The organism is Pseudomonas sp. LBUM1663 (assembly GCF_059695905.1).
The window spans coordinates 5,782,044-6,243,416 of the sequence record NZ_CP166792.1; the positions used below are offsets into that span (position 1 = coordinate 5,782,044).

The 461,373-nt window shown below is 59.7% G+C and carries 421 protein-coding genes, 7 tRNA genes, 3 rRNA genes, 3 pseudogenes and 1 riboswitch (1 of these 435 cut by a window edge); of the genes and pseudogenes, 193 read left to right on the top strand and 241 right to left on the bottom strand.

The genetic code is table 11. The features are described 5' to 3' along the window. Window positions 1-837, bottom strand: the 5' portion of a protein-coding gene (gene tesB / locus ACA075_RS26485; RefSeq protein ID WP_219096059.1) for an acyl-CoA thioesterase II. 33 nt of this gene lie to the left of the window's left edge; 837 of the gene's 870 nt are visible here — the first part of the coding sequence; its start codon is at window positions 835-837; its stop codon lies off the left edge, out of view. Window positions 838-940: 103 nt separating this feature from the next. Further along, window positions 941-1,510, bottom strand: a complete 570-nt coding sequence (locus ACA075_RS26490) for a GNAT family N-acetyltransferase (RefSeq protein ID WP_497296216.1) — start codon at window positions 1,508-1,510, stop codon at window positions 941-943. Window positions 1,511-1,585: 75 nt separating this feature from the next. Between ACA075_RS26490 and ACA075_RS26495 the strand changes: the two genes are divergently transcribed. After that, window positions 1,586-2,506 carry a histone deacetylase family protein gene (locus ACA075_RS26495; RefSeq protein ID WP_497296217.1) on the top strand — a complete coding sequence of 307 codons (921 nt, stop codon included), beginning with the start codon at window positions 1,586-1,588 and terminating at the stop codon, window positions 2,504-2,506. 285 nt (window positions 2,507-2,791) lie between these two features. Continuing rightward, complete coding sequence (locus tag ACA075_RS26500) at window positions 2,792-4,033, top strand: TIGR03862 family flavoprotein (protein WP_497296218.1); 1,242 nt, start codon at window positions 2,792-2,794, stop codon at window positions 4,031-4,033. 116 nt (window positions 4,034-4,149) lie between these two features. Here ACA075_RS26500 and rhlE1 read toward each other — a convergent pair whose 3' ends face one another. Together rhlE1 and yedA are read right to left on the bottom strand one after the other, a co-directional pair. Beyond that, window positions 4,150-5,484, bottom strand: a complete 1,335-nt coding sequence (rhlE1, locus tag ACA075_RS26505) for an RNA helicase RhlE1 (RefSeq protein ID WP_497296219.1) — start codon at window positions 5,482-5,484, stop codon at window positions 4,150-4,152. A gap of 78 nt (window positions 5,485-5,562) precedes the next feature. Continuing rightward, entirely contained in the window at window positions 5,563-6,489 is a 927-nt protein-coding gene (gene yedA / locus ACA075_RS26510; protein ID WP_497296220.1) for a drug/metabolite exporter YedA, read from the bottom strand. 163 nt (window positions 6,490-6,652) lie between these two features. On the opposite strand from yedA, the gene ACA075_RS26515 reads away from it, so the two are divergent. Continuing rightward, a complete protein-coding gene (locus ACA075_RS26515) occupies window positions 6,653-7,108 on the top strand; it encodes an Lrp/AsnC family transcriptional regulator (RefSeq protein ID WP_219096053.1) in 456 nt (151 codons plus the stop codon). Between the two features lie 123 nt (window positions 7,109-7,231). Here ACA075_RS26515 and ACA075_RS26520 read toward each other — a convergent pair whose 3' ends face one another. The 3 genes from ACA075_RS26520 to ACA075_RS26530 all read right to left on the bottom strand — a co-directional run bounded on the left by ACA075_RS26520 (window position 7,232) and on the right by ACA075_RS26530 (window position 9,370). Continuing rightward, window positions 7,232-7,843 carry a 3'-5' exonuclease gene (locus ACA075_RS26520; protein ID WP_497296221.1) on the bottom strand — a complete coding sequence of 204 codons (612 nt, stop codon included), beginning with the start codon at window positions 7,841-7,843 and terminating at the stop codon, window positions 7,232-7,234. 22 nt (window positions 7,844-7,865) lie between these two features. Beyond that, complete coding sequence (locus ACA075_RS26525) at window positions 7,866-8,345, bottom strand: LabA-like NYN domain-containing protein (protein WP_497296222.1); 480 nt, start codon at window positions 8,343-8,345, stop codon at window positions 7,866-7,868. Between the two features lie 257 nt (window positions 8,346-8,602). After that, on the bottom strand, window positions 8,603-9,370 hold the full coding sequence (locus ACA075_RS26530; protein WP_497296223.1) for a DUF2076 domain-containing protein: 768 nt from the start codon (window positions 9,368-9,370) through the stop codon (window positions 8,603-8,605). 177 nt (window positions 9,371-9,547) lie between these two features. Between ACA075_RS26530 and ACA075_RS26535 the strand changes: the two genes are divergently transcribed. Beyond that, a complete protein-coding gene (locus tag ACA075_RS26535; RefSeq protein ID WP_497296224.1) occupies window positions 9,548-10,219 on the top strand; it encodes a hypothetical protein in 672 nt (223 codons plus the stop codon). Window positions 10,220-10,286: 67 nt separating this feature from the next. Then, window positions 10,287-11,366: an endonuclease/exonuclease/phosphatase family protein gene (locus ACA075_RS26540; RefSeq protein ID WP_497296225.1), complete on the top strand. Its 1,080-nt coding sequence runs from the start codon at window positions 10,287-10,289 to the stop codon at window positions 11,364-11,366. Window positions 11,367-11,504: 138 nt separating this feature from the next. Here the strand turns inward: ACA075_RS26540 and ACA075_RS26545 are convergent, their stop codons facing one another. The 5 genes from ACA075_RS26545 to ACA075_RS26565 form a co-directional block, all read right to left on the bottom strand. Next, complete coding sequence (locus ACA075_RS26545) at window positions 11,505-12,341, bottom strand: ABC transporter ATP-binding protein (protein ID WP_497296226.1); 837 nt, start codon at window positions 12,339-12,341, stop codon at window positions 11,505-11,507. After that, a complete protein-coding gene (locus ACA075_RS26550) occupies window positions 12,329-13,132 on the bottom strand; it encodes an ABC transporter permease (RefSeq protein WP_010467403.1) in 804 nt (267 codons plus the stop codon). Before ACA075_RS26550 ends, ACA075_RS26545 begins: the two co-directional genes overlap by 13 nt. A 9-nt stretch (window positions 13,133-13,141) precedes the next feature. Beyond that, window positions 13,142-14,128 (bottom strand): ABC transporter substrate-binding protein, encoded by a 987-nt coding sequence (locus ACA075_RS26555; protein WP_497296227.1) that lies wholly within the window; start codon window positions 14,126-14,128, stop codon window positions 13,142-13,144. Between the two features lie 395 nt (window positions 14,129-14,523). Beyond that, window positions 14,524-15,894 (bottom strand): aspartate aminotransferase family protein, encoded by a 1,371-nt coding sequence (locus ACA075_RS26560; protein WP_497296228.1) that lies wholly within the window; start codon window positions 15,892-15,894, stop codon window positions 14,524-14,526. A gap of 31 nt (window positions 15,895-15,925) precedes the next feature. Next, window positions 15,926-17,419, bottom strand: coding sequence for an aldehyde dehydrogenase (locus ACA075_RS26565; RefSeq protein ID WP_497296229.1), 1,494 nt, complete (start codon window positions 17,417-17,419; stop codon window positions 15,926-15,928). A 225-nt stretch (window positions 17,420-17,644) separates the two neighbouring features. Between ACA075_RS26565 and ACA075_RS26570 the strand changes: the two genes are divergently transcribed. After that, window positions 17,645-18,565, top strand: coding sequence for a LysR substrate-binding domain-containing protein (locus ACA075_RS26570; RefSeq protein WP_497299341.1), 921 nt, complete (start codon window positions 17,645-17,647; stop codon window positions 18,563-18,565). A gap of 189 nt (window positions 18,566-18,754) precedes the next feature. On the opposite strand, the gene hrpB is transcribed toward ACA075_RS26570, so the two are convergent. Beyond that, window positions 18,755-21,271, bottom strand: a complete 2,517-nt coding sequence (gene hrpB / locus ACA075_RS26575) for an ATP-dependent helicase HrpB (RefSeq protein ID WP_497296230.1) — start codon at window positions 21,269-21,271, stop codon at window positions 18,755-18,757. A gap of 110 nt (window positions 21,272-21,381) precedes the next feature. Here hrpB and pmcY point away from each other — a divergent pair, with 110 nt between their 5' ends. Together pmcY and ACA075_RS26585 are read left to right on the top strand one after the other, a co-directional pair. Beyond that, window positions 21,382-21,801, top strand: a complete 420-nt coding sequence (gene pmcY / locus ACA075_RS26580; protein WP_094470498.1) for a periplasmic Zn2+ metallochaperone PmcY — start codon at window positions 21,382-21,384, stop codon at window positions 21,799-21,801. Between the two features lie 29 nt (window positions 21,802-21,830). Continuing rightward, window positions 21,831-22,736 carry a cation diffusion facilitator family transporter gene (locus ACA075_RS26585; RefSeq protein WP_497296231.1) on the top strand — a complete coding sequence of 302 codons (906 nt, stop codon included), beginning with the start codon at window positions 21,831-21,833 and terminating at the stop codon, window positions 22,734-22,736. Here the strand turns inward: ACA075_RS26585 and ACA075_RS26590 are convergent. Beyond that, window positions 22,721-23,743: a DUF6515 family protein gene (locus ACA075_RS26590; protein WP_497296232.1), complete on the bottom strand. Its 1,023-nt coding sequence runs from the start codon at window positions 23,741-23,743 to the stop codon at window positions 22,721-22,723. The genes ACA075_RS26585 and ACA075_RS26590 overlap by 16 nt on opposite strands. Window positions 23,744-24,178: 435 nt before the next feature. On the opposite strand from ACA075_RS26590, the gene ACA075_RS26595 reads away from it, so the two are divergent. After that, a complete protein-coding gene (locus ACA075_RS26595) occupies window positions 24,179-24,658 on the top strand; it encodes an Lrp/AsnC family transcriptional regulator (protein WP_007894448.1) in 480 nt (159 codons plus the stop codon). Between the two features lie 225 nt (window positions 24,659-24,883). Further along, the gene (locus tag ACA075_RS26600; protein ID WP_007937369.1) at window positions 24,884-25,093 is read left to right on the top strand and encodes a DUF2788 domain-containing protein; all 210 of its coding nucleotides are present in this window, start codon (window positions 24,884-24,886) and stop codon (window positions 25,091-25,093) included. Here the strand turns inward: ACA075_RS26600 and ACA075_RS26605 are convergent. The 4 genes from ACA075_RS26605 to ACA075_RS26620 form a co-directional block, all read right to left on the bottom strand. Further along, on the bottom strand, window positions 25,088-25,729 hold the full coding sequence (locus ACA075_RS26605) for a pseudouridine synthase (RefSeq protein ID WP_497296233.1): 642 nt from the start codon (window positions 25,727-25,729) through the stop codon (window positions 25,088-25,090). The genes ACA075_RS26600 and ACA075_RS26605 overlap by 6 nt on opposite strands. Before the next feature lie 70 nt (window positions 25,730-25,799). Beyond that, entirely contained in the window at window positions 25,800-27,299 is a 1,500-nt protein-coding gene (gene amn / locus ACA075_RS26610; protein WP_169858286.1) for an AMP nucleosidase, read from the bottom strand. Between the two features lie 178 nt (window positions 27,300-27,477). Further along, the gene (locus tag ACA075_RS26615; RefSeq protein WP_497296234.1) at window positions 27,478-29,124 is read right to left on the bottom strand and encodes an acyl-CoA dehydrogenase family protein; all 1,647 of its coding nucleotides are present in this window, start codon (window positions 29,122-29,124) and stop codon (window positions 27,478-27,480) included. Between the two features lie 74 nt (window positions 29,125-29,198). After that, window positions 29,199-31,583: a hybrid sensor histidine kinase/response regulator gene (locus ACA075_RS26620; RefSeq protein WP_497296235.1), complete on the bottom strand. Its 2,385-nt coding sequence runs from the start codon at window positions 31,581-31,583 to the stop codon at window positions 29,199-29,201. A 295-nt stretch (window positions 31,584-31,878) separates the two neighbouring features. On the opposite strand from ACA075_RS26620, the gene ACA075_RS26625 reads away from it, so the two are divergent. From ACA075_RS26625 to ACA075_RS26640, 4 genes are all read left to right on the top strand, one after another. Further along, window positions 31,879-32,676 carry a hydroxymethylpyrimidine/phosphomethylpyrimidine kinase gene (locus ACA075_RS26625; RefSeq protein ID WP_219096044.1) on the top strand — a complete coding sequence of 266 codons (798 nt, stop codon included), beginning with the start codon at window positions 31,879-31,881 and terminating at the stop codon, window positions 32,674-32,676. Between the two features lie 32 nt (window positions 32,677-32,708). Further along, window positions 32,709-33,332 carry a thiamine phosphate synthase gene (gene thiE / locus ACA075_RS26630; RefSeq protein WP_497296236.1) on the top strand — a complete coding sequence of 208 codons (624 nt, stop codon included), beginning with the start codon at window positions 32,709-32,711 and terminating at the stop codon, window positions 33,330-33,332. A 15-nt stretch (window positions 33,333-33,347) separates the two neighbouring features. Next, window positions 33,348-34,631: a glutamate-1-semialdehyde 2,1-aminomutase gene (gene hemL, locus ACA075_RS26635; RefSeq protein WP_497296237.1), complete on the top strand. Its 1,284-nt coding sequence runs from the start codon at window positions 33,348-33,350 to the stop codon at window positions 34,629-34,631. 225 nt (window positions 34,632-34,856) lie between these two features. Continuing rightward, entirely contained in the window at window positions 34,857-35,411 is a 555-nt protein-coding gene (locus ACA075_RS26640) for a tetratricopeptide repeat protein (protein WP_109635106.1), read from the top strand. 122 nt (window positions 35,412-35,533) lie between these two features. On the opposite strand, the gene ACA075_RS26645 is transcribed toward ACA075_RS26640, so the two are convergent. Next, complete coding sequence (locus ACA075_RS26645) at window positions 35,534-35,863, bottom strand: DUF1820 family protein (protein WP_497296238.1); 330 nt, start codon at window positions 35,861-35,863, stop codon at window positions 35,534-35,536. Between the two features lie 134 nt (window positions 35,864-35,997). On the opposite strand from ACA075_RS26645, the gene miaB reads away from it, so the two are divergent. The 5 genes from miaB to lnt all read left to right on the top strand — a co-directional run bounded on the left by miaB (window position 35,998) and on the right by lnt (window position 41,445). Beyond that, window positions 35,998-37,326 carry a tRNA (N6-isopentenyl adenosine(37)-C2)-methylthiotransferase MiaB gene (miaB, locus tag ACA075_RS26650; RefSeq protein ID WP_219096040.1) on the top strand — a complete coding sequence of 443 codons (1,329 nt, stop codon included), beginning with the start codon at window positions 35,998-36,000 and terminating at the stop codon, window positions 37,324-37,326. 243 nt (window positions 37,327-37,569) lie between these two features. After that, complete coding sequence (locus ACA075_RS26655; RefSeq protein ID WP_497296239.1) at window positions 37,570-38,574, top strand: PhoH family protein; 1,005 nt, start codon at window positions 37,570-37,572, stop codon at window positions 38,572-38,574. Further along, the gene (ybeY, locus tag ACA075_RS26660) at window positions 38,567-39,061 is read left to right on the top strand and encodes an rRNA maturation RNase YbeY (RefSeq protein WP_497296240.1); all 495 of its coding nucleotides are present in this window, start codon (window positions 38,567-38,569) and stop codon (window positions 39,059-39,061) included. The genes ACA075_RS26655 and ybeY overlap by 8 nt, the downstream gene beginning before the upstream one ends. A gap of 5 nt (window positions 39,062-39,066) precedes the next feature. Beyond that, entirely contained in the window at window positions 39,067-39,906 is an 840-nt protein-coding gene (locus tag ACA075_RS26665) for a CorC family transporter (protein ID WP_109635113.1), read from the top strand. Between the two features lie 15 nt (window positions 39,907-39,921). Continuing rightward, window positions 39,922-41,445 carry an apolipoprotein N-acyltransferase gene (lnt, locus tag ACA075_RS26670; protein ID WP_497296241.1) on the top strand — a complete coding sequence of 508 codons (1,524 nt, stop codon included), beginning with the start codon at window positions 39,922-39,924 and terminating at the stop codon, window positions 41,443-41,445. Window positions 41,446-41,568: 123 nt separating this feature from the next. Here the strand turns inward: lnt and ACA075_RS26675 are convergent, their stop codons facing one another. Together ACA075_RS26675 and ACA075_RS26680 are read right to left on the bottom strand one after the other, a co-directional pair. Beyond that, entirely contained in the window at window positions 41,569-42,330 is a 762-nt protein-coding gene (locus ACA075_RS26675) for a YdcF family protein (protein ID WP_497296242.1), read from the bottom strand. A 104-nt stretch (window positions 42,331-42,434) separates the two neighbouring features. Continuing rightward, window positions 42,435-42,755 carry a hypothetical protein gene (locus ACA075_RS26680; RefSeq protein ID WP_094470479.1) on the bottom strand — a complete coding sequence of 107 codons (321 nt, stop codon included), beginning with the start codon at window positions 42,753-42,755 and terminating at the stop codon, window positions 42,435-42,437. A 279-nt stretch (window positions 42,756-43,034) separates the two neighbouring features. Here ACA075_RS26680 and leuS point away from each other — a divergent pair, with 279 nt between their 5' ends. From leuS to ACA075_RS26705, 5 genes are all read left to right on the top strand, one after another. Then, the gene (gene leuS / locus ACA075_RS26685) at window positions 43,035-45,641 is read left to right on the top strand and encodes a leucine--tRNA ligase (RefSeq protein ID WP_497296243.1); all 2,607 of its coding nucleotides are present in this window, start codon (window positions 43,035-43,037) and stop codon (window positions 45,639-45,641) included. An 89-nt stretch (window positions 45,642-45,730) separates the two neighbouring features. Then, on the top strand, window positions 45,731-46,336 hold the full coding sequence (locus tag ACA075_RS26690; RefSeq protein WP_497296244.1) for an LPS-assembly lipoprotein LptE: 606 nt from the start codon (window positions 45,731-45,733) through the stop codon (window positions 46,334-46,336). A 39-nt stretch (window positions 46,337-46,375) separates the two neighbouring features. Then, window positions 46,376-47,413, top strand: a complete 1,038-nt coding sequence (gene holA, locus ACA075_RS26695; protein ID WP_010467374.1) for a DNA polymerase III subunit delta — start codon at window positions 46,376-46,378, stop codon at window positions 47,411-47,413. A 204-nt stretch (window positions 47,414-47,617) separates the two neighbouring features. Further along, entirely contained in the window at window positions 47,618-47,782 is a 165-nt protein-coding gene (gene arfA, locus ACA075_RS26700) for an alternative ribosome rescue factor ArfA (protein WP_094470475.1), read from the top strand. Between the two features lie 62 nt (window positions 47,783-47,844). Next, window positions 47,845-49,167 carry a lytic murein transglycosylase gene (locus tag ACA075_RS26705; protein ID WP_497296245.1) on the top strand — a complete coding sequence of 441 codons (1,323 nt, stop codon included), beginning with the start codon at window positions 47,845-47,847 and terminating at the stop codon, window positions 49,165-49,167. A 102-nt stretch (window positions 49,168-49,269) separates the two neighbouring features. Here ACA075_RS26705 and ACA075_RS26710 read toward each other — a convergent pair whose 3' ends face one another. The 13 genes from ACA075_RS26710 to ACA075_RS26770 all read right to left on the bottom strand — a co-directional run bounded on the left by ACA075_RS26710 (window position 49,270) and on the right by ACA075_RS26770 (window position 61,839). Then, window positions 49,270-50,220, bottom strand: coding sequence for a S66 peptidase family protein (locus ACA075_RS26710; RefSeq protein ID WP_497296246.1), 951 nt, complete (start codon window positions 50,218-50,220; stop codon window positions 49,270-49,272). A 162-nt stretch (window positions 50,221-50,382) separates the two neighbouring features. Continuing rightward, entirely contained in the window at window positions 50,383-51,408 is a 1,026-nt protein-coding gene (gene lipA / locus ACA075_RS26715) for a lipoyl synthase (protein ID WP_131063091.1), read from the bottom strand. A 1-nt stretch (window position 51,409) separates the two neighbouring features. Further along, a complete protein-coding gene (lipB, locus tag ACA075_RS26720) occupies window positions 51,410-52,057 on the bottom strand; it encodes a lipoyl(octanoyl) transferase LipB (protein WP_497296247.1) in 648 nt (215 codons plus the stop codon). After that, a complete protein-coding gene (locus ACA075_RS26725; RefSeq protein WP_008152827.1) occupies window positions 52,057-52,332 on the bottom strand; it encodes a DUF493 domain-containing protein in 276 nt (91 codons plus the stop codon). The genes lipB and ACA075_RS26725 overlap by 1 nt, the downstream gene beginning before the upstream one ends. A gap of 80 nt (window positions 52,333-52,412) precedes the next feature. Beyond that, entirely contained in the window at window positions 52,413-53,570 is a 1,158-nt protein-coding gene (locus ACA075_RS26730; RefSeq protein WP_219096032.1) for a D-alanyl-D-alanine carboxypeptidase family protein, read from the bottom strand. A 182-nt stretch (window positions 53,571-53,752) separates the two neighbouring features. Beyond that, window positions 53,753-54,763 (bottom strand): septal ring lytic transglycosylase RlpA family protein, encoded by a 1,011-nt coding sequence (locus ACA075_RS26735; RefSeq protein WP_497296248.1) that lies wholly within the window; start codon window positions 54,761-54,763, stop codon window positions 53,753-53,755. Then, complete coding sequence (mltB, locus tag ACA075_RS26740; protein WP_010467366.1) at window positions 54,763-55,773, bottom strand: lytic murein transglycosylase B; 1,011 nt, start codon at window positions 55,771-55,773, stop codon at window positions 54,763-54,765. The genes ACA075_RS26735 and mltB overlap by 1 nt, the downstream gene beginning before the upstream one ends. 17 nt (window positions 55,774-55,790) lie before the next feature. After that, window positions 55,791-56,894 carry a rod shape-determining protein RodA gene (gene rodA, locus ACA075_RS26745; protein ID WP_162556277.1) on the bottom strand — a complete coding sequence of 368 codons (1,104 nt, stop codon included), beginning with the start codon at window positions 56,892-56,894 and terminating at the stop codon, window positions 55,791-55,793. A 31-nt stretch (window positions 56,895-56,925) separates the two neighbouring features. Next, window positions 56,926-58,821 carry a penicillin-binding protein 2 gene (gene mrdA, locus ACA075_RS26750; protein ID WP_497296249.1) on the bottom strand — a complete coding sequence of 632 codons (1,896 nt, stop codon included), beginning with the start codon at window positions 58,819-58,821 and terminating at the stop codon, window positions 56,926-56,928. A 10-nt stretch (window positions 58,822-58,831) separates the two neighbouring features. Further along, the gene (rlmH, locus tag ACA075_RS26755) at window positions 58,832-59,299 is read right to left on the bottom strand and encodes a 23S rRNA (pseudouridine(1915)-N(3))-methyltransferase RlmH (protein ID WP_007937439.1); all 468 of its coding nucleotides are present in this window, start codon (window positions 59,297-59,299) and stop codon (window positions 58,832-58,834) included. Window positions 59,300-59,308: 9 nt separating this feature from the next. Next, the gene (gene rsfS, locus ACA075_RS26760; protein WP_010467363.1) at window positions 59,309-59,803 is read right to left on the bottom strand and encodes a ribosome silencing factor; all 495 of its coding nucleotides are present in this window, start codon (window positions 59,801-59,803) and stop codon (window positions 59,309-59,311) included. Between the two features lie 73 nt (window positions 59,804-59,876). Then, entirely contained in the window at window positions 59,877-60,566 is a 690-nt protein-coding gene (gene nadD / locus ACA075_RS26765; protein WP_177346260.1) for a nicotinate-nucleotide adenylyltransferase, read from the bottom strand. A gap of 1 nt (window position 60,567) precedes the next feature. Beyond that, window positions 60,568-61,839, bottom strand: a complete 1,272-nt coding sequence (locus ACA075_RS26770) for a glutamate-5-semialdehyde dehydrogenase (protein ID WP_497296250.1) — start codon at window positions 61,837-61,839, stop codon at window positions 60,568-60,570. A gap of 189 nt (window positions 61,840-62,028) precedes the next feature. Here ACA075_RS26770 and ACA075_RS26775 point away from each other — a divergent pair, with 189 nt between their 5' ends. Both ACA075_RS26775 and ACA075_RS26780 read left to right on the top strand, forming a co-directional pair. Then, the gene (locus ACA075_RS26775) at window positions 62,029-62,727 is read left to right on the top strand and encodes a DNA-3-methyladenine glycosylase (RefSeq protein ID WP_497296251.1); all 699 of its coding nucleotides are present in this window, start codon (window positions 62,029-62,031) and stop codon (window positions 62,725-62,727) included. Between the two features lie 51 nt (window positions 62,728-62,778). Further along, on the top strand, window positions 62,779-64,095 hold the full coding sequence (locus ACA075_RS26780; protein ID WP_497296252.1) for a bifunctional DedA family/phosphatase PAP2 family protein: 1,317 nt from the start codon (window positions 62,779-62,781) through the stop codon (window positions 64,093-64,095). Here ACA075_RS26780 and ACA075_RS26785 read toward each other — a convergent pair whose 3' ends face one another. Genes ACA075_RS26785 through ACA075_RS26795 form a run of 3 tightly spaced genes read right to left on the bottom strand, consistent with a single transcriptional unit; the run spans window position 64,096 to window position 65,772 of the window. Next, window positions 64,096-64,686: an LON peptidase substrate-binding domain-containing protein gene (locus ACA075_RS26785; protein ID WP_219096027.1), complete on the bottom strand. Its 591-nt coding sequence runs from the start codon at window positions 64,684-64,686 to the stop codon at window positions 64,096-64,098. It abuts the gene before it with no gap. 10 nt (window positions 64,687-64,696) lie between these two features. Next, window positions 64,697-65,413 carry an LrgB family protein gene (locus ACA075_RS26790; protein ID WP_497296253.1) on the bottom strand — a complete coding sequence of 239 codons (717 nt, stop codon included), beginning with the start codon at window positions 65,411-65,413 and terminating at the stop codon, window positions 64,697-64,699. Then, on the bottom strand, window positions 65,410-65,772 hold the full coding sequence (locus ACA075_RS26795; RefSeq protein ID WP_109635147.1) for a CidA/LrgA family protein: 363 nt from the start codon (window positions 65,770-65,772) through the stop codon (window positions 65,410-65,412). Before ACA075_RS26795 ends, ACA075_RS26790 begins: the two co-directional genes overlap by 4 nt. Before the next feature lie 197 nt (window positions 65,773-65,969). Between ACA075_RS26795 and ACA075_RS26800 the strand changes: the two genes are divergently transcribed. The 3 genes from ACA075_RS26800 (at window position 65,970) to ACA075_RS26810 (ending at window position 68,928) form a co-directional block, all read left to right on the top strand. Continuing rightward, on the top strand, window positions 65,970-66,425 hold the full coding sequence (locus tag ACA075_RS26800) for a MaoC family dehydratase (protein WP_010467353.1): 456 nt from the start codon (window positions 65,970-65,972) through the stop codon (window positions 66,423-66,425). A 115-nt stretch (window positions 66,426-66,540) separates the two neighbouring features. Next, on the top strand, window positions 66,541-68,259 hold the full coding sequence (locus ACA075_RS26805; protein WP_497296254.1) for a C13 family peptidase: 1,719 nt from the start codon (window positions 66,541-66,543) through the stop codon (window positions 68,257-68,259). A gap of 27 nt (window positions 68,260-68,286) precedes the next feature. After that, entirely contained in the window at window positions 68,287-68,928 is a 642-nt protein-coding gene (locus tag ACA075_RS26810) for an oxidoreductase (protein ID WP_497296255.1), read from the top strand. A gap of 116 nt (window positions 68,929-69,044) precedes the next feature. On the opposite strand, the gene ACA075_RS26815 is transcribed toward ACA075_RS26810, so the two are convergent. From ACA075_RS26815 to ACA075_RS26830, 4 genes are all read right to left on the bottom strand, one after another. After that, window positions 69,045-69,329 (bottom strand): YceK/YidQ family lipoprotein, encoded by a 285-nt coding sequence (locus ACA075_RS26815; protein WP_497296256.1) that lies wholly within the window; start codon window positions 69,327-69,329, stop codon window positions 69,045-69,047. Further along, the gene (gene ubiX, locus ACA075_RS26820; protein WP_010467349.1) at window positions 69,322-69,954 is read right to left on the bottom strand and encodes a flavin prenyltransferase UbiX; all 633 of its coding nucleotides are present in this window, start codon (window positions 69,952-69,954) and stop codon (window positions 69,322-69,324) included. Before ubiX ends, ACA075_RS26815 begins: the two co-directional genes overlap by 8 nt. Then, window positions 69,951-71,300: a UDP-N-acetylmuramate:L-alanyl-gamma-D-glutamyl-meso-diaminopimelate ligase gene (gene mpl, locus ACA075_RS26825; RefSeq protein WP_497296257.1), complete on the bottom strand. Its 1,350-nt coding sequence runs from the start codon at window positions 71,298-71,300 to the stop codon at window positions 69,951-69,953. The genes ubiX and mpl overlap by 4 nt, the downstream gene beginning before the upstream one ends. A 184-nt stretch (window positions 71,301-71,484) precedes the next feature. After that, window positions 71,485-73,398, bottom strand: coding sequence for a sigma-54-dependent Fis family transcriptional regulator (locus ACA075_RS26830; RefSeq protein ID WP_497296258.1), 1,914 nt, complete (start codon window positions 73,396-73,398; stop codon window positions 71,485-71,487). 449 nt (window positions 73,399-73,847) lie between these two features. Between ACA075_RS26830 and exaC the strand changes: the two genes are divergently transcribed. The 9 genes from exaC to ACA075_RS26875 all read left to right on the top strand — a co-directional run bounded on the left by exaC (window position 73,848) and on the right by ACA075_RS26875 (window position 83,343). Beyond that, on the top strand, window positions 73,848-75,368 hold the full coding sequence (gene exaC, locus ACA075_RS26835; protein WP_497296259.1) for an acetaldehyde dehydrogenase ExaC: 1,521 nt from the start codon (window positions 73,848-73,850) through the stop codon (window positions 75,366-75,368). A 265-nt stretch (window positions 75,369-75,633) separates the two neighbouring features. Next, the gene (gene eat, locus ACA075_RS26840) at window positions 75,634-77,004 is read left to right on the top strand and encodes an ethanolamine permease (protein ID WP_219097467.1); all 1,371 of its coding nucleotides are present in this window, start codon (window positions 75,634-75,636) and stop codon (window positions 77,002-77,004) included. Window positions 77,005-77,205: 201 nt separating this feature from the next. Beyond that, a complete protein-coding gene (locus ACA075_RS26845) occupies window positions 77,206-78,600 on the top strand; it encodes an ethanolamine ammonia-lyase subunit EutB (RefSeq protein WP_497296260.1) in 1,395 nt (464 codons plus the stop codon). 8 nt (window positions 78,601-78,608) lie between these two features. Further along, a complete protein-coding gene (eutC, locus tag ACA075_RS26850) occupies window positions 78,609-79,433 on the top strand; it encodes an ethanolamine ammonia-lyase subunit EutC (protein ID WP_497296261.1) in 825 nt (274 codons plus the stop codon). Window positions 79,434-79,553: 120 nt separating this feature from the next. After that, window positions 79,554-80,012: a GNAT family N-acetyltransferase gene (locus tag ACA075_RS26855; protein WP_497296262.1), complete on the top strand. Its 459-nt coding sequence runs from the start codon at window positions 79,554-79,556 to the stop codon at window positions 80,010-80,012. Between the two features lie 238 nt (window positions 80,013-80,250). Continuing rightward, entirely contained in the window at window positions 80,251-80,907 is a 657-nt protein-coding gene (locus ACA075_RS26860) for a DedA family protein (RefSeq protein ID WP_497296263.1), read from the top strand. Between the two features lie 6 nt (window positions 80,908-80,913). Next, window positions 80,914-81,726 (top strand): M90 family metallopeptidase, encoded by an 813-nt coding sequence (locus ACA075_RS26865; RefSeq protein ID WP_497296264.1) that lies wholly within the window; start codon window positions 80,914-80,916, stop codon window positions 81,724-81,726. A gap of 113 nt (window positions 81,727-81,839) precedes the next feature. After that, window positions 81,840-82,367, top strand: a complete 528-nt coding sequence (gene ppa / locus ACA075_RS26870; RefSeq protein ID WP_027924322.1) for an inorganic diphosphatase — start codon at window positions 81,840-81,842, stop codon at window positions 82,365-82,367. Between the two features lie 229 nt (window positions 82,368-82,596). Then, complete coding sequence (locus ACA075_RS26875) at window positions 82,597-83,343, top strand: S24 family peptidase (protein ID WP_497296265.1); 747 nt, start codon at window positions 82,597-82,599, stop codon at window positions 83,341-83,343. Between the two features lie 458 nt (window positions 83,344-83,801). On the opposite strand, the gene ACA075_RS26880 is transcribed toward ACA075_RS26875, so the two are convergent. Genes ACA075_RS26880 through ACA075_RS26905 form a run of 6 tightly spaced genes read right to left on the bottom strand, consistent with a single transcriptional unit; the run spans window position 83,802 to window position 93,980 of the window. Next, window positions 83,802-84,617 (bottom strand): YfaP family protein, encoded by an 816-nt coding sequence (locus tag ACA075_RS26880; protein WP_497296266.1) that lies wholly within the window; start codon window positions 84,615-84,617, stop codon window positions 83,802-83,804. A 3-nt stretch (window positions 84,618-84,620) separates the two neighbouring features. Next, window positions 84,621-86,240, bottom strand: a complete 1,620-nt coding sequence (locus ACA075_RS26885) for a DUF2300 domain-containing protein (protein ID WP_497296267.1) — start codon at window positions 86,238-86,240, stop codon at window positions 84,621-84,623. A 1-nt stretch (window position 86,241) separates the two neighbouring features. Then, window positions 86,242-90,807 carry an alpha-2-macroglobulin family protein gene (locus tag ACA075_RS26890; protein WP_497299342.1) on the bottom strand — a complete coding sequence of 1,522 codons (4,566 nt, stop codon included), beginning with the start codon at window positions 90,805-90,807 and terminating at the stop codon, window positions 86,242-86,244. Then, entirely contained in the window at window positions 90,804-91,454 is a 651-nt protein-coding gene (locus tag ACA075_RS26895) for a DUF1175 domain-containing protein (RefSeq protein WP_497296268.1), read from the bottom strand. The genes ACA075_RS26890 and ACA075_RS26895 overlap by 4 nt, the downstream gene beginning before the upstream one ends. Further along, window positions 91,439-93,151, bottom strand: coding sequence for a DUF2138 domain-containing protein (locus ACA075_RS26900; protein WP_497296269.1), 1,713 nt, complete (start codon window positions 93,149-93,151; stop codon window positions 91,439-91,441). Before ACA075_RS26900 ends, ACA075_RS26895 begins: the two co-directional genes overlap by 16 nt. Before the next feature lie 37 nt (window positions 93,152-93,188). Continuing rightward, entirely contained in the window at window positions 93,189-93,980 is a 792-nt protein-coding gene (locus ACA075_RS26905; protein ID WP_497296270.1) for a YfaP family protein, read from the bottom strand. 277 nt (window positions 93,981-94,257) lie between these two features. On the opposite strand from ACA075_RS26905, the gene ACA075_RS26910 reads away from it, so the two are divergent. From ACA075_RS26910 to ACA075_RS26930, 5 genes are all read left to right on the top strand, one after another. Continuing rightward, window positions 94,258-95,403, top strand: a complete 1,146-nt coding sequence (locus ACA075_RS26910) for a Fic family protein (RefSeq protein ID WP_497296271.1) — start codon at window positions 94,258-94,260, stop codon at window positions 95,401-95,403. Window positions 95,404-95,664: 261 nt separating this feature from the next. Then, window positions 95,665-95,907 carry an exodeoxyribonuclease VII small subunit gene (locus tag ACA075_RS26915; protein WP_007894317.1) on the top strand — a complete coding sequence of 81 codons (243 nt, stop codon included), beginning with the start codon at window positions 95,665-95,667 and terminating at the stop codon, window positions 95,905-95,907. Continuing rightward, the gene (gene ispA, locus ACA075_RS26920) at window positions 95,904-96,791 is read left to right on the top strand and encodes a (2E,6E)-farnesyl diphosphate synthase (protein ID WP_497296272.1); all 888 of its coding nucleotides are present in this window, start codon (window positions 95,904-95,906) and stop codon (window positions 96,789-96,791) included. Before ACA075_RS26915 ends, ispA begins: the two co-directional genes overlap by 4 nt. Window positions 96,792-96,882: 91 nt before the next feature. Beyond that, window positions 96,883-98,781, top strand: coding sequence for a 1-deoxy-D-xylulose-5-phosphate synthase (dxs, locus tag ACA075_RS26925; RefSeq protein ID WP_497296273.1), 1,899 nt, complete (start codon window positions 96,883-96,885; stop codon window positions 98,779-98,781). A gap of 163 nt (window positions 98,782-98,944) precedes the next feature. Beyond that, window positions 98,945-100,828: a TonB-dependent receptor domain-containing protein gene (locus ACA075_RS26930; RefSeq protein WP_497296274.1), complete on the top strand. Its 1,884-nt coding sequence runs from the start codon at window positions 98,945-98,947 to the stop codon at window positions 100,826-100,828. 151 nt (window positions 100,829-100,979) lie between these two features. On the opposite strand, the gene ACA075_RS26935 is transcribed toward ACA075_RS26930, so the two are convergent. The 12 genes from ACA075_RS26935 to nrdR all read right to left on the bottom strand — a co-directional run bounded on the left by ACA075_RS26935 (window position 100,980) and on the right by nrdR (window position 109,948). Further along, window positions 100,980-101,780 (bottom strand): cobalamin-binding protein, encoded by an 801-nt coding sequence (locus ACA075_RS26935; RefSeq protein ID WP_497296275.1) that lies wholly within the window; start codon window positions 101,778-101,780, stop codon window positions 100,980-100,982. Further along, the gene (locus ACA075_RS26940) at window positions 101,780-102,199 is read right to left on the bottom strand and encodes an MFS transporter (RefSeq protein ID WP_497296276.1); all 420 of its coding nucleotides are present in this window, start codon (window positions 102,197-102,199) and stop codon (window positions 101,780-101,782) included. Before ACA075_RS26940 ends, ACA075_RS26935 begins: the two co-directional genes overlap by 1 nt. Further along, window positions 102,196-102,813, bottom strand: a complete 618-nt coding sequence (gene ribA, locus ACA075_RS26945; protein WP_027924335.1) for a GTP cyclohydrolase II — start codon at window positions 102,811-102,813, stop codon at window positions 102,196-102,198. The genes ACA075_RS26940 and ribA overlap by 4 nt, the downstream gene beginning before the upstream one ends. Window positions 102,814-103,065: 252 nt before the next feature. Continuing rightward, window positions 103,066-103,803 carry a transporter substrate-binding domain-containing protein gene (locus tag ACA075_RS26950; protein ID WP_497296277.1) on the bottom strand — a complete coding sequence of 246 codons (738 nt, stop codon included), beginning with the start codon at window positions 103,801-103,803 and terminating at the stop codon, window positions 103,066-103,068. A gap of 22 nt (window positions 103,804-103,825) precedes the next feature. After that, window positions 103,826-104,329: a phosphatidylglycerophosphatase A family protein gene (locus ACA075_RS26955; RefSeq protein ID WP_008033735.1), complete on the bottom strand. Its 504-nt coding sequence runs from the start codon at window positions 104,327-104,329 to the stop codon at window positions 103,826-103,828. Further along, entirely contained in the window at window positions 104,326-105,291 is a 966-nt protein-coding gene (thiL, locus tag ACA075_RS26960; protein ID WP_497296278.1) for a thiamine-phosphate kinase, read from the bottom strand. The genes ACA075_RS26955 and thiL overlap by 4 nt, the downstream gene beginning before the upstream one ends. Window positions 105,292-105,471: 180 nt before the next feature. Further along, window positions 105,472-105,972 (bottom strand): transcription antitermination factor NusB, encoded by a 501-nt coding sequence (gene nusB, locus ACA075_RS26965; RefSeq protein ID WP_497296279.1) that lies wholly within the window; start codon window positions 105,970-105,972, stop codon window positions 105,472-105,474. After that, window positions 105,969-106,445 carry a 6,7-dimethyl-8-ribityllumazine synthase gene (ribH, locus tag ACA075_RS26970; protein WP_003185938.1) on the bottom strand — a complete coding sequence of 159 codons (477 nt, stop codon included), beginning with the start codon at window positions 106,443-106,445 and terminating at the stop codon, window positions 105,969-105,971. Before ribH ends, nusB begins: the two co-directional genes overlap by 4 nt. Before the next feature lie 91 nt (window positions 106,446-106,536). Next, window positions 106,537-107,628 (bottom strand): bifunctional 3,4-dihydroxy-2-butanone-4-phosphate synthase/GTP cyclohydrolase II, encoded by a 1,092-nt coding sequence (gene ribBA, locus ACA075_RS26975; RefSeq protein WP_461977106.1) that lies wholly within the window; start codon window positions 107,626-107,628, stop codon window positions 106,537-106,539. Window positions 107,629-107,644: 16 nt separating this feature from the next. Beyond that, window positions 107,645-108,307, bottom strand: a complete 663-nt coding sequence (locus tag ACA075_RS26980) for a riboflavin synthase (RefSeq protein ID WP_497296280.1) — start codon at window positions 108,305-108,307, stop codon at window positions 107,645-107,647. Between the two features lie 46 nt (window positions 108,308-108,353). Continuing rightward, window positions 108,354-109,487, bottom strand: coding sequence for a bifunctional diaminohydroxyphosphoribosylaminopyrimidine deaminase/5-amino-6-(5-phosphoribosylamino)uracil reductase RibD (ribD, locus tag ACA075_RS26985; RefSeq protein WP_219097482.1), 1,134 nt, complete (start codon window positions 109,485-109,487; stop codon window positions 108,354-108,356). Continuing rightward, window positions 109,484-109,948, bottom strand: a complete 465-nt coding sequence (gene nrdR / locus ACA075_RS26990; protein WP_003228656.1) for a transcriptional regulator NrdR — start codon at window positions 109,946-109,948, stop codon at window positions 109,484-109,486. The genes ribD and nrdR overlap by 4 nt, the downstream gene beginning before the upstream one ends. A 128-nt stretch (window positions 109,949-110,076) precedes the next feature. On the opposite strand from nrdR, the gene ACA075_RS26995 reads away from it, so the two are divergent. The 3 genes from ACA075_RS26995 (at window position 110,077) to trxA (ending at window position 112,253) form a co-directional block, all read left to right on the top strand. Continuing rightward, complete coding sequence (locus ACA075_RS26995; protein ID WP_497296281.1) at window positions 110,077-110,541, top strand: YbaY family lipoprotein; 465 nt, start codon at window positions 110,077-110,079, stop codon at window positions 110,539-110,541. Further along, window positions 110,538-111,194 (top strand): class I SAM-dependent methyltransferase, encoded by a 657-nt coding sequence (locus ACA075_RS27000; protein ID WP_497296282.1) that lies wholly within the window; start codon window positions 110,538-110,540, stop codon window positions 111,192-111,194. The genes ACA075_RS26995 and ACA075_RS27000 overlap by 4 nt, the downstream gene beginning before the upstream one ends. Before the next feature lie 186 nt (window positions 111,195-111,380). Next, a complete protein-coding gene (trxA, locus tag ACA075_RS27005) occupies window positions 111,381-112,253 on the top strand; it encodes a thioredoxin (protein ID WP_497296283.1) in 873 nt (290 codons plus the stop codon). 39 nt (window positions 112,254-112,292) lie between these two features. On the opposite strand, the gene ACA075_RS27010 is transcribed toward trxA, so the two are convergent. Continuing rightward, window positions 112,293-112,634, bottom strand: a complete 342-nt coding sequence (locus tag ACA075_RS27010; protein WP_497296284.1) for a hypothetical protein — start codon at window positions 112,632-112,634, stop codon at window positions 112,293-112,295. A 134-nt stretch (window positions 112,635-112,768) separates the two neighbouring features. Here ACA075_RS27010 and ACA075_RS27015 point away from each other — a divergent pair, with 134 nt between their 5' ends. The 5 genes from ACA075_RS27015 (at window position 112,769) to ACA075_RS27035 (ending at window position 116,941) form a co-directional block, all read left to right on the top strand. Further along, window positions 112,769-113,353 (top strand): DUF2796 domain-containing protein, encoded by a 585-nt coding sequence (locus ACA075_RS27015; RefSeq protein ID WP_497296285.1) that lies wholly within the window; start codon window positions 112,769-112,771, stop codon window positions 113,351-113,353. A 166-nt stretch (window positions 113,354-113,519) separates the two neighbouring features. Further along, window positions 113,520-114,230, top strand: coding sequence for an ABC transporter ATP-binding protein (locus ACA075_RS27020; protein ID WP_497296286.1), 711 nt, complete (start codon window positions 113,520-113,522; stop codon window positions 114,228-114,230). A gap of 1 nt (window position 114,231) precedes the next feature. Further along, a complete protein-coding gene (locus ACA075_RS27025; protein ID WP_497296287.1) occupies window positions 114,232-115,497 on the top strand; it encodes an ABC transporter permease in 1,266 nt (421 codons plus the stop codon). Between the two features lie 11 nt (window positions 115,498-115,508). Next, window positions 115,509-116,021: a DUF3299 domain-containing protein gene (locus ACA075_RS27030; RefSeq protein WP_497299343.1), complete on the top strand. Its 513-nt coding sequence runs from the start codon at window positions 115,509-115,511 to the stop codon at window positions 116,019-116,021. A 221-nt stretch (window positions 116,022-116,242) separates the two neighbouring features. Then, window positions 116,243-116,941: an OmpW/AlkL family protein gene (locus ACA075_RS27035; RefSeq protein ID WP_219097486.1), complete on the top strand. Its 699-nt coding sequence runs from the start codon at window positions 116,243-116,245 to the stop codon at window positions 116,939-116,941. 197 nt (window positions 116,942-117,138) lie between these two features. Here the strand turns inward: ACA075_RS27035 and pgnE are convergent, their stop codons facing one another. Both pgnE and ACA075_RS27045 read right to left on the bottom strand, forming a co-directional pair. Next, window positions 117,139-118,071, bottom strand: a complete 933-nt coding sequence (pgnE, locus tag ACA075_RS27040) for a UDP-N-acetylglucosamine epimerase PgnE (protein WP_497296288.1) — start codon at window positions 118,069-118,071, stop codon at window positions 117,139-117,141. Beyond that, window positions 118,064-118,948: a sugar nucleotide-binding protein gene (locus ACA075_RS27045; protein ID WP_219097488.1), complete on the bottom strand. Its 885-nt coding sequence runs from the start codon at window positions 118,946-118,948 to the stop codon at window positions 118,064-118,066. Before ACA075_RS27045 ends, pgnE begins: the two co-directional genes overlap by 8 nt. 324 nt (window positions 118,949-119,272) lie before the next feature. Between ACA075_RS27045 and ACA075_RS27050 the strand changes: the two genes are divergently transcribed. Further along, complete coding sequence (locus ACA075_RS27050; RefSeq protein ID WP_497296289.1) at window positions 119,273-123,598, top strand: DEAD/DEAH box helicase; 4,326 nt, start codon at window positions 119,273-119,275, stop codon at window positions 123,596-123,598. 97 nt (window positions 123,599-123,695) lie between these two features. Here ACA075_RS27050 and ACA075_RS27055 read toward each other — a convergent pair whose 3' ends face one another. Then, window positions 123,696-125,813: a mechanosensitive ion channel domain-containing protein gene (locus tag ACA075_RS27055; protein WP_497296290.1), complete on the bottom strand. Its 2,118-nt coding sequence runs from the start codon at window positions 125,811-125,813 to the stop codon at window positions 123,696-123,698. Window positions 125,814-126,125: 312 nt separating this feature from the next. Here ACA075_RS27055 and ACA075_RS27060 point away from each other — a divergent pair, with 312 nt between their 5' ends. From ACA075_RS27060 to ACA075_RS27080, 5 genes are all read left to right on the top strand, one after another. After that, window positions 126,126-127,328: an MFS transporter gene (locus ACA075_RS27060; RefSeq protein WP_497296291.1), complete on the top strand. Its 1,203-nt coding sequence runs from the start codon at window positions 126,126-126,128 to the stop codon at window positions 127,326-127,328. A 277-nt stretch (window positions 127,329-127,605) separates the two neighbouring features. Further along, window positions 127,606-128,532: a DUF72 domain-containing protein gene (locus ACA075_RS27065; RefSeq protein WP_497296292.1), complete on the top strand. Its 927-nt coding sequence runs from the start codon at window positions 127,606-127,608 to the stop codon at window positions 128,530-128,532. Then, window positions 128,529-129,326, top strand: coding sequence for an endonuclease/exonuclease/phosphatase family protein (locus ACA075_RS27070; RefSeq protein WP_497296293.1), 798 nt, complete (start codon window positions 128,529-128,531; stop codon window positions 129,324-129,326). Before ACA075_RS27065 ends, ACA075_RS27070 begins: the two co-directional genes overlap by 4 nt. Beyond that, entirely contained in the window at window positions 129,323-130,618 is a 1,296-nt protein-coding gene (clsB, locus tag ACA075_RS27075) for a cardiolipin synthase ClsB (protein WP_497296294.1), read from the top strand. Before ACA075_RS27070 ends, clsB begins: the two co-directional genes overlap by 4 nt. Then, window positions 130,605-131,615 carry a lysylphosphatidylglycerol synthase domain-containing protein gene (locus tag ACA075_RS27080; RefSeq protein ID WP_497296295.1) on the top strand — a complete coding sequence of 337 codons (1,011 nt, stop codon included), beginning with the start codon at window positions 130,605-130,607 and terminating at the stop codon, window positions 131,613-131,615. Before clsB ends, ACA075_RS27080 begins: the two co-directional genes overlap by 14 nt. A 104-nt stretch (window positions 131,616-131,719) precedes the next feature. Here the strand turns inward: ACA075_RS27080 and ACA075_RS27085 are convergent, their stop codons facing one another. The 3 genes from ACA075_RS27085 to ACA075_RS27095 all read right to left on the bottom strand — a co-directional run bounded on the left by ACA075_RS27085 (window position 131,720) and on the right by ACA075_RS27095 (window position 134,810). Further along, the gene (locus ACA075_RS27085) at window positions 131,720-132,478 is read right to left on the bottom strand and encodes an alpha/beta hydrolase family protein (RefSeq protein WP_109635233.1); all 759 of its coding nucleotides are present in this window, start codon (window positions 132,476-132,478) and stop codon (window positions 131,720-131,722) included. Beyond that, window positions 132,468-133,577: a DUF3182 family protein gene (locus ACA075_RS27090; RefSeq protein WP_497296296.1), complete on the bottom strand. Its 1,110-nt coding sequence runs from the start codon at window positions 133,575-133,577 to the stop codon at window positions 132,468-132,470. Before ACA075_RS27090 ends, ACA075_RS27085 begins: the two co-directional genes overlap by 11 nt. A gap of 240 nt (window positions 133,578-133,817) precedes the next feature. Further along, the gene (locus ACA075_RS27095; protein WP_497296297.1) at window positions 133,818-134,810 is read right to left on the bottom strand and encodes a GlxA family transcriptional regulator; all 993 of its coding nucleotides are present in this window, start codon (window positions 134,808-134,810) and stop codon (window positions 133,818-133,820) included. 104 nt (window positions 134,811-134,914) lie between these two features. On the opposite strand from ACA075_RS27095, the gene ACA075_RS27100 reads away from it, so the two are divergent. The 10 genes from ACA075_RS27100 (at window position 134,915) to ACA075_RS27145 (ending at window position 144,225) form a co-directional block, all read left to right on the top strand. Beyond that, window positions 134,915-135,469, top strand: coding sequence for a cysteine hydrolase family protein (locus ACA075_RS27100; protein WP_497296298.1), 555 nt, complete (start codon window positions 134,915-134,917; stop codon window positions 135,467-135,469). Between the two features lie 282 nt (window positions 135,470-135,751). Next, window positions 135,752-136,333: a YjfI family protein gene (locus tag ACA075_RS27105; protein WP_219097496.1), complete on the top strand. Its 582-nt coding sequence runs from the start codon at window positions 135,752-135,754 to the stop codon at window positions 136,331-136,333. Window positions 136,334-136,357: 24 nt separating this feature from the next. Then, on the top strand, window positions 136,358-137,056 hold the full coding sequence (locus ACA075_RS27110; RefSeq protein WP_219097497.1) for a PspA/IM30 family protein: 699 nt from the start codon (window positions 136,358-136,360) through the stop codon (window positions 137,054-137,056). A 160-nt stretch (window positions 137,057-137,216) separates the two neighbouring features. Next, on the top strand, window positions 137,217-137,780 hold the full coding sequence (locus ACA075_RS27115; RefSeq protein ID WP_497296299.1) for a rhomboid family intramembrane serine protease: 564 nt from the start codon (window positions 137,217-137,219) through the stop codon (window positions 137,778-137,780). 71 nt (window positions 137,781-137,851) lie between these two features. Then, window positions 137,852-138,886 (top strand): ion channel, encoded by a 1,035-nt coding sequence (locus ACA075_RS27120; protein ID WP_497296300.1) that lies wholly within the window; start codon window positions 137,852-137,854, stop codon window positions 138,884-138,886. Further along, window positions 138,873-139,547 carry a DUF2491 family protein gene (locus ACA075_RS27125; protein ID WP_497296301.1) on the top strand — a complete coding sequence of 225 codons (675 nt, stop codon included), beginning with the start codon at window positions 138,873-138,875 and terminating at the stop codon, window positions 139,545-139,547. The genes ACA075_RS27120 and ACA075_RS27125 overlap by 14 nt, the downstream gene beginning before the upstream one ends. A gap of 16 nt (window positions 139,548-139,563) precedes the next feature. After that, window positions 139,564-139,992: a DUF350 domain-containing protein gene (locus ACA075_RS27130; protein ID WP_123365591.1), complete on the top strand. Its 429-nt coding sequence runs from the start codon at window positions 139,564-139,566 to the stop codon at window positions 139,990-139,992. 18 nt (window positions 139,993-140,010) lie between these two features. After that, window positions 140,011-140,730, top strand: a complete 720-nt coding sequence (locus ACA075_RS27135) for a DUF1190 domain-containing protein (protein ID WP_497296302.1) — start codon at window positions 140,011-140,013, stop codon at window positions 140,728-140,730. Window positions 140,731-140,742: 12 nt separating this feature from the next. Further along, complete coding sequence (locus ACA075_RS27140; protein ID WP_497296303.1) at window positions 140,743-141,900, top strand: glutathionylspermidine synthase family protein; 1,158 nt, start codon at window positions 140,743-140,745, stop codon at window positions 141,898-141,900. 120 nt (window positions 141,901-142,020) lie between these two features. Beyond that, window positions 142,021-144,225: an OsmC domain/YcaO domain-containing protein gene (locus ACA075_RS27145; protein ID WP_497296304.1), complete on the top strand. Its 2,205-nt coding sequence runs from the start codon at window positions 142,021-142,023 to the stop codon at window positions 144,223-144,225. 68 nt (window positions 144,226-144,293) lie between these two features. Here the strand turns inward: ACA075_RS27145 and ACA075_RS27150 are convergent, their stop codons facing one another. Continuing rightward, the gene (locus tag ACA075_RS27150; protein WP_010467282.1) at window positions 144,294-144,821 is read right to left on the bottom strand and encodes a single-stranded DNA-binding protein; all 528 of its coding nucleotides are present in this window, start codon (window positions 144,819-144,821) and stop codon (window positions 144,294-144,296) included. Window positions 144,822-144,830: 9 nt separating this feature from the next. Beyond that, complete coding sequence (locus tag ACA075_RS27155) at window positions 144,831-146,228, bottom strand: MFS transporter (protein ID WP_497296305.1); 1,398 nt, start codon at window positions 146,226-146,228, stop codon at window positions 144,831-144,833. Between the two features lie 191 nt (window positions 146,229-146,419). Between ACA075_RS27155 and uvrA the strand changes: the two genes are divergently transcribed. Then, the gene (gene uvrA, locus ACA075_RS27160; RefSeq protein WP_497296306.1) at window positions 146,420-149,254 is read left to right on the top strand and encodes an excinuclease ABC subunit UvrA; all 2,835 of its coding nucleotides are present in this window, start codon (window positions 146,420-146,422) and stop codon (window positions 149,252-149,254) included. A 65-nt stretch (window positions 149,255-149,319) separates the two neighbouring features. Here the strand turns inward: uvrA and bfr are convergent, their stop codons facing one another. The 56 genes from bfr to tyrS form a co-directional block, all read right to left on the bottom strand. After that, the gene (gene bfr, locus ACA075_RS27165) at window positions 149,320-149,784 is read right to left on the bottom strand and encodes a bacterioferritin (RefSeq protein ID WP_007896795.1); all 465 of its coding nucleotides are present in this window, start codon (window positions 149,782-149,784) and stop codon (window positions 149,320-149,322) included. A 149-nt stretch (window positions 149,785-149,933) separates the two neighbouring features. Next, window positions 149,934-151,388, bottom strand: a complete 1,455-nt coding sequence (locus ACA075_RS27170) for a catalase (protein ID WP_497296307.1) — start codon at window positions 151,386-151,388, stop codon at window positions 149,934-149,936. Window positions 151,389-151,597: 209 nt separating this feature from the next. Continuing rightward, the gene (gene rplQ, locus ACA075_RS27175; RefSeq protein ID WP_008145500.1) at window positions 151,598-151,984 is read right to left on the bottom strand and encodes a 50S ribosomal protein L17; all 387 of its coding nucleotides are present in this window, start codon (window positions 151,982-151,984) and stop codon (window positions 151,598-151,600) included. A gap of 42 nt (window positions 151,985-152,026) precedes the next feature. Further along, window positions 152,027-153,028 carry a DNA-directed RNA polymerase subunit alpha gene (locus ACA075_RS27180; protein ID WP_003186012.1) on the bottom strand — a complete coding sequence of 334 codons (1,002 nt, stop codon included), beginning with the start codon at window positions 153,026-153,028 and terminating at the stop codon, window positions 152,027-152,029. Window positions 153,029-153,050: 22 nt separating this feature from the next. Continuing rightward, window positions 153,051-153,671 (bottom strand): 30S ribosomal protein S4, encoded by a 621-nt coding sequence (gene rpsD, locus ACA075_RS27185; RefSeq protein WP_003210056.1) that lies wholly within the window; start codon window positions 153,669-153,671, stop codon window positions 153,051-153,053. Between the two features lie 18 nt (window positions 153,672-153,689). Further along, on the bottom strand, window positions 153,690-154,079 hold the full coding sequence (gene rpsK, locus ACA075_RS27190; protein WP_002555466.1) for a 30S ribosomal protein S11: 390 nt from the start codon (window positions 154,077-154,079) through the stop codon (window positions 153,690-153,692). A 30-nt stretch (window positions 154,080-154,109) separates the two neighbouring features. Beyond that, window positions 154,110-154,466 (bottom strand): 30S ribosomal protein S13, encoded by a 357-nt coding sequence (rpsM, locus tag ACA075_RS27195; protein ID WP_003186020.1) that lies wholly within the window; start codon window positions 154,464-154,466, stop codon window positions 154,110-154,112. A gap of 130 nt (window positions 154,467-154,596) precedes the next feature. Further along, entirely contained in the window at window positions 154,597-154,713 is a 117-nt protein-coding gene (gene rpmJ, locus ACA075_RS27200) for a 50S ribosomal protein L36 (protein WP_002555468.1), read from the bottom strand. A 27-nt stretch (window positions 154,714-154,740) separates the two neighbouring features. Then, window positions 154,741-156,069: a preprotein translocase subunit SecY gene (gene secY, locus ACA075_RS27205; protein WP_077574735.1), complete on the bottom strand. Its 1,329-nt coding sequence runs from the start codon at window positions 156,067-156,069 to the stop codon at window positions 154,741-154,743. Next, window positions 156,070-156,507, bottom strand: a complete 438-nt coding sequence (gene rplO / locus ACA075_RS27210) for a 50S ribosomal protein L15 (RefSeq protein ID WP_010467269.1) — start codon at window positions 156,505-156,507, stop codon at window positions 156,070-156,072. Window positions 156,508-156,510: 3 nt separating this feature from the next. Then, window positions 156,511-156,687 (bottom strand): 50S ribosomal protein L30, encoded by a 177-nt coding sequence (gene rpmD, locus ACA075_RS27215; RefSeq protein WP_003186033.1) that lies wholly within the window; start codon window positions 156,685-156,687, stop codon window positions 156,511-156,513. A 2-nt stretch (window positions 156,688-156,689) separates the two neighbouring features. Beyond that, window positions 156,690-157,190 (bottom strand): 30S ribosomal protein S5, encoded by a 501-nt coding sequence (rpsE, locus tag ACA075_RS27220; protein ID WP_007943782.1) that lies wholly within the window; start codon window positions 157,188-157,190, stop codon window positions 156,690-156,692. A gap of 3 nt (window positions 157,191-157,193) precedes the next feature. Continuing rightward, window positions 157,194-157,544 (bottom strand): 50S ribosomal protein L18, encoded by a 351-nt coding sequence (gene rplR, locus ACA075_RS27225; protein WP_003186037.1) that lies wholly within the window; start codon window positions 157,542-157,544, stop codon window positions 157,194-157,196. A gap of 10 nt (window positions 157,545-157,554) precedes the next feature. Beyond that, window positions 157,555-158,088, bottom strand: a complete 534-nt coding sequence (gene rplF / locus ACA075_RS27230; protein ID WP_003176412.1) for a 50S ribosomal protein L6 — start codon at window positions 158,086-158,088, stop codon at window positions 157,555-157,557. A gap of 12 nt (window positions 158,089-158,100) precedes the next feature. Further along, entirely contained in the window at window positions 158,101-158,493 is a 393-nt protein-coding gene (rpsH, locus tag ACA075_RS27235; RefSeq protein ID WP_003186040.1) for a 30S ribosomal protein S8, read from the bottom strand. A gap of 209 nt (window positions 158,494-158,702) precedes the next feature. Continuing rightward, window positions 158,703-159,008 carry a 30S ribosomal protein S14 gene (gene rpsN, locus ACA075_RS27240; RefSeq protein ID WP_003176414.1) on the bottom strand — a complete coding sequence of 102 codons (306 nt, stop codon included), beginning with the start codon at window positions 159,006-159,008 and terminating at the stop codon, window positions 158,703-158,705. Between the two features lie 13 nt (window positions 159,009-159,021). Further along, a complete protein-coding gene (rplE, locus tag ACA075_RS27245; protein ID WP_003176415.1) occupies window positions 159,022-159,561 on the bottom strand; it encodes a 50S ribosomal protein L5 in 540 nt (179 codons plus the stop codon). 20 nt (window positions 159,562-159,581) lie between these two features. Then, window positions 159,582-159,896, bottom strand: a complete 315-nt coding sequence (rplX, locus tag ACA075_RS27250) for a 50S ribosomal protein L24 (protein WP_003176416.1) — start codon at window positions 159,894-159,896, stop codon at window positions 159,582-159,584. A gap of 11 nt (window positions 159,897-159,907) precedes the next feature. Then, on the bottom strand, window positions 159,908-160,276 hold the full coding sequence (rplN, locus tag ACA075_RS27255) for a 50S ribosomal protein L14 (protein WP_002555479.1): 369 nt from the start codon (window positions 160,274-160,276) through the stop codon (window positions 159,908-159,910). A gap of 23 nt (window positions 160,277-160,299) precedes the next feature. Next, a complete protein-coding gene (gene rpsQ, locus ACA075_RS27260; protein ID WP_003176419.1) occupies window positions 160,300-160,566 on the bottom strand; it encodes a 30S ribosomal protein S17 in 267 nt (88 codons plus the stop codon). 2 nt (window positions 160,567-160,568) lie between these two features. Further along, window positions 160,569-160,760 (bottom strand): 50S ribosomal protein L29, encoded by a 192-nt coding sequence (gene rpmC, locus ACA075_RS27265; protein ID WP_008030901.1) that lies wholly within the window; start codon window positions 160,758-160,760, stop codon window positions 160,569-160,571. Further along, a complete protein-coding gene (rplP, locus tag ACA075_RS27270; RefSeq protein ID WP_007896757.1) occupies window positions 160,760-161,173 on the bottom strand; it encodes a 50S ribosomal protein L16 in 414 nt (137 codons plus the stop codon). The genes rpmC and rplP overlap by 1 nt, the downstream gene beginning before the upstream one ends. A gap of 12 nt (window positions 161,174-161,185) precedes the next feature. Beyond that, a complete protein-coding gene (gene rpsC / locus ACA075_RS27275) occupies window positions 161,186-161,872 on the bottom strand; it encodes a 30S ribosomal protein S3 (RefSeq protein WP_003176422.1) in 687 nt (228 codons plus the stop codon). A 13-nt stretch (window positions 161,873-161,885) separates the two neighbouring features. Beyond that, a complete protein-coding gene (gene rplV / locus ACA075_RS27280; RefSeq protein WP_003103908.1) occupies window positions 161,886-162,218 on the bottom strand; it encodes a 50S ribosomal protein L22 in 333 nt (110 codons plus the stop codon). Window positions 162,219-162,231: 13 nt separating this feature from the next. Then, window positions 162,232-162,507: a 30S ribosomal protein S19 gene (rpsS, locus tag ACA075_RS27285; protein ID WP_002555486.1), complete on the bottom strand. Its 276-nt coding sequence runs from the start codon at window positions 162,505-162,507 to the stop codon at window positions 162,232-162,234. 16 nt (window positions 162,508-162,523) lie between these two features. Next, the gene (gene rplB, locus ACA075_RS27290; RefSeq protein ID WP_003176423.1) at window positions 162,524-163,348 is read right to left on the bottom strand and encodes a 50S ribosomal protein L2; all 825 of its coding nucleotides are present in this window, start codon (window positions 163,346-163,348) and stop codon (window positions 162,524-162,526) included. Window positions 163,349-163,362: 14 nt separating this feature from the next. After that, a complete protein-coding gene (rplW, locus tag ACA075_RS27295; RefSeq protein ID WP_002555488.1) occupies window positions 163,363-163,662 on the bottom strand; it encodes a 50S ribosomal protein L23 in 300 nt (99 codons plus the stop codon). Continuing rightward, the gene (gene rplD, locus ACA075_RS27300) at window positions 163,659-164,261 is read right to left on the bottom strand and encodes a 50S ribosomal protein L4 (protein WP_007896707.1); all 603 of its coding nucleotides are present in this window, start codon (window positions 164,259-164,261) and stop codon (window positions 163,659-163,661) included. Before rplD ends, rplW begins: the two co-directional genes overlap by 4 nt. Window positions 164,262-164,273: 12 nt before the next feature. After that, complete coding sequence (gene rplC / locus ACA075_RS27305) at window positions 164,274-164,909, bottom strand: 50S ribosomal protein L3 (protein WP_003186059.1); 636 nt, start codon at window positions 164,907-164,909, stop codon at window positions 164,274-164,276. An 80-nt stretch (window positions 164,910-164,989) separates the two neighbouring features. After that, entirely contained in the window at window positions 164,990-165,301 is a 312-nt protein-coding gene (gene rpsJ / locus ACA075_RS27310; protein ID WP_003186070.1) for a 30S ribosomal protein S10, read from the bottom strand. A 156-nt stretch (window positions 165,302-165,457) separates the two neighbouring features. After that, window positions 165,458-166,651, bottom strand: a complete 1,194-nt coding sequence (gene tuf, locus ACA075_RS27315) for an elongation factor Tu (protein ID WP_007896660.1) — start codon at window positions 166,649-166,651, stop codon at window positions 165,458-165,460. Between the two features lie 31 nt (window positions 166,652-166,682). Then, a complete protein-coding gene (gene fusA, locus ACA075_RS27320) occupies window positions 166,683-168,788 on the bottom strand; it encodes an elongation factor G (protein ID WP_219097507.1) in 2,106 nt (701 codons plus the stop codon). Between the two features lie 30 nt (window positions 168,789-168,818). After that, on the bottom strand, window positions 168,819-169,289 hold the full coding sequence (gene rpsG, locus ACA075_RS27325) for a 30S ribosomal protein S7 (protein ID WP_002555493.1): 471 nt from the start codon (window positions 169,287-169,289) through the stop codon (window positions 168,819-168,821). Between the two features lie 118 nt (window positions 169,290-169,407). Then, entirely contained in the window at window positions 169,408-169,779 is a 372-nt protein-coding gene (gene rpsL, locus ACA075_RS27330; RefSeq protein ID WP_002555494.1) for a 30S ribosomal protein S12, read from the bottom strand. 216 nt (window positions 169,780-169,995) lie between these two features. Beyond that, window positions 169,996-174,195, bottom strand: a complete 4,200-nt coding sequence (gene rpoC / locus ACA075_RS27335) for a DNA-directed RNA polymerase subunit beta' (protein ID WP_162438842.1) — start codon at window positions 174,193-174,195, stop codon at window positions 169,996-169,998. A gap of 64 nt (window positions 174,196-174,259) precedes the next feature. Then, the gene (gene rpoB / locus ACA075_RS27340; RefSeq protein ID WP_219097508.1) at window positions 174,260-178,333 is read right to left on the bottom strand and encodes a DNA-directed RNA polymerase subunit beta; all 4,074 of its coding nucleotides are present in this window, start codon (window positions 178,331-178,333) and stop codon (window positions 174,260-174,262) included. Between the two features lie 220 nt (window positions 178,334-178,553). Beyond that, complete coding sequence (gene rplL, locus ACA075_RS27345) at window positions 178,554-178,919, bottom strand: 50S ribosomal protein L7/L12 (RefSeq protein ID WP_010467258.1); 366 nt, start codon at window positions 178,917-178,919, stop codon at window positions 178,554-178,556. Window positions 178,920-178,999: 80 nt separating this feature from the next. Further along, entirely contained in the window at window positions 179,000-179,500 is a 501-nt protein-coding gene (rplJ, locus tag ACA075_RS27350) for a 50S ribosomal protein L10 (RefSeq protein ID WP_010467255.1), read from the bottom strand. 198 nt (window positions 179,501-179,698) lie between these two features. Continuing rightward, on the bottom strand, window positions 179,699-180,394 hold the full coding sequence (rplA, locus tag ACA075_RS27355; RefSeq protein WP_007896626.1) for a 50S ribosomal protein L1: 696 nt from the start codon (window positions 180,392-180,394) through the stop codon (window positions 179,699-179,701). Continuing rightward, window positions 180,394-180,825 carry a 50S ribosomal protein L11 gene (gene rplK / locus ACA075_RS27360; protein WP_003210097.1) on the bottom strand — a complete coding sequence of 144 codons (432 nt, stop codon included), beginning with the start codon at window positions 180,823-180,825 and terminating at the stop codon, window positions 180,394-180,396. The genes rplA and rplK overlap by 1 nt, the downstream gene beginning before the upstream one ends. 117 nt (window positions 180,826-180,942) lie before the next feature. Further along, window positions 180,943-181,476, bottom strand: a complete 534-nt coding sequence (nusG, locus tag ACA075_RS27365; protein WP_007896622.1) for a transcription termination/antitermination protein NusG — start codon at window positions 181,474-181,476, stop codon at window positions 180,943-180,945. A gap of 9 nt (window positions 181,477-181,485) precedes the next feature. Further along, on the bottom strand, window positions 181,486-181,854 hold the full coding sequence (gene secE, locus ACA075_RS27370; protein WP_497296308.1) for a preprotein translocase subunit SecE: 369 nt from the start codon (window positions 181,852-181,854) through the stop codon (window positions 181,486-181,488). A gap of 45 nt (window positions 181,855-181,899) precedes the next feature. Continuing rightward, window positions 181,900-181,975, bottom strand: a tRNA-Trp gene (locus ACA075_RS27375). 53 nt (window positions 181,976-182,028) lie between these two features. Continuing rightward, window positions 182,029-183,222, bottom strand: coding sequence for an elongation factor Tu (gene tuf, locus ACA075_RS27380; protein ID WP_182342560.1), 1,194 nt, complete (start codon window positions 183,220-183,222; stop codon window positions 182,029-182,031). A gap of 83 nt (window positions 183,223-183,305) precedes the next feature. Beyond that, window positions 183,306-183,381: transfer RNA gene (locus ACA075_RS27385), tRNA-Thr, on the bottom strand. Window positions 183,382-183,407: 26 nt separating this feature from the next. Next, window positions 183,408-183,481: transfer RNA gene (locus tag ACA075_RS27390), tRNA-Gly, on the bottom strand. Between the two features lie 24 nt (window positions 183,482-183,505). After that, window positions 183,506-183,590, bottom strand: a tRNA-Tyr gene (locus ACA075_RS27395). A gap of 142 nt (window positions 183,591-183,732) precedes the next feature. Beyond that, window positions 183,733-184,173, bottom strand: a complete 441-nt coding sequence (locus tag ACA075_RS27400) for a hypothetical protein (RefSeq protein WP_497296309.1) — start codon at window positions 184,171-184,173, stop codon at window positions 183,733-183,735. 7 nt (window positions 184,174-184,180) lie between these two features. Further along, a complete protein-coding gene (locus ACA075_RS27405; protein WP_497296310.1) occupies window positions 184,181-184,930 on the bottom strand; it encodes a pantothenate kinase in 750 nt (249 codons plus the stop codon). Beyond that, the gene (gene birA, locus ACA075_RS27410) at window positions 184,920-185,879 is read right to left on the bottom strand and encodes a bifunctional biotin--[acetyl-CoA-carboxylase] ligase/biotin operon repressor BirA (protein ID WP_497296311.1); all 960 of its coding nucleotides are present in this window, start codon (window positions 185,877-185,879) and stop codon (window positions 184,920-184,922) included. Before birA ends, ACA075_RS27405 begins: the two co-directional genes overlap by 11 nt. A 135-nt stretch (window positions 185,880-186,014) precedes the next feature. Then, a 5S ribosomal RNA gene (gene rrf / locus ACA075_RS27415) occupies window positions 186,015-186,130 on the bottom strand. 172 nt (window positions 186,131-186,302) lie between these two features. Continuing rightward, a 23S ribosomal RNA gene (locus ACA075_RS27420) occupies window positions 186,303-189,194 on the bottom strand. 249 nt (window positions 189,195-189,443) lie between these two features. Next, window positions 189,444-189,519: transfer RNA gene (locus tag ACA075_RS27425), tRNA-Ala, on the bottom strand. A gap of 27 nt (window positions 189,520-189,546) precedes the next feature. After that, a tRNA-Ile gene (locus ACA075_RS27430) sits at window positions 189,547-189,623 on the bottom strand. Between the two features lie 82 nt (window positions 189,624-189,705). Further along, a 16S ribosomal RNA gene (locus tag ACA075_RS27435) occupies window positions 189,706-191,244 on the bottom strand. Together the 16S, 23S and 5S rRNA genes with 2 tRNA genes alongside form the textbook arrangement of a ribosomal RNA operon. Window positions 191,245-191,796: 552 nt before the next feature. Next, entirely contained in the window at window positions 191,797-192,996 is a 1,200-nt protein-coding gene (tyrS, locus tag ACA075_RS27440) for a tyrosine--tRNA ligase (protein ID WP_497296312.1), read from the bottom strand. Window positions 192,997-193,208: 212 nt separating this feature from the next. Between tyrS and ACA075_RS27445 the strand changes: the two genes are divergently transcribed. Continuing rightward, the gene (locus tag ACA075_RS27445; RefSeq protein ID WP_497296313.1) at window positions 193,209-194,624 is read left to right on the top strand and encodes a peptidoglycan DD-metalloendopeptidase family protein; all 1,416 of its coding nucleotides are present in this window, start codon (window positions 193,209-193,211) and stop codon (window positions 194,622-194,624) included. Between the two features lie 3 nt (window positions 194,625-194,627). Beyond that, window positions 194,628-195,719 (top strand): anhydro-N-acetylmuramic acid kinase, encoded by a 1,092-nt coding sequence (locus ACA075_RS27450; RefSeq protein WP_497296314.1) that lies wholly within the window; start codon window positions 194,628-194,630, stop codon window positions 195,717-195,719. Between the two features lie 67 nt (window positions 195,720-195,786). Here ACA075_RS27450 and erpA read toward each other — a convergent pair whose 3' ends face one another. Continuing rightward, window positions 195,787-196,137 (bottom strand): iron-sulfur cluster insertion protein ErpA, encoded by a 351-nt coding sequence (erpA, locus tag ACA075_RS27455; protein WP_007947969.1) that lies wholly within the window; start codon window positions 196,135-196,137, stop codon window positions 195,787-195,789. Between the two features lie 168 nt (window positions 196,138-196,305). Continuing rightward, the gene (argC, locus tag ACA075_RS27460) at window positions 196,306-197,340 is read right to left on the bottom strand and encodes an N-acetyl-gamma-glutamyl-phosphate reductase (protein ID WP_208671201.1); all 1,035 of its coding nucleotides are present in this window, start codon (window positions 197,338-197,340) and stop codon (window positions 196,306-196,308) included. 135 nt (window positions 197,341-197,475) lie between these two features. Here argC and hemJ point away from each other — a divergent pair, with 135 nt between their 5' ends. The 7 genes and pseudogenes from hemJ (at window position 197,476) to ACA075_RS27495 (ending at window position 203,485) form a co-directional block, all read left to right on the top strand. Further along, window positions 197,476-197,904, top strand: coding sequence for a protoporphyrinogen oxidase HemJ (gene hemJ / locus ACA075_RS27465; RefSeq protein ID WP_219096887.1), 429 nt, complete (start codon window positions 197,476-197,478; stop codon window positions 197,902-197,904). A gap of 27 nt (window positions 197,905-197,931) precedes the next feature. Next, window positions 197,932-198,900: an NAD(P)H-dependent flavin oxidoreductase gene (locus ACA075_RS27470; RefSeq protein ID WP_497296315.1), complete on the top strand. Its 969-nt coding sequence runs from the start codon at window positions 197,932-197,934 to the stop codon at window positions 198,898-198,900. Between the two features lie 92 nt (window positions 198,901-198,992). Next, complete coding sequence (locus ACA075_RS27475) at window positions 198,993-199,937, top strand: DUF805 domain-containing protein (protein ID WP_497296316.1); 945 nt, start codon at window positions 198,993-198,995, stop codon at window positions 199,935-199,937. Window positions 199,938-200,032: 95 nt separating this feature from the next. After that, window positions 200,033-200,821 (top strand): SDR family NAD(P)-dependent oxidoreductase, encoded by a 789-nt coding sequence (locus ACA075_RS27480; RefSeq protein ID WP_497296317.1) that lies wholly within the window; start codon window positions 200,033-200,035, stop codon window positions 200,819-200,821. 81 nt (window positions 200,822-200,902) lie between these two features. Next, the gene (locus tag ACA075_RS27485; RefSeq protein WP_094470373.1) at window positions 200,903-201,241 is read left to right on the top strand and encodes a histidine triad nucleotide-binding protein; all 339 of its coding nucleotides are present in this window, start codon (window positions 200,903-200,905) and stop codon (window positions 201,239-201,241) included. Between the two features lie 192 nt (window positions 201,242-201,433). Next, window positions 201,434-202,081 (top strand): 2-polyprenyl-3-methyl-6-methoxy-1,4-benzoquinone monooxygenase, encoded by a 648-nt coding sequence (gene coq7, locus ACA075_RS27490; RefSeq protein WP_010467212.1) that lies wholly within the window; start codon window positions 201,434-201,436, stop codon window positions 202,079-202,081. A gap of 153 nt (window positions 202,082-202,234) precedes the next feature. Beyond that, window positions 202,235-203,485, top strand: a pseudogene (locus tag ACA075_RS27495) (IS3 family transposase). A gap of 11 nt (window positions 203,486-203,496) precedes the next feature. Here ACA075_RS27495 and speD read toward each other — a convergent pair. Further along, window positions 203,497-204,291 (bottom strand): adenosylmethionine decarboxylase, encoded by a 795-nt coding sequence (speD, locus tag ACA075_RS27500; RefSeq protein ID WP_094470371.1) that lies wholly within the window; start codon window positions 204,289-204,291, stop codon window positions 203,497-203,499. Window positions 204,292-204,530: 239 nt separating this feature from the next. Next, window positions 204,531-204,953, bottom strand: coding sequence for an OsmC family protein (locus ACA075_RS27505; RefSeq protein WP_007941657.1), 423 nt, complete (start codon window positions 204,951-204,953; stop codon window positions 204,531-204,533). A gap of 234 nt (window positions 204,954-205,187) precedes the next feature. Between ACA075_RS27505 and crp the strand changes: the two genes are divergently transcribed. Further along, window positions 205,188-205,832 (top strand): cAMP-activated global transcriptional regulator CRP, encoded by a 645-nt coding sequence (gene crp, locus ACA075_RS27510; RefSeq protein ID WP_497296318.1) that lies wholly within the window; start codon window positions 205,188-205,190, stop codon window positions 205,830-205,832. A 10-nt stretch (window positions 205,833-205,842) separates the two neighbouring features. On the opposite strand, the gene ACA075_RS27515 is transcribed toward crp, so the two are convergent. From ACA075_RS27515 to ACA075_RS27530, 4 genes are all read right to left on the bottom strand, one after another. Next, complete coding sequence (locus ACA075_RS27515; RefSeq protein WP_497296319.1) at window positions 205,843-206,544, bottom strand: lipoate--protein ligase family protein; 702 nt, start codon at window positions 206,542-206,544, stop codon at window positions 205,843-205,845. A gap of 100 nt (window positions 206,545-206,644) precedes the next feature. Beyond that, window positions 206,645-207,481: an indole-3-glycerol phosphate synthase TrpC gene (gene trpC, locus ACA075_RS27520; protein WP_497296320.1), complete on the bottom strand. Its 837-nt coding sequence runs from the start codon at window positions 207,479-207,481 to the stop codon at window positions 206,645-206,647. Beyond that, a complete protein-coding gene (trpD, locus tag ACA075_RS27525) occupies window positions 207,478-208,527 on the bottom strand; it encodes an anthranilate phosphoribosyltransferase (RefSeq protein WP_497296321.1) in 1,050 nt (349 codons plus the stop codon). Before trpD ends, trpC begins: the two co-directional genes overlap by 4 nt. Before the next feature lie 9 nt (window positions 208,528-208,536). Continuing rightward, window positions 208,537-209,130 (bottom strand): aminodeoxychorismate/anthranilate synthase component II, encoded by a 594-nt coding sequence (locus ACA075_RS27530; protein WP_219096892.1) that lies wholly within the window; start codon window positions 209,128-209,130, stop codon window positions 208,537-208,539. A 405-nt stretch (window positions 209,131-209,535) separates the two neighbouring features. On the opposite strand from ACA075_RS27530, the gene estP reads away from it, so the two are divergent. After that, entirely contained in the window at window positions 209,536-211,446 is a 1,911-nt protein-coding gene (gene estP, locus ACA075_RS27535; RefSeq protein WP_497296322.1) for an esterase EstP, read from the top strand. Between the two features lie 227 nt (window positions 211,447-211,673). On the opposite strand, the gene trpE is transcribed toward estP, so the two are convergent. The 10 genes from trpE to ACA075_RS27585 all read right to left on the bottom strand — a co-directional run bounded on the left by trpE (window position 211,674) and on the right by ACA075_RS27585 (window position 224,132). Beyond that, a complete protein-coding gene (trpE, locus tag ACA075_RS27540; RefSeq protein ID WP_219096894.1) occupies window positions 211,674-213,155 on the bottom strand; it encodes an anthranilate synthase component I in 1,482 nt (493 codons plus the stop codon). A gap of 71 nt (window positions 213,156-213,226) precedes the next feature. Further along, complete coding sequence (locus ACA075_RS27545; protein WP_219096896.1) at window positions 213,227-214,045, bottom strand: phosphoglycolate phosphatase; 819 nt, start codon at window positions 214,043-214,045, stop codon at window positions 213,227-213,229. Further along, complete coding sequence (gene rpe, locus ACA075_RS27550) at window positions 214,042-214,716, bottom strand: ribulose-phosphate 3-epimerase (RefSeq protein ID WP_008035979.1); 675 nt, start codon at window positions 214,714-214,716, stop codon at window positions 214,042-214,044. The genes ACA075_RS27545 and rpe overlap by 4 nt, the downstream gene beginning before the upstream one ends. A gap of 117 nt (window positions 214,717-214,833) precedes the next feature. Beyond that, the gene (locus tag ACA075_RS27555; RefSeq protein WP_219096897.1) at window positions 214,834-215,982 is read right to left on the bottom strand and encodes an iron-containing alcohol dehydrogenase; all 1,149 of its coding nucleotides are present in this window, start codon (window positions 215,980-215,982) and stop codon (window positions 214,834-214,836) included. A gap of 220 nt (window positions 215,983-216,202) precedes the next feature. Then, window positions 216,203-217,027: an ABC transporter permease gene (locus ACA075_RS27560; protein WP_497296323.1), complete on the bottom strand. Its 825-nt coding sequence runs from the start codon at window positions 217,025-217,027 to the stop codon at window positions 216,203-216,205. Between the two features lie 12 nt (window positions 217,028-217,039). Further along, window positions 217,040-218,287 carry an ABC transporter permease gene (locus tag ACA075_RS27565; RefSeq protein ID WP_095127227.1) on the bottom strand — a complete coding sequence of 416 codons (1,248 nt, stop codon included), beginning with the start codon at window positions 218,285-218,287 and terminating at the stop codon, window positions 217,040-217,042. Between the two features lie 196 nt (window positions 218,288-218,483). Next, window positions 218,484-219,527: an ABC transporter substrate-binding protein gene (locus ACA075_RS27570; protein ID WP_497296324.1), complete on the bottom strand. Its 1,044-nt coding sequence runs from the start codon at window positions 219,525-219,527 to the stop codon at window positions 218,484-218,486. A 50-nt stretch (window positions 219,528-219,577) separates the two neighbouring features. After that, window positions 219,578-220,702 carry an ABC transporter ATP-binding protein gene (locus ACA075_RS27575; RefSeq protein ID WP_219096902.1) on the bottom strand — a complete coding sequence of 375 codons (1,125 nt, stop codon included), beginning with the start codon at window positions 220,700-220,702 and terminating at the stop codon, window positions 219,578-219,580. Between the two features lie 255 nt (window positions 220,703-220,957). Further along, on the bottom strand, window positions 220,958-221,587 hold the full coding sequence (locus tag ACA075_RS27580) for a response regulator (protein WP_003210977.1): 630 nt from the start codon (window positions 221,585-221,587) through the stop codon (window positions 220,958-220,960). Between the two features lie 148 nt (window positions 221,588-221,735). Then, the gene (locus tag ACA075_RS27585) at window positions 221,736-224,132 is read right to left on the bottom strand and encodes a PAS domain-containing sensor histidine kinase (protein ID WP_497296325.1); all 2,397 of its coding nucleotides are present in this window, start codon (window positions 224,130-224,132) and stop codon (window positions 221,736-221,738) included. Window positions 224,133-224,205: 73 nt separating this feature from the next. On the opposite strand from ACA075_RS27585, the gene ACA075_RS27590 reads away from it, so the two are divergent. Next, a complete protein-coding gene (locus tag ACA075_RS27590; protein WP_497296326.1) occupies window positions 224,206-225,198 on the top strand; it encodes an alpha/beta hydrolase family protein in 993 nt (330 codons plus the stop codon). Window positions 225,199-225,323: 125 nt separating this feature from the next. Here the strand turns inward: ACA075_RS27590 and ACA075_RS27595 are convergent, their stop codons facing one another. The 3 genes from ACA075_RS27595 to ACA075_RS27605 are packed head-to-tail and all read right to left on the bottom strand — an operon-like array spanning window position 225,324 to window position 227,780. After that, a complete protein-coding gene (locus tag ACA075_RS27595; protein WP_497296327.1) occupies window positions 225,324-226,091 on the bottom strand; it encodes a TerB family tellurite resistance protein in 768 nt (255 codons plus the stop codon). Between the two features lies 1 nt (window position 226,092). After that, window positions 226,093-226,764 (bottom strand): N-acetylmuramate alpha-1-phosphate uridylyltransferase MurU, encoded by a 672-nt coding sequence (murU, locus tag ACA075_RS27600; protein WP_497296328.1) that lies wholly within the window; start codon window positions 226,762-226,764, stop codon window positions 226,093-226,095. Then, a complete protein-coding gene (locus tag ACA075_RS27605; protein ID WP_497296329.1) occupies window positions 226,761-227,780 on the bottom strand; it encodes an aminoglycoside phosphotransferase family protein in 1,020 nt (339 codons plus the stop codon). The genes murU and ACA075_RS27605 overlap by 4 nt, the downstream gene beginning before the upstream one ends. A 130-nt stretch (window positions 227,781-227,910) precedes the next feature. On the opposite strand from ACA075_RS27605, the gene ACA075_RS27610 reads away from it, so the two are divergent. The 11 genes from ACA075_RS27610 (at window position 227,911) to ACA075_RS27660 (ending at window position 242,118) form a co-directional block, all read left to right on the top strand. Continuing rightward, the gene (locus tag ACA075_RS27610) at window positions 227,911-230,724 is read left to right on the top strand and encodes an LPS-assembly protein LptD (RefSeq protein ID WP_497296330.1); all 2,814 of its coding nucleotides are present in this window, start codon (window positions 227,911-227,913) and stop codon (window positions 230,722-230,724) included. Further along, a complete protein-coding gene (gene surA / locus ACA075_RS27615; protein ID WP_497296331.1) occupies window positions 230,705-232,021 on the top strand; it encodes a peptidylprolyl isomerase SurA in 1,317 nt (438 codons plus the stop codon). Before ACA075_RS27610 ends, surA begins: the two co-directional genes overlap by 20 nt. Then, a complete protein-coding gene (pdxA, locus tag ACA075_RS27620) occupies window positions 232,018-233,007 on the top strand; it encodes a 4-hydroxythreonine-4-phosphate dehydrogenase PdxA (RefSeq protein ID WP_497296332.1) in 990 nt (329 codons plus the stop codon). The genes surA and pdxA overlap by 4 nt, the downstream gene beginning before the upstream one ends. Beyond that, window positions 233,004-233,822: a 16S rRNA (adenine(1518)-N(6)/adenine(1519)-N(6))-dimethyltransferase RsmA gene (rsmA, locus tag ACA075_RS27625; protein ID WP_219096911.1), complete on the top strand. Its 819-nt coding sequence runs from the start codon at window positions 233,004-233,006 to the stop codon at window positions 233,820-233,822. Before pdxA ends, rsmA begins: the two co-directional genes overlap by 4 nt. Window positions 233,823-233,945: 123 nt before the next feature. Next, window positions 233,946-234,326, top strand: a complete 381-nt coding sequence (gene apaG, locus ACA075_RS27630; RefSeq protein WP_219096912.1) for a Co2+/Mg2+ efflux facilitator ApaG/CorD — start codon at window positions 233,946-233,948, stop codon at window positions 234,324-234,326. Continuing rightward, a complete protein-coding gene (locus tag ACA075_RS27635; protein WP_497296333.1) occupies window positions 234,326-235,207 on the top strand; it encodes a symmetrical bis(5'-nucleosyl)-tetraphosphatase in 882 nt (293 codons plus the stop codon). The genes apaG and ACA075_RS27635 overlap by 1 nt, the downstream gene beginning before the upstream one ends. A gap of 33 nt (window positions 235,208-235,240) precedes the next feature. Further along, the gene (glpE, locus tag ACA075_RS27640; RefSeq protein ID WP_109635326.1) at window positions 235,241-235,570 is read left to right on the top strand and encodes a thiosulfate sulfurtransferase GlpE; all 330 of its coding nucleotides are present in this window, start codon (window positions 235,241-235,243) and stop codon (window positions 235,568-235,570) included. Window positions 235,571-235,866: 296 nt separating this feature from the next. Next, window positions 235,867-237,789, top strand: coding sequence for a PrkA family serine protein kinase (locus tag ACA075_RS27645; protein WP_008147199.1), 1,923 nt, complete (start codon window positions 235,867-235,869; stop codon window positions 237,787-237,789). A gap of 205 nt (window positions 237,790-237,994) precedes the next feature. Beyond that, window positions 237,995-239,266 carry a YeaH/YhbH family protein gene (locus ACA075_RS27650; RefSeq protein WP_010467159.1) on the top strand — a complete coding sequence of 424 codons (1,272 nt, stop codon included), beginning with the start codon at window positions 237,995-237,997 and terminating at the stop codon, window positions 239,264-239,266. Then, window positions 239,263-240,825 carry a SpoVR family protein gene (locus tag ACA075_RS27655; protein ID WP_497296334.1) on the top strand — a complete coding sequence of 521 codons (1,563 nt, stop codon included), beginning with the start codon at window positions 239,263-239,265 and terminating at the stop codon, window positions 240,823-240,825. The genes ACA075_RS27650 and ACA075_RS27655 overlap by 4 nt, the downstream gene beginning before the upstream one ends. A 63-nt stretch (window positions 240,826-240,888) precedes the next feature. Then, complete coding sequence (locus tag ACA075_RS27660) at window positions 240,889-242,118, top strand: multifunctional CCA addition/repair protein (RefSeq protein WP_497296335.1); 1,230 nt, start codon at window positions 240,889-240,891, stop codon at window positions 242,116-242,118. Window positions 242,119-242,227: 109 nt separating this feature from the next. Here ACA075_RS27660 and folK read toward each other — a convergent pair whose 3' ends face one another. Both folK and folB read right to left on the bottom strand, forming a co-directional pair. Beyond that, on the bottom strand, window positions 242,228-242,746 hold the full coding sequence (gene folK / locus ACA075_RS27665) for a 2-amino-4-hydroxy-6-hydroxymethyldihydropteridine diphosphokinase (protein WP_219096916.1): 519 nt from the start codon (window positions 242,744-242,746) through the stop codon (window positions 242,228-242,230). Then, window positions 242,737-243,093, bottom strand: a complete 357-nt coding sequence (folB, locus tag ACA075_RS27670) for a dihydroneopterin aldolase (RefSeq protein WP_008051601.1) — start codon at window positions 243,091-243,093, stop codon at window positions 242,737-242,739. The genes folK and folB overlap by 10 nt, the downstream gene beginning before the upstream one ends. A 74-nt stretch (window positions 243,094-243,167) precedes the next feature. Between folB and plsY the strand changes: the two genes are divergently transcribed. Then, a complete protein-coding gene (plsY, locus tag ACA075_RS27675) occupies window positions 243,168-243,737 on the top strand; it encodes a glycerol-3-phosphate 1-O-acyltransferase PlsY (RefSeq protein ID WP_497296336.1) in 570 nt (189 codons plus the stop codon). A 10-nt stretch (window positions 243,738-243,747) separates the two neighbouring features. Here the strand turns inward: plsY and tsaD are convergent, their stop codons facing one another. After that, window positions 243,748-244,773, bottom strand: a complete 1,026-nt coding sequence (gene tsaD, locus ACA075_RS27680) for a tRNA (adenosine(37)-N6)-threonylcarbamoyltransferase complex transferase subunit TsaD (protein WP_010467153.1) — start codon at window positions 244,771-244,773, stop codon at window positions 243,748-243,750. A 199-nt stretch (window positions 244,774-244,972) separates the two neighbouring features. Between tsaD and rpsU the strand changes: the two genes are divergently transcribed. The 5 genes from rpsU (at window position 244,973) to ACA075_RS27705 (ending at window position 253,529) form a co-directional block, all read left to right on the top strand. Further along, complete coding sequence (gene rpsU, locus ACA075_RS27685; RefSeq protein WP_002551877.1) at window positions 244,973-245,188, top strand: 30S ribosomal protein S21; 216 nt, start codon at window positions 244,973-244,975, stop codon at window positions 245,186-245,188. A 482-nt stretch (window positions 245,189-245,670) separates the two neighbouring features. Then, window positions 245,671-247,650, top strand: coding sequence for a DNA primase (gene dnaG / locus ACA075_RS27690; protein WP_497296337.1), 1,980 nt, complete (start codon window positions 245,671-245,673; stop codon window positions 247,648-247,650). A gap of 67 nt (window positions 247,651-247,717) precedes the next feature. Then, the gene (gene rpoD, locus ACA075_RS27695) at window positions 247,718-249,568 is read left to right on the top strand and encodes an RNA polymerase sigma factor RpoD (protein WP_010467151.1); all 1,851 of its coding nucleotides are present in this window, start codon (window positions 247,718-247,720) and stop codon (window positions 249,566-249,568) included. 122 nt (window positions 249,569-249,690) lie between these two features. Next, window positions 249,691-253,437, top strand: coding sequence for an EAL domain-containing protein (locus ACA075_RS27700; protein WP_497296338.1), 3,747 nt, complete (start codon window positions 249,691-249,693; stop codon window positions 253,435-253,437). A 15-nt stretch (window positions 253,438-253,452) separates the two neighbouring features. Next, window positions 253,453-253,529: transfer RNA gene (locus ACA075_RS27705), tRNA-Ile, on the top strand. A gap of 180 nt (window positions 253,530-253,709) precedes the next feature. Here ACA075_RS27705 and ACA075_RS27710 read toward each other — a convergent pair. Further along, window positions 253,710-254,360, bottom strand: coding sequence for a zinc metalloprotease (locus ACA075_RS27710; RefSeq protein ID WP_497296339.1), 651 nt, complete (start codon window positions 254,358-254,360; stop codon window positions 253,710-253,712). 182 nt (window positions 254,361-254,542) lie between these two features. Between ACA075_RS27710 and ACA075_RS27715 the strand changes: the two genes are divergently transcribed. The 10 genes from ACA075_RS27715 (at window position 254,543) to ACA075_RS27760 (ending at window position 265,493) form a co-directional block, all read left to right on the top strand. Further along, window positions 254,543-255,004, top strand: coding sequence for an Lrp/AsnC family transcriptional regulator (locus tag ACA075_RS27715; protein WP_162436249.1), 462 nt, complete (start codon window positions 254,543-254,545; stop codon window positions 255,002-255,004). A gap of 206 nt (window positions 255,005-255,210) precedes the next feature. Next, window positions 255,211-256,893: a flavin monoamine oxidase family protein gene (locus ACA075_RS27720; protein WP_497296340.1), complete on the top strand. Its 1,683-nt coding sequence runs from the start codon at window positions 255,211-255,213 to the stop codon at window positions 256,891-256,893. A 12-nt stretch (window positions 256,894-256,905) separates the two neighbouring features. Further along, entirely contained in the window at window positions 256,906-257,700 is a 795-nt protein-coding gene (locus ACA075_RS27725; RefSeq protein WP_497296341.1) for a carbon-nitrogen hydrolase family protein, read from the top strand. Between the two features lie 48 nt (window positions 257,701-257,748). Then, entirely contained in the window at window positions 257,749-260,175 is a 2,427-nt protein-coding gene (pqqF, locus tag ACA075_RS27730) for a pyrroloquinoline quinone biosynthesis protein PqqF (protein WP_497296342.1), read from the top strand. A 155-nt stretch (window positions 260,176-260,330) separates the two neighbouring features. After that, complete coding sequence (gene pqqA / locus ACA075_RS27735) at window positions 260,331-260,405, top strand: pyrroloquinoline quinone precursor peptide PqqA (RefSeq protein WP_009045898.1); 75 nt, start codon at window positions 260,331-260,333, stop codon at window positions 260,403-260,405. A gap of 72 nt (window positions 260,406-260,477) precedes the next feature. After that, on the top strand, window positions 260,478-261,389 hold the full coding sequence (gene pqqB, locus ACA075_RS27740; RefSeq protein WP_497296343.1) for a pyrroloquinoline quinone biosynthesis protein PqqB: 912 nt from the start codon (window positions 260,478-260,480) through the stop codon (window positions 261,387-261,389). Window positions 261,390-261,529: 140 nt separating this feature from the next. After that, a complete protein-coding gene (gene pqqC / locus ACA075_RS27745; RefSeq protein ID WP_497296344.1) occupies window positions 261,530-262,282 on the top strand; it encodes a pyrroloquinoline-quinone synthase PqqC in 753 nt (250 codons plus the stop codon). After that, window positions 262,279-262,554: a pyrroloquinoline quinone biosynthesis peptide chaperone PqqD gene (pqqD, locus tag ACA075_RS27750; protein WP_497296345.1), complete on the top strand. Its 276-nt coding sequence runs from the start codon at window positions 262,279-262,281 to the stop codon at window positions 262,552-262,554. Before pqqC ends, pqqD begins: the two co-directional genes overlap by 4 nt. Window positions 262,555-262,558: 4 nt before the next feature. Beyond that, window positions 262,559-263,701: a pyrroloquinoline quinone biosynthesis protein PqqE gene (gene pqqE / locus ACA075_RS27755; RefSeq protein WP_497299344.1), complete on the top strand. Its 1,143-nt coding sequence runs from the start codon at window positions 262,559-262,561 to the stop codon at window positions 263,699-263,701. Then, complete coding sequence (locus ACA075_RS27760; protein ID WP_497296346.1) at window positions 263,667-265,493, top strand: S9 family peptidase; 1,827 nt, start codon at window positions 263,667-263,669, stop codon at window positions 265,491-265,493. Before pqqE ends, ACA075_RS27760 begins: the two co-directional genes overlap by 35 nt. A 107-nt stretch (window positions 265,494-265,600) precedes the next feature. Here ACA075_RS27760 and ACA075_RS27765 read toward each other — a convergent pair whose 3' ends face one another. Continuing rightward, entirely contained in the window at window positions 265,601-265,759 is a 159-nt protein-coding gene (locus ACA075_RS27765) for a YqaE/Pmp3 family membrane protein (RefSeq protein ID WP_007904205.1), read from the bottom strand. A 207-nt stretch (window positions 265,760-265,966) separates the two neighbouring features. After that, window positions 265,967-267,208: an aspartate aminotransferase family protein gene (locus ACA075_RS27770; protein ID WP_497296347.1), complete on the bottom strand. Its 1,242-nt coding sequence runs from the start codon at window positions 267,206-267,208 to the stop codon at window positions 265,967-265,969. A gap of 169 nt (window positions 267,209-267,377) precedes the next feature. Here ACA075_RS27770 and ACA075_RS27775 point away from each other — a divergent pair, with 169 nt between their 5' ends. Continuing rightward, a complete protein-coding gene (locus ACA075_RS27775) occupies window positions 267,378-268,307 on the top strand; it encodes a LysR family transcriptional regulator (protein ID WP_497296348.1) in 930 nt (309 codons plus the stop codon). Window positions 268,308-268,534: 227 nt separating this feature from the next. On the opposite strand, the gene ACA075_RS27780 is transcribed toward ACA075_RS27775, so the two are convergent. The 11 genes from ACA075_RS27780 to bioB all read right to left on the bottom strand — a co-directional run bounded on the left by ACA075_RS27780 (window position 268,535) and on the right by bioB (window position 283,628). Next, the gene (locus tag ACA075_RS27780; RefSeq protein ID WP_497296349.1) at window positions 268,535-270,313 is read right to left on the bottom strand and encodes an acyl-CoA dehydrogenase C-terminal domain-containing protein; all 1,779 of its coding nucleotides are present in this window, start codon (window positions 270,311-270,313) and stop codon (window positions 268,535-268,537) included. 272 nt (window positions 270,314-270,585) lie between these two features. After that, window positions 270,586-272,382: an acyl-CoA dehydrogenase C-terminal domain-containing protein gene (locus ACA075_RS27785; RefSeq protein ID WP_497296350.1), complete on the bottom strand. Its 1,797-nt coding sequence runs from the start codon at window positions 272,380-272,382 to the stop codon at window positions 270,586-270,588. A gap of 90 nt (window positions 272,383-272,472) precedes the next feature. Then, window positions 272,473-273,762, bottom strand: coding sequence for a GGDEF domain-containing protein (locus tag ACA075_RS27790; protein WP_497296351.1), 1,290 nt, complete (start codon window positions 273,760-273,762; stop codon window positions 272,473-272,475). Between the two features lie 147 nt (window positions 273,763-273,909). Beyond that, complete coding sequence (locus ACA075_RS27795) at window positions 273,910-276,048, bottom strand: cytochrome-c peroxidase (protein ID WP_497296352.1); 2,139 nt, start codon at window positions 276,046-276,048, stop codon at window positions 273,910-273,912. A 478-nt stretch (window positions 276,049-276,526) separates the two neighbouring features. Further along, a complete protein-coding gene (locus tag ACA075_RS27800) occupies window positions 276,527-278,332 on the bottom strand; it encodes a phenylacyl-CoA dehydrogenase (RefSeq protein ID WP_497296353.1) in 1,806 nt (601 codons plus the stop codon). Between the two features lie 279 nt (window positions 278,333-278,611). After that, window positions 278,612-278,908, bottom strand: coding sequence for a pyrroloquinoline quinone biosynthesis protein PqqE (locus ACA075_RS27805; protein ID WP_497296354.1), 297 nt, complete (start codon window positions 278,906-278,908; stop codon window positions 278,612-278,614). Window positions 278,909-279,015: 107 nt separating this feature from the next. Continuing rightward, complete coding sequence (gene bioD, locus ACA075_RS27810) at window positions 279,016-279,696, bottom strand: dethiobiotin synthase (protein ID WP_497296355.1); 681 nt, start codon at window positions 279,694-279,696, stop codon at window positions 279,016-279,018. Continuing rightward, entirely contained in the window at window positions 279,693-280,505 is an 813-nt protein-coding gene (gene bioC / locus ACA075_RS27815; RefSeq protein ID WP_497296356.1) for a malonyl-ACP O-methyltransferase BioC, read from the bottom strand. Before bioC ends, bioD begins: the two co-directional genes overlap by 4 nt. Continuing rightward, window positions 280,498-281,229: an alpha/beta fold hydrolase gene (locus ACA075_RS27820; protein WP_497296357.1), complete on the bottom strand. Its 732-nt coding sequence runs from the start codon at window positions 281,227-281,229 to the stop codon at window positions 280,498-280,500. Before ACA075_RS27820 ends, bioC begins: the two co-directional genes overlap by 8 nt. Beyond that, window positions 281,222-282,400 (bottom strand): 8-amino-7-oxononanoate synthase, encoded by a 1,179-nt coding sequence (gene bioF, locus ACA075_RS27825; RefSeq protein WP_497296358.1) that lies wholly within the window; start codon window positions 282,398-282,400, stop codon window positions 281,222-281,224. Before bioF ends, ACA075_RS27820 begins: the two co-directional genes overlap by 8 nt. A 172-nt stretch (window positions 282,401-282,572) precedes the next feature. Further along, a complete protein-coding gene (bioB, locus tag ACA075_RS27830; protein ID WP_497296359.1) occupies window positions 282,573-283,628 on the bottom strand; it encodes a biotin synthase BioB in 1,056 nt (351 codons plus the stop codon). 90 nt (window positions 283,629-283,718) lie between these two features. Here bioB and ACA075_RS27835 point away from each other — a divergent pair, with 90 nt between their 5' ends. The 5 genes from ACA075_RS27835 (at window position 283,719) to rarD (ending at window position 289,648) form a co-directional block, all read left to right on the top strand. Continuing rightward, a complete protein-coding gene (locus ACA075_RS27835) occupies window positions 283,719-284,459 on the top strand; it encodes a ComF family protein (RefSeq protein WP_497296360.1) in 741 nt (246 codons plus the stop codon). A gap of 189 nt (window positions 284,460-284,648) precedes the next feature. Then, window positions 284,649-285,413, top strand: a complete 765-nt coding sequence (locus ACA075_RS27840; RefSeq protein ID WP_497296361.1) for a TOBE domain-containing protein — start codon at window positions 284,649-284,651, stop codon at window positions 285,411-285,413. A 58-nt stretch (window positions 285,414-285,471) separates the two neighbouring features. After that, window positions 285,472-287,373: a PhoX family protein gene (locus tag ACA075_RS27845; protein WP_497296362.1), complete on the top strand. Its 1,902-nt coding sequence runs from the start codon at window positions 285,472-285,474 to the stop codon at window positions 287,371-287,373. A gap of 207 nt (window positions 287,374-287,580) precedes the next feature. Continuing rightward, window positions 287,581-288,555, top strand: a complete 975-nt coding sequence (locus tag ACA075_RS27850; protein WP_219096955.1) for a serine/threonine protein kinase — start codon at window positions 287,581-287,583, stop codon at window positions 288,553-288,555. 205 nt (window positions 288,556-288,760) lie between these two features. Then, window positions 288,761-289,648 (top strand): EamA family transporter RarD, encoded by an 888-nt coding sequence (gene rarD / locus ACA075_RS27855; protein WP_497296363.1) that lies wholly within the window; start codon window positions 288,761-288,763, stop codon window positions 289,646-289,648. 215 nt (window positions 289,649-289,863) lie between these two features. Here rarD and ACA075_RS27860 read toward each other — a convergent pair whose 3' ends face one another. Then, a complete protein-coding gene (locus tag ACA075_RS27860) occupies window positions 289,864-290,382 on the bottom strand; it encodes a glycine cleavage system transcriptional repressor (protein WP_094470306.1) in 519 nt (172 codons plus the stop codon). A gap of 593 nt (window positions 290,383-290,975) precedes the next feature. Here ACA075_RS27860 and ACA075_RS27865 point away from each other — a divergent pair. Then, complete coding sequence (locus ACA075_RS27865) at window positions 290,976-293,153, top strand: malate synthase G (protein WP_497296364.1); 2,178 nt, start codon at window positions 290,976-290,978, stop codon at window positions 293,151-293,153. A gap of 57 nt (window positions 293,154-293,210) precedes the next feature. Here ACA075_RS27865 and ACA075_RS27870 read toward each other — a convergent pair whose 3' ends face one another. Then, a complete protein-coding gene (locus tag ACA075_RS27870) occupies window positions 293,211-293,669 on the bottom strand; it encodes a response regulator (RefSeq protein WP_497296365.1) in 459 nt (152 codons plus the stop codon). A 255-nt stretch (window positions 293,670-293,924) separates the two neighbouring features. Here ACA075_RS27870 and ACA075_RS27875 point away from each other — a divergent pair, with 255 nt between their 5' ends. The 9 genes from ACA075_RS27875 (at window position 293,925) to ACA075_RS27915 (ending at window position 304,841) form a co-directional block, all read left to right on the top strand. After that, window positions 293,925-295,865 carry a putative nucleotidyltransferase substrate binding domain-containing protein gene (locus ACA075_RS27875; protein WP_497296366.1) on the top strand — a complete coding sequence of 647 codons (1,941 nt, stop codon included), beginning with the start codon at window positions 293,925-293,927 and terminating at the stop codon, window positions 295,863-295,865. Continuing rightward, window positions 295,862-296,566 (top strand): 3'-5' exonuclease, encoded by a 705-nt coding sequence (locus tag ACA075_RS27880; RefSeq protein WP_497296367.1) that lies wholly within the window; start codon window positions 295,862-295,864, stop codon window positions 296,564-296,566. Before ACA075_RS27875 ends, ACA075_RS27880 begins: the two co-directional genes overlap by 4 nt. 257 nt (window positions 296,567-296,823) lie before the next feature. Beyond that, window positions 296,824-297,342 (top strand): RNA polymerase sigma factor, encoded by a 519-nt coding sequence (locus ACA075_RS27885; protein ID WP_497296368.1) that lies wholly within the window; start codon window positions 296,824-296,826, stop codon window positions 297,340-297,342. Beyond that, the gene (locus ACA075_RS27890) at window positions 297,339-298,310 is read left to right on the top strand and encodes a FecR domain-containing protein (RefSeq protein ID WP_497296369.1); all 972 of its coding nucleotides are present in this window, start codon (window positions 297,339-297,341) and stop codon (window positions 298,308-298,310) included. The genes ACA075_RS27885 and ACA075_RS27890 overlap by 4 nt, the downstream gene beginning before the upstream one ends. 278 nt (window positions 298,311-298,588) lie before the next feature. Further along, window positions 298,589-301,015, top strand: a complete 2,427-nt coding sequence (locus ACA075_RS27895; protein ID WP_497296370.1) for a TonB-dependent siderophore receptor — start codon at window positions 298,589-298,591, stop codon at window positions 301,013-301,015. A gap of 73 nt (window positions 301,016-301,088) precedes the next feature. Beyond that, window positions 301,089-302,219, top strand: a complete 1,131-nt coding sequence (locus ACA075_RS27900) for a PepSY-associated TM helix domain-containing protein (RefSeq protein WP_497296371.1) — start codon at window positions 301,089-301,091, stop codon at window positions 302,217-302,219. Further along, on the top strand, window positions 302,216-302,395 hold the full coding sequence (locus tag ACA075_RS27905) for a hypothetical protein (RefSeq protein WP_010467072.1): 180 nt from the start codon (window positions 302,216-302,218) through the stop codon (window positions 302,393-302,395). The genes ACA075_RS27900 and ACA075_RS27905 overlap by 4 nt, the downstream gene beginning before the upstream one ends. A 337-nt stretch (window positions 302,396-302,732) precedes the next feature. Continuing rightward, window positions 302,733-304,028 carry an MFS transporter gene (locus ACA075_RS27910; RefSeq protein WP_497296372.1) on the top strand — a complete coding sequence of 432 codons (1,296 nt, stop codon included), beginning with the start codon at window positions 302,733-302,735 and terminating at the stop codon, window positions 304,026-304,028. 183 nt (window positions 304,029-304,211) lie between these two features. Next, window positions 304,212-304,841: a glutathione S-transferase gene (locus ACA075_RS27915; protein WP_497296373.1), complete on the top strand. Its 630-nt coding sequence runs from the start codon at window positions 304,212-304,214 to the stop codon at window positions 304,839-304,841. 210 nt (window positions 304,842-305,051) lie between these two features. Here ACA075_RS27915 and creD read toward each other — a convergent pair whose 3' ends face one another. From creD to rloA2, 4 genes are all read right to left on the bottom strand, one after another. Continuing rightward, window positions 305,052-306,422: a cell envelope integrity protein CreD gene (gene creD, locus ACA075_RS27920; protein WP_497296374.1), complete on the bottom strand. Its 1,371-nt coding sequence runs from the start codon at window positions 306,420-306,422 to the stop codon at window positions 305,052-305,054. Between the two features lie 175 nt (window positions 306,423-306,597). Beyond that, window positions 306,598-308,016 (bottom strand): two-component system sensor histidine kinase CreC, encoded by a 1,419-nt coding sequence (gene creC / locus ACA075_RS27925; RefSeq protein ID WP_497296375.1) that lies wholly within the window; start codon window positions 308,014-308,016, stop codon window positions 306,598-306,600. Next, window positions 308,016-308,696, bottom strand: a complete 681-nt coding sequence (gene creB / locus ACA075_RS27930) for a two-component system response regulator CreB (protein WP_497296376.1) — start codon at window positions 308,694-308,696, stop codon at window positions 308,016-308,018. The genes creC and creB overlap by 1 nt, the downstream gene beginning before the upstream one ends. A 59-nt stretch (window positions 308,697-308,755) precedes the next feature. Beyond that, window positions 308,756-309,262, bottom strand: coding sequence for a retropepsin-like aspartic peptidase RloA2 (gene rloA2 / locus ACA075_RS27935; protein ID WP_176457736.1), 507 nt, complete (start codon window positions 309,260-309,262; stop codon window positions 308,756-308,758). Between the two features lie 338 nt (window positions 309,263-309,600). On the opposite strand from rloA2, the gene yihG reads away from it, so the two are divergent. Continuing rightward, on the top strand, window positions 309,601-310,488 hold the full coding sequence (gene yihG / locus ACA075_RS27940) for a 1-acylglycerol-3-phosphate O-acyltransferase, YihG family (RefSeq protein ID WP_497296377.1): 888 nt from the start codon (window positions 309,601-309,603) through the stop codon (window positions 310,486-310,488). A gap of 1 nt (window position 310,489) precedes the next feature. On the opposite strand, the gene ACA075_RS27945 is transcribed toward yihG, so the two are convergent. Further along, window positions 310,490-311,047 (bottom strand): DUF2780 domain-containing protein, encoded by a 558-nt coding sequence (locus ACA075_RS27945; RefSeq protein WP_094470293.1) that lies wholly within the window; start codon window positions 311,045-311,047, stop codon window positions 310,490-310,492. Between the two features lie 329 nt (window positions 311,048-311,376). On the opposite strand from ACA075_RS27945, the gene ACA075_RS27950 reads away from it, so the two are divergent. After that, window positions 311,377-311,589, top strand: coding sequence for a cold-shock protein (locus tag ACA075_RS27950; RefSeq protein WP_497296378.1), 213 nt, complete (start codon window positions 311,377-311,379; stop codon window positions 311,587-311,589). A 434-nt stretch (window positions 311,590-312,023) separates the two neighbouring features. Further along, the gene (locus ACA075_RS27955) at window positions 312,024-312,407 is read left to right on the top strand and encodes a hypothetical protein (protein ID WP_497296379.1); all 384 of its coding nucleotides are present in this window, start codon (window positions 312,024-312,026) and stop codon (window positions 312,405-312,407) included. A gap of 45 nt (window positions 312,408-312,452) precedes the next feature. On the opposite strand, the gene fdhA is transcribed toward ACA075_RS27955, so the two are convergent. The 8 genes from fdhA to ACA075_RS27995 form a co-directional block, all read right to left on the bottom strand. Then, window positions 312,453-313,652, bottom strand: a complete 1,200-nt coding sequence (fdhA, locus tag ACA075_RS27960) for a formaldehyde dehydrogenase, glutathione-independent (RefSeq protein WP_007947729.1) — start codon at window positions 313,650-313,652, stop codon at window positions 312,453-312,455. Window positions 313,653-313,858: 206 nt separating this feature from the next. Next, window positions 313,859-314,716: a formyltetrahydrofolate deformylase gene (gene purU / locus ACA075_RS27965; protein WP_497296380.1), complete on the bottom strand. Its 858-nt coding sequence runs from the start codon at window positions 314,714-314,716 to the stop codon at window positions 313,859-313,861. A gap of 193 nt (window positions 314,717-314,909) precedes the next feature. Continuing rightward, window positions 314,910-315,542: a sarcosine oxidase subunit gamma gene (locus ACA075_RS27970; RefSeq protein WP_497296381.1), complete on the bottom strand. Its 633-nt coding sequence runs from the start codon at window positions 315,540-315,542 to the stop codon at window positions 314,910-314,912. Window positions 315,543-315,678: 136 nt separating this feature from the next. Then, entirely contained in the window at window positions 315,679-318,696 is a 3,018-nt protein-coding gene (locus tag ACA075_RS27975) for a sarcosine oxidase subunit alpha (RefSeq protein ID WP_497296382.1), read from the bottom strand. Further along, window positions 318,693-319,022 (bottom strand): sarcosine oxidase subunit delta, encoded by a 330-nt coding sequence (locus tag ACA075_RS27980; protein WP_480418592.1) that lies wholly within the window; start codon window positions 319,020-319,022, stop codon window positions 318,693-318,695. The genes ACA075_RS27975 and ACA075_RS27980 overlap by 4 nt, the downstream gene beginning before the upstream one ends. Window positions 319,023-319,036: 14 nt before the next feature. Further along, window positions 319,037-320,287: a sarcosine oxidase subunit beta gene (locus ACA075_RS27985; protein WP_007947735.1), complete on the bottom strand. Its 1,251-nt coding sequence runs from the start codon at window positions 320,285-320,287 to the stop codon at window positions 319,037-319,039. 23 nt (window positions 320,288-320,310) lie between these two features. Continuing rightward, a complete protein-coding gene (gene glyA / locus ACA075_RS27990) occupies window positions 320,311-321,564 on the bottom strand; it encodes a serine hydroxymethyltransferase (protein ID WP_497296383.1) in 1,254 nt (417 codons plus the stop codon). Window positions 321,565-321,847: 283 nt separating this feature from the next. Beyond that, complete coding sequence (locus ACA075_RS27995) at window positions 321,848-322,564, bottom strand: TraX family protein (RefSeq protein ID WP_497296384.1); 717 nt, start codon at window positions 322,562-322,564, stop codon at window positions 321,848-321,850. 133 nt (window positions 322,565-322,697) lie between these two features. Between ACA075_RS27995 and ACA075_RS28000 the strand changes: the two genes are divergently transcribed. Next, a complete protein-coding gene (locus ACA075_RS28000; protein ID WP_497296385.1) occupies window positions 322,698-323,738 on the top strand; it encodes a threonine aldolase family protein in 1,041 nt (346 codons plus the stop codon). 251 nt (window positions 323,739-323,989) lie between these two features. Then, window positions 323,990-324,814 carry an SDR family oxidoreductase gene (locus ACA075_RS28005; protein WP_497296386.1) on the top strand — a complete coding sequence of 275 codons (825 nt, stop codon included), beginning with the start codon at window positions 323,990-323,992 and terminating at the stop codon, window positions 324,812-324,814. 135 nt (window positions 324,815-324,949) lie between these two features. Here ACA075_RS28005 and gbcB read toward each other — a convergent pair whose 3' ends face one another. Next, window positions 324,950-326,050, bottom strand: coding sequence for a glycine betaine monooxygenase reductase subunit (gene gbcB, locus ACA075_RS28010; RefSeq protein WP_497296387.1), 1,101 nt, complete (start codon window positions 326,048-326,050; stop codon window positions 324,950-324,952). 286 nt (window positions 326,051-326,336) lie between these two features. Between gbcB and gbca the strand changes: the two genes are divergently transcribed. Continuing rightward, complete coding sequence (gene gbca / locus ACA075_RS28015) at window positions 326,337-327,632, top strand: glycine betaine monooxygenase oxygenase subunit (RefSeq protein WP_497296388.1); 1,296 nt, start codon at window positions 326,337-326,339, stop codon at window positions 327,630-327,632. Window positions 327,633-328,503: 871 nt separating this feature from the next. On the opposite strand, the gene ACA075_RS28020 is transcribed toward gbca, so the two are convergent. From ACA075_RS28020 to ACA075_RS28065, 10 genes are all read right to left on the bottom strand, one after another. Beyond that, window positions 328,504-328,908: a hypothetical protein gene (locus ACA075_RS28020; RefSeq protein ID WP_497296389.1), complete on the bottom strand. Its 405-nt coding sequence runs from the start codon at window positions 328,906-328,908 to the stop codon at window positions 328,504-328,506. 109 nt (window positions 328,909-329,017) lie between these two features. Next, the gene (locus tag ACA075_RS28025; protein ID WP_497296390.1) at window positions 329,018-329,845 is read right to left on the bottom strand and encodes a lipid II-degrading bacteriocin; all 828 of its coding nucleotides are present in this window, start codon (window positions 329,843-329,845) and stop codon (window positions 329,018-329,020) included. Window positions 329,846-330,254: 409 nt separating this feature from the next. Continuing rightward, window positions 330,255-331,427 carry a retropepsin-like aspartic protease gene (locus ACA075_RS28030; RefSeq protein WP_497296391.1) on the bottom strand — a complete coding sequence of 391 codons (1,173 nt, stop codon included), beginning with the start codon at window positions 331,425-331,427 and terminating at the stop codon, window positions 330,255-330,257. A gap of 79 nt (window positions 331,428-331,506) precedes the next feature. Then, window positions 331,507-332,073, bottom strand: a complete 567-nt coding sequence (locus ACA075_RS28035; protein ID WP_497296392.1) for a GNAT family N-acetyltransferase — start codon at window positions 332,071-332,073, stop codon at window positions 331,507-331,509. A gap of 145 nt (window positions 332,074-332,218) precedes the next feature. Next, window positions 332,219-332,989, bottom strand: a complete 771-nt coding sequence (etfB, locus tag ACA075_RS28040) for an electron transfer flavoprotein subunit beta (protein ID WP_109635441.1) — start codon at window positions 332,987-332,989, stop codon at window positions 332,219-332,221. 15 nt (window positions 332,990-333,004) lie between these two features. After that, entirely contained in the window at window positions 333,005-334,225 is a 1,221-nt protein-coding gene (gene etfA / locus ACA075_RS28045) for an electron transfer flavoprotein subunit alpha (RefSeq protein ID WP_497296393.1), read from the bottom strand. Next, window positions 334,225-336,174: a dimethylglycine demethylation protein DgcB gene (gene dgcB / locus ACA075_RS28050; protein WP_497296394.1), complete on the bottom strand. Its 1,950-nt coding sequence runs from the start codon at window positions 336,172-336,174 to the stop codon at window positions 334,225-334,227. Before dgcB ends, etfA begins: the two co-directional genes overlap by 1 nt. Before the next feature lie 210 nt (window positions 336,175-336,384). After that, complete coding sequence (gene dgcA / locus ACA075_RS28055; RefSeq protein ID WP_497296395.1) at window positions 336,385-338,445, bottom strand: dimethylglycine demethylation protein DgcA; 2,061 nt, start codon at window positions 338,443-338,445, stop codon at window positions 336,385-336,387. Window positions 338,446-338,460: 15 nt separating this feature from the next. Beyond that, the gene (locus ACA075_RS28060) at window positions 338,461-338,991 is read right to left on the bottom strand and encodes a DUF5943 domain-containing protein (RefSeq protein ID WP_008033249.1); all 531 of its coding nucleotides are present in this window, start codon (window positions 338,989-338,991) and stop codon (window positions 338,461-338,463) included. A 79-nt stretch (window positions 338,992-339,070) separates the two neighbouring features. Continuing rightward, entirely contained in the window at window positions 339,071-340,048 is a 978-nt protein-coding gene (locus tag ACA075_RS28065) for a dipeptidase (RefSeq protein ID WP_008033250.1), read from the bottom strand. A 236-nt stretch (window positions 340,049-340,284) separates the two neighbouring features. On the opposite strand from ACA075_RS28065, the gene ACA075_RS28070 reads away from it, so the two are divergent. From ACA075_RS28070 to ACA075_RS28080, 3 genes and pseudogenes are all read left to right on the top strand, one after another. Next, the gene (locus ACA075_RS28070) at window positions 340,285-340,686 is read left to right on the top strand and encodes a lysozyme inhibitor LprI family protein (protein ID WP_497296396.1); all 402 of its coding nucleotides are present in this window, start codon (window positions 340,285-340,287) and stop codon (window positions 340,684-340,686) included. A 10-nt stretch (window positions 340,687-340,696) separates the two neighbouring features. After that, window positions 340,697-340,927: pseudogene (locus ACA075_RS28075) on the top strand (helix-turn-helix domain-containing protein); the annotation flags it as partial. 32 nt (window positions 340,928-340,959) lie between these two features. Continuing rightward, complete coding sequence (locus ACA075_RS28080) at window positions 340,960-341,376, top strand: DUF3010 family protein (RefSeq protein ID WP_497296397.1); 417 nt, start codon at window positions 340,960-340,962, stop codon at window positions 341,374-341,376. Window positions 341,377-341,505: 129 nt separating this feature from the next. On the opposite strand, the gene ACA075_RS28085 is transcribed toward ACA075_RS28080, so the two are convergent. Continuing rightward, window positions 341,506-342,453 carry a GlxA family transcriptional regulator gene (locus tag ACA075_RS28085; protein WP_497296398.1) on the bottom strand — a complete coding sequence of 316 codons (948 nt, stop codon included), beginning with the start codon at window positions 342,451-342,453 and terminating at the stop codon, window positions 341,506-341,508. A 209-nt stretch (window positions 342,454-342,662) separates the two neighbouring features. On the opposite strand from ACA075_RS28085, the gene choX reads away from it, so the two are divergent. From choX to aac(6'), 7 genes are all read left to right on the top strand, one after another. Next, window positions 342,663-343,607, top strand: coding sequence for a choline ABC transporter substrate-binding protein (gene choX, locus ACA075_RS28090; RefSeq protein ID WP_497296399.1), 945 nt, complete (start codon window positions 342,663-342,665; stop codon window positions 343,605-343,607). Between the two features lie 75 nt (window positions 343,608-343,682). Further along, complete coding sequence (gene cdhC / locus ACA075_RS28095) at window positions 343,683-344,570, top strand: 3-dehydrocarnitine:acetyl-CoA trimethylamine transferase CdhC (protein ID WP_008151915.1); 888 nt, start codon at window positions 343,683-343,685, stop codon at window positions 344,568-344,570. A gap of 142 nt (window positions 344,571-344,712) precedes the next feature. Then, the gene (locus ACA075_RS28100; RefSeq protein WP_497296400.1) at window positions 344,713-345,678 is read left to right on the top strand and encodes an L-carnitine dehydrogenase; all 966 of its coding nucleotides are present in this window, start codon (window positions 344,713-344,715) and stop codon (window positions 345,676-345,678) included. A 142-nt stretch (window positions 345,679-345,820) separates the two neighbouring features. Then, window positions 345,821-346,297: a thioesterase family protein gene (locus ACA075_RS28105; RefSeq protein WP_497296401.1), complete on the top strand. Its 477-nt coding sequence runs from the start codon at window positions 345,821-345,823 to the stop codon at window positions 346,295-346,297. A 14-nt stretch (window positions 346,298-346,311) separates the two neighbouring features. Continuing rightward, window positions 346,312-347,475, top strand: coding sequence for a gamma-butyrobetaine dioxygenase (locus tag ACA075_RS28110; RefSeq protein ID WP_497296402.1), 1,164 nt, complete (start codon window positions 346,312-346,314; stop codon window positions 347,473-347,475). A 396-nt stretch (window positions 347,476-347,871) separates the two neighbouring features. Continuing rightward, the gene (locus ACA075_RS28115) at window positions 347,872-348,132 is read left to right on the top strand and encodes a hypothetical protein (RefSeq protein WP_283181973.1); all 261 of its coding nucleotides are present in this window, start codon (window positions 347,872-347,874) and stop codon (window positions 348,130-348,132) included. A gap of 56 nt (window positions 348,133-348,188) precedes the next feature. Further along, complete coding sequence (gene aac(6'), locus ACA075_RS28120) at window positions 348,189-348,635, top strand: aminoglycoside 6'-N-acetyltransferase (RefSeq protein WP_497296403.1); 447 nt, start codon at window positions 348,189-348,191, stop codon at window positions 348,633-348,635. Here the strand turns inward: aac(6') and gbdR are convergent, their stop codons facing one another. Then, on the bottom strand, window positions 348,636-349,739 hold the full coding sequence (gene gbdR, locus ACA075_RS28125) for a choline metabolism transcriptional regulator GbdR (RefSeq protein ID WP_201198415.1): 1,104 nt from the start codon (window positions 349,737-349,739) through the stop codon (window positions 348,636-348,638). 610 nt (window positions 349,740-350,349) lie between these two features. Further along, window positions 350,350-351,726 (bottom strand): L-serine ammonia-lyase, encoded by a 1,377-nt coding sequence (locus ACA075_RS28130; protein ID WP_497296404.1) that lies wholly within the window; start codon window positions 351,724-351,726, stop codon window positions 350,350-350,352. Window positions 351,727-352,161: 435 nt separating this feature from the next. Between ACA075_RS28130 and ACA075_RS28135 the strand changes: the two genes are divergently transcribed. The 3 genes from ACA075_RS28135 to choV all read left to right on the top strand — a co-directional run bounded on the left by ACA075_RS28135 (window position 352,162) and on the right by choV (window position 355,210). Continuing rightward, complete coding sequence (locus tag ACA075_RS28135) at window positions 352,162-353,112, top strand: choline ABC transporter substrate-binding protein (protein ID WP_497296405.1); 951 nt, start codon at window positions 352,162-352,164, stop codon at window positions 353,110-353,112. A gap of 77 nt (window positions 353,113-353,189) precedes the next feature. Next, window positions 353,190-354,035 (top strand): choline ABC transporter permease subunit, encoded by an 846-nt coding sequence (gene choW, locus ACA075_RS28140; protein ID WP_109635476.1) that lies wholly within the window; start codon window positions 353,190-353,192, stop codon window positions 354,033-354,035. Next, entirely contained in the window at window positions 354,032-355,210 is a 1,179-nt protein-coding gene (gene choV / locus ACA075_RS28145; RefSeq protein ID WP_109635477.1) for a choline ABC transporter ATP-binding protein, read from the top strand. The genes choW and choV overlap by 4 nt, the downstream gene beginning before the upstream one ends. 253 nt (window positions 355,211-355,463) lie before the next feature. Here the strand turns inward: choV and ACA075_RS28150 are convergent, their stop codons facing one another. Beyond that, complete coding sequence (locus ACA075_RS28150) at window positions 355,464-357,413, bottom strand: BCCT family transporter (RefSeq protein ID WP_497299345.1); 1,950 nt, start codon at window positions 357,411-357,413, stop codon at window positions 355,464-355,466. 379 nt (window positions 357,414-357,792) lie between these two features. On the opposite strand from ACA075_RS28150, the gene betI reads away from it, so the two are divergent. The 9 genes from betI (at window position 357,793) to yccS (ending at window position 371,635) form a co-directional block, all read left to right on the top strand. Then, the gene (gene betI / locus ACA075_RS28155; RefSeq protein ID WP_497296406.1) at window positions 357,793-358,386 is read left to right on the top strand and encodes a transcriptional regulator BetI; all 594 of its coding nucleotides are present in this window, start codon (window positions 357,793-357,795) and stop codon (window positions 358,384-358,386) included. Window positions 358,387-358,492: 106 nt separating this feature from the next. Next, window positions 358,493-359,965, top strand: a complete 1,473-nt coding sequence (betB, locus tag ACA075_RS28160) for a betaine-aldehyde dehydrogenase (protein WP_497296407.1) — start codon at window positions 358,493-358,495, stop codon at window positions 359,963-359,965. A 214-nt stretch (window positions 359,966-360,179) separates the two neighbouring features. After that, entirely contained in the window at window positions 360,180-361,883 is a 1,704-nt protein-coding gene (betA, locus tag ACA075_RS28165) for a choline dehydrogenase (RefSeq protein ID WP_497296408.1), read from the top strand. A gap of 288 nt (window positions 361,884-362,171) precedes the next feature. Further along, on the top strand, window positions 362,172-363,614 hold the full coding sequence (locus ACA075_RS28170; RefSeq protein WP_497296409.1) for a TldD/PmbA family protein: 1,443 nt from the start codon (window positions 362,172-362,174) through the stop codon (window positions 363,612-363,614). Beyond that, complete coding sequence (locus tag ACA075_RS28175; protein ID WP_497296410.1) at window positions 363,614-364,951, top strand: TldD/PmbA family protein; 1,338 nt, start codon at window positions 363,614-363,616, stop codon at window positions 364,949-364,951. Before ACA075_RS28170 ends, ACA075_RS28175 begins: the two co-directional genes overlap by 1 nt. A 138-nt stretch (window positions 364,952-365,089) precedes the next feature. Then, a complete protein-coding gene (gene mdtD / locus ACA075_RS28180) occupies window positions 365,090-366,517 on the top strand; it encodes a multidrug transporter subunit MdtD (RefSeq protein WP_497296411.1) in 1,428 nt (475 codons plus the stop codon). A 57-nt stretch (window positions 366,518-366,574) separates the two neighbouring features. Further along, window positions 366,575-367,960, top strand: a complete 1,386-nt coding sequence (gene dbpA, locus ACA075_RS28185; RefSeq protein ID WP_497296412.1) for an ATP-dependent RNA helicase DbpA — start codon at window positions 366,575-366,577, stop codon at window positions 367,958-367,960. 145 nt (window positions 367,961-368,105) lie between these two features. After that, a complete protein-coding gene (locus ACA075_RS28190; RefSeq protein ID WP_497296413.1) occupies window positions 368,106-369,284 on the top strand; it encodes a BaiN/RdsA family NAD(P)/FAD-dependent oxidoreductase in 1,179 nt (392 codons plus the stop codon). Window positions 369,285-369,451: 167 nt separating this feature from the next. Continuing rightward, window positions 369,452-371,635 (top strand): YccS family putative transporter, encoded by a 2,184-nt coding sequence (yccS, locus tag ACA075_RS28195; protein ID WP_497296414.1) that lies wholly within the window; start codon window positions 369,452-369,454, stop codon window positions 371,633-371,635. A gap of 132 nt (window positions 371,636-371,767) precedes the next feature. On the opposite strand, the gene ACA075_RS28200 is transcribed toward yccS, so the two are convergent. Next, window positions 371,768-372,505 (bottom strand): substrate-binding periplasmic protein, encoded by a 738-nt coding sequence (locus tag ACA075_RS28200; RefSeq protein WP_497296415.1) that lies wholly within the window; start codon window positions 372,503-372,505, stop codon window positions 371,768-371,770. Between the two features lie 257 nt (window positions 372,506-372,762). Here ACA075_RS28200 and ACA075_RS28205 point away from each other — a divergent pair, with 257 nt between their 5' ends. After that, a complete protein-coding gene (locus ACA075_RS28205; RefSeq protein WP_497296416.1) occupies window positions 372,763-373,215 on the top strand; it encodes a GNAT family N-acetyltransferase in 453 nt (150 codons plus the stop codon). A gap of 126 nt (window positions 373,216-373,341) precedes the next feature. Here ACA075_RS28205 and ACA075_RS28210 read toward each other — a convergent pair whose 3' ends face one another. The 3 genes from ACA075_RS28210 to ACA075_RS28220 are packed head-to-tail and all read right to left on the bottom strand — an operon-like array spanning window position 373,342 to window position 376,313. Next, window positions 373,342-373,638, bottom strand: a complete 297-nt coding sequence (locus ACA075_RS28210) for a winged helix-turn-helix domain-containing protein (protein ID WP_090178776.1) — start codon at window positions 373,636-373,638, stop codon at window positions 373,342-373,344. Between the two features lie 13 nt (window positions 373,639-373,651). Further along, entirely contained in the window at window positions 373,652-374,143 is a 492-nt protein-coding gene (locus ACA075_RS28215; RefSeq protein WP_497299346.1) for a M48 metallopeptidase family protein, read from the bottom strand. A 46-nt stretch (window positions 374,144-374,189) separates the two neighbouring features. Continuing rightward, complete coding sequence (locus ACA075_RS28220; RefSeq protein ID WP_497296417.1) at window positions 374,190-376,313, bottom strand: putative bifunctional diguanylate cyclase/phosphodiesterase; 2,124 nt, start codon at window positions 376,311-376,313, stop codon at window positions 374,190-374,192. Window positions 376,314-376,636: 323 nt separating this feature from the next. On the opposite strand from ACA075_RS28220, the gene ACA075_RS28225 reads away from it, so the two are divergent. Together ACA075_RS28225 and ACA075_RS28230 are read left to right on the top strand one after the other, a co-directional pair. Beyond that, window positions 376,637-377,305, top strand: a complete 669-nt coding sequence (locus tag ACA075_RS28225; protein WP_497296418.1) for a polysaccharide lyase family 7 protein — start codon at window positions 376,637-376,639, stop codon at window positions 377,303-377,305. A gap of 97 nt (window positions 377,306-377,402) precedes the next feature. After that, window positions 377,403-378,766, top strand: a protein-coding gene (locus ACA075_RS28230) for an IS3 family transposase (protein ID WP_497296419.1) whose coding sequence is annotated in 2 segments (ribosomal slippage) — window positions 377,403-377,886 and window positions 377,886-378,766 — 1,365 coding nt in all. Because the reading frame shifts where the segments join, the coding sequence is not laid out codon by codon here. A gap of 124 nt (window positions 378,767-378,890) precedes the next feature. On the opposite strand, the gene fba is transcribed toward ACA075_RS28230, so the two are convergent. The 6 genes from fba to tkt form a co-directional block, all read right to left on the bottom strand. Continuing rightward, window positions 378,891-379,955: a class II fructose-bisphosphate aldolase gene (fba, locus tag ACA075_RS28235; RefSeq protein WP_219095091.1), complete on the bottom strand. Its 1,065-nt coding sequence runs from the start codon at window positions 379,953-379,955 to the stop codon at window positions 378,891-378,893. 291 nt (window positions 379,956-380,246) lie between these two features. Continuing rightward, window positions 380,247-380,579 carry an MliC family protein gene (locus ACA075_RS28240; RefSeq protein ID WP_497296420.1) on the bottom strand — a complete coding sequence of 111 codons (333 nt, stop codon included), beginning with the start codon at window positions 380,577-380,579 and terminating at the stop codon, window positions 380,247-380,249. A 56-nt stretch (window positions 380,580-380,635) separates the two neighbouring features. Further along, on the bottom strand, window positions 380,636-380,857 hold the full coding sequence (locus ACA075_RS28245) for a hypothetical protein (RefSeq protein ID WP_497296421.1): 222 nt from the start codon (window positions 380,855-380,857) through the stop codon (window positions 380,636-380,638). A gap of 34 nt (window positions 380,858-380,891) precedes the next feature. Further along, entirely contained in the window at window positions 380,892-382,055 is a 1,164-nt protein-coding gene (locus ACA075_RS28250; RefSeq protein ID WP_497296422.1) for a phosphoglycerate kinase, read from the bottom strand. A 17-nt stretch (window positions 382,056-382,072) separates the two neighbouring features. Continuing rightward, a complete protein-coding gene (epd, locus tag ACA075_RS28255; protein WP_219095090.1) occupies window positions 382,073-383,137 on the bottom strand; it encodes an erythrose-4-phosphate dehydrogenase in 1,065 nt (354 codons plus the stop codon). Between the two features lie 160 nt (window positions 383,138-383,297). Beyond that, window positions 383,298-385,295 carry a transketolase gene (gene tkt / locus ACA075_RS28260; RefSeq protein WP_497296423.1) on the bottom strand — a complete coding sequence of 666 codons (1,998 nt, stop codon included), beginning with the start codon at window positions 385,293-385,295 and terminating at the stop codon, window positions 383,298-383,300. A 273-nt stretch (window positions 385,296-385,568) separates the two neighbouring features. On the opposite strand from tkt, the gene ACA075_RS28265 reads away from it, so the two are divergent. From ACA075_RS28265 to ACA075_RS28280, 4 genes are all read left to right on the top strand, one after another. Further along, the gene (locus ACA075_RS28265; RefSeq protein WP_497296424.1) at window positions 385,569-386,564 is read left to right on the top strand and encodes an ArsR/SmtB family transcription factor; all 996 of its coding nucleotides are present in this window, start codon (window positions 385,569-385,571) and stop codon (window positions 386,562-386,564) included. A gap of 18 nt (window positions 386,565-386,582) precedes the next feature. After that, entirely contained in the window at window positions 386,583-387,773 is a 1,191-nt protein-coding gene (gene metK, locus ACA075_RS28270) for a methionine adenosyltransferase (RefSeq protein WP_010466931.1), read from the top strand. 249 nt (window positions 387,774-388,022) lie between these two features. Then, window positions 388,023-389,696: an NAD-dependent DNA ligase LigB gene (gene ligB / locus ACA075_RS28275; RefSeq protein ID WP_497296425.1), complete on the top strand. Its 1,674-nt coding sequence runs from the start codon at window positions 388,023-388,025 to the stop codon at window positions 389,694-389,696. 95 nt (window positions 389,697-389,791) lie between these two features. Continuing rightward, the gene (locus ACA075_RS28280; RefSeq protein WP_497296426.1) at window positions 389,792-390,187 is read left to right on the top strand and encodes a DUF1090 domain-containing protein; all 396 of its coding nucleotides are present in this window, start codon (window positions 389,792-389,794) and stop codon (window positions 390,185-390,187) included. A 185-nt stretch (window positions 390,188-390,372) separates the two neighbouring features. On the opposite strand, the gene ACA075_RS28285 is transcribed toward ACA075_RS28280, so the two are convergent. Then, window positions 390,373-390,822, bottom strand: coding sequence for a c-type cytochrome (locus ACA075_RS28285; RefSeq protein ID WP_497296427.1), 450 nt, complete (start codon window positions 390,820-390,822; stop codon window positions 390,373-390,375). A gap of 128 nt (window positions 390,823-390,950) precedes the next feature. On the opposite strand from ACA075_RS28285, the gene mltA reads away from it, so the two are divergent. Next, window positions 390,951-392,135 (top strand): murein transglycosylase A, encoded by a 1,185-nt coding sequence (gene mltA / locus ACA075_RS28290; RefSeq protein ID WP_497296428.1) that lies wholly within the window; start codon window positions 390,951-390,953, stop codon window positions 392,133-392,135. 145 nt (window positions 392,136-392,280) lie between these two features. Here mltA and ACA075_RS28295 read toward each other — a convergent pair whose 3' ends face one another. Together ACA075_RS28295 and ACA075_RS28300 are read right to left on the bottom strand one after the other, a co-directional pair. After that, window positions 392,281-392,664 (bottom strand): MAPEG family protein, encoded by a 384-nt coding sequence (locus ACA075_RS28295; RefSeq protein WP_497296429.1) that lies wholly within the window; start codon window positions 392,662-392,664, stop codon window positions 392,281-392,283. A gap of 40 nt (window positions 392,665-392,704) precedes the next feature. Beyond that, entirely contained in the window at window positions 392,705-393,538 is an 834-nt protein-coding gene (locus tag ACA075_RS28300) for an EamA family transporter (protein WP_497296430.1), read from the bottom strand. Window positions 393,539-393,757: 219 nt separating this feature from the next. On the opposite strand from ACA075_RS28300, the gene ACA075_RS28305 reads away from it, so the two are divergent. After that, window positions 393,758-394,927 carry an MFS transporter gene (locus tag ACA075_RS28305; RefSeq protein ID WP_497296431.1) on the top strand — a complete coding sequence of 390 codons (1,170 nt, stop codon included), beginning with the start codon at window positions 393,758-393,760 and terminating at the stop codon, window positions 394,925-394,927. Between the two features lie 18 nt (window positions 394,928-394,945). Here ACA075_RS28305 and ACA075_RS28310 read toward each other — a convergent pair whose 3' ends face one another. Together ACA075_RS28310 and ACA075_RS28315 are read right to left on the bottom strand one after the other, a co-directional pair. After that, window positions 394,946-395,833, bottom strand: coding sequence for a formate/nitrite transporter family protein (locus tag ACA075_RS28310; RefSeq protein ID WP_497296432.1), 888 nt, complete (start codon window positions 395,831-395,833; stop codon window positions 394,946-394,948). Window positions 395,834-396,015: 182 nt separating this feature from the next. After that, window positions 396,016-396,420 carry an acyl-CoA thioesterase gene (locus tag ACA075_RS28315; RefSeq protein WP_109635529.1) on the bottom strand — a complete coding sequence of 135 codons (405 nt, stop codon included), beginning with the start codon at window positions 396,418-396,420 and terminating at the stop codon, window positions 396,016-396,018. 198 nt (window positions 396,421-396,618) lie between these two features. After that, window positions 396,619-396,721, top strand: a riboswitch (S-adenosyl-L-homocysteine riboswitch). Between the two features lie 23 nt (window positions 396,722-396,744). Between ACA075_RS28315 and ahcY the strand changes: the two genes are divergently transcribed. The 5 genes from ahcY (at window position 396,745) to rhlE2 (ending at window position 403,339) form a co-directional block, all read left to right on the top strand. Next, the gene (gene ahcY / locus ACA075_RS28320) at window positions 396,745-398,154 is read left to right on the top strand and encodes an adenosylhomocysteinase (RefSeq protein WP_077747242.1); all 1,410 of its coding nucleotides are present in this window, start codon (window positions 396,745-396,747) and stop codon (window positions 398,152-398,154) included. Window positions 398,155-398,344: 190 nt separating this feature from the next. Continuing rightward, complete coding sequence (metF, locus tag ACA075_RS28325) at window positions 398,345-399,190, top strand: methylenetetrahydrofolate reductase [NAD(P)H] (RefSeq protein ID WP_219095080.1); 846 nt, start codon at window positions 398,345-398,347, stop codon at window positions 399,188-399,190. 78 nt (window positions 399,191-399,268) lie between these two features. Then, the gene (locus ACA075_RS28330; RefSeq protein ID WP_497296433.1) at window positions 399,269-400,351 is read left to right on the top strand and encodes a hypothetical protein; all 1,083 of its coding nucleotides are present in this window, start codon (window positions 399,269-399,271) and stop codon (window positions 400,349-400,351) included. Between the two features lie 87 nt (window positions 400,352-400,438). Beyond that, window positions 400,439-401,242, top strand: a complete 804-nt coding sequence (locus tag ACA075_RS28335; protein ID WP_497296434.1) for a substrate-binding periplasmic protein — start codon at window positions 400,439-400,441, stop codon at window positions 401,240-401,242. 222 nt (window positions 401,243-401,464) lie between these two features. Continuing rightward, window positions 401,465-403,339, top strand: a complete 1,875-nt coding sequence (gene rhlE2, locus ACA075_RS28340) for an RNA helicase RhlE2 (protein ID WP_497296435.1) — start codon at window positions 401,465-401,467, stop codon at window positions 403,337-403,339. Window positions 403,340-403,588: 249 nt separating this feature from the next. On the opposite strand, the gene ACA075_RS28345 is transcribed toward rhlE2, so the two are convergent. From ACA075_RS28345 to ACA075_RS28355, 3 genes are all read right to left on the bottom strand, one after another. Further along, window positions 403,589-404,173, bottom strand: coding sequence for a YceI family protein (locus ACA075_RS28345; protein ID WP_497296436.1), 585 nt, complete (start codon window positions 404,171-404,173; stop codon window positions 403,589-403,591). Between the two features lie 32 nt (window positions 404,174-404,205). Then, entirely contained in the window at window positions 404,206-404,757 is a 552-nt protein-coding gene (locus tag ACA075_RS28350) for a cytochrome b (RefSeq protein WP_497296437.1), read from the bottom strand. Between the two features lie 265 nt (window positions 404,758-405,022). Then, entirely contained in the window at window positions 405,023-406,789 is a 1,767-nt protein-coding gene (locus ACA075_RS28355; RefSeq protein WP_497296438.1) for a flavin monoamine oxidase family protein, read from the bottom strand. 222 nt (window positions 406,790-407,011) lie between these two features. Here ACA075_RS28355 and ACA075_RS28360 point away from each other — a divergent pair, with 222 nt between their 5' ends. Beyond that, window positions 407,012-408,418, top strand: a complete 1,407-nt coding sequence (locus tag ACA075_RS28360) for an adenosylmethionine--8-amino-7-oxononanoate transaminase (protein WP_497296439.1) — start codon at window positions 407,012-407,014, stop codon at window positions 408,416-408,418. A gap of 144 nt (window positions 408,419-408,562) precedes the next feature. Beyond that, window positions 408,563-409,282 (top strand): 16S rRNA (uracil(1498)-N(3))-methyltransferase, encoded by a 720-nt coding sequence (locus tag ACA075_RS28365; RefSeq protein ID WP_497296440.1) that lies wholly within the window; start codon window positions 408,563-408,565, stop codon window positions 409,280-409,282. Window positions 409,283-409,396: 114 nt separating this feature from the next. Here ACA075_RS28365 and trhA read toward each other — a convergent pair whose 3' ends face one another. Further along, window positions 409,397-410,014 (bottom strand): PAQR family membrane homeostasis protein TrhA, encoded by a 618-nt coding sequence (gene trhA, locus ACA075_RS28370; protein WP_497296441.1) that lies wholly within the window; start codon window positions 410,012-410,014, stop codon window positions 409,397-409,399. Window positions 410,015-410,143: 129 nt separating this feature from the next. Between trhA and ACA075_RS28375 the strand changes: the two genes are divergently transcribed. Next, window positions 410,144-411,058: a LysR family transcriptional regulator gene (locus ACA075_RS28375; protein ID WP_077747236.1), complete on the top strand. Its 915-nt coding sequence runs from the start codon at window positions 410,144-410,146 to the stop codon at window positions 411,056-411,058. A 119-nt stretch (window positions 411,059-411,177) separates the two neighbouring features. Here the strand turns inward: ACA075_RS28375 and madM are convergent, their stop codons facing one another. The 12 genes from madM to ACA075_RS28435 form a co-directional block, all read right to left on the bottom strand. Continuing rightward, window positions 411,178-411,942, bottom strand: a complete 765-nt coding sequence (gene madM, locus ACA075_RS28380; protein ID WP_497296442.1) for a malonate transporter subunit MadM — start codon at window positions 411,940-411,942, stop codon at window positions 411,178-411,180. A 1-nt stretch (window position 411,943) separates the two neighbouring features. After that, on the bottom strand, window positions 411,944-412,360 hold the full coding sequence (madL, locus tag ACA075_RS28385) for a malonate transporter subunit MadL (RefSeq protein ID WP_219095070.1): 417 nt from the start codon (window positions 412,358-412,360) through the stop codon (window positions 411,944-411,946). Window positions 412,361-412,424: 64 nt separating this feature from the next. Next, window positions 412,425-413,336, bottom strand: coding sequence for a malonate decarboxylase subunit epsilon (gene mdcH / locus ACA075_RS28390; protein ID WP_497296443.1), 912 nt, complete (start codon window positions 413,334-413,336; stop codon window positions 412,425-412,427). Further along, window positions 413,333-413,944, bottom strand: a complete 612-nt coding sequence (locus tag ACA075_RS28395; protein ID WP_497296444.1) for a malonate decarboxylase holo-ACP synthase — start codon at window positions 413,942-413,944, stop codon at window positions 413,333-413,335. Before ACA075_RS28395 ends, mdcH begins: the two co-directional genes overlap by 4 nt. Further along, entirely contained in the window at window positions 413,938-414,741 is an 804-nt protein-coding gene (gene mdcE, locus ACA075_RS28400) for a biotin-independent malonate decarboxylase subunit gamma (RefSeq protein WP_497296445.1), read from the bottom strand. The genes ACA075_RS28395 and mdcE overlap by 7 nt, the downstream gene beginning before the upstream one ends. Beyond that, the gene (locus ACA075_RS28405; protein WP_497296446.1) at window positions 414,738-415,580 is read right to left on the bottom strand and encodes a biotin-independent malonate decarboxylase subunit beta; all 843 of its coding nucleotides are present in this window, start codon (window positions 415,578-415,580) and stop codon (window positions 414,738-414,740) included. The genes mdcE and ACA075_RS28405 overlap by 4 nt, the downstream gene beginning before the upstream one ends. Further along, window positions 415,573-415,872 carry a malonate decarboxylase subunit delta gene (locus ACA075_RS28410; protein WP_008026217.1) on the bottom strand — a complete coding sequence of 100 codons (300 nt, stop codon included), beginning with the start codon at window positions 415,870-415,872 and terminating at the stop codon, window positions 415,573-415,575. The genes ACA075_RS28405 and ACA075_RS28410 overlap by 8 nt, the downstream gene beginning before the upstream one ends. Beyond that, entirely contained in the window at window positions 415,872-416,729 is an 858-nt protein-coding gene (locus ACA075_RS28415; RefSeq protein WP_497296447.1) for a triphosphoribosyl-dephospho-CoA synthase, read from the bottom strand. Before ACA075_RS28415 ends, ACA075_RS28410 begins: the two co-directional genes overlap by 1 nt. Then, window positions 416,729-418,399, bottom strand: coding sequence for a malonate decarboxylase subunit alpha (gene mdcA, locus ACA075_RS28420; protein ID WP_497296448.1), 1,671 nt, complete (start codon window positions 418,397-418,399; stop codon window positions 416,729-416,731). Before mdcA ends, ACA075_RS28415 begins: the two co-directional genes overlap by 1 nt. A gap of 215 nt (window positions 418,400-418,614) precedes the next feature. Then, window positions 418,615-419,040, bottom strand: a complete 426-nt coding sequence (locus ACA075_RS28425; RefSeq protein WP_497296449.1) for a hypothetical protein — start codon at window positions 419,038-419,040, stop codon at window positions 418,615-418,617. After that, window positions 419,003-419,632, bottom strand: a complete 630-nt coding sequence (locus ACA075_RS28430) for a transcriptional regulator (protein ID WP_497296450.1) — start codon at window positions 419,630-419,632, stop codon at window positions 419,003-419,005. The genes ACA075_RS28425 and ACA075_RS28430 overlap by 38 nt, the downstream gene beginning before the upstream one ends. A gap of 188 nt (window positions 419,633-419,820) precedes the next feature. Further along, window positions 419,821-420,042 carry a hypothetical protein gene (locus tag ACA075_RS28435; RefSeq protein ID WP_497299361.1) on the bottom strand — a complete coding sequence of 74 codons (222 nt, stop codon included), beginning with the start codon at window positions 420,040-420,042 and terminating at the stop codon, window positions 419,821-419,823. Between ACA075_RS28435 and ACA075_RS28440 the strand changes: the two are divergent. Further along, window positions 419,938-420,321: pseudogene (locus tag ACA075_RS28440) on the top strand (DUF6124 family protein). The gene ACA075_RS28435 and the pseudogene ACA075_RS28440 sit on opposite strands and share 105 nt — an antisense overlap. A gap of 133 nt (window positions 420,322-420,454) precedes the next feature. On the opposite strand, the gene ACA075_RS28445 reads toward ACA075_RS28440, so the two are convergent. From ACA075_RS28445 to pilG, 6 genes are all read right to left on the bottom strand, one after another. Beyond that, on the bottom strand, window positions 420,455-420,910 hold the full coding sequence (locus ACA075_RS28445; protein WP_497296451.1) for a chemotaxis protein CheW: 456 nt from the start codon (window positions 420,908-420,910) through the stop codon (window positions 420,455-420,457). After that, on the bottom strand, window positions 420,903-426,803 hold the full coding sequence (locus ACA075_RS28450; protein ID WP_497296452.1) for an Hpt domain-containing protein: 5,901 nt from the start codon (window positions 426,801-426,803) through the stop codon (window positions 420,903-420,905). The genes ACA075_RS28445 and ACA075_RS28450 overlap by 8 nt, the downstream gene beginning before the upstream one ends. A 53-nt stretch (window positions 426,804-426,856) precedes the next feature. After that, window positions 426,857-428,914, bottom strand: a complete 2,058-nt coding sequence (locus ACA075_RS28455; protein WP_497296453.1) for a methyl-accepting chemotaxis protein — start codon at window positions 428,912-428,914, stop codon at window positions 426,857-426,859. Between the two features lie 143 nt (window positions 428,915-429,057). After that, on the bottom strand, window positions 429,058-429,597 hold the full coding sequence (locus ACA075_RS28460) for a chemotaxis protein CheW (RefSeq protein WP_497296454.1): 540 nt from the start codon (window positions 429,595-429,597) through the stop codon (window positions 429,058-429,060). A gap of 10 nt (window positions 429,598-429,607) precedes the next feature. Continuing rightward, window positions 429,608-429,973: a twitching motility response regulator PilH gene (gene pilH / locus ACA075_RS28465; RefSeq protein ID WP_027926574.1), complete on the bottom strand. Its 366-nt coding sequence runs from the start codon at window positions 429,971-429,973 to the stop codon at window positions 429,608-429,610. 57 nt (window positions 429,974-430,030) lie between these two features. Beyond that, complete coding sequence (pilG, locus tag ACA075_RS28470; RefSeq protein ID WP_219095115.1) at window positions 430,031-430,435, bottom strand: twitching motility response regulator PilG; 405 nt, start codon at window positions 430,433-430,435, stop codon at window positions 430,031-430,033. A gap of 234 nt (window positions 430,436-430,669) precedes the next feature. Between pilG and gshB the strand changes: the two genes are divergently transcribed. The 7 genes from gshB (at window position 430,670) to ACA075_RS28505 (ending at window position 436,677) form a co-directional block, all read left to right on the top strand. After that, on the top strand, window positions 430,670-431,623 hold the full coding sequence (gene gshB / locus ACA075_RS28475; RefSeq protein WP_497296455.1) for a glutathione synthase: 954 nt from the start codon (window positions 430,670-430,672) through the stop codon (window positions 431,621-431,623). Window positions 431,624-431,700: 77 nt separating this feature from the next. Then, window positions 431,701-432,600, top strand: a complete 900-nt coding sequence (locus tag ACA075_RS28480) for an energy transducer TonB (RefSeq protein ID WP_497296457.1) — start codon at window positions 431,701-431,703, stop codon at window positions 432,598-432,600. Window positions 432,601-432,783: 183 nt separating this feature from the next. Then, window positions 432,784-433,356 (top strand): YqgE/AlgH family protein, encoded by a 573-nt coding sequence (locus ACA075_RS28485; RefSeq protein WP_497296458.1) that lies wholly within the window; start codon window positions 432,784-432,786, stop codon window positions 433,354-433,356. After that, window positions 433,356-433,793: a Holliday junction resolvase RuvX gene (gene ruvX / locus ACA075_RS28490; RefSeq protein WP_005792259.1), complete on the top strand. Its 438-nt coding sequence runs from the start codon at window positions 433,356-433,358 to the stop codon at window positions 433,791-433,793. The genes ACA075_RS28485 and ruvX overlap by 1 nt, the downstream gene beginning before the upstream one ends. An 80-nt stretch (window positions 433,794-433,873) precedes the next feature. Next, window positions 433,874-434,377 carry a bifunctional pyr operon transcriptional regulator/uracil phosphoribosyltransferase PyrR gene (pyrR, locus tag ACA075_RS28495; RefSeq protein WP_497296459.1) on the top strand — a complete coding sequence of 168 codons (504 nt, stop codon included), beginning with the start codon at window positions 433,874-433,876 and terminating at the stop codon, window positions 434,375-434,377. Between the two features lie 27 nt (window positions 434,378-434,404). Continuing rightward, a complete protein-coding gene (locus tag ACA075_RS28500) occupies window positions 434,405-435,409 on the top strand; it encodes an aspartate carbamoyltransferase catalytic subunit (RefSeq protein WP_074871640.1) in 1,005 nt (334 codons plus the stop codon). Continuing rightward, window positions 435,406-436,677: a dihydroorotase gene (locus ACA075_RS28505; protein ID WP_497296460.1), complete on the top strand. Its 1,272-nt coding sequence runs from the start codon at window positions 435,406-435,408 to the stop codon at window positions 436,675-436,677. The genes ACA075_RS28500 and ACA075_RS28505 overlap by 4 nt, the downstream gene beginning before the upstream one ends. A 94-nt stretch (window positions 436,678-436,771) precedes the next feature. Here ACA075_RS28505 and ACA075_RS28510 read toward each other — a convergent pair whose 3' ends face one another. Continuing rightward, window positions 436,772-437,203 carry an NINE protein gene (locus ACA075_RS28510; RefSeq protein WP_497296461.1) on the bottom strand — a complete coding sequence of 144 codons (432 nt, stop codon included), beginning with the start codon at window positions 437,201-437,203 and terminating at the stop codon, window positions 436,772-436,774. A gap of 249 nt (window positions 437,204-437,452) precedes the next feature. On the opposite strand from ACA075_RS28510, the gene ACA075_RS28515 reads away from it, so the two are divergent. Further along, complete coding sequence (locus tag ACA075_RS28515) at window positions 437,453-438,070, top strand: C40 family peptidase (RefSeq protein WP_497296462.1); 618 nt, start codon at window positions 437,453-437,455, stop codon at window positions 438,068-438,070. 131 nt (window positions 438,071-438,201) lie between these two features. Here the strand turns inward: ACA075_RS28515 and ACA075_RS28520 are convergent, their stop codons facing one another. Next, window positions 438,202-439,236 (bottom strand): type IV pilus twitching motility protein PilT, encoded by a 1,035-nt coding sequence (locus tag ACA075_RS28520; RefSeq protein ID WP_497296463.1) that lies wholly within the window; start codon window positions 439,234-439,236, stop codon window positions 438,202-438,204. A 56-nt stretch (window positions 439,237-439,292) separates the two neighbouring features. On the opposite strand from ACA075_RS28520, the gene ACA075_RS28525 reads away from it, so the two are divergent. The 10 genes from ACA075_RS28525 to ACA075_RS28570 all read left to right on the top strand — a co-directional run bounded on the left by ACA075_RS28525 (window position 439,293) and on the right by ACA075_RS28570 (window position 446,293). Beyond that, window positions 439,293-439,979, top strand: a complete 687-nt coding sequence (locus ACA075_RS28525; RefSeq protein WP_497296464.1) for a YggS family pyridoxal phosphate-dependent enzyme — start codon at window positions 439,293-439,295, stop codon at window positions 439,977-439,979. 34 nt (window positions 439,980-440,013) lie between these two features. After that, a complete protein-coding gene (proC, locus tag ACA075_RS28530) occupies window positions 440,014-440,832 on the top strand; it encodes a pyrroline-5-carboxylate reductase (protein WP_497296466.1) in 819 nt (272 codons plus the stop codon). A 24-nt stretch (window positions 440,833-440,856) separates the two neighbouring features. After that, entirely contained in the window at window positions 440,857-441,444 is a 588-nt protein-coding gene (locus tag ACA075_RS28535) for a YggT family protein (RefSeq protein ID WP_497299347.1), read from the top strand. Beyond that, on the top strand, window positions 441,444-441,740 hold the full coding sequence (locus tag ACA075_RS28540; RefSeq protein WP_497296467.1) for a DUF167 domain-containing protein: 297 nt from the start codon (window positions 441,444-441,446) through the stop codon (window positions 441,738-441,740). Before ACA075_RS28535 ends, ACA075_RS28540 begins: the two co-directional genes overlap by 1 nt. Window positions 441,741-441,923: 183 nt before the next feature. Further along, window positions 441,924-443,063, top strand: a complete 1,140-nt coding sequence (gene metX / locus ACA075_RS28545) for a homoserine O-succinyltransferase MetX (protein WP_497296468.1) — start codon at window positions 441,924-441,926, stop codon at window positions 443,061-443,063. A 7-nt stretch (window positions 443,064-443,070) separates the two neighbouring features. Beyond that, complete coding sequence (gene metW / locus ACA075_RS28550) at window positions 443,071-443,691, top strand: methionine biosynthesis protein MetW (protein ID WP_497296469.1); 621 nt, start codon at window positions 443,071-443,073, stop codon at window positions 443,689-443,691. A 26-nt stretch (window positions 443,692-443,717) separates the two neighbouring features. Beyond that, window positions 443,718-444,152, top strand: a complete 435-nt coding sequence (locus ACA075_RS28555) for a DUF4426 domain-containing protein (RefSeq protein WP_094470180.1) — start codon at window positions 443,718-443,720, stop codon at window positions 444,150-444,152. Beyond that, window positions 444,149-444,745 (top strand): RdgB/HAM1 family non-canonical purine NTP pyrophosphatase, encoded by a 597-nt coding sequence (gene rdgB / locus ACA075_RS28560; protein ID WP_497296470.1) that lies wholly within the window; start codon window positions 444,149-444,151, stop codon window positions 444,743-444,745. The genes ACA075_RS28555 and rdgB overlap by 4 nt, the downstream gene beginning before the upstream one ends. Continuing rightward, window positions 444,742-445,947, top strand: a complete 1,206-nt coding sequence (gene hemW / locus ACA075_RS28565; protein WP_497296471.1) for a radical SAM family heme chaperone HemW — start codon at window positions 444,742-444,744, stop codon at window positions 445,945-445,947. Before rdgB ends, hemW begins: the two co-directional genes overlap by 4 nt. A gap of 22 nt (window positions 445,948-445,969) precedes the next feature. After that, the gene (locus ACA075_RS28570; RefSeq protein ID WP_131061120.1) at window positions 445,970-446,293 is read left to right on the top strand and encodes a DUF3392 domain-containing protein; all 324 of its coding nucleotides are present in this window, start codon (window positions 445,970-445,972) and stop codon (window positions 446,291-446,293) included. Between the two features lie 128 nt (window positions 446,294-446,421). Here ACA075_RS28570 and trmB read toward each other — a convergent pair whose 3' ends face one another. From trmB to ACA075_RS28590, 4 genes are all read right to left on the bottom strand, one after another. Beyond that, window positions 446,422-447,147 (bottom strand): tRNA (guanosine(46)-N7)-methyltransferase TrmB, encoded by a 726-nt coding sequence (gene trmB, locus ACA075_RS28575; protein ID WP_083375541.1) that lies wholly within the window; start codon window positions 447,145-447,147, stop codon window positions 446,422-446,424. 9 nt (window positions 447,148-447,156) lie between these two features. Further along, window positions 447,157-447,951, bottom strand: coding sequence for a thiazole synthase (locus ACA075_RS28580; protein WP_008068101.1), 795 nt, complete (start codon window positions 447,949-447,951; stop codon window positions 447,157-447,159). Window positions 447,952-448,011: 60 nt separating this feature from the next. Further along, complete coding sequence (gene thiS / locus ACA075_RS28585; RefSeq protein ID WP_007897898.1) at window positions 448,012-448,212, bottom strand: sulfur carrier protein ThiS; 201 nt, start codon at window positions 448,210-448,212, stop codon at window positions 448,012-448,014. 90 nt (window positions 448,213-448,302) lie between these two features. Continuing rightward, window positions 448,303-448,674, bottom strand: a complete 372-nt coding sequence (locus tag ACA075_RS28590; RefSeq protein WP_497296472.1) for a DUF423 domain-containing protein — start codon at window positions 448,672-448,674, stop codon at window positions 448,303-448,305. Between the two features lie 74 nt (window positions 448,675-448,748). On the opposite strand from ACA075_RS28590, the gene mtgA reads away from it, so the two are divergent. Then, window positions 448,749-449,471 (top strand): monofunctional biosynthetic peptidoglycan transglycosylase, encoded by a 723-nt coding sequence (gene mtgA / locus ACA075_RS28595; RefSeq protein ID WP_497296473.1) that lies wholly within the window; start codon window positions 448,749-448,751, stop codon window positions 449,469-449,471. 188 nt (window positions 449,472-449,659) lie between these two features. Here mtgA and rpoH read toward each other — a convergent pair whose 3' ends face one another. From rpoH to ftsY, 4 genes are all read right to left on the bottom strand, one after another. Next, the gene (rpoH, locus tag ACA075_RS28600) at window positions 449,660-450,514 is read right to left on the bottom strand and encodes an RNA polymerase sigma factor RpoH (protein ID WP_007897890.1); all 855 of its coding nucleotides are present in this window, start codon (window positions 450,512-450,514) and stop codon (window positions 449,660-449,662) included. Window positions 450,515-450,627: 113 nt separating this feature from the next. Beyond that, window positions 450,628-451,650, bottom strand: a complete 1,023-nt coding sequence (gene ftsX, locus ACA075_RS28605; RefSeq protein WP_497296474.1) for a permease-like cell division protein FtsX — start codon at window positions 451,648-451,650, stop codon at window positions 450,628-450,630. Then, window positions 451,647-452,318 carry a cell division ATP-binding protein FtsE gene (gene ftsE / locus ACA075_RS28610; protein WP_027926547.1) on the bottom strand — a complete coding sequence of 224 codons (672 nt, stop codon included), beginning with the start codon at window positions 452,316-452,318 and terminating at the stop codon, window positions 451,647-451,649. The genes ftsX and ftsE overlap by 4 nt, the downstream gene beginning before the upstream one ends. Further along, window positions 452,315-453,814 carry a signal recognition particle-docking protein FtsY gene (gene ftsY / locus ACA075_RS28615; protein WP_497296475.1) on the bottom strand — a complete coding sequence of 500 codons (1,500 nt, stop codon included), beginning with the start codon at window positions 453,812-453,814 and terminating at the stop codon, window positions 452,315-452,317. Before ftsY ends, ftsE begins: the two co-directional genes overlap by 4 nt. 344 nt (window positions 453,815-454,158) lie before the next feature. On the opposite strand from ftsY, the gene ACA075_RS28620 reads away from it, so the two are divergent. The 5 genes from ACA075_RS28620 to ACA075_RS28640 are packed head-to-tail and all read left to right on the top strand — an operon-like array spanning window position 454,159 to window position 459,500. Next, entirely contained in the window at window positions 454,159-455,514 is a 1,356-nt protein-coding gene (locus tag ACA075_RS28620; protein WP_497296476.1) for a M16 family metallopeptidase, read from the top strand. Next, entirely contained in the window at window positions 455,507-456,997 is a 1,491-nt protein-coding gene (locus ACA075_RS28625; RefSeq protein WP_497296477.1) for a M16 family metallopeptidase, read from the top strand. Before ACA075_RS28620 ends, ACA075_RS28625 begins: the two co-directional genes overlap by 8 nt. Beyond that, the gene (gene rsmD / locus ACA075_RS28630; protein ID WP_219095047.1) at window positions 456,997-457,608 is read left to right on the top strand and encodes a 16S rRNA (guanine(966)-N(2))-methyltransferase RsmD; all 612 of its coding nucleotides are present in this window, start codon (window positions 456,997-456,999) and stop codon (window positions 457,606-457,608) included. The genes ACA075_RS28625 and rsmD overlap by 1 nt, the downstream gene beginning before the upstream one ends. 56 nt (window positions 457,609-457,664) lie before the next feature. Next, window positions 457,665-458,663, top strand: a complete 999-nt coding sequence (locus tag ACA075_RS28635) for a hydrolase (RefSeq protein WP_497296478.1) — start codon at window positions 457,665-457,667, stop codon at window positions 458,661-458,663. Window positions 458,664-458,666: 3 nt separating this feature from the next. Then, window positions 458,667-459,500: an AraC family transcriptional regulator gene (locus ACA075_RS28640; protein ID WP_497296479.1), complete on the top strand. Its 834-nt coding sequence runs from the start codon at window positions 458,667-458,669 to the stop codon at window positions 459,498-459,500. Window positions 459,501-459,698: 198 nt separating this feature from the next. On the opposite strand, the gene ACA075_RS28645 is transcribed toward ACA075_RS28640, so the two are convergent. Together ACA075_RS28645 and ACA075_RS28650 are read right to left on the bottom strand one after the other, a co-directional pair. Next, window positions 459,699-460,553, bottom strand: a complete 855-nt coding sequence (locus ACA075_RS28645; RefSeq protein ID WP_497296480.1) for a sulfurtransferase — start codon at window positions 460,551-460,553, stop codon at window positions 459,699-459,701. Between the two features lie 33 nt (window positions 460,554-460,586). After that, the gene (locus ACA075_RS28650; RefSeq protein WP_219095045.1) at window positions 460,587-461,258 is read right to left on the bottom strand and encodes a TetR/AcrR family transcriptional regulator; all 672 of its coding nucleotides are present in this window, start codon (window positions 461,256-461,258) and stop codon (window positions 460,587-460,589) included. Between the last annotated feature and the right edge of the window lie 115 nt (window positions 461,259-461,373).

The following is a 461,373-nucleotide window of genomic DNA, read 5'->3' on the forward strand; positions in this document are numbered from 1 at the left end:
TTCCTGCGTGACCGAAGCCACCAGTTGCCCGGCGCGGTTGAATACGCTGCCGCGGGAGAAACCACGGGAATTGCCGGCCCAAGGGCTGTCCATCGCGTACAGCAACCAGTCATCGGCGCGCAGGTCCGCATGGAACCACAGCGAGTGATCGAGGCTGGCGACCTGCATGTCTTTCTGCCAGACCGATTTGCCGTGGGGCTGCATCGAGGTGGTCAGCAGACCGAAGTCCGAGGCGTAGGCCAGCAGGTATTTGTGCAGCGCCGGAGAATCAGCCAAGGCACCGTCAGCGCGAAACCAGACGTACTTCACCGGATCGGACGGTTGCGGGTTGTAAGGATCTTTCTCGGTGATCGGTCGGAATTCGATCGGTTTGGGGCACAGAAATTTTTCGCGCATGTGCTCGGGAATCAGGTGCGCACGTTGCTGGGTGAGCTCCAGTTCCGAGGGCAGGTTTTCCGGGCCGACCACGGTCGGCATCTCGGCCTGATGCTCAAAGCCTTTTTCGTCGTACTGGAACGAGGCACTGCAGGTAAAGATCGGGTTGCCCTTCTGGATCGCCGTGACCCGGCGCGTGCTGAAACTGCCGCCATCACGCACCCGATCAACCTGATACACAACGGGCAACGCGGAATCGCCCGGGCGCAGGAAATAACCGTGCATCGAATGCACATGGCGCGTTTCTTCTACCGTCTGACTGGCCGCCGACAACGACTGACCGATCACCTGACCGCCGAACAACTGACGAAAACCCAGGTCCTGACTGCGGCCACGGAACAGGTTTTCTTCGATCGGTTCCAGGGTCAGCAGGTCGACCAGATCATCCAACACTTGGCTCATTCAGACTCTCCTCACACAAAGCTTGCCGCGCAGTCTTGGCTGCGGCGGTCGATTCAGTTTATGGCCAGGGCCCATGGGAGCCATTGTAAACGTCCGTGCCTGCTTATCCATGCAAGGTTTGCAGCCATTGTTCACGGGAGATGCGATACAGCACATGGTGACGCAGGGGATGATCGGCCGCGAGCTTGGGATGTTCAAAGTCATCGGCTGAATCATGGTGCATACCGATCGACTGCATGACTTTTTCCGAAGGCAGGTTGTCTTTGGCGGTGAACGACACGACTTCTTGCAGCGCCAACCGATCAAAACCGCAGCGCAGAGCGGTCCACGCCGCCTCACTGGCATACCCCAGGCCCCAATGCTCGCGCGCCAGGCGCCAGCCGATTTCGGTCGCAGGGGTGAACGGCGCGTCGAAACCGACCATGCCGAGGCCGGTGAAACCGATAAATGCCCCGGTGTCCTTGCGTTCCAGCGCCCAGAGACCAAAGCCATGTTCGGCAAAATGCCCGCGAATCCGTCCTATCAGCGAAGCACTCTCCAGACGACTCAAAGGGGCCGGAAAATAGCGCATGACCTGTGGATCGGCGCACATCGCCGCAAACTCCGGCAAATCCTCATCGCGCCACTGCCGCAACACCAGTCGCGCGCTCTCGAGTTCCAGTATCGGCTCCATCGTGTCCTCCCCTTTCCATGCCGCAAGTCTACATCGCTGGTAGGATCCTTCCTTCATTCACCCATGAAATCACTCATGTCACTGCCGCTGATCTACCACGAAGACTACAGCCCCGAATTCCCGGCGGATCACCGCTTTCCCATGGACAAGTTTCGCCTGCTGCGCGATCACCTGGTGGACAGCGGCTTGACCAGGGACGCCGACCTGTTGCGCCCCGACCTCTGCCCCTCGGAGATTCTCGCCCTCGCCCATGACGCTGCCTATATCGAACGCTACATGAGCGGCGAGTTGTCCCGCGAAGACCAGCGGCGCCTCGGCCTACCCTGGAGCGAAGCACTGGCCCGGCGCACGGTGCGGGCGGTCGGCGGATCGTTGCTCGCAGCAGAGCAGGCGCTGGAACACGGGTTGGCCTGTCACTTGGCCGGGGGCACCCATCACGCGCATTACGACTATCCGGCGGGTTTCTGCATCTTCAATGACCTGGCGGTGATCAGCCATTTCCTGCTGGAAAGCGGCCGTGTAAATCGGGTGCTGATCTTCGATTGCGACGTGCACCAGGGCGACGGGACTGCACGGATTCTGCACAACACCCCGGACGCGGTGACCGTTTCCCTGCACTGTGAAAAGAATTTTCCTGCACGCAAGGCTGAAAGCGACTGGGACATCCCGTTGCCCAAAGGCATGGGCGATGCTGATTACCTGAAGGTGGTGGACGACGCGCTCAATTATTTGCTGCCGCTCTACCAACCGGATCTGGTGTTGTATGACGCCGGCGTCGACGTGCACAAGGACGACGCCCTCGGTTACCTGAAGCTGACCGACGAAGGCGTGGCCGCTCGCGATGAAAGCGTGATGCGCCATTGCCTGGGGCGGGATATTCCGGTGGTCGGGGTGATTGGCGGCGGCTACAGCAAGGACCGCAAGGCCCTGGCGCGCCGCCACGGAATCCTGCATCACAGCGCGCAACGGGTCTGGCAGTCATCAGGTTGTCATTGAGGTGTGAGTCTTTACCCACAATGCCTGTGGAACTGCCTGTGGATAACCTGAGTGAAAGGGTCTACAGGCCATGCGGTACTTAGCCTACAACTCGGTGGTTGTTTTTTAACCACCTTAGAAAACACCAACAATCCTCTGTGGGAGTGAGACCGGCTTGCCGGAGATGAGGCCTTCACACCCAACATCGATGTCGACTGACCCGACGCCATCGCGAGCAGGCTCGCTCCCACAGGTATCTGTGCTGATAGAATGCGCGGCTTATTCCGCCATACCGCAGCGCATTCCATGACACAGCCCTCGACCTCCTCCCCTTCTCACGTAGCCATCATCGGCGGCGGCCCCGCCGGCCTGATGGCGGCCGAAGTGTTGAGCCAGGCTGGGATCAAGGTCGACCTGTACGACGGCATGCCGTCGGTGGGGCGAAAATTCCTGCTGGCCGGTGTCGGCGGCATGAACATCACCCATTCCGAAGCCTACCCGGCGTTTCTCTCACGCTACGCCGAACGCGCGCCGCAGATCGCGCCACTGTTGCGTGGCTTCGGTGCCGATGCGTTGTGCCAATGGATTCATGACCTGGGCATCGAAACCTTCGTCGGCAGCTCCGGCCGGGTGTTTCCGACCGACATGAAGGCCGCGCCCCTGTTGCGCGCCTGGCTCAAGCGCTTGCGCGAGGCCGGCGTCGTCATCCACACCCGTCACCGCTGGCTCGGCTGGGATGACAGCGGAGGATTGCGCATCGACAGCCCCGAAGGCGAAAAAACCGTCAAAGCTGACGCAACCTTGCTGGCCCTCGGCGGTGGCAGCTGGTCACGCCTCGGTTCGGACGGCGCGTGGATGCTGCCACTGGAACAGCGCGGCGTAGGACTTATGCCGTTGCAGCCCAGTAATTGCGGCTTCGAGGTGCAGGCCTGGAGCGACTTGATGGTCAGCAAGTTCGCCGGCGCACCGCTGAAAAACATCGCCATCGGCCTCAATGACGACGTGCCGCGCTTGGGCGAATGCGTGATTACCGCGACCGGGATGGAAGGCAGTTTGATCTACGCCCTCTCGGCGCCGATCCGCGAGGCCATCAACCAGCACGGCTCCGCGACCATTCACCTCGACCTGCTACCGGGCCGGCCTGTGGATAAAGTTCAGGCGGCGCTGAGCAAACCACGTGGCTCCCGCTCCATGTCTAAACACCTGCACAGCCAGCTCGGGATCGATGGGGTGAAAGCGGCGTTGCTGCGCGAACTTACGCCGGCCGAATGCTTCGCCGATTCGGCGTTGCTGGCCCAAGTGATCAAGGCGTTGCCGCTGACGCTGGTAAAAACCCGTCCGCTGGATGAAGCCATCAGCAGCGCCGGAGGCGTGATGTTCGAGTCGATGGATGAACGGCTGATGCTCAAGCAATTGCCTGGGGTGTTTTGCGCAGGGGAAATGCTCGATTGGGAAGCGCCGACCGGCGGCTATCTGCTGACCGCATGTTTCGCCAGTGGGCGCGCGGCGGGGTTGGGGATGGTGGAGTGGCTCAACCGCAAGGGCTGAAGACCGAGGCGCACCCATCGCGAGCAGGCTCGCTTCCAAAGGGGATTTGTGGAAGACACAGATCCATTGTGGGAGCGAGCCTGCTCGCGATAGCGGCTTAATTAACGCCGCACATTTTAAGGCTTCTTCTTACGCGGCCCAGTGTTAAACACCGGCACCTTGCGCACGGGTTTGATCGAAGGCTCCGGCGCCGAAGCATCCCCACTCTCGACCCATTTACCCAGGTTGCGTTTACCGCCACCGGCAGTCTTCGGCTTCTTCGGTTTTTTTGGCTTCTTCACTACCTGACCGCTGGCGTCCGTATCCGGTACCCGATGCTCAGGTTCGAAGTCGTGTTCCATCTGGCGAGGCAATGTCTGACGGGTCAACGTCTCGATGGCCGACAGCAGATTCACTTCATCGGCGCAGACCAGCGAAATCGCCTGCCCGGTTGCACCCGCGCGACCGGTACGACCGATCCGGTGGATGTAGTCCTCCGCCACGATCGGCAGGTCGAAGTTGACCACCAATGGCAGATCTTCGATATCCAGACCACGGGCCGCAACGTCGGTGGCCACAAGAATCTGCACTTCACTGGCCTTGAAACGGTCCAGCGCACGCTGACGGGTTGCCTGCGGTTTGTCGCCGTGGATGCCGTCGGCATTGATGCCCAGGCCCTGGAGTTTTTCCACCAGAGCGTCCACACCATTGCGGGTCTTGGCGAACACCAGCACTTGCTTCCACTTGCCCTTGCGCATCAAGTGAACGAACAGTTCAGGCTTGCGCTTCTTGTCCACCACCACGACCCATTGCTTGACGGTGCTGGCAGCGACGTTGCGCGGGCTGACTTCGATGCTCAGCGGATCGTTGAGCATTTGTCCGGCCAGCAAGCGGATCGCGTCGGAGAACGTCGCGGAGAACAGCAGCGTCTGACGTTGCTTGGGCAGCACGCGGTAGATATTCCCCAGTTCCTCGGAGAAACCCAGATCAAGCATGCGATCGGCTTCGTCCAGAATCAGGGTTTGCAACTGATTGAACTTGAGGGCCTTCTGGCGATACAGGTCGAGCAAACGACCCGGCGTCGCCACCAGCACGTCAACACCCTTGCGCAGCTTCATCATCTGCGGGTTGATGCTGACGCCGCCGTACACCGCGTAAGTGCTCAACGGCAGGTTCTCGGCGTACTGACGCACGGCTTCGTGAACCTGTTCGGCCAGTTCGCGGGTCGGCACCAGGATCAGTGCGCGCACCGAGTTAGACGCCACTTTCGGCCCTTCCATGGCCAGCAATTGCAGGAGCGGCAGCGCGAAGCCAGCGGTCTTGCCGGTGCCGGTCTGGGCGGCGGCCATCAGGTCGCGACCGGCCAGCACCGCCGGAATGGCTTGCGCCTGAACCGGCGTCGGGGTCTGGTAGCCGAGCGTCTCGAGAGAGCGCAGCAAGGGTTCGATCAGGCCAAGGGTGGCGAAAGTCATGGGATTACCGTAGGAAAATTCAGCGCGGGTTTTTCAAAACAAGTGTGCAAAACAAGATGCAATGGCGCGCAGTTTATCCTAATTCACACGGGATTCTGTCGGCACGGCTACAGCGGGCTGAACAGGCGCCCGCCGCCATTGCGGCAATCCGATCAACACCACGGCGCTTATGATCACCAGCATCGCCAGCCCTTCTTCGATCCCGATGGTCTCGCCGACAAACACGATCCCCAGCAACACTGCGACCGCCGGGTTGACGTAGGCATAACTGGTCGCCGCTGCCGGCCGCACGTTTTTCAACAGATACATATAAGCGTTGAAAGCGATGATCGAGCCGAAGAAGGTCAGGTAGGCCAGGGCTGCCCAGCCTTCAATCGGCGGCATGGCTTGCAGATGCTCACCACTCAGCGCACTGCCGATCAGCAGCGCTACACCGCCCACCAGCATTTCCACGGCACTGGCCATGGCGCCTTGGGGCAACGGCAAGTGTTTGCTCCAGACCGAACCGAAGGCCCAGGAAGCCGCCGCGAATATCAGCAATGCCGCTCCCAACGGGCTCGACTGCAGATTGGAACCGAGGTTGAGCATGGCGATGCCGATCAGCCCGAGCACAATCCCGGCCCATTCGAGACGAGTATTACGCGCCCCCCAGAAATAGCCGCAGAGCAAGGTAAACAGCGGCACCGTCGCCACCGCGAGCGCAGCAACCCCGGAGGCGACCCCCGTGTGTTCAGCCACGCTGACCGCGCCGTTACCGCACGTCAGCAGCAAGATCCCAATGATCCCCGCGGCTTTCCACTGCGTCCAGGTCGGTGCCGGTGCCCCGCGCCAGCGCAGGAAGGCGTACATCAAACTCCCTGCGATGACAAAGCGAATACCGGCGAGCAGCAAGGGCGGCCAGTATTCCACGCCGATACGGATCACCAGGTAAGTCGAGCCCCAAATCACGTACAACGCAAAAAAGGCGGCGATCAACGGCAAGGGAAAACGACGTAAGCCAGGCATGGGCAGCTCGATGACAGGACAATGTGAACCGCTATTTTAGAAAGGCCAACGGCGAAAAATAAGTTACAAAACCTGTTTATAGCGCCGGTACACTTTTCAAAACACGGAGATTGGCGCTATAAGCCATGTTTTCGAAAGTCAGCCAATTTTCAGGAATACGACGATGGATAAATACGACCGCATGCTCCTCAGCGCCCTGCTGGAAAACGGTCGTGCGTCCTACGCCGACCTGGCGCGCAAGGTCAACCTGTCCGCGCCGGCCGTGGCCGAGCGCGTGGCCAAACTCGAAGCCAGTGGGGTCATCACCGGTTACCAGGCCAAAGTCGACATGGCCAAGCTTGGATTGCCGATCCAGTGCGTGATCGAACTGCGCCTGAACCAGCATGGCAACCAGAAGGCCTACGACGACCTGATCAAAATCCCACAACTGACGGAGTGCCACCGGGTGACGGGTGATCCGTGCGTGATCATGCAAGCGGCGGTAGGTTCGATGCCGGAGCTGGAAGAGTTGATCAACCGAATCGCCAAGTTCGGGTTCAGCAAGACCTCGATTGTGCTGTCGAGCGCCATCGAAAAGCGCGTGCCGTTGGGGCAACTGGAAGGCAATGGAAAGCTTTGATACGACACGCCCCCTGTAGGAGCCGGCTTGCTGGCGATTGCGGTTCGTCTTCAACATTGATGTCGACTGATACACCGCTATCGCCAGCAAGCCGGCTCCTACAGTGGGATTGTGGTGTGTCAGTCAGAACCCGCGATGGCGCTTGAGGTGTTCGTTGATCTTCGCCGCCGGCACCTTCTGCAAGCTCACCAGCAGATCATGGGACAACTCGCGCAGCCCGTGCTTCTGATGCAGTTCCTGAACCAGATGCTCCGTCAGGTTGGCCGCCATTTCGGCATCGGCCATGGCCCGGTGAGCCTTGCCGGTGTTGGGCAGGCTGGCGAAGGTGGTGAGGGTGCCGAGCTTGTGGTTCGGCGCGGCGGGCATCAGGCGGCGGGCGAGTAGCAGCGAGCAGGCGAAGTTTTGCAGGCGGGTGCGCTTGATGCGGCCGAGTTCGAAGTCCCAGAACTTCTGGTCGAACGCGGCGTTGTGCGCCAGCAGCGGCGTGATGCCGACGAACTCGTTGACCTCGTTCATCACCTGTTCGGCTGAGGGCGCGGTGCGCAGCATGGCGTTGCTGATGCCGGTGAGTTGTTCGATGAAGGCCGGGACGCGCACGCCGGCGTTCATCAGGCTCTGGTAACGCTCGACGATGCGCCCCTGTTCAAGGATCACCACGGCAATTTCCGTGGCCCGGCAGCTGCTGCTCGGGGAGATCCCGGTGGTTTCAAAGTCGATGACTGCTATGCGTTCCAAACCTGTTTCAACTCCGTAAAAATCAATTTTTGAGCAGCAACGCGCCTTCGATCGGCACGTAGCGGCTGGCGGCGCGGATCAGCGAGTTAGCCGTCAGGCCCGGCACGCCGTAGGCCACGGCTTGCACGCCATGCTTGGTGATGATGCGGTCCAGCAGCATGTCGAAATCACCGTCGCCGGAGGCCAGCACCACTTCATCGACATGATCGGAGGCGTCCATGATGTCCAGGGTGATGCCCACGTCCCAGTCGCCCTTGGCCGAGCCGTCGCTGCGCTGGATGTAGGGCTTGAGCTTCACGATGAAGCCGAGGTTGCGCAGGATCTGCTGGAATTGCTGCTGTTTGCTGTCGCCGCGATCGATCGCATAGGCATAAGCCTCAACGATCTCGCCCTGTTTGCTGATATCAGCCCACAACGCGGCGTAGTTGAAGTGGCAACCATAGGCCTGACGCACGGTGTAATAGAGGTTTTGAACGTCGGCGAACACTGCGATTTTTTTCACCGTGCATCCTCTTTGGCGCAGTCGCGCGCAGGCTGGGTCAGGCACCAGGCCCGAAAAGTGGCCCAGTATGCCAGCCTGAAGGATTGTTCCGCGAATAATCGGCCCGAAGCATCTTGGAGCCTCGGACGAATGGCAACCTGTGGCGAGGGAGCTTGCTCCCGCTGGGTCGCGCAGCGGCCCCAAAGAAGGATTGCTGCGCAGCCCAGCGGGAGCAAGCTCCCTCGCCACGGGTTCAGTGTTACACCTGTAACGTTGAATCAGACGAAGGAATCGTCGTCGCCGCCAAAGAACGATGAACTGTCATCGCTGTAGTCGGCGTCGGTGAAGCCGCCCTGATCGTTGGCGTTGTTGTCCGCCACGCGCTGGTCGTCGCCCCAGCCATTGCCGCTATCGCTCTGATCGCTGACCTGGGCCGGCTCTTCCTTGATGACTTCGACGACTTCCTGAGGTTGCTGATTGCTGTGGAACAGGCTGCTGATGCCTTGCGCCAGCATCACGCCACCGGCCACACCGGCGGCGGTTTTCAGTGCGCCACCAAGGAAACCACCACCAATCCCAGGGGCTTGCTGCTGCGGCGCGTAATTCTGCTGCGGCGCTGCGGCACCGAAGTTCTGTTGCTGTGGCGGCTGCGAATTGAACGACGGCCGCCCCGGCTCACGCCACCCACCATTGGAGGACGGCGCGCTTTGCGTCGGTGCAGGCTGCGGATCACGGGAACCGCCGCCAAAGATGCTCGACAGGAAACCACCGCTGGCAGGCGCCGACGGCTGAGCCTTGGCCGATTGCAGTTCGGCCTGCAATTGCTGCACCTGCTGTGCGAGTTGCTTGTTCTGCGCGTCGAGGCTTTTGAGGGCCGCTTCCTGAACCAGAATCGCCTGGGTCATGAAATAGCCTGCCGCGGGTTGGCGAGTCAGGTGCTCCTTGATCCGCGCCTCAGCCTGGGCGTCGCGTGGGGCTGAGTCCGTTTCGGCCTGTTGCAGCCGGGAAAACAGTCCATCGATCAGGGTTTGTTCTTCGCTGTTCATGGCGACCTCGTAGATTGCCGGGAATATCGTCGCCCTCATCCACTGTGGATAAGGTGCTCTCCAGTAATGGGGCTGATACAGGATGTTTCAATGACCTTTACCGAACGTTTACGTTTGCGTCCCAAAGGGCTTCATCGGTTAAAGTGGGCCACTGCTTTCAACCTGCGATACCGACTGATGAATTCGTTCGATGTACTGCGTGACTCTCTGTATTTCTTCAAGCGCAATCTGGGCCAGATCGTGCGCCTGTGCCTGCCGCTGGTGATCTTCGAAGCGCTGCTGCAACAAGTGGTTGATCGCTCCACTGAGCCGGACAGCTTTCCCGGTATCAGCGTGATGGTCGGCTTGCTGGTCTATCCGCTGTACACCGCCGCGCTGATCCTGTTTCTCGATGCCCGCAGCCGTGGCGAATCACCGAGCACCCGCGAGTTGCTGTCGAGGTCGGCCTACCTGTGGCCGCGCTTCGCCCTGCTCACTGCTCTCAATACCTTGCTGATCCTGATCGGCTTGTCGCTGATCCTGCCGGGCATCTGGCTGATGGTGACCCTGGCCTTTGGCGAATATCTGCTGGTGCTGCGCGGCTTGGCCCCGTTGGCGGCGATGAAGGAAAGCCTGCGCCTGACCCGCGGCCATTTCCTGCGAATCCTGGTGTGCATCCTGTGTGTGATGGGCCCGTTGTGGGTGCTCAAGGGCTCGACCCTTGCGATTTACCCGGAGCCGCAGAACCCGGTGATTTTGCTTCTGATCGACAGCGCGCACAGCTTCCTGCAACTGTTCACCAGCGTGGTGGTGTTCCGGTTGTTCATGCTGATTGCCGATGCCCCCGAGAAAATTGACGGGGAGCTATGACCCATGTGCTTAAGCCCGACGCTCGGTTATGCTCGGGCTCATCTTTTGTAACGCTATAAGCCGAGCCATGACCCGTCTACTGCGCTACACCCTGCTGGGCCTGCTGATCGTGGCGGGCCTGACTGCCTTGCTGATCTACAGCCTGACCTGGCGTCCCGAAGCCAAAGAAGCAGCACCGATCGGCTGCAGCACTCAGGCGCCCACGCTGGTACCCGGCCAGGCGCTGAAAGTCATGACCTGGAATGTCCAGTACCTGGCCGGCAAGCGCTACGTGTTCTGGAATGACCTGGCGAAAGGCGACGACGAAAGCCCCACTGCCGAAGACATGGCCTTCAGCCTCGATGAGGTGGCGCGGGTGATTCGCGACGAGCAACCGGACATTGTGCTGTTGCAGGAACTGGATGACGGCGCCAAGGCCAGCGATTACCAGAACCAGTTCAAGTTACTCCAGGAACGGGTCGCCGACCTTTATCCGTGCAGCGCTCACGCCTTCGACTGGAAAGCCGATTTTGTGCCGCTGCCGCACATCTTCGGCAGCGTCGGCCGGCAACTGGCAACGCTCAGCCGATACCAGATCGAACACGCCGAACGCCTGCAATTGCCGGTCGCGTCGGCCAACATCATCAGCCGTCAGTTCAAACCGAAAAACGCCTTGCTGACGACTTACCTGCCGCTGAGCGACGGCGGGCAGATCGCGGTGCTCAATACCCATCTGGACCGCGTCAGCCAACCTGATGAAACCCTGCTGGCCCAAGTGACGGCTGTGGCCAAGGTGCTCGACAAATATGAGAGCCGTGGCACCCCATGGTTGATCGGTGGCGACTTCAACCTGTTGCCGCTGGGCCAGTATCGACGCCTGCCCGACGAACAACGCACGCCCTACTCCGTCGACAGTGCCTTGCATGTGCTGTGGGACAAATACCCGATGATCCCGACCAACAACGAAGCCAGCGGGATCGACCGGGCGCGGTGGCTGACCCACTACCCGAATGATCCAGGCCTGAACGGCCCGGACCGAACGGTTGATTACCTGTTCTACAGCCCGCGGATCAAACGGGTCGAGGCCATGGTGAGGCAGGACGATACCTTGCGGATCTCCGATCATTTGCCGGTGATTGCAAGGTTTCTCCTACCGGCAGCCCCCTAACTCCGGTTAAACACAAAACCTGTGGGAGCGAGCCTGCTCGCGATGGCGTAGTGTCAGTCGACATCATTGTTGAATGATCAATCGCAATCGCGAGCAGGCTCGCTCCCACAGGGGATTTGGGCATAACGGGAAATCGGGTCAATGCACCTCCTCCAAGTCGTCATGCAGTAACCCGAAAATCCTGCGCTTCATGTCGATAAACGAACGCTCCATGACCATATCCAGGGTCCGTGGGCGTTCGATCGGCACATCCAGAATCTGCTTGATCCGCCCAGGCCGGGCGCCCATGACATAGACCCGATCCCCCAACAGAATCGCCTCGTCGATGTCGTGGGTCACGAACAGCACGGTCTTCTTGCTGTTACCCCAGACCCGCAACAACAGTTGCTGCATTTGCAGGCGCGTCTGGCTGTCGAGGGCGCCGAAGGGTTCATCCATCAGCAGGATCTGCGGGTCGTTGGCCAACGCCCGGGCGATTGCCACTCGCTGCATCATGCCGCCGGACAACTGCTTGGCGTAGTTGTCGGCGAACCCGGTGAGGCCAACCTCATTGACGTAGTAATCGACGATCTCCATGCGCTGAGCGGCCGCCATGCCCCGCCGCTTGAGGCCGAACTCGACGTTCTGCCGCACGGTCAGCCACGGGAACAGCGTATAGCTCTGGAACACCATGCCGCGATCCGCACCCGGCCCTTGCACTTGCTGGCCGCCGACGTAGATTTCGCCTTCCGTGGGCTCGTTCAGGCCAGCCGTGAGGTACAGCAAACTCGACTTGCCGCAGCCCGACGGCCCCACCAGCACGGCGAATTGTTGATCCGGCACTTCGAACGACACCTGCTCCAGCGCGGTGAACATACCGCCGTCAGGTTTCTGATAACGCAGGCTGACCTTGTCCACTTGCAGCCGTGGTGCGGCTTGCACCGGGGCGGCCGTGGGTGTGATGAAACGCGGGTTGACGGCGCTTACTGAGCCCATGCGGCGATCCTCAGACGGAGAAAACGGAACAGTTGATCGGTGACCAGGCCCAGCAGGCCGATGATCGCGATGGCCAGGAAAATCACATCCACTTGAAAGCCACGCATGGCTTTCAGGCTCAAGTAACCCAGGCCACTGGAAGCGGCCACCAGCTCGGCGACCACCAGATAAGTCCAGGCCCAGCCCATGGTCACGCGCAGTGTGTCGAGCACGCCTGGCAATGACGCCGGGGCGATCACATGCAGCACCGCATCGCGGCGGGTCGAGCCCAAGGTGTAGGACGCGTTGATCAGGTCCTTGGAGATGCCCTTGGACACGTCCGCGATCATCACCAGTTGCTGGAAAAACACGCCGAAGATGATCACCGACACCCGCTGCTCCAGACCGATACCGATCCACAGAATGAACAGTGGCACGAACGAGGTCACCGGCAGGTAACGGATGAAATTGACCATCGGCTCAAGGAAGGCCTGGACGATGCGGAAGCTGCCCATCAGCAACCCCAGCGGCACCGCCACCAGCGACGAGACAATGAAACCGACCATCACCACTTCGAGACTGGCCCAGACGTGAAGGCCCAGGGTGCCGTCTCGGCTCAGGCGCACGGCGGCTTCGGCCACCGCGCCCGGTGTCGGCAGGAACATGCCCGGCACCACGCCACCGTAAGACAACCCGGCCCACAGGCCGATCAACAACACCCAGGCCAGGCCGCTCGCGCTCCAGATCACCTGCACCGGCAATCCGGTCTTGGGCGTGATGCAGCGGCTCAGCCATGAATTGCGCTTGAACATGCGAACCTCCTACAGCGGGCTGACGAAGCGGTTGTCGATCAGGTCGTCATTGCTGACGTTGTAGGGTTTGCCCTGCAATTCGCTGGCGGTTTCGTTGGCCAATTTGATCAGTGGCTCGCTGTCGCCCGGCTTACCCGGAGAACCGAGGAGTTTTTCGCTCATGGCTTGATCGTAGAAGCGCACGCCTTGCGCGGCGGCGGCCAGCTCCTTCGGATCGGCGAGGTAACCGCCGACGCCTTTGGCCATGATTTTGTAAGCTTCTTGCGGATGGTCCTTGGTGTACTGCACGGCTTTGTAGAGGCCGGCGACCAACGCCTTGACGTCTTCCGGTTGCTTCTCGATGACGGTGCAGTTGAGTGCGACCACATCGACAATCACCCCCGGCGTGCTGCTGCTGTCGATCAGCACTTTGCCTTGTTGCTTGCTGCGGACCATCGACAGGTGCGGCTCCCAGGTCACGGCGGCCGGCACACGACCGGCGATGAACGCGGTGGCAGCATCGTCCGCCGTCATGTTTTGCACGGTGATATCGCTCATGCTCATGCCGTGCTTTTTCAGCAGGTACGACAGCCAGAACTGCGAGGTCGACCCTTCGTTCACCGCCACCGCTTTGCCTTTGAGCTCTTGCAGACTCTTGATGTCCTTGCCCACGAGCACGCCGTCGCCACCATGGCTGTCATCCAGTGCGGCGACGGCCTTGAAGCAGAATTGCGGACGGTACTTGAGCACTTCGTCGATGGTCGACGCCGAGCCCGACAACTCGCCCGAGGCCTGGGCGGCCATGTACATCGAGGCTTCTTCGACGACGGGCAATTCGACGGTCAAACCGCCTTCCTTGAAGTAGCCCAGGTCTTGGGCGAGATAGAGGGTGCCGTAGCCGACCCAAGTGGTGTGGCCAATGGACAGGGTGCCGGCCTGGGCGCTGGTGGCGACCGTGGCGGCGATGGCGGTGATCGCCAGTGGATGAGCGACGCGGTTAAGCAAGGACTTGATCATGGAGCACTCCCAAAGCTGTTGATTTAGTTTTGTCATGGGCAGTACGGCCAGTGGCCTTGGATCAGTTGCCACCGGTGGTCTCTGATGGACCTTTCGGTGGTCAGCATTCGGCTGACTGGCGAAGTCGATGTTGGACCAGGGGCGGGGATAGGAAAATCAGGAAATATGTCGTTGGGAGTGATGAAAAAACTGGGTAGCGTGCGCCGTAAAAGGGCGAGGTTGGCGGGGGTGCACGGGGTGGGTGCAAAAGCTGAGAGGTGTGTTGAATGAACGAAAGCAATCGCGGGCAAGCCCGCTCCCACAGGTTATGTGTCGAGCCTTAATCTTGAGGCCGACACAAATCCCTGTGGGAGCGGGCTTGCCCGCGATAAGGTCCGAAGGACCTTCCGACAATGTCAGAGCCGGCCGTATTCCTGAGCCGTCCGATCAACCGCTTTCAGGGTCTTGCCAACCAGCTCATCGATTTCCTCACGGCTGGCAATCAACGCCGGCGCCATGATCATCCGCCCCAGCGTCGAGCGAATGATCACCCCTTCCTCAAAGCCAATCGTGCGGCAACGCCAGGCGATGTCGTTCTCGTTGGCAAAGCGCTTGCGGCTGCTTTTGTCCTCCGCCAATTGCAACGCCGCCACCATGCCGACACCCTGGATATCGCCCACCAACGGGTGATTGCCGAACACCTCGCGCAAGCACTGTTGCAGGTAAGGCCCGATGTCATCCTTGACCCGCGCCACCACCCCTTCATCGCGCAAAGCTGTGAGGTTGGCAATCGCCACCGCTGCCGCCACCGGGTGCCCGGAGTAAGTCAAACCGTGGGCAAACACCCCGCCCTGTTCCACCAATACCTGAGCCATTTTCTTCGACAGGATCAACCCGCCCATGGGGATGTAACCCGAGGTCAAACCCTTGGCAATCGACAGCGTGTCCGGCTCAAAACCGAAGTGCTCATGAGCGAACCATTCGCCGGTACGACCGAAGCCGCCGATCACTTCGTCGGCGCACAACAGCACGTCGTACTTGCGGCAGATCCGCTGAATTTCCGGCCAGTAACTTTCCGGCGGAAAGATCATTCCGCCCGCGCCCTGGAACGGTTCGGCAATAAACCCGGCGACCTTGTCCGCGCCCAGTTCGAGAATCTTCGCTTCCAGTTGCTGCGCCGCCCGCAGGCCGAATTCGGCCGGGGTCAGATTGCCCTCGTGGGCGAAAAAGTACGGTTCGTCGATGTGTTCGATGTCGGGAATCATGCCGCCCATTTCGTGCATGAATTTCATGCCACCGAGCGCCGTCGCTGCCAGGGTCGAGCCGTGGTAACCGTTCCAGCGGCCGATCATGATTTTCTTCTCGGGCTTGCCGAGAATCGTCCAGTAACGCCGCACGGTACGGATCAGCACCTCGTTGGCTTCGGAGCCCGAGTTGGTGTAGATCGCGTGGCTGTAGTGCCCCGGCAACAGGCTGAACAGCAGCTCCGAGAGTTCGATCACCTGCGGGTGGGTGGTGTGGAAAAACATGTTGTAGTACGGCAGTTGCTCAAGCTGTCGGGTCGCCGCGGCCGCCAGGTCCTTGCGCCCGTAACCGAGGTTGGTGCACCACAACCCGGACATGCCGTCGAGGTAACGCCGACCATCGTTGTCCCACAGGTGCAGGCGCTCGCCACGGACCATCACTCGCGGCCCTTCGTCGTTGAGCGCTTTTTGATCGACAAACGCGTGGATGTGGTGCGCAGCGTCGGCGGCCTGGTAGTCGCGGGTTTCACGTGGTGTGGTCATCGCCAGTTCTCCGTTTTGTTATGAGCGGCTGTTATGCGCGCAGCTGAAACCAGGTGGTCTTCAACTGGGTGTATTTATCGAATGAGTGCAGCGACAGGTCGCGGCCGAAACCGGATTGTTTACCGCCGCCAAAAGGCACGGTCACGTCGAGCGCATCGACGCTGTTGACCGACACCGTGCCCGCTCGCAATTGCCGCGCCACTCGGTGGGCGCGGTTGAGGTCGTCTGTCCACAGCGAGGCGGCCAAGCCGTAGACGCTGTCGTTGGCCAGTTGCAAGGCGTGCGCCTCGTCGTCGAACGCGGTGACCGCCAACACCGGGCCGAACACTTCCTCGCGAAACAGCGGCATGTCCGGGCTCACACCGGTAAAAATCGTCGGCTGAATGAAGTTGTCGGAGCCGTTGAAAATCGACTGCCGACCGCCGCATACCTTGGTCGCGCCGAGGCGTTCGGCCTGCTGGATGAACTTCATGATGCGCGCGGTCTGACGGCTGTCGACGATCGCCCCGGCGCTGCTCGACGGGTCCAGCGGATCACCCGGCTGCCAGCGCTCGGCCTGCACGTTCAGGCGCTCGACGAAATCGTCATGAATCGAGCGCTGCACCAGCAACCGGGAGTTGGCCGAGCACACTTCACCCTGATTGAAGAAGATGCCGAACGCGGATTTCTCGGCGGCCAGGTCCAAGTCCTGGCAATCGGCGAACACCAGATTGGCGCTCTTGCCGCCGCACTCTAGCCACACCTGTTTCAGGTTCGATTGCGCGGAATACTGCATGAAATATTTGCCGACTTCGGTCGAGCCGGTGAACACCAGGCAATCGACGTCCGGGTGCAAACCGAGGGCTTTGCCGGTCTGCTCGCCGAGGCCCGGCAGCACGTTCAGCACGCCCGGCGGCAAACCCGCCTCCAGCGCCAGCTCGGCCAGACGCAACGCGGAGAACGGTGACTGCTCGGCAGGTTTTAGGATCACCGAATTGCCTGCGGCCAAGGCTGGCGCGAGTTTCCACGCGGCCATGTCCAGCGGGAAATTCCACGGCACCACGGCGGCGACCACGCCCAGCGCTTCGCGGGTAATGGTCGCCAGCACGTTTTGCGCACTGGGGGCGATCTGATCGTAGAGTTTGTCGAGGCTTTCGGCGTACCAGCGAAACACCCCGGCGGCGCCCGGCACGTCAATGTTGTAGGCGTCCATCACGGGCTTGCCCATGTTCAGCGAGTCGAGCAGCGCCAGTTCTTCGCGGTGGGCCATGATCAGATCCGCCAGACGCAGCAACACGTGCTTGCGCTCGCTCGGCGAACGCGCCGACCAGGTGCCGGCCTCGAATACCCGCCGCGCATTGCGTACCGCCGCGTCCACCTCTTCATCACCGCAAGCGGTCATGTTCGCCAGGCGCTGGCCAGTGGCGGGGTTGATCGCTGTGAAAGTCTGACCCGACTGCGCCGAACGGGGTTTGCCGTCGATCAGGGCCTGATCGGGAAACCGCAGCGCGGCGGCTTTGTTTTGCCAATATGCAAGCTCGAACACGTTCAGATGCTCCAAGGGCTTTTCTTGTGTCTGGATGGTGGCCCAGGCCCGAGTCCAGTAAAAATAGTAAAAATGTCTTCGCAGACCATGAAAAAACTGGGCAGCCAATCTCCCCGGTGGCGCGGTATGTGGTTATTGTTCAAACACAACAACACCGTCGTCAGAACGGATGCAGTCGGCGCAAAAATTGCCTGGATGTCGAGTCCATCCACCCCGAGGTTTGCCGTGGCTGCCTACAACCTGCGTCAATTGAAGTACTTCATTACCACCGTCGAATGCGGCAGCGTCGCCGAGGCGTCGCGCAAGCTGTATATCGCGCAGCCGGCGATTTCCACGGCGATCAAAGGCCTGGAAGACAGCTTCGGCGTGCAACTGCTGATCCGTCATCACGCCCAGGGCGTGTCCCTGACACCGAGCGGCGCGCGTTTCTATCGCAAGGCCCAGGAACTGCTGCGCATGGCCAAGGAGTTCGAACAGAACGCCCTCGCCGACAACGATGTGGTGGCCGGGCAAATCGATATCGGTTGCTTCGAAACGGTCGCACCGCTGTACCTGCCGCAACTGATTGCCGGTTTCTCGGCGCTGTACCCGGGGGTGAAAATCCGCATCCGCGATGGCGAGCAGCAAGAGCTGGTACAAGGCCTGACGTCCGGCACCTTCGATCTGGCGATCCTGTATGAGCACGAACTCGACGCCACCATTCAGACCGAACCGCTGATGCCGGCGCAGCGGCCTTATGCGTTGCTGCCGGCGGACCATCGCTTCGCCCAGCTCAAGCAAGTGTCGCTGCGGGATCTGTGCCTGGAGCCGATGATTCTGCTGGACGTGCAACCGAGCCGGACCTACTTCGTCAGCCTGTTCGAAGAACTGAACCTGTCGCCGAACATTGCCTTCAGCTCACCGTCGATCGAGATGGTGCGGGGGATGGTTGGGCAAGGGTTTGGTTTCTCGATACTGGTGACGCGACCGCATTCGGAATGCACCTACGACGGCCAGAAAGTGGTGTGCGTGGATATTGTCGAAGAGGTCACTGGTTCAGGATTGGTGGCAGCGTGGTTGAAGCGCGGACAACTGACCAAACCGGCGCAGTTGTTTGCGGATTACTGCCGCGAGCAGCTCACCGCGAAGGCCACAACAAAAAACTGAGTCAAGCGAAATCCCTGTGGCGAGGGAGCTTGCTCCCGCTCGACTGCGCAGCAGTCGCAACACCACGGCATGCGGTGTATCTGATACACCTAGGTATTCGATTATGGGGCCGCTTCGCGGCCCAACGGGAGCAAGCTCCCTCGCCACAGGCAAGCCCCTCGCCACAGGTTTTGTGTTCGGCATTAGGGATTATTTACGCGGTTTGATCCGCGCCGTCGCCTCAGCCACCAACGGATCATCCGGCCAGTAATGCTTCGGATACCGTCCCTTCAAATCCTTCTTCACCTCGGCGTAGGTACTGCGCCAGAAGTTCGCCAAGTCCTGCGTCACCTGCACCGGTCGCCGCGCCGGGGACAGCAGATGCAACTTCACCACTTGCCGTCCCCCGGCAATGCGCGGGGTATCGGACAGGCCGAACAGCTCCTGCAATCGCACCGCCAGAATCGGCGGCTGCTCGCTGTAGTCCAGACGAATCGAAGAACCCGACGGCACACTCAGGTGATGCGGCGCCAGCTCATCCAGCCGTTGCGGCAGCGGCCAGGGCAGTAGGTTATGGACGATGCTCGACAGGTCGAGGTTGGCGAAATGACTGAGGCGCGAGACTTTGCCCAGGTACGGCATCAACCAATGTTCGAGAGTCTTGAGCAGGGCGGCATCGCTGACATCCGGCCATTCACTCTCGCCCTTGCCGCCGAGGTCCAGCTGTCGCAGCAACGCCACGCGCGCCTGCCACTGACGTAGCTCCGGGGTCCACGGCAACAGTTCCAGCCCCTTGCGGCGTACCAGATTGACCAGCGCCTGGCTGCGAGCGGTCTCGTCGAGGCCGGTCAGCGGTTCACGGCTGAGGATCAATTCACCGACCTTGCGCTGACGCTCGGCGCGCAACACGCCTTCGCGCTCATCCCAATCCAGTTGATCGACCACGCGCACTTGCTCGGCCAGCACCGAATCGAACAACGCCGGATCAAAATCCGCCGCCAGATAAATCCGTTCCTCGCGCTGCCCCTGACGACTGCCCAGATCCGCAATCACCAACCACGCTTGCTTCATCAGACTGTCCGCTTCAGCGAACAACGCCGCACGGCCGTTGGCCAGGCGATATTCAGCGCCACCGGCGCGACGTTGCTGCGCGACACGGTCTGGATAGGCCAACGCCAACAGGGCGCCGAGCCAACGCGGATGATCCGGATCGCTGACCGGCTCCGACGTTTTGCCGCGCAGGTAACCGCGATACTGCCGCGCCAGTTGCCGGGCACGTTGAACGCCACCCTGAGCACCGCGAGCAGCGCGCTCTTCGCCGGACAACAACACCAATCGGCTGTGCAGATCCGCTCCGGCGCCACGCAAGATGTCCCGCTCGCCAAGCAAGGCCGCGACATCGCAGGCCATGTTGGCCAAACCGAGCGCCTGCCCGCGCAACAACAAATGGGCGATGCGCGGATGGGCCGGCAGCTCGGCCATGGCCTGACCGTGACGGGTCAGCGCTTCGCCGTCCAATGCACCCAGGCGATCAAGCAAATCCTGAGCCTGTGCATAAGCGGCGGCGGGCGGCACGTCGAGCCACACCAATTGCGTCGGTGTCACGCCCCAGCGCCCGAGCTGCAAGGCCAGACCGGCGAGGTCCGCCGAGAGAATCTCCGCGCTGGCATAGGCCGCCAATTGCTCGTGCTGATCCTGCGACCACAACCGATAACACACGCCCGGCTCCAGGCGCCCTGCCCGGCCGGCGCGTTGAGTGGCGCTGGCTTTGGAAATTCGTTGGGTGTCGAGCCGGGTCATGCCGCTGCCCGGATCGAAACGCGGCACCCGCGCCAATCCGGCATCGATCACCACGCGCACGCCGTCGATGGTCAGGCTGGTCTCGGCGATGTTGGTCGCCAGCACCACTTTGCGCTTGCCCGTTGGGGCCGGATCGATCGCGGCGCGTTGCGCCGCCAAGTCCAGTTCACCGTGCAACGGGCAGAGCAAAACCTGTGGACTCTCGCCCAAAGCATCCGCCAATTGTTGATGCACGCGACGGATTTCCGCCTGCCCCGGCAGGAACACCAGCACGCTGCCGGTCTCATCATTCAAGGCTTCGAGAATCGTCTGCACCAGACGCGGCTCAATGAATTCGCCGGGCTGGAACGGCCGACCCCAGCGCATCGCCACCGGGTACATGCGGCCTTCACTGCGCAGGATCGGCGCGTCATCAAGCAACCCGGCCAGGCGTTCGCCCTCCAGGGTTGCAGACATCAAAAGAATCTTCAGCGGTTGATCGTCGCGGAACAACTCCCGGCCATTCAGGCTCAGGGCCAATGCCAGGTCCGCGTCGAGACTGCGCTCGTGGAATTCGTCGAAGATCAGCAGGCCAACGCCGTCGAGTGCAGGGTCATCCTGCAAGCGTCGAGTGAGAATGCCTTCAGTGACCACTTCGATCCGCGTATTGGGGCCGACTTTGCTGTCCAGCCGGATCCGGTAACCGACGGTTTCACCGACCTTCTCGCCCAGCTCACTGGCCAGACGCTCAGCCGCCGCCCGCGCCGCCAAACGGCGCGGCTCAAGCATCAGAATGGTCTGCCCGGCCAGCCACGGCTCGTTGAGCAAGGCCAGCGGAACCCGGGTAGTCTTACCGGCGCCGGGCGGTGCTTCGAGCACGGCTTCGTGGCGTGTAGCCAAGGCTTCACGCAGGGCGGGTAAAACTTCATCAATCGGCAAAGAAATCATGCTGGCTCCAAAACAGAGCGGCGAGTATAACGGCGAACTGCCTGGCGTTCGTCGCGGTCCTAATTCATATCGACAACGCTTCGTTTACCAGATGACTCAGGAGATTTCCCATGCGTGTTCCCTTTCGCCTGATTGGCGGTGTTTTGGTCGCCACCCTGCTCACCCAGGTGACGGCTTGCGGATCGATTTTCTACCCCGACCGTCGGGGGCAGATTGACGGCAAGATCGACCCGGCCATCGCCGCGCTGGATGCCGTGGGCCTGCTGTTCTACATCATCCCTGGCCTGATCGCGTTTGCCGTCGACTTCGCCACCGGGGCGATTTACTTCGAGCCCGGCCACACCGCCCAGGTGGCTCCGGAAAAACTCAAGGAAGCGATCGGCGCCGACGGCAAAGTTGATAACCATAAGTTGCAGACTATTCTCGAAACCGAGTTGGGTCGCAGCTTCCCTCTGGATGACCCACGCCTGATTCAACACAAAGGCAGCACTCAGCAACTGGCCATGTTCGGCCTGCAACCTGCCGCGTAACCCGTGCATTTAAAGGAATAGCCGCACCTATGATCTCCAGCTCCGAACACGCCCGCCTGCTGCGGCTGGCGACCCGTGCCTCAGTGGCGGTGGCGTGTACGCTGATCGTCGCCAAAGCCATCGCCTGGTGGTTGAGCGGTTCGGTGAGCATGCTCGCCGGATTGACCGACTCGGCGCTCGACGGCGTCACCTCCCTGCTCAATCTGCTGGCGGTGCATTACGCCTTGCGTCCGGCCGATGACGATCACCGTTACGGGCATGGCAAGGCCGAGTCGCTGGCGGGCATGGCTCAAGCGCTGTTCATTGGCGGCAGTGCGGTGCTGATTTCTTTGCAGGCGATCGAGCGGCTGAAACATCCGGAACCGGTGGGCGCGCCGTGGATCAGCATCGGGGTCATTGTGTTCTCCCTGGCGCTGACCCTGGCGTTGCTGATGTTGCAACATCGGGTGGTCAAGGCCACGGGCTCCAACGCGGTGCGCGCCGACTCCCTGCACTACCGCTCGGACATGTTGCTCAATGGCAGCATTCTGCTGGCGCTGGTGTTGGCCGGGTTTGGCTGGCATCAGGTCGACCCCTGGTTCGGTCTGGGAATCGCTGCGTACATTTTCTGGAGCGCCATTCAGATCGCCCGGGAAAGTTTTACGGTGCTGATGGATGAGGAATTGCCGCCGGATGTCAGCCAGCACATGCTCGAACTGGCCTGCGGCGTTCCGGGGGTTTTGGGCGCGCATGACCTTCGCACGCGAATTTCCGGCAACCAGTGGTTCGTGCAGCTGCACCTGGAATTGCCAGGGGACCTGACCCTCTCAGTCGCCCACGGCATCAGCGATCAAGCCGCTGATGCGATTCACGCCGCCTACCCGCGAGCCGAAGTGCTGGTGCACGCCGACCCGCAGGAAGTGGTGCTGGCCGCCAAGGCTCAGAAAGAAACCTGATAGCCGCGACTGCTCAGGCAGTTGCCCTGGGCCTGACGGTAGGCTTGTACCACCGACGGGTCTGGCTGGTAGGTGGCCGTCCGCGGATTGAAGCCACTTTGCTGCACCGCGTATTGATAACACTCGTAACCGTCCTGGTTGACCTGCTCCGGTGACTGGCCGTTGGCCGGATAGGCCTCCACGTCGTAACTGTTGCTGACCGGCTGCGGCTGCGACTGCATTTGCACCGGCGGTTCGACCACTACGTAATCCTGGGTGTTTTCCTGATAGGCGTAATACGAACCGGCCGCCAGGAACAGCAGCGCCCCGCCGATCCACACTTCACGTGCGTAGTCAGGCAAGTAGCTGACCCGAATTCCGCGTGGCGGTTGAACCACCACATAACGCGGGCCTTGCGGGCGGTACCAGTAGCCGCCGGAATAGAAATAATCCCGACCACCATAAGGCACGCGGTAGTCACGGTCCGGGAAGCGGTCGATCACATGACCCGGGCGATATTGCGGGCCGGGGCCCCAGCCATTACCGTGCCCATCCGGACGACCCGCCCAATGGCGATCATCGGGACGCGGACCGTTGTTCTGCCATTGCTGGTTGTAATTGTTGCGCTGGGGGTTGTCCTGATAATAACCACGCTGTGGCTGCTGGGTCTGGCGCACCGTGTCGGGGCGACCCTGGATCGGCAGGTCATTGGCCGGCAGCTGCGGCGGTGGTGGCGGTGATCGAACCGGATTGTTGTAGTTGGGCTGCTGACGGTTCTGCCACTGGCCGTTGTTCTGATTCTGGCCGTTGTGTTCGAACTGGCGGCTGTTGTCGCCACGAATGATGTCGTTGTTCTGCGGGTGCGGCTGATTATTGCCGCCATGCCCCTGATTGTTGCCCTGCTGGCCGTCCGATCCTCGTTGCCCGCCATCGGGACCACGGTTTTGCTGATCATCGGCCAGCGATTGCGCAGTGACACTGACACACAGCAAACCAACACCGGCCAAACGCCAGATGCGCGACTTCATGCTTTTCCTCACTGCGGGTTAGGGCCTGTACGTAAGACTGGGAAAGTACAGGGCGGTTCTGCAACAGGTTATCAGTCGCGCAACTTATTTATTGAGGGCTGGGCTTAAATTGAAGGCAAAAGAAAAGGGAGACCCGTCGGCCTCCCTTTGAGAACTTCGTCCGTGCTCGACGCTTATGACGTCGGCTCACCTCACGCCGTCTTCTGGACAGTGTGTAGCTCGGGGGCCGGCACATCCCCGGTGGGGGTGGCGACCGCCACTGGCCTGATTGGGCGAGCGGCTGTGGACTGTTTGTCCGAGCAGTGATTCTGGTGATAAGAATAGGCCGCAGGCGCCGGCAGAGGATTGCGAAGATTGCTCAATTAAACATCACTTGCGCAATTTTTAACCCTGGATAGATAATCTGCCGCAATAGTTATGACAAAGGCCTGATTGATGAGCAAACTCGACCGATACGACTTGAGCATTTTGGCGGAATTGCAGCGCGATGCGCGCATCTCCAACCAGGAGCTGGCCGAACGCATCGGCCTGTCGCCTTCGCCTTGCTCACGCCGGGTCAAGCAACTGGAAGACGACGGCTACATCACCCGCCAGGTGGCGCTGCTCGACCGCAAGATGCTCGGTTTGAGCCTCACGGCTTACGTGCTGATCGGCATGGACCGACACACGCCGGAGCGTTTCGAAAACTTTGAAGCCGCGATTCGCACCTTGCCGCAGGTACTGGAATGCAGTCTGGTCACGGGGATGGATGCGGACTATCAGCTTAAAGTCGTCGTGCCGGACATGGATCACTATCAGAAACTGCTGCTGGGGCATTTGACCCGGATTGAAGGGGTGACGAGTGTGCGGTCGAGTTTTGTGTTGAACCAAGTGCTGAACAGCACTGAGCTGCCGTTGACTCATCTGCGTAGCTGATTGTGGCGAGGGAGCTTGCTCCCGCTCGGCTGCGAAGCAGGCGCAAACCGGTGGACGCGGTGTGCCTTGCTGAACTCAATCGCGTTTTTGGAGGGCCGCTTCGCGCCCCAGCGGGAGCAAGCTCCCTCGCCACAGTGCGACACACTGCCGCAGGTCAATCCTCCAGCACTCTCCCATGCCGTATACTCCAGCGCCTTTTAGCCCCGCCCGCGCTGGAGATATTCAATGGATCCTGCCGTATTCGAAGAGTGGATGATGACCGGACTGGTCAGCATCCTGATCATTTTCATGGGTTTCATCGTCTGGGATCTGGCTAAAAAATCCAAGGCCGGACGCTTTGGCTCGTTCATCCTGTTCTTCGTGCTGGGTCTGGGCGTGGCTGCGTTCGTGATCAAAAGCGTAGTGATCGGCCTGATCGAATCCGGCACGTTATAACCGCGCCGGCACTTCCTTCCACTGGCCCTGATCGAGCCCTTTGATCGTCCAGTCGCCAATCCTGACCCGCACCAGCCGCAATGTCGGCAAGCCGACGGCCGCGGTCATGCGCCGTACCTGACGGTTGCGCCCCTCGCGAATGACCAACTCCAGCCAGCTGGTCGGCACGCTTTTGCGAAAGCGCACCGGCGGGTTGCGTGGCCACAGCTCTGGCTCCTCCAGTTGCCGTGCCTCGGCGGGCAAGGTCATGCCGTCATTCAGTTCGACGCCGTCACGCAATCGCTGCAACTGCTCAGCGCTCGGTTCGCCCTCCACCTGCACCCAGTAAGTCTTCGCCAGCTTGTGTTTCGGGTCGGCGATTCGCGCTTGCAGCTGGCCATCGTTGGTCAGCAGCAATAATCCCTCGCTGTCGCGGTCCAGCCGTCCTGCCGGATAGATCCCCGGAATCTCGATGTAATCCTTGAGTGTCGCCCGCCCTCCTTCGTCGCTGAACTGGGTCAGCACATCGAAGGGTTTGTTGAACAGGATCAGCTTCGGCTCGGCTGGCGGCGCTTTGGCGACACGGCGCGGAGCTGGGGAGGATGGCACAGGCTTCGCGCCAGGGCGGCGAGAAACGGGACGTTGTGGACGGGACATGGGAAAGAGGAGCATCTAACGGTCAGGGCTGCCAATGCTAGTGCCCTGACCGTCAAATGACCATCACGAATCAGCGGAACGGAGGTTCGTCGAAGCTGCGCAGTTTGCGCGAGTGCAGCGAGTTGAGTTCGGTGCGCAACAGATCCACCGCTTCGATGCCGATCTTCAAGTGCTGGCTGACCGCGCGTTCATAGAAGGCGTTGGCCGAACCCGGCAGCTTGATTTCGCTGTGCAGCGGTTTGTCCGACACACAAAGCAACGTGCCATAGGGCACCCGCAGGCGGTAGCCTTGGGCCGCGATGGTGCCGCTTTCCATGTCCACCGCCACGGCACGGGACAAGTTGATCAGCGGACGCTCCTGCGCCCAGCGCAATTCCCAGTTACGGTCGTCGTAAGTCAGCACGGTGCCGGTGCGCAGGCGTTTCTTCAGCTCGTCGCCCTTTTCGCCGGTGATGTTGGCGGCCGCTTGCTGCAAGGCCATCTGCACTTCGGCCAGGGCCGGAATCGGAATGTTCGGCGGCACCACCCGGTCGAGAATCCCGTCACGACGCATGTAGGCGTGAGCCAGCACGTAATCGCCAATGGTCTGCGACTGACGCAAGCCGCCGCAGTGGCCGATCATCAACCAGCAATGTGGACGCAGCACCGCCAAATGGTCGGTGATGTTCTTGGCGTTGGACGGGCCGACACCGATGTTCACCAAAGTCACGCCATGGCCATCGCTGGCAATCAGGTGATAGGCCGGCATCTGATAGCGATGCCAAACCACGCCCGCAGCAATCGCCGAGGCTTCGCCGTGGTCCATGCTCTTTTCGATGATCACGTTGCCGGGCAATACCATGCGCACGAAACGCGGGTCGCTGCGCAACTGCTCCAGGCCATGGACGATGAATTGGTCAACGTAACGGTGGTAGTTGGTCAGCAGAATCCACGGCTGCACATGACGCCAGTCACTGCCGGTGTAATGCACCAGACGGCGCAGCGAGAAATCGACCCGCGCGGCATCGAACAGGGCCAGTGGCAGCGGATCGGTGTTTTCCCAATCGTACAGACCATCGGCAATGCCGTCGGTCGCGGCCGACAGGTCGGTACTCGGAAACACCCGCGCCAGCACGGCAGCAGTGACACCGGAGCCGGCCAGTTCATCGCCCTGCTCGACCACGTAGGGATAAGGAATGTTTTGCTGGCTGATGCCGACTTCGACGGTCACGGTGAAGTCGTGCATCAACGGAACGAGTTGTTCCAGCAGGTATTTACGGAACGCCGCCGGATGGGTGACGGTAACGCTGTAGGTTCCGGGCAACTGAACCTTGGCGTAAGCGCGCGTGGTCTGTGGGACTTCGCCCTGGCAGTGGTAGGTCAGACGCAGCTCGGGATAACGAAACATCGCACGCTGTTCAGCGTCCGGCTCGACTCGGTCCTTGAGATAACGCTTGAGCGCCTGGTTCAGCGCGGTGGTTGCACGATTGTGCAAGAGCGCAAGCCGGTCCACGGCTTGCTCGGCGGTTTGAACGACAATAAAAGCTTCGGTCACGATCAGCATCCTGTGTTCTGACTTGCAGAGCTTCATCTTGCCTGCATCGCTGCCAGACGGAAACAGTGGCGTGCTGATACGCAATTTGCTCAGTTCGCCAAAGATCAATTGTGGGAGCGGGCTTGCTCGCGAATACGCCGTGTCAGGCGATAGAGATGTCGACTGAAACACCGCGTTCGCGAGCAAGCCCGCTCCCACAAGGGTTCTTTGTTGTTTATAGGAGCGGAGTCGAGCGGGCCACAATCGCTTCAACATCCAGCCCACGCGGCAACGCGCCATACACCCGACCGGCCGAACCTAGGCGGCTGGCGATAAAGGCATCGCTGACCGCCGAGTTCCCGGCCTCCAGCAATAACTTGGCCTGAAGCCCCAACGCGATGCCTTCAGTCAGCTGCCGCGCGCGGTATTGAATGTCGCTGGTGTCCTTGAACGCCGTTTGCAACTGGCTGATGTGCGCAGACAGGCGCTTATCGCCATGGCCATCGCCCAGCTCGCTGAACAGCACATCGAGCACACCCGGTTCCTTCGACAATGCGCGCAACACATCCAGGCATTGCACGTTGCCGGAACCCTCCCACGTCGAATTGACCGGTGCCTCACGGTACAGACGCGGGAGGATGCTTTCCTCGACATAGCCCGCACCGCCCATGCATTCGGCGGCTTCGTTGATCATTGCGGGCGCGCGCTTGCAGATCCAGTACTTGCCCACCGCCGTCACCAGTCGGGCAAATTTGGCTTCATGGCTGTCATCCAGATGATCCAGCGCCTTGCCCATGCGCAGGCTCAAGGCCAGGGCCGCTTCGCTTTCCAGCGCCAGATCGGCGAGTACGTTCTGCATCAACGGCTGTTCGCTGAGCAACTTGCCACCGACGCTGCGGTGAGCGCAGTGATGGCTGGCCTGAGTCAGCGCCTGACGCATCAGCGAGCTGGAACCAACCATGCAATCGAAGCGGGTCATGGCAACCATTTCGATGATGGTCGGAACACCGCGTCCTTCTTCGCCGACCATCCATGCCAGCGCGCCACGGAACTCCACTTCGCTGGAGGCGTTAGAGCAATTGCCGAGTTTGTTCTTGAGGCGCTGGATGTAGAACTGATTGCGCGTGTCGTCCGGGCGATGGCGTGGCAGCAGGAAACAGGTCAAGCCCTTGTCCGTCTGCGCCAGCGTCAGGAAGGCATCGCACATCGGCGCGGAACAGAACCACTTGTGCCCCACCAACTCATAGGCCTGGCCCGGGCCGGGGGCGCCAACCGGGTACGCCTTGGTGGTGTTGGCCCGCACGTCGGTGCCGCCCTGCTTCTCGGTCATCGCCATGCCGATGGTGACGCCGGCCTTGTGGGCCATGCCGACATTGCGCGGGTCGTATTCGTTCGAGAGGATTTTCGGCAGCCACTGCTCGGCCAGATCCGGTTGCAGGCGCATCGCCGGGACGCTGGCGAACGTCATCGTCAGCGGGCAACCGCTGCCGGCTTCGGCCTGGCTGTGCAGGTACGACATGGACGCGCGAGCCACATGGGCGCCGGACTGCGGATGCGCCCAGGGCAACGAGGTCAAACCGTGTTCGACCGCCGTGCGCATCAGCTCGTGATACGCCGGGTGAAATTCCACCAGGTCGATGCGATGGCCGTAACGGTCATGGCTGACGAACACCGGTTTGTTCTGATTGGCCAGGAACCCTGCTTCCATCAGCGGCCCGCCAGCCAGTGCGCCATACGCGTCAATCCGCGACTCGGCCCAACCGGCCCCGAAACGCCGCGACCACTCCTGCAAAGGCAGGTCGATACGGTAGAGGTTGGTGCCGTCCAGCGACGGTGGCTGGTTGGTGACTTCGTGGGTTTCGGCGAACTGATGCAGGTTCATGACGGGGCTCCTTTGGTCAGCCAAGGGAATTCAGTTAAGCACCGCCCATTGGCCGAACAAAGTGTCATACCTGCCTAAATGTCGGCGCTTTCGCCTTGCCCCGAACAGAGTACCCGGCGATAGAGCGCCGCTTGCAGATCCTCGAATTTCACCGGTTTGCTCAGGTAATCGACCAAGGCTCCCGTCGGGCAGCGCTCCCGATCGGCGCTCACGGCAATCACGAACACCGGCAACTCGGCACAGCCCGGCAAGGCGCGGATCTGGCAGCAAAGGGCGGTGCCATCCAGCGTCGGCAACTGACAATCGAGCAGCACCGCGTCGAAGGTTTCTCGCTGCAAGAGATCGAGCGCGGCCGCGCCGCTGTCGGTGGCGCGCACCCGAAACCCGAGCTTGAGCAACATGCCACGCATCACCAATTGATTGATGCTGTTGTCATCCACCAGCAGCACCGTGCAGTCCTGTGGCAATCGAAGACGCGAAAACTCGCGGGTCATCAAGGGCACTGCCGGCCGCTCGACCACGGGCAGTTCGAATTCGACGTCCAACTGGAAACGGCTACCGCTGCCGGGCTCGGATCGATGGGTCAGGCGCCCGCCGAGCAATTCGACCAGTTGCCGGCAGATCGCCAGGCCTACGCCCAGGCCGCCGTATTCACGGGTCATCGAGCCGTCGAGTTGGAAGAAGCGCTGATACATCGTCGCCTCTCCCAGATCGGTGAAGCCGATACCGGTGTCGATCACCGCAAACGACAGCGACATCCGACCGTTTTCCACCGGTTTGCCCGTCACGCGAAGGGCCAGCCCGCCGACCCGGGTGAATTTGATGGCGTTGTCCAACAGGCATTCCAGGCATTGCGCCAGCTTGACGCTGTCGCCGTTCAAGCGATCCGGCAAGCCCGGCGACACTTCCACTTTGAAGTCCAGCGACTTGCTTGAAGCATTGCCCTCGAACTGGGCGCGCAAGGTCTCGACCACGCCGCGCAGGCTGAACGTTGCCGAACTGACTTTAAGCTTGCCAGCCTGCAATTCGGTCAGGGTCAGGATGCCGTTGACCATGCGCATCATGTCCCGCGCGGAACCGGCGGCGGTTTGCTGGTATTGCTCCAGCTCCGGGTCCATCTCGACGGTCTGCATCAATTCAAGCGAACCGATCACACCGTTCATGGGCGTGCGCAATTCGTGGGTCAGGGTGGCGAGGAATTCGTCCTTGAGCTTGTTGCTGTGGGCCAGTTGCTGGTTCAGCACTTCGAGCTTTTGACCGGCATCGAACAGCGTCTGCGCCTGCTGCTCGCGCATGGCGTTGATGCGGTCGGCCAGCGCCAGAGACAGCAGCGCCACTTCAATGGCCGAACCAATCTGGCTGGAATACATGGTCAGGAACACGTTCGGCAGGTAACCCAACACCATCATCGTGTTGACAATGCCACCGAGCAGGAAAGTCGACCAAGCGATGATGAAATACCGTGCCACCCGCAGGCCACGCAGCCAGGCGCACAGCCCGGCGATAAAAATCACCACGGTGAAGACCAACGCCAAGGCGGTTGCCAGGCGCAAGGCCAGGGCGTAACTGGCCATCAACGACAACCCGACCACCACCGCACTGAACGCCACCAGCGCCAACAGCAAACGGTCGAGCCAGCGACTGTGGCTGGCCGTCTGCAAGAAGCTGCGGGCGAACTGGCTGCCGAACAGTCCGGCGCACCCGATGAAGAACGGCGTCGCGGCGTTGGCCCACCACGGATTGTCCGGCCAGAAATACTCCACGGCTGCGCCGTTCACTGACAGCTGATACAGGCCGAAGGAAGCGATGTAGAAGATGTAATAGAGGTAGCTGGTGTCGCGCACGCTGAGGTAGATGAACAGGTTGTAGACCAGCATCCCCAACAACACGCCATAAATCAGCCCCAGCACATAAAGGCGGACCGGCTGTTCTTCGAGGTAAGCGGTGCTCGACCACAAGGTGACGGGCGCCTGGATCGACCCTTCGCTTTGCAGGCGCAAGTACACGGTTTGCGTCTGGCCAGGGGTGAAATTCAGATCGAACAGGTAGTTGTTCTGGCGGAGCTCGCGACTGGCAAACGGCAACGCATCGCCTGTTTGCCGGGCCAATCGATACTCACCGCCAGCATCAGGCAAATAGAGATCGAGGTGATCGAGGGGCGGATAAGCCAGTTCCAGCAGCCAGGTCCGTTGCGCCGCCGGGTTCGACGGACGGTAATGCAGATCGATTTTCAGCCAGAACACCGAACGCGAATAACCGGCGTTGAGGGTGGCTTTATCGTGGGGCTTGAAGTTACCGGCCGCGGCTTGCGCACGGACATCGGCGATGGTCGCCTGACCGCCAGCGTCTTCGTACACCTGCAGGGTTCGGCCCAGGGGAAGGCTCTGGGTGAATTCATCGAATTCGACGGCGCTCGCCATGAGGGGCAAGCACAACAGCAACATCAGCAAATAGCGCATTTAAGCCCCAGCGTGGCCTGTCCGGTTATCTCAGGAAGCCCCTCATTCCCTTTGAGTAGACGTAAAACCGGCATTACCTGTTATTGGTTTGGATCCACTCTAGCATAGCCGTTGATGGCCATTGAGCACCATTGAAATATTTCCTGCGAAGGCTCTAGTACGGGCGTTCCAGCGGCATGATTGGAGCCGATTTATATATACGGCCAGCCTGTGACAATGCATCGGCCGTTTCACACATTCCTGTAGCAAGTCACTCTCATGACTCGTTGGTCGACTGGTGGTAAGCTCGCGCACCATGAATATCTACAGCTCTCGCCCCGTTGTCCTCTGTCTCTCCGGCCACGACCCAAGTGGTGGCGCCGGCTTGCAGGCAGATATCGAAGCCCTGCTCGCCCAGGGTTGTCATGCGGCCCCGGCCGTCACCGCCCTGACCGTGCAAGACACAGTCAACGTCACTGACTTTCGCGTGCTCGACCGAGAGTGGGTGCTGGCCCAGGCCAACGCCGTGCTCAACGACTCCGAAGTCGCTGCCGTGAAACTGGGCATGCTCGGTTCCCTGGAGATGGTCGACACCGTCGTCGAACTGCTCTCGGCGCACCCGCATTTGCCGGTGGTCTGCGACCCGGTGCTGCGCGCCGGTGGCGGCGGACGCCTGGGCAAGGATGAAGTCGGCTACGCCATGCGCGAGCGCCTGCTGCCCCTGTCCATCATCGCCACCCCCAACCTGCCCGAAGCCCGCATCCTCGCCGAACTGCCCGAAGGCACCGCGGACGAGTGCGCTGAAAAACTCCTGCCGTTCGTCAAGCACCTGCTGATCACGGGCGGCCATGGCGACGAACACGAAATCCACAATCGCCTGTACAGCCGCGATGGCCACCGCGAAACCTTTACTTGCCAACGCTTGCCCGGCAGTTATCACGGTTCCGGCTGCACCCTGGCCAGTGCCCTGGCCGGTCGCCTGGCCCAGGGTGAACATCTCGCCAGCGCCGTGCAGACCGCGCTTAACTACACTTGGCGTACCCTGCGGGATGCGGAGCAGCTGGGCAAAGGCCAGTTCGTGCCGCGCCGTCTGCCGCTGGATTTCTGTTCGTAACTGTCCATGCGTAAAGCAAAAAGGATTGTCCGATGAAGCTACGTGGCTTGTACGCCATTACTGATAGCCAGCTGCTGGCAGGTAAATTTCTTTCGTATGTAAAAGCGGCGCTGGACGGCGGCGTTACTCTGCTGCAATACCGCGACAAAAGTAGTGACGATGCCCGGCGTCTGCGCGAGGCCGAATCCCTGCGCAGCTTGTGCGAACTCTACAAGACCCAGCTGATCATCAACGATGACTACGAACTGGCTGCGCGCCTTGGTGTCGGTTTGCACCTGGGCCAGACCGACGGTCCGCTGATGCCGGTTCGCGCGCTGCTCGGTCGTCAGGCGATCATCGGTTCGACCTGCCACGCGCAACTCGAACTCGCCGAGCAAGCCGCCAAAGAAGGCGCCAGTTACGTCGCCTTCGGTCGTTTCTTCAATTCCAATACCAAACCCGGCGCACCGACCTGCAGCCTCGAACTGCTCGACCAGGCCCGCAGCAAACTGCACCTGCCGATCTGTGCGATTGGCGGCATCACCCTCGAAAACGCCGCCCCGCTGGTGGCCCACGGGGTCGACTTGCTGGCGGTGGTGCATGGCCTGTTTGGCGCCGAGAGCACGGCTGAAGTGACACGTCGCGCCCGCGCCTTCAACGAATTACTGAAAATCTGATTTGAGAGCCCGATCATGTCTCGTTCCGAAACGCTGTTTGCCAATGCCCAGAAACACATCCCCGGTGGCGTGAACTCGCCTGTTCGCGCGTTCAAAAGCGTGGGCGGCACACCGTTGTTCTTCAAACACGCCGAAGGCGCCTACGTCACCGACGAAGACGACAAGCGTTACGTTGACTACGTCGGTTCCTGGGGCCCGATGATTCTCGGCCACAGCCACCCAGACGTGCTGGACGCAGTGCGTAAACAGCTTGAGCACGGATTGTCCTACGGCGCCCCAACCGCGATGGAAACCGAAATGGCCGATCTGGTCTGCTCGATCGTACCGTCGATGGAAATGGTGCGCATGGTCAGTTCCGGCACCGAAGCGACCATGAGCGCCATCCGTCTGGCCCGTGGTTTCACCGGTCGCGACAACATCATCAAGTTCGAAGGCTGCTACCATGGTCACTCCGACAGCCTGCTGGTCAAGGCCGGCTCCGGCGCTTTGACCCAAGGCGTGCCGAGCTCGGCCGGTGTGCCGGCGGATTTTGCCAAGCACACCCTGACGTTGCCGTTCAACGACATCGACGCGGTCGAAGCCATGCTCGCCGACGTCGGCCAGGACGTGGCCTGCATCATCGTCGAGCCGGTTGCCGGCAACATGAATTGCGTACCGCCAGCGCCAGGTTTCCTCGAAGGCCTGCGGACCCTGTGCGACAAGCACGGCGTGGTGCTGATTTTCGACGAAGTGATGACCGGTTTCCGTGTTGCCCTCGGCGGCGCACAAGCGCACTTCGGCGTGACGCCGGACCTGAGCACGTTCGGCAAGATCATCGGTGGCGGCATGCCGGTCGGCTGTTTCGGCGGCAAACGTGAAATCATGTCTCACATCGCGCCACTGGGCCCGGTCTATCAGGCTGGCACCTTATCGGGTAACCCGCTGGCGATGGCGGCGGGCCTGACGACGTTGCGTCTAATCAGCCGTCCCGGTTTCCACGACGAGCTGAGCGACTACACCAGCCGCTTGCTCGATGGCCTGCAACAGCGCGCAGATGCCGCGGGCATTCCGTTCGTGACTACTCAGGCCGGCGGTATGTTTGGTCTGTACTTCAGCGGTGCCGACGACATCGTGACCTTCGATGATGTGATGGCCAGCGACGCCAAGCTGTTCGGTCGCTTCTTCCACTTGATGCTCGAAGGCGGCGTGTACCTGGCGCCAAGCGCTTTCGAAGCCGGCTTCACCTCGATCGCTCATGGCGAAACCGAGCTGAAACTGACGCTGGATGCCGCCGAGCGTGCATTCGCCGCATTGAAATAACGCTGTGCCGCTGACGTTGGCGATTGCCAGCGTCAGCTTTCACCTGGATTTACACCCTTATTCCTGTGCTTCTGCTAATAATCCCCCGTAAATGGGGCGATATATTCCCCGCGCAGCAGAAAAACGAGTAAAGACTTTGTAAGGTTGGCCCTGCTTATTTCATAATGCGCGCTTATTGGATCCCCTCGATGGGTCCGCGCGCCCTTCAGAGGTAAGTCGATTCCCATGAACCGCACCGGCCGCGCCCTTGCACTGGGCTGCCTGTTGCTCCTTCAGCCCCTGCTCGCGCTCGCACAAGCAGGCGGCAACTCGTTGTTAATCCCAGCGATGGGTCGCTGCACCCTCAATACTCAGCCGCAAGACCTGACGCAAGCGCTCGCTGCCTGCCAGAAAGCGTCGGATGAAGGGGATGCGCAAGCGCAATACGAGTTGGGTGAGTTCTATTACGACGGCAAAAACACCCCGCGCGACCTCAAGATAGCCCTCGGCTATTTCGAAAAGGCCTCGCTGCAAGGCCATGCCCAGGCGCAATTTAAACTCGGCACCATGTTCTTTCACGGCGAAGGCGTGCCGGCCAATAACGTTCAGGCGTATATCGTGCTGAAAATGGCCGCGGTCAACGGTGCTGAAGATGCGCTGGATACGGCGGATGAAGTGGCCGAGAAGATGCCGCGCGAAGATCTTGAAGTCGCTACCCAGGTGCTTGGGCAAATCTTTCGCAAATACCTGATGGAATTGCAGAGCGCCGACGGGCGCACGCCGTTTTCGCCGCTGCCTTAAATCTTCTTCGACCCTTCTGACGCCTTCGCGGGCAAGCCTCGCTCCTACAGGTATGCGTCGTTTTCACGGCGTGCATTAAACCTGTAAGAGCGAGGCTTGCCTGCGAAGGGAGCGACTCGGTCTTACTTATCAGGCATCGGCATCGGAAACGGCATGACATTGCCGACCGCGCCGCGGGCTTCGCTGATTTTCGGTGTGCCGAGGCGTTCCACTTCGTCGATGCGCACAATCGAATGCATCGGCACAAAACTGCGCACAACGCCTTCGAACTGAGCTTTCAACTTTTCTTCGCTCGGGTCGACGACCACTTGCGTGCGCTCGCCAAAGACGAACTCTTCCACTTCCAGGAAGCCCCACAGATCACTTTGATAGATCTGCTTGGCATACATTTCGTACACCTGGCCCTGGCTGAGGAAAATCACCTTGTAGATTGGGGCTTCACGTTTGGTCATGGTGGGCGGGCAACACATTGGGGATAAAAATGAGGGCGCGAACTATAGCATAGCCACCGGACGCACAGCGGTAGGAACCTGGGGACATGTTCCCTATAATGCGCGGTTCTTTGAATCACGTGATGACTCTGTCCATGGCCAAGAAGCTTTACATCGAAACCCACGGTTGCCAGATGAACGAGTACGACAGCTCGCGCATGGTCGATCTGCTGGGCGAACATCAGGCCCTGGAAGTGACCGCTCGCGCTGAAGACGCCGACGTGATCCTGCTCAACACCTGCTCGATTCGTGAACGCGCTCAGGACCGGGTGTATTCCCAACTCGGCCGCTGGCGCGAACTGAAACTGGCCAACCCGGACATGGTGATTGCCGTCGGCGGTTGCGTGGCCAGCCAGGAAGGCGCTGCCATTCGCGACCGCGCACCGTATGTCGACGTGGTCTTCGGCCCGCAAACCCTGCACCGCCTCCCGGAAATGATCGACGCCGCGCGCGCCACCAAGCTGCCGCAAGTCGACGTCTCGTTCCCGGAAATCGAAAAATTCGACCATTTGCCCGAGCCGCGCATCGATGGCCCGAGCGCTTATGTGTCGGTCATGGAAGGCTGCAGCAAATACTGCACCTTCTGCGTGGTGCCTTATACCCGCGGCGAAGAAGTCAGCCGGCCGTTTGATGACGTGATTGCCGAAATCATGCACCTGGCCGAAAACGGCGTGCGCGAAGTGACGCTGCTGGGCCAGAACGTCAACGGCTATCGCGGGACGACGCACGATGGACGTTTGGCCGACCTGGCCGAGCTGATCCGTGTGGTGGCCGCCGTCGATGGCATCGACCGGATCCGCTATACCACCTCGCACCCGCTGGAGTTCTCCGACAGCCTGATCCAGGCCCACGCCGATGTACCGGAACTGGTGAAACACCTGCACTTGCCGGTGCAATCGGGTTCAGACCGCATTCTCTCGGCGATGAAACGTAACCACACCGCGCTGGAATACAAATCCAAACTGCGCAAGCTGCGGGCTGCTGTCCCAGGAATCTGCATCAGTTCGGACTTCATCGTCGGCTTCCCGGGCGAGACCGAGAAAGACTTCGAACAGACCATGAAGCTGATCGAGGACGTCGGTTTCGACTTCTCCTACTCGTTCGTCTACAGCCAGCGCCCGGGCACCCCGGCCGCAGACTTGGCCGACGAGACGCCGGAAGAACTGAAGAAAGAACGGCTGAACGCGCTGCAACATCGTCTGAACCAGCAAGGTTTCGAGATCAGCCGACAAATGGTCGGCTCGATTCAGCGGATCCTGGTCACCGATTACTCGAAAAAAGACCCCGGCGAGCTGCAAGGCCGGACCGAGAATAACCGGATCGTCAACTTCCGCTGCGACAATCCGACCTTGATCGGCCAGTTCGCCGACGTGCACATCGACGCCGCGCAACCGCACTCGCTGCGGGGCTCGCTGATCCAATGACACCGCATAACCTGTGGTTGTCGGGCTTTTGTGGCGAAGGGGCTTGTCGGAACGCCGCATCGCCCCGTTGGATCGCGAAGCGGTGCCGAGTATTTACGACTGCTTCGCAGCCGAACGGGGGCAAGCCCCCTCGCCACAGGTTAAGCACCAAAATCCGGCATCTTATTTAAGAGCTTTCGCACCCAGCCCACTGGCGTTATCCTTGATTTCATCTTAATTGCCCCAGGGCGGCTAAATACGACCTTGAACGCACCCATAGAACCACATCGCTTTATCCTCGAGCCCTTTGAGGCCCGTCGCTTCGCCAATCTGTGCGGGCAATTCGACGAGCATCTGCGCTTGATCGAACAGCGCCTGACCATCGAGATCCGCAACCGCGGAAACCAGTTCGAGCTGATCGGTGAGCCCAAACACACCACCTCCGCGGAAAATCTGATTCGCCGCCTGTATCGGGAAACCAAGGGTACCGAGCTGTCGCCGGACACGGTTCACCTGTTCCTGCAGGAATCGGCCGTCGAGGAGCTGGACAACGTCTCCCCGTCCGAACCCTCCGTCGCCCTGCGCACCAAAAAAGGCATGATTCGCCCTCGCGGCTTGAATCAGCTGCGCTACGTGAAGGAAATCCTCGGCAACGACATCAATTTCGGCATCGGCCCGGCCGGTACCGGCAAGACCTACCTGGCCGTAGCCTGCGCAGTCGATGCGCTGGAACGCGAGCAGATTCGCCGCATTCTGCTGGTGCGCCCGGCGGTTGAAGCGGGCGAAAAGCTCGGCTTCCTGCCCGGCGACCTGTCGCAGAAGATCGACCCGTACCTGCGCCCGCTCTACGACGCACTCTACGAGATGCTCGGTTTCGAATACGTCGCCAAACTGATCGAACGCCAAGTGATCGAAGTTGCGCCACTGGCCTACATGCGCGGTCGCACGCTGAACAACAGTTTCATCATCCTCGACGAAAGCCAGAACACTACCGTCGAACAGATGAAGATGTTCCTGACCCGTATCGGCTTCGGCTCCACGGCCGTCATCACCGGTGACATCACCCAGGTCGACTTGCCGAAAGGCACCAAGTCCGGGCTGCACCATGTGATTGAAGTGCTCAAAGACGTGCCGGGTATCAGCTTCACCCATTTCATGCCCAAGGACGTTGTGCGCCATCCATTGGTGCAACGCATCGTCGAAGCCTACGAGCGCTTCGAGAATCGCGCGGCAGACGAAACACTAAAGGACAGTCGCCGCGATGCTTGAGCTTGATCTGCAACTGGCTACCCAAGCGTCTTCCCCCAGCGAAGCCGAGTTCCGCCAATGGTGCGAACTGGCCCTGCGCCAGCGCACCGCCGACTCTGAAATGACCATCCGCCTGGTCGATGACGAAGAGGCCCGCGAGCTGAACCACACCTGGCGGCAGAAGGATTACGCCACCAACGTCCTGTCGTTTCCTGCGGATGTACCCGACGAGTTTCTCGACATCCCGCTGCTGGGCGATCTGGTGATTTGCGTGGCCGTGGTCGAGCGCGAAGCCGCCGAGCAAGGCAAGGAACTAAAGGCCCATTGGGCGCATCTGGTGATTCACGGCTGCTTGCATCTGTTGGGTTACGACCATATAGATGACGAGGAAGCCGAAGAAATGGAAGCACTGGAACGAACGTTGCTTGCCGAGTTGGGCTATCCCGACCCTTATGCGGACGACGAAACAGACACAACCCCTATCGTTACAACAAAGGATTCAGAGTAATCGCTATGAGCGAAGATCGATCGAGCAACGGGCAAAAGTCTTGGCTGGGTAAGCTCACCCAGGCTTTTGCCCACGAGCCGAAGAACCGCCAGGAGCTGCTGGAGCTGCTGCGCGACGCACACCAGAACAAACTGTTGGACAGCGAAGCGCTGGCCATCGTCGAAGGCGCCATCCAGGTCGCTGACCTGCAAGTACGGGACATCATGGTCCCGCGCTCGCAGATGATCAGCATCAAGGCGACCCAGACACCTCGCGAGTTCCTGCCTGCCGTGGTCGACTCGGCCCACTCCCGTTACCCGGTCATCGGCGAAAGCCACGATGACGTGATGGGCGTGTTGCTGGCCAAGGACTTGCTGCCATTGATCCTCAAGGAGAATGGCGACAGCTTCAACATCAAGGATCTGCTGCGCCCGGCCACCTTCGTGCCCGAGTCCAAGCGTCTGAATGTGCTGCTGCGCGAGTTCCGCGCCAACCACAACCACATGGCCATCGTTATTGACGAATACGGCGGCGTGGCAGGCCTGGTGACCATCGAAGACGTGCTGGAACAAATCGTCGGCGACATCGAAGACGAGCACGACGTCGAAGAAGACAGCTACATCAAGCCGCTGCCCAGCGGTGACTTCCTGATCAAGGCCCTGACGCCGATCGAGAACTTCAACGAGTTCTTCGACAGCGAATTCTCCAACGACGAGTTCGACACCGTTGGCGGCCTGGTGATGAGCGCGTTCGGGCACTTGCCAAAACGCAACGAAATCACTGAAATCGGCCCTTATCGCTTCCGCATCCTGAACGCCGACAGCCGTCGGATTCACTTGCTTCGCCTGACGCCTATTGCTCGGTAAAAACTAAGGATAGAAATGCGCTGGATAACCCGCCCCGGCTGGCCCGGTAACCTGCTGGCCGTGGCGGCCGGTGCACTCACAACCCTGGCCCTGGCGCCGTTCGATATCTGGCCGTTGGCGTTGCTGGCGGTTGGTTTCTTCTATGCCGGCTTGCGCGAACTGAGTCCCCGTCAGGCCCTGGGCCGAGGCTGGTGTTTCGGTTTTGGCCTGTTTGGCGCCGGTACCAGCTGGATCTATTACAGCATTCACCATTTCGGCGGCGCGTCGGTGCTGCTGGCCGGTTTCCTGATGCTGATCTTCACGGCCGCGATTGCCTGGTTTTTCGCCCTGCCCGCCTGGATCTGGGCGCGCTGGCTGCGTCGCAACGAAGCGCCGCTGGCGGATGCCTTGGCGTTTGCCGCGCTGTGGGTCGGCCAGGAAGCCTTTCGTGGCTGGTTTCTCACCGGTTTCCCGTGGCTCTACTCCGGTTACAGCCAACTCGACGGCCCATTGACCGGGCTCGCGCCCGTCGGCGGAATGTGGCTGATTTCCTTCACCCTGGCCCTGACGGCGGCGCTGATCTACAACGCCATGCGCCTGGTACACACAGGCCGTAAAGGCTTTATCGCCGCCGGTGTATTGCTGCTGGTCGGCCCCTGGGTGGCCGGCATGGCGCTGAAGGAACACGCCTGGACCAGCCCGGCGGGCCCGGCGCTGAGCGTTGCTGCCCTTCAGGGCAATATCGAACAAAGCATGAAGTGGGACCCGGCGCAGCTCAACGCGCAACTGGCGCTGTACCGCGACATGAGTTTCAGCTCCAAACGGGTCGACCTGCTGATCTGGCCGGAAACGGCCGTCCCGGTGCTCAAGGAGTCCGCCGAGGGCTACCTGAACATGATGGGGAATTTCGCCGCCGAGCGTAAATCTGCGCTGATTACCGGCGTACCGATCCGCCAGGAAGTCCGACACGAGAAGCGCTTCTTCAACGGCATCACCGTCCTCGGTGAAGGCGATGGCACTTATCTCAAGCAGAAGCTGGTGCCGTTTGGCGAATACGTTCCGTTGCAGGATGTGCTGCGTGGGCTGATCGCGTTCTTCGACCTGCCGATGTCCGACTTTGCCCGCGGCCCGGCTGACCAGGCCATGCTGCAAGCCAAGGGTTATCAGATCGCGCCATTCATCTGCTACGAAGTGGTTTACCCGGAGTTCGCCGCCAGCCTGGCGGCCCGCAGTGATTTGCTGCTGACCATCAGCAACGACACCTGGTTCGGCACCTCCATCGGTCCGCTGCAACATTTGCAGATGGCGCAGATGCGCGCGCTGGAGGCGGGCCGCTGGATGATCCGCGCCACCAACAACGGCGTGACCGGCCTGATCAACCCGTTCGGGCAGATCACGGCGCAGATCCCGCAGTTCGAACGCGGCATCCTGTACGGCGAAGTCGTGCCAATGCACAACCTGACGCCTTACCTGCAATGGCGCTCGTGGCCGCTGATCATCGTTTGCGTGTTGTTGTTTGGTTGGGCGCTGGTGGCGAACCGGATGGCCAAAACGGTCTGAGACTGGCGTGCTTTTGTGGCGAGGGGGCTTGTTCCTGCTGGGTCGCGCAGCGCCCCCAAAATAGGACTGCTGCGCAGTCCAGCGGGAGCAAGCTCCCTCGCCACAGGTTTTCGCTCGACATAACTATCGATAAAACATCGAATACCCGATCTGCCCCACCGCCTCATTAAACAACTGCCCGCTCTGCCAGATCGATTTGAACTCCGGCATCCAGCCACCCAGCGGCCGGGCATTGTCCGCGCCTAAAAACCCCACCGGCGCTGGCACCACTTCAAATCCCGCCTGCTGAAAGCTCCAGACCGATCGCGGCATGTGCCAGGCCTGAGTCACCACCACCACCCGCTTGATGCCCTGCGGCAACAACACCTCGGCGCTGAACTGCGCGTTCTCCCACGTCGTGCGGCTGCGCCCTTCCTGCCAGCGCACGGTCACGCCGAAATCATCGAGCAACGAATCCGCCATCAACTTCGCTTCAGTGGGCGGCGTACCGTAATGCAGGCCGCCGCTGGTGAGAATGGGCAAGCCGGAAGCCTTGGCCAGGCGTGCCGCATACCGCTCGCGCTCCAGACCAACGCCCGTCGGCTGATCAGCCCCCCAGGCAATATCGCCACGCTCACGCCCCGAACCCAACACCACAATCGCATCCGCACGCTGGCCCAAGGTGGCCCATTCCTCGCGCGCCAGTGGCGGCTCACTTTCCAGGGCCTTGGCGCCCCACTGCACCACCACCGGCAAACTCATTAACAAGAAGCCGCCGAAACCCAAGGCAAAGCACACGCCCGCGAGCCGCGGCCTTGAGCGGCGCAACCACCACGCAAGCATCAGCAGCAGTAAAAGAATGCCGGGCGGTAACAGAAGTTGTTTCACGAAATAACGAAAAGGCATCGAGCATCTCCATAAGATGCCCGAAGCCTAAGTGGGTTGACGCAATGCGACAACAAATGCGGAAGGACTATGCTTTAAAAACCATGGGTCATGGCGTGCAGCCGTTACTTGAATTGCAGAGACCGGACCTTTTCCGTGCCCCTGCCAGGCGCCTTGTCCTTGAGCCAGATGATCTTGGCCGAACGTGGTGCGTCGAGTTGCTTCACTGCTGCGGACAAGCATCCGTGCGTCTCACGTTCACTGCGATCCAGATAGGCTTTGACCAGTGCAAACTCTGCGGGGCTCAACCCACGCAGTTCCAGCTCCAGGGGACGCTCATCGCGTAGCCGGTCAGCGGTTTTTGCAGCGTCCAGGGCCATCCCCAGACGATCGATCAGTCTTTCGTACAGCTGCGGTTTCGTGACTTTTTGCTGTGACTCAACCATCCCTCACCTCATTGAAGATAAGACTCGCTCCCCATTTAGAGCTTAGCTTCCATGAACAAACCGGCTGGATGCCGCGACAAACGGCCCTCGCGGCGGTTTTCGCAAGACGCGCGGCAGTAATCAGGGTTTCCCTCGGTAGAGTGCGGTCATGTATGCTACGGCGCTTCCTGTAACTCCACTTCCAGCTCGTTCGGGCACCGAAACGCCGATTTGGCGTCGTCACCGTCCAACGTTGCATTGAAGAGGATTAGGCCACCCCTATTCAGTTCAAAAGTAGCCATGCACGAACAATATCAGCCCCGTGAAATCGAAGCCGCCGCCCAGTCGTTCTGGGACGAGCAAAAGTCCTTTGAAGTCAGTGAACAGCCAGGCAAGGAGACGTTCTACTGCCTGTCGATGTTCCCTTACCCCAGCGGCAAGCTACACATGGGGCACGTGCGCAACTACACCATCGGCGACGTGATCTCCCGCTACCAGCGCATGCAAGGCAAGAACGTCCTGCAACCCATGGGCTGGGACGCCTTCGGCATGCCGGCGGAAAACGCCGCGATGAAGAACAACGTAGCGCCCGCCAAGTGGACCTACGAAAACATCGCCTACATGAAAAACCAGCTGCGCAGCCTGGGCCTGGCGGTGGACTGGTCCCGCGAGGTGACCACCTGCAAGCCCGACTACTACCGCTGGGAACAATGGCTGTTCACTCGCCTGTTCGAAAAAGGCGTGATCTACAAAAAAAGCGGCACCGTGAACTGGGACCCGGTCGACCAGACCGTCCTGGCCAACGAACAGGTGATCGACGGTCGCGGCTGGCGTTCCGGCGCGCTGATCGAAAAGCGCGAAATCCCGATGTACTACTTCAAGATCACCGCCTACGCGGATGAGCTGCTGGAGAGCCTTGACGAACTGACTGGCTGGCCTGAACAGGTCAAGACCATGCAGCGCAACTGGATCGGCAAATCCCGCGGCATGGAAGTGCAGTTCCCGTACAACGTCGATTCCATCGGCGAAACCGGCGCGCTGAAAGTCTTCACCACCCGTCCGGACACGCTGATGGGCGCGACCTACGTTGCCGTGGCCGCCGAACACCCTTTGGCCACCCTGGCCTCGCAGAACAATCCCGAGCTGCAAGCGTTCATCGCCGAATGCAAGGGCGGCAGCGTTGCCGAAGCCGACGTCGCCACCCAAGAGAAAAAAGGCCTGCCGACCTCGCTGTTCGTCGAGCACCCGCTGACCGGTGAGAAACTCCCGGTGTGGGTCGCCAACTATGTGCTGATGCACTACGGCGACGGCGCGGTGATGGCTGTACCCGCTCACGACGAACGTGATTTCGAGTTCGCCACCAAGTACAACCTGCCGATCAAGTCCGTGGTGCGCACCAGTTCCGGTGAAACCAACCCAGCCCCATGGCAGGACGCTTACGGCGAACACGGCACGCTGATCAACTCCGGCGAGTTCGACGGTCTGGATTTCCCAGGTGCGTTCGACGCCATTGAAGTCGCGCTGATCAAGAAAAACCTCGGTGCCTCGCGCACTCAGTTCCGCCTGCGCGACTGGGGCATCAGCCGTCAGCGCTACTGGGGCTGCCCGATCCCGATCATTCACTGCAACACCTGCGGTGACGTGCCGGTCCCGGAAGATCAATTGCCAGTCGTGCTGCCGGAAGATGTCGTGCCGGACGGCGCGGGGTCGCCTCTGGCGCGCATGCCTGAGTTCTACGAGTGCGCTTGCCCGAAATGCGGCGCACCGGCCAAGCGTGAAACCGACACCATGGACACCTTCGTCGAGTCCTCGTGGTACTACGCCCGATACGCCTCGCCGCACTATGAAGGCGGTCTGGTGGAAAAATCGGCGGCCGATCACTGGCTGCCGGTGGATCAATACATCGGCGGTATCGAACACGCGATTCTGCACCTGCTCTACGCGCGTTTCTTCCACAAGCTGATGCGCGACGAAGGCCTGGTGAGCTCCAACGAGCCGTTCAAGAACCTGCTGACCCAGGGCATGGTGATCGCCGAGACTTACTATCGTCGCGAAGCCAACGGTGCTTACACCTGGTTCAACCCGGCAGACGTTGAACTCGAACGCGACAGCAAGGCCAAGGTCATCAGCGCCAAACTGATCGCAGACGGCCTGCCGGTGGAAATCGGCGGCACCGAGAAGATGGCCAAGTCGAAGAACAACGGCGTCGACCCACAGTCGATGATCGACCAGTTCGGCGCCGACACCTGCCGCCTGTTCATGATGTTCGCCTCGCCTCCTGACATGAGCGCGGAATGGTCCGACTCTGGCGTCGAGGGTTCGCACCGTTTCCTCAAGCGCGTCTGGCGCCTGGCTCAAGCCCACGTCACTCAGGGCCTGCCGGGCAAACTGGATGTCGCCAGCTTGAACGACGAGCAAAAAGCCATTCGCCGTTCGATCCACCTGGCCATCAAGCAGGCCAGCCACGACGTCGGCCAGAACCACAAATTCAACACCGCCATCGCCCAGGTGATGACGCTGATGAACGTGCTGGAAAAAGCCGCGCAAGCCACCGAACAGGATCGCGCACTGGTTCACGACGGCCTGGAAGCCGTGACGTTGCTGCTGGCTCCGATCACCCCGCACATCAGCCACGAGCTGTGGCATCAATTGGGTCACGCTGACCCGGTGATCGACGCCGGCTGGCCGGTGGTGGACAACACCGCGCTGGTGCAGGACAGCCTGACGCTGGTCATCCAGGTCAACGGCAAGCTGCGCGGCCAGATCGAAATGCCGGCCACCGCGACTCGCGAAGAAGTCGAAGCCGCTGCCCGGGTCAACGAGAACGTGCTGCGCTTCGTCGACGGCCTGACTATTCGTAAAGTGATCGTAGTGCCTGGGAAACTGGTCAATATCGTCGCCAGCTAAAATTGGATCAGGCGCCAGGTGAGCCTGGCGCCGAGTAAAACCTTTCGGGCCGCACGGTCGGCCCACATGGTTTCAAGGGGAGCAACAAGATGATCAAACGCAATTTGCTGGTGATGGGCCTCGCAGTCCTGTTGAGCGCCTGCGGTTTCCAACTGCGCGGCACCGGCACCAATGAACTGGCGATCAAGGAGCTCGATCTGAGCGCCCGCAACGCCTACGGCGAAACCGTGACGCAACTGCGTCAGGTACTGGAAAGCAGCGGCGTCAAGGTTTACACCGGAGCACCGTACAAGCTTGTGTTAACGGATGAGCAGGAAAGCCAGCGCATCCTCAGCTACGCCGGTGCCGGCCGCACAGGCGAGTATCAGGTGACCACCGTGTTGAACTATGACGTCCGTGGTGCACAAAACCTGCCACTGCTGAGCGACAAGCTCGAAGTGCAGAAGATCTTCATCCACGACGGCAACAACCTGGTGGGTTCCGACCAGGAAGCCAGTACGGCTCGCACAGAAACCCGTCGCGAACTGGTTCAACGCATGATGCTGCGCCTGTCACAGCTCACGCCGACTCAGTTGGACCAGCTGCAACAGACCGCCGACGCCAAGGCAAAAGCCGAAGCCCAGGCGCTGGAAGCTGCACAGAAGGCTGAAGCGGAAACCCCGCGTCAGTCGCCTATCGAAATTCCGCAGCAATAAGACTTACGGGGCGCTCAGGCGCCCCGTTCGCCCTCTCTTATGAAACTCGCCCCCGCCCAACTCGCTAAACACCTGCAAGGTGCCCTCGCGCCGGTCTACGTCATCAGCGGCGATGACCCGCTGCTGTGCCAGGAAGCCGCCGATGCCATTCGTGCCGCCGCTCGCCAACAGGGTTTTGACGAACGCCAGGTCTTCGCCGCCGACGCCAGTTTCGACTGGGGAACGTTGCTGCAAGCCGGCGCGAGCATGTCGCTGTTCGCCGAAAAGCGCCTGCTGGAACTGCGTTTGCCATCCGGTAAACCCGGCGACAAAGGTGCTGCTGCATTCATCGAGTACTGCTCGCGCCCGGCCGAAGACACGGTGCTGCTGATCAGCCTGCCCAAGCTGGATGGCAGTGCGCAGAAGACCAAGTGGGGCAAGGCGCTGGTCGAAGGACAGCAGACGCAGTTCGTGCAGATCTGGCCGGTGGATGCCAACCAATTGCCGAGCTGGATTCGTCAACGGCTATCCCAGGCCGGGCTTTCCGCCAGCCAAGACGCCGTGGAACTGATTGCCGCGCGGGTCGAGGGCAACCTGCTGGCCGCCGCCCAGGAAATCGAAAAACTTAAGCTGATGGCCGAAGGTGGCCAGATCACCGTTGAAACCGTGCAAGCGGCGGTGGCCGACAGTGCGCGCTTCGATGTGTTTGGCCTGACCGACGCGATTCTCAACGGCGAAGCCGCCCATGCCCTACGCATCCTCGAAGGGCTGCGCGGTGAAGGCGTCGAACCTCCCGTGATTCTTTGGGCGCTGGCCCGGGAACTGCGCCTGCTGGCCAACCTGTCGCTGCAATACAGCCAGGGCGTGCCGCTGGACAAAGCCTTCAGCCAGGCCCGACCGCCGGTCTGGGACAAGCGCAAACCGCTGATGAGCAAAGCCCTGCAACGCTACCCGGCGCAACGCTGGGCGCAGTTGTTGCTGGAAGCTCAGCGCATTGATGCGCAGATCAAGGGCCAGGCTGCCGGGTCGCCGTGGATGAGTTTGAGTCGGTTGTCGTTGTTGATGGCGGGCCAGAGATTGTCGCTACCCGCGGAGTAAGCTTTTTGTGGCGAGGGAGCTTGCTCCCGCTGGGTTGCGACGCGACCCCGTTTATCCCTGAACGCAGGGGACTGCTGCGCAGTCCAACGGGAGCAAGCTCCCTCGCCACAGGTCACCATTTCCTACACATCATGGGGCTGGACAGCCCCCCAACTTCAGCAGATTATTTCCCCCGCAAAACCCACTCAATCGAGAGATCCGATCATGAGCAAAAAGCCATCCAAAAATGGCCCCAACAAGGCCAAATCCATCATCGCCCAGCCACTGTTCCGCAGCCGTCAGGAACGAGCCGGCAAGGGCAAAGGCAGCTACCGCCGCGAAGCCTTCCAGTCTAATAGCTGGGAGGCTTCTTACTTTCTGGCGGCCTGAAAGGCAAGCAATCGCTCAACATGTTAAGGTCTGCACCTGATTCGTACTCCCTGGACCTGTGCATGCCCCTTTGTCTTTCCCGTCGTTGGCCGCTGCGCCAACTGATCGCTGCCTCCAGCCTCATTTTGCTTGTCGCCTGCGCGGAAAAACCGACCGCCGCCGACGCCCAGCCGCTTCAGACCCTTCCCGTCGCGACAGCCCCTGCGGTCATTCCGCCCGTGGTGCCGACCGGTGAAAACCTCGACATCCAGCCTACCCAGACCTTCGCCGAATGGCAGGCGGGTTTTCGCAAAGACGCGCTGGCCGCCGGCATCCGCGCCGATCTGTTTGACCGCGCCTTCGCCAATGTCAGCCTCGACACCAGCGTGATCCGCGCCGATCGTAGCCAACCCGAATTCTCCCGCCCGGTGTGGGAATACCTCGATGGCGCCTTGTCGCCGCTACGAGTACGTAAAGGTCAGGTGCTGGTCAGCCAATACGCTGACATTCTGCAAAGCATCGAGCAGCGCTACGGCGTTGATCGCCAGGCCTTGGTGTCGGTGTGGGGCATGGAGAGTAATTTCGGGCAGTTCCAGGGCAACAAGTCAGTGATCAACTCCCTGGCGACCCTGGCCTACGAAGGCCGGCGTCCGGGCTTTGCTCATGCGCAACTGATCGCCGCCCTGCAAATCCTGCAACAAGGCGATATCGAACCGGAGAAAATGCTCGGTTCCTGGGCCGGCGCTATGGGTCAGACCCAGTTCATTCCGACCACCTACAACACCCATGCCGTGGATTTCGACGGTGACGGCCGCCGCGACATCTGGGGCAGCCCGGCCGATGCGTTGGCCTCGACGGCGCACTATCTGCAAAGCTCCGGCTGGCAGAAAGGCCAGCCGTGGGGCTTTGAAGTGCAGTTGCCAGGTAGTTTCAACTACGTCCTGGCCGACGGCACGATTCGCAAGAGCGTCGCCGAATGGCAACAGTTGGGGGTCTCGCTGCCTAATGGCGCCCAGGTTCCGGCAGGTTCCGAACACCTGTCCGCCGCCCTGCTGCTGCCGGCCGGTTATCGTGGCCCGGCGTTCCTGGTGCTCGACAACTTCCGCGCAATCCTCAAGTACAACAACTCGTCGTCTTATGCATTGGCGGTGAGCCTGCTGTCCGAGCGCTTCAATGGCGGCGGTTTGATCAATGGCACCTGGCCAAAAGATGACTTGCCGTTGAGCCGCACTGAGCGAATCGAACTGCAAAGCCTGCTAAGTGCGCAGAATTACGATGCGGGCACTGCTGACGGCATCATCGGCGCGAACACTCGCAAGGCGATCCGCAGTGCACAGCAGTCGTTTGGTTGGCCGGCGGACGGGTATCCGACGCACAAGTTGCTTGAAGGCCTGCGTAACCGCTAAAAGCATCGCGGGCAAGCCACGCTCCCACATTGGATTTGTGAGCGACACAAAACCTGTGGGAGCGGGCTTGCCCGCGAAGACTGACTAACAGGCGACGAATGACTACCGCTTGATTACAACATCCTGCTCCAACACCAATTCCTTCTTCCCCGCATCCAACCGAACCAACGCCCCCATCGGCAACGTCAGGTTCGGATCGCAATGCCCACTACGCCATCCAGCCAGCACCGGAATCCGCAACGGCTCGAATGTCTGCTTGAGCAATCGCTCCAGCGCAACCGTATCAACCCCCGCCACATCGCCCACCAGCACCCCGCGCAATTTGCTCAGCGTGCCGGCCAGGCGCAGATGAGTCAGCAAGCGGTCGATGCGATACAGCGGCTCGTTGATGTCCTCAATGAAAAGAATGACGCCTTCAGCCTCCATTTCAAATGGCGTGCCCATGGTCGCGGCAATCATCGACAGATTGCCCCCCAGCAAACGCCCGTGAGCGATGCCTGGCTCGATCGTGGTCAGCGGCCAGGCCACCGGGTGCGAAAGCACACTGCCCGCCTTCACCTGCCCTCTGAGCATGTTGAAAAACGAAGACTCGGTCGGCTTTTGCTTCTCGCCCAGCAAATCGGCATTGAGCAGCGGACCATGAAAGGTCACAAAACCGGCGTAACGGCTGATCGCCACGTGCAGCGCAGTAATGTCGCTGTAGCCGATGAACGGCTTGGCATTGTTTTGTAGCAACTCGAAATCGATGCGATCGAGCAGACGCGGCGTACCGTAACCTCCGCGCAGGCAAATGATCGCATCGACTTCCGTGTCGGCGAACGCCGCGTGCAAGTCATGGAGCCGCACGTCGTCGCTGCCGGCCAAATAGCCATCCTGTTCGTACACCCCGGGAAATATCCGCAGCGCATAACCGCGAGCGCGCATCCAGGCAACGGCTTTATCGGTGTCCAGCCCGGCAGGACCGGCGGGCGCAATCACGCCGATCAGCCCTTCCGAGGGCAAGGCCGGAACGGCTGAGTGAGGAAACAGCGTGTGGGTCGGTCGAACGGTCATCCATGAATCTCCCTGCGCGAAAAACTTCAGCACACAGTAGTCAGGAACGGGGACAAACAGAAGAGGATCAATCGCCCCGCAGGTTGCAGGAAAAGACGGTAGCGGCCGTAGGCACGGCCGAAAAAAACGCCCGCAAGGCTGAAAAGCCTTACGGGCGCTTCATTACAGAGACGACATCAATTCAGCTTTAACCAGCTTCGCCTGCTCGTCGGCGTGATACGAGGAACGTACCAGCGGGCCGGAAGCGACGTTCTTGAAGCCCATCTTGTAACCTTCCTCGGCGAACCAGGCGAACACGTCCGGGTGCACGAAGCGCTGGACCGGCAAGTGACTGCGGGACGGTTGCAGGTATTGGCCCAGGGTCAGCATGTCGATGTCGTGCTCGCGCATGCGCTTCATGACTTCGATGACTTCTTCGTCGGTTTCGCCCAGGCCCAGCATCAGGCCGGACTTGGTCGGAATGTGCGGCATCATCTGCTTGAAACGTTGCAGCAGGGTCAGCGACCACTGGTAATCCGAGCCAGGACGCGCAGCCTTGTACAGGCGCGGCACGGTTTCCAGGTTGTGGTTGAACACATCCGGCGGCTCGGCGGCGGTGATTTCCAGCGCCACGTCCATACGGCCACGGTAGTCCGGGACCAGGGTTTCGAGCTGCACGTTCGGCGACAGCTTGCGGATTTCGCGGATGCAGTCGGCAAAGTGCTGGGCACCGCCGTCACGCAAGTCATCGCGATCAACCGAGGTGATCACCACGTACTTGAGTTTCAGGTCGGCGATGGCGATGGCCAGGCTTTCAGGCTCGTTGACGTCCAGTGGTTTCGGACGACCGTGGCCCACGTCGCAGAACGGGCAGCGACGGGTGCAGATGTCGCCCATGATCATGAACGTGGCGGTGCCGCCGGAGAAGCACTCGCCGAGGTTCGGGCAGGACGCTTCTTCGCACACGCTGTGCAGCTTGTGTTTGCGCAGCAGGGCCTTGATGCGGTCGACTTCCGGCGAAACCGGGATGCGCACGCGGATCCAGTCAGGTTTCTTCGGCAGTTCGGTGGTCGGAATGATCTTTACCGGGATGCGTGCAACCTTCTCGGCGCCGCGCAGCTTGACGCCGGCTTCAACCTTGGCACGCGGGGCCGGACGCTCGGTAACATCCAGCGTCGGGATCATGGTTTGCACTGCATCAGTAGTCATATCAGTCGATTCCGCCCGTTAGGGTCGTCTGCTCAGCATAGTCGAGGTGTTTGACGAGCTGCGCGCGCAGCCGGGCACTTACCTCGGCAAATTCAATCGATCCTGCGTGATCGCTCAGCTGGGTCATCGCCAGCCCGGCGTAACCGCAGGGATTAATCCGTCGAAACGGTTCCAGGTTCATGTCCACGTTCAAGGCCAGGCCATGAAAGGAGCAACCGTGGCGGATCCGCAGACCCAGGGACGCGATTTTCGCCCCGTTGACGTAGACACCCGGAGCATCAGGCTTGGCCGCTGCGGCCACGCCATAGCTGGCCAGCAGCTCGATCAGGCAGTGTTCCATGCGGGTGACCAGGTCACGCACGCCGAAACCCAGTTTGCGCACGTCGAGCAACAGATAGGCCACCAACTGGCCCGGCCCATGGTAAGTCACCTGGCCACCGCGATCGACCTGCACCACCGGGATATCCCCTGGCAGCAGCAAGTGCTCGGCCTTGCCGGCCTGGCCCTGGGTGAACACCGGCGGGTGTTCGACCAGCCAGATCTCGTCCGCGGCATTGCTGCCGCGTTCGTTGGTGAACCGCTGCATGGCGTGCCAGACCGGCTCGTAAGCCATCTGACCGAGCTCGCGAAAGCCCAGCGTGCCAGACATCACAGCACCATGTGCACGAAACCGGTAGCCCGCAACTCGCTGTTGATGTCGTACAGCTGTTCTTGACCGGTGGCGATGATGTGCAGCTGGATGGTCGTGTACTTGCCGTTGGTGCTCTGGCGCTCGGCCAGGGTCTTGTGGTCAACGGTCGCGTGCTTCTCAAGGATCGCAATGATCTTGTCCTTGAAACCCACGCCGGTATCGCCGATCACCTTAATGGGGTAATCCGCGCAGGGGAACTCGATCTTTGGCGCCTTTACTTCGGTATCTGTCATGGCGTAACGGCCTCGTAAGCCGTGGCAACGGACATGGCCCCGCTCCGGATTGGAACGGGGCCATGCAAGTCCACACTAATTCAGTTGAACAAGCCGTAGAAGAATAGACGGATGCTATCCCACATGCGGCGGAAGATACCACCCTCCTCGACAGCGTCCAGGGCGATCAGGTCGGCGCTGTGCACCACTTTGTCGTCCAGTTTCACTTCGACTTTACCGATTACGTCGCCCTTGGCGATTGGCGCAACCAGTTGCGGGTTCATGGTCATGCTGGCGGCGAGCTTTTTCAGCTGGCCTTTTGGCAAGGTCATGGTCAGGTCTTCAGCCAGGCCGGCCTTGACTTGATTGGTGCTGCCTTTCCAGACAGGGGCCTGAGCCAGCTCGGCGCCTTTCTGATAGAAGGTCTGGGTTTCGAAGAAGCGGAAACCGTAGGTCAGCAGCTTCTGGGTTTCAGAAGCACGGGCCACTTCGCTGTTGGTGCCGAACACCACGGCGATCAGGCGCATGCCATCACGTACAGCCGAAGACACCATGCAGTAGCCGGCTTCGTCGGTGTGACCGGTTTTCAGACCGTCGACGGTCTTGTCGCGCCACAGCAGCAGGTTGCGGTTAGGCTGCTTGATGCCGTTCCAGAAGAACTCTTTCTGCGAGTAGATCGCATAGTGAGCCGGGTCTTCGTGGATGATCGCGCGAGCCAGCACGGCCATGTCGTGAGCCGACGAGTAGTGCTCAGGGTTCGGCAGACCGGTCGGGTTCATGAAGTGGCTGTTGGTCATGCCCAGGTCGGCCACGGTTTTGTTCATCATGTCGGCGAATGCGTCTTCGCTGCCGGCGATGTGCTCGGAAAGCGCAACACTGGCGTCGTTACCCGACTGAATGATGATGCCGTGCAGCAGGTCGCTCACGGTGACTTGCGAGCCGACCTTGATGAACATCCGCGAACCACCGGTACGCCAGGCGTTTTCGCTGACGGTCACCGGATCGTTTTCACCGATCTGGCCACGACGGATTTCCAGGGTCGCGATGTACGCAGTCATCAGCTTGGTCAGGCTGGCCGGCGGCAGGCGCTGGTCACCGTTGTTCTCGACCAGCACGTTGCCGCTGCTGGCGTCCATGAGCACGTAGGATTTAGCGGCCAGTTGTGGCGGCGACGGCATCATCTCGACCGCGAACGCGGCAGGCGAGAGGAGCAGCGGGACTAGCAGACACAGGCGTTTGGCAAAGGTGGTGATGTTCATCCGTCTCTCGAAATCGCTAATGGAAACTGCCCTAACGGGCAAAACTAATCAGACAGCTTTCTAACGAGCTGTCGCGTGTTCAGTTGTTCACTCAGAACCCTTGCCGGGCTTTTGTTCTTCAAGAGCCAACAACCAGGTCCACCCCCCAAACCGCAAGCGAACCGTCAATCAAGTACTACGTATTATTCGGCGGTGACCACGCTCGGCGAACCGAGATTGGCCAGGCGCACGCTGTTCTGCACTTGCTGGATTTCACCCGGAGAACCGATCGGCCCCAGGCGCACCCGATGCAGCGTCTGTTGATTGCGCACGATCGAGCTGATGAACACCGGAGCGCTCACCATCCCGCTGAGCTTCGATCTCAGGAGTTCTGCAGCGTCCGGGTTGGCGAACGCGCCCACCTGCAGATACTGGCCAGAGGCTGGTGCAGAAGCGTTTTTTTTTGCATCAATCTGCACGGGCACCACGGCCGCCGCGTGTTGCTGCGGCGGTGGCGTCCATTGCTCGACGGTGCCGGCCGAAGCGGTAATCGTCGGCGCGGCATTTTGCGCTACTTGCGGCTCGTTGAGCATCAAAGGCGCCGGACGGCCCTTTTGTGCCCACCACTGTTGCGGATCGATGCCTTCGACCTTGACCCGTGCGGTGCCGGTTTCGGCGTAACCGAGTTTTTTCGCGGCGGCGTAGGACAAATCGATGATGCGGTCCGAGTAGAACGGCCCGCGATCGTTGACCCGCAGGATCACGCTCTTGTTGTTGTCCAGGTTGGTCACCCGAACGTAACTTGGCAGTGGCAATGTCTTGTGGGCGGCACTCATGCCGTACAGGTCGTACACCTCGCCATTGGCAGTGTTCTGACCGTGGAATTTGGTGCCGTACCAGGACGCTGTGCCCGAGGCGACGTAGGTCTTGGATTCTTGCAGCGGGAAGTAAGTCTTGCCCAGCACAGTGTAAGGGTTGGCTTTATAAGGACCGGAGTGCAGGGTCGGCGTGGCATCCGGGATGCGCGATACGTCGACGTCCCACCATGGCGCGCCGTCTTTGTGCGCACGGTTGATGTCCAGGCCCGGCGTTGCGCGCACGGCCGTTGAAGACTTTTGCGTCGGCGCACGGCTGGTCGAACAACTGGCGACCAGCACCGCCAACGCGGCGAATGCCATGAGCTTCAGGGGTTTATTCATAGGCAATGCCCGCATTACTTGACGCCCCGTGCTTGGACCAGCTGTTCAGACAGTTGATGTACCGCCATGGCGTACATCACGCTGCGGTTATAACGCGTGATTGCGTAAAAATTCTTCAGGCCCATCCAGTATTCGGGGCCATTGTCACCTTCCAGGCGGAAAGCCGTGACTGGCATATCATCGCGCAGCGCATCATGACTCGACCAGCCCAAGGCTCGCAACTCCCCGACCGTTTTAGTCGGCTCGATGCCCGTCGTCAAACCTTCATCCACTTGCTCGCCTCGCACATCGGCGCGGCTGACCACCGGCTCGCCGGCGACCCAGCCGTGACGCTTGAAATAACTGGCGACGCTGCCGATGGCATCGTCCGGGTTGGTCCAGATATTAATGTGGCCGTCACCGTCGAAGTCCACCGCATAGGCGCGAAAGCTGCTCGGCATGAACTGCGGCAAACCCATGGCGCCGGCGTAAGAGCCCTTGAGGGTCAGCGGATCGACCTGCTCCTCACGGGCCAGCAGCAGGAATTCACGCAACTCCTTGCGGAAGAATTCGGCACGGGGAGGATAGTCGAAACCCAGGGTGGATAATGCGTCGATCACCCGGAAATTGCCGGTATTACGGCCGAAAAAGGTCTCAACGCCGATAATCGAGACGATGACCTGAGCCGGCACACCGTATTCCTGCTCGGCACGGGCCAGTACCGCTTCGTGCTGACGCCAGAAGTCCACACCACGGGCAATGCGCGCGTCGGTGATGAACATCGGGCGATATTCGTTCCACTGCTTGACCCGTTCGGCAGGCTTCGAGATCGCGTCCAGAATCGACTGCTTGCGCTCGGCTTCGCGGAACACGCCCATCAGCTGTTCACCGGCAAAACCGTAGTCGCGGGTCATTTCACCGACGAATTCGGCCACTTGGGGTGAGCCTTCGTAATCGCCGGCCAACGCATCCTGCGTTGTGCCAAGGATGCTTACCAGGCCGACCCATGGCGCGTATCGAGTCGCCCAGCCACGCATTACTTGCATTGACATCTTCACCTTATTCAAACCTGTGCGATCCACTTACGATGGGTATGGATCGACATCAAAACCCCAAACGCTGACAGCAGCGTCACCAGCGAAGTTCCTCCGTAGCTAATGAACGGCAACGGCACTCCCACGACCGGCAACAGGCCACTGACCATACCGATGTTGACGAAAACGTAAACAAAAAACGTCATGGTCAGGCTGCCCGCGAGCAATTTGCCGAACAAAGTCTGGGCCTGGGCGGTAATCACCAGCCCACGGCCGATCAGCAAAAGGTAAATCAGCAGCAGTGCGCAGATGCCGACCAGGCCGAATTCTTCGCCCATGACCGCAATAATGAAGTCGGTGTGGCTTTCCGGCAGGAAGTCCAGGTGCGACTGGGTGCCGAGCAGCCAGCCTTTGCCGAACACGCCGCCGGAACCGATGGCGGCTTTCGACTGAATGATGTTCCAGCCGGTGCCGAGCGGATCGCTCTCCGGGTCGAGAAACGTCAGGATTCGCTGCTTCTGATAGTCGTGCATGATGAAGAACCACATCGCCACGGCGACCGGTACGGCAGCCGCCAGCACACTCATGATCCAGCGCCAGCGCAACCCGCCCATGAACAAGACGAAAGCGCCACCGGCGAGAATCAGCAACGAGGTGCCGAGGTCCGGCTGCCGCACGATCAGGATGAAGGGCAAGCCGATCAGGAACAGACTGACACCCACATGCTTGAGCTGGGGCGGCAAAGTGCGCTTGGACAAATACCAGGCGATGGTCGCCGGCATCAGAATCTTCATGAACTCCGAAGGCTGGAAGCGAATCACCCCCGGGATGTTGATCCAGCGCGTGGCGCCCATGGCGTTGTGGCCCATGACGTCCACCACTACCAGCAACAGCACGCCGATCACGTAACCGACCGGCACCCAGCGCGCCATGAACCGCGGCTCGAACTGCGCGATGACGATCATCGACACCAGACCGATGCCGAACGAAGTGGCTTGCTTGGCCAGCAGATCCCAGCTCTTGCCACTGGCCGAATACAGCACGAACAGGCTGCCGGCGGCGAGGGTCAGCAGCAGGATCAGCAACGGGCCGTCGATGTGCATGCGCTGCAAGAGCGTCGCACGGCGACGCATCACATCCTCACTGGAGAGGATGCGATCGAAATTACTCTTCACGGGCCGTAGCCTCCGCACTGATAGGGCTGGCGTATTCGGCCTTCAACCGACCGTCCTGATCCAGAAGCCAGGCGTCCATGACTTGACGCACCACGGGCGCGGCGACGCCGGAACCGGACTCGCCGTTCTCGACCATCACCGACACCACGATTTGCGGATTGTCGGCCGGCGCGAAGCCGACGAACAAGGCGTGGTCGCGGTGGCGCTCCTGAACCTTGGAGCGGTCGTACTTCTCGCCCTGCTTGATCGCGACCACCTGAGCGGTACCACTTTTCCCGGCAATGCGGTATTGCGAACCGATCGCCGCTTTGCGCGCCGTACCCCGGGCACCGTGCATCACCTGCTGCATGCCATGGTTGACCTTGGTCCAGTCGGACGGGTCGCGCAGGATGATGTCCGGCATCGGGTTTTCATCCTTGGGCCGCTCGCCTTCGACGGTCCTGGCCAGGTGCGGACGGTTCCAGACACCCTTGTTCGCGACCAGCGCTGTGGCCTGGGCCAGTTGCAATGGCGTTGATTGCATGTAGCCCTGACCGATCCCGAGAATCAGCGTTTCACCGGGGAACCAGGCCTGACGCCGGGTTGCACGCTTCCATTCACGTGTAGGCATCAGCCCCGGCGACTCTTCGAACATGTCCAGCGAAACCTTCTGACCGATTCCGAACTTGCTCATGTACGCCGACAAGCGATCGATTCCCAGCTTGTGGGCGAGGTCGTAGAAGTAGGTGTCGTTGGACCGCATGATCGCCGTGTCGAGGTCCACGTAGCCGTCACCGGTACGGTTCCAGTTACGGTATTTGTGATCGTAGTTGGGTAACTGGTAATAGCCGGGGTCATACACCCGACTCGATGCGGTCACAACGCCAGCATCCAGACCGGCAATTGCCACGGCCGGTTTGATGGTCGAGCCCGGCGGGTACAGGCCCCGCAGCACGCGATTGAACAGTGGCCGGTCGATGGAATCGCGCAACTCGGAATAGGCCTTGAAGCTGATACCGGTGACGAACAGGTTGGGGTCGAAACTCGGCTGACTGACCATGGCCAGTACTTCGCCGGTTTTCGGGTCCAGGGCCACCACGGCGCCACGACGACCGCCGAGTGCAGCCTCGGCCGCTTCCTGCAATTTGATGTCCAGGCTCAGGACGATGTCCTTGCCGGGAATCGGATCCGTGCGCTTAAGCACGCGCAATACGCGGCCGCGAGCGTTGGTTTCGACTTCTTCGTAACCCACCTGACCGTGCAGCTCCGGCTCGTAGAAACGCTCGATGCCGGTTTTGCCGATGTGGTGGGTGCCGCTGTAATTGACCGGATCGAGGGACTTCAGCTCTTTCTCGTTGATCCGCCCCATGTAACCCACCGAGTGCGCGAAGTGCGCGCCCTGCGGGTAATGACGCACCAATTGCGCGACCACTTCCACGCCCGGCAGACGGAACTGATTCACCGCGATCCGGGCGATCTGCTCTTCAGTCAACTCGAACAGGATCGGCACCGGCTCGAACGGTCGACGCCCCTGACGCATACGCTTCTCGAAGATCACCCGGTCCTCGGGCGTCAGCTCCAGCACTTCGACGATCACGTCGAGCACCTGCTGCCAGTCACCGGACCGTTCGCGGGTCATGCTCAGGCTGAAGCTGGGCCGGTTATCGGCCACCACCACGCCATTGCGGTCGAAGATCAGCCCGCGCGTCGGCGGAATCGGCTGCACATGGACGCGGTTGTTTTCCGACAGGGTCGAGTGGTACTCGTACTGAATCACCTGGAGGAAATACAGCCGCGCGATCAGCACACAGATCAGCAACACCACCGCAATAGCCCCGAACACGACGCGGCCACGCACCAGACGGGCGTCTTTTTCGTGGTCCTTGATGCGGATCGGCTGGGGCATGAGGGCAGAACTACTTGTGGTAAGGGTGGCCGGACAGGACTGTCCAGGCACGGTACAGCTGTTCGCCGATCAGAATCCGCACCAGCGGGTGCGGCAACGTCAACGGCGACAACGACCAGCGCTGATCGGCCCGCGCACAGACTTCCGGCGCCAGCCCTTCGGGGCCGCCGACCATGAAGTTCACCGTGCGCGAGTCCAGCCGCCAGCGATCGAGCTCGACCGCCAACTGCTCGGTGCTCCAGGGCTTGCCGTGGACTTCGAGGGTCACAACACGCTCATTCGGCCCGACCTTGGCCAGCATGGCTTCGCCTTCCTGACGGATGAAGCGTGCCACGTCGGCGTTCTTGCCACGGGTGTTGAGCGGTATTTCCACCAGTTCCAGCGCCAGCTCGGATGGAAGACGCTTGGCATATTCATGCCAGCCTTCTTCCACCCACTTGGGCATGCGGGAGCCGACGGCGATCAGTCGCAGTCGCACAGCGGTCCCTTATTGCTGGTCTTTGTTGAGCTTGACGAAATGCTCATGGGTGTTTTCCGGGCTGTGGTGAGCCGCGTTCAGAGCACGGCTCTGTTCCGCACCGGACCACAGACGCTCGAGGTCGTAAAACTGACGAGCCGAGGCGGTCATCATGTGCACGATGACATCATCCATGTCCAGCAGCACCCAGTCGCTGTCGCCCTTGCCTTCTTCACCCAGCGGCTTGACGCCCAGGGCTTTGACGGCTTCGCGGACTTTGTCCAGCATGGCGCCGATTTGGCGGTTGGAGGTACCGGTCGCGATGATCATGTAGTCAGTGATGCTCTGCTTTTCACGGACGTCGATGACCTGGATGTCCTGGCCTTTCACGTCTTCCAGGGCGGCTACGGCCACCTTGACCAGCTCATCACCTTTCAGTGGCTCGGTGGTGAGAACCGGCTCAGGCAGCGGGGCGCTTTTGAACGTGCCTTTGCGCTTTACTTTAGTTACGTCTTTGTTCGTCATATAAAACTCGTTTTGCTCGTATGTTCGGGCGCTTCAATACACGTCATTACGTGCCTGGAAGCGTGCCCTCTTTTCAGTTCGACGCACGGTAGAGACCGTGCGCATCGATGTAGGCCAGGACCGCGTCGGGCACCAGGAAACGTACCGACTTACCGCTGGCCAGCAGTTGACGGATCTGGGTGGCGGATACCGCGAGCGGCGTCTGCCAGACGAATGCAATCTGTCCGCTCGGCCCTTTGAGGGCCAGCGGGTCGCTCACCGAGCGTGCCGCCAACAGATTGCGCAAGGCATCCGGCGGTTCGCTGTCGGCATCCGGGCGTTGCAGCACCAGGATGTGGCAATGCTGGAGCAACTCTTCCCAGCGGTGCCAAGTGGGCAGGCCGCAAAATGCGTCCCAGCCCAAAAGTAGAAAAACCTGGTCAGAGGCGGCCAGTTCGGCGCGCATCAGTTCCAGGGTGTCGATGGTGTAGGACGGTTTGTCCCGCTGCAATTCGCGGGCGTCCACCACCAACGGCGCCACACCGGCCACCGCGCACTCGACCATCGCCAGGCGGTCCTTTGCCGACACCTGCGGCGTACCGCGATGCGGCGGCCTGGCACTGGGTGTCAGGCGTAACTCATCGAGCGCCAGCGACTCGGCGACTTCCAGCGCACCGCGCAAATGGCCGATGTGCACAGGGTCGAACGTCCCGCCCAGCACGCCAATGCGTCTTGGCGCAGGCTCGCTGGCGGTTTGCGGGGCTGACGGTTTGAGGTCGCCCAAGTCAGACCGACGCCTGGCCGCGCAACTGGCCATCACCGACCACAATGTACTTCTCGCAGGTCAGACCTTCGAGACCCACCGGGCCGCGGGCGTGCAGCTTATCAGTAGAAATGCCAATCTCGGCACCCAATCCGTATTCGAAGCCATCGGCGAAGCAGGTCGGCGTGTTGATCATCACCGACGACGAATCGACTTCCGCCACAAAACGCCGGGTGTCGGCGAGGTTTTCGCTGACGATCGAGTCAGTGTGATGCGAGCCGTGCTTATTAATGTGTTCGATTGCCTGGTCCAGCCCGTCAACGACGCGGATCGACAGAATCGGCGCCAGGTACTCGGTGTTCCAGTCTTCTTCTGTTGCCGCGACAGCCTCGATGATCGCCCGGGTGCGTTCGCAACCGCGCAGTTCGACGCCTTTCTCGCGGAACTGTGCAGCCATCGACGGCAGGAAATCCTTGGCAACGGCTTGATCCACCAGCAGCGTTTCCATCGCGCCGCAGATGCCATAACGGTAAGTCTTGGCATTGAAGGCGATGCGCTGGGCTTTAGGCAGATCGGCACGGGCGCTGACGTAGACGTGGCAGATGCCGTCCAGATGCTTGATGACCGGCACGCGGGCATCGCGGCTGACGCGTTCGATCAGGCCACGGCCACCACGGGGCACAATGACGTCGACGTATTCCGGCATGGTGATCAACGCGCCAACGGCCGCACGATCGGTGGTTTCGACCACTTGCACTACGGCAGCCGGCAGATCGGCTTCGGCCAGGCCGCGCTGGATGCAGGCGGCAATGGCACGATTGGAGTTGATTGCCTCGGAACCGCCACGCAGGATGGTCGCGTTGCCGGACTTCAGGCACAGGCTTGCGGCATCGATGGTCACGTTCGGTCGGGATTCGTAGATGATCCCGATCACGCCCAACGGCACGCGCATCTTGCCGACCTGGATACCCGACGGCCGATAGCTCATGTCGCGAATCGCGCCGACCGGGTCCGGCAGTGCCGCCACCTGACGCAAACCGACGATCATGCCGTCGATGCGCTCCGGGGTCAGCGCCAGACGCTCAAGCAATGCCGGCTCAAGACTATTGGCGCGGCCCGCGGCCAAATCCAGTTCATTGGCAGCCGTCAGCTCGACGCGTGCAGCGTCCAGCGCATTGGCAGCCGCCTGCAGCGCGCGGTTCTTCTGCGCAGTGCTGGCACGGCCAATGACGCGAGAAGCCTCGCGGGCGGCGCGACCCAGGCGGGTCATATAGTCAAGAACGGACTCAGTCATTGTCTGTGGGGGTCTTTGCTAAGGTCTTGGTAAAGAGTAAAGCGGCAGATTATAGCTGTCGCGTCCCGGGACTAACAGCGGTGACGGGCGGATGGTCGAAATGGAGGGCAATTTGCCGACGTTCAGCCGGGATTAAGCTGCAAATTGTTATCATCACGACTCAATCAGCCTTGATAAACACCGTTCATCATGTCCAACCTGACTGTTCGAGCGTCCGCCGCACGCCTGCCCACGGGGCTCCCGGACGCATTTTTTGACCGCGACGCGCAAACCCTGGCCCGGGATTTACTGGGAAAGGTCATCCGTCATCGGGTCGGCGACCTGTGGCTTAGCGCCCGGATTATCGAAACCGAGGCCTATTACTGCGAAGAGAAAGGCAGCCACGCGTCCCTCGGCTACACAGAAAAACGTAAGGCTTTGTTTCTGGATGGCGGGCACATCTATATGTATTACGCCCGCGGTGGTGATTCCCTGAACTTCAGCGCCCACGGGCCGGGCAACGCGGTGCTGATCAAATCCGCCTATCCATGGGTCGATGATTTGAGCGGGCCGGCGAGCCTGGCGCAGATGCTGTTGAACAATCCCGACGCCCAGGGTCGCCCTCGCCTGTCGCAAAAGCTCTGCGCCGGGCAGACGTTGTTGTGCAAGTCGCTGGGGTTGAAGGTGCCCGTCTGGGATGCCAAGCGTTTTGACCATGAAGTGTTGCTGGTCGAAGACGTCGGCCCGGCGCCTGCTCACATCATCCAGACCACGCGCCTGGGCATTCCCCACGGACGCGATGAACATTTGATGTATCGCTTCGTCGATGCGGCTTACGCGCCGTATTGCACGCGGAACCCGCTGCGACGGGGGCAGGTCGAAGGTCGCGATTATTTTTTGCTGACTTGAACAATAAATATCCCCCTGTGGGACCAATGAACATCAGAGGGAGTTGTTTTTATGGGCCCATGGCTCGATAGCGTGACCGGTTGGCTGGCGGCTAACCCGCAATGGCTGGCCGCGGCGGTGTTCATTGTGGCATTCGTGGAATGCCTGGCGATTGCCGGGCTGATCGTGCCCGGCACGGTGTTGCTGTTCGCCGTCGCGGTATTGGCCGGCAGCGGGGCGCTGTCATTGAGCGAAACACTATTGCTGGGGTTTACCGCCGGCGTGCTGGGCGACATCGTTTCGTACTTCATCGGTCGACATTTCCACCAGAACATACGGCGCCTGCCGGGGTTGCGCCACCATCCGGAATGGATCGCCGGAGCCGAGGCGTATTTCCAGCGCTACGGTATTGCCAGCCTGTTAGTCGGACGTTTTATCGGCCCACTGCGCCCGATGCTGCCGATGGTCGCCGGGATGTTCGACATGTCGTTCCCGCGCTTCGCCGCTGTCAGTTTGCTGGCCGCCGCGGGCTGGAGCGTCGCTTACTTACTGCCCGGCTGGGCCACGGGCGCGGCGATTCGCTTGCCATTGCCTGATGGGTTCTGGCCTGAAGCGGGGATTGTCGCCGGCAGCATTGCGGTAATGATCGGTTTGAGCGTGACCAGCAGCCTGCGCCGCCATCGCCACGCCACCGCCTATATAGCCGGCCTCGGCCTGTTTATTCTGGCAGGCCTGTTTATCGGCTACCCGCACCTCACCGCGCTCGATCAAGGTGTGATGACCCTGGTCCAGGAACACCGCAGCCCGATGCTCGATGAAGTGGCCGTCACCTTCACGCTGATCGGCGAGTTCCGCAACATGCTGGTGTTCAGCGCCCTGCTGACCGGATTGCTGTTGCTCACCCGGCAGTGGCGCCAGGCGATTTTCGCTGGCGGCACCCTACTCTTCACCGCCCTCGGCAACACGTTTACCAAGCAATTTTTCGCCCGCGTGCGCCCGGAAGTACTCAGCGATCCGCTGACCAGCTACAGCATGCCCAGCGGCCACGCTTCGGGTTCTTTCGCGTTGTTCCTGACCCTCGCCGTACTGGCCGGTCGCGGTCAGCCGCCACGGATGCGCCTGACCTGGTTGCTGCTGGGATGTCTGCCGGCCCTGGCCATTGCCCTGTCCCGGGTGTACCTGGGCGCGCACTGGCCGACGGATATACTGGCTGGCGCGATGCTGGCGGCCTGCGTGTGTGCCGCCAGCTTGTGGCTGAGCCAACGTCAGACACCGCTCAATGCCATGCCGCCCAAGGTCTGGTGGCTGATATTGCCGGCGATGGTGGCGCTGTTCGGGTTCTTTGCATTGCGACATCTGCCGCATGCGATGTTGCGGTATGCCTACTGATCAGGCAAACAACTCGCCCTGCAACTCATCCAGCAACGCCTGAATCGCATCCAGTCGCTGCTGGGGATCATCGAGTTGCAGCAGGTCGATCTTGTCCAGTTCGGCAAATGGCAGCAGGTAGGCCAACTGATTCGCCAAGGACTGTTGCCCGGTCGCTTCGGTGCCCATGTTCAACGCCTCGACCATTGGGTGTTCGGCCAATGCCTTGAGCAGTGCGACCAGGTCTGCATCCTCATCCTGCAACGGTTGTTCAGGTTCGTCTTCCAGCCACTCGACGTCAGCGACGGTCAATTGATCGCGCTGCACCTCGGTGCGCAACACATGAAAACGCCGACCGCCCTGCACGCGAATCCCCAGCAGGCCGTTGTCCTGTTGTTTGAAATCAGTGATCAACGCTTCGCAGCCGACCAGCGCATAGCCCTCCGGTGCGATGCCCACTTCTTCGCCGTCGAGAATGCACACCACGCCGAAGCCGCCGCCCTGTTTCATGCAGCGGCCGATCATGTCCAGGTAGCGCGCCTCGAAAATCTGCAAGTCGAGGATGCAGCCAGGAAACAGCACTGTGTTCAGCGGAAAAAGCGGCAAGCTCATAGACATTTCCTTACACCACCATCGACACCGCCAACGGCAGGAAAACTGCCGTGGCCACGCCCATCAGACTCATCGCCAGCGCCGCGAAGGCGCCGCATTCTTCACTTTCCTGCAAGGCCACCGAAGTACCGACCGCATGGGCGGTCATGCCCAGTGCCATGCCCCGGGCTTCAGGGCTGTGCACGCCCAGCCGGGTCAACAGACTCGGCCCGAAGATCGCACCGATCACGCCGGTGATCAACACGAACACCGCGGCCAACGCCGCGACACCACCGATTTGCTCGGCCACCAACATGGCAATCGGCGACGTCACCGACTTCGGCGCCATGGTCATCAGGATCATGTGTTCGGCGCCAAACCACCAGCCCAACAACACGCCCATGCCCGTGGCAACCACGCCGCCTATCACCAGCGTAGTAAATATCGGCCAGAACAACTGCCGAATCCGTCGCAGATTGAGGTACAGCGGCACCGCCAGTGCAACCGTCGCAGGCCCGAGCAGGATGCTGAGGATCTCGGTGCTCTTGCGGTACTCGGCAAAGGTGATCCCACATACCGTCAGCACGCCGATCACCAACAGCATGGAGACCAGCACCGGTTGCAGAAAGATCCAACGGGTTTTCTCAAAGGCGGCCAGCACCAGCTGATAAGCGCCCAACGTAATGCCGATGCCGAACAACGGGTGATGAATCACCGAATCCAGCGCGCCGTGCCAATCGAGGATCATGGGCGATCTCCGCGATGGGCATGACGCTTGACCATGCGCTGCATCAGCACCCCGGCAAACGCCATGGACAGCACCAGCGACAACACCAGCGCACCGACGATGGCCCAGAAGTCCGCGGCGATGTCCTTGGCGTAAACCATCACGCCCACGGCCGGCGGTACCAGCAGCAGGGGCAAATAACGCAGCAGGCTGCTGGCCGCCAGGTTAAGCGGTTCACCGACTTGCCCGCGTGAAATCAGGTACACCAGCAACAGCAGCAGGCCGACAATCGGCCCCGGCAGTACCGGTAAAAACAAATGGTTGATGGCTGTGCCCAGCAATTGGAACAGCACCAGCCAGGTCAGGCCACGTAACAACATCCAGCATCTCCCGCACGCGCTCCCCACCAAAAAGGGGCCGGGCATTATAAGCACGTCAACGCTATGGATCGGCATTCGCCAAAAGCATGGTCAGTTGACCGGAGCAATTTGCCATGTTGATCTAAAGTAGTTCACAGGGAGGTCAAATCCCCCCACTCGAAAAACTATAAATCCGATGAAACCCAAGGAGAGTCTCAATGCCCTATGTTCCCGTTGCAGAGCTCAAAGATTATGTCGGCAAGGAACTCGGACGTTCCGAATGGCTCACCATCGATCAGGAGCGCATCAACCTGTTCGCAGAAGCCACAGGCGATTATCAGTTTATTCACGTCGACCCGGTCAAAGCCGCGCAAACGCCATTTGGCAGCACCATTGCACACGGATTCCTGTCGCTGTCGCTGATCCCGAAACTGATGGAAGACATCCTGATCCTCCCTCAAGGGGCGAAGATGGTGGTCAACTACGGCCTGGACAGCGTGCGTTTCATCCAGCCAGTGAAGGTCAACTCCAGGGTTCGTCTTAAAGTCGACATGAACGAAGTCATCGAGAAAAAACCCGGCCAATGGCTGCTCAAAGCCACCGCCACCCTTGAAATCGAAGGATCGGACAAACCGGCGTATATCGCCGAGCCGCTGTCCCTCTGTTTCGTCTGACACAAGCCTGATTGCGAAACAGCTCACGCTGTTTCGCGCCGTGTCTCTGCCGTGTCTCTATAAATGCGACACATAGCTGCGGCATACTCCGTCGCATAATTGCCCGGATCCCGCTATGCGCTCACTTGCCCTCCTCGCCTTGACCCTGTTGCTCACCGCTTGCGGCGATGGCGAATCGCTGCTGCCCCCGGATGCCCGCTTGCCGGACGGCGGGCGCTATCGCGGTGATCTGGTCAACGGCTTGCTGCAAGGCCAGGGCCGCATCGACTACCCCAATGGCAGCTGGTACGCCGGCGAGTTCGACAAGGGGCAATGGCATGGGCAGGGTGAATGGCATGGCAGCAACGGCGAGATCTATCGCGGCCAATTCAATCAAGGCCTGTTCGACGGCAAGGGCACACTGACCACCAGCGGCAGCAGCTACACCGGCGGATTCAAACTCGGCCGCCGTGACGGTGAAGGCACACTCAAAGAAAACGCGATGACCTATCGCGGTGAGTTCAAGGCCGATCAATATTCAGGGCTTGGGCGTCTCGAACTCGATGACGGCAGTTCGTATCAGGGTCAGTTCGCCAACGGCAAACCCAACGGTGAAGGCCAGCGCGGCGACGCCAGCGGCAATCAGTTCACCGGGCACTTCAAGGACGGTCAGCTGGAAGGCAACGGGACCTTCAACAGCGCCGACGGCGACATCTATGTCGGTGGCTTCAAGAACAATCAACTGCACGGCAAGGGCCGCTACGAAAACGCCGACGGCGATGTCTGGCTGGGCCAGTTCAAGGAAGGCTCGCTGAACGGCAAGGGCGAGTTGATCGGCGCTGACGGCAGCCATTACATCGGCCAGTTCAGCGACTGGCGCTTTACCGGCCAGGGTCGATTGAACCTGCCCGACGGCAGCTTCTACATCGGCCAGTTCGACAGTGACAGCTACTCGGGGCGCGGCACCCTGGTGCTCGCCGATGGCACGGTGCAAAGCGGAACGTGGATCAATGGCCAGCGTGTTCGCGATGCCGACGGCAAGTTGCTGCCCGACACCCTGGAACTCGGCTTGCTGGCCCAGGGCCGGCTACTCGATGACGCTCTGTCCAACGTGCCAGCCTCGACCCCGATGGTCGAGCTGTACACCTTGACCCTGGGCGGCGACGGCAAGCAGAGCGTGTTCCTGCGCGAGTCCGATTACGTCAGCAACATGCTCAGCAGCCGCTTCGGCGCCTTCGGCCAGATTCGCCTGGTGAACCATCGCGATCACCTCGTCGACCGGCCGATGGCCACCCGGGAAAACCTGCGCCGCGCCGCGATGACCCTGGCCGAACGCAGTGGCCCGGAAGACTTGATCTTCATCTACCTGACCAGCCATGGCAGCAGCGAACATGAACTGGTGCTCGATCAGCCGCGCATGGAGTTGGCCGACCTGCCGGCCGACGAACTCGCCGCCGTCCTAGTGCCGCTGAAAAATCGCGACAAGATCGTGGTGATTTCGTCCTGCTATTCCGGCGGCTTCATCCCCGCGCTCAAGGATGAACGCACGCTGATCATGACCGCCTCCCGTGCTGATAGGGTGTCCTTCGGTTGCTCGGAAGAAGCCAACTTCACCTACTTCGGTGACGCGCTGTTCGCCCAGGCACTGAACCAGACCGACGACCTGGAGCAAGCCTTCAAGCTGGCCAAGGCCACGGTGGCGGAACGTGAGCTGGCCGATGGCTTCGAAGCCTCTGAACCGCAGCTCTGGGCGCCGAAAACGGTCCTCTCGCACTGGCAACTCTTACGCAAACAGCAGGCACGAAAAGCGCTACAAAGTGTCTCTATCAGCAGCAAGGATGCAAAGAGCAACTAAGCTGAACAGTATCAAGGGGGAAACACTATGTACTTGACGCCTCAGCATGTATTGCTTGCCGGAGCTACCGGGTTGACCGGTGAACATTTGCTTGATCGCCTGCTCAATGAGCCTACGATTTCAAGGGTACTGGCCCCCTCACGCCGACCACTGGCCGAGCATCCCCATCTGGAAAACCCGGTGGGCGACACGGCGGCGTTTCTGCCACAACTGAACGGTCGCGTCGACATCGCCTACTGCTGCCTAGGCACCACGATCAAACAGGCCGGCTCCGAACAAGCCTTTCGTGCGGTGGACCTGGACATGGTGGTGGCGTTCGCCAAACGTGCGCGGGAAATGGGTGCCCGGCACCTGATCGTGATCAGTGCCTTGGGGGCTGATCGCAGGTCCTCGATTTTCTACAACCGGGTCAAAGGCGAGATGGAGTACGCATTGCGCGCGCAGGACTGGCCGCAGCTGACCATTTGCCGACCTTCCATGTTGCTGGGCGAGCGACTCGAACCGCGCACGGCCGAGCAATTCGTCGGGCCATTGTCCCGTTTGATCCCCGGCAAATACCGCGGCATCGAAGCCTGCCAGCTGGCCCGCGCCATGTGGAGACTGGCGCTGGAAGAACAGGATGGGGTGCGGATTGTCGAGTCGGATGAACTGCGCAAGTTAGGCAAGTAGTCCCGCGGCGCCTAACAGTACGCTATCGCGAGCTGGCTCGCCCCCACATTGATTTGTGAACGCCACAGATCAATTGTGGGAGCGAGCCTGCTCGCGATAGAGCGCGAAGCGCTCTTCTAGAGACCACCCGTCGCCTGAAAACTCACCCCGATCACCGTCAGCAACGACAACGGCAATAGCAACGTGTCGAGCAACGCGCTGGCCGGCAGGTCGACGCCGGGGTAGCTCGGCGCTTCGGCGCCGAACCGGTCCATCGCGCAACAACCACCATTCATGGCATACAAATCCAGACGCGTCCCCGAGTACACCACTGGTGCGCCCGGCTTGGCCGCGTCCAGCGTGCGCGCCGTGGCGCAGCCCGTCAGTTGCAGGGCCAGCAGAACAATCAGCAGCTTATTCATCGCTGCTCAAATGGTGTTCGCCCCAGCGCGGCAGCATGTCTTGCGGGATGTTCAGCAGGTTGAGAATCCGCGCCACCACAAAATCGATCAGGTCATCGATGGTCTGCGGCTGATGATAGAAGCCCGGCGACGCCGGCAAAATCGTCACGCCCATGTTCGACAGCTTGAGCATGTGCTCCAGATGAATACTCGAGTACGGCGCTTCACGCGGCACCAGAATCAACTGGCGACGCTCTTTCAACGTCACGTCAGCAGCCCGCTCGATCAGGTTGTTGCAGGCACCGGTGGCGATCGCCGACAAGGTTCCGGTGGAACACGGCACCACCACCATCGCCGCCGGCGCACCGGAACCCGAGGCCACCGGCGACATCCAGTCTTCCTTGCCGTAAACCTTGATCTGCCCGGCGGCCGCACCGGTGTATTCAGTGAGGAAGGCCTGCATCGTCTGCGGTTTGGCTGGCAGCGTGACGTCAGTCTCGGTGGCCATCACCAATTGCGCAGCCTTGGAGATCAGGAAATGCACCTCACGGTCTTCGCGGATCAGGCAGTCGAGCAGACGTAAACCGTACTGGGCGCCCGAAGCGCCGGTCATCGCGAGGGTGATGCGTTCCGGGCCGTTGTTCATTGCAGCGCCTCGGCGAGTTTGCCGTGCAGGCCGCCGAAGCCGCCGTTGCTCATGATCACCACGTGGGTGCCGGGCTGGGCCTGGCTCTTCACGCGCTCGATGATGCCTTCCAAAGAGTCGCTGACAATCGACGGCACCGTGCACAACGCGGCGGTCGCGCCCAGGTCCCAGCCGAGGTTGGCGGGGGCGTACCAGATCACCTGATCGGCATCGACCACGCTTTCCGGCAGGCCGTCGCGGTGAGCGCCAAGCTTCATGGAGTTGGAGCGCGGCTCAATGATCGCAATCAACGGCGCATCACCGATGCGTTTGCGCAAGCCGTCGAGGGTCGTCGCAATGGCCGTCGGGTGGTGAGCGAAGTCGTCGTAGATGGTGATGCCACGAACCTCGGCGACTTTCTCCATCCGGCGTTTCACGCTTTTGAAGGCGCTCAATGCAGCGATGCCCATCGAAGGTACAACGCCGACGTGGCGAGCGGCCGCCAATGTGGCCAAGGCGTTGGCGACGTTGTGCTGGCCGGTCATGTCCCAATCGACCACGCCTTGGGCGACGCCGTCGAACATCACTTCGAACTTGGAGCCGTCTTCGCTCAGCAGCTTGACCTGCCACTGACCGCCGGCACCGGTGGTTTGCACCGGGGTCCAGCAGCCCATCTCGATGACGCGCTGCAATGCCGGCTCGGTGGTCGGGTGGATCACCAGGCCTTCGCTCGGGATGGTCCGCACCAAATGGTGGAACTGCCGCTCGATGGCGGGCAAATCCGGGAAGATGTCGGCGTGATCGTATTCCAGGTTGTTCAGAATGGCGGTGCGCGGGCGGTAGTGAACGAACTTGGAGCGCTTGTCGAAGAACGCGCTGTCGTACTCGTCAGCTTCGATGACGAAGAACGGTGTGCCGCCCAGACGCGCCGACACCGAGAAGTTTTGCGGCACGCCGCCGATCAGGAAGCCCGGGCTCATGCCCGCGTGCTCCAGCACCCAGGCGAGCATGCTGCTGGTGGTGGTTTTGCCATGGGTGCCGGCGACGGCCAGGACCCAGCGACCTTGCAGCACGTGGTCGGCCAGCCATTGCGGACCGGAAACATAGGGCAGGCCTTTGTTCAACACGTACTCGACGGCCGGGTTGCCACGGGACATGGCGTTGCCAATCACCACCAGATCCGGCGCCGGATCGAGTTGGGCGGGGTCGTAGCCTTGGGTCAACTCAATGCCCTGCGCTTCAAGCTGAGTGCTCATCGGCGGATAGACGTTGGCATCGGAGCCCGTCACGTGATGGCCCAGCTCTTTGGCCAGAACCGCCATCGAACCCATGAAAGTGCCGCAGATACCAAGAATATGAATGTGCATAGTCGACCTCGTAAAACATGGCCGCAGGTTAGCGTAGGGAGGGGAAAATCGCACCTTGTGTTTCGGTCTCACGGACGCCAATCGCGGGCAAGCCCGCTCCCACAGGTCTTGCGCCATGCCTGAATACTGTGAACTACATAAGTCCTGTGGGAGCGGGCTTGCCCGCGATTGGCCACGACGCGGTTTACCGGGCGATGCCGTGTTTACGCAGTTTTCGATAGAGGGTGTTACGGCTGACACCGAGCTGTTCGGCGGTATGCGTCATGTGCCAACGGGTCTGTTCCAGCGCATTGAGCAATGCCAATCGCTCGGCATCGTCCAGTGGATGCTCGGAAGGCTCTTCAACCGCCACAACCGGCACCGGCCGAACCTGACGAATCATCGCCGGCAAATCCTCCAGCCCGATACGCCCACCGTCACACAACGCCGCCAAGGTACGCAGCACATTGCGCAACTGCCGCACGTTCCCCGGCCACGCGAAGCCCAGCAAGGCTTGTCGGGCCGGCTCATCGATCAGCACCGTCTCTGCGCCCGCCTCTTCGGCCAGCAGAAAATCAAGCAACTGCGATTTATCACTGCGCTCACGCAACGCCGGCAATGCGATCTCCAGCCCATTGAGCCGGTAATACAAATCCTCACGGAAGCTGCCGTCCTGCACCCGTTCCAGCAAATTACGGTGAGTGGCACTGATGATCCGCACATTGACCGACTCCGGCTCGCCGCCAATCGGCACCACCTGACGATCTTCCAGCACCCTTAATAGCCGGGTTTGCAACGCCAACGGCATATCGCCAATTTCATCGAGGAACAGCGTGCCGCCGTCCGCCTGCTGCAACTTGCCGCGCATGCCTTCCTTGCGCGCGCCGGTGAAGCTGCCGCCGCGATAACCAAACAGTTCGCTCTCGATCAGGCTTTCAGGGATCGCCGCGCAGTTCAGGGCAACGAAGGCTTTCTCAGCCCGCTGGCTGGCCTGATGCACGGCTTTGGCAAAGGCCTCTTTGCCGGAGCCGGTTTCGCCATTGATCAACAGCGGCACGTCTCGCTCGAAGACTCTCAAGGATTTGCGGAAATCTTCCTGCAACGCGGCATCGCCCAGGCAGATGCCCGACAGGCGTGGTCGCTCGGCAATCGCCAGGGTTGGCACCACCGGCACCGGAATGCTGCGCGGCTGCCCGCGCAACACGGCAAACAGGCTCCGCCCGTCACGGGTGCGCAATGGCCAACTGGCGCTGGCGTTGACACTCGCGCGGCCGAGCAAGTCATCCAGCGAGCAATCGAAAAATGCCTCGACCGGCTTACCCAACAATCCACCGCGAATGTGCCCCAGCAGGTTCAGCGCACTCTGGTTGACCGCGCTGATGCGCCCTTCCCCGTCGAACGCCAGCAAGCCTTCGCTGAACAGCCCGACGGATTCAGCCTGCAGGTGAAAGCGCAGCAGCCATTGATTGTCGAAGTAGCGCAGGAAATAGCAGCTCTCGATCATCTTCGCCGACAGATTGACCAGGGCCATGGTGTGGAATTGGCTTTGACGTGAGACTTCGTGACGCGCGGAGGACACGTCGAGCACCGCCAGCAGCTCGCCGTGAGGGTCGAACACAGGGCTCGCCGAGCAAGTCAGGCCGGTGTGGCGGCCGCGAAAGTGTTCATCCTGGTGAATGGTCAGCGACTGACGCTCGACCAGGCAGGTACCGATGCCGTTGGTGCCTTCGCAGGCTTCGCTCCAGTCGGCACCGAGCCACAAGCCGGCGCGCTCGAAGATTTTCCGTTCAGTGGGTGCGGTGACGCAGTTGAGGATCACCCCACGGGCGTCAGTCAGCAGCACGGCATGACCGGCGCCGGAGAGTTGCTGATGGAGGCTGGTCATTTCGCTGCCGGCGATGTGCAGCACTTGCTGCAAGCGTTCGCGGCTTTCGAGTACGCGGCCGTGCTCCAGCACCGTCGGCGCCATCGTCAGGGCCGGGTCGAGGTGATAATCCTCAAGACAACGCAACCAGGAGCGGGCGATGGACGGGTCGCTGCCAGGACCGTGCAGGTGTGATTTGCCCTGGGTTACGGTCAAGACTTGCTGGGCATGGCGACTCAAATGGTTGTCGTGCATTTCTTATTATTCTCCGCGAGAGCTGTGCTGAACCCCATCAAGGGCTGACACGCATCTTGTGGCGAGGGAGCTTGCTCCCGTTCGAGTGCGAAGCGCTCGCCAAAAACCATAATAGGCAGACATTTTGGGGCTGCTTCGCAACCCAACGGGGGCGAGCCCCCTCGCCACAGAGAAATACCGGTGCAGTAATTTGTGGCCCAGCATCCTCCAGCCATCGGCGCATTGCAATGCTGGCAAGACCCGCCAGTCACAGCCTGTGCCAAAAGCGGTACAAAGTGTCACGAGGGCTGTATCGATAGCGTCACAGACGCCACCCGCCTGTCCGACATAAACAACGCAAGGCCTTGATTTGCCTGACCTGCAAGGCAGTGGCCCGACCTTTGCTCTACGCTTATAACAAGCGCACATGCGCTCTCTCTTATAAGTACAAAAGCCAAGGAGAAATCACCATGCGTTACGCTCACCCCGGTACTGAAGGCGCTATCGTTTCGTTCAAGAGCAAATACGGTAACTACATCGGCGGCGAGTTCGTCGCGCCTGTTAAAGGTCAGTACTTCACCAATACCTCGCCAGTGAATGGCCAACCGATTGCCGAATTCCCTCGCTCCACGGCCGAAGACATCGACAAAGCCCTGGACGCCGCCCACGCCGCTGCCGATGCCTGGGGCGCCACGTCCGCCCAGGCGCGCTCGCTGGTGCTGCTGAAAATCGCCGACCGCATCGAACAGAACCTGGAAGTCCTGGCAATCACCGAATCCTGGGACAACGGCAAAGCCGTGCGTGAAACCCTCAACGCCGACATCCCGCTGGCCGCCGACCATTTCCGCTACTTCGCCGGTTGCATCCGCGCCCAGGAAGGCAGCGCCGCCGAGATCGATGGCAACACCGTGGCTTATCACATCCACGAACCGCTGGGCGTGGTCGGGCAGATCATCCCGTGGAACTTCCCGATCCTGATGGCCGCGTGGAAACTCGCCCCGGCCCTGGCCGCCGGTAACTGCGTGGTGCTCAAGCCTGCCGAACAAACGCCGCTGGGCATTACCGTGCTGATGGAGCTGATCGGCGACCTGCTGCCGCCAGGCGTGCTCAACGTGGTGCAAGGCTATGGCAAAGAGGCCGGTGAGGCTCTGGCCACCAGCAAACGCATCGCCAAGATCGCTTTCACCGGCTCGACCCCGGTCGGTTCGCACATCATGAAATGCGCCGCCGAAAACATCATCCCGTCCACCGTAGAGCTGGGTGGCAAGTCGCCAAACATCTTCTTCGAGGACATCATGAAGGCCGAACCTTCCTTCATCGAAAAAGCCGCTGAAGGCCTGGTGCTGGCGTTCTTCAACCAGGGCGAAGTCTGCACCTGCCCTTCCCGTGCCTTGGTGCAAGAGTCGATCTACGACGACTTCATGAAAGTCGTGATGAAAAAAGTGCTGTCGATCAAACGTGGCGACCCGCTGGACACCGACACCATGGTCGGCGCCCAGGCGTCCGAGCAGCAATTCGACAAAATCCTCTCGTACCTGGAAATCGCCAAGGGCGAAGGCGCCGAGCTGCTGACCGGCGGCAAGGTGGAAAAACTCGAGGGCAACCTGGCGACCGGGTATTACATCCAGCCGACCCTGCTCAAGGGCACCAATAAAATGCGTGTGTTCCAGGAAGAAATCTTTGGCCCGGTGGTGAGCATCACCACGTTCAAGGACGAAGCCGAAGCCCTGGCCATCGCCAACGATACCGAGTTCGGCCTGGGTGCCGGCCTCTGGACCCGCGACATCAACCGCGCCTATCGCATGGGCCGCGCCATCAAGGCCGGTCGTGTGTGGACCAACTGCTACCACCTGTACCCGGCGCATGCTGCGTTCGGTGGTTACAAAAAGTCCGGCGTCGGGCGTGAAACCCACAAGATGATGCTCGATCACTATCAGCAGACCAAAAACCTGCTGGTGAGCTACGACATCAATCCGTTGGGCTTCTTCTAAAGACCGGGGGCGATGCAGTTAACTCTGTGTCGCCCTTCAGAATGCCATCGCGGGCAAGCCCGCTCCCACAGTGATTTGTGGTCAACCCAAAACTCAGGTTCACCCCAAAACCCTGTGGGAGCGGGCTTGCCCGCGATGGCGCCCTTAACGACAACATCAAATCATCGCCCTGCCCCTCTGGCACGGGCTTTGCGTGCCCGCTTTACACGAAAACGTCGTACCGCAAGTCCAACAGATCAAACAATAAAAAAGACAGCGAGGACTTATGACTTCTTCCACACAGCTCAAACCCACACTCGGCACCCTGCATCTATGGGGCATTGCCGTCGGCCTGGTGATTTCCGGCGAGTACTTCGGCTGGAGTTATGGCTGGGGCACCGCAGGCACCCTGGGTTTCCTCGTCACCGCACTGATGGTGGCGACGATGTACACCTGTTTCATCTTCAGCTTCACCGAGTTGACTACCGCCATTCCCCACGCGGGCGGGCCGTTTGCCTACAGCCGGCGGGCCTTTGGTGAGAAAGGCGGATTGATCGCCGGCATCGCCACCCTCATCGAATTCGTCTTTGCGCCCCCGGCCATCGCCATGGCCATCGGCGCCTATCTCAACGTGCAATACCCGGAACTTGATCCCAAGCTCGCGGCCGTTGGCGCGTATTTCGTGTTCATGGGCCTGAACATTCTTGGCGTCAGCATCGCCGCGACCTTCGAACTGGTGGTCACCGTGCTGGCAGTCGCCGAATTGCTGGTGTTCATGGGCGTTGTTGCGCCGGGCTTCAGCTTCAGTAATTTCGCACTTAACGGCTGGTCGGGAGCCAACGAGTTCACCATGGGCTCGATCCCCGGCATCTTTGCGGCGATCCCCTTTGCGATCTGGTTTTTCCTGGCCATTGAAGGCGCGGCGATGGCGGCTGAAGAAGCCAAGGACCCGAAACGCACAATTCCCAGGGCTTATGTCAGCGGCATTCTGACCCTGGTGTTCCTGGCCATCGGCGTGATGGTGATGGCGGGCGGCGTCGGCGACTGGCGCCAACTGTCGAACATCAACGACCCGCTGCCTCAGGCGATGAAAGCGGTGGTCGGCAACAACTCCAGCTGGATGCACATGCTGGTGTGGATCGGCCTGTTCGGCTTGGTGGCCAGTTTCCATGGGATCATCCTTGGCTATTCACGTCAGTTCTTTGCCCTGGCCCGGGCCGGTTACCTGCCTCGCTCACTGGCCAAGCTCTCGCGTTTCCAGACCCCGCACCGCGCCATCCTCGCTGGCGGCGTGATCGGCATCGCGGCGATCTACAGCGATGGTCTGGTCAACCTGCAAGGCATGACCCTGACGGCAGCGATGATCACCATGTCGGTATTCGGCGCCATCGTGATGTACATCATCAGTATGCTGAGCCTGTTCAAACTGCGTAAAACCGAGCCGAACCTGGAACGCAGTTTCCGTGCGCCGGGCTATCCGATCGTCCCGGGGATCGCGCTGTTTCTGGCCGTGGTGTGCCTGGTGGCGATGGCGTGGTTCAACACGCTGATCGGGTGCGTGTTCCTCGGCTTCATGGCAGCCGGTTACCTGTATTTCCAATTGACCGCCAAACAGCGTTTCGACGCGCCGGCGGATGCGATGCTCGAAGGCGTCTGAGTTGCACCGGCGCCGGGCCTGTTGCCCGGCGCCTGCCATATTGAAGTGCACGCCGTTCCCCTGTGGGAGCTAGCCTGCTGGCGATTGCGGTCTGACAGTCAGCATAGAGTTTGAATGACACACTGCAATCGCCAGCAGGCTGGCTCCCACAAGGGAATGTCAGGGTATCAAGACTTCTACACATCAGGAGGACACCGTCCCATGGCCACATTTGCCCATTCCGTCGGCGCCCAGACCTACCGCTTCGCGAGCCTCAAGGACGTGATGGCCAAGGCCAGTCCGGCGCGCTCCGGGGACTTCCTGGCTGGCGTCGCCGCCCTCAACGATGGCGAGCGTGTGGCCGCGCAAATGGCCCTGGCTGACATCCCCCTGAGCCACTTCCTGCAGGAAGTATTGATTCCCTACGAAGCCGATGAAGTCACCCGACTGATCATCGACACGCACGACAAACACGCGTTCACCACCGTCAGCCACCTCACCGTCGGCGGTTTTCGCGACTGGCTGCTCAGCGATGCGGCCGACGAGCAGAGCCTGCGCGCCCTGGCGCCCGGGCTGACCCCGGAGATGGTCGCCGCGGTCTCAAAAATCATGCGTGTGCAGGATCTGGTGCTGGTGGCGCAGAAAATCCGCGTGGTCACGAAATTCCGCGGCACGATGGGCTTGCGCGGGCGGTTATCCACACGCCTGCAACCCAACCACCCCACCGACGAACCGGCCGGCATTGCGGCGAGCATTCTCGACGGCCTGCTGTACGGCAACGGTGACGCGATGATCGGCATCAACCCGGCCACCGACAGCATCGCGTCGATCTGCGCCATGCTGGAAATGCTCGACGCGATCATCCAGCGCTACGAAATCCCGACCCAGGCCTGCGTGCTGACCCACGTCACCACCTCCATCGAGGCGATCAATCGCGGGGTTCCGCTGGACCTGGTGTTCCAGTCGATCGCCGGCACCGAGGCAGCCAACGCCAGTTTCGGCATCAACCTGAATGTCCTGCAGGAAGGTTACGACGCCGGGCTGAGCCTGAATCGCGGCACCTTGGGCCAGAACCTGATGTATTTCGAGACCGGCCAAGGCAGTGCCCTGTCAGCCAACGCCCACCACGGCATCGATCAACAGACCTGCGAAACCCGTGCCTACGCCGTGGCGCGCCATTTCAAACCGTTTTTGGTCAACACCGTCGTAGGATTTATCGGCCCGGAATACCTCTACAACGGCAAACAGATCATCCGCGCCGGCCTTGAAGATCACTTCTGCGGCAAGCTATTGGGCGTGCCAATGGGCTGCGACATCTGTTACACCAACCACGCCGAAGCCGATCAGGACGACATGGACACGTTGCTGACCCTGCTGGGTGTGGCCGGTATTAACTTCATCATGGGCATCCCGGGCTCCGATGACATCATGCTCAACTACCAGACCACCTCGTTCCACGACGCCCTTTACGCCCGCCAGACCCTGGGCCTGAAACCGGCGCCGGAGTACGAACAATGGCTGGCGAAAATGGGCATCCTGACCCAGGCGGACGGCAAGATTCACTTCGGCGACAAGCTACCGCCGGCCTTCCGCCAAGCGATGGCGCAACTGGGATGAGTGTTGAAATGGATAAGCCACCCGTTGATCCAGAGAATCCGCTATTGGAACTGCGTCGCCTGACCCCGGCGCGGATTGCCTTGGGCCGCACCGGCACCAGCATGCCGACCAGCGCGCAGCTTGATTTCCAGTTCGCCCATGCTCAAGCCCGGGACGCGGTGCATTTGCCGTTCGATCATGCCGGTCTAAGCGCGGAATTGGCCGATGTCGGGCGCGTGAGTTTGCTGCTGCACAGCGCCGCCACAGATCGAAACACTTACTTGCAGCGCCCCGATCTGGGCCGAAAGTTGAGTGATCAGTCGGCGCAGACCCTGCGTGATTACGCGCTGGCTCATCCGGGCGGCGTGGATCTGGTTATTGTCGTCGCCGATGGCTTGTCGGCACTGGCTGTTCATCGCCATACCTTGCCGTTTCTGGCGCGGATGCAAGAACAGATCGTGGAGGAAGGCTGGTCTGTTGCGCCGGTGGTGCTGGTGGAGCAAGGCCGGGTCGCGGTGGCCGACGAGATTGGCGAACTGCTCGGCGCAAAAATGGTGGTGATCCTGATCGGTGAACGCCCTGGCCTCAGTTCGCCGGACAGCCTGGGGTTATATTTCACCTACAATCCAAAGGTCGGGCTGACGGATGCCTACCGCAATTGCATCTCCAATGTCCGGCTCGAGGGCCTGAGCTACGGAATGGCCGCACACCGCTTGCTGTACTTGATGCGCGAGGCGTGCCGCCGGCAGTTGTCGGGGGTCAATCTGAAGGACGAAGCCCAGGTTCAGACGCTGGAGTCGGACGCCGGTGCAGACATGAAAGGTAATTTCCTACTGAGCCCGCCGAATGCCTGAACCGTTTCCGCATTGCGTTTCTGTTCCGGTTTGAGGCAGGATCGATGCACGGCTGCCCGAGTGAAGAACCGTTCGCCGTCAGAGCACGTGAAGACAGCCACTTGAAGACGAGACCTATCGATGCGGATTATTCAAGCGACCCTCGAACACCTGGACCTGCTGACCCCGTTGTTCGTCAAATATCGCGAGTTTTATGGCTCCCTGGCGTATCCGGACTCGTCCCGGGCGTTCCTTGAGAAACGCCTGCGACGCAAGGAATCGGTGATTTACCTGGCACTGGCCGATTCCGACGACAAACTGATGGGTTTCTGTCAGTTGTACCCGAGCTTTTCATCCCTTTCGCTCAAGCGCGTGTGGATCCTCAACGACATCTACGTCGCCGAAGACGCCCGCCGCCAATTGGTGGCCGACAACCTGATCCGCACGGCGAAGAAAATGGCCAAGGAAACCAATGCCGTGCGCATGCGCGTTTCCACCAGCAGCAATAACGAAGTGGCGCAGAAAACCTACGAATCCATCGGGTTCAAGGAAGACACCGAGTTCAAGAACTACGTGTTGCCGATCAGCGACGAGCTCTGATCCTGACGTCTGTGATGAGGGAGCACGCTCCCTTCTCACAGCAAGGGTTATTTATTGTCACTCGACTTCCCGTCGCCTCATCGACATCCCCCGCTACAATCTCGACGCGCGCTTCACCAATCAGCCCGTATAATGCCGGCCTTTTCGGCTTGTAAGAAAAACTACACTCGTCTGTAGGCTTTCGCGAAGTCATACGCACAGGCCTGCTGAGTCCGGCCGTCACCACAGGTGCCCCTCCATGGATTTCAACCCGATCGACCTTATCCTGCATCTCGATGTTTACCTCGATTTGCTGGTGAACAACTACGGGCCATGGATCTACGCCATCCTGTTTCTGGTGATCTTCTGCGAAACCGGTCTGGTGGTGATGCCCTTCCTGCCGGGTGACTCCCTGCTGTTCATCGCGGGCGCCGTTGCCGCCGGCGGCGGCATGGATCCGGTGCTGCTGGGCGGCTTGCTGATGCTTGCAGCGATCCTCGGTGACAGCACCAACTACGTCATCGGCCGAACCGCAGGCGAACGCTTGTTCAGCAACCCGAACTCGAAAATCTTCCGCCGCGACTACCTGCAACAGACCCACGACTTCTATGACAAGCACGGTGGTAAAACCGTGACCCTGGCGCGCTTCCTGCCGATCATCCGTACCTTTGCACCGTTCGTCGCCGGCGTCGCCAAAATGCCTTACCCGCGTTTCTTTGCCTTCAGCGTGCTCGGCACCATTCTGTGGGTCGGCGGCCTGGTGACCCTGGGTTACTTCTTCGGCAACGTGCCGTTCATCAAGAAAAACCTTTCGCTGCTGGTGGTGGGCATCATCCTGCTGTCGCTGGTACCGATGATTATCGGCGTGGTCCGCAGCCGTTTCGGCAACGCCGCGTCCAAAAGCCAATCGCACTGACTCGCGATGTGGTCCCTGAGCGCCTGGCGTCGCCGGCGCATCCTGGCCAGACACCCGATTGCCGACGACCTGTGGCAACGGGTGCGCCATCACTTGAGTTTTCTCGATGGTCTCAGCGTCGCCGAAGACCAGTGGCTGCGTGAAGCCTGCGTGCTGTTTCTGGAAGATAAACACCTGACCGCCCTGCCCGGCGTCGAACTCCATCAGGAGCAACGCCTGCTGCTCGCCGCTCAAGCGCAAATGCCGCTGCTGCACCTGGGCGACCTGAACTGGTATCAGGGTTTCCACGAAATCGTCCTCTACCCCGACGACTTCCTCAGCCCCCAACGGCATCGCGATGCCAGCGGCGTCGAACACGAGTGGGACGGCGAACACAGCGGCGAAGCCTGGCAGCAAGGCCCGATCATCCTCGCCTGGCCCGGCGTGATGGCCAGCGGCGGCTGGGAAGGCTACAACCTGGTGATTCACGAGCTCGCACACAAACTCGACATGCTCAACGGCGACGCCAACGGCTTGCCGCCGCTGCACCCCGACATGCGGGTCAGCGAGTGGGCCAAGGTCATGCAGCACGCCTATGACGACCTCAATCGACACCTTGACCGCAATCCGGACGCCGAAACGGCCATCGACCCCTATGCGGCGGAAAACCCCGCCGAATTCTTCGCCGTCACCAGCGAATACTTCTTCAGCGCCCCGGATTTGCTGCACGAGGCGTATCCACAGGTCTATGAGCAACTGAAGCTGTTTTACCGCCAGGACCCGTTGGCCCGGCTGCGGCAACTTCTGGCCAATGACCCGGTCTATCAGGCACACGACTAAGGTCTACAAGACCTCTGGTACATAGCAACGGTGGCGGAATATGCCTATAATCGCCGCCACTTTTTGGTCAATCCGGCCAAGTGTTTTTGGTCAACTAACGGGGGCACCGCCCAATGAGCTACAGCAAGATTCCGGCTGGCAAAGACCTGCCGAACGACATCTACGTCGCGATCGAGATCCCGGCCAACCACGCGCCGATCAAATACGAAATCGACAAAGACAGCGATTGCCTGTTCGTTGACCGTTTCATGGCCACCCCGATGTTCTACCCGGCCAACTACGGTTACATCCCGAACACCCTGGCCGACGACGGTGACCCCCTCGACGTGCTGGTCGTGACCCCTTACCCGGTTGCACCAGGCTCGGTGATCCGCGCTCGTCCAGTCGGCATCCTGAACATGACCGACGACGGTGGCGGCGATGCCAAAGTCATCGCAGTTCCACACGACAAGCTGTCCCAGCTGTACGTCGACGTGAAGGAATACACCGACCTGCCACCGCTGCTGATTCAGCAGATCGAGCACTTCTTTGCGAACTACAAAGATCTCGAAAAAGGCAAATGGGTGAAGATCGAAGGCTGGGCCGGTGCAGATGCCGCTCGCGAAGCGATCACCAAGTCGGCTGCTGCCTACAAAGGCTGAGACGCCACTGGCCTCGCGCCTGTGAAGACTTGAAAAAACCCCGGTTGATCCGGGGTTTTTTGTGGGCGTCTATTAAGGGCCTTTTAAACGGGGTGTTTAGTTTCAGAACGCTACGTTTTTTCTTGTTTAATTTGTTCCAAATACGTCTTACATCCGGTCGTAAATTTCCCTCGAAATTTGAACGGTTCGTTTATTCAAAGCCCGGCCCAGCGGCCGTAGACTCGTGTTTATGAAAAAGAACACTAGCGGCCCACGGTTTAAAGCGCTCCTCGAAAAAGCGAAAATAACGACGACAGGATTTGCCGCTTTCTTCGACACGGAGCCGCAAAATATCCATAACTGGTACACCCGCGGTGTGCCCGCCTACCGCATGGAAGAGGTCTCCAGACTACTCTCGGTAAACAGCGACTGGCTGAAAACCGGCGAAGGCCCAGAAGACTCCAAACACCTGCGCCTGCTCGACGAGTCCGGCAATACGTTCGACGCCCAGGCTATTCGCGGCATTTATACGGTGGTCGAGCCCACCGATGTCGAGCTGCCCCTCTACAAGGAAATACCCACCGCCCCGGGCTCCTTCAAAACGCATGTCGTCGAAGACCCCGGCCAATTCATCCGCCTGCCCAAAACCCACCTCGACTCCCTGGAAATCAAATACACGGATGTGTTCTGCGTCCACATGATCGGCAACGGCATGGGAGCAAGGATCGAAGACGGCTCCACACTCGCCATCGACCGCGGACTGACCAAGGTGATTGACGGGGAAATCTACGCCATAGAACACGACGGTATGCTGCGCATCAAATACCTGCACCGAATGCCCGGCAATGCCCTGCGGTTGCGCAGCTACAACCAGGCCGAGCACCCGGATGAAATCTTCAACGCCGAGCAGATTGATAAGCAGAACATCAGGGTGTTGGGATGGGTGTTCTGGTGGTCGACGCTGAACAAACGAAGGCCGGCGGTGCCGTTTTTGTAACGCCCGGGCATTTTTACATCCCACAGGCATCCCACAATCCCTGTGGGAGCGGGCTTGCCCGCGAAAGCGATGGAACATTCACCCAAAAAATCGGATGGATTACCTGATCCCGAGCCCCCGATAGCTCTAAGACGCACACCACACTGGGAATCCCTCAAAAAAATCAGTATGCTGCGCCCCACATTTGCGCATCACCCCGCCCCGCGGCGCTGATCGCACCGACAAGGCAGATGATTTTCTCGCCGAGTCCCACAGCCGGACGCAAGATCCGGGTGTACGTTTTGAAGGCTGGCGCGGTTTACCAAAAATGAACCAAGCCAGTCCCCGAGAAGCCGGCCACAAGCCGGCTTTTTAATGCCTGTCTAAAAGCGTCCTAATTAGTGCAGCAGTGCTGACGGCCGAACGCAAAACTGTGCAAGAGGTGCTTGCACAATTGTTGCAGTCGCTGTCTCTGAGTTTCACGGATAACTAAACCCCTTAACCAACGTCAACTCCCCCACCGCCCGCATCGGCACCAGAAACGTCTCCATCTTCTCGTTAGGCGTCCCTTCCTCCGTAATCACCGTCACCTGCGCCGTGGTCAGCGGTTGAACCGCCTCCTCCTGCCCGTCCTCATCACTCCGATACCCGCCTCCGAAGTAATTCACATACACCAAATACTGCCCCTTAATCGGCGCTGGCATGGCGAAGATCTCCGGCCCATACCCCGTCGTCACGTCGACATCCAGCGCCGCGCCATTTGGTGCAACACGATCGCCGTACCAAATATGCGCGCCGTCGGGTGTGATGAGGTGCAGGTCCAGATCCGTGCCATCGCTGTCCCAGGCCAACAGCACCCGCAACTTGGCCGGCGTAGCCCCACCACTGACATTAAGAAATTGCGTCCGAGACCTTTGCTGTCCATCAGGGCTACGAACTTCAACGCTGTTGCTGCCATTGGGAAACGAGAACGGTCGATCAAAACGCCCGGCCGGATCAATCTTCAGCGGCATGCTGACGCCGTTGACGATCAACCGGCCCGGCTCACCGGACTTGGGTGCGGCTTTGATCTGCCCGGTGATACGCGCCGTGTTGGCCTGCCCCACCGAGGTGTTCACCGACGAAGCCGGGTAGTTAACAATCTGACGAAAGTTTTCACCTTCTCCCTCGGCCGCGCCGGTGCGCCAGCCGCCAACGGGCGTATCGAGTTTCACGCCGCTCTCAGCCGCGAAAGCCGTCGGCAGTACACAAAAAGAACAAAGGAACAGGAAGACCTGTGGATAACGGAGTTTCATGGCCTATTCCAGCAAGAGGTGGCGGGCGAGCCCTTCGATGTAGGTTTCATCCTGGCCGTTGGGGTGTGCTTCGAAGGCCAGGTGCAGGTATTCGTGGGTCAGGTCGAGGCGGTCTTGCAGTGACAGCACGCCGCGCACGTAGAGGCGTTGACGTTCGCGGTCGACGTAGGGGCGCCCGAAGGCCAGGCGGCAGACGGCGAAGGTGCTGACGTCGTTGTAGCCGACTTCGCTTTCCAACCGCGTGCGCCAGCCGCGGCGTTGCTTTTGTAGCCAGTCTTGCGCGGCGGGCAGTGCTTCGCAGGAGGCGACGGGGTTGTCCCAGCGGCTGAGGCTGGCGCGTGGGTAGGCGTGCAGCAGGATGGCGTCGTAGCGCTGGCCGGCGTTGGCTTGTTCGACGGCGTGCTGCCAGGAGAGTTTGTCCGGGCCGGGTTGGTCGGAGTGGTAGGTGACGGTGCTGCCGGCGAGGACGAGGTCGCTGGTCCAGGCGGCGATGTGGCGTGACTCGGCGGTGGCAGGGCGTGGGGCGACGCGTTGGCGACTGCTGCTGTCGTCGATGCTCAGGCAGTCGCCGTGGCGGGTGGCGTTTTGCAGCAGGTAGGTTCTTATCGCGATGGCCAGGGCTTTGGCGGCTTCAACGGGTTCGGGTTTGGCTTCCCTTTGCAGGACGCGGGCGACGTATTCTTCACGGTCGAGTCGAGCGACGAGTTTGTCCTTAAGCAGAAACAGTTCGCCATCGCTGTGGATATCCAGCTGATTGCCATTGGCGAATTCGACGCGATAGTCGCCTTGCAGAGGTCCGGAAGAAACAACCCGATCCTCCGCAAGAACACGCCCGATCGGATAACGGGAAAACAGACCGACTTCGACACAGCGTCCCGCATCCAAAGGCCACTCAACTGGCAACACAGAAGCCAACACCCCACCGTAGTGACGCAAGACCATTTGACTGGTCCCCCGCCCACCCGCCCAGATTGGCGTGCCGTCCGCTGTCCATCCGGCAAATCCGCCCTGACGCGACGAAGGGTCCTGATCGCCCAACCAGCTCCAGGTTTTCACCCGCAACCGTCCACCGAGTTCGCCGACGACATTGCCATCTGCGGCGTTCAACACCACATCGAGCAACACCCGCCGCGCCTGATCCTGCGCCGGCATCAGGGCCAGCACTTTCAGCAATTCAGCCACGGAAACTCGCGTAGAAGGCTGTAACGAAGGCAGGTTCAGCAACCATTCCGGCGCCTGCCGAGCCTGCCAATATTCCCGCCAGCCTGCATCAGAAATACCCAATCGTGCAGGCTCGAAGTACAAGCCACACGATTTCACCAACGCCTGATCGCGCTCAATCTTGCCGCCCGCAGTGCAGCAATAAACTTCCTCTTTCGATTGCCCGCGACACTCATACGCTGGCTCACGGGCGCCGGTATTCACCAACCAGCCGTACACAAACAACTTCCACAAACTGCCCAACGGCGCCTGCAAATCGCTGGGCAATGGCTCGCGTGAAATCACTTGAGTCTGGCTTAACGAAATCAATTCACCCTTGAAACCCAGACGCAGCGGCTCCTCCTGCGCTGTCGCCAGCGCAGGGATCAAACACAGCAGCCACCAGACCAGCAGTCGGGTCATGTCAGTTGACCGTGACCTGGCCGAGGGCCGGTTTCTGTTCCTGGGCTTGATGTTGCGGCGCGTAGACTTGAGTGAAACGCACCGGTGGCAGGTTGAACTGGCCTTTCTGCGAGAAACGCACCAGGTGCCGCAGGCGCAGTTCGCCGCTCAAGGCATCGACCGGAATCGCGTAAGCCAGCTGGCCCGGCTCGAAACGCGCCTTCTCCAGCGCGGTCGGCTCGGTGCCGCCCTTGCCCATCAACTTGATGCCCCACGTGGTGCGCTCAACATCGGCACCCGGCGGCAGCGGCACTTCGAGCATGCCGTAGCGCAGCGGTTTCGCGGCTTTGCTAGTGATGATCACTTCGTCCAGGTACAGGCTGTCACTGGACAACGGCTGGGTGCCGACCGCTTCCAGTTTGAAGGTGAACGCTTCGTCACCGGGCACCAGACGCGACAGGCGCCGAGTGATGGTCACCGCCATCGGATCAACCGCCGGTTGCCGGGTCTGGAAACTCAACGCGGCGCGCAACGGACGTTCCTGCGTCCCGGTCAGCGATAACACCACCGGCACCGGCGGAGCGCCTTGCCACGTCCAGTACATTTCACCGGTATCACCGTGTTGTTTTTTCCAGCCTTCACCCGGTGCCAATGCAATCGTCGGCGATGCCTGCTCGATGCTGCGTTGCAACCAGGTCAGCGCCAGAGCGCGTTCCAGGGTCGATTGCTGCGGCAGTAAACGTTGCAACAACGCTTGCGCGTGAGCCTGATCGAAGGGTTGCATCGACAGGTTCAAGGCTTCGGCAAACGGTTGAGAACTGACCGCCAGCCGTTGTTGCGCATCCGGCAGTTGACGATTGAATGCGTCCGGCAGAGTCACCTTCGATTGCTTCGCCAAAGAAGTAGCCAACGTGCGAGCCGCCGCCAATCCCAGCGCCGAATCAGGATCGCTCATGACAAGGCTGTCCTCGCCATCCTCCATCAGGTTCGCTGCATTGCCCTCGCCTGCTTTCGCCAGGTCATCCATCAACCCACTGAGCAAGGTGTTGACCGGCAATTGCATCTGCTTGGCGAACGACAGAATCAGCGCCCGCTGCAACAGCGGCGTGTTTTTCGCCTGCTTGGAATACACCTCCAGCACCCGCTGCCAATGCTCCGGCGGCAGGCTCAGTTCCAGTGCTTTGCTGGCGTGCCAGTCGGCGTAATAGGCGTAGGCAGTGAGGAACGCATCCGGCTCGCCGTCCATGCCCCACCAGGTGAAACTCGCCGATGGCCCGGCCATTTGTACCAGACGCAGACGGCTGTTTTGCATGATCAGGCGCAAACGATCGCGGATCTGCGGGTTCGACGACAAGGTTGGATACGCAATGCTCAACGGCAGCAAACGGCTAGCGGTTTGTTCGACGCCGCCGTACGGATAGCTCAACAAATCATCAAGCGCCGAGCGGAACAACGCTTGCGGACTGTCATCCAGACGCAGGCGAATATCCGTCGCGTCCGCCGGCAAGGTCAGCGGCGTGTCACCGCTGGCCACGTCCAGGCTTTGGCTTTGTGTGACCTGCCAGCCTTCGCCGGTTGCAGTCAGGCGCACGGCCAGGGCATCGGCGGTTTTGCCGTCCTGCACCAGTTCGGCGGTCCACTCGCCGGAGGTCAACGCAAACGCCGGCAGCGCGATGTAGTTGATGCCGTTGTTCAGGGTCACCGGCACGCGTTGCTCGGCGCCAGCGTAATGAATCACCAGCTCAGCCTTGACCGGTTTTTCAGCCTGGCTGAACGCGAACACGCCGAGATCCGGTTTGTCGCCATTGCGGAATTGGGTCGGGCCGCTCCACTTCAGGTACAGCGGTTTTTCCGAGCGCAGGAATTGCTTCTTCTGCCCGACCTGACCGTCATCAGCGATGGCCCGTGCAGTGATGCGCCAGCGGGTCAGCGAGTCCGGCATCTTGAAGGTGAAACGGGTTTTTCCATCGGCGTCAGTTACCAGTTCCGGCTGCCACGCGGCGGTATCGACGTCTTCGCGCCGCGGCCGCTCCAGCACTTTCACGCCGCGCTCGCTGCGGTTGGCTTTGCCTGGCGCACCGGGACTGCCCGGCAACGCAACGTCGTAGCTGATGAACGACAGACTGGCGCTGGTGCGCACGTTGTTGCGGCGCGGGTGGTAGAAGAATTGGTCGATGGTTGGCGCGACTTCCGGTTGCAGCGCGTAGACCATTTCATCGACCACGCTCACCGTCAGGTGTGCCGGAATTGGCTTGCCGGCGAACTGGGTGGTCAGGTCCACCGACACGGTATCGCCCGGCTGATACGCCTCTTTGTCCGTGACGATGGCCACGTCGATTTGCGGCGCAATCACCTTGATGCCAGCGTTCTGGAAACTGTATTGACCGCCCTTGGTGTACAGCACCGAGAACGTCAGGTTCGGCGCGAAGTTGTCCTTCACGGGGATGCGCGCGCGGTATTGGGTGTCGCTGAGTTTTTCCATCTTCAGCCAGTCACCGCCCTTGGACAGCAACGCCGTGGCCTCGACTTTGTCCCGCTCCAGGGACAGCAGCGCATCGCTGACCGGCTCGGGGAAAGTGATCAACGCCAGGGCTTCGTCGCCCGCCTTGTACTCGGGTTTGTCGAGGACGATTTCCACGGTGCCAGGCACGGCTTTGACACCGTCGCCGGTCACCGAATGGCCGGTGGCGCCGACGACTCGGCCATGGTCATCCTTCAACGTCAGGTTGTAGGTGCCCGGACGGTCGAAGGCCAAGGTGAAACCTTTATCCGTCGCAGCGAGTTTGCCTTCGCCGGTGCTCTGATCCTCCAGACGTACCCAACCGTAGCTGCCCGGCGTGACTGCTTTGGTCTGCTCGCTGCCACCTTCATTCAAATAGCTGAACGCAACCTTGTCGCCCACTGCACTGAACCGCTGTGGAGCGCTCAAGCGGAAACTCGCGGCGCCACGGTCGATGAGGATTTCCTTGGTGGTCTTGACCCGATACGCCGCACCGTCGCTGGCGAACACGGTGAGCATGTAGCGGCTCGGTTTCTCGGCGGCCGGCAGGTCGAGGGTCGCGTTGCCTTTGCTGTCGGTGGTCAGTTCGGTGCTGGTCAGTTCCACCGGGAATTGCCCGAGGTATTGCAACTCGTTGTCGACCATCGACAGTTGCTGGGCGCGCAGGCTCAGGGTCAACTTGGCATCGGCCACCGGTTTGCCGTCCGGGTACAGCAGCACCAGGCTGCCCTTGACCGGTTCGCCGGTGCGGTAATCCTGCTTGGCCAGGTTCAGGGAAATCTCGAAGTGCGGCTTGATGTATTCGGCAACGCGGAAGGCGCTGCTGTAGGCCTGATCCTTGTAGCTGAAACGCAGTTCATAACCGCCGGCCACGGCGTTGTCCGGCAACTGGAATCGGCCTTGGGTGCCGGCCTTGGAATCCAGCTTCAGCGCCAGCGATTGCAGCGCCGTGCCGGTGGCATCGAGTACGGTCACGTTGACGTCGGCAGCGGTCGGCAACACCGAATCCCGGGCGTTCTTGAACTCGCGACCGACGATTTTCAGCGACACCCAATCCCCTGGCCGATACAGCGGCCGGTCGGTGAAGGCATAGAGTTTGGTGTCGTAGATCTCGCTGTCGTAATAGAAGTTCTCGGAGACAAACACCCCGCCCTCTTCGTCCTCGCCGATCACGAACGAACGCTCGGGGCTGACGTGTTTCAGGCGCAGCAAACCATCGGCATCGGTGGCGCCGCTGCTCATCACGCCGAGGCCATCGGTCCACAGCACATTGACCTTCGGCACCGAACTGCCTTCGTGCTTGCGCGCAGCCCAGACCACCAATTCATCACCGGCAATCTTGCTCACGGCCACAGTGTTGGAAACGAAGACCATGGTCGTGGCGCGGTACTTGCCGATCAGCGCTTCCACCAGGTACAGACCGGGTTTGAGGTTGCCCAACGGGATGTACACGTTGCCCGGTGCGACGCTGACGAACTCACTGGACGAACCGGCCAGATTCACACCGGTAGGTGGCTGAATCGGTTTGGCTTGCCACAACGGATAACGGAATTGGCTGACCACCGGCAGGCCCGGGATCAGCGCGAATTGCGGCTGAGCGTCGTAAGGCGTTGGTGCAGCAATCGCGCTGCCCATCTTCAGTTCCGGCACTTCCTCGGTGACTTGTTTACGCGACTCGTAGGAAAACGCCCGCTGCATCACCCGACGGGATTTGCGATACCAGTTGTCCCACAGGTACGCGAGCGTATTCGACAGGCCTTCGCCCTTGAACTGGCCGTCGCTGACCACCCGGTGCAGGTTCTTCTGGCGCTTGAGGAAATCAAGCGGCTTGTCGATGCGATACACCCGAATGTCTGCGCCGCCATAGGGCTCCATGCGGAACCGACGGTAATCGCGACCCGGCGCTTCGAGGCGGACCATCGCCTGCTCGTCGCTGGCGAAACTGCTGTCGGCCAGCAGGAAAAAGCTTTCACCGGCCACCGGCGTGTAGCCGCTCGGCTCGACGGTGTCTTCGGCGTTGACCGCCGAAAACGGCAGCACCAAAACCAACAGCAGAGGCAGGAAACGCAACATGCGGGCACCGATCATTGGGAGAGAAAGTTCAGTCGATAGACGCCGATGAAGTTGGGGTTGGCTGCGTCGGGTATCCATCGGGTGTCCTTCCATGTCATGAGTTGCTGCAGGCTCGCGGAACGCATGCCGTTGTCAGTGGGGGTGGTGGTGCCGGTGTGATAGGCGATGTAGCGGCCCATCCAGATCATCAGGTGCTGGTCGTCGCCCTGATCGAAAAACATCAGGTCGCCGGGCCGGGCTTGCGCCAGATCGCGACCGACCAGATGGCTGTTGAACTGAATCAACTTGATCGCATTGACGTAGGGCCCGACCTTGCCGTCGCCCTGCTGCCACTGCTGGGCGAGGCCACGTTGGGCCTCGCTCAATTGCAGCTCCGGCGGCAGGTAGCGGTTGGACAAGCCATTGCTGCGCAACCATTTGTCGTCATGGACTTTCAGCGCTTCGTTGGCGGCGAAGCGCACCAGCCCGGCGCAGTCCTGCTGATACCAGCGCGGGCTCGGGCCTTGGGTCAGTTGTTCCTGGGCAATGCGCACGAACCAGGCGCGGAACACCTGGGATTGCTGCGGATCCAGCGCTGCGGCTTCACTGGCAAATGCGCGGCTGCCCAGCAACATCGCCAGCAGGCCGAGGCCTCGGATAAGTGCGGTCACAGGGCTTTCCATTCCAGCGGCAGCCACTGCCAATGGCCGTCCGGCTCGCTGCCTTCGGGCAAGGTCAGGGCGTACTTGCCATAGCCGCCGAGCTTGCGCAGTTTCGGGATCAGGTAGGTTTGCGCGGCGTTGTAGAACACCGGCTCCATGTCCTGGGGCAGGCTGTCGAGGGTTTCCTGCTGCATCAGTTGCGCCATGGAGTCCGGGCCGAAGTAGACCGGCATCAGCAGGTCTTTCGGCACCACGTCGGCCATCGGCGGGAAGCGTTTGTCGAGGGTGCCGAGGGCCTTGTCCACGAGCTTGTCGTCGAGGGAGAACAGCAACGTCGAACCGTGACGCGCCAGGCTGACTTTCATGAACGCCTTGCCGGTGATTGCGTCCGGGTTCTCGGCGTCCTTGGCTTTGTAAGGACCGAAGTTGGAGCTGACCTGGCGCTGCCACTGATGGCTTTGGCCTTCCTGTTTCTCGACCACCGGGAACGCGTGTTCTTCGACGTTGCCTTCATAGGCGCCGACCATCGAGCCGAACAGGCTGCCCAGGTCGCCGTCGAGCTTGGCGCTGTCATCATCGTTCAGGCTGGCCACCAGCAACGGCGTGTACAACCGCGAATCGGCGTACCAGCACAGCCCGGCGGCCCCGGCCATGTGTTCAGTCAGCGCCTGGGCCACGGTTTCGTCGGCACCGAGTTTTACCAGCAGCGGTTTCTGCTGTTCGGCGGCGAGCGGCAAGGCGACACAGGCACTGGCGCCCATCGGCATGGCTTGCCAGATCGGCTTGAAATCGAAGTCCGGCTGGTTGTCCAGTTCGTCCATGGCGAGGAAGCTGTGCCAGCCCTTGTCGTCCATGTCGAAGCGCAGGCCGGCGAAGTTCGGGATGAAACGCTGGTAACCCATGGCCAGCACGCTGGAATTGACCGACAGACGTTGTTTCACTTCAGGCGCGCGCGGTGGCAGGCCGAAGGCTTCGGGGAACAGTTTCTGGCCGCCGAGCAGTGCTTCCAGCGATTGAGTCGAAACCATGCCGAGCTCATCGATCGGGCCATTACTGTTGTCGTACAGTTTCGAAGGATTGGACAGCACCACCAACTTGTCGCCATGAGAGGCAAACAGCAGCGCTTTGCTGTTGTTGTAGGTGAGCTGATACAGCGGCACCGTATCGCCAGCGACCTTGATGTCACCGAGTTGCGTCAGCTGCGAATCATCCAGCGCCACTTTCGCCAGCGGCTCCAGCACCTTGGCCAGACCACCGCGATCCATCACCAACAAAAAGTCTTTCAGCCGGCCGTCCACCCCGCGCCACAACGCCACATCTGCCGGTTGATCGAAGAGCTGCTCGATCAAACTGTCCTGCAACTTCAGGTCATGCTCGTAAATGATCCGCCGCAGACTGCCGATCAAGCCAAGTCGATCCGCATGCGCTTCGTAATAGAAGACGAAATCTTCGGTCAGGGTTTCCTTGAGGAACGGCACCGCCAGCAAGTCCTTGGGCAATTGGCTCAGGGAGTGGGTTTCGAGCAGACCGTCCGGGCGGCTCATGCCCAGTTTGTCGCTGGCCAACTCTGCCGGTGGTGTCTTGGGCTTGTGCATGAACCAGCCCAATCCGGCCGCGACGCCAGCCACCAGGACCAACCCGACCAGCAGCGCCGGCCAGCGGCGAGGAGTTTTGGCAGCTGGCGTTTCGGCGGCCGGAGAAACAGTGTTATCGCTCATGTTCACAAAACCCGATGTCATCCGTGGAGCGGGATGCTTAATAGTTGAAAGTCTTGACCAGCAGCAGGTCACCGATGGCCCGCAGGGGCACGATGAAGGTCTCGCGTTTTTCGTCGACAGTGTTTTCGTTGAGCACCAAGTTGATCTGCGAGGTGATCACCTCGTTCTGGTTGCTGGTCTCATCGAAGTTATAGCCGCCGCTGCCGAAGTTGCCCCAATAGTTCACGTAAACCAGATAGTTGCCATGCATCGGCGCGGTCATGGTGAACATTTCCGGGCCGGGGCCATCGACGCCGTCCGGATCCAGCCCGCCGCCATTGCTCATCGCCGGGCGCGCCCAGAACGCATGCTGGCCGTCGGGGGTCACGATGTGCAGATCGAGTTCGGCTTTCGGATCATCCCACCCCAGCACCACGCGAATCCGTGCCGGGGTGCGCAGGTTGTTGGCTTCATAGAATTGAACGCGCTTGAGGGACTTGCCTTCGGCACTGCGCACTTCGACGCTGTTGGAACCGGCGCCGAACGCATACGGCCGGGCGAAACGCCCCTGGTCGTCGGTGTACAGATTCAGGGGATTGCCGTTGACGGCCAGCGTATGAGGCCCGCGTTGCGTGCCAATGGCCTTGAGCTGGCCTTGGATCATCGTGCGATTGCGCTGCACGCCACGGTCGATGGGCGGCGTCGGATAGGCGACTTGCGGGTATTCACTGCGATCGAGCAAGCCATTGAAGCGCCAGCCGCCGACCGGCTCCGACAACTCAGCCGTCGGCTCGGCCCAGGCAGCGGTCGCGCAGACCCACCCCATCAGCACTAGAAAAAATGAACGCATGTGACGCCTCCTGCCATGCATAACGAAACCTTGCACCCGATCCTCGGCGCGTTACAGATCCAAAAACTGTGTTTCGTCAGATAGACCCGTGACTATTGGGTCGTAGAAGGCGCGAAGGTTAGCCATTCGGCGGTTTTTTAACAATCGGATACATCTATATTTGCGGTAGGAATCACGGTGATTTTTGGACGTGAGCCGAATAGAGAGGTTATTCGGCTCACGAAATGAGCCGAATACGACTATTATTCGGCTCATTGACCTTGGAGCACCTGAATTCATGGCACCTCACTGGATCTGGCAACAGCCCGATTGGCCGAATTTCAACTGGCAAGCCGAGCGCCTGACACCGCTGCTGCGTGAGTGCGTGCAGGCGCAAGGCCGGTTGATGGGCATGGCCAGTTCCGTGGGTGGCTCGCTAAGTGCGCAGAGCGAACTGGATGCGTTGTTGCAAAACATCGTGACGTCTTCGGCTATCGAAGGTGAACAGCTGAATGTTGGCTCGGTCCGCTCTTCGCTGGCGCGGCGCCTGGGTCTGGAACAGGTCGATGGCGATCACGTCAGTCAGCGCAGCGAAGGTCTGGCGCAGTTGATACTCGATGCCACCCAGCACTTTGCGAAACCGCTGACGCTGGAGCGATTGCTGGAATGGCATGAGTGGCTATTTCCGGATCAGGACACTGACCTTGCTGCTCGAGCGATGCATATCGGCGCGTTACGCGGCGATGAGTCGATGCGGGTAGTTTCAGGTCGCCTCGACAGACCGACCGTTCACTTCGAAGCACCGCCCCGTCGTGGTCTTGAGCAACAACTCGATACGTTCCTTGCCTGGTTTGAAGCCAGCCGAAGTCAGGACGGGCTCGATCCATTGCTGCGGGCCGGCATCGCGCACTTATGGTTCGTCACCTTGCACCCCTTCGACGATGGTAATGGCCGTCTGACACGCACCCTCACCGATCTGGCGCTGGCTCAGGGCGAGGCGCAGGCCATCCGGTTTTATGCGATGTCGGCGAGCATTCTCGAGGATCGCTCCGGCTATTACCGAGTGCTGGAAACCAGCCAGAAGGCGACGACGGATATTACTGATTGGTTGGAATGGTTTCTGAAAACCTTGCTGCGCAGCCTGCAACAGGCCATGGCGCGGATTGAATCGGTGTTGGGCAAGGCGCGCTTCTGGCAGACGCATCGGCAGTCCTCGTTAACGGCGGAACAGACCAAAGTGTTGAATCGCCTGCTGGATGGCGGGGAACGCGGATTCGAGAATGGCATCAGTGCGGCGCAGTATCAGGCCGTGGCGAAAGTATCCAAAGCTACTGCCACTCGTCATCTGAGCGAACTGTTGGAGAAAGGCTATTTGAAGCGTCTGCCAGGCGGTGGGCGCAATACTCGATACCAGATCAGCTATCCCGATGCCTCCACCGATTAAGCAGGATCAACGCTGTCCTGTGGCGAGGGAGCTTGCTCCCGCTCGGCTGCGCAGCAGTCGTAAATTGCTAGATACGGTGTACCTGACGAAACGGTGGTGTTTGGTTTTGGGGTCGCTTCGCGGCCCAACGGGGGCAAGCCCCCTCGCCACAGGGGTCGCGTTTAGTCCAGGACACGTTGGCCGAAACACCCCGCTCATTTGCCCATAACCCCCATGTCTGCTAGTGTCGCGCCGGTTTAACGTCAACCGGAAATAGCCGCCATGGCCCGCAAAAAAGCTGCACTGGATTTCGAACAATCTCTCGCTGACCTGCAAACGCTGGTGGAGCGTCTGGAGAACGGCGAATTGTCGCTGGAAGACTCGCTGACGGCTTTCGAGCAAGGCATCGGTCTGACCCGCGATTGCCAGGCGGCGCTGGCTCAGGCCGAGCAAAAGGTTCAAGTGCTGCTCGAGCGTGATGGCGAGCTGGCCGAGGAACCCTTCGACGCGGATCAGCCGGAATGATTGCTGCGTATTCGGCGACCAGCCAGGCCCGCGTCAACGCTGCCCTGGAGACCCTGTTCAACGCGCCGAGCCCTGAGCTCGCGCGGTTGTACGAAGCCATGCGCTACAGCGTGATGAATGGCGGCAAACGGGTCCGCCCGCTGCTGGCCTACGCGGCGTGCGAAGCGCTGGGCGGCAAGGCTGAGCAAGCCAACGGCGCGGCCTGCGCGGTGGAGCTGATTCACGCGTATTCCCTGGTGCACGATGATTTGCCGGCCATGGACGACGACGATCTGCGTCGAGGCCAGCCGACCACTCACAAAAAATTCGATGAAGCCTGCGCGATTCTCGCCGGTGACGGCTTGCAGAGCCTGGCGTTCAGCGCTCTGCTCGACCCGCGCCTGAGCACCTCGGAAGCAGAGATCCGCTTGCAGATGGTCAGCGCCCTGGCATTGGCAGCAGGCCCGGCCGGCATGGTCGGCGGCCAAGCCATCGACCTCGGCTCGGTCGGTCTGAAACTCGATCAAAAGGCCCTCGAAACCATGCACCGGCACAAGACCGGCGCGCTGATCGAGGTCAGCGTCAAACTCGGCGCCCTGGCCAGCGGCCGCGCCGAGAAGGACGAACTGAAGTCCTTGCAGACTTATGCACAGGCCATCGGCCTCGCTTTCCAGGTGCAGGACGACATTCTCGACGTCGAGAGCGATACCGAAACCCTAGGCAAACGCCAGGGCGCCGACATCGCACGCGACAAGCCGACCTACCCGGCCCTACTCGGCCTCGATGCGGCCAAAGCCTACGCGCTGGAACTGCGCGATCAGGCCCTGCACGCGCTGCGACCGTTTGACGCGGCTGCCGAGCCGTTGCGTGATTTGGCCCGCTATATCGTCGAACGCCGCAGCTGACAGCGTATCCGCCAAAAAAGAGCAACGCGTGGGCAGGGGCCGATGCATCAGGTAAACTGCCGCCTCTTCTATACCTATAACGATTCGCCTGATGCCCACGACGTTTCATGAGATTCCCCGTAAGCGCCCGACCACGCCCCTGCTCGACCGTGCCAACACGCCGGACGGCCTGCGCCGGTTAGGCGAAGCCGAGCTGGAAACCCTGGCCGATGAGTTGCGCCTGGAATTGCTCTACACGGTCGGACAGACCGGCGGGCATTTCGGTGCCGGCCTGGGCGTCATCGAGCTGACCATCGCGTTGCATTACGTCTTCGACACCCCGGATGACCGGCTGGTGTGGGACGTGGGTCATCAGGCCTACCCGCACAAAATCCTCACCGGCCGTCGCGAGCGCATGGGCACCCTGCGCCAGAAGGACGGCGTCGCCGCCTTCCCGCGTCGTTCCGAGAGCGAGTACGACACCTTTGGCGTCGGCCACTCCAGCACCTCGATCAGCGCGGCGCTGGGCATGGCCATTGCCGCCCGCCTGCAGAACAGTGATCGCAAGGCCATTGCGGTGATCGGCGACGGCGCACTGACCGCGGGCATGGCGTTCGAAGCGCTGAACCATGCGCCGGAAGTGAACGCCAACATGCTGGTGATCCTCAACGACAACGACATGTCGATCTCGCGCAACGTCGGCGGGCTGTCGAATTATCTGGCGAAGATCCTGTCCAGCCGCACTTACGCGAGCATGCGTGAAGGCAGCAAAAAGGTCCTGTCGCGCCTGCCCGGCGCCTGGGAAATCGCCCGTCGCACCGAAGAATACGCAAAAGGTATGCTGGTCCCCGGCACGCTGTTTGAAGAGCTGGGCTGGAACTACATCGGCCCGATCGATGGCCACGACCTGCCGACCCTGATCGCCACCCTGCGCAACATGCGAGATCTCAAAGGCCCGCAGTTCCTGCACGTCGTCACCAAGAAAGGCAAAGGCTTCGCCCCGGCGGAAGTCGACCCGATCGGTTACCACGCCATCACCAAGCTTGAACCCGTTGATGCGCCGGCCGCGGCACCGAAGAAATCCGGCGGGCCAAAGTATTCCGGTGTGTTCGGCGAATGGCTGTGCGACATGGCCGCGTCTGATCCCCGTTTGGTGGGCATCACCCCGGCGATGAAAGAAGGCTCCGACCTGGTGGCGTTCAGCGAGCGTTTCCCGCTGCGCTACTTCGACGTGGCGATTGCCGAGCAACACGCCGTGACCCTCGCCGCCGGCATGGCCTGCGAAGGCGCGAAACCTGTTGTGGCGATTTATTCGACCTTCCTGCAACGCGGTTACGACCAACTGATCCATGACGTCGCGGTGCAAAACCTCGACGTGCTGTTCGCCATCGACCGCGCAGGTCTGGTGGGTGAAGACGGCCCAACCCATGCGGGCAGCTTCGACCTGTCGTTCCTGCGTTGCATCCCCGGCATGCTGGTGATGACCCCGAGTGATGAAAACGAACTGCGCAAAATGCTCACCACCGGTCACCTGTTCAACGGCCCGGCGGCGGTGCGTTACCCGCGCGGCACTGGCCCGAACGCAACGATCGAGAAAGACCTGCAACCGATCGAAATCGGCAAAGGTGTGGTTCGTCGCCAGGGCAGCAAAGTCGCCCTGCTGGTGTTCGGCGTGCAACTGGCGGAGGCGCTGAAAGTCGCCGAGACGCTGGATGCCACCGTGGTCGACATGCGTTTCGTCAAACCGCTGGATGAAGCGCTGGTTCGCGAAGTCGCCGGCAGCCATGAGTTGCTGGTGACGATCGAAGAGAACGCGATCATGGGCGGTGCCGGTGGCGCGGTCAGCGAGTTCCTGGCACGTGAAAACATCCTCAAGTCGATGCTGCACCTGGGCTTGCCGGACAGTTACGTCGAGCACGCCAAGCCTGCGCAGATGCTGGCAGAGTGCGGGCTGGATGAGGCCGGGATCGAGGCTTCCATTCGCCAGCGCCTGCAACTACTCAACATCTGAACAAATGCAAAACCCCTTGTGGGAGCGAGCCTGCTCGCGATAGCGGTCTGCCAGTCACCTCTTCTTTGACTGACACACCCTCATCGCGAGCAGGCTCGCTCCCACATTGGTTTTCTGTGCCTTTCAAAATTTGTGTTCGCTTTAAAGCGCCAACGGATTGCCGATGAAACTCTCCCCCCTCGCCCTGACGCTGACCCTGCTGCCAGCCGGCGAGCTCCTGGCTGACACCTTCGAACGCGATCAAGCCCTGAAGCTCCCCGAAGTGCTGATCAGCGCCAACCGTCAGGTCGAAGCGCGCAACGACAGCAGCGCCGCCAACACTGTTTTCACCCGAGACGACATCGACGGCCTGCAACCGGGCAGCGTCACGGAATTGCTGAGTCGGGTACCCGGCGTGCAGGTCGTGCAAACCGGCGGGCGCGGCAGTCTGCCGGGGATCTACATTCGCGGGACCCAGTCGGCGCAGAGCCTGGTGCTGGTGGATGGCCAACGCATCGGTAACTCGACCTCCGGCGACAGCAACCTGCAACACATCAACATCGAGCAGGTCGAGCGCGTGGAAGTGCTGCGAGGTTCCCGTTCGGTGATTTACGGCAGTGATGCGATTGGCGGCGTGATCCAGATTTTCACTCGCCGTGGTGGCGAACAAGGCCTGCAACCGCGTATGCACGTGGGGTTTGGCAGCAATCAGACTTGGGAGCGCAGCCTCGGATTATCCGGTGGCGATGAGAAGACCCGCTTCAACCTCGGCGCCAGCCTCGATGAAACCGCCGGGATCAACCGCACCCACGAGTCCTATCCCAGCGACGGCGATCATGACGAATACCGCAACAAATCGGTCAGTCTCAGCCTGAGCCACGCCCTCACCGACGACATCGAAATCGGCGCCAACCTGCTGGATAACCGCGGCAAAAGCGAGTTCGACAATCCGTTCGGGCGCTTCGACCCAACGACCTTCGAATCGCTCCAGCAGCAGCCCTACAGCGACTTTGCCGTGAGCAGCATTAGCAGTTATGTCGATGCCCGGGTCAACGATATCTGGAAAACCCGCGTCGAATTCGGTCACAGCGAAAATCGCGAGAAGACCCTGGACAAACTCAGCGATGAGCGCAGCGTGTTCAACACGTACCGTGATTCGGTGAACTGGCAGAACGACCTGACGCTCAATGAGCGCAACAGCCTGATTCTCGGCGGCGACTGGTACGAAGACCGGATCAATAGCAGCACCCCGTTCGACGAGGACAGCCGCTGGAACCGCGCGGCGTTTATTCAGCATCGCTACCAGGCGGACAGCTTCTCCACGGAACTGGGTCTGCGCCGGGACCAGAACCAGCAGTTCGGTGGCCAGAACAGCTGGAGCGGCACCTTCACCCTGCCGCTGAACCCGGACAACGACGTATTGCTGACCTACAGCGAAGGTTTCCGCGCACCGACCTTCAATGACTTGTACTACCCGGATTTCAGCAACCCGGACCTGAAGCCTGAAACCTCGAAAAGCTATGAGCTGCAATGGCGCAGTCAGTTGACCGAGACCAGTCGTCTCGAAACTTCGCTGTACCGCACGGACCTTGAAGACGCGATTATTTTTGGTAGCAACTCACGGCCACAGAACGTGGCTTCGGCGCGGATCAACGGGTTCGAGGCGGCTCTGAAACAGGAACTGTTCGGCTGGCAGAGCAACCTCGGCGTGGCGATCATCGACCCGAGGGATCGCGACAGTGGAGATACCCTGGCCCGTCGTGCGCGGCGCACCTTGAGCCTGGACCTGGATCGACAGTTCGACCGGCTCGGCCTCGGCGCCAGCTGGCAAGCGGTGAGCAGCAGCTATGACGACTTGAACAATCAGCAGCCGTTGGGTGGATATGCCCTGTTGGGGTTGCGCAGCAGCTGGGAATTGAATCGCGAGATCAAGCTTGAGCTGAAGGTCGATAACCTCCTGGACAAAGGCTATAGCCGGGCGTTGTACACCCATGATGGCAGTCAGTATGGGTATCGCGAGGAAGGTCGGGCGTGGATGTTTGGAGTGACCTGGACGCCGGAGCTCTAGAGCTGACACCGGCCATTGTGGCGAGGGAGCTTGCTCCCGCTCGACTGCGCAGCAGTCGCAAAACAGGCTGATGCGGCTTCATTTGAAGTAAGCCTCTGACAAATTCGGGGCCGCTTCGCAGCCCAACGGGAGCAAGCTCCCTCGCCACAGGTCAGCGGTCAGGCGCGATGACTTGGCACAACTTGGCCGTCGCCTCGATCATCTGCCCACTCGGCCGCTCCAGACCCTTGTCCGTCACTAACAGCAACCGCCCCTGCGCCACCGCCGCCACCTGCGGCCAGGCTTTCCACGCATCGAGCTGCGCCTGATCACTGGCCAGAATCACCTCGGGATTACGCTGCAACACCGCCTCGACGCTGACCTGCGGCGCCGGCAATGTCAGGTCGGCGAACACATTCCGCGCCCCGCACATTTCCAGCGCATCACTGATGATCTGCCCGCCGCCAACGGTGTACAGCGGTCGATCCCAGACCTGATAAAACACCCGCAGCGGCTTATCCCGGCGATAACGCTGGCGCAACACACCCAGGCGCTGGCGTAATTGCGCAGCCAATGAAACGCCACGCTCAGGACGACCGAGCCGGGTGGCAATCGCTTCAATCTGCGCGGTCAGTTGTTCGAGGTTGTGGGGTTCGGCGACATACGTAGGGATGTTCAGTCGCTTGAGCTGCTCGCGCTGGGCCGGACCAACGCTGCCAGGCCAGAGCAACAGCAAATCGGGTTTGAGGCTTAGCAATCGCTCCATGTCCAACTGGCCGTAGCGGCCAACCGATGGAAGCCCATTGAGTTCGGCAGGACGCTCTCCGGCGTCCAGCACACCGACCAGAAGGTCCGCGGAGCCCAGTTCGACAACGATTTCAGACAGAGACGGCGCGAGACTGACAACGCGCTCGACAGCAGAGGCCATGCCGCTGCCGGCCAGCAGCATCAGCGCCAGCCAGAAGCGAAACATCAGCCGAGTTGACGCGGGATACGGTAGAGGTAGAACAGCACCGTGGTCGACAGCGCCAGCAGCACCAACGGCACCGCTTCAAGGCCGACGAACACCGCCAACGCGCCGATCCAGGCCGGCAGGCTCGCGACCAGCAACGCCGTGCGGCGCTTGGCGGCCAGGGTAATCCAGGCGGCGGGTTCTTCAGGGGTGTCGAGGGCTTTCTGGGTGGCGATCAGTGCGTGCTTGTAGCTGCCGAAAAACTTCAGGCTGACAAACATCGACGCGACCCCGGCGATGAACAATGGCATCGCCAGCACCGGCAGGATGGCTTCACCCTGGCCGAACACGCCATTGATCACAAACAGCGGCAACAGGGCTAAGGCCAGGTATTGCCACCAGTTGAAGGACAATCGCCGCCGTACTTGACCGCGCGTCACGCCCGGTCTGCCTCGCCCTGATGCTCGTTGCCCATCATGTGGTCGAGCTTGCTGGCCTTGGTGGCCAGGTAGAGTTTGTTGTGCGGGTTGTGACCGGTGTGCAGCGGCACGCGCTCGGCGACCACGATCCCCATGTCGGTCAAGGCTTTGACCTTGCGCGGGTTGTTGGTCATCAGGCGCAGGGATTTCACGCCCAGGTGTTCCAGCATCGGCAGGCACATGGCGTAGTCACGCTGGTCGGCGGCGAAGCCCAGACGCTCGTTGGCTTCAACGGTGTCGGCACCGCCATCCTGCAACTCATAGGCGCGGATCTTGTTCAGCAGGCCAATGCCACGACCTTCCTGGCGCAAGTAAAGCAACACGCCACGGCCTTCACGGGCGATGGCTTGCAAGGCAGCCTCAAGTTGCGAGCCGCAGTCGCAGCGCTGGCTGAACAAGGCATCGCCGGTCAGGCATTCGGAGTGCAATCGGCCGAGTACCGGGGCACCGTCGGCGAACTCACCCAGGCTCAGCACCACGTGCTCGCGCCCGTTCTCTTCATCGAGAAAGCCGTGCATGGTGAATTGCGCAAAGGGTGTTGGCAGCTTGGAAGCGGCGACAAAAACGACAGGCACCGGTGTGCTCCTGATCAATAAGTACTGGAGATTCGCAGAGGCGGCATTGTAACAGCAGGTTCCTACAGACGCTTAGGCTGAATTATGGGGCATAACGATCTAAAAGTTAGATCCCCGAATGCGCAACAACGCCTGTAGGAGCCGGCTTGCTGGCGATAGCGGTGGGTCAACCGACATGATTATCGACTGAACGGACGCTATCGCCAGCAAGCCGGCTCCTACAAAGTTCGCCGTGTACCGCGAAATCTGCGCTCAATTCGGGGCAAACGGATACGGCTGCTTCCAGCGTTCGAAGATCGGTTTCAACCGGCCGCTTTTCACCAGCAACTCCATGCGCTCATCGAACAGCGCCATCAACGTGCGGGCCTTGGGCGTGTCGGCGAAGCACAGGTACAGCGGCAATTCCGCGATGTGGGTGCGCCGAAACTGCGAAGGATCCTTGGCCCACTTGAGGACGTAGTCGACTTCGGTCAGCGCATCGATGTAGTAGTCGGCGCGGCTGTGGGTCAGCATCGACAAAATGCCGGTGCGCCGGATGACTTCGTTATAGCGCCGCACGTTCGGCAGGTAATCCTGGAAGTCATAGCCGCGAACCCAGGCCAGTCGATAGTTGCCCAACGTCTCCGGGGTCGGTGCCGGATTGCTCGCCAGGCCCAGGGCATAGATGTGATCGGTATCGAAGTTCCAGCGCGGATAAAGCAGATCGCTGTTCTCGTCGCGGTAGGAGCCGACACAGGCATCCACTTCGCGGAGCTGGGCCAGGCCTACGGAGCGGGTGTAAGGCTCGGTGCGAATGTCCAGTTTGACACCGGCCGGCTCGAACACTTCCCGCAGCACGTCCCAACCCAGGCCGTGACCGTCAGCGGCGGTGTAGTCTTCCCAGTCTTCGCTGGCCAGATGAATCACGGACGGCGTCGTCACGGCATCGCCCGCCTGGGCGATCGGGCAAAACATGGCGAACACCATCGCAGTCAACCAGCGCCGAGCCATCCTTTGTCCCCTGTCTCGCCCGTCAGGCGAAAATCCATACCAGCCCTTGCATCGCCAACCACGCAAACACACCTGCCAATACGTCATCGAGCATGATCCCGACGCCACCGTGCACATGCCGGTCGATCCAGTGGATCGGCCAGGGCTTGAGAATGTCGAAGAAGCGGAACACCAAGAATCCCGCGAGCAACCAGTACCAACCTTCCGGCACCAGCCACAGGGTGATCCACATCCCGACCATTTCGTCCCAGACGATGCCTTCGTGGTCGTGTACCCGCAAATCGTCGGCAACCTTGCCGCACAGCCAGAAGCCGAACAGCATGGTGATGCCGAGCATCAGCCAGTAACCCCAGTCAGGCAGCATCTGCCACAACGGGATAAAGGGTAGCGCAACTAACGAACCCCAAGTGCCCGGTGCTTTTGGCAAGGTGCCCGAGCCGAAGCCGAACGCCAGGAAATGCCAGGGATTGCGCCAGACCGAAGGCGGTACGAATTCCGCCGGGACCTGTTTGGGATGATCTGTCACGGGGTCTCCCGAAAATGTTGATAACCCCGGGTTTGCGGGGTGATGTCCTGTCCATCGGCGTCCAGCAGTACCACGCCCTGCCCGGCCTCTACCCTGCCGACCACATGGATCGGCCAGCCGGCGGCCAGCAACGCGGGCAACTCGACGGACGGTAGGGTGAAGGCCAGCACGTAATCGTCCCCGCCGCTCATCGCTGCCGCTTCGGCGCCCGATTGACCGAGGAAGGCCACTAAAGCGTTCGACAGCGGTAATCGGTCCCGTTCAACCTGAATGCCGACCTTCGACGCCAGGGCAATATGCCCGCAGTCAGCGAGCAGGCCGTCGGAGATATCCAGCGCTGACGTGGCTTTGCCGCGCAGCGCCTGACCCAACGCCAGCTGCGGCTGTGGCGACCAGTAATGGGCCAGCAATGGATCAGCGATGGCGGCTTCAGCCGTCCGCTGCCCCAGCACCAGCGGCAAGGCACCCGCCGCATTGCCCAACTCACCGCCCACGCAGAGCAAATCGCCGGGCTGCGCGCCGCTGCGGGTCAACGCCTTGCCGGCCGGCACACGACCGAACACGGTCATGGTCAGGCTCAGCGGTCCGCGCGTGGTATCGCCGCCCACCAGCGTCACCCCGCAGCTCTGCGCCATGACGTTCAAACCACGGGCATAGGCGTCCAGCCAATCGGCGGTCACCGTCGGCAAGGTCAGGGCAAGGGTAAAGGCAACGGGGGTGGCGCCCATGGCGGCCAGATCGCTGACAGCTACAGCCAGCGAACGCTGACCGAGCAGAAACGGGTCGCAAGGCTCTGCGAAATGCACGCCGGCAACCAGCGTGTCGGTGGAAATCGCCAACTGCTCCCCGGGGGGAACAGCGAGCAAGGCGCAGTCATCGCCGATCCCGAGGGCAACGCCTTCGCCGCCTTGCGCACAAGGCGCGGCGGCGAAGAAATTGCGGATCAGCTCAAACTCGCCCATAAGGTGTCCTGTCTCACCAATACTGTTCATTTTTTTGCGGCGTCTGGTGTCGCCATACTGCGTTGCCGCTCCTCGCCATAGCACGCTATGACTCGTCGCGGCGCCTTGTCTGGCAACACCAGCCACTCGCTAAAAAACGAACGTATCGGCGAGACAGGACACTGGCCGTTCAAGCGCCGATTAGCGCTTGTACGCCTTCACTTCAGCTTCACGCAGACGCGGGGCCAGCTTGTCGAGTACACCGTTGACGAATTTGTGGCCGTCAGTAGAACCGAAGACTTTCGCCAGCTCGATACCTTCGTTGATCACAACGCGGTAAGGGACGTCGACACGTTCAAGCAGTTCCCAGGTGGACAGGCGCAATACCGCCAGTTCAACCGGGTCCAGCTCTTCGATGGTCAGGTCCAGGCAAGGCTTGAGAGCGGCGTCGATCTTGTCCTTCTGCGCTGGAACCCCGTGCAGGATTTCACGGAAGTAGGCGCCGTCGACATCGCTGAAATCGTTATCGACCCGGAACTGCGCTTCGATCTCGTTCAGCGATTGCTTGGCCATGTGCCATTGGTACAGCGCCTGGGTCGCGAGCTGACGAGCTTCGCGACGCTTGACGCTTTTCGATGGCTTGCCGGCATCCGCAGGCTTTGGATCGCGCGGGTTGAACTGATCGCTGTCGTCGCTAATCACTTGGCCTCCAACTGCGCCAGCAGGCTGACCATTTCCAGAGCGGACAGGGCAGCTTCGGCACCTTTGTTACCGGCCTTGGTGCCGGAACGTTCGATGGCTTGCTCGATGGAATCAACGGTCAGGACGCCGAAAGCGACCGGAACGCCGAACTCCATGGACACCTGGGCCAGGCCCTTGGTGCATTCGCCCGCCACGTATTCGAAGTGCGGAGTACCGCCACGAATGACCGCGCCCAGGGCGATGATTGCCGCGTATTCGCCCTTCTGAGCGACTTTCTGCGCAACCAGCGGGATTTCGAAGGCGCCAGGCGCGCGGATGATGGTGATGTCGCTTTCGCTCACGCCGTGGCGAACCAGGGCATCAACTGCACCGCTGACCAGGCTTTCAACGACGAAGCTGTTGAAACGGCCCACTACCAAAGCGTAGCGGCCTTTAGGGGCGATGAAGGTACCTTCGATGGTCTTCAGGGTCATTCGTTAGATCTCTTAAAGAGCCGGGACGCGTTTTCTACGCATCCCTCGGTGATGTGTTAGCCGCGAATCAAGGACTGGAAACAACCGGTCATTATTCGGAGGGCACGTATTCTACAACTTCCAGATCGAAACCGGATATCGCATTAAATTTCATTGGCGCAGACATCAAGCGCATTTTGCGCACGCCCAGGTCCCGAAGGATCTGCGAACCGGCACCGACGATGCTGTAGGTGGTCGGTTTTTTCACGACGGTCTGATCCGCGGTTTCACGGATGTGCGCCAGCAATACGTCGCCATCGAGCGGGTGACCGAGCAACAGCACCACGCCGCTGCCGGCCTCGGCCACCGCGGCCATGGCGGCGCGCAGGCTCCAGCGGCCCGGTTGCTTGACCATCAACAGGTCGCGCAACGGGTCCATGTTGTGTACACGAACCAGGGTCGGTTCTTCCGCGCACACGGTGCCCAGGGTCAGGGCCATGTGCACGTCGCCTTCCACGGAATCACGATAGGTCACCAGGTTGAACTGGCCCAGTTCGCTGTCCAAAGGCTGCTCGGCAATCCGCTGAACGGTACGTTCGTGGATCATCCGGTAGTGAATCAGGTCGGCAATGGTGCCGATCTTGATGTTGTGTTCGGCCGCGAAAGCTTCGAGTTCGGTGCGACGGGACATGGTGCCGTCGTCGTTCATCACTTCACAGATCACACCGCTCGGCTCGAAACCGGCCATGCGCGCCAGGTCGCACGCCGCTTCGGTATGGCCAGCGCGCGCCAGGGTGCCGCCGGCCTGGGCCATCAGCGGGAAGATGTGGCCAGGGCTGACGATGTCTTCAGCCTTGGCGTCTTTCGCCGCAGCCGCTTGCACCGTGCGTGCGCGGTCGGCAGCGGAGATACCGGTGGTTACGCCTTCGGCCGCTTCGATGGACACAGTGAACTTGGTGCCGAAGCCGGAACCGTTGCGCGGTGCCATCAAGGGCAGCTTGAGCAGCTCGCAACGCTCGCGGCTCATCGGCATGCAGATCAGGCCACGGGCGTGCTTGGCCATGAAGTTGATGTGTTCGGCCTTGCAGCACTCGGCGGCCATGATCAGGTCGCCTTCGTTCTCGCGGTCTTCGTCATCCATGAGGATGACCATCTTGCCTTGGCGGATGTCTTCAACCAGTTCTTCGATGCTATTGAGCGCCACAAGGCACCCCCTTGGGTCAGGATTTGAGGTAGCCGTTGGCGGCCAGAAAGCTTTCGGTGATGTTACTGGAGGTTGGCTCTGCGGCTTTATCGCCTAAAAGCAGGCGCTCCAGATAACGGGCAAGCAAGTCGACTTCAAGATTCACCCGGCGACCTGGCTGGTACGACGCCATGATGGTTTCGCTCAGGGTGTGGGGAATGATCGTCAGCATGAACTCGGCGCCATCGACCGCGTTCACGGTCAGGCTGGTGCCGTCGACGGTGATCGAGCCTTTATGGGCGATGTACTTGGCCAGATCCTTCGGCGCACGGATGCGGAATTCCACGGCGCGAGCATTCTCGGTACGGGAAACCACTTCACCCACACCATCCACGTGACCGCTGACCAGATGCCCGCCGAGGCGAGTGGTCGGGGTCAGGGCTTTTTCAAGGTTCACCGGGCTGCCGCTTTTCAGATCATTCATGGCGGTGCAGTCGAGGGTTTCGCGACTGACGTCCGCCGCAAAGCCGTTGCCCGGCAATTCAACGGCGGTCAGACACACGCCATTGACCGCGATGCTGTCGCCCAGTTTGACGTCGCTCAAATCGAGCTTGCCGGTTTCTACGTGGACCCGCACATCTCCGCCTTTTGGGGTCAATGCACGAATACTGCCGATGGATTCGATGATGCCGGTAAACATGGAGTCCTCCTCGAGAACAGGGCCGTCGCGTGGCGCAGGCCGGGAATTATACGCTCGCCGCTGGCGCTGGAATGGCGATGACTCGCCAGTCATCGCCAACCGCGCGAATTTCGGTGATTTTGAGCTCGGGCGCGTCCTTCATTTGCGCCAGCGGCCAGTCCAGCAGCGGCCGGGCCGAGGAGCCAAGGAACTTGCCGGCGATGAAAATCTGGAATTCGTCTACCAGCCCTTGCTGAGCGAAAGCCCCGGCCAAACGCGGCCCCGCTTCGACCAACACTTCGTTAACCCCGCGATTGGCCAGTTCGACCAGCAGTTTACGCAGGTCAACCAAACCATCGTCGCCAGCCACAATCAGGCATTCCGGGCCGTTGGCGTATTGCTCTTCAATCGCCATGCAGGTGGCGACCAATGCCGGGCCGGCCTTGAAGAACGGCGCATCCAGCGGCACTCGCAGACGGCCGTCGATCAGCACGCGCAGCGGCGGTCGGCTCATGGCCAGGGCCGTTTGCTCGGCGTCCAGGCCCAGCTCATCGGCACGCACGGTCAAGCGGGCGTTGTCCGCCAGCACCGTGTCGGCGCCGGTCAGCACCACGCTGGCCTGCGCCCGCAGGCGTTGCACTGCCGAACGTGCGGCCGGGCCGGTGATCCATTGGCTCTCGCCGCTTTCCATCGCCGTGCGACCGTCCAGGCTCATGGCCAACTTGACCCGCACGAACGGCAGGCCATGTTCCATGCGCTTGAGGAAGCCTTGATTGAGTTTGCGCGCCTCGCCCTCCAGCACGCCACTTTCGATGGCGATGCCGGCCTGGGCCAGGCGCTGCATGCCGCGACCGGCCACCGACGGATTCGGGTCCTGCATCGCCGCGACGACCCGTGCGAGGCCGGCATTCACCAGCGCATCGGCGCAAGGCGGCGTGTGGCCGTGGTGGCTGCACGGTTCGAGGGTCACGTAAGCGGTGGCGCCTCGGGCCTTGTCACCTGCGGCACGCAGGGCGTGGACTTCAGCGTGGGGTTCGCCGGTACGCACGTGCCAGCCTTCGCCGACAATCTGCCCGTCACGCACGATCACGCAGCCAACCCGAGGGTTGGGGTGCGTCGTGTAATGACCTTTGCGCGCCAGTTCCAGGGCGCGGGCCATGTAATGGGCGTCTAGGATGGCTTGTTCCGGGGAGGTGGTCATTCTTTCACCGGCTCACGGGCCAGGCGATCGATCTCTTCGCGGAACTCGTTGAGGTCCTGGAAGCGCCGATACACGGAGGCGAAACGAATGTAGGCGACTTCATCGAGCTTTTGCAGCTCGGCCATCACCAGTTCACCGACCACGAGGGATTTGACCTCGCGCTCGCCGGTGGCGCGCAGTTTGTGTTTGATGTGTACCAGCGACGATTCGAGGCGCTCGACACTCACCGGGCGCTTCTCCAGCGCACGCTGCATGCCGGCGCGAAGTTTTTCTTCGTCGAAGGGCTGACGGCTACCGTCGGTTTTGATCAGGCGCGGCAACACCAGTTCAGCCGTCTCGAACGTCGTGAAACGCTCGCCGCAGGCCAGGCATTCACGCCGGCGGCGCACCTGTTCGCCCTCGGCGACCAGACGCGAGTCGATGACCTTGGTGTCGTTGGCACCGCAGAAGGGACAGTGCATGGTGGCAGGCAACAAAAAAAGGGAGGGCCATGGTAGCGCATCCCCGTGGCAAGACAAGCCATAGGGTTTGCGGTATACAGACTGGCTATAGAGCTTGATCCATGGATTTCACCTTGCTGGAGCCGCAAATGTCCCTAAGACCGCTCGTATTGCTCAGTGTTTTCAGCCTGCTGGTGGCCTGCAGCAGCGATGCGCCCAAGCCTCAGCCGCCAACGCCAGGGCCCGCCCCACAAGCCGCGCAGAAAAAAGCCAAGGAGTCCGCCAACCTTGGCCCGCTGCCCGCGTATCAGCGTGAATTGAGCGGCACCCTGCAAGGCATACCGGCCGGTGCCGAAGTCGAATTGGCGCTGCTGGTGATCGATGCCCAGGACCGCCCGCAACAATTGCTCGCCAGTTCCAGCCTGATCGGCACCAATCAGAGTCTGCCGTTTCACCTGCGCTTCAACCCGGAATCGTTCCCGGCCGGCGTTCGCGTTGAATTGCGCGGTCGCGCCAGCCAGTCCGGCCAGTTGATTTTGCACCTGCCCTCGCAGGTCATTACCCAGCCGACGACCCAGGCCTTGGGTCAGCTGCAATTCGTCAAAGCGCCATGATTGCACCGCTCGACCTGCAACAAGCGTTGGGTGAATTGCTCGGTGATGCGCAGCTTGTGCCGGTCGCATTGCCCGATACCGAGCTGAAACTCTGGCTGATCGACGGCGACAACATGGACCGCGCATTCAGCCCGGAAGAAACCCGGCGGATTCTGCATGAACCGCCCTACTGGAGTTTCTGCTGGGCCAGCGGCCTGGCGGTCGCCCGCTATCTCGCCGCATTCCCTGAATGGGTCAAAGGCAAACGGGTGCTGGATTTTGGCGCCGGTTCCGGGGTGGCGGGGATCGCGGCCGTCAAGGCCGGGGCGCTGGAAGTGGTGGCCTGTGACCTCGACCCGCTGGCGATTGCCGCCTGTCGGGCGAATGCTGAACTCAATGACGTACACCTTGAATACTCAACAGACTTTTTCGCCGAGGCGGATCGGTTTGATCTGATTCTGGTGGCCGACGTGCTCTACGACCGGGCGAATCTGCCGTTGCTCGATGAGTTCTTGAGCCGTGGCAAGGAGGCGCTGGTGGCCGATTCACGAGTGAGGGATTTCAGGCATCCGCTGTATCAACGCATCGAAATGCTGGAGGCGATGACCTTGCCGGATCTGGCCGAGCCTGAAGAGTTTCGGCATGTGAGCCTGTACCACGCGCGGCGCGGCTAAAAGCTTCGCGAGCAAGCTTCGCTCCTACAGGTTCGGCGTCGTTCTTCAAATCGGCTCGGACCTGTAGGAGCGAGCGGTGCGGCGATCCGACTTGCCCGCGAAAGCGCCCTGTCAGACCGCCCACACTTTCAGCGACACCCTGCCAAGCCGTATAGTTGCCCCATTCACGCTTCCAAGAGATCCCCCATGAGTCAGGAAACGCCGTACATCTTCGACGCCACGACCGCCGATTTCGACCAGTCGGTGATCGAGAACTCTTTCCACAAACCGGTGCTGGTGGATTTCTGGGCCGAATGGTGTGCGCCGTGCAAAGTGCTGATGCCGATGCTGCAAACCATTGCCGAGAGTTATCAGGGCGAGTTGCTGCTGGCCAAGGTCAATTGCGATCTCGAACAAGACATCGTCGCCCGCTTCGGCATTCGCAGCCTGCCGACGGTGGTGTTGTTCAAGGACGGTCAGCCGGTGGACGGTTTTGCCGGTGCGCAGCCGGAATCCGCTGTGCGGGCGCTGCTTGAGCCTCACGTACAAATGCCGCCACCCGCGGCCGCTGATCCGTTCGAACAAGCCCAGGCCCTGTTCGACGACAGCCGTTTCGCCGATGCCGAAGCCGCGCTCAAAGTGCTGCTGGGCGAAGACAACACCAACGCTGCCGCCTTGATCCTCTATGCCCGTTGCCTGACTGAACGCGGTGAACTGGGCGAAGCGCAAACTGTGCTCGACGCAGTGAAAAGCGACGAACACAAAGCGGCGCTGGCCGGCGCCAAGGCGCAGATCCAGTTCCTTGGCCAGGCCAAGGATTTGCCGGATGCCGCCGACCTGAAAGCACGCCTGGCGAAAAACCCGCAGGACGATGAAGCGGTGTATCAACTGGCTATCCAGCAGTTGGCCCGCCAGCAATACGACGCCGCGCTGGATGCGTTGCTGAAACTGTTCATCCGCAATCGCAGCTACAGCGAAGGCTTGCCGCACAAGACCTTGCTGCAGGTGTTCGAACTGCTGGGCAATGATCACCCGCTGGTGACCACCTACCGCCGCAAGTTGTTTGCCGCGCTTTATTGAAAGATCAAAAGATCGCAGCCTCGCTGCGATCTTTGCGATTTACTCGATCCAGCTGTAGAGCGGCGTATCCCCGCCGCTCGACACCTTCACATCCGCGCAATGGCGCAGGCGCACCAACAGGCGTTTGCCTGATCCCGCGCTGCCGGTCAGTCCTTCCAGCTGCTCCAGCAGATCCGGCCCGCTCAATTGACCGGCCTTGCGCAGCAGGTCTTTGGCGACCTGCCACAGCGCATCATCCTGATTCACCGGTTTGGCCGGAGCGACACTGACCTCAGGCTTGACCACCTGCAACTGCGCACCAAGCCGCGCCCAATCGCCGTCATCCATCTCTAACGTCAAATCCACCGGCCAGTCGCCGATGCTTCCGCGTATACGCACCATAAGTCTGCTCCTGCACATTTCTGACGTGCATGCTCCCATGTGACTTGCGCAACGCCAAGCAGACGGTCAAACTCCCCGCGCTTTCGTTATAAGATTACATAACAAACTCTTCATTTTACTTTCGGAGACCCGCCATGCGCCGTCTGCTTCTCGCTCTGCCGTTTGCCCTGTTGCCGCTGGCCGTCGCCTGCGCCGCTGAAGAACATGATCACGACCACGATCATGAACACGGCAGCCTCAGCGCCCACGAACATGGCATCGGTCGCCTGAATGCAGCGCTGGACGGTCAGACCCTGGAGCTGGAACTGGAAAGCCCGGCGATGAACCTGGTGGGCTTCGAACACGTTGCCACCACTGACGCCGACAAGGCCAAAGTCGCCGCCGCTCGTGCGCAGCTTGAGAAGCCGTTGGTGCTGTTCAACCTGCCGAAAGCCGCCGGTTGCGTGGTGGCGACCCAGGAACTGGAAAGCCCGTTGTTCGGTGACAAGCCGGATGCTGATGACGATCACGATGCCAAAGACGAGCATCACCACGACCACAGCGAAATCCACGCCCACTATCAGTTCACCTGCTCTGCCCCCGGCGCGCTGAAAACCCTGGACCTGGCAAATATCTTCAACACTTTCCCGGCCACCCAGAAGATTCAGGTACAGCTGATCAGCCCGAGTGGGCAGCAAGGGGTTGAAGTGACGGCCAAGGCTGCCGCCCTGAAATTCTAAATTCACCGAAGATCCCCTGTGGGAGCGAGCCTGCTCGCGATAGCGGCCGAACAGTCGACATCTATGTTGAAGGTGATGGCCTCATCGCGAGCAGGCTCGCTCCCACAGGGGGTTTGTGTTGAAGGTGAAATTGAGACAAGTATCTAAACCCAATGAAACCGGCGCCATGACCCAAGCACTCATCGAACTGTCCGACCTGGGCTTCAGTTGGCCCGGTCACCCGCCGCTGCTGGACATCCCGGCATTTCGCCTGGAGCCCGGCGAAACCCTGTTCCTCAAAGGCCCCAGCGGCAGCGGCAAGACCACCCTGCTCGGCCTGCTCGGCGGTGTGCAGAAACCCGACCGCGGCAGCATTCGCCTGCTGGGCCAGGAACTGACCGAACTCGGCGCCGGCGCTCGTGACCGCTTTCGCGTCGACCACACCGGCTACATTTTCCAGCAGTTCAACTTGCTGCCGTTCCTCTCGGTGCGCGAGAACGTCGAGTTGCCCTGCCACTTTTCAAAGTTACGCGCCGAACGGGCGAAACAGCGCCACGGCAGCGTCGACCAGGCCGCCGCCACTCTGCTCGCACATTTAGGTTTGAAAGATGAAAGCCTCCTCAGCCGCCGCGCCGATTCGCTGTCCATCGGCCAACAGCAACGGGTCGCCGCCGCGCGTGCGTTGATTGGTCAGCCGGAGCTGGTGATCGCCGACGAACCGACCTCGGCGCTGGACCACGACGCTCGGGAAAACTTCATTCGCCTGCTGTTCGCCGAATGCCGTGAGGCCGGTTCGAGCCTGTTGTTTGTCAGCCACGACCAAAGCCTCGCGCCGCTGTTCGATCGCCATCTGTCGCTGGCTGAACTCAATCGCGCCGCTACCCCGTTCGAGGTCTGAAATGTATTTGTTTCGTCTAGCCATGGCCAGCCTGGCTAACCGCCGTTTCACCGCGATCCTCACCGCGTTCGCCATTGCCCTATCGGTCTGCCTCCTGCTCGCGGTGGAACGGGTGCGCACCGAAGCCAAGGCCAGTTTCGCCAGCACCATCAGCGGCACCGACCTGATCGTCGGCGCACGTTCCGGTTCGGTGAACCTGTTGCTGTACTCGGTGTTCCGCATCGGCAACGCCACCAACAACATTCGTTGGGACAGCTTCGAACACTTCGCCAACAACCCGAAAGTGAAGTGGGCGATCCCGATGTCCCTCGGCGATTCCCATCGCGGTTACCGCGTGATGGGCACCACCGAGGCGTACTTCGAGCATTACCAATACGGCCATCAGCAGCACCTCGAAGTGGCCGATGGGCGCGCCTTTGCCAGCGATCCGTTCGAAGTGGTACTCGGTGCCGAAGTGGCCGACGCGCTGCACTACAAACTTGGCGACAAACTGGTGCTGGCCCACGGCGTGGCGGTGATCAGCCTGGTCAAGCACGACGACAAACCGTTCACCGTGATCGGCATTCTCAAGCGCACCGGAACCCCGGTGGACCGCACGTTGCACATCAGCCTCGGCGGCATGGAAGCGATTCACATCGACTGGCACAACGGCGTGCCGGCCCAGGGCAAAGGCCGGATCAGCGCCGATCAGGCGCGCAACATGGACCTGACGCCGCAAGCGATCACCGCGTTCATGCTTGGCCTCAACAGCAAGATTTCGACCTTCGCCATGCAACGTGAAATCAACGAATTCCGTGGCGAGCCGATGTTGGCGATCCTGCCCGGCGTGGCGCTGCAAGAGCTGTGGAGTTTGATGAGCACGGCGGAAAAAGCCTTGTTCGTGGTCTCGCTGTTTGTGGTGCTGACCGGGTTGATCGGCATGCTCACGGCGATTCTCACCAGCCTCAACGAACGACGTCGCGAGATGGCGATTCTGCGTTCGGTCGGTGCCCGGCCGTGGCACATCGCAACGTTGCTGGTGCTGGAGGCGTTTGCCTTGGCCCTGTCCGGCGTGATCGCCGGGCTGGGGCTTTTGTACGTGGGCATCGCCCTGGCCCAGGGCTATGTGCAAGCCAATTACGGCTTGTACCTGCCACTCGCCTGGCCCAGTGAATATGAATGGACGCTGCTCGGTGGCATCCTGATCGCCGCGTTGCTGATGGGCAGCGTGCCGGCCTGGCGCGCGTACCGCCAATCCCTGGCCGATGGCCTGTCGATCCGATTATGAGGACGTTAATGATGCCCCGCGCTCTGCTTGCGCTGTTGATGCTGGTCGCCCTGCCACTATGGGCGGCCGAGCCGAAAGACCTGACCTGGTCGGAAATGATCCCCCCGGACGCCGCACCGGAAGTGCCGAACATGACACCGCTGCACGACCTGTCGCAGATGAGCAGCGCCCTTGAGTCGGCGCCCGCCGCCAAGCAGGACATGCCCAACGCGCCGGTGGTGAAAAACCTCGACGGGCAGAACATTCGCTTGCCGGGTTACATCGTGCCGCTGGAAGTGAGCGAGGAAGGTCGCACCACCGAGTTTTTGTTGGTGCCCTATTTCGGCGCCTGCATCCATGTGCCGCCACCGCCGTCGAACCAGATCGTACATGTGAAAAGCGAAGTGGGCGTGAAGCTGGATGAGCTGTATCAGCCGTACTGGATCGAGGGGGCGTTGCAGGTCAAAGCGTCGACCAGTGAGTTGGCGGATGCGGGGTATCAGATGGAGGCGGACAAGATTTATGTGTATGAATTGCCGGAGTGAATCCGGCAGTCATGTGTTGTTTGATCGATAGTCATCGCTAGCAGGCTAGCTCCCACATTTGGAATGCATACCCCTGTGGGAGCTAGCCTGCTAGCGATGAGGCATTCAGAAACGCCACAAAAACCACCCCATCCCACTTTCATTGAGCTGAATCAAAAGACCGTATCAGACGCCTCCGTACCATTGGACATCGAATATTTTTAACGTCCTCTGGAGCCCCCATGCACAAGTCCTTGCTCAGCGCTTCGCTGTTTGCCCTCGCGCTTGCAGCCCCGCTCGCCTACGCCCACGAAGCCGGCGACATCCTCGTTCGTGCCGGTGCAATCACCGTCAACCCGAAAGCCGACAGCTCCAGCGTCAAGGTCGATCAAGGCCCGCTGGCCGGCGCCGACCTGGGTGGCAAGGCCACCATGAGCAGCGACACGCAGCTGGGCCTGAACTTCGCTTACATGATCGACAGCCACTGGGGGATCGAGCTGCTGGCGGCCACGCCATTCGAGCATGACGTGAAGATTAAAGGCACCGCCCTGGGCGCAGCCAATGGCAAACTCGGCAGCCTGAAACACCTGCCGCCAACCTTGAGCGTTGTGTACTACCCGCTGGACGGGAAGTCCGCATTCCAGCCGTATGTCGGCGCCGGTATCAACTACACCTGGATCTACGACGAACACGTCGGCAGCGAAGCACAGGCCAACGGCTTCAGCAATTTCAAGGCGGATAACTCTTGGGGCATGGCGTTTCAGGTCGGTGCTGACTACATGATCACCGACAACATCATGCTCAACGCCCAAGTGCGCTACATCGACATCGACACCACGGCGACCGTGGAAAACAACGCCGTGGCTCCGGGCACTCGGGCCAAGGTCGATGTGGATGTTGATCCGTTCATCTACATGGTTGGCCTGGGTTACAAGTTCTAAGAAGGACTTGAATGGCTTTTGTAGCTTTTGTGGCGAGGGAGCTTGCTCCCGCTAGGCCGGTCTGCGCTCGGGCAAGCAGACCTTGGATTGATGGCGACCGCTGCGCAGTCGGCGGGAGCAGCTCCCTCGCCACAGGTCCTGCATCAGCCAAAGAAGCATTCCCGGCCACAAAAAAGGCGCCTCGAAAGGCGCCTTTTTCATGATCGTTCCAACAACCGCGCCAGGCCGACACGCATCGGTGTCTGCTCAGGGTAGGTAAACCGCTCCAGCAATCGCCGATTGTTCGCTCGCGAGTGGCGGATGTCACCGGAGCGTGCCGGGCCGTAATTCACCGGGGGCAATTGACCGACCACCACCTCCAGCGCTTCAAGCATTTGCTTGAGGGAAGTCGCCTGGTTCCAGCCGACATTGACCGCGCCAACGTCGACCTGCGGTTGCTCGATGGCTTGCACCAGCAAGCCCACCAGATCCTCAACGTAGACGAAATCGCGTGTCTGCTCGCCATCGCCAAACACGGTGATCGGCAGGCCTTTTTGCGCGCGCTCGCTGAAAATACTGATTACGCCGGAGTACGGCGACGACGGATCCTGGCGCGGACCAAAAATGTTGAAGAAGCGGAAAATCACCGGTTCCAGGGCATGCTGGCGACGGTAGAAATCGAAGTAATACTCGCTGGCCAGTTTGTCCGACGCATACGGTGTCAACGGCGCCTTGGGCGTGTCTTCATCGATCGACTCGCCTTCGCCATTGTTGCCGTAGACCGCAGCGCTGGAGGCGTACAGCACGCGCTTGACGCCGGCCTGACGCATGGCTTCGCAGACATTCAGCGAGCCGATGAAATTGCTGCGGTGAGTCTTCACCGGATCGTCCACCGAGGCCTGCACCGAGGCCACCGCTGCCAGATGCGCCACGGCGCTGCAACCGACCATGGCCTGGGCCACCAGCGCCGCATCGGCGACGTCGCCCACAATGAGTTCAACCTTGGGATTGTCCAGCGGCAGGTTGCTGCGTTTGCCGGTGGACAGGTCATCGATAATTCGCACCGAATGGCCTTTGGCAAGCAAGGCATCGGTCAGGTGTGAGCCGATGAAGCCGGCGCCGCCGGTGATTAAAACAGGGCCGTCAGCCATGGCGATAGAACCTATCCAATAAGCCCGGGAGTGCCGCGCGCCAGGCGCGGGGCTTGATCCCGAAAGTGTGCAGAATTTTCTTGCAGGCCAGCACCGCGTGTTGCGGCTCTTCGGCGGCGTCCGGGCGCGCGGCATGGGCCTGGGCGGTCGGCGCTTCGATGGCCAGCGGATGCAGGCTGCGGGCTTCGGTCAGGATCGCCTGCCCCAGCGCCAACGGCGTGGTCGCCTCATGCCCGGCGTAATGATAGGTGCCCCACAGTGGCGCCGCGCAATCGAGTTGCTTGAGCACGGAAATAATCACCCGCGCCGCGTCGTCGACCGGTGTCGGGTTGCCCCGGCGGTCGTCGGCCATCAGCAATTCTTCCGGCTGTTCGGCGCGACCGAGGAAACGCCCGAGGGTGCCGTCGGGGCTGTCATCGAGCAGCCAACCGAATCGCAGCAGCACGTGTTGCGGGCAGGTGGCGCGCACGCTTTGTTCGATCCGCCACAAGGCTTGACCGCGCAAGCCCAGCGGCACCGGCTCGTCTTTTTCGCTGTAGGCGGTCGCCCGGGAGCCGTCGAACACCCGATAGCTCGACGGTTGCAGCAGCACAATGTTGTGGTGCTGGCACAGTTCGGCCAGACGCTCGACCGCCCGCTCCTGCCCGGCCAGACGCTGTTCGCTGACCGTCTCCGCCTGAAACCAGTCGAAGTAGTAGGCGAGATTGATCAGCGCGTCCGGGCGGGTGTCGTCGAGCAGTTGCGTCAGGCTCGCGGCATCCCAGCCGTCTTGCGGTGGGCGGGGGGCGAGGAAACCGATGTCTTCCTCCGCACCGAGGCGAATCAGCGCCTGCCCAAGGGCATTTCCGCCGCCCAGTAACATAAGGCGCATTCGCATAGAGTCAGCAGGCCCAGTCTGATTGGAACGATGGTTTTATCGACAGCGCCCATGGGCGATGTCGTTGATAGTTGCCGGAATCGTTGCATTTTGCGGGTTTAGTGCGCAACCGTCATCCGTAAAGTGTAGATCCCAGGGATTTGTGGTGCTGCTACTGGCCTCATCGCCGGCAAGCCCGCTCCCACAGGTTTATCGAATGGCCACAGAATATTGGATCAACACATAATCCTGTGGGAGCGGGCTTGCCCGCGATAGGGCCCTGAAGTACAGCGCAGATCCCGAGCGGTACTTGCATCTTCAGTCACCCACCCGCATAAATCACCCATGAATCTGCCCATCCCCACGGACCCGGCCCTGGCAGGCTTCCACCCCGCCGTCAGCGCCTGGTTCAGCAATACCTTCCCGACGGTCACCGCCGCCCAGGCCCGGGCTTGGCCGCTGATCCGCCAGCACCGCTCGACGCTGATCTCCGCGCCCACCGGGTCCGGCAAAACCCTCACGGCCTTCCTCGCGGTCATCGACGACCTGGTCCATCGCGGCCTGGACAACGGCGGCCACCTGCCCGACGAAACCCTGGTGGTCTACATCTCACCGCTCAAGGCCCTGTCCAACGACATCCAGATCAACCTGCAAAACCCGCTGGCCGGCATCACCGAGCAATTGCGCGCCATGGGCCTGCCCGAATTGCAGATCAACACCGCCGTGCGCACCGGCGATACGCCACAAAAAGAGCGCTCGGCCATGCGCCGAAATGCACCGCACATTCTGGTGACCACCCCGGAATCCCTTTATGTGCTCCTCGGTTCAGACTCTGGCCGGCAGATGCTCGGCACCACGCGCACGGTGATCGTCGACGAAATCCACGCCATCGCCGCCAGCAAACGCGGCAGCCACCTGGCCCTGAGCCTCGAACGTTTACAGGCACTGTGTGCGGTCCCGCTGATGCGCATCGGCCTGTCCGCCACGCAAAAACCCATCGAGGCGGTCTCGCGCTTCCTCGTGGGTCGTGACCGCGACGGTGAAATCATCGACATCGGCCACGCCCGCCCACGGGATCTGGACATCGAAGTGCCGCCAGTGCCGCTGTCCGCCGTGATGGCCAACGATGTCTGGGAATTGGTCTACGACCGCCTCGCCGCCCTCGCCCGCGAACACCGCACCACGCTGGTGTTCGTCAACACCCGGCGCCTGGCCGAGCGCCTGAGCCGGCATTTGAGTGAGCGCCTGGGCAAAGAGGCCGTCGCCGCGCACCACGGCAGCTTGGCCAAGGAGTTTCGCCTCGACGCAGAGCAGCGCCTCAAGCGCGGTGATCTGCAAGTGCTGATCGCCACGGCCTCGCTGGAACTGGGGATCGATATTGGCGACGTCGACCTGGTGTGCCAGATCGCCTCGCCGCGCTCGATTGCCGGTTTTCTGCAACGGGTCGGCCGCTCCGGGCACCAGGTCGGCGGCACGCCCAAGGGCCGTTTGTTCGCCACCACCCGCGATGACTTGATCGAATGCGCCGCCCTGCTCGACTGTGTGCGCCGAGGTGAACTCGACACCCTGCAAATTCCCAAGGCACCGCTGGATGTGTTGGCGCAGCAGATCATCGCCGAGGTCAGCTGCCGGGAATGGCAGGAGCAGGCGCTGTTGGAGATGTTCCGCAAGGCCTCGCCTTACGCCGACCTCGACGAAAAACATTACCAGGCGCTGCTGAATATGCTCGCCGAGGGCTACAACGGTCGTCAGGGGATCCGCAGCGCGTACCTGCACCGTGACGCCGTAACCCGCACGTTGCGCGGTCGTCGGGGCAGCAAACTGACGGCCGTGACCAGCGGCGGAACGATTCCGGACAACGCCGATTACAGCGTGCTGCTGGAGCCTCAAGGGCTGAACATCGGCAGCGTCAACGAAGACTTTGCCGTGGAAAGCATCGCCGGGGATATCTTCCAACTGGGCAATACGTCGTACCGAATCCTGCGCGTCGACACCGGCAAGGTCCGGGTCGAAGACGCTCAGGGCCAGCCGCCGACCATTCCGTTCTGGCTCGGGGAAGCGCCGTGGCGCAGCGCTGAATTGTCATTTGCCGTGGCGCGTCTGCAGGCGCAGCTCGACGACCTGCTCGGCGCCACACCGGGCGACTTGCAACCGGCCACCGACTGGCTGACCGGCACCCTCGGCCTGAACCTCGCCAGCGCCGAACAATTGGTGGATTACCTGGCCCGGGCACGCCTGACATTGGGCGCCCTGCCCTCGCAAGACACGCTGCTGATGGAGCGGTTTTTCGACGAATCCGGCGGCACGCAATTGATCATCCACTCGCCGTTCGGCAGTCGCATCAACCGCGCCTGGGGCTTGGCCCTGCGCAAGCGTTTCTGCCGCACGTTCAACTTCGAATTGCAGGCTGCCGCCAGCGAAGACGCGATCGTGCTGTCGCTGTCCACCAGCCACAGCTTCGAACTCGACGATGTTTGGCGTTATGTGCATAGCAACACCGCCGAACACTTGCTGATCCAGGCGATACTCGACGCACCGCTGTTCGGCGTGCGCTGGCGCTGGAACGCCGGGGTCGCGCTGGCGTTGCCGCGTTACACCGGCGGACGCAAAGTCGCGCCGCAGATCCAGCGCATGAAAAGCGAGGACCTGATCGCCAGCGTGTTTCCCGATCAGATCGCCTGTGTGGAAAACCTTGCTGGCGAACGTGAAGTTCCCGAGCATCCGCTGGTGGAACAAACCCTCGATGATTGCCTGCACGAAGCCATGGACAGCGAAGGCTGGCTGGCGTTGTTGCGGCGCATGGAAAGCGGCGATGTCCGGCTGATCAGCCGCGATTTGCCGGCACCCTCGCCGCTGGCAGCAGAAATCCTCAGCGCCCGCCCCTACACCTTTCTCGACGATGCGCCGCTGGAAGAACGCCGCACCCAAGCGGTGCTCAACCGGCGCTGGACCGATCCGCAGTCCACCGATGACCTCGGTGCGCTGGATGCAGAAGCGATTCAAGCGGTGCGCGACGAAACCTGGCCAGCCCCGACGGGCGTCGATGAAATGCACGAAGCCTTGATGAGCCTGGCGTGCATCACCGATGCCGAGGCACAGGCCAATGCGCATTGGCTCGACTGGTTGAACGCCCTCGCTGCAAGCGGCCGCGCCAGCCGTTTGCAGCTCAACGCCAAGCAATCGCTGTGGTTGGCGTTGGAGCGTCTGACTTGCCTGCGGGCGATTTATCCACAGGCGAATTTGCTGCCACCACTGGAGGCGCTACCGGGATTCGATGAGGTCTGGGAAACGGACGAAGCCGTGCTGGAAGTGATTCGCGCGCGGCTTAGCGCGTTTGGTCCACTGCCGCTGCAAGCGATTGCCGAACCCTTGGGATTGCCGGCCATTGAAGTCACCCAAGCGCTGGCGCAACTGGAGCGCGAAGGTTATGTGCTGCGCGGTCAATTCACCCCTGGCGCCAGTGAGGACGAATGGTGTGAGCGGCACCTGCTGGCGCGGATTCATCGCTACACGGTCAAGCGCCTGCGGCGGGAAATCGAGCCGGTGGCGTTGCAGGATTTCATGCGGTTTCTGTTCGACTGGCAGCATCTGTCGGCCGCGACGCAAGGCCAGGGCAACGCGGTGTTGCCCGCCATCGTCGCGCAGTTCGAAGGCTATCCCGCTGCCGCTTCCGCTTGGGACAGCGACATTCTGCCGATGCGGATCAAAGGCTATTCGGCGAGTTGGCTGGACGACCTGTGCCGCAGCGGCAAACTGGTCTGGACGCGCCTGACTGCGCGCAACAAGACGGCCGGCACCGCGCTGCGCAGCACACCGATTCTGCTGCTGCCGCGCAGTCAGGTCGGGTTGTGGAGCAGCCTGACCGAGCAGACCCCGGTCAGTGAACTGTCGCCCAAGACGCAAAAAGTCTACGAAGCACTCAGCCAGCATGGCGCGCTGTTTTTCGATGAGTTGGTTCACGAGGCGCACCTGCTGCGCGCCGAGCTGGAAATTGCCTTGCAGGAACTGGTCGGCGCCGGGCTGGTGAACGCCGACAGCTTCGCCGGCCTGCGAGCGCTGATCACTCCGGCCAGCAAACGACAGAACCGCAGCAGCCGACGTGGGCGTGGGGCGTTTGTCGGCGGGATGGACGATGCCGGGCGCTGGGCCTTGCTGCGACGCGGTCCGGCCGCGACGGTTGTGGATAACAAACGCCCGGCGCCGACGCCGAGTGACACCCTGGAACACATCGCCATGACCTTGCTGAGACGCTACGGCGTGGTGTTCTGGCGCTTGCTGGAACGGGAGGCGGATTGGTTGCCGAGCTGGCGCGAGTTGCTGCGCACGTTCCATCGGCTGGAGGCTCGCGGGGAGATTCGCGGTGGGCGGTTTGTCAGTGGCTTGGCCGGGGAGCAATTTGCGTTGCCTGAGGCGATACCATTGCTGCGCGAAGTCCGGCGCCGACCACATGACGGGAGTTTGATCGCGGTGTGCGGGGTTGATCCGCTGAACCTTGCCGGGACGTTATTGCCCGGGGCGAAGGTGCCGGCGTTGGCGAGTAATCGGTTGGTGTATCGGGACGGGTTGCCGGCGGCGGCCGAGATTGCCGGCAAGCAGGTTTTCTGGGTGGAGCTGGATCAGCAATCGACTGCTGAATTACACAGCAAGCTGATCCGCCACAATCCCCTGTAGGAGCGAGGCTTGCCCGCGAAGAACGAAGACACGGTTCTACTGATAAACCGCGGTGCGCCCTTCGCGGGCAAGCCTCGCTCCTACAGGGTTTGCGGTGCTATTGAGTACGCGGCTGATCCGGCAACAACACCGGCGAATTCTCCGGCGCCGGCCCGTCGTCTTCCTGCCCGGCCATCGCCTGTTTCGGCATCAAAACCTGCTGTGGATAAGTCTGCGCGAAATGCACCCACGGGCTGTTATCCACAAGCTTCTTCAACCGCTGGTTAAACGCCCGGCTTACTGCATATTGCCCACCCGACACCGTGCGGAACTGCGCCGTCAGCACCACGCCGTTGAGGTCCATTTTGTCGACGCCAAACACGTCCAGCGGACCTTGCAGGTTGTACTTGAGAAACGCGTCCTCACGGATCGAATCCCCCGCCTCGCGGATCAGCTCGATGGCTTTGTCGACATCGGTGTCGTAGGTGAACTGCACCGAGAAAAACGCATACGCGAACTGCCGTGATTGGTTGGTCACTGCCTTGATCTGACCGAACGGCACCGAATGCACAAAGCCCTTGCCGTCCCGCAGGCGCAAAGTGCGGATGGTCAGGCCCTCGACCGTGCCGGCATGGCCGGAGTCGAGCACCACCCAGTCGCCGATCGACAGGGTGTCTTCGATGATGATGAACAACCCGGTGATCACGTCCTGCACCAGTTGCTGCGAACCGAAACCGATGGCCAGGCCGACCACCCCGGCACCGGCCAGCAAGGGCGCGACGTTGATCCCTAGATTGGCCATGGTGGTGATCGCGCAGATCACCACCAGGATGATTTTGATCGCGTTGCGCAACAGCGGCAGGATGGTTTTGACCCGCGTACTCGGTTGCGCCGTGCGTTTGTTGACCGGAGGTTTCAATGCTTCCTGAATCGCCGTATCGAGCACCACCCACAGCAACCAGGTCACCAGAAAGATCAGCCCCATGCTGCTCAACGACTCACTGATCGCCCGCCCTACCGAGTTCTGCTCGGCGAATTCGAATAGCGACACACCCCAGATCCGCCCGAGGATTTCGATGAAGGCCACGGCCATGACAATCCGCAGCAGCGCATGCAGCAGACTGAGAAAACGCTCCTTGTAAGCGCTGCTGTGCTGGATCGCTGCGACCTGACGCGACTTGAACATGTGCTGGAAAATCGTGCTGAGGAACACCGTGGCGATCAGCAGGATGGTGGTGAACAACGCACAGCGCAGGGCTTTCTGATTGTCATCGCCGACGCCGAGCAGGTTGATCGCCGAGACCATCACCATCAGCAGGATCGGCCAGTACCAGAGCCCGGAAAAGATCCGCAGGGATTCTTGCAGCGACGGCTGTTTGAGGCGCTGGGCCAGCGGTCGGTTACGGATCAGATGTGCCACCGGGCGCCGCAAACGGATCACCAGTAATCCGAAGATGATCGAGACGAAAAACCCGGTCAGCACTGCAGCGCTGCTGGTGATGTTGCCGCCCAGTTGCCGGGCGATCTGCGGGCTGGTCAGCGCATCGCTGAGCGCGGCGAGAAAGCCGATCAGGAACAGCGGTCGTGGGCAGAAATCGCGGATGATCTGCACCGCCGTGCGCTTGTGGCCAGTGTTGAACATGACGATCACGCAGAGCAGCATCGAGGTCGAGAAAATACCGCTGCTGGTGGCGTAGGCGAAACACAGCGCCAGCGCACGGCCCACCGAGGCTGGCAGGAAGTGGCTGACGTAGAGGGTCAACGGCAGACAGATCAGGGCCGGTAGCGTGTAAGGCAACACATAATTGAGCAGGTCCTGACTGCGCTGGCGGGTTCGCAGATAGCGGCCCTGGTTCAAGCGTTTGGCGAGGATCCCGCCGAGTACGGTGAGCAAGGCAAAGCTGCCGAGCCAGACGCCGGACAACATCAGGAAGTCGCCAATCACGCTCCAGCCTGAACGGTTGGAGGGTCGATTGACCAGTTTGTCCACCTCATTCGCCGCCCGGTCGGCCCGCAGGCGCCAGGCATCGACCAGGTTTTCGTTGAGGTCGAGCTTGTCCTGAACGTCGTCGATGCTGGAGCTGATGGCCCCGAGCAGGCCGCCCTGGACCAACGGTTCAGGCGTAGCAGGCTCCTCGGCAGCGGCGGGAACACCCGGCAGCGTGACGGCTTCCAACTCGTTGCTGCCCAGAAACAGCAACGCCCCCAGCAGTATCGCGGTCTTGAACTTGAGCAAAACGGGAAGCTCCTTGGGAAGGGTCTGTAAGGAACTGATCGGGAAATGGCGGGCAAGTTCGGTTTTGCCCGCGAGATAACTAACACCGCAGTTCCCCTGTGGGAGCGAGCTTGCTCGCGATGGCGGTCTGCCTGTCACATATATGTTGAATGTGCCGCCGCTATCGCGAGCAGGCTCACTCCCACAGGGTTTTGTAGTGTTCTGTCGATATTTGACCTGCACGCAAATATCAAATGCCCACCTCTCTATTTTTCCGCACAACCCAAACCCCGACACTGCGCTCCATCAATCAAACCCACCGGAGTTGCAGTCATGCCCATTGCCTTGCTCGCGCTGACCCTCAGCGCCTTCGCCATCGGGACGACCGAGTTCGTCATCGTTGGCCTGTTACCCACCATCGGCGCCGACCTCGGCGTCAGCCTGCAGTCTGCCGGCCTGCTGGTCAGCCTCTACGCCCTGGGTGTTGCCATCGGCGCCCCGGTGCTCACCGCGCTGACCGGCAAAGTCCCGCGCAAATTGCTGCTGTTGTCGCTGATGGTGCTGTTCACCCTTGGCAACCTGCTGGCGTGGAAAGCCCCCAGCTACGAATCGCTGGTCATGGCGCGGATCGTCACCGGCCTCGCCCACGGGGTGTTTTTCTCGATTGGCTCGACCATCGCCACCAGCCTGGTGCCAAAGGAAAAAGCCGCCAGCGCGATCGCCATCATGTTCACCGGCCTCACCGTGGCGCTGGTCACCGGTGTGCCGCTGGGGACCTTCATCGGTCAGCATTTCGGCTGGCGTGAAACCTTCCTCGCCGTATCCGCATTGGGTGTGATCGCCTTTATCGGCAGCCTGCTCTACGTGCCGAAAAACATCGCCCACAGCAAACCCGCTTCGCTGTTGCAGCAATTGCAGGTGCTCAAGCAGCCTCGCCTGCTGCTGGTGTACGCCATGACCGCAGTCGGTTACGGCGGCTCGTTCATCGCGTTCACCTTCCTGGCGCCGATTCTCCAGGACATTTCCGGCTTCAGCGCCAGCACGGTCAGCCTGGTGTTGTTGGTCTACGGCATCTCGGTGGCGGTCGGCAACATCTGGGGCGGCAAACTGGCGGACAAGCGCGGCCCGATCAGCGCCCTGAAAATCATCTTCGCCCTGCTCGCTGCCGTGCTGTTCGTGCTGACCTTTACCGCCGGCAACCCATGGCTGGCGCTAGCCACCGTGCTGGTCTGGGGCGCAGTGGCGTTCGGTAACGTGCCGGGGCTGCAAGTGTATGTGGTGCGTCAAGCCGAACATCACACCCCGCATGCGGTGGACGTGGCGTCGGGGCTGAACATCGCCGCGTTCAACCTTGGCATCGCCGGTGGCGCGTGGGGTGGTGGGTTGATCGTCGCGCATATGGGTCTGATCCATACCGCGTGGATTGGCGGGCTAGTGGTGTTGGTGGCGTTGGCGCTGACGGCGTGGAGTGGGCGCCTTGATCGACTCGGGCCGGTGTATGCCGAGAGCTCAACCCGCATCGTCGCCGGACACTAAACCCTGTGGGAGCGAACTGTGGCGAGGGGGCTTGCCCCGTTGGGGCGCGAAGCGCCCCCAGACCTTACGACCCGATTAATTCAGCCACATCGCATGGGCAGTTTTCGCGGCTGCTTCGCAACCGAACGGGGCGAGCCCCCTCGCCACAGTTCGCTCCCACAGTTGGTCGGTGTGGTTTTCTGAGCGCACACCGTCCGTAGTCCCGTCGAAACTTTCTCGGCCGCCCCACGGTCATCAAAAGACAGAGGCAACCGAGGACCATTAGACGGGAGGCGACATGGCGGCGATTCACATTGGTATTTCAGGCTGGCGCTACACACCCTGGCGGGGTGGTTTCTACCCGAAGGGGCTGACCCAGAAGCGCGAATTGCAATTTGCGTCACGGGCGGTCAACAGCATCGAAATCAATGGATCATTTTACGCCCTGCAACGGCCTGAACGTTACGCCCAGTGGTACGCCGAAACCCCGACGGACTTCGTGTTCAGCGTCAAAGCCCCGCGCTTCATCACCCACATCAAACGTCTGCGGGACATTCATAAACCGCTGGCGAATTTCTTTGCCTCTGGGATCCTGGAGCTCAAAGAAAAGCTCGGGCCAATCCTCTGGCAGTTCCCGCCCAACTTCAAATTCGACGTCGAGCTGTTCGAAAGCTTCCTCGAACAATTGCCCCACGACACCCAACAGGCCGCCGCCCTCGCCCGCCAGCACGATTCGCACCTGCACGGCCCCGCCAGCATGAAGGCTTACAAGAAAAAGCCGCTGCGCCATGCCGTTGAAATCAGGAACGAGACCTTTATCGATCCGGCGTTCGTGCGCCTGCTCAAGCGCTACAACGTTGCCCTGGTCATCGCCGACACCGCCGGGAAATGGCCGTACCGCGAAGACGTCACCAGTGATTTCGTCTACCTGCGCCTGCACGGCGCCGAAGAACTCTACGCCAGCGGTTACACCGCTGAGGCACTGGAGCGCTGGGGCGAGCGGATTGACGCCTGGAACCACGGCCAACAACCGGCGGATCCGCAGCTGATCGCACCTCGGCAAAAGCCGAAAACCCGCAAGTCCCGGGAAGTATTCTGCTATTTCGACAACGACATCAAGGTCCGCGCCCCCTTCGATGCGCGACGCTTGCTTGAGCACTTCCATCTCGACAAAGATCTCGCTACCGCCCCCGGCGAACCTGTTGCCGAAGGGGTATTGCCATGAGCATTTCCGAACCGGTCGGCATTACCGACGAACAGCAACCCATCATCACCGCCGTGCGCCGCTTCACCGTGCTGACGGTCAATACCCACAAGGGTTTCACCGCGCTCAACCGACGCTTCATCCTGCCGGAATTGCGCGAAGCGGTACGTAGCGTGTCTGCCGACGTGGTGTTTTTGCAGGAAGTCCACGGCACCCACGAGCATCATCCGCAGCGTTACAGCAACTGGCCGACGATGCCGCAGTACGAATTCCTCGCCGACACCCTGTGGCCGCAGTTTGCCTATGGCCGCAACGCGGTGTATCCGGCGGGTGATCACGGTAATGCACTTCTGTCGAAATTCCAGATCATTCGTCATGACAACCTCGACGTTTCGATCAGCGGCCATGAGAACCGCGGCCTCCTGCACTGTGTGCTGCGCATGCCCGGCGATGGCCGGGAAGTGCACGCCATTTGCGTGCATCTGGGGTTGCGTGAAAGCCACCGAACAGAACAACTGAAATTGCTCGCACGACGCCTCGAAGACCTTCCGGCCGACGCCCCGGTGATTGTCGCCGGCGATTTCAACGATTGGCGCCAGCGGGCCGATGCTTTGCTCAAGCCCTGTGGGCTGCGCGAGGTGTTCGCCGAGCACCACGGCAAACCGGCGCGCAGTTTTCCAGCGCGGTTGCCGGCGTTACGCCTGGACCGCATCTATGTGCGCAACCTCAAGGCCAGCCGTCCACAAGTGCTGGCGGCGCGCCCCTGGTCACACCTTTCCGACCACGCACCGCTGTCGGTGGAGATCGAGCTATGAGCAGCGCCCCGATGGAAAAAGCCACCGTTGAACACGTGCCAACTACCCCGCCGGTGCGTGAACCCGGCGTGGTCGACGTCGAATACGGGTGGCAGGGCAACAACCTTGTGGAAATGCTCGAAAACGGCGAAGCCTATTTCCCGCGGGTGTTCGAGGCCATGCGCCAGGCCAAGACTGAAATCCTCCTGGAAACCTTCATTGTGTTCGAGGACAAGGTCGGCAATGAACTGCAGCAAGTGCTGATCGAAGCCGCCCAACGCGGTGTACGGGTTAGCGCCAGTCTCGACGGGTTTGGCTGTGGCGAGTTGAGCAACGGCTATCTCGCGGCGTTGAGCCAGGCCGGCGTGCGCCTGCAAATATTCGATCCGGCACCCAAGCGCTTGGGCATCCGCACCAACTGGTTCCGCCGTCTGCACCGCAAGATCGTGGTGGTGGACGGCACGATTGCGTTCATCGGCGGGATCAACTTTTCCGCCGACCACCTGGCCGACTTCGGCCCCGAGGCCAAGCAGGATTACTCGGTTGAAGTGCAAGGCCCGGCGGTAGCCGACATTCATCACTTCGCGCTGCTGCAAAGTGGCCGCCCGGCTCGCGCCAAATACTGGTGGCAACGCCGCCGGCAGCGGCGCTCGGAAATGGCGTTCAGTGACCACGACGGCCAGGTCCGACTGGTGTACCGCGACAACGGCGACCATCGCACGGATATCGAAGAGGTTTACCGCCAGGTGCTGCGCAGTGCCCAGCGCCGCGTCGTGATCGCCAACGCCTACTTCTTTCCGGGCTACCGCTTGCTGCGTGAAATCCGCAACGCCGCGCGCCGTGGCGTCGACGTGCGCCTGATCCTGCAAGGGCAACCGGACATGATGGTGGCCAAACTGGCCGCGCGCATGACCTACGATTATTTGCTCAAGTCCGGCGTGCAGATCTTCGAATATTGCGAACGCCCGCTGCACGGCAAAGTCGCGCTGGTGGATGAGGACTGGAGCACCGTCGGCTCGAGCAATCTCGACCCGTTGAGCCTGTCCATGAACCTGGAAGCCAATGTGTTGATCCGCGACCGGGCCTTCAACCACGACCTGTTCGAACGGCTGGAGGTGCTGAGCAACAACCACTGCAAAGCCATGTCAGTGGAAAAGGCACCGCGCGGACGGATCTGGCACATGACCGTCGGCTTTCTGGTGTTTCACTTCCTGCGTCACTTCCCGGCGTGGGCGGGTTGGCTGCCGGCGCATAAACCACGCCTGAAACCCTTCACTCATCCCGCCGGGAGCGATCACAATGGACCGCGTTGAGGCTCACTCGGCACCTCGCGGAGACAGCGCAACGCCTGCCTCGGAAAAGAAATCACGCTTCAGCCGCTGGAAAAAGCCGCTGACGATGCTGTTTTTCCTGGCGCTGATCGTGCTGTTCACGATGCTCGCCCAGCGCATCGAATGGAACGAAGTCTTCGACACCCTGGCCGATTTCAAGGTCCGCACGCTGATCATTGCGTCCAGCCTGACGCTGGTGAGTTTTCTGGTGTACGCCTGTTTTGACCTGATCGGCCGCACCTACATCCGCCAGGACCTGACCTGGAAACAGATCCTGCCGGTGGGGATCATCAGCTACGCCTTCAACCTCAACCTGAGTGCCTGGGTTGGCGGCATTGCCATGCGTTATCGCCTGTATTCTCGGCTTGGGGTGAGCAAAAGCAACATCGCGAAAATCCTCGGCCTGAGCCTGGCGACCAATTGGTTCGGCTACATGGTGATTGCGGGGGCAGTGTTCAGCAGCGGACTGGTCAGAATGCCGCCGGGCTGGAAGTTGAGCAGCGGTGCCTTGCAAGGTGTGGGGGTGTTGTTGCTGCTGGTGAGCGCGGGGTATCTGGCGGCATGCCAGTTCTCCAAACGTCGGGAATGGGCAATACGCGGGGTGGAAATCAACCTGCCGTCCTTGCGCATGGCGCTGCTGCAACTGGCCCTCGGGGCCCTGAACTGGTCCCTGATGGCGGCGGTGATCTTCACATTGTTGCCGAGCAAACTGGATTATCCGTTAGTGCTGGGCGTGTTGTTGATCAGTGCGATTGCCGGGGTGATTACCCACATTCCTGCCGGGCTTGGGGTCCTGGAGGCGGTGTTTGTGGCGCTGCTGCAACACGAGGCTTCGCGGGGGAGCCTGGTGGCGGGGTTGCTGGCTTATCGAGCGATTTATTTTATTTTGCCGTTGTTGATTACGTTGGTGATGTATCTGGTGGTGGAGGCGAAGGCGAAGTCGCTGCGGATTGCCAAAAAGCCCAAAGAGACAGGTTGATTTCGAGGACGCCATCGCGGGCAAGCCCGCTCCCTCAAGGTTCACCAGAGACCCTTGTGGGAGCGGGCTTGCCCGCGATGGCGTCCTCAAAAACGCTGCACATCTCACTTCGATTGAATAATGCTCAACCGTTCACCCACCACCATCTCAGTAATCCAGTCCACCAGGATCGAGGTGTAGGCCTGCTGCGAAACCGGCTCGCTCAAGGCGTGATCGGCACCATCGATAATCCGGTGCGTCAGCGAATGCGTCTGCTGGCACGCGGCGCGATAGCTCATGATCGTTGCGTGAGGCACGAAGTCGTCGGTCTCGGACTCCACAAGCAACACATCCCCGGTGAATTGCGAGCAGGCATGCAAGGCGCGATTGCTGTCGGCGCGCACCAGTGTGTTGCGGTAATCGCGTAAATCAGCCTTGTCCAGTTCACGCTTGGGTGTATGCCATTCATCGTCGCGATACAGCGCCGGCACCCGCAGCGCCAACCAGCGCACCGGACGCAATGAAGTCAGAATCGAGGCCAGATAACCGCCATAACTGGTGCCAACCACCGCAATGGCAGAGGTGTCGAGCGCCGGGTGGGCGAGCAAGCGGTCGTATGCCGCCAGCAGGTCGCGCAGGTTGTCTTCACGCGTCACTCGCGTGAGCGGAATGCCGGTACCGCCGGTGTGCCCGCGCAAGTCGAACGTCAGGCACACGCACCCCAAGCCGGCGATGCCTTTGGCCCGCTCCAGGTCCCGCTCCTGGCTGCCGCCCCAACCGTGCACAAACAACACGCCGGGGACTTTCGATTTGGGGCTCAGAAAGGTCCCGCTCATCTGTTCATCGTCGATGTCGATCTGAATGGTTTCGCTTCTAGCCGTCATAGGATTTGACCGTTACGTACTTGAGAAGAAAGTCACTGTTTTCCGCGGGCCCGCGATACACCTCGATGGCGTCCGGCGGCAGTGGTTGGTCGATGTAGGTTTCCACCGACGAGACGCGAATCGCGCGCATCCCGGGGTCGTTGACGAAGCTCTGCAACGCGGCCACTTCGGCACTGCTGGCACCGCCCATGCGCCACGACTGTTCGAGCACGCCGCTGCGCTGTTTGCCGCTGCTGTCCAGGCCCTGGGCGATGTCATAGTTGCGGCGCGAGGCGTAAAAACCGGGATAGGCCTCGTCTGCGGCACTGTCGAACACTTGCGCCTGCCGGATCGCCAGTTGCACATCGTCAGGCAGGTCCAGTTTCAGCAGGTCTTCGTAATCCCCCTGCACCACCAACAGATTGGACCCTCCATAAACCTGCTCGCCCCGACCGTCTTCGGTCAAGTATTGATCACCGCAATAACTCAGCACCTTGCCGCCGAAAAAGCTCTGGCCGACGCTGTGGGTGATGACTTTGTCGAGATCCTGCTCGACCACCACGCCTTCGCTGAACAGTGCCTTGGCATCGGGGCGAGCCAGAACGGCGTCGAACTGGTCGAGGCTTTTGATCACTTCCTGTCCACGTCCGGCGCAGGCATGAATCGGCTTGATTCGGATGGGACCTGCGTAGAGCAAATGCTCCGCCGCCGGTCGCGCATCGTCGAACGAGAACACGCTGACGCCATCGAGCACCACGCTGCGTACGCGTTCGGAAAACAACGGTGACCAGCCTTCCGGGGCCTGCGCATTTTTGTTGCGCAACCCGTGGCTGATGGCTTTGGTGCAGATGAAATCGTGGTCGACGTAACCGCCCCACAGATCCTCCGGCCCCGTGACGCCCAAAGCCCGGGCGGCAGCGGCGCCGACCAGGGTCTGGGTCGGCAACAGATAAAGGTCCCGGCCGTTGTGAAGTTCGGGGTCGTAACTGCCACCGAACTTGAGACCCAGGATGTGCGCCAGCCAACGTGCCAGCGCGCGATTGGTTTCGACTTCGTGCTGGGGCGCCTCGGGGCGGACCGAATGGGCGACTACCAGTTTTTTGCGGTTTGTTGGGGTCATGCGTCCCCCTTCAATCGACTTTCGATGAATGTAGTTGAAGGGGTGCAGAGATCAAGCCAATGGGAGCTTGATCGAAACGATTTTGAAATCAGTCGGTTGCAGAAATCGTAATGGCACGACGCCTGCTCGATTCTGCACGACGCCCATCGGCGACTCTGGCATTTTGCACGATCCTGGCCTTCAACTGATCCCCTGTGGGAGCGAGCCTGCTCGCTCCCACAGGGGATTGGGGTGTTTCGACTACCGTGATACGGCAGTGGGCATCACCCCAAACCGCGACCGGTAATCACTCGGCGCCAGCCCGGTAATTTTCTTGAACGTCGCCCGGAACGCCCCCGGGTCCTGATAGCCCACAGTCCACGCGATGTGATCGATGGTGCCGTTGGTGAACTCAAGCATTTCCCGAGCCTTGCCGACCCGCAGGTGCTGGCAGTACTCGGTGGGTTTCAACCCGGTCGCTGCGCGGAAACGGCGCAGGAACGTGCGTTCTTCCAGCCCTGCCCGCTCGGCCATCGCCGTCAGCGACACGTCCGTGGCACCGGTGCTTTGCAGCCAATGCTGAACCTTGAGAATCGACGCATCGCCGTGGCTGAGAATCGGTGAAAAGTTACTGCCGCATTCACTCGCGCTGTCGCTGTGTTCCACCACCAGAAAACGCGCGGTGCCGGTGGCGATGCTCGGGCCGAGCAAACGGTCGACCAGGCGCAAACCCAGCTCGGACCAGGCCATCAGCCCGGCGGTGGTGATCAGGTCGCCGTCGTCGACGATGGGGGTATCGGCCATAAGCTTGATGGCCGGGTAACGCTCGGCGAAAGTTTTGGCCGAGGTCCAGTGGGTGGTTGCGCTGCGGCCGTCAAGCAAGCCGCTTTCGGCCAGCAGAATCGAGCCTACGCAGACGCCACCGAGGGTCGCGCCCCGGGCGTGTTGCTGACGCATCCAGTGGATCAACGCCTGCGGTGCCTGGCCTTCGGAAAAACCGGCAATCGATGGCGGAATCAATACCGCCACCAAGGCGCGGTCGGGCCCGGGATGACTGTCGTACACCCGCTCGGGCGCCTGCTCGCCATCAACTTGCCAATGGCTGACCCGCAGCAACGGCAATTGCGCAGCCTGATGCTCGGCGGCAATCCGGTTGGCCACCCCGAACAGGTCTGTCAGCCCATGCACCGCCGCCATCTGCGCGCCGGGATAAATCAGCACACCGAGTTCGGCGATTGCCCTTTCTGCGTCCATTGTCAGTTTTCCCCCTTCTATTGTCGGTGCGGCCAATCCCCTGACGGCCTGCCAGAGCCAATACTTCGTTCCACACCCAACACACCTATTTCGAGGAAACAGTCATGGGCAAGCAAGCACTCATCGTAGTCGATATCCAAAACGACTACTTCCCTCAAGGCAAGTGGCCGCTGGTCGGCGCCGACGCTGCCGCCGACAACGCCGTCCGTCTGCTCAAAGCGTTTCGCGACGCCGGTGATTCTGTGGTGCACATCCGTCACGAGTTCACCTCCGACGAAGCCCCCTTCTTCACCCCGGGTTCCGAAGGCGCGAAGCTGCACCCCAAAGTCCTGAACCGCGCCGATGAGCCGGTGGTGCTCAAGCACTTCGTTAACTCGTTTCGTGAAACTGAACTGAAATCGATCCTCGACGAGCAAGGCATCAAGGAACTGGTGGTCGTTGGCAGCATGAGCCACATGTGTGTGGACGGCATCACCCGCGCCGCCGCGGACTTTGGCTACACCGTCACCGTGATCCAAGACGCCTGCGCCTCACGCGATCTGGAATTCAACGGCGTCACGGTGCCCGCCGCCCACGTTCACGCCGCCTTTATGTCGGCTCTGGGTTTCGCCTATGCGAGCGTGATTTCCACTGACGAATTCCTGGCGGCTAACCGCTAACCACGTAACGTATTGATCAAATTCCAAAAAGGACCCGCCGCGCTTGAGCGCTGCGGGCCTTTTTCGTGAAACGAAAAATGTATGACAAAAAATCTCACGCGTGAGCTATTGAGCGTGACAAAAATTGCCTGTAGTGTTTCTCACGCGTGAGTTTTTCACAACGAGGTCAGCCCCATGAAAAGCAGCCCTCCATCGAGTCCTCCACCAGGGCCCGATAACGATTCGGCAAGCCGCAAGGGAGAGCGCTCGAAACCGTCCGCGAAAAAACCATCGAGCTTTTACATGAAGCAGATGCGCGCGGGCCTGGGTGCCGCCGGTTATGTGAAACACGAGACTTGGGTGCTTCCCGAAAACCGAAGCCTGCTCAAGCAGATGGAGAAACAGCTTCGCCAACCGATTCTGGCTGGCTCATTCATGTCGGAGAATTACATGAGCGCAGGTACAAACTGGAACATCGATCGCCTCTTTAGCGCCCTTCAAGCCCTGGACGAAGTGGTTTCAAACGACATCACGCTTTCTCTCGTTCAAGGCTCCGAGTCCAGCATCAAGCTGGAAATGAACGATTTCGGTGGCTTGCCGATTTACATCGCGGTGGTTGGCGAACAGATCATCGTCGATACCGTTCTGGTCGACGTCGAGTCCATCAATGACGTGCCGGCCTTCAACGACGCCGTGCTGCGCAGCCGGGAGATGTTCCCGCTGTCCTCGATCGGTATCGAGTCCATGCCGAACGGGCAGATTGTTTACAACATGTTTGGCGCATTGAGCTCCGACTCCAGCCTGACGAACATCGTGACCGAGGTGAAAACCCTGGTCGACAACGTCCAGCGCGCCAGCGAAGCCTTCGAACGTTTTTTCAATTAATTATTCGGGAATAGGGAATATCCAATGACTCAGTCCATCTGGAGCAAATTGTTCACCGCGCTGCGTGGCGGTGCCAACGAAGTCGGCGAATCGATCGTCGACCAACAGGCCCTGCGCATCCTTGACCAGGAAATTCGCGATGCGGACAGCGCCCTAGCCAACGCCAAGCGTGAGCTGGTCACCATCATGGCCAAGCACAAACTGTCGGCTGATCGCGTCAGCGAGTACAACGCCAAGATCAAGGACCTGGAATCCAAGGCCCTGGCCGCAATCCAGGCCAACCGTGAAGACCTGGCCCTGGAAGTGGCCGAAGCCATTTCGACCCTGACCAACGAACTGGACGTCGAGCAGAAGCAGGCCACCGAATTCGGCGGTTACGCTGAAAACATGCGCAAAGACATCACCAAGGCCGAAAACCGCATCAAAAGCCTGCGCCAGCAAGTAGACATGGCCAAGGCTCGCGAAAGCGTACAGAAAGCCCAGGTCAGCGCTTCGATTGCCAGTGGCGGCGCCAACGGCAAGCTGGAAACCGCCGTCGGTACGCTGAACCGCCTGCAGGCCAAGCAGCAGCAACGCGCGGCTGAACTGGAAGCTCAGGACCAACTGGCCGATGCGTCGACCGGTACTGACCTGGAACGCAAACTGCGCGACGCCGGCATCACCCCGGACGCCGGCAGCGCCAATGCGATTCTGGAACGCCTGAAGCAAAAATCGGCCGAGTAACTGCCGAATGCAAAACCTGTGGGAGCTAGCCTGCTAGCGATTGCGGTTTGTCAGACAACATAGATGTCGACTGACACTCCCCCTTCGTCGGAACGCCGCCCGGAGCAGGCTCGCTCCCACAATAGGTTGCGTTTCAGTTTTCAGTGAATCGAGGTCAAGGATGGATGCCCTGAAGGGTTTCAAGACAATCGCAGGCCTGGCGCTCTTCATGGTCGCGCTGCAACTGGTCAATGTCGCGACCGGCTACAGCCTCATGGCCTTCGGTTTGATCCCGAGAACCGCGCACGGTCTGCTCGGCATCATCACCTCGCCTTTCCTGCACGCTTCCTTTGCGCACCTGAGCGCGAACCTGATTGCCTTTTTGATTCTGGGCACACTGGTCATCATCGAAGGACTCAACCGGTTCATTACGGTCAGTGCGATCATTATTCTGCTGGGCGGCGCGCTGGTCTGGCTGTTCGGCTTTGCAGGCGTACACATCGGCGCCAGCGGCTGGGTATTCGGGCTATGGGCGTACCTCTTGTCCCGCGCCTGGTTCCACAGGAGCTGGGGCAACCTGATAACGGCCGGCGTCGTGGCCCTGCTCTACGGCGGTCTGATTTTTGGCTTCCTGCCTCGCCAGGGCGTTTCCTTCGAAGGCCATCTGTTTGGTGCACTCGCCGGATTTATTGCAGCCAAGGTACTTTTCTCGGCGCCGCACAGCAGGTTTAATGCCGCCGGTTGAACGCACTTGCGCATTCAGACGCCGAGGCGATGAAGTCGCCAGGAACAAGTACCCACGGAGTCAGGGACGAAATGTCGATTTTCCTTTTATTGCGCATGTATGCCTCGTCCCTCTTCCACCGTTTCGGCTGGGCAGGCCTGGTCATTGCCTTGGGCGTGCACCTGATCACGGCGTATCTGGGCCTGGTGTTACTGGGCGAACAACACCTCACCGCGCCCGCCACGTTTACTTACTTCTATCTGACCACCACACTCACCGTCGGCTACGGCGATCTCGCACCGCAGACAGCGGCGGGACGGATTTTCGTGGCCACCTGGGTCATGCTCGGGGGCATTGCGCTGCTGACGGCAGCCATTGGCAAAACCACCAGCAGCGTCATCGATGCATGGAGAAAAGGCATGAAGGGCAAAGGCGATTTCACCGGAAAGGTCGGCCATACGGTTCTCATCGGCTGGGAAGGCGCGTCCAGCGAACGGGTCATTGAGTTGTTGCTTCAGGACGAAACCTCGAACGACAACCTGATTGTCATTTGCGATTGCACCCTTGAAGAAAACCCGATGCCGGGCAAAGCGAGCTTCATCAAAGGTGAAAGCCTATCCTCCGTGGCCTTGTTGCTGCGCGCCGGCGTTCCCGGTGCCGAACGCGTTCTGGTGCGAACCCATTCAGACGACCTGACCCTGGCCACCGTGCTGGCGGTCAACCAACTGCAGCCTGCCGGGCATGTGGTCGCCCACTTCAATGACAGTGAAATCGCTTCGCTCGCCAGCGCCTACGCGCCCAGCCTGGAATGCACTTCCAGCATGGCCATCGAGATGTTGGTGCGCGCCTCTCAGGATCCGGGCTCGTCAGTGGTCATCAATGAACTGCTGTGCGTGGGCCAGGGCGCCACTCAATACCTGATGAAACTGCCCGAGGCCTTTGAAGCGACGTTTGGCGATCTGTACACACGGATGAAAGAACATCACAACGCCACGCTCATCGGCTATCGCGCCAAAGGCGCCCGACAACCGTCGATCAACCCGCCCGGCGCCACCCGCGTTGAGGGCGGCGAACTCTTCTACATCGCCTCCACTCGCCTCAAGGAAATCTCCAATGGGATGGTTTAAACAGTTGATGGGGCTTGAGGCCCCGAAAGCGAATACAGAATCGAAATGGACAGCCAGCGAAACCCTGCCCGCCACCGGTCCGCTGGGCCTGGCATTGGGCAAGGGCGTGATGTTCGACACTTCCCTGAGATTGTTGCTCGACGGCAACACCACGGTAACGATCCCGGGCTCCCAGCAGATCTGGAGCAACGGCACCGTCGATCTCGGGCAGTCGACCTGGCTGTCGCGCTATTACATGAACGACGAAGACTACTGGCTCCAGGTGCACACCACCGGCGACATCGCCGGGCAGGTCGAGTCGGTGATTCTCTTCAACTATCTCAGTTACATCACCATCAGCAGTGAAGCGGAGCTGCGCCGATTGGCCGGTCCGCAAAGCCTGATCGGCCTGCCGACCTACACCCATAACGGCGTCGAATACACCCGCGAATGGGGCACCGAGGATGGCCAGACAGAATTGATAGCGCTGAGCGAACAGCTGAAAAACCCGGATGACGCCTACAGCATCGAGCACCGTTCGATGCTGTACGCCCGCGAAACCGGTCTGACCGATCGCCGGGAGTTCCTGCTGTTTTCCGTCGAAGAAGACGCCGAAGGCACTATCAGTTTGAGCACGTCGCTGGGCATCTCGCTGTACACAACCGACCTGAACACGTTCTGAAAAAAGGAAGAAGTCCATGCTAGAAGCACTCTCCATTTCCCTGAACAAAGCCGCCGTGTTCGGGTTTGTCACGTACCTCCTCGGCGCTGCCGTGTTGTTCGCCCTGTTCCAGTTCATCTACACCCGCATCACGCCGCACAAGGAATTCGAACTGATCCGCTCGGGCAACGTGGCCGCCGCCATTGCCCTGGGCGGCGCCATCATCGGTTTCGCCATTCCAGCCAGCAATGTGATTGCCTACTCGATCAGCATTCTCGACTTCGTCGTCTGGGCGGTGATCGCCGCCCTCGTACAATTGCTGGCTTTCCTCGTGACCAGCCTGGTGCTCAAAGGTACTTCTGAGCGCATCAAGAAAGGTGAAATCGCGGCGGGCATCTACGTCGCAGCCGTGGCCATCAGCGTCGGCATGTTGAACGCCGCGTGCATGACTCCTTCCCAGAACTGATTGCGCCCGGAGATCCCGATGAAACGAAGCAAGTACGTTCAGCTTTCGCTGGCAGCGTCGGTCGCCATGGCGATATCAGGCTGCGGGCCGACGGAAAAAACCTACGCGGTACAGAAGAAGTACAACTTCCAGTCCGTTCAGCAGTGCGCCGATGAAAAGCTCCCGGTGGACGTCTGCTCGGACGCCTACATGACGGCCATGGCCGAGCATCGCCGCATTGCGCCGGTGTACGACAACCAGGCCGATTGCGATGCCGACTTTGTCGCCGACTGGTGCCAACAGGATTCCGCCGGCAAGTTCATCCCAAAACTAGGCGGTTTCGAACTGACCGCTGATGGCCAGGTGACGCAATCCCAGGTGGACGCGGCCAAGGCGCAATTACCCGCCTCGGAAACGGCGAACACGGGTGGCTCGGGCTTCTCCACCAGCAGCCTGCTGACCGGCCTGCTGATCGGCAACATGCTGAGCAGCAACCGCAACAGCTACTACTCGGAGCCGGTGTACCGCTATCGCGATGATCGCGGCAGCTACTCGAACTCGACGCTCAGCCAGCGGATTGCCAAGGGCTCGACGTTCACCAAGTCCAATCAGGCAAGGTACGGCAGCAGCAACTACGCCGACTCCGTCCGTTCTTCTACCAGCAAGCCGGTTTCCGTCGCCTCGTCCACCTCCCGTGGCGGCTTCGGCAGCAAGGCCAGCGCACGCAGCGGCTGGGGCGGCGGCGGATCGAGCAGTTAAGGGAGCCGGGGCATGAAGAAGATCCAATGCGCAGAGCGTCCTGACTGGAAACAGACAGCCGAGAATCTCGGCTTTCTGTTCCACACCATCGACAACGAACCCTACTGGGATGAAAGCGCGTACTACCAGTTCTCGCTCAAGCAAATCGAAAACGATCTCGAGGACCCGACCACCGAGATCCATGAGATGTGCATGGATCTGGTGGCCCGCGTGGTGCAGAGCGAGGAGTTGCTGGAGCGCCTGAGCATTCCCGCGCCATTCTTCGACATGGTTCGCACCTCATGGCTCGAAGGTCACCCGCACCTGTACGGGCGCATGGACTTCTCCTACAACGGCACCGGGCCCGCCAAGTTGCTGGAACTCAATTACGACACGCCGACCAGCCTGTATGAGGCCGCTGCGTTTCAGTGGGGCTGGCTGGAGCAATGCATCGAACGCGGCGTGCTGCCCAAGCACGCCGACCAGTTCAACAGCATCGACACCAAACTGCATCAGGCCTTCGCTCAATTGCAGCTCAAGCAGCCTTTCTATTTCGCCTCGATGAAAGATTCGGTCGAAGACAAGGGCACCACCGATTACCTGCGGCTGGTGGCGGAAAAGGTCGGCATCGAATCACGCCATATCGATATCGAAGACATCGGCCTGACCAGTGACGGACGTTTCGTCGACCTCGAAGATCGCTGGATTCCTCACCTGTTCAAGCTGCACGCTTGGGAGTTCATCTTCCACGAACCCTTTGGTGCCGCGATTGCCCAGAGTGATACGCAGTTTTTCGAGCCGGCCTGGAAATCCATCATCTCCAACAAAGGCATCCTGCCGCTGTTGTGGGAATTCAATAAAGGTCACCCGAACCTGCTTGCTGCGCATCTGGATACCGATCCGGGCAAAGCCGTGCCCAAGGGCTGGGTGCGCAAGCCGTTCTTCTCCCGGGAAGGTGCCAATATCGAGCTGCAAACCGCTGACGGTCTGATCGTGAAAGAGGACGGGCCCTACACCGATGCGCCGTTTATCCTTCAGGAATTCGCGCCGCTTCCGCAGTTCGGCGACAGCTTTACTTTGATTGGCTCCTGGGTAGTCGGCGATCAAGCGGCGGGGATCGGTGTACGTGAGGACAACAGCTTGATCACCAAGGATTCGAGCCGGTTCTTGCCGCATCTGATACTCGACTGATCGCTCCATCGCCCACTAAAAAGGCCCGGTATGGAGATATCGACAGACGCCCGCAAGACTTACGGCTGAAATGCCGGATAATGGCGGCCATTCGTCTAGCCGTTATTCTGGTAATCCCCCATGGAAATCAAGGTCAACTTTCTCGACAACCTTCGACTTGAAGCCAAGTTCGACGACTTCACGGTGGTGGCCGATCAACCTATCCGCTACAAGGGCGATGGCTCGGCACCGGGTCCGTTCGACTACTTCCTGGCGTCGTCAGCGTTGTGTGCGGCGTATTTCGTGAAGTTGTACTGCGACACTCGCAGTATCCCCACCGAAAACATCCGCCTGTCGCAGAACAACATTGTTGACCCGGAGAACCGCTACAACCAGATTTTCAAGATCCAGGTCGAGTTGCCCGCGGACATTTCCGACAAGGACCGCTTGGGCATCCTGCGTTCCATCGACCGTTGCACCGTGAAAAAAGTGGTGCAAGCCGGGCCTGAGTTTGTGATCGAAGAGGTGGAAAACCTCGACGCCGATGCCCAAGCGTTGCTGATGCCTGCTTCTGCCTCAGAGGCGAGCACGTATATTGCGGGCAAGGATCTGCCGCTGGAGCAGACCATCGCCAATATGTCGGCCATTCTGGCGGACCTGGGCATGAAGATTGAAATCGCCTCGTGGCGCAATATCGTGCCCAACGTGTGGTCGCTGCATATCCGCGATGCGCACTCGCCGATGTGTTTTACCAACGGCAAGGGCGCAACCAAGGAAGGCGCGCTGGCGTCGGCGTTGGGCGAGTTTATCGAGCGACTCAACTGCAACTTCTTCTACAATGACCAGTTCTGGGGCGAAGAGATCGCCAATGCGCCGTTTGTGCATTACCCGGATGAACGCTGGTTCAAGCCTGGCCGTAAAGATGAACTGCCGGGCGAAATCCTCGATGCGTACTGCCTGAAGATTTACAACCGCGACGGCGAGCTGCGCGGATCCCATCTGATCGATACCAACTCGGGCAATGAAGAGCGCGGCATCTGCTCGCTGCCCTACGTGCGCCAGTCGGACGGCGAGGTGGTGTATTTCCCGTCCAACCTGATTGAAAACCTGTTCCTGAGCAACGGCATGAGTGCCGGTAACACGCTGGCCGAAGCCCAGGTGCAGTGCCTGTCGGAGATCTTCGAGCGCGCGGTCAAACGCGAAATCATCGAAGGTGAATTTGCATTGCCGGACGTGCCGGCCAACGTGCTGGCGAAGTACCCCGCAATCCTCGCCGGTATTCAGGCGCTGGAAGAGCAAGGGTTCCCAGTGCTGGTGAAGGATGCGTCCCTGGGAGGCGAATTCCCGGTGATGTGCGTCACGTTGATGAACCCGCGTACTGGCGGCGTGTTCGCCTCGTTCGGCGCGCACCCGAGCCTGGAAGTGGCACTGGAACGCAGCCTGACCGAATTGCTCCAAGGGCGTAGCTTCGAAGGCCTCAACGACTTGCCCCAGCCGACGTTTGAAGGTCACGCGGTGACCGAGCCGAATAACTTCGTCGAGCACTTCATCGATTCCAGCGGCGTGGTGTCGTGGCGCTTCTTCAGCTCCAAGTCCGATTACGAATTCGTGGAGTGGGACTTCTCCGGCCAGGGTGAAAACTCGAACGCCGAGGAAGCTGCAACCTTGTTCGGCATTCTCGAAGGCATGGGCAAAGAAGTGTACATGGCGGTCTACGAGCATATCGGCGCGACGGCGTGCCGCATCCTAGTGCCGGACTATTCGGAAATCTATCCGGTGGACGACCTGATCTGGGATAACACCAACAAAGCGCTGTTCTTCCGCGCCGACATCCTGAACCTGCATCGCCTGGACGACGACGAACTGCAAGCGCTGGTTGAGCGCCTGGTGGAGAGTGAACTGGACGACTACACCGACATCACCTCCCTGATCGGCATCGAGTTTGACGACAATACGGCCTGGGGGCAGCTGACGATCCTGGAGTTGAAGCTGCTGATTTATCTCGCCTTGCAGCAATTTGAAGAGGCGAAAGAGGCGGTTGAAATGTTCCTGCAGTACAACGACAACACAGTTGAACGTGGTTTGTTCTACCAAGCCATCAACGCGGTGCTGGAGATGAAGCTGGACGAAGACCTGGAGCTGGAAGATTACGAGGCCAATTTCCGTCGGATGTTTGGTAACGAGCGGATGGATGCAGTGATCGGTTCCGTGGACGGCAGCGTGCGCTTCCATGGTTTGACGCCGACCAGCATCAAACTGGAGGGGCTCGACCGGCACCTGCGGTTGATCGAAAGCTACAAGAAGCTGCACTCGGCAAGGGCCAATGTGACCACGTTGGCCAGTTAACAGCGCCCACAAAAAAGCGAAGCCATATGGCTTCGCTTTTTTTGTCTACGGTTCTGAAAAGCCGCGGATCAGAACGGGATATCGTCATCAAAGCTGTCGAAATCCGGAGCCGGTTGTGGCGCTGCCTGCTGTGGAGGCGGAGCCTGACGCGACTGCTGCGGTGCCGACTGCTGCGGGCGCGGAGCCTGCTGGCGTGGAGCCGGGGCGGACTGCTGGTAGTTATTGCCCCCGCCTTGTTGGTCGCCCTGCTGTGGACGGCCGCCAAGCAGTTGCATGGTGCCTTGCATGTCGACCACGATTTCAGTGGTGTAACGCTTGATACCGTCTTTTTCCCACTCGCGGGTCTGCAGCTTGCCTTCGATGTAGACCTGCGAACCTTTACGCAGGTATTCACCGGCGATCTCGGCCACCTTGCCGAACATCGAAACACGGTGCCATTCAGTCTTCTCAACCTTCTGACCGGTTTGCTTGTCGGTCCACTGTTCGCTGGTCGCCAGACTCAGGTTGGTCACGGCGTTACCGTTAGGCAAGTAGCGAACTTCGGGATCCTGGCCGCAAGTGCCGACCAATATGACTTTGTTAACCCCACGGGCCATAACGTTCTCCTAGGCTACGCACGCTGCCCCGGCCGGGTTGTTCACCAGGCGCTCAAGGGTGGTGCGATCCAATAGTTCTGTGTCCAATTTGATGTAAATCGCCGCTTCATCTTCGACGATCACTGCATCTGTTACCCCTACGACGGCCTTCAGGCGCTCGACCAGACCCGCTTCGCGGATCGCCTCGGGCGACAGCGGCAAGCGCAGACTCGTCACGTAGGGAGGTTCGCGCATGGTAACAGCAAAGGCCAGCCAGAGGGCAGCCAGGCCAGCGCATCCCAGGAACACAACCGACAGACCGCCATGCTGGAACATCCAGCCGCCGAGAATACCGCCGAGCGCCGAACCGAGGAACTGGCTGGTGGAATAAACCCCCATTGCCGTGCCCTTGCCGCCTGCTGGTGAAACCTTGCTGATCAGCGAAGGCAACGAGGCTTCCAGCAGATTGAACGCGGTGAAAAACACCACCGTCCCGATCACCAGAGCCCGCAAGCTATCGCCGAACTGCCAGAAGAATAGCTCAGTGAGCATCAGCGTCAGCACCGCGCCCAATAAAACTCGTTTCATTTTGCGTTTCTTCTCGCCGTAGATAATGAACGGGATCATGGCGAAGAAGGAGATCAGCAGCGCGGTGAGGTAGACCCACCAGTGCTGTTCTTTAGGCAGGCCGGCTTTTTCAACCAGCGCCAGGGGCAAGGCGACGAAGCTCGACATCAACATCGCGTGCAACACAAAAATGCCGAGGTCCAGGCGCAGCAGGTCCGGGTGCTTGAGTGTCGGGATCAGCGCCTGACGCGCGACACCGGACTCGCGGTGCTGCAACGGCCCGGTGGATTTCGGCACCATGAACATCACGATCACGATGCCGAACAGCGCCATGCCGCCCGTGGCAAGGAACAACCCGGACAGGCCGAAGGCGCGGGTCAACAGCGGCCCTACTACCATGGCCACAGCGAACGACAGACCAATCGTCATGCCGATCATGGCCATGGCTTTGGTCCGGTGCTGTTCGCGGGTCAGGTCTGAGAGCAGCGCCATCACAGCGGCTGAAATCGCCCCGGCGCCTTGCAGGATGCGTCCGGCGATGACTCCCCAGATCGAATCGGCATTGGCCGCCAGCACGCTACCGAGGGCGAAGATGATGAGCCCGAGGTAAATCACCGGACGACGGCCGATGCGGTCGGAAATGAAGCCGAAAGGAATCTGAAAGATCGCCTGGGTCAGGCCGTAAGCGCCAATCGCCAGTCCGATGAGGGCCGGGGTCGCTCCTGCCAGATCCATCCCATAGGTCGCCAGTACCGGCAACACCATGAACATGCCAAGCATACGGAAGGCGAACACCAGGGCCAGACCGCTTGCTGCGCGGGTCTCACTGCCACTCATGCGTTCGCTGTGGGGATCGTGCATGGAAAAACCTCATGTGAACCGGCGGCGATTCTACCAGTCCCATCGATTGACGGGGTATATCGCGACGCTTTGACGCGCTCCGCTGACAGACTCTTCATGTAAGACACAACTCCGCTCGTTTGATAGTGTGCATCCATCCAGTATTTGGCCGTATACTCCTACGTTTTCGACGCCCGCCAAGCGAGGCCACTTTGGACAAGATCCTGATTCGTGGGGCCCGAACCCACAACCTGAAGAACATCGACCTGACCCTGCCACGGGACAAACTGATCGTCATCACCGGCCTGTCCGGATCCGGCAAATCGTCCCTGGCGTTTGACACGCTGTATGCCGAAGGCCAGCGCCGCTACGTCGAATCGCTGTCGGCCTATGCCCGGCAGTTTTTGTCGATGATGGAAAAACCTGATGTCGACACCATCGAAGGTTTGTCGCCAGCCATTTCCATCGAACAGAAGTCGACCTCACACAACCCGCGCTCGACGGTCGGCACCATCACCGAAATCTACGACTACCTGCGCCTGCTTTACGCACGCGTGGGTATTCCACGCTGCCCGGATCACGACATTCCGCTGGAAGCGCAAACCGTCAGCCAGATGGTCGACCTGGTCCTCGCCCAACCGGAGGGCAGCAAGCTGATGCTGCTGGCCCCGGTGATTCGCGAGCGCAAAGGCGAACACCTGTCGGTCTTCGAAGAACTGCGCGCCCAGGGTTTTGTCCGGGCCCGGGTCAACGGCAGGATCTGCGAACTGGATGAGCTGCCGAAGCTGGATAAGCAAAAGAAGCATTCGATTGATGTAATAGTCGACCGTTTCAAGGTCCGCGCCGATCTGCAACAGCGCCTGGCCGAGTCGTTCGAAACCGCGCTGAAGCTGGCCGACGGGATTGCACTGGTCGCGCCGATGGACGACGAGCCCGGCGAAGAGATCATCTTCTCCGCGCGCTTCGCCTGCCCGATTTGCGGCCACGCGATCAGCGAGCTGGAACCCAAGCTGTTCTCCTTCAACAACCCCGCCGGCGCTTGCCCGACCTGCGATGGTCTGGGAGTCAAGCAGTTCTTCGACATCAAACGCCTGGTGAACGGCGATCTGACGCTGGCCGAGGGCGCGATTCGCGGTTGGGACAGGCGTAACGTCTATTACTTCCAGATGCTCGGCTCGCTGGCTTCGCACTACAAGTTCAGCCTGGAAGTGCCGTTCAACGACCTGCCAGCCGATCAGCAGAAGTTCATCCTGCACGGCAGCGGTTCGCAGAACGTCGACTTCAAATACCTGAACGACCGTGGCGATATCGTCAAACGCTCGCACCCGTTCGAAGGCATCGTGCCGAACCTGGAACGTCGCTACCGCGAAACCGAGTCGGCTTCTGTGCGTGAAGAGCTGGCCAAGTTCCTCAGCACCCAGGCTTGCCCGGATTGCCGTGGCACGCGCTTGCGTCGTGAGGCGCGGCACGTCTGGGTGGGCGAGAAGACGCTGCCGGCGGTGACCAATCTGCCGATTGGCGATGCGTGTGAGTATTTCGGCGTGCTGAAGCTCACGGGCCGTCGCGGCGAAATTGCCGACAAGATCCTCAAGGAAATCCGCGAGCGCCTGCAGTTCCTGGTCAACGTGGGACTGGACTATCTTTCGCTGGACCGCAGTGCCGATACGTTGTCCGGCGGTGAAGCCCAGCGGATTCGCCTGGCCAGTCAGATTGGCGCCGGCCTGGTGGGGGTTCTGTACATCCTCGATGAGCCGTCGATCGGTCTGCATCAGCGCGATAACGATCGTTTGCTCGGCACGCTCAAGCACCTGCGCGACATCGGCAACACGGTGATCGTGGTCGAGCATGACGAAGATGCTATTCGTCTGGCCGACTACGTGGTGGACATCGGGCCGGGGGCGGGGGTCCACGGTGGGCATATTGTTGCCGAAGGGACGCCGGCCGAAGTGATGGCGCATCCTGATTCGTTGACCGGCAAGTACCTGTCGGGCCGAGTGAAGATTGCCGTTCCAGCCAAACGCACGCCTCGTAACAAGAAGTTGTCGCTGTCCCTCAAGGGCGCTCGCGGCAACAACTTGCGCAATGTCGACCTGGACATTCCGATTGGTCTGTTGACGTGCGTGACCGGTGTGTCCGGCTCGGGCAAGTCGACGCTGATCAACAACACGCTGTTTCCCTTGAGCGCTACGGCACTCAATGGTGCAACGACGCTTGAGGCGGCCGCTCACGACAGCATCAAGGGACTGGAGCATCTGGATAAGGTCGTCGATATCGACCAGAGCCCGATTGGCCGAACGCCGCGCTCCAACCCGGCGACCTACACCGGGCTGTTCACGCCGATTCGCGAACTATTCGCCGGTGTGCCGGAATCCCGTTCCCGCGGGTACGGCCCGGGACGTTTCTCCTTCAACGTGAAGGGCGGACGCTGCGAAGCATGTCAGGGCGACGGCCTGATCAAAGTGGAAATGCACTTCCTGCCGGACATCTATGTCCCGTGTGATGTCTGCAAGAGCAAGCGTTACAACCGCGAGACTCTGGAGATCAAGTACAAGGGCAAGAACATTCACGAAACCCTCGAGATGACCATCGAGGAAGCACGGGTGTTCTTTGACGCTGTCCCGGCGCTGGCGCGCAAGCTTCAGACGTTGATGGACGTGGGTCTGTCTTACATCAAGCTGGGGCAATCGGCGACGACGCTGTCGGGGGGTGAAGCCCAGCGGGTGAAACTGTCCCGCGAGCTGTCCAAGCGCGATACCGGCAAGACACTGTACATCCTCGATGAGCCGACCACCGGCCTGCACTTCGCGGATATTCAGCAACTACTCGACGTGCTGCATCGACTGCGCGACCACGGCAACACCGTGGTGGTGATCGAGCATAACCTCGACGTGATAAAGACCGCTGACTGGTTGGTGGACCTGGGACCTGAAGGTGGTTCGAAGGGTGGACAGATCATTGCTGTCGGTACCCCGGAGGAAGTGTCCGAGATGAAGCAGTCTCACACCGGCTTCTACCTCAAGCCGCTGCTGGCTCGCGACAAGGCCTGAATTGAGCTCACGAAAAAGCCCCTGTCACTTGATCGGTGACAGGGGCTTCTTTGTATCGGGAGCAATCAGGCGTGGGATTGCAGGTAGTTCTCAAGACCGATCAACTTGATCAGCCCCATCTGCTTTTCAAGCCAGTAGGTGTGGTCTTCTTCGGTGTCATGCAATTGAACCCGCAGCATCTCGCGGCTGACGTAGTCCTTGTGCTGCTCGCAGAGCTCGATGCCCTTGCAGAGTGCGGCACGGACTTTGTATTCCAGGCGCAGGTCGGCAGCGAGCATGTCAGGCACCGTGGTGCCGACATCGAGATCGTCCGGACGCATGCGCGGCGTGCCTTCCAGCATCAGGATGCGGCGCATCAAGGCATCGGCGTGCCCTGCTTCTTCTTCCATCTCGTGATTGATTCGTTCGTAGAGCTTGGTAAATCCCCAGTCCTCATACATCCGCGAATGAACGAAATATTGATCACGCGCGGCCAGTTCGCCGGTCAGCAACGTGTTGAGGTAATCGATTACGTCTGGGTGGCCTTGCATCGCCCTACATCTCCCTGCTTGAAAGTCTGTAGTTTGAACCAAGGAGACTGTTTGGTCACTCCGCTTGCGCGATAAATGCGAAGATATTCTGAGAAAAGTGGTTCAAATAACGCAAAAACCGCCCAAATGAGGGCGGTTCTGCTTCTCGTTTAGACTTCGTTAAGCTGTACGCCCAACGCCTTTGCGATTGCTTCTCCATACGCCGGATCGGCCTTGAAAAAGTGCTGCAATTGACGATCGATCACGTCACCGGAAACGCCGGCCATGGTTCCGGCAATGTTGTTGACCAGCAGCGTTTTCTGCTCGTCAGTCATCAGGCGGAACAGTGCCCCGGCGTGGCTGTAGTAGTCAGTGTCTTCACGATGATCGTAACGATCAGCGGCACCGCTCAATGCCAACGGTGGCTCAGCGTAGCGAGGCGCTTGTTTCGGCGAATCGACATAGCTGTTCGGCTCATAGTTAGGTGCTGCACCGCCATTGCTGCCGAATGCCATCGAACCATCGCGCTGATAGCTATTCACCGGACTGCGAGGCGCATTCACCGGCAGTTGCTGATGGTTGGTGCCGATGCGATAGCGATGCGCGTCGGCATAAGCGAACACGCGGCCCTGGAGCATTCGATCCGGCGACAGGCCAACGCCTGGGACCATGTTGCTCGGGGCGAATGCCGCTTGCTCGACTTCGGCAAAGTAGTTTTGCGGATTGCGGTTGAGCTCAAGCTCGCCGACTTCGATCAGCGGAAACTCTTTCTGCGACCAGGTTTTGGTCACATCGAACGGGTTCTCATAATGCGCCGCGGCCTGGGCCTCGGTCATGATCTGAATGCATACACGCCATTTCGGGAAGTCACCGCGCTCAATCGCGCCGAACAGGTCACGCTGCGCGTAATCCGGATCGGTACCGGCCAAACGTGCCGCTTCTGCCGGCGCCAGGTTCTTGATCCCTTGCTGGGTCTTGTAGTGCCACTTCACCCAGTGCCGCTCGCCATTGGCGCTGATCAAGCTGTAGGTGTGGCTACCAAAGCCGTGCATGTGACGATAGCCGTCAGGAATACCGCGGTCGGAGAACAGAATAGTGACCTGGTGCAGCGCCTCAGGCGAGTGCGACCAGAAGTCCCACATCATCTGCGCACTTTTCAGATTGCTTTGCGGCAGACGCTTTTGGGTGTGGATAAAGTCCGGGAATTTCAACGGATCACGGATGAAGAACACGGGCGTGTTGTTACCGACGATGTCCCAGTTACCCTCCTCGGTGTAGAACTTCAGGGCAAAGCCACGTGGATCGCGCTCGGTATCGGCCGAACCACGTTCGCCGCCAACCGTAGAAAAGCGCAGGAACGTCGGAGTTTTCTTGCCGACCGATTCAAACAGTTTGGCGCTGGTGTACTCGGTGATGTCGCGAGTCACGGTAAACGTGCCGTAAGCACCCGAGCCCTTGGCGTGTACACGGCGCTCAGGGATGTTCTCGCGATTGAAGTGGGCAAGCTTCTCGATCAGGTGAAAGTCGTCGAGCAGCAGTGGGCCACGAGGGCCGGCGGAACGGGAATTCTGGTTGTCGGCGACAGGAGCGCCACTGGCGGTGGTCAGCGTTTTATTTTGACTCATGCGATCTCTTCCTCTGTCAGTCTTTAACTGCCGGCTAATCGGCTGAAAGGGAGTATTGATCACGAACGTTACAGCTACAAATTCATTACGCTGCGGCTATCGATAGAAAATTACTAATTACCATTCTGGTTTTGTCTTGAAGGCAATGCTTTTCGAGCGCGCACAAAAAACCGGGCACTAGGCCCGGCTTTTCGTTTCAGACTGACGTCTTACTCAGCGGATACAGCTTCACCACCGGCAGGACGATCAACCAACTCGACATACGCCATAGGCGCGTTGTCGCCAGTGCGGAAACCGCACTTGAGGATGCGCAGGTAGCCACCCTCACGGGTAGCGTAACGCTTGCCCAGGTCGTTGAAGAGCTTACCAACGATAGCTTTCGAACGAGTACGGTCGAAAGCCAGACGGCGGTTAGCCAGGCTGTCTGTCTTGGCCAAAGTGATCAGCGGCTCAGCAACGCGACGCAGTTCTTTAGCTTTCGGCAGTGTAGTTTTGATCAGCTCGTGCTCGAACAGCGACACCGCCATGTTTTGAAACATGGCCTTGCGGTGCGAGCTGGTGCGGCTCAGGTGACGACCACTTTTACGATGACGCATGGTTCATTCCTTACCAAACACAACGTTCGGTGATTACGACGATCAGGCAGTCGCCTTGTCGTCCTTCTTAAGACTTGCAGGCGGCCAGTTGTCGAGGCGCATGCCGAGGGACAGACCGCGGGAGGCCAGAACGTCCTTGATTTCAGTCAAGGATTTCTTGCCAAGGTTCGGAGTCTTCAACAGCTCTACTTCGGTACGCTGAATCAGGTCACCGATGTAGTAGATGTTTTCCGCCTTAAGGCAGTTAGCCGAACGTACAGTCAGTTCCAGATCGTCAACCGGGCGAAGCAGGATCGGATCGATCTCGTCTTCCTGCTCGACAACCACTGGCTCACTGTCTCCTTTGAGGTCGACGAACGCAGCCAACTGCTGTTGCAGAATGGTTGCAGCGCGGCGGATAGCCTCTTCAGGATCCAGGGTACCGTTGGTTTCCAGATCAATAACCAGCTTGTCCAGGTTAGTACGCTGTTCGACACGGGCGTTTTCCACCACGTATGCGATACGGCGAACCGGGCTGAACGAAGAGTCAAGCTGCAAGCGACCGATGCTGCGGCTTTCGTCTTCATCGCTCTGACGCGAGTCTGCCGGTTCATAACCACGACCACGAGCTACGGTGAGCTTCATGTTCAGGGCGCCGTTAGACGCCAGGTTAGCGATTACGTGATCGGGGTTAACGATCTCGACATCATGATCCAGCTGAATATCGGCAGCGGTAACCACCCCCGAACCCTTCTTCGACAAGGTCAGCGTAACTTCGTCACGACCGTGCAGCTTGATAGCCAGACCTTTAAGGTTCAACAGGATTTCAATTACGTCTTCCTGTACGCCTTCGATGGCGCTGTACTCATGGAGCACACCGTCAATCTCGGCCTCGACTACTGCACAGCCGGGCATTGAGGACAACAGGATGCGTCGCAGCGCGTTGCCCAGGGTGTGGCCGAAACCACGCTCGAGAGGCTCGAGTGTGATCTTGGCGCGGGTTGGACTGACAACCTGCACATCAATATGGCGGGGTGTCAGGAACTCATTTACCGAAATCTGCATGGATGCACCTATTTTCTAGCCCTTACTTGGAGTAGAGCTCGACAATCAGGCTTTCGTTGATGTCGGCGGACAGATCACTGCGAGCAGGAACGTTCTTGAAAACGCCCGACTTCTTCTCAGTGTCTACTTCTACCCATTCTACGCGGCCACGTTGGGCACACAGATCGAGAGCTTGGACAATGCGAAGTTGGTTCTTTGCTTTCTCGCGAATCGCGACCACGTCACCAGCACGAACCTGGTAGGACGGTACGTTTACGGTCTGACCGTTAACGCTGACGGATTTGTGCGATACCAGCTGACGGGATTCGGCACGAGTAGAGCCAAAACCCATACGGTATACAACGTTGTCCAGACGGCATTCGAGCAGTTGCAGCAGGTTTTCACCGGTTGCACCTTTCTTGCCAGCAGCTTCTTTGTAGTAGCCGCTGAATTGACGCTCGAGAACGCCGTAGATACGACGGACCTTCTGCTTTTCACGCAGTTGGGTGCCGTAATCGGACTGGCGACCGCGGCGTTGGCCGTGGATACCAGGTGCTGCTTCGATGTTGCACTTCGATTCGATCGCGCGCACGCCGCTCTTCAGAAAGAGATCGGTGCCTTCGCGACGAGCGAGTTTGCATTTTGGACCAATGTAACGAGCCATTCTTTACAATCTCCTGGATTACACGCGGCGCTTCTTCGGCGGACGGCACCCGTTGTGCGGGATTGGCGTCACGTCGGTGATGCTGGCGATCTTGTAGCCACAGCCGTTCAAAGCGCGGACTGCAGATTCACGACCTGGGCCTGGACCTTTGACGTTAACGTCGAGGTTTTTCAGACCGTATTCCAGCGCAGCTTGACCAGCACGTTCAGCAGCTACTTGAGCAGCAAACGGGGTGGACTTGCGGGAACCGCGGAAACCCGAACCACCGGAGGTAGCCCAGGAAAGAGCGTTGCCTTGACGGTCGGTGATGGTCACGATTGTGTTGTTAAAAGATGCATGGATGTGGGCAATGCCATCAACCACTGTCTTTTTAACTTTTTTACGAGGACGAGCAGCAGGTTTAGCCATGATTAATTTCCTGTCGATTCGCTGGGGCGATTACTTGCGGATCGGCTTACGCGGACCTTTACGGGTACGCGCGTTAGTCTTGGTACGCTGACCGCGCACTGGAAGACCACGACGATGACGCAGACCGCGATAGCAACCGAGGTCCATCAAACGCTTGATTTTCATGTTGATTTCGCGACGCAGGTCACCTTCAGTGGTGAACTTCGCCACTTCGCCACGCAGCTGTTCAATCTGCTCGTCGCTCAGATCCTTGATCTTTGCGGCTGGGTTTACCCCAGTCACTGCACAGATCTTCTGCGCAGTAGTGCGACCAACACCATAGATGTAGGTCAGCGAGATAACAGTATGCTTGTTATCTGGAATGTTAACGCCTGCAATACGGGCCATTCAGTGGGACTCCAATTGACAGCTACCTACGCCCCGGAAGCCAAGAAATAGGGCGCGAGATAATATCGCTGTAATAACAAATAATCAACCCGGTAGCGCACTAGCTACCGGGCTTGAAGCACAATCACACTCAGCCTTGGCGCTGTTTGTGACGCGGTTCCGCGCTGCAAATTACTCGAACAACACCTTCGCGGCGAATAATCTTGCAGTTACGGCACAGCTTTTTCACCGATGCACGAACTTTCATCACCAACTCCTCGAACCTTATGGGTACTCAGCGCAACATGCCGCTGCCGTAACCCTTCAGGTTGGCTTTCTTCATCAGGGATTCGTACTGGTGCGAAACGAGGTGCGATTGTACTTGGGACATGAAGTCCATCACAACCACGACGACGATCAGCAACGAGGTCCCGCCAAGGTAGAACGGTACGTTTGCTGCAACCACCAGGAACTGGGGCAACAGACACACGGCCGTCATGTAAAGAGCACCGAACATGGTCAAGCGAGTCAGAACGCCATCAATGTAGCGCGCAGACTGCTCACCTGGACGGATGCCCGGAATAAAGGCACCGGACTTCTTCAGGTTTTCCGCTACGTCTTTCGGATTGAACATCAACGCCGTATAGAAGAAGCAGAAGAAAATAATCCCTGCACTAAACAGCAGAATATTCAACGGCTGACCAGGAGCGATCGACTGCGAGATGTCCTGCAACCAGCCCATACCTTCAGACTGACCGAACCAGGCACCCAACGAAGCCGGGAACAGCAAAATGCTGCTCGCGAAAATGGCCGGAATAACACCGGCCATGTTCACCTTCAGCGGCAAGTGGCTAGTCTGCGCAGCGAAAACCTTGCGGCCCTGCTGACGCTTGGCGTAGTGAACAGCAATACGACGCTGACCACGCTCAATGAACACCACGAAACCGATAATCGCTACTGCCAGCAAACCGATGGCAACCAGGGCAAAGATGTTGATATCACCCTGACGTGCAGACTCGAAAGACTGCCCGATCGCTCTCGGAAGACCGGCGACGATACCCGAAAAAATCAACATCGAGATACCGTTGCCAACACCACGCTCAGTAATCTGCTCACCCAGCCACATCATGAACATCGCACCAGCCACAAAAGTGGATACCGCGACGAAATGGAAGCCAAAGTCACCAGTGAACGCAACACCCTGCCCTGCCAAGCCAATGGACATGCCAATAGCTTGAACGAGAGCGAGGATGACAGTGCCGTAGCGGGTGTACTGGCTGATCTTGCGACGGCCAGCTTCACCTTCCTTCTTCAACTGCTCCAGCTGCGGGCTGACGGCTGTCATCAGCTGCATGATGATCGATGCCGAAATGTACGGCATGATCCCCAGTGCAAAGATGCTCATCCGCTCCAGCGCGCCGCCGGAAAACATGTTGAACAAGCTAAGAATGGTCCCCTCATTCTGTCGAAACAGGTCCGCGAGTCGGTCCGGGTTGATACCTGGAACCGGGATGTGTGCGCCTATTCGGTAGACGATAATCGCCAGGAACAGAAAACGCAGACGAGCCCAGAGTTCAGACATACCGCCTTTGCCGAGCGCAGAGAGAGCACCTTGCTTAGCCATTTATTCCTCGAACTTGCCGCCAGCTGCTTCGATAGCCGAACGCGCACCTTTGGTGGCGCCGATTCCCTTTCCGATGGTAACAGCGCGAGTCACTTCGCCGGACAGCATGATTTTCACACGCTGTACGTTGACGTTGATCACGTTGGCATCTTTCAGGGACTGCACGGTGACGATGTCGCCTTCCACTTTAGCCAGCTCGGACAAACGCACTTCTGCGCGATCCATGGCTTTCAGGGAAACGAAACCGAACTTCGGCAGGCGACGATGCAGCGGCTGTTGACCGCCTTCAAAGCCTGGAGCAATGGTGCCACCGGAGCGGGAGGACTGACCTTTGTGGCCACGGCCACCGGTCTTGCCCAAACCACTACCGATACCACGGCCCGGACGATGCTTTTCGCGACGGGAACCCGGCGCTGGACTCAGATCATTGAGTTTCATCGATTAACCCTCGACACGCAGCATGTAGTAAGCCTTGTTGATCATCCCGCGATTCTCGGGAGTATCAAGTACTTCTACAGTGTGACCGATGCGACGCAGACCCAGACCCTTAACGCACAGTTTGTGGTTAGGGATGCGGCCGGTCATGCTTTTGATCAGCGTAACTTTAACGGTAGCCATGATCAGAAGATCTCCTTGACGCTTTTGCCACGCTTGGCGGCAATGGATTCAGGAGACTGCATAGCTTTCAAACCTTTGAAAGTGGCGTGAACCACGTTTACCGGGTTAGTCGAGCCGTAGCACTTGGCCAGAACGTTCTGAACGCCAGCAACTTCGAGGACAGCACGCATAGCGCCGCCAGCGATGATACCGGTACCTTCAGAAGCAGGCTGCATGTACACCTTCGAAGCGCCGTGACCGGACTTCATTGCGTACTGCAGAGTGGTGCCGTTCAGATCAACTTGGATCATGTTGCGGCGAGCAGCTTCCATTGCCTTCTGGATCGCAGCAGGCACTTCACGTGACTTGCCACGGCCGAAGCCAACGCGCCCTTTACCATCACCAACCACGGTCAACGCGGTGAAAGTGAAGATACGGCCGCCTTTAACGGTTTTGGCTACGCGGTTAACTTGAACCAGCTTCTCAATGTAGCCTTCGTCGCGCTTTTGGTCGTTATTTGACATAACTTAGAACTCCAGCCCAGCTTCACGAGCAGCATCAGCCAGCGCCTTGACGCGGCCGTGGTACTTGAAGCCAGAGCGGTCGAAAGCCACCTGCGAGACGCCAGCGGCTTTAGCACGCGTAGCGACCAGCTGGCCAACCTTAGTGGCCGCGTCGATGTTGCCAGTGGCGCCATCACGCAGTTCTTTATCCAAAGTCGAGGCAGATGCCAGGACTTTGTTGCCGTCGGCCGAAATGACCTGGGCGTAGATGTGCTGCGACGAGCGGAACACGCAGAGACGCACGACTTCTAGTTCGTGCATTTTCAGGCGTGCTTTGCGAGCGCGACGCAGTCGAGTAACTTTTTTGTCGGTCATTTGCTATGCCCTACTTCTTCTTGGCTTCTTTACGACGGACGACTTCGTCCGCGTAGCGCACACCTTTGCCTTTGTACGGCTCTGGTGGACGGAAGTCGCGGATCTCGGCGGCCACTTGACCTACCAGCTGCTTATCGATGCCCTTGATCAGGATATCGGTCTGGCTAGGAGTCTCAGCGGTGATGCCTTCCGGCAGTTCATAATCCACTGGGTGCGAGAAGCCAAGAGCCAGGTTCAGCACTGTGCCTTTTGCTTGCGCTTTGTAACCAACACCGACCAGCTGGAGCTTGCGCTCGAAGCCTTGGCTTACGCCTTGGACCATGTTGTTTACCAACGCACGAGTGGTACCAGCCATTGCGCGAGTTTGTTGATCGCCATTGCGAGCAGCGAAACGCAGCTCACCAGCTTCTTCAACGATCTCAACGGACGAATGGATGTTCAGTTCGAGAGTGCCCTTGGCACCCTTCACCGAAAGCTGTTGGCCTGCGAATTTTACTTCGACACCGGCTGGCAGCTTAACGGGGTTCTTAGCGACGCGTGACATGCTTATCCCCCCTTAGAACACAGTGCAAAGAACTTCGCCGCCGACACCGGCAGCGCGCGCAGCACGATCCGTCATCACACCTTTGTTGGTGGAGACGATAGACACACCGAGACCGCCACGAACTTTTGGCAGATCATCGACGGACTTGTACTGACGCAGGCCTGGACGGCTAACGCGCTTCACTTCCTCGATGACCGGACGGCCTTCGAAGTACTTCAGCTCGATGGACAGCAGTGGTTTGATTTCGCTGCTGATCTGATAACCCGCAATGTAACCTTCGTCCTTCAGGACTTTGGCAACAGCTACCTTCAAAGTAGAAGATGGCATGCTTACGACGGACTTTTCAGCCATCTGGGCATTACGGATTCGAGTTAGCATGTCCGCTAACGGGTCCTGCATACTCATGGGCTAGACGCTCCTAATACAAAAAAATTAGCCTTGCGGCTACTACTTGTCGCCGAGGACATCCATGCGAAAAAAGCACGGGCTCAGGCGAGCCGGGTATTCTAGACACACCCCACAAATGAATCAAGCCCCAATAGGGGCTTGATTCAAGTTCAAGGTCACCGGCGGTCAGGATCTTGCGATTCCAACCACCGAGACTTTGATAGTGCTTACCAGCTGGCTTTAACCAGACCAGGTACGTCACCACGCATTGCAGCTTCACGCAGTTTGTTACGGCCGAGGCCGAACTTGCGGTAAACGCCGTGTGGACGACCGGTCAGGCGGCAGCGGTTACGCATGCGCGAGGCGCTTGCGTCACGTGGCTGCTTCTGCAGAGCTACTGTAGCTTCCCAACGTGCTTCTGGACTTGCGTTCAGATCAACGATGATAGCTTTCAGTGCTGCACGCTTTTTGGCGTACTTGGCAACCGTGAGCTGACGCTTCAGCTCGCGGTTTTTCATGCTCATCTTGGCCATTTTCCTACTCCAATCAGTTGCGGAACGGGAATTTGAAAGCGCGCAGCAGAGCGCGACCTTCATCATCGTTCTTGGCAGTGGTGGTCAGGGTAATGTCCAGACCGCGGAGAGCATCGATCTTGTCGTAGTCGATTTCCGGGAAGATGATCTGCTCTTTTACGCCCATGCTGTAGTTACCACGACCATCGAAGGACTTGGCATTCAGGCCGCGGAAGTCGCGGACCCGAGGCAGGGAGATCGACAGCAGACGATCCAGGAATTCGTACATACGCTCACGGCGCAGAGTCACTTTGACGCCGATCGGCCAACCTTCACGGACTTTAAAGCCAGCAATGGATTTCCGAGCGTAAGTCACAACGACTTTCTGACCGGTGATCTTTTCCAGGTCGGCAACAGCGTGCTCGATGACTTTTTTGTCACCGACAGCTTCGCCCAGACCCATGTTCAGGGTGATTTTGGTAACGCGTGGAACTTCCATCACGTTCGAAAGCTTAAGTTCTTCCTTAAGCTTCGGTGCGATTTCCTTCCAGTAAATCTCTTTTAGTCGTGCCATGGTCTTCTACCTAGCAGTGTTCAAGCATCAACCGCTTTTTGGGTCGACTTGAAGACACGAATTTTCTTGCCGTCTTCTACTTTGAAACCAACGCGGTCAGCCTTGTTGGTTTCGCCGTTGAAAATGGCGACGTTAGAAGCGTCCAGTGGAGCTTCTTTTTCGACGATACCGCCTTGTACGCCCGACATCGGGTTAGGCTTGGTATGACGCTTAACCAGGTTCAGACCACCAATAACCAAACGGTTATTAGCGAGAACCTTAAGCACCTTACCGCGCTTACCTTTGTCTTTGCCGGCGATCACGATGATCTCGTCGTCACGACGAATCTTTTGCATGTCGGATCTCCTTACAGCACTTCTGGGGCGAGCGAGACGATCTTCATGAACTTCTCAGTACGAAGTTCACGGGTCACTGGCCCAAAGATACGGGTGCCGATCGGCTCTTGCTTGTTGTTCAGAAGAACAGCAGCGTTGCCATCAAAGCGGATAATGGAGCCATCAGCACGGCGTACACCGTGACGAGTGCGGACTACAACAGCAGTCATCACTTGGCCTTTTTTCACTTTACCGCGAGGAATTGCTTCCTTGACGGTAACTTTGATGATGTCACCGATACCAGCGTAACGACGATGGGAGCCACCCAGCACCTTGATGCACATAACACGGCGAGCGCCAGAGTTATCGGCCACATCGAGCATGGATTGAGTCTGAATCATATAATTTCTCCGACCCCTAGTCCTTAGACTTCCACAGCGCGTTCGAGAACATCAACCAGCGCCCAAGACTTAGTCTTGGCCAAAGGACGAGTTTCACGAATAGTGACTTTGTCGCCGATGTGGCACTGATTGGTTTCGTCGTGCGCGTGCAGCTTAGTCGAACGCTTAACGTATTTACCGTAGATCGGGTGCTTAACGCGACGCTCGATCAAAACGGTGATGGTCTTGTCCATTTTGTCGCTGACAACACGGCCAGTCAGCGTACGGACGGTTTTTTCGGCTTCAGCCATGATTACTTACCTGCCTGCTGTTTGAGCACAGTCTTCACGCGAGCGATGTCACGCTTAACTTGCCGGAGCAGGTGAGACTGCCCCAACTGGCCAGTTGCTTTCTGCATGCGCAGATTGAACTGGTCGCGCAGCAGGCCGAGCAGTTGCTCGTTAAGCTGCGGCGCGTCTTTTTCACGAAGTTCATTCGCTTTCATCACATCACCGTCCGTTTAACAAAAGCGGTGGCGAGCGGCAGCTTTGCAGCAGCCAGGGCAAAAGCCTCACGCGCCAGCTCTTCAGAAACGCCCTCGATTTCATACAGGACTTTGCCTGGCTGAATCTGGGCTACCCAGTACTCCACACTACCCTTACCTTTACCCATCCGAACTTCGAGTGGCTTTTTGGAGATAGGCTTGTCCGGGAATACACGGATCCAGATCTTGCCGCCACGTTTAACGTGACGGGTCAGAGCACGACGCGCTGACTCGATCTGACGAGCGGTGAGACGACCACGAGCTACAGACTTCAGCGCGAACTCGCCGAAGCTGACTTTGCTACCGCGCTGAGCCAGACCACGGTTGTGGCCTGTCATCTGCTTGCGGAACTTCGTACGCTTTGGTTGCAACATTTGGCGTACCCCTTACTTAGCAGCTTTTTTACGAGGCGCTGGTGCTTGTGGTTTCAGTTCTTCTTGGCGACCACCAATTACTTCGCCTTTGAAGATCCAAACCTTTACACCGATCACACCGTAAGTGGTGTGAGCTTCGTAGTTGGCATAGTCGATGTCGGCACGCAGGGTGTGCAGTGGCACACGACCTTCGCGATACCATTCAGTACGTGCGATTTCAGCACCGCCGAGACGACCGCTCACTTGGATTTTGATGCCTTTGGCACCAATGCGCATGGCGTTCTGTACAGCGCGCTTCATAGCGCGACGGAACATTACGCGACGCTCCAGCTGCTGAGCTACGCTCTGCGCAACCAACATACCGTCGAGTTCCGGCTTGCGGATTTCTTCGATATTGATGTGCACAGGCACACCCATTTGTTTGGTCAGGTCCTGACGCAGTTTCTCAACATCTTCACCTTTCTTCCCGATAACGATACCTGGACGAGCGGTGTGGATGGTGATACGTGCAGTTTGAGCCGGACGATGGATATCGATACGGCTTACGGACGCGCTTTTTAGTTTGTCTTGGAGATACTCACGCACCTTCAGATCAGCGAACAAATAGTCCGCATAAGTCCGACCGTCTGCGTACCAGACGGAGGTGTGTTCCTTGACGATTCCCAGGCGAATGCCAATGGGATGTACTTTCTGACCCATCTCTTCGACTCCGTTACTTGTCAGCAACCTTGACAGTGATATGGCAAGACCGCTTGACGATGCGATCAGCACGGCCTTTGGCACGTGGCATGATTCGCTTCAGCGAACGCCCTTCGTTGACGAAAACGGTGCTGACTTTGAGGTCATCAACGTCTGCGCCTTCGTTATGCTCGGCGTTGGCTACGGCCGACTCCAGCACTTTCTTCATGATCTCGGCGGCTTTCTTACTGCTGAAAGCCAACAGGTTGAGCGCTTCGCCCACCTTCTTCCCGCGGATCTGGTCGGCGACCAAGCGGGCTTTCTGGGCGGAGATTCGAGCGCCCGACAACTTAGCGGCTACTTCCATCGTTCCTTACCCCTTAACGCTTGGCTTTCTTGTCTGCCACGTGCCCACGATATGTGCGGGTACCGGCAAACTCGCCTAGTTTGTGGCCGACCATGTCTTCGTTCACGAGAACTGGAACATGTTGACGACCGTTATGAACTGCGATGGTCAGACCGACCATTTGTGGCAGGATCATCGAACGACGCGACCAGGTTTTAACTGGTTTGCGATCGTTCTTTTCCGCCGCCACTTCGATCTTCTTCAGTAGGTGAAGATCAATAAAAGGACCTTTTTTCAGAGAACGTGGCACTGTCGTATCCCTCTATTTACTTGCGACGACGGACGATCATTTTGTCGGTACGCTTATTACCACGAGTCTTCGCGCCCTTAGTCGGGAAGCCCCATGGCGATACCGGATGACGACCACCAGAGGTACGACCTTCACCACCACCATGCGGGTGGTCAACCGGGTTCATGGCAACACCACGAACGGTTGGGCGAACGCCACGCCAGCGTTTGGCACCAGCTTTACCCAGCGAACGCAGGCTGTGCTCGGAGTTCGAGACTTCACCCAGGGTCGCGCGGCATTCAGCCAGCACTTTACGCATCTCACCAGAACGCAGACGCAGGGTCACGTAGACACCTTCACGAGCGATCAGCTGAGCCGAAGCACCAGCGGAACGAGCGATTTGCGCGCCTTTACCTGGCTTCAATTCGATGCCGTGTACGGTGCTACCAACTGGAATGTTACGCAGTTGCAGAGCGTTGCCCGGCTTGATCGGCGCCAAAGCACCTGCGATCAGCTGGTCGCCAGCACTCACGCCTTTAGGGGCGATGATGTAGCGACGCTCGCCATCTGCGTACAGCAGCAGAGCGATGTGAGCAGTACGGTTTGGATCGTATTCGATACGCTCGACAGTGGCAGAGATGCCATCTTTGTCGTTGCGACGGAAATCGACCAGACGATAATGCTGCTTATGGCCACCACCGATGTGACGAGTGGTAATGCGACCATTGTTGTTACGACCACCAGTCTTCGATTTTTTCTCGAGCAGCGGTGCGTGAGGAGCGCCTTTATGCAGCTCCTGGTTGACCACCTTGACCACAAAACGGCGGCCAGGGGAAGTCGGTTTGCATTTAACGATTGCCATGATGCACCCCTTCCTTACTCAGCACTGCTGCTGAAATCGAGATCTTGGCCTGGTTGAAGGGAGATAACTGCCTTCTTCCAGTCATTACGCTTGCCCAGACCGCGAGCAGTGCGCTTGCTCTTACCCAGAACATTCAGGGTAGTAACACGCTCTACTTTCACGCTGAACAGGCTTTCGACGGCCTTCTTGATTTCCAGCTTGGTTGCATCAGTTGCAACCTTGAAAACGAACTGGCCTTTCTTGTCAGCCAGAACCGTAGCCTTCTCGGAAACGTGCGGGCCAAGCAGAACTTTAAATACGCGTTCCTGGTTCATCCCAGCAGCTCCTCGAATTTCTTCACGGCCGACACGGTGATCAACACCTTGTCGTATGCGATCAGACTAACTGGATCGGAACCTTGCACGTCACGTACATCAACGTGTGGCAGGTTACGAGCAGCCAGGTACAGGTTCTGATCAACTACTTCAGACACGATCAAGACGTCAGTCAGGCCCATGCCGGTCAGTTTGTTCAGCAGATCTTTGGTCTTCGGTGCATCAACAGCGAAGTCCTGAACCACAACCAGACGATCAGTACGCACCAGCTCAGCAAGGATGGAACGCATTGCTGCGCGATACATCTTCTTGTTCAGCTTCTGGGTGTGATCCTGAGGACGAGCTGCGAAAGTGGTACCGCCGCCACGCCAGATTGGGCTACGGATAGTACCGGCACGAGCACGGCCAGTACCTTTCTGACGCCATGGGCGCTTACCGCCACCACGAACGTCGGAACGGGTCTTTTGCTGCTTGCTACCTTGACGGCCGCCGGCCATGTAGGCCACGACTGCTTGGTGAACCAGCGTCTCGTTGAATTCGCCGCCAAATGTCAGTTCGGAAACTTCGATCGCTTGAGCGTCATTTACATTTAATTGCATGTCAGCTTCCCCTTAACCGCGAGCCTTGGCTGCTGGACGTACAACCAAGTTGCCGCCAGTAGCGCCAGGAACAGCGCCCTTGACCAACAACAGATTGCGTTCAGCGTCCACGCGCACTACTTCGAGGGACTGCACGGTCACGCGCTCAGCGCCCATATGACCGGACATTTTTTTGCCCTTGAATACACGACCAGGAGTCTGGCACTGGCCGATAGAGCCTGGAACGCGGTGGGACACGGAGTTACCGTGGGTATTATCTTGCCCGCGGAAGTTCCAACGCTTGATCGTACCCTGGAAGCCTTTACCCTTGGACTGACCGGTTACATCAACCAGTTGACCAGCGGCGAAGATTTCAGCGTTGATCAGATCGCCGGCCTGGTACTCGCCTTCTTCAAGGCGGAATTCCATTACGGTACGACCAGCGGCAACGTTCGCTTTAGCGAAGTGGCCAGCTTGAGCAGCTGTAACACGCGAAGCACGACGCTCGCCTACAGTGACTTGCACTGCACGATAGCCATCGGTCTCTTCAGTTTTGAACTGGGTGACGCGATTCGGCTCGATCTCAATGACCGTGACCGGAATGGAGACACCTTCTTCGGTGAAAATACGGGTCATACCGCATTTACGACCGACTACACCAATAGTCATGTTGTAAACCTCATGAGTGTACGGGGCTTTCACCCGCTATGGCCGCCCATTTCAGAGCGTTACACGACTAAGACCGAGTCTTAGCCGAGGCTGATCTGCACTTCCACACCGGCCGCAAGATCAAGCTTCATAAGAGCATCAACGGTTTTATCCGTTGGCTGGACGATGTCCAGAACGCGCTTATGAGTACGGATCTCGTACTGGTCACGCGCGTCTTTGTTGACGTGCGGGGAGACCAGAACGGTGAACCGCTCTTTACGGGTAGGCAGTGGAATTGGACCACGCACTTGAGCACCAGTACGTTTCGCGGTTTCCACGATTTCCTGGGTGGATTGGTCGATCAGGCGATGGTCAAAAGCCTTCAACCTGATACGGATTTGCTGATTTTGCATTGGATTTCAGACTCCGGCTGCTATTCCCACCGAGCGCAATACGCCCGTTAAAAGGAGGCGCAATTCTATAGACGCCCCATATAGGTGTCAACCCAATAAAAAAGCCCCCGCTAAGCGGGGGCTTTTTCAACTCATCAAAGCTAACTCAAAAAGAGCTTACTCGATGATTTTGGCTACGACGCCAGCGCCGACGGTACGACCGCCTTCACGGATAGCGAAACGCAGACCGTCTTCCATTGCGATGGTCTTGATCAGGGTGACAACCATTTTGATGTTGTCGCCTGGCATTACCATTTCAACGCCTTCCGGCAGTTCGCAGTTACCAGTCACGTCAGTAGTACGGAAGTAGAACTGTGGACGGTAGCCTTTGAAGAACGGAGTGTGACGACCGCCTTCTTCTTTGCTCAGAACGTAGACTTCAGCTTCGAACTTGGTGTGCGGCTTAACCGAACCCGGCTTAACCAGAACCTGGCCACGCTCAACGTCGTCACGCTTGGTACCACGCAGCAGAACGCCGCAGTTCTCGCCAGCACGACCTTCGTCGAGCAGCTTACGGAACATTTCAACACCGGTGCAGGTGGTGACGGTAGTGTCACGCAGACCAACGATTTCCAGTGGATCCTGAACCTTGACGATACCGCGCTCGATACGGCCAGTTACAACAGTACCGCGACCGGAGATCGAGAATACGTCTTCGATTGGCATCAGGAACGGCTTGTCGATAACACGAACTGGATCTGGAATGTAGCTGTCCAGAGTCTCAACCAGTTTACGAACGGCAGTGGTGCCCATTTCGTTGTCGTCTTGGCCGTTCAGAGCCATCAGAGCCGAACCGATGATGATCGGAGTGTCGTCACCTGGGAAGTCGTAAGTGCTCAGCAGATCGCGCACTTCCATCTCAACCAGTTCCAGCAGCTCAGCGTCGTCAACCATGTCAGCCTTGTTCAGGAAGACAACGATGTACGGAACGCCAACCTGACGGGACAGCAGGATGTGCTCACGGGTTTGTGGCATCGGACCATCAGCAGCCGAACAAACCAGGATAGCGCCGTCCATCTGAGCGGCACCGGTGATCATGTTCTTCACGTAGTCAGCGTGACCCGGGCAGTCAACGTGAGCGTAGTGACGGATCAGCGAGTTGTATTCAACGTGCGCGGTGTTGATGGTGATACCACGAGCCTTTTCTTCCGGAGCGCTGTCGATTTTGTCGAAAGCAACAACGGCCGAACCGAAAACTTCGGAGCAGACGCGAGTCAGAGCAGCGGTCAGCGTGGTTTTACCGTGGTCGACGTGACCGATGGTGCCAACGTTGACGTGCGGGAGGGTACGGTCAAATTTTTCTTTAGCCACGACAATTAACTCCTAGCCTAAAGGGGCTGAATCAGCCTTGTTTTTTGGTAACGGTTTCGACGATGTGCGACGGAGCCGTATTGTATTTTTTGAATTCCATAGAGTAGCTTGCGCGACCTTGGGACATGGAACGGACGTCGGTCGCATAACCGAACATCTCACCCAGCGGAACCTCGGCACGAATCACTTTGCCGGAAACCGTGTCTTCCATACCCAGGATCATGCCGCGACGACGGTTAAGGTCGCCCATCACGTCACCCATATAGTCTTCAGGTGTAACAACCTCTACAGCCATGATCGGCTCAAGCAACTCACCACCGCCCTTCTGGGCCAGTTGCTTGGTCGCCATGGAAGCAGCCACCTTAAACGCCATCTCGTTGGAGTCGACGTCGTGGTAGGAACCATCAAACACAGTGGCCTTCAGGCCGATCAGCGGATAGCCGGCAACGACGCCGTTCTTCATCTGCTCTTCGATACCCTTCTGGATCGCCGGGATGTATTCCTTAGGAACAACACCACCCACCACTTCGTTCACGAATTGCAGACCTTCCTGACCTTCGTCAGCAGGAGCAAAACGGATCCAGCAGTGGCCGAACTGACCACGACCGCCGGACTGACGAACAAACTTGCCTTCGATTTCACAGTTCTTCGTGATGCGCTCACGATACGAAACCTGAGGCTTACCGATGTTGGCTTCGACGTTGAACTCACGGCGCATCCGGTCAACCAGGATGTCCAGGTGCAACTCGCCCATGCCAGAGATGATCGTTTGACCAGTCTCTTCATCAGTCTTGACGCGGAAAGACGGGTCTTCCTGAGCAAGCTTGCCCAGAGCGATACCCATTTTTTCCTGGTCATCCTTGGTCTTAGGCTCAACGGCAACCGAAATAACCGGCTCCGGGAAGTCCATACGAACCAGGATGATTGGCTTGTCAGCGTTGCACAAAGTCTCACCAGTGGTGACGTCCTTCATGCCGATCAAGGCCGCGATGTCACCAGCGCGTACTTCCTTGATTTCTTCGCGGGCGTTTGCGTGCATTTGCACCATACGACCCACGCGCTCTTTCTTGCCTTTAACCGAGTTGATCACGCCGTCGCCGGAGGCCAACACGCCCGAGTAAACTCGAACAAAGGTCAAGGTACCCACGAATGGGTCAGTGGCAATTTTGAATGCCAGAGCGGAGAACGGTTCGTTGTCGTCTGCATGACGCTCCAGATCGATAGTCTCGTCATCCGGGTCAGTACCCTTGATGGCAGGAATATCAACAGGCGCAGGCAGGTAATCGATAACGGCGTCGAGAACCAGGGGAACACCCTTGTTCTTGAAGGAAGAACCGCAAACAGCCAGAACGATCTCACCAGCGATAGTACGCTGACGCAGAGCGGCCTTGATTTCCGCGTTGGTGAGTTCTTCACCTTCGAGGTACTTGTTCATCAGTTCTTCGCTGGCTTCGGCCGCAGCCTCAACCATGTTGCCGCGCCACTCATCAGCCAATTCCTGCAGTTCAGCAGGGATAGGCTTGCGAACTGGAACCATGCCTTTGTCAGCGTCATTCCAGTAAACAGCTTCCATAGCCATCAGATCGATCTGACCCTGGAAGTTGTCTTCGGAACCGATAGCCAACTGGATTGGCACCGGGGTATGACCCAGACGCTGCTTGATCTGACCGATCACACGCAGGAAGTTGGCACCAGCACGGTCCATCTTGTTTACGTAAACAAGACGTGGAACGCCGTATTTGTTGGCCTGACGCCATACGGTTTCCGACTGAGGCTCAACACCCGAAGTGCCGCAGAACACAACGACCGCGCCGTCGAGAACACGCAGGGAACGCTCAACTTCAATAGTGAAGTCAACGTGGCCCGGGGTGTCGATGACGTTGAAGCGGTATTGGTCTTTGTGCTGCTTCTCGGAACCCTGCCAGAAGGCGGTAATAGCAGCAGAAGTAATGGTAATACCACGCTCCTGCTCCTGCACCATCCAGTCTGTGGTCGCGGCGCCGTCATGCACCTCGCCCATTTTGTGACTTTTGCCAGTGTAAAAAAGGACGCGCTCGGTGGTGGTGGTTTTACCAGCATCCACGTGAGCAACGATACCGATGTTACGGTAGCGATTAATCGGTGTTGTACGAGCCATAAAGCCCTCGCAAAATTAGTGACGCTAAAATTAGAAGCGGTAGTGCGAGAAAGCCTTGTTGGCTTCAGCCATACGGTGCACGTCTTCACGCTTCTTAACTGCAGCACCTTTACCTTCGGCAGCGTCCAACAGTTCGCCAGCCAAACGCAGAGCCATAGACTTCTCGCCGCGCTTACGGGCGAAGTCTACCAACCAGCGCATTGCCAGAGCGTTACGACGGGACGGACGAACTTCGACCGGAACCTGGTAAGTAGCACCGCCTACACGGCGCGACTTCACTTCGACCAGCGGAGCGATGGCGTCGAGAGCTTTCTCGAAGATTTCCAGGGGGTCGCTGTTCTTGCGTTCTTTAACCTTTTCCAGCGCGCCATAAACGATACGCTCGGCAACGGCTTTCTTGCCGCTTTCCATTACGTGGTTCATGAACTTGGCCAGGATCTGGCTGCCGTATTTTGGATCGTCAAGCACTTCGCGCTTGGCTGCTACGCGTCTTCTTGGCATGGATAAGCCCTCAAACGGTCTTCAGGTTCGCTCGGAATCGGTGCCCTTTCGGGACGCCTCCGACCTTACTCTTATCGACTCAGAAAAATAGAAAATCAGTTCTTACAAAAAGCCACTACTACTTCGGCTTCTTGGTACCGTACTTCGAACGACCCTGGTTACGACCTTTAACGCCGGAAGTATCCAAAGAGCCGCGAACGGTGTGGTAACGAACACCTGGCAAGTCTTTTACACGACCGCCGCGGATCAGTACCACGCTGTGTTCTTGCAGGTTGTGGCCTTCACCGCCGATGTACGAGGAAACCTCGAAACCGTTGGTCAGACGCACACGGCATACTTTACGCAGTGCCGAGTTAGGTTTTTTCGGCGTGGTGGTATACACACGGGTGCATACGCCACGACGTTGCGGGCAGTTCTGCAGCGCAGGCACGTCGGATTTCTCGACGATACGCTTACGCGGCTGACGTACCAGCTGGTTGATAGTTGCCATCTACTAGCTCCACTGTTGTCTTGCGACGCTATTGTCTTGCAAGAAAAGCAAAATGGCAGGAACGAATTCCCGCCAAATTTAGGGGTACAAGAGTCTAAAGAGGATCTTGCCCCCAGTCAAGGCAAGGCCCCGACCTCCCCGCTCATCCAACCTCGACAAATTGTCTCGATTCGATGAACGGAACGGCCAGGGCCTTACGCTCATTTATCGCAGAACTCAGTTACCGCTCGAGTTCAGCGCTTCGGTCAGTGCAGCTTCCACTTCACTGGCGCTTACGCGCAACGGTTTGTCAGCATCACGGCGACGCTTGCGTTCGCTGTGATAAGCCAGACCGGTACCTGCCGGGATCAAACGACCCACGACTACGTTTTCTTTCAGGCCGCGCAGGTAATCGCGCTTGCCGGTTACCGCCGCTTCGGTCAGTACGCGAGTGGTTTCCTGGAAGGAAGCCGCCGAGATGAACGATTCGGTGGACAACGACGCCTTGGTGATACCCAACAGCACGCGAGTGAACTTGGAAACGAATTTCTCGTCGCCAGCCAGACGCTCGTTCTCTACTAGAACGTGAGTCAACTCCATCTGGTCGCCCTTGATGAAAGTCGAGTCGCCAGACTCAGCGATTTCAACCTTACGCAACATCTGACGCAAGATGGTCTCGATGTGCTTGTCGTTGATCTTCACGCCTTGCAGACGATAAACGTCCTGGATCTCGTTCACGATGTACTTGGCCAGCGCACTCACACCCAGCAGACGCAGAATGTCGTGTGGATCGCTCGGGCCGTCGGAGATAACTTCGCCGCGGTTTACCTGTTCGCCTTCGAAGACGTTCAGGTGACGCCACTTCGGAATCAGCTCTTCGTACGGATCGGTACCGTCGTTCGGGGTGATAACCAGACGGCGCTTGCCTTTGGTCTCTTTACCGAACGCGATGGTGCCGCTGACTTCAGCCAGAATCGAGGCTTCTTTCGGACGACGGGCTTCGAACAAGTCGGCTACACGCGGCAGACCACCGGTGATGTCACGGGTCTTCGAAGTCTCTTGCGGGATACGAGCGATAACATCACCGATCGCAATCTTCGCACCATCCGCTACACCAACCAGGGCGTTAGCAGGCAGGAAGTACTGAGCAATTACGTCGGTACCCGGCAGCAAGAGATCCTTGCCATTGTCATCAACCATCTTCACAGCAGGACGGATATCTTTACCGGCAGCTGGACGGTCTTTGGCGTCGAGTACTTCAATGTTGGTCATACCGGTCAATTCGTCAGTCTGACGCTTGATCGTGATGCCTTCTTCCATGCCCACGTAGGTCACGGTACCTTTCATTTCGGTAACGATTGGGTGAGTGTGCGGATCCCACTTGGCCACGATTGCGCCAGCGTCGACCTTGTCACCTTCTTTAACCGAAATCACAGCACCGTACGGCAGCTTGTAACGCTCGCGCTCACGACCGAAGTCATCAGCGATCGCCAGCTCACCGGAACGGGACACAGCAACCAGGCAGCCATCCACTCGCTCAACGTGTTTCAGGTTGTGCAGACGGACAGTACCGCCATTCTTCACCTGAACGCTGTCAGCTGCGGAGGTCCGGCTTGCCGCACCACCGATGTGGAACGTACGCATGGTCAGCTGGGTACCCGGCTCACCAATGGACTGGGCAGCGATAACGCCGACCGCTTCACCGATGTTCACCTGGTGACCACGAGCCAAGTCACGGCCGTAGCACTTGGCGCAAATGCCGTAGCGGGTTTCGCAGCTGATCGGCGAACGCACGATCACTTCGTCGATGCTGTTCAGCTCGATGAATTCGACCCACTTCTCGTCTACCAGAGTACCGGCAGGAACGATGATTTCTTCGGTACCTGGCTTGAACACGTCACGAGCGATGACACGACCCAATACGCGCTCACCCAGCGGCTCAACAACGTCACCGCCTTCAATGTGCGGAGTCATTACCAGGCCATGTTCGGTGCCGCAATCGATCTCGGTCACAACCAGATCCTGCGCCACGTCTACCAGACGACGAGTCAGGTAACCGGAGTTCGCAGTTTTCAACGCGGTATCCGCCAAACCTTTACGAGCACCGTGAGTGGAGATGAAGTACTGAAGTACGCTCAAACCTTCACGGAAGTTCGCAGTAATCGGCGTTTCGATGATGGAACCATCCGGCTTGGCCATCAGGCCACGCATACCGGCGAGCTGACGGATCTGCGCAGCAGAACCCCGTGCGCCCGAGTCGGCCATCATGTACATCGAGTTGAAGGACTCTTGGTCGACTTCGACGCCATGGCGGTCGATGACTTTCTCTTTCGAGAGGTTGGCCATCATTGCCTTGGAAACTTCGTCGTTCGCCTTGGACCAAAGGTCGATCACTTTGTTGTACTTCTCGCCCTGGGTTACCAGGCCGGATGCGTACTGACTTTCGATCTCTTTCACTTCATCAGTAGCAGCATTGATGATGCGGGCTTTTTCATCCGGGATAACGAAATCGTTAACACCGATGGAAACGCCGGAAATGGTCGAATAGGCAAAACCGGTGTACATCAACTGGTCAGCGAAGATCACGGTCTCTTTCAAACCAACCACGCGGTAGCACTGGTTGATCAGCTTGGAGATCGCCTTTTTCTTCATCGGCTGGTTGACGACGTCGTACGACAGGCCAGGTGGAACAACCTGGAACAACAGCGCACGGCCAACAGTAGTGTCGACGATACGGGTGTTCTTGACGCTGCCGCCATCACGGTCGTTAACAGTTTCGTGGATCCGCACTTTGACTTTAGCGTGCAGTGCGGCTTCGCCGGCACGGAACACACGGTCAACTTCTTGCAGATCCGCGAACACACGACCTTCGCCCTTGGCGTTGATCGCTTCACGAGTCATGTAGTACAGACCCAATACAACGTCCTGCGACGGAACGATGATTGGCTCACCGTTGGCTGGCGACAGAATGTTGTTGGTCGACATCATCAACGCACGCGCTTCCAACTGGGCTTCCAGTGTCAGCGGTACGTGCACGGCCATTTGGTCGCCGTCGAAGTCGGCGTTGTACGCAGCACAGACCAGAGGGTGCAGCTGGATAGCCTTACCTTCGATCAGTACCGGTTCAAACGCCTGGATACCCAGACGGTGAAGGGTCGGTGCACGGTTGAGGAGAACCGGGTGTTCACGGATCACTTCAGCGAGAACGTCCCAAACCTCTGGCAGCTCGCGCTCAACCATTTTCTTGGCAGCTTTAATGGTGGTAGCGAGACCACGCATTTCCAGCTTGCCGAAAATGAACGGCTTGAACAGCTCGAGAGCCATTTTCTTCGGCAGACCGCACTGGTGCAGACGCAGGGTCGGACCTACGGTAATTACCGAACGACCGGAGTAGTCAACACGCTTACCGAGCAAGTTCTGACGGAAACGACCTTGCTTACCCTTGATCATGTCAGCCAAGGATTTCAGAGGACGCTTGTTCGAACCAGTGATAGCGCGGCCACGACGACCGTTGTCGAGCAGCGCATCGACAGCTTCCTGCAACATACGCTTTTCGTTGCGCACGATGATGTCCGGAGCGGACAGATCAAGCAGGCGCTTCAAGCGGTTGTTACGGTTGATCACTCGACGATACAGATCGTTGAGGTCGGAAGTCGCGAAGCGACCGCCATCCAGCGGGACCAGTGGACGCAGATCTGGCGGCAGAACCGGCAGAACGGTCAGCACCATCCATTCTGGAAGGTTGCCGGAACCCTGGAAGGCTTCCATCAACTTCAGACGCTTGGACAGCTTCTTGATTTTGGTTTCGGAGTTGGTTTGCGGAATTTCTTCACGCAGACGGCCAATCTCGTGTTCCAGATCGATAGCGTGCAACAGTTCACGGACAGCTTCGGCACCCATGCGGGCATCGAAATCGTCGCCGAACTCTTCCAGCGCTTCGAAGTACTGCTCATCGTTCAGCAGCTGACCTTTTTCAAGGGTGGTCATGCCTGGATCGATAACGACATAGCTCTCGAAGTAGAGAACGCGTTCGATATCTCGCAGGGTCATGTCCATCAGCAAGCCGATACGGGACGGCAGCGACTTCAGGAACCAGATGTGGGCAACCGGGGAAGCCAGTTCGATGTGCGCCATGCGCTCACGACGAACTTTGGCCAGCGCGACTTCAACGCCGCACTTCTCGCAGATCACACCACGGTGCTTCAAGCGCTTGTACTTACCGCACAGGCACTCGTAATCCTTTACCGGGCCAAAGATCTTGGCGCAGAACAGGCCGTCACGCTCAGGTTTGAACGTACGGTAGTTGATGGTTTCCGGCTTTTTAACTTCACCGAACGACCACGATCGGATCATCTCAGGCGATGCCAATCCAATACGGATGGCGTCGAACTCTTCGACTTGACCCTGGTTTTTCAGCAAATTCAGTAGGTCTTTCAAGGCCTTTCCTCCTGGCGGAGCAGAGAGCGGGCAATCCTGCCCCGCTCTCGATTCGCGTCACGTGTTATTCGGTTTCCAGATCGATATCGATGCCGAGGGAACGAATTTCCTTGATCAACACGTTGAAGGACTCGGGCATGCCCGGCTCCATACGGTGATCGCCATCCACGATGTTTTTGTACATCTTGGTACGGCCGTTCACATCGTCCGACTTCACTGTGAGCATTTCTTGCAGAGTGTAAGCAGCACCGTATGCTTCCAGTGCCCAGACCTCCATCTCCCCGAAACGCTGACCACCGAACTGCGCCTTACCACCCAGCGGCTGCTGAGTAACCAGGCTGTACGAACCGGTAGAACGAGCGTGCATCTTGTCGTCTACCAAGTGGTTCAGCTTCAGCATGTACATGTAGCCAACAGTAACCGGACGCTCGAACTTGTTGCCGGTACGGCCGTCGGTCAGCTGCATCTGGCCGCTTTCTGGCAAATCTGCCAGTTTCAGCATGGCCTTGATTTCGCTTTCCTTGGCGCCGTCGAACACTGGAGTGGCCATTGGAACGCCACCACGCAGGTTCTTCGCCAGATCCAGGATTTCCTGGTCGGAGAAGCTATCCAGATCTTCGTTACGACCGCCGATCTGGTTGTAGATCTCGTCGAGGAATTTACGAAGCTCAGCGACTTTGCGCTGCTCTTCGATCATCCGGTTGATCTTCTCGCCCAGACCTTTAGCCGCGAGGCCCAAGTGGGTTTCAAGGATCTGACCAACGTTCATACGCGAAGGTACGCCCAACGGGTTGAGGACGACGTCGACCGGGGTGCCATTGGCATCGTGCGGCATGTCTTCAACCGGCATGATCACGGAGACCACACCTTTGTTACCGTGACGACCGGCCATCTTGTCGCCCGGCTGGATGCGGCGACGGATTGCCAGGTAAACCTTGACGATTTTCAGCACGCCTGGAGCCAGGTCATCGCCCTGCTGCAGTTTGCGCTTCTTGTCTTCGAACTTGTCGTCCAGCAGACGGCGGCGATCAACGATGTAGGCCTGAGCCTTCTCGAGCTGCTCGTTCAGAGCATCTTCAGCCATGCGCAGTTTGAACCACTGACCATGCTCAAGACCGTCGAGAACTTCGTCGGTGATGTCCTGACCTTTCTTCAGGCCGGCGCCGCCTTCGGCTTTGTGGCCGACCAGAGCGGAACGCAGACGTTCGAAAGTGGCGCCTTCAACGATACGGAACTCTTCGTTCAGGTCCTTGCGGATCTCGTCGAGCTGAGTCTTCTCGATCGACAGTGCACGAGCATCACGCTCAACGCCGTCGCGGGTGAAGACTTGTACGTCGATGACGGTACCCTTGGTGCCGGTAGGCACGCGCAGGGAGGTGTCTTTAACGTCGCTGGCTTTTTCACCAAAGATGGCACGCAGCAGTTTTTCTTCCGGAGTCAGCTGGGTCTCGCCTTTCGGAGTGACCTTGCCAACCAGAATGTCGCCTGCGCCTACTTCAGCACCTACGTAAACGATACCGGCTTCGTCCAGCTTGTTCAGTGCAGCTTCACCCACGTTCGGGATGTCTGCAGTGATTTCCTCTGGCCCAAGCTTGGTGTCACGTGCCACACAGGTCAGTTCCTGAATGTGGATCGTGGTAAAGCGGTCTTCTTGAACAACTCGTTCCGACAGGCAGATGGAGTCTTCGAAGTTGTAACCGTTCCAGGCCATGAACGCGATGCGCATGTTCTGACCCAGTGCCAGTTCACCCATGTCGGTGGACGGGCCGTCAGCCATGATGTCGCTACGCTGAACCCGATCACCTTTACGCACCAGCGGACGCTGGTTGATGCAGGTGTTCTGGTTGGAGCGGGTGTATTTGGTCAGGTTGTAGATGTCGACACCAGCTTCACCGGTTTCAACTTCATCATCAGCAACACGAACCACGATACGGCTGGCGTCGACGGAATCGATAACGCCACCGCGACGAGCCACGACGCAAACGCCGGAGTCACGAGCTACGTTACGCTCCATGCCAGTACCGACCAGCGGCTTGTCAGCGCGCAAGGTGGGTACAGCTTGACGCTGCATGTTCGAACCCATCAACGCACGGTTGGCGTCATCGTGCTCGAGGAACGGGATCAGCGACGCTGCAACCGAAACTACCTGCTTCGGCGATACGTCCATCAAGGTGACGTCTTCCGGCGCCTTGACGGTGAACTCGTTCAAGTGACGAACAGCTACCAGCTCGTCGATCAGCATTTTCTTGTCGTTCATCGTGGCCGAAGCCTGAGCGATCACGTGATCAGCTTCTTCGATGGCGGACAGGAACACGATCTCGTCGGTGACCAGAGCGTCTTTCACCACACGGTACGGGCTCTCTAGGAAGCCGTACTGGTTGGTGCGCGCATAAGCAGCCAGGGAGTTGATCAGACCGATGTTCGGACCTTCCGGCGTTTCAATCGGGCATACACGACCATAGTGAGTCGGGTGTACGTCACGAACTTCGAAGCCAGCGCGCTCACGAGTCAAACCGCCAGGGCCGAGTGCAGAAACACGACGCTTGTGGGTGATCTCGGACAGCGGGTTGTTCTGGTCCATGAACTGGGAAAGCTGGCTGGAACCGAAGAACTCTTTCACCGCTGCAGCCACTGGCTTGGCGTTGATCAGGTCTTGCGGCATCAGGCCTTCGCTTTCAGCCATCGACAGACGCTCTTTGACCGCACGCTCAACACGTACCAGGCCAACGCGGAACTGGTTCTCGGCCATTTCGCCTACGCAGCGAACACGACGGTTACCCAGGTGGTCGATGTCATCGACGATGCCTTTACCGTTACGGATGTCGACCAGAGTCTTCAGTACCGCGACGATGTCTTCTTTGCACAACACGCCCGAACCTTCGATCTCGGTACGACCGATACGACGGTTGAACTTCATCCGGCCGACCGCAGACAGGTCGTAGCGCTCAGGGCTGAAGAACAGGTTGTTGAACAGAGTCTCGGCAGCGTCTTTGGTTGGCGGCTCGCCTGGACGCATCATGCGATAGATCTCGACCAGCGCTTCCAATTGGTTGCTGGTGGAGTCGATCTTCAGGGTGTCGGAGACGAACGGACCGCAGTCGATATCGTTGGTGTACAGCGTTTCGATGCGAACAACCTGGGCCTTGGCAATTTTTGCCAGGATCTCTGTGTTCAGCTCGGTGTTGCACTCTGCCAGGATTTCGCCGGTGGCCGGATGCACGATGGCCTTGGCGGTAGTGCGACCCAGGACGTAGTCCAGAGGCACTTCCAGGGTCTTGAGGCCGGCTTTTTCGATCTGGTTGATGTGGCGCGCAGTAATACGGCGACCAGCCTCAACGATGACCTTGCCCTTCTCGTCCTGAATATCAAGTACAGCGATTTCACCACGCAGACGCGAAGCAATCAGTTCCAGACTGAGGGTTTCGCCGCTCAGGTGGAAAACGTTGGTGGTGTAGAACGCGTCGAGCACTTCTTCAGTGGTATAGCCGAGCGCGCGCAGCAGTACCGATGCAGGCAGCTTGCGACGACGGTCGATACGCACGAACACGCAGTCTTTCGGGTCGAACTCGAAGTCCAGCCACGAACCGCGGTAAGGAATGATGCGCGCGGAGTACAGCAGTTTACCGGAGCTGTGCGTCTTGCCACGGTCGTGGTCGAAGAACACGCCCGGGGAACGGTGCAGCTGGGAAACGATTACACGCTCGGTACCGTTGATTACGAAGGTACCGTTCTCAGTCATCAGGGGGATTTCACCCATGTAGACTTCTTGCTCTTTAATGTCCTTGATCGCTTTGTTCGACGATTCTTTGTCGAAAATGATCAGGCGCACTTTTACCCGCAAAGGTACGGCGTAAGTTACACCGCGCAATACGCATTCTTTGACATCAAATGCCGGTTCGCCCAGGCGATAACCGACGTACTCCAGCGCAGCATTGCCGGAGTAGCTGATGATCGGGAAAACGGATTTGAAGGCCGCATGCAGGCCCACGTCGCGGAACTGATCTTTAGTCGCTCCCGCTTGCAAGAATTCACGATACGAATCCAGCTGGATGGCCAGGAGGTACGGCACATCCATGACGTCCGGCAACTTGCTAAAGTCCTTGCGGATACGTTTTTTCTCAGTATATGAGTAAGCCATCAGCGTTCCCCAGCTTGGTCACCTGCTTGTTTGGCCCCTCCCGACGGGAGCAGCCAGAAAATCGTGCAAACCCCATGGTTTGCGCCACCGCATCGGGTGGTTACAGCTCGTTACCAGCACCGACCCAGTCGGCTGCCAATAACGGAAAAAGGCCGGTGGCAAGAGCCACCAGCCATCAGCCTTTCGCTTAACGCTCGGGCTGGAGGAGCAAAGTCGATGCTTACTTCAGCTCGACTTTAGCGCCTGCTTCTTCCAGAGTGGCTTTGGCTTTGTCAGCTGCGTCTTTCGAAACAGCTTCCAGAACCATGCCAGGAGCGCCGTCAACTACTGCCTTGGCTTCTTTCAAGCCCAGACCGGTCAGTTCACGTACTGCCTTGATCACGTTAACTTTCTTCTCGCCAGCTTCCAGCAGCATGACGTTGAATTCAGTTTGTTCTTCAACAACAGCAGCGACAGCAGCTGGACCAGCGGAAGCAGCGGCAGCAGAAACGCCGAACTTCTCTTCCATGGCCTTGATCAGCTCAACGATTTCCAGAACGGATTTTTCGCCGATTGCTTCGATGATTTGGTCGTTAGTCAGAGACATGACTATAAATTCCTGTATTGGGGTGACAGCCTACGCGGCCATCGAAATAAACAATAAACGCTGAAAGGTGTCGCTCAGCCTTAGGCTGCAGCGGCTTCTTTCTGGTCGCGAAGAGCCGCCAGAGTACGAGCCAATTTGCTGGTTGCGCCTTGAATCACGCTCATCAGCTGAGAAATTGCTTCGTCACGGGTCGGCAGGCTTGCCAGTACGTCGATCTGATTAGCCGCGAGGAACTTGCCCTCGAACGCAGCTGCCTTGATCTCGAACTTATCCTGACCTTTTGCAAACTCTTTGAAGATACGAGCAGCAGCGCCCGGATGTTCTTTGGAGAATGCAATCAAGGTCGGGCCAGTGAACACGTCGTTGAGCACGTCATATTGAGTGCCAGCAACAGCGCGCTTGAGCAGGGTGTTACGTACAACACGTACGTAAACGCCAGCTTCACGAGCCTCTTTACGGAGTCCGGTCATAGCGCCTACTGTTACGCCACGGGCATCAGCCACGACAGCGGACAGAGCAACTTGGGCAGCCTTGTTGACTTCAGCGACGATGGCCTTCTTGTCTTCAAGTTTAATTGCCACGGGAAAAACTCCTGCTTGTTACCGTTTCATCCAACCGAGGCCAGATGTCGTTTTGGTGTCTGATTCGGTAAGGAACCGGGAGCACCATCTGCGTAGGCTTGAGGTTTAAGACTTGCGTCGCCTACGGTCTTGGATAGCCCCCGCCAGGCAGGGACCCCAATCTTTCAATTGGCGCAATCGCTTGCGCCAACCTGTGTCTTACGCGTCGAGCGAACCTTGGTCGATGACCAGGCCTGGACCCATGGTGGTGCTCAGGGTAACGCGCTTGACGTAAATACCTTTCGAGGAAGCTGGCTTGATACGCTTCAGATCAGCGATCAGGGCTTCAACGTTTTCCTTCAGCTTGACGGCGTCGAAACCGACCTTGCCAACGGAGGTGTGGATGATGCCGTTTTTGTCGGTGCGATAACGAACCTGACCAGCCTTGGCGTTTTTAACCGCGGTAGCTACGTCTGGAGTTACGGTGCCGACTTTAGGGTTAGGCATCAGGCCGCGTGGGCCCAGGATCTGACCCAATTGACCAACAACGCGCATTGCATCCGGGGATGCGATAACTACGTCATAGTTCAGATCGCCGCCTTTCATTTCGGCAGCCAGATCGTCCATACCTACACGGTCAGCGCCGGCAGCCAAAGCGGCCTCAGCAGCTGGACCCTGGGTGAACACAGCAACGCGAACGGTCTTGCCAGTGCCGTGTGGCAGCACAGTAGCGCTACGAACGACCTGGTCGGATTTACGCGGGTCAACACCCAGGTTTACAGCAACGTCAAACGACTCGCTGAACTTGACGGTCGACAGCTCAGCCAGCAGAGCAGCAGCGTCTACAAAGTTGTAGGACTTGCCTGCTTCGATTTTGCCGGCGATAGCCTTTTGACGCTTGGTCAACTTAGCCATTACACACCCTCCACGTTAAGGCCCATGCTACGAGCAGAACCGGCGATAGTACGCACGGCCGCGTCCATATCAGCTGCAGTCAGATCCGCGTTTTTGGTTTTCGCGATTTCTTCCAGCTGAGCACGGGTAACGGTGCCAACCTTAACGGTGTTCGGACGAGCGGAACCGCTAGTCAGACCAGCAGCTTTCTTCAGCAGAACCGAAGCAGGTGTGGATTTGGTTTCGAAAGTGAAGCTACGGTCGCTGTAGACAGTGATGATCACTGGAGTCGGCAGACCTGGCTCAATACCCTGAGTACGGGCGTTGAAAGCCTTGCAGAATTCCATGATGTTCACGCCGTGCTGACCCAAAGCAGGACCAACAGGTGGGCTTGGGTTAGCCTGAGCGGCCTTCACTTGCAGCTTGATGTAAGCGGTAATCTTCTTGGCCATGAGGCACTCCAATTACGGGTTCGAACGCCTCGAAAGGCTCCCCGGTTACTTGCGCGTTTATCCCAGTGACGACAAAACCCCACAGCCTAGGGCTGCGGGGTTGGGATGCTTGCTCAGCTAGACTTTTTCGACCTGGCTGAACTCTAGCTCTACGGGAGTAGAGCGACCGAAAATGAGCACTGCCACTTGGATCCGGCTCTTCTCGTAGTTAACTTCTTCGACCGTGCCAGTAAAGTCGGCAAACGGACCGTCATTGACGCGCACCGACTCACCTGGCTCGAACAACGTCTTCGGCTTCGGCTTGTCGCTACCATCAGCAACGCGACGCAGAATCGCTTCTGCCTCTTTATCAGTGATCGGCGCAGGCTTATCAGCGGTACCGCCGATAAAACCCATCACCCGAGGAGTATCCTTGACCAAGTGCCAAGTACCCTCATTCATGTCCATCTGAACCAGCACATAACCTGGGAAGAACTTGCGTTCGCTTTTGCGTTTCTGGCCGTTACGCATTTCAACCACTTCTTCAGTGGGAACCAGAATCTCGCCAAAGCCATCTTCCATGCCAGCCAGCTTTACGCGCTCTACCAACGAGCGCATGACATGCTTCTCGTAACCGGAGTAAGCATGCACAACGTACCAACGCTTAGCCACGGGACACCCTTAGCCGACAATCAAGGAAACAAGCCAGCCGAGCAGGGAATCAAGCCCCCACAACAGCAACGCCATAACCAGAACAACAGCCACAACAATCAGCGTGGTCTGCGTGGTTTCTTGGCGAGTTGGCCATACGACTTTACGAATTTCGGTGCGAGCTTCCTTAACCAGTACAAAGAAAGACTTGCCCTTGACTGTCTGCAGGCCTACAAAGGCAGCTACGGCAGCAATGGCGAGCAATGCAAGTACGCGGTACAGGATCGGCGAAGCAGAGTAATACTGATTGCCAACAACGCCAACAACCACCAAGGCGACTACTAAAAGCCACTTGAGCAGATCGAAGCGAGAGCCTTGAGCTTCAGCTTTAGGAGTCATCTATGAAGATCCTGTGAAAAGAAAGCCAGATACACCAAGTGAATCTGGCAGGTCAGGAGGGAATCGAACCCCCAACCTACGGTTTTGGAGACCGTCGCTCTGCCAATTGAGCTACTGACCTAAAACAAAATCAGGCCGACCATTATGCCGGCCCGAAAAAGACATTACAACAATTTACTCGATAACTTTGGCTACGACACCAGCGCCGACGGTACGACCGCCCTCACGGATAGCGAAACGCAAGCCATCTTCCATCGCGATGGTTTTGATCAGGGTGACAGTCATCTGAATGTTGTCACCTGGCATCACCATTTCAACGCCTTCCGGCAACTCGCAGTTACCAGTCACATCAGTTGTACGGAAGTAGAACTGCGGACGGTAGCCCTTGAAGAACGGAGTATGACGCCCGCCCTCCTCCTTGCTCAGAACGTAAACCTCAGCAGTGAACTTGGTATGCGGCTTGACGGTGCCCGGCTTGACCAGAACCTGGCCACGCTCAACATCATCACGCTTGGTACCGCGCAGCAGAACGCCGCAGTTCTCGCCTGCACGACCTTCGTCGAGCAGCTTGCGAAACATTTCAACACCAGTGCAAGTAGTTTTGACAGTGTCACGAAGACCAACAATCTCAACTTCTTCCTGAATGCGGACAATGCCACGCTCAACACGACCAGTCACAACAGTGCCACGACCGGAGATCGAGAACACATCCTCGATCGGCATCAGGAACGGCTTATCAATAGCACGCTCAGGCTGCGGAATATAAGTATCCAGCGTCTCGACCAACTTCTTGACGGCAGTGGTACCCATCTCGTTGTCGTCTTGACCATTCAACGCCATCAGCGCCGAACCAATAATGATCGGAGTGTCGTCACCCGGGAAATCGTAAGCGCTCAGCAGATCGCGCACTTCCATCTCAACCAGTTCCAGCAGCTCAGCATCATCAACCATGTCAGCCTTATTCAGGAAGACAACGATGTACGGAACGCCAACCTGACGAGACAACAGAATGTGCTCACGGGTTTGCGGCATCGGACCATCAGCGGCCGAGCAAACCAGAATCGCACCATCCATCTGGGCAGCACCGGTAATCATGTTCTTTACGTAGTCGGCGTGACCTGGACAGTCAACGTGTGCGTAGTGACGCACGGCCGAATCGTATTCAACGTGAGCCGTGTTAATAGTGATACCACGTGCTTTTTCTTCTGGGGCGCTATCGATCTTGTCGAAGTCAACCTTCGCCGAACCGAAAACTTCGGAGCAGACACGGGTTAGCGCAGCGGTCAGGGTAGTTTTGCCGTGGTCTACGTGACCAATGGTGCCTACGTTGACGTGCGGCTTATTACGTTCGAACTTTTCCTTAGCCATCGAAGCAACCCCCAGCAGAAGAATTAAACAGTAATACCAGCCATTAAAACAAAGGCAGATATTTTCATATCTGCCTTGTTATATGGAGCTCTTGAGCGGATTTGAACCGCTGACCTCACCCTTACCAAGGGTGTGCTCTACCAACTGAGCTACAAGAGCGTAACGCCTTGCAGGACCTGCAAACTTGGAGCGGGTAGCGGGAATCGAACCCGCATCATCAGCTTGGAAGGCTGAGGTTCTACCACTAAACTATACCCGCGGAGCTTGCAGCTCTCGCTAAAAATGGTGGAGGGGGAAGGATTCGAACCTTCGAAGTCGTAGACGTCAGATTTACAGTCTGATCCCTTTGGCCGCTCGGGAACCCCTCCTAAGCGAGCCGGCATTCTATATCATGCCGACCTTCTGTCAAGCATTTTCTCATTAAAAACCTGAGGTTAGCTGCATTGACACCGCCTCGTAATGCTGACCGTTAAAGGTCTTCACTGCGAAGCGGGCGCCATTCTATGCAAACTATTCCGCAGGCGCAACCCCCTCGCACGGCATTATTTTATGTTTTAACTCATTGAATTCTTTGGAAAGGTTTAGCAGCTGAAGATCATCCACTAAACGCCGGCTTTCAGGTGCTACACGGAGCCAGTAGCCAGACGGATCAGAGGAGTCTTTTGGCAAGGATTGAACTTTGATATCCATCCCACCTAGTCGGCGCTCAGCTGCCAGGGCGACTTCCTGACGAGCAAAACCACCCAAATAAAGGCAGCCACCGTCCGTCGACGCCGACCTTCCTTTCTCACGCCCCGTATCAGTTGCCTCGCTTAGCAAACGGATATCCTGCTGTGATCCTCGATACAAACTCAAAGGCGTTACATCTTTCGCACGCAGCGGGGCCTCTTGTTGATGCCAGATGTAATAGAAGACATTGAGAACCAGCAACAGCAGGAACAACCAACGCATAAGAACCTCAAGACAAAGGGCATGCCATCGCCAGACCTACAAACACCAGGTCTGGAACCAGCCTGGCAGCCGGTACGATTTCAGAGACGAGCGCCGCATCGCCTCCCGTGAGGAATACCGCAAAATCCTCCCCCCAATAACTACGCGCCATTTCCAGCTGAGTCAGGACGAACCCCCTCAACATCAGCGAACATCCACGCTCAACCGCTTCAACAGTTGTGCGGCCAGGCACGAGGCTTTCCAGCGCACGCTCGGCAGCGATATCGCCATAGCGAATCTTGCGGGTATGCGTTCGCAACTGGTTGCGCATCAGAGGCATTCCAGGGCAAATAAACCCGCCAAGATGCTCTCCATTCCCGGCAATAAAATCAGCTGTCACTGCCGTACCGAAATCGAGCACCAGACACGCACCAGGGGAAAGATAAAATCCACCAAGCATCGCAAGCCAGCGATCAAGCCCCAACCGCTCGAACTCTTCGTATCCATTTCGAACGCCAGCCATCTCGCGCGCTGGCGCGGCGCATATCGCGAACACTGAGAACGCTTGTGCCAGCAGAGCAGTCAATACACCAGTCTCTTCAGTCGTTCTAACACTGACCAACCGGCAATGTTTGAGGGATAGCCCCTCAAGTCGACTCAGGCTTTCCAGCAATGCGAGATCCGAATCCACCACACCCTCTCCAAACACCTGCTTGGCATCCGCATGGAGAACGCGCCACTTTATAAAACTGTTTCCGCAGTCGAGCTCAAGAATCATCACGCAACCTCAGGCTGAGCTCACCACCACTAAAGACTTTTTCCACACCATTTACCTTCAAGCGCAAGGCACCCTGATTATCGATACCCAACACCTCACCATCAATCTGGTTGACGCCAGCAATCAACGAGACTGCCCGCCCCTGCCAAAGATGGTTCTGCTCCCATTCCCACTGAATAGCGGAAAACCCATCAGCCTGATGACGGGCCAGATATTTCTGAAGCATTAACCCTAATTGCGCGACAAGGTGATTGCGATCAAAAACCCTGCCCGACTCCAGCCGCACAGATGTCCATTGCTGATCAATCTCATCGGTTGCTTGCATGTTCACATTAATTCCAACACCCAGCACCACGTGACACACATCAGCAGGATCACCCACCAGCTCGAGCAATATCCCGGCGATCTTTTTCTGGCCAACAAGAACATCGTTGGGCCACTTCAAGCCCGCGCCCGGGATACCGAGATCTCTCAACGCCTGCATGACAGCAAGCCCAACCACAAGACTCAACCCTTCGAGCTGACGCATTCCACCTTCGATGCGCAATACGAGGCTGTAATAGATGTTTTCAGCGAAAGGACTGGCCCAATTCCGCCCACGTCGGCCGCGACCCGCAGTCTGCCGCTCGGAGAGCACCAAGAATGGCGCGGCCTGGCCACGGTCTATTGCGCGCAAAGCTTCAGCGTTAGTGGAGTCAATTGAGTCGAAGAGCAGAATAGGCCAGTCGCACGAGGGCGCCTGTTCTTTTATGCCGGCAGGATCAAGCAGCGTCAATGGCGCAGCCAATTGATAGCCACGTCCGCGCACCTTGTGGATGGACAAGCCAAGCTCAACCTCTAAATGCTGTAGCTGCTTCCATACCGCACTACGACTGACGCCCAAGGCGACGCCCAGGGCCTGACCCGAATGGAACTTGCCATCCTTAAGAAGCTTTAACAACGTCAGCATGCAAGTCTCGCCTCACAATGAGGCCCGCATGATAGCCATGCCCCGAGCCGTTGCATAGAAACCCCGAAGCCAGATTTTCCTGCGGACAAAACAAAACCCCTACCTGCATACGCAGATAGGGGTTTCGGAATTTAATCTTGACGATGACCTACTCTCACATGGGGAAACCCCACACTACCATCGGCGATGCATCGTTTCACTGCTGAGTTCGGGATGGGATCAGGTGGTTCCAATGCTCTATGGTCGTCAAGAAATTCGGTAGCCAGGTCGTTTGCCTTACGGCGCACGCTCCAGCGAATGGGTATGTGATAGATCTCGGTGTTTGTGAACAATTCGAACTTTCGGTTCATTTCGTCTTCACACACCGCAATCTGGTGCTCTTTCGCTTTTGGGCTCGAAGCAAGCAAATTGCTTGGGTGTTATATGGTCAAGCCTCACGGGCAATTAGTATTGGTTAGCTCAACGCCTCACAGCGCTTACACACCCAACCTATCAACGTCGTAGTCTTCGACGGCCCTTCAGGGGACTCAAGGTCCCAGTGAGATCTCATCTTGAGGCTAGTTTCCCGCTTAGATGCTTTCAGCGGTTATCTATTCCGAACATAGCTACCCGGCAATGCCACTGGCGTGACAACCGGAACACCAGAGGTTCGTCCACTCCGGTCCTCTCGTACTAGGAGCAGCCCCTCTCAAATCTCAAACGTCCACGGCAGATAGGGACCGAACTGTCTCACGACGTTCTAAACCCAGCTCGCGTACCACTTTAAATGGCGAACAGCCATACCCTTGGGACCGGCTTCAGCCCCAGGATGTGATGAGCCGACATCGAGGTGCCAAACACCGCCGTCGATATGAACTCTTGGGCGGTATCAGCCTGTTATCCCCGGAGTACCTTTTATCCGTTGAGCGATGGCCCTTCCATACAGAACCACCGGATCACTAAGACCTACTTTCGTACCTGCTCGACGTGTCTGTCTCGCAGTCAAGCGCGCTTTTGCCTTTATACTCTACGACCGATTTCCGACCGGTCTGAGCGCACCTTCGTACTCCTCCGTTACTCTTTAGGAGGAGACCGCCCCAGTCAAACTACCCACCATACACTGTCCTCGATCCGGATAACGGACCTGAGTTAGAACCTCAAAGTTGCCAGGGTGGTATTTCAAGGTTGGCTCCACGCGAACTGGCGTCCACGCTTCAAAGCCTCCCACCTATCCTACACAAGCAAATTCAAAGTCCAGTGCAAAGCTATAGTAAAGGTTCACGGGGTCTTTCCGTCTAGCCGCGGATACACTGCATCTTCACAGCGATTTCAATTTCACTGAGTCTCGGGTGGAGACAGCGCCGCCATCGTTACGCCATTCGTGCAGGTCGGAACTTACCCGACAAGGAATTTCGCTACCTTAGGACCGTTATAGTTACGGCCGCCGTTTACCGGGGCTTCGATCAAGAGCTTCGCGTTAGCTAACCCCATCAATTAACCTTCCGGCACCGGGCAGGCGTCACACCCTATACGTCCACTTTCGTGTTTGCAGAGTGCTGTGTTTTTAATAAACAGTCGCAGCGGCCTGGTATCTTCGACCGGCATGGGCTTACGCAGTAAATGCTTCACCCTCACCGGCGCACCTTCTCCCGAAGTTACGGTGCCATTTTGCCTAGTTCCTTCACCCGAGTTCTCTCAAGCGCCTTGGTATTCTCTACCCAACCACCTGTGTCGGTTTGGGGTACGGTTCCTGGTTACCTGAAGCTTAGAAGCTTTTCTTGGAAGCATGGCATCAACCACTTCGTGTTCTAAAAGAACACTCGTCATCAGCTCTCGGCCTTAGAATCCCGGATTTACCTAAGATTCCAGCCTACCACCTTAAACTTGGACAACCAACGCCAAGCTGGCCTAGCCTTCTCCGTCCCTCCATCGCAATAACCAGAAGTACAGGAATATTAACCTGTTTTCCATCGACTACGCTTTTCAGCCTCGCCTTAGGGACCGACTAACCCTGCGTCGATTAACGTTGCGCAGGAAACCTTGGTCTTTCGGCGTGGGTGTTTTTCACACCCATTGTCGTTACTCATGTCAGCATTCGCACTTCTGATACCTCCAGCAAGCTTCTCAACTCACCTTCACAGGCTTACAGAACGCTCCTCTACCGCATCACCTAAGTGATACCCGTAGCTTCGGTGTATGGTTTGAGCCCCGTTACATCTTCCGCGCAGGCCGACTCGACTAGTGAGCTATTACGCTTTCTTTAAAGGGTGGCTGCTTCTAAGCCAACCTCCTAGCTGTCTAAGCCTTCCCACATCGTTTCCCACTTAACCATAACTTTGGGACCTTAGCTGACGGTCTGGGTTGTTTCCCTTTTCACGACGGACGTTAGCACCCGCCGTGTGTCTCCCATGCTCGGCACTTGTAGGTATTCGGAGTTTGCATCGGTTTGGTAAGTCGGGATGACCCCCTAGCCGAAACAGTGCTCTACCCCCTACAGTGATACATGAGGCGCTACCTAAATAGCTTTCGAGGAGAACCAGCTATCTCCGAGCTTGATTAGCCTTTCACTCCGATCCACAGGTCATCCGCTAACTTTTCAACGGTAGTCGGTTCGGTCCTCCAGTTAGTGTTACCCAACCTTCAACCTGCCCATGGATAGATCGCCCGGTTTCGGGTCTATTCCCAGCGACTAGACGCCCTATTAAGACTCGCTTTCGCTACGCCTCCCCTATTCGGTTAAGCTCGCCACTGAAAATAAGTCGCTGACCCATTATACAAAAGGTACGCAGTCACCCAACAAAGTGGGCTCCCACTGCTTGTACGCATACGGTTTCAGGATCTATTTCACTCCCCTCTCCGGGGTTCTTTTCGCCTTTCCCTCACGGTACTAGTTCACTATCGGTCAGTCAGTAGTATTTAGCCTTGGAGGATGGTCCCCCCATATTCAGACAAAGTTTCTCGTGCTCCGTCCTACTCGATTTCATGACTAAGAGATTTTCGCGTACAGGGCTATCACCCACTATGGCCGTACTTTCCAGAACGTTCCGCTAATCTCAAAGCCACTTAAGGGCTAGTCCCCGTTCGCTCGCCACTACTAAGGGAATCTCGGTTGATTTCTTTTCCTCAGGGTACTTAGATGTTTCAGTTCCCCTGGTTCGCCTCTTAAGCCTATGTATTCAGCTTAAGATAACCATCTTATGATGGCTGGGTTCCCCCATTCAGACATCTCCGGATCAAAGTCTGTTTGCCGACTCCCCGAAGCTTTTCGCAGGCTACCACGTCTTTCATCGCCTCTGACTGCCAAGGCATCCACCGTATGCGCTTCTTCACTTGACCATATAACCCCAAGCAATCTGGTTATACTGTGAAGACGACATTCGCCGAAAATTCGATAATACTCAATTAAGAGCAACTCACAAATTTTACCTTAGCCTGATCCGTTACCAGTGAAAGTAACGTTCAGTCTATCTTTCTATCACATACCCAAATTTTTAAAGAACGATCTAGCCAAAGACTAGAAATCAACATTCACCATCATCACAATGGAATGCTCATTTCTAAGCTTTCAACAAACAGAAGCAGTAGTGGTGGAGCCAAACGGGATCGAACCGTTGACCTCCTGCGTGCAAGGCAGGCGCTCTCCCAGCTGAGCTATGGCCCCGTATTTCTACAGGTTCCCACACAAAATTGGTGGGTCTGGGCAGATTCGAACTGCCGACCTCACCCTTATCAGGGGTGCGCTCTAACCAACTGAGCTACAGACCCAATTTCGGGCTGCTTCTTATCGTCTTCTTCAATGAATCAAGCAATTCGTGTGGGAACTTATGGAGCAGCTGATGTCGTCGATTAAGGAGGTGATCCAGCCGCAGGTTCCCCTACGGCTACCTTGTTACGACTTCACCCCAGTCATGAATCACACCGTGGTAACCGTCCTCCCGAAGGTTAGACTAGCTACTTCTGGTGCAACCCACTCCCATGGTGTGACGGGCGGTGTGTACAAGGCCCGGGAACGTATTCACCGCGACATTCTGATTCGCGATTACTAGCGATTCCGACTTCACGCAGTCGAGTTGCAGACTGCGATCCGGACTACGATCGGTTTTCTGGGATTAGCTCCACCTCGCGGCTTGGCAACCCTCTGTACCGACCATTGTAGCACGTGTGTAGCCCAGGCCGTAAGGGCCATGATGACTTGACGTCATCCCCACCTTCCTCCGGTTTGTCACCGGCAGTCTCCTTAGAGTGCCCACCATTACGTGCTGGTAACTAAGGACAAGGGTTGCGCTCGTTACGGGACTTAACCCAACATCTCACGACACGAGCTGACGACAGCCATGCAGCACCTGTCTCAATGTTCCCGAAGGCACCAATCCATCTCTGGAAAGTTCATTGGATGTCAAGGCCTGGTAAGGTTCTTCGCGTTGCTTCGAATTAAACCACATGCTCCACCGCTTGTGCGGGCCCCCGTCAATTCATTTGAGTTTTAACCTTGCGGCCGTACTCCCCAGGCGGTCAACTTAATGCGTTAGCTGCGCCACTAAGAGCTCAAGGCTCCCAACGGCTAGTTGACATCGTTTACGGCGTGGACTACCAGGGTATCTAATCCTGTTTGCTCCCCACGCTTTCGCACCTCAGTGTCAGTATCAGTCCAGGTGGTCGCCTTCGCCACTGGTGTTCCTTCCTATATCTACGCATTTCACCGCTACACAGGAAATTCCACCACCCTCTACCATACTCTAGCTTGTCAGTTTTGAATGCAGTTCCCAGGTTGAGCCCGGGGATTTCACATCCAACTTAACAAACCACCTACGCGCGCTTTACGCCCAGTAATTCCGATTAACGCTTGCACCCTCTGTATTACCGCGGCTGCTGGCACAGAGTTAGCCGGTGCTTATTCTGTCGGTAACGTCAAAACACTTACGTATTAGGTAAATGCCCTTCCTCCCAACTTAAAGTGCTTTACAATCCGAAGACCTTCTTCACACACGCGGCATGGCTGGATCAGGCTTTCGCCCATTGTCCAATATTCCCCACTGCTGCCTCCCGTAGGAGTCTGGACCGTGTCTCAGTTCCAGTGTGACTGATCATCCTCTCAGACCAGTTACGGATCGTCGCCTTGGTGAGCCATTACCTCACCAACTAGCTAATCCGACCTAGGCTCATCTGATAGCGCAAGGCCCGAAGGTCCCCTGCTTTCTCCCGTAGGACGTATGCGGTATTAGCGTCCGTTTCCGAGCGTTATCCCCCACTACCAGGCAGATTCCTAGGCATTACTCACCCGTCCGCCGCTCGCCACCAGGTACAAGTACCCGTGCTGCCGCTCGACTTGCATGTGTTAGGCCTGCCGCCAGCGTTCAATCTGAGCCATGATCAAACTCTTCAGTTCAAACATCTTTGGGTTTTTAAGAAACCCTAAACTTGGCTCAGCAATCGTTGGTTACATCTTTGATTTCTCGCGGAGTAACTTGTGATGCTGATAATCTTGTTGACTATCAGTCTGACTCCACAAGCACCCACACGAATTGCTTGATTCAGTTGTTAAAGAGCGGTTGGTTAAGATCTTTCGTCTCAACCGAGGCGCGCATTCTACAGCAGCCTCTGTTGCTGTCAAGCGGTTATTTTCAGAAGTTTTCAAAGTTTCCTTTGCAACTTCAACCACTTGCGCTTCCCATCTCTCGTTAGCGGGAGGCAAATTCTACAGCGTTACTCGCTGCTGTCAACACCTCTTTTTCTCCGCTTTCGACCGAGAAGATCGAATCGTCAATCAAGCCAAACAAACCTGCCTGATCAACTCCTTCTGAGCCTCGATGACCTGAAGCAACTCACTGCCGAAAACTGCGTAACTCTTTGTTTACCAATGAGTTTTTCGTTTCGACTGCGCCGGAAGTGGGGCGAATTATAGACTTCCAGAATCTGCCGTCAACACCTATTTTCAGCTTTATTCGGATTTGAGCGTAATACGCGCAAATGCCTTCTTTCCGGCTTGGCAAACATGGGTCGCACCCAGTACGTATATAAAGGTGCGATCAACAACCTCACCATCTATACGCACACCACCAGAGCCCAGCAGGTCCCGCGCGACAGCCGAGTTCTTGACCAGGCCTGCCTTATTAAGGACGGCAGCGATCGGCATATCTTCAGTAGCGGTCAATTCGATCTCTGGCAGATCATCCGGCAGCTCGCCATCCTTCATACGATTGCCCGCCGCACGGTGAGCATTTGCCGCAGCCTCTTCACCATGGAAGCGTGCAACGATCTCTTCGGCCAGCTTGATCTTGATATCACGGGGGTTGGCACCCGCCTCGACATCGGTACGGAATGCGTTGATCTCATCCATGGAGCGGAAACTGAGCAATTCGAAGTAGCGCCACATCAGCGCATCCGGAATAGAGACCAGTTTGCCGTACATGACACCCGGCGCTTCCTGGATACCGACGTAGTTGCCCAGAGACTTGGACATCTTCTTCACGCCATCCAGACCTTCGAGCAGCGGCATCGTCAGAATGCACTGAGCCTCCTGACCATAACCGCGCTGCAGTTCACGCCCCATCAGCAAGTTGAACTTCTGATCGGTACCACCCAACTCGACATCCGCGCGCAAAGCGACCGAGTCATACCCTTGAACCAGCGGATAGAGGAACTCGTGAATAGCAATTGGCTGATTGGTCGTATAGCGCTTGTCGAAGTCATCGCGCTCAAGCATGCGAGCCACGGTGTACTGCGAAGTCAAACGAATGAAGTCCGCCGGCCCCATCTGGTCCATCCAGGTGGAGTTGAACGCCACCTCGGTCTTGGCCGGATCAAGAATCTTGAAGACTTGAGTCTTGTAGGTCTCGGCATTCTCGAGAACCTGCTCGCGGGTGAGCGGAGGACGCGTTGCGCTCTTGCCGCTCGGATCACCGATCATCCCGGTGAAGTCACCTATAAGGAAGATCACCTGGTGACCCAGTTCCTGGAACTGACGCAGCTTATTAATAAGCACTGTATGACCCAGGTGCAAATCCGGCGCGGTCGGATCGAAGCCTGCCTTAATACGTAGCGGCTGGCCACGCTTGAGCTTTTCGATCAGCTCGGACTCGACCAACAGTTCTTCCGCACCACGTTTAATCAGCGCTAGCTGCTCTTCAACCGACTTCATAACAGACCCGCAAGGCTCGAATTCAAAGGGGACCAACCATACAAGATCACGCGTCAAATACAAAGTTTGGTCCGCGCAATGACGCCAATCCGCTGGCAGAGTGACCACGGACTTGCTTCAGAGATGATTTGGTTATATTTTATACAGTTATTTCATCTTCATCATGTCATTCATCTTTTCCAATTCATCTTTTTCAAAGTCAAAAATTACCTATGACCAAAGAATCGTCTAAAGCGCCACCGCTTTACCCGAAGACCCACCTGCTAGCAGCAAGTGGTATCGCCGCTCTTCTGAGCCTGGCGCTTCTGGTATTCCCTTCCAGTGATGTAGAAGCCAAAAAGACGACGCTGAGTCTTGAGCTGGAAAGCCCTGCTGAACAACTGACACAAGATCAAGACGCTGCTGAAGCCGTCCAAGCCACAAATGAACCGGCAGCCTCGCCTTTCGCGCAGATCGAAAACAGCGCCGAAGAGCCGCAGGAAACCGCTCAGGCCGAGCCTACCCCGGTCGTCGTAGAAAAGAAGACTCCAAACCACAGGGAAGTGATCGTTTCCAAAGGCGACACGCTGTCCACGCTGTTCGAGAAAGTCGGCCTCCCCGCCACTTCGGTGCATGAAGTCATGGCCAGCGACAAGCAGGCCAAGCAGTTCAGCCAGCTCAAACACGGCCAGAAACTTGAATTCGAACTGACTCCCGACGGCCAGTTGACCAACCTGCACAGCAAAGTCAGCGACCTCGAAAGCATCACCCTTACCAAGAATGACAAGGGTTATACGTTCAACCGCATTACCGCCAAGCCTACCGTGCGCTCCGCCTACGTTCATGGCGTGATCAACAGCTCACTGTCGCAGTCTGCCGCGCGTGCTGGCCTGTCCCACAGCCTGACCATGGACATGGCCAGCGTGTTTGGCTATGACGTCGACTTCGCCCAGGATATCCGCCAGGGTGACGAGTTCGATGTGATCTACGAGCAGAAAGTCGTCAACGGCAAGGCTGTCGGCAACGGCCCGATCCTGTCTGCACGCTTCACCAACCGCGGCAAGACCTACACCGCCGTGCGTTACACCAACAAGCAAGGCAACAGCAGTTACTACACTGCTGACGGCAATAGCATGCGCAAGGCATTTATCCGCACGCCGGTAGACTTCGCACGCATCAGCTCGAAATTCTCCATGGGCCGCAAACACCCGATCCTGAACAAGATCCGCGCCCACAAAGGTGTCGATTACGCAGCACCACGCGGTACACCGATCAAAGCGGCCGGTGACGGCAAAGTATTGCTGGCCGGTCGCCGTGGCGGCTACGGCAATACCGTGATCATCCAGCACGGCAATACCTACCGTACGCTGTATGGCCACATGCAAGGCTTTGCCAAAGGCGTACAGACTGGCGGCACCGTCAAACAAGGTCAGGTGATTGGCTACATCGGCACTACCGGTCTCTCCACTGGTCCGCACTTGCACTATGAGTTTCAGGTCAATGGCGTGCACGTCGACCCACTGGGCCAAAAAGTTGCGATGGCCGATCCAATCTCCAAAGGGGAACGCGCACGCTTCCTTGCACAGAGTCAGCCGTTGATGGCGCGCATGGACCAAGAGAAAGCCACCATGCTGGCTTCGAAGCGCTAAATCATGACGTTCTATATAGGTGTGATGTCCGGGACCAGCCTCGATGGCCTGGACATTGCGCTGATCGAGCTGACCCCGGCGATCAACCTGATCGCCACGCACTACACCCCAATGCCTGATTCCCTGCGCGCCGAGCTGCTTGGCTTGTGCGCCAGCGGCCCGGACGAGATTGCCCGCTCCGCCATCGCCCAGCAGAACTGGGTGAAACTGGCGGCTCAGGGCATTAACACTCTCCTCCACCAACACAACCTGAAACCCGAAGACATTCGCGCGATTGGCAGCCACGGCCAGACCATTCGCCATGAACCGGCGCGCGGCTTTACGGTTCAGATCGGCAACCCTGCCCTGCTCACCGAGCTGACCGGTATCACTGTGGTCAGCGACTTCCGCAGCCGTGATGTGGCCGCCGGCGGGCAAGGCGCGCCTTTGGTGCCAGCCTTTCACGAAGCGTTGTTTGATGAACGTGCCGGTCATCGTGCGGTGTTGAATGTTGGCGGATTCAGCAACCTCAGCCTGATCGAGCCCGGCAAACCTGTCGCCGGTTTCGACTGCGGCCCGGGCAACGTTCTACTGGATGCCTGGATTCATCAGCAACGCGGCGACAACTTTGATCGCGACGGCCAATGGGCGGCCAGCGGCAAGGTTGAACCGGTTCTGCTGAATGAATTGCTGAGCGATCCGTTCTTCGTAACCAAAGGCCCGAAAAGCACCGGACGCGAAGTGTTCAACCTGCCATGGCTGACACAGCACCTTTCGAAACTGCCGTCCTTCGCAGCTGAAGACGTGCAAGCCACTCTGCTTGAACTCACAGCGCTGACCATCGTCGAGTCACTGCAGCATGCCCAATCGGACACTCAGGAACTACTGGTCTGCGGTGGTGGCGCGCACAACGCCACACTGATGAACCGTTTGGCGGCCCTGCTGCCGAACGCGACGGTCAGCAGCACTGCCACTTACGGCGTGGACCCGGACTGGGTCGAAGCCATGGCCTTCGCCTGGCTGGCTCATTGCTGCCTGGAAGGCATCGCCGCCAACCGCCCGAGTGTCACCGGCGCCCGCGGCCTGCGCATCCTCGGCGCCATCTACCCGGCATAAACGCCACACAGCAAAACGCCGCAAAGCCCCGAAGCCATGCGGCGTTTGATATTGCGGTGAAGCGCGATCAGATCGAGAACGAAGAGCCGCAACCACACGTGGTGCTGGCGTTCGGATTCTTGATCACGAAACGCGAACCTTCCAGACCTTCCTGATAATCCACCTCGGCACCAGCCAGGTACTGGAAGCTCATTGGGTCTACGACCAGACTCACACCTTCGCGCTCGACGATGGTGTCGTCATCGGCCACTTCTTCATCGAAGGTAAAGCCGTACTGAAAACCTGAACAACCGCCGCCCGTAACGAATACGCGCAGCTTCAAGCGATCATTCCCCTCTTCATCAACCAGGCTCTTCACCTTGTGCGCGGCACCGTGGGTGAATTGCAAAGCGGTGGGGGTGAAGGATTCGACGCTCATGCTGACTATCTCCCGGCGTTACGCCGCCATAATGCGTGATGACGCGCATTATCCGCTTCTCCTAGAAAATTGGTCAACTATTGTTACGGTATATCAATAAACCCGATTGCCGGCTCGAAATGCAAAAAGGCCCGTTCAAAGGGCCTTTTTGCTGAGCGGGATAAAGCCTTATGGCAGCATGCCGGCGTGGGACAGGCCCAGGCGCTCATCCAGCCCGAACAGAATGTTCAGGTTCTGCACCGCCTGACCCGACGCACCCTTGACCAGGTTATCGATCACCGACAGCACCACCACCAGATCACCGTCCTGCGGACGATGCACGGCGATACGGCAGACGTTGGCACCGCGCACGCTGCGGGTTTCCGGATGGCTGCCGGCCGGCATTACGTCGACGAACGGTTCGTTGGCATAACGCTTTTCAAACAGCGCCTGGAGATCCACCGAGCGATCCACGACGGTCGCGTACAGCGTCGAATGAATGCCGCGAATCATCGGCGTCAGGTGCGGAACGAAGGTCAGACCGACGTCCTTGCCCGCTGCACGACGCAGCCCCTGGCGGATCTCCGGCAAGTGACGGTGACCTTTGACGGAGTAGGCTTTCATGCTTTCCGACGTCTCGGAGTACAGCGAACCGACCGAAGCGCCACGACCAGCACCGCTGACACCGGATTTGCAGTCAGCAATCAAACGCGTGGTATCTGCCAGGCCGGCTTCGAGCAAAGGCAGGAAACCCAGTTGCGTCGCCGTAGGGTAGCAACCCGGCACCGCGATCAAGCGAGCATCCTTGATCTGCTCGCGATTGACTTCCGGCAACCCATAGACCGCTTCTTCCAGCAGCTCCGGCGCACCGTGCGGCTGGCCGTACCACTTGGCCCACTCGGCAGAGTCTTGCAGACGGAAATCAGCCGACAAGTCGATGACCTTGGTCCCGGCTGCTAGCAATTCACCCGCCAGCGCATGGGCAACGCCGTGTGGCGTGGCAAAGAACACCACATCACAAGCGCCCAGCGTCTTGATATCCGGAACGCTGAAAGCCAGACCGTCGTAGTGGCCTCGCAAGTTCGGGTACATGTCAGCCACGGCCAGACCGGCCTCGGATCGGGAAGTGATCACAACCACTTCAGCTTGCGGATGCTGTGCCAACAGACGCAGCAGTTCGACACCGGTGTAACCCGTGCCGCCGACGATACCGACCTTGACCATAAACCTGCCCTCAACGAACCCACTGGAAAGCCGTCGATAATAGGGGCCGCGCGGCCCTGCGACAACCGTCAAGGTGACGTGCGGACAGTCAAGCCTCTACTATTCGGGCTACCGTGAACCTGGGAATAACTAAAAATGCTTTATCTGTGGCTCAAAGCGCTTCATATCGTCAGCATGGTCTGCTGGTTTGCCGGCCTGTTTTACCTGCCGCGCCTGTTCGTTTATCACGCGCAAAGCGAAGACACCGTCAGCAAGGAACGCTTCAGCCTCATGGAGCGCAAGCTGTACCGCGGCATCATGGGCCCGGCGATGATCGCTACCCTGATATTCGGCATCGCACTGATCTGGCTTAACCCGAGCATCTTCAGTCAAGGCGCGTGGATTCACGCCAAGCTGACCCTGGTGGTGATCCTGATCGGCTACCACCACATGTGCGGCGCGCAGGTGAAACGTTTTGCCCGTGGCGAAAACACCCGCAGCCATGTCTTTTATCGCTGGTTCAATGAAGTGCCGGTTCTGATATTGCTGGCTATCGTAATTCTGGTCGTCGTTCGGCCGTTCTAATAAGCACAACTCACCGGGGTACTTCCAATGTCGCTGCCCGCTTTGCTCGAACAACGTTTGCGTCTGCCCGTGGTGGCAGCGCCGATGTTTCTGATTTCCAATCCGCAATTGGTGCTCGCCTGCTGCCGTAACGGCGTGGTCGGCAGCTTTCCTGCGCTGAACCAGCGCGAGAGCAGCGGCTTCAAGGCCTGGCTGGAAGAGATCGAAGCAGGGTTGGCGACACTCGAGAACCCGGCGCCTTACGCCGTCAACCTGATCGTTCACAACACCAACCCACGGCTGCAAGCAGACCTTGCGATCTGCATCGAGCATAAAGTACCAATCGTGATCACCAGTCTCGGTGCGGTGAAAGAAGTAGTCGATGCCGTCCACAGTTATGGTGGGCTGGTGTTCCATGACGTGACGACGCGGCGCCATGCCGAAAAAGCCGCCGAGGCCGGCGTGGACGGCTTGATCGCCGTGGCAGCGGGTGCCGGTGGACACGCCGGGACCTGGAGCCCGTTCTCGCTGATTGCCGAGATTCGCCAGTTTTTCGACAAGACCCTACTGCTGGCAGGCTGCCTTAACCACGGGCACGAGATCCTTGCTGCGCAATTGCTCGGCGCGGATCTGGCCTACTTCGGTACGCGATTTATCGGCACCACTGAAAGTCATGCGCCTGACGCCTACAAAGAGATGCTGCTGACGTCCAGAGCCGCGGACATCGTCCATACGCCGGCGGTGTCTGGCGTACCGGCGAGTTTCATGCGTCAAAGCCTGGAGGCCGCCGGCTTCGACATGGCGGCACTGCAAGGCAAGGGCGAGGTCGACTTCGGCTCCAAACTCAAGCCGATCAGCGATGAAGCAAAAGCCTGGAAAACCGTGTGGTCTGCGGGCCAGGGTGTCGGGGAAATCGATGATTTGCCAAGCGTCGAGCAACTGGTCGCTCGACTGGACGCGGAGTATCGCAAGGCACTGGAAATGGCGGCGCAGCTGCCTAAACGCTGGCCGCGCTGAGATGAAAGTTTGGCCAGCCCGCCCCGGCTGGCCTTACACTCCATCCTCGAAACACACCCTATTACAAATTCTCGCGACAAGGATGCCTCGCAATGAGCGACAACCGTTTCAAGATCGTGTTCGACGGCGCTCTGCTGCCAGGCGTTGACGCCATCACGGCCAAACAGAAGCTGGCCGAGCTATACAAAAGCGAAGTCGGTGCGGTCGAACGGCTGTTCACTGGCAAGACGGTTACGCTCAAGAAAGACCTGTCGCACGCCGACGCGAAAACCTACCTCCAGGCGCTGACGAAAACCGGCATCGATGCTCGCATCGAAAGCGAATCGTCCATTGAGCTGAACCTGGCCGACGCCCACGAACACAGGCCTGTCGCCCACCAACCGGTATTTGCCGACCCCGCATCCCCTTACGCACCACCCCGAGCCACTGTCGGCGAAAGCCTGCCTGCGTACGCTCCACTCAAGCCATTCAGCGTTGAGGGCCGCATCGGTCGCTTGCGCTATCTCGCCTGGACGATGGCCCTGACGCTGGTCACGCTGGCCGTCGGTTCGGTATTGGCCATTTTCGCGTTCGCTATCATCAGCGCCGATTCGACCGTAGGCCTGATTCTCGGCGGCCTGGTTGCGTTCTTCCTGTTCATTGCCATGGCGGTCGTGAGCATTCAGATCAGCGTTCAGCGCCTGCACGACATCGGTTGGTCCGGCTGGCTCTGGCTGCTGAACCTCGTACCCTTCGTAGGCAGCTTCTTCCCGTTCGTGATCATGATCGCCCCGGGCACCAACATCGCCAATCGCTACGGCGCACCGCCTCCACCCAACACCACGGCGGTCAAAGTGCTGTCTTCGCTGTGGGTCGTATTCATCGCCATCGTCTTGGTTGGCGCGCTGGCCGGAGGCCTCACGGCGATCCAGCAAGAGTATGAAACTGCGGCCGAAACCAGCTATGACAGCAGCTCGGTGATCACTGAAGAAGTGGAAGTCGAGCCGGCCGCAGAGGCTGAGCAGGCACCCGATTCTGCAGACGATGAAGCAGAATAAGCCCCGGCCCCTGTAGACTCTGCGAAAGAATGAACAGCGCTCCCCGCCCGTGACACCCGCGTCGCCGGCGCGGAGCTGTTGCGATGGAGAACTGCATGACCCGTTACGCTCTGATCACTGGCGCTTCCAGTGGCATCGGCCTGGCGATGGCCGAAGCGCTGGCCCGCCGTGGTCGCAGCCTGATTCTGGTGGCCCGCCAACGTGATCAGCTGGAAAGTATTGCCATTGAACTGACCCAACGCTTTGGCGTGGAAGTATTGTTTCGCGCCTGCGACCTCGGTGAGCCATTACGGCTGTCCGGGTTCCTGCTGGAACTGGAAGAAGGTGACCGGCAAATCGATTTGCTGATCAACTGCGCGGGCATCGGCACCTGCGGGCCATTTCTGGCCCAGGACTGGATGACCGAGCAGGACCTGATCGAAGTGAACATCCTGGCACTCACCCGCTTGTGCCATGCCATCGGCAACAGCATGGCCTTGCAGGGGGGCGGGCAGATTCTGAATGTCGCCTCAACGGCCGCTTTCCAACCCGGCCCATGGATGAGCACGTACTACGCCAGCAAAGCCTATGTGCTGCATTTTTCCGAAGGGTTGCGCGTCGAACTGAAGAAATGTGCGGTCAAGGTCTCGGTGCTGTGCCCCGGTCCGACCCGTACCGGGTTCTTCCGTACCGCTCAACTGGATACCGGCAAACTGGCCGACAGCAACATGCTCATGAGTCCCGAAGAGGTTGCGCTGTATACCGTGCGCGCCTTGGAGAAAAATCGCGCAATCATTATTCCGGGTCGAGGCAATCGCTGGCGCGCCTTCCTGCCACGACTTGGCTCTCGCTGGCTGAACCGGACAATCGCTGGCATGGTCAACAAGGCCTACTGCCCGCGTTGACCATGCCCCAAGGTAAAAGGCTGGGCTCGGGGATAACCCATGAGTACACTCAGGCCAGTCCAAACAACGGAGAAAACAGCTGTGGATACTCTGTTCACCAAGATCATCAACCGGGAAATCCCGGCGAAGATCATCTACGAGGACGACCAGGTACTGGCCTTCCACGACATCGCCCCACAGGCACCGGTGCATTTTCTGGTCATTCCGAAAAAAGCGGTACGCACCCTCAACGACCTCACCGAGGACGACAAGGCGTTGGCCGGGCATATTCTGTTCACCGCCCAGCGCCTGGCCCTCGAACTGGGCTGCGAAGAAGGTTTCCGTGTGGTCATGAACTGCAATGAACTGGGCGGGCAGACTGTCTACCACATTCATATGCATGTGCTGGGTCAGCGCCAGATGCACTGGCCGCCGGGCTGATCCACCCCATTCCTTTGTAGGAGCGAGGCTTGCCCGCGAAAGCGATCTGACAGTCACATTCATGTCATTTGATAAACCGCTTTCGCGGGCAAGCCTCGCTCCTACAGGATTGGAATACTCCAATGACCCAGCGCAAACCTTCCCCGGCCGATTGGGTTAAACTGGCCGCCGAGATTCCTCCCGGAGGTCAGCATGACTACCCAGCGTCACTACTCGCCGATTGACCGTCTTCTGCTGCAAGCCGATGCCGCGATGCGTACGTTGCTGCCCTTCAGTGGCCAGCCATACCGTCCGTCGCCCGCCATTGTGCAGCCGGATGCGCAAATGAGTGACGAAGATACCCGCCACGTTGCTGGCTTGATGCGCATCAACCATACCGGTGAAGTCTGCGCCCAGGCGCTGTATCAGGGTCAGGCCCTGACCGCCAAGCTGCCGCACGTGCGGGCCGCCATGGAACATGCTGCCGAAGAAGAAATCGATCACCTGGTCTGGTGCGAGCAACGCATCCAGCAACTGGGCAGCCACACCAGCATTCTCAACCCGCTGTTCTACGGCATGTCGTTCGGGATTGGCGCAGTGGCCGGATTGATCAGCGACAAGGTCAGCCTGGGTTTTGTCGCCGCCACCGAGCATCAGGTGTGCAAACATTTGAACGAGCACCTTGAGCAATTGCCGGCGGAGGACGAGAAGTCCCGGGCGATTCTTGAGCAGATGCGGATCGATGAAGAACATCATGCCGAAAGTGCGCTGGATGCCGGTGGATTTCGTTTTCCGGCGCCGGTGAAGTTCGGAATGAGTTTGTTGGCCAAGGTAATGACCAAGAGTACTTATCGGATCTGACGGATACGCTGCCGGAAAGGACGCCATCGCGAGCAAGGGCGCATTGTTCCAGCCATAAAAAAGGCGACTGCCGTGAGGTAGTCGCCTTTTTTGTGTTCGATGTCCCGTCCTGAATAAGGTTTACACCTTCTGATCTATTTTCAGGAGAGCGTAATGAACGCAGGAAAAAGGCGTAGCCAGCGAGACTACACGCTGACCTTTAAATTGTCGGTCGTCGATCAGGTCGAAAAAGGCGAGCTGAGTTATAAAGAGGCTCAGGAGCGCTACGGGATTCAAGGAAAAACGACTGTTCTGACGTGGTTACGCAAGCACGGTCGGCAGGATTGGAGCCCTGGCACATACATTGACTCGCCGAGGATGGGGTCTATGCCCGACAAAAACCGACCATTAACGCCAGAGCAACGCATCAAAGAGCTTGAAGAGCAGTTGGCGCTGTCCAATCAGAAAGCGCAGTTTTTCGAGGCGGTCGTGGACGTCTTGAAAAATGACTACGGTCTCTCTGTCGTAAAAAAGCGTCCCGGCAAGTCCTCGCGCAAAAACGAATCCAAAACCTGAGCGTCAGCAGGGCTTGCCAGTTCATGGGGATAAGCCGACAGGCTTACTACAAACGCAATCGAGCCGATGCTGCTCGCCTGATTCTGGATCAGAAAGTTGCCGATTTCGTTCAGCAAAAGCGGCTGCGGCAGCCGCGGTTGGGCACTAGAAAGCTGCATTACCTACTGCAATGTCAGCCGCTGCTTGAGCTGAAAGTGGGGCGAGATCGCCTGTTTTCGATTCTGCGCGAACGGCGTTTATTGGTGGCCCGCAAGCGTGCGTATCACAAGACAACCGACAGCCATCATCGCTTTCGACGTCATCCGAACCTGCTCAAACCTGGGCCTGATCAGGTTGTTCCCAGCGGCCCGGAACAGGTCTGGGTGGCTGACATCACCTATCTGCCCACTCAGGAAGGCGTGGCCTATCTGATCTTTGTGACGGATGCTTTTTCGCGAAAGATCGTGGGCTATCACGTCCATGAAAGCCTGCACACCGAGTCGGTCGCGCAGGCGCTGCGCCGGGCAGTGAAACACCGTCAAACCGTGCAGCCACTGGTTCATCACTCGGACAGCAGCCAGTATTGCTCGGGAATGTACCAGGAACTGCACGCGAAACACGGCATCAGGTGTTCGATGACGGACGGCTATGACTGCTACCAAAATGCCATGGCAGAGCGGGTCAACGGGATATTGAAGACGGAGCTTTTGCTCCAGCGACCACAGGATTTAACGCAGGCGAAGAAGATGGTGAGCGAGTCGGTATCGATCTACAACCGCGAGCGTCCGCACCTGTCTTTGAAATACAAAACGCCCGATGCGATGCATCGGGCGTTGGGGTGAAACAGGTGTAAACCTATTTCAGGACTAGACACGAAAATCTTAGTTCGGCACGTTGCGTGCGTAGAAGATTTCCAGCATTTCGTGTTTCACACGGTCAGTCACCTGAGCACGCTGCTCGGAGGACAGGTTGCTGGTGGCATCGCCGAACAGGTAGTCATCCAGTTCGAAGTTCTTCAGCAGCATTTTGGTGTGGAACAGGTTTTCCTGGTACACGTTCACGTCGGTCATCTGGTACGCGCCGCGGGTGTCTTCGGACAGGTAGTTCTGGATCGAGTTGATCTCGTGGTCGATGAAGTGCTTTTTGCCTTCCACGTCACGGGTGAAGCCGCGCACGCGATAATCCACGGTCACGATGTCCGAATCGAACTGGTGAATCAGGAAGTTAAGCGCTTTAAGCGGTGAAATGACGCCACAGGTCGACACGTCAATGTCCACACGGAATGTCGCAATGCCATCATCCGGGTGGATTTCCGGGTAGGTGTGCACCGTGATGTGGCTCTTGTCGAGGTGGGCCAGGATAATCTCGGGCAACGGGCCCGGCGATTCTTCGATCTGGCTGTCGGTCGGGGTTACCGGCTCTTCAGAGATCAGAATCGTGACGCTGGCGCCCTGGGGTTCATAGTCCTGACTGGCGATGTTCAGGATGTTGGCACCAATGATATCGACAACTTCCGTGAGGATCTGCGTCAGGCGTTTCGCGTTGTACTCTTTATTGATGTACTCAACGTAAGCCTGTTGGTCTTGCGGGGTTTCCGCGTAGCAGATGTCATAGATGTTGAAGCTCAAGGTCTTTGTCAGGTTATTGAACCCGTGGAGCTTGAGTTTGCTTTTCACCGTTAAAAACTCTCTATGTATTGCGGCCCGGGCCGCGTGATCAAGCATGCCCGTCAGATGCGAACAACGCAGCTGCGTAGGACGGTTAACACCTCTTCGCGATGGCGATTTTGGTTGTCTGTTCGGGTTCGCAGCCTGTCGATGACGAGGCCACTACCCTGAAAAAAGTGGCGCATTATGCAGACGTCAGCTTGGGATCGCCAGAGTCTGCACTGCTTTTATGATAGTTGAATGTCGATTCAACCGAGTTCGATAATCTCGTAGTCGTGGGTAATGGCCACTCCGGCCGCGCCGAGCATGATCGAAGCCGAGCAATACTTCTCCGCCGACAGCTCGATGGCGCGTTTGACCTGGGCTTCTTTCAGCCCGCGACCCTTGACCACGAAGTGCATGTGGATCTTGGTGAAGACTTTCGGATCCTCGGTCGCGCGCTCGGCCTCGAGGAAGGCTTCACAGCTTTCGACGGCCTGACGGGACTTCTTGAGGATGCTGACCACATCGAAATTGCTGCAACCGCCGACACCCAGCAGAAGCATTTCCATTGGCCGGACACCCAGGTTGCGACCGCCTGCATCGGGCGGACCGTCCATGACCACGACGTGACCGCTGCCGGATTCACCGAGGAACATGGCTTCGCCAGCCCATTGGATGCGTGCCTTCATCGCCAGACTCCACTGCATAAAAAAGGGTCGCCAGCTTAGCACAGGGCTCCGGACTGACAGTGCCCTGCATTTGTAGGGCATAACCTTCCAAACCGTAGGTAAATTCTCGAATATTGCAGGAAGTGTCTGTTAAGCTGGCGCCAATTCGCTGGCGCATGGCCAGCCTTTGCGCAGCCGTCGTCTGCGACTCATAAAAAAACTAAACACACCGTGAAGTCTTTTCGGGATACAACCATGGTTGCTATTGCCCCAACCCCCAAAATCAAGAACCTCGACAAGCTGTTGATGCATTGCCATCGCCGTCGTTACGCGGCCAAGAGCAACATCATTTGTGCCGGTGATCGCTCGGAAACGCTGTTCTTCATCATCAAGGGTTCGGTGACGATCCTGATCGAGGATGACGACGGCCGCGAAATGATCATCGCCTACCTGAACTCCGGGGACTTTTTCGGTGAGTTGGGTCTGTTTGAACAAGCGGGGCTTGAGCAGGAACGCAGCGCGTGGGTGCGCGCGAAGATCGAGTGTGAAGTCGCGGAAATCAGCTACGCAAAATTCCGCGAGCTGTCCCAGCAGGATCCAGACATTCTTTACGTGCTCAGCGGACAAATTGCACAGCGCCTGCGCAATACCACGCGCAAGGTCGGCGACCTGGCCTTCTTCGACGTAACCGGTCGTGTCGCCCGCTGTCTGCTGGAACTGTGCAAACAGCCGGATGCCATGACCCACCCGGACGGTATGCAGATCAAAGTGACCCGCCAGGAGATCGGACGGATTGTCGGTTGTTCACGGGAGATGGTCGGTCGCGTGCTCAAGGATCTGGAAGAACGCAACCTGGTGGACGTCAAAGGCAAGACCATGGTGGTCTTCGGTACGCGCTAAGCTCGAATACTCAAGCCCCGAGCATGTCCGCCAGCAACTGGCGATAAAACGTGTCGAGCAGTTCCAACGCATCGGGCGCGGAAAATTTCTCATGCAGGGCAATGTGGCTTTCGGCGCGCACCCGCTGCTCAAGACCGCACGCTTCATTGAAGCGATTGACTGCGGCAACCATCGACTCACGCTCGTTGTCCAGCAACAACGCACCGTGCACCAATCCAACTGGACGCGTTCCCCCCTTGCTCTGGCGCCAGCGCTGGGCAGTGCCAACCATCTTGCGGCCGTCGAGATTGACGTTGAAACGGCCATCGCAAAATGCGCCGTCGACTTCGCCCAATGACGAAACGCCGCCCAGCTCATCCAGTAACTGACAGATCGGGTCGCAGAGTCGGCGGTAAGCGGTTTCTATCCGGTTTTGATCGCCTTCGCTATGTGGGGGTGCGTAGACAAGGGCGATATTGATGGTGGAGGCCGATTGCGGCACTGGCTCGCCGCCGGTTTCACGCAATAGCACCGGCCAACCGGCGGCGGCTGACACTTCACAGGCGGCCTCGAAACCCGGCAAGCGATTCAAGCGGCGTGGCATGACCAATGCCCGATCATTGGGCTGCCAGAACAGCAGGCCGAAATCCGAATCGCCGGTGCAGACATGAGCCAACAGATCTTGCTCGGCTTGCAGGCCGGCTTCGACGGTCAGACTGGTCGGCTGGGTCATGGACTACTCCGCAAGGCATGAGATCTTTTGGGAATTTTAGGGCCTCTTCGCGGGCAAGCCCGCTCCCACAGGGGATCGGGTTTGCCTGTGAAGACATCTTTCAGTCAAGCGTAGAACCGCTGACCGGGCCGCCACGCTCAGGAAAGAACAGGCGCTGCAATTCGGTGCCCGGGCTTTCGGCGCGCATGAATGCCTCGCCCACCAGGAACGCGTACACGTCGCTGATTTCCATCAGCTCCACATCGGCCCGGTTGAGAATGCCGCTCTCAGTTATCACCAAGCGATCACGCGGGATACGTGGCAACAGGTCGAGCGTGGTTTCCAGGCTGACATCGAAGGTGTGCAGGTTGCGGTTGTTCACGCCGACCAGTGGCGTGTCGAGGGTTTTCAAGGCCCGCTCGAGCTCGTCGCCATCATGGACTTCCACCAGCACATCAAGGCCGACGCTTTTGGCCACGGCCGCCAGCTCGGCCATTTTCACGTCATCCAGCGCGGAGACGATCAACAGCACGCAGTCAGCGCCCAAGGCACGGGCTTCGACGATCTGGTACGGATCGATCATGAAGTCCTTGCGGATCACCGGCAGGTTGCACGCCGCCCACGCCTGCTGCAGATAAGCATCGGCGCCCTGGAAGTAATCGATATCGGTCAGCACCGACAAGCACGTCGCGCCGCCCTTCTCGTAGCTTTTAGCGATGTCGGCAGGAACGAAGTGCTCGCGGATCACGCCTTTGCTTGGCGAGGCTTTCTTGATTTCGGCAATGACTGCAGGCTGTTTCAGCTTGGCCTGTGCAATCAATGCCTTGGCAAAACCACGAGGTGCATCGGCCGCCTTGGCCAGACTTTCCAGCTCCGCCAGGCTCACACGGGCGCTACGCTCGGCGACTTCCTGGACTTTGCGGGCCAGAATGTTTTCCAGAACCGTCGGTACACTCATCCCTCATTCTCCACTTTGAATACCGCGGTAAATGCACCCAACTCCTCAAGTTTTTCCCGAGCGAGGCCTGTGTGCAGCGCATCGTGCGCCAGGGCAACGCCTTCTTTCAAACTGGTCGCCAGGTCAGCGGCGTAAAGCGCCGCACCGGCATTGAGCACGATCATCTCAGCGGCTTTCTGACCGCTCTCGGTCTTGCGCTTGCCCAAGGCATCGCGAATCAGCTCAAGGGACGCCGCCGGACTTTCCACTGCCAGGCCATGCAGGCTCTGGCTCTTCATGCCCAGGTCTTCTGGCTCGACCCAGTACTCGGTGATCTGGTCATTCTTCAGTTCTGCCACAAAGGTTGGCGCCGCCAGACTGAACTCGTCCAGGCCATCTTTCGAATGCACCACCAACACGTGCTTGCTGCCCAGGCGCTGCAAGACTTCGGCCAATGGCCGGCACAACGCCTGACTGAACACGCCCACCACCTGATGTTTCACGCCGGCCGGATTCGTAAGCGGGCCGAGCATGTTGAACAGGGTACGCAGGCCAAGATCCTTGCGCGGACCGGCGGCGTACTTCATGGCTCGGTGATGGGTCTGGGCAAACATAAAGCCGATGCCGACGTTGTCGATGCAGCGCGCCACCTGGACCGGGGTCAGGTTCAGGTAGATCCCGGCCGCTTCCAGCAAGTCAGCGCTGCCGCTTTTGCCCGACACCGCACGATTACCGTGCTTGGCCACGGTGCAACCGGCTGCCGCCACCACGAAAGAGGAAGCGGTCGAGACGTTGAAAATATTCGCACCATCACCGCCGGTGCCGACCACATCAACCACACCGTCGAGGGTCTTGAGTTCGACCTTGTCCGCCAGCTCACGCATAACCGACACCGCGCCGACGATCTCGTCGATGCTTTCGCTCTTCATGCGCATGGCCATCATGAACGCGCCGATCTGCGCATCCGTGCATTGCCCGGTCATGATTTCACGCATCACATCGCGCATCTCATCGGTGCTGAGGTCGAGGTGGTCGACGATACGGCTCAGGGCTGTCTTGATATTCATGAAAAGTCCTTAGCGCGTGCCGCCGGTTTGTTTGAGGAAATTTGCGAACAGCTCGTGGCCCTGCTCGGTGAGGATAGACTCGGGGTGGAACTGCACACCCTCGATATTCAATGTCTTGTGGCGCAGGCCCATGATCTCGTCGACCGAGCCGTCTTCGAGCTGGGTCCAGGCGGTCAGTTCCAGGCAATCGGGCAGGGTTTCGCGCTTGACGATCAGCGAGTGATAGCGCGTCACCGTCAGCGGACGATTCAGGCCTTCGAATACGCCCTTGTCCTCGTGGAATACCGGGCTAGTCTTACCGTGCATCACTTGCCGGGCGCGGACCACATCACCGCCAAAAGCCTGGCCGATGGACTGGTGGCCAAGGCAGACGCCGAGAATCGGCAGTTTGCCGGCGAAATGCTTGATCACGTCGAGCGAGATGCCGGCTTCGGTCGGGGTGCAAGGACCGGGGGACACGACGATGCGCTCAGGGTTGAGGGCTTCGATGTCGGCAATGGTGAGTTCATCGTTGCGCACGACTTTGACCTGGGAGCCGAGCTCACCGAGGTATTGCACAACGTTGTAGGTAAAAGAGTCGTAGTTATCGATCATCAGCAACATGGCGTTTGGAACCTCTTGAATTCACTGACTTTTAATACAGCCTTCGAATGATTACCCGCAGCGTCCTGCGCTTTGTCAGTCGCCGGGTGCGCCAGCAAAGCGGTATGTCATACGGGTGAAGAAGGCAAAGCGGTACAGGTCCGGCGGGGCCGGTAAAAGAATTCAGGCGCGCCAACGCCAGCGGGCGTGTGCCTTGATGACTTGATCCAGAAGTTTGCTGATGATCAACACGGGGAAGGTCTCATTCATACGTCTCGGCACAGTAACTTAGCTGGGCAGAGCGTGCAATATGGCCGGGGCCACTGGCTGCGAAACAATCAAAGGGTTCGCGACCGATGGCAAAAGGCCGGAAGTTTTTGGTACTGTCGTTTCGTTCACTACAACAATAAATAAACGGACTTGCTCATGATCAAACAGACGTTGTTTGTACCGCTCGCAGGATGCTTGCTCGCCGCGGCCTGCGCCCAGGCGATCGCCGCGCCTAACCCTTACTCCAATTTCGTCGTCTTCGGCGACAGCCTCAACGATGCCGGGACCTTTGCCGACACAGGCGGGCCCGCTGGCTCGACTGAGCGCTTTACCAACCGGACGGGGCCGGTTTACCTGGATGGCAGCGGTGAAGTCCGCTCGCTCAACTCCACGCAGATCCTGGGGGGGAAACTGGGGTTTACGGCGGATCAGACAGCCTCATCTTCCTCGGCAGTACGCGCCAGCAATGGCCAGCCCGATGGTAATAACTGGGCCGTCGGGGGTTATCGCACCGACCAGATTCTCGATTCGATCACCAGCACCTCCGCCACGGGCGATCGCACCCGGGCAGGCTACCTGCCGTCGAACAATTTCCGCGCCGACCCGAATGCGCTGTATTACCTGTCGGGCGGTGGCAACGATTTCCTGCAAGGTCGCGTCACCAACCTGCCCCAGGCCAGCGCCGCCGCCGATCGCCTGGTCAGCAGCGTGCAAACCCTGCAACAGGCCGGTGCCCGCTACATCATGGTCTGGTTGCTACCGGACATCGGCTTTACCCCAGCCTTCAACGGCACCCCGTTGCAAGCGTTCACGTCCCAGCTCAGTTCCCAGTTCAACACCGAACTGGTGAGCCAACTGCAAAACGTCAATGCCAACGTCATCCCGCTCAACATTCCGGTGCTGCTCAAAGAGACGTTTGCCAACCCGGGGCAGTTCGGCCTGGCCACCGATCAGAACCTGAGCGCCACCTGCTTCAGCGGCGACAGTTGCACCGAGAATGCTCGATACGGGATCAACAGTGCCACCCCGGACCCGACCAAGCTGATCTACAACGACTCGGTGCACCCGACCGAAGCCGGGCAACGTCTGATTGCTGATTACGCTTACTCGCTGCTGGCCGCGCCATGGGAAGCGACCCTGTTGCCACAAATGGCCCAAGGTACTTTACGTTCCCATCAGGATGAGTTGCGCAACCAATGGCTGGCCGATTGGGAAAACTGGCAAGGCGTGGGTCAATGGCGGGCGATTGTCGCCGGTGGCGGCCAGCATCAGGACTTCGACAGCCAGCGCAGTGGCGCCAGTGCTGACGGCAATGGCGCCAACCTGAACATCGGCGGCAGCTACCGGCTCAACGACGCATGGCGCGTAGGTTTGGCGGCGGGCTTCTACAACCAGAAGCTCGAAGCCGGCGATCACGACTCGGACTACAAGCTGAACACGTACATGGGTACGGCGTTCGCCCAGTACCAGCAAAACCGCTGGTGGGGTGACGCGGCCGTGACCGCCGGGCATCTGGATTACGACAGCCTCAAACGCAAATTCCAGTTGGGGGTCAATGAACGCGGGGAGAAAGGCGATACCGACGGCTACCTGGTGGCTTTCAGCGGTCGCGTGGGGTACGACATCGCGCCGTTGGCGAGCAGCCCGTGGCATCTGTCGCCATTCGTGAGCGCTGATTTCGCCAAAGTTGAAGTCGACGGTTACTCGGAAAACGGCGCCGACTCCACCGCGCTGACATTCGACGATCAATCGCGCATTTCCCGGCGTCTTGGCATTGGCTTCCAGGGCAAGTACCAGATCACTTCGCAGACCCAGGTGTTCGGCGAACTGGCTCACGAGCGTGAGTACAACGACGATACCCAGGATGTGACCATGAATCTCAACAGCCTGCCGAACAACCGCTACACCCTGGCCGGCTACACCCCGCAGACCAATCTGAACCGCCTGAACCTGGGCGTGAGCCACAACCTCACCAAAGACCTGGCTTTGCGGGCAAGTTATGACATTCGCAAGGATGATGACTTTACCCAGCAGGGCATCAATGTTGGGGTTGCGCTGGACTTCTAAATCGCAGGCAATAAAAAACGCGGCGCCCTCACAGGCACCGCGTTTTTTTATGCTGAACAACATTGTGGCGAGGGGGCTTGCCCCCGTTGGGGCGCGAAGCGGCCCTGGGCTCTTCAGGTCCACCGAGTCGCATGGAATTACGACTGCTTCGCAGCCGAACGGGGCGGTGCGGCGGTCCGACAAGCCCCCTCGCCACAAAGGCTCGCTCCCACAAGGTTTGTGTGAACTCAGGCGTCCGGGGTTTGCTCGGCCAGGGCCACGGCGCGGAACATCGCGCGGCGCTTGTTCAGGGTTTCTTCCCATTCCAGCGCCGGGACCGAGTCGGCGACGATGCCGCCACCTGCCTGCACGTGCAGCTCGCCGTCCTTGATCACCGCGGTGCGGATCGCAATGGCGGTGTCCATGTTGCCGTTCCAGGCGAAGTAGCCCACCGCCCCGCCGTAGACACCACGTTTGACCGGCTCCAGTTCATCGATGATTTCCATCGCACGAATCTTCGGCGCGCCCGACAACGTGCCCGCCGGCAGAATCGCCCGCAGCGCGTCCATCGCCGTCAGCCCGGCCTTCAATTGGCCCGTAACGTTGGAGACGATGTGCATCACGTTGGAATAACGCTCGATGACCATCTTCTCGGTGAGCTTCACCGAACCAATTTCCGAGACACGGCCAGTGTCGTTACGACCCAGGTCGATCAGCATCAAGTGCTCGGCGATTTCCTTGTCGTCCGACAGCAGGTCTTTTTCCAGCGCCAGATCGGCCTCTTCGTTAGCCCCGCGAGGGCGAGTGCCGGCAATCGGGCGCACGGTGATCAGGTTGTCTTCGACCCGCACCAGCACTTCCGGCGAACTGCCGACGACGTGGAAGTCGCCGAAGTTGAAGAAGTACATATAAGGCGTCGGGTTGAAGCAACGCAGCGCCCGGTACAGATCAATCGGCGCTGCCTTGAAGTCGATCGACATGCGCTGGGACGGCACGACCTGCATGCAGTCACCGGCCAGGATGTATTCCTTGATGGTGTCGACGGCTTTTTCGTAATCGTCCTGGGTGAAACTCGAACGGAACACCGGATCAGCCGACTGTTGCTTGCTGAAATCCAGGCCGCGGCGCGGGGTGATCGGCTGACGGAGTTTTTCCAGCAGCTCTTCCAGTCGCGCCTGACCTTGCTCGAACGCATCGTCCTGCGACGGATCGGCCAGCACAATGGCGTGCATCTTCCCGGCTAGGTTGTCGAACACCACCACCGCGTCGGAGACCATCAACAGAATGTCCGGCACACCCAGCGGGTCCGGGTTCGGGCATTTGCCCAGACGCTTCTCCACATAGCGCACGCAGTCGTAACCGAAGTAACCCACCAGACCGCCATTGAAGCGCGGCAAGCCAGGAATGGTCGGCACGTTGTAGCGGGCTTTGAATGCTTCAACGAAGGCCAACGGATCTTCGGCTTCATGGCTTTCGATCTCGACGCCGTCGTGGGTCACGCTCACGAGGTTGTCGTGAACCCGCAGCACGGTGCGGCACGGCAGACCGATGATCGAATAACGCCCCCACTTCTCCCCGCCCTGCACCGATTCCAGCAGGTAGGAGTTGGGCTCATCGGCCAGTTTCAGGTAGATCGACAGCGGCGTGTCGAAGTCGGCCAGGGTTTCGCAGGCCAACGGGATACGGTTATAGCCGGCAGCGGCCAAACGCAGGAATTCTTCGCGGATCATGGGGTAGCCTCGTGGCTTGAGGTGCTAACAGTCAGGTATGCAAACGCGCCGGAAAGCCGGCCAGAATCGAGTCAGGCGCGCCAACGCCAGCGGGCCAGGGCCTTGATGACTTTCATCCAGAGTTTGCGAGTGACCACCACGATGGCGTTTCCAGAAGGGGATTGAGCAACGTCGGGCAACGTTATCTCAGCGGCCGGATCCAGGCAACCGGGAATTAGCTTGCGCAGATCGTCGATCACCAGCGCCGGCGATTCTTCCGAAATCGGCCGGCCATGGTTGTAGCCGTAGCTGAGGGCTACGCACTTGACCCCTGCCGCTTTCGCCGCCAGCACATCGCTGCGTGAGTCGCCGACAAACAGCGATTGCGAGGCCGGGATGTTGGCCATTTTCATCACGAAAAACAGCGCGGCCGGGTCAGGCTTCTTCTGCGGCAGTGTGTCGCCGCCGATGATCCATTTGAAGTAACGGCCGATTTTCATCTGGTCCAACAACGGCGCGACGAAACGCTCCGGCTTGTTGGTGATCAGCGCCATCTCGACACCCTGCTTGTGCAGCCATTTCAGGGTGTCACGCACGCCGGGATAGACCACAGTCAGATCATGGCTCTCGCTGTAAGCCTCCATGAAAATCTCCAGCGCGCCCTCGGCTTCGCCGTCGTCAACCGCCGAATGGTCGATGCCACCGGCCAGCGCACGACGAACCAGCACCGGCGCGCCGTTGCCGACCCACTCGCGCACCGACTCGAGGCCGGCGGGCTCGCGCCCCATTTTGAGCAGCATGTTATCCACGGCCACCGCGAGGTCGGGGACCGAATCGACCAGCGTGCCATCCAGATCGAACATCACCAGACGCGGCAGACGCCCCGGGAACAGCTGCTCAAAGCCACTCATGGACGGGCCAACGCCAGTTCGGAACGCATCTTTTCAATCACCTCTTGGTAGTTCGGTGCATTGAAGATCGCCGAACCGGCGACGAAGGTGTCGGCGCCAGCCGCTGCGATTTCACGAATGTTGTTCACGTTGACGCCACCGTCGATTTCCAGGCGGATGTCACGGCCGGAGGCATCGATCAGCGCGCGTGCTTCACGCAGCTTGTCGAGGGTGCCGGGGATGAACTTCTGCCCGCCGAAGCCCGGGTTGACGCTCATCAGCAGGATCATGTCGACCTTGTCCATCACGTACTTGAGTACGTCCAGCGGTGTTGCCGGGTTGAACACCAGGCCCGACTTGCAGCCGCCCTCGCGGATCAGTTGCAGGGAACGGTCAACGTGCTGCGTGGCTTCCGGGTGGAAGGTGATGTAGGTCGCGCCGGCCTCGATGAAGTCACCGACGATGCGGTCCACCGGGCTGACCATCAGGTGAGCGTCAATCGGCGCGGTCACGCCGTACTTGCGCAGCGCGGCGCAGACCATCGGGCCGATGGTCAGGTTCGGTACGTAGTGGTTGTCCATGACATCGAAGTGCACGAAGTCGGCGCCGGCGGCCAGGACGTTGTCCACTTCTTCACCCAGGCGGGCGAAGTCGGCGGAGAGAATCGACGGAGCAATGACGAAGGGCTGCATGACGCACCTTTTTTGAGCAGAATCACGATGGCGCGCATTGTATACCTCATGCTTTGACGCGCGCACTGTGACCGCGATGATTGGGCCTGTCATCAATCATTAAAGTGACCGCAGGCTCTAGAACGCCGCTCGGTAGATCTTCTCGATATCGATGGCGCTCAATTTACGTGGATTGTTGCGCATCAGGCGCTCGATCCCCGCCGCTTCCACGGCCATGGCCGGGATCGCATCCTCCGGAACACCGAAGCTGCGCAGCCCTGGCGGAATCTCTACCGCCGCGCACAATGCGGTCATTGCCTCCACGGCTTTGTCCGCCGCTTCGTTGGCGCTCAGGTGGGCAGTCTTCACCCCCATGGCTTCGGCAATATCCTGCATGCGCTCGACGCAGGCCATCTTGTTCCAGGTCATGACATACGGCAGCAGCAAGGCGTTGCTGACGCCATGAGCAATGTTGAACCGCCCCCCCAGCGGATACGCCAGCGCATGCACCGCGCCGACCCCGGCATTACCGAAGGCCATTCCGGCCATCAGGCTGGCGGTGGCCATGTCTTCACGGGCTTGCAGGTTGGACGGGTTGGCGTAGGCCTTGGGCAGCGCTTTGGCGATCAGCTTGATGGCACCGATGGCCAGGGCATCGGTGATCGGCGAGGCGTTGACCGACAAATAGGATTCGATGGCGTGCACCAGCGCATCGACACCGCTGGCAGCGGTGACGCTGCGTGGGCAGGTCAGGGTCATTTGCGGGCTGACCAGCGCCACGTCCGGTAATAAATAGTCGCTGACAATGCCCTTCTTCAATTGTGCGACTTTGTCGGAGAGGATCGCCACATTGGTCACCTCCGAACCGGTGCCGGCCGTGGTCGGGATGGCGATCAGCGGCGGGCCTTTGCGCGGCACCTGATCGACGCCGAACAGATCCTCCAGCGCACCGTGGTAACCGGCATAGGCCGCGACGCTTTTGGCGATGTCGATGGCGCTGCCGCCGCCGAGGCCAATCAGACCGTCATGCCCGCCCTCGCGGTAAACCCGCATGCAGTCTTCGACGATGGCGATTTCCGGGTCTGGCAGCACACGGTCGAAGATCTCGTAGGTCCGGTCGCCCAACTGCGCCAGCGCCAGCTCGACCGTGCCGGACTTGACCAAGGCCGCATCGGTGACGATCAGCGGGTTGTCGACATCCAGGCGAGTGAGTTCGGCGGCCAGCTGCTCGATGGCACCTGCGCCGGTGATCAGTTTGTGAGCAATTTTGAAAGAGGAAAGACTCATCGTGCGCAGCCTCTTATGAATAGGGGAGCTGGGCACAATAGTAGCTGGGGATTGGGGTTTGTCTGCTATTCAGCCTGTGAATGACCCAACATCCCGAAAACACCCTGAATCCCTGTGGGAGCGAGCTTGCTCGCGATGACGGACTGACATTCAACATTGTTGTCGACTGATAGTCCGCTATCGCGAGCAAGCTCGCTCCCACAGGGGCTAGTGTGTAGTTTCAGACCTGGGCGGTGCGCAGTTTTTCGCTGCGGCCACGCAGCCATTCCAGGGTCAGCAACAGGATCACCGAGAAGGCGATCAACAGGGTTGCTGCAGCAGCAATCGTCGGGCTGAGGTTTTCGCGGATACCGCTGAACATCTGCCGAGGCAAGGTCGCTTGTTCCGGACCGGCGAGGAACAGCGTCACCACCACTTCATCGAACGACGTCGCGAAGGCAAACAGCGCACCCGAGATCACGCCCGGCGCAATCAGCGGCAACGTCACCCGGCGGAACGCCGTCAGCGGCGAAGCCCCCAGGCTGGCAGCGGCGCGCACCAGGTTATGGTTGAACCCCTGCAAGGTCGCCGACACGGTAATGATCACAAACGGCACGCCCAACACCGTGTGCACCACGATCAGCGAGAAGAAGCTATTGCCCAGGCCCAGCGGCGCAAAGAACAGGTAGCTGGCCACACCGATGATCACCACCGGCACCACCATCGGCGAAATCACCAGCGCCATCACCAGTGCCTTGCCCGGGAAATCACCCCGCGTCAGGCCGATTGCCGCCAGCGTCCCGAAGATCATCGCCAGCACCGTCGCCGCCGGAGCAACGATGATGCTGTTCTTCAATGCCCGCATCCATTCCGCCGAGGCGAAGAAGTCCTGATACCAGTGCAGCGAGAAGCCCTGCAGCGGATAGACCAGGAAACTGCCCGAGTTGAACGACAGCGGAATGATCACCAGCACCGGCAGAATCAGGAACAACAGAATCAAGCCGCAGAGAATCCGCAAGCTGTAGAACCACACCCGCTCGATGGGCGACATATAAGGACTCAGCATTTCATTTTCCCCTTAGCTCAGGCGCAGGCGACTGGCGCCCACCAGCCAGCTGTAAATCAGATAAAGCACCACGGTCGCCAACAGCAGCAGACCACCGAGTGCGGTCGCCATGCCCCAGTTGATGCTGGTGTTGGTGTAGAAGGCGACGAAGTAGCTGACCATCTGATCGTTCGGGCTGCCCAGCAACGCCGGGGTGATGTAGTAGCCGATGGCGAGGATGAACACCAACAGGCAACCGGCGCCGACACCGGCATAGGTCTGCGGGAAATACACCCGCCAGAAACTGGCGAACGGGTGGCAGCCGAGGGAAATCGCGGCGCGCATGTAGGTCGGCGAAATACCTTTCATCACGCTGTAGATCGGCAGAATCATGAACGGCAGCAGAATGTGCACCATCGAGATGTAAACGCCTGTGCGGTTGAACACCAGTTCCAGCGGTTTATCGATGATGCCCATCGCCATCAGGCCGCTGTTGATCAAGCCACCCGATTGCAGCAACACGATCCACGCGGCCACCCGCACCAGGATCGAGGTCCAGAACGGCAGCAGCACCAGAATCATCAGCAGGTTGCTTTGGCGTGACGGCAGGTTCGCCAGCAAGTAAGCCAAGGGATACGCCAGCAACAGGCAGATCACGGTAATGATCAGGCCCATCCAGAACGTGCGGGCGAAAATGTCGAGGTAAATCGCCTGGTCAGGGGTGGCCGGGGCGATTTCGCCGAGGTCGTCGATGCGGTGATCGACAGCCGCCAGCAAGTAGTACGGCGTGATGTTGCTGGTGTTGCGACGCACTGCTTGCCAATAGGCCGGGTCGCCCCAGCGTTCGTCGAGGCCTTCCAGCGCTTCTTTATAAGAAGCCGGTTCAGTGGCGAACGGCAAGGCGCGGGCGGTTTTGGTCAGCAGGCTGCGGTAGCCGGCCAACTCCATGTTCAAGCGCTTGGACAGGTCGCCCAGGGTCTGATTCTTGCGGGCTTCAGCGAGGTCTTCGCTGGCCGCTTTGTACACCGGCTCTGCGGGCAGGCCGCGGCCGTCCCAACTGGCGATGGCCGCCACAGTGCGCGGCATGCCGCCGACCACTTCAGGGTTGCCAACGCTTTTGTAGAGCAGCGCCACGATCGGCACCAGGAACACCAGCAACAGAAACAGCACCAGTGGCGCGATCAAGGCCTGGGCCTTCCAGCGGTTGATCCGCTCGGCGTGCTTGAGCCGCTGCTTCAAGGTGGGGTCAGTGCCCGCGTTCAGGGGAATGGCGGTGGCCATGGCGTACTCCGGAAATCTTTGGTCAATCGTTAATGTGGGAGCGAACTGGTGTGGCGAGCGAGCTTGCTCGCGCTGGGCTGCGAAGCGGCCCCAAAATTCTGCTGAAAACGGCTAATTCTGTGAGTGCTGCGCACTCAAGCGGGAGCAAGCTCCCTCGCCACAAAAGCTCGCCCTCACAGGAGGGCGAGCCCTCTGCTTACTTCGCAGCCCAGGAGTTGAAGCGCTGCTCCAGTTGCTCGCCGTTGTCAGCCCAGAAGCTGACGTCGATCTGCACCTGGTTGGCGATGTTTTCCGGGGTGGTCGGCATGTCTTTCAGGACATCCTTGGCCAGCAACGGGACGGCCTGAATGTTGGCCGGGCCGTAAGCGATGTTTTCCGAGTAGGTCTTCTGCTGCTGCGGCGCCACCGAGAACGCGATGAATTTCTTCGCCGCTTCAGCGCGTGCTTTATCCAGACCTTTTGGAATGGCCCATGCGTCGAAGTCGTAGATACCGCCGTTCCACACGACTTTCAGATTGCTTTCTTTCTGTACCGCAGCGATCCGGCCGTTGTAGGCCGAGCTCATGACCACGTCACCGGACGCGAGGTATTGCGGCGGTTGTGCGCCGGCTTCCCACCACTGAATGCTTGGCTTGAGCTCATCAAGTTTCTTGAATGCGCGGTCCTGACCGTCTTTGCCGGCCAGCACTTTGTAGACGTCTTTCGGCGCAACGCCATCGGCCATCAATGCGAATTCCAGGGTGTACTTGGCGCCTTTGCGCAGGCCGCGCTTGCCCGGGAATTTCTTGGTGTCCCAGAAATCCACCCAACTGGTCGGTGCCGAGGCCAGCTTGTCGGCGTTGTAGGCCAACACGGTCGACCACACGAAGAAACCTACGCCGCAAGGCTGGATCGCGCCCTTGACGTAATCTTCGGATTTGCCGAACAGCGCAGGGTCAAGTTGCTCGAACATGTCTTCGTCGCAACCGCGAGACAGCTCTGGCGACTCAACTTCCACCAGGTCCCAGGACACGCTCTTGGTGTCGACCATGGCTTTGACCTTGGCCATCTCACCGTTGTATTCGCCAGCCACGATCTTGCCGTTGCCTGCCGCTTCCCACGGTGCGTAGAAGGCTTTGACCTGCGCCGCCTTGTTCGCCCCGCCAAAGGACACCACGGTCAAATCCGGGCCCGCCGCCATCGCGTGTGCCGCACCGATCATGCCCATGACCAAAGCGGTGAATTTCAGGGATCTCAACATTTATTGTTCTCTCCACGTGCAGGGTAGGTGTTGTTGAAGCAGGGGGGCGATCAATGCGCCTCTAGAAGTGGGTCGAGCGCGCGAACGTGTTCGACCTGCCAGCCAAGCGGTACCACATCGCCGACGGCGAGCGCAGGATCGAGCTCGGCAATCGGTTGTTTCACGAAAAAGTCGGTCTTGCCGCAGACTTCCAGGCGAACCCGGACGTGGTCGCCCAAGTAGATGAATTCCGCCACCCGCCCTGAGAAGCGGTTGACGCAGGACTCGCTGGACCCATTGAGGCTCACGCGCTCCGGTCGAATCGACAGCGTGACGGGTTCGCCGGTCTTGCCGACATTGACCGCCAGCGCTTCAACCTTTTCACCGCGACCGAGTTCGACGATGCAACGGTCGCCGGTCTGACTGTGCAAGCGGCCGTTGAGGCGGTTGTTCTCGCCGATGAAATTGGCCACGAAGGTGTTTTTCGGCTCTTCATAGAGGGTGCGCGGCGCAGCGATCTGCTGGATCTCGCCCTGGTGGAACACCGCCACGCGGTCGGACATGGTCAGGGCTTCACCCTGGTCGTGCGTCACGTAGACCACGGTCACGCCGAGGCGCTGGTGCAGGTGTTTGATTTCCATCTGCATGTGTTCGCGCAGTTGTTTGTCCAGTGCGCCGAGGGGTTCGTCCATCAGCACCAGTTGCGGTTCGAACACCAATGCGCGGGCCAGGGCCACACGCTGTTGCTGACCGCCGGACAGTTGCGCCGGATAGCGCTGGGCGAAGGCATCGAGCTGAACCATGCTCAGCACACGTTTGACCCGGTCACTGACATCGCTCTTGTTCAAGCCGCGCACGGTCAGCGGGAACGCCAGGTTCTCGGCGACCGTCATGTGCGGGAACAACGCGTAGTTCTGGAACACCATGCCGATGTCGCGCTTGTGCGGCGGCACGTTGTTGATGGAGCGCCCGGCCAGCTGGATTTCACCGGCGGTGGGTGTTTCGAAACCGGCCAGCATCATCAGGCTGGTGGTCTTGCCGGAGCCGGATGGGCCGAGCAAGGTGAGGAACTCGCCTTTGCGAATCTCCAGGTTGAGGTCTTTGACGATCAGGTTCTCGCCGTCGTAGCTTTTTTGCACTCCACGAAAGCTGACCAGAATGTCACTGGCCCCTGCGTTTGAATCGACCTGGCTCATACCCACACCTTTTTTGTTGATGACTGCTGTGGACTAAGCCTAGTGGACGCTGCTGACCACGCAAATCGGGGCGCAGGAGAGAATCGCCTCAGCGGGATGGAAGGTTGGGGGTAGGGATTGCCCTACAAGGATGGCGCGTTTTGGCAAACGCAGCGGCAGGTGGTCAGCTACGGGCCGCAAGGACGGGCAAAAGCAGATTTGCGAGGTGTCGCAAATGGATATGACGACCAGATCCCTGTAGGAGCGCATTCAGATTTAGAGGAGTTTATGTTCCATCGCGTACTTCACCAGTTCCGCCAGGGAGGTGATGTTGAGTTTCTGCATCAGCCGTGCCTTGTGGGTGCTGATGGTTTTGCTGCTCAGGGCCAGTTGCTGGGCGATGTCGTTGACGTTGGCGCCTTGGGCCAGCCGTTCAAACACCGAGAATTCACGCTCCGAGAGCAACGAGTGCAACGGCCGCGAATCGGTCAGGCCGACTTCGAAGACCATGCGGTCCGCCAGGTCCGGGTCAATGTAGCGACCGCCCGCCGCAACTTTGCGGATCGCCGTCAGCAACAGTGCCGGATCGCTGTCCTTGGTCGCGTAACCTGCCGCGCCGACTTTCAACGCCCGGGCGGCCATTTGTGCCTCGTCGTGCATCGACAACACCAGGATGGCCGGCGGATTGTTCAACGCACGAATCCGTGGAATCGCTTCCAGGCCATTGACGCCGGGCATGGAGATGTCCAGCAACACCACTTCGCAGGGCACGTGCCGCAAGGTTTCGAGCAACTGCTCGCCATTGCTCGCCTCCCCCACCACCAGCAAGTCCTTGGCCAGGCCAATCAACTGTTTGATGCCTTCACGGACGATGGTGTGGTCTTCGGCTACCAGTACACGGATCACAGTCTTCTCCATTCTTTTTATGTAAGAGCCAAGATCTATCGCGGGCAAGCCCGCTCCCACAGTGATTGAGGTGTGTCAGAGATTTATCCGCCCCCCCCCTGTAGGAGCGTGGCTTGCCCGCGAAGGCGTCAGCACAGACACCACAACTTCAGGCTTCATCCACCGGTACTCGCACACTCAACGTCGTGCCCTCCCCCGGCTCACTCTCAAGCGACAACTGCCCGCCCATGATCAACACCCGCTCGCGCATGCCGACCACCCCGAAGGAAGTCGCCCTGCCCGTGGAGGGGACAAATCCTACGCCATCATCGCTGACCGTCAGACACAACTCGTCGCCTTCCAGCGCCAATGTCAGTTCGACAGTATGCGCCTGGGCATGGCGCATGACATTGGTCAGCGCTTCCTGAAGGATTCGGAACAGCCCAATGGCCTTGGCATCACTGAGCACCGGCAGGTTCTCCGGCACCTGCACCAGACACGGAATCTGCGTGCGCGCCTCGAAACGCCGGGCCTGCCATTCGATCGCCGAGGCGATCCCGGCATCGAGAATCGGTGGTCGCAGCGCGGTCGCCACATCGCGCACCAGTTGGAACAGCTGCGCAATCAGGCGTTTCATGCTGTTCAAGCGTTCGTTCAGACCGGGGTCGAGCTGGGCGTAGGCCAATTCGCACATGGAGGTTTCCAGCTTCAGCACGGTGAGCATCTGACCCAGCTCATCGTGAACTTCCCGGGCAATGCGCGCTTTTTCCTCTTCCCGCACACTCTCCAGGTGAGCGGACAGCTCACGCAGTTGCTCGCGGGAACTGGCCAGCTCCAGCTCGATGCGCTTGCTCTCGCTGATGTCCCAGACAATTCCGTCCCAGACATAGGCGCCGTCTTCGAGCCGGCGGGTGATGGCCTTGATCTCGGCCCAGCGCTGCTCACCCGAACGGGTGAGAATCCGCCCCTGCCATGACCAGTCGCTGTCGGTGTCCAGCGCATGGTCCTGAGTCTGGTGATAGCTGGCCTTGTCGTCCGGGTGCACCAGGCTGCGCAGGCCTTTGTCGCGATGGGCCAGGGTCGCCGGCGAGTAACCCGACAGGCTCTCGCTGCCTTCGCTGATGTAGGCAAAGTCGATCTGCCCTGTCACCGGCGCCCGCTCCAGGCGAAAGACCAATCCCGGAACGTTAGCGGCAATCCCCTGCAACCGCGCTTCACTTTCCTGCAACGCCGCCAGGGCGCGCCGACGTTCGGTGACGTCGTTGAGGTAGACCACCAGGTATTCACCTCCGCGAAAACGCAGAAAGCTCAACGAAACATCGGTCGGCAGGATGCTGCCATCCGCTCGAACACAGTTGGTTTCGAAACTTTGTGGCCCTTCTTCACTGGCCCGGGCGCGCTTCCACAGGTTCAGCCAGCGGTCCATGTGCAGGCCCGGCTCGAAGTCGATCAACGGCCGATCAATGATGGCTCCGGGCGGATACCCGAGCATGGTTTCAGCCGCGCGGTTGGCGTAGCGCACGTGGCTGTCCCAGTTGACCCAGAGGATGCCGACGGTGCTCTGATCGATGGAAAACTGGGTCAGGCGCAACGCCTCTTCACTGGCCTCGCGCAGGGCAATGTCCTCGCGCGCCGCCAATAGACGCTGCTCCAGGCTATGTTGTTGGCGGCGCTGCCAGAGCACGATGGCCATGCTGCTCAGCATCAACACCGCCATCAGCAGGCAGAGGTTTTGCCAGAATCCCCGGGTTTCGGTCAGACGCGGGTACTTGGGTTGCAGCCATTGGTTGTGCAGTTGCTCCAGGTCCTTGGCCGGGATCGCCCGCAGTGCGCTTTCGACAATGCCGGCCAGTTCCGGTTGGTCCCGTCGTGTGGCCACTCGCAGCAATTGCGGCAAGCCGATGTCACCCACCACGACCAGCCCGGCGAACTCAGGCTCTACGGACAGCCGCCCCAATTGCGCTTCATCCACCACCGCATAACCGGCCTGCTGACTGAGCAATAACTGCAATGCCTGGCGCTCGATCGGTACGCCTTGCAGGTTCAGATGGGGATAGTTGCCGCGCAGGTAGTCGGCCGTCGCACTGGGCATGCGCACAGCGACGCGGGTTTGGCTGTCGAGTTTTTCAAGCTCCACGGCACCTGTGCTTTTCTGGTCGCTGACCACCAGTTGCGGCACCCGCATGTAGGGGTCGGAGAATTGCCAGAACCGCAGGCCGGCGGGGGTTTGGGTCAGACCGGGGGCGATGTCGATTTCACCCTCGCGCGCGGCGGCTTCCAGTTGCGCAAGGTCGGGAAAATTACGCCAGCTCAGCTCGACCTTGAGGGCCTTGGCCAGCCATTTCATCAACTCGACGTTAACCCCGGACAGGCGCTGCAAGCGGCGATCGTATTGCGCGTAAGGCGCCTGCAACACCAGCCCGACGCGCAATTCTCCGTGCGCCGCCAGCCACTGTTGCTGCTGGGGCGACAAGGGTGCGACGTGCGTCGGTGGCGCGGAAGCCGCCCAACTCATCAAGGGAAACCACAAACAGCCGATAACCCACAGGCAGCGAAAACGCATCATTGAAGTCTCACACACTGACAAATACTGACCAACCCATTAGGCTGCCGGAATAACTTCTGGCCTGGAATATCCGATGCCCCCTGTCTACCGCCTGGCACTGCCAGCATTGTGCCTGTCGCTGATCCTGCCTTGCGCCTTTTCCGTCGAGGCGGCCGACCCGGCACCTGCCGCTGCGGAAAAAACCGCAGAAGAAAAACCGGTCGAACGCCAGCCACTGCCTGAGCGTAGTCAGGAAGAAGCGACGGCACTTGAGCGAAAAATCCCTGCGCAGGAACAGCAACAACTGCAAGCCGGCGCCGACACCTTTCTTGCGCTGTGGAAACCGGCCAATACTGCCGAGCCCAAAGGCGCGGTGATTATCATCCCGGGCGCCGGCGAAACCGTTGACTGGCCGCAAGCAATCGGCCCGTTGCGTAACAAATTGCCCGACGCGAAGTGGAGCAGCCTGAGTATCACCTTGCCGGACGTGCAAAGCGATGCCATTGCGCCCCGCGTCATGGAAATGCCGCCAACGCTCAAGGCGCCGGAAACCGGCAGCAAGGACTCGACCACGGCAGCCCCCATCGAGCAAGCGGCCGGTGGTGAAGCGGAAGTTGCCGACAAGGCCATCGCCGAAACCACCGAGGAGCAGGCCAAGGCCGATGCCGAACGCATTTTTGCTCGCATTGATGCGGCCATTGCCTATGCCGAACAGCAAAGCGCTCGCAGCATCGTGGTGTTGGGCCATGGCACCGGGGCTTATTGGGCCGCACGTTATTTGAGCGAAAAGCAGCCGTCGCAAGTGGAGAAATTTGTGATGGTCGCGGCGCAGACACCTGCTGCGGCGAAGCCCGAGCTGGTTGAACTGACGCCGACCCTGAAGCTGCCGACGGCAGACATCTTCTACATGGATAAGCCGCTGGATCGCAACGCAGCGCTTGCACGGATGCAGGCAAGCAAGCGATTGAAGTCTTCGGCGTTCAGCCAGGTGTCGCTCAAAGCGTTGCCTGGTGATGCCAAGGCTGAGCAAGAGCAGCTGGTGCGCCGGGTGCGCGGGTGGTTGAATCCGCAGAAGGCGGCGGACTGATAGATCGCTTCGTCCCATTCGCGGGCACGCCTCGCTCCTACAGATTCTGTGTCGTATGACGCGGAATCCGTAGGAGCGAGGCATGCCCGCGAAGACGGCATCCCTGGCGACAAAAATCTTTCCTGCTATCGAAAATCCCGCCGCTCACGAATCAACGTGTAGGCCGTGTGCAGTTCGCGGGTCTTGTCAGTCGCTTCACGCACCTGCAACGCCGTCGCACCGCTGCCGGCAATCTTGTCCGGGTGGTGGCGACTGAGCAGGCGTCGATAGGCACGCTTGATTTGCGCCGGCTCGCTGGTCGCCGACACCCCCAACAGCTGCAAGGCATCCTGATAAGTCAGGGTGCTGCTGACTTGCGGTCGCTTGTGCTGATCGTAGTCAGCCGCCAGCGCCAGTACTTGTTGCGGCGTCCAGCCCAGCCACTTGCCCCACTGGGCCAGCAGTTCGCGCTCATTGTTTCCCGCACGCCCATCGGCCCAGACCATCCGCCAACAGGCGCGCAAGACACCTTCCGCCGCGTGAGGCTGAGCACTCAAACGCCGTAGATACCCGCGCAAGCGGTCATTGCCCGATTTACCACGATTGAACGCCGCAATGGCACGACGCTGCGCCGGTTCGGTCATCTCCAGCGCACGCATTTCCTGACGGGCCTGCTGGATGTGGCCATCCACCACGCGTCCATCGCTCTTGGCCAACCGTCCCAGCAACACGAACAACAGTTCATCGTTGCGCAGCATCGGACGACCGCCGAGCTTTTCACGCAAATGCCCCCAGCTTTGCAGGTGCAAACGTCGATCCAGCGCCTGTCCCAGCAAAGCACCGAGCATGGCCCCCGGAATGCTGGCTATGGCAAAGCCCGCTCCGGCTCCAATCAGAGTCCCTGGCCACAGCATCTCAGCGTCTCGCTTCTATCAGGGTTTCAACTTCAGCCAGGCGTTCGTGCGTGCCGACATCCACCCAGTGTCCGTTCAGGCGCTCGCCGGTGACCTGTCCATCGGCCATGGCCTTGCGCAGCAATGGTGCCAGTTTGAAGGCGCCGGCCGAGCAACCGTCGAACAGTTGCGGATGCAGCACGGCAATGCCGCTGTAGGTCAGGGTGTCGGCGTCGGGCTGACCGTCGCGCACTTGCCCGTCGACCAGCGCGAAATCGCCGGTCGGGTGATGGGCCGGATTATCCGCCAGCACCAGGTGTGCCAACCCGGCGATGGGTTGATGCAGCACGCTGAAGTCGTAGTCAGTCCAGATGTCACCATTGACCACCAGGAATGCTTCATCGCCCAGCAGAGGCAACGCGCGGAAGATACCGCCGCCGGTCTCCAGTGGCTCCCCTTCCGGTGAGTATTGAATACGCAGGCCGTATTGCGAGCCGTCCCCCAAGTAGTTTTCGATCTGCTGACCGAGCCAGGCGTGGTTGATCACGATCTCGGTAAACCCGGCGATTGCCAGGGCTTTCAAGTGGTACTCGATCAGAGGCACGCCGCCGGCACGAACCAGCGGTTTGGGTGTGGTCAGGGTCAGCGGGCGCATGCGCTCGCCTTTGCCGGCTGCCAGAATCATCGCCTTCATGCAGGGGCTCCAGCACGCAGGCTCAGCAGCAACACATCCAACTCAGCCAGCTCAGGACGGCGGGCGATCACCGCGTCTATATAAGCAAAGAAGCGCGGCACATCGGCCAGGTAGCGCGGCTTGCCGTCGCGATGGCAGATGCGGGCGAAAATGCCGATCACTTTCAGGTGACGCTGCACGCCCATCAGGTCGCTGGCCCGCAGGAAGTCTTCGAATTCAGGCTGCACGGGAATGCCAAGCGCACCCGCTTGCTGCCAGTAATTTTCCAGCCAGGCGTGCACACGCTCCTCGGGCCAACTGAGGAAGGCGTCCTTGAACAGACACGTCACGTCATAGGTCACCGGGCCATAGACCGCGTCCTGGAAATCCAGCACGCCAGGGTTTGGCTCGCTGAGCATCAGGTTGCGTGGCATGTAGTCGCGATGCACCAGCACTTTAGGCTGGGCAAGGGCGCTGTCGATCAGCAGCTCAGTCACGTTCTGCCAGAGCATTTGCTGTGCGGAGTCGAACTCGATGCCCAACTCGCGTTTCACGTACCACTCGGGGAACAGTTCCAGCTCGCGGCGCAGCAAGGCCACGTCATAACTCGGCAACGGCGCGACCATCGGCAATTGCTGGAAAGCCAACAATGCTTGCAGGGCATCCTCGAACAAATCGTCGGCATTTCCGCTGTCGATCACGTCCAGATAAGTCTTGTTGCCCAGGTCATTAAGCAAAAGAAAACCGCGTTCGAGGTCTTCGGCATAAATTTTCGGCACATTTATTCCGGATTTCGCCAGCAAAAAAGCGATATCCACGAAGGGTTTGCAGTTTTCCTGGGGCGGTGGCGCGTCCATCACGACGAAACTTCGGCCTTCACCTTCCCAGCGGAAATAGCGCCGAAAACTCGCGTCACTACTGGCCGCAGTCAATGTGGCCGGGGGTACGGCGCCCCAGCCCTGTTCTGCAAAGAGGATTGCCAACTGCTCGTCGAGCCAAACTTTCAGGTGTTGCAAACGTACATCTTGGTCAGGCATTGCAAGGGTCTCCGACGGCGCTAGCCGTCAAGCGGGTCATGCTTTATTATCCAGCATCTTTTTCAGACCATCGAGAGGCGTGCGGCCCACACCGCGGGCAGATGGCACGCAGGAAGCCCGGACTAATAAGATGGCATTGAAATCCCCCGCGTTTCGTAAAAAATTTCCGTTGTTGGTTACCGGCAGTCTGCTGGCCCTGCAACCCCTAGCCACTTCTTTCGTGGTCGCCGCGGAACAGTATGACTGCTCAGTCTCTGCTTCGGGTGCCTGGGACTGTGCGCCAAAAGCGCCAGCGGCGGCTTTGCCTCCGCGTCCCGTCCATGACGGCAGCGCAGTTTCCGCCACCGGCGAACCTGCGACTGAGAGTGGCACCAGTGAAGACACCGGCGCCAAGCCTGTGCTGGTTACCGAGTCCAAAGGCCGCGGCCTGAAGTCGCGTAGTGCAGACTACAGTCACCTCGACTGGGTTCCGCGCGAGAACCTCACGGCGGCGCAACTGGCCGAGACCGGTCCTTACTGCTCTGGTTCCTATATCGAACCGATTCGTCCTGGCATGAATGACAAGACGAATAAAAGTGACGCCCCGACCTTTATCGGCGCCAAGGCCTCTCGCTATAAGCAGGATGAACAAGTCGCGACCCTGGCCGGTGACGTCGTCATGCGTCAGGGCAGCATGCAGGTCGAAGCCGACGAAGCGAACCTGTACCAGGCCGAGAGCCGTGGTGAGCTGAGCGGCAACGTGCGCATTCGCGACAACGGCGCGCTGATTGTCGGCGACCACGCCGACGTGCAGCTCGACACCGGTGAAGCCAAGGTCGATAACGCCGAATACGTGATGCACAAGTCGCGCATCCGCGGTAACGCGCTGTACGCCAAACGTGCAGAGAACGCGATCATCCGCCTCAAGGACGGTACGTACACCACGTGCGAACCGAACAGCAACGCCTGGCAGCTCAAGGGCAACAACATCACCTTGAACCCGGCGACCGGCTTCGGTACCGCAACCAACGTGACACTGCGGGTCAAGGACATTCCTGTCCTGTACACGCCGTACATCTATTTCCCGATCGATGACCGTCGCCAGTCCGGCTTCCTGCCGCCGACTATCGGCACGGGCAGCGATACCGGCTTCATGCTGGTAACACCGTACTACTTCAACCTGGCGCCAAACTACGATGCCACGTTGTATCCGCGCTACATGAGCAAGCACGGCCTGTTGATGGAAGGCGAGTTCCGCTACCTGACCCCATCCAGCGAAGGTCAGTTCGGTGCCGCGTACCTCAACGACGAAGACACTGATCGCAGCAAGCAGACCGACTACCAGAAAAACCGCTACATGTATAACTGGCAGCACAAGGGTGGTCTGGATTCGCGTGTTCTCACACAGGTCGATTACACCAAGATCAGTGATCCGTATTATTTCCAGGATCTGCAGACTGACCAGATTGGTGTGAAAAGCGCTGACTACGTTAACCAGCAGGGTTCTGTCAGCTATCGTGGCGACAGCTACACCGCTCGCCTCAACGCCCAGGCCTATCAGCTGGCGACCGTATCGAACATCACGCCTTACGACCGCTTGCCGCAGATCACTTTCAACGGTCAACTGCCTACGCATCCGGGCGGTCTGAATTTCGATTACGAAACAGAACTCGTGCGCTTTGATCGTGACTTGAAGGACGGTAACTTCGTAAACGAAGATGGCACCGTTGAACCGCGTCTTGATAACAACGTTCAAGGCCTGGCACGTGCCAACGGCGACCGTTTGAATCTCCAACCGGGTGTCAGCTTGCCGTTGGACTGGACTTATGGCTTCGTGAAGCCATCGCTCAAGTACCAGTACACCCAGTACCAACTGGATCTGGACGGTACCGGCAAAAACCAGATCGTAGCTCAAAATCAAGCCGCAGCTGCAGCCGGGACCGAGAATTTCAATGGTCAATTCGGCAGCAACCAGAACCGCGCCGTTCCAATCGCCAGCATCGACAGCGGCCTGTATTTCGATCGCAACACCCAATGGTTTGGCAAGAACTATCGCCAGACCCTCGAACCGCGCCTGTTCTACCTGTACGTCCCTGAAACTGATCAGGAAGACATTCCGGTATTCGACACCAGCGAATACACCTTCAACTACGCGTCGCTGTTCCGTGACAACCGCTTCTCCGGCTCCGACCGCGTCGGCGACGAGAACAAGCTGTCCCTGGGCGTAACCAGCCGCTGGATCGAAGACAACGGCTTCGAACGTCAACGCATCAGCGTCGGCCAGGCCTTGTACTTCAAAAACCGTGAAGTGCAGTTGCCAGGCATCGATGCTAAAACCCGCGAAGACGCGAAATCCAAGGTTTCGCCTTATGCGCTGGAGTACGAATATCGCTGGAACCGCGATTGGCGCACCACCGCCGATTACAATTGGGACCCGGACACCCGCAGCCCTCGCTCGGGCAGCGCGATGTTCCACTATCAGCCTGAAGACAACCCGAACAAGATCATCAACGCCGGCTATCGCTATCGTAATGACCAGATCCGTTACGACCAGAACACTGGTCAATGGCAGGTGGGCGGCGGAGACTACGGCACCCCGGGCCAGCCTGGCTACGTGAAGGATTACTACAAAATCAAACAGCACGACTTCTCGGTGATGTGGCCTATCGTGCCGCAGTGGAACCTCATCAGCCGCTGGCAGTATGACTACAACCGCAACCGTACCCTGGACGCCTTCGGTGGTTTCGAGTACGACAACTGCTGCTGGAAACTGCGCTTGATCAGCCGCTACTTCGTCGACTATGAAGAAAACAGCCAAGACGCCCCGCAAAACGAAAAAGGCGACCACGGCGTCTTCCTACAAATCGTTCTGAAAGGTCTCGGCGGCCTCACCGGCGCCAAAGTAGAGAGCTTCCTCGACAAAGGCATCCAAGGTTATCGTGAACGTGAAGACCAAGCTTTCTGATTGTCTGCGCCCGCTAGTGTTGGGCGCGCTGTTCCTGGGTACTGCGGCGAACGCCGCAGTACAGTCCATCGATAAAGTGGTGGCCATTGTCGATAACGACGTGGTCATGCAGAGCCAACTGGACCAACGGGTCCACGAAGTTCAGCAAACCATCGCCAAACGCGGTTCTGCTGTACCACCGGCCAACGTGCTGGATCAGCAGGTGCTTGAACGTCTGATCGTCGAAAACCTGCAACTGCAGATCGGCGAGCGTTCCGGCATCCGTATCACCGATGAAGAACTGAACCAGGCTGTCGGCACCATTGCCCAGCGCAATAACATGTCGATTGATCAGTTCCGTGCTGCCCTGACTCGCGACGGCCTCTCTTACGAGGACGCCCGGGAGCAGATTCGCCGCGAAATGATCATCAGCCGTGTGCGTCAGCGTCGTGTGGCCGAACGTATCCAGGTGTCTGAACAGGAAGTGAAGAACTTCCTCGCTTCCGACCTCGGCAAGATGCAGTTGTCCGAAGAGTTCCGTCTGGCCAACATCCTGATTCCTACACCGGAAAGCGCCAACTCCGACGCGATTCAGAATGCTGCCAAGCAAGCGGACGCGGTCTACCAGCAACTCAAGCAAGGCGCTGACTTCGGTCAGTTGGCAATCGCCAAATCCGCCAGCGAAACTGCACTGGAAGGCGGCGACATGGGCTGGCGTAAAGCCGGTCAATTGCCACCTCCATTCGATCGCATGCTGAGTACCATGACGGTGGGCGACATTACCCAGCCTATGCGCACGCCGGGCGGCTTCATCATCCTGAAGATCCTCGACAAGCGTGGCGGTGAAACCCAGACGCGTGACGAAGTGCACGTGCGTCATATCCTGGTCAAACCTAGCCCGATTCGCGACGAAGCAAAAACCAAGGCCTTGGCCGAATCGCTCTACACCCGAATCGAAGCGGGTGAAGATTTCGGCGAACTGGCGAAAAGCTTCTCGGAAGACCCGGGTTCCGCCCTCAACGGTGGCGACCTGAACTGGATCGACCCGAATGCATTGGTGCCTGAGTTCCGCGAAGTGATGGCCAAGACCCCGCAAGGTCAGCTGTCCAAGCCGTTCCAGACTCAGTACGGCTGGCACGTTCTGGAAGTCCTTGGCCGTCGCGCCACCGACAGCACTACCCAGGCCCGTGAGCAGCAAGCGATGACCGTACTGCGTAACCGCAAATACGACGAAGAGCTGCAAACCTGGCTGCGTCAGATCCGTGACGAAGCTTACGTAGAGATCAAACTTCCTGGTGCAGACCAGGCAGCGCAGTGAAACCCAAGCGTTTCGCGCTGACACCCGGCGAACCGGCCGGCATAGGTCCCGACCTGTGCCTGCTGCTTGCCTCGCAAGCCCAGCCACACCCCCTGATTGCCATTACCAGCCGCGACCTGCTCATCGAGCGGGCCGCGCAGCTGGGCGTGGTTGTCGATCTGCTCCCGGTAAAGCCAGACAGCTGGCCGGATGTTCCGGCACCCGCCAACAGCCTGTATGTCTGGGATACCCCGCTCAACGCACCGGTCACCGCCGGAAAACTGGACAAGGCCAATGCGGCGTTCGTCCTGGAAACCCTGACCCGTGCGGGCCAAGGCTGCCTCGACGGGCATTTCGCCGGCATGATCACCGCCCCTGTGCACAAGGGCGTGATCAATGAATCCGGGATTGCCTTCTCCGGGCACACCGAATTTCTCGCGGACCTGACCCACACGGCGCAAGTGGTGATGATGCTTGCCACCCGTGGCTTGCGCGTGGCGCTGGTGACCACTCACCTGCCCCTGCGGGAGATTGCCGATGCAATCACGCCGGAGCGGCTGGAACGGGTCACTCGCATTCTGCACACGGACTTGCAACAAAAGTTCGGCATCGCCCAGCCACGCATCCTGGTCTGTGGGCTAAACCCGCACGCCGGTGAAGGCGGTCACCTGGGCCATGAAGAAATCGACATCATCGAACCTACATTAGAGCGCCTGCGCGGCGAGGGCATGGACCTTCGCGGCCCCCTGCCCGCCGACACTCTGTTTACCCCCAAATATCTGGAGCACTGCGACGCGGTGCTGGCGATGTACCACGACCAGGGCCTGCCCGTGCTGAAATACAAAGGCTTCGGCGCGGCAGTCAACGTGACCCTGGGCTTGCCGATCATCCGCACGTCGGTCGACCACGGCACCGCCCTGGATCTGGCCGGCAGCGGCAAAATCGACACCGGCAGCCTGCAAGTCGCCCTGGAAACCGCCTACCAGATGGCCGAGACCCGTTTATGACCGAGCATTACCAACACCGGGCGCGCAAGCGTTTTGGCCAGAACTTCCTGCACGATGCCGGCGTTATCGACCGCATCCTGCGCTCCATTCACGCCAAACCTGAAGACCGCCTGCTGGAAATCGGCCCGGGCCAGGGTGCATTGACCCAGGGCCTGCTGGGCAGCGGCGCACAACTGGACGTGGTGGAGCTGGACAAGGACCTGATCCCTATCCTCAATCAGCAGTTCGCCGGCAAGAGCAACTTCAACCTGCATCAGGGCGACGCGCTGAAGTTCGACTTCAACAGCCTGAACGCCGCACCGGGCAGCCTTCGGGTCGTCGGCAACCTGCCGTACAACATCTCTACGCCGCTGATTTTTCACTTGCTGCATAACGCCAGCCTGATTCGCGACATGCACTTCATGCTGCAAAAGGAAGTTGTCCAGCGTATGGCGGCAGGTCCTGGCGGCGGAGACTGGGGTCGCCTGTCGATCATGGTTCAGTATCATTGCCGGGTTGAGCATCTGTTCAACGTCGGCCCCGGCGCGTTCAATCCGCCACCGAAAGTCGATTCGGCCATCGTGCGCCTGGTGCCTCACGCGGTGCTGCCGCACCCGGCCAAGGATCACAAGCTGCTGGAGCGTGTTGTGCGCGAAGCTTTCAACCAGCGCCGCAAGACCCTGCGCAATACCCTCAAACTGCTGCTGAGCAACGACGAAATTACCGCTGCCGGTGTCGACGGCAGCCTTCGTCCTGAACAGCTTGACCTTGCCGCGTTCGTGCGCCTGGCCGACAAGCTCAGCGAACAAGTCCTGCCCACCCCTGCCGTCGACTGACAACCGACGAGCGTTATCGGGTAGGACACCAGCGCCCATGTCTGGTTTACTACCCGATACTTGGCCTAGACTGAGTTCCATCAGCTACGCCCCGCGTCCCGCTTCGCTTTTAAGGCCTCTTGCATGTCCGATCCTCGTTATCAGGTCGACGTCAGCGTCGTCACCCGCTATCTGGCAGAACAATCGCAACCCGAGCACAACCGCTTTGCCTTTGCCTACACCATCACCGTGCAGAACAACGGCGAGTTACCGGCCAAGTTGCTGTCACGGCACTGGGTCATCACCGATGGCGACGGGCATGTCGAAGAGGTCAAAGGCGCGGGTGTCGTGGGCTTGCAGCCACTGATCCAGTCCGGTGAAAACCACACCTACAGCAGCGGCACGGTTATGACCACCAAGGTCGGCACGATGCAAGGTACTTATGCGATGGTGGCCGACGACGGCAAACACTTCGACGCCATCATCGCGCCATTCCGCCTGGCGGTGCCCGGAGCCCTGCACTGATGGCGACGTATGCCGTCGGCGACCTTCAAGGCTGCCTTGAGCCGCTGCAATGCCTGCTCAAACAAGTCGCTTTCGACCCTGCAAAGGATCGTCTGTGGCTAGTGGGCGATCTGGTCAACCGCGGCCCGCAGTCGCTGGCAACCTTGCGTTTCCTCTATAGCATTCGCGAATCGCTGGTGTGCGTGCTCGGCAACCACGACCTGCACTTGCTGGCGGCCGGACAGAACATCGAACGCCTGAAAAAAGCCGACACCCTGCGCGAGATTCTCGCAGCCCCCGATTGCCTGGAGCTGCTGGAGTGGATGCGTCAGCAAAAGCTCATGCACTACGACGAACAGCGCAACATTGCCCTGGTCCATGCTGGCATCCCGCCCCAGTGGTCGCTGCGCAAAGCCTTGAAATGCGCCGCCGAAGTTGAAGAAGCCCTGCGCGACGACAACCGCTTTCCGGCCTACCTTGACGGCATGTACGGCAACGATCCGGTGAAATGGGACACCGACCTCAAAGGCGTAACCCGCCTGCGCGTGATCACCAACTATTTCACCCGCATGCGCTTTTGTACCAGCGAGGGCAAACTCGACCTCAAGGGCAAAGAAGGCATCGACACCGCGCCGCCGGGCTATGCGCCGTGGTTCAAGCACAAGGAGCGCAAGACCAAGGGCGTGAAGATCATCTTCGGCCATTGGGCGGCGCTCGAAGGCCGGTGTGACGAGCCAGACGTCTTCGCGCTCGACACCGGGTGTGTCTGGGGTGGCTCCATGACCCTGATGAACGTAGACACCGGCGAACGCCTGCTGTGCAAATGCGACGAACATGGCCACACACTACCGCCAGTCGCCCCCATCACTCCCGATCAAACGTCAGCCAGCGCCCAGCGCTAGACTGCGCTTTCAGCCGAGCCACAGGAGCCCGCCATGAGCGAATTCAAACGCATCCCACCAGAACAGGCACAGGCCCTGCGCGAACAAGGCGCAGTGGTGGTCGATGTCCGCGATCCTGCGACCTTTGCCGCGCTGCACATCAGCGGCTCGAAGCATCTGGACAATCATTCCCTTCATGCCTTTATCCAGGCGGCCGATCTGGACGCACCGACCGTGGTGGTCTGCTATCACGGCAATTCCAGCCAGGGCGCCGCCGCTTACCTGATCAGCCAGGGCTTTTCCGACGTGTACAGCATGGATGGCGGTTTTGAGCTGTGGCGCACGACTTATCCTGCGGAAACAGCGCAAGGCACCTCCGAATAATTTTTTTGTAACGTGCAAGCCCCGGCCCCCGCGGGCTCGCACGGTGGCAGACGAACGGTCTGCCACACATAATTACGTATCTCGCCTTTACCTCCCGAATTAGCAACTATCCTTAAGCGCAGGCCATCCAAAACAGGGGAGAGCCGGTACACCGGCGCGCGGGTCATCGGGAGTAGCTTTCGGGGCAGTCAGCTTCGAAAGAGTTCTGGGGGGTAAACAGCAACTGCATATCCGGTTGCTGCCAGCATCGACTGAATGATCCGGCGTCGGCTCCACGTATCGAGCGAGGTGACGTCATGAGTATCTTTAGCCACTTCCAACAACGCTTCGAGTCCACACGCCAGGAAGAACTCTCGCTGCAAGAGTATCTGGAACTGTGCAAAAGCGACCGCAGCGCCTACGCCTCCGCCGCCGAGCGTCTGTTACTGGCCATCGGTGAACCGGAGCTTCTCGACACCTCGGCCAACTCGAGGCTGTCGCGAATCTTCTCCAACAAGGTGATCCGCCGCTATCCGGCCTTTGAAGACTTCCACGGGATGGAAGAATGCATTGACCAGATCGTGTCGTATTTCCGCCATGCCGCTCAGGGCCTGGAAGAGAAGAAACAAATCCTCTACCTGCTCGGCCCCGTCGGTGGCGGTAAATCGTCCCTGGCCGAGAAGCTGAAACAGCTGATCGAGAAAGTGCCTTTCTACGCCATCAAGGGATCGCCGGTATTCGAGTCACCGCTGGGTCTGTTCAACGCCACTGAAGATGGTGCGATCCTCGAAGAAGACTTCGGCATTCCGCGGCGCTACCTCAATACCATCATGTCGCCATGGGCCACCAAGCGCCTGGCCGAATTCGGCGGCGACATCAGTCAGTTCCGTGTGGTGAAACTCTATCCGTCGATTCTCAACCAGATCGCGGTGGCCAAAACCGAACCGGGCGATGAAAACAACCAGGACATCTCGGCGCTGGTGGGCAAGGTCGATATCCGCAAACTGGAGGAATACCCACAGAACGACGCCGATGCCTACAGCTATTCAGGCGCTCTGTGCCGGGCCAACCAAGGCCTGATGGAATTCGTCGAAATGTTCAAGGCGCCAATCAAGGTGCTGCACCCACTGCTGACGGCCACCCAGGAAGGCAACTACAACAGTACCGAAGGCCTCGGGGCGATTCCGTTTACCGGGATCCTCCTGGCTCACTCCAACGAATCGGAATGGCACACCTTCCGCAACAACAAGAACAACGAAGCCTTCATCGACCGGATCTATATCGTCAAAGTGCCGTACTGCCTGCGGGTCAGCGACGAGGTGAAGATCTACGACAAGCTTCTGTTCAACAGCTCCCTGGCCAAAGCCCATTGCGCACCCGACACCCTGAAAATGCTCGCCCAGTTCACCGTGCTCTCACGCCTCAAGGAGCCGGAAAACTCCAACATCTATTCCAAGATGCGCGTGTATGACGGCGAGAACCTCAAAGACACAGACCCAAAAGCCAAGTCGATCCAGGAATACCGCGATAACGCCGGTGTCGACGAAGGCATGAACGGTCTGTCGACCCGGTTTGCGTTCAAGATCCTGTCCAAGGTCTTCAACTTTGATCCGCACGAAATCGCCGCCAACCCGGTGCATTTGCTCTATGTGCTGGAACAACAGATCGAGCAGGAACAATTCCAGGCCGAGACCCGTGAACGGTATCTGCGCTTTCTCAAGGAGTACCTGGCACCGCGTTATATCGAATTCATCGGCAAGGAGATCCAGACTGCCTACCTCGAGTCTTACAGCGAGTACGGCCAGAACATCTTCGATCGCTACGTGCTGTACGCCGACTTCTGGATCCAGGACCAGGAATACCGAGACCCGGAAACCGGCGAAATCCTCAACCGCGTCGCGCTGAACGAAGAGCTTGAGAAAATCGAAAAACCGGCCGGCATCAGCAATCCGAAGGATTTCCGCAACGAAATCGTCAACTTCGTCTTGCGCGCCCGGGCCAACAACAATGGCAAGAACCCGACCTGGCTCAGCTACGAAAAACTGCGGGTGGTCATCGAGAAGAAAATGTTCTCCAACACCGAGGACCTCCTGCCGGTCATCAGCTTCAATGCCAAGGCCAGCAAAGAGGACCAGCAGAAGCACAACGACTTCGTCACACGGATGGTCGAGCGGGGCTACACCGACAAACAGGTACGACTGCTGTCCGAGTGGTACCTGCGGGTCAGAAAATCACAATAACCCGCTGCCGGTCAGACCGGTTGTCGTCAGCCAGAGACCTGTGTGCGCTTTTTCTGTTACACAGGCCTCTGGAAGGTGTTCGAAAGTCGCAAGCGAAGGTTCAGGCAGCATCCAAAGCGCTTGGGGGAGCGTGAACATCCCTTGGCACTCGGCACGATGCTGCATAACCGCTCGCCCCTTTCAGGACAGCTTCTAAGGAGCAGTCATGAGCTATGTGATCGACCGACGTCTCAATGGCAAGAACAAGAGCACGGTGAACCGTCAGCGGTTTCTGCGGCGTTATCGTGATCACATCAAGAAGGCCGTCGAAGAGGCGGTCAGTCGGCGCTCCATTACCGATATGGAACACGGCGAACAGATCAGCATCCCCGGCCGCGACATCGACGAGCCGGTGCTTCACCATGGACGTGGCGGCAAGCAGACGGTCGTGCACCCCGGCAACAAGGAATTCACCAGCGGCGAACACATTGCCCGTCCGCCAGGCGGTGGTGGTGGCAGAGGCCCGGGAAAGGCTGGCAATTCGGGCGAAGGGATGGACGAGTTTGTCTTCCAGATCACCCAGGAGGAATTCCTCGAATTCATGTTCGAGGACCTCGAACTGCCGAACCTGGTCAAACGCAACCTGACCGGCACCGACACTTTCAAGACCGTGCGCGCGGGCATCAGCAACGAAGGTAACCCCTCGCGAATCAACATCATTCGTACCCTTCGTTCGGCCCATGCCCGGCGAATTGCCCTGTCTGGCAGCAGCCGGGCAAAGTTACGGGAAGCCAAGGAGGAACTGCTGCGACTCAAGCGGGATGAACCGGATAACTTCGGTGATATTCAGGAGATCGAAGCAGAAATCGAAAAACTCAGTGCGCGCATCCATCGCGTTCCCTTTCTCGATACCTTCGACCTCAAGTACAACCTGCTCATCAAGCAACCGAACCCCAGCTCCAAGGCGGTGATGTTTTGCCTGATGGACGTGTCCGGCTCCATGACCCAGGCGACCAAGGACATCGCCAAGCGCTTTTTCATCCTGCTGTACCTGTTTCTCAAGCGTAACTACGACAAGATCGATGTCGTGTTCATCCGCCACCACACCAGCGCTCGCGAAGTGGATGAGGAAGAGTTCTTCTACTCCCGGGAAACCGGCGGCACCATCGTCTCCAGCGCCTTGAAACTGATGCAGGAGATCATGGCAGAGCGCTATCCGAGCAATGAGTGGAATATCTACGCGGCCCAGGCCTCCGACGGTGACAACTGGAACGACGACTCGCCGATCTGCCGCGACATTTTGATCAACCAGATCATGCCGTTCGTGCAGTACTACACTTACGTTGAGATTACTCCGCGCGAACACCAGGCCTTGTGGTTCGAATACGAACGCATCGCCGAAGCCTTCTCTGACACTTTTGCCCAGCAGCAACTGGTCTCGGCCGGGGATATCTACCCGGTCTTCCGTGAACTCTTCCAGCGCAGGTTAGTGACATGACCGCCAAAGAGCAGAAGCGCCAACCCATTTCCACCGGCTCCGAATGGACATTCGAGCTGATCCAGGCCTACGACAAGGAAATCAGTCGCCTGGCGGCTCGTTATGCCCTGGATACCTACCCCAACCAGATCGAAGTGATCACCGCCGAGCAGATGATGGACGCCTACGCCTCCGTCGGCATGCCGCTGGGTTATCACCATTGGTCCTACGGCAAACACTTCCTCAGCACCGAGAAGTCCTACAGCCGTGGGCAGATGGGGCTGGCCTACGAGATTGTGATCAATTCGGACCCATGCATCGCCTATCTGATGGAAGAAAACACCATCTGCATGCAGGCCCTGGTGGTCGCTCATGCCTGCTATGGCCACAACAGCTTTTTCAAGGGCAATTACCTGTTCCGCACCTGGACCGACGCCAGTTCGATCATCGATTACCTGGTGTTCGCCAAGCAGTACATCATGCAGTGCGAAGAACGCCACGGCATCGATGCGGTGGAGGACCTGCTGGATTCCTGTCATGCGTTGATGAACTACGGGGTCGATCGCTACAAACGGCCGTATCCGATCTCGGCTGAAGAAGAGCGCCGTCGGCAAAAGGATCGGGAAGAGCATTTGCAGAAGCAGATCAACGATCTGTGGCGGACCATTCCAAAAGGCGCGGACAAGTACAGCGACAAGGACAACGCACGCTTCCCCGCCGAACCTCAGGAAAATATCCTGTACTTCATCGAAAAACATGCGCCGTTACTGGAGCCCTGGCAGCGCGAAATCGTGCGCATCGTGCGCAAGATCGCCCAATATTTCTACCCGCAACGCCAGACCCAGGTCATGAACGAAGGCTGGGCCACGTTCTGGCACTACACGTTGATGAACGATCTGTATGACGAAGGTCTCGTCACCGACGGCTTCATGATGGAATTTCTGACCTCCCACACCAGCGTGGTCTACCAACCCGGCTTCGACAGCCCCTACTACAACGGCATCAACCCCTATACCCTGGGTTTTGCCATGTACCGGGACATCCGCCGCATGTGTGAACACCCGACCGAAGAGGATTACCGCTGGTTCCCTGAGATTGCCGGTACCGACTGGCTGTCGAGCATCAAGTTCGCCATGAGCAGCTTCAAGGATGAAAGCTTCATCCTGCAGTATTTGTCACCCCAGGTGATCCGCGACCTAAAGCTGTTCAGCATTCTCGATGACGACCAAAAGGACGATCTGCTGGTCCCGGCCATTCACGATGAAGGCGGCTACCGCACCATTCGCGAAACACTGGCCGCGCAGTACAACCTCGGTAATCGCGAGCCCAATATTCAGATCTACAGCATCGACCGGCGCGGTGACCGCTCCCTGACCTTGCGCCACCAGCAACACGACCGCAAACCACTGGGCGAGTCCACCGAGGAAGTGCTCAAGCACCTGCACCGGCTGTGGGGTTTCGACATTCACCTGGAAACGCTGCAAGGCGACCAAGTCATGAAAGTTCACCATGTCCCGCCCAGAAGCGACCACAGCGAGGGAGATTACGGCCGGCTGGACTTGGCCGTCATTCATCTTTGATCCTGTTTCTGCCTCCGGAAGTTCGACGCAAAGGTTATTCTGTCGGGCTAACGGAGGTTTTTTATGCGGATTTATAAAGTCGGCGGTGCGGTACGCGATCGCCTGCTGGGCAAGCCTGTCACCGATATCGACTGGGTCGTGGTCGGGGCCACCACTGAAGAAATGCTCGCCAAGGGCTATCGCCCCGTGGGTGCTGACTTTCCGGTATTTCTTCACCCCAAGAGCGGTGAGGAATACGCCCTCGCCCGTACCGAACGCAAAAGCGGGCGTGGTTACGGTGGCTTCACCTTTCACGCCAGCCCCGAAGTCACCCTCGAAGAAGACCTGATCCGTCGCGACCTGACGATCAACGCCATGGCCGAAGACGATCAGCAGAATCTGACCGATCCTTACCACGGCCAGCGCGATCTCGAAGCCCGAGTGCTTCGTCACGTTTCGCCCGCGTTCGCTGAAGATCCGCTCCGGGTTTTGCGCGTTGCCCGCTTCGCAGCCCGTTACGCCGGGCTGGGTTTCACCGTTGCGCCTGAAACAGTGGAGCTGATGCGCCAACTCAGCGAGTCAAGTGAATTGGAAGCTTTGACGGCGGAACGCAGCTGGAAAGAGATTTCCCGTGCACTGATGGAAGATCAGCCGCAGGTCTTCATTGAAGTGCTTCGCGAATGTGGTGCGCTCAAGGTGTTGATGCCGGAAGTAGACGCTCTGTTCGGCGTGCCACAACCGGAAGCCCATCACCCGGAAATCGACACCGGCGTGCACACCTTGAGCGTGCTCGAGCAAGCCGCGCAGCATAAACAACCGCTGACCGTACGCTGGGCGTGCCTGTTGCACGACCTGGGCAAAGGATTGACGCCCAAGGAAGAATGGCCACGCCACATCGCCCACGAACACACGGGCCTGAAGCTGATCAAAGCGGTCAACGAACGCTTCAAGGCACCGAAGGATTGCCAGGAATTGGCATTGCTGGTGGGCCAATATCACACTCATGGCCATCGCGCCCTGGAGCTGAAACCCTCGACGTTGCTGGAGTTACTGCAGAGTTTTGATGTTTATCGCCGGCCTCAGCGGTTTGAGGAGTTCATTGCGGCGTGCGAGATGGACGCCCGAGGCCGCAAAGGGCTGGAGCAGAGAAGTTATCCACAGGCGGATTATTTGCGCGGAGCAGCGACCGCGGCACGGAGCGTGGCGGTACAGCCGTTGCTGGAGAAGGGATTCAAGGGGCCGGAGCTGGGTGAGGCAATCAAGCGTGAACGACTCAAAGCGCTCAAGGCCTACAAAGAGGCGGCGTCTGCCTAAAAATACCTCGCGGGCAAGCCTCGCTCCTACAAGGCCCAAGTCGTTTGCGATGGGGCGAACGACGCAAAACTTGTAGGAGCGAGGCTTGCCCGCGAAGGCCTCATCCGCCTCACAACAAATTCGAAGGCGTCAGCTGCTCACCGCGCCACTCGAAAGCCACCGGCGCCAACACCTGATCAATCTGCGCATCGCGCCACAACGCAGCAAAGCTCTTGCCTACGCCCGGATGCACTCTGTCCGGCGCAATCAGCGACAACGGCCACAGCACAAAGGCATTTTTCAGAATCTCTGCCCGCGGCAAAATCAGTCCGTCGAAATTGCCCACCAGATCGCCAAACAGCAGCACGTCGATATCCAGCGGCAAACCCTTGCGGTCCGGCGCATAACGGCCATTGTCCGCCTCGATGAATTTCAATCGACGGTCCAGCTCCATCAGCGGCAGGTCGGTGTAGGCCGAGACCACGAAATTGAAAAACGGCCCGCTCTTGATTCCCACAGGCTGGCTTTCGAACACCGCCGAGCAGCGTATATCCACCAGGAAACCTGCCAGGGCTTCCAGGCCCGCCTGCAAATGGGTTTCGCGCTCGATATTGCTACCGAGCCCGAGATACACCTGAGTCAGCGACATCCGCGCTCGATCTCCACGCCCACACCACCGGTGGCCGCCGGGACGGCGCCAGGCTTGGTCAGCTTGAGGCGCATCCAGGTGATCTTGAATTCGCTCATCAACACTTCCACCAAACGCTCGGCAAAGGTCTCGACCAGCTGGAACTGCGCCTGCTCGGCAAAGGCCTGGATGCGCGACGAAACGCTCGCGTAGTCGAGCGCCAGGGTCAGGTCGTCGCCTGCCGCTGCCGGGCGATTGTCCCAGGCGAAGCTCAGATCAAGTCGCAGGCACTGTCGGATGCCTCGTTCCCAGTCGTAGGCACCAATCACAGTGTCGACTTCCAGGCCCTCGATAAACACTCTGTCCAAGCACTTTTCTCCGCTACACGACAAGGGCGCAATGCGCCGTTAGAATCAGGGCGTCCTCGCCCGGAATAGTTAGCATGTTTTGGTTACTGGCGACCCTCGCCTACCTGCTCGGCTCTCTGTCCTTCGCCATTTTGCTCAGCCGCCTGACCGGTAACCCCGATCCGCGGATGAGTGGGTCGGGTAATGCCGGCGCCACCAACATGTTGCGCCTGGCCGGCAAGAAACTCGCCATCCTGACCCTGATCGGCGACCTCTGCAAAGGCCTGTTGCCGGTGCTGATCGCCGGTGTTGCGGATCTTTCGCTGCAAGAACAGGCCTGGATCGGCGTTTGTGCCGTCATCGGCCACCTGTTCCCGCTGTACTTCCGCTTTCGCGGTGGCAAGGGTGTCGCCACTGCGGCCGGCATGCTGCTGGGCCTGTATCCGCCTGCTGCACTGCTGGCGGTCTGTGCCTGGTTGCTGACGTTCTATCTGACCCGCACCAGCTCACTCGCCGCACTGATCGCCACGCCGCTGACCCTGCCGTTGCTGGCCTGGCAAGAACCGGCGGCACTGCTACCCATGAGCGCACTCACGGGGCTGATCGTCTGGCGTCATCGCGGCAATCTACGCGACCTGTTTGCCGGGCGCGAACGGCATTTTTAAATACCGCTCATCACAGCGCCGACAGTTGCTCCATCGGCCAGCGCGCCTGCACGCTGATCGCCAGGCTTTCGTGCTGACCGGCCTGCAAGCGCTGGCAACCGGCAAACGCAATCATCGCGCCATTGTCGGTGCAGAACTCCGGACGGGCATAAAACACATCGCCTTTCATGTCGCCGAGCATTTTTTCCAGAGAGGTGCGCAGCGCCTTGTTGGCGCTGACGCCCCCAGCGATCACCAGACGCTTCATACCCGCCTGTTTCAGGGCGCGCTTGCACTTGATGGTCAAAGTCTCCACCACGGCCTGCTGGAACGCCAGCGAGATGTCGCAACGGGCTTGCTCGCTGTCGTCCCCGGCGCTGACGCTTTGCTGCCAGGTGTTCAGGGCAAAGGTTTTCAAGCCACTGAAGCTGAACGCCAGGCCCGGGCGGTCGCACATGGGACGCGGAAAGGTGAAACGCCCTGAAACACCCCGCTCTGCAAGCTTGGCGATTTCCGGACCGCCCGGATAATTGAGGCCCATCATCTTCGCCGTTTTGTCGAACGCTTCACCGGCGGCATCGTCGAGTGTCTCGCCCAACAGCGTGTAATGGCCAATCCCGTCGACCTGAACCAGCTGCGTATGACCACCCGACACCAACAAAGCGACGAACGGGAATTGCGGCGGTTGCGGCTCCAGCATCGGCGCCAGCAAATGGCCTTCCATGTGGTGCACACCCAGCGCCGGAATACCCCAGGCGAAGGCCAGCGCCTGAGCGCAAGAGGCGCCCACCAGCAAGGCACCGACCAAGCCAGGACCCGCGGTATAAGCGATGGCGTCGATCTCGGTGGGCACACAGTCCGCTTCGGCCAACACCTGACGAATCAAGGGCAGCATGCGCTTGACGTGGTCGCGCGAGGCCAGCTCCGGCACCACTCCGCCATAAGCGCGGTGCAGGTCGATCTGACTGAACAGCGCGTCGGCCAGCAGGCCGCGTTCACTGTCATATAATGCGACACCGGTTTCGTCGCAGGAGGTTTCTAATCCCAGTACTAGCATGGGTTTGCGCCTTGTTTAGGCTGAATTCGAAGGCGCGCATAATAGTCGCCATGGGATGCCCCGACTAGCGGTTTTCGATCAGAGGCTTTGCATTCCGGTCGATGAGGAGTTAACATCCGCAACCCTTAAAAACCGACGTCTTCAAGTGCTCTTTTGCCGCGAGGATGTTGACCCCGGTAATGAATGAAGGTAGCTCTGGATGCCAGCCGTCAAAGTAAAAGAGAACGAACCCTTCGACGTAGCTCTGCGTCGTTTCAAGCGCTCCTGCGAAAAAGCCGGTGTACTGGCTGAAGTTCGTAGCCGCGAATTCTACGAGAAGCCTACTTCTGAGCGTAAGCGTAAAGCAGCAGCCGCTGTTAAGCGTCACGCGAAGAAAGTTCAGCGCGAACAGCGCCGCGCCGTTCGTCTGTACTAATACACAGACGTTCGTAGCAAGCTTCTGCCAAGCCCGGCCCTCAGCCGGGCTAATGGCATTTGCGGAAAACGCTTGATGCTTCACCGTCAAAGCCGCAGACGCGACCGAGACAAACCTGCTTCACAGCGTCAGACCTGGCTCTTTTGCCAGCGGTGCACGTCTTTTCTGACGAGCCTTCCAAGGCTACTGACGAGCACACCCACTGATTCCTCTTACGACGATCAGCCCAAGGCGCCTTCTTGCGTGCCCGCTTATGAGCTATCCGAGGCCTTCGACTGGCCGCAGCGGATTTCAGCGAAACACTTTCATATAGTCGAATACTGATTGGTACTAACGTCAGTGGATTTTCGGCAGATACACTTCCCGATAGCGATTAAGCAGACGACACCGGTCGAGCCGCACATTTTGCGTGCCTCAAACAACGACCCGCGTTCGGCCGCTCATTGTTTTGGGTCCCTTTAAGCGCAGATGACGAGAACGCCATGGCCGGGCTAATTCCCCAGAGCTTCATTGACGACCTTCTGAACCGCACCGACATCGTCGATGTGGTCAGCTCGCGCCTGCAAATGAAAAAGGCCGGCAAGAACTACACCGCCTGCTGCCCTTTTCATAAAGAGAAAACCCCGTCCTTCAGCGTCAGCCCCGATAAACAGTTCTATTACTGCTTCGGCTGCGGCGCGGGCGGCAATGCCCTCGGCTTCATGATGGACCACGACAATCTGGATTTCGTCCAGGCAGTCGAAGAACTGGCCAAAGCCGCCGGCATGGAAATCCCCCGCGAAGAAAGCGGTCGGCCGCACAAACCGCGGCAACCGACTGATTCGCCGCTGTACCCGCTGCTGACTGCGGCCGCCGACTTTTACCGGCAAGCCCTGAAAAGCCATCCATCGCGCAAAGCGGCTGTGGATTACTTGAAAGGTCGCGGGCTGACCGGAGAAATCGCCCGAGACTTCGGCCTCGGCTTCGCACCGCCCGGCTGGGATAATCTGTTCAAGCACTTGAGCAGCGACACCCTGCAACAGAAAGCCATGGTCGACGCCGGCCTGCTGATCGAGAACGCCGAAACCGGCAAACGCTATGACCGCTTTCGCGATCGCGTGATGTTCCCGATCCGTGACAGCCGCGGACGCATCATTGCTTTCGGCGGCCGGGTATTGGGCGACGACAAGCCGAAATACCTGAACTCACCGGAAACCCCGGTATTTCATAAAGGCCAGGAGCTCTATGGCCTTTATGAAGCACGCAAGAACAACCGTAACCTCGACGAAATCATCGTCGTCGAAGGCTACATGGACGTCATTGCCCTCGCCCAACAAGGCTTGCGCAATGCCGTCGCAACCCTGGGCACCGCCACCAGCGAAGAGCACTTGAAACGGCTATTTCGCGTCGTGCCCAACGTGCTTTTTTGCTTCGACGGTGACCAGGCTGGCCGCAATGCTGCGTGGCGCGCACTGGAAGCAGCCCTGCCGTGCCTGCAAGACGGGCGGCGCGCGCGCTTTCTGTTCCTGCCCGAAGGTGAAGACCCGGACACGCTGGTCCGCTCGGAAGGAACTGACGCTTTCCGCGCGCGAATCAACCAGCACGCCCAGCCGTTGGCGGATTATTTCTTTCAACAGCTGACCGAGGAATCGGACCCGCGCTCGCTCGAAGGCAAGGCCCACATGGCCACCCTCGCCGCGCCGCTGATCGACAAGGTCCCAGGCGCGAACCTGCGCATCCTGATGCGTCAGCGCCTGACCGAAATTACCGGTCTCAGCGGTGAAGCCGTGAGCCAACTGGTTCAAAGCGCACCTCAGGATGCGCCGCCGGCATACGACCCGGGCATCGATTACGACGCCATGCCGGATTACAGCGACTACCATCAGCCGCAGGCACAAGAGATGTATGTGCCGCAGCAGGAATGGACGCCGAAGAAACCCGGAGCGGGTGGCAAGAAGTGGGACAAGAAGCCCTGGGACAAGAACGGCAAGCGGGGCGGTGATCGTGATCAACCGAGCGCCCCGCGCACACCGATTGCTGTGGAAGCCCCAACCCTGATCGCACTTCGCACGCTCATTCATCACCCGGATCTGGCTGGCAAGGTCGAAACCGCCAACCACTTCGCCAATGAGAGCAATACCTACGCTCAGTTGCTGGTAGCGCTGATCGAGGCCGTGCAAAAAAATCCTAAGCTAAACTCTATTCAGTTGATGGCCCGCTGGCATGGGACCGAACAGGGGCGCCTGCTCAAGGCTTTGGCGGAAAAGGAATGGCTGATTGACGGCGACAACCTTGAACAACAGTTTTTAGACACCATTACTAGGCTATCGGCAAGTCAACACACAGATAGCCTGGAAGTACTTATCAGGAAAGCAAGGCAGCCAGGATTGACCGCGGAGGAAGCAAATCAGATAGCAAATCAGATGCGCGACCTATTAAAACGCAATATGGCTGTATCAACCCCGACCTCAACTGGCGCGTGAGGTCATAGCTCAGGTATAATCCTCGGCTTGTTTTTTGCCCGCCAAGACCTTCAGTGGATAGGGTGTTATGTCCGGAAAAGCGCAACAGCAGTCTCGTATCAAAGAGTTGATCACACTTGGTCGTGAGCAGGGTTACCTGACTTACGCGGAGGTCAACGACCACCTGCCGGAGGATATTTCAGATCCGGAACAGGTGGAAGACATCATCCGCATGATCAACGACATGGGGATCAACGTATTCGAGGTTGCGCCAGATAAGGATTCCCTTATGCTGGCCGACGCCGATACTGACGAAGCCGCGGCCGAAGAGGCAGCAGCAGCGTTGGCAGCGGTCGAGACCGACATTGGTCGCACCACCGACCCAGTGCGCATGTACATGCGTGAAATGGGTACGGTAGAGCTCCTCACTCGTGAAGGCGAAATCGAAATCGCCAAACGTATTGAAGAGGGTATCCGTGAAGTGATGGGCGCAATCGCGCACTTCCCTGGCACGGTTGACCACATTCTCTCCGAGTACACTCGCGTCACCACCGAAGGTGGCCGCCTGTCCGACGTCCTGAGCGGTTATATCGACCCGGACGACGGCATTGCGCCGCCTGCTGCCGAAGTGCCGCCGCCTGTCGATCCGAAAGCCGTGAAAGCGGACGACGATACCGACGACGACGAAGCTGAAGCCAGCACCGACGACGAAGAAGAAGCCGAAAGCGGTCCGGATCCGGTCATCGCGGCACAGCGTTTTGGCGCTGTCTCCGATCAGATGGAAATCACCCGCAAGGCGCTGAAAAAGCACGGTCGTGGCAACAAGCTGGCAATCGCCGAGCTGGTGCTTCTGGCTGAGCTGTTCATGCCGATCAAACTGGTGCCGAAGCAATTCGAAGGCCTGGTCGAGCGTGTTCGCAGTGCCCTGGATCGTCTGCGTCAGCAAGAACGCGCGATCATGCAACTTTGCGTTCGTGATGCCCGCATGCCGCGTGCCGACTTCCTGCGCCAGTTCCCGGGCAACGAAGTCGACGAAAGCTGGACCGATGCACTGGCCAAAGGCAAAAGCAAATACGCTGAAGCCATTGGTCGCCTGCAACCGGACATCATTCGTTGCCAGCAGAAGCTGACCGCGTTGCAAACCGAAACCGGTTTGACGATCGCCGAGATCAAGGACATCAACCGTCGCATGTCGATCGGTGAGGCCAAGGCCCGCCGCGCGAAGAAAGAGATGGTTGAAGCGAACTTGCGTCTGGTGATCTCCATCGCCAAGAAGTACACCAACCGTGGCTTGCAGTTCCTCGATCTGATCCAGGAAGGCAACATCGGTTTGATGAAAGCGGTAGACAAGTTCGAATACCGCCGCGGCTACAAATTCTCGACTTATGCCACCTGGTGGATCCGTCAGGCGATCACTCGCTCGATCGCCGACCAGGCCCGCACCATCCGTATTCCGGTGCACATGATCGAGACGATCAACAAGCTCAACCGTATTTCCCGGCAGATGTTGCAGGAAATGGGTCGTGAACCGACCCCGGAAGAGCTGGGCGAACGCATGGAAATGCCTGAGGACAAGATCCGCAAGGTATTGAAGATCGCTAAAGAGCCGATCTCCATGGAAACCCCGATCGGTGATGACGAAGACTCCCATCTGGGTGACTTCATCGAAGACTCGACCATGCAGTCGCCAATCGATGTCGCCACTGTTGAGAGCCTTAAAGAAGCGACTCGCGAAGTGCTGTCCGGCCTCACTGCACGTGAAGCCAAGGTTCTGCGCATGCGCTTCGGTATCGACATGAATACCGACCACACCCTCGAGGAGGTTGGTAAGCAGTTCGACGTGACCCGTGAACGGATTCGTCAAATCGAAGCCAAGGCGCTGCGCAAGCTGCGCCACCCGACGAGAAGCGAGCATCTGCGCTCCTTCCTCGACGAGTGATCACAAAACCCCCGGCCCAGGCCGGGGGTTTTGCTTTATACAGATTAAATCCCCCGCACGTCCCTCCCGCCGAATTGCCCGTCTACACTCGAAACATTCCCCCGAGCCATAACGAGACCGTTATGCCCAGACTGCCGACCGTGCTTTTTTTGCTGTCGCTGATGACCTGGACCGCAACGGCTGGCGCGCTGACTCTGACCGACGAAGAACGTAGCTGGCTGGCAGCTCACCCGGACTTGCGCCTGGGTGTGGATGCGTCCTGGCCGCCGTTTGAGTTTCGTGATGACCAGGGCCGCTATCAGGGCCTCGCGGCGGACTACATCAACGTGATTCGTCAACGGCTGGCCGTCAAACTGACGCCCATCGAACCGATCAGTTGGACCGAGGTCTTGCAGCAGGCCAAGCAAGGCAAGCTGGACGTCCTGCCGGGCATCATGTCGACCCCGGAGCGCCAGTCGTTCCTGTCATTCACTCGTCCCTACCTGGACTTTCCGATTGTCATCCTCGCCCATGTCGGAGGACCCCAACCGCGCAAGCTCGAAGAGCTCTACGGGCTGAAGATCGCCGTCGTGGAAAACTATGCCCCCCATGAACTGTTGCGCACGCACCACCCCGACCTGAATCTGGTGGCGATGCCCAATGTCAGCTCGGCCTTGCAGGCGTTGGCCACCGATGAAGTGGACGCGGTCGTGGGCGATCTCGCTTCCAGTGTCTGGAGCCTGCGTCAGCTCAAGCTCGACGGCCTGTATGTCAGCGGCGAAACGCCCTATCGCTATCAATTGGCGATGGCCGTGCCCCCCGACAACAAGATTCTGGTCGGGATTCTGGACAAAGTCCTGGCGGACATGAGCTCAAGTGAAATCAGCGCCATTCAGGAACACTGGGTCGGTAATGTCCTGGATCATCGAACCTTCTGGTCGGATTTGCTGGTTTACGGGCTGCCCGGACTGCTGTTTCTGATGATCATGCTGGCCGTGGTCATCCGGATTAACCGCCGGTTGAGTTCGGAAATTGCCCGACGGGTCGACCTCGAACAAGAACTACGCAGCAGCGAATACCATTACCGCGGCCTGGTGGAGAGCCTTTCCGCGATTGCCTGGGAAGCGCGGATCAGCGATTTCACCTACAGCTATGTGTCACCGCATGCCGAAGAACTCTTGGGCTATCCCCTGTCGCACTGGCTGATTCCGGGCTTCTGGCGCAACATCATTCACCCTGCGGATCTGACCCGGGCCCAGACGTTCTGCGATCACGAAGTGCTGGCCGGGCGCGATCACAGCGTCGATTACCGGGTTATCACCGCCGATGGCCGCTGTCTGTGGGTACGCGATATTGTCAGTCTGATCGAGCACGGGCATGAGCCGGTGATGCGCGGATTGATGATCGACATCAGCGACGCCAAGCGCACTGAAGAGGCGCTAAGCCTTTCCGAGCAAAAATTCGCCTCCGTGTTTCAGCAATGCCCGGACATCCTGGTGATTGCGCGGCTTTCCGATGGCTGCCTGCTGGAGGTCAACAACGCGTTCGAGGAACAAATTGGTCTCAAGGCCGAAGACGTCATTGGCCAGACCGCCACCGACCTGAATATCTGGGGCATTCCCGGCGTGGGTCCGGGTTTGCTGCAGCGCCTGCAAGCCGGCAGCATCCGCAACCTGGAGATGCCCTTTCGCCGCAACAATGGCCAAGTGTTTACCGGCCTGATTTCCGCCGAGCCGTTTGACCTCGACACGACTCCTGCGCTGGTCGTCGTGGTGCGCGATATCAGTCAGCTCAAGGAAACCCAGCAACAACTGCAAACCTCCGAAGAAAAATTCGCCAAGGCCTTCCACGCCTCACCCGACGGCTTGTTGCTGTCGCGGCAGAGCGACGGGTTGCTGATGGAGGTCAATGAGGGTTTCAGCCGCATCACCGGCTTCAACAGCGCGATGTCCGTGGATCGCTCAGCCCTGGAGCTGGGGATATGGGTCAATCTCAACGAACGGAAACAGATGCTCGACTTGCTGCACCGGGATGGCTTCGTTCGCGACTTCAGTTGCCACATCCGCCGCAGTGACGGGCAGATCCGCCTTTGCGAGGTTTCAAGCCGTCCGCTGCCCATCGGCGACGAAGACTGCATGCTGACGATTGCCCGGGACATCACCGAGCGGCACCTGATGCAGGAGAAACTGCAACAGGCCGCCACGGTGTTCGAGAGCACCGCCGAGGGCGTGTTGATCACCGACACCCAACAGCACATCAGCGCGGTCAACCGAGCGTTCACCGAGATCACCGGTTACAGCGAGAGCGAAGCACTCGGCCACACCCCTCGCCTGCTCGCCTCGGGCCTCCACGACAGCGCCTTCTATGCAGCGATGTGGCATCAGTTGACCGACGAAGGTCACTGGCAAGGCGAGATTTCCAACCGACGCAAGAATGGCGAGCTCTACCCGAGTTGGCTGACCATAAGCGCCGTGCGTAACCGGGAAAAATTCATCACCCACTTCGTGGCGGTGTTCGCGGACATTTCCAGCCTCAAGCACGCGCAGGCCAAACTCGACTACCAGGCGCACCACGATCCGCTGACCGGCCTGCCAAACCGCACGCTGTTCGAGAGCCGACTGCTGACCGCACTCAATACCCAACAGGAAAACGGTGGCCAGGGCGCGGTGCTGTTCCTCGACCTGGACCGCTTCAAACACATCAACGACAGCCTTGGCCACCCGGTGGGCGACCTGCTGCTCAAAGGCATCGCCGTGCGCCTCAAAGAGCAGCTGCGCGATATCGATACCGTTGCGCGCCTGGGGGGTGACGAATTCATCATCCTGCTGCCCGGCCTGCAACAATCCAGCGATGCCGACAACATTGCCACCAAGCTGCTCAATTGCTTCGCCGCCCCTTTCCAGGCCGGCGAGCACGAGTTTTTCATCAGCGCCAGCATCGGCACCAGCCTGTACCCCAAGGACGGCTGCGACGTCGCCACGCTGGTCAAAAACGCCGATGCGGCGATGTATCGTTCCAAGGCCAAGGGCCGTAACCGGGTGGAAAGCTACACCCGCGACCTCACGGCCCAGGCCAGCGAGCGCGTGGCGCTGGAACACGAACTGCGACGCGCCATCGAGCGCAACGAGCTGTTTCTCTGCTACCAACCGAAAATCAGCCTCGCCGACCATCGACTGGTCGGCGCCGAAGCGCTCATTCGCTGGCATCACCCGACCTTCGGTGCGGTGCCGCCGGAACACTTCATTCCCTTGGCGGAAGAAAACGGCATGATCCTGCAGATCGGCGACTGGGTACTGGAGACAGCCTGCCGGCAGATGTACGAGTGGAATCAGGTCTATGAGTGCCTCGGCCCCCTGTCGGTCAACCTCGCGGGCGCTCAACTGCGCCAGCCGAACCTGCTCGGACGGATCGAGCAACTGCTCAAGGACAACGGCCTGGCGCCCGGTTTTCTGCAACTGGAAATTACCGAAAACTTCATCATGAGCCAGGCCGAAGAAGCACTGGCGGTGCTGCACCAACTCAAACACCTGGGCGTGCAATTGGCCATCGACGACTTCGGAACCGGCTACTCGTCCCTGAGTTACCTCAAGCGTCTGCCGCTGGACATCCTCAAGATCGACCAGTCCTTCGTCCGCGGCCTGCCTGACGATCCGCACGATGCGGCCATTGTTCGCGCCATCATCGCGTTGGGCCGCAGCATGCAATTCACCATCATTGCGGAGGGCGTCGAGACCCTGGCGCAGCAACAATTTCTGGCCGAAGAAGGCTGTGAACAGATCCAGGGCTACATCGTCAGCCTGCCCCTCCCCCCCGACGAATTCGCCGCGACGTTTCTTCGTATAGCCGTATCGGATTTTTCGGATAGCACAGCCGAGAAACCATCGCTATAATCCGCGGCCTACTGAGGGCCTATAGCTCAGTTGGTTAGAGCAGAGGACTCATAATCCTTTGGTCCACGGTTCAAATCCGTGTGGGCCCACCAAACAAGAAAGCCGCGCTGATGCGCGGCTTTTTCGTATCTGGTCGACCACCGCTAACGATCCTGTGGCCCAAGGACACAATTTAGGATTCTAAGAACTCTTGAACGTATCGAATATTTTGATGCAGACAAAAAATAAAAAGCATCGACGCGTCTGGCGAAAGTTTGAATCTTGAGCCAGTCTCAATAAGACCAGACACTCAACACCGGAATCGCCCGCACCAACCCCATCCGCTCAAGCCCCTCCCTTGTCAAAACACCCTCATACGTATCCGCCGCCCTGCCCCATTGCTCCACGATACCCATGCCATCAACCAATGCCTCGCCCAAGCCGGTAATCGTATCCGCCAACTCCTCAACGATTGTTTGAGTCCGCAACCACAAGCGATCCGTAATCTCTTTCAGCTCAGCCGCTACCCGGTCAGCCGAAGCCGGATCCGTCTCGGGGTAGGCAATGTTGCGCAGCAGGTGTCGTAATTCCCTAATTTTTGCGTAGTCCTGCTCCGCCCCAAGCTCTCCCTTCAGGATGGAGGTCGCTTTCGGCTGATCGACGCGTTTGCCGGGTGAACGTTTTGACGTTAATGACTGCGCCATAGCGCCGGCAAAGAGGACCATCATCCGGGCTTCCAGATGCTCCTTCATGGCTTCAATCGACGAAACTGAACGCGCCAAGGTAATGGAGGCGCCCGCTTGATGCCTCAAATCCATGGTGACCGTCAGACTCACGCCGCCCGTTTCAAACCCCAGGGCCCGTGCAACGACGTAGTGACCCATTTCGTGATTGGCAATCTGCACTGCGCGATCCCGTACAGCGGGAGGCATCTTTTTCGTCATTATGATCACCTCGCATCCCTCGATTTCGCATTCGACTACGACTGACTCTGTGTGTCCATCCTATGGACTAGATACCCGGCCAAAGCCCGCCATGGCACAGTACAGAAGCCAGATCCCACCTCCGCCGCGCCAGCCGTGCTGTAACATGCCAAGCCACTGATTTGTGTTGCCGGAGACGACCCTTGCCTGACATCCGCCCACCCGTTCTTGACGAAATCGACCGCCAACTGATCGCGGCCTTGCAGATCAATGCCCGTGAAAGCGTGGCCATGCTCGCTCGCCAGTTGGGGATCGCACGGACCACGGTGACTTCTCGTCTGGCACGGCTGGAAAAGGCCAAAGTCATCACCGGCTACGGCGTGCGTTTGGGGCAGCGGGTAGTGGACGGCGGATTGCAGGCTTACGTCGGGATCACGGTGCAACCGCGCTCGGGCAAGGAAGTGCTGCGTCGGCTCAGCGCCATGGCCCAGGTGCAGCAGTTGTGTGCGGTGAGTGGTGAATTTGATTACGTGGCGTGGTTGCGCACGGAATCGCCGGAGCAGCTGGATCAGTTGCTGGATCAGATTGGCAGTGTGGATGGGGTGGAGAAGACGACGACGTCGATCATCTTGAGTAGCAAGATTGATCGGGGCCAGCCGGTTTGATTTGGAGCGTCTTTGAGGGCCTCATCGCGAGCAGGTTAGCTCCCGCATTGGGCAGTGTGTAGCAATAGATCGTCATATTGATTAAGTAACTGGCAAAACGACGACACATTGCGTCTTATTAACGTGTTCTACGCTCTCTAGAATGGCTGCCATCTTTTCCTATACTCAGATGCGCATTCCGCGTCGGGTCGCCAGTAAGGTCAGTCATGAACAAGAACAATCGCCATCCTGCAGACGGTAAAAAACCAGTCACCATTTTCGGCCCGGACTTTCCTTTCGGCTTTGACGACTGGATCGAACACCCGGCCGGCCTGGGCAGCATTCCTGCGCACAACCATGGTGCCGAAGTGGCGATTGTCGGCGCGGGGATTGCCGGTCTGGTGGCGGCTTACGAGTTGATGAAACTGGGCCTCAAACCCGTCGTCTACGAAGCCTCTAAAATGGGTGGCCGCCTGCGTTCCCAGGCGTTCAACGGCGCCGAGGGGATCATCGCCGAGCTCGGCGGCATGCGTTTCCCGGTGTCGTCCACCGCGTTCTACCACTACGTCGACAAGCTGGGCCTTGAGACCAAGCCCTTCCCGAACCCGCTGACACCCGCTTCGGGCAGCACCGTGATCGACATCGAAGGCAAAACCCATTACGCACAGAAACTGGCGGATCTTCCTGCACTGTTTCAGGAAGTGGCTGACGCCTGGGCGGACGCACTGGAAGCCGGTTCGCAGTTCGCAGATATCCAGCAAGCCATCCGCGACCGCGATGTGCCACGCCTCAAAGAGCTGTGGAACACCCTCGTCCCGCTGTGGGATGACCGCACCTTTTACGACTTCGTCGCCACCTCCAAAGCGTTCGCCAAGCTGTCGTTCCATCACCGCGAAGTGTTCGGCCAGGTCGGTTTCGGCACCGGCGGCTGGGACTCGGACTTCCCGAACTCGATGCTGGAAATCTTCCGCGTGGTAATGACCAACTGCGACGATCACCAGCACTTGGTGGTCGGCGGCGTAGAACAGGTGCCGCTGGGCATCTGGCGTCACGTGCCGGAACGTTGCGTGCACTGGCCTGAAGGCACCAGCCTCAGCTCGTTGCATCGGGGCGCGCCACGCTCCGGCGTGAAAAAGATCGCCCATGCGGCGGACGGTCGTTTCGCGGTCACCGACATCTACGGCGACACCCGCGAATACGCGGCGGTACTCACCACTTGCCAGAGCTGGCTGCTGACCACCCAGATCGAATGCGACGAAAGCCTGTTCTCGCAAAAGATGTGGATGGCTCTGGACCGCACGCGCTACATGCAGTCGTCGAAAACCTTCGTGATGGTCGACCGGCCATTCTGGAAGGACAAGGACCCGGAAACCGGCCGCGACCTGATGAGCATGACCCTCACCGATCGCCTGACCCGCGGCACCTACCTCTTCGACAACGGTGATGACAAGCCGGGCGTGATTTGCCTGTCGTACTCGTGGATGAGCGACGCGCTGAAAATGCTCCCGCACCCAGTGGAAAAACGCGTGAAACTGGCGTTGGACGCATTGAAAAAGATCTACCCGAAAGTCGACATCGCCGCGCGCATCATCGGCGATCCGATCACCGTGTCGTGGGAAGCCGACCCGCACTTCCTCGGCGCGTTCAAAGGCGCCCTGCCCGGCCACTACCGCTATAACCAGCGGATGTACGCGCACTTCATGCAGGACGACATGCCGGCCGAGCAGCGCGGGATATTCATCGCAGGCGACGACGTTTCGTGGACGCCGGCGTGGGTCGAAGGCGCGGTGCAGACCTCGCTCAATGCGGTCTGGGGCATCATGAAACACTTCGGCGGTGAAACTCACGCCGATAACCCGGGTCCAGGTGATGTGTTCAACGAGATCGGCCCGATCGCCCTGCCCGAGTAAGAGGAATCCCAAATGCGCGTAGCCCTTTACCAATGTCCACCGCTGCCCCTGGATGTCGCCGGCAACCTGCAGCGCCTGCATCAACTGGCGCTGGAGGCCAAGGGCGCAGACTTGCTGGTGCTGCCGGAGATGTTCCTGACCGGCTACAACATCGGCCTCGATGCGGTCAGCGTGCTGGCGGAGGTGCACAACGGTGAATCGGCGCAGCAGATCGCGCGCATTGCCAAGACCGCCGGGATCGCCATTTTGTATGGCTATCCCGAGCGCACCGAGGACGGGCAGATTTACAACGCCGTGCAGTTGATCGACGCCAACGGTGAGCGCCTGTGCAACTACCGCAAGACTCACCTGTTCGGCGACCTCGATCACTCGATGTTCAGCGCCGGGCAAGATGATTTCCCCTTGGTGGAACTCAACGGCTGGAAGCTCGGCTTTTTGATCTGCTACGACCTGGAATTCCCGGAAAACGCCCGGCGCCTGGCCCTGGCCGGCGCCGAGCTGATCCTGGTGCCGACGGCGAACATGATTCCCTTCGACTTCGTCGCCGACGTCACCGTTCGTTCCCGCGCCTTCGAAAACCAGTGTTATGTGGCGTATGCCAACTACTGCGGGCAGGAAGGCGAGATCAACTACTGCGGCCAGAGCAGCATCGCCGCACCGGATGGCAGCCGCATCGCCCAGGCGGGCCTGGATGAAGCGCTGATTGTCGGTGAGCTGGATCGTCAGTTGATGGTCGATTCCCGCGCCGCCAATCGATACTTGATCGATCGCCGTCCTGAGCTTTACGGCGACCTTAACAAGCGCTGATCTGTCGTTATCCGCTAGCATTAGCGCTTCTCTGTTCTGGAAGTGCTCATGCCTGCGCTGAATCACCCTCGCCCCCACACTGAAACCCTGACCAACGGCCTGCGGGTGACGCTGCGTCATGCTCCCTATTTGAAGCGCTGCGCTGCTGGGTTGCGGGTTTTCGCGGGCAGTCATGACGTGCCGCTGGCATGGCCCGGCCTGGCGCATTTTCTTGAGCATTTGTTGTTTCTGGGGACGGAGCGCTTTCCCGCTGGCCAAGGGCTGATGGCCTACGTACAAGGTCACGGCGGCCAGGTGAATGCGCGCACCAGCGAACGCACGACCGACTTCTTTTTCGAGCTGCCGCCTCAGGCGTTTAGCGGTGGGATGGAGCGTCTGTCAGACATGCTCGCTCATCCGCGTATGAGTCCGGACGATCAGCGGCGGGAACGGGAAGTGCTGCATGCAGAATTTGTCGCCTGGTCTCGGGATGAGGGGGCGCAACAGCAGCTGGCGCTGTTCGATGGGCTTTCGCCCCGTCATCCGTTGCGCGGCTTTCATGCCGGTAATCGCGACAGCCTGCCAGTGCAGCAAGCGGATTTTCAGCAAACGCTAAAGGACTTCCATCAGCAGTTTTATCGGACCGGGCAGATGACGCTGAGCCTGGTCGGGCCGCAAAGCATTGAAGAACTGAAAGACATGGCGCTGAGTTTCGGCGCGGTGATTCCTGCTGGAGCAAACGTCCCGCAAGTGGCCCCTGTGCCGCTGATGGCATCTACTGAGTCAAGTTATCAACAGGTGAATGAACGTAGGCTCGACCTGCTGTTTGCTTTCGAATCGCTACTCCCTTCGTCGGCCGAAGCGTTGGCGTTCCTGTGCCATGGGTTGAACGCCGCAAAACCCGGTGGTCTGTTGGCTCAATTACGTTCGCGCGGTTTGGCCGAGCATCTGAACGCCAAGCCGCTGTATCAGTTTGCGGGGCAAGCCGTGCTGCACATCCAACTCACCACGACTGCACCCGCGAACATAATTCGCGAGAAGCTCCTGGATTGGCTGGGCTTTTTTGCCTCTCGGCAAGACTGGACCCATTTGCGCGAAGAGTACGCCGCCATGCTTGAGCGCCAGCAACAGGTCAGCCATGCACTGCAACTGGCCCGACTCGACAGCGAACAGCTTGAAACCGGGTTATCCGAGCAAGGCGTTGTCGCGCTCAAAGACATCCTGGAGAAAATCGGCGCTGTGGATAACTTCAGCGATGAATGGCACCTGCCGCCATCGAATCCGTTCTTGCGCGTCGAAGCGCCGCCCCAAAATGCCGGACTGATTCGCGGGCAAACCAGCAAGCACCGTGGCCTGCGAACATTCGCACAGGATCGTTCGCGCAGCCGTCGCGAAAACTCGCCAATGCAATTCAGCCAGGCCTTGCCGGATAACACAGCGCAAGGCGCGATTTATCTGCGCTGGCGGCTCGAGTTCAAACCTCATACCCGCCTTCAATACCATCTGGAAAACCGCCTGCAGTTGTTGCGCGAGGATGCACGTCAGGCCGGCGTTGACGTGTCTTTCAGCGCCTCAGGCAATGAATGGCTGCTGAAGATGACGGGGCTGCAGGAGCCGATGCCGACCGTTCTCGAACATGTGCTGAAAGAACTGACGACGCCTGACTGTGGCTTCTCACAGGAAGAGCCGGACGGCCCTGCGCTGATACCGATTAAACAACTACTCAAGGCGCTGCCCGATCTTTGCCTTGAGCATGTGTCTGTCTGCGATGACTTGCAGCCGCTGTGGTCGAGTGCGCGCTGGGAAGGTTTGGCCATCGGCCTGTCGGCACAGACTCAAGCGGCGATGGGGCTGGCCCTGAGCCGAGTGCCCGGCGCAGCGGACAGCCAACCGTCCCCGCCGTCCTCGATCAACTCACAGCGCCTGTGGACAACGCTCGACATAGAATCCAGCGAACACGCGCTGCTGTTGTTCTGTCCGACGGCTACCCAGGACATCTCCGACGAAGCCACCTGGCGCCTGTTGGCGCTTGTGTGTCAGACGCCGATCTATCAGCGCCTGCGTGTGGAGCTGCAGTTGGGTTATGCGGTGTTCAGCGCCCTGCGCCAGATCCATGGCCAGACCGGGATCCTGCTTGGCGTGCAGTCGCCGGGCTCCGCGCCTTTGCAGTTGCTGGAACACATGGAACGCTTCATAAGCGACCTGCCCGGTTTGATCGACGGCATCGACGAAGCGGTGTTCATCGCTCAGCGCCGGGCATTGGCCGATCAATTCGAAATGGACGCGCTCCCCCTCTTTCAAGCAGCCGAGCTGCTTTGGCAGGCCAAACAAGCTGGCCACTCGTCGGATTATCTGACGCAGCTGCCCTTGTCGATTCTGGCCATCGAGCCCCCCGACCTGCTCATCGCCGCCCATCGGCTAAAGAACGCCGAAGGTGGCTGGCGGTGCCTGGCCAGCAGTTCGGAACAGAAGGAGCCTTGGCAAGTGACAAAATGATCATTACCGACGCTGCAATTAGCTTTCTCAAAGATTCGCGGCCAATCGCTCTGTAATTTTGAGTAACATAGCCACCTAACTATCTGAACATCTCCGGCTGGAGGTGGACTATATGTATAGGTCTCAACTGTCTTATCACCTGAAGGAGCGCTCCCATGTCCTGGTCCAAACCTGCTTACACCGACCTGCGTATCGGCTTTGAAGTCACCATGTACTTCGCAAGCCGCTAAGGTTGTATCGAAAGGCAACGCCTCGGTTTACCGGGGCGTTTTTATTTTCAGCGTTGAAATGATGGAGCGCCCATGTTTGTCCAGATTCTAGGTTCCGCCGCCGGCGGCGGTTTCCCCCAGTGGAACTGCAACTGCGTGAACTGCGCAGGTTTTCGCAACGGCAGCCTGAACGCCAAGGCGCGTACCCAGTCGTCCATCGCGATATCCGATGACGGCGTGAACTGGATCCTGTGCAACGCCTCACCGGACATTCGTGCCCAACTCCAGAGCTACACCCCGATGCAACCGGGCCGTGCCCTGCGCGATACCGGCATCAGCGCGATCATCCTGATGGACAGCCAGATCGACCACACCACCGGCCTGCTCAGCCTGCGCGAAGGTTGCCCGCACCAGGTCTGGTGCACCGACATGGTCCACGAAGACCTGAGCACCGGGTTCCCGCTGTTCAACATGCTCAAGCACTGGAATGGCGGGCTGAACTGGAACCGCATCGAACTCGACCGCAGCTTCACCATCCCGGCCTGCCCGAGCCTGCGCTTCACCCCGCTGCCCCTGCGCAGCGCCGCGCCGCCCTACTCGCCGCACCGCTTCGACCCGCACCCGGGCGACAACATCGGCCTGATCGTCGAAGACCTGAAAACCGGCGGCAAGCTGTTCTATGCGCCAGGCCTGGGCAAAGTCGATGCGCCGCTGCTGGAAATCATGGCCGGCAGCGATTGCCTGCTGGTGGACGGCACGATGTGGGATGACGACGAAATGCAGCGCCGTGGCGTCGGCACGCGCACCGGACGGGAGATGGGGCATCTGGCGCAAAACGGCCCCGGCGGCATGCTCGAAGTGCTGGAACAGTTGCCCAAGCAGCGCAAGGTACTTATCCACATCAACAACACCAACCCGATTCTTGATGAGGATTCGCCGGAGCGGGCGGAGCTGGTTCGGCGCAAGGTTGAAGTGGCGTATGACGGCATGAGTATTGTGTTGTAGGGCATCGAGACCGCTGTGCGGCCTCATCGCCAGCAGGCTGGCTCCCACAGGGGAATGCGATCAACTGTGGGAGCCAGCCTGCTGGCGATGAGGCCGGTCCAGACACCAAAGAACCCACCGGTTTTACCCGGAGAACCGCAATGACTGACACCCCCATGTCCCCCGCCGAATTCGAAGCGGCCCTGCGCGCCAAGGGCGCCTATTACCACATCTATCACCCGTACCACGTGGCGATGTATGAAGGCCGGGCGACCCGCGAGCAGATCCAGGGTTGGGTCGCCAACCGTTTCTACTATCAGGTGAACATTCCCCTGAAGGACGCCGCCATCCTCGCCAACTGCCCGGACCGCGAGATCCGTCGCGAGTGGATTCAGCGCCTGCTGGATCACGATGGTGCCCCCGGCGAAGACGGCGGCATCGAAGCCTGGTTGCGTCTGGGCCAGGCCGTCGGCCTCGACCCGGATCAACTGCGCTCGCAGGAACTGGTATTGCCTGGCGTACGCTTCGCCGTGGACGCCTACGTCAACTTCGCCCGCCGGGCCAGTTGGCAGGAAGCCGCCAGCAGCTCGCTGACCGAGTTGTTCGCGCCGCAGATCCACCAATCGCGCCTGGACAGCTGGCCGCAGCATTACCCGTGGATCGACCCGACCGGCTACGAGTATTTCCGCACGCGCCTGGGTCAGGCACGCCGGGATGTCGAGCACGGTCTGGCCATCACCTTGCAGCACTACACGACGCGTGAAGGCCAGGCGCGCATGCTGGAAATTCTCCAGTTCAAACTGGACATCCTTTGGAGCATGCTCGATGCCATGAGCATGGCCTACGAACTGAACCGCCCGCCGTTTCACAGCGTGACCGACCAGCGGGTCTGGCATAAAGGAATCACCTTATGAGTTTCGATCGCAGCAAGACCCCGACGTGGCGTCAGGGCTACCGCTATCAGTACGAACCGGCGCAGAAAGGTCATGTGCTGCTCTACCCGGAAGGCATGATCAAGCTCAATGAAAGCGCCGCGCTGATCGGCGGATTGATCGACGGCGAACGTGACGTAGCGGCGATCATTGCCGAACTGGACGCGAAGTTCCCCGGCGTGCCCGAGCTCGCTGAGGACATCGAACAGTTCATGGAGGTCGCCCGTGCTCAGCACTGGATCGAACTTGCCTGATTCCGTGTCAGGCACGTTACCGCCCAAACCTGAAATCGGCTTGCCGCTGTGGCTGCTGGCCGAGCTGACCTATCGGTGCCCGCTGCAATGCCCGTACTGCTCCAATCCGCTGGACTTCGCCGAGCAAGGCAAAGAGTTGAGTACCGAACAGTGGATCAAAGTGTTCCGTGAAGCCCGGGAAATGGGCGCTGCGCAACTGGGCTTTTCCGGCGGTGAGCCGCTGGTGCGCCAGGACCTCGCCGAGCTGATCGCCGAGGCGCGCAAACTGGGTTTCTACACCAACCTGATCACCTCCGGCATTGGTCTCACCGAACAGAAAATCAGCGATTTCAAAAAGGCTGGCCTGGACCATATCCAGATCAGTTTTCAGGCCAGCGACGAGCAAGTGAATAACTTGCTGGCCGGGTCGAAAAAAGCCTTCGCGCAGAAGCTGGAAATGGCACGCGCGGTGAAGGCCCACGGTTATCCGATGGTGCTGAACTTCGTCACCCATCGGCACAACATCGACAAGATCGACCAGATCATCGAGCTGTGCATCGCCCTTGAGGCCGACTTCGTCGAACTCGCGACGTGCCAGTTTTACGGTTGGGCGCAGCTCAATCGGGTCGGCCTGCTGCCGACCAAAGAGCAATTGGTCCGCGCCGAACGCATCACCAACGAATACCGCGCCAAACTCGAAGCCGAAGGGCATCCGTGCAAGCTGATTTTCGTCACGCCGGACTACTACGAAGAACGCCCGAAAGCCTGCATGAACGGCTGGGGCAGCATCTTTCTGACAGTCACGCCGGACGGAACCGCACTGCCCTGTCACGGTGCCCGACAGATGCCGGTGCAATTTCCCAACGTGCGCGACCACAGCATGCAGCACATCTGGTACGACTCGTTCGGCTTCAACCGCTTTCGCGGTTACGACTGGATGCCCGAGCCGTGCCGCTCCTGCGACGAGAAAGAAAAAGACTTCGGCGGCTGCCGCTGCCAGGCGTTCATGCTCACGGGTGACGCGAGCAATGCCGACCCGGTGTGCAGTAAGTCGGAGCATCATGGCGTGATTCTCAAGGCCCGCGAAGAAGCCGAACACGCGACCCAGACCATCGAACAACTGGCCTTTCGCAATGAACGAAACTCACGCCTCATCGCTAAAAGCTGAACCCTTCAGCGCTTCCCGAGCCGTCGCGGCCGGTATCGACTTCGCTGAACTGTTGGTCGGCCAGCATGGCCTGTTCTGGAACGAATACCGCCCCGAGGATGCCGCCTGCAGGATCTGGCATTGGCGCGACGGCCAGGCCCGTTACCTGACGCCAGCCGGTTTCAGCGTGCGCAGTCGGGTATACGAATATGGCGGTGGCGCGTTTTGTCTGACGGAAGACGGGATTGTTTTCGTCAACGAAGCAGACCAGCAACTCTATCGGCAATTGCTGGCGGGCGAGACGCCTGAGGTGCTGACCTCCGGGGAATGCCGTTACGGCGATCTGCAGTTTGCCAACGGACAGGTTTTGGCGGTTGAAGAAAACCGGGATCGGCATCGTCTGGTGGCGATTGATGTGGCTGACGGCCAGCGTCATCTGCTGGCCGAAGGCGCCGATTTCTATGCCGCGCCGACGCTGAGTCCGGACTCGCAACGATTGGCGTGGATCGAATGGAGCCGCCCGGATCAGCCATGGACCGCCACTCGCTTGATGGTTGCCGAGCGCCAGAATGATGGGGGTTTTTCTCAACCGCGTTGTGTGGCGGGCGACGGCGTGCAGGAGTCACTGCAACAACCGCGTTTCGACAGCGACGGACGTCTGTTTTGCCTGACGGATCGCGGCGGCTACTGGCAGCCTTGGGCGGAATCCGCAGAGGGCCTGAGCCCGTTGCCGAGTGCCGCAGCCGATCATGGCCCGGCGCCGTGGCAGTTGGGTGGCAGCACCTGGTTGCCGATGGGTGAAGGCCGCTTTCTGGCCAGCTGGACCGAAAGCGGGTTTGGCAAACTGGGAGTCTGCGGTGACGCCGCTGAAGATTTCACCGGTGATTACAGCCGTTTTCGTCATCTCGCACTGGATGAGCAATTCATCTACTGCATCGCGGCATCACCAGTCAGTTCGTCGGCGGTGATCGCAATCGAGCGCGATACCCGCCAGGTCAAAGTCCTAGCCGGCGGGATTGCACCGCTGCCCGCCGAGCGCATCAGCGTCCCGCAAACCTTGCGTTATCCGAGCGGTTCGGGCGAGGCCCACGGCTTCTTCTATCCGGCGATGACCGGCGAGGCGAAACCGCCGCTGGTGGTGTTTATCCACGGCGGCCCGACCTCGGCCTGCTACCCGATGCTTGATCCACGCATTCAGTATTGGGCGCAACGCGGCTTCGCCGTGGCCGATCTCAACTATCGCGGCAGCAGTGGCTATGGCCGGGCGTATCGCCAGGCGCTGCATTTGAGTTGGGGTGACGTGGATGTCGAAGATGCCTGCGCGGTCGTTGCTTATCTTGCCGATCGCGGCTTGATCGACGGCGACAAGGCATTTATTCGCGGTGGCAGTGCCGGCGGTTACACCACGCTGTGTGCGTTGGCCTTTCACAACGTCTTCCGCGCGGGCGCCAGCCTTTACGGTGTCAGCGATCCCGTGGCACTGGGCCGGGCGACCCACAAGTTCGAAGGCGACTATCTGGATTGGCTGATTGGCGATCCGGTTAAGGATGCCGAACGATACGCCGCGCGCACTCCGCTGCTGCATGCGAGCAACATCAGTGTTCCGGTGATTTTCTTTCAGGGTGAACTGGACGCCGTGGTCGTGCCACAACAGACCCGCGACATGGTCACGGCGCTACAGGACAACGGCATTCTGGTTGAAGCGCATTACTACGCAGATGAACGTCATGGCTTTCGCAAGGCCGGTAACCAGGCCCATGCGCTGGAGCAGGAGTGGTTGTTTTATCGACGGGTGATCGAACTCGCAAGCTGAAACCGCGTCGCGCCCTTCGCGGGCAAGCCTCGCTCCTACAGGTACGGTGTTATCCCCGTAGGAGCGAGGCTTGCCCCGCGAAAGCGATCTATCTGACGCCGCAGAACTCAGCGCTTGGCGATGATGTACACCGCATGCACGATCCCCGGAATGTAACCGCACAACGTCAGCAAAATATTCAGCCAGAACGCGCCGGCGAAACCGACTTGCAGAAACACACCCAGTGGTGGCAACAGAATGGCAATGATGATGCGAATGAAATCCATGGGGCAGCTCCTGATTTGAAGTGAGCTCATGTGAGCCCTACTGTTAATCGACCCGCGCCGTTCGTCAGGGTTCAGTAGGAACTGGGCCGAATACCGGCCCCACCCATCAATCGCAGAGACAAAAAAACGCCCCACGCGAAAAGATCCAACGTGGGGCGATGCGTTATTACCGCGAGACGGTTCGTGAATTCATGCAGGCAAGTCTGATCAGACCGCAATCCCCTTGCGGCACTGCAGTTGTGCGGTGCGTACGCGGGAAAAGGCGCGGGACAGGCGCAGGAGCATTTCGTCGATGTTGGCGTTGCTGACGTTGAGGGCCGGGGTAAAGCGCAGGCAATCGGGTTGGGGGGCGTTGAGCACCAAGCCTTCGTACAACGCAGCGTTGACGACGGCTTCAGCTGAATCGTCGGACAGGGTCAGTCCCCAGAGCAGCCCTTGCCCGCGCAACTCGCCGTGACCATAGCGATGGGACAAACGACTCAAGCCTTCGCGCAGGTGCTGACCGGTTTCAACCACATGATCGAGAAAACCCTTGTCCTGAATCGTGTTGAACACGGCAAGACCGGCAGCGGTCATCAGCGCATTGCCATGATGTGTGCCCGACAGATCGCCCACTTCGAAACAGCAGGCCTTGCCACGCGCCAACAACGCGGCCAGTGGCACGCCACCGCCAAGCCCTTCGCCGAGAACGACGATATCTGCGCTAACGCCGTGGACCTGTTCGGCAAGCAAAGTGCCGCAGCGACCGAGGCCGGTCTGCACTTCGTCGAGGATCAACAGAATGCCCAGCTCCCGGCACAGGCGTTCGACACCCTTGAGGTAATGCACGGTGGCAGGAATCACCCCGGCTTCGTTCTGGATCGGTTCGAGCAGGATGGCCACGGTCCGGGCATCGACCGCCGCGTGCATCGCCGCCAGATCATTGAAGGGAACAGGGTGAAAGTCCGACTCTGAAAACGTCCCGGGACTACGGCCATGGCAGCCGTTGCTGGCAACGATGATCCGTGAAGCCCCGCTGCGATACCGTCGACCCCATTGACGTGCCAGTTGAATCGCGGCCTCACAGGCTTCGGTGCCGCTGTTGAGCAGATACGCCTGATCACTGCCGGTGCGGGTGCAGAGCCGCTCGGCAAGGTTGAGCATGCCGCGGTTATGCAGCGCGAAACCCGGATTGATCAGCGATTGAGCCTGTTCCGAGATCGCGTTGACCAGCACCGAAGGACTGTGGCCCAGGCTATTGGCGCCACCACCCTGCGAGAAATCCAGGAAAGCGCGGTCATCGCTGTCCCACAGCCAGGATCCTTGGCCTCTGACAAAAATCTGCTTCGGCCGCTCGACACTGGGCATCAGGCACTCGCTGGAAAGGTTGTCGCGTCTGGAGGGTTGGAAAGTGTCGACGACCAAGTCGTCGAGGCTCGGTGGAGAGCGACGCAAGTTGAACAAATTCATTGGCTGAAACCCCGCTTGAGGTTTTTTGCCTTACCTATGTAAACACCATCGACGTAAACGGTATTCATCGTGCGCTCTGGCCCTGTAAGCCTTGTGAATGCGGTTAGACTAGGCTCAGTCACGGCGTTGAGCCATTTCGATTTCTCAGCATTTTCGATAAGCGCACCTTATGGATTTCAAGCAACTGCGTTATTTCGTCGCGGTCTACGAAGAAGGCCACGTCGGCCGGGCGGCCGAGCGACTGTCGATCTCCCAACCGGCACTGTCCCAGCAGATTCGCCAGCTCGAACAAAACCTCGATGTGAGCCTGTTCGAACGCAGCAGCAAGCGCCTGCTGCCCACCCTGGCCGCCCACACTTTGTACAACCACGCCCTGCCCTTGCTCGATGGCCTGCAACGGGCCCGCGAGGCGTTGGGCAACTTCAAGGGTCAGGCCTTACGTACCTTGGCCATTGGCGTGTTGCAGACGGTCCACACCAGCCTGGTGCCGCAAATGCTCGAACGCGTGCGCAAGGCGCAACCGCATCTGGTGGTGCAGATCTATGAATTGACAGGCCTGGAAATCGAGCGGCGACTGCTCAATGGGTCGCTCGACATCGGCATCAGCTACCTGCCGCCCCGTCAGCCGGGGTTGCATGGCGTCATGCTGTACGAAGATGAACTGACCCTGGTGATCCCGGCGGACCACCCGTTGCGTGAATTCAAGAAAGTCTCGATGAGTCAGGCGGCCGAGTTGCCCATGCTGTTGCTGGGTGAAGAGTTTCAAGTGCGGCAGATCTGGCAGACACAACTGGCCAATCTGGGACGACGGCCGCAGGTGCAGGCGGAACTGAACAACATGGCGGGGATTCTCGACAGTCTGCCCCACACCCGGCTGGCCACCGTCCTGCCCGGGCGCTCGCAAAAGGCGCTCGGCAACAATGAACTGCTCTGGAAACCGCTGACCGAGCCGCGTGTGCCGCTGAAAGTCGGATTGGTGTGTCGGGATGTGCAGCGGCAACAAGCCTCGCTGGCCCTATTGCGCACGCTGTTGGAAGAAGTGATGAACGGGCCGGACGACCATTTGAACAGCTCGACTGCGCTCGACGGGCTGCGGTGAATACTTTTCTGCGGGCAAAAGAAAACCCCGCCGAAGCGGGGCTTTGCAGACTGTTTCCCTGACATCCATTTCACTCCGCCGTCCTGGCAGAATCCTACGTGTCCGTGTTGTTGCTTTGCGCTTCCTGCGCGACGTCCATGTGAAGTAGATTAGCTCTGGATCCAATCTACGCCTATGGGAGAACAGCAGCACGTCATGTAGGAGAATGCTTACATGACGCTATCGGGTCAGAACTGTCCGGCATCCAGCAGGAACAGCGATTCGCTCCCCGCCTTCACCGACGCACTCAGCGAGTGAATACGCGGCAGCAGACGGGCGAAATAGAACCGCGCCGTGCCCAGCTTGCTCGCATAGAAATCTTCCTGCGCTTCTTTGCCGAAGGCCGCCTTGGCCATCAGCGCCCACATGTAGGCGTAAGCCACGTAACCGAAGGCTTGCAGGTACTCGACCGACGCCGCGCCGATTTCGTTCGGGTTGCTTTTCGCCCGGTCCAGCAACCACAAAGTCAGCTCGTCGAGGGTGGTGACGGCATCGTTCAGCGGCTTGGTGAACTCCACGAGGTCTGCGCTGGCGGTGGCAGTGAAATGACGAATTTCATCCGCGAACAGGTTGTAGAACGCCCCACCCGTGCCGACGATCTTGCGTCCCACCAGGTCCAGCGCCTGAATGCCGTTGGTGCCTTCGTAGATCTGGGTAATGCGCACGTCGCGCACCAGTTGTTCCTGGCCCCACTCACGGATGTAACCGTGGCCGCCAAAAACCTGCTGGCCGTGCACGGTGGTTTCCAGACCGAGGTCAGTCAGGAACGCCTTGGCGACTGGCGTCAGAAGTGCAACCAGATCTTCCGCGCGTTTGCGGATAGTTGCGTCTTCGCTGAACTTGGCGGTGTCCAGTTGCATGGCCACGTAGGTGGAGAATGCACGGCCGCCTTCGTTCGAGGCTTTCATGGTCAGCAGCATGCGACGCACGTCCGGGTGGACGATGATCGGGTCAGCGACTTTGTCTTTGTTCTGCGCGCCGGTCGGCGAACGGCTTTGCAGACGGTCGCGGGCGTATTCGACGGCGTTCTGGTACGAGCGCTCGCCGGTGGCCAGGCCTTGGATACCGACGCCCAGACGCTCGTAGTTCATCATGGTGAACATCGCCGCCAGGCCTTTGTTCGGCTCGCCGACCAGGTAACCCACGGCTTCGTCGAAGTTCATCACGCACGTCGCGGACGCCTGGATGCCCATCTTGTGTTCAATCGAACCGCAGTTCGCCGGGTTACGCGCGCCCAGGCTGCCATCGGCATTGACCATGAACTTCGGCACCAGGAACAGCGAAATGCCTTTCGGCCCCGCCGGTGCGTCCGGCAGTTTGGCCAGCACCAGGTGAATGATGTTTTCGGTCAGGTCGTGCTCGCCGCCGGTGATGAAGATCTTGGTGCCGCTGACTTTGTAGGAACCGTCGGCCTGAGGTTCGGCTTTGGTGCGGATGATCCCCAAGTCCGTACCGGCGTGCGGCTCGGTCAGGCACATGGAACCGGCCCAGACGCCCGCGTACATGTTCGGCAGGTACGCGGCTTTCAGCTCTTCACTGGCATGGGCGTTGATCGACAGGCAGGCACCGGCGGTCAGCATCGGGTACAGACCGAACGACAGGCTGGCGGAGTTGACCATTTCTTCGACTTGCGCCGAAACGGCCTTGGGCATGCCCATGCCGCCGTAGGTCGGATCGCCACCGACACCGACCCAGCCGCCTTCAGCGTAAGTCTGATAAGCCTGTGGGAAACCGGCCGGCGTGGTGACGGCTCCGTCCGCCCAATGGCAACCTTCTTCGTCAGCTGCACGGCTCAGGGGCGCGATGCTTTTGCTGGTGACCTTGCCGGCTTCTTCGAGAATGGCTTCGACGGTTTCAGCATCAACGGTCTCGGCCAGCGCAGGCAGCTCCGCCCAGAGTTTGGCGACCTCGAAGACTTCATTGAGGACGAAGCGCATATCGCGCAGGGGCGCTTTGTAGTCAGCCATGGCAAACCTCGCAAGATCTAAACAGGTGATTCGTGGGAATGGTGTTTTCGTTGGGTCCGAGTGTAACCCAACAACTTTTGTGACACATAGGGTCAGGCCGTGACCGTTTTGTAATTTTTAGTCATCAGCATTTTATCTGAGCGCAGTTCTCACCTGCCAGAACGCATTCGCGGGCAAGCCTCGCTCCTACAGGTCCTTTGTCGTGCACATAGGGTGCAAACGACACTTAACCTGTAGGAGCGGAGGCTTGCCCGCGAAGCTTTTAACAATCGTCAGAGCGCAAACAACTCCGCCGGCAGCTTCATCAGGCAATCACTTCCAGCCTCTATCGCCGCCCGATGAGCGGCAGTGCGTGGCAGCAAACGCTTGAAGTAAAACTCGCTGGTTGCCAGTTTCCCCTGGCAATAATCGGCATCACCGCTGCCCGCGTCGAGTTGCGCCTGGGCCACAAGCGCCATGCGCAGCCACAGATAGCCGAGGATGATGTAACCGCTGTACATCAAGTAATCCACCGACGCTGCACCGACTTCGTCCGGATTCTTCATCGCGGCCATGCCGACCTTGGCGGTCAGCTCGCCCCACTGCTGATTCAACTCATTGAGTTGCGCCACATAGCTGGCCAGTTGTGGATGCTCGGCATTCGCTGCGCAGAACTTATGGACGATTTTGGTGAAACCACGCAGCAGTTTGCCCTGGCTGCCAAGCACTTTGCGCCCGAGTAAATCCAGCGCCTGAATGCCATTGGTGCCTTCGTAGATCGGCGCAATCCGGCAGTCGCGAACCAACTGCTCCATGCCCCATTCGCGGATGAAGCCGTGACCGCCGAACACTTGCATGCCGTGGTTGGTGACCTCCAGCCCGGTGTCGGTCATGAAGGCTTTGCAGATCGGCGTGAGGAAGGCCAACAGGTCTTCGGCGTCCTGACGCGCCGTTTCATCGGGGCTCAGGTGCGCCACGTCCAGCAGCTGCGCGGTGAAATAGGTCAGCGCGCGGTTGCCTTCGTTGAAGGCTTTCATGGTCAGTAGCATCCGGCGCACATCAGGATGAACGATGATCGGGTCAGCGGCTTTTTCCGGCGCTTTCGGGCCGGTCAGCGCGCGCATTTGCAGGCGATCGTTGGCGTACTTGATCGCACCCTGGAAACTCGCCTCCCCCAGACACAACCCCTGCATGCCGGTGCCGAGCCGCGCGTGGTTCATCATGGTGAACATGCAGTTCAAGCCCTTGTTCGGCTCGCCGATCAGGAAGCCCTTGGCCTCGTCGAAGTTCAGTACGCAGGTGGCCGAGGCCTTGATGCCCATTTTGTGTTCGATCGAGCCGCAGGAAACGCCGTTGCGCTCGCCGGCTTCACCCTCGGCATCGGGTAGGAATTTGGGAACGATGAACAGGGAAATACCCTTGGTGCCTGCCGGAGCATCCGGCAGTTTCGCCAACACCAGATGAATGATGTTGTCGCTCATGTCGTGTTCGCCGGCCGAGATAAAGATCTTGCTGCCGGAAATCCCGTAGCTGCCGTCGGCTGAAGGGACGGCGCGGGTTTTGATGATGCCCAAGTCAGTGCCGCAATGTGCCTCGGTCAGGCACATGGTGCCGGTCCATTGGCCAGCCGTCAGTTTGCTCAGGTAGGTGTTCTTCTGCTCTTCGGTGCCGTGAGCGTGGATGGCCGACATCGCGCCGTGGGTCAAGCCGGGGTACATGCCCCACGAGGTATTGCTGGAACCGACCATTTCACTGATGACCAGGCCCAGTGAACTTGGCAAACCCTGGCCGCCATACGCCGGATCAGCTGCCAGGCCGTGCCAGCCACCTTCCACGTACTGTGCGAAAGCCTGCTTGAAGCCTGTAGGCGTTGTCACCACGCCGTTGTCGAAATGGCAGCCTTCTTCGTCGCCGGAGCGATTCAACGGCGCGAGAACGTTCTCACAGAATTTCGCCCCTTCTTCGAGGATCGCATTGACCATGTCCGGGCTCGCGTCGGAGGCGCCCAGCGCGGCGTAGTTGGCGTGGAAGTCGAAGACGTGGTCGATCAAAAAGCGCATGTCGCGCAGGGGAGCTTTGTATTCGGGCATGGTCGTTTCTCCGTCAGCAGATCGTTCAAACCTACTGCTGCCCACCCTGCCTCACAATCACAGTACAGACGCTGAATGCGCCATCATCACTCAACCCGCTGCGGCGTCCATGCGCACCGCGCCACGGCGGGTCTGACCGAAGGCCACCACACAATTTCGCCCGGCGCCCTTGGCGCTGTAGAGCGCTTCGTCAGCGGACTTGAGCACTTTTTCGGGGGTGCGCTGCTCCACGCGTTCAGCGACGCCGATGCTCACGGTCACCGACACGCTTGAAGCGCCCGGCCCCGCGCGACGCTGGCGACCTTGCTGGTCGTCCTGAGGGCGGGCGTCTTGGTTGCGCAACTGAATGTTGTACGTGGCGATGGACTCGCGGATGACTTCCAGGTGCGGCATGCACTCTTCCAGGGTCTTGCCCGCAAACACCAGGGCAAATTCCTCACCGCCGTAGCGATATGCCCTACCGCCTCCACCGATTTTCGACAGCTTGCTGGCGACCAGTCGCAGGACCTGGTCGCCGACATCGTGACCGTGAGTGTCGTTAAATTTCTTGAAGTGATCGACGTCGCTCATGGCCAGCACGTAATTGCGTCCCAGCCGCTGCATCCGCTCGTTCAAGGCGCGACGACCCGGCAGACCGGTGAGCTCGTCGCGGAAGGCCATTTGATAGGCCTCGTGGGCGACCGCTGCGGCAATCATCAACATCACCTGACTGCACATGATGTTCAGGGTGAACGGCAGGATGAAGGTTTTCGGCAGTGCCCAGAACAACCCGAGCAACCCGACCAGTTGTGCGGCGTGCAAGGGTCTGGGGTTACGCCAGTATTGCCAGCTCAGTAGCAGGAACGAAGCGATGAACACGGGATAGGACAACTGGATCAGGCTCATCCAGGCGCCATGCAGCGCTGGCCAGCGGATTTCCGACAGCCACATCAACAAGGCCTGGGGATAACTTTGCTCCAGCCCCAACGCGACACTGCCGACGGCCAGCAATACCGCGAAGCGCGCCACCATGTCCTGAAACAAATGAGTGCGTTCCTGCCAGGCGGCGAACACGCCGAACAACAGCGGCAGCAATAGGCAACACAGGTGGAACACCACTGCTGCGTCTTCACGGACCTTGCCGTTGTCGCGGTAATAATCGGTCTGGGTGTCGAGCAGAAAGTAGGCGATGTACACCGTCACCATCAGAAACAGTTCGCGCTGACGTCGGTAAACCGCGCAGTACGCACCACCGAGCAACAGCACCAGGGTCGGCAGCACGTTGAACAGCGAAGTGAAAAAGACGTTGAGGTCCTTGATGTAGGCGGCCGCAAGCCCCGCAAGTAAAAGCAGTAACGACGGTAGGAAATGGCTGAAACGTACAGCGGAAGAACGCGGCAAGGGTAAAGCTCCGACCGTCATGACAATAGATGGCATTGTGCCCACCTACTGTAACGGCAGAAATCCCGACTTACTGAGCGATTTGTCAGGTTTTTTTAGAGGCAACGTCACTGGCCGCAGTCCGGGTGGCCAGTGACGGTTATGCCATCAGAGGTCGTTGTAGAACGGCAGCAACGGCCCCTCTTCGACTCTGCGACCTTCAGCACCGACGGGCTTGAGCGTTATCAACGCGTCCGCCGCTTGCCGGGTGGTTATTTTCGGGCTGACGGGTTTTAGCGTTACGGCGTTTTCGTCACCTATATGACCTTGTGGTATGACCAGCGAAGGGTGATCGAATGGCGCCTGTTCCCAGGCGACTCGCGGATCGGTCAATCCGACCTCCATGAATTTGACCAGCGCATCTACTTCATCGGGCGTCAGGTTCAACGCGGTCATGTCCGGATCGAGGTTTGAGGTGTTGTGCTGGTTCACACTCGAATGATCGAATCCACTGGTGTTGTTCGCCTCCGAGCCGCGCCGGTCGCCGCCCCGGTTGTAGAACTCCATGACCTGTTTGAGCGTCGACCGGCTGCCGTTGTGGAAATAAGGTCCGGTCAGCGCGATATTGCGCAACGTCGGGGTCTTGAAGGCACCGTCGATGGCGTCGTGGAAACCCACATTGGGTTTGAGCGTCGAGTCGCAGGGTAATCCCGCGTTCAATAACGCTTCAAATGTGCACACATCGACGTCCAGCGGATCGGGCACATTGCCGCCCTGCAGTTGGGTGTTGTATTCACGGGTGAATGACAGCGGATTGCCCCAGGCATCCGTCCCGCCGAGCGCCAGGTCTTCTGAAGTCGGGCGTACCCCTGTGTTGTAGAAGCCGTTGTCGTACAGCGCAGTCAGGTTATCGGCCATCACCATGCGTTCGACGCGTTCGCGGGGATGGAACAGCAAACGGCTGGCGGCATTGGTGAGTTCCGCGCCACCGTGGCAATTGACGCACTTGCCCTTGCCCAGGAACAGCTTCATCCCCTCGACTTGCTGGGCATTCATTGCCTGTTGATTACCTTGCAGGTAAGCATCCAGCGGCGCCTGATCCGAAACCAAAGTCGCTTCGTACATCTGAATCGCCAGGCCGAAGAACAGCGGGAAGTTGGCCTCCATCTGCGTATACGGCGCGCCGCCCAGCGAAACCTGCTGCGTGGCATTCCACAGCCGCGGCTGGAAAGCAGCTTTGATCAGTTCACGGTAGGTCGGACGACGCGCACCGGAAACGGGGGCCAGCACCGAGTCGGTCGATGAAATCCGCTGTTGCTTGAGCATCAGCGTATCGAGCATGCGCCGGCCGATGTCCGCGAAGGTGCGCCCGCCGCAGGACATTTCAACCGGACTGCCAGGCGGGCCCACGGCCTGCGACGCGGCAGAAGCATCGTTGAGCGCCAGCCGCACTTTGGCCGCCACCCCACTGCGGTCGCTGGTGACGAAAATCCCGGCATCGGGGTCGCGATTGCCGAACGGCGAGAAGCCATTGAAGACATTATTCGCCCGACCATCCCAGAAATTTCGCACGTTGAAAACGGCATTGATTACCGTCGGTGCGTTGCGCCCGGTACCGCGACGAACATTGATGCCCCCGACCTGGAAGATTCCATCCGGCTGTTGCGTGCATTTGTCGAAACGCGGTTGACGCGGCTTGACGAAGTTGGCGTCAAACACGCCTTGTGAGCCAACCACATCGTCGGTCGAGTAGAGGATCGGCGAGTTGCGATCCAGTGGATCAGCCAGCACATGGGTCGGGAAGTCGGTTTTCTTGAGTGTGTAGTTCGGACCGCCCTTGCCCCCGGACAGGGTTGCGTAGGAAGCCACGTCGCCAGGAATGTCGGATGCGACAAACGGCTTGTTGAAAATCGACGCAACGTTGGCGCTGGTATTCGCCTGGCCCGGGTTGATCTGGTTGGTGATCCGGTGATCGACGCCAGCATGAAAGTGGCACGACGCGCACGCCGTGGAGCCATCGCTGCCGATCTCCATGTCCCAGAAAAGCGCTTTGCCCAACAGAATGGCGGCGCTGCGATTGAGTACGTAGTCGGTCATCAGATCGACTTTGCGTCCGCCTTCGGTGCCAGAGGGGTCGGGTGGTGTCATGCCGCGCAGTGACTGCAAGGACGGTACTTCCGGCACGGGAAGATCAACTTCTGGCACGTCAGCGGCGAAAGCATTCTTGAAAGGCAGACAAATTGTTATCAGGCCGAGCGCGAGTGCGCAGGCCAGGCGGATAGCTCGAAAGAGACTCAAGTTCACCATGATGACACTCCCGTTCTAATAGTGGAGTTGCCGGGCATGAGGCGCAGCTCAACGGACAAAGTTGTCTCTTTGTCGACGTATAAGTGAAACGCCAATAGAAGGCACCGTGGCAGGCGCTTTAATTGAACTGTAGTCGTAACAAATAATTTCAACAGGAAAAATACAAATAAATTTTCCCCCGTATTACCCCCCTCAACTTTGGTGAAACTCCCCCACCTTTGGGCATCCGCCCCAGCGAAACAAGGGATATGACCCCGCGAACCCGGCACTCACGGTAAAGTTTGCGACTTGGCAGCGGAATTGCAACACAAGTAACTACCCGGTTTATCTAGAGATGTTTTTTAAACAAATATCCAACAAATAGTTCACCGTCATCGGTGTTCTTAATTAGTCGTGGGCGGCTGGTTTTATTATTTTTCAAACAAAAAAGCCGCTACCCCCGAAGGCGTAGCGGCTTTATGAAGAGCAGCGTTAAGGCTTAGTAGCCCAGCGCGAAGTTCTCTTCTTTCATGTCCATCAAGTTGTTGGCACCCGACAGCATGGTTGCAACGTGAGTGCGGGTACGCGGCAGGATGCGCTGGAAGTAGAAGCGCGCAGTCTGCAGCTTGGCGGTGTAGAACGCCTCTTCGGAGGTGCCGGCGGCCAGTTTCTCGGCAGCCAGACGCGCCATGTCAGCCCAGAAGTAGGCCAGGCAGGCGTAACCGGAGTACATCAGGTAGTCCACCGACGCCGCGCCGACTTCTTCGCGATCCTTCATGGCAGCCATACCGACCTTCATGGTCAGCTCGCCCCATTCTTTGTTCAGCGCAGCCAATGGCTCGACGAACTCTTTGACCGCGTCGTTGCCTTCGTTGGTCTGGCAGAACTTGTGGACGATCTTGGTGAAGCCTTTGAGGGCTTCGCCTTGAGTCATCAGCACTTTACGGCCCAGCAGGTCGAGTGCCTGGATACCGGTGGTGCCTTCGTACAGCATCGAAATGCGGCTGTCGCGAACGTTCTGCTCCATGCCCCACTCGGCGATGAAGCCGTGTCCGCCGTAGATTTGCACGCCGTGGTTGGCGGATTCGAAGCCGACTTCAGTCATGAAGGCTTTGGCGATTGGAGTCATGAAGGCCAGCAGTGCGTCGGCTTTCTTCTTCTCTTCTTCGTCTACGCCGTATTTGACGATGTCGACTTGCTTGGCAGTGAAGTAAACCATCGCGCGGTTGCCTTCGGCGAACGCTTTCATGGTCAACAGCATGCGACGTACATCAGGGTGAACGATGATCGGGTCAGCGGCTTTTTCCGGCGCTTTCGGGCCAGTCAGCGAGCGCATTTGCAGACGATCGCGGGCGTATTTCAGGCCGCCCTGGAAGCCGATCTCGGCGTGGGCCAGACCTTGCAGCGCGGTGCCCAGACGAGCGGTGTTCATAAAGGTGAACATGCAGTTCAGGCCTTTGTTCGCCGGGCCGATCAGGAAACCGGTGGCCGCGTCGAAGTTCATCACGCAAGTGGCGTTGCCGTGGATGCCCATTTTGTGTTCCAGGGAACCACAGCTCACGGCGTTGCGTGCGCCGATCGAACCGTCTGCGTTCGGCATGAACTTCGGCACGATGAACAGCGAAATACCTTTGGTGCCAGCCGGCGCATCCGGCAGGCGAGCCAGCACGATGTGGACGATGTTGTCGGCCATGTCGTGTTCACCGGCCGAGATGAAGATCTTGGTGCCGGAGACTTTGTAGGAACCGTCGGCCTGAGGTTCGGCCTTGGTGCGCAACATGCCCAGATCGGTGCCGCAGTGCGGTTCGGTCAGGCACATGGTGCCGGTCCATTCGCCGGACACCAGTTTGGTCAGGTAAGCCTCTTGCTGCTCAGGCGTGCCGTGCTCGGAAATGGTGTTCATCGCGCCGTGCGACAGGCCTGGGTACATGCCCCACGACCAGTTGGCTTCGCCAACCATTTCGCTGACGGCCAGACCCAGAGACTCGGGCAGACCCTGGCCGCCGTGCTCTACGTCGTGGGCCAGGCTTGGCCAGCCGCCTTCAACGAATTGCTTGTAGGCTTCTTTGAAGCCAGTCGGGGTTTTAACGCCGGACTCGCTCCAGGTGCAGCCTTCGGTGTCACCCACGCGGTTCAGCGGAGCCAGCACCTGCTCACAAAACTTGGCGCCTTCTTCGAGAATGGCGTCAACCATGTCTGGAGTTGCGTCTGCGCAAGCCGGAAGGCTCTGATAGTGCGCTTCGTAGCCGAGCAGTTCGTCACGAACGAAGCGAATATCACGCAAGGGGGCCTTGTAGTCAGGCATAGCGATAAACCTCTGCTGATGTAACCGGGAATGAACGACCGTGTTGATTTGTTGTGACGGTCAAACAGTTGTTTGAAACATACGTTTACGCCCAAATCTTGTCAAGCGCCGATCTTTTGCCGTTCGTCATCACACGCGCAAATGCCGGACACGCAGCCACACTGCCGCCGTTGACAACGCAACAGGCCATGCAGGAAAGATTAGTTGAGGGAGAAGGACTTACGCACAAAAACGCCGCGAATAGTCGCGGCGTTTGGGTAGTGCGGATTCAGCGATGGATCAAGCGAAGGTATCGATCAACGTGCCAAGCACTTCATCGGAAGCCTTGGCGACTTTGGCGCCCGCCTCAACCTGAAACTTGCCTTGGGCCATCTCGACCATATTGCTGGCCAGGTCCGATTGCTGGCTGCGGTCAACCGAACGCAGGCGGTCTACTTGAACCACGGAAGACTGGCTGGTCACCGAACGCTCAATGGTGCTGCTCGCGATCTGGCTGGAAGCCTGATCGACACGGTTCTGCCCTGCCTGAATAGTGCTCAGACCAGCATAAAAAGCGGTGTTTCCTGAGATTTCCATAGGGGAACTCGTCCTACAAAGGATTAACTGTGGCCATTGAACCAGACCTGATGGCAAAAGGCCCGACAAAAACACTAATGGCACAGTGCCTTGTCATAGGCAAAACCTCAATCCAGCAAATCCAGTTGCAGATGCTCCGCCACCGCTTCTGCGGTGACCGATTTGAGTTTTGGCACCCGTCCAAGGCAAGGCGCGGGAATCCGCTCGGCGAGCGTCGCGAGGTTCTCTTCCAGGCGTGAGGTCTTCGAATCGATGATATTGGCCACCCACCCTGCCAGCTGCAAACCGTCCAGGGCAATCGCCTCGGCAGTCAGCAGCGCATGATTGATGCAACCCAGGCGCACGCCGACCACCAGGATCACCGGCAGATCCAGCGCCATCGCCAGATCAGACAGATTGTCCTGATCCGCTAACGGCACGCGCCAGCCGCCGGCGCCTTCGATCAAGGTGAAATCCGCCTGCATGTCGAGAATTTCGAGCATCGGCGTCAACAGTGACTGCACCGTCAGCGCCACGCCCGCCTCCCGCGCAGCCAGGTGCGGAGCGATCGGCGGTTCGAACGCCACCGGGTTGACCTGTGCATAAGTCAGCGGCAGCGAGCACTCGGCCAACAGCGCCAGCGCATCGGAATTACGCAACCCCTTGGGCGTCACATCACAGCCGGAAGCGACCGGTTTACCCGCCGCCGTGCTCATGCCTGCCGACCGCGCGGCATGCAACAAACCTGCAGCAATGGTGGTCTTGCCGACATCAGTGTCCGTGCCGGTGATGAAATAAGCAGCGCTCATATGGGTTTCTCCAACACGGCGTAGACCACTTGATAAGTCGCCGGCAATCCTTCGGCCTGACGAAACTGCTCATAAGCCTCGACCAAGCCGAGGAGCCGCGCCCGACCGGTCAAACCGCCCGGCCGACCGGGGTTCAAATTGTGCGCGCCCAACGCCTTGAGTTCATGCGTCAGGCTGCGCACGTCCGGGTAATGCAACACGTGAGGACGGGTCTCCAGACTGACAACCCGCAAGCCACTGGCCGCGCACAGCTGTTGATAAATACCGAACTCGCGGAAGCGATTGACGTGCACCATGCCATCCACTTGACGCCAGCTGTCACGCAACTCAAATAGCGTTCCTACACAAAGACTAGCAAACGCGAAAATCCCACCCGGTTTCAGCGCCCGATACGCCTCACTGAGCACCGATTCGAAATCCGCGCACCACTGCACCGCCAGGCTGGAGAAGATCAGATCACAGGTCGAATCCTGCAGCGGCAAACGCTCCGCATCCCCGGCGATGAAATGGGTGGCGCCGCCCAATGGCCGGGCGTGGTTGAGCATGCCCTCGGCGATGTCCATGGCCAGCCCGTTGCCCGAAGGAAAGTGCTGGCCCAATACGCGGCTGAAATGCCCGGTTCCGCAGCCCAGATCCAGCCAGACACCCGGCACAAAATCATCGGGTAAACGGTTCAACAACTGACTGCCAACATCGCGCTGCAATTCGGCCACGCTGTCGTAGCTCGCAGCCGCGCGGGAGAAGGATGCTGCTACCTGGCGCTTGTCGGGCAAACCGCTAGGCAGAGTGGGGAGGGATAAATCAGTCATCACCGGACTCGTGCAAAAAGGCCTGGATCGCCCCCGCCACACCGTGGGGGTCTTCCAGAAGAAACGCATGGCTGGCCTGTTCAATCAGGCCGATTTCGACGTCTGGCAGCAAGGCCAGAAGGTCTCCGGCCGCTTCGGCCGGGACCAAGCCGTCGAGCCCGGCGAACAAATGCAATTGTGGGCCACGAAACGCCTGCAACGCCTGGCGGGTGTCCAGTTGTGCGAGCACTTCCAGTCCGCTCATCAATATCGACGCAGAGGCATTTGGCGCACCACCGAGCAACAGACGCGACAGTCCGCGTGGGTCTTCGGACCCTTGAGCGCAAAGGAGGGAAAAGCGCTTCAGCGTCATCCGCGGATCGGCCTTGCAGCCGGCCAGGAACGCGTCGAAGGTTTCGCCAGGCATCGCGCTCGGCCATTGCTCTTGGGCGACAAAAGAAGGGTTGCTCGCCAAGGTCAGCAAGCCGCAGCAACGATCACCACGACGCGCCGCCAGTTCAGACGCAAGCATGCCACCGAGGGACCAGCCACCGAGCCAGGCGTCTTGCGGGATCGTCGAATCCAGTTCATCGATCCATTCCTCAAGATCGCTCGATTCCAGTTCCGGCAACGGCTCGATCTCGACCCGCAGATGCTCATCCAGCCCCTGCAAGGCGGCCGCCAAAGGCTCCAGCGGTGAAATTCCGAGGCCCCAACCGGGCAGCAGAATCAGTCGATCACGCATGGCGTGGCTCCGGTCCAAGTTGTTTAAAACAATCGGCCAGTCCGTTCAACAATAGCTGCACCTGCGCCTCGCTGTGAGCAGCGGTCAGGGTCACGCGCAGACGGGCGCTGCCGGCGGGCACGGTGGGCGGTCGAATCGCCGTGACCATCAAACCGCGCTCACGCAGCATCTGCGACAGTCGCATCGCACGCCCGGCATCGCCGATCATGATGGGCTGGATCGGTGTGAAGCTGTCCATCAACTCCAGGCCGATCTGTTCAGCGCCATGGCGGAACTGGCGGATCAGCGTCTTCAGATGCTCGCGACGCCAATGTTCAGTGCGCAGCAGCTCAAGGCTTTTCAGCGTCGCGCAAGCGAGGGCCGGCGGTTGGCTGGTGGTGTAGATGTACGGGCGGGCAAACTGGATCAGGCTTTCGATCAGCTCTTCGCTCCCGGCCACAAAGGCACCTGCGGTGCCGAACGCCTTGCCGAGGGTGCCAACCAGTACCGGCACGTCTTCCTGGCTCAGGCCGAAATGCTCGACGATCCCGCCACCGTTGGCGCCCAGCGGACCGAAGCCATGGGCGTCATCGACCATCAGCCACGCGCCTTTGGCCTTGGCTTCCCGGGCCAGCGCCGGCAAATCGGCGATATCACCGTCCATGCTGAACACGCCGTCGGTGACCACCAGCGTATTGCCGGTGGCCTTCTCCAGCCGCTTGGCCAGACTGGCCGCGTCGTTGTGCAGATAGCGATTGAAACGTGCGCCGGACAACAAACCGGCATCCAGTAACGACGCGTGATTGAGGCGGTCTTCCAGCACCGTATCGCCCTGCCCGATCAACGCGGTGACCGCGCCGAGGTTGGCCATGTACCCGGTGGTGAACAGCAGCGCACGCGGGCGACCGGTCAGGTCGGCCAAGGCTTCTTCCAGCGCGTGATGCGGCGTGCTGTGGCCGATGACCAGGTGCGACGCCCCGCCACCGACGCCCCAACGAGCAGCGCCGGCGCGCCAGGCTTCGATCACTTGTGGGTGATTGGCCAGGCCCAGGTAGTCGTTGTTGCAGAACGCCAGCAACGGCTGACCGTCGACCACCACTTCCGGGCCTTGAGGGCTTTCGAGCAATGGGCGCTGGCGGTAGAGGTTTTCGGCACGACGGGCAGCAAGGCGTGCGGCGAGATCGAAAGACATGCAGGCCTCGCAGTTCGGATCACAGATTACGGAAAGTTCTCAGTACCTGTGGGAGCGGGCTTGCCCGCGTTGACGGCGTCACATTCAACATAGATGTCGACTGATCAATCGCTATCGCGGGCAAGCCCGCTCCCACAGGGTTTTGCATTCCTTCAAAAGGATCGTTGAAGCGTTAAACAGCAGCGTTGTAAAACTGCTCGCTGCTCTTCTGCTCAACCAGCGCTTGTTCGATCGCCGCCTGATGCACTTCGTCCGCGTGCTCTTCGCGCGCTTCCGGCAGGATGCCCAGGCGCGAGAACAGTTGCATGTCCTTGTCGGCCTGCGGGTTGGCGGTGGTCAGCAGTTTTTCGCCGTAGAAAATCGAGTTGGCACCGGCGAAGAACGCCAGGGCCTGCATCTGCTCGTTCATCGCTTCGCGGCCGGCGGACAGGCGCACGTGGGATTGCGGCATCAGGATGCGCGCGACGGCGAGCATGCGGATGAAGTCGAACGGGTCGATGTCTTCGGCATTTTCCAGCGGCGTACCAGCGACTTTCACCAGCATGTTGATCGGCACCGATTCTGGATGCTCTGGCAGGTTGGCCAGCTGGATCAGCAGATTGGCGCGGTCATCGAGGGACTCGCCCATGCCGAGGATGCCGCCGGAGCAGATCTTCATCCCCGAATCACGCACGTAGGCCAGGGTTTGCAGGCGCTCGCTGTAGGTGCGGGTGGTGATGATGCTGCCGTAGAACTCCGGCGAGGTATCGAGGTTGTGGTTGTAGTAGTCGAGGCCGGCGTCGGCCAGCGCAACGGTCTGGTCCTGATCCAGGCGACCGAGGGTCATGCAGGTTTCCAGGCCCATGGCTTTCACGCCTTTGACCATTTCCAGCACGTAAGGCATGTCTTTGGCCGACGGGTGTTTCCACGCCGCGCCCATGCAGAAACGGGTCGAACCGATGGCCTTGGCGCGAGCGGCCTCTTCGAGGACCTTCTGCACTTCCATCAGTTTTTCTTTTTCCAGGCCGGTGTTGTAGTGACCGGACTGCGGACAATATTTGCAATCTTCCGGGCAGGCGCCGGTCTTGATCGACAGCAGGGTGGAAACCTGGACGCGGTTGGCGTCGAAATGCGCGCGATGCACCGTTTGCGCCTGGAACAACAGGTCGTTGAATGGCTGAACGAAGAGTGCTTTGACTTCGGCCAAAGACCAGTCATGACGCAGGGTGGCAGAGGTGCTGGCGCTCATGGGCGTTTCCTTGTTTATGCTTGGCAAGCGGCTGGGGAAGGGAATACCCACAGACGCGACACGGATGTTCGGCATATTTAAGGAAGAGTGATGCGCTGTCAACCACGATACGTAGGACCGGTTTACATCTGGTTAAACAATAACCAACACTGCTTGCTCTGCAGTGAAGCCACCGAAGACGTCAGGCCCATCTGCATGGCCTGTGAAACCGACCTGCCCTGGCTGGGCGATCACTGCCAGACCTGCGCCCTGCCCTTGCCTGCGTCGGGCCTGACGTGTGGTCCATGTTTAAAGCTGCCGCCGGCCTTCGAGCGGGTCGCCGCGCCCTGGACGTACAGCTTTCCGGTGGACACATTAATCACGCGCTTCAAGCACAGCGCCAAGTGGCCGTTTGGCCGCCTGCTCGGCGAACTTCTCGCGCAGTTCCTGCAACATCGCTTCGATGAGGACCTTGATCGGCCCGACGCTCTGGTCCCTGTTCCGCTGGCTGCAAAACGCCTGCGTCAACGGGGTTTCAACCAGGCCGCGATGCTCGCCCGCTGGCTCAGTAGGAGCCTCGACATCCCTTGCGATGAAAAACTGCTGCTGAGGATTCAGGACACCAGCGCGCAACAGGACCTGAATGCCGATGCGCGCAAGAAGAACCTGCGCAATGCCTTCGCCCTGGCGCCCGGAGCATCCATCAAGGGCCGGCACCTCGCGATAGTGGACGATGTGCTGACCACCGGCGCCACGGCTCAGGCCCTGGCTCGCCTGTTGATGGATGCGGGCGCCGCACGGGTCGATGTTTATTGCCTGGCCCGCACACCCAAACCCGGTGACGCAGACTGACTCAAAGCCACACACAAACCCTGTGGGAGCGAGCCTGCTCGCGATGAGGCCGTCACATTCAACAATGTTGTTAACGGACAGACCGCTTTCGCGAGCAGGCTCGCTCCCACAAAGGGCAGGGTCTGACTTGACTCACGTAGCCCAAGCCGCCAACGTCCTTCCCATCGCCACAGCCCAAAGCGCATAGCCATGTCCTTGCCCACATTGTTGTCCCAGCACATTGTCCGTCGCCCGCAGCGCATCGCCTTGCTGCAGCACATCGCCGAACAGGGCTCGATCACCCGCGCCGCAAAAAGTGCGGGGCTGAGTTACAAGGCGGCGTGGGACGCCATCGACGAGCTGAACAACCTCGCGCAAAAACCGCTGGTGGAACGCAGCGTCGGCGGCAAGGGCGGTGGTGGCGCCAAGCTTTCAAGCGAAGGGCAGCGAGTGCTGCGCCTGTATCAAAAGCTGCAAGCCTTGCAGGCCCAGGTGCTGGAAGCCGCCGAAGATGCCAGCGACCTGGATCTGCTCGGTCGGCTGATGCTCAGAACCAGCGCGCGCAATCAACTGCATGGCAAGGTTGTGGCGATTGATACCCAAGGGCACAACGACCGGATTCGCCTCGAACTGGCCGAAGGCTTGACCCTCGATGCGCAGATCACGCACGACAGCACCCTGCGCCTGGAGCTGGAGGCCGGCACCGAAGTCGTGGCCCTGATCAAGGCCGGTTGGCTGGAGTTGCTGGGCATCGATCAACAAGCAACACCGGGCAACAACGTCCTGAATGGCATCATCGAACAAATACTCGACGCCCAAGACGGCCCCAGTGAAGTGCGCATCGGCCTGCCCAATGGCCAGACCCTCTGCGCGCTGGCCGAGCCGCTGCACTTGAAAAGCCAGGGGCTTGCCGCTGACAAACCGGTGCGGGTGCAGTTCGCGCCGTCCAACGTTTTGCTCGGTACACCGCTCTGAAACAAAAGCTTCATCGTTGCTCTTTAAGGTGACTGCAAAAACCAGCAGGGAGCCTGATGTGAGCCTATTAGAAGAAAACCAGTCCACCGACCTCGAGAAAATGGTCGGCCTCAGCCGTCGCGGTTTCATCAGCGCCGGCGCCCTCTGCGGTGCGGCCATGTTCCTCGGTGGTAACCTGCTGAGCCGCAGCGTACTGGCCGCGAGTGTCAGCGCAGGCTCCAGCAAACTGTTGGGTTTTGACAGCATCCCCGCCGCCACCAGCGACGCCATCACCCTGCCGCCGGGCTACAAGTCTTCGGTGCTGATCAGTTGGGGCCAGCCACTGCAAAAGAACGGTCCGGCATTTGACCCGAGCGGTAACGGCACCGCCGAGCAGCAGGAAGTCCAGTTCGGTGACAACAACGACGGCATGAGCCTGTTCGAATTTCCGGGTGAGAAAGACCGGGCGCTGATGGCGATCAATAACGAATACACCAACTACCGTTATCTCTACCCGCACGGCGGCATGCCGCAATCGGCCGGGGACGTGCACAAAGCCTTGGCTTGCGAAGGCGTGTCGGTGATCGAAGTGCAACGCAAGAACGGCCAGTGGCAATTCGTCCAGGGCTCGCGCTACAACCGGCGCATTCACGGCAACGCGCCGATCAGCCTGAGCGGCCCGGCTGCCGGCCACGCACTGGTGAAAACCAGCGCCGATCCGCACGGCAAGAATGTTCTTGGCACCTTCCAGAACTGCGCCAACGGCAAGACGCCGTGGGGCACGTACCTGACCTGCGAAGAGAACTTCACCGATTGCTTCGGCAGCAGCAATGCCGAGCAGAAGTTCGATGCCGCGCAGAAGCGCTACGGCGCAGTGGCGGCCAGTAAAGAGATCAACTGGCATCAACACGATGAGCGGTTCGACCTGGCGAAAAATCCGAACGAACTCAACCGTCACGGTTGGGTGGTGGAAATCGACCCGTTCGATCCGCAATCGACGCCGGTCAAACGGACCGCGCTGGGCCGCTTCAAACATGAAAACGCTGCGCTAGCTGAAACCCATGACGGTCACGCCGTGGTGTACATGGGCGACGATGAGCGCGGCGAGTTCATCTACAAGTTCGTCAGCCGCGACAAAATCAACCACAAAAACCCCAAGGCCAACCGCGACCTGCTGGACCACGGCACCTTGTACGTGGCGCGCTTCGATGCAGGCGACAGCAATGCCGATCACCCCAAAGGCAAGGGCGAATGGATCGAACTGACCCACGGTAAAAACGGGATCGACGCCAGCAGCGGTTTTGCCGATCAGGCCGAAGTGCTGATTCACGCGCGCCTCGCGGCCAGCGTGGTGAAGGCCACGCGCATGGACCGTCCGGAATGGATCGTCGTCAGCCCCAAGGATGGCCAGGTCTATTGCACGCTGACCAACAACGCCAAGCGTGGCGAGGACGGCCAACCCGTGGGCGGGCCAAACCCACGCGAGAAGAACGTCTACGGGCAGATTCTGCGCTGGCGCACTGACCGCGACGATCACGGCTCGAAAAGCTTTGCCTGGGACCTGTTTGTGGTCGCCGGTAATCCGGGCGTCCACGCCGGTACGCCGAAGGGTGGTTCGTCGAACATCACGCCACAGAACATGTTCAACAGCCCGGATGGCCTGGGCTTCGACAAGGCCGGGCGGTTGTGGATTCTCACTGATGGCGATTCAAGCAATGCCGGGGATTTTGCCGGCATGGGCAACAACCAGATGCTGTGTGCCGACCCGGTGACCGGGGAGATTCGTCGGTTCATGGTTGGGCCGGTGGGCTGCGAGGTCACGGGGATCAGCTTTTCGCCGGATCAGAAGACGTTGTTTGTCGGGATCCAGCATCCGGGGGAGAACGGTGGATCGACGTTCCCTGAGCATCTGCCGAATGGCAAGCCGCGGTCTTCGGTGATGGCTATCACGCGTGAAGATGGCGGGATCGTCGGCGCCTGATCGGGCCTCTTCGCGGGCAAGCCCGCTCCCACAGGGTTCCGGAGTGTGCACACTATTTGGCAAACACTGGAGATCACTGTGGGAGCGGGCTTGCCCGCGATGGCGTCAGCCAAAACAACACACGACTCAAGCCTTAACACTAAAGACGGCCCGTCTGCGCTACCATGCTTGGCCGGACGCGGCAGCCTGCTGCGCGCAGGAGTCAGCATGGCCCACCCGTTTGCAACCCTCACCCCAGACCTCGTGCTCGATGCCGTCGAAAGCATCGGCTTTCTCAGCGACGCGCGCATCCTGGCGCTCAACAGCTACGAGAACCGCGTCTACCAAGTCGGCATCGAAGACTCCGAGCCGCTGATCGCCAAGTTCTATCGCCCGCAGCGCTGGACCAACGAAGCGATTCTCGAAGAACACCAATTCACCTTCGAACTCGCCGAATGCGACGTGCCGGTGGTCGCGCCGATGATTCACAACGGTGCCAGCCTGCACGAACACGCCGGATTCCGTTTCACCCTGTTCCCCCGCCGTGGTGGCCGGGCGCCGGAGCCGGGCAATCTCGATCAGCTGTATCGACTGGGCCAATTGCTCGGCAGGCTGCACGCCGTCGGTGCGACCAAGCCGTTCGAACACCGTGAAGCGCTGGGCGTGAAGAATTTCGGTCACGATTCGCTGACCACGTTGCTCGAAGGCAATTTCGTCCCCAAGAGCCTGCTGCCGGCCTACGAGTCTGTGGCCCGCGACCTGCTCAAGCGCGTGGAAGAGGTCTACAAGGCCACGCCGCACCAGAACATCCGCATGCACGGTGATTGCCACCCCGGCAACATGATGTGCCGGGACGAGATGTTCCACATCGTCGACCTCGACGACTGTCGCATGGGCCCGGCGGTACAGGACATCTGGATGATGCTGGCGGGGGATCGTCAGGAATGTCTGGGGCAGCTGTCGGAATTGATGGACGGCTACAACGAATTCCACGACTTCGACCCACGGGAACTGGCACTGATCGAACCGCTGCGTGCCTTGCGCCTGATGCACTACAGCGCCTGGCTCGCCCGCCGATGGGACGACCCGGCGTTCCCGCACAGCTTTCCGTGGTTTGGCAGTGAACGGTATTGGGGGGATCAGGTGTTGGCGTTGCGTGAGCAACTGTCTGCGCTGAACGAAGAACCGCTGAAACTTTTCTGACTCACCCCAAAACCCTGTGGGAGCGAGCCTGCTCGCGATGACGGCAGCACATTCAACATCGATGCAAGCTGATACGCCGCCATCGCGAGCAGGCTCGCTCCCACAGGTCTTGTGTTCACAATTGACCGACGTATTCGATCAGGACATTCGCCGATAAATCTCCTTACAATTGCCCTTTTGTTAGCTGCCTAAGCAAGGACTCTGCATGCAAGCTGCCAACCCGCGTCGCGGGTACATCCTCGGCCTGAGTGCCTACATCATCTGGGGCCTGTTCCCGATCTACTTCAAAGCCATCGCCTCGGTGCCGGCCGTAGAAATCATCATTCACCGCGTGTTGTGGTCGGCGTTGTTCGGCGGCTTGTTGCTGATGGTCTGGAAACATCCGGGCTGGTGGCAGGAGCTGCGGGACAACCCGAAACGCCTGGCGGTCCTGGCCCTGAGCGGCACACTGATTGCGGCCAACTGGCTGACCTACGTCTGGTCGGTGAACAACGGACGCATGCTCGAGGCCAGCCTCGGTTACTACATCAACCCTCTGGTAAACGTGCTGCTGGGGATGTTGATCCTCGGCGAACGGCTGCGGCGGATGCAGTGGATCGCGGTAGGACTGGCGGCGGTCGGTGTGGCGCAACAGGTTTGGCAAGTCGGCAGTCTGCCGTGGGTGTCGCTGGTGCTGGCGCTGACGTTTGGCTTCTACGGCCTGATCCGCAAGCAAGCGCCCGTCAAGGCGCTGCCCGGCCTGGTGGTGGAAACCTGGATGCTGGTGCCGATTGCCATTGCCTGGCTGCTGTTCAATCAGACAGCCATGAGTGCTCAACCCGTGTTCTGGACCACGTCCGAAGCTTGGTGGCTGGTGGCGGCCGGGCCGGTGACGCTGGTGCCGCTGGTGTGTTTCAACGCCGCCGCACGGCATCTGCCCTACACGACGCTGGGATTCCTCCAGTACCTGGCGCCGACGCTGGTGCTGTTGCAAGCCGTGCTGCTGTTTGGCGAACATTTGTCTTCCAGCACGCTGGTCGCGTTTATCTTTATCTGGGCCGGCCTGGCCATTTACAGCGTCGATGCGGTGATCAGTATGCGCCGCCGTAGCTGATCAAAAAACACACAAACCTCTGCGAGCCACGTCCTTCGTGGCCTGCATGGATCCTTCCCAAGGTTATCCACAGCGTGATCCCCGCGGTTTGTGCGCAACTTGTTGACACTGATGGTTTTTTGATCAGATCTTGAAGAAGCCCGGCCGGCGTGGGCTGGCGGGCTGTCTCTACAGGTTATCCACAGGCAGGTGCACGTTTAACTTGGATAACCCTGTCAGGGTTCACTGCGCAGCACCAATTCCACCATCAAATCGTCGGCCAGGGTTTCCAGCCGCGACTGCAAGACATCCAGCGACAAGGTCAGCGGCACTGCCAGAATCGCTTCGGCGTGAAACAACGGCTCGCTGCTCATCGGTGCCGGACGCACTTCGGTCACCAGGCGCTCCAGGTTCACCCCTTGTTCACTCAGCAAACGAGTGATGTCACGAACGATCCCCGGGCGGTCATTGCCCACCAACTCCATGGCAATCGGCTTCCAGGTGCAGGATTGCTCGATGCCGCTTTCGGCGATCAGCACGCGAATGCCGTGGGCGGACAACGCCTTCAGGGCATCGACCAGTTCATCGTAGGCCTCGGCCGGCACGCCCACCCGAAGAATCCCGGCGAACTGCCCGGCCATGCGCGACATGCGGCTCTCCAGCCAGTTGCCGCCATGCTCGGCAATGCATTGGGCAATGCGCTCGACCTGCCCTGGCTTGTCCGGAGCGAAAACAGTGAGTACGAGGTGGTCCATGGCGCAGCCCTCTTTTGTTATAGAAAAAGAAGTATAGGCAAGGGACCGGAATCAGCCCGGCACTGCTTTTCTGTGGCGAGGGAGCTTGCTCCCGCTGGGGCGCGGAGCGACCTCCTGCAATGATCCAGAAAGACCGCGTTCGCTTATTTTGCGACTGCTTCGCAGCCGAACGGGAGCAAGCTCCCTCGCAACAAAAGCTAAGCGACATAGCAGTGCATTAAAGATTATGTGTACAAGTTTTTATATTTAACTGGAACAATCCAATAGTTTTTTGAGAACATCCCGTGCCCCGTCGTGACCGCAATGCGTCATGGGGTCGCAGAACGACGTAATTAGTCTAATTTTCACAAGCGCAATTCATCATGTAGTATGCCGCAGCACGCACTACATAACGTTGGATCGATGTCTGCCACAGGCACACTCGCAGCCCTGAAAGCCCTATCAGCAAGGCCTCAAAGCCGTTGATCGGCTCCATCCCAGCCGCCCGAAATGGCATGTACTGGTGGTGGGGGTTTGTGGTTTAAATAGCCAGAGGCTTCATTGTTAATTTGAAGAGCTGAAAAGCGAAATAGCTGAGCAGAGTGAGGCAAGCAATGACTGAACACGTTCAAGTCGGTGGCCTGCAGGTCGCCAAAGTCCTGTTCGACTTCGTGAACAACGAAGCCATTCCCGGTACCGGCCTCACCGCCGATAAGTTCTGGGCCGGTGCCGACAAGGTCATTCATGACCTGGCGCCGAAGAACAAAGCCCTACTCGCCAAACGCGATGATTTCCAGGCTCGTATCGATGGCTGGCACCAATCCCGTGCCGGTCAACCACACGACGCTGTGGCCTATAAAGCCTTCCTGCAAGACATCGGTTATCTGCTGCCAGAAGCGGCTGATTTCCAGGCAACGACACAAAACGTCGATGACGAAATCGCCCGCATGGCCGGTCCACAGCTCGTGGTGCCGGTGATGAATGCCCGTTTCGCGCTCAATGCCTCGAACGCCCGCTGGGGTTCGCTGTACGACGCGCTCTACGGCACCGACGCCATCAGCGAAGCCGACGGCGCGGAGAAAGGCAAAGGCTACAACAAGGTTCGCGGCGACAAAGTGATTGCCTTCGCCCGCGCGTTCCTCGACGAAGCCGCGCCCTTGGCGGCCGGCACTCACGTCGATTCCACTGGCTACAAGATCGTTGACGGCAAACTGGTGGTCGCCCTTAAAGGCGGCAGCAATACCGGCCTGCGCAACGATGCACAGTTGATCGGTTTCCACGGCGATACAGCCGCACCGACCGCGATCCTGCTGAAAAACAACGGCCTGCACTTCGAAATCCAGGTCGACGCCAGCACCCCGGTCGGCCAGACCGACGCTGCCGGTATCAAAGACATCCTGATGGAAGCCGCGCTGACCACCATCATGGACTGCGAAGACTCCGTCGCCGCTGTCGATGCCGATGACAAAGTGGTGATCTACCGCAACTGGCTCGGCCTGATGAAGGGTGATCTGTCGGAAGAAGTCTCCAAGGGCGGTCAGACCTTTACCCGCACCATGAACGCTGATCGCACCTACACCGGTGTCGACGGCAAGGAACTGAGCCTGCACGGTCGTTCGCTGTTGTTCGTGCGCAACGTCGGTCACCTGATGACTATCGACGCGATTCTCGACAAGGACGGCAACGAAGTGCCAGAAGGCATTCTCGACGGCCTGATCACCAGCCTGGCGGCGACCCACAGCCTCAACGGCAACAGCTCGCGCAAGAACAGCCGCACCGGTTCGGTCTACATCGTGAAGCCGAAAATGCACGGCCCGGAAGAAGCCGCGCTCACCAACGAGCTGTTCGGTCGCATCGAAAAAGTGCTCGACCTGCCGCGTAACACGCTGAAAGTCGGGATCATGGACGAGGAGCGCCGCACCACGGTCAACCTCAAGGCCTGCATCAAGGCCGCCAGCGAGCGCGTGGTGTTCATCAACACCGGTTTCCTCGACCGCACGGGCGACGAAATCCACACCTCCATGGAAGCCGGCCCGATGGTGCGCAAGGCCGACATGAAGGCCGAGAAGTGGATCGGTGCCTACGAGAACTGGAACGTAGATATCGGTTTGAGCACCGGCCTGCAAGGTCGTGCCCAGATCGGTAAAGGCATGTGGGCGATGCCCGACCTGATGGCCGCGATGCTCGAACAGAAAATCGCTCACCCACTGGCCGGTGCCAACACTGCCTGGGTTCCATCGCCGACCGCCGCCGCGTTGCACGCGCTGCATTACCACAAGGTCGACGTGTTCGCCCGTCAAGCCGAACTGGCCAAACGTGCCCGCGCTTCGGTGGATGACATCCTGACCATCCCGTTGGCCGTCAATCCAGACTGGACTGCAGAACAGATCAAGAACGAACTGGACAACAACGCCCAGGGCATTCTCGGTTACGTGGTGCGCTGGATCGACCAGGGCGTGGGTTGCTCGAAGGTGCCGGACATCAACGATGTCGGCCTGATGGAAGACCGTGCGACGCTGCGCATTTCCAGCCAGCACATCGCCAACTGGCTGCGTCATGGCATCGTCACCGAAGAGCAAGTGATGGAAAGCCTCAAGCGCATGGCGCCGGTGGTTGACCGTCAGAACGCCAACGACGCGCTGTATCGCCCGCTGGCACCGAACTTCGACAGCAACATCGCCTTCCAGGCGGCGGTCGAACTGGTGGTTGAAGGCACGAAGCAGCCGAATGGTTACACCGAGCCAGTCCTGCACCGTCGCCGTCGCGAGTTCAAGGCTGCCAATGGCCTGTAACTGAACGCAGACGCCGGACAAAAAAAGGCCCTGATCAAAGATCAGGGCCTTTTTGTTTCAAATCGGTTCTTGCGCATCCATTCCCAACTCATGCTTGACCAGCGCCAACAGCTTGCCGGTATCGACAGGTTTGAGCAGGAAGTCGACCACGCTTAAATGCATGGCGGCAATCGCGTCTTGCACATCGGCGTCGCCGGAAACAATGATGATCGGCATTGCCGCCCTTACCGACTCGCGAACTTCCCGGATCAGGTCCAGACCACCGATTTGCCCCATGCGCAGATCAGTAATCACCAGGCCAATCGAGGGTTTCTCGCTCAACATCTTGAGTGCGGTTTCGCCACTGGCAGCCGTCATGCAACGAATACCGTCCAACGCAAGAATCTCCGACAACAGCTCCCGCGCGTCTTTATCGTCATCGACGATCAGCACCCGCTGCGGTGGTAAGTCAGGTTCCAGCATGACGGCATTCAGCGCCTCGCGCTCGGCGTCACTCAAAATATCGTGGTCGGACATGGCTTTCTCTACGTTTTCATTTCAATTCCCTAGCACATCCGTCAGACATCGCTAAGCAGGCCTTCAATGTGCACTTCGTCGGAAAGTTTTCCTATAGCCAATGTAGGAGGTTTTTCGCACAGTTGCGTCAGACATTTCCTAACTTCCGACGCCTGCACGCCCCGACCTAGACTTACGTCCAATGGGCACCCTGCGCGCAGGGGCCGACCATGGCTGAGTCATCCGACAACAACAATTCAAAAAAAGACTGCGGTCATGGTTATGAATAAAGCGGACGCCTTCACCCAGGCAGGGAAAACCGCGGTGTTGCAGAACATCCAGGGCACTTTGCAATTCCTTCAGCGCTTCCCGCCCTTCAACCAAATGGAACACGCGCACTTGGCGTACCTGGTTGAGCAATGTCAGATGCGTTTCTACGCCCCTGGCGAGAGCATCATCAAACCTGCCGACGGGCCGGTCGAGCATTTTTACATCGTCAAACAAGGCCGGGTCGTCGGCGAACGCCCGCATACGGCCAAGGGCGGCACCGAAACCACCTTTGAAATCACCACCGGCGAGTGTTTCCCCCTCGCCGCGCTGCTGGGTGAGCGTGCGACCCGCACCGAACACCTGGCGGCCGAAGATACTTTTTGCCTACAGCTGAACAAGCTGGCGTTCATCAAGTTGTTCGCACTTTCCACCACGTTTCGCGACTTTGCCCTACGCGGTGTCAGCAGCCTGCTGGATCAGGTCAATCAGCAAGTCCAGCAAAAAGCCGTGGAAACCCTCGGTACTCAATATTCGCTGAACACGCGACTGGGCGAATTGGCGATGCGCCATCCAGTGACCTGCAGCCCCGCCACGCCCTTGCGTGAAGCCGTAACCCTGATGCATGAGCAACAGGTCGGCAGCATCGTGATTGTCGACGAGCACAAAGCCCCGCTGGGCATTTTCACCCTGCGCGACCTGCGCCATGTGGTGGCCGACGGCACTGACGACTTCAACGAAGCAATCGAACACCACATGACCCAGGCGCCGTTTTTCCTGTCGCCGGACCACAGCGCCTTCGATGCAGCGATCGCCATGACCGAGCGCCACATCGCCCACGTCTGCCTGGTGAAAGACCACCGTTTGTGTGGCGTGGTGTCCGAGCGCGATCTGTTTTCACTGCAACGGGTCGACCTGGTGCACCTGGCGCGGACCATTCGCAGCGCGCAGAAACTGGAAAACCTGGTGGCGATGCGCGGCGAGATCGGTCAACTGGTCGAACGCATGCTGGCGCACGGTGCCTCTTCGACCCAGATCACCCACATCATCACCTTGCTCAACGATCACACGGTGTGCCGGGTGATCGAACTGACCCTCGCCGAGAAAGGTGACCCCGGCATTCCGTTCAGTTGGCTGTGCTTCGGCAGTGAGGGCCGCCGTGAACAGACGCTGCACACTGATCAGGACAACGGCATTCTGTTCGAAGCCCGGGACGCGGCGCATGCCGCCGAAATTCGCGGCAAATTACTGCCGATTGCCCAGCAGATCAATCAGAGCCTGGCGCTCTGCGGCTTCACGCTGTGCAAGGGCAACATCATGGCCGGCAACCCTGAACTGTGTTTGTCCCGGGCCGAATGGGCGCGGCGTTTTGCGGCGTTTATTCGTGAGGCGACGCCGGAGAACCTGCTGGGTTCGAGCATTTATTTCGACCTGCGCGTGGTCTGGGGTGACGAGCAAGGCTGTGACCAGCTGCGTCAGGGCATTCTCGATCAGGTCAACGACAACCGGCTGTTCCAGCGGATGATGGCCGAGAACGCCTTGCGCAACCGTCCGCCCGTGGGACGTTTCCGTGAGTTCGTGCTGGCACGCAAGAATGGTGAGAAAGCCACGCTGGATCTGAAGGTCCAGGGACTGACGCCTTTCGTCGATGGCGCTCGGTTGCTGGCCCTGGCCCATGGCATCGAGTCCAACAATACCCTGGAGCGCTTTCGCGAATTGGTGGCCAAAGAGGTCATTGAACGGCTGGACGGCGCCGCGTATGAAGAGGCCTATCACTTCATCCAGCAAACCCGCATGCAGCAGCATCAGCTACAGACGAGGGAGAACTTGCCCTACTCCAACCGGGTCGATCCGGACAGCCTCAATCATCTGGATCGACGGATCCTGCGTGAATCCCTTCGCCAGGCTCAACGACTGCAAAGCAGCCTGGCGCTGCGGTATCAGCTATGAGCCTGTTTTCATGGCTGCGCCCGGCAGGCCCAAGCCTGACCGACGAACTCCAGCAACGTTTGCAGCGCTTGCCCTCGGCGGCCGAGCTGAGCGAATGCAGCCTGCGCGAGCAGCGCTGGGTGGTGCTCGACCTGGAAACCACTGGCTTGAACCTGAACAAGGACCGTGTGCTGTCTATCGGCGCGGTGGTCATCGAAGACGGGGCGATCGATTTCAGCCAGCAGTTCGAACGCACGCTGCAATGCGATATGAAGCTGGGGCCCAGCGTGTTGATTCATGGTCTGGGGCCTAGCGCGATTGCCGCTGGCAGCGATCCCGCTCAGGCCTTGGTCGAATTCATGGAGTTCGTCGGAGAAAGCCCGGTGCTGGCGTTTCATGCGCCGTTCGATCAACACATGCTGGGGCGTTCGCTGAAAGATCATTTGGGTTACAAATTGCAGCATCCGTTCCTGGATGTGGCGGACATCGCACCGCTGCTCTGTCCTCAGGCGCACATTCGCGATGCAGGACTGGATGAGTGGATCGACTGGTTCAAGCTGGAGGTTTTCGAACGGCACAACGCCAGCGCAGATGCGTTAGCCACGGCGGAGCTGGCGTTGATTCTGTTCAGCCGGGCGCGGCAGCAGCAGATTCATAGCCCGTTGAATTTGCAGCAGCGGTTGAGCCAGTGGAAACGGCGGCAGCGGGCGCCGTCCTTTTAAGACAAGCCAATCTTCTGTGGCGAGGGAGCTTGCTCCCGCTCGGCTGCGCAGCAGTCGTCAATCAGCAATACGGGTCTGCCTGGATAAATGCAAGGGGCCGCTTCGCGCCCCAGCGGGAGCAAGCTCCCTCGCCACAGGTTACTTTGCACAATGCCCTGGAAACTCACCTGACCAGTGGCCAATTGCTTACCTCCCCCGCCTCTGCCACAATCGCGAACAATTCTCGTTAGTTAACACTTCCCAATCGGTGATGTTGCGTGTCGTCAGTCCAAAGCCCCCAAAGTGAGCTCGTTGGCGCGTTATATCGCGACCATCGCGATTGGCTATTGGCCTGGCTGCGACGCAATGTGGCCTGTTCGCAACGGGCCGAGGACCTGAGTCAGGACACCTTCGTGCGCTTGCTGGGCCGTGATGAGCTGAAGGAGCCTCGCGAACCGCGGGCGTTTCTGGTGGCGATCGCCAAGGGCTTGCTGTTCGACTATTTCCGTCGCGCAGCGCTGGAACAGGCCTACCTCACTGAGTTGATGCTGATCCCCGAAGGCGAACAACCGTCGGTGGAAGAACAGCAGCTGATCCTCGAAGACCTGAAAAACATCGACCGCCTGCTCGGCAAGCTTTCAAGCAAGGCCCGGGCGGCGTTTTTCTATAACCGCCTCGACGGCCTCGGCCATGCGCAAATCGCCGAGCGCCTGGGTGTGTCGGTGCCCCGGGTTCGCCAATACCTGGCCCAAGGCATTCGTCAGTGCTACATCGCGCTGTACGGTGAGCCGATATGAGCCCGGCCAGTTCCAAACCGGTATCAGCCCAAGTGCTGGATGCCGCGATTGCCTGGCAATTGTCCCTGGATTCCGGCAGCCCAGTGGAGCGTGAAGAATTCGCCAAATGGCACGCCGCCCACGAGGAACACGCTCGGGCCTGGCGCCAGTTGGGCATGCTCGATCAGCGTTTCAGCGTCGCCAACGGTCCTGGGCGCACGGCGTTATTGCAATCGCGCGAAAGCATTCGCCGACGGGTACGCACGCTCGGCAGCGGCCTGGCCAGCATCGTTGCAGTGATCGGCCTGGCGCTGTTCGCCGGTGATCGTTATCTGCCCATCGACTATTGGCTGGCCGACCAGCGCACCGCCACTGGCGAGCAGCGCACCCTGCGCCTGACCGACGGCACGCTGATCAACCTCAACACTCACAGCGCAGTGGACGTGCGTTTTGACGAGAAGCAGCGGCTGATCATCCTTCAGGAAGGGGAAATTCTCGTCGAAACCGGTCATGGCGACGCCCGGCCGTTTATCGTCGAAACCCGTGAAGGCAGCCTGCGCGCGCTGGGCACGCGGTTCCTGGTCAAGCGCGAGGACGATGGCACGCGGCTGAGCGTGTTGCAGTCCGCGGTGGCGGCCCATCCGCAATCGAGTCCTGAAGAGCAGATCCTGCGTGAAGGCCAGCAAGTGCTGATGCGCAGCAACGGCCTAGGGCCCATCGTCGCGCTGAACCTGGGCGCCGATGCCTGGACCCGCGGCATGCTGGTGGTGGACAACGCTCGACTGGAGGACCTGGTGCACGAACTCGGTCGCTATCGACGCGGGCATCTGGGTGTTGCGCCGGAGGTTGCTGACCTGCGGATCACCGGCAGCTTCCCCCTGCACGACACCGACAAGGCCCTGAGCGCGCTGCTGCCGACCTTGCCGGTGCAGATCGAACAGCATACGCCGTGGTGGGTGACGGTGGCGAAGGCTGATGCCAAGCCCTGAAATTCTCGGAGCCTGAACCGACGCCATCGCGGGCAAGTCGAATCGGCGCAGCGCCGCTCCCACAGGGTTTTGTGTCATTCACAGATTTCCCGCTCGACACAAAACCTGTGGGAGCGTGCGGTGCGGCGATCCGACTTGCCCGCGATGGGGCCATCCGCCTCACCCTAGAAACTCATCCTCTTTACTGAATCGAAATTATTTTCATCCAGCCCTATCACTTTTGAATTCTCGTTCGGCACCTAGGCAATTGAGAAATATTTCCATTCAGGAGCCGCTGTATGTCCCGTTCGCTAGACACCTTGTTGCGCCCCAGCTTACTGGCAGTCGCCATTGCCCTTTGCTCTCCCTTGGCCAGCACTCCGCTGATCGCCGCTGAACAAGCGTCCAGCGTTCGCGCCTACAACCTGCCCGCTGCACCGCTGGCCAGCACCCTGAACCAAATCGCCAGCCAGGCGGGCCTCGCGCTGGCGTTGAATCCTTCACTGGCGGCCGGGAAGACCTCGGCGCCGGTCAAGGGCCAGTTCGATGCAGCCGGCGCCCTGCGTGAAGCCTTGCGCGGCTCCGGTCTGCAACTGGAGCAAAGCAGCGCCGGCACCTACAGCCTGGTCGCCATTCCCGAGGGCACGCTGGCCCTGCCGGAAACGGCGGTCATCGGCGTCGAAAATACTGAAAGCGCCTGGGGCCCGGTGGAAGGCTACCTCGCCACGCGCACCGCCGCCGGCACCAAGACCGACACCGCGCTGGTCGAAGCGCCACGCTCGATTTCGATCGCCACTCGCCAGCAAATGGACGATCGCAATGTGCAGAACCTCGATGACGCCGTGCGCTACATGCCTGGCATCGTCGCCAGCAGCTACGGCAGCGACACCCGCGCCGACTGGCTGCGGGTCCGGGGTTTTGAACCGACCCAGTTCCTCGATGGCCTGCCGCTGCCGAAAGGCACCTACGCCAACCCGAAACAGGAAACCTGGAACCTCGATCGCCTCGCCCTGCTGCGTGGCCCGGCGTCGTCGGTCTACGGCCAGACCCCACCGGGCGGCCTGCTGGACATGGTCAGCCGCCGTCCAACCGCTGAAGACAGTCACGAGATCCAGCTGCAATACGGCAGCGATAACCAGCGTCAGATCAACTTCGCCAACACCGGCAAAATTGATGACGAAGGCCAGTTCCTCTATAGCCTGAGCGGCGTAGTGCGTGACAGCGGCACGCAGATCGACCACGTCGACAACAAGCGCTACAACATCGCGCCAAGCCTGACCTGGAACATCGACGAAGACACCAGGTTCACCCTGCTCACGCAATTCACCCGCGACGATACCGGCATCACCAGCCAGTTCCTGCCAGTGCAAGGCACCAAGATCGACATGCCGTTCGGCAAGGTGTCCCATCACAAGAACCTCGGCGACCCGGACTGGGAATACTACGACCGCACCTACTACGCGCTGGGCTATGCGTTCGAACATCGCTTGAACGACGTCTGGCAGTTCAAGCAGAACCTGCGTTACACAAAATCCGATCTGTCGTTTCAGGGGCTCACTGTCGGCTCGTATCCGTTCACCCAGGTGGATAACGACGGCAACGTCGGGCGCACCAGCACCATCGTTGATGAAGACATCAGCCAGTTCGCCGTGGATAACAATTTCCAGGCCGACTTCGCCACCGGCGATGTCCGTCACACCCTGCTGCTGGGTCTCGACCACCAGCGCAGCAACACCAACTACACCTCGATTTTCGGCGACGGGCTGACCACCAACGTCAACAACCCGATCTATGGCCAGCCAATCGTTCGTCCGCCGCGCTCCACCGCGTTCTACGACTACAACCAGAAGACCTACCAGACTGGCCTGTATGTGCAGGATCAAATGGCCCTCGACCAATGGCGCCTGACCGTCGGCGGACGTGAGGATTGGGTCCACACCAGCACCGAGTTCTTCAACAAGGGCGACGCCACCAACACCCAGCGCGACAAGAACTTCAGCGGCAACGCGGCGATCAGCTATGTGTTTGATTCGGGCTTTGTGCCGTACCTGTCGTACGCCGAATCCTTCCAGCCAACAATGGGTGCTTCGGCCACGGCCACCGACTCGTTCAAGCCGACCGAAGGCAAGCAGTGGGAATTGGGCATCAAGTATCAGCCACCGGGCAGCAACACCCTGCTCACCGCGGCGGTGTATGACCTGACCCAGAAAAACGTCTCGGTCACCACCACCGTCGGCGCGACACCGATCACCAGCCAGACTGGCGAAGTGAAGGTCAAGGGCCTGGAGCTGGAAGCGGTGTCCGACGTTACCGAAAACCTGAAAATCATCGCGGCCTACACCCTGGCCAAATCCGAAGTGCAAAAAGGCGACAACAAGGGCAATCGTCTGCAACTGATGCCTAACCAACAGGCTTCACTGTGGGCCGATTACACCTGGCACACCGGCGTGCTGGACGGCTTCGGTATTGGTGCCGGCGCTCGCTATACCGGCAACACCTACGGCGATCAGGCCAACACCTGGCTGGGCAAGGCCGACGCCTATACCGTGTTCGACGCCGCGGTCCATTACGACCTCGGCCGTCTGGACAACAGCCTGAAAGGCGCGTCCCTGGCACTGAACGCCACCAACCTGCTGGACAAGGACTACATCTCCACCTGTGACAGTTTCTACTGCTACTACGGCGACCAGCGAAGTGTCGTCGCCAGTGCAACTTACAAGTGGTAATTGCCTGAGCTGAAACGCTCCAAGACCCAAGCCGTCCCTCGAGGACGGCTTTGGTATTTCTAAGGGCCTTGAAATGAAAAGTAAAACAATTCGCCGCTGGTCGTTCATTCACACCTGGACCAGCCTGATCTGCACCGTGTTCCTGCTGATGCTGGCGCTGACCGGCCTGCCCTTGATCTTTCACCACGAGATCGACGAATTGCTGGGCGATGCCGCCGAGCTGAAGCACATGCCGGCGGACACCCCGCAACTGAATTTGCAGCAGTTGGTCCAGGCGGCGGAAAAACATCGCCCCGGCGAAGTCATGCAGTATTTTGGCTTCGACGAAGAAGAACCCAACGCGGCGATCGCCATCATGGCGGCCACCGCCGGCACTGAACCCAATTCGTCGCACACCTTCATGCTCGATGCCCGCACCGGCGAAGCGCTGGAGATGCCGTCGGCCAACGGCGGTTTCATGATGGTGATGCTGCGCCTGCACGTGGACATGTTCGCCGGGCTCCCGGGCAAACTGCTGCTGGCGTTCATGGGGCTGATGTTTGTCGTGGCCATCATTTCCGGGACGGTGCTGTACCTGCCGTTCATGCGCCGTTTGAAATTCGCCACCGTGCGCCAGGACAAATCCACTCGCCTGCGCTGGCTCGACCTGCATAACCTGATCGGCGTGATTACCCTGACCTGGGCGCTGGTGGTCGGGGTGACCGGCGTGATCAGTGCCTGCGCCGACCTGCTGATCGCCGCCTGGCGCAACGACGCACTGAGCACGATGATCGCGCCGTACCGCGACGCGCCACCGCTGACGCAATTGGCACCCGCGACCCGTTTGCTCGACATCGCCAAGGAAGTCGCGCCGGGCATGCAACCCGATTTCATCGCCTTCCCCGGCACACGGTTTTCCAGCGAACACCATTACGCCGTGTTCATGAAAGGCAGTACCCACCTGACTTCGCACCTGCTGACCCCGGTGCTGATCGACGCCAGTACGCTGCAAGTCACGGCGGTGGCCGAACGACCGTGGTACATGGACGCCATGGGCATGTCGCAACCCCTGCACTTTGGTGATTACGGCGGCATGCCGATGAAAATCCTCTGGGCAACCCTGGATGGGCTGACCATCGTCGTGCTGGGCAGCGGGGTTTATCTGTGGGTGGTGCGGCGCAAGGCGGTGAAACCTGCGCTCGAGCAAGCGGAGGCTCAAGCATGAGGCCGCGACAATCGAACTTCTGGAAGGTCTTCGCCACGCCCACCGTGATCGCGCTGCTCAGCGCCGCGGGGTTGTTCGCCGCATTGCTGGGCGATGGGGTGTGGGATGCCTTGAGCTGGCTCGGCCTGGGTGTTCCTGCCGTCCTGGCCCTGCGCGGTCTGCTGCAACGGCGTTGATCTAAACGGTTGTCGCAGCTGTCGAACCCCGGCGAGGCTGCGTTCGGCTGCGAAGCAGTCGTAAATCCGGCAGCCGGGTTGTGTCAGACAAACCGCGTTTCCCGGTCTGCGGCCGCTGCGCGACCGAACGCAGCCTCGCTGGGGCTCGACAGCTGCTACAGAATTCAACAGGACAGTCATACGACGACATCCTCTCCCGCCCGTCGCCTCGCCCCGCAAATTCTCTGACATATTTATTGACAGTTTCGCCCTTGCACTTCTATAAAGGCACATGTTGTACGACAACATACAACAAACCTGTTCGACACCAAACTCCAAAAATAATCATGGTGAAGCAATGAAAGTCAAAGGCATCCGCTGGTGGATGGTCGGCCTGGTGACGGCCGGCCTGATGGTCAACTACCTGGCTCGCAATACCCTGTCAGTGGCCGCTCCGACCCTGATGAGCGAAATGAACATCTCCACCGAGCAGTACTCGCACATCGTGGTCGCGTGGCAGGTTTGCTACGCGCTGATGCAGCCGGTGGCCGGTTACATCATCGATGCCATTGGCACCAAGATGGGCTTCGCCATCTTCGCCTTCGCCTGGTCGATTGCCTGTGCGGCAGCGGCGCTGGCGTCGGGCTGGCAAGGCCTGGCCTTCGTCCGGGGCCTGCTGGGCCTGACGGAAGCAGCCGGTTTGCCGGCGGCGGTCAAAGCCTCGACCGAATGGTTTCCGGCCAAAGAACGTTCGGTAGCGATCGGCTGGTTCAACATCGGCTCGTCGATCGGCGCTTTGCTGGCGCCGCCGCTGGTGGTCTGGGCGATCCTGAACAGTGGCTGGGAACTGGCGTTCCTGATCGTCGGGGGGCTGGGCATCGCCTGGAGTTTCCTCTGGCTGATGCTCTACAAACATCCCCGCGATCAAAAGCGCCTGAGCGACGAAGAACGCGACTACATCCTCAGCGGCCAGGAAGACCACTTCAAAGACCCGACCCCGAAAAAGGGCAGCTGGAAGAAGATCATCGGCAGCCGCAACTTCTACGCCATCGCCAGTGCGCGGATGCTCTCCGAGCCCGCCTGGCAGACCTTCAATGCCTGGATTCCGCTGTACCTGATGACCGAACGCCACATGAACATCAAAGAGATCGCGATGTTCGCCTGGCTGCCGTTTCTGGCCGCCGACCTCGGCTGCATACTCGGTGGTTACCTGAGTCCGTTCTTCCACAAACATTGCAAAGTGTCGCTGTTCACCTCGCGCAAAATGGTCCTGTTGTTCGGCGCCTCGTGCATGATCGGCCCGGCCTGCATCGGCCTGGTGGCCAGTCCTTACACGGCGATCGCGCTGCTGTGCATCGGCGGCTTCGCCCACCAGACGTTGTCCGGTGCGTTGTATGCGATCACTTCCGACTCGTTCGGCAAGAATGAAGTGGCCACGGCCACCGGCATGGGCGGGATGTTCGGTTACCTGGGCGCTGCGGCCTTCACTCTGGTGTTTGGCGTGATGGTGACCAAGATCGGTTACAGCCCGCTGTTCGTGGTGCTGGCGATTTTCGACATCGTGGCTGCATTCATCGTCTGGACCGTGGCGCGTGAGCTGAAGCCACAAAAGACTGCCCCGGGTTCGCAAGCCGCATTGCAACCGGCCGCCTGAACCTGAACCATGTGGGAGCGAGCCTGCTCGCGATGGCGACCTGACATTCAACATGAGTGCTGAATGTAAACGACCTCATCGCGAGCAAGCTCGCTACCACAGGGATTTGCGTGCGTTGGTCATCTTGAGCTATCGCTTCAACGCGCTATGCTGCCCAGCACTGCCCAACACCGAGACGTTGCCATGTCCGCCCCCAGCATGACCCTGTTCCACAATTCGTTATCGCCCTTCGTTCGCAAAGTCATGGTGCTGTTGCACGAAACCGGTCAGACCGACCGCGTGGCGTTGCAAGACTGCGTGCTCACGCCGGTGAACCCGGACCAGACGCTCAACGAAGACAACCCGCTGGGCAAGATCCCGGCCCTGCGCCTGGCCGACGGCAACGTCATTCATGACAGCCGGGTGATCCTCGATTACCTCGACCATCAACACGTCGGCAACCCGCTGATCCCCCGCGACGGTTCGGCCCGCTGGCGCCGCTTGACCCTGGCCTCCCTGGCCGACGGGATCATGGACGCTTCGGTGATGGTTCGGTACGAAGTGGCCCTCCGTGCCCCCGAGAAGCATTGGGACGAATGGCTCGATGGCCAGCGCGACAAGATTCGTCGCGCGCTGGCGCTGTTGGAGAAGGACGCGATTGCCGAGCTGACCAGCCATTTCGATGTCGCGGCGATCAGTGTGGCGTGCGCGTTGGGTTACCTCGACCTGCGCCATCCGGATCTGCAATGGCGCGAGGCGAATCCGCAGTTGGCGGCCTGGTATTTCGAGGTGAGTCAGCGGCCTTCGATGGTGGCGACGATGCCGAAGCTCTAGATCTTCGCCGACTGTACCGGCCTCATCGCGAGCAGGCTCGCTCCCACAGTTGATCTTTGGTGCGCATGAATTTTGTGTTCACAGGAGATCCCTTGTGGGAGCGAGCCTGCTCGCGATGGCACCACACCGGATCCATCGGAAACAACCCGTGAATCAGCGTCACCAACACCTCCCCTTCCCGCTGATCCTCGCGCAACCCCAACGACCGGCTCATTCCACCGCTCCAAGATCAAACGCCAGCGGCTTGGCCGGCTTCTGCCCGATCCCGTACCAATCCAGCTTGCGGGTCAGCACCATGAACACGCCGAGCAAGCCGAACAGCAACAACGAGCCCATCAACAGTGCGTAATCCTCGGCACTCAACAAGCCGTAGAGCAAGCCATACAACGCCGCCAACCCCGCCGAAAAGCTCAAGCCGTGGCGCACGCTGCGCAGCACATGGCAGACATAGAAGCCGATCAACAACACACAGCCGCCCGCCGACAACAGATAAGCCAGGGCAAAACCAATGTGCTCCGACAGCGACAGCAGCAACAGGTAGAAGAACGCCAGCGCCACGCCCACCAATGCATATTGCACCGGGTGCACCGCCAGGCTTTTCAGCACTTCGAAGAGGAAGAAGCCGGCGAAGGTCAGCACGATGAACAGCAGCGCATATTTGATTGCCCGATCGCTCTTCAGGTACTGGTCCACCGGATCGATGAAACTCACGCCAAAACTGCGGCCGTTGTACGCCTCGCAACCTCCGCCGGACACACAACTGCTCAGCGCTTCTTGCAGGTTGGTGGAGAAAAACGAGGTCTGCCAGTTGGCGGTGAACCCTTGATCGGTCACTTCACGCTGGGCTGGCAGGTAGTTGCCGATGAAGCTTGGGTGCGGCCAGTTGGCGCTCAGCGACACCTTGCTGGTCTTGCCCACTGGAAGGATCTGCAACTGACCGGTGCCTTGCAGCCGCAGGTCGAAACCGAAGGTCAATTCCGTGGTTTGCTTTGCATCCAGCGCTGGCAATGTCACGTGTACACCTTCGCCTAACCAGCCCACCTGGGTCCCCGGAACAAAGTCCAGACGCTGGTCATTGAGTTCGAGTTTCAGGGCGTTTTCGATGCCGCGAATGTCGCTGATACCGACCGCCAGAAACGGCTGATCGAACTGGTAATCGGCGAAGTCTTCCTTGATACCCAGTTGCGCCGGGACCGAGAAATGCCCGCTGATGCGGTTGTCGGCGTGGAACAGCCGCGCCTCGTAAATGCCTCGGGAGCGCAGTTCGGTCTGCACCTGCCCGTCGAGCTCGAAGCGTTCCGGGAGGAAATACAGACGACCGCGTTCCTCACCGATGTCCTGGTAGCGCTGGTTGGTTTTCTCGTTGAGTTTCCAGGTGCGCACCACTTTGCGATACGGCACCACCATCAGCGGCCCGCTCAGTTGCTGGCTGTAGCTGGAACTGCGGGCAATGTCTTCGAGCACGCCGTCGCGCAATTGCTGGCGGTCCTGGATGATGCCGTTGATCATCAGCAACGGGATCAGCAATAGCAGAATCAGAAGGGCGATTGCCCCGAGTTTTAGGGTCAGGCTGCGGTTCATGGGACTCTCCCTGTTTGGATGGGGAGAGTCTGGAATGGGTGTGTGGGGGATTTATGAGGGGAATATGGAGATTGTGTGGAGTCTGGCCGGGCCTCTTCGCGAGCAGGCTCGCTCCTACATTAGACCGCAATCTCCTGTGGGAGCGAGCCTGCCCGCGATTGGCCGCAACTCGGTCCTAAGCCAAGCGCAACCTGACTTCAACACCACCCTCGACATTGCCGATGCTCAACGACCCACCATGCAACTTGACCACTTCTTCCACAAAGTTAAGCCCCAACCCGGTGCTCTTGCGCCCACTGTCCGGGCGCGGCAGCGAGTAGAAACGCTCGCTCAAACGCGGCAACGCATAGTCGGGAATCGCTTCGGCCTGGTTGAACAACTTGAACTCGATCTGCTCACCGACCCTCTCGGCGCTGAACCGCAGCAAGCCCTGAGGCGCAGTGAAATCCAAAGCGTTTTCCAGCAGATTCCCCAACGCCTGACGCAACAGGAACGGCTCGCCATGCAGGGTCATATCCGGCGCAATCAGCTGTTCCACACGCAACTGCTTGCTTTCGATCCGCGCAGCCTGGGCGTCGAGCAATTCATCCACCAAACCCGCCAACGGGACCGCTACCCGCTCTTCCAATCCTTGGCGCTGTTCAACCTGGGCCAGGTTCAGCAGCCGCTCAATCAACTGCTGCATCCGCACACTTTCGCTGTCGATGTTGCTGACGAAACGCTGCTGCTGAGCCAATGGCATTTCACCTTGCAGCAACTCCGCTGCACCGCGAATCGCCGCCAATGGGCTTTTCAATTCATGGGTCAGGGTGTGCACATAACGCTCGACGTAGGCTTTGCCTTCCAGCTGCGTTCGCATCTGTTCCACTGCCGTCGCCAGTTGCTCCAGCTCACCGCCGCGATAATGCGGCACCTCGACGCGCCGCCCTTCACTCACTGCCTGCGCATAAGCCGTCAACCGTCGCAAAGCCGCGCTCAACCACCACGACAATAGCGCGCCGAACAGCAGACCCAGGCCGATCAGGCCGGCGCCATAGGCGAGCAATCGTCGTTCAGTGCGATCCACATAAGGCTGCAACGAACTGTTGGGCTTGGCCACGGTGACCACGCCGATGATCCGGCCGTTGTCGCGAATCGGCGCGCCGACGTGCATCACTGATGAGTTCGTATCGTTCGGATCGCTGCGGGTGGAACGCGCGCCGTATTCACCGCGCAACGTCAGGTAGACGTCGTTCCAGCGCGAGTAATCCTGCCCCACCGCTGCGCCACTGGAGTCCAGCACCACGGTGCCTTTGGCGTCAGTGACGTAGATGCGGTGGTTGACTTGGTTCTTCGGCAAGCCCCAGATGCTTGCCTTCGGCTGCCGCTCGCCATAGGCCTTGAGCAGTTCGGGCCAGCGGTTCTGGTTGAGGGTGCCGGCCTTGAAATCGTCGCGCAGGATCTCGGCCATCAGGTTGGCGGTGTCGACCAGGGTTTCTTCCGTGGACTGGCGCACGCCGGGTCGGATTTCTTCCATCACGGTGTTGAGCACGAAGTAACCGGTCAGGCCGATAAACAGCACGTAGCCCAGGAAGATCCTGATTCCCAACGGCATCAGCTGTGCCCCGGACTGTAACTGTAGCCGAGGCCGCGATGGGTCTGGATCGGTTCGGCGTCGGCCTTCACCAGACGCAACTTGGCGCGCACGCTTTTAATATGGCTGTCGATGCTGCGCTCGTAACCGGCATCGGCGGCCACGCCCAGCGCATCGAGTAATTGCTCGCGACTGAAGACGCGTTCGGGTTGTTCCAGCAGGCATTGCAGCAGACGGAATTCGTGCCGGGTGAGGCTCAAGGGCTGATTGCGATAGCTGATTTGCACGCGTTCGCTGTCGACACGAAACAACGCCGATGAGGCCTCGGCCACCGGTCGCGGCGCCATCCGCTTGAGAATCGCCCGCACCCGCGCCGCGACTTCCCGGGGGCTGAACGGTTTGACCACGTAGTCGTCGGCGCCGATTTCCAGGCCCACGACGCGGTCGATTTCCGCATCACGCGCACTGAGGAAGATCACCGGCACGTCGCTGAAACGCCGCAGTTGCTTGCAGGTCTCGAAGCCGCTGATGTCCGGCAGGCCGATGTCGAGAATGATCAGGTCGGCCGGGGTCTGGCGCTGATGTTCCAGCGCCGCCGCGCCGAGGCTCAACCAGGTCGTGGTGAACCCCTCGCCCTGCAGCGCGAATATCAGGGTGTCGGCAATCGCCGCTTCGTCTTCGACAATCAGGATTTGAGGCATGGCGTCCGAGCCCGGCAGTTAAGTGGGCGAACGGTGCCCCAAGCCTCTCGTTCCGTCAATCAGCAGTCGGGTTTGTCGGCCGTGAAACGCCGCGCCGGGTTCACCGCTGCGCCGAATTCACGCAAGGCCTTGGCCCCGATCAACAGCGGATAGTTGAAGCTGCTGCGGTCGGTGAGGTTGACCTCGACGGTGCGCTTGACGTTGCCCAGGCACAGCTCCAGATCGACCACCGGGCGTTTGGTGGGCTCGATGGCTTCCTTGTCATCCTCGTCTTCTTCGGAGCGGGTCTTGATCTTGCTGATCCGCGCGACCTTGTGTTCGTAGACCTTGTTGCTCGCGTCTTTGGTGGCGAGGCGGAAACGTACCCACTCGTCGCCGTCGCGGGTGAAGGTTTCGATGTCCTTGGCCGACAGCGATGCCGTCAGGGCGCCGGTGTCCATTTTGGCTTTAAGGACTTCGCCGCCGATTTCCGGCAGCGCAATGTATTCGTAACGCCCGTACAGCGTCGGCTCGGCGGCCAGGACTGGCAGGGCCACGAGGGAAAGCAGTGCAAGGAGGGATTTCACGTAATGGGCATCCTTTGGGAATTGGGGCGCAGTGGCCGAATTCTAGACCGCAAACAACAACGATAGTTGGACGACCACCTACCTTTGTGGCGAGGGAGCTTGCTCCCGTTCGGCGGCGAAGCCGTCGTAAATCCATTCAACCTGATGTTCCTGACAAGCCACTTCACGGAGCCTTTGGGGCCGCTTCGTAGCCCGGCGGGAGCAAGCTCCCTCGCCACAGGCGATCTCATCAGGCTGCAAGCATAACGAGGTAAAGGTGAAACATTCGTCACCACCGATTTGGCCTGCCGCGCGAAGCTGCATATCATGGCGCGCCCAAAGGCTTTCAAGAGTTACTTATGCGCCGCCTGCTCACCGGCTGTTTCGTTACCCTGCTGTTGTTGCTCAACACCCTGGTCCTGTTCGGGCCGCTGATGGTGTTTGCCCTGCTCAAACTGATCCTGCCCGGGCGTTTTCGCGACTACGCCTCCTGGGCGGTGATGTGGATCGCCGAAACCTGGGCCGAAATCGACAAGCTGATGTTTCGCCTGTGCATCCCCACCCAATGGGATATCCGCGGCGGCGATGACCTGCGCCGCGACACCTCGTACCTGGTGATCAGCAACCATCAATCCTGGGTCGATATCCCGGCGCTGATCCAGACACTCAACCGCCGCACGCCGTTCTTCAAGTTCTTCCTCAAGAAGGAACTGATCTGGGTGCCATTCCTGGGGCTGGCGTGGTGGGCCTTGGATTACCCGTTCATGAAGCGCTACACCAAGGCATTCCTGGCCAGGCATCCCGAGCTGGCCGGCAAGGACCTGGACATCACCAAAGCGGCGTGCGAGTTGTACAAGCGTCAGCGGGTGACCGTGGTCAATTACCTGGAAGGCACCCGATACACCGTGGCGAAAAGCGCACAGCAGCAGTCACCGTTCACACACTTGCTCAAGCCCAAGGCCGGCGGCGTGGCGTTTGTGCTGGCGGCAATGGGCGAACAGCTGGACGCCGTGCTCGATGTCACGGTGGTGTATCCGCAGCAGAAAATTCCGGGATTTTGGGACTTGATCAGCGGCAACGTGCCGAGGGTCATCATCGACATCAAGACCCGCGAGCTCGACCCGGCCCTGTGGCAGGGTGATTACGAGAACGATCCGGTGTTTCGCGAAACGATCCAGAACTGGGTCAACCAGCTCTGGATCGAGAAGGATCAACGCATCGACGCCTTGCGCGCCGAGCGCCGTTGAATCAACTACCGGTGCCGGCACCCCAGATCCCGCCCAGGCTTTCCAGCAACGGACCGCCCACGCCCTGATCGCCGAGGTACTTGAGGAGCACCGGGGCAAACTGGCCGACCATGCTGCCGTCCATGCCCAGGGCGCCGAACGCGCTGTTCAGGTCACTGGTGTTCTTCACATTGCCCAGCGCGTTCTCCAGACCGGCCGACTTGCCGGACGAGCCGAGCAAACCAGCGAGAGCGCCCAGTTCACCGCCGCCTGACAGCTTGTCCAGGCCCGGTACGCTTTTGGCCAGTTGCGAGTAATCAGTCGAGCTCAACTGATTCTTCGCCAGCCCCAACATCGCCGCAGTGCCACCGACGGCTTGCTCAGGTTTAACGTTCAACTGCGAAGTCAGCGCGCCGAGCAGCCCGGCGGTTTCCTGCGTGGGTGCGGCGGCAGTGGCCGCATTACCACCCTGCATGCTCGAGGCCGCTTTGGTCACATCGTCCAGGCTGAAACCGGCGAAGACCGGGCTGGCCGCGAGGGTCATCAGAGAGGCCAGTGCAAAACTGCGTGAAATCTTCATCCAGACATCCTCTTGTGCCGTGAGAGCCGCCCGAGAGCGGACGGGAAAACTGCCGGTTTGACCGGGGTTTGGGGGGGTTGTTCCTTGCTGGCGCTGCCAATTTTTCGGCTGAAACTAAGCAAAATGCCTAGTAATTAAAGACTTAAGCTCTGTATAGGTATAAGAAAGTTATTTATTACATCGAACCTTCATTAAAGCCTGTCAGATATGACAGTTGTGACTATTCCACAAGCGACTTAAGCTGAATTTGTGACAACGCAAAACCGAGTACAAGTCGAGGCATAGCCGCTCGCATCTCTTCGTTTTTTAATATGTTAGGAAGCATCAACATGACTGAAAAAAGAGTAAAGGGTACAGTTAAATGGTTCAACGATGACAAGGGTTTTGGCTTCATCACTCCACAGAGCGGCGATGACCTTTTTGTGCATTTCAAAGCAATTAAAATCGATGGTTTTAAATCCCTGAAAGAGGGTGAGACGGTCACTTTTATTGTAAAAGAAGGGCCAAAAGGAATGCAGGCCGAAGAAGTACTTAAAGAGTGAGTAGACACTGTTTAATCAATCAACATCAATAAGGCCTGCGCTGCCAGTGCGGGCCATTTTTATCGGAGATCCCGCGATGGAGAGACAGCCAGCCAAATGCGATGACGTCGCCATTAGCGACTCTTCTTCGCCGTCAAAAAACCTTGATAGAGAGTCAGATGATTCATTGCTGATTTTTTGCCTCAACCCCGGGGACCCACGCCCAGTTGCAGGGGATACCGTAACGTATGACATCGTCCCAGGTGATAACGGTCGGTACTACGCGACAAACATTCAAATAGTTAGACGCAAAAAACCAATTAACTTGAGTTAGCTCTGACAGTCGGCACTTACCTACCCGCCTACAACTTCAAAACTCCACAACTCCACAACTCCACAACACTCAACATTACTTGCGTGCAGCATGGACGTTGAACACACACAAGGAGAACGTTTTGCGCACAATTATTATTGCGAGCACCTTTGCGATTCTGGCCATCAGCAGCTTCGCCTACGCAGACAACTGTCCTGAGCCGTCAACTTTCAAACAGTCAGGCCACGTTTTTACAGCAAAAGACAAATCCGGCCGAATTTGGGAAGGTGAATACTGGCTGCCCGAAGCGCCCTCTTTTAGCTTCGAAAGCGCGTCCTATATCACCAAAGACGAAGGCGAAGACGGCCTCCCCATGGCCGTTAGTCGAATGAGCTGTCGTTACAAAAAAATCGCGATGGTTCTCGACAATGTGACCGATTGGAAAGCAGCGTCTGGAGCTTGGGACAAATCGAATCGCTGTACGGAATCCATCAGTGAGTGCTCATTCTCCATCAGCAATAAATAAAAAAGGGCGACATCACTGTCGCCCTTCTCCCGTCTTGCGTAACGCTTACGCCGCGCTGAACAGTTTGTGCGGATCAATCACAAACTTCTTCGGCACACCCGCATCGAACTCGCCATACCCACGTGGTGCGTCATCCAGGCTGATGACTTCCACACCAACGATGTCGGCGATATGAATGCGGTCCCACATGATCGCCTGCATCAGCTGGCGGTTGTACTTCATCACGGGCGTCTGGCCGGTGTGGAAGCTGTGGGATTTGGCCCAGCCCAGGCCGAAGCGGATGCTCAGGCTGCCCATTTTTGCGGCGGCATCGACGGCACCTGGATCTTCGGTCACGTACAAGCCCGGGATGCCGATTTTGCCGGCCACACGAACCACGCCCATCAGCGAGTTGAGCACGGTGGCCGGAGCCTCGTGTTTCACGCCGTCATGGCCGTGGCCGCGCGCTTCGAAGCCTACGGCGTCGACGGCGCAATCCACTTCTGGCTCGCCCAGCAGTGCAGCGATTTGTTCGTGCAGCGGGGTGTCCAGGGACAGGTCGGCGATTTCGAAACCCTGAGCCTTGGCGTGCGCCAGGCGGACGGTGTTGACGTCACCGATGATCACCACGGCCGCGCCCAATAGGCGAGCGGAAGCAGCAGCGGCCAGACCGACAGGGCCGGCGCCAGCGATGTACACGGTGCTGCCCGGGCCTACGCCGGCGGTGACTGCGCCGTGGTAACCGGTCGGCAGGATGTCGGAGAGGCAGGTCAGGTCGCGGATTTTTTCCATCGCGCGATCGCGATCAGGCAGTTTCAGCAGGTTGAAATCGGCATATGGCACCATCGCGTATTCAGCCTGGCCGCCGGTCCAGTCGCCCATGTCGACATAACCATAAGCACCGCCCGGACGCGCCGGGTTAACACTCAGGCAGACACCGGTGTGCATCTCTTTGCAGGAACGGCAGCGCCCGCAAGCCACGTTGAAAGGCACGGATACCAGGTCGCCGATCTGCAGGTTTTCGACGTCACTGCCCTTCTCGATGACTTCGCCGGTGATCTCGTGGCCCAGTACCAGGCCGGTCTGAGCGGTGGTACGGCCGCGCACCATGTGCTGGTCGGAACCACAGATGTTGGTGGAAACCACACGCAGGATGACGGCGTGGTTAATCTTCCTGCCACGCGGGTCCTGCATTTTCGGATAGTCGATTTTCTGTATTTCGACTTTGCCATTGCCGAGATACACCACACCACGATTGCCAGACATGCTTTCACCTCGCTGTTGTTTTTATGTAGCGGTCGCGTCGCCTGACAGCGGCGGCGCGTTGATTGCTCTGGTTGTTGCCTGTGTGTCTTGTGTTGTCTGTGATGGCCTCATCGCCAGCAGGCTGGCTCCCACAGTGAACCAGGTTGAACTCAGGATATGTGAACGACACAAAACCCTGTGGGAGCCAGCCTGCTGGCGATAGCGATCTAAAGAACGACGGTGCGATTGGCGTTGAGGAACACTCGTCTTTCAATGTGATAACCCACGGCCCGCGCCAAGGTCAGCCCTTCGATATCCCGGCCTTTGGCAATCAGGTCCTCGGGGTAATGACTGTGGTCCACGGCCTCTACGCCCTGGGCGATGATCGGGCCTTCGTCCAGGTCGTTGTTGATGTAGTGCGCCGTGGCGCCGACCAGTTTCACGCCCTTGTTATAGGCCTGGTGATAAGGCTTGGCGCCCTTGAAACCCGGCAGCAGGGAGTGATGGATGTTGATCGCCTTGCCGTCGAGCTTGCGGCACAGCTCGGGCGACAGGACTTGCATGTAGCGGGCAAGGATCACCAGTTCGGCGCCGGACTCTTCGATCACCTGCCACACCTGACGCTCTTGCGTCGGCTTGTCGTTTGGGTCCAGCGGGAAGTGGTAGTACGGAATCTGGTGCCAGTCGGCCAACGGCTTGAGGTCTGGGTGGTTGGACACCACGGCGGCCACGTCCATCGACAATTGGCCGATGCGCTGGCGATAGAGCAAGTCGTTGAGGCAGTGATCGGCCTTGGAGACCATGATCACCACTTTTGGCCGGTAGTTCGGCTCGGTCAGCTCGAAGACCATGCCGAAGGCCTGGCCGCGTTCCGCCAATCCAGCGCGGAAGGCTTGCTCATCGAAGCCGTCGGGCTGGCGGAACTCCACGCGAATGAAGAAACGGCCCGAGAGCCGGTCATCGAAGGAATGGTGCTCGGTGACGTAGCAGCCCTGCTCGAACAGAAAGCGGGTCACCGCGTCCACGGTGCCGAGGACGCTGGGGCAGTCGGCGGTCAGAATCCATGTGTCTGGGGCGCGGCTCATAGTGCGGTGACTCCTGTTCGAAAGTAGCAGCAACGCCGCTTTGTGTAGCAGCTGCCGAAGGCTGCGTTCGGCGGCGAAGCCGTCGTCAACCCTGAATCCCTGATCAATCTGAAAGAACGCTGCCGCAGGTTTCACGACGACTTCGTCGCCGAACGCAGCCTTCGGCAGCTGCTACAGGGACCTCAGTGGTCCATCAAGCCTGAACGCTCAAGCCGTATTCGGCGGCCGCATCCTGCAACCACAACCACCAGTAATCCGAGAAGCTGCGACGGATCAGCAGTTCCCAAGTGTCTTCGGCGGTGTGGCGGATCACCAGTTGCGACTTGGCAAACACGGTGCCGACGGCCTTGCCCACCGGGAAGCTGTTGGGGTGCACGTCGTAGCTGGTGGATTTCATCAGCACTTGGCGCACGTTCGGGCCGCTCAGTTCGAGGAGCTGCTGGCCGCCGCTGACGTTGGTGATCGCGATGTGCAGATCGCCCAGCGCTTCACGCAGTTTTTGCTCGGCGGCGAATTCTTCACCGGTCGGCACGATCAGCAGCCACTCATCCGGCCCCATCCATTGCAGGCTGGTTTCGCCTTTGACGACGACGGTCAACGCAGCCGGCAGCTCGATGCCGAGGGCCTTGTGCACGCCTGCGGCGAAGGCCGCATCGTGGCCATCGCCACGGATGGTCAGGTGGCCGAGGAGTTTTTTCTCACGCACGATCACGCCGGCGCTTTTGCGGCCCTTGCCCACCAGGCTGGCGAGGTCGGCATGATGCAGCGACGACTCGGCCTTGGCCCCAGTGGTTGGGCGTTGTTGGTAAACATTGGCTGCGGTCATAAAGCACCTGTTCCTGAATTCTGTTGGTTCTTGTGGTGGCTGCACTGCCGTCATCGCCAGCAGGGCTAGCTCCCACATTCAACTGTGGGAGCTAGCCCTGCTAGCGATTGGCAGCCCGCCCACAGATCTCGAGGCATCAAACGTTCTGGCGATCCCCTTTCGGATCGAAGAACACCGAAGAAACGATTTCCGCCTCGATCACGCTGCCATCCGCCAGCGGTGCGAACACCCGCTCACCGATGCGCTTCAAACCGCCCTTCACTACGCCCATGGCAAACGAATAACCGAGGGAGTTGTGCAGGTAGCTGGAAGTGACGTGACCGACCATCGTCATCGGAATCGTCTGCTTGGTGTTGAACACCAGTTGCGCGCCTTCCGGCAGCCATTTGGTCGGATCAATCGGCTTCAGGCCCACCAGCTGTTTGCGCTGATCACGCACGCAGTCTTCGCGGTTCATGCCACGCTGGCCGATCCACGAGAACGGTTTGGTGCGACCGACACACCAGCCCATGTTCAGGTCGTCCGGGGTCATCGAGCCGTCGGTGTCTTGACCGACGATGATGAAGCCCTTCTCGGCCCGCAGGATGTGCATGGTTTCGGTGCCGTACGGGGTCAGGTTGTACTGCTTGCCGGCCTCGACGATTTTCTCGAGAACGCCCATCGCATAGTCGGCTTGCACGTTGACTTCGTACGACAGCTCACCGGTAAACGAAATCCGGAAAATCCGCGCCGGCACACCGCCGACCAGCGCTTCTTTCCAGGTCATGAACGGGAACGCTTCGTTGCTCAGATCGGCGTCGGTCACTTCGCTGAGCAGCTTGCGGCTGTTCGGCCCGGACAGGGTCATGGTTGCCCAGTGATCCGTCACGGAGGTGAAGTACACCTTCAGGTCTGGCCATTCGGTCTGGTGGTAGATTTCCAGCCATTGCAGCACGCGCGCAGCGCCGCCGGTGGTGGTGGTCATCACGAAGTGGTTGTCGGCCAGACAAGCGGTTACGCCGTCGTCGAACACCATGCCATCTTCTTTGCACATCAGGCCGTAACGGGCCTTGCCCACGTCGAGCTTGGTCCAGGCGTTGGTGTAGATGCGGTTCAGGAACTCACGGGAGTCCGGGCCCTGGATGTCGATCTTGCCCAGGGTCGAAGCGTCCAGCAGGCCGACGCTGTCGCGCACGGCTTTGCATTCGCGTTTCACGGCAGCATGAATGTCTTCACCGTTTTTCGGGAAGTACCAAGGACGCTTCCACTGACCGACGTCTTCAAACTCGGCGCCGTTTTTCACGTGCCAGTGATGCAGCGCGGTGTGACGCACAGGTTCGAAGATGTGCCCACAGTGACGGCCGGCCACGGCGCCGAAGGTTACCGGCGTGTAGTTCGGGCGGAACATGGTGGTGCCCATCTGCGGGATGGTCACGTTCAGCGAACGGGCGGCGATGGCCAGGCCGTTGACGTTGCCGAGCTTGCCTTGGTCAGTGCCGAAGCCCAGTGCGGTGTAGCGTTTGACGTGTTCGACCGACTCGAAGCCTTCGCGGGTCGCCAGTTCGATGGCGGCGGCGGTGACGTCGTTTTGCAGGTCGACGAACTGCTTCGGTCCGCGTGAGGTGCCTTTTTCGTGCGGCACCTGGAACAGCGCCAGCGTCGGTTCTTCGAGACGGCTCAGGGCTTTCGGCAATGTGCCTTCGACCACACTGAAACCGGCTTCGCTGGCGGCGCGAGCGCCGCCTTCAAAACCATCGGCCAGGGAATCGCCGAGACCATAAACGCCGTTGATGCCACCGACGCACACGCGTTTCTGCGGTGCTTCGCCCGGTACGAAACCGAGGATGTCTTCACGCCAGGTCGGCTTGCCACCCAGGTGCGAAGCCAAGTGGACTACCGGGCTGTAACCGCCGGAACTGGCGATCAAATCGCAATCGAGCCATTCGCCAGGACTGGTCACGGCGTGTGCTTTGACATCGATCGCGGCAACGCGAGCGGCGGTCACGTGCTTGCTGCCACGGGCCTCGATCACGGCGCTGCCGGTCAGGATGCGGATGCCTTTGGCGCGTGCCTCTTCAACCAGCGCACCGCGCGGATTGCTGCGGGCATCGGCAATGGCCACGACTTGCAGGCTGGCGTCGAGCCAATCCAGCGCTACGCGGTAGGCGTGATCGTTGTTGGTCGACAGCACCAGTTTTTTGCCCGGTGCTACGCCGTAACGGCGAACGTAAGTCGACACAGCGCCAGCGAGCATGTTGCCCGGCACGTCGTTGTTGCCGTAGACCAGTGGACGCTCGTGAGCGCCGGTCGCCAGCACCACACGCTTGGCGCGAACCCGGTGGATGCGCTGACGCACCTGGCCAATCGGGGCGCGGTCGCCGAGGTGATCGGTCAGGCGTTCGTGAATGGTCAGGAAGTTATGGTCGTGGTAACCGTTGACCGTGGCGCGCGGCAACAGCAGCACGTCCGGGGTGTCTTTCAGTTCGGCGATGACGCTGGCGACCCACTCGGCCGCTGGCTTGCCGTCGAGGCTTTCGCGGGAGTCGAGCAGGCTGCCGCCGAACTCTTCCTGCTCATCGGCGAGAATTACACGAGCACCGCTGCGCGCAGCTGCCAACGCAGCGGCCAGGCCAGCAGGGCCACCGCCGACGATCAGCACGTCGCAGTGCTGGTTCATGTAGTCGTAGGTGTCCGGATCGTTCTCGGTCGGCGAGCGGCCAAGGCCGGCGGCCTTACGAATGTACTTCTCGTAAGTCATCCAGAACGATTGCGGGTACATGAAGGTTTTGTAGTAGAAGCCCGGCGGCATCAGCTTGCCGCCGACCTTGCCGAGAATCCCCATCATGTCGTTGTTCACGCTCGGCCAGCCGTTGGTGCTGGTGGCGACCAGACCTTGATACAGCGCTTGTTGCGTGGCGCGCACGTTCGGAATCTGGGTGGCTTCGGTCGCGCCGATCTGCAGCACGGCGTTCGGCTCTTCGGCACCGGCAGCGAAGATGCCGCGTGGACGGGAATACTTGAAGCTGCGACCGATAATGTCGACACCGTTGGCCAGCAGGGCAGCGGCCAGCGAGTCGCCTTCGAAGCCTTTGTAGACCTGGCCGTTGAACGTGAAGCTCAGCACTTTGTTGCGGTCGATCCGTCCGCCGTTGGACAGGCGATTGATCTGGCTCATACCTTCTCTCCCAGAGCCGTCGTGGCCGCTTTCGGGCTATCGGTCTTGTCGGTGAACTGCGGCTTGGTGCCGATCTTGTAGGTCTCGAGAATCTCGTAGGTCACGGTGTCGCGGGTGGCGTTGAAGTACTGACGGCAACCGGCGACGTGATCCCACAGCTCGTGGTGCAGACCGCGAGGGTTATCGCGGAAGAACATGTAGTCGCCCCACTCCTCGTCGGTGCAGGTGTTCGGATCCAGTGGACGCGGGATGTGCGCCTGGCCGGATGCGTGGAATTCCTCTTCGGAGCGCAGTTCGCCGCAGTGAGGACAGAAGATATGCAACATGGGGATTTCTCCTGTTAGTGGGCAACCGCAGCAGCGCCGTGTTCGTCGATCAACGCACCGTTGTGGAAACGGTCGATGGAGAAAGGTGCAGCCAATGGGTGCATTTCACCCTTGGCCAGGCTCGCGGCAAACACGTTGCCCGAGCCAGGTGTTGCCTTGAAGCCGCCGGTGCCCCAACCGCAGTTGAAGAACATGTTCGGAACCGGGGTCTTCGAGATGATCGGGCACGCATCCGGCGTGGTGTCGACGATGCCGCCCCACTGCCGGTTCATGCGCACGCGGGACAACACCGGGAACATCTCGACGATGGCCTGGATGGTGTGCTCGATCACCGGGTACGAACCGCGCTGGCCGTAGCCGTTATAGCCGTCGATACCGGCACCGATCACCAGGTCGCCCTTGTCGGACTGGCTGATGTAACCGTGAACGGCGTTGGACATGATCACGCTGTCGATAATCGGCTTGATCGGCTCGGACACCAGCGCTTGCAGCGGGTGGGATTCGATCGGCAGACGGAAACCGGCGAGCTTGGCCATGTGCCCGGAGTTACCGGCAGTGACCACACCAACGCGCTTGGCGCCGATGAAGCCCTTGTTGGTTTCAACGCCGATGCACACGCCATTTTCCTTGCGGAAGCCGATCACTTCGGTCTGCTGGATCAAGTCCACACCAAGTGCGTCAGCGGCACGGGCAAAGCCCCACGCCACGGCATCGTGACGCGCCACGCCGCCGCGACGCTGGACGGTGGCGCCCATCACCGGGTAGCGGGTGTTCTTGGAGCAGTCGAGGTACGGGATCTCGTCGGCCACTTGCTTGGCATCGAGCAGCTCACCGTCCACGCCGTTGAGGCGGTTGGCGCTGACCCGACGCTCGGAATCACGAATGTCCTGAAGCGTGTGGCACAAGTTGTAAACGCCGCGCTGGGAGAACATCACGTTGTAGTTCAGGTCCTGGGACAGGCCTTCCCAAAGTTTCATCGCGTGCTCGTACAGGTGCGCCGACTCGTCCCACAGGTAGTTGGAGCGAACGATGGTGGTGTTGCGCGCGGTGTTACCGCCGCCCAGCCAGCCTTTCTCGACCACGGCCACGTTGGTAATGCCATGTTCCTTGGCGAGGTAGTAGGCGGTCGCCAGACCATGCCCGCCACCGCCGACGATGACCACGTCATAGACCTTTTTAGGGGTCGGCGTGCGCCACATTTTCTGCCAGTTTTCGTGATGGCTGAGGGAGTGTTTGAAGAGGCCGAAGCCCGAGTAGCGTTGCATAGTCATTTACTCCAAAACCGCGCTCAGCGATAAACCGGGAAGTCCGCGCACAGTGCCGACACTTGCTGGGCAACATTCGCTTCCACGTCGGCGTCGCCGAGGTTGTCGAGGATGTCGCAGATCCAGCCGGCCAGCGTGACGCACTGGGTAACCTTGAAGCCGCGAGTGGTCACCGCCGGGGTGCCGATGCGCAGGCCGGAGGTCACGAACGGCGACTGTGGATCGTTCGGGACAGCGTTCTTGTTCACGGTGATGTGGGCGCGACCGAGTGCTGCGTCCGCCTCTTTGCCGGTGAGGCCCTGACGGATCAGGCTGACCAGGAACAGGTGGTTATCGGTGCCGCCGGACACTACATCGTAGCCGCGTTTGATAAACACGCCGGCCATGGCCTGGGCGTTGTCGATCACTTGTTGTTGATAAACCTTGAAACCAGGCTCTAGCGCTTCCTTGAAGCACACCGCTTTACCCGCGATGACGTGCATCAACGGGCCACCTTGGGCACCCGGGAACACGGCGGCGTTGAGCTTTTTCTCGATTTCTTCGTTGGACTTGCACAGGATCAGGCCGCCACGGGGACCGCGCAGGGTCTTGTGGGTGGTGGTGGTGACCACGTCGGCATACGGCAGCGGGTTCGGGTACAGACCGGCAGCGACCAGACCGGCAACGTGAGCCATGTCGACGAACAGCAGCGCACCGACCTTGTCGGCGATCTGACGGAAGCGTGGGAAGTCGAGGGTCTTGGAGTAAGCAGAGAAGCCTGCAACGATCATCTTTGGTTTGCATTCGACAGCCAGGCGCTCGACTTCGTCGTAATCGATCAGCCCGGTTTTGGTGTCGATGCCGTACTGCACGGCGTTGTACAGCTTGCCCGAGGACGACACTTTGGCGCCGTGGGTCAGGTGACCCCCGTGGGCCAGGCTCATGCCGAGGATGGTGTCGCCGGGCTGGATCAGGGCCAGATACACAGCGCTGTTGGCCGAAGAGCCGGAGTGCGGCTGGACGTTGGCGTAGTCGGCGCCGAACAGTTGCTTGGCGCGTTCGATGGCCAGGGCTTCAACCTTGTCGACGTGCTCGCAGCCACCGTAGTAGCGCTTGCCCGGATAACCTTCGGCGTATTTGTTGGTCAGGCCACTGCCTTGCGCTTCCATGACGCGTTTGCTGGTGTAGTTCTCTGACGCGATCAGCTCGATGTGATCTTCCTGGCGTTGCTCCTCGGCATTCATCGCCGCCAGCAGTGCATCGTCGTAACCCTTGATCTGGTCTTGCTTGCTGAACATCGCGTCTCTCCCAGCGGCATCTATGCGCCATTCGTCTCGGTAAGGCACCGGTGTTGCGACAGTGCCCTTTGATGCGATGGTATGACCGGCGCAGACAGGCCAAATGCCTACGGACGCCACGCAAAGGTGCGTTTACGACATGGACTGAAATGGCTGACCGGACACAATCTTCAATTCAGCCAGGATCCCCTGTGGGAGCGAGCCTGCTCGCGATTGCGGTGGGTCAGCCGACATCAATGCTGGCTGGGACTGCCTCATCGCTAGCAGGCTAGCTCCCACAGGGTTATGCGGCGATTTGGCGGACGAGTAACAGAAGCAGAAAATGCAGCGGATACAAGGCATACGCCCAGCGGCGCATCGGTGGTGGCTTTAGGTGTCTGGCATGTCGCAACAAGACCAACCCCAGCAATGGCGCAATCAGACAAGCGGCAATGCCGAGGATGGCGGCACCGTTACCGACCCGCGCGGAGTAAAACAGCACCTCCCATTGATTGGCCGCCAGGCACACCAGCCCCGGCAACAAGCTGAAATACCAGGACCGCCTGATCACCAGCAACATCACCAGCGGCAGCAGCACGCCGAAAAAACCGAACATCAGCCACTGCGCAAACAGCGCCGCCAGCACCAGGGCGCCGACCGCGAGCAGTCGCGATTGCAGGCTTCGATCCTGCCAGCCACGCGCGACCAACAACCCAAGCGCCAGTGTGGGCATCACGTTCAACGTGTCGGGATCAGGTATGAACAGCCGATACGGAATTTCGCTGATGGCGCTGAACAACAGCAACCAGCCCAGATAACGCCACTGCCCGTCGGTCGTCACTGTCCGGGAGCGTGACAGGTTGGCCGCCATCGCCAGACAAAACCACGGAAACGCCATCCGTCCCGGCACATACAGCAGATCAATGGAGTAACCGACATATCGCAGGTGATCGAGCACCATGCTCAATAGCGCCAGCCACTTGAGCAGATCCAGTGCCCCATCCCTTTGCGTCATGTGCATAATTGCCCGTCGTCTTTGTATTTTTCTGTCCGACACAGCGCGTGTGCTCACCGGATGATCTTCGGTACAGTGCGCACCATCATTGACCACGAGGCGCTTCACCATAAGCGTCTCGACCACGGAAAGCAGGGCCATGACCGATAAGAGCCAACAATTCGCCAGCGATAACTATTCCGGTATCTGCCCTGAAGCCTGGGCTGCCATGGAACAGGCCAACCACGGCCACCAACGCGCTTACGGCGACGATGAATGGACCGCTCGCGCGTCCGATGATTTCCGCAAACTCTTCGAAACCGACTGCGAGGTGTTTTTCGCCTTCAACGGCACTGCGGCCAACTCGCTGGCCCTGTCGTCGCTGTGCCAGAGTTACCACAGCGTGATCTGCTCTGAAACCGCCCACGTCGAAACCGACGAATGCGGCGCGCCGGAATTCTTCTCCAACGGTTCCAAGCTGCTGATTGCCCGCACCGAAAACGGCAAGCTGACCCCGGAATCGATCCGCGAAGTCGCCCTCAAGCGCCAGGACATCCACTACCCGAAACCCCGCGTCGTGACCCTGACCCAGGCCACCGAAGTCGGCAGCGTCTACACCCCGGAAGAAATCCGCGCCATCAGCGCCACCTGCAAAGAGCTGGGCCTGAACCTGCACATGGACGGCGCGCGGTTCTCCAATGCTTGTGCGTTCCTCGGCTGCTCCCCGGCCGACCTGACCTGGAAGGCCGGCGTCGACGTGCTGTGCTTCGGCGGCACGAAAAACGGCATGGCGGTGGGTGAAGCGATCCTGTTCTTCAACCACAAACTGGCCGAAGACTTCGACTACCGCTGCAAACAGGCCGGTCAACTGGCCTCGAAAATGCGCTTCCTCTCGGCGCCGTGGGTCGGGATTCTGGAAAACGACGCCTGGCTCAAATATGCCCGCCACGCCAACCATTGCGCGCAACTGCTCGCTGAGCTGGTGAGCGACATTCCCGGCGTGGAACTGATGTTCCCGGTGCAGGCCAATGGCGTGTTCCTGCAACTGTCGGAGCCGGCCATCGCCGCACTGACCGCCAAGGGCTGGCGCTTCTACACCTTCATCGGCAACGGCGGCGCACGCTTCATGTGCTCGTGGGACACCGAAGAAGACCGTGTGCGCGAACTCGCGGCGGATATCCGCGAAGTGATGTCAGCCTGATCCCTTCGAGCAACAACCCGATCTCCTGTGGCGAGGGAGCTTGCTCCCGTCCGGCTGCGAAGCAGTCGTAAAACCAGCCAATGCGGTCTGCCTCACAGACCGCATATTCAGGTTTTGGGGCCGCTTCGCAGCCCAGCGGGAGCAAGCTCCCTCGCCACAAAAGCTCACTCACCACTCACCACAGCGTCTTGGTCTACATTGTCCTGCGAACCACTCGATTCGCTCAGACAATAACAATCAGGAGCTTACGCATGTCATTACAAGGCAAAACCCTGTTCATCACCGGCGCCAGCCGTGGCATCGGCCGCGAGATCGCGCTGCGGGCCGCGCGGGACGGGGCCAATATTGTGATTGCCGCCAAAAGCGCCGAGCCCCATCCCAAGTTGCCGGGGACGATTTTCAGCGTGGCGCAGGAAGTGGAAGCCGCGGGCGGCAAGGCCCTGGCTTTGCAGGTGGATGTACGCGATGAGGTAGCGGTGCGTAACGCCCTGGCCCAGGCCAACGAACATTTCGGCGCTATCGATGCGCTGATCAACAACGCCGGGGCAATCAAGTTGACCGGGGTGCAACACATCGAACTCAAGCGCTTCGACCTCATGCACCAGATCAACACCCGCGCCGTGTTGCTGTGCAGTCAGGCCGCGCTGCCTTACCTGAAAAAGAGCAGCGGCCACATCCTCAACCTGTCGCCGCCGTTGAATCTGGCGAGCAAATGGTTCGCCCAGTACAGCCCTTACACCGTGACCAAATACGGCATGAGCATGCTGACGGTGGGCATGAGTGAGGAATTTGCCAGTTACGGCATCAGCGTCAACTCGCTGTGGCCGCAGACGATGATTGCCACCGCTGCCATCGAGTTTCAGTTGGGTTCACGGGAGTCGTTCAAACATGCGCGCACGCCCGCGATCATGGCGGATGCCGCCCACGTCATTCTGGACAGCAGCGGTCGCAGCATCACCGGGCGGTTGCTGATTGATGAGGAGATTCTGCGGGAGCATGGCGTGACCGAGTTCGAGCATTACCGCTTCGAGCCCGGCACCAACGACAAGCTGATGCCGGATCTGTTTATCGATTGAAAAACGGTCAGTCATGACATCGCGCAACCTGTGGGAGCGAGCTTGATCGCGATAGCGGTAGATCAGCCAACCTAGATGTTGAATGTACTGCCGTCATCGCGAGCAAGCCCGCTCCCACAGGTTTCGCGGCGTGTATCAGAACTCGATGCGCACGTCGCCTTTCGGCACGCTGCAGCACGACAGGATGTAGCCCTCGGCTTCGTCTTCCTCGGTAATCCCGCCGTTGTGGTCCATCTCGACCTCGCCGCCCAGCTTGAGCACCTTGCACGTGCCGCAAATGCCCATGCCGCAGGCCTTCGGAATCAGCAGGCCGAGTTTGGCCGCCGCCGCATGCACGGTTTCGCCTGGGGCCACGCGAATGCTCTTGCCGGACGAGATAAATTCGACTTGATGCAGGTCCGCCAGATCGACTTCCGGCGCGTCCGCAGCAATTTCGGCCTGTTCCACCGCATCGGCGCGGGCTTCCGGTGGCGTGGCGCCGAAGGATTCCTCGTGATAACGCGACATGTCGAAGCCGACCGCTTCGAGCATGCGCTTGACCGCGCTCATGTACGGCGTCGGGCCGCAGCAGAACACCTCGCGCTCCATGAAGTCCGGGGACATCAGTTCGAGCATCTTATGATTCAAGTAACCGCGATAACCCGCCCACGGCTCACCCAGACCGTGCTTCTCGCAGATCAAGTGCAGGCTGAAGTTATCGATCCGCGACGCCATGTGTTCCAGCTCGCGGTGATAAATGATGTCCTTGGGCGAGCGGGCGCTGTGGATAAACACCATGTCGACGTTGCCGTTGGTGTCGTAGAACCAGCGCGCCATCGACATGACCGGCGTGATGCCGACGCCGCCGCTGAGGTACAACACTTTCGGCGCGGTGAAGTCCATGGCGTTGAACAGCCCGACCGGACCGTGCACGGCCAGCTCCTGACCTTCATGCAGGGTGTCGTGCAGCCAGTTCGAGACCTTGCCGCCCGGCACGCGTTTGATCGTCACCGAAAAGCTGTACGGCACCGACGGCGAGCTGGAAATGGTGTAGGAGCGCATGATCGGCACGCCTTCGATTTCCAGCTCCAGGGTGACGAATTGCCCCGGTTTAAAGAAGAACAGGATCGGTTGGTCGGCCATGAAGCAGAAGGTGCGCACATCCCAGGTTTCCTGGATGACTTTGACGCAACGGACGATGTGTCGACCGTTGGCCCAGGTCTGGGTGGTTACCGGATTCAGGAAGCTGTTGGACATGCTGTTCTCCACCGCCGATGGTCGGCCTTATGTTGACGATTCTGCGTAACGCGCGGACCACCCATTTACCTATCTGCGACATTCACATACTTATCGCGACCAGCCCCCAACTACCGGGGGTTGCGCGTCGGGAACAGAGTGGGCCATGTCGCTCGTGGATAAGGTTCTGGCGTGCGCCGGCCCCACACTCGCTCCACACAAAGACGATTTCTTTACACCCTTGCGTTGCAAACCGAATCAGCCACTCTTTCGCCGGCCACACAGAATGGCCATGAGGATCAAATCGATGGACGTCACCGCAAAAATAAGCCTGGGCGATCCGCTGGAACCCGCACGCAAGGCCACCGCGCAGATGCTGCAAGAGCGCGAGCGCACTTTCTCGCTGCCGCAGCCGTTTTACTCTGACGAGCGGCTGTTTGATATCGACATGCAGGAGATCTTCCAGAAAGAGTGGTTGATCGCCGGCATGGCCTGCGAAATCCCGACCAAGGGCAACTACCTGACCCTGCAAGTCGGCAAGAACCCGATCATCGTGATTCGCGGCGCCGAAGGCGTGATCCATGCGTTCCACAACGTCTGCCGCCACCGCGGTTCGCGTCTTTGCACCAGCGAAAAAGGCAAGGTCGCCAAACTGGTCTGCCATTACCACCAGTGGACTTACGAACTGGACGGTCGCCTGCTGTTCGCCGGCACCGAAATGGGCGCCGACTTCGACATGAAGCAGTACGGCCTCAAGCCGGTGAACGTGAAAACTGCTGGCGGCTACGTCTTCATCAGCCTGTCGGAGAACCCGCCGGCCATTGATGACTTCCTGTCGACGCTGAACCATTACATGGAACCGTATGACATGGAAAACACCAAGGTGGCGATTACCACCACCTTGATGGAAAAGGCCAACTGGAAACTGGTGCTGGAAAACAACCGCGAGTGCTACCACTGCAACGCGTCGCACCCGGAACTGCTGAAAACCCTGCTGGAATGGGACGACGTCACCGACCCGCGTGCCGACCAGGCCTTCAAGGATCACGTCGCCGCGTCCGCCGCTGCCTGGGAAGCCGAGAAGATCCCTTACGCCCATGCCAGTTTCGGCCTGCGTAACCGTATCGTGCGCATGCCGCTGCTCAAAGGCACCGTGTCGATGACCCTGGACGGCAAACAGGGCTGCGCCAAACTCATGGGCCGGATCAAGAACCCGGACCTGGGCTCGATGCGCATCCTGCACCTGCCGCACTCGTGGAACCACTGCATGGGCGATCACATCATCGTCTTCACGGTGTGGCCGATCAGCGCTCAGGAAACCATGGTCACCACCAAGTGGATCGTCCACAAGGACGCGGTTGAAGGCGTGGACTACGACGTGGACCGCATGCGCCAGGTCTGGGACGCCACCAACGACCAGGACCGTCGCCTGGCCGAAGAGAACCAGCGCGGAATCAACTCCACGGCTTACCAGCCAGGCCCTTACTCCAAGACCTATGAATTTGGTGTGGTGAACTTTGTGGACTGGTACAGCGAGCGGTTGCTGAACAACCTCGGGGCCGAGCCTGCGCCTTACCTCAAAGGGGTTCCGGTTCAGGGCTAACAGCAAAAGCATCGCGGGCAAGCCCGCTCCCACAAGGATCGGCGGCGTACACATAATTTGTGAACACCCCAATCACTGTGGGAGCGGGCTTGCCCGCGATTGCGTTCTCCAAGACACCGCATCCCTTACTGCAAAACTCCCCTCATCTTAGAACTGTACGAAATATGATCTATTACGTTCAGGCCTATGCGCAACGTGGCTCCCAGCCTTCCGCAAACAACTTATCCACACCTCCACCCACAGCTAATGGGGACAAGTCTGTTTTTACGGAAAACTTTCGTCTAGTAAAGTGAATAAAAACCGTGACTTATCCAGAAGCAGGGTTTTGAACAGCGACTGGCTGTTTTTTGATCGAAAGCCTGCAAGGCACGTTATACGTGGCGTACAGCGGATGGCGAACACCTTATCCACAGAAGCGCCAACAGACTTTGGGGGCAACTTTCATGGATCTGTGGAAAACCCGCGCAAACCACGGTAAATCAAGGTTTGTGCGGTGTTTGTAGCGTCAAAACGGTGATTTGATCGTTTTTTAATCAACCACCGGATAAGCCCGTTTTATATAGCCTGTAGAGGACAACAAACATCTTATCCACAGATGCGCTAACAGAGATTGGGGGCAAGTATTGGCGCGCGTATAAAGTTATCCTCTGGAAAAAGCGTGAAAAAACCGCAATTTAGCCTGGTTGTTTTTTGTACGAAGGGTTGCAGGGCTTGTTTTGTATGGGGTGTAGCGAAGCGCGAACATGTTATCCACAGAAACGCTAACAGGGATTGTGGGTAAATGTGTTTCGTCGATACAAGGCTCAGAATTTCACAAAGTCGGTAGACGGTCTCTGGATACCCCCTCAAACGCGCCGTACGTCATGGCAAGTCATGCTCGTTCCGGAACGGCCGTCGTGACCACTCCGATCACCGCTACATAAAGGCTTATACCGGCGATCCCAGATAACGTTTCGAGTACATAGGATGAAATAACAAAAATCCCCATCAGTGCTGCAAGCAGAAGAAGTAGGTTCGACGAGCAAAAAACAAACACTCTAACGCCGAACGACTTTGACTTTAGCTTTGCAGCGACAAGCATCCCTAACCCTGTGGATATGATTGCCAAAAGACCTATGACTTGCAGCGCTACTGTATAAATCATCACAGCAGGCAATCCTCTGGTGTCCGATAGATCATCAGGATTTTCAGGCATACCAATTCCTGCAGACAACAAACAGAACCAGGCAGTAATAAATAACAGGATTGCAATTAACAGTCGTTGATATTGGCGCACGAATATTACTCCCAAAAAACCTGATGGGTCGCCAATGCATGCACGACCAACCTATGCAAACCCATAACAACTCAGTGTTGAGTTTAAATGCGACAGCCTTTAATTAACACTAACGAGCAATAAAGATCAAATTTGTTCCCTGAAGGGATATCTCATATGGCTTCGCATTTAAATATCTTTCAACCGCCGCGAGCACACTTGTTGCGTTTTCACCCACCGCACTTCGAAAGGTACTTGGATTCGCATCATAGACATCATTGTAAGCTCTTGCACCTCCGTGAAAGCTCAATCTTCCATTTTCTTGCTTGATAATAGTTCCTTCAATCTTCAGTGTAATATTTCCAAGCCAGGACGCCGTCATCCAAGAGTCCGCAGATGTGTTATAGGGTACCTTATCCAAGGCAATTGCAGTTCGGCCTACAGGTGCACTCACGAATGCAGATTCCAGCATCGGGATCGATGTTCCAGACAGATTCAGTCCTAGACTATTGATGTTGGCCTCTGCAGAGACCCCGTTACCGTAGAGAAAATGACCAAAGGCAGCCACCGGGGTTAGCGCACCGCCAGACAGCCCAATGGACTCAGGTACAGAACCTGCTGTGAAGTAACGAGAGGCGTAATGCAAAGCCTGTGCGGGTGACATGCTAGGGTTTAGGCAGATGTAGTTATCAGCAAAGGGAATCGCCTGCATGTCACGCACAATCGAAGAGACAATGCTTACGGCAACCCCATTTCTAATAGACGACTGTTGTTCGTTAGTGATCTTTATGATCATCTCTCGCCACAGCCCCTGACTGTAGGACTGGTTTCGTTGTTGTTGCTGTGCAATAAATATCATTGCGGGGTTGGGAGCGGGCCAGGCACCGCCAGTCGGCGTTGGGGTATAGCCAGGCGCGGCAGCATTAATCTCAAGAGGTGGAAGTACGATTCCATTCATATGTAACTCCTACGAAATTGCAATAAGGTTGTCAAAAAATCCATTTAGAAGTCAGCCTTCTTTATCCAGAAGAACCAGACACTACAAACTACTCTCACTGGGTGACACGACCCAAAAAAATATACCGCAGCGAAAACCATCTAACAAGACCATCACTATGTAGCTGAAAGCTACTATACCCAGCCACTGTAGGACGCCACGAGATTAATTTAAACAGCAGCAGACCGCACCAAAAACTAGCCATATCACTGATATGAAACGGAAATGCTATCGAGACTGGCAAATAAAACCTGCTGCCTTGCCTCCTGTTAAACACTTGAATGCAAGTGCAGCAAGAAACGTCTTACACTAATTAAAAAACAATCTTACAGCCGACATTCTTCTTACTTACATAAAATCTTGTCTATAGCTAGATTCTGTTAAAGCACGACCGGCCCGCGTCGATGTCCAGATTCAGCTCATAGTCATTGAATGCGCGCCACCCGAGCAACAGCGAAGGTACGTATTTGCCCTGCAACAACGAAGGAGGGATCGTGAAGTCCGGATAGTATCGATAAGTGATCAACCGGGTACGCCCTAACAACCCCAACTCGCCCTTGTAGGCCAGGTAGCGCGACTTGGCACCGACGTGAATGGGGTTGTTGCCCGGCGAGGCCGAGGTCAGGTAATCGACATTGCCGGTGTCAATGATCGCCATTGTCGCCCGTCGATCCAGCCGCGCGGCGATGGTCAGTCGTTGATTGATATCCATGCGCTCATAGGTAATGGGCGAATCACATCGAGCCGCCGGTTCGGCGTGAAGCTCCAGGGTCTTCTTCGTGACCTTCAATGGCCCCAGCTTGGCGAGCAAGTCGAGCCCCAACAAGTTGTCCCGGTCACTGACAAACACAAGGACGTTGCTGAATTCGCTCCCGCCTATCTTCAACGACTTGAAAATCCCGAGTTTTGCAGCCAGCTCACGTTCGCCATAAAACGTGCTGTAGCCATAGCGAGAATCGGTTAGCAACGTGATCCCCATCAGCTTCGCGGTTTCGCTGTTGACCCGTGTCTGCGGGGCTCCGGTGTCCAAAATGAAGCGTGACGAGACACCGTTGGCCGCTTTGACATCGATGTAGGGCACGACTTCATCCGTCACGTAGCTGTCACTGGGGGAAGGATGAATCGTCAGGACTTCGGGTTGCCTGGTTCGTTGCACTGAAAAATCGCCGACCGCGCGCAGCCTCGAGATCGATTCACTGCCGAACATGGAAAACAAGGCGTTGAGTTCAGCGTCTTTGGCTATGACCTGGGCATGGCGCCGCTTGGTCGCCAAATAATAGTCAGGGATCTTGTTCGCGGCTTTGGTTTCTAACATCCGGGCAAAGACGGAAACGGAACAATCGAGGTTCTTTCCAGCGTCCAGCACCTTGTCGCATTGCTGCTTCATCTGATCCAGGGAGGCTTTTTGTCCCTGGTCAGATGCCAACCATTGGTAAAAGTCCGCTGCTTCTTTCCGGGTTTCAGCCGTCGATCGTATGGACAGCATCAGAAGCGCCATCACGGCACAGATCAGACATGTCTCACGTCGACTGACCGCGTTCATGTTCAACCCATTGTCGAAAACGCGTTGTATGAATTAGCGCTGCTGCCGGATCGGGCCGCTCATAGAGAAATGTAGCTCACTAGGGCCGATACATCAGGTAGGCCTCACCCGTCACCCGAATCATCGGATGGGGCGTGATCTGGCAGGTGTCGACGATGCGGAAGCCATGTCGCTCGTAAAACCGCCGAGCGCCGGTGTTGGCGGCGTAGTCGATCAGGCTCAAACCATTGAGCCCGAGCCGGTTAGCGCGGTCGTAGGCATAGGCGAGGAATTGCTTGCCCAGGCCCAGGTTGCGCCAGCCCTCATGCAGCGCCAGGCTGGAAATGTAGAGGGTGTCGGGGATTTCCATCTTCGCGTAGGGCGCCAGGACCGGATCGGTCGTCGGTTCCGCCAACGGATCGTGACGCATCACGTAGCTGTGCAGCATGCCGATGACCCGGCCCTCCGACTCTGCGATAAGGCAGTTCTGCCAGGAGAAATCCACGTCGTCGCGGGCGTAACGAATAGCGCCGACCTCCAGCAGGTCCTGACCGGGCTGGGCCAGTTGGCTCCAGATGTAATCGGCAGCCCCTTCCGATGTGATTTGAAACAGACGCGCAATCTCCCGCGCATCGGCGCGCACTGCCGAACGAAATTCAACGGCCATTGTTTCCCCGTAAATGTTGGTGACACGAACGTCCTGTGGGAGCGGGCTTGCTCGCGAAGGCGGTGCATCAGTCAGCCTTGTACCGACTGACACACCGCCTTCGCGAGCAAGCCCGCTCCCACAATGGACCAGCGGTGGATTTGCTTTAGCGGACTACGCCTTCTTCGATCAGCAACTTGAGAATCGCCTCGGCCCCGGCTTGCGCGGTCACGCCTTTGAGGACTTGGCCACCGCCGCCACTGGCCTTGGCCGTCGCGGCTTTCATCCGGTCGGCGCCGCTCTTGGCCTTGATCACCTTCAAGCGTTTGGGCCGTGGCTTGGCCGGTTGCAGGGTGGCGACGGCCAATAATTCATCGTCAATTACTTCGACTTCATCGGCTTGCAACACCCCACGCCGCGCCGGGCCGTAGGCGCTCTGCCGAGGCTTGGGTGCTGCGTTATCCACAGTCGCGAGAAACGGCAGCCGCACTTTCAGCCGACGACGCTGACCTCGGGGCAAGGCTTGCAGCACCAGCGCCGAACTGCCATCGATGGATTCCACTTGAGCCAGCCCGACCACCAGCGGCCAGCCGAGGCTTTCGGCCAACAGGAACGGGAGCATGCCCGAGCCTTCACCGGTTTCCGCCTGGCTGCCGGTCAGCACCACTTGCGCCCCGGCGTCGCGCAAATACGCGGTCAATGCCGGCAAGGCATCGGCGCCTTCCGGCTGTTCGAGCACATGCAGTTGTTCCAGGCCCATGCCCAGATAGGCGCGCAACGCCGGTTCGGCAACATCGCCGGCATGCAGCACTTGCAAGTTATCCCCAGCCAGTTGCAGGCCCAGTTCCACCGCCCGCGCATCTTGCTCCGCGCGACGTGGCCGGCCGGAGGTCGGGTGGGCGCCGATGGACACCAGGCTGATGATTTTCGTGCTCATAACCCTTTCCTTTCCTTAAGCCGCATCGCGCTTGGCTTCGTTGCGGTAGGCCTCTACCGCCGCGATCAAGGCTTGAAGAATCTCGGCGCTCTCTCCGATCACCGACAGGTCGGCCCGTTTGATCATGTCGCAACCCGGGTCGAGGTTGATGGCCACCACCTTGTCGCAGGCACCGATGCCTTGCAGGTGCTGGATCGCCCCGGAAATCCCCACCGCCACGTAAACCCGCGCGGTGACCCAAGTGCCGGACGCACCGACCTGACGGTCGCGAGCCATGAAGCCATCGTCCACCGCCACTCGGGACGCGCCTTCGGTGGCGCCGAGGGCTTCAGCGGTCCTGTGGAAAAGTCCCCAGTCCTTGACCCCGTTGCCGCCGGAGAAGATGAATTCGGCTTCGGCCATCGGAATCGCCGCCGGGTCCACTGCCACCGCGCCCAAATCTTCGATGCGCGACAAGCTGCGTGCGACGGCTGTGGATAACTCCACCGGCAACGCTTCGTGACGGGTTTCGCTGACCGGTTCGGCGCATTCGACGGCAGCCAGAATCAAGCGTGCAACCGGGCGCGCAAGGTCTTGTAAGCCAGCGCCGGCGCGGCCGATGCATTCCTGATCCTTGACCTGCCAGACTCGCGTGGCCGGGCGTTCGCCCAGTGCAGCGGCAAAGCGCCGACCGAGTTCACCGCCACCGCTTCGGCTATCGGGCAGCAGCCAATGACGCGGGTTGAACTGGTTATCCACAGCCCGCAGGCCCTGGACCCGTTGTTCCGGTGCATAACCGCTGAATTCATCGCCCTCCAGCACGAGCAAGCGATCGACGCCAGCGGTGGCGAAGGCGCTTTCTTTGTGTTCACCGAAGACCACGGCCAATACCGCGCCGTCCTTGCCGGCCAACTGATGAGCCAGACCGAGCAAGTCACGGTCGTGGCTGCTCAAGCGGCCGCCGACCATGTCCGGCACCACGCTGATGTAAAACGCAGGTGCAGGCACTTGATGCAGTGGCAATTGCACTTCCACGGCCGCCGAGCGCTTGGTCGCGCCGCCCTGCTGAGCGCCGCTGCGGTCAATGCGCTTGATGCCGTTGGGGCCGATAAAACCGATGCCGTGCAGGTTCTTGCGGATGACGCCGTTAGGCCCCATCCAGCTGTGTTGCGCCGGTTGCATGGCCGCGTGCAGCGGGTGCAGGCGGTTACGGGCAATCCATTCGGCGCGGGGGTCGCGGCGGATAATGTCGCTCATCAGTGGGCCTCCGCAGGTTCACGTTGGGCCGGGGTAGTCGGCTTGCTCGGGGCGGCGTCTTCGAGCAACGCGTCCGCTACCAGTTCGGCGATGTCCTTGATCAGCGGTCGCGGTTCGACCACGCCTTCGAGCATCGCCGTGCACTGTGGACAACCCACGGCCACCAGTTCGGCGCCGGTTTCGCGGATGTCGTCCATGCGCATGTCGGGGATCCGTTGCTTGCCCGGAATGTCGGTGATCGGCGCGCCGCCACCGCCGCCGCAGCAGCGCGAGCGGAATCCGGAGCGTTGCATCTCTTTCACTTCAATCCCGAGGGCGCGCAGCACTTCACGCGGTGCCTCGTATTCGCCGTTGTAGCGGCCGAGGTAGCAAGGGTCGTGATAGGTCACGCTGCTGCCTTTGTGCTGGCCGAGGTTCAGGGCGCCAGCGCCAATGATTTCCGCCATGTAGGTGCTGTGGTGCTGCACCAGGTAGTTGCCGTCGAAGGCGCCGTATTCGTTTTTCAGCACGTGGAAGCTGTGCGGGTCGCAGGTGACGATGCGGTTAAAGCTGTACTTGGCCAGGGTCTGGATATTGCGTTTGGCCAACAACTGGAACGTCGCTTCGTCGCCCAGACGCCGGGCCACGTCACCGCTGTCGCGCTCTTCAAGACCGAGCACCGCGAAGTCGACCTTGGCCGCTTTCAGCACTTTGACGAAGGCGCGCAGGGTGCGCTGGTTACGCATGTCGAACGCACCGTCGCCGACCCAGAACAGCACGTCGACGGACTTCTTCTCGCTCATCAGGTTGAGGTTCAAGTCCGCCGCCCAGTTCATCCGCCCGCCCGGGGCGAAGCCGCCCGGGTTGTCGGTGGCGATCAGGTTTTCCAGGACTTCGGCGCCCTTGTTCGGGGTCGCGCCTTTTTCCAGGGTCAGATGGCGGCGCATGTCGACGATGGCATCGACGTGCTCGATCATCATCGGGCACTCCTCGACGCAGGCGCGGCAAGTGGTGCAGGACCACAGGGTCTCGGCGTCCACCAGACCGTTGACGATCGGTTGATGCGGGTTGCCGGCGTGCTCGCCAATCGCTTTGCCCGGATATGGACTGCCGGCGAATTTGGCATCGGTGCCACCGGCCAGGCCGACGACCATGTCTTGAATCAGCTTTTTCGGGTTCAGCGGCTGGCCGGCGGCGAATGCGGGGCACGCGGCTTCGCATTTACCGCACTGCACACAGGCGTCGAAGCCGAGCAGTTGGTTCCAGGTGAAATCCTTGGGTTTTTCCACACCCAGTGGCGCGTTTGGATCGTTCAGATCCAGCGGTTTCAAACCGGTGGAACGGCCGCCGCCAAAGCGCTCGGCGCGACGGTGCCAGGCCAGGTGCAACGCACCGGCGAAGGCGTGCTTCATCGGCCCGCCCCAGGTCATGCCAAAGAACAGTTCCGAAACGCCCCACAGCACGCCGACGCCGAGGATCGCTGCCACCACCCAACCACCGAAGTTTTCCGGAAGGATGCCGGCGACCGGCAGGGTCAACAGGAAGAAACTCGCCGAGAACGCCAGCAGGCTTTTTGGCAGGCGCATCCACGGCCCTTTGGACAGGCGAGCCGGTGGGTTGCGACGACGCAGGTAGACAAAGATCGCACCCACGAACATCACCACCGTCATCAACAACAGCGCGTAGCCGAGGATGCGGTTATGCAGGCCAAAACCGTGAACCAGAATCGCCAGCACGATGGACGCCACCGCGCCACCGGCCGTGGCCACGTGGGTGTTGGCGATGTATTTGTCCCGCGCCACCACGTGGTGCAAATCGACCATGTAGCGCTTGGGCATGGCGAACAGGCCGCCGATCAGGTCGACCTTGGAGGCTCGGCCCCGGCGCCACATAGCCACCCGCCGCAACGCGCCCAGGACACCCAGGCCCAGGGCAGCGAACAACAGGATTGGAAGAAGGGTGTTCAACATGGTGGAGCTCCCAAAGACCTCGGGGTCATGTGCGTGCCGATGAGAGCGACGCACCTACTTGTGGCGAGGGAGCTTGCTCCCGCTGGAGCGCGAAGCGCTCCCAAAACAGCCTCAGGTGTACACCTGCTACACCTCGACTGCAGGTTTTGGGGCTGCTTCGCAGCCCAGCGGGAGCAAGCTCCCTCGCCACAGGTGATGGTGGTAAATCCGTTAGAAGTCTTTGCACAACCGCAGCGCGTCATAGATCGCCGCGTGGGTGTTGCGCTGCGCCACGCAGTCGCCGATGCGGAACAGCAAGTAGCCGTCGCCCGCCTGGCTCAGCGAAGGTTGCGGCTTGATCGCGAACAAGGCTTCGATGTCCATCTGGCCTTTGTTGCGCGAGCCTTCCTTCATGGCGTAGTAGATTTCTTCGTCCGGACGCACGCCGTTTTCGACGACGACCTGGTCTACCACCCGCTCCTCTTTGGCGCCGGTGTATTCGTTTTCCAGCACCGCCACCAGCTTGTCGCCTTCGCGGTAGACCTTCTCCAGCATCATGTCGCCGGTCATGATCACTTCTTTCGGGTACATGCTGCGGTAGTACGTCGGGAACGACGTACCGCCAATCGCCACGCCCGGCTTGATGTCGTCGGTGACGATCTCGACCTGGCTGCCCTTGTCGGCGAGGAAGTCCGCAGTGGACATCCCGGTGAACTCGCAAATGGTGTCGTAGACCAGCACGTTCTTGCCCGGCGCGACCTTGCCGTCGAGGATGTCCCAGCTGCTGACCACCAGGCCTTCAGCCGCGCCCCAGTGTTCGTTCTGTTCCAGGAACGGATGACCGCCAACGGCGAGCACCACCACGTCCGGACGCAAGTCGAGAATGGTTGCCGCATCCGCCGCCACGCCCAGGCGCAGATCAACTTTCAGACGCGCCAGCTCCAACTGGAACCAGCGCGTGATGCCGGCGATCTGGTCACGCTGTGGGGCTTTCGATGCAGTCGTGATCTGCCCGCCAATGAATTCTTTCTTCTCGAACAGGGTCACGTCGTGGCCACGTTCGGCCGACACACGCGCCGCTTCCATCCCGGCAGGACCGGCACCGACCACCACAACCTTGCGCTTCACACCGGTCGATTTCTCGATGATGTGCGGCACGCCCATGTATTCACGGGAGGTCGCGGCGTTCTGGATGCACAGCACGTCCAGACCCTGGTACTGACGGTCGATGCAGTAGTTGGCGCCGACGCACTGTTTGATCTGGTCGACCTGACCCATTTTGATCTTGGCGATCAGGTGCGGGTCGGCGATGTGGGCGCGGGTCATGCCGACCATGTCCACATAGCCGCCTTCCAGAATCCGCGTTGCCTGGTTCGGGTCCTTGATGTTCTGCGCGTGCAGAACAGGAGCCTTGACCACTTCCTTGATACCGGCGGCCAAGTGCAGGAACGGCTCCGGTGGATAACTCATGTTCGGGATAACGTTGGCCAGGGTGTTGTGGGTGTCGCAACCCGAACCGACCACGCCGATGAAGTCGATCATACCGGTGTCGTCGTAGTACTTGGCGATCTGCTTCATGTCTTCGTGGGACAAGCCGTCCGGGTGGAACTCGTCACCGCACAGACGGATGCCGACGCAGAAATCCGGGCCGACTTCAGCCCGCACAGCCTTGATCACTTCCAGGCCGAAACGCATGCGGTTCTCGAAGCTGCCGCCCCATTCGTCGGTACGTTTGTTGACCCGTGGGCTCCAGAACTGGTCGATCATGTGCTGGTGCACCGCTGACAGTTCGACGCCGTCCAGACCACCGGCCTTGGCGCGGCCAGCCGCGGTGGCGTAATTGCCGATCACCCGCCAGATTTCTTCCGGCTCGATGGTTTTGCAGGTCGCGCGGTGCACCGGTTCACGGATGCCCGAAGGCGACAGCAAAGTTGGCCAATGCTCGCCGTCCCAACGGGAACGACGACCCATGTGGGTAATCTGGATCATGATCTTGGCGCCATGCTTGTGCATGGCATCGGCCAGGTTCTGGAAGTGCGGAATGATCCGGTCGTCGGCCAGGTTGACCGACTTCCACCAGCCTTGCGGGCTGTCGATGGCCACACTGGAGGAACCGCCGCAAATCGCCAGGCCGATCCCGCCCTTGGCTTTCTCTTCGTAATACTTGACGTACCGGTCGGTGGTCATGCCGCCGTCGGTCGCGTAGACCTCGGCGTGCGCGGTGCTGAGCACGCGGTTGCGGATGGTCAGTTTGCCGATCTGGATCGGCTGGAACATTGCTTCGAAAGCCATGGCGGGTTCCTCGACTTACAACGGCTTGACGGTGAACAAACCGTCGTCGTGGCCTTCTTCGGAGCCACCGTAGACCTGTTCGGCAACGGTGCGGATCTTGCTGCCGCGGGCTTGCAGAATCTGGTCCATGGCGCCGGCAAACCAACCGGTGAACATGTAGTCGACCTTGCGCCCGACCTTGCCATACACGTAGACGAACGCCGAGTGTTCGAGCTTGACGCTGGCGGTGCCTTTGTCGAGGTCGATGTCCTGGATCTTGAACAGGCCCCAGCCGCGTTGCGACAGGCGCTTCATGTAGTGCTCGAACACCGCGACGCCTTCCAGGCCATGGCATTCAGCTTCTTTTTCACACCAGTGCCAGGCAGATTTGTAGCCGGCCTTGTAGAGGATTTCGGCGTAGGCGTCGGCGCCCAGCACTTCCTCGATGCCCATGTGGTTGTTGACGAAGAAGTGACGCGGTACGTACAGCATCGGCAGGGCGTCGGAGGTCCAGACACCGGTTTCGCTGTCGACTTCGATTGGCAATTGCGGGGCGATCTTGGCCATGGAAACTTAACTCCAGAAAATTTTGGGTGTTGCCCCCGGCGCGGACGGCCGGGGGAAAGAATTCTTCAGATGCGGTGGCTTATTCGCCCCAGACGTCCTTGAGGACGTTGACCCAGTTCTCGCCCATGATCTTGCGCACCACACGCTCGGAGTGGCCGCGCTTGAGCAGGGTTTCGGTCAGGTTCGGGAACTCGCCGACGGTGCGGATGCCCAGCGGGTTGATGATCTTGCCGAAGCTGGTCAGGCGGCGGGCGTAGCCCTTGTCATGGGTCAGGTATTCGAAGAAGTCCTGTCCATGGCCCTGGGTGAAGTCGGTGCCGATACCGATGGCGTCTTCACCAACGATGTTCATGGTGTATTCGATGGCTTCGGCGTAATCGTCGATGGTCGAATCGATGCCCTTGGCCAGGAATGGCGCAAACATGGTCACGCCGACGAAACCGCCGTGATCGGCGATGAACTTCAGTTCTTCATCGGATTTGTTGCGCGGGTGAATTTTCAGACCCGACGGCAGGCAATGGGAGTAGCAAACCGGCTTTTTGGATTCGAGGATGACTTCTTCGGAAGTCTTGGAGCCGACGTGGGACAGGTCGCACATGACGCCGACACGGTTCATCTCGGCAACGATTTCGCGACCGAAGCCCGACAGGCCGCCATCACGCTCGTAGCAACCGGTACCGACCAGGTTCTGGGTGTTGTAGCACATCTGTACGATGCCGACGCCGAGCTGCTTGAACACCTCGACATAGCCGATCTGGTCTTCAAAGGCGTGAGCATTCTGGAAGCCGAACAGGATGCCGGTCTTGCCCTGCTCTTTGGCCTTGCGGATATCGGCGGTGGTGCGCACCGGAATTACCAGGTCGCTGTTCTCGCGGATCAGCTTCTGGCTGGCGGCGATGTTGTTGACGGTGGCCTGGAAGCCCTCCCACACCGACACGGTGCAGTTAGCCGCGGTCAGACCGCCCTTGCGCATGTCTTCGAACAGCTCACGGTTCCACTTGGCAATAATCAGCCCGTCGATAACGATGCTGTCGGCGTGCAATTCGGCTGGGCTCATCAGGCTGTCCCCTATTAGCGATTCATGCGCCGAATCGTGTGCCGGCGCTTTGGGGCCAGCATATGCCTGAGGACCGGGGCAGCCGGGTGCAAAAACGACAGGGGGTTTGCCGAAAGCGTCAATCCGCGACAAAGGGTCGTTGATCGACGTAATCGCCCTCCTGTTCAAGGGCCGCTGCTTGGGCCAGAATTCGCTGCATTACTGAATGGGCACTGAAAAATAGGGGCTGCGTCGCAATGAGAACGATCTTCCTGGCTTTGGCACTGATAGCGACCGGCGTACACGCGGCTGAGGAGGCCGACGACAACCCCTGCGACAAGGTCGAAAACGACGTCCAGACCCTAGAATGCTCCGCCTACAGCAGAAGCACCGCCGAAGACCTGCTCAAAGACAACTACCAAAGCCTGACCGAGCGCATGCAAACGGCCTACGGCAAAAACCCGGCGCAACTGAGCGACATCACCGCCAAGCTCAAGGCGGCTCAGCAGCAATGGCTGAAGACCCGGGATGCGGATTGCGCGGTTGAAGCGTTTCCGGCGACCAGCGGTAGCAAGGCGTTCACGATTGCACAGAATGATTGCGTGGCGCGGATGAGTGATGAGCGGTCGGAGTTTTTGGAGTCGATTGGGCAGGAGTAAAAACATAAACATGGAAAATCGTTTGATCCCACATCAAGTAGTCAGCCGTATCGTCGATGGAGCGTTGCCTGTTCGCGCCTGGCGCGAACACTTGAACCTTACCCAGGATGAAGTGGCCAAACGCATGGGCATTTCTCAACCTGCTTTTGCCCAGCAAGAGACTGTAGCGAAGCCTCGCAAGGCCACCCGCGAGAGAATTGCCGCGGCGTTTGGTATCACGGCCAATCAACTTGAGCTGTAGGCTGCACACAACCATTTGTGAAAGGGATCGAAATGAAAATCTGCGGCATTGAAATCAAAGGCAGCGAAGCGATCATCGCCGTGGCCTCGCTGGACGGTCAGACGTTGAGCCACGTCGCCCTGGCGACCAAGAAAATTGCCTTGGACGATGACGACGAAGCCGCGAACGTCAAAGTCTTTGCCGCTCAGGTGGCGTCGTTTGTACGCGAGAATTCCATCGACCGGATCGCGATCAAGAAGCGCAGCAAGAAAGGTGAATTCGCCGGTGGTCCGACGACGTTCAAGATCGAGGGCGTTTTTCAGTTGCTGGAGAGTTGCGAGGTGACGTTGCTGTCTCCGCAGACGATTAATGCGCAGAACAAGAAGTTTGACTTTGCGCTGCCGGAAACACTGAACAAGTATCAGCATGAGGCTTACAAGGCGGCGTGCTCCGCTCTGATGAAGAAATAACGACAGACCACTTGTAGGAGCGAGACTTGCCCGCGAAGGCGGTGTGTCAGGCGCCAGAGAAGTTGAATGTGCCGGCCTCTTCGCAGGCAAGCCTCGCTCCTGCAGGGTTCGTTCTCGCACTATCACGGTTCAGGCCTTTTGGGTTTGTCGTCGATCTTCCCGCGGACACCTTTCAAACCGTGCCCGATAACTGCGGGTGAAATACGAAGGTGATTCAAACCCGCACGCAATGCTCACCTCCAGCACGCTCATGTCCGTCTGCCGCAGCAACTGCCGCGCCTTCTCCAACCGTAATCTCAGGTAGAAATTGCTCGGCGTGTCGGCCAGGTGCAACCGAAACAATCGCTCCAGCTGCCGCCGCGTCACTTTGATCGATTCCGCCAGTTCCAGCGTACTCAGCGGCGGTTCGCTGTGCTGCTCCATCTCGCCGATCACATGCACCAGTTTTTTGTTGCTGATGCCGTAGCGCGTGGCGACTTCCATGCGCTGGTGGTCTTTGCGCGGGCGGATGCGGCCGAGTACGAATTGTTCGCTGACCTGGATCGCCAGTTCCGGGCCGTGGGCCTGGGCGATAAGGTCGAGCATCAGGTCGATGGACGCGGTGCCGCCGGCGGAGGTGATACGCCGGCGGTCGATCTCGAACAGCTCCTGGGTAACGCTGAGCTGTGGATAAGATTCCTTGAACGCGTCGATGGCTTCCCAGTGCAGGGTCAGGCGATGGCCGTCGAGCAGGCCGGCTTCGGCGAGGATGAAGCTGCCGGTGTCGATGGCGCCGAGGATCACGCCTTCGTTGTCCAGGCGGCGCAACCAGTGCTCCAGTGCGGGGGTGGCGAATTTCAGCGGTTCGAAGCCGGCTACGACCAAAAGGGTGGCGCCTTTCTTCAGCGGTTCCAGCGCCGCGTCGGCGTTGACCGACATGCCGTTGCTGGCCAGAACTGCCCCACCGTCGGCACTCAATACATGCCAGCGATACAACTCGCCACGAAAGCGATTGGCGACCCGCAGCGGCTCGATCGCCGAGATAAACCCGATGGCCGAGAAACCCGGCATCAACATGAAGTAGAAATCCTGGGACATGGAGCGCACTCGATAGGCGGGTCGCGTGAGGGCGGGTAGCGTGTGGACGTTGATACGCCACTTGCAACAGGCTTTCAAGAGCGCAGGTCGCTGCAGTGCAAGACCTGGTCGCCGCAGTGCGCTTTCACGGGGCCTTAGCTGCGTAACTTGGCATCACCGGCGCACAAAGATGCCGGAACCCACAATAACGTCTGCCGAGGAAACCTGAGATGAAACGACTGATCAGCAGCTGTGTTCTTGCACTCAGCGGTACCGCTTTCCTGAGCGCCAGTGTCATGGCGGCCGAACCTGCTTCATGCCAGAACGTGCGCATGGGCGTCGTGAACTGGACCGACGTGATTGCCACCAGCGCCATGACCCAGGTGCTGCTCGATGGCCTCGGCTACAACACCAAACAAACCAGCGCTTCCCAGCAAATCATCTTCGCCGGGATCCGCGACCAGCGCCTGGACCTGTTCCTGGGTTACTGGAACCCGCTGATGACCCAGACCATCACCCCGTTCGTCGACGCCAACCAGGTCAAGGTGCTTGAAGCGCCAAGCCTCAAGGACGCCCGCGCCACCCTCGCTGTACCGACTTACCTCGCCGACAAGGGCCTGAAAACCTTCGCCGACATCGCCAAGTTCGAAAAAGAACTGGGCGGCAAGATCTACGGCATCGAGCCGGGCTCGGGCGCCAACACCCAGATCAAGGCCATGATCGCCAAGAACCAGTTTGGCCTTGGCAAATTCCAGCTCGTCGAGTCCAGCGAGGCCGGCATGCTCGCAGCCGTGGATCGCGCCGTGCGCCGCAAAGAGGCCGTGGTGTTCTTCGGTTGGGCGCCGCACCCAATGAACGTCAACGTGCACATGACTTACCTCACGGGCAGCGAAGATGCCCTGGGGCCGAACGAAGGCATGGCCACGGTCTGGACCGTCACCGCGCCGAAATACGCCGAGCAATGCCCGAACATCGGCAAATTGCTGAGCAACCTGACCTACACCGCCGAAGACGAGAGCCGGATGATGCAGCCGCTGCTGGATCACAAGGACGCCTTCGAATCAGCCAAGCAATGGCTGAAAGATCACCCGCAAGACAAGCAACGCTGGCTCGAAGGCGTGACCACCTTCGATGGCAAACCAGCCGCTGACAATTTGAAACTGACCAGTAAATAAACCCCGATTGAACCACCGACTCGCAGCCCGACCGGGCTGCGAACGGAATCATCACGCCTGCAAGGAACCCGCCTCATGAACCACGACGTCATCATCACCTGCGCACTCACCGGTGCTGGCGACACGACCAGCAAGAGCCCACACGTGCCAGTCACCCCGAAACAAATCGCCGCCGCTGCGGTGGAAGCCGCCAAGGCCGGCGCCACCGTCGTTCACTGCCACGTTCGCAACCCCGAAACCGGCAAATTCAGCCGTGACGTGGCGCTGTACCGCGAAGTGATGGAGCGCATCCGCGAGGCTGACGTCGACATCATCGTCAACCTGACGGCGGGCATGGGCGGTGACCTGGAAATCGGCGCGGGCGAGAACCCGATGGAGTTCGGCCCGAACACCGACCTGGTCGGCCCGCTGACCCGCCTGGCCCACGTTGAAGCACTGCTGCCGGAAATCTGCACCCTCGACTGCGGCACCCTGAACTTCGGCGACGGCGACACCATTTACGTGTCCACCCCGGCGCAGCTGCGCGCTGGCGCCAAACGCATTCAAGAGCTGGGCGTGAAGGCCGAGCTGGAAATTTTCGACACCGGTCACCTGTGGTTCGCCAAACAGTTGATCAAGGAAGGCCTGCTCGACGATCCGCTGTTCCAGTTGTGCCTGGGCATTCCGTGGGGCGCGCCGGCCGACACCACCACCATGAAAGCGATGGTCGACAACCTGCCGGCCAATGCGGTTTGGGCCGGGTTCGGCATCGGTCGCATGCAGATGCCGATGGCCGCGCAAGCGGTGCTGCTCGGTGGCAACGTGCGGGTCGGCCTGGAAGACAACATCTGGCTGGACAAGGGTGTGCTGGCGACCAACGGCCAACTGGTCGAACGCGCCTCGGAAATCCTCAGCCGCCTCGGCGCCCGTGTTCTGACCCCAGCGGAAGGCCGGGCAAAAATGGGCCTGACCAAGCGCGGTTAGTCACTAACAACTCTTTCCAACTGTGGGAGCGGGCTTGCTCGCGAAGAGGCCGTTACATCCGACATCTCTGTCGACTGAAACTCCGCTTTCGCGAGCAAGCCCGATCCCACAGGGGATCACCGAATTCTTTTAGGACGTCGCCATGAGCTTTATCACCGAAATCAAAACCTTCGCAGCGTTAGGCAGCGGTGTCATCGGCAGCGGTTGGGTGTCCCGCGCCCTCGCCCACGGCCTCGACGTTGTCGCCTGGGACCCGGCGCCCGGAGCGGAAGCGGCGCTGCGCAAACGCGTCGCCAATGCCTGGAGTGCGCTGGAGAAACAAGGCCTGGCACCGGGCGCTTCACAGGATCGGCTGCGCTTTGTCGCGACGATTGAAGAGTGCGTTCGCGACGCGGACTTCATTCAGGAAAGCGCCCCTGAGCGCCTCGATCTGAAACTCGAACTGCACAGCAAAATCAGCGCGGCGGCCAAGCCCAATGCCTTGATCGGCTCCAGTACCTCTGGCCTGTTGCCGAGCGAGTTCTACGAGAGTTCGACGCACCCGGAACGCTGTGTGGTCGGGCACCCGTTCAACCCGGTTTATCTGCTGCCGCTGGTGGAAGTGGTCGGTGGCAAAAACACCGCGCCGGAAGCCATTCAAGCAGCAATGAAAGTGTATGAATCCCTGGGCATGCGTCCGCTGCATGTGCGCAAAGAAGTGCCGGGGTTCATCGCCGACCGCTTGCTCGAAGCGCTGTGGCGAGAGGCGCTGCACCTGGTCAACGACGGCGTCGCGACCACCGGCGAAATTGACGATGCAATCCGCTTTGGCGCGGGGCTGCGCTGGTCGTTCATGGGCACATTCCTGACCTACACCCTGGCGGGTGGCGATGCCGGCATGCGCCACTTCATGGCGCAGTTCGGCCCGGCGTTGCAGTTGCCGTGGACGTACCTGCCAGCGCCGGAACTGACCGACAAGTTGATCGATGATGTGGTTGACGGGACCAGCGATCAGCTGGGCAAACACAGCATTTCCGCGCTGGAGCGCTATCGTGATGATTGCTTGCTGGCAGTGCTGGAGGCGGTGAAGACCACCAAAGAGAAGCATGGGATGGCGTTCAGCGAGTAATTTGCCTACAGGGCGGACCCCATCGCGAGCAGGCTCGCTCCCACATTTGATTGCAGGTGTCTGATACAACTCGGTCACCTGTAGGAGCGAGCCTGCTCGCGATAGCGGGAGTCCAGTCACCACACATTCTGGATCCTTCATCATGCCCACCCTCACCACCTACCAAACCAAAATCATCCCCGACTGGGTCGACTACAACGGCCACTTGCGCGATGCCTTCTACCTGCTGATTTTCAGCTACGCCACCGACGCGCTGATGGATCGGCTGGGCATGGACAGCAACAACCGCGAAGCCAGCGGCAACTCGCTGTTCACCCTCGAACTGCACCTCAATTACCTGCATGAAGTGAAGCTCGACGCCAATGTCGAAGTGCACACCCAGATCATCGGCCACGACAGCAAACGCCTGCACCTCTATCACAGCTTGCATCTGGTCGGCGACGACAAGGAACTGGCGGGCAACGAACAAATGCTCGTGCACGTCGACCTCGCCGGGCCGCGCTCCGCACCGTTCAGCGAAGACACCTTGAGCAAGCTGCAAGCCATCGTCGCCGAGCAAACCGACCTTCCCGCCCCGGACTACATTGGCCGAGTGATCGCGTTACCCCCTAAAAAATAACAAGGAGATCGCCATTGAACACCGCCGCCGCTTTTGCCGACTTCCGTACCTACCCGTTGATCAGCGCGTTGTCCGCCGTGCAAACCCTGGTGGATCGAATTCAAGTGCAGTGGGCCGACGGCCGGGTCAGCCCCTTTCATCATCAATGGCTGCGGGACAACTGCCCGTGCCCGCACTGCGTCTACACCGTGACCCGCGAGCAAGTGCTGGAAATCGTCGACGTCGCAGAGGACCTGGCGCCGACAAGGGCAAACGTCGATGCCGAAGGTTGCCTCAGCGTCGAATGGCAGGACGGCCACCAGAGTCGCTTCGATCCAGGCTGGCTGCGCGCTCACGCCTATGACGACGAGTCCCGTGCCGAACGTCGTGCTTCCAAGCCAAAATCCAGGCTGTGGAAAAGCGACTTGCAGCTGCCGGTGTTCGAATACCAGGCGCTGATGAACGACAACGAGGCCTTGCTGCAATGGCTACTCGCCGTGCGCGATATCGGCCTGACTCAAGTGCGCGGCGTACCCACCGAACCGGGCTCACTTAAACTGATCGCCCAGCGGATTTCCTTTATCCGCGAGAGCAATTTCGGCGTGCTGTTCAACGTGCAATCCAAGGCCGATGCCGACAGCAATGCCTACACCGCTTTCAACCTGCCGCTGCACAGCGACCTGCCGACCCGAGAGTTGCAACCGGGGCTGCAATTTCTGCATTGCCTGGTCAATGACGCCGACGGTGGCGAGAGTATTTTTGTCGACGGCTTTGCCATTGCCCAAGCGTTGCGCGAGGAAGATCCCGAGTCGTTTAAAAGCCTCTGCGAAATCCCGGTGGAGTTCCGCAACAAGGACCGCCATAGCGACTACCGCTGCCTGGCGCCGATCATCGCCCTGGATGCGTTGGGTCAGGTGTCGGAAATCCGCATGGCGAACTTTCTGCGCGGACCGTTTGATGCCTCGATCGAGGACATGCCCAAGCTCTACCGCGCTTATCGGCGGCTTATTGCAATGACCCGTGAAGCGCGATTCCGGGTGATGACGCGGCTCAATCCCGGTGAGTTGTGGTGCTTCGACAACCGCCGCACCCTCCACGCCCGCAACGCCTTCGACCCCGCCAGCGGCGCCCGGCATTTTCAAGGGTGCTATGTCGATCGGGATGAATTGTTGTCGCGCATTTTGGTGTTGCAGCGTTAGACCGCGTCATCGTTCTTCGCGGGCAAGCCTCGCTCCCACAGGATCGGGGGTTACCACAGATTTGGCGAACGACGCCAAACCTGTGGAAGCGGGCTTGCCCGCGAAGGCGTCAGCCCAGACACCTCATCCCTTCCTGATTCACAGGCAAAAAAAACCCCGATCAAGCCGTGACAGGATCGGAGCTGAGGAGGGTACTGTTGAGGAGCCGTCGCGCGAGGGTGACCAAACCTTCGTGTTGCCAGCTGAATCCAGTGTGCCCACTCTCCCCTCTTGCAAGTTAGCCGAAAACGACCTGTTCATAGGTATCGCGGCCATTGCGACAAATCGTCCTTGCCGCCACCCCGCACCCCTACGAGAATCGAGCCACGACACCGTTCCCTGAAGAAGGATTGCGTCATGATGTACGCCGATTTGATTGACCAGGAAGACCTGTTGGGCCAGCTCAAGGCGTTAGGATTTGCAGTGCCCCCTGGTGCAACTGCCGAGCAGGCCTGCGAATGCGCGGTACGGGGTTTGAACAACGAACGGGCAACGGAATTGCGGACCATGGTCAAACAGATGTACACCAGCAGCGCGACCATTCTGCCGGCCGTGCGTCAGGCCATTGATAAGCAGTTGCTGCCTGCGTTGGCGGAGTATCAGCAAAGTCGCGTCTGAGGTCTTCGGGGGTTTGCTAGAGTAGTGGCCTTCCTGCCTACCACGAGCGAGCGCTGATGTTCCGTATCCAATACTGCCAGTCCGATGAACAAGCGGGCTGGCTGCCTCTGCGCCAGGCGCTCTGGCCCGATGCTTCGGAACAGGAGCATCGGGACGAAATCGCCCAGCTGCTACGCGAGCCAAAACGCTATATCAACTTTGTCGCCTACGACAGCCAGGAACAACCCGTCGGCCTCGCCGAAGCGTCATTGCGCCACGACTATGTCAATGGCACCGACAGCTCGCCGGTGGTGTATCTGGAAGGTATCTACGTGGTGCCGCAGCAGCGCCGACACGGAGTGGCGGCACGACTGATCGAACAGGTGGCGAACTGGGGACGAGCACAGGGCTGCGTGGAGATGGCTTCCGACACCGGCCTTGACAACTTGCCGAGCCAGGAGACGCACAAGGCGCTCGGTTTCGAGGAAACCGAGCGCGTCGTATTTTTCAAACGCCCGCTATGACTAGAGACGAACGCTGGCGAACGTCGACTCATTGCGCGCCTGACTCAGCGCCGACAACGGCCCGGACAGCGGCGACAGCACCAGCGCCTGCGGCAACGGCATCATCGCCACCTGTTGCGTGGTGTTAGAGCCTACGCGTTCGTCACGCGGTGGAATGCCGAAGTATTCGCGGTAGCACTTGGAGAAGTGCGGCGTGGACACGAAGCCGCACACCGACGCCACTTCGATGATCGACATCGGCGTTTGCTTGAGCAACTGCCGGGCACGGATCAGGCGCAGTTTCAGGTAGTAACGCGACGGCGAGCAGTGCAGGTATTTCTGGAACAGGCGCTCCAGCTGACGACGGGAAACAGCGACATACACCGCCAGTTCGTCGAGGTCGATCGGCTCTTCCAGGTTGGCTTCCATCAGCGCGACGATTTCCTGCAACTTCGGCTGGTTGGTGCCCAGCATGTGCTTGAGCGGCACGCGCTGGTGATCCTGTTCGTTGCGGATGCGCTCGTAGACGAACATTTCCGAGATCGCGGCCGACAGTTCACGACCGTGATCGCGGCTGATCAGGTGCAGCATCATGTCCAGCGGTGCGGTGCCGCCGGAGCTGGTGAAACGGTTACGGTCGAGGGTGAACAGGCGTGTGCTCATGGCTACACGGGGGAACGCTTCCTGCATCGAGGCCAGGCATTCCCAGTGCACGCTGCAATCAAAACCGTCCAGCAGGCCGGCGCACGCCAGGGCCCAGCTGCCGGTGCAGACCGCGCCGAGACGGCGGGACTGACGCGCCTGGCTTTGCAGCCACGACACGTGTTCGCGGGTAACGGTGCGTTGGATGCCGATGCCGCCGCAGACAATGATGGTGTCCAGGGCAGGTGCTTTGTGCATGGAGCAATCGGGGGTGATCTGCAGACCGTCACTGGCCCAGACCTGACCGCCGTCGACGGTGAGCGTGGTCCAGCGATACAGCTCGCGGCCGGACAATTGGTTGGCCATGCGCAGGGGTTCTACTGCGGAGGCCAAAGAAATAAGCGTGAAATTGTCCAGCAGCAGAAAGCCGATGGATTGAGGCGCACGGTTCTGGGGTTGAGCCCCGGAGTTGAACGTCGTCATCGCGGTATCTCCTCACACAAAGCGGGTGATGGCCTCAGGCGGAGGCTCTTGTTATTGCCATCGTTCTCGCGTGGGAGACGGGCTTTGTAATGACAGAGCAATTGCCATGCCTAAAGTTGAATGGTCATTCAATAACTCCTGAAAACGACGTCGCGGCGTGTCTATATAAGCCGTGCCGCGAGTAGGGGTTATAAGTGCCATTAACGGAGGGAGGCGCTCTGCCCCGTTGGGCTTGAGCAAATCGGTAGCACTTGTGGGAACAGGGCTACGGCGACTTGTAGGAGAGTGTCACCGCAAGCACAGGTGACAGGCGGTAATGGCCAGGTTGGATCCCTGACCTGGGTGAGGGCGCTTATCTGTAAGCGACGCGCCAAAACGTGGCGCGTTTGGAATTATGTGTTCACTTAGCGCGCAGTTTTGACTGGTCTTCTCTCGCAGATGACTTTTCTGTGGCGAGGGAGCTTGCTCCCGCTGGGGCGCGAAGCGGCCCTGAAAACTGCAAACGCGAACTTTCAGATATACCGGTCGCGGGCTATTCGGCTGCTGCGCAGCCGAGCGGGAGCAAGCTCCCTCGCCACAGATACTCATTTCACCAGAGAGTTAAGCGTTATCAGCACTCGACCGCGCTAACCGCCAACCCACCCCGCGAGGTCTCTTTATATTTGTCATGCATGTCCGCGCCGGTATCTCGCATGGTGCGGATCACCCGATCCAGCGAGATAAAGTGCTGACCATCCCCGCGCAGCGCCATCTGCGCCGCGTTGATGGCTTTCACCGCGGCAATCGCATTGCGCTCGATGCACGGCACTTGCACCAGCCCACCCACCGGGTCGCAGGTCAGGCCCAGGTTGTGTTCCAGGCCGATTTCCGCCGCGTTGCACAGCTGCTCCGGCGTCGCGCCGAGGATCTCCGCCAACCCGGCAGCCGCCATCGCACAGGCTGAACCCACTTCACCCTGGCAACCGACTTCCGCGCCGGAAATCGAAGCGTTCTTCTTGCACAGAATCCCCACCGCTGCCGCACTGAGGAAATAGTCGACCACGTTGGCGTCCGTCACCGCCTCGCTGAACTTCATAAAGTAGTGCAACACCGCCGGAATGATCCCCGCCGCACCGTTGGTCGGTGCCGTCACCATGCGCCCACCGGCAGCGTTCTCCTCGTTGACCGCGAGGGCGAACAGGTTGACCCATTCCATGGCGCTCAAGGTCGAGCCGATGACGTTGGGTTTGCCCAGCTCTTGCAGGCTGCGATGCAACTTGGCCGCACGACGGCGCACATTCAGTCCGCCGGGCAAGATGCCTTCGTGTTTGAGGCCCTGATCGACGCAATCCTGCATGGCGCGCCAGAGCTTCATCAGGCCGCTGCGAATCTCTTCCTCGCTGCGCCAGACCTTCTCGTTGGCCATCATCAATTCGGCGACGCGCAGGTTGTGCTTCTGGCACAGGCTGAGCAGTTCGACAGCGCTGGAGAAATCGTAAGGCAACACGGTGCGATCCAGATCGGCCACGCCGCTGGACGCCTGCGCTTCATCCACGACAAAACCACCGCCGATGGAATAGTAGGTGTCGCGATGCAGCTCGCCGTCATCACCTTCAGCGACCAGGGTCATGGCGTTGGGGTGAAACGGCAGGTTTTCGTCGATCAGGCGCATGTCGCGGGCCCAGATAAACGGCACCGACAGGCGACCGTCGAGCAACAGTGTGTGGGTCTCGCGCAGCGTTTCGATACGGATGCCGATTTGCGACGGATCGATCGCGTCCGGCCACTCGCCCATCAGGCCCATGATCACCGCGTTGTCGCTGCCGTGACCGATGCCGGTGGCCGACAGCGACCCATACAGCTGAACTTCGACGCGCCGCACTTGCTCCAAAAGACCCTGCTCACGCAAACCTTGCACGAACAGCGCGGCGGCCCGCATAGGCCCCACGGTGTGCGAACTGGAAGGGCCGATGCCAATTTTGAACAGGTCGAAAACACTGATAGCCATTACTGCCGAACTCCTGGATGTGCCAACTCCAGACGCAAAAGCGCCCAGTGACGGAGCTGCTACGCTCAAGCTGCAATCCGCCGAGATGGCCGCATCATCAGGCTTTTGCCGTGTCGTTCGACGTCTCACACCGACGCACTCATGCCCACTAACGCCGCGAGCCGTCAGCGCTACGTTTTCACGGTTTTTTTACGGTTCAAAGGAGCAGAAAGGGCTGAAAATAGCTGTAAACGACCTCACCAACACTGGATGCGACCATCCCTGTACTGGTTACGACGCACCCTGTAGGCGTCAGATTTTCACTGGTACATGATCGTATCGACTCGATTGCAAGGCGCCTTGGTAGAGCTGTCTCCAAAACGCCATCCAACCGCAACCTATAAGTGCGGTGGTCCAGTCGGAACACTGCCAAAAAAAACACCAAGGAGTCCACCCATGAAAGGTTCCCCGTCGTTGTTGTTGGCCGCCATGCTGAGTCTGCCCTTACTGGCTCAAGCTGCAGAACCCGCTCAGTGCAGCACCGTAAACTTCTCCGATGTCGGCTGGACTGACATTACCGTCACCACCGCCACCACCAGCGTCGTTCTCGATGCCCTGGGCTACAAGACCAAAACCACGATGATTTCCGTTCCGGTGACCTACAAGTCCCTGGCCGACGGCAAGAACATGGACGTGTTCCTGGGGAACTGGATGCCGACCATGGAAAACGACATCAAGGCTTACCGTGATGCCGGCACCGTGGACACTTTGCGTGCCAACCTGGAGAACGCAAAATACACACTCGCCGTGCCCGAAGAGTTGTATAACAAGGGGCTGAAGGATTTCGCCGACATCGCCAAGTTCAAGAAAGAACTCGACGGCAAGATCTACGGCATCGAACCAGGCAACGACGGTAACCGCCTGATCCAGAGCATGATCGACAAGAACGCCTTCGGCCTGAAAGACGCCGGCTTCAAGGTGGTCGAGTCCAGCGAGGCAGGCATGCTCTCGCAAGTCGATCGCGCCCAGCGCCGCAACACCGCCGTGGTGTTCCTGGGCTGGGAACCGCACCCGATGAACACCCGTTTCAAGATGAAGTACCTGACTGGCGGCGACGACTATTTCGGCCCGAACTTCGGCCAGGCAACCATCTACACCAACACCCGCAAGGGCTATGCGCAGGAATGCAGCAACGTCGGTCAACTGCTGAAAAACCTGCAGTTCACGCTGAACATGGAAAGCACCCTGATGGGCAACGTCCTGGACGACAAAATGAAGCCTGACGCGGCCGCCAAGGCCTGGCTGAAAAAGAATCCACAGGTGCTCGATACCTGGCTCGCTGGCGTGACCACCATTGACGGTAAACCAGGCCTGGAGGCCGTGAAAACCAAGCTCGCGCAGCCTTGAATTAAGAAGCACCGCTTACGCCGGGCGGGTTCGCTCGCCCGGGCTGTTTATTTCCTTGCATGCGGACGTTCACTACCATGCTGATTGATCAGAAAATACCTCTAGGCCAGTACATCGCGGGCTTCGTTGAATGGTTGACGCAACACGGCGCCAACACCTTCGACGCCATCGCCGTGTCTCTGGAAACGATGATCCACGGCGTGACTTTTGCGCTGACCTGGTTCAACCCGCTGGCATTGATCGGCCTCATCGCACTACTGGCTCACTTCATTCAACGAAAGTGGGGGCTGACCGTTTTCGTCATTGCCTCCTTTCTGCTGATCCTCAATCTGGGGTACTGGCAGGAAACCATGGAAACCCTCGCCCAGGTGCTCTTCGCGACCCTGGTCTGCGTGGTCATCGGCGTGCCGTTGGGTATCGTCGCCGCGCACAAACCGATGTTCTACACACTGATGCGGCCGGTGCTCGATCTGATGCAGACCGTACCGACGTTTGTGTACCTCATTCCTACCCTGACCCTCTTCGGGCTGGGTGTGGTCCCGGGTCTGATCTCCACGGTGGTGTTCGCGATTGCCGCGCCTATCCGCCTGACCTACCTGGGTATCCGCGATGTTCCCGCAGAACTGATGGACGCCGGCAAAGCCTTCGGCTGCTCGCGCCGCCAGTTACTCGCACGCATCGAACTGCCTTACGCCATGCCAAGCATCGCGGCCGGTATCACCCAGTGCATCATGCTGTCGTTGTCGATGGTGGTGATTGCGGCTCTGGTGGGCGCCGACGGCTTGGGCAAACCTGTGGTCAACGCACTGAACACCGCCGATATAGCCCTGGGTTTCGAAGCCGGGTTGGCTATCGTGCTGCTGGCGATCATGCTCGACCGTATCTGCAAACAACCCGACGCTAAAGTAGGGGGTGACGCATGAGCATTATTCGCTTCGAAGACGTCGACGTAATCTTTTCCAAAGACCCGCGTGAAGCGCTCAAGCTTCTCGACCAGGGCATGACCCGCGACCAGATCCTGAAAAAAACCGGGCAGATCGTCGGCGTTGAAAAAGCCAGCCTGGACGTCGAAAAAGGTGAAATCTGCGTTTTGATGGGTTTGTCCGGCTCCGGTAAATCCAGCCTGCTGCGTTGCATCAACGGCCTCAACACCGTCAGCCGCGGCAAGCTGTTCGTCGAGCACGAAGGCCGGCAGATCGATATCGCGTCCTGCACCCCGGCAGAGCTGAAAATGATGCGCACCAAGCGCATTGCGATGGTGTTCCAGAAATTCGCCCTGATGCCTTGGCTGACGGTGCGCGAGAACATCAGTTTCGGTCTGGAAATGCAGGGTCGCCCGGAAAAGGAACGGCGCAAACTGGTGGACGACAAGCTTGAGCTGGTGGGCCTGACCCAGTGGCGCAACAAGAAGCCTGACGAGCTCTCCGGCGGTATGCAGCAACGCGTGGGCCTGGCCCGTGCACTGGCGATGGATGCGGACATTCTGCTGATGGACGAACCGTTCTCGGCACTCGACCCATTGATCCGCCAAGGCCTGCAAGACGAACTGCTGGAGCTGCAAAGCAAGTTGAACAAAACCATCGTGTTCGTAAGCCACGACCTCGATGAAGCCCTGAAGCTCGGCAGCCGTATCGCGATCATGAAAGACGGTCGGATCGTCCAGTACAGCAAGCCTGAAGAAATCGTGCTGAACCCGGCGGACGACTACGTGCGGACCTTCGTCGCGCACACCAACCCGCTGAACGTGCTGTGCGGTCGCAGCCTGATGCGCACCCTGGACAACTGCAAACGCATCAACGGTTCGGTGTGCCTCGATCCGGGCGGCGATTCGTGGCTGGACCTGGCCGAAGGCAATACCATCAAAGGTGCCCGCCAGAACGGCGCGAGCCTGGACCTGCAGAACTGGATTCCAGGGCAAGCGGTTGAAGGTCTGGGTCGTCGGCCAACGTTGGTGGATTCCAACATCGGCATGCGCGATGCGCTGCAGATTCGTTATCAGACCGGCAACAAGCTGGTGCTGCACGACAACAACAAGGTGGTCGGGATTCTGGGCGACAGCGAGCTGTATCACGCACTGCTCGGCAAGAACCTGGGGTAAGGCAGCAGACACAAAAACGCCGCGAGAGGATCGCGGCGTTTTTGTTAGTGCAGCTATTCAGTCTGGAATGCTGACAACTGTGGCGAGGGAGCTTGCTCCCGCTGGGTTGCGAAGCAGCCCCAAAACCAGACACCACGGTCATTCAGACAGACCGCGTTATCGTCAATTGCGACTGCTGCGCAGTCGAACGGGGGCAAGCCCCCTCGCCACAGTGGAGCTGCGGTGCATTCACTGCACCGCATCACCTCAAGGTTTAGCTATAGACACGGCCAAGGAGCTGCCGATGGCTTTCAAACTGATCGAGCACGTCACGGGTGATCTGATCCTGAGTGAAGCCCATCAAGTCGTAATCCTGGCTGCCGTTGTGCAGGTAAACCTCGGCGCGGTAATAGCGCGCACGCGGTTCGTCAGCGCTTTCGGCCGACACCGTTTCACTCGCCGCCGCCAGATAGCCATCCAGGCTCACTTCGTAGACAAAAGGGTTGCCCTCTTCCATCTCGATCCGCAGGCCCATGCAGCGTTTGGATTTACCCAGCAACGTTTGCACTTCCAGGCCTTGACCGCGCAGTTGCACCGCCGCCTCTTCCAGCGCCGGGCTGACTTGCTTGTCCATGAAACGCTGAACGATCGACTGATTCGGCTGCAGGTCCAGCTGCGTCAAACGCTCGCTGAAACCACGACGACCGCGCGCAGCGAGCTCCGCTTGCTCCTGTTCGATCTGCACGTCCTGGCGCATCGCCTTGTGCAGGCCAAACATGAAGAACACCAGCACCACCGAGAACGGCAGACCAGCCAGCACCACCATGGTTTGCATGGCTTCGAAGTTACCGGCAAACAGCAGGCCGATGGTCACCAGGGTAATCACCGCCGACCAGAAGATCCGCAGCCAGTGCGGCGCATCTTCGTCGACGTTGCCGCCCTTGCACGAAAGGTTGGCCATCATCACCGCGCCGGAATCCGCCGGGGTCAGGAACAGCACGAAACCGACGAAGATCGACACGCCGATCACAATCTTCGATGCCGGGTAATGCTCAAGCAGTTGATAGATCGCCATCGACGGCTGTTCGAGCGCCGTCTTCCCGAGCTCCACCGCCCCATGGTTCATCACCAGGTCCAGGGCAGAGTTACCGAAGATCGACAGCCACGCCAGGGTGAAACCCAGTGGGATCAGCAACACGCCGGCCACCAGTTCACGCACCGTGCGACCACGGGAAATACGCGCGATGAACATGCCGACGAATGGGGCCCAGGAAATCCACCACGCCCAGTAGAACAGAGTCCACAGGCCCAGCCAGCGGTCGGATTTCTCACTGTCGCCTTCGTAGACGTAGAGGTCGAAAGTCTTCAGGACCACGCCGTTCAGGTAGTCGCCGACGTTCTGCACGAAGCCGTTCAACAGGTGCAAGGTCGGGCCGAACAGCAGCACGAAAATCAGCAGGCCGCTGAACAGCACGATGTTCAGGTTCGACAAACGACGAATGCCGTTTTCCACGCCAGACACGGCCGCGATGGTCGCCACGGTGCTCATCACGATGATCACGATCAGCAGGTTGGTGTTGCTGTGTTCCATGCCGAACAGGTTTTCAAGGCCCGACGACACTTGCAACGAACCAATCCCCAGGTTCGTCACCAGACCCAGCAGGGTCACGAACATGCCGAAGCCGTCCACCGCATGACCGGCCGCGCCTTTGACCCAACGCTCGCCGACCAGCGGATACAGCGCCGAACGCAGTGCCAACGGCTGGTTATGACGGTAGGCAAAGTACGCCACGGCCAGGCCGACCAAGGCGTAGATCGCCCAGCCATGCAGGCCCCAATGCAGGAATGTCAGCTGCACAGCCTGACGCGCGGCCATATTGCTGGCGGCCACGCCTTCCGGCGGATTGAAGTAATGGTCCAGCGGCTCGGAAGCACCGAAGTACAGCAGCGAAATGCCGATCCCCGACGAGAACAGCATCCCCGCCCACGCGCCGTAGCTGAAGTCCGGGGTGTCGTCCTTGCTGCCCAGCTTGAGCTTGCCATAGGACGAGAACGCCAGGCCCACGACAAATACCAGGTAGGCGGCGATCACCACCATGTAGTACCAGCCGAAGCTGCGGGACAACCAGGCCTGGGCGATGCCGAGCAATCTGCCGGCCTCTTGCGGGGCGATGATCAGAATGGCGGTCAACAACAGAATCAACGCGGTAGAGGTGTAGAACACCCAACCGTTGACCGTCACCTTCTCGGGTGGGGTCTTTATAAGAGAGGCAGAACTCATGGCACAGATGCTCCAGGCAGTGCGAGAGAAAAACACAAGGCAACGCGTTACCCGACCATTCGGTTAGTTGGCAGCCGACCAGCGGGTGATATAAAGACAGCCCGAAAAAAGCCCGAACCCCCTGGACGCCTGAGCGTGTGGGTTTCGAGCATTTTCAGACGTCGTTTTTCCGCCAACTACGTGTAGGAAAAACCTGTAGGCAGCGACGAATTGTCGCAGATCTTATTCTTTGTTGATTGAACGTTCAATCAAAACAAAATAGACTGGCCTTCAATCCGATAGACGTTCTACGTCCGCCGGAAGGCCTAAGGAGATGTGCAAGATGCCCAAGGTCGGTATGCAACCCATCCGCCGCCAGCAGTTGATCGAAGCCACATTACTGGCCGTCGATCAGGTCGGAATGGGGGACGCCAGCATTGCGCTGATCGCCCGTTTGGCCGGTGTCTCGAATGGCATCATCAGTCACTATTTTCAGGACAAGAACGGCCTGATCGCCGCCACGATGCGGTATCTGATGAGCGTCCTCAGCGAGAACGTCACCGCGCGCCGCCAGGCGCTGGCCGATGACAGCCCACGGGCGCATCTGCAGGTGATTATCGAAGGCAACTTCGACGCCAGCCAAGTCAATGGCCCGGCAATGAAAACCTGGCTGGCCTTCTGGGCCACCAGCATGCACCAACCGTCATTGCACAGGTTGCAGCGGATCAACGATCACCGTCTGTATTCCAACCTGTGCTGCCAGTTCCGCCGTGTGTTGCCGCTCGATGATGCGCGCAACGCCGCCCGTGGCCTGGCAGCCCTCATTGACGGTTTGTGGTTGCGCGGCGCGCTGTCGGGAGATGCATTCGACACCGAGCAGGCGCAACAGATCGCTTACGAATACATGGATTTCCAACTGGCCAAGCAGGTGAGTTAGAGCACACATAACCGCTCAACCCCTGAACGCTACCGATGATGATGCCAACTGCTTGACGGCACACCCGGTGGTTAACGCCAACCACTTATGCACTTGCGAGGACTTTATGGCCCGTTTCGAACTGCAAAAACTCTACATCGATGGCGGCTACAGTGACGCCAGCAGCGACGCCACTTTCGAAGCCATCAACCCGGCTAACGGAGAAGTCCTCGCAAAAGTACAGCGTGCGACCAAAGAAGACGTCGAGCGCGCTGTGGTCAGCGCCGAAAAGGGCCAGAAAATCTGGGCCGCGATGACCGCCATGGAGCGTTCGCGCATCCTGCGTCGTGCCGTCGACATCCTGCGCGAGCGCAACGATGAACTGGCCGCCCTGGAAACCCTGGATACCGGCAAATCGTTCTCCGAAACCAAGTATGTCGACATCGTCACCGGTGCTGACGTGCTGGAATACTACGCAGGCCTGGTGCCCGCCATCGAAGGCGAGCAGATCCCGCTGCGCACCACGTCGTTCGTCTACACCCGTCGCGAGCCGCTGGGCGTCGTCGCCGGTATCGGCGCGTGGAACTACCCGATCCAGATCGCCCTGTGGAAATCCGCTCCTGCCCTGGCAGCCGGTAACGCGATGATCTTCAAGCCAAGCGAAGTCACTTCCCTGACCACGCTGAAACTGGCCGAGATCTATACCGAAGCCGGCCTGCCAGCCGGTGTGTTCAACGTCCTGACCGGCAGCGGCCGTGAAGTCGGCACCTGGCTGACCGAGCACCCACGCATCGAAAAAATCTCCTTCACCGGCGGCACCGACACCGGCAAGAAGGTTATGGCCAGCGCTTCCGCTTCGTCGCTGAAAGACGTGACCATGGAACTGGGCGGCAAATCCCCGCTTATCATCTTCGACGACGCCGATCTCGATCGCGCCGCCGACACCGCGATGATGGCCAACTTCTACAGCTCCGGCCAGGTCTGCACCAACGGCACCCGCGTGTTCGTGCCGACTCACCTGAAAGCCGCTTTCGAAGCCAAGATCGCTGAGCGCGTTGCGCGCATCCGCATCGGCAACCCGGAAGACGAGAACACCAACTTCGGCCCGCTGGTCAGCTTCGCCCACATGGAAAGCGTGCTGGGTTACATCGCCAAAGGTAAGGAAGAAGGCGCTCGCGTCCTGTGCGGCGGCTCCCGCCTGACCGACGGCGACTTCGCCAAAGGCGCGTTTGTAGCTCCGACCGTATTCACCGACTGCACCGACGAGATGACCATCGTTCGCGAAGAAATCTTCGGCCCGGTGATGGCGATCCTGACCTACGACACCGAAGAAGAAGTGATCCGTCGTGCCAACGACACCGACTTCGGCCTGGCCGCCGGCGTTGTCACCAAGGACCTGAACCGCGCTCACCGCGTGATTCATCAGCTGGAAGCCGGTATCTGCTGGATCAACGCCTGGGGCGAGTCCGACGCCAAGATGCCGGTCGGTGGCTACAAGCAGTCGGGCGTGGGCCGTGAGAACGGCATCAGCTCGCTGAACAACTTCACACGCATCAAATCGGTACAGGTCGAACTGGGCGATTACGCCTCGGTTTTCTGATCTGACGCGGATCCTGAGGCTGGGGCCTTTTGTGGCGAGCTTGCTCCCGCTGGGCTGCGAAGTGGCCCCGACTCCAGGCACCGCACTCCTTCAGAAAGACCACGGTCGCTGACTTTGCGACTGCTGCGCAGCCGAGCGGGAGCAAGCTCCCTCGCCACAATCAAGTGGTGCATCGGCGATCGCGACCTGACCAAACATTAAGAGGGTGCATTCAATGTCCCAAGAATTCGATTACATCATCATCGGTGCCGGCTCGGCCGGTAACACCCTGGCGACCCGTCTGACTGAAGACGAAGGCGTCACCGTCCTGCTGCTCGAAGCAGGCGGCCCGGACTACCGTCTGGACTTCCGCACGCAAATGCCGGCCGCCCTGGCGTTCCCGCTGCAAGGCCGTCGCTACAACTGGGCCTACGAAACCGATCCAGAGCCACACATGGACGGTCGCCGGATGGAATGCGGTCGCGGCAAGGGCCTCGGCGGTTCCTCGCTGATCAACGGCATGTGCTACATCCGTGGCAACGCGATGGACTACGACAACTGGGCCAAACTTCCAGGTCTTGAAGACTGGGATTACCTGAACTGCCTGCCGTATTTCCGCAAGGCCGAAACCCGCGACATCGGCCCGAACGACTACCACGGTGGCGACGGTCCGGTCAGCGTGACCACGCCGAAAGCCGGCAACAACCCGCTGTTCCACGCGATGGTTGAAGCAGGTGTACAGGCCGGTTACCCGCGTACCGAAGACTTGAACGGTTACCAGCAAGAAGGCTTCGGCCCGATGGACCGCACCGTAACGCCGAACGGCCGTCGCGCCAGCACCGCTCGCGGTTACCTGGACACGGCCAAGAAGCGTTCGACCCTGACCATCGTCACCCACGCCTTGACCGACAAGATCCTGTTCGAAGGCAAGCGTGCGGTCGGCGTGCGCTACCTGATCGGCGCCGCTGAAGAGCGCGTTGAAGCCCGTGCCCGCAAGGAAGTGCTGCTGTGCTCCGGCGCCATCGCTTCGCCGCAGATTCTGCAACGCTCCGGCGTCGGCCCGGCCGAACTGCTGAATAAGCTCGACATCCCGGTGGTCCATGACCTGCCAGGCGTCGGCGAGAACCTGCAGGATCACCTCGAGCTGTACCTGCAATACGCCTGCACCCAACCGGTCTCGCTGTACCCGTCGCTGCTCTGGTACAACCAGCCGGCAATCGGTGCCGAATGGCTGTTCAACGGCACCGGCATCGGCGCCAGCAACCAGTTCGAAGCCGGCGGTTTCATCCGTACCCGCGAAGAGTTCGATTGGCCGAACATCCAGTACCACTTCCTGCCGGTCGCGATTAACTACAACGGCAGCAACGGTGTGAAAGAGCACGGTTTCCAGGCGCACATGGGTTCCATGCGTTCGCCGAGCCGTGGTCGCATCCAGGCCAAGTCCAAGGATCCGCGCGAGTACCCGAGCATCCTGTTCAACTACATGGCCACCGAGCAGGACTGGCAGGAATTCCGCGACGGCATCCGCCTGACCCGTGAAATCATGCAACAGCCCGCGCTGGACGCTTTCCGTGGCCGCGAAATCAGCCCGGGCATCGACGTGCAAACCGATGAGCAGCTCGACAAGTTCATCCGCGAACACGCCGAAACCGCGTTCCACCCGTCCTGCTCGTGCAAGATGGGCACCGACGAGATGGCCGTGGTCGATGGCGAAGGTCGTGTGCATGGCCTGCAAGCCCTGCGTGTGGTCGATGCCTCGATCATGCCGATCATCACCACCGGCAACCTGAACGCGCCAACGATCATGATCGCCGAGAAAATCGCCGACAAGATCCGTGGTCGCCAGCCGTTGCCGCGCAGCACCGCTGATTACTTCGTGGCCGGCGATGCGCCGGTGCGTGGCAAGCCGTTGCGGGAAGTGAGCGCTACTGCTCAGTAAGACCGTTACACCGCGGTGCTGCCTTCGCGAGCAAGCCCGCTCCCACATGGATCTCGGGTGTGCACAAATTTTGTGTTCACTGAAGATCCAGTGTGGGAGCGGGCTTGCTCGCGAAGAGGCCCTACCAAACAACACATCCCCATTTGACACACCTTGGTAATCCCTTCCTACACCGCACCGCCCTTGATCCTACCCCCCGCCCAGGCCTAATCTAGCGCCACGCAAACGTTTCACCCCCCCCCTTCGCAACACCGCTACACCGCCACTCCAGACCAAGGAGGTTCCCGAATGTTCGATTTCCACCCCCAGCTCAAGCAGCGCTTCGCTGCCTTGCGCACGGGCGCTGAATTCTTTTCGCTGCGTTATGTACGCGAGTCCGGCCAGTACCTGTCGGTGCGCAAGAATGTCGCCGAACCTCCGAGCCTCAGCCGTGACGAAGGCGCGATGCTGACCGTGCGCGTCAACGGCGTCGAAGCCTACGCCGCGACCAACGACCTGTCGCAACAAGGTCTGCAAGCGGCACTTGAGCGCGCCGAGCAACAAGCCCGCCGACTCAAGCCCCACGCCCTGCTCGACCTGAGCGCACAAGTGGTCTCCAGCGACCGCGCCGACTACTTTTCGCCGAACCTCGACCAGCCCTTCCCGTCCCTGAGTGATTGCTACCAACTGCTCGGCGCCGAATCCGCCGCCGTGCCCAAGGATAAGCGACTGGTGAACTGGGAAGTGAGCATCGGCATCACCCATGTCGAACAGATCTACCTCAGCAACGCCGGTGCCGAACTGCGCCAGGCCCAGCGGTTCGTCTACCCGAGCCTGGAAGTCACCGCCTACGACGGCAACGACAGCCAGACCCGAACCCTGGGCCGCGAGAACTTCGGTCAACAGGGCGGTTTTGATGTGATCAGTCGCTGTGGCCTGGTCGGCGCCGGTCCGAAAATCGCCGATCAGGCGCTGCAATTGCTGCTGGCGCCGAACACCCCGAAAGGCCCGCGTGAACTGCTGTTGATGCCTGACCAGATGATGCTGCAGATCCACGAGTCCATCGGTCACCCGCTGGAACTGGACCGCATCCTCGGTGACGAGCGCAATTACGCCGGCACCAGTTTCGTCAAGGCAGAAGACTTCGGCCATCTGCAATACGGCTCGAAACTGCTGAACGTGACCTTCGACCCGGACATCCCCGAGCAACTCGCCAGCTACGGCCATGACGACGACGGCACTGCTGCCAGCAAACAATTCCTGATTAAAGAAGGCTTGCTGCTGCGCCCATTGGGCGGCGCGCTGTCGCAGTTTCGCGCGGGCATGGATGGCGTGGCCAACAGCCGCGCCTGCAGCTGGAACCGTCCGCCGATCGATCGCATGGCCAACCTGAACATCGAGGCCGGCGATCAACCGCTGGAGAAGATGATCGGCAACATCGAGCACGGCATCTTGATGAGCACCAACCGGTCCTGGTCCATCGACGATGCCCGCAACAAATTCCAGTTCGGCTGTGAATGGGGCCAACTGATCGAAAACGGCGAACTCAAAGGCGTGGTCAAGAACCCGAACTACCGGGCAATTTCCGCGCACTTCTGGAAAAGCCTCAGCGCCGTAGGCGATGCCAACTCCGTCAAGGTCCTGGGCACGCCGAACTGCGGCAAGGGCGAACCGAACCAGGTGATCCGCGTCGGCCATGCCTCGCCGGCTTGCGTGTTCAGCAACGTTGATGTGTTTGGGGGAGATGCCTGATGAGTACTTCAAAAAGTCAGGCCGATGCGTTCAAGGCCTTGGTCAATTGGCTGCGCGATGCGATTCGCGAACCGGAACAGTTCACCCTCAGCTACGCCGCCGAATCCTCGGCCTTCGTGCGCTTCAACCACGCCAAGGTCCGTCAGGCCGGGCAGGTGCAACAGGCGAGCGTCGGCTTCAAACTGATCGACGAAGGGCGACACGCCGACCTGAACATCACGCTGTCGGGTGATGCCGCAGTCGATGTGCAACGCCTGGCCGAAGGTCTGCAACAGTTACGCGAAACCTTGCCGCTGCTGCCGCAGGATCCCTACCTGCTGCTCAACCACAACGGTTGGCAGAGCAAGAATGTTCAAGATCACCCGCTGCCGGACACCGAGCAAGTGGTCGCTGAAATCACTCAGGCGGCCGAAGGGCTGGATCTGGTGGGCTTCTATGCTGCCGGGCCGATCAGTCGTGGTTTCGCCAGTTCTTCGGGCGCGTTTGGCTGGCATCAGGCCAACAGCTTCAACTTTGATTTCAGTCTGGTGCATGACAACGGCCAAGCGGTGAAAGCCAGTTACGCCGGGCACGACTGGAACAGCGAAGGGTTTGCCAAACGTTTTGCGCAGGCGCGCGAGCAGTTGGCGTTCCTGGGCAGGCCGCAACGCACCCTGGCGCCGGGTCAGTACCGTGCCTACCTGGCGCCAGCCGCACTGGGGGAAATCATGGACATGCTGGGCTGGGGCGGTTTCTCGGCGCAGTCGATTGCCAGCAAACACAGTCCACTGCAGAAGCTTTATGCGGGCGACAGCTCGTTCAGCGCGCTGGTATCGGTCGATGAAAAGGTCAGCGGATCGTTGAGCCCGGCGTTCTCGGGCGAAGGTTATCCGCGCAGCGATCTTGGCTTGATCGTCGAAGGCAAGGCTGGCGCACAGATGGTCAGCTCACGCAGCGCCGCCGAGTACGGCCTGACCGCCAACGGCGCCAGCGGCGGTGAAATGCCAAGTGCAGTGAACATGACCGCCGGTACGCTGCCTGATGCAGAGATTCTCAAGCAACTGGGCACCGGTTTGTACATCAGCAACCTCTGGTACCTGAACTACTCCGATCAGCCGGCGGCACGACTGACCGGCATGACGCGCTTTGCGACGTTCTGGGTCGAGAATGGCGAGATTCAGGCGCCGGTGAGCACGATGCGCTTTGATGACAGCGCCTACAGCTTGCTCGGTTCGCAGCTGGAAGCGTTGACCGAGGAGCGTGAGTTGTTGCTGTCGGCCAGCACCTACAGCCAGCGGGCCACGGCTTCGGCGTTGTTGCCGGGTGCGCTGATCAGCCGACTGACCTTGACCCTGTAAGCGCATCGCGGGCAAGCCCGCTCCCACAGGTTCCGGGTTGGATTGCAAATTTGTGATCCACCCAAGATCACTGTGGGAGCGGGCTTGCCCGCGATGAATTCACCTCGGACTCCCTGACTCACACTGACAAGAGGTCCCATGCCCAATCGCCCGCCTCTCGACGCTGTCACCGCCCGCTGGGTGCCGTGGGTCGTCGCCATCGCGTTCTTCATGCAGTCCCTCGACGGGACCATCCTCAACACCGCCCTGCCTGCCATGGCCCGAGACCTGGCCGAAGATCCGCTGCGCATGCAGGGCGTGATCATTGCCTACATGCTCACCGTTGCGCTGCTGATCCCCGCCTCCGGCTGGATCGCCGACCGCTTCGGCACCAAGAAAATCTTCTTCGGCGCGATTCTGCTGTTCAGCCTTGGCTCATTGCTCTGTGCACTGTCGAGCACCCTGAGCATGTTGATCGGCGCCCGGGTGATTCAGGGCCTGGGCGGCGCGTTGATGCTGCCGGTCGGCAGGCTGGTGGTGCTGCGCGCCTATCCGCGCTCGGAGCTGGTGCGGATCATGGGATTTATCACCATTCCCGGCCTGCTTGGTCCGCTGATCGGCCCGACCATGGGCGGCTGGATGGTCGAATACCTCACTTGGCACTGGATCTTCCTGATCAACCTGCCGGTGGGCGCCATTGGTTGCTACGCCGTGTGGAAATTCATCCCCGACCTGCGCGGCACTGAACGTACGCGTTTCGACAGCCTGGGCTTTTTGCTGTTTGGTGCGGCGATGGTGCTGATCACCATTGCCATGGAAGGCCTCGGTGAATTGCACCTGCCGCACTTGCGGGTGATGTTACTGCTGTTCGGCGGCATGGCCTGTCTGGCGGCGTACTGGTTACGAGCCGGGCACATCGAAAATCCGCTGTTTGCGCCGTCACTGTTCAAGACCCGGACGTTTGCCGTGGGCATCCTCGGCAACCTGTTCGCCCGCCTGGGCAGCGGCGCCCTGCCGTTCCTAGTGCCGTTGCTGCTGCAAGTGGCGCTGGGATATTCGCCATCCCAGGCCGGGATGAGCATGTTGCCGCTGGCGGCGGCAGCGATGGTCGCCAAGTCGGTGGCGCGACCGTTGATCGAACGCTTGGGCTATCGCATCGTGCTGACTGGCAACACCTTGGCGCTGGGGTTGATGCTGGCGAGCATGGGGCTGGTCAGCGAACAAACGCCGTACTGGTTGCTGTTGGTGATGCTATCGATTCTGGGGGCGATCAACTCCTTGCAGTTCACCGCCATGAACACCGTGACCCTGATCGACCTCGACGACGCCAGCGCCAGTAGCGGCAACAGTCTGCTGTCGGTGGTTGCGCAATTGTCTCTCAGCCTTGGTGTTGCCTGCGCCGGCGCCTTGCTCGGCGGTTTTACCGCAGAGATCGGCAACGACGGTGTGGACACGGTGCTAGGCGCCTTCCAACTGACGTTTGTAACGGTCGGAATCATGGCGATGCTGGCCGCGACGATCTTCTCCCAGCTCTCAAAGGAAGACGGACGGCGCGTCAAACGTCCGGAAGAGCACATAGAGCCTTAGGGCGAATGGCCACGGGACTGATACACTGCGCGACATTTTGTTTTGCAGGCCAGTCCCGTGACCACCATCGCCACCGCTTTTAATACTTTGCCGCTGTCCGCCGCCATGCTGGCTAACCTCGACTCCCTCGGTTATGCCCAGATGACGCCGATCCAGGCGCAAAGCTTGCCGGTGATCCTCAAAGGGATGGACCTGATCGCCCAGGCCAAGACCGGCAGCGGCAAGACCGCAGCCTTCGGTATCGGCCTGCTGAACCCGATCAATCCGCGCTTCTTCGGTTGCCAGGCGCTGGTCATCTGCCCGACGCGTGAGCTGGCCGACCAGGTCGCCAAGGAACTCCGTCGTCTGGCCCGCGCCGAAGACAACATCAAGATCCTGACCCTGTGCGGCGGCGTGTCCTTCGGCCCGCAGATTGGCTCTCTGGAGCACGGCGCGCACATCATCGTCGGCACCCCGGGTCGCCTTCAGCAGCATTTGCGCAAAGGTTCGCTGGTGCTCCATGGCCTGAACACGCTGATCCTCGACGAAGCCGACCGCATGCTCGACATGGGCTTCTACGATTCCATCGAAGAAATCATCGCCCAGTGCCCGGAGCGTCGCCAGACCCTGCTGTTCTCCGCCACCTACCCGACGGGCATCAAGCAGTTGGCCGCGAAGTTCATGCGCAACCCTCAGATCGTGAAGGCCGAGGCGTTCCACGACGACACGCAGATCGAGCAGCGCTTTTACGAAATCTCCCCGGAAGAGCGCATGGACGCCGTGGTCAAAGTCCTCGCGCATCATCGTCCGGCGTCCTGCGTCGCCTTCTGCTTCACCAAGCAGCAGGTTCAGGAAACCGTCGATCACCTGACCTCCAAAGGCATTTCCGCCGTCGGCCTGCACGGCGATCTGGAACAGCGTGACCGTGACCAGGTACTGGCCATGTTCGCCAACCGCAGTACCTCGGTACTGGTTGCCACCGACGTCGCCGCGCGCGGTCTGGACATCGATGCGCTGGACATGGTGATCAACGTCGAACTGGCTCGCGATTCGGAAATTCACATTCACCGTGTCGGCCGTACGGGTCGCGCTGGCGAGAAAGGGATTGCGATCAGCCTGGTCGCACCGTCCGAAGCCCACCGCGCCCAAGCCATCGAGCTACTGCAGAACTCGCCGTTGAGCTGGGATCAGCTGGATAACCTCAAGTCCCAGGGCGGCGCACCGCTGCTGCCGGTGATGAGCACGCTGGTCATCGGCGCGGGCCGTAAAGACAAAGTGCGTCCGGGCGACATTCTGGGTGCCTTGACGGGCGATGCCGGTATTCCGGGCGCGCAGGTCGGCAAGATCGCTATTTTCGACTTCCAGGCGTATGTGGCTGTTGAACGCGGGATCGCCAAGCAAGCCTTGCAGCGCTTGAACGACGGCAAGATCAAAGGCCGTTCGTTGCGCGTGCGTATTCTCTAAGAACGCCGCGGCCCCCTGTGGGAGCTGGCCTGCCGGCGATGGCATCGACTCGGTCTGACGGGTAAACCGAGTCGATGCCATCGCTGGCAGGCCAGCTCCCACATTTGATTGCACTCCAGATCAGCTCTTGTGTGAGGACACCGTTTTGCGCTCTACCGAAGTCGTGATCATTGGCGCTGGCGCCGCAGGGTTGATGTGTGCGCTGACTGCCGCCGGGCGCGGGCGCAAGGTGATGTTGCTCGACCATGCGAACAAGGCCGGCAAGAAAATCCTGATGTCGGGCGGTGGCCGTTGCAATTTCACCAACATGTACACCGAACCGGGTAATTTCCTCTCGCAGAACGAACACTTCTGCAAATCCGCATTGGCGCGCTACACCCAGTGGGATTTCATCGGCATGGTCGCCAAGCACGGCGTGCCGTACCACGAGAAGAAACTCGGCCAACTGTTCTGCGATAACAAATCCAGCGACATCCTTGAGATGTTGCTCACCGAATGCGATCAGGTCGGCGTCAGCCTGCACCTGGACACTTCGATCCAGACCATCGAGAAGCTCGAAAGCGGTTACTTGCTGGACACCACGCTTGGCCAACTGACCTGTGAATCCTTGGTAATCGCCACGGGCGGTCTGTCGATTCCGACCCTGGGCGCCACCGGTTTCGGTTATCAGGTCGCCAAGCAGTTCGGTCACGACCTGCTGCCGACCCGTGCCGGCCTGGTGCCGTTCACCATCACCGATCAGCTCAAAGAGCTTTGCACCGAGCTGTCCGGCACCTCGGTGGATTGCCTGGTGAGCTGCAACGAGCAGAGTTTTCGCGAGAACATCCTGTTCACCCATCGCGGCCTCAGTGGTCCGGCAATTTTGCAGATTTCCTCGTTCTGGGAATCCGGCGACACGGTCGAGATCAACCTGATGCCGGACCACGACGTCCCGAGCTGGCTGCACCAACAGCAAGCCGAACGCCCGAACAGCGAGTTGAAAACCCTGCTCGGTGAAATCTTCACCAAGAAGATGGCCAACCTGCTGGCGGACAATTGGTTCGTCTCCAAACCGATGAAGCAATACACCCATGCGGAAATCGCCGACATCGCCGAAAAACTGGCGAGCTGGAAAGTGGTTCCTGCCGGCACTGAAGGCTACCGCACTGCGGAAGTGACTTTGGGCGGCGTCGACACTCATGAAGTGTCGTCCAAGACCATGGAATCGCTGAAAAGCCCGGGCCTGTATTTCATCGGCGAAGTGCTCGACGTCACCGGGCATCTGGGCGGTTTCAACTTCCAGTGGGCCTGGGCCTCCGGATACGCCGCTGCGCAATACGTCTGACCCGCACCGATCCCCTGCACTCGACAGCTCCTACAGGGGAATACATTTCAAGGTGATGTTGCGCCATGGAAGGAACAGATTTTGCTGTCAGATGTGATCGGCGCCATTGCGTCGGCGTCATTACTGGCTCAATTTAGCGGCATTGCCTCGGAAGGCCTTCGCACTTCATGTCATCGACCTCATTTCGTCAGTCTCTGCGCCGTCTCTGGGCGCTGGATAAATTCAGCTATAGCGTGCGGGTGTTCATCGCCCTGACCGGCAGCATGGCCGTCTGTTGGTATCAGGATGAAATGGGGCTGCTGATCCCGTTGTTCCTGGGGATTATCGCCAGTGCCCTGGCCGAGACCGACGACAGTTGGCAGGGCCGTCTCAACGCGCTGGCTGTGACGCTGGTGTGTTTTCTGGTCGCCGCGTTATCGGTCGAGCTGCTGTTCCCTTATCCCATCTTTTTCATCATCGCCTTCGCCCTCGCCGCCTTCTGCCTGACCATGCTCGGCGCCCTCGGCGAACGCTATGGCGCGATTGCCTCGGCGACGTTGATTCTGTCGGTCTACACCATGATCGGCGTCGACCAGCGCGGCGGCGCGGTCACTGACTTCTGGCACGAACCGGTGCTGCTGGTGGCCGGCGCCGCCTGGTACGGCTTGCTCTCGGTGCTGTGGCAGGCGATGTTTTCCAATCAGCCGGTGCAGCAGAGCCTGGCGCGGTTGTTCCGTGAATTGGGTTATTACCTGAAACTCAAAGCGTCGCTGTTCGAGCCGATCCGCCAGATGGACGTGGAAGCGCGTCGACTGGAACTGGCGCAGCAAAACGGTCGAGTTGTCGCGGCACTCAACGCTGCCAAGGAAATCATCCTGCACCGGGTCGGCAATGGTCGGCCGGGCTCGAAAGTCAGCCGCTACCTCAAGCTGTACTTCCTCGCTCAGGACATCCACGAGCGCGCCAGCTCGTCGCACTACCCTTACAACGCGCTGGCCGAGGCGTTCTTCCACAGCGACGTGCTGTTCCGCTGCCAGCGCCTGCTGCGCCAGCAAGGCAAGGCCTGCCGTGCGCTGGCGGAATCGATCCAGATGCGCCAGCCGTTCATCTATGACGCCAGCTTCGCCGAAGCGTTGAGCGACCTGCACGCCTCCATCGAACACTTGCGCATCCAGAGCAACCCGGCCTGGCGCGGACTGCTGCGCTCATTGCGGGCATTGGCGGCCAACCTCGGCACCCTCGACCGTTTGCTCAGCGACGCCAGCAACCCCGACGCCCTGGCCGACGCCACCGACAGCAGCCTGCTCGACCGTTCGCCGCGCAACCTCAAGGATGTTTGGATTCGCTTGCGCACGCAGCTGACGCCGACCTCGCTGCTGTTCCGCCATGCACTGCGCCTGCCCCTGGCCTTGAGCATCGGCTACGGCATGGTGCACTTGATTCACCCATCGCAGGGTTACTGGATCATCCTCACCACGCTGTTTGTCTGCCAACCGAACTACGGCGCTACCCGGCGCAAACTCGGACAGCGGATCATCGGCACCGCGATTGGCCTGACGGTGGCCTGGGCGCTGTTCGACCTGTTCCCGAATCCGCTGATCCAATCGTGCTTCGCGATCGCCGCCGGGGTGGTGTTCTTTATCAACCGCACCACTCGCTACACGTTGGCCACGGCCGCGATCACCTTGATGGTGCTGTTCTGCTTCAATCAGGTCGGTGATGGTTACGGGCTGTTCCTGCCGCGGCTGTTCGACACCTTGCTCGGCAGCCTGATCGCCGGGCTGGCGGTGTTCCTGTTCCTGCCGGACTGGCAGGGCCGACGCCTGAACAAAGTGCTGGCCAATACCCTGACCTGCAACAGCATTTACCTGCGCCAGATCATGCAGCAATACGCCGCCGGCAAGAGCGACGACCTGGCGTATCGCCTGGCCCGACGTAATGCGCACAACGCTGACGCGGCACTGTCGACGACGCTGGCCAACATGCTCATGGAGCCGGGGCATTTCCGTAAGGAAGCGGATGTCGGGTTTCGCTTTCTGGTGCTGTCGCACACCTTGCTCAGCTACTTGTCGGGATTGGGTGCGCACCGTGAAACCCAGTTACCGGCGGATGTCCGCGAGCATTTGATCGACGGCGCGGGCGTGAGCCTGGCGGCCAGCATCGACGAGATCGCCCAAGGGTTGGCGAGCAAACAGCCGATTGCGATTCAGAGCGATGCCGAAGAGGCGCTGGCCAATGAACTGGAGCAGATGCCGGATGAGATCGATGAAGGGCAGCGGTTGGTACAGACGCAGTTGGCGTTGATCTGCCGGCAGTTGGGGCCGTTGCGGACGTTGGCGGCGCATCTCATCAAGGACACCAGCGAAGCCTGAGGTTTTTGGTGGCTGGGCGGGCCTCTTCGCGAGCAAGCCCGCTCCCACATTGATCTATGGTGTGACAAAAATCCCCTGTGGGAGCGGGCTTGCTCGCGAATGGGCCATCAGCCTCACCGCAAAAACCGATCCTCACATCCCATGTTGCTTCATCAACCGCTCATAACTGCCATCAGCCTTCATCTCGGCAATCTCACGGTCGAAACTGGCGACAATTTGTTCATGCTGCGGATTCTTCAGGCTGACCAATATGTGCAGGCTGTTCTCGCTCAGCGGTTTGGGCAGGAACTCCACTGAATTGCGCACGTTGGAAGATTCTCGTGCGAGGTAGTAGCGAGCGACGTATTCGTCTTCCAGCGTCAACTTGACCCGGTCCGCCGCGACCATGCGCACGGCCATGGCGAAGTTATGCACAGGGACTTTCTGCAACGACACATCGTCGTCGAATTCTGATGAATAGGCATAACCGCGCACCACTGCAATCGGGTAAGTGTGCAATTGCTGCAAGTTGTTGTATTCGATGGGCGCGTCTTTGCGCTTGAGAAAGCGCACGCGGTTGAGCAGATATTCGCCGGAAAACTGGCCCAGCTTGGTGCGCTCATCGGTGTACCAGGCATTGACCAGCACGTCGTAACGGCCCTCGCCGACGCCGAGCAACGCTCGCGCCCAGGGCACCTGTTCGAAATCGCTGGCGTAACCGGCCCGGGCCAGTGCGGTGCTGACGATGTCGGTGGCCAAGCCACCGTTGACCAGCGTCGCGTCGGTAAACGGCGGCCAGGCATCGGCGACCAGACGCAGCTTTTCTGCTGCCGCGCTCTGTGTCAGCAACAGCAGCACGATCAAAGCAAACGCTCGATGCAATCGCGGCATGCTAGAAAATCCTTAGCGGGCGGGCTGCCCGGCGTATTTTTCTGCCAAAACTCCAAGACTCATGTACCGACACTCAGGTACTCAACATTAGCTCATGGGAGCCACTGCACAGCGCTTCATCGCAGATTACACAAAGAAGACAGTGCCGCGAGAAATGAATGATGGCATTTTGGCCTTTGTCACAGAGTTCTCCGCCATAAAGACATATATCGCCGGGACGCTTAGTATCGGCACGACGTTGCTCAAGGAAAGTGAAGATGACAATCGATTGGGTCTGCAAACACCACAGCGATCTGGGGAAAGAGCAGCTGTACGCCATCCTGCAGTTGCGCGCCGAAGTGTTCGTCGTCGAACAGAAATGCGCTTACCAGGATGTCGATGGCCAAGATCTGGAAGGTGACACCTGCCATTTGATGGCGTGGGACGGGGATCGGCTGGTGGCCTACCTGCGCTTGCTCGACCCTGAATTGCAGGGAGGCGACGTGGTGATCGGGCGGGTGATTATTGCGCCTGGCGCCCGTGGCACCGGGCTGGGGCACGAGTTGATGGCCCAGGCGTTGAAGCAGGCCGGGAAACGCTGGCCTGAGGTGCCCATCTATCTCTCGGCCCAGGCGCATTTGCAGGGGTATTACGGGCGGTACGGGTTTGTGGTGTCGGGTGAGGAGTTTCTGGAGGATGACATTCCGCATATCGGGATGCGTCGTCCTTAAGGTCCTCTTCGCGGGCAAGTCGAATCGTCGCACCGCCGCTCCCACAGGGATTTCACCGTACCTGTGGGAGCGGCGGTGCGACGATTCGACTTGCCCGAGATAGCGTCAGCGGCAACACTGAAAATCTCAGGGATACTCCAACACCGCTTTAATCTGCCGCAAATTCCGCTCGATCCACCCCCGATCAATCGCCCCCCACTCGCGAATCCGATAGCGCCCCGCATGATTGCGCGCGCCCTCTTCCTGCTCGAACTCGCAAATGATGTCCAGGTCCGCCAACGCCGCAATCGTATCCTGCGCCGTGCGCCGGGGCATGCCGGTCACTTCGGTCAGCGCCGGGACGCTGCTGGCCAACCCGCTGTCGATCAGGTACGCCACGTATAAGCGGCGATAGAAGCTGCTCTTGGTCTTGCTGACATCCATCCAGTCACTCCCTTTACTGCATATCCCGCCACGTCAGGTACACCCGCAGATCAAACTCCACCTGGTGATACCCCGGCAACATGTGTTCGCAGAGCTTGTAGAACGCCTTGTTGTGATCCGATTCCTTAAAGTGTGCCAGCTCATGCACCACGATCATTTTCAGAAACTCGGAGGGCGCTTCCTTGAACAACGAGGCCACGCGGATTTCTTTCTTGGACTTGAGCTTGCCGCCCTGCACCCGCGAGATCGTCGTGTGCAAACCGAGGGCGCGATGGGTCAGGTCGAGACGGTTGTCGAACAGCACCTTGTCGATGGCCGGCGCATTGCGCAGGTATTCCTGCTTGAGGTCCAGCGCAAACGTGTACAACGCCTTGTCGCTCTGCACCGCGTGTTTTTCCGGGTAGCGCTGGCTCAGGTAGTCGCCCAGCCGATCTTCGACGATCAACTGGCGCACCTGGTCTTGCAAAGCAGCGGGATAGGCCTGGAGGTATTTCAACGCGGTCATCAGGGGCGGCAACACAATCACGGAAAAGGTCGCCAGTGTAGCGAATTCAGCGGGTCAGCGCGCTCCAGTCAAACGGCGCCACAAAGTCGCCGGCATCCTCGGCCATCATCGGCCGCCCCACCAGAAAACCTTGCACGTACTGACAGCCGTTGGCTTGCAGCCATTCATATTGCGCGATGGTTTCCACCCCTTCGGCAATCACCAGCATCCCGTATTGCTTGCACAGGTCGATCACATTGCGCACCAGTGCCGCATCCCTTTCGGACGCCGGCAATCGGGCGATCAAATGTCGGTCAAATTTAAGCGTGTCCAGCTCCAAGTCGCGCAGATGCGCCAGCGAGCAAGGCCCGGAGCCGAAGTCATCCAGCGCCACCCGCACCCCGAGATTGCGCAGCAACCGCAGCGTCTTGCGGGTTTCTTCGGGGTCTTGCATCAACGCTTCTTCCGTCACTTCGACTTCCAGATGACGCGGCTGCAAGCCGTGACGCTCCAGCACCTGGCGCAATTCTGTGACCAGATTGGGCATGCCGAACTGAGTGCTGCTCAAACTGACGCCCAGCACCAGATCCTCGGCAAACAAGGTTTCCCAGGCTTTGCGCTGGCCGGCCCCGCGATGGTAAATCCAGCTGCCCAGACGACTGATCAGCCGCGCCTCTTCCAGCAATGGCAAAAACAGCCCCGGCGGTACGTCGCCGACGCTCGGATGCTGCCAACGCAGCAGCGCCTCAAAACCACGAATCTGCCCGCCGTCAATGGCCACCTGCGGCTGATACACGAGGTTGAAATCACGGTTCTCAATGGCGGCGCGCACGCTCTCTTCGAGCATCAACCGTGAGCGCGCCCGGCCATTCATGTCGTGATCGTAGAAACGGTATTGCTGACGGCCGGCACGTTTCGCTTCGTACATGGCAATGTCCGATGCACGCATCAACCCGTCGAGATTCGAACCGCAATCCGGGTAAGTGGCGATGCCGATGCTGGCGCCCAAGGCGATATCCAGGCCATCAATCTGCTGACAGATCGACACCCGCTCAATCAGCTTCTCGGCAATCTTCGCCGCTTGCTCCGGGAATTCCAGATCCAGCAGCGCCGTGAACTCATCGCCGCCCATGCGCGCCAGAATGTCGAAGGGCCGCAGACAGGCTTTCAATTGCTCGGACACCCAGCGCAGCACCCGGTCGCCGGCATCGTGGCCGAGGGAATCGTTGACGCGCTTGAAGCCGTCGAGGTCCAGGTACAGCAACACCCAGGCGCTGTCGGACCGTTCGCCCCGCAGTAGCAGATTTTCAACCGTCTGGTAAAAACCACGACGGTTGAGCAACCCGGTCAGCGGATCGGTCACCGCCTGGAATTCCAGTTGCTGATGCAGACGGTGCACCACCGACATGTCCAGCACCGTCACCACCATCGCATGTTGTTCGCTGGGCAATGGCGCGCAAGACAGCGCCACTGGCACTTGTTGGCCAGGCGCCGTTCGCAGCAGCGCATCGTGCAGGCGCAGGGTTTCGCCGCGTTTGTAACCGGTGTAAAGGTCAGAATCCGCCCAGACCGGGATATGCGGTTTCTGCAGGAAATCCAGGAACTCTCTGCCTTTCAGGTCCTTCACCGTGGCATTGAGCAACCGCGACATCGCCGGGTTGGCAAAGCGGATCAGACCGTCCTCACCCACCACCAGGATGCCTTCGGCGGCGTTGTCCAGCACCGACGCATTAAACGCGCGCGCAACCTCCAGATCGTGGCTCAGACGCTGCAACGCACGGCGATTGCGCTGATGTTCGAGCAGAGCCTGCACTTTGGGCTTAAGAATTTGCGGGTCGAACGGCTTGAACAGGTAATCCACCGCACCACTGGCATAGCCCTTGATCACGGCGTCCTGGGACTTTTCGTTGGCAGTGAGGAAAATAATCGGGGTGAGCGCGGTTCGCTGGCTTCCGCGCATCAGGCGCGCCACTTCAAAACCGTCCATGCCCGGCATCTGCACATCCAGCAGCACCAGGTCGACATCGTGTTCGAGTAAAAGACTGAGGGCTTCAAAACCGGAAGCCGCGGTAATGACCTGCCAATCCTGGCGCTGGAGTAACGCGCGCATGCTGATCAGGTTTTCAGGGTAATCATCGACGATTAAAAGGATTGAGCTGCCTTCAGCTGGCGTGGGTTGCGCGCATTCCATGCTGCTTCTCTTATTCGGGGCGTCAGGCCGGTTTCTCGTGAAAACCAGACAAATACTGAGCCTTCACTCTAGACCGGGATCCGCAAAAGCAGAAGCAGCCAATGCGCCATCATTTAACCATCACGTACATTTGCCGACTAACGGTCGCTTCTACAGCCCCCTGAAACCGGGAAAGATGGCCTTTTAACAGGATTTTGACGTCATCCGTTTGTCATTTACGCATTAACAAATTGAACTTCTGCGCTTATAAGGATTGCCCCCAAGGCGCGCGCCAGAGCTTCTGGCACGGGCGTGCAGCAAAAAAATCGTGGAAGCTTTTGACTATGATCGATCTCGCAACCTGGAACCTCAGCGTTCCTGTCGGCAATCCGCCGTACACCGTTGACACGCCAAAACTGGTGAACGGCTTCAAGGATCAATACTTCCACTCCGACACCGGCACTCTGTTTTTCTGGTCACCGGTCACCGGCTCCAAAACCGAAAATGCAAAATACCCCCGCACCGAACTTCGCGAAACCTACAGCAACGGCACCCTGAAAAACTGGCTCTACCCGGACGCCGACAACTCACTGCGTGCCACCCTCGCGGTCAACCAAGTACCGAGTTCAGGCAAAATCGTCATCGGCCAGATCCACGCCTATGAAAGCCAGAAACCCATGGTGAAGCTCGAGTACCAGTACAAGACCAGCACGCAGTCCGGCAACATCGTCGCCAAGGTGCGCATGCACCCGGATGACGGCGAAGGTCGGGTCATCACCATCGCCACCGGGGTGAAACTGGATCGGGAGTTTTCCTACCTCATCCACCTGAGCCCGGGCGGCGCTCTGGGCATCAGCGCGGCGGGTTACCAGTGGGACACCGACATCAGCGCGACGTGGCGCGACAAGCCGCTGTACTTCAAGGCCGGGGTTTATGTGCAGGACCACACCGGGTACACCAGCGAAGGCGGGAAAGTGACGTTCAGCAAGCTGGATATTGATCACGACAAGTAGCCCCTTCAGTCCAGCCTGGAGCGCAGAGCGTCCAAAGAAGCATGCCCACACAGAGTGAACTGACCCCCAAAGGTTGGACACAACCTTTGGGGGTGTCATGGGTAAGTACACAGATCAGGCAAAACTCGCAGCCGTGCAAAGCTATTGTTCCGGCAGTGCGGGCTTGAGAGATGTCGCACACCGTCACGACGTGGACTTTTCTTGCCTTCGGCAGTGGGTCGCGGCCTATCAAGTACATGGTGCTGCTGGGCTAAAAGAGAAAAAGCTGCTGCGCTACAGCGCCGACTTCAAACTGTCTGTGTTGACACGCATGCGCGAAGAGCAGCTTTCCTATCGGCAAACGGCAGCCTTGTTCGACATCCGTAGGTTCGGCATCATCGGTCTCTGGGAGCGCCGCTATGATGAGGGCGGTTTTGATGCCCTGACCCAGCAGCCTAAAAAAGCCGGACGTCCGAAAAAAATGCCAGCCCCCATTCCCCCTGTTCAACCCGACTCACCCGATGACGACTCGCGCACACGTGATGAGTTGCTTGCCGAGCTGAAGCAGTTGCGGATGGAAAATGACTATCTAAAAAAGCTGGATGCCTTGGTTCAGAAGAAACGAGCGGCGCAGCAGAAAAAGCGCAAATCGTAATGGAACTGAGGCAGCGGCACCCTCTAGAAAGCTTGCTGAAAGTAGCTGGACTGGCACGCAGCACGTTTTACTATCAGCAAAAGGCACTGCAGGCAGCGGATAAGTATGCGGATCTGAAAGCCCTGATTCGCTCAACGTTCGATCAGCACAAGGGGCGATACGGCTATCGCCGGATAACAGTTGCGGTCCGAAACGCGGGTCACCGCGTCAACCACAAGACGGTTCAGCGGTTGATGGCGCAGCTCGGGCTAAAGAGCCTGGTGCGGGTGAAGAAATACCGAGCGTACAAGGGGGAAGTAGGCAAGGCGGCGCCTAATCTTCTGAAGCGGGAGTTTGAAGCGCCGCAGCCCAATCAAAAATGGGTAACCGACGTTACCGAGTTCAAAGTCGGTGGTCAGAAGCTGTATCTGTCGCCGATTTTGGACCTTTACAACGGCGAAATTATTTCCTATGAAGTCGCCAGAAGGCCGCTGTTCGACATGGTCGGGAAGATGCTGAGTGGCGCATTTGAGCGGCTTAGGCCGCATGAAAAGCCGATCCTGCACTCGGACCAGGGCTGGCAGTACCGAATGCCCATTTACTATCGAAAGCTCAGCGAGCGCTCAGTCACACCCAGCATGTCGCGCAAAGGCAACTGCTACGACAATGCGGCCATGGAAAGCTTCTTCGGTACGCTGAAGTCCGAGTTTTTCTATCTAAATAAATTTAGCGACCTCGATGAGCTTCACGCAGGTATCGACGAGTACATAACCTATTACAATCACTCGCGTATCAAGCTGAAGCTAAACGAACTGAGCCCTGTGGGATACAGAACTCAGGCCGCTTAGGCATAGACATGTAAATCGTCCAGCTTTGTGGGGTCAGTTCAGAGCGTGGGAACAATCTGAAATTATCGCCCCAAAAAAAACCCGCCTCTCGGCGGGTTTTTTATGCGACTCAAACGCTGAAGGCTTAGTTAACCTTGGCGTTCAACTCACCTTTCAGATAACGCTGATACATCGCTTCCAACGAGATCGGCTTGATCTTCGAAGCGTTGCCAGCAGTACCAAACGCTTCATAACGAGCGATACATACATCGCGCATCGCCGTCACAGTCGCACCGAAGAACTTGCGCGGGTCAAACTCGCTCGGGTTGGTAGCCATCAACCGACGCATCGCACCGGTCGAAGCCAGACGCAAGTCAGTATCAATGTTGACCTTGCGCACGCCGTGCTTGATGCCTTCAACGATCTCTTCAACCGGCACGCCGTAGGTTTCTTTGATGTCGCCGCCGTACTGGTTGATGATCGCCAGCCAGTCTTGTGGAACCGAAGACGAACCGTGCATCACCAAGTGGGTGTTCGGGATGCGTTTGTGGATTTCTTTGATGCGGTCGATGGCCAGCACGTCGCCGGTAGGTGGCTTGGTGAACTTGTACGCGCCGTGGCTGGTGCCGATGGCGATAGCCAGAGCGTCGACCTGGGTGCGTTTGACGAAGTCAGCGGCTTCTTCCGGGTCGGTCAGCATTTGGCTGTGATCCAGAACGCCTTCGGCGCCGATGCCGTCTTCTTCACCGGCCATACCGGTTTCCAGCGAACCCAGGCAGCCCAGCTCGCCTTCTACCGATACGCCGCAGGCGTGAGCCAGGGCCACGGTTTGTTGGGTAACGCGCACGTTATAGTCGTAGTCGGTCGGGGTCTTGCCGTCTTCGCCCAGAGAACCGTCCATCATCACCGAGCTGAAGCCCAGTTGAATGGAGCGCTGGCAGACGTCAGGGCTGGTGCCGTGGTCCTGGTGCATGCACACCGGGATGTGCGGGAATTCTTCGATTGCCGCCAGGATCAGGTGACGCAGGAATGGGGCGCCGGCGTATTTGCGAGCACCGGCCGAGGCCTGGACGATCACCGGGGAGTCAGTCTTGTCAGCGGCTTCCATGATGGCGCGCATCTGCTCAAGGTTGTTGACGTTGAAGGCTGGAACGCCGTAGCCGAACTCGGCTGCGTGGTCCAGCATCTGGCGCATGCTGATAAGTGCCATTGTGTGTGTCTCTCCCGGTTGAGGGTCGTTAATCGTGCCAGCCTGCCGTAGCGGCGGCGGCTATTCAAGTTATTGCAGATCGGGGGTTGGCCCTGGCTGCGAATTCGGTACAACATAAATCCTGAGTGTGACGAAGAACCTGTGGCGAGCGAGCTTGCTCGCGCTCGGCTGCGAAGCAGTCGTAAACCGGTCGACTCGGTCTTTCTCAAACACGGTGTCGACTGGCTTTGGGAACGCTTCGCACTCCAGCGGGAGCAAGCTCCCTCGCCACAAAAGTCCAGCGATCGGCTCCTACTGCGCTTTACAACCGCGGCCAATCAAATCATTGGTGGCGACCCAGTACACCAGGCCTTCCTCACCTTTTACGTGAAACGCCAACATGTCGTTGCTGTACAGCGAACCTTCGGCGCCCGGTTCAAGCTTCAAGCGGTAGACCTGATCGGCCCCGCCAAGGCGCACGTCGACTTCCTTGCGGCTGTCGTCGGTATAGCGCCAGAGCACTTTGGCTTGGCTATCGCAGGTCCAGGTGGTCCAGTTGTCCGTCGATTCGGCAGACTTGAACAGGTTGAAATTCGAGCAACCGGCCAGCAATGCCAACGCCATAACGGCGATAAAACCTTTCATCCATGTTCCTCGACTGACGGCGCACGCCGCCAGCCCTGAGTAATGTGTCAGACCCGTCAAGGGCAACCATGTTCCTTGGCCGGGGTCTGGGTCTCGTATTTCTCCAGGCCATCAGGCCCGGAACGCTTGTTGATCACAGGGTTGGTTTCCGCTTGCCAGTCGGCCTGGTAACAGCCTTTTTCCACCGACTGCGGCGCAGGGTCCGGCTTGGCTTTCGGGTTACTCCCGCAAGCCACCAGCATACCCGCAGCGATCAACAGCGCTAACGCCTTGACCATGAGAACACTCCTTTGCGTGGTCAAATGGACGACCTCAGGCCTTGGCCCGGCTTTCCAGGACTTCAACGGCAGGCAAGACCTTGCCTTCCACGAATTCGAGGAACGCGCCGCCACCGGTAGAAATGTAGGAGATCTGATCGGCAACGCCATATTTATCGATGGCAGCCAGAGTGTCGCCGCCGCCAGCGATCGAGAACGCCGAGCTTTCCGCGATGGCCTGGGCCAGGACTTTGGTGCCGTTACCGAACTGGTCGAATTCGAACACGCCGACCGGACCGTTCCAAAGGATGGTCTTGGACGACTTCAGCAGCTCAGCGAAATTCGCCGCGGTCTGCGGGCCGATGTCCAGGATCATGTCGTCGGCAGCCACGTCAGCAATCAGTTTGACGGTAGCGGTCGCGCTTTCAGCGAATTCCTTGGCAACCACCACGTCGACCGGCAGCGGCACGCTGACCTTGGCGGCGATGGCACGAGCGGTGTCCAGCAGGTCTGGTTCGTACAGGGACTTGCCGACCGGGTGACCGGCAGCCGCCAGGAAGGTGTTGGCAATGCCACCGCCGACGATCAGCTGATTGCAGATCTGGCTCAGGCTGTTCAGTACGTCGAGTTTGGTCGAGACCTTGGAACCGGCAACGATGGCAGCCATCGGCTGGGCCGGGGCGCCAAGGGCTTTGCCCAGTGCGTCTAGCTCAGCAGCCAGCAGCGGGCCAGCGGCGGCGACTTTGGCGAACTTGGCCACGCCATGGGTCGAACCCTCGGCGCGGTGAGCGGTGCCGAAGGCGTCCATCACGAACACGTCGCACAGGGCGGCGTATTGCTGGGCCAGGTCGTCAGCGTTCTTTTTCTCGCCTTTGTTGAAGCGCACGTTTTCGAACAGCACGATGTCGCCGGCCTTGACGTCGACGCCGCCCAGGTAATCGGCGACCAGCGGCACTTCACGGCCCAGGGCCTTGCTCAGGTAGTCAGCGACGGGCTTGAGGCTGTTCTCGGCCGAGAACTCGCCTTCGGTCGGACGGCCAAGGTGCGAGCAAACCATTACGGCCGCGCCTTTTTCCAGGGCCAGCTTGATGGTCGGCAGCGAAGCCAGGATTCGCGCATCGCTGGTGACTACACCGTCCTTGACTGGGACGTTGAGGTCTTCGCGGATCAGTACGCGCTTACCTTGCAGATCGAGGTCGGTCATCTTCAACACGGTCATGGGTCGCATTTCCTGAGTTACGGTTTCTGAGAAACAGAGAGTGGAGAAGCTGTTTGCAGATAGTGCTCTGCAACGTCCAGCATTCGGTTGGCAAAACCCCATTCGTTGTCGAACCAGGCCAGGATGTTCACCAGCCGCGGGCCGGAAACTCGGGTCTGACTGGCATCGACGATGGCCGAATGTGGGTCATGATTGAAATCACAGCTTGCATGGGGAAGCTCGGTGTAGGCCAGAAGCCCCTTGAGCGGGCCGCTGGTGGCGGCCTCGCGCAGAATCCGGTTGACCTCGGTGGCGTCGGTGTCGCTGACGGTCTGCATCGTAATGTCGAGGCAAGACACGTTAACCGTCGGCACCCGCACGGCTTTGGCCTGAATTCGCCCGGCAAGTTCCGGCAGCAGGCGTTCGATGCCACGTGCCAGACCAGTGGACACCGGAATCACCGACTGGAACGCCGAACGGGTGCGGCGCAGGTCTTCGTGATGATAGGCGTCGATGACCGGCTGATCGTTCATTGCCGAGTGAATGGTGGTGATCGACACGTATTCCAGACCAATGGCCTGATCCAGCAGGCGCAACAGCGGCACGCCGCAGTTGGTGGTGCAGGACGCGTTGGACACCAGCAGCTCGTCGCCGGTCAGGCAATCCTGGTTCACGCCATAGACGATGGTGGCGTCAACATCCGCCTCGCTGGCCATCGGCTGGGAAAACAGCACGCGCGGCGCGCCGGCGTCGAGGAAGCGCTGGCCATCAGCACGTGTGTGATAAGCGCCGGAGCACTCCAACACCAGATCGACGCCCAGTGACGCCCAATCGATGCCTTCGGGGGTGGCACTGCGCAGGACCTTCACGCAGTCGCCATTAATATGCAGACAATCGCCCTCTACTCGCACTTCGCCGGGAAATCGCCCGTGAGTGGAATCGAAGCGTGTCAGGTATTCGATGCTGGCCATGTCAGCCAGATCGTTGATCGCGACAATTTCAAACCCTGCCGTCGAGCCTCGCTCAAACAACGCACGCAAGACGCAACGACCAATCCGGCCGTAGCCGTTGAGTGCAACTTTGTAAGGACGCGGTTGAGGCATGGGGTTCTCGATGAAGCTTGGGAATGAGGTTGCCAGGACTGCCGCCTTCGCGGGCAAGCCTCGCTCCTACAGGTCTTCGGTTGTCTTGAAAACAACGCGATCCCCTGTAGGAGCGAGGCTTGCCCGCGAAGACGTCAGCCCCGATAACGCTACTTCTGGATCAGTCTTCCAGCAGCTCTTCAGCCTGACCCAGGATGTTTTCCAGGGTAAAGCCGAACTCTTCGAACAAGGCCGGCGCCGGTGCCGACTCGCCGTAGGTGGTCATGCCGATCACGCGGCCTTCCAGACCCACGTACTTGTACCAGTAGTCCGCGTGCGCGGCTTCGATGGCGATACGGGCGCTAACCTGCAACGGCAGAACCGCTTGCTTGTAATCGGCGTCCTGAGCATCGAACACGCTGGTGCACGGCATCGAAACAACACGCACCTTGCGACCTTGCTCGGTCAGCTTGTCGTAAGCCTGAACCGCCAGACCGACTTCCGAACCGGTAGAGATCAGGATCAGCTCAGGCTCGCCTGCACAGTCCTTCAACACGTAACCGCCACGGGCGATGTCGGCGATCTGGCCGGCATCACGGGTTTGGTGCTGCAGGTTCTGACGCGAGAAGATCAGCGCCGAAGGGCCGTCCTTGCGCTCGATGGCTGCTTTCCAGCAAACGGCCGATTCAACGGCATCGGCTGGACGCCAGGTGTCGAGGTTCGGCGTGCTGCGCAGGCTGGTCAGTTGCTCGATCGGCTGGTGAGTCGGGCCGTCTTCGCCCAGACCGATGGAGTCGTGGGTGTAGACGAACACCACGCGCTTCTTCATCAGTGAGGCCATGCGCACGGCGTTGCGAGCGTATTCCATGAACATCAGGAAGGTGGCGCCGTAAGGCACCAGACCGCCGTGCAAAGCCACGCCGTTCATGATCGCGCTCATGCCGAATTCGCGAACGCCGTAGTACATGTAGTTGCCGCTGGCGTCTTCAGCCGAAACACCTTTGCAACCTTTCCACAGGGTCAGGTTGGAACCGGCCAGGTCAGCGGAGCCGCCGAGCAGTTCAGGCAACAGCGGGCCATAGGCATTCAGTGCGTTCTGGCTTGCTTTACGGCTGGCGATGGTTTCGCCCTTGGCCGCGACTTCAGCGATGTAAGCCGAGGCTTTTTCGGCGAAGTCTTCCGGCAGATCGCCACCCAGGCGACGGACCAGTTCGTTGGCCAGCTCAGGGAAGGCCGCGGAGTAGTCAGCGAAACGCTGATCCCACTCGGCTTCGGCCGCGCGGCCGGCTTCCTTGGCGTCCCACTCGGCATAGATGTCAGCCGGGATTTCGAATGGACCGTAATTCCATTTCAGCGCAGCACGGGTCAGAGCGATTTCCGCGTCACCCAATGGGGCGCCGTGGCAGTCTTCTTTGCCTTGCTTGTTCGGCGAACCGAAACCGATGGTGGTCTTGCAGCAGATCAGGGTTGGCCGATCGCTTTTGCGCGCGGTTTCGATCGCGGTCTTGATCTCTTCCGGGTCGTGACCGTCGACGTTGCGGATCACCTGCCAGTTGTAGGCTTCGAAACGCTTCGGCGTGTCATCGGTGAACCAGCCTTCGACTTCGCCGTCGATGGAGATGCCGTTGTCGTCGTAGAAGGCGATCAGCTTGCCCAGACCCAACGTACCGGCCAGGGAGCCGACTTCGTGGGAAATGCCTTCCATCATGCAGCCATCACCCAGGAACACGTAGGTGTGGTGATCGACAACATTGTGGCCAGGACGGTTGAACTGCGCTGCCAGGACTTTTTCAGCCAGGGCGAAACCGACGGCATTGGCCAGGCCTTGGCCCAGCGGACCGGTGGTGGTTTCAACGCCCGGGGTGTAGCCGAATTCCGGGTGACCCGGGGTGCGGCTGTGCAGTTGGCGGAAGTTTTTCAGGTCATCGATCGACAGGTCGTAGCCGGTCAGGTGCAGCAGCGAGTAGATCAACATCGAACCGTGACCGTTGGACAGCACGAAGCGGTCACGGTCGGCGAACGATGGATTGCTCGGGTTGTGCTTCAGGTAGTCACGCCAAAGTACTTCGGCGATATCCGCCATACCCATCGGGGCACCGGGATGGCCGCTGTTGGCTTTTTGCACGGCATCCATGCTGAGGGCACGAATGGCGTTGGCACGCTCACGACGGCTGGGCATCGCTGTTCTCCTGCGGGTTCTGAATCGAGAGTGAATAAAACGAATCGGAAAAAAGGCGAGCATTTTCCCTCACCGGGCCGCCTCGGGGCAATGACAGATAGTCATCTGGAGGCGTTTTTCCAATTGTTAACAGCGGTTTCGACTGATGAAACCTTTCTGCAGTTCGTTTGTTGACTGAACCTAACGCCTGGAAGTGCCATCTATCGACCAATATCAAAACTTTTTGATATTGCCCTTGCGGTGATTTCTGAGCGTCACTAGACTGCTGGCCTTATGAATTTACGTGTGCCTTCCATTCGACATGACGATTGCGATGAGCTGGCGGCCCTGTGCAAGGCCGGCGGCGATCCTCTGCGGCTGAATGTATTGCGCGCGCTGGCCAACGATTCGTTTGGCGTACTGGAACTGGCGCAGATCTTCGGGATTGGTCAATCCGGCATGAGTCACCACCTCAAGGTCCTGGCCCAGGCCGACCTGGTGGCGACCCGCCGTGAAGGCAACGCGATTTTCTACCGTCGCGCCCTGCCCCACACCGACCTGCTGGGCGGCAAGCTGCACGCCGCCTTGCTCGAAGAAGTGGACAACCTGACGCTGCCGGCCGATGTGCAGGCGCGGATCGCTCAGGTCCATGGGCAACGCGCGGCGGCCAGCCAGGACTTTTTCTCACGGGTGGCGGAGAAGTTTCGCGCCCAGCAAGACTTGATCGCCGGCCTGCCGCAGTACCGCGAAAGCGTGGTGGCTTTGCTCGACAAGCTGGGTTTCAGTGAAGGCGCGACGGCCATCGAAGTCGGCCCCGGCGACGGTGAATTCCTGCCGGAACTGGCGCGCCGCTTCACCGAGGTCACGGCGCTGGACAATAGCCCGGCGATGCTCGAACTGGCGCGTCAGGTCTGCGAACGTGAAACGCTGGCTAACGTCAGCCTGCAACTGGCCGATGCATTGAATGGCGTCAGCCTTCAGGCCGATTGCGTTGTACTGAACATGGTGCTGCACCATTTCGCCGCGCCGGCCGAAGCGCTCAAGCACATGGCCGACTTGCTGCAACCGGGCGGTAGCCTGCTCGTGACAGAGTTATGTAGCCACAACCAGAGTTGGGCCAGGGAGGCCTGCGGTGATCTGTGGTTGGGGTTTGAACAGGACGATTTGGCCCGTTGGGCCACCGCTGCGGGACTCGTTCCCGGGGAAAGCCTCTATGTAGGCTTACGTAATGGTTTCCAGATTCAGGTCCGCCATTTTCAGCGACCGGCTGGCGACACTCACCATCGGTAAATTCAGGAAAAAATCGAGATGAGCGAATACTCCCTCTTCACCTCCGAGTCCGTGTCCGAAGGGCACCCGGACAAAATCGCCGACCAGATTTCCGATGCGGTGCTGGACGCCATCATTGCTGAAGACAAGTTCGCCCGCGTAGCGTGCGAAACCCTGGTTAAAACCGGCGTGGCAATCATCGCGGGTGAAGTCACCACGTCGGCCTGGGTCGACCTGGAAGAAATCGTGCGTAACGTCATTCTGGACATCGGCTACAACAGCTCCGATGTCGGCTTCGACGGTGCCACTTGCGGCGTGATGAACATCATCGGCAAGCAGTCCCCTGACATCAACCAGGGCGTCGACCGTGCCAAGCCTGAAGATCAGGGTGCCGGCGACCAGGGCCTGATGTTCGGCTACGCCAGCAACGAAACCGACGTGCTGATGCCAGCACCGATCACCTTCTCGCACCAACTGGTGCAGCGCCAGGCCGAAGCCCGTAAATCCGGCCTGCTGCCTTGGCTGCGCCCGGACGCCAAGTCGCAAGTGACTTGCCGTTACGAAGGCGGCAAGGTGGTCGGTATCGACGCCGTTGTTCTGTCGACCCAGCACAACCCTGAAGTGTCGTACAAAGACCTGCGCGAAGGCGTGATGGAGCTGATCGTCAAGCACGTACTGCCTGCCGAACTGCTGACCAAAGACACCCAGTTCCACATCAACCCGACTGGCCAGTTCATCATCGGTGGCCCGGTGGGCGACTGCGGCCTGACCGGTCGCAAGATCATCGTCGACAGCTACGGCGGCATGGCCCGTCACGGCGGCGGCGCGTTCTCCGGTAAAGATCCATCGAAGGTTGACCGCTCGGCGGCCTACGCCGGTCGTTACGTGGCCAAGAACATCGTCGCTGCAGGCCTGGCCGAGCGCTGCGAGATCCAGGTTTCCTACGCGATTGGTGTTGCCCAGCCTACGTCGATCTCGTTGAACACCTTCGGCACCGGCAAGATCAGCGACGACAAGATCGTCAAACTGGTTCGCGAAATTTTCGACCTGCGTCCATACGCGATCACCACCATGCTCGACCTGCTGCACCCGATGTACCAGGAAACCGCTGCGTATGGCCACTTCGGTCGTACCCCGGCAACCAAGACTGTGGGCGAAGATACGTTCACCACGTTCACCTGGGAAAAGACCGACCGCGCCGACGACCTGCGTACTGCAGCCGGCCTGTAAGACTTTCCTGGCGGTACCAAAAGCCCCGCACGGTTCGCCGTGCGGGGCTTTTTATTGCCCGAAGATCAAAAGATCGCAGCCTCGTTTCACTCGACAGCTGCTACAAAAAATATCTGTAGGAGCTGTCGAGTGAAACGAGGCTGCGAACTTTTGATCTTTATATCGAAACACACCGAAAAACATCGCTGCTGCCGGCGCCCGAAAGCTGGCTAACCTTGGAAGCATTCCCTTTGAGCAAGGACGCTCACGATGCTTCTGCGCCTGTTTTCCGCTTTGTTCCTGACCTTGTTTTGCCTGAACTCAACGGCCAACGACTGCCCTGACTGGTCGCCCGCCCGCGCCCTCGACGAAATCACCGCCCTGCAACAACAAATCGATTTCTGGGACGACCACTATCACCGCAACGGACGCTCACTGGTCGCCGATGAAATCTATGATCAATCCCGCGCGCGATTGAGCGAATGGCGTGAGTGTTTTGATTTGAGTCTGGCGCCCGACCCCTTGCGCACGGCGGGCGGCAAGATTACCCATCCCATCGCCCATACCGGCCTGGACAAACTCCGTGATGGAAGTGCCGTAGAAGACTGGATGCGTGATCGAAGCGACATCTGGATACAACCCAAGATCGATGGGGTGGCGGTGACGCTGATCTATCGCAACGGTTCGCTGCGCCAGGCGATCAGTCGCGGTGACGGGGTCAACGGCCAAGACTGGACCACTTCGGCGCGACTGATTCCCGCCATCCCCCGGCAACTGCCGCAACCCTTGGATTTACTGGTGCAAGGCGAACTCTATTGGCGCCTGACCGACCATGTGCAAGCCAAGGCAGGCAGCCTCAACGCCCGCTCCACGGTGGCCGGGTTGATGGCGCGCAAGGAGCTGAACGCCGAACAGGCAAGTGGTATCGGTTTGTTTGTCTGGGATTGGCCGCAAGGTCCGGCAAGCCTGCCGGCCCGCGTGGCCGCTCTCGATGAAATGGGTTTTCCGGGCACTGCGCCTTACAGTCAGCCGATCAAGGTATTCGCCGACGCTGAACGATGGCGCGATCACTGGTATCGCACGCCCCTGCCCTTCGCCAGTGACGGTGTCGTTTTGCGTCAGAGCCAGCGACCACCGGCCGAACGCTGGCAAGCGCGACCCTCCTTCTGGAGCGTTGCCTGGAAGTATCCGTTCGCCCAGGCCCTGGCCGAAGTGCGCAAGGTCCACTTCAAGATCGGACGGACTGGGCGGATTACACCGGTGCTCGATCTTGCACCCGTGAAGCTCGATGACCGACAGATCAAGCGCGTCAGCGTCAGCTCCCTGCGGCGTTGGGAGGAACTGGATATCCGCCCCGGCGATCAGGTGTCCGTCAGCTTGGCGGGGTTGACCATTCCAAGGCTCGACGGTGTCGTACTGCGCAGTACCGAACGCACGGAATTGAACGTGCCGTCGGCAGCAGACTTTCATCATTTGAGTTGCTGGCAACCGACATCAGGATGCGAGAGCCAATTCCTCGCACGCCTGGCCTGGCTCAGCGGCAAGCAGGGACTGGCTTTGCCTCATCTCGGTCCTGGCACTTGGGAGAAACTTTTCGAAACAGGCCGCCTAAACGGCCTGCTGGATTGGTTGACCCTCGATGCTCAAGAGCTTGCTAACATTGATGGCTTCGGCGAACGCAGCGCAGCTCGTCTTTTAAACAGCTTCAACAGCGCCCGGCAACGTCCGTTCGCTCGCTGGCTCAAAGCCTTGGGGTTGCCGCCCACCGGCCAGGCACGGCTTGCCGATTCATGGCAGGAACTGGCGAATCGAAACACCGAACAATGGCAGGCAGAAGCCGGTATCGGCCCGGGACGCGCGGCGCAATTGAACGCCTTTTTCCGCGACCCGCACGTGCTGGCACTCAGTCAAACATTACGTCTGGCCGGGATTGACGGCTTTTAAACGCCGACACCCGGCAGCCCGGGAACCCAAAGGGGCCGACGGGCTCAAACGCCCATCGCCACCTCGACCCGATTGCTTTTGCACATGGAGCTTTTATGAACTTTCTTTCACCGCTCGCCTTGCTGACCCTTTGCAGCGTGATGGCCGCTCCACTGATGGCCGCCGAAGAAGCCCCGGAACTGACCGGCTGCGCCGCGAAGAAACAGGGGATCATCAATCAGATCGAACTGGCCAAATCCCACGGCAACGCCGATCAGCAGGCCGGCCTCGAAACGGCCCTGAGCGAAGTCACCGCCCATTGCACCGACGCCTCGCTGAAGAAGGAACGGGAAAACAAGGTGCTCGACGCCAAGCATGAAGTCAGCAAGCGTCAGGCCGACCTGGACAAAGCCATGAAGAAAGGCGATCCGGACAAGATCAACAAACGCAAAGACAAACTCGCCGAGTCCCGCAAGGAATTGCAGGACGCACTCGACGAGCTGGATAAGTAAGCCATCACTGAATCGGGGGCTTACCTGTGGCGAGGGAGCTTGCTCCCGCCGGGCTGCGAAGCGGCCCTAAACGCGGTTATTCAGGCAGACCGCATTTTCCGGGTTTACGACGGCTTCGCCGCCGAGCGGGAGCAAGCTCCCTCGCCACAGTTGCGCAGCAGGTCTACCCAGATCACACCCGAGAATCAATGATCGCGAAATTCTTTATGGCAGGCACTGCAGGCATCTTCGACTTTTTGTACCGCTGGCCCCAGGTTACTGGCCTTGTAAGGCTGAACCTTGCTGGCAATCACCAATTCACCGGTGGCGGTTTCAAGGGTGCGGGCCATTTCCTGGAAGCGTGCCTGCTGCTGCCACACATTATCCTTGGCGCTGGTGTGATCTTCTTCGCGCACCTGCGGAAAGTGTTTCCACGGCTCACGGGACAAGGTGTCGAGTTTCACGGCGCCCGCCTCGAATTTCGGACCATCGAAGGGGATACGGCCACGCAACATGCCGCCCAGGTCTTCGCCGGTCTTGAGCATCTGTTTGAAGATCGCCTTGCGTTGGCCCAGCGGCGAATTCGGATCGACACCACCACAAGCAGACAAGGTCAGGCAGGCCAGCAATACAACAGAAAGTCTTTTAAGAGTCATGGTGGCTTCAGGTCACGGGAAACGGCGGCCAGTATCCTCGTGTCATCGGCAAAGACCAATAGCCCTATTATCAATACGGGTTGTTTGAGCGCATGGAGCACTCAGGCAACTAGCAAAGGAATTACTCCATGAACACCCGTTTCAAGGCATGGCGTCACCACCTCGTGTGGACTCTTCCAATGGTGGCCGTGCTCGCTGGCTGCACCGGCGGCGATAAAAACACCCCTAAGACCCACGCGCTCGCAACCTACTCCAGCGCCACTTGGGAAGCGCTGCCGGCCGTGTCCGATACCGATCTGGTCGCCGGCTTCGGCTCCTGGCGCAGCGCCTGCACCCGACTCAAGGCCGACCCGGTCTGGGGCTCGACCTGCGCGGCTTCGGCCAATGTGCCGCAGACCGCCAACGACATTCGCGGCTTCCTCAAGCAGAACCTCGATGTCTACGGCCTGCGCGCAGCCAATGACAATCCCAACGGTTTGATCACCGGCTATTACGAGCCGGTCTACCCTGGCAGCCTGACCCAGACCGAGGCGGCGAACATTCCGGTGTACGGAGTGCCCGAGGACATGATCATTGTCTCGCTGGACAGCATCTATCCCGAGCTCAAAGGCAAACGCCTGCGCGGACGCCTCGAGGGTCGCGTGCTCAAGCCTTACGACGATGCGGCAACGATCGAAACCAACGGGGTCAAGGCGCCAGTGGTTGCGTGGCTGACCGACCCGATGAACCTGCAATTTCTACAAATCCAGGGTTCGGGGCGCATTCAGCTCGACGACGGCCGCCAACTGCGCATTGCCTATGCCGACCAGAACGGCCATCCCTATCGGCCAATCGGGCGCTGGCTGGTGGAGCAAGGCGAGCTGAAGAAAGAAGACGTGACCATGGGCGCCATCAGCACCTGGGCCAAGGCCAATCCATCGCGTATTCCGCAACTGCTGGGCAGCAACCCGAGTTATGTGTTCTTCACCCGCAACCCGGACAGCAACGAAGGGCCACGCGGCTCGCTGAACGTTCCGCTGACGGCCGGTTACAGCGCGGCGGTGGATCGCAAAGTGATTCCGCTGGGCAGCCTGTTGTGGTTATCCACCACCAAACCGGACGGCACAGCACTGGTACGGCCCGTGGCGGCGCAAGACACCGGCGGTGCGATTGCCGGCGAAGTGCGTGCGGATCTGTTCTGGGGCACTGGCGAGGCGGCTGGGCAATTGGCCGGGGATATGAAACAGCAGGGACAGATCTGGATGCTGTGGCCTAAAGGCGCGGCGTTGCCGCAAGTGCCTCAAGTTGCCGATGCGGTGAAGGACAAGCCCTGAAATCTGCACTGGCAGGCAGATAGCTATCGCGAGCAGGCTCGCTCCCACATTTGCTCTTCAATGAACACAGAAGCTGTGTACAACCAAGACCCAGTGTGGGAGCGGGCTTGCTCGCGAAGGGGCCCTCACAATCACCGAAGAATTTTCAGACCGACACCACAAAGAAACTGGCAATCAACCCCATCCCCACAAACCACACCAGCGACCGCAATATCGCCCAGTCCGCCAGATAGCAGATGATGTACAGCAGCCGACTGGTGATAAACAGCACCGCCAGCACGTTGACCGTCACCAGCTGCGCCGTGCCCACCAGGTGCGCAACAATCACCGCCGTCGCAAACGCCGGGGTCACTTCAAAACTGTTCAGTTGCGCCGCATGCGCGCGTCTACCCAGACCATTCAGCGACTCGAGAAAATCCCGGGGGTCATGGTTGTCTTTCAGCCTGAAGCCACCGCTGGCCTTGGCGATGCCCGTACAGAGATAAGGCAGGAAAATCGCGATCAAAATGCACCACAGAGCAACCGTCATAAAGCAGTCCTTTCTTCAGTTTTAGAATGTTGAGTGCCCGTCAGAACTTCATGACCAAAATACCGATCAGTACGAGCCCACAGGCTAAGAGCCTTGGCCTGCCGAAAGGTTCTTTCAGGTAACGCATGCCGAACAGCACCACCAGAATCACGCTGATCTCGCGCAACGCCGCCGCTTCGGCAATAGACCCCAGCTGCATTGCCCACAGCACCAAAGCGTAGCTGAACAACACGCAGAACCCGACCGCCAGCCCCAGTCGCCACTGTTCACGCCAGAACAGCAAGAACGCCGGGCGCTTGCGCACCAACGCCAGCAACGGGAACGGCCAGGCGCTGAGCAACGTGACCCAGACCAGGTAGTCCAGAGGGTGCGACCAGCGCCGTAACGCCTGGCCATCGATGAAGGTGTAGCAGCCGATGCACAGGCCGATCAGCGCCACCACCGGCAACATCGACCACGGCAGACGCGCACCACCACCTCCCTGCCAGAGCAGGCACAGCATGCCGAACGGGATCAACAGGATTCCGAAGACCTGCTGATTCGTCAGCACTTCGCCAGCGAAGATCAGCGTCAGTGCCAGCACCACCAGCGGCGACAGCCCACGCATCAACGGATAGACCAACCCGAGGTCGCCGACCCGATACGCCTGGATCAGCAGATAGCGATAGAGCAATTCGAACGCCGCCGACGCCAGAATCCACGGCCAGATTTCAATCGGTGGCAACGCCACGAACGGCAGCATCAGGGCGACAAACAGCATCGCGACGCTGTCCATGCAGGCCACCACCAGCAGCCTTTCGGCGCTGAATTTGATCAGGGTATTCCACGTCGCGTGCAACAGCGCCGCCACCAACACCAAAGCCGTCGCAAGCAAGGCACACTCCTTTTATTGACCGCCCTCCTTCTTGAATCGGGGGGAGATAATTGATTCGCCATAGGTCAGCAGCTGTTTATACTGCAAGCGACCACGCCGCACTCAGTTGCGCACAGACTAATTCCAATAATTTCTGCCCCTGCCCGCGCTCATCGAGAACGGGCATCGGCATGCGTATGCCTGATCAGAGCGTCAAGACTACCGACAGAGACCTTGCGCATGCCACTCGCCTTGCTCGCCCTCGCTGTTGCCGCGTTCGGCATCGGCACCACTGAATTCGTCATCATGGGCCTGCTGCCCGACGTCGCCCGCGACCTCGCCGTGAGCATTCCCCACGCTGGCCTGTTGATCACCGGCTACGCCCTGGGCGTGGTGTTCGGTGCGCCGATTCTTGCGATCGGCACCGCCAACATGCCGCGCAAAGCCACACTGTTAGGCATGACGCTGATGTTCATCCTCGGCAACGTGCTGTGCGCATTGGCGCCGAACTACGCCACGTTGATGGCCGCGCGAGTGGTCACAGCGTTGTGCCACGGTGCGTTTTTTGGCATTGGCTCGGTGGTCGCGGCCGGTCTGGTCGCGCCGAACAAAAGGGCGCAGGCCATCGCCATGATGTTCACCGGCCTGACGCTGGCCAACGTGCTCGGCGTGCCATTGGGCACCGCGCTCGGGCAATACGCCGGTTGGCGTTCGACGTTTTGGGCGGTCTCGGTGATCGGCGTGATTGCAGCCCTCGCGCAGTGGCTCTGGCTGCCGAAGGACATCGCGATGGACAAGGCCAACCTCGCCAGCGAGTTCAAAGTGCTGGGCAAGGTCAATGTGTTGCTGGCCTTGGGCATGAGTGTGTTGGCGTCGACCAGCCTGTTCAGCGTGTTCACCTACATCGCGCCCATCCTGCAGGACATCACCGGAGTCAGTCCGCACGGCGTGACAATCATGCTGCTGTTGTTTGGCGTCGGCCTGACGGCAGGCAGCATGCTGGGCGGTCGCCTGGCGGACAGCCGATTACTGCCTTCATTGGTGGGAATGGCACTGGCGGTCGCGGTGGTATTGGCTGCCTTTAGCCAGACCAGTCACTCGGTGATTCCGGCGGCGATCACGCTAGTGCTATGGGGGATTTTCGCGTTTGCCCTGTGCCCGATTCTGCAACTGCTGATCATCGATCAGGCGCATGAAGCGCCGAACCTTGGCTCGACGCTGAACCAGAGCGCCTTCAATCTCGGTAATGCGGCGGGTGCCTGGATCGGCGGGCTGGTGGTTGCCAGCGGTGCGGATCTCGCGGACTTGCCGTGGACCGGGGCGCTGGTCAGTGGCCTGACGGTGCTGACCGCGCTGTTCTATATCTTCCTGCAACGTCGCGCAGTGGCTGCGGTCAATGTGTCCGGCTGAACAGGCCGGCATCACTGATTACTTTTTGCTCTTCTGCGGGTCGGGCTCCGAACCCTCATCCGTGGTCTTCTTCGGCGGGCCGCTCTCGCTGCGAATCTGCGCGTGGCTGATCAGCGCGAAGATGAAGCTGCCACCGATGATGTTCCCCGCCAGCGTCGGCCCGGCGAACACCAGCCAGAAATCCTTCCACGGCAACTCGCCGGCAAACACCAGGTACGAGACCTCGGCCGAACCGACCACGATATGGGTGAAATCCCCCAGCGCCATGAGGTAGGTGATGAGGATGATGATCCACATCTTGGCGCTCTCCATGGACGGGATCATCCAGACCATGGTGGCGATCATCCAGCCCGAAACGATGCCTTTGGCGAACATCTGGCTGGCATCGTTTTCCATGATCTTGCGCCCGATATCGAGGAAGGCCAGGTCGGTCTTGCTGTCGAAAATCGGCAGATGCAACATCACGTAGGCCACCAGCAACGTGCCGCAGAGGTTGCCCACCAGCACCACCGACCACAGACGCAGCAACCGGCCGAAATTGTTCAGTGTGGGTTTGGTCATGATCGGCAGCACGGCCGTCAGGGTGTTCTCGGTGAACAGTTGCTGACGGGCGAGGATTACCGCAAGAAAGCCGGCGCAGTAGCCGAAACTGGCGATCACCTTGAAGCCTTCACCGTCCGGCAGTCGGGAATTGAGCAGCCCCATGGCCATCAGCGACAGCCCCATGGTCAGCCCCGCGGCCAAGGCCGACCACCATAAGGCAGCGACGCTGCGCTCGAGCTCCTGATCGCCCTGGGTGCGGATGATTTCGTGCAGCACCGCGGCGCGCGGTGGCTGGTTCTTGTCGACGTCGTGCTGTTCTTCCGGCGACAGGTTTGGGGTCTTGCCGTCTTTTTGCGTGTCCATAGAGCTCCGGAACCGGTGGTGTGTCATGTAGGTACGACACGCGCGGCTCGGAGCTGTTCACTGACCGCCCAACGAAACCGGCTCTGTAGGAGCGAGGCTTGCCCGCGAAGGGTTCACCTCGGTATTGGTGGTGACACAAATGACGCCTTTGCGAGCAAGCTTCGCTCCTACGGGCGCTCGCATTACTCGCTGGCGATATCATCCTTGAACTGGTCTTTGACGTACTTGATCTCGGTCTGGCCGTGCGGCGCGGGCAAGCCGTCTTCACCCAGGTTGACGAAGACAATCTTATCCACCGTCAGGATGCTTTTGCGGGTGATCTTATTGCGTACTTCGCACTTCAGGGTGATGGAGGTACGACCGAACTCGGTGGCGGTGATGCCCAGTTCGATGATGTCGCCCTGACGCGAGGCGCTGACAAAGTTGATTTCGGAAATGTACTTGGTCACCACACGCTGATTGCCCAGCTGGACGATGGCGTAGATCGCCGCTTCTTCATCGAGCCAGCGCAACAGGCTGCCGCCGAACAGCGTGCCGTTGGGGTTGAGGTCTTCGGGTTTTACCCATTTGCGGGTGTGGAAATTCATGTTCACTCCTGAGCGTCTTGCCGAATGATGGGGGGCATCATGGCAGAGCCCGACCTAGAGCTCTATTACGCATCGACTATGGTCTCGATTACCGTTCAGACATTGACCAACAGAAACGCTTTGGAAGTATCGCTCACACGGCTATAATCGCCACCGTTTCAAAACGGTAACGTTCCATTGCTACCGTTTTCCCGCCACCTGTCCGAGGGGCGCTGCAGCAGGTTCGACCTGTCAGGCTCGGATGGGGCGTTGACTGGCCATGTTCGGCCGGACACTAAACGCACAACGGCGCCCATTCGCATACATTACGAATGGAGGCTCTTCATGAGCGCTGTTATCACGCCTGCAGATTTTAACGATTACAAAGTCGCCGACATGTCCCTGGCTGCCTGGGGCCGTCGCGAAACCATCATCGCCGAATCCGAAATGCCAGCCCTGATGGGTCTGCGCCGCAAGTACGCCGGTGAGCAGCCGCTCAAAGGCGCCAAGATCCTCGGCTGCATCCACATGACCATTCAGACTGCCGTGCTGATCGAAACCCTGGTTGCCCTGGGTGCCGAAGTGCGTTGGTCGTCCTGCAACATTTTCTCGACTCAAGACCAGGCCGCTGCCGCTATCGCTGCTGCCGGTATCGCGGTTTATGCCTGGAAAGGCGAAACCGAAGAAGAGTACGAGTGGTGCCTGGAGCAAACCATCCTTAAAGATGGCGCGCCTTGGGATGCCAACATGATCCTCGACGACGGCGGCGACCTGACCGAGCTGCTGCACAAGAAATACCCGGCGATCCTGGACCGCGTCCACGGCGTCACCGAAGAAACCACCACTGGCGTTCACCGCCTGCTGGACATGCTGGCCAAGGGCGAGCTGAAAATCCCGGCCATCAACGTCAACGACTCGGTAACCAAGAGCAAGAACGACAACAAGTACGGCTGCCGTCACAGCCTGAACGATGCGATCAAGCGTGGCACTGACCACCTGCTGTCCGGCAAGCAAGCGCTGGTCATCGGTTACGGTGACGTGGGCAAGGGCTCCGCTCAGTCCCTGCGTCAGGAAGGCATGATCGTCAAGGTCTCCGAAGTCGATCCGATCTGCGCCATGCAAGCCTGCATGGACGGCTACGAGCTGGTTTCGCCGTTCATCGACGGTATCAACAACGGCACCGAAGCCAGCATCGACAAAGCCCTGCTGGGCAAGATCGACCTGATCGTGACCACCACCGGCAACGTCAATGTTTGCGACGCAAACATGCTCAAAGCCCTGAAGAAGCGCGCTGTTGTCTGCAACATCGGCCACTTCGACAACGAAATCGACACCGCTTTCATGCGCAAGAACTGGGCATGGGAAGAAGTGAAGCCACAGGTTCACAAGATCCACCGTACCGGTCCTGGCGCATTCGATGCCCAGAACGACGACTACCTGATCCTGCTGGCCGAAGGCCGTCTGGTTAACTTGGGTAACGCTACCGGTCACCCAAGCCGCATCATGGACGGTTCGTTCGCCAACCAGGTGCTGGCGCAGATCTTCCTGTTCGGCCAGAAGTACGCCGACCTGTCACCAGCCCAGAAAGCCGAGCGTCTGACCGTAGAAGTACTGCCGAAGAAACTCGACGAAGAAGTGGCCCTGGAAATGGTCCGCGGTTTCGGCGGCGTTGTGACTCAACTGACCAAGACCCAGGCCGACTACATCGGCGTGACTGTCGAAGGTCCGTTCAAGCCGCACGCTTACCGCTACTGATCGACCTGCAGCCTGCTCTCCCTTGTGGGAGCGGGCTTTTTGTGGGAGCCGGGCTTGCCCGCGATGGCATCACCTCGGTGTAACTGAAACACCGAGGCGCCTGCATCGCAGGCAAGCCAGCTCCCACAAAAAACCCGATCTCTCATGGGATGTGCAAGCCTCTGGCTTACGCGTTTTCAAGGGTATTCCCATGTCCCAAGACCGTCGCTACAGCTTCGAGTTCTTCCCTACGAAGACCGACGCTGGGCATGAAAAGCTACTCGCCACTGCCCGTCAGCTGGCCACGTACAACCCCGATTTCTTCTCCTGCACCTATGGCGCTGGCGGTTCGACCCGCGATCGCACGCTCAACACCGTGTTGCAGCTCGAAAGCGAAGTCAAAGTCCCGGCCGCACCGCATCTGTCTTGCGTTGGCGACAGCAAGGACGACCTGCGCGGCCTGTTGACTCAATACAAGGCAGCCGGCATCAAGCGTATCGTTGCCCTGCGCGGTGACCTGCCTTCGGGTATGGGCATGGCCAGCGGCGAATTGCGCCACGCCAACGACCTGGTTCAATTCATTCGTGAAGAAACCGGCGATCATTTCCACATCGAAGTCGCCGCCTACCCGGAGATGCATCCGCAAGCGCGCAATTTCGAAGACGATCTGAACAACTTCGTGCGCAAGGCCAACGCTGGCGCCAACAGTGCGATCACCCAGTACTTCTTCAACGCCGACAGCTACTTCTACTTCGTCGAGCGTGTACGGGCGATGGGTGTGAACATCCCGATAGTGCCGGGGATCATGCCGATCACCAACTACAGCAAGCTCGCGCGTTTCTCCGACGCTTGCGGTGCGGAAATCCCGCGCTGGATCCGCAAGCAACTGGAAGCCTACGGCGACGACACCCAGAGCATTCAAGGCTTTGGTGAGCAAGTCATCACCGAGATGTGCGAACGCCTGTTGCAAGGTGGTGCACCGGGCTTGCATTTCTATACTCTTAACCAGGCTGAACCGAGCCTGGCCGTGTGGAACAACCTCAAGCTACCGCGCTGATCGTTTCCACGCAGCAAAACAAGGGCCCTCTTGCGAGGGCCTTTGTACATTCAAAAGAACTTTTGGAATGTGTACTCAATGACGACCGTGCCCTCGACACCACGCCCTCAACTCGTCTATCTGGTTTTCGGCTCCCAGAGCTACCACCAGGAAGCCGTGTTCAGCATTGCCAGTGCCTTGGCCAGGCTGCGTGAAACGCCAGATGCCGCACTCGACATTCAGGTGTTCAGCGACAACCCGCAACCCTACATAAATCTGCCGGTCCGCGTACGCCCTCTCGACGAGGCTACCCGCCGACGCTGGAACGAACCCCACGGCTATCACTTCCGCGCCAAACATGTCGCGTTGCGTACAGTTCTTGAAGAATCCGAAACGGCTCTACTAATCGACACCGACACGTTTTTCCACTGCTCGCCGGTCAAATTGTTTGAACGCATGCAACCCGGCACCCTGCTGTGTAATGACTACTACACCCACTACGGTAACAACAAAGAAAACGTGCTCTACCGTGCGCTCGCGGCGCCCCTCCTGCAAAGAGGCCTGGCTGACGATCAAATGATGCTGCTCAACTCCGGCGTCATCGGTTTGTACCAGCAGGATGCGCACGTGCTTGATCGCTCGATTGCACTGATCGACGAATTGTTTCCGTCAGCACGGGGGGTATACACCCTTGAAGAGTTCTGTTTGTCCGTCGCAGCCTACCGGACGCTGAACGTCAAAAAGTGCCCGGACCTGATCCATCACTACTGGAGCCGCAAGCAATTGTTCAGGGCCAAGGTCCAGGCCTGGATTAAAAAACATGCCGATGCACCGACCGGTCAGGCAGCATTGGACGACACCAGCCGCGTGTCGGCGCAGCTTCCGCGGCCACCGCGTTCCCAGCGAATGCTCTACAAAGTCATCACCCTGATGCTGCCAAGGCATCTGCGCCAGTTCATTCGCGAGATCCTCTACGGCTGCTATGAACACCTCAACGAGTTCGACAGAGCCTGCGGACCGGTCTGGTGGGACAAGGCGCTACAGAATCAGCAGGAACGCCTCGGCACTCCTGTTTGTCAGCACCTGCTTGAAGATTGGTTCAACAACGGCCTGGTTAAACTAATCCTTGGTGGGCGGCATAGGTCGATTCACGAACACTTGCTCAATACGTCGAGCAAATAGAGACGTCGCACCCAATCTGCTCATATACCGCGCCAAACAGGCAAGCCAGAGCTTCTCATTAGGCGTTCAGCGTACTAACCTCAGGCCATGCCGATCATTGTCCAGCTGCTGACCGTTGCGCTTTTTACTTGCCTGAGCTTCGCCGCTTGGGGCGAGAAACTGCGCATTGTCACCGAGCCGTGGGCGCCTTACGTGTATGAAGAAAATGGCAAGGCCCTGGGCCTGGACTACGAAACCACGGCGATTGTCTTCAAGCGCCTGGGGATCGAAGTGGACTGGCAGTTCCTACCGTGGAAACGCTGCTTGTCGATGCTTGAAACGGGCCAGGCGGATGGCGCGCTGGACATTTTTCACAGCGATGAACGCGACGCCACCTTGCTCTACCCCAGCGAACCGCTGTCGGAAGTCGAGTTCGTGATGTTCTACGCCAACGAGCGGCCCCGTCCCTTCCGCACCCTGGACGACCTGAAAGGCCTGACCGTCGGCACCTCGCCGGGCTATCTCTATAGCAAGGATTTCAGCGAATCGACCCTGTTCACTCGGGAGCCGGCGCCGACTCATGAAGCCAACTTCGGCAAACTGGTGCGCGGGCGGATCGACCTGCTGATCACTGATCGCCGGGTCGGGCAGCACTTGCTCGACGAATTGGGCATCCGCGACAAGATCACCGAAAACCCCACCGTCATCAGCCACCAGAGCCAGTTTTTGGCGGTACGCCGTAACGCCGGCATGGATTTGCTGGTGCAGCGTTTTGGTGCCGAGCTCAAGCGCTTCAAGCGCGAGCCCGCCTACGCTGAGCTCAGCGCCCGTTATGGCGCAGGCCCGGGGGTGCAAGCCGCCGCCACCTCCACCGTAAAAACCGTTGAGCAGCAGGAAAGCAGCGCGCAGTGATTGCTCTGTTATACTCCGGCGTTCCCGCCAGGCTCACGCCCGGACGCTCGGACTTGTTCAAGGCATCTCGATCCGCTACAGCGCAGCTTTCCAGCCCGCGCGAGCACTCCAGACGAGCTTTCAAGGCCCAGCAGGACCGGACGGGATTGCGTTCCTCTTAAACGCCATTCGCGCCAGGCAAGACTCCCATTGGGCCAAGCCCTAACTAAAACAGGATTACTCATGTCCTTTGCTTCCCTCGGTCTCTCCGAGGCTTTAGTCCGCGCCATCGAGGCAGCGGGCTATACCGAGCCTACTCCGGTGCAACAGCGGGCAATTCCCGCCGTGTTGCAAGGTCGCGACCTGATGGTTGCGGCTCAGACAGGTACTGGTAAAACCGGCGGCTTCGCCCTTCCGATTCTGGAGCGGTTGTTTCCGGGCGGTCACCCGGACAAATCACAGCGTCACGGCCCGCGCCAACCACGCGTATTGGTCCTGACCCCTACCCGCGAACTCGCGGCTCAAGTACACGAGAGCTTCAAGGTCTATGCCCGTGACCTGAAGTTCGTCAGCGCCTGCATCTTCGGCGGTGTCGGTATGAACCCCCAGGTTCAGGCCATGTCCCGTGGTGTTGACGTGCTGGTGGCCTGCCCTGGCCGCCTGCTCGACCTCGCTGGCCAAGGCAGCGTCGATTTGTCCCACGTGGAAATCCTCGTACTGGACGAAGCCGACCGCATGCTCGACATGGGCTTTGTCCATGACGTGAAGAAGGTCCTGGCTCGTCTGCCGAGCAAACGCCAGAACCTGCTGTTCTCAGCGACCTTCTCCAAAGACATCACCGACCTTGCTGGCAAGCTGCTGCACAACCCGGAACGCATCGAAGTCACGCCACCGAACACCACGGTCGAGCGCATCGAGCAACGCGTCTTCCGCCTGCCAGCAAACCACAAGCGTTCGCTGCTGGCGCACCTGATCACCGCTGGCGCCTGGGAACAGGTCCTGGTGTTCACCCGCACCAAGCACGGCGCCAACCGTCTGGCCGAGTACCTGGACAAACACGGCCTCAGCGCCGTCGCGATCCACGGCAACAAGAGCCAGAACGCCCGCACCAAAGCCCTGGCAGACTTCAAGGCCGGTGAAGTGCGCATTCTGGTAGCCACCGACATCGCCGCTCGCGGCCTCGACATCGATCAGTTGCCACACGTGGTCAACTTCGAACTGCCGAACGTCGACGAAGATTACGTTCACCGTATCGGCCGTACCGGCCGCGCCGGTCGTTCGGGCGAGGCGATCTCGCTGGTCGCTCCGGACGAAGAAAAGCTGCTGAAAAGCATCGAGCGCATGACCAAGCAGAAGATTGCCGACGGCAACCTGATGGGCTTCGACTCCAGCGCTGTAGAAGCCGAAAAACCAGAAGTCCGCGAGCGTCCGGATGTGCGTAACCCGCGCAACCCACGTGGCCCGCGCGGCGACGGTCCGAACGGCACCGGCGGTGGCGGCGGTCGTAAAGACAAGGGCAAGGACAAGGGCGGCAAGGAAAAACCTGCAGCCACTGGCCGCGGCGATCGCCCGGCCCGTGAACACAAGCCCCGCGAAGGCACCCCGGCTCGCGAGCAACAGCGCCCGGCCCCTCGCGCCGCAGCTGATCGTGCTCCGGATGAGTTCCTGGACGATGACGTGGATAACTTCGGTAACCGCGTCGACTACGTACCTCAAGCCAAACCGGCCCAGGGTCGTGGCCGCCGTCCGGGTGCTCCGGCACCAGGCGCGGCAGCCGGCGCAGGTGCTCCACGCACCGGCGGCAAGCCTCAGGGTCGCCAAAGCGGTCCGCGCAGCAGCGACGGCGCCACCACCGGCACGCCACCGGCCAAGCGCAGCGGCCCACGCAACGGCGCTCCACGTGACGGCCAGGCCCGCCGCGAAGAGTCGCGCAATCGTCGCCCGGCCCGTGATGATCAGCCGCGTTCCGAACCTGCCGTGCAAAACCCGCGCGGCCCGGCACCGAAGATCATTCACAAGGAGTCGAAAACCGATCGTTTCCCGACTCCAGAGCAACTTGATCAACTGCCAGGCCGTCCGCGCGGTGAGAAGCCAGCGTTGCTGACCCGCAATCGCTGATTTAGCACTGCCATGAAAAATGCCCCTGATCTCACGATCCGGGGCATTTTTTTGGCCTGACAAAAATCCTGTGGGAGCGGACTTGCCCGCGATGGCGTCAGTTCAGCAAACATCCATGTTGCCTGACCCACCGCTATCGCGGGCAAGCCCGCTCCCACAAGGATTGGCATCGCCTGTAAAGGTTTTGTCAGGCAATAAAAAACGCCCCCGACCATAAGGCCGGGGGCGTTTTTGTTCAGGCGGCGAAAATTACTTCGCTTTCACACCTTCAAACGTCACGTACAGATCGACCGCATCGGACGATGGGCCCAGGTCTTTCTGTTTGCCGAAATCGGAACGCTTGATGCTGGTGGTGCCTTCGAAGCCGGCACGGTAGCCGCCCCATGGATCCTTACCTTCGCCCAGGAAGGTAGCCTTGACCACCACTGGTTTGGTCACGCCCAGGATAGTCAGGTCGCCAGTCACGTCAGCAGTGTCTTTGCCAGCGGCGTTCTTGCCGGTGGATTTGACGCTGGTGGAGACGAACTTGGCTTTAGACCCGTCCAGGAAGTCTTTGCTGGAGATGTGCTTGTCGCGCTCGGCGTTGTTGGTAAACACGCTGGCGGTGTTCACATTGAACTCGATCTTGCTGTCTTCAGGCTTGGCAGCGTCGAAGCTGAACTTGCCGTCGATATCCTTGAAGGTACCGGTGATGTAGCTGTAGCCCAAGTGGCTGATCTTGAAGTCAACGAAGGCGTGCTGGCCTTCTTTGTCGACCACGTAGTCAGCCGCCATCGCGTGAGCGGACAGCAGAGCCGAACCGATTGCCAGAGCAGCGAGTGTTTTTTTCAACATGCTTTCTATTCCTTTGGAGTCGAGGTTGAACTTCAGGCTTTGCGGCCCAGCATTCGAGTGAGGGTCGCATCACGATCGATAAAGTGGTGCTTCAATGCTGCCAACGCATGGAGACCGGAAAAAATTACCAATGCCCACGCCAGATACAGATGAATCACACCGGCGGTGTCTGCTTGGTCCGGTAGTCCGGAAACCAGCGCAGGAACTTCAAACAGGCCAAACACCGAAATCCCGACACCGTCTGCGGTGGAAATCAGGTATCCGGCAATCATCACAGCAAACAGACCGAGGTACAGGAACGAATGACCGAACTTGGCGCCCAGACGCGTCATGCGGCTATACGTTTCCAGTGTCGGGGGTGGCGGGCTGATAAAGCGCCACAACACCCGCAGGACCATGACAGCCAACAACACCAGGCCAATGCTCTTATGCAATTCCGGCGCGTCTTTGCGCCAGGTGCTGTAGTAGTCGAGACCGACCATCCACAAGCCCAACGCGAACAAACCGAAGACTGCCAGCGCCACGCCCCAGTGCATGAAGATGCTGACCCAACCGTAGCGCGAAGAAGAGTTACGTAGCTGCATTGCCCAAATCCTGTGAGAACTGCGACCAAGACTATCGACTTATCTATCGAATTAAAGCGGAAAATTTTGCTTTGAAATATCGAGAAATACGATCAAGAGTCTGAAATAGAGTCGTTAAGGAAAGATTAAAGACCAATGTGTGAGAAAAAATGAAGTCCAACCAAGGAACACCTGCGCCACAAGGTTTATTCGATTCTTGTGATTGGTTTCTTTCAGGTATAAAAAAACGCGGCATTTCTGCCGCGTTTCTTTGAGTGACAAAAGCTTACTGCGCTTTGGTTTCCGTTGCCGGGGTCGTAGTAGTTTTTGCCGCTGGTTTCTTCGCTGTTTCAGCTTTCTTCGCCGGGGCTTTGGCCGGAGCTTTTTTGGCTTCGGTCTTGGCAGCAGGCTTTTTCACCGCGGCTTTCTTGGCCGGCTCGGCTTTCGCCGGGGTCACTGGCTTCGGTGCTTCAACCGGAGCGGGTGCTGGAGTCGGTGCCGGCGCTGGAGCAGGCGCCGGTGCTACCGGAGCGACTGGCTCTGCTGCCTTCACCGGCTCAGGCTTCTTGTCGTCATCAGACGAGCCACCAAACAGGTTGGTGAAGAAGTTACCTTTCTTCGCCGCCACCGCGCCGGCCGCTACAGCGGTCGCTGCCGGAACAACCTTCGCAGGCTCAAACGACTTGCCCGCCGCCAAGTCTTCAACCTGACTGGCCGCGCGCTGACCGGTGCGCAATGCGCCTTCCAGCGTGCCCGGGTACAAGGTGTCGGTGTGTTCGCCAGCGAACGCTACGCGCTGCAGCGGACGTTCCCACAGGCGCCAGTATTTGCTGATCTGGCCCGGGCCGAAGGCCAGGTAAGCGCCGCCCATCGAAGGGTCGGTGCTGTAGCGGCGGATTTCATAGCCGGTGAACGAGCCGCGTGCCTGTGGATAAAACGCGTGCAGACGAATCAGCACCTGGTCGACCATCTGCTTGTCGCCGAACGCCTGCATGACGCGTGCGTTGTCGCCGGACAGGTTGATCACCACGTTGGCGCCACCCTTCAGCGCCGGCTCGACCCACAACATGCCCAGGCCGGTGTTGCTGTAGATCTCGCCGGACATGCGCGCCTTGCTTTCCCATACCGGCGTCTTGAACTTCAGCATGATCTGGTCACGCCAGCCGTAGTTGGTGCCCTTGATGGCGCCCAGGTGCTGAGCATCCAGCCCCGGGGTCATCTGGATCTTGTTCAGGGCGCGCAACGGCACGGCCACCACCACGTAGTCAGCCTGATAGCCAACGCTGCCGACTTTGACGGTCACGCCGTCCTTGTCCTGGGTGATGGACGAGACCGGGGAACTGGTCTTGATGGTTTTCAGCTGTTTGACGAAGGCCTGGGCCAGCACCGGGCTACCGCCGAGCAGGCGCGAGGCGCGCAGGTCACGGTCGGAAACGCCACGGTAAACACGGCTCTGCTGTGCGAAATACAGCAGCGACAGACGCGAAGGTTCGTCGTAACGGGTACGAATCTGCTGGTTCACCAACTGGCGTGCAGTGGCCGGCAGGCTCAGACGGTCGAGCCAGTTGGAGACGTTGATCTGATCCAGAGCGTGCAGCGTATTGTTGGCCGCCGGGTTCTGAGGATCTTCGATCGAACGCGCCAGATCATCCACGGTCTTTTCGTAGCGCTTGAGCGCTTCGGCGGTGGCCGGCTCCTTGGTGGCCAGATCGGCAGCGGTGTAATACACGCCATCGATCAGGTAGCTCGGGACACGCACGAATTCCGGGGCTGGCGTGGTGCTCAGCTTGAAGGTCGATACGTATTTGTTCAGCACCGGCTGGGTCTTGTCGTTGCCGATCCACTCGCTGGTGGCCATGCCGGAACGACCGCCCAGGCTCGGTTTGGCTTCCAGCAGGGTCACCTGCCAGCCTTTGTTCTGCAGTTCATAAGCGGCAGTAAGGCCCGAGAGCCCGCCGCCGATCACGATCGCCGTTTTATCCTTGGCCAGCGCAGACACGCTGAACAGCCCCAACATCACCAGCGCACAGGCGCGCAGCCAACCAGCAGACATTCAGCGAACTCCGGAAATACACAAGGAAATAGCGGTTTTACGAGTCAGACGACTCAAAGAACCGCGAAGAATACGTCAGCCATCAAAAGGCCGCCAGCAACGTCTATCGACCTATACAAAGTAGCTCAATCGACACAATGGGTTGTCCCCGTGCGATGCATTGCATAGGCTTGCGCGATTGTTTGCCCGCGAAACCAGCGAGCCGCCTCGAGGAGACTGAACATGGGCCTGAATAATCAGTGGATGCAACGCGATCTCGCGGTGTTGTGGCATCCCTGCACCCAGATGAAAGACCACGAACAGCTGCCGCTGATCCCGATCAAGCGCGGTGAAGGCGTGTGGCTGGAAGACTTCGAAGGCAAACGTTACCTCGACGCCGTCAGCTCCTGGTGGGTCAACGTGTTTGGCCACGCCAACCCGCGCATCAACCAGCGCATCAAGGATCAGGTTGATCAGCTGGAGCACGTGATTCTCGCCGGGTTCAGCCATCAACCGGTGATCGAGCTGTCCGAGCGCCTGGTGAAGATGACGCCGGAAGGCCTGACCCGGTGCTTCTACGCCGATAACGGTTCGTCCTGCATCGAAGTCGCGCTGAAGATGAGCTTTCACTACTGGCTCAACCGCGGCCAGCCGAACAAGAAGCGCTTCGTCACCCTGACCAACAGCTACCACGGCGAAACCATGGCGGCGATGTCGGTGGGCGACGTGCCGCTGTTTACCGAAACCTACAAGGCGCTGCTGCTGGACACCATCAAGGTGCCGAGCCCCGATTGCTACCTGCGCCCGGAAGGCATGAGCTGGGAAGAGCACTCGCGCAACATGTTCGCTGCCATGGAACAGACCCTGGCCGAGCATCACGACACCGTCGCGGCGGTGATCGTCGAGCCGCTGATCCAGGGCGCGGGCGGCATGCGCATGTATCACCCGGTGTATCTGAAACTGCTGCGCGAAGCCTGTGATCGCTACGGCGTGCACCTGATCCACGACGAAATCGCCGTCGGCTTCGGCCGCACCGGGACGATGTTCGCTTGTGAGCAGGCCGGCATCCGCCCGGACTTTCTCTGCCTGTCCAAGGCCCTGACTGGCGGTTATCTGCCGTTGGCGGCGTGCGTGACGACCGAAGATGTCTACAGCGCGTTCTACGACGACTACCCGACCCTGCGTGCCTTCCTGCATTCGCACAGCTACACCGGCAATCCGCTGGCGTGCGCGGCGGCTTTGGCGACGCTGGACATCTTCGAAGAAGACAACGTCATCGAGAACAACAAGGCATTGGCGCAGCGCATGGCCACCGCCACCGCGCATTTGGTCGATCACCCGAACGTTTCGGAAGTGCGCCAGACCGGCATGGTGCTGGCCATCGAGATGGTCAAGGACAAAGCGACCAAGGAAGCCTATCCGTGGCAGGAGCGTCGCGGCTTGAAGGTGTTCCAGCATGCGTTAGAGCGCGGTGCTTTACTTCGACCGTTGGGTAGCGTGGTGTATTTCCTGCCGCCATACGTGATCACGCCGGAGCAGATCGATTTTCTGGCGGAAGTGGCCAGTGAAGGGATCGACATCGCTACTCGCGATAGCGTCAGTGTTTCGGTGCCGAAAGACTTCCACCCCGGTTTCCGCGATCCGGGCTAACAGTCACTGAAGAACCCCTGTGGCGAGGGGGCTTGCTCCCGCTGGACTGCGCAGCAGTCCCTCTTATGGGGCCGCTTCGCTACCCAGCGGGAGCAAGCTCCCTCGCCACAAAAGCAACTCCGATCCAATTTTTCGAGACCCAGCATGAGACTGTCCCGCTTCTTTATCGACGCCCCCTTGAGCACCGGCGAACACGAGCTGCCCGAGGCCCAGGCCCATTACATCAGCCGTGTGCTGCGCATGGCCGAGGGTGATGCGCTGCAATTGTTCGACGGCTCGGGACAGGAGTTTCGCGCCACGCTGATAGAGGTCGGCAAGAAGCGCGTCGTCGTGCAGATCGATGAAAGCTTCGCCGGGCAAATCGAGTCGCCCTTGCAGATCCACCTCGGCCAGGGCCTATCCCGAGGCGAGCGCATGGACTGGGCGATTCAGAAAGCCACCGAACTGGGCGTCACCGAAATCACCCCGATCTTCAGTGACCGCTGTGAAGTCCGCCTGAAGGACGAACGCGCCGACAAACGCCTGATGCATTGGCGCCAGGTGGCGATCAGCGCGTGCGAGCAGTGCGGGCGTTCACGAGTGCCGGTGATTCATCCGCCGCTGTTGTTGGCCGACTGGTTGAAGCAGACCGAGGCGGAATTGAAATTGGTGCTGCATCCGGTGGCGGAGCCGTTGGTGAATCATGCCAAACCGGCGACGTTGGCGTTTCTGATCGGGCCTGAGGGTGGGTTGTCGGATACGGAAGTTGATCAGGCAAAAGAGGCTGGTTTCCATGCTGCCCGCCTTGGGCCTCGGGTGTTGCGCACCGAGACTGCGCCAGTGGTTGCACTGGCGGTTGCCCAACAACTTTGGGGGGATTTCTAGGCCGCCATCGCTAGCAGGCTAGCTCCCACATTGAATCTTGGGTGTTCACCCTTTTCATGTTCACTGGAGATCTCCTGTGGGAGCTAGCCTGCTAGCGATTGGCCGCGACGCGGTTTAAAGGACATAAAACAAAATCGCGACAAAGTGCAGCACACTCCCCGCGATCACGAACAAATGCCAGATCCCGTGCGCATGCCGCAGCCGATGATCCAGGGCAAAAAAGACAATCCCCACGGTGTACAACACCCCGCCCGACGCCAGCCAGGCAAAACCGGTACTGCCCAGCGCCGCGAGCAATGGTTTGACCGCCACCAGCACAATCCAGCCCATCACCGCATAAATCACGATCGACAGGACCCGCGCTTCCGAACGCGGCTTGATCTCTTGCAGGATGCCGATCAGCGCCAGCCCCCAGACAATCCCGAATAACGTCCAGCCCCACGGCCCGCGCAAGGTCACCAGGCAAAACGGCGTGTAACTGCCGGCAATCAGCAGGTAGATCGAAAAGTGATCGACCTTCTGCATGATCGCTTTCTTGCGCCCGCGCACGCTGTGGTAAACGGTCGATGCGCTGTACAGCACCATCAAGGTAAACCCGTAAATCGCCACGCTGACGATCTTCCATGGGCTGCCGTCCATGCTGGCAATCACCAGCATCCACACCACCCCGACCGTCGCCGCCACCGCCCCGACCAGATGCGTCCAGGCGTTCAATCTTTCCCCGTGATACATGTATTGCTTACCTCAAAATTCGCTACAACATTGCGCAAGGCTCAGGCCTTGAGATTAAAAGCGCAATGTTTCAGATCACAATTCCCCTCATACGTGCACAATCGAGCCATACGAATAAGAGTCCACGCCATGCTGATCGACGAAGAGTTGACCCTGAAAAAACTCGAGGTGTTCCTCGCTTTCATGCGCACCGGCAATCTGGCCCGGGCGGCCGCCGAGTTGCAGACCAGCAACGTCAGCGTGCACCGCGCCATTCACTCCCTGGAAAGCGCCCTGCGCTGCCCACTGTTCAAACACGAAGGCCGCAACCTGACACCGCTGGAAAGCGCCTACGTGCTGGAAGAACGCGCGCAGAAGCTGATTCAGGACGTGGTCGAAACCGTGCGCCTGACCCGCGAAGCGGCCGGGTTCTCGGCTGAACGCTTCAAGCTTGGCTCGTTGTATTCGCTGACGGTAAAGACGGTGCCGCAGCTGATCATGGGCCTGAAAATCCGTCGCAGCGAGCTCAACATCGACCTGATCCTCGGCTCGAATTTCGACCTGCTGTACAAGCTCAAGAACATGGAAGTCGACGCGATCCTGGTGTCTCTGGACGACAGCGTCAACGACCCGGACTGCGAGCAGATTCCGCTGTTTTCCGATGACATTTTCCTGGCCACGCCGGCGGATTCGAAGTTTGCCCAACGGGCAGAAGTGGACCTGGCCGAAGTGCGCGACGAAACCTTCATCACGCTCACTCAGGGGTTTGCCACGCACCAGGACGGCAATCGGGTGTTCAAGCAGGCGGGGTTCGAGCCGAAGGTGGCGATGCAGGTTAACGACATCTTCACCCTGTTAAGCATGGTCAGTTCGGGAGTGGGTTATGCGTTGCTGCCGGGGCGGATTGCGGCGGTGTATGAGAACCGGGTGAAGCTGATCCCGTTGCAGGAAAAGTACCGGTTGCAGCAGCACATCGGCGTGGTGTTTTTGAAGGCCAAGGAGCGTGATCCGAATCTGCTGGCGTTGTTGGCGGAGTGTCGGATGTATGCCAATCGCCAGGCTTGAGACCGAGTTGGCCCCTATCGCCAGCAGGCTGGCTCCCACAGTGGAAGTGCAAACACTATTCCCCTGTGGGAGCTAGCCTGCTAGCGATGGCGACAGCCCAGACAACTCAGAATCTGAAGTCAGCCCACAATCCCGCGAACAATGAAGTACAACAACGAAGGCCCCAGCAGACATCCAAGCCCGGTATGGAACGTCGCAGTCAACGCGCCATACGGCACCAACCGCCGATCCGTCGCCGCCAGCCCGGCGGTCACACCGCTGACAGTGCCGGCCAACCCGCCAAACACCATCGCCGAGCGCGGGTTATCCAAGCCCATCCATTTCGCCGCCATCGGCGTGCCGACCATCACGAAAATCGCCTTGATCAACCCGGTGGCAATCGACAACGCCACCACGTCCGAACTCGCGCCAATCGCCGCGCCAGTCACCGGCCCGACGATGTACGTCACTGCGCCCGCGCCAATGGTGGTCATACTGATCGCATCACGATAACCGAATACCCAGGCCATGCTCGCGCCGACAATGAACGGCAGGATTGTGCCCAGCAGCAGCGCAATCACGCCAATCAACCCGGCCTTTTTCGCTTCGGTGGCCTGCACTTCGAACGCCGTGGCAACGATGGCAAAGTCCCGCAGCATCGCGCCGCCCATCAAACCAATGCCGGAGAACAGCGTCAGGTCCGCCAGGCCTTTTTGCCCGCCGGTCATGGTGCCGCCGACCCAGGCCAGCACCAGCCCGATGACAATGGCAATCGCCGAGCCGTGAATCCGTCCGAACGTCAACCGTTTGGACAACACCACCGACACCCACATGATCACACCAACGAAGGCGAACGCCGTGACCAAGCCGTTATGTTCCAGGCCTTTCTCGATGAGATCCCACATATCAGCGACCTCCTACTGGCGTGCCGACCGGGGTGATTTCCTCGGGCTCATCGGGCAAGGGTTCGCCTTTGTGAGTGCGGCTGATCAGCGCAATCGTGCAGCCGCAGATCACCACCGAACCGATCGCCGCCAGCACCGCCACCGGGCCGCCGTGCAGCGCCGTCACGACGTTCTGTTGCGCGGCCATTGCGACCACTACCGGAATGTACATCGCGCCCCAGAAGCCGACGCCCATCTCGCAATCCTTGGTCATGCCGCCGTGTCTTTGCATCCACAACCGCGCGCAGATCAGCAGGATCATCGCGATCCCGACCCCGCCCACGTTGGATTTGACGCCCAATAACACGCCAAGCGCATCGCCCATGATCACCCCTGCCAGCGTACAGATCGCCAACAGCGCCACACCATAAATAATCATTGTTGTTGTCCTCAAAGTGCATCGTCGAATGTTGTTTTTGTTGTTCGAAGGCCTGAGTCGGTGTTTAAGGTTGGCGGCTTCCCTCCTCACGCAACAGCGCCTGCAAGGTGTCGAGGCGAGCACCGTCGAAGGCAATGACGGTGCCCTGCTCGAACACCCGGCGCGCCAGCCCGGTCAGCACCGCACCGGGCGGCAGTTCGATCTGTAGACGCACGCCACGCTCGTAAGCGCTTTGCACGGTGCCGCGCCAATCCACCACGCGGCACATGTTGAAAGCGAGGTCGTCGCGCAAGGCTTCAATGTTGATGATCGGCCGGGCGCGGCTGCCGCTCAGGTAGCCCAATGTCGGTGTTTTCAGTTGCACGTTGGCGAAGGCTTCGGCCAGGGTTTTCGCCGGAGTTTCCAACAGAGGGCAATGGGACGGCACGCTGACCGCCAGACGTTTTGCCAGACCTGCACCGCGACCTCGGGCCAGCTCTGCGACGGTTTTCATTGCTGCATCGCTGCCGGCGATGACCACCTGATTATCAGCATTGATATTGGCCAGATAAACCGGCGTATCGACGCTGTGAATCTGCGCCAGCAACCCTTCCACCGTCGCCAGCTCCAGGCCGATAATCGCCGTCATGCCGTAGCCCTGTGGATAAGCTTGTTGCATCAACTCGCCGCGCAGGCTGACCAGATGCAGCGCATCGCTGAAGCCCAGGGCACCCGCCACCACGGCTGCCGGATAGGCACCGATGGACAATCCCGCCACGTAATCCGGCGTCATTGATAACTGGCGTGAAGCCGCGACACCGGCAATCAGCAGGCAAAGTTGAACCGCCCGTGTCGACTTCAACGCTTCGGCGGAATCGAGTAGCAAAGTGTCTTCACCCAGCACGTCATTCGCCTCGATCACTGCTTCGCGAGGCAAACGATGGAGCATGCCCGGCTGCTGCGCGCCTTGCCCTGGGAACACCAGCAAACTGCTCACGCTGCTGGCTCCCATGGATCAACAACCAGGCAGGCTTCATGGGCGTTTTTCAGCAAAATCCGGCGGGCAGGCCCGGCCCATTCGCGCAGGGCGACGGCGCCGAAAGGCGTCTGCAACTGCATGTCTACCTGACACGCAGCCGCCTCCAAAATCTTCACCAGCGCCTGCGCCTTCAATCGATCCAGCGGTTGCGGCGTGCGCAGGATCAGGTCGAGATCACTGCCCTCGTGCAAGGCCTGAACACCGCTGGCCAATTCAAACCCGGCGCTGCCGCTGACGCCCCACACCCAACCACAACCATCGAGCAGCGGCCGCAGTTGATTGAGGGCGCGCACTGCCGGCAAATCGCGCTCAATCAAGTCATGACAAAGGTCTTCCGGTTTGACGCGGCGAGCAATCGCATCGTTCGACATCACCGTCGCAAAACGCTGCTCACGCAACAGCCCACGCACTCCGACCGCGACGCGCCCCGGCGCACTCAACGCACGCCGAACCACCACCGGCTGACCCGCGCGGATCGACTCGATCACCCAAGTAGGCGCGTCCCCCGGCAGCTGCTCCAGGGTCATGCCCCAGAGCAGGTCGTGGGCCAGAAACGTATTCACCACTGCGCTCTCAGCAGTTCGCGAACCTTGCTCGAGGCTGCGCGGTTGGTCGCGCCCAAGCGGCCGCTCAGGTCTCGCCCCGTGGCGGCAACATCGCCGATTGCCTGATTCAGACATTCAGTCACTCGCGCCAGATCGGCGGCGGTGGGCTGTTCAATCTGCTCGACCGACAAGGTTTCCCAAAGCAATCCCAGACTCGCATAGCTGTCGATGTCATAGGCCATCGGCGGCACGCTGGCAGCCAGGGCCTCAAGCTCCTCGACACTGCGCAACGTCACCCGAGCCGCCGATGCCTTGCCCATCGCATGCACCATCACGCCCGGATCACGCAGGGCAATCAAGCGATTGGCCTGATACCCATGGGCCAGAAACGCCCCGGACATCGCCTTGCCCACCAACAAACCGATCACCGCATGGCCGGCCAACCGGGCGCGGGCATAACTGTCCGCCGCACCGGCCAACGCCTGATGAATCCCCAGCGCTTCTTCGCGCCGGCCATAAGCCTGACTCGGCACATCGACAATGGCGATCAGGGCGCGTTTGTGCGGTTTATCCGTGTCTGCGGCGATGACCTCATCCACCGCCTTGGCCAAGCCCCAGCCTTCCAGCAGACCGACCTCACCATTGCGAGCGCGGACGAAACGGTTGTCGGGATCAGCCACCACCGCGATAAAGCGAACAGGCTGGTCACCCAATACGCCGTCAGCCGCTTTCAATGAAGGAGGCAAACCATCAACCGGTTTCGCCCCCGCACTCAAGGCGTTGAACCAGTTCAAACCTCTCAGGGAATAGGTGCTCATGGGCGCTCTCCTTGATACAGATCGCGAACCGTCGGCGGCTCGATTTGCGGCTCGGCGTCCAGACGGGCCAGCCGTTGCAGGAACAGTTCGGCCTGACGGCTGCGTTGCTGTTCCGGCAAACCTTGCTTGAGCAATTCGCCGACCTGCTGCTGAATCTGCGCCACGTCGTCGGCGACATAACGGTCCACCAAACCGCTGGCGAAACGCTGCTCGCCACCGGTCAGGCTCCAGATGAAAGGACGATCGCGAGAGTCATATTCCTCAAGCCCCGCTTCCTGCTCAATTACTTGCGGGCCATTCAAGCCGAGGCGCGCTTCCTGAGTCACCAGCAAATAGCTGCACAACCCGGCGGCAATCGACATGCCGCCAAAGCAGCCGACGCTGCCGGCGACGATACCAACGACCGGCTGGTATTGGCGCAGATCGACAATCGCCGCATGGATATCGGCAATCGCCGCCAGTCCGAGGTTGGCTTCCTGCAAACGCACGCCGCCGGTTTCCAGCAGCAACACCGCGCGGGTCGGAATGCCATTGCGGTTATCTTCGGCCGCCAGTTCCAGCGCACCGGCCATTTTCGCTCCGCCGACTTCGCCAAGGCTGCCGCCCTGAAACGCACCTTCGATGGCGGCAATGACCACCGGCAAACCACCAATGCTGCCCTTGGCGATCACCACGCCGTCATCGGCTTGCGGCACCACGCCCTGGCGCGACAGCCACGGCGACATGACGCGTTGAAACGGGTCGAGCAATTCGCGGAAGGTACCGGCGTCGAGCAAGGCTTTCGCCCGTTGCCGGGCGCCGAGTTCGACGAAGCTGTGCTTCTGGAGGAGATCAGTCATGGCCAATTTCCTCAAAGCCTTGTTCCAGACGCAAGCGCACCACGCCGGGGGTCGCGCCGAAGTCGTGGATATCGATGGCCATGGCGGGCGGTGTCTGGCCATCGAACATCCGCGCAAACAGATGCTGCCAGCGTTGTTCCGCGCCATTGACCGAGGTCTGCACCTTGATCGTCAATTTGCCGGCCTGACCCGGTTCGATCAGCACTTCCAGATCGCCCGAACCGACACAGCCCACCAGCGTGCGGCCCCGTGGCGGCTGCCCGGCGGGGAATTCAAAGGATAAGGTTTCCATCAGAAAGCTCCGGACTCGATGCGGTCGATAAACAGGCAGGCGGCGAGCAAATCCGCTGCACCACCGGGCGACGCATTCAATGCGATTAATTGTTCGTCCAATTCGTGCAGACGGCGGCGACCGGCGAGGCTGGCACTGCCGCCCGCATCAAGCACCGCTTGGGCACCAAGCTGCATGGTGTGCAGGCCTTGTTCGCCAGCGCGATAGAGCACGCAGGTGTCGGCCAGGTTCGTCATGATTGCGAGCAAGGCATCGAGCCGGGCGTTCTGCTCGCCATGGCCCAAGGCGCGGCTGCGTTTGAGTTGTGGCAGCGCACGTTTCAGCACCGAAGGAAAGCCGAGTTGGGCTTCTTCACGGGCACCGCGAGCGCCGTAGCGTTGGGCGACTTGAGCGCCATGGCTGAGTGGACGTGGCGCGTAACGGTCGTCGATTAACGCGAGGCGTGCAGCACGCAAAGCCATCGAGCCTGCCGCACTGGATTCAGGTTCAAGCGCGCAGGCCGTGACCAACAGACCCAGGGCCCAGATCGCCCCGCGATGGGTGTTCACACCGCCGGTGGTGGCGAGCATCGCTTGCTCCCCTTCCCGACCAATCCGTCCCACAGCCTCGCGCAGCGGCAAACCGACTTCGCCACACTCAATGGCCGCTTCCGCCATTTCCTTGAACGCCGGCCACAGCGACAGCGCCGAGGCGTGCATCAGCCCCAGGTGCAAATCGGTGTGCGCGCCATTGCCACGACGGTCGACCAATGCCGGTTTCGGCGACAGGTCCGCTTCGTCGATCAGCGCGTCCACCGCCAGGTCCGCCAGCCGTTCAGCCAGGGAAAGCGTTTTCGGTTGCAGGTTGAATGCGTGCATTACCAGCTCCTGAACTTGGCGGGCGGGTTGTAGAGGCCACCGGACCACTCAACCAGATCGGCCACGCTTTTGGCCGCGAGCAATTCGCGGGTGGCGTCGGTGCGGCGGATGCCGAGGTCTTCGGGCAAGGCGATCAGGCCTTCGCGGCGCATGCGGGCGGTGTCTTTCGGGTTGTGGCGCAGGCCGATGGCGGTCACTCCGGCGACGGCGGCGATCATCGCCTGCCGCTCTTCAAGGGAGCGGGCCTTGTACAAATAGGCGATGCCTTCTTCGGTCAGCAAGTGAGTGACGTCGTCGCCGTAAACCATGATCGGCGCCAGCGGCATGCCGCTTTTTTTCGCCACCTCTATCGCATCGAGGGTTTCGACGAAGGTCGGTTTGCCGCCCTCCTGGAACGTCTCGACCATTTGCACCACGAGTTTTTTGCCGCGTTCGAGCAAGGCTTCGGGCGCGTCGTCATGGCGCATGTCGAGCCAGGCCGGCGTGCTATGACGGCGACCACGCGGGTCGTGGCCCATGTTCGGTGCGCCGCCGAAACCGGCGAGGCGCCCGCGGGTCACGGTGGAAGAATGACCGTCGCCATCGACTTGCAGGGTTGCGCCGATGAACAGATCGACCGCGTATTGCCCGGCCAGTTGGCAGAACATCCGGTTGGAGCGCAGGGAGCCGTCGCGCCCGGTAAAGAACACGTCAGGCCGGGCGGCGATGTAGTTTTCCATCCCCAGTTCAGTGCCGAAACAATGCACGCTTTCGACCCAGCCGCTTTCAATCGCAGGGATCAACGTCGGGTGCGGATTGAGCGTCCAGTTGCGGCAGATCTTGCCTTTGAGGCCGAGGGATTCGCCGTAGGTCGGCAGGATCAGTTCAATGGCAGCGGTGTTGAAACCGATGCCGTGATTCAGGGATTGGACGTTGTGTTTTTCGTAGATCCCGCGGATCGCCATCATCGCCATCAATATGTGCACAGGCTTGATGTGCCGTGGGTCGCGGGTGAACAGCGGTTCGATGTAGAACGGCTTGTCGGCCACCACCACGAAATCGACCCAGGACGCGGGGATGTCGACGCGTGGCAGGTCGCTGACATCGTCCACCAGTTGATTGACCTGGACGATGACGATGCCGTCACTGAAGGCGGCCGGTTCGATCAATGCGGGCGTGTCTTCGGTGCTCGGGCCGGTGTAGATGTTGCCGGCGCGGTCGGCCATGAAACCGGCCGAGAGCACGACGTTGGGAATCAGGTCGACCACCAGCCGCGCATAGAGCTCGATGTAGGTGTGGATCGCACCGATTTCCAGCAGGCCGTCTTCAAGCAACTGGCTGATGCGCAGGCTCTGGGTGCCGGCGAAGGAGAAGTCGAGCTTGCGGGCGATGCCCCGCTCAAACAGGTCCAGGTGCTCGGAGCGACCGACGCTGGGCATGATCATGTGCAAGTCATGCAGCTTGGCGGGATCGGCCTTGGCCAGGGAGCGGGACAGGAAATCCGCCTGCTTCTGGTTGTTGCCCTCCAGCACCACGCGGTCGCCGGGCAGGATCAAGGCCTCCAGCGCTGCGACGATGTTGTCGGTGGGCAAGACCACACCGTCGGCCAGACCGCGCACAAGCTCGAGACGCCGCTGCTTTTCGCTGCGCCGCCGCGTCCATCGCGAGTCGGGGGATATTGTTGTTGTCATGACCACTCCACGGGTTCGCTGTCGTGGGAGTCACCTTAGGAGCGTTGGGTGGGGGCATCAATCAAGCAGAGAGACGGATCGTTACGCTTAGGGTAATGGTTGCCAGGGCCGACGCCATCGCGAGCAGGTTCGCTCCCACATTGGATCTGCGGCGCACACAAAACCCTGCTCGCGATGAGGCCAGAATGGTCGCCGCAGTTTTCAATGAAGAATAATTACAGCCCCGCCATCTGCTGTTGCACACGAACTAGCAACTGCTCAGCACTTTCCAACAGCTGCGCCAACAACGCCGGATCTTCATCCATATAGCCTTCGTACTCCGCCAGGTTCCGTCGCTCATGGCACAGGGCGAACAACCGAACCTGTACTTTGCCGATATCAGCGGTATGAACCAGACACTGGAAGACCAGATATCGCTTGTCCGAACGGTAGCCACACAAGCGAAGAGCTGTCAGTGCAAGCGCGTGGGCAGCGTTGTAAGCCAGGTCGAATCGACTTGCGAAGGACAGCGAGCATGTTTGCGCATCTTTCAATCGATCCACAGCCGAACGCATCAACCCTTCACATTCCTTGCGATCCGGCGGCTCGGCTTTCAGTCCACCGCTACGTAACAGGTTCTCCAGATTCTCGTTGCTGCCCATCCTTGGACTCCAAAGGGTTTCCCCCTATCAGGTTGATCTTGTCCTGCTGCGTGACCCGCACGACGAAGCTGTTTTCAGCCGCCAGTTTTGCGGCCCAGTCGTCGGGGGTGTAGAGCGTCGGGTTGAGAACGCGGCCCATTTGCTCCTCCAGAGGCATAAGCCGCTCCATCACTTCACTGTAGTGCAGGCCTTCGCCGATCAGCATGAGATCAATGTCACTGGATGCGTTTGCCGAATCCTTGGCGATAGATCCGTACACAAATGCCCACGTGATCTGTTCGGCAAAGGGTTGGAGCGCCTGGCGCAGAGGCTCGGCGATGCCAAAGGTTTTGCGGGCGATGCCCAACAGCTCGGCATAGATCGGGCACTGCGGATTGGCCTGATAGTGGGTCTGGTTGCCCTGACGGCTCAGGGTCAACACGCCTGCCTGCTGTAATCGATCCAGCTCGCGCATGAGGCTGCCTTTACCCACTTGAGCCCAGCGGGCGATCTCGTTGGCGTAAAAACTGCGGTCGGGTTTGCCGAACAACAAGCCCAGCACTTTTTGCTGAGTGGTGGTGAACAAGGCTTCGCTGAGGGAGAGGTTTTTCACAGTGGCAACCGATGAGTCCCAAAAAGGGAACGATAGGTCCCTTTTTGGGAATCTTCAACCGGTCGCGAGCCGAATGGGGATTTGTGTTTAAACATTTGTTCGCAGCAACGGTGAGAGGCTACGCAGTCTGGCGTCACGACCTACAGCAATGCCGGAAGCCGCTGACTGGTGGGGTTTTGCGCTGATCGTTATCGTTTACGGGTCGCTGCCAAATCAGCGACCGGGTCTGGAACCCCCGAAAAGACGGAGAAAAAGCGCCATTCATTTCGAATGGACCAACGCCAATCTGTAATCGGAAACTCATAATGTCCAAGGTAACGACCAACCCAGCATAAAACACTGGCACCGATACCCAAGCATCTCTCGAAGCCGAAAAACTCAAGGAAGCCGCCGACCGCGCCTTCGCTCATTACTTCCCCCCTGCTCACGAAAAACCGTCGAGGCGCCGTAACAAGTCCCAGCTCTTCACCGTATGCCCCGACATTGGCGCCGAAGCCCTGCTGGCCAACGCCTCTGAAGACTTGCTGTCCATCAGCGCCATTGCGGCCGATCTGGCAGACGATGTGGAAGGCTCACGCCGCTCGGTAGCCCTGGCGCTCAGCCGAATGGCCGATGGGGTGCAGTTGTTGGTGGAGCGTGCGCTGGACCATAACGAGGCGTTGCAGATGAAGGCTCAGGCCGGGGTTTAGCGCAGAAACCCCTGTGGCGAGGGAGCTTGCTCCCGTTCGGCTGCGCAGCAGTCGCTAAATAATCGGCTCGCCGGAGATTTTGGGGCTGCTTCGCAACCCAGCGGGAGCAAGCTCCCTCGCCACAGGATAAGGGTCAGATCAACCCGGCACTCACCAACAACTCCTCCAGCGCCAACAAGTCAGGCACCTTCGCCACTTGCTCCCCCACCTGCACCGCCGCCTGTTCCAGCGGGCACAACGGCACATCCACATAACTCAACTGACTGTCGAGCTTGTACGACCGCGGAATCCCCTGCACCAGCAGCGCAATGAACTTCAACTCAGGCCGCCCACCGAGGGCATTGAGAATCACAATCCGCGCCCGCTCGCCGATGACGATTTTATTGCCGCACGCCGACTCGAAACTCAGCAACGGAATCTGCCGGTCCCGCCACTTCACCAACCCCAGGTACCACGGCGGCGTGTCCAGATCGAACGCCCCCGGTTGATAGTCAATCAACTCCGCCACCGCCACGTTGGGCAGAATCAGATTGCGGTCGGCCAGGGGCAACAGCAGGCCGGTGAGATTGCTGGTGCGATGCTCAAGCATGGGTTTTGCTCCACAGGGCAATGCTGTCGAGCAGCACCGATTCCTGGTACGGCTTGCCGAGGTAGTCGTTGACGCCAATGGCCATGGCGCGGTCGCGGTGTTTCTGGCCGGTGCGGGAGGTGATCATGATGATCGGCAGGTGCTGCAAACGTTCGTCGCTGCGAACCTGGGTCGCCACTTCGAAACCGTCCATGCGCGGCATTTCGATGTCGAGCAGCATCACGTCGGGCATATGTTCTTCGAGCAGCAGCATGGCGTCGACCCCATCCTTGGCGGTCAGCACGTTCATGCCGTGACGTTCGAGCAGGCGGCTGGTGACCTTGCGCACGGTCACCGAATCGTCGACCACCAGCACCAGTAGCGGCTTATGCGGCTCGACCTCAACGTCCTGTGTCGCCGGTTGTTGCGGCACACGGGCCTGCATGGCGCGGATCGGCGCGAGCAAGTCGAGGATCAGCACCACCCGGCCATCGCCCAGAATCGTCGCCCCGGACAACCCCTGCACCGACGCAAACTGCGGGCCGAGGCTTTTGACCACGATCTCGCGCGTGCCGGCCATGGAATCAACCTGCACGGCGATGTGCCGCTCGTTGCATTGCACCAGCAAGACCGGCAGCGGCAGGCTCTGCCCCAACAGTTTCGGACGGGTGCTGGTTTTCAGCAGCTCGCCCAGATAACACAGTTCATAACGCTGCCCGGCGTATTCGTAGGTCGGCGGATCAAGCCGGTAATGCCCTTCGAGTTCATTGGGCAGCACACGAACGATGCCGTCGATGGTGTTCAGCGGGATCGCGTATTGATCCTCCAGACACTGCACCATCAGTGCGCGGTTGACCGACACGGTGAACGGCAGGCGAATCCGGAAGTGCACACCCTGCCCCGGTATCGAGTCGATGACCATGGTACCGCCGAGCTGCCGAACCTCTTCGTGAACCACGTCCATGCCCACGCCACGCCCGGAGATCTGGGTGATTTTCTCGGCAGTGGAGAACCCCGGTTGCAGGATGAATTGCAGCACGTCGCGATCACTGATATCCGCGTCTGGGGCCAGCAAGCCGCGCTTGATAGCTTTGCGCCGCACCGCGTCCAGCGGCACGCCCGCACCGTCGTCACGGATGTCGAAAATGATGTCGCCGCCCTCGCGAGACAGGTCGAGGGTGATCCGGCCCTGGGCCGGTTTGCCGGCCGCGATACGCACCTCGGCCGATTCCAGACCGTGGTCCACGGCGTTGCGCAGCATGTGCTCCAGCGGTGCCGCCATGCGTTCGAGCACGTTGCGGTCCATCTCGCCTTCAGCGTTGCCGACCACGAACTCAACGTCCTTGCCCAGTTCACTGGAGACCTGGCGGACGATGCGTTTCAAGCGCGGCAGCATGCGCTCGAACGGCACCATGCGCGTGCGCATCAGGCCTTCCTGCAATTCGGTGTTGATGCGGCCCTGCTGTTGCAACAGGTTTTCCGCGTCCTGATTGCGTCGATCGAGAGTTTCCTTGAGGTCGAGCAGGTCGGAGGCGGATTCGAACAGCGCCCGCGACAACTGCTGCAACTGCGAGTGACGGTCCATTTCCAGCGGATCAAATTCCTCGTAGCCCAGACGTTCCGCCTCAACTTGCTGACGGCTGAGAATCCGCCCCTGGGTTTCGGTGTCGAGCCGCCGCAACTGATCGCGCATCCGCTCGATGGTGGTTTCCATTTCGCTCAGGGCCACCCGCGCATCGTTGACCTGTTGCTCGATACGGCCACGGAAGATCGATGTTTCGCCCGCCAGGTTGACCAGATCGTCGAGCAATTCTGCCGAGACCTTGACCATGTCGGCGCCCACTTCGGCTTGCGGCACCGGGGCGTCAGGTTTCGGCGTGGCGGGCAGCACCACCGGCGCATCGAGAACAGCGGGATGGCTGAAGTTCTTGATCGCGTCGATCAACCGATCAGCCGGCGGCAAGGGCTGACCGGCGCGGGCGGCATCGAGCATCTGCGCCAGTCGGTCGTGACTGCTTTGCAGCAACGCGAACAGCGCCAGGGTCGGTTGCAGCACGCCAGCGGAGAGGCCTTCGTAAAGGAATTCCAGCTCATGGGCGAGGTCGCCAATAGGCGCAATTTCCACCATTCGCGCGCCGCCCTTGAGGGTGTGCAGGTCGCGCAACAGGGTTTCCACTTCCTGACGGTTCGACGGTTCGGCTTGCCAGCGCACGAGGGCGGCGCCGGAGTTTTCGATGATGTCGAAACCTTCCTCAAGGAAGATCTCAAGCAGCTCGGGGTCATGCCCCGGCGAGTCATCGGCCGGCGCAGGTTCCGCCACTTCGGCGGTGTTGGCGTTGCCCTGACGGAACTTGCGAATCGCTTCGATCAGTTCGTGCGGAGCACCCAGGGGGTGCTGGTTCTTCAGCTGTTCGAGCAACACCGCGAGCCGGTCATGGCTCTGTTGCAGCAACTGCGCTAGGGATTCACTGTGGCTGTAACGGCGGTCCACCAGGCCTTCGTAAAGACTTTCCAATTCATGGGCCAGGTCGCCGACCGGCTCGACCTCGGCCATCCGCGCGCCGCCCTTGAGGGTGTGCAAATCCCGCTGCAAGGACGACAGCGGCGCGGCGTTGTCCGGGTCGCTCAGCCAGCGCTGCAAGGCCTGGCCAGCGCTTTCGAGGATATCCACCGCTTCTTCGAGGAAGATCGAGACGATCTCATCGTCCAGCTCGACCTGGGTCGCGGTCTGTTCCAGTTCCGCGGTGGCGCTGCCCAGTTCCCGGATGCTCAGGGTGCGGCTGCCATCGCTGCGGATCAGGCCCATGGACGACGGATCAAGGCTTTCGTCGAGCAAGCCGCGCAAGGCCCGGATGCGTTCCGGTTGCGGGCTGACTTCCTGGCCGGCAGCCAGTTCGTCGAGCATGTTGATCAGCGCTTCGTGGGCACTTTGCGCCTCGTGGAAAAACCGGTCGCTGACCGCCAGGCTGCTCTCTTCCACCGCACCGTACAGGTCGAGTAACGCTTCGCACAATTCATCCACCGGGTGCAGATCGGCGAGGTGTGCGCCTTCGCCCAACGTGGTCAATTCGTCCAGCAACGCGCTGAGTTCCTGGCGCTCGCCGGGGTGCTGCTGCCAGCGCTGCAACAGGCTTTCGGCGTCCAGCAGGATGTCCATGCCCTGGGCCAGGAAGTTGTTGATCAGTTGCGGATCACGCTTGATTCGCAGCGCAGTGTCCGGCGCTTTCAACAGCGCGTCCAGACGCTCGGCGAGCAACGCCTTGGTGCGCTCGATCAGCAAATCAGCATCCGGTATTTCGGCCAGCGGATCATCCTTGAGTTGCCGCAGCCCGAGACGGAACAGACCTTCGGCTTCCAGCAGCAGTTCGACTTCATCGAGGTCGAGGGCGATCAGGTGCGCCTTGTATTCGCGGGCCAGTTGATCCAGCGGCGTCGCCAGCTCGGCGATCGGCAATACGCCGGCCATCGACGCGCTGCCCTTCAAGGTGTGCAACGCCCGCTGCAACTCGTCGCTGGCTTGCAACGGAACATGCTCGGCGGCTTGATCGAGGAAACGGTTGAGGCTGGCGAGATGGGTCTCGGCTTCCTTGCGGAAGATCTCCAGCAACAGCGGATCGAGGGCCGCGACGTCCTGGGTGTCTTCATCGCTGGCAGGTAAATCGCCCTTGGCCAGGGCATGGGCGCGAGCGGCCAGTTGATCTACCTGATTGCATTGGCGCTGGGCATTGGCGGCAAATTCAGCCACCAGCGCCGGCAGCAGGTCCAGTGCATCGCGGAGCAATTGTTGCACCGCCGCCCCAGGCGCAACGCTGTGCTCCAGCACGCGGTTGAGCAGGTTTTCCACGGCCCACGCCAACTCACCCAGCACCAGCGCACGGACCATCCGGCCACTGCCTTTCAAGGTGTGGAACGCCCGGCGCAATTCACTCAAGGCGGGTTTATCGTCCGGGTTGGCCGTCCAGCGCGGCAAGTACTCCCGGAGGATTTCCAGGACTTCATCGGTTTCTTCGAGGAAGACTTCCCGCAGCTCATCGTCCACCGGTTCTTCGCCGGCGGGCGGGGGTAACAGGCTGCCCGGGGTGGTCAGGGCCGGCGGATTGACCGAAGACACCGGACTGGCCAATACATCGGCCAGCGACTGGACGGTATCGGGGTCATCGAGTTCTTGCAGGTCCTGCATCACCTGAGCTTCACTCGGGCTGAGTACATCCTCGAGCATCGGCACATGCTGTTCGCTAGGGAAAAACCCGAGTGTCGCCAGGCTTTTTTCTGCCACGTCGAGCAGTTGTTCGCTGGGGGCCTCGGGGTCGTCGCTGAGACGCTCCAGGTAATACTCGATGCTGGTGATGACGTCGGCCAGGCTGTCCAGTTCCTGCCAGCCGGGCTGGCCCGGGTCCAGCAGCAGATGCTCGCGAATGAAGTGGTTGCAGGCTTCGATCAGGCTCGCCGCACGGCCCAACGGAATCATCGACAGCGCACCGCGCACCTGGGTCAGCAACGCCGGCAAGGCCTGCAAATGCTGGCGGTCCCAGTCGGCGTCGATGTAGTCGACGATCATGTCCTTGGCCTGTTGCAGGCAGATACGCGCTTCCTTGATCACGATCTGATGGATCTGCGTCAGGTCGGTGGTCGGCAGGCGGCTTTCTTCCTGGCTCTCCGGCTCAACGGTGCCGACCATGCCGGCCAGCGTCGCTTCGACGTAGAGCAGGGCCCCGGCGACGTCCATGAGAATGGCGTCGTTGGGTTCGCGCTGGCCCTGGGCGAGGCTCAGCACCACCGCCAGTTGATCGATGATGACTTTGCGCGGCTGGCCAAAACCCAACACCGCCAAGGTGTCGGCGATTTGCCGCAGGGGCGCCAGCAGGCTTTCGAGGTCCGAGGTGTGCTGGCGGTCGCTGCGCACGAACAGGTCCAGGCGTTCCTTGACCCGCACCAGCTCTTCACACAGCGCGGCCAGCACCGAACGCATGGCGTCACGGTCAGGACCGGCCAGGCGGGCGCGTTCTTCGTCGACCATTGCGCTGTCAGGCAGCGCGTCGTCCAGTGAGTAACGATCTTTCATGGTCAGCATCTGCCCGGTGGGATGTTCGGCCTTGGCAATGTAGAACAGCAAACTCTTGAGTAACTCCGGCGGCGCCGGCTGATTGATGCCGTGAATGCCCTGTTCGAGCAAGCGCTTGAGTTCTTTGTCGGCGTCCTTGAACAGGCTGCGCAGCGCCGGGCTGTTGGCAATCGAGCCACCGCGCATGCCTTCTACCAGCGCCGAGGCGACTTGCCACAACGGGCTCAAAGGCGCGTTGCCGCACAGCCCTTCAAGGCGTGAAAAAACTTTGGTCAGATAACCGAGGTTAGTCTCGTCATCCTGCTCGCGCAGCAACCCGACCAACGCCATCTGCAGCATCTGCCGCAACTTGCGCAGCACATTGGGAAAATCTGCCGGTTCCAGCAGGGCCAGCGATTCTTCGTCCAACACCGGCAGGTCGAGCAATTGCGGGCTGAACAGACTGGTTTCCGACAACAGGCTTTCGCCCCGGGCACTGCGCAAATCGTTGATCAATGGCAGCACCACCAAGGGCAGGTCACGCCGCGCGCCTTGCACCCGGTCGAGGTAGATCGGCAGTTGCCCGAGGGCTTGCAGCAGCAGGTGAAGCGCCTCGTCGCGATGACTGATGCGGTTCTGTTGCAAAGCGGTGGCGAGGTGTTCCATTTCTTCGGCGAGCAGGGCCGCGCCGTAGAATTCGACCATCTGCAAACTGCCGTGAACCTGATGGATGCACGCCAGGCAATCGCTCAGGGCGTGCGTCGCCTGGGGGTCATCAAGCAGGGTTTCGATGGCTTGATGAGCCACTTTCAGCGTTTCGGCAATCTCGCCTTTGACCCACTCGAGGGCCACATAGTCGTGCCGATCACCCATAACCACTCCAAATCACTGCTCTACTCAAAAAAACGCAAACGCCTGCGGGCGCTTCACACTTTATCCGCAGTCTGCGCCTTGGCCGCCGGCAAGGTGAAACCGGACACCGAGCGCCGCAGCTGACTGGCCATTTTCGCCAGGTTGCCGATGCTCTCGGCGGTGGCGGTCGAGCCCGATGAAGTCTGCGTGGTGATCTGCTGGATCACGTTCATCGTCAGGGAAATCTGACCGGCCGAAGACGTCTGTTGCTGCGCGGCGTTGGAAATACTCTGGATCAGCGCTGCCAGGGTCTTCGATACACCTTCGATTTCTTCCAGGGCCACTCCGGCATCCTGCGCCAGACGCGCGCCGCGCACCACTTCGGTGGTGGTTTGCTCCATGGAAATCACCGCTTCGTTGGTGTCGGTCTGGATCGCCCGCACCAAGGTCTCGATCTGCCGGGTGGCGGCGGACGAGCGCTCGGCCAGACGTTGCACTTCGTCGGCCACCACCGCAAAACCACGCCCGGCGTCACCGGCCATCGAAGCCTGGATCGCTGCGTTGAGCGCGAGGATGTTGGTCTGATCGGCAATGTCATCGATCAGGCTGACAATGTCGCCGATTTCCTGAGAGGACTCGCCCAGGCGCTTGATGCGCTTGGCCGTGTCCTGAATCTGCTCGCGAATGTTGTCCATGCCGTGGATGGTGTTGTGCACCACCTCGTTGCCCTTGTTGGCGATCTCCACCGAACGTTCGGCCACCGCCGAGGACTCGGCGGCGTTGGCCGAAACCTGGTCGATGGACTGCGCCATGTCGTTGATCGCGGTGGAGGCTTCGCTGATCTGTTGCGCCTGATGTTCCGACGCCTGGGCCAGGTGCATGGCGGTGGCCTGGGTTTCCTGCACGGCGGCGGCGACCTGGCCGGCGGTGAGGTTGATGGTCGCCACCAGGTCGCGCAGTTGATCGACGGAATAGTTGATCGAGTCGGCGATGGTACCGGTGAAGTCTTCGGTCACCGAGGCCGTCACAGTGAGGTCGCCGTCGGCGAGGTCTTCGATCTCGTCGAGCAGGCGCATGATCGCAGTCTGGTTACGCTCGTTCTTCTCGGCGGTTTCGCGCAGCTGGCGATTGGTTTCGCGCACCATCACCAGGCCGATGAGGATGATCGACATCAGCGCCAACAGGCCCAGTACATAGCCGCCAATGGTGTCGGTGTCGCGCCCGCCGGCAAGGTTTTCGAAACCGGTGGCCAGGTGCGAGGCTTCGTCGAGCAGGGTTTGTGACAAGGTGAAAATATTGGTCGCCGATTCGCGAACCTTGAACAGCTCCGGCGAGGTTTCGAGGATTTCATCCACGGAGCCGGAGACGAATTCAAACAGCTCGGAAATCTCAGTCAAGCGGGCACGAGCATCACGGTCTTCGACCTGGCTGACCCGCAGCGACGTATTGCCCTGGAGCATGCCGTTGAGCACCTGGCCGAATCGCGCGGCGTCACGACCGAACGCGTCGGCGGCCTGTTGCGAATTTTCATCACCGGACAGCACGGTGTTCACCGCGCCCAGGATGCGTTCGGCCAGCAGCGACTGACGCTGGGCCATGGCCACCTGAGCGGCCGGCGCGCCGCGCTGCAAGAGGATTTCGACGACTTTTTCGTATTCGACCTGCAACTGCGGCACGGTTTCGGCCAGGGTGGCGGCGACCTGATGCAGCGACAGCACGGTCTGCTCGCTGGAGAGAATGGCGTCGGTGTTTTTCAGCAGGCGTTCCCAGTCCAACTGAACGGCGCGCATTTCCGGGCGCACGGTGGACGGCGCCGGCGGCAGGCCGGTGGTCGGGTCGCCCTTCTTCAGGTAACCCCAGCGTTGGGCGAAGTCGTTGCGTGCATCGCTCAGCAGCTTGAACGCCGCCGCCTTGCCGGCAGCGGCTTCGGTGGCGTTTTTTGCGATGCGTTGAGACAGCACGCGCAGCTCGCCGGCGTGGCCGATGTACTGTTTGTCATACGTGGCTTGCGTGTTGAGGTAAGCGAAGTTGGCGAACAGCAGCATGATGAAGATGATCAGCGCGATAAACAGCACGATGATCTGCGAGCGGCTGCGCGATCCTTCTGGCTTGCCTGTTTTTGTTTTTATCATCAGTCCTCGCCTGTTAACCCACACCCTTAAAGCTTGCAGAGAACCCTGTGGGAGCTGGCTTGCCTGCGATGGCATCAACTCGGTTCAAAGTGAGACCGAGTCGCCTGCATCGCGGGCAAGCCCAGCTCCCACAGGGTCCGCGTTTACAGCGCTACATGCATGAAGCTTTGTGACTGCGCCAGCGTAAACGGACTGAATATTTGCCACGTCTGCTCACGCTGAAACCGGCCCTGGAGGAACGCGGCAATCGGCCCGTGGAGATCGGCCATCGACACCGGTTCCAGAGTGTCCTGGGCAAAATGCTGCAAGCCGAAGACTTCGTCGACCATCAACCCGGCAAACACTTCGCCGTGTTCCACCACCAACACCCGCCGCTGTTTGCGCAGGGTCGACTGTTCATGACCGAAGAAGCTGCACAAATCCATGATCGGCAGCAATCGCCCACGCAGGTTGGCCACACCCTTGACCCAGGGTTTGACGCCCGGCAATTGGGTGAAACGCGGTTCGTGCAGGACCTCGCTGACTTCGCCCATGGGCGCGACGTACCAGTTTTCGCCCAAGCGAAAGCCGATGCCGCTCCAGCGATCCTGTCGGGTTGGCTGGGACGGCAGATCCGCCGCCAGCAGACGACAGCGCTGGTCGATCTGCAGCAGCAGTTCGAAAGCCGTCAGCGACTCGGTCATGGCCGGACGATCAACCGGCCAGCACGTTGTTCAGGGTTTTGATCAGGGTCTCTTCGTCGACCGGCTTGGTCAGGTAATCCTTGGCGCCCTGGCGCGTGCCCCAGACTTTGTCGGTTTCCTGATCCTTGGTGGTGATGATGATCACCGGGATGTGCCCGGTGTCCGGGTCTTTGGTCAACTGGCGGGTCGCCTGGAAACCGTTGAGGCCGGGCATGACGATGTCCATCAGCACCGCGTCAGGTTTTTCCTGGCGGGCCAGGGCCACGCCGTCGGCGCCGTTTTCGGCTTTCAACACTTCATGACCGTGCTTTTCCAGCATGCCGGTCAGTTTGTACATTTCGGTCGGCGAATCATCGACGATCAGAATACGTGCCATGGTCTTCCCCATTCTTGTCAACGCCGGGCCCGCTGGCCGAGCGTCACTGTGCGTGTCCTACTGCGGCAAAACGGCGGCGAAGCCCGGTACATGGGCCTGGATCGCGTTCAGCAGTTCTTCCTTGCTGAAAGGCTTGGTCAAAAACTGGTCGGAGCCGACGATGCGCCCCTTGGCCTTGTCGAACAGCCCGTCCTTGGACGACAGCATAATCACTGGCGTGGACTTGAACGCGCTGTGGTTCTTGATCAACGCGCAGGTCTGATAGCCATCCAGGCGCGGCATCATGATGTCGACGAAGATGATGCCGGGGTGGTTGTCGGCAATCTTGGCCAGGGCATCGAAACCATCGATGGCCGTGATGACTTCACAACCCACGTTCTTCAACAGCGTTTCGGCGGTGCGGCGAATCGTCTTCGAATCGTCGATCACCATGACCTTCAAGGCGCTGGAATGCTGGTCCATAAATGCTCTGCCGTCGCCTTTGCGAATCAAATTGTCCATTTCCGATAATCGGAGGCTCGAAACCCTTGATGTTTAAGGGCCGGAACGATATGGCAGCCTTTTTAGCACAGTCTCCAAATGCAATCTATCGGGGGACTGGCGCGGTGGTTTTTCCTTGACCGGGAACACACTGAGCGCCAATCTGACGCCACTTTTTCGTGTCCAACCGGACCACCCAAATTCGAGGAAAAACCCATGAGCGTTCGCGTCGGGATTGTCATGGATCCTATTGCCGGCATCTCCTATAAAAAGGATAGCTCGCTGGCCATGCTGCTGGCCGCACAGAAGCGCGGCTGGGAACTGTTCTATATGGAACAGCGCGATTTGTATCAGGGTGAAGGCGAAGCCCGGGCGCGGATGCGTCCGCTGAAAGTCTTCGCCAACCCGGAAAGATGGTTCGAACTGGAAGCCGAGACCGACGCGCTGCTGAGCGATCTGGACGTGATCCTGATGCGCAAGGATCCGCCGTTCGACATGGAGTTCGTCTACTCCACGTACCTGCTGGAACAAGCCGAACGCGCTGGCGTGCTGGTGGTCAACAAGCCGCAAAGCCTGCGTGACTGCAACGAAAAGCTGTTCGCCACGCTGTTCCCGCAGTGCACGCCGCCGACCGTGGTCAGCCGCCGCGCCGACGTGCTGCGTGAGTTCGCTGCCAAACATGGCGACGTGATCCTCAAGCCGCTGGACGGCATGGGCGGCACTTCGATCTTCCGTCATCGCGCGGGCGATCCGAACCTGTCGGTGATTCTGGAAACCCTGACCGCGCTGGGCACCCAGCAGATCATGGGCCAGGCCTACCTGCCGGCGATCAAGGACGGCGACAAACGCATTCTGATGATCGACGGCGAGCCGGTGGATTACTGCCTGGCGCGCATTCCGGCAGCCGGTGAAACCCGTGGCAACCTCGCGGCCGGTGGCCGTGGCGAAGCCCGTCCGTTGAGCGACAAGGATCGCTGGATTGCAGCACAAGTCGGTCCGACCCTGCGTGAGAAAGGCCTGTTGTTCGTGGGCCTGGACGTGATCGGTGAGCACCTGACCGAAATCAACGTCACCAGCCCGACCTGCATTCGCGAGATTGATAATGCGTTCGGCACCGACATCGGCGGCCTGTTGATGGATGCCATCGATCAGAAGCTCAAGGCTCGTTGATATAGAACAGCCAAGATCGAACCAACATTGCGTTATCATGCGCGGCCTGTGAAAAACGCGATGTTGGTTTCCTTGTCATGACACTTCCGTCCGATCTGCCCGCTGAACTCGCCCATCGTGGCGTGCGCCCGGCCGATCGCCTCGGATTTACCCTGTTTCTCGCGGCGCTGATTCACCTGGCCTTGCTGTTGGGCGTCGGCTTTACCATGGTCGAACCCAAGCAGATCAGCAAAACCCTGGAAATCACCCTCGCCACCTTCAAAAGCGAAAAAAAGCCTGCGAAAGCTGATTTCCTCGCCCAGGAAAATCAAGAAGGCAGCGGCACCCTGGATAAAATGGCGATTCCCAAGACCACCGAGGTCGCGCCCTTCCAGGACAACAAGGTGCAGAAAGTCACGCCACCGCCGGCCGCCAAGCCGCCAGTGCCGGAAGCCGCGCCCAAGGCTGCCGTGACCACGGTCGCGCCGAAGCCGAAAAAAGCCCCGGCCAAGAATGAAGAGATCAAGCCGATAACCAAGCCTGCGGTGGCGGCGCCGACGTTCGACACTGAACAGCTGTCCAGCGACATTGCCAGCCTGGAAGCGGAGCTGGCCAACGAACAGCAGCTGTACGCCAAGCGCCCGCGCATCCACCGCCTGAGCGCTGCTTCGACCATGAAAGACAAGGGCGCTTGGTATAAGGACGAGTGGCGCAAGAAGGTCGAGCGCATCGGCAACCTGAATTACCCCGACGAAGCGCGGCGCCAGCAGATCTACGGCAATTTGCGACTGATGGTCTCGATTAACCGCGATGGCTCGCTGTATGAAGTGCTGGTGCTGGAATCCTCCGGGCAACCGTTGCTGGATCAGGCGGCGCAGCGGATTGTGCGGCTGGCGGCACCGTTTTCACCGTTTACCGGGGATTTGTCGGATATCGATCGACTGGAGATCATCCGCACGTGGAAATTTGCCCGTGGTGACAGGCTCTCCAGCAACTGACTGGCATATGACCTGTAGGAGCCGACTTGCTGGCGATGGCGCCCTTGAGATCGCTATCGCCAGCAACCCGGCTCCTACAGGACCGTGTTACCTCCGTTTGATCCTGCAAGCCATCGATCAATCTCAAGCAAACATTGATTCCCCAGCTTGTCAGTTCGCCCCTCCAACGCCACACTAGCGCTCATGAAGAACGTCAGCCCCAGCTACCTCAAGCATCAATTCCTGATCGCCATGCCTCACATGGCCGACCCGAACTTTGCGCACACCTTGACCTACATCGTCGAGCACACGGCCAATGGTGCCATGGGGCTGGTGGTCAACCGCCCGCAAGACCTGAATCTGGCCGATATCCTCGAGCAATTGCGCCCCGACATCGAACCGCCGGTGCTCTGCCAGCATGTGCCGATCTTTATCGGCGGCCCGGTGCAGACCGATCGCGGCTTCGTCCTGCACCCTTCGGGCAAGACCTTTCAGGCGACCGTTGATCTGGAAGGCGACCTTTCCTTGTCTACCTCCCAGGACGTGCTGTTCGCCATCGCTGACGGCGTCGGCCCGGCCAAAAGCGTGATCGCCCTCGGCTACGCCGGCTGGGAAGCCGGGCAGCTCGAAGCCGAGCTGGCGCAGAACGCCTGGCTGACCTGCCCGTTCGACGCCGACATCCTGTTCAACACCAGCAGCGAACTGCGCCTGGACGCGGCGGCCAAGCACCTCGGGGTCAATCTCAGCCTGCTGACCAGCCAGGCGGGCCACGCCTGATGGCCCTGCGACTGATTCTGGGTTTTGACTACGGCACCAAACAGATCGGCGTTGCGGTCGGCCAGGTGATTACCGGCCAAGCCCGCGAGTTGTGCACCTTGAAGGCACAAAACGGTATTCCCGACTGGAATCAGGTCGAAGCCCTCATTAAAGAGTGGAAGCCCGACGCTGTCGTCGTCGGCCTGCCGCTGAACATGGATGGCACGCCGAGCGACATGTGCCTGCGCGCGGAGAAATTCGCCCGCCGCCTCAATGGCCGCTACAACCTGCCCTTCTATACCCACGATGAGCGCCTGACCACGTTCGAAGCCAAGGGCGAACGACGTGATCGTGGCGGTCAAAAGGGCAGCTACCGCGACAACCCGGTCGACGCCATCGCCGCCGCCCTGCTGTTGCAAGGCTGGCTCGACGAAAACACCGCACTGTTCGAATCCTGAAGCGCCATCACAGCGTCTCTCTTAGCTACAACCCGAGCCAAACCCCGCACGCACCGGCTCGGGCCCAAGAAGGAGCAACCATGAGCCTGCCCAATCCCGCCGAACTGATCAGCCAGATGGCGATCCGTCTCAAGGCACATCTGGAACACCGTGGCATCAGCGAACCGCGCTACATCGGCATTCGTACCGGCGGCGTCTGGGTCGCCCAGGCGTTGCTCGATGAACTGGGCAGCGACTCGCCCCTCGGCACCCTGGACGTGTCCTTCTACCGCGACGACTTCAGCCAGAACGGCCTGCACCCGCAAGTGCGCCCCTCCGCCCTGCCGTTCGAGATCGAAGGCCAGCATCTGGTGTTGATCGACGACGTGTTGATGAGCGGCCGGACCATTCGCGCCGCCATGAATGAACTGTTCGACTACGGCCGCCCGGCCAGCGTGACGCTGGTGTGTCTGCTGGACTTGGATGCCGGCGAACTGCCGATCCGCCCGAACGTGGTCGGCGCGACGCTGGCACTGGCTGCCCACGAGCGGGTGAAGCTGTCCGGCCCGGAGCTCAAGCTCCAACTGCAAGACCTCGCCCTTTAATTCGCCCTATTGAGAGTCCCCCTCGCGATGACGCCTCTAGAAACCAAGCGCCCGCTGCAGCTCAATGATCAGGGCCAGCTGCGCCACTTCCTCTCGCTCGACGGTTTGCGCCGCGAGTTGCTGACGGAAATCCTCGACACCGCCGACTCGTTCCTCGAAGTCGGCGCCCGGGCGGTGAAGAAAGTCCCGTTGCTGCGCGGCAAGACCGTGTGCAACGTGTTCTTCGAGAACTCCACCCGCACCCGCACCACCTTCGAGCTGGCAGCCCAGCGCCTGTCGGCCGACGTCATCACGCTGAACGTGTCGACTTCGTCGGCGAGCAAGGGCGAAACCCTGCTCGACACCCTGCGCAACCTGGAAGCCATGGCGGCCGACATGTTCGTCGTGCGTCACGGTGACTCCGGCGCCGCGCACTTCATCGCCGAACATGTCTGCCCGCAAGTGGCGATCATCAACGGCGGCGACGGCCGTCACGCGCACCCGACCCAGGGCATGCTCGACATGCTGACCATCCGCCGGCACAAGGGCGGCTTCGAAAACCTTTCGGTGGCCATCGTCGGCGACATCCTGCACTCGCGGGTGGCGCGCTCGAACATGCTCGCGCTGAAAACCCTCGGCTGCCCGGACATCCGCGTCATCGCGCCGAAAACCCTGCTGCCAATCGGCGTCGAGCAGTACGGCGTGAAGGTTTACACCGACATGACCGAAGGCCTGAAAGACGTCGATGTGGTGATCATGCTGCGCCTTCAGCGTGAACGCATGACTGGCGGCCTGCTGCCGAGCGAAGGCGAGTTCTACCGCCTGTTCGGCCTGACCACCGCGCGCCTGGCCGGAGCCAAGCCCGATTGCATCGTCATGCACCCGGGGCCGATCAACCGCGGGGTGGAGATTGAGTCGGCGGTGGCCGACGGCCCGCACTCGGTGATCCTCAACCAAGTCACCTACGGCATCGCGATTCGTATGGCCGTATTGTCCATGGCCATGAGCGGGCAGACGGCGCAACGTCAATTCGAGCAGGAGAACGCCCAGTGAAGCTCAGCATTCTCGGCGCACGTGTCATCGATCCGGCCACAGGTCTGGATCAAGTTACCGATATCCATATTGAAGCCTGCAAGGTCGTTGCCCTTGGCGCCGCGCCCGCCGGTTTTGTGCCCGTCGACACCATTGATGCCAAAGGCCTGGTGGCTGCACCTGGCCTGGTTGACCTGAACGTCGCCCTGCGTGAGCCGGGTTACAGCCGCAAAGGCTCGATCGTCAGCGAAACCCGTGCCGCTGCGGCCGGCGGCGTGACCAGCCTGTGCTGCCCGCCCAAAACCAAACCGGTGCTGGACACCTCGGCCGTGGCCGAACTGATCCTCGACCGCGCCCGTGAGGCCGGCAACACCAAAGTGTTCCCGATCGGAGCCCTGAGCAAAGGCCTGGACGGCGAACAGCTAGCCGAACTGGTCGCGTTACGCGATGCCGGCTGCGTGGCCTTCGGCAACGGCCTGGAGAGCTTCCGCAACACCCGCACGCTGTGCCGGGCGCTGGAATACGCGGCGACCTTCGACCTGACGGTGGTTTTCAACTCGCAGGACCACGACCTGGCCGAAGGTGGTTTGGCCCATGAAGGCCCGACCGCCAGTTTCCTCGGATTGCCGGGCATTCCGGAGACCGCCGAGACCGTAGCCCTGGCCCGGGACCTGCTGCTGGTCGAGCAAAGCGGCGTGCGTGCGCACTTCAGTCAGCTCACCAGCGCCCGCGGCGTGGCCCTGATCGCTCAGGCTCAGGCTCGCGGCCTGCCGGTGACCGCCGATGTGGCGTTGTATCAGTTGATCCTGACCGACGAAGCGCTGATCGACTTCAGCAGCCTCTATCACGTCCAGCCGCCGCTGCGCACCCGCGCCGACCGCGATGGCTTGCGTGCAGCGGTGAAGTCAGGCGTGGTTTCGGCCATCTCCAGCCATCACCAGCCCCACGAACGGGACGCCAAACTGGCCCCGTTTGGCGCGACCGAGCCGGGCATCAGCAGTGTTGAACTGCTGCTACCGCTGGCGATGACGCTGGTGGAGGATGGGTTGCTGGATCTGCCGACGTTGTTGGCACGCTTGAGCACCGGGCCTGCCGAGGCATTGCGCTTGCCAGCGGGCAAGTTAGCCGTAGGCGGGCCGGCGGACATCGTGCTGTTTGATCCGGCGGCTTCGACCGTGGCCGGTGAGACCTGGTTGTCCAAGGGCGAGAACTGCCCGTTCATTGGGCATACCCTGCCGGGCGTGGTGCGTTACACCTTGGTGGATGGGCGCATTAGCCATCAGGCTTGAGATTGAGTTGTCCCAATCGCTAGCAGGGCTAGCTCCCACACAGGATCTGTGAACAACACAAATCCCCTGTGGGAGCTAGCCTGCTAGCGATGGCTTATTGGAAGGTGCCTCTGTTCTGCGCGTTGCGCACGGACACCTGGTCATTCAGCGTCCAGAAGTCATACAAAACCCCCAGAAAGAACAACCCGCCCGTCACCAGGTACAGCAATCCGCTGATCCACTTTCCCTGATACATACGGTGTACGCCGAATACCCCGAGAAACGTCAGCAGAATCCACGCCACGTTGTACTCGATGGGCCCGGCGGTAAAACGCAGGTCCGCTTCACGGTCCATGGCCGGGATCAGGAACACGTCGATCAGCCAGCCAATGCCCAGTAATCCAAACGTGAAAAACCAGATCGTCCCGGTTACCGGCTTGCCGTAATAGAAGCGGTGAGCCCCGGTAAAACCAAAAATCCACAGCAGGTAGCCGATTACTTTGCTGTGCGTGTCTTGCTGCTGGCCAGCCTGTTGATAGGTGTTCATGAGGGTCCTCGATTCACACGATAGATAAATATTCTTGAATTCTTTGTGACTTTTTTACAGGTTGCCGACGTATGGCACATGCTACCTTCGTTTCCGTCAAAGCCTTATACCACCTGACTTCTGTCCGACAATTGCGTCCATTTGCCGCTTATTTGGTTCCGTTGACCACAAGTTGAATCGACCAACGGCCTCGGAAGGGCAAAAAAAGCTGTTATAAAGTTGCGCGCTAACCCATATGAGCCTTGCCTAATGCGTCCATTTTTCAAGACATGGCTAACCATTTGCCTTTTGATGCCACTGGCCGCCCACGCCACCAATCGTGAGCAACGTCTTCCAAACGTTAATGGTTACACCCAAAAATCCCATGTTTCTGCTCCTTCGAGCAAAAACAAGAAAACCGAAAAACGTGCTCCACAGCTGGCCAGTAAAAGCGGCGTCGTTCCGCCGATGGCGACCAAGGAAAGCAGCAATGTGCTGAGTCGCGCCGTCAACGTCCTTGGTACACCTTACCGTTGGGGCGGCAGCAGCCCAAGTAAAGGGTTCGATTGCAGCGGCCTGGTGAAATACGCGTTCAACGACGCCACGTTTGACCTGCCACGCACGTCCAATGCCATGGCCAGTGGTCATGGCGAGAAAGTCGATCGCCAGGATCTGAAGCCGGGCGACCTGATTTTCTTCAACATCAAGAGCCGTCGGGTCAATCACGTTGCCATCTACCTGGGCAACGACCGCTTTATCCACGCACCGCGTCGTGGCAAGTCGGTGACCATCGACACCCTGAAGAAACCGTACTGGGAAAGCCACTACGTGGTTGCCAAGCGGGTTCTGCCGAAAGAGAAGAACACCCTTCAGGTTGTTCAGCGCTGATCTGCTGACGCCTTCGCGGCTTTTGTGGCGAGGGAGCTTGCTCCCGCTGGAGTGCGCAGCGCTCCCCGTTTTTAGGTCTGCTTCGCAGCCCAGCGGAGCAAGCTCCCTCGCCACAGGTCCGCGTTCACCCCTCAGAAATTATCCGGCGTCCGTGCCTTCTCACGCGCATGCTCCCGGCTGATCAAGCCCTTGGTCACCAAGTCCTTCAGGCACATGTCCAGCGTCTGCATCCCGAGGTTGCCCCCGGTCTGAATCGACGAGTACATCAGCGCGACCTTGTCTTCGCGGATCAGGTTACGGATCGCCGACGTGCCGAGCATGATCTCGTGCGCCGCAATGCGTCCACCGCCGATCTTCTTGATCAGGGTCTGCGACACCACCGCCAGTAACGACTCGGACAGCATCGACCGCACCATCGACTTCTCGTCCCCCGGAAACACGTCCACCACCCGGTCGATGGTCTTCGCCGCTGACGTGGTGTGCAGCGTGCCGAACACCAGGTGACCGGTCTCGGCGGCGGTCAGCGCCAGGCGGATGGTCTCCAGGTCGCGCATCTCCCCCACCAGAATCACGTCCGGGTCTTCCCGCAGCGCCGAGCGCAGGGCCGTGGCGAAGCTGCGGGTATCACGGTGGACTTCGCGCTGATTGATCAGGCATTTGCGCGATTCGTGGACGAACTCGATGGGGTCTTCGATGGTGAGGATATGGTGATGGCGATGGTTGTTCAGGTAATCGATCATCGCCGCCAGGGTGGTGGACTTGCCGGAACCGGTGGGGCCCGTCACCAGCACCAGGCCCCGGGGGGCCTCGGTGATCTTGCGAAACACCTCGCCCATGCCGAGGTCGTCCATGCTCAGGACTTTCGACGGGATGGTCCGGAACACCGCACCCGCCCCCCGGTTCTGGTTGAAGGCGTTGACCCGGAAACGCGCCACGCCGGGTACTTCGAAGGAAAAATCAGTTTCCAGGTGTTTCTCGAAGTCCACCCGCTGGGTGTCGTTCATGATGTCGTAGATCAGCTCATGCACCTGTTTGTGGTCCAGGGCCGGCAGGTTGATGCGCCGCACATCACCGTCAACGCGAATCATCGGTGGCAGGCCGGCAGACAGGTGCAGGTCGGACGCGCCCTGTTTAGCGCTGAAGGCCAGCAGCTCAGTGATATCCATAGCGCTCCTCAATTCCAGTAGAATGCCGCCAACCTTCAAACCGCCGGCGCCTCTTGATGTCCACGATAGCAGACAACATTATTCAGGTTAGTTCGCGCATCCACGCCGCCGCCCTCGCCGCCCACCGCGACGAACACAGCGTCCAGCTGCTGGCCGTGAGCAAGACCAAGCCCGCCGAGGCCCTGCGTGAAGCCTACGCCGCCGGGATTCGTGACTTTGGCGAGAACTATCTGCAGGAAGCCCTGGGCAAACAGCTCGAATTGGCCGACCTGCCCTTGATCTGGCACTTCATCGGCCCCATTCAATCGAACAAGACTCGGGCTATCGCCGAGCATTTCGCCTGGGTGCATTCCGTGGATCGCTTGAAAATCGCACAACGCCTGTCCGAACAACGCCCTGCCGATCTGCCGCCCTTGAACATCTGCATCCAGGTCAATGTCAGCGGTGAAGCCAGCAAATCCGGCTGCACCCCGGCCGACCTGCCGGCCCTGGCCAAGGCCATCAGCGAATTGCCGAGCATCAAGCTGCGCGGGTTGATGGCGATCCCTGAGCCGACTGACGATCGCGCCGCCCAGGACGCCGCTTTTGCTGCCGTGCAAAGCCTGCAAGCCAGTCTTAACCTGCCGCTCGACACACTTTCCATGGGCATGAGCCACGACCTCGAGTCGGCCATCGCCCAAGGCGCCACGTGGGTCCGCATCGGTACGGCCCTGTTTGGCGCCCGCGATTACGGTCAAGCATGACAATGGCTGACGCCTCTCTTTATAAGGACCTGACATGAGCAAGACTCGTATTGCCTTTATCGGTGCCGGAAACATGGCCGCCAGCCTCATCGGCGGCCTGCGCGCCAAAGGCCTGGACGCCGCACAGATCCGCGCCAGCGACCCGGGCGCCGAAACCCGCGCCAAGGTGCAGGCTGAACATGGCGTTGAAGTATTCGCCGACAATGCCGATGCCATTCAAGACGCTGACGTGGTGGTGCTGGCGGTCAAGCCGCAGGCCATGAAAGCCGTGTGCGAAGCGATTCGCCCATGCCTGAAACCGAATCAACTGGTGGTTTCGATCGCGGCCGGCATCACCTGCGCCAGCATGAACAACTGGCTCGGCGCCCAGCCGATCGTGCGTTGCATGCCCAACACCCCGGCGCTGCTGCGTCAGGGCGTAAGTGGTTTGTTTGCCACGGCCGAAGTCAACGCTGAGCAACGCCAGCACGCCGAAGAACTGTTGTCGGCGGTCGGCATTGCCCTGTGGCTGGACGAAGAACAGCAACTGGACGCGGTCACCGCTGTTTCCGGCTCGGGTCCGGCGTACTTCTTCCTGCTGATCGAAGCCATGACCGCCGCCGGCGTGAAGCTCGGTCTGCCTGCGGACATCGCCGCCCAACTGACGGTGCAAACCGCGTTGGGTGCCGCGCACATGGCGGTTGCCAGCGATGTCGACGCCGCTGAATTACGTCGTCGCGTGACGTCCCCAGCGGGCACCACGGAAGCGGCAATCAAATCGTTCCAGGCCGGCGGCTTCGAAGCGCTGGTGGAAAAAGCACTCGGCGCCGCTGCGCACCGTTCGGCCGAGATGGCTGAGCAACTTGGCCGCTAATCAGCTCTTACAAAGGAATCAATGATGCTTGGACTCAATGACGCTGCCATTTTCATAATTAAAACCCTGGGCAGCCTGTACCTGCTGATCGTGCTGATGCGCTTCATCCTGCAATTGGTTCGGGCGAATTTCTACAACCCGCTCTGCCAGTTCATTGTGAAAGCCACCCAACCGCTGCTCAAGCCGCTGCGCCGGGTCATCCCGAGCATGTTCGGGCTGGACATGTCGTCACTGGTATTGGCGCTGATCATTCAAATGCTGCTGATCGCGGTGATCCTGCTGCTCAAAGGTTTCATGGTCGACTGGCTGTTCCTGGTGCCGTGGGCCCTGATCGCGCTCTTCTCGTTGTTTTTGAACATTCTGTTCTACGCGATGATCATCAGCGTAATTCTGTCCTGGGTCGCCCCGGGAAGCCACAATCCGGGCGCCGAGCTGGTCGCGCAGATCACTGAACCGGTCCTCGCCCCGTTCCGTCGGATCATTCCGAACCTGGGTGGCCTCGACATCTCGCCGATCTTCGCGTTTATCGTGATCCAGTTGCTGCAAAGCTGGCTGATCCCGCGCCTTGCGAACTTCGCCCTCATGCCGCTGGGGCTGCTCGGCCTGATCTGATGAGCTACTTTCGCTGGGACGGTGACGATCTGATTCTGGAATGTCACCTGCAACCGGCGGCCCGCAGCGATGATTTCTGCGGGCTGCACGGTGATCGGCTGAAGATTCGCCTGACCGCGCCGCCGGTAGAAGGCAAGGCCAATGCGTACCTGATGGCGTTTTTGGCCAAGGCATTCGGTATGTCCAAGAGTCAGGTCAGTTTGATTAGCGGGGAGTTGAACCGGCAGAAGCGGGTGCGGATCTGTTCGCCGAAGAAGCTGCCGGATTTGCCCGATCTGCTGCGTCCGGCAGGCTGACCGCGTCATCGTTCTTCGCGGGCAAGCCACGCTCCCACAGGGGTATGCATTCCGATGTGGGAGCGTGGCTTGCCCGCGATGGCCGCACCTCGGTCTGGCAGGAAAAAATCAGGCCCGCCCTTTGCTTGCCGCTGACCCCACCGGTCTTTAGACTTACGCCTCATTTCAACGAGAGCAGGGTCGATGCCAACTGCCTTTCCCGCCGATTCTGTTGGTCTGGTGACGCCGCAAGTGGCGCACTTCAGTGAACCCCTGGCCCTGGCCTGCGGCCGTTCGCTCCCAGCTTATGACCTCATTTACGAAACCTACGGCACGCTGAACGCCACGGCGAGCAACGCCGTGCTGATCTGTCACGCCTTGTCCGGTCACCATCACGCTGCCGGCTTCCACAGCCCCGACGACCGCAAACCCGGTTGGTGGGACAGCTGCATCGGCCCCGGCAAGCCGATCGACACCAAAAAATTCTTCGTGGTCAGCCTGAACAACCTCGGCGGCTGCAACGGCTCCACCGGCCCCAGCAGCACCAACCCGGAGACCGGCAAGCCGTTCGGCGCCGACTTCCCGGTGCTGACCGTGGAAGACTGGGTGCACAGTCAGGCGCGCCTGGCGGACCGGATCGGCATCAGCCAATGGGCCGCCGTAATCGGCGGCAGCCTCGGCGGCATGCAGGCGATGCAGTGGAGCATCACCTACCCCGAGCGCATTCGCCATTGCCTGGCCATCGCCTCGGCCCCCAAGTTGTCGGCGCAGAACATCGCCTTCAACGAAGTGGCGCGCCAGGCGATCCTCACGGATCCCGAATTCCACGGCGGCTCGTTCCAGGAGGCGGGCGTGATCCCCAAGCGCGGCTTGATGCTGGCGCGGATGGTCGGGCACATCACGTACCTGTCCGATGACTCGATGGGTGAGAAATTCGGTCGGGGCCTGAAGAGCGAAAAGCTCAACTACGACTTCCACAGCGTCGAATTCCAGGTCGAAAGCTACCTGCGTTATCAGGGCGAAGAGTTCTCCGGACGTTTCGACGCCAACACGTACCTGCTGATGACCAAGGCGCTGGACTACTTCGATCCGGCAGCCAACTTCGACGATGACCTGGCGAAAACCTTCGCCCATGCCCAGGCCAAGTTCTGCGTGATGTCGTTCACCACCGACTGGCGCTTCTCCCCTGCCCGTTCGCGGGAACTGGTGGACGCGCTGATGGCGGCCAAGAAAGACGTCTGCTACCTCGAGATCGATGCTCCGCAAGGCCACGACGCCTTCCTGATTCCGATCCCGCGTTACTTGCAGGCCTTCAGCAATTACATGAACCGCATTACGTTGTGAGAAAGCCATGAGAGCTGATCTGGAAATCATCCAGGAATGGATCCCCGCCGGCAGCCGCGTGCTCGACCTCGGTTGCGGCGATGGCGAATTGCTGACCTGGCTGCGCGATAACAAGCAAGTCACCGGCTATGGCCTGGAAAACGACCCGGACAACATCGCCGAGTGCGTGGCCAAGGGCATCAACGTCATCGAGCAGGACCTGGACAAGGGCCTGGGCAACTTCGCCAGCAACAGCTTCGACGTCGTGGTCATGACCCAGGCGCTGCAAGCCGTGCACTACCCGGACAGGATCCTCGACGAAATGCTGCGGGTCGGCCGCCAGTGCATCATCACCTTCCCCAACTTCGGTCACTGGCGCTGCCGCTGGTACCTGGCGAGCAAGGGCCGGATGCCGGTGTCCGAGTTTCTGCCGTACACCTGGTACAACACACCGAACATTCACTTCTGCACCTTCGAAGACTTTGAAGAACTTTGTCGCGAACGTGAAGCGAAGGTCATTGATCGGCTGGCCGTGGATCAACAGCACCGCCACGGGTGGGCCAGTAAGCTATGGCCTAATCTATTAGGTGAAATCGGTATTTACCGCGTCAGCAGCCCAGGGCTGCAGGATCACAAAATCGCGGTCTGAACCACGATATTCCAAGGAGAACGATCATGGGTCGTCTAGCGCTGTTTGTACTTACTGCCTGCCTGAGCGTCACGGCCATGGCCGCCGACATCATCAAAGGTGATCGTCAGGAAAAGTTTGGTGATGTGACGGTGCATTACAACACCTTCAACTCGACCTTCCTGACCCCTGATATCGCTAAAGCCGCGGAGCTCACCCGCAGCAAGAACCAAGGCGTTATCAACGTTTCGGTGATCAAGGAAGGCAAACCGCTGATGGCTCAAGTCAGTGGTACGGTAAAAGACCTGACCAGCCAAAGCGTGCCGCTGAAATTCAAACAGATCACCGAACAAGGCGCGATCTATTACATCGCCCAGTTCCCGGTTGATCAGCAGGAAATCCGCACCTTCGAGATCAAGGTGCAGAATGGCGATAAAATCAACACCATCAATTTCAACCAAGAGCTTTTCCCCGGCGAATGATGAACTTCACGCAACTCGTACTGGCCAGCCACAACGCCGGCAAACTCAAGGAACTCCAGGCCATGCTCGGCGAGTCGGTGCAACTGCGCTCGATCGGCGAGTTCAGCAGCGTCGAGCCTGAAGAAACCGGCCTGTCGTTCGTCGAGAACGCGATCCTCAAGGCCCGCAATGCCGCACACATCTCCGGTCTGCCGGCGCTGGCCGACGATTCCGGGCTGGCGGTGGATTTCCTTGGCGGTGCGCCGGGTATCTATTCGGCTCGTTACGCGGATGGCCAGGGCGATGCGGCGAACAACGCCAAACTGCTCGACGCGTTGAAGGATGTGCCGGAAGCTGAACGCGGTGCGCAGTTCGTCTGTGTGCTGGCGTTGGTGCGCCATGCCGACGACCCGCTGCCGATCCTCTGTGAAGGCCTGTGGCACGGACGCATCCTGCACGCCGCCAGCGGTGAACACGGGTTTGGCTACGACCCGCTGTTCTGGGTGCCGTCGCGCGATTGCTCCAGCGCCGAGCTGAGCCCGAGCGAAAAGAACCTCATCAGCCACCGCGCCCGTGCAATGGATCTGCTGCGCCAGCGTCTAGGCCTGATATGACCCTTGAATCATCCGCGTCATCGCTGATTTTCGGCGGTGCCGCCCCCTCGCCTCGGGCGGCGCTCCCCGTGCTGCCGCCCCTCGCGTTGTACATCCACATCCCGTGGTGTGTGCGCAAATGCCCTTATTGCGACTTCAACTCCCACACCGCCAGCCCAGTATTGCCGGAACAAGAGTATGTCGACGCCCTACTGGCCGATCTCGATCAGGACCTGAACGCCGTCTATGGCCGTGAGCTGAGCTCGATTTTCTTCGGTGGCGGCACGCCGAGCCTGTTCAGCGCCGAGGCCTTGGGCCGTTTGCTCAAAGGCGTCGAGCAGCGGATTCCGTTTGCCGGTGATATCGAAATCACCCTGGAAGCCAACCCCGGCACGTTCGAGCAAGAGAAATTCGTCGCCTACCGCGCGCTAGGCATCAATCGCCTGTCGATCGGCATCCAGAGTTTTCAGGAAGAGAAGCTGAAAGCGCTAGGACGAATTCACAACGGCGACGAAGCAGTGCGTGCTGCCGGCATGGCGCGTCAGGCCGGGTTCGATAACTTCAACCTGGACTTGATGCACGGCTTGCCCGATCAGTCCCTGGACGACGCGTTGAGCGACCTGCGCCAGGCCATCGCCCTGAAGCCGACACATCTGTCCTGGTATCAACTGACGCTGGAGCCGAACACGGTGTTCTGGAACCAGCCGCCGACGCTGCCGGAAGACGACACGCTGTGGGACATTCAGGAAGCCGGCCAGGCGCTGCTCGCCGAACACGGTTACGCGCAATACGAAGTCTCGGCCTATGCGCAACCCGGTCGCCCGGCGCGGCATAACCTCAACTACTGGAGCTTCGGCGACTTCATCGGCATCGGTGCCGGCGCCCACGGCAAGCTCAGCCATCCGGACGGGCGCATCGTGCGTACCTGGAAGACGCGCCTGCCAAAGGATTACCTGAACCCGGCGAAAAGCTTCAAGGCTGGCGAGAAGGCCCTGACCAATGAAGAACTGCCGTTCGATTTCCTGATGAATGCCTTGCGCCTGACCGAGGGCGTGGAATCGCGACTGTATCCGGAACGCACCGGGCTGAGCCTGGACAGCCTCGCCGAAGGCCGCCGGATCGCCGAACAAAGCGGCCTGTTGCAGGTCGAACCGTCACGTCTGGCGGCGACCGATCGCGGACAGCTGTTTCTCAATGACTTGCTGCAAACATTTCTGAGCTGATTTCAGCCTTAGGGGAAAACGAATGGATTTGATACTCGACCTGCTCGCCACCGTCTCCCGCTGGAGCCGCAGCAACCTGTCGGAAATCTCTCTGGCGCTGGTGGGCTGTCTGCTGGTGTTGTTTGGCGCCGATATCAAAGGCTGGGTCGACCAACGTTTGGGCAGTATTGCCGGCGCCTTGCGCGTGCCGTTGCTCGCTCTGGTGTGCATGATCGGGAGCGGCGTGGCACTGATCTACGCCACGCCATGGATCATCAAAGGCCTGAGCCAGTTCAACAACTACAGCCTGGCGCCAGTGCTGCTGGTGGTGCTGGTGCTGATCGGCGTCGTCGCCGACCGCCGCTGACCCCGAACACACCACAAAAACTGTGGGAGCGGGCTTGCCCGCGATGAGGCCATAACATTCAAAATCTATATTGACTGTCAGGCCGTTATCGCGGGCAAGCCCGCTCCCACAGGTTTTTGTATTACCGTTTAGGACTGTTTTTCGAACTTCAGGTCCCACACGCCATGCCCAAGACGTTCGCCGCGGCGTTCGAACTTGGTGATCGGGCGCTCAGTGGGGCGCGGGACGCATTTGCCGTCTTCGGCCAGGTTGCGATAACCCGGTGCGACGTTCATCACTTCCAGCATGTACTCGGCGTAGGGTTCCCAGTCGGTGGCCATGTGCAGAATGCCGCCGACCTTCAACTTGCTGCGCACCAGCTCAGCGAACGAGGCCTGAACGATACGGCGTTTGTGGTGACGGCTCTTGTGCCATGGGTCCGGGAAAAACAGCATCAGGCGATCGAGGCTGTTGTCGGCCACGCAACGGTTGAGCACTTCGATCGCGTCGCAATCGTAGACCCGCAGGTTGGTCAGGCCTTGCGTCAGCACGCCATTGAGCAGCGCGCCGACACCCGGACGGTGCACTTCCACGCCAATGAAATCCTGTTCCGGCGAGGCCGCTGCCATTTCCAGCAGCGAATGGCCCATGCCGAAACCGATTTCCAGCGAGCGCGGCGCCGAGCGGCCGAACACCTGGTCGAAGTCCACCGGCGCGTCGGCCAATGGCAGCACGAACAGCGGGGTGCCCTGGTCCAGACCACGTTGCTGGCCTTCGGTCATGCGCCCGGCGCGCATCACGAAACTCTTGATGCGGCGGTGTTGGCGCTCGTCGCCTTCTTCTGTCTGGATTGGCGTGTCGTTTGATTCAGTCATCAATGGCTCTTACTTGATCAGACCATCCAGCGGCGAGGAGGCGCTGGCATAGAGTTTTTTCGGCATGCGGCCGGCGAGGTAGGCCAGGCGGCCCGCGACGATGGCGTGTTTCATGGCTTCAGCCATCATGATCGGCTGCTGGGCGTGGGCGATGGCCGAGTTCATCAGCACCGCTTCGCAACCCAGTTCCATGGCGATGGTGGCGTCGGAAGCGGTACCGACACCGGCATCCACCAGCACCGGGATCTTGGCTTCTTCGAGGATGATCTGCAGGTTGTACGGGTTGCAGATCCCCAGGCCCGTGCCGATCAGACCCGCCAGCGGCATCACTGCGATAACGCCGATTTCTGCCAGTTGACGGGCAATGATCGGATCATCGCTGGTGTAGACCATCACGTCGAAACCTTCCTTGACCAGCACTTCGGCGGCCTTGAGAGTTTCGATCACGTTGGGGAACAGGGTTTTCTGGTCCGCCAGCACTTCCAGCTTCACCAGGTTGTGGCCGCCGAGCAGCTCACGGGCCAGGCGACAGGTGCGCACAGCCTCGGTCGCGTCGAAGCAACCGGCGGTGTTCGGCAGGAAGGTGTAGCGATCCGGCGACAGGACTTCGAGCAGGTTCGGTTCGCCCGGGTTCTGGCCGAGGTTGGTGCGGCGCACGGCGAAGGTCACGATCTCGGCACCCGAGGCCTCGATGGCCAGGCGGGTTTCTTCCATGTCGCGGTACTTGCCGGTGCCTACCAGCAAACGTGACTGGTAAGTACGACCGGCCAGGACGAAGGGCTTGTCGCTACGAACGATGCTCATGGGAAATCCTCTGTAGGGGTGAGGTTCTTGCAGAATTCTGTGCCCTTGCGGGCCGGGCGGCTAGCCGCCGCCGATGGCGTGGACGACTTCGACGCTGTCGCCGTCGTTCAGCGTGGTTTCTGCATGCTGGCTGCGCGGGACGATATCCAGATTGAGTTCGACCGCCACCCGGCGTCCGGTCAGTTCCAGACGGGTCAGCAGGGCCGCAACGGTTTCACCGTCGGGCAGTTCAAGGGATTCGCCGTTCAACTGAATGCGCATACCGAATGCCGCCATCATTTTTAGGGGCTGGCATTCTAGCCCGATCAGTCTTGGCGACCCAAGCCATTCGTCATGAAATGGACCGCCCGGTCAGCTCAACCGCCAGGCGGCAAGCCCCAGGCAGAACCAGCCGACCAGGAATGCCAGGCCGCCGAAAGGTGTGACGATCCCCAGCTTGCTGGCGCCGGTCAGGGTCAGCAGGTACAGACTGCCGGAAAACAGCAGGATGCCGATGGCAAACGAGGCGCCGGCCCAAGTGATCAAGCGTCCCGGAATCTGCGTGGCCAGCAGCGCCACGCCCAGCAGCGCCAGGGTGTGCACCAATTGGTAGGTGACGCCGGTATGGAAAATCGCCAGGTACTCGGGGGTCAGACGGTTTTTCAGGCCGTGGGCGGCGAACGCCCCAAGAGCAACGCCGGTGAAGCCGAAGAAAGCGGCCAGCATCAGAAAGCCACGCAGCATGAAGAACTCCAGTCAGACTCGATCAACAGGGTCTGTATAATGGCCCGCTCAACGGGTTCGGCCAAGCCATCTCTATGCTGCGTTTATTTTTGCGACGATTCACAAAGGCCCTGCTCTGGTTCGCGGGCGGTAGCGTATTGCTGGTACTGATTTTTCGCGTGGTCCCGCCACCGGGAACGGCGCTGATGGTCGAGCGCAAGGTCGAATCCTGGTTCGACGGCGAACCCATCGACCTGCAACGCACCTGGAAGCCCTGGGATGAAATTTCTGACGACCTGAAAGTCGCGGTGATCGCGGGCGAGGATCAGAAATTCCCGGAGCATTGGGGTTTTGACTTTGGGGCGATCCAGAAAGCGTTGGCCCATAACGAGCTCGGCGGTTCGATTCGCGGCGCCAGCACCCTGAGCCAGCAAGTCTCGAAGAATCTGTTTTTGTGGTCCGGCCGCAGTTGGCTGCGTAAAGGACTGGAAGCGTGGTTCACCGGGTTGATCGAGGTGCTGTGGCCCAAGCAGCGGATTCTTGAGGTGTACCTGAACAGCGTCGAGTGGGATGACGGGGTGTTTGGCGCGGAAGCGGCGGCCAGGCATCACTTTGGTGTTGGTGCCAAGTCGTTGTCCCGGCAACAGGCGAGTTTGCTGGCGGCGGTTTTGCCGAACCCGCGGGTGTGGAGTGCGAGTCATCCGACCAACTATGTTGCGCGTCGGGCCGGGTGGATTCGGCAGCAGATGAGTCAACTCGGTGGCGACAGTTATCTCGTAGGCCTCAACGATTCACGCCGGGCGCCTTGGGCTCAATAGCACCTAAATCCCTTGTGGGAGCGGGCTTGCCCGCAATAGCGGTTGACCATTCAACATTGATGTCGACTGACACTACGCCTTCGCGGGCAAGCCCGCTCCCACAGGATCCAGGGTGCAGCTGAAAAATGAGCACAAACAAAAACGCCCCGATCAATGATCGGGGCGTTTTTTATTGCCTGTTCGCTGCTTTAAGCGGCGATCGACAACTTGAGCTTGTTCATCGCGCTCTTCTCAAGCTGACGAATACGCTCGGCCGACACGTTGTACTTCTGCGCCAGGTCATGCAGCGTGGCTTTTTCTTCCGCCAGCCAGCGCTGGTAGAGGATGTCACGGCTGCGGTCGTCCAGCACTTCCAGCGCTTCGTGCAGGTTGTGGTTGGAGTTGTCGCTCCAGTCGGCATCTTCCAGTTGACGCGCCGGGTCGTACCGGTGGTCTTCCAGATAGTTGGCCGGCGACTGGAAAGCGCTGTCGTCGTCCGCTTCCGCGGCCGGGTCGAAGGCCATGTCATGGCCGGTCAGGCGACTTTCCATCTCGCGCACTTCCCGCGGCTCTACGCCGAGGCTTTCCGCCACACGGTGGACTTCCTCGTTGTTCAGCCACGCCAGGCGTTTCTTCTGGCTGCGCAGGTTGAAGAACAGCTTGCGCTGGGCCTTGGTGGTCGCGACTTTCACAATGCGCCAGTTGCGCAGGATGAACTCGTGAATTTCCGCCTTGATCCAGTGCACCGCGAACGAAACCAGACGCACACCCATTTCCGGGTTGAAGCGCTTCACCGCCTTCATCAGGCCGACGTTACCTTCCTGGATCAGGTCAGCCTGAGCCAGGCCGTAGCCGGAATAGCTACGGGCGATATGCACAACAAAACGCAGGTGGGCGAGCACCATCTGCCGAGCCGCCCCCAAATCCTGCTCATAATAGAGACTCTCGGCCAGTTCACGCTCCTGCTCCGGAGTCAGCAATGGAATGCTGTTCACGGTGTGCACATAGGCTTCCAGGTTCGCACCCGGGACCAGAGCATATGCAGGTTGCAAAGAATTGGTCATACGAAAAAACCTCCGACTTACATAACTCGTGCAGTTCAGCACTGCGAAAATTGACCGAAAACCGAAAGACAAGTTCCCATAAACGCTGAAAGGTCAATACGAGCAAAATGATACTACTTAGGCGCAAGCTCCCTCAGGTGGCGTGCGACTGCAATCCATGCACCGATATACCCCAACAGCACCGCGCCAAGCAAGAGCGACAGACCGTCGGCAACTGGCACCCCGGCCAGCGCGAAATCACTGCCATACAAACCGGCCAGCCCGACCACTGCGTCGTTCAGCCAATCAAGGCCGAACGCCAATACACCCCAGGAAAGCATCCCCGCACCGAAGCCATACAACGCGCCCATATACAGAAAGGGCCTGCGCACATAGCTGTCCGTGCCGCCGACGAGTTTAATCACTTCTATCTCTGTGCGGCGGTTTTCAATATGAAGACGAATGGTATTGCCTATCACCAAAAGTAATGCAGAAACCAGAAGCACGGTCAGACCGAAGACAAAACGGTCACCCAACTTGAGGATAGCTGCCAGACGCTCGACCCAGACTAGATCAAGTTGTGCCTGTTGTACCTTCGGCAGCTCGGAAAGTTTTTGTCGTAATGCTTCAAGCGCGGGCTTGTCGACCTCGTTCGGGGTCACCAGCACCACGCCAGGCAGCGGGTTTTCCGGCAACTCCTTGAGCGCTTCGCCCAAGCCGGACTGTTGCTGGAACTCTTCCAGCGCCTGATCACGACCGACGTATTCCGCATCGGCCACGCCGGGCATACCTTTGATCTGCTCGCGCAACGACTCGCCTTCAGCAGGACTCGCCTCGAGTTGCAGGTACAGGGAAATCTGCGCCGCACGCTGCCAGGAGCCGCCGAGACGCTCGACGTTACTTAGCAAAAGTGACAGGCCCATCGGCAAGCTCAAGGCTACCGCCATCACCATGCAGGTGAAGAAACTGCCGATGGGCTGCTTGCCCAGGCGACGCAAACTGTCCAGCAGACTGGCGCGATGGCTTTCAACCCAGGCGCGAAACAGCGTTGCGAAGTCCGGGCCGTCGTCATCGTCGCGTTTTTTCTTCTGCTGCTGCGGATCGGCGGCTTTCGGCGCCACGCGCTCGGAAACCTTGGGGCTGCGTGTCGCACTCATTCGCCTGCCTCCCCGTCGCCGATCAATCGGCCGCGTTGCAGGGTCAGCATGCGATGACGCATGCGGGCGATCAGCGCCAGGTCGTGACTGGCGATCAGCACGCTGGTGCCCAAGCGGTTGATGTCTTCGAACACGCCCATGATTTCGGCCGCCAGACGCGGGTCGAGGTTGCCGGTCGGTTCGTCCGCCAGCAGCAAGGCCGGGCGGTGGACGATGGCGCGGGCGATGCCGACGCGCTGTTGCTGCCCGGTGGACAGGTCGCCGGGGTACAGATCGGTTTTATCCGACAGCGCCACGCGCTCAAGGGCCGAATCCACACGCTTGACGATCTCGGCCTTGGACAGCCCAAGAATCTGTAACGGCAGAGCGACGTTGTTGAACACCGTGCGATCAAAGAGCAGTTGGTGGTTCTGGAACACCACGCCGATCTGCCGGCGCAAGTACGGAATCTGCGCGTTGCTGATGGTGGCAAGGTCCTGGCCGGCCAGCAGCAATTTGCCGGTGGTCGGACGCTCCATCGCCAGCAGCAGCCGCAGCAAGGTGCTTTTACCGGCGCCGGAATGGCCGGTTACAAACAAGAATTCGCCCCGTCGGACTCGAAAGCTCAGCTCATGCAAGCCGACGTGACCGTTCGGGTAGCGTTTACCGACCTGTTCGAAACGAATCATGAACGCTCCCGCTCGGCAAACAGTGCCTGGACAAAGGGTTCTGCTTCAAAAGTACGCAAGTCATCGATGCCTTCACCGACGCCGATGTAGCGAATCGGCAAACCAAACTGCTTGGCCAGGGCGAAAATCACTCCGCCCTTGGCGGTGCCGTCGAGCTTGGTCAGCGCCAGGCCGGTCAGTTCGACGGTCTGGTTGAATTGCTTAGCCTGGCTGATGGCGTTCTGGCCAGTACCGGCGTCGAGCACCAAGAGCACTTCGTGCGGCGCGTCGGCGTCGAGTTTGCTGATGACCCGGCGAACCTTCTTCAACTCTTCCATCAGGTTGTCTTTGGTGTGCAGGCGACCGGCGGTGTCGGCGATCAGCACGTCAATGCCACGGGCCTTGGCGGCTTGCACGGCGTCGAAGATAACCGAAGCGGAGTCGGCGCCGGTGTGCTGGGCGATGACCGGGATCTTGTTGCGCTCGCCCCAGACCTGCAATTGCTCGACGGCGGCAGCGCGGAAGGTGTCGCCAGCCGCGAGCATGACCTTCTTGCCTTCAAGTTGCAGTTTCTTCGCCAACTTGCCGATGGTGGTGGTCTTGCCGGCACCGTTGACGCCCACGACCAGAATCACGAAAGGCTTGTTCTGCGAGGTGATTTTCAGCGGCTGCTCGACAGGCTTGAGCATCGCGGCGAGTTCAGCTTGCAGGGATTTGTACAGCGCATCGGCATCGGCCAACTCTTTGCGCGCGACCTTTTGGGTCAGGCGCTGGATGATTACCGAGGTTGCCTCGACGCCAACGTCAGCGGTCAGCAGACGGGTTTCGATGTCTTCGAGCAGCTCGTCATCGATGATTTTCTTGCCCAGGAACAGGCTGGCCATGCCTTCGCCGATGCTGGCGCTGGTCTTGGACAGGCCTTGCTTGAGGCGGGCGAAGAAACCGGCTTTGGTTTCTTCGGTACGCGGCTGCTCTGCCGGGACTTCGGCGGGAACTGCGGGCGCGGCGACTACCGGGGCAACTACGGGAGCAGGCGCAGGCGCTTGCACCACAGGAGCGACGAAAGCAGGAATCACAGGCTCTGAAACAAGCGGCTCAGGCTCAGTCACGATAACCGGCGCGACAACCGGCTCAACCACTGGCGCTTGAACAGGCTCGGGAGTAAAGGCAGTCGGGGCAGGAATCGGCGGCGTCTCATGCGGCGCCAGCTCATCTTCGACCAAGGCCACCGGCTCTTCCGCCACTGGCAACGTCAGCCACGGCTCTGGAGCGGGTGCCAGCGGTTGCTCGGCAATGACTTCGGGTTCAGCCTCAGCCAGCGGTTGCAGCACCGGCTCGGCAATCGGCAAGACAACTGGCGCCGGCTCTTCTTCTATTACCGGTGCGGGTGTTGACTCAGGAATTGGCTGTGGCTGTTCGACGACGGGTTCCTGCGGCTTTTTGCGCAGCCATCCGAACAGGCTTTTCTTCTCGCCAGCCGCAGCTGGGGTCTTCTTGTCGTCGTTGGAACCAAACATGGAGGACGGCTATCTCACGGTAGCGACGCGCCAAAGGGCGCCCCGGCAAATAAATATTCGATGCAGAACAGACTGCGATTGACCCAGCTTGTTCACGCGCAACATTTTGTCGAGGTGCAAACAGCACCTCAAAGGTTGACAAATACGAAGGACTGGAACGGCATCGTCGGCGAAAACGCAGAGTTTAGCTGACAAACCCAAAGCTTCCGCAGGTAACCCATGCAACCTTCCGGCCGATCAAAGGCCTGATAGGCGTGGCCGCCAGTAAAACGGATCAGTATCCTAGCACCCTCTCGCCCGCTGACGCTAAGAACAAGCGGGCAGCCCCAAAGGTTTAAAAACGAATGAATGCTTTAGCCCGCCGCGCTGCAGGCCTGCTGCTCAGCACAGTTTGTCTGCCCCTCTCGGCCCTGGCTGCCGATCCACAACCCACCCACGAATTCACTCTGGATAACGGCCTGAAGGTCGTTGTGCGCGAAGACCATCGTGCGCCAGTGGTGGTTTCCCAAGTCTGGTACAAGGTCGGCTCGAGTTACGAGACGCCGGGCCAGACCGGCTTGTCCCATGCCCTGGAACACATGATGTTCAAAGGCAGCGAGAAAGTCGGCCCCGGTGAAGCGTCGCTGATCCTGCGCGACCTCGGCGCCGAAGAAAACGCGTTCACCAGCGATGACTTCACGGCTTATTACCAGGTGCTGGCCCGCGACCGCCTCGGCGTGGCCTTCGAGCTGGAAGCCGACCGCATGGCCAGCCTGCGCCTGCCGGCCGACGAGTTCGCCCGCGAGATCGAAGTCATTAAGGAAGAACGTCGTCTGCGCACCGACGACAAGCCGATGTCCAAGGCCTACGAACGCTTCAAGGCCATGGCCTACCCGGCCAGCGGTTATCACACGCCGACCATCGGCTGGATGGCTGACCTGGACCGCATGAAAGTCGAAGAGCTGCGCCACTGGTACCAATCCTGGTACGTGCCGAACAACGCCACACTGGTGGTGGTCGGCGACGTGACCCTGGATGAGGTCAAAACCCTGGCCCAGCGTTATTTCGGCCCGATCGCCAAACGCGATGTGCCACCGGCGAAAATCCCGTTGGAACTGGCCGAGCCTGGCGAACGCCAGATCACCCTGCACGTACAGACCCAGTTGCCGAGCCTGATGCTGGGCTTCAACGTGCCGAGCATCGCCACCGCCGAAGACAAGCGCTCGGTCAACGCCTTGCGTCTGATCTCGGCCCTGCTAGACGGCGGCTACAGCGGACGCATCCCGACGCAACTGGAACGCGGCGAAGAGCTGGTGTCCGGTGGTTCGTCGAGTTACGACGCTTACACTCGCGGCGACAGCCTGTTCACCTTGTCGGCCACGCCGAACACCCAGAAAAAGAAAACCATGGCCCAGGCCGAAGCCGGTTTGTGGAAGCTGCTTGAACAGCTGAAAACCACCGCGCCGTCCGCCGAAGAACTGGAACGCGTCCGCGCACAGGTCATCGCCGGCCTGGTCTACGAGCGTGATTCGATCACCAGCCAGGCCACCTCCATCGGCCAACTGGAAACCGTCGGCCTGTCCTGGAAACTCATGGACACCGAACTCGCCGACCTCGAAAGCGTGACACCGGAAGACATCCAGAAAGCCGCCAAGCTGTATTTCACCCGCGAACGTCTCAGCGTCGCCCATGTACTGCCACTGGAGACGACTCATGAGTGAGCGTAAAAAAACCCGTCTGGCCCTGATCGGCCTGATCGCTGTCGCCCTGATCGGCTCTGCTGCGTTCTATTTGTCGAAAAGCGAAGACTCCACGGCCAGCGAAGCCCTCGACAAGGCCAAGTCCAGCCAGAAGCTGCAATCGCTTGCCGAACTCGACGGCAAGGCGCCAAGCCACCGCTCGCTCGACGTACAGACCTGGAACACCGCCGAAGGCGCCAAGGTGATGTTCGTTGAAGCCCGCGAGCTGCCGATGTTCGACCTGCGCCTGATTTTCGCCGCCGGCAGCAGCCAGGACGGCAACGCGCCCGGCCTCGCACTGCTGACCAACGCGATGCTCAACGAAGGTGTGGCCGGTAAAGATGTCGGCGCCATCGCTCAGGGTTTCGAAGGCCTGGGCGCAGACTTTGGCAACGGCGCGTTCAAAGACATGGCGCTGGCTTCCTTGCGCAGCCTCAGCGCCGCAGACAAGCGCGAGCCTGCGCTGAAGCTGTTCTCTGATGTCGTCGGCAAACCGACCTTCCCGGCCGACTCCTTTGCGCGCATCAAGAACCAGATGCTTGCCGGTTTCGAATACCAGAAACAGAACCCGGGCAAACTGGCGAGCCTCGAACTGATGAACCGCTTGTACGGCGATCACCCCTACGCGCACTCCAGCGACGGCACGGCGAAAACCGTCCCGGCGATTACCGTGGCGCAACTCAAGGCGTTCCACGAGAAAGCCTACGCGGCAGGCAACGTGGTGATTGCGCTGGTAGGTGATTTGTCCCGCGCCGAAGCCGAGGCGATTGCCGCGCAGGTCTCCAGCGCGCTACCGAAAGGCCCGGCCCTGGCGAAAATCCCGCAACCTGAAGAGCCAAAAGCCAGCATCGGTCACATCGAGTTCCCGTCCAAGCAGACCAACCTGATGCTCGCGCAACTGGGCATCGACCGTGACGATCCGGACTACGCAGCGCTGTCCCTGGGCAACCAGATCCTCGGCGGCGGTGGTTTCGGCACCCGTTTGATGAGCGAAGTGCGCGAGAAGCGTGGCCTGGCCTACGGCGTCTATTCGGGTTTCACCCCGATGCAGGCACGCGGCCCGTTCATGATCAACCTGCAAACCCGCGCCGAGATGAGTGAAGGCACGCTGAAACTGGTGCAGGACGTGCTCGCCGACTACCTTAAAACCGGCCCGACCCAGAAAGAACTCGACGACGCCAAGCGTGAACTGGCGGGCAGCTTCCCGCTGTCCACGGCCAGCAACGCCGATATCGTCGGCCAGCTCGGCGCCATGGGTTTCTACAACCTGCCGCTGAGTTATCTGAACGACTTCATGCGTGAGTCACAGAGCCTGACCGTCGAACAGGTCAAAGCCGCACTGAACAAACACTTGAGCACGGACAAAATGGTCATCGTCAGCGCTGGCCCGACCGTGCCGCAAAAGCCGTTACCGGCCCCAACTGATAAACCTGCCGAGCAGCCGCTCGGGGTTCCGGAGCATTGATGGCCACTCGTCCTAAGAAACCTGTTCACAACGTCCACAACGGCGTGAACCAACTGCGCATCATCGGCGGCGAATGGGGCAGCCGGAAGCTGAGCTTCCCCGACGCCCCGGGCCTGCGCCCGACCCCGGACCGGGTGCGTGAAACCCTGTTCAACTGGCTCGCGCCTTACATCGCCGGCGCCAAGGTACTTGATCCATTCGCCGGCAGCGGCGCGTTGTTCCTTGAAGCGCTGTCCCGTGGCGCGGCGATGGGCCAGGCACTGGACGCCAGCAACATCGCGGTTTCCAGCATCAAGGAACATCTGGGCACTCTGCGCTGCACCACCGGCCAGATTCAGACGGCCGATGCCTTGCGCTATCTGGAGACCCAGACCGCGAGCGCTTATGACGTGGTGTTCCTCGATCCGCCGTTCAACCAAGACCTGTTGCCGACCGTCTGCACGCTGCTTGAAGAGCGTCAGTGGCTGGCCAATGAAGCCTGGATCTACACTGAAAGCGAAAACGCGCCGTCGAGCCTCGGCTTGCCAGGCAACTGGCGCCTGCACCGGGAACAGAAATCCGGGCGGGTGTATTACGCGTTGTGGCAACGTATGGCAGAGATCGCCGGTTAATCGACCGGCCTGAAAAAGGTGCGCACCGGTTGCGCACCGCTGCATCGAGAGCAATCGTGTCCATTCCGTCAGAACGCTTCATCCCCGCCTTCGGCCTCGGCAACCCGCACCTGCAAACCTTGTGGGGACCGCTGTGGCGCAAAACCACGCACATCGAACGCGAGCGCGAACGCTTGTGGCTTGAGGATGGCGACTTTCTCGATATGGACTGGCACGGCCCACACACTGCCGATGCGCCGCTGGTGCTGGTGTTGCACGGGCTGACCGGTTCTTCAAATTCGCCTTACGTGGCCGGGGTGCAGAAGGCGCTCGCTGCCCAGAGTTGGGCCAGCGTCGCGTTGAACTGGCGTGGCTGTTCGGGCGAGCCGAATCTGTTGGCGCGCAGCTACCATTCCGGTGCTAGTGAAGACGTGGCCGAAGCCATCAAGCACCTGCGGGCCAAGCGCCCTCTCGCACCGCTGTATGCGGTCGGCTATTCCCTGGGCGGCAATGTCTTGCTCAAGCATTTGGGCGAGACTGGCAGTGACAGTGGCGTGTCAGGCGCGGTGGCGGTGTCGGTGCCCTTTCGTCTCGATCATTGCGCCGATCGCATCGGCCAGGGTTTCTCGAAGGTCTATCAGGCGCATTTCATGCGCGAGATGGTGGCTTACATCAAGAACAAACAGCGCCAGTTCCAGCATGACGGGCGCGAAGATGGACTGGCGGCGTTGGCGGCGCTGGGCTCGCTGGAGAACATGCGCACCTTCTGGGATTTCGATGGCCGGGTCACGGCGCCGCTCAATGGTTTCGTCGATGCCGAGGATTACTATCGCCGCGCTTCGAGCCGATATTTTCTTGGAGAGATTCGCACGCCGACCCTGATCATCCAGGCGGTCGACGATCCTTTCGTATTTCCCCATAGCCTGCCGCAAGCGTCGGAATTGTCCGCCTCCACTCAGTTCGAACTGCAAGACAAGGGCGGGCATGTCGGTTTTGTCGATGGCTCGCTCCGGCAACCGGGTTATTACCTGGAACGGCGCATTCCGCAGTGGCTAAGCGCCGTGGGTCGCGGGTAAGCCATGGACGCCGACCAAGGCGAGTCGATCCGCTTCTGGCAAACGGCGCCGTTGGCCGGTGTCGAGTTATTGTCCGCGCGCTACATCGAACATCGCTTCGCGCCCCATGTGCATGACGGTTATGTGATCGGCATGATCATGGCCGGCGCCCAGCGTTATCGCTATCGCGGCGCCGAACACCTGGCCGGCAGCGGCACGCTGGTGTTGATCAATCCTGATGAACTGCACACCGGCCACAAAGGCACGGAGGATGGCTGGATGTACCGTGCGTTTTATCCGGACAGCGGGCAGATTCTCTCGCTGCTGGACGAACTGGAGCTGCCGACCACCAACCTGCCGGGGTTTGGCGCGACGTTGTATCGCGACCCGGATCTGGTGAAGGGTTTCTGCCAATTGCATCGCTTGCTGGAAAGTCCGTCCACGGCCCTGCAACAGCAAACGGTCTGGCGCGAGATGATGCTGTTGTTGCTGCAACGCCATGCGGCCGTGCCAATCGTCGGCAAACCCGGCAAGGAGCATCGGGCGGTGACACTGGCCAAGGATCTGCTGCAAACACAATTGGCCGCGCCGCCCTCGCTGGAAGAACTGGCGGCAGTGGTCAACCTGTCACCGTTCCACTTCGCCCGGGTCTTTCGCCGTGCCACGGGGATGCCGCCGCACACCTGGCTGATGCAGCAACGCATCGCCCAGGCAAGGGCGCTGTTACAGAACGGATGTTTGCCGCTGGAAGTCGCGATGCAGCTGGGATTTTCCGACCAGAGCCATCTGAGTCGGCAGTTCAAGCAGGTTTACGGGGTTGGGCCGGGGGCGTATCGAAGTGCCCGGCAATCTCTCTGATATTGGTGGCGACGAAAAACTAAAGTGAAAGCAGGCTTTTGTGGCGAGGGGGCGTGCCCCCGTTGGAGTGCGAAGCGCTCCCTGAGCGAGTCGATGCGGTCCTTCAGTTAAACCGCGTAGTTCGATTTACGACTGCTGCGCAGCCGAACGGGGGCAAGCCCCCTCGCCACAAAGGCTCGCTCCCACAGGGTTTTGAGTTTACTCGCTGGTTGCGATGCCGTGTGCGGGATCGTTGATCCACTCGCTCCACGACCCGGCGTACAACGAGCCCAACGGATAACCCGCCAGGCACAGTGCGAACAGGTTATGGCACGCCGTCACGCCGGAACCGCAATACGCCACCAGATCGGTCGGCGAACGATCGCCGAGTTTCGCGGCAAAGCGTTGCTTGAGCTGCTCGGCCGGCAGGAAACGCCCGTCACTGCCCAGGTTCTCGGTGAAAGCTGCGCACTGCGCACCGGGGATGTGCCCGGCAACCGGGTCGATCGGTTCGACTTCGCCCTTGAAACGCGGCATGGCGCGGGCATCGAGCAAGGTCAGCGCGGGTTGGCCGAGACGCTGCTGGAGCTGTTCGGCGCTCAACAACAGCGAGTTGTCCGGCGTCCCGGTGAAGGTGCCACGCTCGATATCGCACGCATCCAGACTCAGCGGCAACCCGGCCGCGTGCCAGGCCTTGAGCCCGCCATCGAGAATGAACACGCCGTCTCGCTTGCCCAGCCAGGCCAGCAACCACCAGGCCCGCGCCGCGTAGGCACTGGGGCCGTCATCGTACAAAACCACTTCGCTATCGGCATTGATGCCCCAGGCTTGCAGGCGTTCGATCAAGTCTTCAGGCTCAGGCAGCGGATGGCGCCCGGTCACACCCTTGATCACTGTCCCGCTCAAATCACGCTCAAGGTCGGCAAAGCTCGACCCGGCGATATGTCCTTCGGCATAGCTGCGCTGGCCGTAATCCGGGTCTTCGAGGGCAAAACGACAATCCAGAATCACCAGCCCAGGTGCATCCTTTTTCAGATCCAACGCTTGCGGGCTGATCAGTTGCGCAATGGGCATAACGGGCTCCTGTGATTAAGTCGGTCTTGAATCCTACTGCACTTCTTCCAGCGCCTGGGCCAGTGGCACGTAAAACTCTTCGTACAGCGCGTTGACCGCGTCGCGAGACTGTTCCGTGACGAAACCGGCCTCAAGCACCAGCACCTGATACACCCCACGTTTAATCGCCTGCTCACTCAGGTGATTGGAATTTTCCCGCGTGGTGCACAGGAAGCGCACCCAGGACGTCAGGATAATCCAGGCATTGAGCGTCAGGGATTCGATCTGGACTTTGTCCATTTGCAGGATGCCGGCGTCGACGAAGGCGGCGTAGATGTGGGTGCCATGGATCAGACAGCGCTGGGAGAAACGCCGATAACGGGCGGCCAGTTCGGGATCGCTGTCGAGCAAATGCTCAAGATCACGATGCAAAAACCGGTAGCGCCACATCGCCGCCAGCAGTTCCTGAAGGTAGAAGCGCTTGTCTTCCACCGTGGACGCTCGGCCCTGGGGCGGGCGCAGGAAGCTGTCCACCAGGCTTTCGTACTCACTGAACAGCACGGCGATGATCGCCTGCTTGTTGGGGAAGTGGTAGTACAGGTTGCCCGGAGAAATCTCCATGTGGGCAGCAATGTGGTTGGTGCTGATGCTGCGCTCGCCCTGTTGATTAAACAGCTCCAGGCTGTTCTGCACGATGCGCTCGCTGGTTTTGATCCGAGGGGCCATGGCTTGAGCTTTAATTCAGAGTGCGTTGGCGGGCATCTTACGACCTATCGGCGAGCGGATAAAACAATGCTGCACCAGGATGTCATTTGACTTTCTAGAGCATAGACTCTAGAAA

Coding starts and splice junctions, on each gene's coding strand:
- ACA075_RS26490 (WP_497296216.1), bottom strand. CDS start 1,510: ATGGAGCCGATACTGGAACTCGAGAGCGCGCGACTGGTGTTGCGGCAG.
- ACA075_RS26495 (WP_497296217.1), top strand. CDS start 1,586: ATGTCACTGCCGCTGATCTACCACGAAGACTACAGCCCCGAATTCCCG.
- ACA075_RS26500 (WP_497296218.1), top strand. CDS start 2,792: ATGACACAGCCCTCGACCTCCTCCCCTTCTCACGTAGCCATCATCGGC.
- rhlE1 (WP_497296219.1), bottom strand. CDS start 5,484: ATGACTTTCGCCACCCTTGGCCTGATCGAACCCTTGCTGCGCTCTCTC.
- yedA (WP_497296220.1), bottom strand. CDS start 6,489: ATGCCTGGCTTACGTCGTTTTCCCTTGCCGTTGATCGCCGCCTTTTTT.
- ACA075_RS26515 (WP_219096053.1), top strand. CDS start 6,653: ATGGATAAATACGACCGCATGCTCCTCAGCGCCCTGCTGGAAAACGGT.
- ACA075_RS26530 (WP_497296223.1), bottom strand. CDS start 9,370: ATGAACAGCGAAGAACAAACCCTGATCGATGGACTGTTTTCCCGGCTG.
- ACA075_RS26535 (WP_497296224.1), top strand. CDS start 9,548: ATGAATTCGTTCGATGTACTGCGTGACTCTCTGTATTTCTTCAAGCGC.
- ACA075_RS26540 (WP_497296225.1), top strand. CDS start 10,287: ATGACCCGTCTACTGCGCTACACCCTGCTGGGCCTGCTGATCGTGGCG.
- ACA075_RS26545 (WP_497296226.1), bottom strand. CDS start 12,341: ATGGGCTCAGTAAGCGCCGTCAACCCGCGTTTCATCACACCCACGGCC.
- ACA075_RS26550 (WP_010467403.1), bottom strand. CDS start 13,132: ATGTTCAAGCGCAATTCATGGCTGAGCCGCTGCATCACGCCCAAGACC.
- ACA075_RS26555 (WP_497296227.1), bottom strand. CDS start 14,128: ATGATCAAGTCCTTGCTTAACCGCGTCGCTCATCCACTGGCGATCACC.
- ACA075_RS26560 (WP_497296228.1), bottom strand. CDS start 15,894: ATGACCACACCACGTGAAACCCGCGACTACCAGGCCGCCGACGCTGCG.
- hrpB (WP_497296230.1), bottom strand. CDS start 21,271: ATGATTTCTTTGCCGATTGATGAAGTTTTACCCGCCCTGCGTGAAGCC.
- pmcY (WP_094470498.1), top strand. CDS start 21,382: ATGCGTGTTCCCTTTCGCCTGATTGGCGGTGTTTTGGTCGCCACCCTG.
- ACA075_RS26585 (WP_497296231.1), top strand. CDS start 21,831: ATGATCTCCAGCTCCGAACACGCCCGCCTGCTGCGGCTGGCGACCCGT.
- ACA075_RS26590 (WP_497296232.1), bottom strand. CDS start 23,743: ATGAAGTCGCGCATCTGGCGTTTGGCCGGTGTTGGTTTGCTGTGTGTC.
- ACA075_RS26595 (WP_007894448.1), top strand. CDS start 24,179: ATGAGCAAACTCGACCGATACGACTTGAGCATTTTGGCGGAATTGCAG.
- ACA075_RS26600 (WP_007937369.1), top strand. CDS start 24,884: ATGGATCCTGCCGTATTCGAAGAGTGGATGATGACCGGACTGGTCAGC.
- ACA075_RS26605 (WP_497296233.1), bottom strand. CDS start 25,729: ATGTCCCGTCCACAACGTCCCGTTTCTCGCCGCCCTGGCGCGAAGCCT.
- amn (WP_169858286.1), bottom strand. CDS start 27,299: ATGAAGCTCTGCAAGTCAGAACACAGGATGCTGATCGTGACCGAAGCT.
- ACA075_RS26615 (WP_497296234.1), bottom strand. CDS start 29,124: ATGAACCTGCATCAGTTCGCCGAAACCCACGAAGTCACCAACCAGCCA.
- ACA075_RS26620 (WP_497296235.1), bottom strand. CDS start 31,583: ATGCGCTATTTGCTGATGTTGCTGTTGTGCTTGCCCCTCATGGCGAGC.
- ACA075_RS26625 (WP_219096044.1), top strand. CDS start 31,879: ATGAATATCTACAGCTCTCGCCCCGTTGTCCTCTGTCTCTCCGGCCAC.
- thiE (WP_497296236.1), top strand. CDS start 32,709: ATGAAGCTACGTGGCTTGTACGCCATTACTGATAGCCAGCTGCTGGCA.
- hemL (WP_497296237.1), top strand. CDS start 33,348: ATGTCTCGTTCCGAAACGCTGTTTGCCAATGCCCAGAAACACATCCCC.
- ACA075_RS26640 (WP_109635106.1), top strand. CDS start 34,857: ATGAACCGCACCGGCCGCGCCCTTGCACTGGGCTGCCTGTTGCTCCTT.
- ACA075_RS26645 (WP_497296238.1), bottom strand. CDS start 35,863: ATGACCAAACGTGAAGCCCCAATCTACAAGGTGATTTTCCTCAGCCAG.
- miaB (WP_219096040.1), top strand. CDS start 35,998: ATGGCCAAGAAGCTTTACATCGAAACCCACGGTTGCCAGATGAACGAG.
- ybeY (WP_497296240.1), top strand. CDS start 38,567: ATGCTTGAGCTTGATCTGCAACTGGCTACCCAAGCGTCTTCCCCCAGC.
- ACA075_RS26665 (WP_109635113.1), top strand. CDS start 39,067: ATGAGCGAAGATCGATCGAGCAACGGGCAAAAGTCTTGGCTGGGTAAG.
- lnt (WP_497296241.1), top strand. CDS start 39,922: ATGCGCTGGATAACCCGCCCCGGCTGGCCCGGTAACCTGCTGGCCGTG.
- ACA075_RS26675 (WP_497296242.1), bottom strand. CDS start 42,330: ATGCCTTTTCGTTATTTCGTGAAACAACTTCTGTTACCGCCCGGCATT.
- ACA075_RS26680 (WP_094470479.1), bottom strand. CDS start 42,755: ATGGTTGAGTCACAGCAAAAAGTCACGAAACCGCAGCTGTACGAAAGA.
- leuS (WP_497296243.1), top strand. CDS start 43,035: ATGCACGAACAATATCAGCCCCGTGAAATCGAAGCCGCCGCCCAGTCG.
- ACA075_RS26690 (WP_497296244.1), top strand. CDS start 45,731: ATGATCAAACGCAATTTGCTGGTGATGGGCCTCGCAGTCCTGTTGAGC.
- holA (WP_010467374.1), top strand. CDS start 46,376: ATGAAACTCGCCCCCGCCCAACTCGCTAAACACCTGCAAGGTGCCCTC.
- arfA (WP_094470475.1), top strand. CDS start 47,618: ATGAGCAAAAAGCCATCCAAAAATGGCCCCAACAAGGCCAAATCCATC.
- ACA075_RS26705 (WP_497296245.1), top strand. CDS start 47,845: ATGCCCCTTTGTCTTTCCCGTCGTTGGCCGCTGCGCCAACTGATCGCT.
- ACA075_RS26710 (WP_497296246.1), bottom strand. CDS start 50,220: ATGACCGTTCGACCGACCCACACGCTGTTTCCTCACTCAGCCGTTCCG.
- lipA (WP_131063091.1), bottom strand. CDS start 51,408: ATGACTACTGATGCAGTGCAAACCATGATCCCGACGCTGGATGTTACC.
- lipB (WP_497296247.1), bottom strand. CDS start 52,057: ATGTCTGGCACGCTGGGCTTTCGCGAGCTCGGTCAGATGGCTTACGAG.
- ACA075_RS26725 (WP_008152827.1), bottom strand. CDS start 52,332: ATGACAGATACCGAAGTAAAGGCGCCAAAGATCGAGTTCCCCTGCGCG.
- ACA075_RS26730 (WP_219096032.1), bottom strand. CDS start 53,570: ATGAACATCACCACCTTTGCCAAACGCCTGTGTCTGCTAGTCCCGCTG.
- ACA075_RS26735 (WP_497296248.1), bottom strand. CDS start 54,763: ATGCGGGCATTGCCTATGAATAAACCCCTGAAGCTCATGGCATTCGCC.
- mltB (WP_010467366.1), bottom strand. CDS start 55,773: ATGCAAGTAATGCGTGGCTGGGCGACTCGATACGCGCCATGGGTCGGC.
- rodA (WP_162556277.1), bottom strand. CDS start 56,894: ATGCGTCGCCGTGCGACGCTCTTGCAGCGCATGCACATCGACGGCCCG.
- mrdA (WP_497296249.1), bottom strand. CDS start 58,821: ATGCCCCAGCCGATCCGCATCAAGGACCACGAAAAAGACGCCCGTCTG.
- rsfS (WP_010467363.1), bottom strand. CDS start 59,803: ATGACGAACAAAGACGTAACTAAAGTAAAGCGCAAAGGCACGTTCAAA.
- ACA075_RS26770 (WP_497296250.1), bottom strand. CDS start 61,839: ATGACTGAGTCCGTTCTTGACTATATGACCCGCCTGGGTCGCGCCGCC.
- ACA075_RS26775 (WP_497296251.1), top strand. CDS start 62,029: ATGTCCAACCTGACTGTTCGAGCGTCCGCCGCACGCCTGCCCACGGGG.
- ACA075_RS26780 (WP_497296252.1), top strand. CDS start 62,779: ATGGGCCCATGGCTCGATAGCGTGACCGGTTGGCTGGCGGCTAACCCG.
- ACA075_RS26785 (WP_219096027.1), bottom strand. CDS start 64,686: ATGAGCTTGCCGCTTTTTCCGCTGAACACAGTGCTGTTTCCTGGCTGC.
- ACA075_RS26790 (WP_497296253.1), bottom strand. CDS start 65,413: ATGATCCTCGATTGGCACGGCGCGCTGGATTCGGTGATTCATCACCCG.
- ACA075_RS26795 (WP_109635147.1), bottom strand. CDS start 65,772: ATGTTGTTACGTGGCCTGACCTGGCTGGTGCTGTTCCAATTGCTGGGC.
- ACA075_RS26800 (WP_010467353.1), top strand. CDS start 65,970: ATGCCCTATGTTCCCGTTGCAGAGCTCAAAGATTATGTCGGCAAGGAA.
- ACA075_RS26805 (WP_497296254.1), top strand. CDS start 66,541: ATGCGCTCACTTGCCCTCCTCGCCTTGACCCTGTTGCTCACCGCTTGC.
- ACA075_RS26810 (WP_497296255.1), top strand. CDS start 68,287: ATGTACTTGACGCCTCAGCATGTATTGCTTGCCGGAGCTACCGGGTTG.
- ACA075_RS26815 (WP_497296256.1), bottom strand. CDS start 69,329: ATGAATAAGCTGCTGATTGTTCTGCTGGCCCTGCAACTGACGGGCTGC.
- ubiX (WP_010467349.1), bottom strand. CDS start 69,954: ATGAACAACGGCCCGGAACGCATCACCCTCGCGATGACCGGCGCTTCG.
- mpl (WP_497296257.1), bottom strand. CDS start 71,300: ATGCACATTCATATTCTTGGTATCTGCGGCACTTTCATGGGTTCGATG.
- ACA075_RS26830 (WP_497296258.1), bottom strand. CDS start 73,398: ATGCACGACAACCATTTGAGTCGCCATGCCCAGCAAGTCTTGACCGTA.
- exaC (WP_497296259.1), top strand. CDS start 73,848: ATGCGTTACGCTCACCCCGGTACTGAAGGCGCTATCGTTTCGTTCAAG.
- eat (WP_219097467.1), top strand. CDS start 75,634: ATGACTTCTTCCACACAGCTCAAACCCACACTCGGCACCCTGCATCTA.
- ACA075_RS26845 (WP_497296260.1), top strand. CDS start 77,206: ATGGCCACATTTGCCCATTCCGTCGGCGCCCAGACCTACCGCTTCGCG.
- eutC (WP_497296261.1), top strand. CDS start 78,609: ATGGATAAGCCACCCGTTGATCCAGAGAATCCGCTATTGGAACTGCGT.
- ACA075_RS26855 (WP_497296262.1), top strand. CDS start 79,554: ATGCGGATTATTCAAGCGACCCTCGAACACCTGGACCTGCTGACCCCG.
- ACA075_RS26860 (WP_497296263.1), top strand. CDS start 80,251: ATGGATTTCAACCCGATCGACCTTATCCTGCATCTCGATGTTTACCTC.
- ACA075_RS26865 (WP_497296264.1), top strand. CDS start 80,914: ATGTGGTCCCTGAGCGCCTGGCGTCGCCGGCGCATCCTGGCCAGACAC.
- ppa (WP_027924322.1), top strand. CDS start 81,840: ATGAGCTACAGCAAGATTCCGGCTGGCAAAGACCTGCCGAACGACATC.
- ACA075_RS26875 (WP_497296265.1), top strand. CDS start 82,597: ATGAAAAAGAACACTAGCGGCCCACGGTTTAAAGCGCTCCTCGAAAAA.
- ACA075_RS26880 (WP_497296266.1), bottom strand. CDS start 84,617: ATGAAACTCCGTTATCCACAGGTCTTCCTGTTCCTTTGTTCTTTTTGT.
- ACA075_RS26885 (WP_497296267.1), bottom strand. CDS start 86,240: ATGACCCGACTGCTGGTCTGGTGGCTGCTGTGTTTGATCCCTGCGCTG.
- ACA075_RS26890 (WP_497299342.1), bottom strand. CDS start 90,807: ATGATCGGTGCCCGCATGTTGCGTTTCCTGCCTCTGCTGTTGGTTTTG.
- ACA075_RS26895 (WP_497296268.1), bottom strand. CDS start 91,454: ATGGAAAGCCCTGTGACCGCACTTATCCGAGGCCTCGGCCTGCTGGCG.
- ACA075_RS26900 (WP_497296269.1), bottom strand. CDS start 93,151: ATGAGCGATAACACTGTTTCTCCGGCCGCCGAAACGCCAGCTGCCAAA.
- ACA075_RS26905 (WP_497296270.1), bottom strand. CDS start 93,980: ATGCGTTCATTTTTTCTAGTGCTGATGGGGTGGGTCTGCGCGACCGCT.
- ACA075_RS26910 (WP_497296271.1), top strand. CDS start 94,258: ATGGCACCTCACTGGATCTGGCAACAGCCCGATTGGCCGAATTTCAAC.
- ACA075_RS26915 (WP_007894317.1), top strand. CDS start 95,665: ATGGCCCGCAAAAAAGCTGCACTGGATTTCGAACAATCTCTCGCTGAC.
- ispA (WP_497296272.1), top strand. CDS start 95,904: ATGATTGCTGCGTATTCGGCGACCAGCCAGGCCCGCGTCAACGCTGCC.
- dxs (WP_497296273.1), top strand. CDS start 96,883: ATGCCCACGACGTTTCATGAGATTCCCCGTAAGCGCCCGACCACGCCC.
- ACA075_RS26930 (WP_497296274.1), top strand. CDS start 98,945: ATGAAACTCTCCCCCCTCGCCCTGACGCTGACCCTGCTGCCAGCCGGC.
- ACA075_RS26935 (WP_497296275.1), bottom strand. CDS start 101,780: ATGTTTCGCTTCTGGCTGGCGCTGATGCTGCTGGCCGGCAGCGGCATG.
- ACA075_RS26950 (WP_497296277.1), bottom strand. CDS start 103,803: ATGGCTCGGCGCTGGTTGACTGCGATGGTGTTCGCCATGTTTTGCCCG.
- thiL (WP_497296278.1), bottom strand. CDS start 105,291: ATGGGCGAGTTTGAGCTGATCCGCAATTTCTTCGCCGCCGCGCCTTGT.
- ribH (WP_003185938.1), bottom strand. CDS start 106,445: ATGACCCTGAAGACCATCGAAGGTACCTTCATCGCCCCTAAAGGCCGC.
- ACA075_RS26980 (WP_497296280.1), bottom strand. CDS start 108,307: ATGTTTACCGGCATCATCGAATCCATCGGCAGTATTCGTGCATTGACC.
- ribD (WP_219097482.1), bottom strand. CDS start 109,487: ATGACCACCTCCCCGGAACAAGCCATCCTAGACGCCCATTACATGGCC.
- nrdR (WP_003228656.1), bottom strand. CDS start 109,948: ATGCACTGTCCCTTCTGCGGTGCCAACGACACCAAGGTCATCGACTCG.
- ACA075_RS26995 (WP_497296281.1), top strand. CDS start 110,077: ATGTCCCTAAGACCGCTCGTATTGCTCAGTGTTTTCAGCCTGCTGGTG.
- ACA075_RS27000 (WP_497296282.1), top strand. CDS start 110,538: ATGATTGCACCGCTCGACCTGCAACAAGCGTTGGGTGAATTGCTCGGT.
- trxA (WP_497296283.1), top strand. CDS start 111,381: ATGAGTCAGGAAACGCCGTACATCTTCGACGCCACGACCGCCGATTTC.
- ACA075_RS27010 (WP_497296284.1), bottom strand. CDS start 112,634: ATGGTGCGTATACGCGGAAGCATCGGCGACTGGCCGGTGGATTTGACG.
- ACA075_RS27015 (WP_497296285.1), top strand. CDS start 112,769: ATGCGCCGTCTGCTTCTCGCTCTGCCGTTTGCCCTGTTGCCGCTGGCC.
- ACA075_RS27020 (WP_497296286.1), top strand. CDS start 113,520: ATGACCCAAGCACTCATCGAACTGTCCGACCTGGGCTTCAGTTGGCCC.
- ACA075_RS27025 (WP_497296287.1), top strand. CDS start 114,232: ATGTATTTGTTTCGTCTAGCCATGGCCAGCCTGGCTAACCGCCGTTTC.
- ACA075_RS27030 (WP_497299343.1), top strand. CDS start 115,509: ATGCCCCGCGCTCTGCTTGCGCTGTTGATGCTGGTCGCCCTGCCACTA.
- ACA075_RS27035 (WP_219097486.1), top strand. CDS start 116,243: ATGCACAAGTCCTTGCTCAGCGCTTCGCTGTTTGCCCTCGCGCTTGCA.
- pgnE (WP_497296288.1), bottom strand. CDS start 118,071: ATGGCTGACGGCCCTGTTTTAATCACCGGCGGCGCCGGCTTCATCGGC.
- ACA075_RS27045 (WP_219097488.1), bottom strand. CDS start 118,948: ATGCGAATGCGCCTTATGTTACTGGGCGGCGGAAATGCCCTTGGGCAG.
- ACA075_RS27050 (WP_497296289.1), top strand. CDS start 119,273: ATGAATCTGCCCATCCCCACGGACCCGGCCCTGGCAGGCTTCCACCCC.
- ACA075_RS27060 (WP_497296291.1), top strand. CDS start 126,126: ATGCCCATTGCCTTGCTCGCGCTGACCCTCAGCGCCTTCGCCATCGGG.
- ACA075_RS27065 (WP_497296292.1), top strand. CDS start 127,606: ATGGCGGCGATTCACATTGGTATTTCAGGCTGGCGCTACACACCCTGG.
- ACA075_RS27070 (WP_497296293.1), top strand. CDS start 128,529: ATGAGCATTTCCGAACCGGTCGGCATTACCGACGAACAGCAACCCATC.
- clsB (WP_497296294.1), top strand. CDS start 129,323: ATGAGCAGCGCCCCGATGGAAAAAGCCACCGTTGAACACGTGCCAACT.
- ACA075_RS27080 (WP_497296295.1), top strand. CDS start 130,605: ATGGACCGCGTTGAGGCTCACTCGGCACCTCGCGGAGACAGCGCAACG.
- ACA075_RS27085 (WP_109635233.1), bottom strand. CDS start 132,478: ATGACGGCTAGAAGCGAAACCATTCAGATCGACATCGACGATGAACAG.
- ACA075_RS27090 (WP_497296296.1), bottom strand. CDS start 133,577: ATGACCCCAACAAACCGCAAAAAACTGGTAGTCGCCCATTCGGTCCGC.
- ACA075_RS27095 (WP_497296297.1), bottom strand. CDS start 134,810: ATGGACGCAGAAAGGGCAATCGCCGAACTCGGTGTGCTGATTTATCCC.
- ACA075_RS27100 (WP_497296298.1), top strand. CDS start 134,915: ATGGGCAAGCAAGCACTCATCGTAGTCGATATCCAAAACGACTACTTC.
- ACA075_RS27105 (WP_219097496.1), top strand. CDS start 135,752: ATGAAGCAGATGCGCGCGGGCCTGGGTGCCGCCGGTTATGTGAAACAC.
- ACA075_RS27110 (WP_219097497.1), top strand. CDS start 136,358: ATGACTCAGTCCATCTGGAGCAAATTGTTCACCGCGCTGCGTGGCGGT.
- ACA075_RS27115 (WP_497296299.1), top strand. CDS start 137,217: ATGGATGCCCTGAAGGGTTTCAAGACAATCGCAGGCCTGGCGCTCTTC.
- ACA075_RS27120 (WP_497296300.1), top strand. CDS start 137,852: ATGTCGATTTTCCTTTTATTGCGCATGTATGCCTCGTCCCTCTTCCAC.
- ACA075_RS27125 (WP_497296301.1), top strand. CDS start 138,873: ATGGGATGGTTTAAACAGTTGATGGGGCTTGAGGCCCCGAAAGCGAAT.
- ACA075_RS27130 (WP_123365591.1), top strand. CDS start 139,564: ATGCTAGAAGCACTCTCCATTTCCCTGAACAAAGCCGCCGTGTTCGGG.
- ACA075_RS27135 (WP_497296302.1), top strand. CDS start 140,011: ATGAAACGAAGCAAGTACGTTCAGCTTTCGCTGGCAGCGTCGGTCGCC.
- ACA075_RS27140 (WP_497296303.1), top strand. CDS start 140,743: ATGAAGAAGATCCAATGCGCAGAGCGTCCTGACTGGAAACAGACAGCC.
- ACA075_RS27145 (WP_497296304.1), top strand. CDS start 142,021: ATGGAAATCAAGGTCAACTTTCTCGACAACCTTCGACTTGAAGCCAAG.
- ACA075_RS27150 (WP_010467282.1), bottom strand. CDS start 144,821: ATGGCCCGTGGGGTTAACAAAGTCATATTGGTCGGCACTTGCGGCCAG.
- ACA075_RS27155 (WP_497296305.1), bottom strand. CDS start 146,228: ATGCACGATCCCCACAGCGAACGCATGAGTGGCAGTGAGACCCGCGCA.
- bfr (WP_007896795.1), bottom strand. CDS start 149,784: ATGCAAGGCCACCCAGACGTAATCGATTACCTCAACACGTTGCTGACC.
- ACA075_RS27170 (WP_497296307.1), bottom strand. CDS start 151,388: ATGAGTCAAAATAAAACGCTGACCACCGCCAGTGGCGCTCCTGTCGCC.
- rplQ (WP_008145500.1), bottom strand. CDS start 151,984: ATGCGTCATCGTAAAAGTGGTCGTCACCTGAGCCGCACCAGCTCGCAC.
- ACA075_RS27180 (WP_003186012.1), bottom strand. CDS start 153,028: ATGCAGATTTCGGTAAATGAGTTCCTGACACCCCGCCATATTGATGTG.
- rpsD (WP_003210056.1), bottom strand. CDS start 153,671: ATGGCTCGTTACATTGGTCCAAAATGCAAACTCGCTCGTCGCGAAGGC.
- rpsK (WP_002555466.1), bottom strand. CDS start 154,079: ATGGCTAAACCTGCTGCTCGTCCTCGTAAAAAAGTTAAAAAGACAGTG.
- rpsM (WP_003186020.1), bottom strand. CDS start 154,466: ATGGCCCGTATTGCAGGCGTTAACATTCCAGATAACAAGCATACTGTT.
- rpmJ (WP_002555468.1), bottom strand. CDS start 154,713: ATGAAAGTTCGTGCATCGGTGAAAAAGCTGTGCCGTAACTGCAAGATT.
- secY (WP_077574735.1), bottom strand. CDS start 156,069: ATGGCTAAGCAAGGTGCTCTCTCTGCGCTCGGCAAAGGCGGTATGTCT.
- rplO (WP_010467269.1), bottom strand. CDS start 156,507: ATGAAACTCAATGATCTGAGTCCAGCGCCGGGTTCCCGTCGCGAAAAG.
- rpmD (WP_003186033.1), bottom strand. CDS start 156,687: ATGGCTACCGTTAAAGTTACGCTGATCAAAAGCATGACCGGCCGCATC.
- rpsE (WP_007943782.1), bottom strand. CDS start 157,190: ATGTCAAATAACGACCAAAAGCGCGACGAAGGCTACATTGAGAAGCTG.
- rplR (WP_003186037.1), bottom strand. CDS start 157,544: ATGACCGACAAAAAAGTTACTCGACTGCGTCGCGCTCGCAAAGCACGC.
- rplF (WP_003176412.1), bottom strand. CDS start 158,088: ATGTCACGCGTCGCTAAGAACCCCGTTAAGCTGCCAGCCGGTGTCGAA.
- rpsH (WP_003186040.1), bottom strand. CDS start 158,493: ATGAGTATGCAGGACCCGTTAGCGGACATGCTAACTCGAATCCGTAAT.
- rpsN (WP_003176414.1), bottom strand. CDS start 159,008: ATGGCCAAGATGAGCATGAAAAACCGCGAGCTGAAGCGTCAGCTCACG.
- rplE (WP_003176415.1), bottom strand. CDS start 159,561: ATGGCACGACTAAAAGAGATTTACTGGAAGGAAATCGCACCGAAGCTT.
- rplX (WP_003176416.1), bottom strand. CDS start 159,896: ATGCAAAAGATTCGTCGTGACGACGAGATCATCGTGATCGCCGGCAAA.
- rplN (WP_002555479.1), bottom strand. CDS start 160,276: ATGATTCAGACTCAATCCATGCTCGATGTGGCCGATAACTCTGGCGCT.
- rpsQ (WP_003176419.1), bottom strand. CDS start 160,566: ATGGCTGAAGCCGAAAAAACCGTCCGTACGCTGACTGGCCGTGTTGTC.
- rpmC (WP_008030901.1), bottom strand. CDS start 160,760: ATGAAAGCGAATGAACTTCGTGAAAAAGACGCGCCGCAGCTTAACGAG.
- rplP (WP_007896757.1), bottom strand. CDS start 161,173: ATGTTGCAACCAAAGCGTACGAAGTTCCGCAAGCAGATGACAGGCCAC.
- rpsC (WP_003176422.1), bottom strand. CDS start 161,872: ATGGGTCAGAAAGTACATCCCATTGGCATTCGCCTGGGAATCGTCAAG.
- rplV (WP_003103908.1), bottom strand. CDS start 162,218: ATGGAAGTAGCCGCTAAGTTGTCGGGCGCTCGAATCTCCGCCCAGAAA.
- rplB (WP_003176423.1), bottom strand. CDS start 163,348: ATGGCAATCGTTAAATGCAAACCGACTTCCCCTGGCCGCCGTTTTGTG.
- rplW (WP_002555488.1), bottom strand. CDS start 163,662: ATGAACCAGGAACGCGTATTTAAAGTTCTGCTTGGCCCGCACGTTTCC.
- rplD (WP_007896707.1), bottom strand. CDS start 164,261: ATGCAATTAAATGTAAATGACGCTCAAGCGATCGAAGTTTCCGAACTG.
- rplC (WP_003186059.1), bottom strand. CDS start 164,909: ATGACTATTGGTGTAGTCGGTCGTAAATGCGGTATGACCCGTATTTTC.
- rpsJ (WP_003186070.1), bottom strand. CDS start 165,301: ATGCAAAATCAGCAAATCCGTATCAGGTTGAAGGCTTTTGACCATCGC.
- fusA (WP_219097507.1), bottom strand. CDS start 168,788: ATGGCTCGTACAACACCGATTAATCGCTACCGTAACATCGGTATCGTT.
- rpsG (WP_002555493.1), bottom strand. CDS start 169,289: ATGCCAAGAAGACGCGTAGCAGCCAAGCGCGAAGTGCTTGACGATCCA.
- rpsL (WP_002555494.1), bottom strand. CDS start 169,779: ATGGCAACTATCAACCAGCTGGTACGTCAGCCGCGTAAGCGTATCGTC.
- rpoB (WP_219097508.1), bottom strand. CDS start 178,333: ATGGCTTACTCATATACTGAGAAAAAACGTATCCGCAAGGACTTTAGC.
- rplL (WP_010467258.1), bottom strand. CDS start 178,919: ATGTCTCTGACTAACGACCAAATCATCGAAGCAATCGGCGAAAAATCC.
- rplA (WP_007896626.1), bottom strand. CDS start 180,394: ATGGCTAAGTTGACCAAGCGTCAAAAGGCTATCGCCGGCAAAATCGAA.
- rplK (WP_003210097.1), bottom strand. CDS start 180,825: ATGGCCAAGAAGATTACCGCTTACATCAAGCTGCAAGTGAAGGCCGCT.
- secE (WP_497296308.1), bottom strand. CDS start 181,854: ATGACTCCTAAAGCTGAAGCTCAAGGCTCTCGCTTCGATCTGCTCAAG.
- tuf (WP_182342560.1), bottom strand. CDS start 183,222: ATGGCTAAGGAAAAGTTCGAACGTAATAAGCCGCACGTCAACGTAGGC.
- ACA075_RS27400 (WP_497296309.1), bottom strand. CDS start 184,173: ATGCGTTGGTTGTTCCTGCTGTTGCTGGTTCTCAATGTCTTCTATTAC.
- ACA075_RS27405 (WP_497296310.1), bottom strand. CDS start 184,930: ATGATTCTTGAGCTCGACTGCGGAAACAGTTTTATAAAGTGGCGCGTT.
- birA (WP_497296311.1), bottom strand. CDS start 185,879: ATGCTGACGTTGTTAAAGCTTCTTAAGGATGGCAAGTTCCATTCGGGT.
- tyrS (WP_497296312.1), bottom strand. CDS start 192,996: ATGAAGTCGGTTGAAGAGCAGCTAGCGCTGATTAAACGTGGTGCGGAA.
- ACA075_RS27445 (WP_497296313.1), top strand. CDS start 193,209: ATGACCAAAGAATCGTCTAAAGCGCCACCGCTTTACCCGAAGACCCAC.
- ACA075_RS27450 (WP_497296314.1), top strand. CDS start 194,628: ATGACGTTCTATATAGGTGTGATGTCCGGGACCAGCCTCGATGGCCTG.
- erpA (WP_007947969.1), bottom strand. CDS start 196,137: ATGAGCGTCGAATCCTTCACCCCCACCGCTTTGCAATTCACCCACGGT.
- argC (WP_208671201.1), bottom strand. CDS start 197,340: ATGGTCAAGGTCGGTATCGTCGGCGGCACGGGTTACACCGGTGTCGAA.
- hemJ (WP_219096887.1), top strand. CDS start 197,476: ATGCTTTATCTGTGGCTCAAAGCGCTTCATATCGTCAGCATGGTCTGC.
- ACA075_RS27470 (WP_497296315.1), top strand. CDS start 197,932: ATGTCGCTGCCCGCTTTGCTCGAACAACGTTTGCGTCTGCCCGTGGTG.
- ACA075_RS27475 (WP_497296316.1), top strand. CDS start 198,993: ATGAGCGACAACCGTTTCAAGATCGTGTTCGACGGCGCTCTGCTGCCA.
- ACA075_RS27480 (WP_497296317.1), top strand. CDS start 200,033: ATGACCCGTTACGCTCTGATCACTGGCGCTTCCAGTGGCATCGGCCTG.
- coq7 (WP_010467212.1), top strand. CDS start 201,434: ATGACTACCCAGCGTCACTACTCGCCGATTGACCGTCTTCTGCTGCAA.
- ACA075_RS27505 (WP_007941657.1), bottom strand. CDS start 204,953: ATGAAGGCACGCATCCAATGGGCTGGCGAAGCCATGTTCCTCGGTGAA.
- crp (WP_497296318.1), top strand. CDS start 205,188: ATGGTTGCTATTGCCCCAACCCCCAAAATCAAGAACCTCGACAAGCTG.
- ACA075_RS27515 (WP_497296319.1), bottom strand. CDS start 206,544: ATGACCCAGCCGACCAGTCTGACCGTCGAAGCCGGCCTGCAAGCCGAG.
- trpC (WP_497296320.1), bottom strand. CDS start 207,481: ATGAGTGTACCGACGGTTCTGGAAAACATTCTGGCCCGCAAAGTCCAG.
- trpD (WP_497296321.1), bottom strand. CDS start 208,527: ATGAATATCAAGACAGCCCTGAGCCGTATCGTCGACCACCTCGACCTC.
- ACA075_RS27530 (WP_219096892.1), bottom strand. CDS start 209,130: ATGTTGCTGATGATCGATAACTACGACTCTTTTACCTACAACGTTGTG.
- estP (WP_497296322.1), top strand. CDS start 209,536: ATGATCAAACAGACGTTGTTTGTACCGCTCGCAGGATGCTTGCTCGCC.
- trpE (WP_219096894.1), bottom strand. CDS start 213,155: ATGATCCGCGAAGAATTCCTGCGTTTGGCCGCTGCCGGCTATAACCGT.
- ACA075_RS27545 (WP_219096896.1), bottom strand. CDS start 214,045: ATGAGTGGCTTTGAGCAGCTGTTCCCGGGGCGTCTGCCGCGTCTGGTG.
- rpe (WP_008035979.1), bottom strand. CDS start 214,716: ATGCAGCCCTTCGTCATTGCTCCGTCGATTCTCTCCGCCGACTTCGCC.
- ACA075_RS27555 (WP_219096897.1), bottom strand. CDS start 215,982: ATGAGTCTTTCCTCTTTCAAAATTGCTCACAAACTGATCACCGGCGCA.
- ACA075_RS27560 (WP_497296323.1), bottom strand. CDS start 217,027: ATGCTGAGTCCTTATATGTCGCCCATCGAGCGGGTGTGGTTCTACAGC.
- ACA075_RS27565 (WP_095127227.1), bottom strand. CDS start 218,287: ATGGCCACCGCCATTCCCCTGAACGCGGGCACTGACCCCACCTTGAAG.
- ACA075_RS27570 (WP_497296324.1), bottom strand. CDS start 219,527: ATGTTGAGATCCCTGAAATTCACCGCTTTGGTCATGGGCATGATCGGT.
- ACA075_RS27575 (WP_219096902.1), bottom strand. CDS start 220,702: ATGAGCCAGGTCGATTCAAACGCAGGGGCCAGTGACATTCTGGTCAGC.
- ACA075_RS27585 (WP_497296325.1), bottom strand. CDS start 224,132: ATGATGCGTTTTCGCTGCCTGTGGGTTATCGGCTGTTTGTGGTTTCCC.
- ACA075_RS27590 (WP_497296326.1), top strand. CDS start 224,206: ATGCCCCCTGTCTACCGCCTGGCACTGCCAGCATTGTGCCTGTCGCTG.
- ACA075_RS27595 (WP_497296327.1), bottom strand. CDS start 226,091: ATGCTGTGGCCAGGGACTCTGATTGGAGCCGGAGCGGGCTTTGCCATA.
- murU (WP_497296328.1), bottom strand. CDS start 226,764: ATGAAGGCGATGATTCTGGCAGCCGGCAAAGGCGAGCGCATGCGCCCG.
- ACA075_RS27605 (WP_497296329.1), bottom strand. CDS start 227,780: ATGCCTGACCAAGATGTACGTTTGCAACACCTGAAAGTTTGGCTCGAC.
- ACA075_RS27610 (WP_497296330.1), top strand. CDS start 227,911: ATGGCATTGAAATCCCCCGCGTTTCGTAAAAAATTTCCGTTGTTGGTT.
- rsmA (WP_219096911.1), top strand. CDS start 233,004: ATGACCGAGCATTACCAACACCGGGCGCGCAAGCGTTTTGGCCAGAAC.
- apaG (WP_219096912.1), top strand. CDS start 233,946: ATGTCCGATCCTCGTTATCAGGTCGACGTCAGCGTCGTCACCCGCTAT.
- ACA075_RS27635 (WP_497296333.1), top strand. CDS start 234,326: ATGGCGACGTATGCCGTCGGCGACCTTCAAGGCTGCCTTGAGCCGCTG.
- glpE (WP_109635326.1), top strand. CDS start 235,241: ATGAGCGAATTCAAACGCATCCCACCAGAACAGGCACAGGCCCTGCGC.
- ACA075_RS27645 (WP_008147199.1), top strand. CDS start 235,867: ATGAGTATCTTTAGCCACTTCCAACAACGCTTCGAGTCCACACGCCAG.
- ACA075_RS27650 (WP_010467159.1), top strand. CDS start 237,995: ATGAGCTATGTGATCGACCGACGTCTCAATGGCAAGAACAAGAGCACG.
- ACA075_RS27655 (WP_497296334.1), top strand. CDS start 239,263: ATGACCGCCAAAGAGCAGAAGCGCCAACCCATTTCCACCGGCTCCGAA.
- ACA075_RS27660 (WP_497296335.1), top strand. CDS start 240,889: ATGCGGATTTATAAAGTCGGCGGTGCGGTACGCGATCGCCTGCTGGGC.
- folK (WP_219096916.1), bottom strand. CDS start 242,746: ATGTCGCTGACTCAGGTGTATCTCGGGCTCGGTAGCAATATCGAGCGC.
- plsY (WP_497296336.1), top strand. CDS start 243,168: ATGTTTTGGTTACTGGCGACCCTCGCCTACCTGCTCGGCTCTCTGTCC.
- tsaD (WP_010467153.1), bottom strand. CDS start 244,773: ATGCTAGTACTGGGATTAGAAACCTCCTGCGACGAAACCGGTGTCGCA.
- rpsU (WP_002551877.1), top strand. CDS start 244,973: ATGCCAGCCGTCAAAGTAAAAGAGAACGAACCCTTCGACGTAGCTCTG.
- dnaG (WP_497296337.1), top strand. CDS start 245,671: ATGGCCGGGCTAATTCCCCAGAGCTTCATTGACGACCTTCTGAACCGC.
- rpoD (WP_010467151.1), top strand. CDS start 247,718: ATGTCCGGAAAAGCGCAACAGCAGTCTCGTATCAAAGAGTTGATCACA.
- ACA075_RS27700 (WP_497296338.1), top strand. CDS start 249,691: ATGCCCAGACTGCCGACCGTGCTTTTTTTGCTGTCGCTGATGACCTGG.
- ACA075_RS27710 (WP_497296339.1), bottom strand. CDS start 254,360: ATGACGAAAAAGATGCCTCCCGCTGTACGGGATCGCGCAGTGCAGATT.
- ACA075_RS27720 (WP_497296340.1), top strand. CDS start 255,211: ATGAACAAGAACAATCGCCATCCTGCAGACGGTAAAAAACCAGTCACC.
- ACA075_RS27725 (WP_497296341.1), top strand. CDS start 256,906: ATGCGCGTAGCCCTTTACCAATGTCCACCGCTGCCCCTGGATGTCGCC.
- pqqF (WP_497296342.1), top strand. CDS start 257,749: ATGCCTGCGCTGAATCACCCTCGCCCCCACACTGAAACCCTGACCAAC.
- pqqB (WP_497296343.1), top strand. CDS start 260,478: ATGTTTGTCCAGATTCTAGGTTCCGCCGCCGGCGGCGGTTTCCCCCAG.
- pqqC (WP_497296344.1), top strand. CDS start 261,530: ATGACTGACACCCCCATGTCCCCCGCCGAATTCGAAGCGGCCCTGCGC.
- pqqD (WP_497296345.1), top strand. CDS start 262,279: ATGAGTTTCGATCGCAGCAAGACCCCGACGTGGCGTCAGGGCTACCGC.
- ACA075_RS27760 (WP_497296346.1), top strand. CDS start 263,667: ATGAACGAAACTCACGCCTCATCGCTAAAAGCTGAACCCTTCAGCGCT.
- ACA075_RS27765 (WP_007904205.1), bottom strand. CDS start 265,759: ATGGATTTCATTCGCATCATCATTGCCATTCTGTTGCCACCACTGGGT.
- ACA075_RS27770 (WP_497296347.1), bottom strand. CDS start 267,208: ATGAATTTGTTCAACTTGCGTCGCTCTCCACCGAGCCTCGACGACTTG.
- ACA075_RS27775 (WP_497296348.1), top strand. CDS start 267,378: ATGGATTTCAAGCAACTGCGTTATTTCGTCGCGGTCTACGAAGAAGGC.
- ACA075_RS27780 (WP_497296349.1), bottom strand. CDS start 270,313: ATGGCTGACTACAAAGCGCCCCTGCGCGATATGCGCTTCGTCCTCAAT.
- ACA075_RS27785 (WP_497296350.1), bottom strand. CDS start 272,382: ATGCCCGAATACAAAGCTCCCCTGCGCGACATGCGCTTTTTGATCGAC.
- ACA075_RS27795 (WP_497296352.1), bottom strand. CDS start 276,048: ATGGTGAACTTGAGTCTCTTTCGAGCTATCCGCCTGGCCTGCGCACTC.
- ACA075_RS27800 (WP_497296353.1), bottom strand. CDS start 278,332: ATGCCTGACTACAAGGCCCCCTTGCGTGATATTCGCTTCGTTCGTGAC.
- ACA075_RS27805 (WP_497296354.1), bottom strand. CDS start 278,908: ATGGAAATCTCAGGAAACACCGCTTTTTATGCTGGTCTGAGCACTATT.
- bioD (WP_497296355.1), bottom strand. CDS start 279,696: ATGAGCGCTGCTTATTTCATCACCGGCACGGACACTGATGTCGGCAAG.
- bioC (WP_497296356.1), bottom strand. CDS start 280,505: ATGACTGATTTATCCCTCCCCACTCTGCCTAGCGGTTTGCCCGACAAG.
- ACA075_RS27820 (WP_497296357.1), bottom strand. CDS start 281,229: ATGCGTGATCGACTGATTCTGCTGCCCGGTTGGGGCCTCGGAATTTCA.
- bioF (WP_497296358.1), bottom strand. CDS start 282,400: ATGTCTTTCGATCTCGCCGCACGCCTTGCTGCCCGTCGTGCCGAAAAC.
- bioB (WP_497296359.1), bottom strand. CDS start 283,628: ATGAGCGCCAGCACCTCTGCCACCCTGCGTCATGACTGGTCTTTGGCC.
- ACA075_RS27835 (WP_497296360.1), top strand. CDS start 283,719: ATGCGCTGTCAACCACGATACGTAGGACCGGTTTACATCTGGTTAAAC.
- ACA075_RS27840 (WP_497296361.1), top strand. CDS start 284,649: ATGTCCTTGCCCACATTGTTGTCCCAGCACATTGTCCGTCGCCCGCAG.
- ACA075_RS27850 (WP_219096955.1), top strand. CDS start 287,581: ATGGCCCACCCGTTTGCAACCCTCACCCCAGACCTCGTGCTCGATGCC.
- rarD (WP_497296363.1), top strand. CDS start 288,761: ATGCAAGCTGCCAACCCGCGTCGCGGGTACATCCTCGGCCTGAGTGCC.
- ACA075_RS27860 (WP_094470306.1), bottom strand. CDS start 290,382: ATGGACCACCTCGTACTCACTGTTTTCGCTCCGGACAAGCCAGGGCAG.
- ACA075_RS27865 (WP_497296364.1), top strand. CDS start 290,976: ATGACTGAACACGTTCAAGTCGGTGGCCTGCAGGTCGCCAAAGTCCTG.
- ACA075_RS27870 (WP_497296365.1), bottom strand. CDS start 293,669: ATGTCCGACCACGATATTTTGAGTGACGCCGAGCGCGAGGCGCTGAAT.
- ACA075_RS27875 (WP_497296366.1), top strand. CDS start 293,925: ATGGTTATGAATAAAGCGGACGCCTTCACCCAGGCAGGGAAAACCGCG.
- ACA075_RS27880 (WP_497296367.1), top strand. CDS start 295,862: ATGAGCCTGTTTTCATGGCTGCGCCCGGCAGGCCCAAGCCTGACCGAC.
- ACA075_RS27890 (WP_497296369.1), top strand. CDS start 297,339: ATGAGCCCGGCCAGTTCCAAACCGGTATCAGCCCAAGTGCTGGATGCC.
- ACA075_RS27895 (WP_497296370.1), top strand. CDS start 298,589: ATGTCCCGTTCGCTAGACACCTTGTTGCGCCCCAGCTTACTGGCAGTC.
- ACA075_RS27900 (WP_497296371.1), top strand. CDS start 301,089: ATGAAAAGTAAAACAATTCGCCGCTGGTCGTTCATTCACACCTGGACC.
- ACA075_RS27905 (WP_010467072.1), top strand. CDS start 302,216: ATGAGGCCGCGACAATCGAACTTCTGGAAGGTCTTCGCCACGCCCACC.
- ACA075_RS27910 (WP_497296372.1), top strand. CDS start 302,733: ATGAAAGTCAAAGGCATCCGCTGGTGGATGGTCGGCCTGGTGACGGCC.
- ACA075_RS27915 (WP_497296373.1), top strand. CDS start 304,212: ATGTCCGCCCCCAGCATGACCCTGTTCCACAATTCGTTATCGCCCTTC.
- creD (WP_497296374.1), bottom strand. CDS start 306,422: ATGAACCGCAGCCTGACCCTAAAACTCGGGGCAATCGCCCTTCTGATT.
- creC (WP_497296375.1), bottom strand. CDS start 308,016: ATGCCGTTGGGAATCAGGATCTTCCTGGGCTACGTGCTGTTTATCGGC.
- creB (WP_497296376.1), bottom strand. CDS start 308,696: ATGCCTCAAATCCTGATTGTCGAAGACGAAGCGGCGATTGCCGACACC.
- yihG (WP_497296377.1), top strand. CDS start 309,601: ATGCGCCGCCTGCTCACCGGCTGTTTCGTTACCCTGCTGTTGTTGCTC.
- ACA075_RS27945 (WP_094470293.1), bottom strand. CDS start 311,047: ATGAAGATTTCACGCAGTTTTGCACTGGCCTCTCTGATGACCCTCGCG.
- ACA075_RS27950 (WP_497296378.1), top strand. CDS start 311,377: ATGACTGAAAAAAGAGTAAAGGGTACAGTTAAATGGTTCAACGATGAC.
- fdhA (WP_007947729.1), bottom strand. CDS start 313,652: ATGTCTGGCAATCGTGGTGTGGTGTATCTCGGCAATGGCAAAGTCGAA.
- purU (WP_497296380.1), bottom strand. CDS start 314,716: ATGAGCCGCGCCCCAGACACATGGATTCTGACCGCCGACTGCCCCAGC.
- ACA075_RS27970 (WP_497296381.1), bottom strand. CDS start 315,542: ATGACCGCAGCCAATGTTTACCAACAACGCCCAACCACTGGGGCCAAG.
- ACA075_RS27975 (WP_497296382.1), bottom strand. CDS start 318,696: ATGAGCCAGATCAATCGCCTGTCCAACGGCGGACGGATCGACCGCAAC.
- ACA075_RS27980 (WP_480418592.1), bottom strand. CDS start 319,022: ATGTTGCATATCTTCTGTCCTCACTGCGGCGAACTGCGCTCCGAAGAG.
- ACA075_RS27985 (WP_007947735.1), bottom strand. CDS start 320,287: ATGCAACGCTACTCGGGCTTCGGCCTCTTCAAACACTCCCTCAGCCAT.
- glyA (WP_497296383.1), bottom strand. CDS start 321,564: ATGTTCAGCAAGCAAGACCAGATCAAGGGTTACGACGATGCACTGCTG.
- ACA075_RS27995 (WP_497296384.1), bottom strand. CDS start 322,564: ATGCACATGACGCAAAGGGATGGGGCACTGGATCTGCTCAAGTGGCTG.
- ACA075_RS28000 (WP_497296385.1), top strand. CDS start 322,698: ATGACCGATAAGAGCCAACAATTCGCCAGCGATAACTATTCCGGTATC.
- ACA075_RS28005 (WP_497296386.1), top strand. CDS start 323,990: ATGTCATTACAAGGCAAAACCCTGTTCATCACCGGCGCCAGCCGTGGC.
- gbcB (WP_497296387.1), bottom strand. CDS start 326,050: ATGTCCAACAGCTTCCTGAATCCGGTAACCACCCAGACCTGGGCCAAC.
- gbca (WP_497296388.1), top strand. CDS start 326,337: ATGGACGTCACCGCAAAAATAAGCCTGGGCGATCCGCTGGAACCCGCA.
- ACA075_RS28025 (WP_497296390.1), bottom strand. CDS start 329,845: ATGAATGGAATCGTACTTCCACCTCTTGAGATTAATGCTGCCGCGCCT.
- ACA075_RS28030 (WP_497296391.1), bottom strand. CDS start 331,427: ATGAACGCGGTCAGTCGACGTGAGACATGTCTGATCTGTGCCGTGATG.
- ACA075_RS28035 (WP_497296392.1), bottom strand. CDS start 332,073: ATGGCCGTTGAATTTCGTTCGGCAGTGCGCGCCGATGCGCGGGAGATT.
- etfB (WP_109635441.1), bottom strand. CDS start 332,989: ATGAGCACGAAAATCATCAGCCTGGTGTCCATCGGCGCCCACCCGACC.
- etfA (WP_497296393.1), bottom strand. CDS start 334,225: ATGAGCGACATTATCCGCCGCGACCCCCGCGCCGAATGGATTGCCCGT.
- dgcB (WP_497296394.1), bottom strand. CDS start 336,174: ATGTTGAACACCCTTCTTCCAATCCTGTTGTTCGCTGCCCTGGGCCTG.
- dgcA (WP_497296395.1), bottom strand. CDS start 338,445: ATGGCTTTCGAAGCAATGTTCCAGCCGATCCAGATCGGCAAACTGACC.
- ACA075_RS28060 (WP_008033249.1), bottom strand. CDS start 338,991: ATGGCCAAGATCGCCCCGCAATTGCCAATCGAAGTCGACAGCGAAACC.
- ACA075_RS28065 (WP_008033250.1), bottom strand. CDS start 340,048: ATGAGCCCAGCCGAATTGCACGCCGACAGCATCGTTATCGACGGGCTG.
- ACA075_RS28070 (WP_497296396.1), top strand. CDS start 340,285: ATGAGAACGATCTTCCTGGCTTTGGCACTGATAGCGACCGGCGTACAC.
- ACA075_RS28080 (WP_497296397.1), top strand. CDS start 340,960: ATGAAAATCTGCGGCATTGAAATCAAAGGCAGCGAAGCGATCATCGCC.
- ACA075_RS28085 (WP_497296398.1), bottom strand. CDS start 342,453: ATGTCCCAGGATTTCTACTTCATGTTGATGCCGGGTTTCTCGGCCATC.
- choX (WP_497296399.1), top strand. CDS start 342,663: ATGAAACGACTGATCAGCAGCTGTGTTCTTGCACTCAGCGGTACCGCT.
- cdhC (WP_008151915.1), top strand. CDS start 343,683: ATGAACCACGACGTCATCATCACCTGCGCACTCACCGGTGCTGGCGAC.
- ACA075_RS28100 (WP_497296400.1), top strand. CDS start 344,713: ATGAGCTTTATCACCGAAATCAAAACCTTCGCAGCGTTAGGCAGCGGT.
- ACA075_RS28105 (WP_497296401.1), top strand. CDS start 345,821: ATGCCCACCCTCACCACCTACCAAACCAAAATCATCCCCGACTGGGTC.
- ACA075_RS28115 (WP_283181973.1), top strand. CDS start 347,872: ATGATGTACGCCGATTTGATTGACCAGGAAGACCTGTTGGGCCAGCTC.
- gbdR (WP_201198415.1), bottom strand. CDS start 349,739: ATGACGACGTTCAACTCCGGGGCTCAACCCCAGAACCGTGCGCCTCAA.
- ACA075_RS28130 (WP_497296404.1), bottom strand. CDS start 351,726: ATGGCTATCAGTGTTTTCGACCTGTTCAAAATTGGCATCGGCCCTTCC.
- ACA075_RS28135 (WP_497296405.1), top strand. CDS start 352,162: ATGAAAGGTTCCCCGTCGTTGTTGTTGGCCGCCATGCTGAGTCTGCCC.
- choW (WP_109635476.1), top strand. CDS start 353,190: ATGCTGATTGATCAGAAAATACCTCTAGGCCAGTACATCGCGGGCTTC.
- choV (WP_109635477.1), top strand. CDS start 354,032: ATGAGCATTATTCGCTTCGAAGACGTCGACGTAATCTTTTCCAAAGAC.
- betI (WP_497296406.1), top strand. CDS start 357,793: ATGCCCAAGGTCGGTATGCAACCCATCCGCCGCCAGCAGTTGATCGAA.
- betB (WP_497296407.1), top strand. CDS start 358,493: ATGGCCCGTTTCGAACTGCAAAAACTCTACATCGATGGCGGCTACAGT.
- betA (WP_497296408.1), top strand. CDS start 360,180: ATGTCCCAAGAATTCGATTACATCATCATCGGTGCCGGCTCGGCCGGT.
- ACA075_RS28170 (WP_497296409.1), top strand. CDS start 362,172: ATGTTCGATTTCCACCCCCAGCTCAAGCAGCGCTTCGCTGCCTTGCGC.
- ACA075_RS28175 (WP_497296410.1), top strand. CDS start 363,614: ATGAGTACTTCAAAAAGTCAGGCCGATGCGTTCAAGGCCTTGGTCAAT.
- mdtD (WP_497296411.1), top strand. CDS start 365,090: ATGCCCAATCGCCCGCCTCTCGACGCTGTCACCGCCCGCTGGGTGCCG.
- yccS (WP_497296414.1), top strand. CDS start 369,452: ATGTCATCGACCTCATTTCGTCAGTCTCTGCGCCGTCTCTGGGCGCTG.
- ACA075_RS28200 (WP_497296415.1), bottom strand. CDS start 372,505: ATGCCGCGATTGCATCGAGCGTTTGCTTTGATCGTGCTGCTGTTGCTG.
- ACA075_RS28205 (WP_497296416.1), top strand. CDS start 372,763: ATGACAATCGATTGGGTCTGCAAACACCACAGCGATCTGGGGAAAGAG.
- ACA075_RS28210 (WP_090178776.1), bottom strand. CDS start 373,638: ATGGATGTCAGCAAGACCAAGAGCAGCTTCTATCGCCGCTTATACGTG.
- ACA075_RS28215 (WP_497299346.1), bottom strand. CDS start 374,143: ATGACCGCGTTGAAATACCTCCAGGCCTATCCCGCTGCTTTGCAAGAC.
- ACA075_RS28220 (WP_497296417.1), bottom strand. CDS start 376,313: ATGGAATGCGCGCAACCCACGCCAGCTGAAGGCAGCTCAATCCTTTTA.
- ACA075_RS28225 (WP_497296418.1), top strand. CDS start 376,637: ATGATCGATCTCGCAACCTGGAACCTCAGCGTTCCTGTCGGCAATCCG.
- fba (WP_219095091.1), bottom strand. CDS start 379,955: ATGGCACTTATCAGCATGCGCCAGATGCTGGACCACGCAGCCGAGTTC.
- ACA075_RS28240 (WP_497296420.1), bottom strand. CDS start 380,579: ATGAAAGGTTTTATCGCCGTTATGGCGTTGGCATTGCTGGCCGGTTGC.
- ACA075_RS28245 (WP_497296421.1), bottom strand. CDS start 380,857: ATGGTCAAGGCGTTAGCGCTGTTGATCGCTGCGGGTATGCTGGTGGCT.
- ACA075_RS28250 (WP_497296422.1), bottom strand. CDS start 382,055: ATGACCGTGTTGAAGATGACCGACCTCGATCTGCAAGGTAAGCGCGTA.
- epd (WP_219095090.1), bottom strand. CDS start 383,137: ATGCCTCAACCGCGTCCTTACAAAGTTGCACTCAACGGCTACGGCCGG.
- tkt (WP_497296423.1), bottom strand. CDS start 385,295: ATGCCCAGCCGTCGTGAGCGTGCCAACGCCATTCGTGCCCTCAGCATG.
- ACA075_RS28265 (WP_497296424.1), top strand. CDS start 385,569: ATGAATTTACGTGTGCCTTCCATTCGACATGACGATTGCGATGAGCTG.
- metK (WP_010466931.1), top strand. CDS start 386,583: ATGAGCGAATACTCCCTCTTCACCTCCGAGTCCGTGTCCGAAGGGCAC.
- ligB (WP_497296425.1), top strand. CDS start 388,023: ATGCTTCTGCGCCTGTTTTCCGCTTTGTTCCTGACCTTGTTTTGCCTG.
- ACA075_RS28280 (WP_497296426.1), top strand. CDS start 389,792: ATGAACTTTCTTTCACCGCTCGCCTTGCTGACCCTTTGCAGCGTGATG.
- ACA075_RS28285 (WP_497296427.1), bottom strand. CDS start 390,822: ATGACTCTTAAAAGACTTTCTGTTGTATTGCTGGCCTGCCTGACCTTG.
- mltA (WP_497296428.1), top strand. CDS start 390,951: ATGAACACCCGTTTCAAGGCATGGCGTCACCACCTCGTGTGGACTCTT.
- ACA075_RS28295 (WP_497296429.1), bottom strand. CDS start 392,664: ATGACGGTTGCTCTGTGGTGCATTTTGATCGCGATTTTCCTGCCTTAT.
- ACA075_RS28305 (WP_497296431.1), top strand. CDS start 393,758: ATGCCACTCGCCTTGCTCGCCCTCGCTGTTGCCGCGTTCGGCATCGGC.
- ACA075_RS28310 (WP_497296432.1), bottom strand. CDS start 395,833: ATGGACACGCAAAAAGACGGCAAGACCCCAAACCTGTCGCCGGAAGAA.
- ACA075_RS28315 (WP_109635529.1), bottom strand. CDS start 396,420: ATGAATTTCCACACCCGCAAATGGGTAAAACCCGAAGACCTCAACCCC.
- ahcY (WP_077747242.1), top strand. CDS start 396,745: ATGAGCGCTGTTATCACGCCTGCAGATTTTAACGATTACAAAGTCGCC.
- metF (WP_219095080.1), top strand. CDS start 398,345: ATGTCCCAAGACCGTCGCTACAGCTTCGAGTTCTTCCCTACGAAGACC.
- ACA075_RS28330 (WP_497296433.1), top strand. CDS start 399,269: ATGACGACCGTGCCCTCGACACCACGCCCTCAACTCGTCTATCTGGTT.
- ACA075_RS28335 (WP_497296434.1), top strand. CDS start 400,439: ATGCCGATCATTGTCCAGCTGCTGACCGTTGCGCTTTTTACTTGCCTG.
- rhlE2 (WP_497296435.1), top strand. CDS start 401,465: ATGTCCTTTGCTTCCCTCGGTCTCTCCGAGGCTTTAGTCCGCGCCATC.
- ACA075_RS28345 (WP_497296436.1), bottom strand. CDS start 404,173: ATGTTGAAAAAAACACTCGCTGCTCTGGCAATCGGTTCGGCTCTGCTG.
- ACA075_RS28350 (WP_497296437.1), bottom strand. CDS start 404,757: ATGCAGCTACGTAACTCTTCTTCGCGCTACGGTTGGGTCAGCATCTTC.
- ACA075_RS28355 (WP_497296438.1), bottom strand. CDS start 406,789: ATGTCTGCTGGTTGGCTGCGCGCCTGTGCGCTGGTGATGTTGGGGCTG.
- ACA075_RS28360 (WP_497296439.1), top strand. CDS start 407,012: ATGGGCCTGAATAATCAGTGGATGCAACGCGATCTCGCGGTGTTGTGG.
- ACA075_RS28365 (WP_497296440.1), top strand. CDS start 408,563: ATGAGACTGTCCCGCTTCTTTATCGACGCCCCCTTGAGCACCGGCGAA.
- trhA (WP_497296441.1), bottom strand. CDS start 410,014: ATGTATCACGGGGAAAGATTGAACGCCTGGACGCATCTGGTCGGGGCG.
- ACA075_RS28375 (WP_077747236.1), top strand. CDS start 410,144: ATGCTGATCGACGAAGAGTTGACCCTGAAAAAACTCGAGGTGTTCCTC.
- madM (WP_497296442.1), bottom strand. CDS start 411,942: ATGTGGGATCTCATCGAGAAAGGCCTGGAACATAACGGCTTGGTCACG.
- madL (WP_219095070.1), bottom strand. CDS start 412,360: ATGATTATTTATGGTGTGGCGCTGTTGGCGATCTGTACGCTGGCAGGG.
- mdcE (WP_497296445.1), bottom strand. CDS start 414,741: ATGAGCACCTATTCCCTGAGAGGTTTGAACTGGTTCAACGCCTTGAGT.
- ACA075_RS28405 (WP_497296446.1), bottom strand. CDS start 415,580: ATGACTGATCTCCTCCAGAAGCACAGCTTCGTCGAACTCGGCGCCCGG.
- ACA075_RS28410 (WP_008026217.1), bottom strand. CDS start 415,872: ATGGAAACCTTATCCTTTGAATTCCCCGCCGGGCAGCCGCCACGGGGC.
- ACA075_RS28415 (WP_497296447.1), bottom strand. CDS start 416,729: ATGCACGCATTCAACCTGCAACCGAAAACGCTTTCCCTGGCTGAACGG.
- mdcA (WP_497296448.1), bottom strand. CDS start 418,399: ATGACAACAACAATATCCCCCGACTCGCGATGGACGCGGCGGCGCAGC.
- ACA075_RS28425 (WP_497296449.1), bottom strand. CDS start 419,040: ATGGGCAGCAACGAGAATCTGGAGAACCTGTTACGTAGCGGTGGACTG.
- ACA075_RS28435 (WP_497299361.1), bottom strand. CDS start 420,042: ATGAGCGAAGGCGCGGTCGGCGGCTTCCTTGAGTTTTTCGGCTTCGAG.
- ACA075_RS28445 (WP_497296451.1), bottom strand. CDS start 420,910: ATGCTTGAGCATCGCACCAGCAATCTCACCGGCCTGCTGTTGCCCCTG.
- ACA075_RS28450 (WP_497296452.1), bottom strand. CDS start 426,803: ATGGGTGATCGGCACGACTATGTGGCCCTCGAGTGGGTCAAAGGCGAG.
- ACA075_RS28455 (WP_497296453.1), bottom strand. CDS start 428,914: ATGATAAAAACAAAAACAGGCAAGCCAGAAGGATCGCGCAGCCGCTCG.
- ACA075_RS28460 (WP_497296454.1), bottom strand. CDS start 429,597: ATGACCGAGTCGCTGACGGCTTTCGAACTGCTGCTGCAGATCGACCAG.
- pilH (WP_027926574.1), bottom strand. CDS start 429,973: ATGGCACGTATTCTGATCGTCGATGATTCGCCGACCGAAATGTACAAA.
- pilG (WP_219095115.1), bottom strand. CDS start 430,435: ATGGACCAGCATTCCAGCGCCTTGAAGGTCATGGTGATCGACGATTCG.
- gshB (WP_497296455.1), top strand. CDS start 430,670: ATGAGCGTTCGCGTCGGGATTGTCATGGATCCTATTGCCGGCATCTCC.
- ACA075_RS28480 (WP_497296457.1), top strand. CDS start 431,701: ATGACACTTCCGTCCGATCTGCCCGCTGAACTCGCCCATCGTGGCGTG.
- ACA075_RS28485 (WP_497296458.1), top strand. CDS start 432,784: ATGAAGAACGTCAGCCCCAGCTACCTCAAGCATCAATTCCTGATCGCC.
- ruvX (WP_005792259.1), top strand. CDS start 433,356: ATGGCCCTGCGACTGATTCTGGGTTTTGACTACGGCACCAAACAGATC.
- pyrR (WP_497296459.1), top strand. CDS start 433,874: ATGAGCCTGCCCAATCCCGCCGAACTGATCAGCCAGATGGCGATCCGT.
- ACA075_RS28500 (WP_074871640.1), top strand. CDS start 434,405: ATGACGCCTCTAGAAACCAAGCGCCCGCTGCAGCTCAATGATCAGGGC.
- ACA075_RS28510 (WP_497296461.1), bottom strand. CDS start 437,203: ATGAACACCTATCAACAGGCTGGCCAGCAGCAAGACACGCACAGCAAA.
- ACA075_RS28515 (WP_497296462.1), top strand. CDS start 437,453: ATGCGTCCATTTTTCAAGACATGGCTAACCATTTGCCTTTTGATGCCA.
- ACA075_RS28520 (WP_497296463.1), bottom strand. CDS start 439,236: ATGGATATCACTGAGCTGCTGGCCTTCAGCGCTAAACAGGGCGCGTCC.
- ACA075_RS28525 (WP_497296464.1), top strand. CDS start 439,293: ATGTCCACGATAGCAGACAACATTATTCAGGTTAGTTCGCGCATCCAC.
- proC (WP_497296466.1), top strand. CDS start 440,014: ATGAGCAAGACTCGTATTGCCTTTATCGGTGCCGGAAACATGGCCGCC.
- ACA075_RS28535 (WP_497299347.1), top strand. CDS start 440,857: ATGCTTGGACTCAATGACGCTGCCATTTTCATAATTAAAACCCTGGGC.
- ACA075_RS28540 (WP_497296467.1), top strand. CDS start 441,444: ATGAGCTACTTTCGCTGGGACGGTGACGATCTGATTCTGGAATGTCAC.
- metX (WP_497296468.1), top strand. CDS start 441,924: ATGCCAACTGCCTTTCCCGCCGATTCTGTTGGTCTGGTGACGCCGCAA.
- metW (WP_497296469.1), top strand. CDS start 443,071: ATGAGAGCTGATCTGGAAATCATCCAGGAATGGATCCCCGCCGGCAGC.
- ACA075_RS28555 (WP_094470180.1), top strand. CDS start 443,718: ATGGGTCGTCTAGCGCTGTTTGTACTTACTGCCTGCCTGAGCGTCACG.
- rdgB (WP_497296470.1), top strand. CDS start 444,149: ATGATGAACTTCACGCAACTCGTACTGGCCAGCCACAACGCCGGCAAA.
- hemW (WP_497296471.1), top strand. CDS start 444,742: ATGACCCTTGAATCATCCGCGTCATCGCTGATTTTCGGCGGTGCCGCC.
- ACA075_RS28570 (WP_131061120.1), top strand. CDS start 445,970: ATGGATTTGATACTCGACCTGCTCGCCACCGTCTCCCGCTGGAGCCGC.
- trmB (WP_083375541.1), bottom strand. CDS start 447,147: ATGACTGAATCAAACGACACGCCAATCCAGACAGAAGAAGGCGACGAG.
- ACA075_RS28580 (WP_008068101.1), bottom strand. CDS start 447,951: ATGAGCATCGTTCGTAGCGACAAGCCCTTCGTCCTGGCCGGTCGTACT.
- thiS (WP_007897898.1), bottom strand. CDS start 448,212: ATGCGCATTCAGTTGAACGGCGAATCCCTTGAACTGCCCGACGGTGAA.
- ACA075_RS28590 (WP_497296472.1), bottom strand. CDS start 448,674: ATGCTGCGTGGCTTTCTGATGCTGGCCGCTTTCTTCGGCTTCACCGGC.
- mtgA (WP_497296473.1), top strand. CDS start 448,749: ATGCTGCGTTTATTTTTGCGACGATTCACAAAGGCCCTGCTCTGGTTC.
- rpoH (WP_007897890.1), bottom strand. CDS start 450,514: ATGACCAATTCTTTGCAACCTGCATATGCTCTGGTCCCGGGTGCGAAC.
- ftsX (WP_497296474.1), bottom strand. CDS start 451,650: ATGAGTGCGACACGCAGCCCCAAGGTTTCCGAGCGCGTGGCGCCGAAA.
- ftsE (WP_027926547.1), bottom strand. CDS start 452,318: ATGATTCGTTTCGAACAGGTCGGTAAACGCTACCCGAACGGTCACGTC.
- ftsY (WP_497296475.1), bottom strand. CDS start 453,814: ATGTTTGGTTCCAACGACGACAAGAAGACCCCAGCTGCGGCTGGCGAG.
- ACA075_RS28620 (WP_497296476.1), top strand. CDS start 454,159: ATGAATGCTTTAGCCCGCCGCGCTGCAGGCCTGCTGCTCAGCACAGTT.
- ACA075_RS28625 (WP_497296477.1), top strand. CDS start 455,507: ATGAGTGAGCGTAAAAAAACCCGTCTGGCCCTGATCGGCCTGATCGCT.
- rsmD (WP_219095047.1), top strand. CDS start 456,997: ATGGCCACTCGTCCTAAGAAACCTGTTCACAACGTCCACAACGGCGTG.
- ACA075_RS28640 (WP_497296479.1), top strand. CDS start 458,667: ATGGACGCCGACCAAGGCGAGTCGATCCGCTTCTGGCAAACGGCGCCG.
- ACA075_RS28645 (WP_497296480.1), bottom strand. CDS start 460,553: ATGCCCATTGCGCAACTGATCAGCCCGCAAGCGTTGGATCTGAAAAAG.
- ACA075_RS28650 (WP_219095045.1), bottom strand. CDS start 461,258: ATGGCCCCTCGGATCAAAACCAGCGAGCGCATCGTGCAGAACAGCCTG.